Source organism: Roseibium sp. R5, assembly GCF_055755305.1.
Genome location: NZ_CM146910.1, coordinates 3130333 through 3587117, shown reverse-complemented (window position 1 = coordinate 3587117; position 456785 = coordinate 3130333). Strand labels below are relative to the sequence as shown.

The window sequence follows — 456785 nt, the reverse complement described above, 5'->3', positions numbered from 1 at the left end:
TGCCCGCCGGATGGTAGACACCGGTCACTCCGCCTGTGGCCAATGTAAGAAACACTTGGTCCTTTGCAGCGGCCGGTCCGGTCAAAACAATACAGCACAAGCTTGCAACGGCGATGAGATAACGGTTGCTCGGGAATTGCGCGATCACGGCCATGACCTTCTTGCCTAATGCACACGCACGCGCCAGTGTCTGATACCGTAGCACACTTCACCTCTTCAAAATGCTGATGCTGTGACTGCACCCATACCAAAGAGATGAAGCCGCGGCCAGATAAGGCAACAGCCGTTCGACACCGGGGTTATATTTCCCGGCCAAGTTTGTCGTGTGAGCCGCGTCCCGGCTGCAAATGGAACCGTAAAACGCGATGTTATACCTGTTTGCTTGGGAGGAATTGAGCCAGCTAAAACCAGGGCCCCGGCGTGGGCCGCCTCAGTTGATGCGCCCGCCGTCGATCACCGCAAAAATCTGGCCCTTCAGAGAATCTTCTGACTCGCCATTTCGAAGCCCCTCACGCCACTGATCAATAATCAAACGTAAGCTGAGCGTTTCCCGGTCATTTGGTAGATCTTTTACAAAGGCGGCAAAAAAACTGTCCAGACGCTCCCGATCAAGCGCCCCTTGATCAATCAATGCATGGATCAACGTCATTGTCGCCGCAATATGGCCTTTAACGAAATCAAACTCGATCGAGCTCATCTGCGTCTCATTATTATTTGTGTACATGTAGCCTCTCAATGTTGACATCAAGCTACAGCACTAAAGAACACGCCGCTAGATGACAGTTTTCGCAGTAGAAAAGAAAATATTTTCATAAATATGAATCAAATGAAGTCGTGATTATGTAATCATTGGAACACAGAACAGCGTATGTTCACCATCAACACCGATATACTTTACAAGCCTATCTGATACCTTTCCCTAATCAGTTTTGACGTGGAATGATCATTCTACCCACACCCCTCCCCGCATTTTTTACAGTCCTGTAGAAAAAATCAAAATTGCCTCTTGCATTGTGTCCGGTGACGGCATAAACACAGCGCCACCGACGAGATGCGACGCAAACGCGGCACCATAAAACGTCGGTTTTGGTGAGAGCCGATAGCTCAGCTGGTAGAGCAACTGACTTTTAATCAGTAGGTCCAGGGTTCGAACCCCTGTCGGCTCACCAAATCTCTTCAACGATAATTACCAGATCCCGCTAGAAGTGCAATCCGAGGCATCGCAACCTCCTGCGCTAACACATCTAGACGGATCGAATACGGACGCCAGTCTTCTCGGGGTCCCGCAACAAAACTTCCCTCCGCAGCATCCTGATACAGACCGTGTTGCGTTCCAGAATCGCTGTCAGCCGGTGGCAGCAAAGAGATGATTCTGGCCTCTCAAAAGACAACACGCAGGAATCAGTTTTTGATCCCGACCGTTGTTGATCAGATGCAAGCGGCACGCACCAATGTCCTAAACAAAAAGGCTCCGAAACGCTCCGGAGCCTTTTGTTTTTATAACTGTGTGATGTGTGTTTTACGCCGGCTGTGCGCCTGTCTCACCGCCCTCAGAGGGCGCCTGCGGCGGCTTGGACCCAAACCATCCTTTGACCGTCTCGCGCATGCTCTGGAGGCTGGCATAAAGGACTGGAATGAGCATCACACCGATAGTCGTCGCGAAGAACATCCCGCCAAAGACGGCAAAGCCAATGGCCTTCTGACTGGCCGCGCCTGCACTTGATGCGGTCATCAATGGAACGACCCCGAGAAGGAACGACAAAGCCGTCATCATAACGGCGCGGAACCGCAAATGCGCCGCCTCAATGGCCGCGTCCTTGATCGACATGCCGCTCTCGCGTTGTTCGATTGCGAACTCGACGATCAGGATCGCATTCTTCGCCCCAAGACCGATCAACATGATCATACCGATCTGGGTATAGAGGTTCACATCCCCACCGGTCACGGCCACGGCCACCAACGCACCAAGAAGCGCGAAGGTCACCGACATCAGGATCGCCACGGGCATCGTCCAACTCTCATACTGAGCCACTAGGAAGAGATAGGTGAAAATGACCGAGAGTAAGAGAATGAACATTACGATCGAGCCAGAGCCTTGCTGCTGCAGCGCTGTGCCCGTCCATTCATAAGCATACCCCGGAGGCATCGCTTCCACCGCCGCTTGCTCAACGGCATTGATCACGACACCCGTCGAAGCGCCAGGCGCCGGATCGGCCATAAGGGCCGCGGAGCGGAACATATTGTAGCGGGTCAGGATCTGCGGCCCGAGCACATTTTCCGTTGTTACCAGACTGCGCAAAGGCACCATGGTTCCGTCGGCTGAACGGACATAGAGATTGCCAATGTCATCCACACGGTCACGGAATTGTCCTTCGGCCTGGATCATGACCTTGTAGACGCGGCCGAAAATGTTGAAGTCGTTGATATAGAACGAGCCAAGATAGGCCTGAAGCGTTGTAAACACGTCCGACACGTTCACCTGAAGCGTTTTGGCCTTCTCACGATCAAGATCGACAAAGACCTGCGGAACGTTTGCGCGGAAGGTTGAGTAAGCCCGTGCGATCGCCGGGTTCTGGTTGGCCGAATAGACCATCGAGCCGACGGCAGATGCCAGATCCTGCGGACTGCCGCCCGCGGTCTGTTGCAGCATCGCCTGAACACCGCCGGTGGTTCCAAGGCCCGGGATCGGCGGCGGGTTAAACGCGATGATGTTTGCGCCCGGAATTGTTGAGAATTCCGCCCAGAACTTGCCCAAGATCGAATTGATATCGAGCCCTGGTTCCTGGCGCTCATCCCACCCGGTCATCGTCGCAATAACAAGCGCAGAATTCGAGGAAGTGGCCCCGTTTAGGATCGAGTATCCGTTCACGAGGACGATGTTCTCAACGCCGGGCGTCTTGGTCGCCAAATCCACGACCTGTTGCGTGACACCCTCTGTCCGTCCAAGCGCAGCCCCATCCGGGAGCTGAACATCGACCATCAGGTATCCCTGATCTTCGAGCGGCAAGAAGCCCTGCGGCAATGTGCTGCCGAGCGTCATGATCATGGCCACCGCACCGGCGACCACCACCAACGACAGGACAGCAACACGCACCAAGCGGCGCACAATCGCCGTATACCCATCCCGGATCGACATGATGCCACGGTCAAATATACCCATGATACCCTTGGGCGGACCGGACCGTGCCTTCAGGATGAGGCCACAGAGTGCCGGAGACAGCGTCAACGCGTTGATCGAGGAAATGACTACCGAAACGGAAATCGTAACCGCGAACTGAGAATAGAGCTGGCCGGTGATCCCCGGCATAAAGATGGTCGGAACGAATACCGCAAGCAAAACCAGAGTTGTTGCAACAACAGGGCCGGTAATCTGCAACATCGCTTTGGCCGTGGCTTCCTTCGGCCCAAGCCCCTCATCCGCAATGATGCGTTCAACGTTCTCGACGACGACAATCGCGTCATCCACCACGATCCCGATCGCCAGCACGAGCGCGAACAAGGAGATGGTGTTCAGCGACATTCCAAGCGCCAGAAGAACACCAAACGTTCCGATGAGAGAGACCGGGATGGCCACGGTCGGGATGATCGTCGCCCGCCAATTCCCCAAGAAGATGAAGACAACCGACACAACCAGCAGGAAGGTCAGAAACAGGGTTGAAATCACGTCGTTCAAAGACTGCTGCACGAAATCCGTGGTGTCGAACGGCACGCCATATTCAACATCTTCCGGGAAGTTTTCTGAGAGCGACTCAAGACGCGCTTTCACAGCGTCCGCAACGGCGAGCGCATTCGCGCCCGGTGCCTGGTAAATCGCCAGAACCGTAGATGGCTGACCATTGAACTGACCGCTTGCATTGTAGAACTGTGCGCCGCGCTCCACGCGGGCCACATCCCCGATGGTCACGACCGCGCCATCGGAACCGGTCCGCAGCACGATTTGTTCGAATTGCTCGGCTTCCGCCAAACGGCCTTCCGCCTTGATCGTGTATTGGAATTGCTGTCCGGCCGGGACAGGTGGCGCCCCGATCTGACCCGCCGCCACCTGAATGTTCTGATCACGTACCGCGTTGATGAAATCTGTCGGTGTCATGCCAAGGCTGGCAAGGCGGTCAGGATCCAGCCAGATGCGCATAGCATAGGCAAAATCCGTCATCACATCCGCGCGGCCGACACCCTGAACACGCGCAAGTGAATCCTTCATGTAAATCGAAGCGTAGTTAGACAGGAACAGCTCGTCATAGGTGCCATTCGGGGAATAAAGCGTGACAACCAGCAGCATGTTCGTGCTGGCTTTTTGCACGGTCACACCGTTTTGTGTCACTTCCGACGGCAACTGGCTGGTCGCCTGGCTGACACGGTTCTGCACGTTGACCGTTGCGATATCCGGGTCTGTTCCAACGGCAAAGGTGACATTAAGTGAATAATTGCCGCTGTCGTTGCTGGTTGACTGCATGTAGATCATGTCGTCAACGCCGTTCACCTGCGCCTCAATCGGCGCTGCAACCGTTTCTTCCAACACCTCGGCGTTCGCGCCGGTATAGGTGGCAGCAACATTCACCACCGGAGGAGTAATATTTGGAAACTGCTCAACCGGCAGGGACACATATCCCAACAAACCAGCGAGCGTAATCACAATGGAAATGACCAGCGCGAATTTCGGCCGGTAGATAAAAAAGCGTGAAAACATTTAGCTGCTCTCCGCCGGCTGTGAGGCAAGAACCGGATCGACCTCAACGCCCGGGCGGACTTTCTGCAGCCCTTCGACAATCACTTCGGCGCCCTCATCGAGGCCCTTTTTAACAACGAAGTTCGTATCGACCTGCTGACCCAGATCCAGATAGACCTGCTTCACGGTCTTGTCGTCGGCGACCTGAAGCGCAAAATCACCCTGCTGATCCCGTTGGATTGCAGATTGCGGCACAACAAGGGCTGTTTCTGTTTCCGGAGCCTCAAGAATGACGGTGACATAGGTCCCAGCCAGCAGTCGGATGTCCTCATTGGCAAACTGGCCCCGGAAAGCGATCGTCCCGGTGGTTGGGTCGACTGCGTTGTCGATATAAACGATCTTGCCAACTTCCTCATATTGCTGGCCGTTCGGCAGGATCAGCTTGATATCAGGAGACTTGCTCGCATCAATGTCAGATGGGTTGATTCCGTGGTTCTTTACAGCATTGAGATACTCAGACTCGCTTACGGAGAAATTCACGTAGACAGGTGCAAGCCGAATGAGTTTTGCAAGCGGCTGGGTGTTGGGTCCAACCACTTCGCCCACACTGTAGGTCGTCTTGCCCATCTGGCCGGGGAATGGCGCAGAGACATCCGTATAGCTGAGGTTTAGCTCGGCTTGTTTCTGAGCGGATTCAGCGGCCTCAACCAAGGCTTCGGCTTGCTCTTTCTGAGCCAGTGTCGCTTCGTAAGCAGCTTCTGAAACATGGCCTTTTTCAAAAAGATCCTTGTCGCGCTTTTCGTCAGCGGCCTTCAGCGCTGCATCAGCCTTGGCGCTGGCGACATCTGCCTTGGCCTTCAACAACGATGCCTCGTACTGGGCCTTTTCAATCGTGAAAAGCTGATCGCCCTTTTTGACGACAGACCCATCCGGCACAGCCTTGTTTTCCAGGAACCCGCTGACCCGGGCAACCAGGTCAACCTGATCGACAGCGGCGACCTGACCCACAAAGCGCGCACTCTGTCGAATGTCGGTTTTTTTAATTTTCGCAACTGTCACTGCCGGAGGCGGTGGTGCCTCAGCCTGCTGATTTGCGCTGTTATCAGAACATCCTGCGAGGACAGCAGCAGCTAATATCGGTGCAGCGGCGAAACGGGCTTTGAGGCTAAAACGCTCAAAAAACATAAGGGTAGGCTCCCACGTGATGGCCGATCCGGCCAGACCAGTGATTTGCCCATCACTATAAAAGGAGTTCCCGTTTCAACAAGCGATTATTCAACTTTCACAGTGCGCAAGGTCCGGAGGCCGCTGGGGTATTTTCAACGAACCTCCCGAGCGAAGACCTGCGTAACTGCAGAATTGTTTCACTAAAGAGCCCGAATGAATGAACCGGCAAAGGAATTCCGCAACTTATGCAACGCATGCGAAAGCGCCTCTACCCGGACCACCTCACCCATGATGTTCGCCTCAGCGGCCACCACCGCGCCCGACTCGCCGAGGCGGCGGTTCAATATATTTGCCGCCAACGTAGGTGCCGGGTTCGCCAGGCGTTGCGCCAGATCCACCACCTGTTGTTGGGGAACATCCTACCAATACCGCGCCGATCAGCAGCGTTTGGGCAAGAACACGGAGTGACCTCTTGGACTGATTAGCATTCATGAGACAACGTCCATCCAAATCATCCGGCAAGATGCACAAATCGCATCACTCAAATTGAGCTTGAGCCGGTGACTATAATTTGAAGCCAATTGGGCGTGTATTCAAGGGGCACAGCGGATCGCCCTACGGAGATCAGCGCCCGCCGCCCATGCCGCTCCCGACAAACCGAGGCGGTGGGGCATTGTATTTTCCATTCGTGAAAGTCCCAACTTCTCCTGTCGAGCTTTGACCACTGTTTGTGGTTGGAGAACATCCGGCCAAAACAGCACCGGTTAAAAGCATCGGAACGAGAAATCGGGATGCATATTTAAGTTTTTCAGGTCTCATCAGATACTATCCGTTCAATTCATCTGACAGATGCAACAGTCACTCCTGAACAAAGTTGCCCCAGAGTAGATCGCTATCAGTTAACCGTTACAAGTTTCGGCACGGAAAGTGGACAGATAAGTGCGTGTTATCGCCCACCACCGGATTGACCGCGTCCGACTTGCCGTGGCGGCGGCTCAATATACGTTCCATTAGAAAAGCCACTGGGGCTTCCGCCAGTATTGGCGGTCGGCGAGCAGCCAGCCAACACAATCGCCGAAAGTGCGGCAATGGCAATCTTTGGCACCAAAGCCTCAAACCGCATCTTGATCATGACAAACACACGCTCCGAGTTCCAAATCGCGAAACCAAACCAATCGCGCTCTTAGTCGGATATATTGCGACTTAGAGTTTCAACAAGGGCTGTCGCGAAGACGTGACTGGTGCTGGTGAGAGTCACCTCTGCATGGCAGAGGCGGTCTGAGAAGTGAAAATCAGTCAGTCGGGCTTAAGATAAGCGTCAGGCCAAACAAATCATTTGCAGGCACAATTTGGCGCGTTTTCAAACCTTTGCAGCCGACTTCGAGCGCTGCGATTTGCGGAAGGTCGCCTGACACAGCATCGGCGGCCTTAACCCCGATCAAGGACCTGTAGGCGCGCGGATTAAGAACCGCGACCTGACCACGTGCTGTTTCAAGTTCAAGGCCAAGGCTGGTTGCGCGCATCTCCCGCTGGCCAGTGAACCCACCCAGGAACTCGTGATGATCAGACGGATCTTTTGCCAACATGTAAACCGCTTTGACGGTCTGAGCGCCATTGGCATGGTTTTGCAACGCTGGCTGCCAAAAGTTTTCCGGAAAACGGTTGTGGCAGGTGAAGTAACCGATCTTAGGGCTCTCAGGATCTCCAACGATTGTCAGATCAAAACCCACTTGCGCCGTCGTGCCATCAGGCCGATTGGCAACCCGTTCAAACGAGAACGGGTCATAAAGCTGCAATCCGGCCCGTTCGAAATCAGACCGATCGATCTTGGGGTCCGCACTGTCAAGGACCAGCATGCTGGCCCCTTCCCGCTTTTTCAGGAAGTCCCGATTAAAACCACCGAATGAGAACGTTGAGCCCTGAGTTTCCGTAATCAGGCCGTCGTCGGCGATGGAGAGAATTTCCAGGAAAAAGCCGTCCAGCTGAATCAGCCGGTTGGCAGTTCCCCAGGAATGGCGGTTTTCCGGTGATGTCGTAAACCCGAGGCGCTCGAAAGCCGCAGCGGCGGCTGCAAGGTCATGAACAGGCATTACGACATGATCCAGGCCGCGCACCATTACTTCAACTCCATTTCCTGAAATGCGACCTTAAACCAAACGGCTTTGTCGCAGCGCTGCACCGACAAAGGATGCAAAGAGCGGATGTGGTTCAAACGGGCGTGATTTCAGTTCCGGGTGGTACTGAACGCCGATGAACCAAGGATGGTCCTCAATCTCCACTGTTTCCGGCAGAACACCGTCCGGAGACGTCCCGGCAAAGATCAGACCGCAGTTTTCTAGCCGATCCCGGTAATCGATGTTCACTTCATAGCGGTGACGGTGACGCTCGGAAATCGACGTGGAGCCATAGACCTCGGCAATTTTCGAGCCCGGCTTCAAGGCCGCAGGATAGGCGCCAAGACGCATCGTACCGCCGAGATCGCCATCCTCAACGCGCATTTCCTTGGCGTTGCCTTTGGTCCATTCCGTCATCAGACCAACCACAGGTTCGCTGGTCGGGCCGAACTCGGTGGAACTTGCCTCCTTGATACCGGCAAGATTTCGGGCCGCTTCTACGACCGCCATCTGCATGCCGAAGCAAATCCCGAAATACGGAATATCTCGGGTCCGCGCATAATGTGCAGCTGCTATTTTGCCTTCCGCGCCACGCTCGCCAAAACCGCCGGGAACCAGAATGCCGTGGACGCCCTCCAGGTAAGGGCTCGGATCTTCCTTCTCGAAGGTTTCCGATTCGATCCATTCCAGATTGACCTTGACCCGGTTGGCTATGCCGCCATGAACCAGGGCCTCGATCATGGATTTATAGGCGTCCTTCAGAACGGTGTATTTGCCGACGATGGCGATTTTGACCTCGCCCTCAGGATTGGCAACGGCCTCCGAAATACCCTTCCAGCGGTCGAGTACAGGCGCCGGAGCTCCCTTGATACCAAACGCTGCCAGGACTTCGTCGTCGAGGCCTTCCTTGTGATAGGCAATCGGCACATCATAAATGGATTTGACGTCATAAGCCGGAATGACCGCAGTCTCACGGACATTACAGAACAGGGACAGCTTGCGGCGTTCGTTTTCCGGAATCGGACGGTCACAACGGACCATGAGAATGTCCGGCTGAATACCGATTGAGCGCAGTTCTTTTACAGAGTGCTGTGTCGGCTTGGTCTTCATCTCGCCAGCTGCCGGAATGTACGGCATCAGGGTCAGGTGAACATAGACCGCATCGCCCCGCGGCAGATCATTGCCGAGCTGACGGATTGCTTCAAAGAACGGCAAGCCTTCGATGTCGCCGACCGTACCGCCGATTTCCACGAGCACGAAGTCGTAGTCTTCGTTTCCACTGAGGACGAAATTCTTGATCGCATCGGTGACATGCGGAATCACCTGCACCGTCCCGCCGAGATAATCACCACGCCGTTCCTTGGCGATGATGTCCTGATAGATGCGTCCGGTTGTGATGTTATCCTGCTGGTTGGCAGGACGTCCGGTGAACCGCTCATAGTGGCCGAGATCAAGGTCCGTCTCGGCCCCGTCGTCGGTGACATAGCATTCGCCATGCTGATACGGGCTCATCGTGCCCGGATCCACGTTCAAATACGGATCGAGCTTACGAAGCCGAACCTTGTAGCCCCGGGACTGGAGCAGAGAGCCCAGTGCAGCCGAAGCAAGACCTTTTCCTAGCGAGGAGACCACGCCGCCGGTGATGAAAATGTATCGCGCCATGGAGCAATACCATATCCTTTCGAAAGGCCATTTGACCATTCGGGAGTTACGTTCTTAACACATAAAAATGCCCTGCGATTTGGGCCGCAGGGCATATGTCAGGCGAATAGGCCCGGTTCCGGCGCCGCTCTGTTACTGAGCAGCTGGAACCTGTGGCCCGGAGGGTTGGCTCTGTTGTCTGAGCGAATCGAGAATTCCGCCGCCACCAGCACCGGTGTCGGTATCAGCACCCGGCGCAGCAGGCGCACCGCTGGTTGCAGCTGGTGCAGCATCAAGGATTGATGCCGGGCTGTCTTCGTTAGTGGCGATCAGGCTGAGCGTCAGCGACGTTGCGAAGAACGCAACAGCAAGAATGGCCGTCGCCCGTGTTAACACGTTGGCTGTTCCGCGGCTGGACATCAATCCGCCGCCTCCACCGCCGCCGCCGCCCATGCCAAGCGCACCGCCTTCAGAACGCTGCAGGAGGACAACAAGCACCAGGGCCAGAACGACCATAAGGTGAATCACGATGACTACGGTTTCCATCGGCTTCCGTTCAGTTCAAAATACAAGATTGGCGGCCTTCTACACCACAAGCAGGCCGCTTACCACCCATGAATTGATGCTTCTTGTTCAAAGCGTCAAGGTTCGGTGACTTATTGATAGGCAGCAAGGATACCGAGGAAATCATCGGCCTTGAGGCTGGCACCACCTACAAGCGCCCCATCGACGTTGTCCACTGCCATCAGCTCTGCGGCATTTCCCGGTTTCACCGACCCACCATAAAGCAGACGCATGGCGCTTCCCTCGGCGCCAAACCGCTTGGCAAGATCGACCCGCATGGCTTCATGCATTTCTGCAACATCACCCGCTGTCGGGGTCAATCCGGTTCCGATTGCCCACACAGGCTCGTATGCAATGACTGTGTTTTGCGCAGTCGCGCCATCCGGCACAGAGCCCGCCAACTGGCGCTCAACGACTGCAACTGCGTCACCGGCTTTCCGTTCCGCCTCGGTTTCGCCAACACAGATGATGGCAACAAGACCAGCTGACCAGGCCGCTTGAGCCTTTGCATTGACATCTGCATCCGTCTCGCCATGATCAGTGCGGCGCTCAGAGTGTCCGACGATGACCGCTTTTGCACCCGCGTCTGCGATCATTCCGGCAGATAGGTCCCCGGTATGCGCACCGGATGCCGCCGCATGGCAGTCTTGTGCACCAATCGCCATAACGTTGCCGGTCACTTTTTCGGAAAACGATGCGATCAAGGTCGCCGGAGGACAAATCATCACATCCACGCGATCAGCCAAATCTTCCGAAATTCCAGCCAGCATCTTGTGAAGCTCTGCCTGGCCGGCCTTCGGGCCGTTCATTTTCCAGTTTCCGGCCACCATCGGCTTGATCGGCGTGCTCATTCATATCTCCTGCAGATCCGCATTTTGCGCCTATAGACCAGATGCAAAGCCGCCATGCAATGGGTCAGCGAAATGTCATGAAGATGTTTGTTCTTGCCGCCTTGCTCGTTTATGAAGGCCTCATTATGATCCGCCCGCTCCGCTAACGAGCCGGACCACGGCGCCCGACAGGCGCCCGCATGAGACGAAAGAAACGGGAGACGTCATGCTTGACTCATTGCGCAAGGGCGCAGGTACCTGGATTGCAAAACTGTTCATCGCCCTGCTGATCTTCAGCTTCGCGATCTGGGGTGTGACAGATTTCCTCCAGGGCTACGGCCAAAACACGGTCGCCAAGGTCGGCGAAAAGGAAGTCTCCCTTTTGGAATTTGACCGTATGTACCGCCAGGACCTGAACCGGCTTGGGCAACAATTCGGACGTCCATTGACGCCGCAGGAAGGTGCGTCGCTCGGTATTCCACAGCAAGCGCTGGCCCGTCTCATTGGCCAGGCGGCAATGAGCAATGCCGCGCAGGAGCTGAAAGTTGGAATCTCCGACGATCGCCTGGGCGCTATTATCCAGTCGGATCCGGCGTTCCAGGGTGCTTCCGGGCGGTATGACCGCAGCCGCCTTCAGCAGGTACTGAACGCCAATGACTACCGGGAAGATGAATATGTAATCCTGCGCCGTCAGGAAGCAGAGCGCAGTCAGGTGATCGAAGGCCTCATCGGTGGCATGAGCACGCCGCAAGCCTACCTTGCAGCATTCGACGCCTTCCAGAATGAGACACGCTCCGTGGAGTATGTTGCCATAGCGGCGGAGCAAATTGGCGACATCGAAGACCCGGCAGAAGACGCCCTTGTTACCTACTATGATGGCAAGAAGGCTGATTTCCGGGCTCCCGAATACCGCGAAATCAAGTATGTCGAACTTGTCCCGTCGGCCCTTGCGCGTCCTGAAGACATCACGGATGCGGATGCCCGGTCGGAATATGATCGCCGGATTTCCGACTTCGCTGAACCAGAGCGCCGCAGTGTGCGCCAGTTGTCGTTCAACTCCGATGAAGATGCACAAGCTGCATCTGAGGCCTTGGCAGGCGGCAAAACATTCGCGGACCTGATGGCAGACCGCAACCTCACCAACAATGATGTCACGCTCGGCGTCATGTCCCGTGCGGACTTCCTCGACGATGCGATCGGGGACGCAGCCTTCGGGCTTTCCGCGGGCGAAACCAGCGATGTCGTTGATGGGCGTTTCTCCAACGTCATCGTCAATGTCGAAGAAATCATTCCGGCAAACACGACCCCCTTCGCAGATGTGCGGGACGAGATTGTTGAGGAGCTCGCTCTGGAGCAAGCGGAACGTGAAATTCTCGATCTCCTTGATGAAATCGAAGACGCCCGCGCGGGCGGCGCCCTACTTGACGAGATCGGTGAGCGCTTCTCCTTGGCAGTCAAAAGCACCGGCTCTTTCGACCGCGAGGGCAAGACCACAATTGAGACCGACGCCATTCTGCCGGATGCGGAAGGCCTCATTGCGGGCGCGTTCGATAGCGACATCGGCATTGAAAACGACGTCCTTCAGATCGGCAATCGCGGTTATCTCTGGTACGACGTGACCAGCGTCACTCCGGAACGGGATCGTGACCTCGACGAAGTTCGGGATCAGGTTATTGCTGCGTGGAAATCGGATCAGCTAAACGAACGCCTCAGCCAAAAGGCAACAGATCTTTTGGCGAAAGCCGAGAGCGGCACCAGCTTGGGCGACCTTGCCGCTGCTGAAGGCGTAACAGTTCAAACCGCAGAAGGTGTCACGCGCAGTGTTCCGACCGGTGATCTTGGCCGCGATGCTCTTACCGCGATCTTCGAAGGGCCGGCTGGCTCTGTTGCGACAGCCGAAACGGCCGACGGCAACGGCCGGGTTGTTCTGAAAGTCACCGGTTCTGAGATCCCAGAGTTTAACCCTGAGACGTCCGAAGTCACAGCGCTGGAAGGACAGCTCTCCCAACAGGTTCAAAATTCCTTGCTGGATCTATTTGTTGCGGAACAGGAAACCCGGGCAGGTGTTGACATCAACAGCGCTGCTGTAGCCCAGGTCATGGGCTTGAACCCGGATGGAACGGCTCACAGCGGCAGCGGAATGTAAAATGCAGAGCTTCAAGGACTACATTGCCAAGGTCGCGGACGGGCATTCCCTAACCTTTGAAGAGGCCCGGAGCGCGTTCGACATTATTTTGAGCGGTTCAGCGACGCCGTCGCAGCTCGGAGGCTTTCTGATGGCCTTGCGGGTGCGCGGTGAAACCGTTGCTGAAGTGACCGGCGCCGTTGCGACGATGCGCGAGAAGATGCTGCCCGTCGATGCACCGGCAGATGCGATCGATATTGTTGGCACCGGTGGTGACAATTCCGGCAGCTACAACATCTCGACCTGCACGGCGCTGGTTGTTGCCGGTTGCGGTGTACCTGTCGCGAAACATGGCAACCGCTCGCTGTCATCCAAGTCGGGCGCGTCAGAAGCACTGGTCGAGCTCGGTGTGGATATTGATGTCACGCCGAAGGTTATCTCGGACTGTATTTCCAAGGCAGGAATCGGCTTCATGTTTGCCCCGCTTCATCACGCCGCCATGAAAAATGTTGGCCCGACGCGGATGGAACTGGGTACGCGGACGATTTTCAATCTTTTAGGACCCCTGTCCTGCCCGGCCGGCGTGAAACGCCAGATGACCGGCGTCTTCGACCGCAAATGGGTCGAGCCAGTCGCCCAGGCCTTGAAGGAACTTGGAACAGAAAAAGCCTGGATCGTTCATGGATCCGACGGCATGGATGAGATCACCACCACCGGTCCGACATTCGTCAGCGAATTGTCCGGCGGGGAGATCCGCTCGTTCGAAGTCACGCCTGCGGACGCCGGTTTGCCAGAGGCAAAACTTGCGGATCTGAAAGGCGGTCCGCCAGCGCAAAACGCGAAGGCCCTGCGCGAAGTCCTCGCTGGTGCAAAAAACGCATATCGGGATGTCGTGCTCTTCAACGCAGCTGCATCTTTGATCGTTGCGGACAAGGTCACCGACCTTAAGGAAGGCGTTGCAATGGCCGCCCAGTCTATTGATTCAGGGTCTGCTGCCAGCACATTGAACGAACTCGTCGCAGTCTCGAACGGATAAGACATGGCCGACATACTTCAAAAAATCGAAGCCTATAAGCGCGATGAGATCGCAGCTGCGAAGGCAGCGGTCTCTCTCGACGATCTGAAGGCACGTATTCAGGATGTGAGTGCACCGCGTGGTTTTCAAAAATCCATTGAAGCCAAACATGCTGCTGGCGACCACGCTCTGATAGCCGAGATCAAAAAGGCGAGCCCTTCCAAGGGGCTTATTCGCCAGGATTTCGATCCGCCGCTGCTTGCAAAAGCATATGAATCCGGCGGCGCTGCATGCCTGTCTGTTCTGACCGACACGCCTTCATTCCAGGGCAAGCCAGAGTTTTTGACCGCGGCTCGTGATGCCGTCAGTCTGCCTGCCCTGCGCAAGGATTTTCTCTACGATACCTACCAGGTCTACGAAGCCCGGGCTTGGGGTGGTGACTGCATCCTGATCATTCTTGCTGCGATCGATGACGACACGGCAAAGGCTCTCGAAGACACAGCGTTTGAGCTCGGCATGGACGTTCTTCTTGAGGTTCACAACGCGGAAGAACTGGAACGCGCCCTCAAGCTGTCGTCTCCGCTCATGGGCATCAACAATCGAAACCTGAAGACGTTTGAGACCAAACTGGAAACCAGCGAAGAGCTGGCACCCATGATCCCTGACGACCGGATCATCGTGGGCGAATCCGGACTGTTCACACCGGCTGATCTTGCCCGCATGAATAAGGCAGGCATTTCCACCTTCCTGATCGGGGAAAGCCTGATGCGTCAAGAAGACGTCGCAGCGGCCACCAAGTCTCTTCTTGCCAAAGAAACACTGTCAAAGGCAGGCTAACCCGTGGCTGAACCAACCCTCACACATTTGGATGCAGCCGGTGCGGCCAACATGGTCGATGTCTCCGAAAAGGAAACAACCCACCGGATCGCTGTTGCGCGTGGACACATTACCATGCGCGCCGAGACCCTGGAACTCATCCGTTCGGGGAACGCCAAAAAAGGCGACGTCATTGGGACAGCCCGAATTGCAGGTATTCTGGCTGCGAAAAAAACCCACGAACTTATTCCGCTCTGTCATCCACTGATGCTATCCAAGGTGACCGTTGACATTGAGCCCGCGGACAGCCTGCCCGGCCTAGTTGTCACGGCAACCACGAAAGTGAGCGGTCAAACCGGAGTGGAAATGGAAGCGCTGACAGCGTGTTCGCTGACCTGCCTCACCATCTATGACATGGCCAAGGCTGTTGATCGCGGCATGGTCATCGGAGATATCCGGCTTGTCGAAAAAGCTGGTGGAAAATCCGGTCACTGGACATTGGAAAAAGACGGCAGCGAGGGCGGCACCTGATGAGCCTGATGCCGGTTTCAGAGGCTCTAGAAAAGCTGTTGAACGGGGTAACGCCTCTGGAAGCGGAGACTGTATCGCTGGAAGCTGCCAATGGCCGGTATCTCGCAAAGCCTCTCGCCTCAACCCGGACACAGCCGCCATTTGCGGCATCCGCAATGGATGGCTATGCGATCCGCCACTCAGATCTGAAAACTCCGGAAGCAGTTCTGGACGTCATCGGAGAAGCCCCGGCGGGTCATGGTTTTTCCGGACACGTCGGTCCTGGGCAAGCCGTTCGGATCTTTACAGGTGCTCCTGTTCCAGTTGGCACCGATACGATTTTGATCCAGGAAAACACAGAACGTTCCGGTGATCAGGTTAAAGTTCTGGAGATTCCGGCACAAGGCGCCTTTGTCCGTGCGGCCGGCCTGGATTTTTCTGAAGGCGAGATCCTCCTCGCGCCGCCGTTGAAACTCGACTATCGGCATCTGGCTCTTGCAGCTGCAATGAACCACGCGGTGTTGCCCGTCGTCAGGCGGCCCAAGGTCGCCATCCTCGCGACAGGGGACGAACTTGTCCAGCCAGGTGGTCACCCAGGCCCTGACCAGATCATCGCGTCCAATCATGCCGGCATTGCGGCGATGGTAGAAGATTGCGGCGGGGCCCCACTCGATCTTGGCATTTCACCCGATGAACCAAAGGAACTTGCGGCTTGCGTTAAGCGGGCCATTACCGAAGAGGCCGACATTCTTGTAACCCTTGGCGGCGCGTCCGTTGGCGATCACGATCTTGTACAGGATGTTCTTGGCAATGAGGGGATGGACCTGTCGTTCTGGCGGATCGCTATGCGCCCCGGAAAGCCTCTGATGGCGGGCCGCCTCGGGAAAACAAAGGTTCTCGGGCTTCCGGGAAACCCGGTATCCAGTCTCGTGTGCGGTCTTTTGTTCCTAAAGCCGCTCATCGCAAAAATGCTAGGCGCTCCGAGTGGTTCGGCAACTCCAAAAGAAGCAATCTTGGCCGAGGCGATCGGGGAAAACGACCGGCGGCAGGACTATGTGCGTGCAATGCTCAGTGAAGACGCTGATGGCCGGCTGATTGCAGCTCCGTTCCCAAAGCAAGACAGCTCAATGCTGGCCCTCCTGGCAAAATCTGGCGGATTGATCGTACGCCCGCCGTTTGCACCGGCTGAGCCCGCAGGTGCTGCTGTTCCTGTATTGGTTCTCTGACGGATCAGTAAGAATGAGCGGAAGCAGCATCGGTTCCGCTAATAGAATCAACCAAAAGCGACGCCGGGCTCCACGGCTTTGTTGATAAAGTCCGTCAGGTCCGCCGCGCTGAGGGGTTTGGAGTAGAGATAGCCCTGCAGGTAGCTGCAGTTGAGATCCTGCATGATTTTCCGTTGCGCAACGGTCTCAACACCCTCAGCGGTCACGCTAAGATCAAGCGCCTTTGCAACAGCCAGAAGCGATTTCACAACAGCAAGCGCATCGGGATCTTGGTCCATGTGCATGATAAAACTGCGGTCGATCTTAATGCCATCGACAGGAAGCTTACGCAGGTAGCTTAGGGACGAGTACCCTGTTCCAAAGTCATCGATAACAACAGTCGCCCCGCGTTTGCGAAGCCACGTCAAAAGATCAAGGGTGACCTGGTCGTTGCTGAGGAACAAGCCTTCCGTGACCTCAAACACCAGCCGGTTCAAAGACAGCTCGGCGTTGGTCGCAGCGTCCTCGATATCCTTATAGATCCGGCTGGCGTGCACTTGACGGGGTGACAGGTTTACATTCAACCGAACCTGATCAGAAATACCCTGAAAGTTGCTGAACTCCGAGAAAGACGTCCGGAACATCCAGGCACCGATCTCCGTAATCAACCCACTGGTTTCCGCGGCTTCAATCATGCTGGCGGTGTTCAGGAAGGCGCCGCCTGGTGTGCGGAACCGCATCAGGGCCTCAAAGGAGGCTATGCTCTCATCCTTGGCAGACATGATCGGCTGGTAGTGAGCGGAAAACTCCGTCTGCTCCTGACCACCTGTCAGCAAGGACGCAAGACGAAGCCGTTCAAATGCCGCTTCCTGCATCAAAGGATTGAACACAGCGTAGCTGCTGTTGGCATTCTGCCGCACGTCGTTGAGCGCAATAGAAGCCTGACGTGCAATATCCTCAGCTGCATTGGCCGGATCTGACGACATCGCGAAACCAAGACGTGGACGCAGTGTCAGTTGTGTGTCGTCCAAACGGATGGGTTCCTGAAACGCCTCTTCTACGCGGGCAACGACGTCCTGTACATCGTCATCGCTGTTGCCCTTCAAAAGGATCAAAAACTCATCCCGTTCCTTGCGTGCAATCGACAAGGCATCCGGGAAGGTCCGCGACAAACGGTGTCCGGTTTTTCTGAGGACACCAGAGGCCTTTTCGTCACCGATGCCGTCAACAATGACCCGGAACCGCTGGATATCTGCGTGCACGACCAGCAATTTGGAAGCTGTGAGCGTATTCCTGTAAAAAGCTTCCAAAAATCCGGAAAAGGTCGACAGACCCGTCATCCGGTCCACATAGGCGAGATTTCGGATGTGCTCCAACAACCCGGTTTTCTCATAACCAAGGGCAGCATTTGACACAAAGAGCTGTACCACTTCGGAACCGACAAGTTCTTCAAGTTCCTCGTAGGTGGTTCCGAGATAAAGAGCACCGGACATACCGTTGCGGGTGACCAATGGCAGCGCAACGCCGTCTGCATTGGCGCACATTTCTTGTGTCTCGATACACTGAGCAACAGCCTGGCGAATATCGCTGCTGCTAACCACATCGATCGGCAAATCAACCTTGTCTTCATGGATGCCTCGGGCGGACAGTACCCGAACACCAACCTTATCCGAACCTGCGTACTCAGGCAGGGTTTCATAACCGCACAAGAGACAATCGATCGGTTTACCGATCAACGCGGTAAACTGCTCCAGCACGGCAGATGCAAACTCACTGAGCGCGTTCTGCTGGACGATTTCCGCAAAGTGCGCGTTCAATTCCTTCAGCTTCTTGCGGTTGGTTTCAATTGACATCACCAGCTTGTAACCGCGCAATGCTGTTACGATCGCGGTGATCAGCTTGGTGCGCGACAACTCTGCTTTTTCTGCATATCCGTCGATATCGAATTTCATGATGACATCGGTCTGAGGGGCATAGCCGGGCTGACCGGTCCTCAGAATCAGCCTGGTGAAGCGATTCCCAAGATCCTTGCGGATCCAGCTGACCAGACCGAGACCGGCGGTGTCGCTTTCCATCACAACGTCGACGAGCGCCACCGGGATGTCATCGTTTTCTTGAAGGATCTGCTTGGCTTCATGCGCAGACAAAGCGTGCAACAACTGGAACGGACGGTTCTCGAACCGGCATCCCGAGACTGCGATACGTGTGACCTCATGCACGTCCGGATCGTCGTCGACTATCAGAACCTTCCAGGGCTTTTCAAGCTCCTCGCCGGTCTTAGGCTCAGAAGGCGCCAGAAAATCCATCACCATGTCAATGCACCTTCGTCGTTGTTGTTATGTGTGCCTTTTTCTTCTGCGGTTCCGTCACCGGGATCTCAACAGTAAACTCAGTACCATGTCCAACCTTTGATGACACGGAGATTGTGCCATTCAATGCTTCGGTTGCAAGCTGATAACAAATGGCCATACCGAGCCCGGATCCCCCTTTACCGAATTTCGTCGTAAAAAACGGTTCAAAGACTTTCTTCAAATTCTTGTCGGGTATCCCAACCCCATCGTCGCGGCACTTGAACACGATCGTGCGGCCAGCAGCGCCAGCTCCCTTGCTTCGATTTTCAATGCTTGACGACAGCCGGATGGTCCCGTGCTCTCTACCCTCATATGCGTGCTTCACCGCATTCTCGACAAAGTTAGAGACGAGTTGGCTGACAGCCCCTGGATAGCTGTCTATGACCTGATCACCATCAAGATCGAGCTCGAGCTTAAAAGGAGTCTTCTGAAGTGTTGGCTGCAAGGTCGCGATTGTCTCACGGATAATGTGATCAAAATTGAAGGCCCGCTTCTTTTCACTTTGCCGGTCAACGGCAACTTGCCGGAAGTTCCCGACCAGCTCGCGGGCACGCGCCAAGGTCTTCTCGATGATGCTTGCGGTTTCAGATATCCGCGCGACCTCATTTTCCAGCGCTTCTTTGCTCAAAGTTTGGCGCTCGAGTTCGTCATCCAGAAGTGTCGCCGAATCCTTGATGGTTGTGGCTGCCATCAAGGCATTGCCCAACGGAGTGTTGAGTTCATGTGACACACCGGCAACCAAGGACCCGAGCGCTGCCAGATTGTCAGCCTGAATAAGCTCTTCTTGAACCAATTTCAGCTGCTCCGTGCGGTGTGTGACCAGCTCTTCAAGATTGGTTTGGTACTCTTGGATTTTCTGCAGATCCAAGTGGCGCCGCTGCACCATCGACTGAAGGCTGGATGCAAGAATGCCGATCTCATCCGCCCGACCAGGCATCAAGGCCTCGGTGGGCGGGTCTTCGATCAAACGCGGCGTTGAGAGATATGCAACGATCTCGGACAGAGGCAGCCCGATCAGCCTGTGAAAAATACTCCGGATCACAAACGCCAACACGAGCAAATAGGCGATAATCGCCGTCACGATGAGCCCGACAGTCGAAATGATTTCGTAGGATATGGAATTTCGGTCGATCATAATAAAGACCTGACCGATCATATCCTTGTGCAGGATCGTGCTTGGTGAATTCAGCGTATAACTGAGGGCCGACTGACGACGATCATCTGCGGGCGGATCTCCAAAATTGCCTGTGTCCGGGGTCTCGACCCAAACCTTTTCGACGACTTCAAGGCTCTCGAGACCACGGATCAACTGCAGAGTTGCATCCGCATTGACTGTCCAAATTGCGCGCTCAAAAGGTCGCTTTGTCGCCTGGAAGAAAGCTTCCGTTACCCGAATGGCGCGAGCGTGTGATGCGTCCCATGTAATCTTTGTCAGAATACCAATGAAAATAATGCCGAGGACTGCAAACAATCCAAGTGTATAAACAATAAAGGTTCGCGACAGGCTGTTCCGGCCCATCTCTGATGCCGCAAACGGCAAAGACGTACTGGCACTCGAACTCAAATCACTGCCCCCTTGACCGGAGCTTCAAAAGCCGAATTACCAACCAACACCAAGGCACCGATCAGCCCTTGATCACTGCGCGGACTGTCACCTTTAGGAAATCGACACCCACTCGACAAACAATTGCTCCAGATCATTCTAACTCCAACAACGTCAGACCGACCATTGGAAAAAGATTTAACAAGTCTCAAAGCCCAACTCGTTTGAAGAGATTGGTCTAGTTTTCTAAATTTTTCTTAAAAGACAATTGTAACTAACGCCTATATCCGCAAATAAGACGAGTTTTTTCACGCGCTTTTTGCGTGGCGATCAGCATTCCTGTTAAAACAGCTATTCAGGAGCGCCGATAGACGCGTTGTCCGCCTAAGCTAAAAGCCTAACTTTGCTCATTAAAACAAGTTTGCAGAAACGCAAAAGATTAAGCTGTATTCAAAAGAAACAAGGCGTATCGGCAAAAGCCCGAAAATGGTGGGCGACCGCCCAAAAAAGCGGATCCAATACAGTTGTTTTGGCAGGTATTATTGCGAATGCCGGAGTCATGAATGACTCCGGCTGCATACAAAGGTCCTGAAGGCCCGGGGGATAGGCCAGGACATTCTGACTAAGTCCGCACTCTACCCAACATTCTCGACCGCAAGAACCAATTCCCGCCTGTTAACCGTTGCACGAACGGGCTGACGAGCAGATTTCGGCAAAGATGTTTCGCTGACAAGACGTTTCGGAGACGCGGTGTCTTTCAACATGTAACCGATATACCGGGTAGATTCGATGGCATCAAAACCAAGCTGGCGTTTCAGTTTTTTGCGCAGCTTGGAGATATGGCTCTCGACCACACACTCATCCACGCCTTCGTTCATGACACCATAAACCGCATTGAAGATCTGCGTTTTGGTAACCCTGCGGCCTTTGTTTTTGACAAGATACTCAAGGATGCGGCGCTCACGGCGTGGCAATTCCATGACCTGCCCACCGACAGTCGGGTCACGACCATCAAAAAATACCTCAATTGCACCAGCCTCCGAGGACGTGTCACGTGCCATGGCGCGACGGCGGAACACACCGAACCGGGCAATGATTTCGCGAACATGAACCGGTTTTTTCAACACCTCGTCGAATCCGGCTGAGAAAAGATCAAGGGTCCCTTGCAAGCTTGCCGTGTCTTCAAGGGCAACGATTTGCGCTTCCGGGCAACGACTTCTGATCTGCGTTACAAAACCCGCCCTCTCAGGGCATTCGCCGATCAAGATTGCATCAACAGAAGCCAGATCTTGTGAGCACCCTGTTTCCAGCCAATCAGGCAATTCACTTGGCAACAATTCGAGAGAAGCGTACCCCTCTCTCTCAAAGGCAGCGGCATAGCCGCTGGTGACGATCTCTCTGTCGTCAACGATGATAAACATGATTTAGCCCCCAAAATTTTTCGATGTAGTATGGGTAAAATTACCACATCGCGACGTCAACAATTCTTCCATCGCGAGAGTTGTATTTGGAGGTTTTTGGTAACGTCATAACTTATTGGCAGATGCAAAACTAAATAAAACGGCAGAGATATTGAGATAAAAATAATACGAAATTTTACTAAAATACGTTTCTACAAATTATTGCAGATGAATTAATCGAAGATATATATAAAAAGCGCCGCTAAATAAAGCGACGCCTCGTAACTTTTACATGATTTCATCGAAAATGGTTTACGCGTCCGCAGCCAAGGCTTGAGCCAACTCGGCAAAAGGATCTCCAGGCACCGGTTGCTGGGCACCCTGCCGCATCGCTTCGTAGATCTTGGGGACGAGGCGGCACGCTTTCTCCAAATGCTCATCACCAGTGATTTGAAACCCACCCATCATCCGAAGATCTTTCGTATCTTCATAATGAGAAATCAGCCCTTTGATCCGGTGGATCAACTCTTGCTGATCTTCTGTCCACGCGCGGGACGCAAGACGCGATGTTGATTTCAGAATCTCGACCGGCGGATATCTTCCAGCTTCTGCGGTTTTTCGATCCAGAACAATATGGCCGTCAAGCAAACCCCGAATTGCATCGGACACAGGATCATTGTAGTCGTCCCCGTCTACAAGGACTGAAAAAATGCCAGTTATTGACCCCTCACCAGTCGCGCCTGGTCCAGCGCGTTCAATCAGCCGGGCAAGATCTGCAAAAACACTTGGCGGATACCCGCGGGCGACAGGAGGCTCACCGGCGGCAAGAGCGACATCGCGGGCTGCATGAGCAAAACGTGTCGCAGAATCCAAAATCAGCAGCACTTTATGCCCTTGAGCCCTGAAATATTCAGCAACACTCATGGCTGTCTTCGGAGCGAGGCGGCGCTGCATTGCGCTTTCATCACCGGTGGAGGCAACAACGACGGAATTGGCAATCGTTTCACCAAGAATGTCGTCAATAAACTCCCGGACTTCACGGCCGCGCTCACCGACAAGACCGACCACGACGGTGTCGAACTCGCCAAACCCGGCGAGCATCCCGAGCAACGTGGATTTCCCCACTCCGGAGCCAGCGAAAACACCGATCCTCTGCCCGACACATAACGGCGTAAAGAGATCGATGACACGCACACCTGTTCGCACGCCTTCCGTGATCTTTTCGCGGTTCATTGCTGGAGGTGGCGCCCGATCAAGAAGAAAAGCCTCAACCCCGTGCCGCAATTGCCCCTGCCCGTCGATCGGCTCTCCGAGAGCATTGATGATGCGCCCGCGCCAACTGAGGTCCGGATGAATTGCCAAACCTCCCATCAGCGAGGCAACGCTGCCAATTCCAATGTCCGATACCCGCTCAAGAGGTTTGACAACAACATCCTTTTGTTCAAGCCGGATAATCTCGCCCTGACGAACACCGGACCGGCCTTCAAATTGAATCAGATCACCCAAACAAACCACGCGTGACAATCCAGACACCCGGATCGCTTCAGCGGAGACCTGAGTAACCTGCCCGCTCAGTTTGACGCGGCCAATTTCTGTATCAAGAGCAGCCAAGGAGGCCGTAATTTGATCCAGGCTGTTAAGATGCTGAGAGCTTGGCATGACGCTCCTGTAAGGCTTTCAAGACATCCAGGGAAAGGTGGTTGGATTCGTGCTCTGCGAGCCTGCCCAAATCGTCGCTACTTGGTACAACCGTCTTGGTATCGGACTGATCGGCTCCCGTTGCGTCACCTTTTGATATCCTGCCAGGCTCGGGTACGCGTTCAGTGGAGTCGTTATTGCCCGGCTTTGGCGCCGGAACTGCATCCGCTGACAACTTACCGAACTGCAGCAGATTAAACGGCGTTCCAGGTGTTCGCTCACCGGCACTTGCAACTGTTTCTCCGAGGATTGGGGACGACGCGGATATCATCGGTGCGCCTTCGCTATCAAACCCATCCCCATTAGGTATTTCGGGTGCGGTGATTGTCCGCGGTGTCTCAACCGACGCAACTTCAGGATCCAGGGTGTCCTGTGCAGTGCTGCTTGTTCCAGGTGTTGTCATCGCATCATAGGCCATCATGAGACCGATGCCGACCGGACCACCCAATGCGGCTCCATATAGTGTGCGGCCGGCGTGACGCGCGTCCTCGGAAATCTGATCGTTCGTCACAGCGCGGTAAACGTTAGAAACACCTGGGATGTGCTGCAGCGGATTGATCACATCAACAAAATCAGAAAACCCGAATCCCGCCTTTGTCGGTGCTTTCGCGTCCGTTGCTTTTTGTGATGCCTCGACAGTCTTCAGTAGCACATGCCGTGGGGATGGATCTTCAGAAGGAGAGCTTATGCCAACCACCGCACTCATGATGTTTTGCCCAATTCGCGAATGGCCGTTTTTTGGCTTTCACTTCCCATGTCGATCATTTTGGTGGCGCTTTCGAACGCGCGAGAGATCATGATCATCTTGGTCATCTCGCGGACGGGGTTAATATTCGCCCCTTCCACATAGCCCTGACGGATCCCATGCTGGTCGAACACCTGCACCGGAATGACTGCCCGGTCCGGCACAACTGCAGAATTCTCCCTTCGGGTCAGTTTGGCATCATTCGGGATTAGAAAGAGACCAATCTGGCCAACGATATCTTCATCGCCTTGAATAACATCCCCGTTTTGCGTGATGAGCGGCGTTCCTCCATCCGGATTGAGCTGGATCGGTTGCCCGCCGGCACCAACGATCACCTGCCCGGTCACAGTCCTCAAGGTTCCGTCATCAGCGATATTGAGGCGGCCATCTCGTGTATAGGAAAGTCCGCCATTTGCATCCCGAATGGCGAACCAGGCCTCCCCTTCAATTGCGAGATCAAGAGGATTGTCCGTTTTGTTCAGGCTGCCGTTCTGACGCGAGATGTAGTTCTCGCCACCACTTGAAAAGCTAACTTTGTCGGGGCCTGCCTTTGATACCATTTCAGCGAAATTGATCTCATCAGCGCGGTAGCCCGCAGTGTTCATATTCGCAACGTTCCGGGAGACTGTTTCCAGCCGGTTGGAAAGAGCGACTTGGGCGGACAACGCGACATATAGAGCTGACTGCATGGCTCAGCTGCCTCCAAGTTTAAAATTCTGGATGCTGGACAAAAGCCCTTCCCCGAAAGGCACAACTCCAGGACCGGCACCAAAAACCGCCAGTGTCGGCGATGAAACCGCCTGAGGACCATTCTTGACGTCATAGAGTGCCGAAAAACGATCGAGGAATTCGGCCAGATGTTCTGGGTCGCTGCTCAGTTTCTCGTAGTCCAGATGCTTGTCGAAATAGGCTGCCTGCTTGTCGATATCCGTCATTGCAAAAGAATCTGGCAGCCCCAAAGCGGTGTAGACTGTTTCTGCGAGCGCACGGTCGGCAAGAATGTTGTAGGCATTTTGGATCGTGGATGCTTGCCTCTCGAAATAGAGAGCCAGACGGACCCCGTTGTTCTGTTCGCCTTGCCGGATTTCAAGTGTTTGCCGGTGAAACTTGTCGACGATGCCCTCTTGGGTTCGTCTGAAAGCGGTCGTCGCCTCACCATGACTTGCGAAGTTAAATGTTTCAGCAAACTTCTGATATCTCTGGTCCGTCAGCTGATTGGCAAATGAATCGCTTTTCGAAATGCCCTCTTCCAGAACCTTCCGCATGAACGCTTTTGCGTAGATCATGTCTTCCAGGCCCATGGCCGTCATGGCGTACCGGTAGATCCTGTCATTCGATAGGAACTCATCAATCGATTTTATGTCGCTGATGTTCTCGCGATAGTACTCGGTCTGGCGTTCCACCATTGGATCTGATGCGACGGTTTGGATGGAGCGGTCCATATTGTTCCGAACCAACTGTACCTGCGTAATCGTATTGATCATGTCCGCGCCCTTTAAGCGGTAAGTGTCTTGAAAACACTTTCGCGCCCCGAGCTTACGCCAAGCTGACTGGATGGCACCGGTAAAAACAGCCGTTCGGTCAGCTTCGGACAAGTCTCGTCCCCTAGCTTTTCACCAGCACAGTAAAACCTCACCCGATAGGAGCTGTTTGGTGACTATTATTATCGGCCTGATAATCGGCGCGGCATCCCTGATTGGCGGTTTCGCCGCCATGGGCGGAAAGGTCCTCGTTCTTTGGCAACCTTGGGAACTTGTGATCATTCTCGGCGTTGCAATTGGCGCTTTCATCGTTGCAAATCCCATGAAAGTCATACTCGGGACGACCGTTGCCGTTTCCGACGCATTGCGGAATGCGGTCCCTTCCAAACGTGATTACCTGGATGTGCTGGCACTTCTTTATGGCCTGATGCGGGAGTTGCGCGCGAAGGGCCGCAATGCTGTCGAACCGCATATCGAAGACCCAAGCACATCTCCAATTTTCCAGAAGTATCCGTCGGTCCTGCGCGACGCCAACATGACGACGTTCATCTGTGACTATTTCCGCCTGATCATTGTCGGTAATGCCCGAGCTCATGAAATCGAAGCTCTGGTCGATGAGGAAATCCAGACCATCCATCGCGATCAGATGAAGCCGTATCATGCAATGAGCAGCGTGGCCGATGCTCTGCCGGCGATCGGGATCATTGCTGCGGTCCTTGGTGTGATCAAGGCAATGGGCGCAATCGACCAGTCGCCGCAGCTACTCGGCAGCCTGATCGGGGCCGCCCTTGTGGGAACGTTCATCGGGATCCTGTTCTCCTACTCCTTGTTTGGCCCCTTGGCAGCAAAGATAAAATCGGTCCGGGAAACGCGGCTGCGCAACTACATCGTGGTCAAGCAAACCCTGCTGGCATTCATGAACGGTGCTGACCCGCAAATCGCGCTGGAGCATGGCCGCAAGACCATCTCCGGATACGACCGGCCAACCATCGACGAAGTCGAGAATGAAACCATGAGAGCCGGCGGCGCAGAAACCAGCACGGCCGATCTCCAGGGAGCCGCATAAACCATGCTCGATGCAGCAACAGACACGCAATCTGCCTCAAACTCAGAACGGGCGATGATCACGGACCGCCTCCTGGACGCCGCGGGTATCTCCGTAGACCGCCTGCCGATGCTGCCAGTGGTTTTCGACCGCATGGCGCGGGTGATGGCAGATGTGATGCGCCAAAAATCACCCTCGCCATCCTACATCTCGGTCAGCTATGTGGAGAACAACCGGATTGGCGATGTTTTGGATGAATTTGAATCCAATGCACTTGTTGCGGTTCTTTACTCTCCGGAATGGGATGCCCGCGTGCTGGTCGGCTTCGACCGGGATTTCATCTTCACCCTCGTGGATGTGCTGTTCGGCGCAGACGGAACCGAGCCTCCAATTGATGAGGAGCGGCCCTTTTCAAATATCGAAACGCGCATTGCCCGGACGATATTTGAAGTTGCTGCGAAGTCTTTGGCCGAGTCTTTCGCGCCGATTGCAGAAACAACTTTGAAAATCGAGCGGATCGAAAGCCGCATGGATTTTGCGGTCGTCGGCCGGCGTAACAACCCTGCGGTCGTTGGACGCCTGCTCCAGCAGGCCATCGGCCGCGGTGGCGAAGTCTTCGTCGTACTGCCGCACGCGACACTCAATCCGCTGCGCCAGGCCCTGTCCCAAGTGTTGTCCGGCGAAATGTCCGGCCGCGACAAACAATGGACGCAGCACTTCCACAACGAAATCCAGCGGACGGAAGTCAAGCTGGAAGCGATCCTGGAAGAACGCGAGATGCATCTTGGCGAGTTGTCAAACCTGAAGGTCGGCCAAGTGATTGAGCTTCAGGCAACTGCGCGCTCGCCCGTGACGCTGGCCTGCAATGACCAACCGATATTCACCTGCCAGCTTGGACAGCTGGACGGATCCTACACCCTGCAGATTGAAGAACTCATCCACGAGGAAGAAAAGGATCTTTTCGATGATCTCCGCAATCGTTGACGGCGTGCTGCTTCTGGCATTGGTCGTAACCACAATCCGAATGGTGCAAATGCACAAGGATCTGCGCCGCTTGGGGTCCTATCACGAAGATTACCAGCGCATTTTCGACCAGACTGCGCTCGCGCTGGACGGGATTGAGGTCTCCATTCAGGAGATCAACGTCAAAGGCGCTCAGATCCTCAATGCACTGGGCAATCGCATGGACGATGCCCGGGAGCTGATTGCTGAGATCGACGCCCTCACCCGCGAGGCAAAACGTCAGCAGTCGGTTCTGAAAGCAGAACTCAAGGAACTCTCGAGCTCTCATGCTCTCATGCAGAAGGCAAAGCGCTTTACGCCTGTCCGTGAAGACCTTGATCTGTTCAATGATGAAACTGCGGCGCAGCCAACCCCTGTTTCGGCCGTGGCAAGCTCCCCACAAGATGGACCGGTTATTCACCGTGGAACCAGCGGTCCCAAGGCTCCGACCCGTGTGCACAAAATCGATAACACGCTCGGAAGCCCCTTCCGCTCAGTCTCTATGAACCAAAAGGATACGTTCTAATGTCCGACACGATCGTTGAAAACGTTGATGTAGAAACCGGTGCAACCATCAAAACGGCCGATGCGGCGAACTTCGCCAGGGTTGAAGCACCAGACAAGAAAAACGCCGGCGAGACCATGGGTGATGATCGCAACCTCGACACGATCCTCGGCATTCCGGTCAATATTCAGGTCGTTCTGGGCTCTGCAACCATGCTGGTCTCCAATCTTCTCAAGCTGGGCCGCGGCGCTGTCATTCCTCTCAACCATCGTGTTGGCGAGCCGATCGACATTGTCGTGAATGGCCGTGTCATCGCCCGCGGTGAAGTGGTTGTTGTGGAAGACGACAACTCCCGTTTCGGTGTGTCCCTGACAGAGATCATCAGCTCACAAACAAGCCCGCTGGAAATCTAAGCCACCCAGCCGGACGCCAGATTTCCCGAACCCTTTGATTGCCCATGCTCCTTTTGAGGAACACGCGAGAATGACAAGCCAAGCCAAAGCTGCCCCGGCTCCTGCCGCCATCCCCAAGCCACCGGCTCCACCGATCCGGCGTTTGAATGGGGTGCAGCGTGTCGCCGCCCTGCTTCTATCGCTTGGACGGACCAGCTCCCAAAAACTGCTGCGCCATTTTGATCAGGAAGAGATCAGAATGATCACAGTCAGCGCGGCCCAGCTGGGAACGGTCGCTTCTGCGGAACTGGACAAGCTTGCCGAAGAGTTCATCGATCAGTTTTCCAACGGTACCACCTTGTTCGGCTCTGCCAATGAAGTGGAAAAGATGCTGGAAGGCGTTCTGCCGGACGAACAGCTGGCGGACATCATGTCGGATGTCCATGGCAATTCAAACCGCTCAATCTGGGACCGGCTAACGACTGTTTCGGAAACCGTGTTTGCCAATTACCTGCTGAAAGAGCACCCGCAAACGGCGGCCTTGATCCTGACGAAAATCAAGCCAAGCGCAGCCGCAAAGGTTCTCGGCCACATCCGGGCCGACATGCGCAATCAGCTGGTGCGGCGGATGTTGTCGATCAAGGCGGTGGTCCCGGAAATCATGCGCGACGTGGAAAAGACGATGCATGAGGACTTCATGCTCAACCTGTCCGGAACACTCGAGGCGGACTCCCATGCGCGCATGGCTGACATCTTGAACAAGATGGAGCGGGATCACATGGAAGATGCGCTGGAAAACCTCAACGAGATCAGGCCGAAAACGGCAGAACTCCTGAAGGGTCTCCTGTTCACCTTCGACGACATCAGCAACCTCAATGCACGTACTCGGATGGCGATCTTCGATCAGATCCCAGCAGACCGGATTGTCCTGGCATTGAAGGGAACATCAGCCGAATTCCGCGAAGTGGTCCTCTCGTCCATGACATCCCGTGCCCGTAGGATTGCCGAACACGAACTGGCAGCTGGCGAGCCGGCAGCGCAGCGCGACGTTCTGGAGGCCCGCAGCTCGATCACCAACCTTGCACTGGAAATGGCAGGACGCGGCGAAATCGAGCTTAATCCGAAACAGGATGAAGGGGCTTACTTTGCATAAGGACCACTTGTTCCGGCCGTACGGCGGTCTGCGTTTCTAAGGAGACTGCAGGGCGATGTCGGAAGAAGCGGATAAGGACTCAAAAACAGAGGAACCGACCGAGAAAAAGATCCAGGACGCAATTGAGAAGGGCAATACGCCGGTCTCCAAGGAAGCTCCTGTTCTTGCAATGTTGATCGGTGCCTTGTTGATCGGCGGTTTCGCAATAACATCTGGGGTGCGCCAGCTTGTTTCAGACATGGCGCACCTCCTGGACGTATCGGGAGGATTGGACCTTGGTAACAGCGCAGACGCACTCATGCTGTCCCACAGCCTGTCCATCAAGGTTGGGCTGTTCCTTGCGCCGATCATCGCAATTTTGTCGGCGTCCGGCCTTGCATCCGCTTTCCTTCAGAACAAACCCAGCATCGTTCCAAACCGGATCAAACCAGAACTCAGCAAGCTATCACTCAAAAAGGGCTGGTCGCGGATTTTTGGTGCCCAGGGCTTTGTCGAATTCCTCAAGGCGGTATTCAAATTCAGCACGGTCAGCGCGATCGTCTATGCTCAGTTCCGCACTCATGAAGCGGATCTGATCAACGCCATGTTCACCGATCCAAGTGCCCTCCCCGAAATGATACTGCAGATATCTCTGCGGCTGATCTCCGGTGTCTGCATTGTCACAATCCTTCTCGTGACCGTCGATATCCTCTGGTCGCGTTCTCACTGGCGCAAGAACCTGCGGATGACCAAGCAGGAAGTCAAAGACGAGCACAAACAGATGGAGGGCGACCCCATCGTCAAGGCACGGCAGAGATCGCTGGCACGCGACCGCGCCCGCAACCGCATGATGTCGGCGGTTCCCCAGGCAACCCTTGTAGTCGCGAACCCGACTCACTTTGCGGTCGCATTACGGTATGACGGTGAGAAAAACCCAGCGCCGGTCGTTGTGGCGAAGGGACAGGACCTGATTGCGTTGAAAATCAGGGAAATCGCCGAGACCAACGACATCCCGGTGATCGAGGACCGGCAGCTGGCGCGCTCACTTTACGCAGCGACAGAAGTGGAGCGGATGATACCGCCTGAATTCTATCGCGCTGTTGCTGAAATTATCTGTTTCGTTTATTCACGCAAATCCAAGACCGCTGTATAAAACAATGAATAATGGAGGGTTTGGATGAGTAAGCTGCGTGAGGCTGCCGCAATGGAACCTGAAGCGGATGATAAAACCCGCAAGCGCCAGGCGGCAATTGCCGAGGCCTTGACCGGTTTCATTGAAGACTTGAAGCTCGTCGACGTTCTGGATTTTGCCGCTTACATCCGGCTCGAACAGCACGCCAACATCGCCGACCTTGTGAAGACCTCTGCCGAACTGTTCTTCAAAGAAGATACGCTGCGGTATTCCATGGGCGGACAGGCTGAACTCGATTGGGATAACCTGCCACGAATAAAGCTGGATCTGGAATTCCTGAACAAAGGTGTCTGGATCTATTTCACCGTTATCCTGGCCTCGCCCGACAATTCGGTAACAGTGTCTTACGTGGAAATCCCCGACTCTGGCGGCGATCCGGACAAGGAAGCCGAATTGATGCTCGAAGCATTGAAAGATGCACGGCTCAAATAGGTTTGCGTGTCTTGGTGCGTGGTCCTTGTGTATCCTGAAGTAAGGGCGCGTCCCTCAAAAACGGGAAATGGCCGCTTTATTCAAAGCGACCAATTCATTTTCCAGACAGCTTTGGGAAAGACTGCGAAGTTGCCCTAATCTGCGGGCAGTCCCAGCTTAGCGCCGTGGCAGGTATTTCAGCGGATCGACCGGCTTGTTGCCCTGGCGCAATTCAAAATGCACTTGTGGCTGATTGACCGAGCCTGTGGCACCGGCGAGCGCGACTGGATCACCCCGACGCACCGTATCGCCGCGTTTGACATTCAAGACGCTGTTGTGAGCATAGGCGGAAACCCACCCTTCGTCGTGACGGACGAGCACAAGATTGCCATACCCTTTCAGCTCATTCCCGGCATAAATAACCGTCCCATCACCGGCCGCTTTGACCGGTGTTCCCTCAGGAACCGCCAAATTCACGCCTTCATTGCGGCCACCACCCGGTTTTGCGCCGAAATCTGAGATGATACGGCCACGAACTGGCCAACGGAACTTGGCAACAGGTTCATCGGCTTGCGGCTGAATGCTCGCAACCTCGATTGGTTTTTCAGGTGCAGCCTCCGTCTTGGCCGGTGCATCTGCCGAAGAATCTGGAGCTGCAATTGGGGTCGTTTCAACCTGAATTGTATCGTTAGAACGGTTTGTTGAGACAATCCGGTCCGGTTGACGCTTGGGAGATGGAACACTTGAGTCACCACCTGCCACAGTCTGCGGGACAGATGCGGTCACGATTGGTGCGCTCACCCCTTGAGGTTTGCTCTTCGGCAATGCACTGACCGGGACAACCGGAGCTGCGACAATGGCAGGTGTTGATTGGGTCACCTGCGCGAAAGTCGGTTGCGCATACGGCTTTCGGTCCGGGCGCGGGGCCGCTTGCGACACATTTGGTATTGAGCCGGTAACGACATTTTCGTTCCGCGAAACAGTTGGCAGTTGCACGGCTCTCGTCTCACCGTCGGTGGTGCTCGTAGAACCATTGCGGTCTGAATAAACATAAGTCGGGATGATCAGAGACTGCCCCGCCTGCACACTGGACCGGCTCTGAAGACCGTTGACGGATGCGACAGCCTGAATGGGCACGCCATAGCGGCGGGAGATCGACGCAAGCGTATCGCCCTGCCGTGCTTTGATCTGGGTGCCGCCAGCTCCGGTCCAGCCTTTCCAGTCCTTGCCAGCAGCAAGTGTCTCCGGCGCAGGTACCGATGGGACTTGAGCCGAGGAGATGGACGGTGCAATGGGAGCACTGACGACAGCTGGAGACGTTACGGGCGCTGGTTGACGCGGGATGGAACCTGTCGAGACAGGAGAAGACGTGTTTTGCGGCAAGCCAGCCGTCGTTCCACCGGTGCCGTTGATAATGTCCTGATAGGACGGTTGCACGGGCGCAGATCCGGTCAGGATTTCTTTTTGATTGGCGGTGCTGGCGGTGTAAATATCGTTGGGTCCGAACCGCTCGGTGGCCGAGGAACACCCTGCAAGAGCTGCTGCTCCAAGAGTAACCGTTGCGACTTTACCCAGTAAATCCTGGCGGAGGAAACGCATCCGCTTTTTCATCGACTCAACCCAAACTGCTTTACATGGCTGCTGTGGTTAAGATTAGAAAGCAGTAAGGTTTATAAAGACTAAAGAAGAGGCCTCGAATTCCAGTCAATCTGAAAAACCTGCACGCCACTAATGGCCTGCAACACCCGCAATTCTGCCGATTTTCGATTCAACTCAGGGCAATTGCATAAGGTAAACGCACATCGGACCTTCAGGCCAGCATCCTCCGGGCAGCCGCCTGAATCGTCCGACTCAGTTCCCTCGCATTCGCCAATCGTCGAGATCACTCCGCCCTGCAGTGGGATAACGGAATCGGTGTCAGATGAAACGTCCCATCGTCGGGCGCTCTTTGAAGAACGCGATCCCCGGCGTCACACTGATTGAAATCGAGATCGGTCCCGCCTGTCAGTACGAGTTTGCCATCGGACCGGCCCTCCAGGAAGAAACGCCCGCCGTCACACTCAATTTGGCAAAGTAGCCGGTTGCCATCCGGATCGCAGATCGCGTCCGTTTGCCACCCCTCGTTCTGCCCTTTCATCCAGACATCCAGCTTCACGACCAGCCTTGGCGTATCCGGATAGGGTTGGAACGGGCTGTCCATCCCCAAAAGCTCTTGCTTCGACGGAAAGTGGCTGATTGCTATGTCGACTGTGTTTTGTGCAGGATGATCTTTTTGGTGCTGCAGACTGTAAGTTCGCCCATAGCAATTCGGAAAACTCATGAAATAGTCTTCGAGCGGCAATTCATCCGCCAACGGCGACCCCATTCCACAAACCAAGGCAGAAACAAGGACCAAGTGTCTTTTCAACTGCAACAGCATCTTGTGCTCCTCCTATTTCGCCTCAGCAGGAATGGGCTGGCTCCAGTCCCGTATCAAGAAACCGAAAATCCAATCGTTGACCGCTGTTTCCTTCCACCACAACATTGAGCCCGGTGTTGTCATTGACCCACCGTCCGGAAATTGATCCGGCGACCGCGTCGCAACTCGATCCGAGATAAACGATTTCCTTTGCCGCCAGAATATTTCCAGTAAAGCCGTCTCCGCCCGTGAACTTGAAACGGTACTTATCGATCAGGGACGTCAGGACATAACCATTGGGATTGGATTGAATTGAATACAACAGACCGTCACCACCAATGGCGACGAATTCAACACCTGCTGCATATGAGGGCAATTGTTTTTCGACCCAGTCTTCTGCAAGAGAAGGACTTACAAGGCCCAGAAAACACACAACTAAAACAGAAAAACGCTGACACACCATACCATCCCCCAAATACGGTTTCATTCGTATCATGACGCAACGGCAGCAACAACATGCGCCATAACGGGGTTCTACAGATGTTGAGCAACACCCGGCATTAGGGAAACCCATCGGACTTCCGCCACAGTCTTGCTTGCGCCGATGCTCTCGGCTTTGGTGATCCGCACGAGCGATTGCGCTTTTCCCGGCGGTCCCAATGGAGCGATCAAAATGCCATCCGGTCGAAGCTGCGCGATCAATGTATCGGGTATTTCCGAGACTGCCCCGTTCAAAACAATCCGATCAAAGGGGGCTTTCTTCTCAAGACCCGAGAGCCCGTCCCTGTGTTCAAGCGATACGTTTGTCTGTTTCAAGGCCGCCAGGCGTTGATCCGCCAACTTGAGAAGGGTCTGATATCGGTCAAGGCTGTAAACATGCCGGACAAGCTGTGAGAGGATTGCGGTCTGGTATCCGGACCCCGTCCCGACCTCCAAAACCGTTTGATCTGACTGCAAGTCGAGAAGCTGGAGCGCAAACGCGACCTCGCCTGGCGCGGTCATGGTTTGCCCGCACTCCATTGGAAGTGCAGTGTCTTCGTAAGCCAGATTGTGATAGCGGGCCGCAAGAAAAAGCCGTCGTGGCAGACGTTCAATGGCAGACAGAATGTTCACGGAGGCTATGCCGCGCTGACGCAAGCCAAGCACCAGGGCCGCACGCGCCTCCGCTTCATCCGGCAAGTTCGATTGCGTTGCCCGGTCGTCATTACCGGGAACGAATGCGGCCATTCACGCGTTCTCCATTACCCGCCCCCGGGAGACCCGTTTGCCGCCAGACATCCCTGGCAGCCTGCAGATGGGTCAACCATGAGAGATTCTCACCGCCACCCTGTCCTCATACTGACCGACCCGAGCACAAAGACACAATGGCCGTTCGGGTGTGGCGCCCTGTTTTCCCGGTTAAAGAACGTCTCGGGCACTCATTTCAAAAGGAGACGTCGCAGCAAAGAGGTAAATCAGCCAAGACTGTCCGCCAACCGACCGACGAGATCATGCGCAGTCAGATCGATCCGAAGCGGGGTCACGGAAACATACCCATCGGCAACGGCGTGAAGGTCAGAATTATCCAGAACTGATTTTCCGCGGTCCTGGAATTTCAGCCAGTAGTAAGGATTGCCGCGACCATCCGTCCGCTCATCAATGGACAGGCCGCTTTGTTCATGATGCCCCTGCACCGTGACCTTCACGCCCTTCACCGCATCGGCGGGACCAACAGGGAAGTTGACATTCAAGAGGGAGTAAGGCGGCAGGTCGAAGGTCATCAGTTTCGTGAAGAGCTCCGGAGCATGCGCCTCCGCGACACCGTAATCCGGCTCTGATTTCGGGTTCCAGCTGTAGGCCTGGGAAACCGCGATCGAGCGGATGCCGAGGATTGCAGCTTCCATCGCGCCTGCAACTGTCCCTGAATAGGTGACGTCTTCTGCAAGGTTTTGCCCGCGGTTGATACCCGACAGCACCAGGTCCGGCAGACCCGGAAGCACCTTACGGCAGCCCATGATCACACAATCAGTCGGAGTGCCTTTCACAGCGAAATGCCGGTCGTCGATCTGGCGCAGGCGAAGCGGATCTCCAAGGGTCAGTGAATGCGCCACGCCACTTTGATCCGTCTCCGGCGCGATCACCCACACATCGTCGGAGAGCGTCTTTGCGATCCGTTCGAGGGCGTAGAGCCCGGAAGAGTGAATGCCGTCGTCATTGGTGATCAAAATGCGCATGAAAAATCCGTTCTTGGCCAAAAGGTAGGGGTTAAGGGCCTGATGCCCTTAACCGATCTTTTCCAAACCGCCCATATAGGGCCGCAGGACGTCCGGCACAGTGATGGACCCGTCCGCGTTCTGATAATTTTCAAGAACTGCGATCAGCGCACGCCCGACCGCGATCCCGGATCCGTTCAGCGTGTGGACATGCACAGGCTGCTTGGAATCGGCAGGACGGAAGCGCGCATTCATGCGCCGGGCTTGGAAATCACCACAGACAGAACAGGACGAGATTTCACGGAACGTGTCCTGCCCTGGCAACCAGACTTCGATGTCATAAGTCTTGCGGGCTCCAAAGCCCATATCGCCAGTGCACAACGTCATGACCCGGTAATGAAGGCCGAGTTTCTGCAGAATCATTTCGGCGCAACCAAGCATCCGCTCCAATTCATTGAGCGACTCCTCCGGTGTCGTGACCGACACCAGCTCGCATTTCTGGAACTGGTGCTGACGCAACATGCCCCGGGTATCCCGGCCCGCAGAACCAGCTTCAGACCGGAAACAATAGGTCAACGCGGTGACACGCAGCGGCAGTTGATCCTCGGACATGATCTCTCCGGCCACCAGATTGGTCAGCGGGACTTCAGCGGTCGGGATCAGGTAGTGGTCAGTTGTGGTCTTGAAGAGATCTTCTTCAAATTTCGGCAACTGGCCGGTGCCATAGAGCGGATCGCTGTGAACCAGCAACGGTGGCGAGACTTCCGTGTAGCCGTTTTCCTGCGTGTGCATATCGATCATGAACTGACCGAGGGCTCGCTCCAGCCGCGCTATCTGGCCTTTCAGAATGACAAAACGCGAGCCAGACAGCTTGGCAGCGGCGGAGAAGTCCATCCCACCGAGCTCTTCACCCAGTTCGTAATGCTCCTTCGGTGCTTCATTGAAGGTGAACGCCGGTTTGTCGCCATGGGTCCGGTAAAGCACATTGTCCGCTTCATCCGCACCTTCCGGCACATCATCGTGCGGAAGGTTCGGAATGACGGCCATCGCCTCTTCCAAAGCTGCGATCAGCTTGCGTTCTTCTTCCTCACCAGATTGAATGAAGGCCTTGATCTGAGCGACTTCGTCGATCAGCTCTTGAGCCCGCGCATCATCTCCGGAGCCTTTGGCCTTGCCGATTTCTTTGGAGGCCGCGTTGCGCCGTTCCTGAGCTTCCTGCAGCTTGGTGATGTGGGAGCGACGGGAATCGTCCAAGGCAATCAAATTGGCAGCAGAAGGCTCGTAGCCCCGCTTTGCCAAAGCCTTGTCGAAGGCATCTGCGTTTTCCCGGATCCATTTGATATCAAACATCTTCGCTTCCCGAACGGCGGTCTTTGTCTAAGGACTGGCCGCCGCGGGAGGAAGACTAAGCTTTAGGTTTATGCCGCAGCATCCTCAGCTTCACGCTCGGCCTCACGTTCCGCGCGCTTTTTCTCCACCATCCGGACGGACAGAATGGAGACTTCGTAGAGAAGCAACGTTGGCAGTGCAAGACCGATCTGCGAGATCGGGTCCGGTGGTGTCAAAATAGCTGCAGCTGCAAAGGCGCCAACGATCGCGTATTTGCGTTTTTGCTTGAGACCTTCAGCCGTCACCATGCCTGCGCGGCCCAAAAGCGTCAGGATCACCGGCAACTGGAACACGAGACCGAAAGCGAAAATCAGGATCATGATCAGACCGAGATATTCGCTCACCTTTGCAAGGTGTTCGATCGCCACTTGGCCCGACCCGCCGGTTTGCTCCATCGACAGGAAGAAGCCCATCGCCATCGGCATGACGAGGAAATAAACCAGACATGCCCCGATCAGGAACAGGATGGGTGTAGCAACCAGGAACGGCAGAAACGCGCCACGCTCATGTTTGTAAAGGCCCGGTGCCACAAACATGTACACCTGGCTGGCAATCACCGGGAACGCCAGAAACAAGGCGCCGAAAAGCGCAAGTTTCAGCTGCGTGAAGAACCACTCCTGCGGGGCCGTGAAGATCATCTTCACGTGCTCCGGCTCCGGCGCGGCACGCAGGTACGGCACAGTCAGGATGTTGTAGATGTCGGTGGCGAAATAGAAGCAGATCACGAACATCGCCAAGATGGCCGCGATGGACCACATCAACCGCTGGCGCAGTTCGATCAAATGCTCGATCAAGGGCGCCTTTGAGGCGTCGATATCTTCCTGGCTCATGCCTTGGCTTCTTCCGTCACCGGCGCTTCCTCCGGCGCAGCGGGTTTCGCCGCCGAGGCTGCCGGCGTTTCAGCCGGTTTGCTCTCAGGCTTCGGGTCTGTGTCCGCTTTTGCCGCTGGTTTTGCCGGAGGGGTCTTCTTGGCCGCATCCTCTTCGATCGACTTTTTCAAGTCGCCAAGCGGATTGAAGTTTGCGGCTTCCTCGACCTGTTTCTTCATGTCGGCGATATCGGCCTGCTGCTCTGCTTCGCGCAGGGCTTCATTGAACGTCGACTGAAATTCACGCGACATCCGGCGCATCTTGCCCATTGTCTGGCCAAGGGTACGCAACATACGCGGCAAGTCTTTCGGCCCTACGACGATGATCGCGATACAGGCGATCACCAAGAGCTCCGTCCAACCAATATCGAACATAGGTACTTTCGCCCCTTAAGGAGACGCGACGCAGATAAAGATCAGCTCGCTTTGGTCTGATCTTCCGCCTTGGTGGACTTCACGGTCTCACCGCTCTCATGATCGATCGTCTTGGGAGCATCGGCGGTATCGTCTTCAGCCATTCCCTTTTTGAAGCTTTTGATTCCCTTGGCGACATCGCCCATCAACTCGGAAATCTTGCCACGTCCGAACAGCAAAACCACCACGACTGCGATGATCAAAATCTGCCAGATACTAATACCCATACGCCAAACTCCTGATAACCGGCTTCCTCGCCCTTGGAGCCCTTGTACAAAACTGGCTCCTTGCCTGCAACAATACATGCCGGATTGTTTCTGTACTCCTAGACAGAAGGATAAGCCGGAGAATTATTCTTACCTGATTTGGGGTCACGACCGCGGAAAGACAAGGACATCCTTGGGATCAGTGGTCACGCCAACGTCCATGCCCTGCTCCCATTCGCACCCGGCCCGCACGCGCGCCTGCAAAGGTTGATCGAGACCTTCAACGATAATTGTCAGCAAATCGACTTCTCCGACGAATCGTTTGGACTGGATTCGCCCCCTCACGCCGCACAAACCGGCCTTGCCGAGAAGAATACCCTGCGGTCGAATACAGACATCAGCAGATCCCTGGTTCATCCCGGTCGAGGCAACAATACCGAGCGGCGTCTCAACACCGGAAGATGTCACCTTGCCTTCGATTTGATTGAGTTCGGAAAAGAACCGGGCGGCGAACAAGTCGGCAGGGTTATTGTAGAGCTCGGCCGCGGTCCCGTGCTGAACGAGTTCCCCGCGCCGCATCAACGCGATCTGGTCCCCCATGCGCATGGCCTCTTCCGGGTCGTGGGTCACGATGATGCAGGTGGCGCGTGTCTCGCGGATCACCGCAAGCGTTTCATCACGCACGCTGTCGCGCAGGCGTTTGTCGAGACCTGAAAACGGTTCATCCATCAAAAGAATGCCGGGACGCGGCACCAGGGCCCGGGCAAGCGCAACACGCTGCTGCTCACCGCCCGACAAGGCATGCGGGTAGTCTTCGGCGTAATCGGCAAGGCCCACCCGGCGCAAGGCCGTCAAAGCGGCCGCACTTGCGGCTTCTTTGCCCAGCTTCTTGATGCCGAACACCACATTGTCCAGGATCGTCATATGCGGAAACAGGGCATAGTCCTGAAACATCAGACCGATACCGCGCCGTTCGGGCGGGACAAATGTCTGAGGTCCGGCGATTTCCTTGCCGTTGATCAGGACCCGGCCCGTGCTTTGCCGTTCAATCCCGGCCGCAATGCGCATCAACGTCGTCTTGCCACAGCCGGAATGGCCGAGCAGGCACAAGATCTCCCCTGGAGCAATCGAGAGGCTCAGGTTCCGGACAGACGGCACGCCCCCATAGTCATGAGAAATATTCTCGAAGACCAGGCCTGCGGCTATCGTGGCGCTGGCTGACCCGCGCGCACCCCACGTTTTCGGACCGCCATTCCAATTGGATTCGTTGGATTTGAACATCAGCTACCGGCAGTCTCATCCGTTTCTTCATCGAACAATGTGCCGTCCTCTAAAGGATCTTCGTCTTCGGTCAAGGCAGCATCGTCACTTGGCGTTGGCACCAGGAACGACGCAGGGATCGCGCTATCAAGCAACCCTGCCCCTTTCAACTCTTCTAGACCTGGCAGATCCTTGACGTTTTCCAGACCGAAATGGATCAGAAACTGCTCGGTTGTTCCGTAAGTGACCGGACGTCCCGGGGTTCGCCTGCGGCCACGCATCCGGATCCAGGTTGTTTCCAAAAGGACATCCAGCGTTCCTTTTGATGTCGATACGCCCCGGATTTCTTCAATTTCGGCCCGTGTTACCGGTTGGTGATACGCGATGATGGCCAGGGTCTCAAGCGCTGCGCGCGACAGTTTGCGTTGTTCTTCAACGTTCCGGTGCATCAAATAGCTGAGATCTTCGGCTGTCCGGAAACACCACTTGCCCGCAAGCCGCACCACATTGACACCGCGTGGCGCATACATTTCCTGCAGCGCTTCCAGCAGCCCGAGCACATCGGTTCCCTCCGGCAAACGGAGTGTCAGCTCTTCAAGCGACAATGGTTCGGACGAGGCAAAAAGAAGTGCTTCGACCATCCGGAGGCCGCTAAGATCATCAGAGGCTTTTTGGGGTGCCGCGCCCAATTCAGGACCGCCCTCCAAGTGAAGCTGTTCCAGCTCAGACATCTTGGTCCGGTTCCTGTTCTAGGGCGCGAATGTAGACCGGTGAAAACGGCTCTCCCTGGCGGATTTCGACCTGTCCTTCTCTAACCATTTCAAGGCTGGCGGAAAAGCTGCTTGCCACGACCGTCGCCCAATCCTTGTTGTCATAAAGGTAGTCACGAAGATACGCATTCAAAGGAGTCCATTCACTGACCCGGCCGACAAGCTTGGTCAGCAGCTCCCGCGCCTCCTGGAGTGACCAGACTGTTCTGCGTAAAACCCGGACAGATGTAACTGATTGGCGCTGGCGCTGCGTGGCATAGGCCGACAAAAGGTCGTAGACAGAGGCATCCCAGATGCTTTTGTGGACGACGGACATGGTCTCAGGTTCACCCCGGAAAAACACATCGCGCCCTGCCCGGCTGCGGGCCAGCAGTTTTTCAGAAACCTCCCGCATGGCCTCAAGTCGGCGCAAACGAAAGGCAAGCGCTGCGGCCAATTCCTCACCTGTGGGCTCGTCCTCGTCTTTTTGTTCGGGAAGCAAAAGACGGGATTTCAAATAGGCCAGCCAGGCGGCCATCACCAGATAGTCCGCGGCGAGCTCAAGACGCATCCGCCGGGCTTCGGTCACAAACTCCAGATACTGCTCAACCAAGGCCAGGATCGAGATTTTTGCGAGATCCACCTTTTGCGTGCGCGCAAGACCGAGAAGCAGATCTAGCGGCCCCTCAAAACCGTCGACGTCCACAACCAGCTGCGGATCGGACGTCGCCCGTTCCTCGCTTGTGTGCACCGCGCTCAGAAGGTCAAATGACTTGTCTGGCGCGGATGCGGGTTGTGTGTCCTGCTCCGCCATTTTGTGTCCCGTTACACTCCCGCCCAGCCTGTCAGGGATTGAAATTCTGCCCAGGCCTTGTCTGCATCAAAGCCTGGTTCCAACACTTTGTATCCAGCCAAAGCCGTGTTGCAGCGCTCCAGCGAACGTCCTGCTAGGACCGGCGCGGCATCCGCAACGGCCTGCATTTCCGTCATATCGCCATTGCAGTGGAGCACGACATCGCATCCGGCATCCCAGATTTTTTTGGACCTGCTCGACACATCACCGCCAAGCGCCTTCATGGAGATGTCGTCACTCATCAGACAGCCGTCGAATCCGATTTCATCGCGGATAATCCCATTAATGACCAAACTGCTCTGCGTTCCCGGATTTTCTGGGTCTATGCTCTCATAAAGCAAGTGCGCGGTCATACCCAGGGAGATATCTGCAAGCGCCTTGAATGGCAGGAAATCCACAGCTTCCAATGCGTTTTTGTCATCCGTGACCCGTGGCAGTTCAAGATGACTGTCCACCTTGGCGCGGCCATGCCCCGGAATATGCTTGATGACAGGTAGAACACCCCCGGCGATCGCGCCGTTGATCATCTCGCGCCCAAGGATCGCAACAGTCTCCGGATCATCTGAAAGCGCGCGATCTCCGATCGCGTCGACGGTGTCCGGAAACCGGACATCAAGGCACGGCAAACAGTCGACGGTAATTCCGACCTCGGAGAGATCTGCAGCAATCAGTTGCGCACCCAGAAACGCCGCCCGTTTTCCAGCGGCCTCATCCGTCTTGTAGAGATCTCCGAAAAGCTTGGGTGCTGGATATTTGCGCCAATGCGGCGGCCGTAGCCGTTGCACCCGGCCACCTTCCTGATCGACAAGCACCGGCGCATCTGCCCGGCCGACGGCATCCCGAAATGTCAGGGTCAATTCGCGAACCTGATCCGGACTGTCGACATTCCGGGCAAACAGGATCAGTCCCCAGGGATTATGCTCTTTAAAAAACGCTTGTTCAGCAGCGGTGAGACTTGTGCCGGCGCAGCCGGAAATAAAGGCTTTGATCATGATCATCGCTTACCGGCACCACCCCTGCCCGTCAAGAAAGGTCCGGTTCCCCGGCAAGCGCACTTGCGCTCCGGATGCGAACTTGCGATCTAAATCTACGAATCCTTTTTCAAATGGAGTTGCTTTCCATGCGCGCGCGCCATGACATTCCGGCAGGCACTTTGCACCGGATTTCCGTCACATCTGAAATCTTGACCCAAAACCGGCTTGGCGACCCGGCAACGCGCGAAGTGGTCGTTTATGTCCCAAATGGACACGACGGCACTGGGCTGCCGCTTCTGGTGGATATCGTTGGCTATACGTCCGGCGGCCCGGCGCATGCGAACTGGAAGAATTTTGGTGAAAACGTTCCGGAGCGTTTGGACCGGCTGATCCATGATGGCGCACTGCCGCCGGTTGTCGTCGCTTTCCCGGACTGTTTCACCCGCCTTGGCGGCAACCAGTATATCGACAGCACCGCGATGGGGCCTTGGGCAACGTGGCTCACCACGGACATGCTCCAAGCTGTCGAAGGCCAATTCGGCTGTGGCGGAGACGGCAAACGCGGATTGTTCGGCAAGTCATCCGGCGGTTATGGCGCCATTGTTCACGCCATGAAACACGCTGACGTCTGGTCCGCAGCGGCTTGTCACTCCGGAGATATGGCGTTTGAACTCTGTTACTTGCCGGAAATGCCAAGTGCGCTGCGGGCAATCCAGAAACATGGGTCAATTGAGGCCTTTGTGCGCTGGTTTGAAGCCGGACCGAAGTATCCCGGCGGCGCGTTGCACGATCTGATGACCTTCGCAATGGCAGCGACCTACGATCCAGATCCGTCGCCGGACACCTTTTGCGGGATTCGCTTACCGGTTGACCTTGAGACCTGCGAAATCATCGAAGACCGCTGGAATGCCTGGCTGTCCTGGGATCCTGTGCAAATGGTCGAAGCGCATACCGATGCCTTGAAATCCATGAAGGGGCTCTGGATCGATTGCGGGTACATCGACCAATACAATCTGGTCTATGGGGCGCGCCGTTTGAAACGGAAGCTTGAGGCCGCCGGTGTTGGTCACGTCTACGAGGAGTTCAACGACACCCACTCATCGATTGACTACCGGATGGACGAAAGCCTTCCGTTCCTTGCAAATGCGCTTTTGAAGTAGGGACTTACCGGCCCAGGCGCAGGGTTAAGACTGCGCCCCCGGCCAGGATCAGCAGCGCACCAACAAGGGCTTCAGGTCCCGGCACTTCGCCCCAAACGGCATAACCAAACAGCGCCGAGAGAACCACGGTGGCGTAAAAAGCAGGGGCAAGTGTTGCAGCGCCAGCACGTCGGTAGGCCGAAATGTTGAAAGACTGGCCGACAATTGCGAGGGGACCAAGCCAGGCGAACGCAAGCAGATCGCTCATCGCAATTCCGTCTTTGGCAATCAGCCAAATCACTGGCACGGCCAAAAACAACGCTGCAAACACATTCACATAGGCAAGGATCGTAACTGTATCTTCGCGCTGGGCGATGTAGCGCATGATCAAGCTTTCCGCAGCCATGAAGAGCGCACTTGCAATCGCCGCAATGGCCCCAACGAGCGCCATCTCCGAATTCTGGGCCACACTCTCGGCCGATTGAACGACGAGATAGGCGCCGAGCAAACTCATCGCTCCGGCGATCCAATGCTTGCCGGTCACCAGCTCCTTCAGGATCAACCCGGCCAGGGCAATCGCAAAGATGCCTTTCGTCAATCCAATCGCGGTCGCATCGGCAAGCGGCATCACGGACGCTGCATAGACCGCACAGGCCAAGCCTCCCACACCGCACACCGCACGCATCAAGTGAAGTTTCCATAAGGGACTTAACTGCTTGTGGAGCGGTACTTTTTTCACGCTGGCAACACACAAGATGGTTGCGGCCCCACCGGCAAACCGAAGCCAGACGAGTGCAACGATTGGCAACACACCGCCTGCCAGTTTCCCGGCCGCAAAAATCGGCGTGAAAGCTGACATCCCCAGGAGCGCCAGAAACAGTGCCGCGGGGATGTTTTCGCGCTGGCCGATGGCGGCAGATCGTGTCACGGCGAAGGCTCCAGATCTTGAATGTGATGATTGGGAACTAGCACTCAAAGGTTTGTCGAAACAGATGCCAGTTCCTCATGCACCCCATGCGAATACGCATACCATTGCCCTTACTCAAGCGAATACGTATACTACGTTCATGAATTGGGATGATCTAAAACTCGTGGACGCTGCGGCTCGCGCGCGGTCTTTATCCGGCGCAGCCAAGGCATTGGATATCAGTCAACCGCAGCTCAGCAGGCGCTTGAAAGCATTCGAGGACCGCGTCGGAGCGCGGCTGTTTGACAGAACACCCTCTGGTCTCAAACCCACAGAAGCGGGGCAAAGGCTCATTCCACTTGCCGCAGATATGCGTCAACGTGCGGATGCAGCGGCGCGCATCATGCCAGATCTGGCAGGTGCTTCGCTCAGGGTCGTTCGCGTTGCCGTCGATGAGGTGCGCGCCCGTGTCCTGACAGACATGTATCCTCTTCTGGATGAACGGCTCAAAGACATTGAGCTTGAGCTGATCTCCAGCCACAGCCATGTCGATCATCAAAGCCGCTGCATCGAATTGCAGATCAGAAACTGCCTACCCGAGACCGATACGCTGATTGCCCGGAAAATCGGCGATCTCGCTTACAGCGTTTATGCGAGCAAATCCTACGCGGCGGCCCACCCATCTGTTTTTGAAGAAGCGCGGTACTCAGCGTGCAGTTGGCTTGGATTTACGCCGGACGACCTTTGGTATCCGGCGCATAATCGCTGGCTCGCAGAACGCCTGCCCGCGCCTCCCAGGCTGCGGACCAACACCATGACCACTATGATGAACATGATCGCAAGCGGATCCGGCCTTGGATTGCTTCCGGTCTTCATGGGTGACCGGCATCCAGACCTCGTACGGGCCATGGAACCCCTGGCGGAACTCACCAATCCGGAGCATATCATCGTTCACCGCGATGTCCGGCGCGAACCTGCCGTCCGTCTGGCGATTGAGGCTATTTCGGATGTTTACCGGCACATGACCCCGCACCTTCTCGGTTTGCAGAGCCAAGTCAAGATGACAGCAGCCGAATAAAAAATGGCCGGAAAACCCGGCCATCTTACTTGTTGTATTGGTGCGCCCTGGTCTATTGCCTGCGGACGAAGCAGTCGCCGCCAGCGCCTTGCAGTTGTTCACACAACCGGATGGCTTCGTCACGCGAACCCGTCGGGATCCGGGCCCGGTAAAAGACCCCCCGATCGCCGAGGTCCGCCGCCACAATCACGGCGTTCACGTTGCCGATAATCGACGGGTAGCGACGTTGTAGCGACGAATAGGCATCGCTCGCAGCCGAAGCTGAGCGCTGAGACGTCACCTGAACGATATACGTTCCGGCCGGTATAGAACCGGTGCCAGCAGCCGCTGCGGCCGGTGCTGTAGCCGTAGCGGACGCCGGAGCCGACGCCGGTTGAGACAAGTTCAGTGGACCATTGTTTTGCGTTGCCGGCGCAGTGTTTGTTGCAGCTGCGGGTGCCTGCGCAACTTGCACAGGGGCAGCGGGTTTCTTACGCGGCAGGACGGTCAGAACAGGTCCGGCAGGCTCTTCAACCGGCGCAGCAGGTTCTGCTGCAGCAACGATTGCAGGCGTTGTCGGTGCCGGTGTAGCGGGTTGAGGCGTTCCGGCAGCCGGTTCAGCCGGTGTCGGAGCCGCTGCCGGTTCCGGCGAAGGTGTTGCCGTAATCGGCTGAGTTGCAACAACACGGGGCTCAGCCGGCGCAGGGGCTGCCGGTTGCGCGGTGCCAGTCGCTGCTGGGGCCGCATCCTCGCCCGACACTATGGTTCCGTCCGGACGAACTACAACTGTCCGGACCCGCTTGGTTGCCCCTGGAACGAGTTCCGCACCGGATTGAACACCGGCAGGTGCTGGCGGCAAAGAGGCAGGTTCAGGTGTTTCCGGACGCGCGAGCTGTGTCGGCGCATTTTCGTTGCGGCCATCAACGCGATCGTAAATCAGCTTGGCAGACTGATTGTTGCCGGCAGACGGATCCTGCTCTTCCGGGAAAATTTTGAGTGGCTCTTGCAGGCCGCTAATCACAGGCGGCGGGCCATCCGGGACTGCGATTGTGTCGGTATCCAGGAAGAAGAACCCAACAGCGCCAAGTGCAGCAACGCCCAAGACACCAGCAGCAACAAAGATGCCACGACGCGAACGTTCTTCTGCGTGTGGAACCGCAGCTTGCTCTGCGCGCGAGTGCGGCGGCAAAACCCCACTGCCCTTCAAGGTTGGGTCACTCTCCTGCATCGCCCGTGCGACGGCATCGAGATCATAACCTTCTGGCGGCGGCGGTGTGTCATCATCGCCAAGGTCGCGAACAGCGTCTGCCGCTGCCGGCCAGACCATATCGTCGATATCATCAGCTGTTTGCCGACCCGGAGCCTCGGCAGAATAAGCTGCCGCAGTGGCCTTCGTTTCTGCCGAAGCCTGTGCCGCGGCAGGCTCAGATGAATTCTCTGCCGCGCTTTGTTGACGAGCCCGGTCGTCCCGCTCCGGAAAATCAAGATCTGCCAGAAGCGTATCGATCCCGGCGATTGATTTCTGACTGTCCTCGGAGGTCTGAGGCGCACTTTCAGAAGCCTCACCCTGTGGCGTGGTTAGCGCAGCAAACAGATCATCTTCGTTGATTGCCGGTCGTTGCGATGCCAGAGCGGACGGCGAAGACACTTCAGGCTGAATTTCCTGCGCCGGACGATCAAAAACCTGCGTAGATGGTGGAGTTTCCGAACCGAATGCCGAACGCGGGCCGCCGCCACGGCTTACGGTATCCTCCGGAGTTGCTGGGTCCGGATAGTTTTCGGAGCGCGCCGGAGCCGGAGTTTGAATGTAACTTGCCGTGTGCGCTTGATACCCACCAGAATAGTAGCTCGAGTCCGCAGTCGGTTGCTGGGTTTGCGGTGTTGCCTGCGGTTCCGGCGAAACTGGTGCGGGCGCAGTGCGTTGATCGAATGCCTGGTCTTCAGGCGGATCGATGGTCTGACGGAGGGCGCCCTTCAGCTCATCTTCAAGTTCAGCGGTCAGATTCTGTTCAAGATCATTCGCAACCGAGGCTGCCAAGCCTGTTCCAAAATCACGTCCAAAATCGACAGCAGGTCCGCGCGGTTGAGGCGGAGACGATGGTTGGAAGGCTGGTTGCGCTGGCTCTGAGACTGACGGTGTAGGCGCAGATGGTGCCGGTCGGTTCATCGCGCTTGCAGCTGTGGCTTCAATCGTGTCCAGCTGCGGCACCTGTGGCCAGCCAGGCACATCATTTCTTGGCTCGGACTGGGCTTGATAGCCAGCCGCATAACTTTCTGGAGACTGCACCACACCCGGAGTGACAATAGAACCGGGGTCGGGGGCCTGCTGCGGAGCATTGAAGCGCGGCGGCTCGCTGGAAAGTGGGGCGTCGGAGCGCGGAATTTCTGGTGATTGCCCGGCGCCGAATACGGGTTCCTGGCGCGGTGGATTGGGATCCACAGCGGGTTTCGGCTCACTCGCGAAATCATCCAAGTCCGCGAAATAATCAGTGCTTCCAACCCGGCCGCTGCTCACCGGCGCCCCCAATTGCTTGTTATTATGGACAATGCGCGCCAATTCGATCAGCGGATCTTCACCAGACGGCCGGTTTCCCCCGGACGGTGCCGGGGTCTCTGCCGTATCTGGCCGCTTTTTGTCGTATTCGTCTGACATGAGCGCTCTAAAGAACCGGTTTCGTTACGCTACGTTTTATCAATATACCCTGATCACTTCTCACAAGGCATATCAGCGCATTTCCTCAGGAGCTTGTACACCGAGAATCGCCAAGCCTGACGAAAGTACCAAGGATACTGCACGAACCAAAGCAACACGCGCTACGGTTAATTTCGTGTTACTAGAATCAATAAAACGTAAATGAGGCAATTCCTTGCCTCTATTCCAGTGACCGTGCAGTGAACTTGCAAGTTCATGCAGGTAAAACGCGATTCTATGCGGCTCATGAGTGTCGGCAGCTGCCTCGACAACTTTTGGCCACTCAGCCATTTTACCGATTAATTCGAGCTCACCGAGGTCATCAAGCAGGGAATAGTCGGCACTCGCGAGTACAGAATCACTCAAGTCTTGCCCGGACAGTTCTTCTGCGGCCTGCCGCAAGACAGAACAGCAGCGCGCATGGCCATACTGAACGTAAAAGACCGGATTATCCTTGGACTGCTCCGTAACCTTTTTGAAGTCAAAATCGAGTGGCGCATCGTTCTTCCGGAACAACATCATGAACCGGACAGGATCCGATCCAACTTCATCGACCACTTCGCGCAGGGTAATGAAATCACCGGACCGTTTTGACATCTTCACCGGCGCCCCGTCCCGCATCAGCTTCACAAGCTGGCAGAAACGGACGATGACTTCGGTATCGCCGCCGGAAACAGCCTTGCCGACCGCCTGCAAACGTTTGGCGTAGCCGCCGTGGTCCGCACCAAGAACGTAGATCGCTTCCTTGAAACCGCGCTGGAACTTATCCTCGAAATACGCAACGTCAGCCGCAAAATATGTGTAGGACCCATCTGACTTTTTCAGCGCCCGATCGGTATCGTCCCCAAAATCGCTTGCTCGGAAAAGTGTCTGTTCGCGGTCTTCCCAGTCGTCCGGGACCTGGCCCTTGGGCGGCGGGAGCGTGCCTTCATACACAAGTCCTTTGGTCCGCAGTCCATCGAGCATGTGATCAATCTTTGACCCATTGCTGCCACTACGTTCATGCAGAGATCGTTCGGAGAAAAAGACCTCGTGCTCAACACCGAGCGCGGCTAGATCCGAGCGGATCAAATCCAGCATCGCAGCAATCGCACGTTCCTTGACCTTCGGGAGCCAGTCGGCTTCGTCCTGATCGCGCAAATCACTGCCGAATTCGTCCTTCAGCGCCACGCCAACCGGGATGAGGTAATCTCCGGGATAAAGACCTGCCGGGATCTCGCCGATATCTTCGCCGAGTGCCTCGCGGTAGCGAAGAAAAGCACTGCGGGCGAGCGTGTCGATCTGAGATCCGGCATCGTTGATGTAGTATTCTTTGACCACTTCATTGCCGGCAAAGGCCAGCAAATTGGCAAGCGCATCGCCAACCACGGCACCGCGAATATGTCCGACATGCATCGGCCCGGTCGGGTTCGCGGAGACATATTCGACATTCACCTTGGAAGGATCAGCAGACTTCGTGCCGCCATAACCAAGGCCTTCCGCAAGAATGCTCCCAAGTATCTTCTGCCAGACACTCTGGTCGACCCGCAGATTGATAAATCCAGGACCTGCAACCGTGGTTTCGGTAATTTCCGGGTCTTTTGAGAGTTCGGCAACCAAACGCTCCGCCAGATCACGCGGTTTCATGCCAAGCGGCTTAGCAAGAACCATTGCCGCGTTGGTTGCAAAGTCCCCATGAGCAGGATCCCGAGGTGCCTCGACGACAACGCGGGACAGATCTGGCGCATTGCCATCCGGTCCTTTTAACTCAAGCGCTTCGAGGCATTTTTTCACGCGTTGCGTGAACACGGCAAAGATGTTCATTCAGGCACCGGTCAGGGTTGAAACTTCAAACACAACGGCCCCGCACGCGCCAGCGAGAAGCCCTCTGGCGCGGCGGGGATCCGATTTTGACCCTGCGCCTACCCCAAATCCGGTGTGTCGTCAAACAGTCTGCGGTGTTCTTCGATCGCATAACGATCAGTCATGCCAGCGATATAATCACATACGCGCCGGGCTCTGCTGGTCTCGTCAAGGCTCTCCAAGCCCTTGTCCCAAGGAGCCGGCATCAGGTCCGGCTCGGCAAGAAGACGAGCAAATAGATCCCTGACGACTCGGGCAACAAGACGGCGGACCGACAAAACATCCTCATGGCGGTAGACCCGTGCGAACAAGAACCGTTTCACTTCCTTTTCGGCCGCTGTCATGGCTGGCGAAAACCCGACCAGACACTTTCCAGCCGAACGCACATCCTCAACGCTTTGCGGATCTAACTCGCTGATATTGCGCACGCCCTCCTGAATAACGTCTTCCACCATCCGGGTAATGCTGCGGCGGACGATCTCATGGATCCGCCGCGTTTCTTCAAGGCCTGGATACTTGTGGTCCACTTCCGCGAGAATATCTGCCAGAAACGGAACTTCCCGCATGTCGTCGATCGCGAACAGGCCAGCCCGAAGTCCATCGTCAAGATCATGCGCGTCGTAAGCGATATCATCTGCAATCGCAGCAGCTTGTGCCTCAGCACTCGGCCAGGTTCCAAGCATCAGATCCTGCTGTTTCTGATACTCCCGGATCGCAAAGGGCAATTCGCCATCCTTGAACTTACCCAGCGGCGCACCTGTTTCATCCACCAAGGGACCGTTGTGTTTGACGAGGCCTTCCAGAGTTTCCCACGCAAGGTTCAACCCATCGAACTCCGCATAGCGGTGCTCTAGATGCGTTACGACACGCAAGGACTGGGCGTTGTGGTCAAATCCACCAAAAGGCGCCATGCATTCATGCATGACATCCTCGCCCTCATGGCCGAAAGGTGTGTGTCCAAGGTCATGTGCAAGTGCAAGACACTCTGCGAGATCCTCATCCAGCCGCAGCGCTCGGGCGAGCGACCGGGCGATCTGGGAGACCTCAATCGTGTGCGTCAAACGCGTGCGGAAGTGATCTCCCTCGTGATACACAAAGACCTGTGTCTTGTGCTTGAGTCGCCGAAAGGCCGAGGAATGGATGATCCGGTCCCGATCGCGCTGGAAAGGTGTCCGGGTCGGGCTTTCAGGCTCCGGAAAGTGGCGCCCCCTGCTCTTGAACGGGTTTTGAGCATAAACTGCAAGGGATTGCGCCCCGTACCCGATGTCTGCCTGGATTTTCTTCCAATTGTCGTTCACTGCCCGTCCCCTTGAATAACGCACCGGTACTGGCCCAGTTATTGACGCTTGTGCTTCGAGATCTTAACTATCGGGTTAAGTCAATTTTGTCGCGCTAACATTGGCGCAGACACAGCGAGTCAGTAGAAGATGACCGAAACGCTTGAAAATCGAGTAACAGTCAGTGATCGCGCTGCCAAGCGCATTGCGAAGATTTTGTCGGGAGAGGCTGCCGGCAGCATGCTGCGCGTTAGCGTGGAGGGCGGCGGATGCTCGGGCCTGCAATACAAATACGATGTGGTCGGCGCACAAGAAGATGATGATCTGGTAATCGAGAAATTCGGCGCGACGGTGCTGATCGATTCCATCTCCTTACAATACATGGGCGGATCCGAGATCGACTTCGTGGACGATCTGATCGGTCAGGCCTTCCAGATCAACAATCCGCATGCAGTTGCCGGTTGCGGCTGCGGCACGAGCTTCACGATCTAAAAGCCTGCCTGAACAAAGCTGTTTGCTCAGAGACCGAACCGGTCAGATGTTAATGGCTGGGCATATGTTCAGAACGTGGGCGACAAACGATCTCCTTCGCATATGATGCGGCGCAGAGAGCGGCGGAGACTTGTGATGAAAATTGCCACCTGGAACATCAACGGCGTCAAGGCACGGTTAGAAACAGTGCAGGAATGGCTGAAAGAAGCCTCGCCCGATGTTGCTTGTTTGCAGGAGATCAAGTCGGTCGACGAAAACTTTCCGCGCCAGCCGATTGAAGATCTCGGCTATAATGTCGAAACTCATGGGCAAAAAGGCTTCAACGGCGTTGCCATCCTCTCAAAAACGCCTCTGGAAGACGTTGAACGGCGGCTTCCAGGAAACGACGACGACGAACAGGCACGCTATATCGAAGCAACAGTGACCAACGGAGACGGCGTTGTCCGCTTCGGTTGCCTCTACCTGCCCAACGGCAACCCGCTTGGGACCGAAAAATTTCCCTACAAACTCGGCTGGATGGACCGGTTGCTGATCCATGCAGAAAAGCGGCTTGCTGAAGAAGTGCCCTTCATTCTCCTGGGCGACTACAATGTCATCCCGGATCCGATCGATGCGAAAAATCCGGAAAACTGGACGGACGATGCTCTGTTCCAACCCGAAAGCCGGCAGAAATTCCACGCCCTTACGCATCTTGGCATGACCGAAGCCATCCGGGCTTGCACCGAAGCTCCGGAAACGTTCACCTTTTGGGACTATCAGGCCGGAGCCTGGCAGAAAAACAACGGCATCCGCATTGATCACATTTTGATGTCGCCGCAGGCGAACGACAAAATGCTCGGCTGCGGGATCGACAAACATGTTCGCGGCTGGGAAAAGCCGTCCGACCATGTTCCCGTGTGGGTTAAACTCGCCGCCTGAATGCCGATGCCCCGGTGCCTTTATATCCACTGCATTGAAGAAACTGGCTGGTCTATGCCGTTTGCGATCCTTCGCCGGCATGCTATATTTTCATTAATGGGATAAAAGACCAAGGCCACTGGCCCGCACCGGCGAAAAGCGGGTTTTTCTCCTGGCGCAGTTTCAAGCTGCGCTCCCCAAACCTCTTTGCCGCGTTGACTGTGGCGCTCTTGTCGAGCGGTTCTCAATACGTTTCAAATGAAGCTCAAGCGCAAGAGACGGCAAAACCGAATGTGCCTTGCACGTGCCGCTATCAGGGTGAGGACTACAGCATCGGCGACTCCATCTGCTTGTCCAGCGGCTCCAGCCCCAAAATGGCGACATGTTCGATGGTTCTGAACAATACGTCCTGGAAGATGAGCAACGCCCCCTGCCCGCAAGCCCTGGAGATTCCGGAGGTATCGCCCATTCAACAGGCGTCACCGGACGATTTGGCGGATACACCGATCCTTTGATTAACAGCGATTGGGCACCGCCTGCAGAAAGCGTGCGTTATTGTCTTACAACGTCGTTGCTGTGTGTCGGGAGGGCTTCACGCGGTCAAAGCCGCGTTGCGCAAATTACTGCGTTGGAACCTGCTGAGCCGTCAGCATATCCGGACGGTTGTTTTCGATCCATGTATCAGCCAGGGACCGTGCTTCTGCACGAACCGGTTCCGGCGCGACGGCAAAATACTGCTCATGCAGGTTGTTGATCCAGGTTGTGTCCTGGCCGGTTGCTTGTTTACGGGCAACAGTCAACCACATCAAACCACGAGCTTTTTTCTTGTCTGAAGATCCAAGAGAGTAAAGTGTTTCGCCGAGTTTGGCCTGAGCACCGACATGGCCTTTGAGCGCAGCAAGATTATACCAGCGCACCGCCATCCGGCTGTTGGTCTCCCGGTACATTTCCCCAAGATGAAACTGGGCGGCTGCATCCCCGTAATAAGATGCCGCGTGGGTAAAGATCCTGCGGGCTTGTCCTTCATCTTTGATGACGGCGCCATCGATGCCGCTCAGATAATAAGAGCCAAGTGCTACGAAGGCGCTGGAGACAAAAGGTGCATCCGGGGAATCCGGGCTGTCATTGCCGTGATCCCGGACAATCTGGCTATAATATTGAAAGGCCTTGTAGTCATCTTCCTGCACACCGTCGCCCTTGGCGTACATGTCACCAAGCTTCCAGGCAGCCATGGTCTGCCCGTTTTCTGCGGCATATTTCAAAGACGAGATCGCTGCTGTTTTATCACCAGAGTAATACTGGCGGGCACCAGTGCGCAGAGCTTCATTGGGCGACATGGTTGACGGATTGATCGGTCCGGGCGCAGCCGGCTGGCCGTCAAACGCCTCTGACGGCACTGTTGCCATCATCAAGGCGAGCACGCCGACAACGGCCCCGCTGACGCTTAAGTGCTGACGATGTGTCTTCTTGCTGTACATCCCGTTCACACTATTCTCCCGCGAACGATATCCATCGTCACGGGCACATATCCCATTCATCTGTTACACCAAGCTGATGCTTGAATGTTTGACACCTCACCATGCGTCTTGAAACGATTGCGTGATGTCCCAAATGTGAGCGATCAATCTGGCCTTAGTTGGGCTGCGCGCCCTGCCCCAGCAAAACCGCCGTAACGCATTGAACCATCGCGCAACCTGGCATCTGTTTTTGTGCCGAGCGCTACGTGTTGATCCACTCGTGTACCGCAATCATGGCCGAACATGGGCATCAAGCGGCTCCATGAAGGCACCGCAATACTTTGCCGCCAAGTGTTGCTGAATAGGCACAATTTGCCGCCCCTCCTCAGACCCAATCGAAACACACGCAGGTTGACGATCGGTTTCCATATCTTCAAAAGGCCTCGAGTGATGCCAATTAGCGTCAACGCTGGGGAAAACGGGCGCTTTTGGCCAATTTCCTTGGCTGTTCTATGTTTGTACTTCAAACTGAACTATGATTCGGTGTAGGACCGGCGTGATCAGATGCGCGGTCAGCGCAGTTTAATAAAACCAGGTACCCATCAGGCGATACGCAATGAGCGGAAAAGACGATCTTTTTGCAGGCAATGCAGCTGTTTCCAATCCGGTTGGATCGGAACCGGCACCAGCACCCAAGCCTGCGCCAACGCCTGTTGCGGATCTCTCTGAGGCACGAAAGAAGTCACAAGCTGCTGCCGAAAACAGCGATTATTCAGCTGCCGATATTGAAGTCTTGGAAGGACTGGAGCCTGTTCGCAGGCGTCCGGGTATGTACATCGGCGGCACGGACGAAAAGGCCCTCCACCACCTTTTTGCCGAAGTCATCGACAACTCCATGGACGAAGCCGTTGCGGGACACGCAACCTGGATTGATGTCTCCCTTGGTGCGGATGGCTACCTGAACATTACGGACAACGGCCGCGGCATCCCGGTCGATCCGCATCCGAAGTTCAAGGACAAGTCGGCTCTGGAAGTCATCATGACGACCCTGCATGCCGGCGGTAAATTCGACAGCAAAGTCTATGAAACGTCCGGTGGTTTGCACGGCGTTGGCGTGTCCGTCGTTAATGCCCTGTCGGACGAACTGGTTGTCGAAGTGGCCCGAAGCCGTAAGCTCTATCGTCAAATCTTTCGTCGCGGTCACCCGCAAGGACCGCTGGAGCATATTGGCGATACTCAAAACCGCCGCGGAACGATGGTCCGATTCAAGCCGGACGAGACGATTTTCGGAAAGGGTGCGAAATTCCAGCCGGCGCGCTTGCTCAAGATGGCGCGCTCGAAAGCCTATCTCTTTGGCGGCGTCGAAATCCGCTGGCACTGCGCTCCAGAATTGATTTCAGAGAAGGACGAAACCCCGGCAGAGGCCGCCTTCCACTTCCCCGGCGGCCTGCGGGACTTTCTGGAAGAACGGCTCGGCAAGGAACGGCGGGTGGTCGAGGAAGTCTTTTCGGGCCGGACCGACAAGACCGGCAAACATGGATCGGTCGAATGGGCCGTCAGCTGGTTTGCAGGCGACGGGTTCATCAATTCCTACTGTAACACCGTCCCAACCCCGGAGGGCGGCACGCACGAGGCCGGTTTCCGCTATGCGCTCCTGCGGGGCCTGAAAGCCTACGGTGAACTGGTCAACAACAAGAAGGCCTCGATCATTACCGGTGATGACGTCATGACATCTGCCGGCGGGATGCTCTCGGTCTTCATCCGGGAACCCGAATTTGTTGGCCAGACCAAAGACAAACTGGCTACCAACGAAGCAACACGCGTTGCCGAGACGGCGGTTCGCGATGCCTTTGATCACTGGCTGACCGCCTCGCCCAATCAAGCCAACAAGCTCTTGGAATGGGTGATCGACCGTGCCGAAGAACGCCTTCGGCGCCGCCAGGAAAAAGACGTGGCCCGCAAGACGGCCGTGCGCAAGCTTCGTCTCCCTGGAAAGCTCGCGGATTGCTCGACCAGCCAGTCGGAGGGAACGGAACTCTTTATCGTTGAGGGCGACTCGGCGGGCGGATCTGCAAAACAAGCTCGAAACCGCGCCAACCAGGCCGTTTTGCCGCTGCGCGGCAAGATCCTCAACGTCGCCAATGCTGGCCGCGACAAGCTGGTCGCCAATCAGCAGCTTGCGGACCTCATTCAAGCGCTCGGCTGCGGGACCCGCTCCAGCTACGCCGAAAAGGATCTGCGCTACGAGAAAATCGTCATCATGACCGATGCGGACGTGGACGGCGCGCATATCGCTTCTCTGTTGATCACGTTCTTCTATCGTGAAATGCCGGAACTGATCCGCGGTGGTCATCTCTATCTTGCGGTGCCACCACTCTATCGCTTGAGCCAAGGCGGAAAGACCCTCTACGCACGCGACGACATGCACAAGGACGAACTTTTGGCCAGCGCCTTTAAGGGCAAATCGAAGGTTGAAATCGGCCGCTTCAAGGGTCTTGGCGAGATGCTGCCCGCTCAGCTGAAGGAAACCACTATGGATCCATCCAAGCGGTCCCTTCTAAAAGTCAGCGTGGACGAGTTTGCCATTGCGGATACCAATGACACAGTTGAACGGCTCATGGGCAACAAACCCGAAGCCCGTTTCCGGTTCATCCAGGACAATGCTGAATTTGCCGACGACCTTGATATCTAAGGCTCAGGCGGGCAGACCCCAATTGATTCAAAGTGTTATGGGAAGATAGGCATTCAAGTCGCATTTAACTTAAATGCCAACGAAATCATGCGATGTAGAAGTTTTATGCGTATGATCACTCATACACCTAGTTTTATTGCGCATGATTTCGGACCAACCATTAACTGAGTTGGCAAAACGACAAGAGAAATACTGAACATTTCTGATATTTAACCTCACCAATGCATTGACTCACCAGCGAACAAATGTAGGGTGTGGCCAAATCGGCGAAGGGCAGTTCAGGACGAGCTGCTGCCATTAAATCACAACATTCGGGCAAAGCGCTCCATGTCATTTAATACTCTCGGTCTGAGCGAGAAGGTCCTCGCTGCAGTTGATGCGGCAGGTTATAAAGATCCAACAGCCATTCAGGCAGGTGCCATACCTCAAGTCCTGGAACGGCGCGATGTCCTCGGCATTGCACAGACCGGGACCGGCAAGACCGCCAGCTTCACCTTGCCGATGCTGACTCTTCTTGAAAAAGGACGTGCCCGCGCCCGTATGCCGCGCACACTGATCCTGGAGCCGACCCGGGAACTGGCCGCTCAGGTCCAGGAAAACTTCGAGAAATACGGCACGAACCACAAGCTGAACGTTGCCCTTTTGATCGGCGGCGTTTCCTTTGCCGAGCAGGACAAGAAACTCGATCGCGGCACCGACGTGCTGATCGCAACGCCTGGCCGCCTGCTGGATCATTTCGAGCGCGGCAAGCTGTTGCTGCAGGGCGTCGAAATCCTGGTGATCGATGAAGCTGACCGGATGCTCGACATGGGCTTCATTCCGGACATTGAGCGGATCTGCAAGCTGATCCCGTTCACGCGGCAGACCTTGTTCTTCTCAGCAACGATGCCACCGGAAATTCAGCGCCTGACCGAAACATTTTTGCAGAACCCAGCAAGGATCGAAGTGGCTCCGACCTCTTCAACGTCCGAAAATGTAACGCAGCAGCTGAAAGCTGCTGGCGGCAAGGATTACGACAAACGCGCTGCCTTGCGCGAACTTCTGGAAGGTGCTGAAGACCTTCAGAACGCGATTGTCTTCTGCAACCGCAAGCGCGATATCTCAACGCTGTTCCGGTCGCTCGAACGCCACGAGTACAACGTTGGTGCTCTGCATGGCGACATGGACCAGCGCACCCGCATGATGATGCTGGAAAACTTCCGGAAAGGCGCGATCAAACTTCTCGTTGCCAGTGATGTGGCAGCTCGCGGGCTGGACATCCCGGAAGTGAGCCACGTCTTCAACTACGATGTTCCTATCAATGCGGAAGACTACGTTCACCGGATCGGCCGCACGGGACGTGCTGGCCGCAGCGGAACAGCGTATACGCTCGTAACGGAAAGCGATCAGAAGTATTTGCGCGCGATCGAAGAGCTGACAAACCAGTCGATCGAATGGATCGGCGAATCGATCGACTTTGAGGCTGCCGCAGCGGAACGCAAAGCCAAGCGCCGCTCGCCTAAATCGGCCAAGGCAGATTCAAGCAACGACAACGACGCAAGTCAGAGCAAACCAGCGCCGAAAAAGCGTGGCCAGTCACGCCGAAAAAGTGAAGAGCCGGCCGCTGAAACGCAGGTTGAAGAAACACGCTCAAGCAACAGGGTTCAAAAGATTTCTCAGAGATCAGGCAGCAAGCCGCAAAAGCAAGATAACAACGCACCAGCTTTCAGCGAAGGCGTTCATATTCCGGCGTTTCTGCTTCGCGAGCCACGAGCCAAAAAAGCGTCGTAATCCCCAACTAGCGGGAACTCGACCAAAATATTTAACTCGTCCTTAAACGTTACGTCAGATTTTGGATGTTAAGAATTCGGGCCGTTTGGGGTGGCCACCGAAGAAGACTTGACTGAGAGAAAACTGATGTCGGATAAGGACGATCATATCAGGACCATCGGATACGGTGAGTCCGCGATCGGGTACATAAGGAAAAACACCTTACCCGCTTATCCGCGCTCTTATGAACTCTGGTACACCTATTCTGCTGGATACAACCAGGGCCTCAACCGCGCTATCAACGAAGCTGTAAAAGAAAACGGCCGAATCAGCACCGATGAGATGCTGTCCCTCTATGGTCGTTTCTTATCCCCGACACGGCTGGGTGACCGCCTCGATGATGTCGGTTCAAAAGTTTCCCGCGAAGTCGAAGAGATTGTCGAAACACTGAAGCTAAGCGCTGATGCGACATCCGACTACGGTGCCGCTCTCGAGCAGGCCGGCCTCAAGATCTCTGGGATCACCGATCCGGATAAACTGAAGCTTTATGTAACGCATCTGGTCAAATCCACCCAAAATGCGGTTGCATCCAACAGGAAACTTGAAAGCCAGCTGTTGGAATCAAAAAAGCACATTGAGAACTTGCAGTCCTCGCTTGAAGCGATCCGCTATGAGTCTCTGATTGATGAGCTGACAACCCTTAACAATCGCAAGCACTTCGACAATTCGCTCGAGAAGGTAATCCGGAACTCCATAGAGAGTGGCCGTGGGTTTGCGTTGTTGATGACGGACATCGATCATTTCAAGAAGTTCAACGATACGTATGGTCACCAGACGGGCGATCAGGTATTGCGCCTCGTCGCCTTGTCCGTGAAACAAAACATTTCAAGCCAAGACGTTGCGTGCAGATATGGCGGCGAGGAGTTCGCGATCATCCTGCCCCATGCCGGAATGGACGAAGCTGTTGAAGTGGCAGAAAAGATCCGTGCTGCTGTTATGGCCAAGGAACTTGTAAAGCGCTCGACGGGTGAAAATCTTGGACGCATCACGATTTCCGCCGGTATTGCAGCCTACAAGCCGGACGATAACGAGCACACCATTGTCTCGCGCGCCGATGAAGCAATGTATGCGGCCAAGAACGCTGGCCGTAACCTTGTGAAAACCGAAAACGATCTCGAAATAAAAGAAAATCAGGAAAACGTCGCCTAACAACCGACGACGACCTCCTGAAACTATTTCCCGGACCTAGTCCGCAGCGTCCAATCCCATTTGCCAGAAATCCGCTTCCAATCGGCTTGCCTTTTCGAACAATGCCAAAAGCCGCGGATAGCGTGCTTCGGTCAGATAGACGTCCCCTGTCTCGTCGATCCAGTTGGCAAAACCCTTGGCCAGATCCTGATAGGCATCACTGCCATATTCCTGGATCCAGCGGCTGTAAGGATTGCCCTCGGTGGCCGCACCCGCATTCATCAGCGCTGACCCGATTTCGGCGTAGCCGATCACACATGGAGCAAGTGCTGCTTGCAGGTCCAGGAGATCACCGGACATGCCTGCATCCAGAACAAAGCGCGTGTAAGCCATTGTAGGTGTATCTTCCGGGGCACTTTCAATGTTTTCGCGTGTCATGCCCCAGGAGCCGCAAAGCTCCAGATGTAGGTCCAGCTCGACATCCAGAATGGCCTTAACGCCCTCAAGTGACTGACGCATGTCCCCAACAGTCGGGCTTTTATAAATGCTGAGCGCATAGGCCCGCGCAAACTGGATCAGAAACAGATAGTCCTGAACCAGGTAATGCTTGAAAGCGCTGAGCGGGAGATCCCCTTTGCCGAGCTGGCGAACGAACTCGTGGTCAACATAAGACGCCCACTGCGGGGCCGCACCGGCCTTCAGCCGCTCAAACAACTTCACGCTATCACCTGAAATATTGGAGTATGGTCAATCAGTTCCGCGCATGTGCGCTGAGGTCCGCTGCCTGAAGAGACACAGATTCGCCACAGCCACAGGCAGACACTTCGTTCGGGTTCTTGAAAATGAAGCCGGACCGGAACTTGGTCACTTCAAAGTCCATTTCTGTTCCGAGCAGGAAAAGCACGGCGGACGGATCGACAAAGATCTTTGCACCCTTGTCTTCGATCACATCATCGCCGGGACTCGCCTCTTCGACGAGATCCATGGCGTATTCCATACCTGCGCAGCCGCCTTTTTTGATCCCGACGCGCAGACCCAATGCCGGCTTGTCCGCGTTATCTACAAGTTCGCAGACCCGTTCTGCGGCAGCATCGGTCAATGTCATGACCTGAAATTTTGAGGCAGAAGCCATCACGTCCTCTCAAGCAGTCTCAGGAGTTTAACCTGATATAGGAACTCAGCTTAAGGATACAAAGGGAAGAACTCAATACCAGTTGAGCGCGACCTTGGCCTCATCGGACATGCGGTCCGGCGTCCAGGGCGGATCAAAGACCATGTCGACGGTCACGGGGCCAACACCGGCAACAGAGGCAACAGCGTTCTCCACCCAACCCGGCATTTCACCGGCAACGGGACACCCCGGCGCCGTGAGGGTCATATCGATGTTGATCGAGCGGTCATCTTCGATATCGACCTTGTAGATCAGGCCGAGCTCATAAATGTCGCACGGAATTTCCGGATCGTAGACGGTTTTCAGAGCACCGATGATGTCTGTCGTCAGTCGGTCAAGTTCGGCCGGAGAGATCGCGCTTTGAGCGCTGACCTCAGCCTGGAGTTCTTCACCAGCTGCGTTCGTGTCGATCGTGGTCGCGTTATCCATGTCCAACGGTCCTTACCCGAAGAAGCTCTGCGCCTTTACGAGCGCTTCATACAGCGCGTCGACTTCATCGCGCGTATTGTACATTCCAAAACTTGCCCGGCATGTAGAGGTTACACCATATTTTGCCAAGAGGGGCTGAGCGCAATGTGTGCCCGCACGAACCGCTACGCCGGACCGGTCAATAATCGTCGAGACATCATGAGCGTGGGCTCCCTCGATCTCAAATGAGATGATGGCCCCCTTCCCCGGTGCATCGCCGAATATCCGGAGCGAGTTGATCTGGCGCAGTTTTTCATGCGCGTAGATTTTCAGATCTTCCTCATGGCGCGCAATGTTCTCGCGGCCAACCGAATCCATGTAGTCCAGCGCAGCTCCAAGACCAATCGCCTGAACGATCGGCGGCGTGCCGGCTTCAAACCGGTGTGGCGGTGCGTTGTAGGTCACATCATCCTCGGTCACATCGAGGATCATCTCTCCGCCGCCCTGGAACGGACGCAATGCTTCCAAACGTTCCGGCTTGCCGTAGAGCACGCCAATGCCGGATGGACCATACACCTTGTGACCTGTGAAAACGTAATAGTCGCAGCCAATGTCCTGAACATCGACCGGCATATGCACGGCAGCCTGACTTCCGTCCACGAGGACCTGAATGCCGCGCTCATGCGCGATTTCACAGATCTCCTTGACCGGAACAACGGTTCCAAGAACGTTGGACATATGCGTGATCGCGACGAGCTTGGTCCGGTCGGTCAACGCGTCCTTGAACGCGTCCAGATCAAACGAACCATCCTCACGGACATAGACCCATTTGAGCTTTGCTCCGTGCCGCTCCCGGTGGAAATGCCAAGGCACGATATTGGAGTGGTGCTCCATGATCGACAGAACGATCTCATCGCCCTCTGCGAAGAACTTTCCGCCGAGACCATAGGCAACGAGATTGATCGCTTCGGTGGTCGACTTGGTGAAAACAATATTGTCGACGGACCCAGCGTTCAGGAAACGGCGAACCTTTTCCCGCGCCGCTTCGAAGTTGTCAGTGGCCGTATTGGACAGGTAATGCAGGCCCCGGTGGACGTTGGCGTATTCATGGCTATACGCCTTGGTCACCGCATCGATCACCGCCTGAGGTTTTTGCGCCGAGGCGCCATTGTCAAGATAAACCAGCGGCTTTCCATAGACCTCGCGCGCAAGGATCGGGAAATCCTTGCGGATCGCCTCAACATCGTATGCCGTCGATATCGTGGTCTCTTGTGCGGTTGCGACCGTCATGCGGCGCTGCTCCTTATTCCAAAAACCCTTTTCCGCAGAGATGCTTCATCACCCGGCGGAAAACAAGAGTGTGCGCGGATTTGCCCAATCCGCGCAAACACGTCATCAGTGACCGGCCAACCAGTCGCGGACCCTCTGCTCCAGGCCTTCGGTCACGTCATCTTCGCCATACTCTTCAATGGCTTCGGAAAGGAAGGCAAGAACGAGAAGTGTCTTTGCCTCGTCTTCCGGGATGCCGCGGGCACGGAGATAGAACAGAAGATCTTCATCGATCTGACCGCTGGTCGCACCATGGGCACACAGAACGTCGTCCGCGAAGATTTCCAGCTCCGGCTTGTTCGCCATTTCCGCTGTTTCGGACAACAGCAGCGCCTGGGTCATCATTTCACCGTCGGTCTTCTGGGCATGCGGAGCGACGTTGATCCGGCCCTGATAAACACCCCGGGCTTCACCATCGAGTACGGTCTTGAAGAATTCCCGGCTGTTACAATGCGGCACGGCGTGATCGACGATCAGTGTCTGATCGGCAAGATCGGACCCACCAGCCATTGAAACACCGTAGATCTTGGCTTCGGAGTTTTCGCCGGTGAAGTTGATGAACTGCTGGTTCCGGACGAATTGCGGCCCGGCGATGAAGCCGAGCGATTTGAACTCGGCTTCGGCTCCAAGTGTAGCGATCGTCGTCAGAAGACGCGCAGCTTCGGTCTTGCCGGCAATCAGCCGCGTTGCTGCGACCGATGCATTGTCCGCAACGTCGTAGTCAAACACGGTGTTGATCTCACCGGCACCGGTGTCGCCCGAAAAGCTTTCCAGAACACGCAGCTTGGCGCCCTTGCCAACCGTGATCTTGTTGCGGACGACCTGTGCTCCGGTTGCGGTTGCCAGCTGAACGAGCTCAAGCGGCTTGGAGACTTCCGCGCCGTCCTTCACGGCGACAACCACACCGCCTTGAACAAAGGCCGTGTTCAGCGCAACCAAACCGTCATTCGGTCCGGTCTTGGGCGACTTCAGAAGCTGTGCGCCTTCGTCACTGGATAGTGCATCCGTGAGATTGGAGACTGTGACACCTTCTGCGGCGAGCGCATCAATGTCCGACAGTTCTGCAACAAAACTGCCGTTGGCCACGACGATCTTGAAACGATCCAGATCGCCAAATGTCTCGGAGGCTTCAAGAACGCCTTTGACAGCGGAACTGTCGGCAGCGGTTGCCAGTGGTGCAGCGGATTTCATGAAGGCGCGCAGATCGGAGTATTTGTACTCCTCAACGCGGCGGTGCGGCAGGCCCTTGTCCTTTATCTGGCCAAGCGCGCTATCGCGCAAGGCTGAGACTGCAACGGAGCCTGCGAGTGCGCTCTTGGCCGCGTCGTACCGGTCGATCAGGTCGCTTTCGGCCTGGGTGTTCCTGATGGGTGCATTTGCGTTCATGTCGCGGCTCCTATCAAGCGGCTGCGTTGATGATGTCAGCGTAACCGTTTTTCTCCAGTTCAAGCGCCAGGTCCTTGTCGCCTGTCTTCACGATCTTGCCTTTGGACAACACGTGGACAACATCGGGGACAATGTGATCGAGAAGGCGCTGATAGTGTGTGATCACAACCATGGCCCGGTCCGGACCGCGCAACTTGTTGACACCTTCGGAGACGATGCGCAGAGCGTCGATGTCGAGGCCGGAATCGGTCTCGTCCAGCACGCAAAGTTTCGGCTCCAGAAGAGACATCTGAAGAATTTCAGCGCGTTTCTTCTCACCGCCGGAAAAACCAACGTTCAGCGGACGCTTCAGCATGTCCATGGAGACGTTCAGGTGAGCTGCTGCTTCCTTGACGCGCTTCATGAAGTCCGGAATGGACAGGGTGTCTTCACCGCGCGCCTTGCGCTGCGCATTCATCGCTGTCTTCAGGAATTCCATGGTCGCAACACCCGGAATTTCGATCGGGTACTGAAACGCCAGGAACATGCCGGCTGCCGCCCGCTCGTCCGGCTCCATGTCGAGCATGTTTTCACCGTTGAACAGGATCTCGCCCTCGGTGACTTCATAGTCGTCCTTGCCCGCCAGGATGTAGGACAGAGTGGACTTGCCGGAGCCGTTCGGGCCCATGATGGCGTGGACTTCGCCAGCATTGACGGTGAGGTCAATGCCGCGCAGAATTTCTGTTTCGTCTTCCGCGATGCGAGCGTGCAGGTTTTTGATCTCAAGCATTGAGATGTTCCTTGTCATTCAAAGGGCAGTCGTCGCCCAAACCAAATTTTCAGGCGGGCTTAGCCCACAGATCCTTCAAGGCTGATCGAGATCAGCTTTTGAGCTTCAACAGCGAATTCCATCGGCAGCTGCTGAATGACGTCCTTGACGAAGCCGTTGACGATCAGCGCCACCGCTTCTTCTTCGTTCATCCCGCGTTGCAGGCAATAGAACATCTGGTCGTCCGAGATCTTCGAGGTGGTCGCCTCGTGCTCAAACTGTGCCGTTGCGTTCTTGCTTTCAATGTAAGGCACCGTATGCGCGCCGCACTCCTGACCGATAAGGAGACTGTCACATTGGGTGAAGTTCCGGGCGTTGGACGCCTTGCGGTGGGCTGAGATCAGACCGCGGTAGGTGTTTTCCGACTTACCAGCGGAAATGCCCTTGGAAATCACCCGGCTCGACGTGTTTTTGCCGAGGTGGATCATCTTGGTGCCACTGTCGATCTGCTGGTGACCGTTGGACACCGCAATGGAATAGAACTCACCGCGGGAGTTGTCGCCGCGCAGAATGCAGGACGGGTACTTCCAGGTGATTGCAGAGCCAGTTTCGACCTGGGTCCAGGAGATCTTGGAGTTCTTGCCGCGGCAATCGCCCCGCTTGGTGACGAAGTTGTAGATGCCGCCCTTGCCGTCCTTGTCGCCCGGGAACCAGTTCTGAACGGTGGAGTATTTGATCTCCGCGTCGTCCAGCGCAACCAGTTCCACGACCGCCGCGTGCAGCTGGTTCTCATCGCGCTGCGGCGCCGTACAGCCTTCCAAGTAAGAAACGTAGGAGCCCTTGTCGGCGATGATCAGTGTCCGCTCGAACTGACCTGTGTTCTGCTCGTTGATCCGGAAGTAGGTCGACAGCTCCATCGGGCAGCGCACGCCCTCCGGGATGTAGACGAAGGATCCGTCGGAGAAAACGGCCGAGTTCAGTGTCGCGTAATAGTTGTCTGTCACCGGAACTACCGACCCGATGTACTTTTTCACAAGATCCGGATACTCGCGCATCGCCTCGGAAATGGAACAGAAGATGACACCGGCCTTCTTCAGCTCTTCCTTGAACGTCGTGACAACGGAAACAGAATCGAAGACGGCGTCGACAGCGACCCGGTTTTCAGGCGCCACACCTGCCAGGATTTCCTGCTCGCGCAGCGGAATTCCAAGCTTTTCATAGGTTTCCAGGAGTTCCGGATCGACCTCGTCCAGGCTCTTCGGGCCTTCGACGGACTTCGGCGCTGCCCAGTAGTAGAGCTCGTCAAAGTCGATCTTCGGGTAGGAGACGCGCGCCCAATCCGGCTCTTCCATCTGCTGGAAGCGGCGCAAAGCATCAAGGCGCCACTCGGTCATCCACTCGGGTTCGTCTTTTTTCGCCGACAGGAACCGGATGGTTTCCTCGGACAAACCCTTGGCACCCTTTTCCGACTCGATATCGGTTACAAAGCCGTATTTATACTGGTCAACATCGATGGCTTTCACCTGGTCGATGGTTTCCTGTACAGCTGGCATCGCTTGCCTCCATTATGCGGACGGACGTGTCCGCGTCTTTTGCATGTCCATGTGCCGCGAATTGCGGCCCAAGGTGTGATGGCGGTTACCCGCCAGATTTCGTGCCTCACGCAGCCTTATGGCGTGCTTCCGGGTTCAGCCGGTCGACGATCTTCGGCCAAACCTCCAAAAACCGGTCGATTTCCCGTGTGCCCGTGTCCCAGCCCATGCTGATCCTGAGAGCGCCACGCGCCGTGTCTTCATCCACACCCATCGCGGTCAGAACATGCGACACGGATACTTTTCCGGACGAACAAGCAGACCCCGATGAAACGGATACGCGTTCCAGGTCAAAAGCGATCAGTGCGGTTTCAGCTGCTATGCCGGGAACGGCGAAACAAACAGTGTTGACCAAGCGGTCTGTGCCCTCACCGAAGATGACCGTCTCCGGGCACACTGCCCGCAAGCCGTCTTCGAGTTTTTCCCTCAAGGCCACAAAATGGGATGTATCGGCCGCATCCTCAAGAGCCGCCTGCGCCGCAATGCCAAATCCGGCAATCGCGGAGACGTTCTCCGTACCGCCCCGGCGCCAGTTTTCCTGGCCCCCTCCGACCATCAGCGGCGCCGGCACACGTGCTGTTGACCGGACAACGACAGCGCCCATGCCTTGAGGTCCACCAAACTTGTGCGCGGACAGGGTGATGACATCCGCGCCCCAGGCTTCAATGTCAATCGGCATCCGGCCAGCGGCCTGAACCGCGTCAACATGGAAAAAGTGACCGTATTTTACAGCCAGTGCGCCAATGTCTGAGAGCGGCTCAACGACACCAGTCTCATTGTTTGCCGCCATGACCGAAATCAGGCTCGGCGCGGCATCCTTGATCAGGTCTTCCAACGCAACCAGATCAACCACCCCATCCGAATCAACTGGTACAACCACCTGATCCATCACGGGGAACCGCCCGCCGGTCACAACGGACGGGTGTTCGACCGCGCTGCGGAACAACTTGTCGAGATAGACGGGAGCACCCTGATCCTGCCAGGCCGGCGTCAGAGCCGTCATGTTGGCTTCCGTACCTCCGGAAACGAACGTGACCGCACGGGTCTTGGCACCGCACAGGCGGGCCACCGCTTCGCGGGCTTCCTCGATCCTGCCCCGCGCCTTCCGGCCATGCGTATGAACGGAAGAGGCGTTTCCTGCGTCCTGAAGCACGGCGATCATCGCATCACGGACGTCAGGGCGCATGGGCGCACCTGCGTTATGATCGAGATAAACCGGGTCGGAGCGGCGGGACATGACACCTCTTCGGTGAAACTGGATACGTTTGCCTTCCAAAATCCGTACAATTTTCAAGCATCTGATCGAAAAACTTGAAATTTTCCGCCGTGATGACGATAACAGCGACAACCGGTCGAACCGAGTGTTGCCATTTCAGCGGCGGCACGAACTTTCGAATAATTCTAAACAAGGTTCTAGAAACTTGGAGCTTGAGAGTCAAGTTTAGACTTACGGGAAACCACGTATAGAACCGAATTCACCGGCGGCCGTTCGGCCGCCGTCAAAACACAAGGATAAATCGCTTCATGCCTGAGGTGATCTTCAACGGTCCCGCCGGCCGGCTGGAAGGCCGGTTCCATCCCGCAAAAAAGCGCAACGCTCCCATCGCTCTGGTCCTGCACCTGCACCCCCAGTTCGGCGGCACGATGAACAATCAGATTGTTTATCAGATGTATTACATGTTCGCCCGGCGCGGCTTTGCGGTTCTGCGCTTCAATTTTCGCGGCGTTGGCCGTTCGCAAGGCACATTCGATCACGGACAAGGCGAGTTGTCTGATGCAGCTGCCGCGCTCGACTGGGTCCAGACCGTTCATCCAGATGCCCGCGCCTGCTGGATTGCCGGTTTCTCGTTCGGTGCCTGGATCGGCATGCAGCTCCTCATGCGCCGCCCGGAAGTGGAAGGCTTCATTTCCGTGGCCCCGCCGGCGAACCTGCATGACTTCTCGTTCCTGGCCCCCTGCCCGTCCTCCGGCCTGATCATTCACGGCGAGCAGGACAAGGTTGTTCCGCAAAAGGACGTTCAGACGCTGGTCGACAAGCTGAAGACCCAGAAAGGCATCGTCATCGATCACCAGACGATCCCGGGCGCGAACCATTTCTTTGAAAACGACATGGACACGCTGATCGACAATTGCGGCGACTACGTCGATGGCCGCCTTGGCCTGACACCTGCCGATTATGTCGACGTCGACTGATTTCTAATTTACTCAGAAAATGAAAAACCCGCCAAACCGGCGGGTTTTTTGTTGGTCCAATACCAACCAAGTTCGAGATTCACCCCTGAAACGGTTTGGCGCGCGGGATACCGGGCCCGGTATCGACGCCATCGTCAGGGCCTGCAAGTGGGTCTTCCCCTTCAGCGACGACACCTTTGATCGGCGGACCGTCATAGTCCTCCGGCGGTGGCACCTTGGACGCCAGGCGGCAGTCGGTCAGCCAGATGTCGTAGACCGGGTGCTCAACCGCATGAAGACCCGGGCTTGCCGCATACATCCAGCCTGAAAAGATCCGGCGGACCTCATTATTCAAGGTAATTTCGTCGACCTGCACAAAACCGGTGGTCAGCGGCGACTCGGTTTGCGGACGGGTGTGGCAGACCCGCGGGGTCACCTGAAGAGCGCCAAACTGAACCGTTTCGCCGATATATACGTCGAAGTTGATGATCCGGCCCGTGATCTTGTCGAGACCAGAAAAGACGGCCACCGGGTTTTCGATTTTTTCCGATTCCGCCTGCGCGAGCGCAGTCTGCGGCTGAAACGCAAGCAACCCGAGCCCGAATGCCATTGCGGCAGGCTTCAAAACAGTTCGACCATCAAAAAACACGTGGGGCATCAGATCCGACCAGATTCGCAATTTCAATCCTATCCCTGCCTGGGGACCGGGCGCTACCATTGAAATGCGGCCCGGACGCGGCGACAAGCGCATCCGGGCCGTCTATCCAACAGATTGTACGGCCACTATTAGCCGATTTCGGCAAGCCGGCTCAGAGCAACGTTGATCTTGTCCAGCTTTTCCTTGGACTCAGCAACCTTCTCCCGCTCACCGGCAACCACTTCATCCGGGGCCTTCTCAACAAACTTCGGATTGGAAAGCTTCTTCTCGATCTTCGAGATGTCAGCCTCCAGTTTGCCGGCATCCTTTGAAAGACGGGCTTTTTCAGCGGCAAGGTCGATCACGCCGGCCAGAGGCAGGCAGATTGTTGCCTCGCCAACGATGATCTGTGCAGACCCGGCCGGAGCGGCATCAGCCATCGCGATGTCTTCGGCACGCGCCAGGCGCTGGATCGCGGACGTGTGTGTCGCGATCCGGCCCTTGGTGACTTCATTGGCTCCAACGACCACCAGCTGAACCTTCGCTCCCGCCGGGATGTTCATTTCCGCACGGACCGAGCGGATTTCAGAGATCAAATCAACCAGCCAGTTGATTTCCCCGGCAGCCGTCTCATCGCTGACCAGCGGCTTCGGCCACGCGCTCAGCATCAACAGTTTGTCCGCTTTCTGGCCCTCGTCGCCTAGACGCTCCCAAAGCTCTTCGGTCAGGAACGGCATGAACGGATGCAAAACTTTCAGGATCTCGTCGATCGCCCAGGCCGCCGTTGCGCGTGTTTCGGCCTTGGCTGCCTCGTCATCCCCATTGAAGATCGGCTTGGCGAGCTCCAGGTACCAGTCGCAGAATGTGTTCCAGGTGAACCGGTAGATGCCTCCGGAGGCATCGTTGAAGCGGTAATCTTCAAGCGCCTTGGTGACTTCGGCAATGCACTTGCCCATTTCGGTCGCAATCCAGCGATTGAGCGTATGGCTCGCGGTCGACGGGTCGAACCCGTCCACCCGGCAACAGCCGTTCATCTCCGCAAAACGGGCTGCGTTCCAAAGTTTGGTCGCAAAGCGCTGACCGCCTTCCGCCGCCTGATCAGACATGCGCAGTGTCCGGCGCCCCTGTACTTCCTGGCTCGCCAAGGCATAGCGGGTCGCATCCGCACCATAAGACGCGATGAGATCCAATGGGTCTAGAACATTGCCCAAGGACTTGGACATCTTCTTCCCGTTCTTATCGACCACAATCGAGTTGATGTAGACGGTGTGGAACGGCACTTCCTTCATGAAGTGGATGCCCTGCATCATCATCCGGGCGACCCAGAAGAAGATGATATCGAAGCCGGTGATCAGAACGTCGGTCTTGTAATAGCGCTCAAGTTCCGGTGTCTGATGCGGCCAACCGAGCGTGGAGAACGGCCACAACGCGGACGAGAACCACGTGTCGAGCACGTCTTCGTCGCGCTTCAAGGTCTTGCCGCCTGACATTTCGACGGCTTCCTCCTCGCTCATCGCGCAGTATTCGTTGCCCTCTTCGTCGTACCAAACCGGGATCTGGTGGCCCCACCAGAGCTGGCGCGAGATACACCAGGGCTGAATATCGTTCAGCCAGTTGTAGTAGGTCTTGTCCCAGTTGCCCGGAACGAATTTTGTGTCCCCGTCCTGAACAGCCTTCAGCGCTGGTTCCGCCAGCGTCTTGGCATCAACGAACCACTGATCTGTGAGCATCGGCTCGATGACAACCTTTGAGCGGTCACCGAACGGCTGCATGATCTTTTTGGATTCGACCATCGGAAGCTCCGCCGGGCCTTCCTCGTCCTCGCCAAGCTTTTGGATTTTCGCCTTTCCGGTTTCATCCCATAGCGGCGCTTTGCCCTTCATCCAGGCAACGTCCGGATGATCGGCCGCGACCATAACAGCGAGGCCTTCCGCCGTAATCTGGTCAATGACGCGCTTGCGGGCGGCAAACCGGTCAAGACCGCGCAACTCATCGGGAACGATGTTGATTTCGTCGATCTCGTTGATCGTCATCTCGGCGCCGTCGATGATCGCCTGCGCCTTTTTCGCTTCCTCAGAATACGGCGCGCCATCAGCCCGCATGGCCCCTTGGGTGTCCATCAGCCGGTACATCGGAATCTTGCCGCGCAAGGCGACCTGATAATCGTTGAAGTCGTGCGCACCGGTGATCTTCACCGCACCTGACCCAAAATCAGGGTCCGGATACTCATCGGTGATGATCGGGATCAAGCGGCGGTGTTCCTTCGGCCCAACCGGGATTTCGCAGAGCTTGCCAATGATCGGCTTGTAGCGCTCGTCACCCGGGTGAACGGCAACCGCGCCGTCGCCCAGCATGGTCTCCGGACGGGTCGTCGCGATCGAGATGTAGTCGCGCGTCTCGCGCAGCGTGACGTTGCCGTCCTCATCCTTCTCGACATACTCATAGGTTTTCCCACCGGCCAGCGGGTACTTGAAGTGCCACATGTGGCCATCGGTTTCGATGTTCTCGACTTCCAGATCGGAAATCGCCGTCTCGAACTTTGGATCCCAGTTAACCAGCCGCTTGGACTTGTAGATCAAGCCTTCCTTGTAGAGATCAACGAACACCTTCAGGACAGCGTCCGACAGGTTCGGTGACATGGTGAACTCAGTCCGGCTCCAGTCACAAGACGCGCCAAGACGCTTCAGCTGACCTAGGATCGTGCCTTCGGACTTCCGTTTTTGCTCCCAAACACGCTCAACAAAGGCCTCCCGGCCCATGTCCCGGCGGCTTGGCTTGTTGTCCGCAGCAAGCTCACGTTCAACAACCATTTGCGTTGCAATGCCCGCGTGGTCGGTGCCCGGCTGCCACAGAACGTCATAACCCTGCATGCGCTTCCAGCGGACCAGGATATCTTGCAGCGTGTTGTTCAGCGCATGGCCCATGTGCAGGGAGCCTGTCACATTCGGCGGCGGAATTACGATGGTAAAGGCATCGGCGCCGTCCTTGGCACCGGCTCCGGCCTTGAAGGCCTCCGCCTTTTCCCAGGTTTCGTAAATCCGCGGCTCAACGCTGGCCGCATCGTAGGTCTTATCCAGCATCAGGGTCACTCAATGGGGAAGTTGTCCAGAAAATCGTGAGTTCCCGTGTAAATCGGAAGCCGCCCCGCAAGTCAACCGCCTAAGAGGTATGGTCCGGCGCTTCGATCCCGTCCAAGGCCATAAACGATTGTGTTGCTCGAACCAATCGATGCTCAGCACGAGGATCTGATAGCCCTTTACCCAAGGTTGCTTGTTCGGTTTCTTAGCTGGAATTAGGTTTTGAGTAGAAATTTCGTCGTCTAATCCGGTGTACGACACCTGCGCCAGCTGCGCACCGGGAAGGAGCTTCGAATGACGATACCCAGATGCGGTATCATCGGTTTGATGGCCACACTGTTTCTCGCAGGGCCGGCAGCAGCCGACCAGACGATTGAAATACGCCTGCCGCGACTTGCCTCTATCCCGGAATACACGGTCCCGCTTCTGGAGCTTGCCCTCTCCAAACAGGACCGCCCGTTCAAGATCGTATTGCCTGAAAATTCCAAAGACCTCACCGCTGTAGAAGTGATGGAAAAACTCACTGACCCGGCGAGTTCGGAGTTCAATCTCTATGCGGCGGGCACGTCAAAGCACTACGAAGAGATTGCCCTGCCGATCCGCGTCCCACTGGTGCGCGGTCTGATTGGTGCCCGGATCAACGCGATTCCAAAAGGCAGCCAGGACAAGTTTTTATCAGTCAACACGGTGGGCGACCTCCAGAACATGACGTTCCTTCAAGGCATCGACTGGGGAGACATTGCGATCCTTGAAGGCGCCGGGTTGACGGTAAAGACTGCTCGGAAAAGCCATCTTTATCCGATGATCGCTTCGGCGGACGCCGATGCATTTCCACGAGCTTCAGTGGAAATTCTGAGCGAGCGGACGGAATACAGCCAGCTGGACTATGACATCGAGCAGGAAGTCGTCCTGATCTACGACCGGTTTCCGTTCTATTTTTTCACCGGCAAGCACAACGAAGACCTTGCTGAGATCATCGAAACGGGCCTGGTGACCGCATATGAGGACGGCAGTTTCATTCAATACTTCCGGACGCACCCGATGATCCGGGAGATTTTTGCGGAACTCCATCTCGACAGTCGTCGGCCAATCCGCTTCGACAACCCAAATCTGACCCCAGAAACGGCTGCACTTCCCGATTATTACTGGCATAAGTTCTCCGGTGAACCCGAGTAACCTGCCATCCTCGGCAAAAGCAAAAAACAAGCCGGTGAAACGCCTGTTCTTATGACCATCCGCCTCCGCGCACACCATCTTCTATGTATGCTGACCTTCGCCGGAAAGGGCTACACCCCTGCTTTCGTGGACTCCTACAAAGCTATTATCAATCGCCTCAACGATGGTGAGGCCATCAAACTGGTCGATGGTCCGGACGACATTTGCGTGCCGATGCTTAATGACCCCACCTGCCATTGTCACAATGAAAGCGTGCGTGAGCGGGACCGATTGGCCGCACGCGACATCGGGCTGCTGCTCTTCGGCAAGCCGTTATCGGTTGGCCCTCTCCGCTTCAGCGGCAAAGATATTTCCAAGCTACGTTCAGCTTTTCAGAGCGGAAGCATTCGGCAGGCATGTGCTGGGTGCGACTGGCATGAGCTTTGTACAGGCATTGCCAAAACGGACTTCAGGGGCTGCCGTCTCCGGTCGCCCCTGTAATTCCCGATAAATCCGATGTGTTTGCAGGATCAGTCGCGGCGGCGGATCACGCGCTGGACTTCCTTTTTGACCATCTGCTCAACCATGGGCGGCAGGTTCTGATCGAGCCAAGCCTTGATCATCGGACGCAGCATGTCACGAACCATCTCTTCGATAGTCTGCGCTTTTGTGCTGATCAACATGTCTGAAAAATTGTCAAGCGCCGCGTGAACCGCCTGCCCTGTCGCAGCGGATGTCAGATAGTCTTCAGGCGCCACATCCGGCAGGTCATCCGGAATAGGCTTGGACTGGATCACCGGTTCTTCCGGCTCGAACAAGGCTTCCGGCTCGCCCTCCGGCTCCGGCGGTGTCATGAGGTCTTCCGCAGGCTCTGGCTCTGGATCCGGTGCGAAGGAAACGTCACCGTCAACATTGTCGAGATCTTCTGCGAGCCCGTCGACCATATCCAGATCGTCGGTGGATTCGACTGCAAGTTCTTCCGTCAGTTCGAGGACGTCGTCGTCGCCCGCATCGCTCTCATCTTCCGCAGCGTCGGCCATCATGGCCGCAGCCATGTCATCCGCGCCTTCGTCTTCAGCGACATCGTCATCGCCGTCCATATCGAACAGCTTGTCGAGGTCGTCTTGTGACATCTCGGAGGCATCACCCATATCATCCTCCGCCTTTGCTTCTACTGGGGTTTCATCTGCTTGTTCATTGCCGGAGTCCGCACTCTGGGAGTCTTCATCAGATATGATCCGGCGTATCGATGCGAGGATCTCCTCCATCGACGGCTCTTCAGCCTTACTCGCCTGTGACATGACGTCCCCCGTACTTGTTGGCTACTCTACGCTCCAACCAGAAGTCCCCCGGATGATTCGTTAAGGAAATTATGCGGATCAACTGGAAACGCGCAAAGCAACCGCATGGCCTGAGATAGGCTTTTCCCCTTTTAAGTCCACTTTTTGTAAACTTTTGCGTAAATGCAAACCGAATCGCTCCGCGCAAACGCTGAAAACAAAGAAACCGGCAAGAGCCGGTTTCAGAGATGCATGTGCATTTGCGACAGACTTAAAGGCCGGATTTAGCGGCCATCCGGTGTCCGCAGGCCAATCCACTTGCCACGCACGGACTTGTAGTGCTGTTCTGGATTGTAGATAGAGACATTCAGCCCGAGGGACTCTGCATCTAGCAAACCAACGGATGCCACCAGCTGGTAACCGCCAACAATGCGGTTCCGCTGTGCCGTCACAAGATTCGATTGTTGAGTTACGAGGTCTCGTTGCGCATCCAAGACGTCCAGGGTGGTCCGCTGGCCAACGCGCTGCTCTTCAATCACCCCTTCAAGAGCCAGTTGCTGCGCCTCCACAGCCGCACGCGCCGCAACGATTGACGCTTCGGCGGCTTGAAATATGCCCCACGCGGAGATGACATTTGCGCGAACCTGATCGCGAGCCACATCCAACTGAAGGCGGGTTTGACCCAGTTCCTCCTTGGCTTGACGCACACGCGAATATACGCCGCCACCTTGGTAGATCGGAATGCTGACGTTGCCAAAAATCTGCGCATTGTTGTTGAGATCAACCGTGTTCGAAGGGTTCCAGCTCCGGCCAACGCTTGCATCAACGGTGACAGTAGGCAGCAACTCCCCCTCGATGGTCTTCACATTGAAGATCGCCGCATCCACCAAGTGTTGCGCTTGCTGGATCAGAGGTTGTTTCTCTTCACTCGTCTGAAGTGCCACATCCAGGGATTTGGGCACCTGGCGTGTAATGGATGTATCCGCCGAGAGGCTTTTAGGGTCCACACCGATCACCTGACGGTAAATCGCCCGACTGGTATTCAAATTTGCAAGCGCCGTGTTCAGTGCCGCCTGCGCTTCCGCGGCACGCGCTTCTGCTTGGGAGACGTCGGTCCGGGTTCCCTCACCCACATCAAACCGATCGCGCGCGGCGCGCACCTGCTCCTGAAGGAACGCAAGGTCGCTGCGCTGCAGAGAGACGAGCGCAGTATCGCGAATCACATCGACATAGGCGGTCGCGGCGCTGAGGAGAGTGTCCTGCTCGCTCGACATCAGGCTTTCGCGCTGGGCACGGACAACAGCCTCAGCCTGGCGCGTGGAGTTTACCGTTCGGAAGCCGCGGAAGACCGCTTGGCTGAGGGTCAGCGAGATCGCTGCGTTGTTGCGGTAAGCCTGCCGCCCATTCACTGAGGAGCGAACACCGCCGGCCGCCAGCGCCGCAGAAGCCGTTGGCCGCCAACCGGCCAGAGCTTGCGGCACGTTTTCGTTGACACCGCGCAACTGGGCCCGGGCCGCGTTCAGGGTCGGGTTGTTCGCATAAGCGAGAGACAGCGCATCACGGATCGTGTCGGCACCGGCCGAGGACGCAATGAAGCCGGACAAGACGACAGCGGCAACCCCGCTCATCAGTCCTTTCGATAGTGCCATTGCTTTCACCCTTGAACGACCAGACACTCCACACTCCTTCCGGCTCACCCACGTACACTCAAAACCTGAGTAAACTCACCGGTGTCCATCTTCAACCGGCACGAGCCCAGATTTAATGAAAATCTTCCAGTGCGGCTTATAGGCAACAGGCTCCGACGGAGCACGCTGCGTAACACAACACGTGCCACTGACCGATCATGCCCGGTCTTCAATTCAGACCGGAAACAACTCTTTTTACAAACCTTTAAAAGGTAAACTCTGCTGCTTGAGCAAAACCGGGAAGCAGCGCTGCCGATGCATTAAACGCAAATCGCCCGCTCACCACTTCGCCCGATTTCTGATACAGCTTGGCAACGCCTGCTCCGCCCTGGCCTTCGATGACAACAAGGCGGCCGTCGGACTTCAACTGTTTCAGCAAAGCCTCGGGCAGAACCTCAACCGCACCATCAATCAGAATAACGTCGTATGGGCCTTCCGCAGCGTAGCCATCCACCAGCGGACCTTCAACAACGACCGCGTTTTCAGTTCCGAGATCCACAAGGAGATCGCCAGCATCGCGGGCCAGTTCCGCGTTTTCTTCCAGAGCGACGACAGAAGCGGCCAGTTTTGCCGCGACCGCCGTGCTGTAGCCACTGCCGGCCCCAATCACGAGCACAATGTCGTCCGCACTGATTTGCGCCAGCTGGATCAGTTTTCCGAAGATATGCGGCTTCATCAAGTACCGGCCGGACCCGGAGGCACCGATGGGCAGGTCTTCATCGATGTAGGCCACTGTCCGCTTGGATGCAGGAACGAACCGTTCGCGCGGAACCACCTCCATTGCATCCAGGATCTGGTGATCCGTCACATCGTTGGTACGCAACTGGTTGTCCACCATCTTGCGGCGGGACTGGTTAAAGTCCGTCATATCGGCCCTCGCTTGAATTGCCGGCGTCCCGGCACCTCTTCGGCTGGTTCCATACCGAGGCAAACCCGCCCTGACAAGCACCAGATGCGGCTCTATCACCAAACCCTTTGAAATCCGGGAGAATTTTTACCGCTGACAATCAGTCATACAGACCTTTCCATGGGTGTCACAGTGGAAATGTCATCAGCCAATCAATCAGGACTTGACCTGCCGCGCCAAGTGTTTGATAAGGCGCGGCACACCACCGAGGGGCCCTGTGGCGGAGTGGTGACGCAGCGGATTGCAAATCCGTGTACACCGGTTCGATTCCGGTCGGGGCCTCCATTTTTCTTCGACAATTTTAAATTCTCAGGCCGGCCTTAATCACCGAGCGCAGATCCACGCGGCATCTGTCCTTGTGTTTTGAGTGTTCGCCATCCGGTTAACTTGAGTGCGCCGGAGCCACACGGGGGCTCTCACCGCAAATATCAATGCTGCTCTGCGCAATAATTCGTGCTTGACCCTTTGAAGCTTGCTCCCGCAAGCTGTTTAAATGAAAGAACCCAGCTTCAGCATCGGGGTTGAGGAAGAATATCTTCTGGTCGACCGCGCGAGCCGCAAAATCGCGAGCTCCCCGCCATCCGAATTGTTTTCTGCCTGCGAAACCGCACTGGAAGGCCGGGTTAGTCCGGAATTTCTTCAATGCCAGATCGAAGTTGGCACTCCGGTTTGCATGACGCTTGGCGAAGTGAAGGCAGAACTGGCTTATTTCCGCAAAACCATAGCCGATGAGGCCGCCCGGCATGGCCTGGCGCCTATTGCCGCCTCGACCCACCCCTTTGCGGAATGGACCGAGCAGCCACACACCGATAAGGAACGCTACAACGATCTGGCCAGGGTCATGCAGGTTGTCGCCAAGCGCCTCCTGATCTGCGGCATGCATGTTCATATCGGCATTGAAGATGCAGAGCTGCGCGTCGATCTTTTCAATCAACTGACCTACTTCCTGCCTCATCTTCTGGCGCTCAGCACATCTTCGCCTTTCTGGCGGGGCCGAAACACGGGACTTAAATCCTACCGGCTTTCGGTGTTCAACGAGCTGCCCCGCACCGGATTGCCGCCGCGATTTGAGAGCCATGAAGACTACCGCCACACCATCGACATGCTGGTTCAAGCTGGCGTCATCGAGGATGCGACCAAGATCTGGTGGGACCTTCGACCCTCCGACCGGTTTCCGACCCTTGAAATGCGGGTGACGGATGTTTGCCCGTGCGTTGAGGATGCCGTTGCCATTGCAGCGCTCTTCCGGTGCCTCTGCCGGATGCTCTACCGCCTGCGGCGCGCCAATCAGGGATGGCGGCACTATTCCAGGTTCCTGCTCGCGGAAAATCGCTGGCAGGCTCAGCGGCATGGCTCGGCTGCCAATTTGATCGACTTCGGCCAGAAGAAATCCATCGCATTCAAGGATCTGGTCGACGAAATCAGCGAGCTGGTGGCCCCAGATGCTGCGTTTTTTGGCTGTGAAGCGGAGATCGCCCACATCCGGACGATTGCAGAGCGCGGTACATCAGCGGATCGACAGCTGGCACTTGCAGGAGACATGTCGGAAGACAGCCTGATCGACCGATCGAAACTGGAGGCCGTTGTGGATCAGCTGGTCCATGAAACGCAGCATGGCCTTGCCGAAATACCTGTGTCAGCAAAAGCCGTATGATGCTGATCTGATCTTCCGGGACCAGAAGCCTTAGCTTGGGTCGTCCTTGGATGGCGGTGTTCCGTGCGCTTTCAGATGAAAAAAGTCACGCGATCCGGTCAGAACCAAGGCAAATTCATCGATTTCAGACACGACCGCATCTGCAGAACGCGCAAGGCCTGATTTCGGTTTCATGCTTCGATGCGCCTCAATCAGTGCCGAACGGGCACTTCCCAGTGATTGCAGTAACTTATCCCGGTCAAAATCCAATGGAGACCGGGTTCGCCTTGGGTGAGACATGGTCAATTCTATCCTGCGCACAGCCAAATGTTCTTATTTTGTTCTATTTTCAGCCATGCGCCGCCGCGTGTCAATATAAAGCAAAGCTATTTTACGTCATGCCAATACCGGTCCGAGATCGCTCTGTGCCGGTCGGATAAATAAGGATTGGGGATCTCCAGAACGGTCAAATCGTTTTGCCGGATATGGTCCAATACCCGCTGTATGCGTGGATGGCGCTCGAAAAGCTGCATGAACGCACCGGTCTCGTAAGCCCGCTCCAGTCCGCGTTCGATCAGATCTGCAAGAGCACGGTTGTCTTTTTGTACGTAGAAGAAAAACCCGAAGCGGTATTTCACCAGCAGATTGTTATCGACGGTGAGGTTTGGATAGATCGCATCGAAATTCGCTCGTTCCGCATGAGCTTCATGGACACCGAGATTAAAGACGTTCGTACGGCCCACCGACAGCATCCGCCAGATGTTTTTCCACTCTGCCGGCAGAACCTTGAACCCGGCTGCCCTGAAAATATCCGTGTCCGGCCAGCCGAATCCTGAGCCAATTACAGCATAGTCGCGAAACTCGTCGAGGGTCTTAATCAGCGCCAGGCGATCCAGCTGATCTTTGCGGGTCACAAATATGCGGTGCCCGAGCAAGCCACGGCTCAAGGGGATGTCGATCTGCTCAAAACGCTGTTCGCGTTCCGGCGATCCGCCGCTGTAAAATACATCGAAGTTAGAACGACCCTGCTCGAACTCGATCAACACGCGCTCCTGCGTCGTATCACCGAGCGAAACCACCTTAAGGACGGCATCCTCTCCGGAATGCTCCAAGGCCAGTTTTAGCAAGGAAACTTCATACCGGTCATCGCCATCATCATAATGTTCGATCCCCAGCCGCACGATCTGCTGTGCCTGAACACCCGCACTTGCAGTTATCCAGATCATCAGAACCAAGACCAGCACAGCACGTGATCCGAACATTGCGTCTCCCTTGACTGGAACTCAATTGGCAAAACACACAGGAATTCGTATCGCGATCTGCAAACCTTGGCGACTTGGCCAAATCGACAATGTCTTTTTCCCACGCATAAGACCCCTGCTTTGTCTCATGTGCCGTTTCTACCGCAACCTAGGTCGCGATCTGCCTGTACTTTTATCATTGATATCCGCTAGATAGCAGCCTTGGACAACAATGCGGCTTGCGCACTAAACAGGACTGACCGGGTCATGAAGCACGGCGGAGATTTGAGCGAAGCAATCGAGCGCTTTGGCGGGACACCTGACCAGTGGCTCGACTTGTCGACCGGAATCAATCCGCATGCCTATCCAGTCCCGGACCGATTTTCAGAGAAGGCCTGGACGTCCCTGCCGGCACAATCAGCCCAGGATCAGCTTATTGGCGCCGCACGCCAGGCCTATGCAGTCCCGGATCATCTTGGACTTGCCGCAGGTCCCGGTACGCAGTTGCTCTTGTCAGTGTTGCCGCAGCTTCTGCCCCAAGGCCCAGTTGCGCTCGCAGCCCCGACTTACACCAGCCATGCGGACGTCTGGACACGGGACGACCGCAAACCAGTCGAGCTGTCCAGCATTTATGCCCTACCGGCCGATGCGAAAATCGTTCTGCTCGTCAATCCGAACAATCCCGACGGTCAACTTGTTGATGTCAAAAGCCTTCTGGAGATCGCCCGAACTTTGACGGAGCGCGGTGGGTACCTCGTGGTGGACGAAGCCTTTGCCGATGTCATGCCCGGTTCAAGTCTTCTGCCGCATATTGGTGATGAAAACATTCTGATCTTGCGCTCCTTCGGCAAGTTCTTTGGTCTGGCCGGACTGCGCCTCGGTTTCCTGGCGGGACCAACGCCGATGACCGCAAAGGTCTCCGCCCTTCTGGAAAGCTGGTGCCTCAGCGGCCCGGCCCTCGAGCTCGGCGCCACTGCGCTGAAAGACCAAGCCTGGCAGAAATCCATGAGCCGCCAACTGGCCGACGAAATGGCCGATCTCACACTGGCGCTGCAACAGAACATGTTGAGCGTTTTTGGCGGCACCCCGCTTTACGCGCTTGCAGGGACAAGATCTGCTGCCAAGCTGCATGACGCGCTCGCCAAACAGCGGATCTGGACCCGGATCTTCGACTATGCACCAACCTGGATCCGCTTTGGCCTGCCGGGTGGCACTGAAAACCTGACACGCCTGACCGACGCGCTTGCAGCGGCTCAAAAAGACCTCTAACCAACACTCATGCTGCTTTATGAAAATGCGCTTTGGCTGCTTCTCGCCGCCCTGATCCTCGACGGGATAATAGGCGATCCGGACTGGCTCTGGCGCCGTCTGCCCCATCCGGTGGTTTGGATTGGCAAGGTTATTTCAGCGCTTGATAAAACGCTGAACCGCGAAAACTGGCGCGCTCCGACCCGCCGCTTCACCGGGATCGTAACCTTGTTGATCTTGTTGATCGGCGGTCTTGCACTAGGCGTCTTGTTTCAGAAATGGGCAGCCCCGATCCCTTTCGGTGAACTCCTGATCGTGATCATCGCGGCGGTTTTGATCGCTCAAAAAAGCCTTTATGAGCACGTTGCTGCGGTCAGAGACGGCTTGCAAAACAACGGTCTTGCCGGTGGCCGGCAGGCCGTCGCCATGATTGTCGGCCGGGACCCGAACACCTTGGATGAGGCGGGCGTCTCCCGCGCTGCGATCGAATCCTGCGCCGAGAATTTCTCCGACGGTATTGTCGCGCCGGTTTTCTGGTTTGCCGTTCTGGGGTTGCCGGGCCTGATCGCCTACAAAGCGGTGAACACCGCAGACAGCATGATCGGCCACAAGAACGAAATGTATTCTGATTTCGGCTGGGCATCTGCCCGGTTCGATGACTTGATCAATCTTCCTGCCTCCCGTTTGTCGGGTGTGTTCCTGGCGCTTGCCGCGCCACTTGCCGGCGGATCCGTCCGAAAGAGTATTTCGATCATGGTTCAGGATGCGAAACAGCACCGCTCCCCCAATGCCGGCTGGCCGGAAGCGGCAATGGCCGGGGCGCTTGGTTTGGCGTTGGCCGGCCCAAGGACCTATCCTGGATACACGGTCGATGATCCCTACATGAATGCAGACGGGCGCCGCGACGCAACGGCTGATGACATCTCACGCGGCATCAAGGTTCTTGTCGGCGCGTATGGTATCGAAGCCGCGCTTGTTCTGTTTCTGGCTGTCCTTTTCCTGATTTGAGAGACAAAACCATGCTCCCCTTTTCTGCTGCCGCTGATCGCAACAAGGACGTCATTCTGGAGACCTTACGGCCCTTTCTGGCGAACCGGACAAAGGTTCTGGAGATCGGCAGCGGCAACGGCCAGCACGCAGTTCACGTGACGAACGCCTTACCGCACATCACCTGGCAATGCAGTGATTTGCCGGACAACGTCCCGGGCATCACTGAAAGGCTGAAACAGGACGGCAACGACCGGACACCGGCCCCGCTCGCACTCGACGTCGCTGCGCCGCCATGGCCCTTGCCAGCCCCGGACGGATCGGAGGCCTTTGACGCAATCTTCACCGCCAACACATTGCACATAATGTCATTTGAGCATGTGGAGCAGTGTTTCACCCGCGCCGGGGAAGTGCTGAGCACAAAGAACGGCGCTCTGTGCGTCTACGGACCGCTCAAGTACGGCGGCGAATTTACTACCGACAGCAATGCCGCCTTTGATGTCCAACTGAAAAGCTGGAACCCGGTCAGTGGCATCCGCGATTTCGAAGCGCTCGACGCCCTTGCCCAAAAAGCCGGTCTGAAATTCACCGCCGATCATGCCATGCCGGCGAACAATCAGATGGTGGTCTGGGAGCGGGGCTGAGGACGATATTTAGTACCCGACTGCCCGATTTGCTCGCAGCGCTTCATATCGTTCGGCAAGCAGCGCGGACACTCAAAACCGCCTTAATTTCAGGACGAAGTTAGACAATCTACGTGCTCCAACGAACAGGAACACTCCAATCCCCAGCGTGAACAATCCGTTGCCAAGCTCCGGGTTTGCCAGAACAGCCGAAGCCGGTTGAGAGGCCATATAAAACTTTATCAAGACGGCATTGAACAGGGATTGCAGACCACGAACTGTGAAGTAGAGACCAATAACAACAATCCCGATCTGCAGCATGTTTTCAGAAGGGACCTGATCCGGCTCTGCCTTCGGATCAGGTATTTTCAAACCGCGTAGAACAATTTGCGGAAAGAAAAACAGCAGACCAGCTATGAGCAGACCGCCACCGGCGGCACCAAGCGAGACAAACTGAAAGGCCTGATTGGAGTTTGCGGCGAAATAGATCAAACTCAACAAAGTGCTCAGGTTGCTGACCAGCAAAAAAACCGCAAAAAGCCTGACCAACACAGCCCCAAGATACTTCATAAGAACCCCAAAAAATCGATCTTCGGATCTATCGGTTGTTTGCGATAGCCAAAATCGCCTCGGTATCCAGAACACCCTCCAAATGTTTCGCCAGATCATCAAGCACCGCGTCGATCTGGTGCTCGTAGGCAAGGTCGGACACCGCTCCGAAGCCTCTTAGATAGGCTTTTCGAAAATCATCATCGGTGAAAAGGCCATGCAAATAGGTCCCGGCAATACGGCCATCTGATGATTGTGCCCCATCCAGTTTCGGCGCTCCGCCCGCGTCGCGGATGTGGAGGTATGGCCGCGCGCAATCAGGCCCGGATGTGCGGCCGATATGGATCTCGTATCCTTTGACACTGGCGCCGCTGGCAAGATGCTTGCCCTCGGCCTCGACGAGCGATTTATCCGGCGTCAGCACCGTTTCGACATCAAGAAGCCCAAGCCCTTCAACACTTCCGGCCGTTCCCTCGATGCCATCGGGGTCGGAGATGGATTTGCCGAGCATCTGGTAACCGCCGCATATCCCGAGAACATGGCCGCCCCGGCGCACGTGAGCCACCAGATCAATGTCCCAGCCTTGTTTCCGGAAGAAGGCCAGATCGCCGATGGTTGATTTCGATCCGGGCAGAAGAACGAGATCTGCATCTCCCGGCAAGGGCGTTCCAGGTCTGATCAGCTCTAGCGAAACATCCGGCTCCATCCGAAGCGGGTCGAGATCATCGAAATTGGCAATCCGGGAAATCACCGGAACGACGATCTTGATCTTGCCGCTGCCCGCGCCGCTTGCAAGATCGAGCGCATCTTCTGCCGGCAGTTTGCTGGCATCTGCAAACCACGGCACCACGCCGAGGCCCTGCCAGCCGGTGCGCTGGGCGATCTCGCGCATGCCGTCGTCAAAGAGGCTCGGATCGCCGCGAAACCGATTGATGAAGAACGCCTTGATGCGGTCCTGCTCGGACGGCTCCAGCACTGCGTGGGTGCCGACCACCGAGGCAATCACACCGCCCCGGTCAATGTCAGCGCATAGGACAACAGGCAGGTCAGCTGCTTCCGCAAAGCCCATGTTGGCGATGTCGCCTGCCCGAAGGTTGATTTCGGCAGGGCTGCCCGCGCCTTCCACGATGACCAAATCGGCGTCAGATTGAAGTTTTGAGAAGCTTTCCAGAACCTTCGGCAAAAGCTCTGCTTTCTGCTTGCCATATTCGCGGGCGCGCATGGTGCCGAAGCGCTTACCCTGAACGATGATCTGCGCGCCGGTATCCGTTTCCGGCTTCAGGAGAACCGGATTCATATGCACCGTGAGAGGCACGCGACAGCCCATCGCCTGCAGGGCCTGAGCCCGGCCGATCTCACCGCCGTCGAAGGTGACAGCGGCATTGTTGGACATGTTTTGCGGCTTGAACGGGCGGACAGTCATGCCGCGGTTGGCAAAGAGGCGGCACAGCCCGGCAACTATCAAGCTCTTGCCGACATTGGACCCGGTCCCCTGGATCATCAGAGCCGGTGTGCGGCGGCCAGTGCTGTGTGTCATCGGCTTACCGGCTCATCAACCGGCGGCGCGCCATATGGCCGGAATTCTTTTGGCACCGGGAGATTGGCGAGTTTCAGTTCCAGAAGGAGCCGGATGGTTGGCCGGACACCAAAAAGGATCGAGCCGATCAGAAACAACCAGGTTCCGGCATAAAGCAGGCTCTCGTAGAAGAAGAAAATGCTGCCGATCACGAACATGAGCGCTGCCAGAAACTCCACGATCGTCCGGTAAAGTTCGTACTTGCGCACGATCTCTGCATGGTCCGGGGACGCGCTGCGAATGTTATGATCAAACAGCTTGCTCATTTCAAAGGCCCTTTTTGAAACACCGGAAGGTCATGTCCAACTGGGTTTTTGTCTCTCCGGTTTCAGCATATCCAAGGGATTTATAAAAGCGCTCTGCCGTGAGGGTGCTGGAGAGACGAGCCTCATCCAGACCGCGGTCTCGAAACGTGTCTTCAAGCGCCCGCATCAAGGTTTTGCTCACTCCGGTCAAACGCGCATCCGGCAACACATACATCAAGGGGATGTGTCCCGAGGGTGTCCCCATCGCAAAGCCGAGAATGCGTTTGTCCTGATTCTGGACGACAAACGCTGCCCCCGGACCATCGATCCAGCTTTCCACGTTCGCGGCAGTTTTGTTTTTCAGCCAGGCTTTGTAGCGATCCGGATTGTCGCCATGGTCAAGCCCGCAGAGCTCAATAATGGACGCGCGCAGCAGCAGCGCGATCTCGTGAGAATCCGCGCTGCTGGCGCGTGCAACTGTGTAAGGCATCGTTTGGTCTTAGAACTCAATGCCTTCTTGCGGCTTCACGCCGGACCGGAACGGATGCTTGACCTGCGTCATGTCCGTCACAAGGTCGGCCACCTCCAGCAGTTCGTCCTTGGCGTTCCGCCCGGTGATGATCACATGAACGTCTTCCGGCTTTTCATTCTTGAGGAAATCGACGACCTCGTTGATGTCGAGATAGTCGTAGCGCAGCACGATGTTGAGTTCATCACACAGGATCAAACGGAAATCTCCGGAGCGGATCATGTCCTTAGCAGCGTCCCAGGCCTGTTGAGCCGCGTCGATGTCCCTTTGCCTGTCCTGGGTTTCCCAGGTGAACCCTTCCCCCATGCGCTTGATGGTCACCAGATCGTCGAACCGTTCCAAGGCCATACGTTCGCCGGTCTCGATCCGGCCTTTCACGAACTGGACAACGCCCACCTTGTGACCATGACCGAGCGAGCGAAACACCATGCCGAACCCGGCCGTCGACTTGCCCTTGCCCTTGCCGGTGTGAACGATCACAAGGCCTTTTTCGATGGTCTTGGTCGCCATGATCTTATCGCGCGCGGCTTTTTTCTTGCGCATTTTTTCCGCATGGCGCGCGTTGAGTTCGTCTTCCGTAAGCTCGGGTTTATCCGTATCGGCGGTCATGGTGTGTCTCCCGATTATTGTGTTTTGTTCAAATCATTCAGTGCAGCATGGGTCGAATTGCGGCGCGGTGTCCAGAGGCCGCGATCCAGCGCTTCTTGAAACCGTGCCAGCATCTCCTGGTAGCCTGCCGGATTTGCGTCTTGAAGAAAGTCGCGCACGACTTCATCGTCCAGATAAGCCTCGTAAAGCTGATCAAAATGATGATCGCCAACTGCCCTGGTCGTTGCGGCAAACGCAAAGAGATAGTCGAGCGTTGCCACCATCTCGAACGCACCCTTATAGCCGTGACGCATCACGCCCTTGATCCATTTCGGATTGGCGGCCCGGCCGCGCACGACACGGCCGATTTCCTCCGACAAGGAACGCACCACCGGACGCTCGGGGCGCGAGTGGTCGTTGTGATAGATCTTTGGGGCGTCACCTTTTAGGTGCTCGACTGTTGCCGCAAGACCGCCTTCGAACTGATAATAGTCATCGCTGTCGAGAAGGTCGTGCTCGCGGTTATCCTGATTGTGCAGAACCGCATCCACGGAAGCCAACCGGCCTTCCAGCTCGCCGCGGGCCTGATCACCGGACGCACCGCCGCCATAGGCATAGCCGCCCCAGGTCAGGAAAGCTTCGGCAAAATCACCGCGCTCATCCCAGATGCCTTCATCGATCAGCGCTTGTAGGCCGGCCCCATAGGCCCCGGGCTTAGAGCCAAACACCCGGAACCCGGCCCGGCGCTGGGCCTCATCTGGCGACAGGCCAGCAGCAGTCAACTTGGCAGATTCCTGTTTCATGCGAGCGGCAACGGGATTGGCATCCTCAGGTTCTTCCAGTTGACCGACGGCCCGCACGGCGCTGTCAAAAAGGTCCATCTGATGCGGGAAAGCATCCCGGAAAAAGCCCGAAACCCTTAGAGTCACGTCGATCCGCGGGCGTCCGAGTTCCGACAATTTCAAGATTTCAAAGCCTGTGACGCGGCCAGAGGCAGCCTCCCAGACCGGTTTGACGCCAATCAGCGCCAGTGCTTGCGCGATATCATCGCCGCCCGTGCGCATGTTGGCCGTGCCCCAGCAGGTCAAAACCAGCGATGCTGGCCACTCGCCTTCTTCCTGAAAATACCGCTCGGCCACCAGCGAGGCCGATTGCTGGCCAAGACGCCAGGCTGTTTCTGTTGGAACAGCACGCACATCGACGGAATAAAAGTTCTTGCCCGTCGGCAAGACATCCGGCCGGCCACGAGACGGTGCACCGGAAGGCCCCGGTTTCACGAACCCGCCATTCAGCGCGGTCAAGACTGCGTCCAGCTCCGACCGTCCGGAACCGGTCACCGCCGGACGGATCCGTTCTTCGATTTCGGCGAGCACCGCCTGCACCGCAGGCCAGCCTGACGGCGAGACTATATCGCCCGCGATAATTTGTTGTGCGAGCAGTTCAAGCCGCTCAACCGTATCGCCATTTGAGCGCCATGGCGCATCAGAGAGACTTTCCAGAACATCCGGCTTTGGTCCGATCCAAGGTGCTGCAAAATCACAATTGAGCGGGTCAAATGCGGCAAAGCCCAAGTCCTCTGAAAGCGCTCGCTGCAAGCTGTTTTGCCCTGCCTCACCGCCACGCGGGACCCGCACCAGCGCAGACAGCAGATCGGTGAGGAGATCGCCTTCCGGGCTCTCGCCCAAAATATGTAAGCCGTCGCGGATTTGAAGTTCTTTCAGATCACACAAATGTGCATCAAGTCGGGCAAGACGGGTGTCTTCATCCATCTCGTCGGTGATGCCAATGTCCTTGTCGAGACCGTGCCTGCTGGCCGCATCCAGGATGTCCCGGGTCAACGCCTTAAGACGCCGAGGATCGACACCGCTTGCGAGGTAGTATTCATCAAGCAGGGTCTCCAGCTCTTCGGCAACACCATGGCTTTCGGCCCGCGTGAGCGGCGGTGTCAGGTGGTCAACGATTACAGCGGATGTGCGGCGCTTCGCCTGCGCCCCCTCACCCGGATCATTGACGATAAACGGATAAATGTTCGGCATTGGGCCAAGCACGGCCTCCGGGAAGCAGCCTTCAGACAGAGCCAACGCCTTGCCAGGCAGCCATTCGAGATTTCCGTGCTTGCCGAGATGGATCACCGCATCAGCGCCAAACTCCCGGCGTAGCCAGATATAGAACGCAAAATAGTGGTGCGGCGGCACCAGATCCGGATCGTGGTAAGTCTCTTTGGGATCAATGTTGTAGCCACGTGCGGGCTGGATGCCGACGACCTGATTGCCGAACCGATGCAACGCCAGCCGGAACGCACCGTCGATCACATGAGGATCGTCTTGCGGCTTGCCCCATCGATTTTCAACGGCTCTGCGGACAGCCTCCGGCAGTTTGGCAAATTCGGCGGTATAAGCGGTAAGTGACAGCCGCTCATAGCTCGCCTTCTCCTGCCTTTCCGCAAGGGCGTTGGTCACGCCGGACGTCAATACATCCATCAGGTCCGCCGACGTTTCCGGGGCGTCGCCGACATCATATCCGACCTTCTTCATGGCTTTGAGCACGGACACGCAGGAGGCTGGCGTGTCAAGGCCGACCCCATTGGCAAGACGACCATCCTTGTTCGGATAATTTGCCAGGATCAACGCGGTCTTCTTGTCTTTTACTGCAACCCGGCCAAGACCAGCCCAATTGGCCGTCAAGTCGGCCACGAACCGCATGCGATCCGGCACGGGGGTGAATTTCACGGGCGTTGATTGCGTCGCGGCGTCAAAAACCCCTTCTTCCTTGAAAGATACGGCCCGGGTCAACAACCGCCCGTCAATTTCCGGCAACACCACATGCATTGCAAGATCGCGGATCGACAGGCCTTGGTCACTCTCCTCCCAGCCCTCTTTGGATGAAGACGAGAACACCACCTGGAGAACAGGCTTGCCCCATTTGTCGAGCGGCGTCGGCTGGTGGTCGATCCCGGCCTTGGAAACAGCAAAAGCAGTCCCGTTCAAAATCACATCTGGTTTTGCCTCTTCAAACAACGCGTCCAGAACAGCGATGGATTCCGCTTCCTTGAGGCTGGAGACAAAGACCGGCAGCGCATTGACTCCGGTCTCTGCGAGTGCGGATACCAAAGCATCAACAGGCGCGGTCTGGGATCCTTGCACCAGAGCCCGGTAAAAGGTGATCGCAGCGACGGGAGCCTTCGGGTCTGCCCAGGTTGATCTCAACGTTCCCAGACCCGGCGCGGTATGACCGGGCAGATAAATACCGGCTCTTGGCAGAGGAACCGCATGCGCAGGCTCTTCAGTAAGCCCGATCAGATGACCGGCATACCGCAATGCGTTGGCGTAGTTCTCAGGTCCGCCTTCAACGAAGTAGCGCCACATCTGACGCACATCCTCCGTGCCGCGCGTCGAATGGCTTGTGAGAGCGTCATCCCATTTGTCGTCCCCGGGTATGACGACAAGATCGATGCCGCTGGCGCGGGCCTCTTCTACAAACCTCTCCAACCCATAGCGCCAGTATTCGACACCACCGAGGACACGCAAGATCACAATCCGGGATCCGCGAACCGTCTGCTCTGCATAAAGATCAACCGAATAGGGATGCGACAGCGCCATCAGGTTCGCAAGGCGGAGGCTTGGCGTATCCGTTCCCAAGCCAGACTGCGCCGATGCCAGACTTCCAAGCTCGGTATCGGCCGCGGACAAAAACAGGATATCGGCAGGCTGCTGGCCGAGGTCGACAGCATCCCCCCCGTCATCGATCCGGCGCGTCTGGCTTGCGAGAATATGCATCTGGATGTTTTCTCGTTCTTATGTCATCTCATGGATAGACCATGAGACCCGCCTACACTTTTCAGGGCGAAAAGGCTTTCAATGAACTGCCGGACAACGCCCGGCAGTTCCGGCATTTGAGGTCGCCTGAAATCACTCAGCCGCTTCCGCAAGACCCGATAACGCGCCTCGAACGGCGCCCAAATCGAAGCCCTTAAGCCCGATCACCACCAGCTTGCCGGCACTCTCCGCACCTGATGCAAACCAGGTCTCAACCCTCGGGCCCACCGCCTGCACCATGGCCGGCGCGGCCTTGCCATCCACCTGAACGGCCCCCTTGATACGAAGAACACCTTTCAATGCCATGGCCTGAAGCACCTGCGCCTCAGCTTCCTTCAGCGAAGCAAAGATCGGCGCCTCGATCACATGGCTTTCAAAGTCATCGTGGTGATGATGATCATGATGGTGGTCGTGGTCGTGATCGTGATGATGATCATCGTGATCATGATGATGGTCATCATCATGGTGGTGATGGTGATGTTCATGTCGGGAGGCCATGTCATCCTCAGCAGCTGAGCCGCGGCCAAGCAGAACCTCGATCGGCAAAGTGCCTTTCTCAGATGCAACGATATGCACCGCTGGGCGGACCTCTGCTGCGATCTTTTCTTGAACGCCCGCAAGAATATCGCCCGCGACCAAATCGGCCTTGTTCAGCACCACAAGATCCGCGCAGCGCAGCTGATCATGGAAAAGCTCCTCAACAGGGCTCTCATGATCCAGCGCTTCATCCGCTGCGCGCTGGGCTTTCAGCGCGGCTTCATCCAGTGCGATCCGTCCTTCAGCAAGCGCGGCTGCATCCAGAACCGTGACAACACCGTCCACAGTGACTTTTGGCTTCACCGATGGCCACGAAAAAGCCCGGACCAGCGGCTGCGGTAATGCAAGACCGGATGTTTCGATGACGATGTGCTCCGGCGGGTTTTCGCGAGCGAGCAACATTTCCATGGTGGGCAGAAAGTCATCGGCGACCGTGCAGCAAATGCATCCGTTGGTCAGCTCCACCACTTCTTCTGCCGAACAGCTCGGGTCCGCGCATCCATTCACAAGCGAGCCGTCAAATCCCATATCGCCGAATTCATTGACGATAAGCGCAATCCGCTTGCCGCCGGCATTTTGCAATAGGTTGCGGATCAGGGTCGTTTTTCCCGCGCCAAGAAAACCGGTCACGATGGTTGCCGGGATTTTTTGACCCGGCTTAAGCGTTGAAGAAGTCACAATCCGATCTCCGGTTGATGTGAAGGTTTGAGAAGAAGCGGCTGTCCAGCAGCGACAAACACGACCTGATGGCACGCCGATGCGATATCCTGGTTCAAACGGCCTTGCGCGTCCCGGAACGACCGCGACAGGCGGTTCTCCGGCACGATCCCCATGCCGACTTCGTTGGAGACAAACACACACGGCCCGGCAAGACCCTTGGTGGCTTCAATCAAACGCGCCGTTTCCGCAGCTATGTCCTTGTCGGAAAACATCAGGTTGGACAGCCAAAGGGTCAGGCAATCAACGAGGATAACCCTGTGCGCGGCATTTTCGCGGCTCAGCACCCCGGCGAGATCCAGCTGCTCTTCAATTGTAATCCAGGAACACCCGCGTTGATCCTTGTGACTGGCAATACGGTCCGCCATCTCGTCATCGAGAGCGGCACCCGTTGCAACATACACCCTTTCCAGGCTGCTTCGAGCTGCAAGCCTTTCTGCAAAGGTGCTTTTTCCGGACCGGGCCCCGCCGAAAACGAGGGTAGACCGGCCATGGTCAGACTGCGTCACATGTGTCTCCCAGCCGTCCGCCCGACAGCCTTGCGGTTAAACTCTATCGACGGCCGGTCTCCTGGCTCGCGGTTCCTTATGACCAGCACCCCTTCCCGGTCACATTGAGAACGATGCTCAAAGATCTCCAGTGGGTCATGTGCCAGCACTCGCCGCTCACAGTTGCGGGGGCAGCTCCGGATCAATCCTCAATGAGGACTTACCGAATTCCCGTTTCATCCGGGCTGGATCACTCCAGCGCCAGAACCGTCTGTTTCCTTCCTAGCTGGAACCAACAGCCCGCACAAGCCAGAGTGTTTAAGGCGGCAAGTCTTCTTAGTCGTATGTTTGACCGCAAATTGCCACGACCGGTTGGAAAACGCAGCGTTTTGAGTTCCGTCTTGGCGGCAATGCGGAAATACGACCGGCGAAGCGCACCTGTTAAAAACCGATAGACACAACTAGGCATCTGAAAAATTTATAGTTTTCCACATACCTGACGAAAAAATAACGATGGAATGAAAAAAACGCATTTCAGGGCTTGGCAAATGGATAAGGGCTGCGTTATACGCATCTCCATCGACGGGGGCGGTCACGCACTGCCCCGGCACGGTGATCCCTGATAGCTCAGTTGGTAGAGCAAGCGACTGTTAATCGCTGGGTCGTAGGTTCGAGTCCTACTCAGGGAGCCACTCTTTTTCCTAAAAAACATGCAATTGATCAGATCTACGCACAATCGGTCATCTGGCGCGTCCGCGATTGAGTCTTGAGCATTCGAAAACGCAAAAATCAAGGACTGACGGAAACCGCCAGCCCCGCCCTGTCATGGACTGCCGTCGATCAGTCCAGGTTCACTTTGTACTCAGCTTTCAATTCCGCGACCTTGTCAGAGTTTTCGGACATCCAAGAATTAAAGTCCGCAATCAACTCCGGCTTTGTTGTCGTGCTGGCATAATAGTAGTCGCGGGTATGCTTGAGATCCGAATCGAACGAGAGCGCATTCGGCTGCCCCATTTCCCCCAGTTGGTGCTGAATGACCGCTACGTTGGCATAAGCAGCATCGATACGGCTGTTTATGGCTTGTTTGATCAGACCATCCAGGGACTTCACTTCCGACAACTCAGCGGCTCCGGAGGAGGTCAGATCGATCCAGGACCACGGCGTAAAGCCGCGCACAGTACCCAATTTCTTGACCGACCCCATTCCTTTACCGACATTGCCTGGCGTCACAGAGACCCCATCGATGTATTCGACCACCTTGTCGGAGTAGACCACCGGCTTGCCATCCTTCAAATCCGCGGACCAATAGGCATTGTCCGGGTATTTGATATCGACTGTTCCTTCGACCAGGTTTTCCATCAAGCGCTTGATCGGATACGCCTCATATTTCAGCGTGTGTCCGTTATCCGACGCCCATGCATCCAGCAGCGCCCGTCCAAAACCACCATACTCCCCGCCTTCCATGGTGTAATGCGGGTAGTAGGTTAGATCTTCAACGCCAACAATTACAGTATCTGCCAGTGCTGCAGATGAAAGTGAAACACCTCCAACCAAAACAGCATGAATTGATAGTAATTTTACGAATGACTTAAGATCTGCGTATTTCATGTTCCCTTACCTTTCTTGGCAAATTATCTGGAACTTGGTCTCACAACGTAATTGAGAACCCAATGAATTACGCATTTATTAATTCATATTTGGAAACAACTTTAAATTCCTTCTCGTAATTTTTGATAATCGCTCCAGAAAGACAAAAAAATTGGATAGGACGACACACCTTAACCTTCCGCAGAGGCAAGAGTGATCAATGCTCATATTCATCTAACTCAGAAAGAAGCCTGCCGGTTTTTTGCTCAAAAACAGGCCTTTTTTCGTTGCCAATATGCAACAGACTCGATAGCCCGCAGTTTTTATCCGCAATACTTACAATGAAGATAACATCACGTCAGCGTGATTTTTCTTGCACTGAGGCGATTAAGACACACTTATTAACGGAAAGTAGCCAGAAACAAGCAGTTTTGTGATGTTTATTACACCCATTCACCAGATTGTGGTGCGATAATGGCAAAATAGTGGCTGCGCATACAGGGGCGCTTTCACGCTAAAAGACGAAAAACAAAAGGAATTTGGTCAAGAAGTCCAAAACGGACCAGGATCACAAGGCCCCAAAGCGCGGTAAATTGAGTTGTATTAGCCTTGGGAGGCGATCATGCAACGGAATACCAAAGCAGGAGCGTTTGCGCTTGGCCTCATCCTCGCGTTTGCGGGAAGCGCGGCAGCCAGTCCTTTGCCGCAAGAAACGATTACTCTGCCAGAAGACAGCCTTGAGGTAACAGTCGCCTCTGCGAGCCTGGATCAAAAAGATCCGCTTGAGAGCGAACTGACCATATGGGTCGGAGAAGTGAACTTGAACGGCCGCGATGTCGTTTGGGTTGAACTGATCGATTCCTATGGTGAAGTGATTTACGATTCCGAAGTCAGCACAAACGAAACCCATCTGTTGCCGGATGGACGCGCGGTCGTGGTCAATGCGCTGGATCCGCAGACTATGGTTGCGGAGAAGGATGAATCCCGCCTCGTGACCGAAGGGGCACTTGTTGTGACCCGGCGGGTCATCAACGATGGTGGCAACGCTGCGGCGGTTGAATTGATCGAAACATCGGACGAACCCGTTCGGAAGGGCACGATGCTCGAAATCGCCGACTTCGGCCAAACAGTTTGGGAACGCGTTGTTGCATTCTTCAACGCTGCCACAAGTCAGGTAAAGGTCGCATGGACCTGGCTGGTCGACACGCTTCAAGCCTGATCGCCATAGTCCCCGCGAACAGGTTGATGCGGTCCGCTCGTGAGAGCGGGCCGCGCCCCCTTGGCCACGCAACAGTGACCCGACCTACACTCTTTGAAAGTCTGCGCCGCGAACCGCGGCGGGTTGTCTCTTCATTTTCAACACACCTTTGCCTCGAATTGAATTTTCATAGGAAATTCATTGCCCTGCGTGATCCGCACTTTAAACTCCCCCGTAGACGGTCTTGAATAGCAACTGACCAACCGACTGGGCTTCCCAACGCTGGGATTTAGGCGGCCCTGCCAAGCCAAAGGATTTAACATGCGGATTGCCGTCATCGGCTCGGGTATTTCCGGAAACAGTGCTGCATGGGCACTTAACAGCCACCAAGATGTTGTTCTCTACGAGAAAAGAGACCGTCCAGGTGGCCACAGCGCAACGGCCGATATCGACTACGACGGCACCCCGATGAGCGTCGATACAGGCTTCATTGTCTATAACGAGCTCAACTATCCGAACTTCACAGCCCTACTGGATCATCTGGGTGTTGCAACCGAGATCAGCGACATGAGCTTTTCGCTGTCAGCGGATCGCGGCAAACTGGAGTGGTGTGGCGACGGGCTGAACGCCGTTTTCGCGCAACGCAAGAACATCGTCTCGCCGCGGTTCCTGAAGATGCTCCGGGACATCTTCCGCTTTAACAAACAAGCCGTCGCGGACTTGAACTCAGGTCGGCTTGCGGGCCAAACGCTTGGTGGCTATCTGGAGGCGGAGCGCTATTCCAGCGGTTTCATCAACGACTACCTGCTTGCAATGGGGGCTGCCATCTGGTCGACCCCGATTAACGAGATGCGCGCCTACCCGGCCGAGAGCTTCGTGGCGTTCTTCGACAATCACCGTCTCCTGTCCTTCGACCGTCAGCTGTGGCGGACGGTCTCCGGTGGCAGCCGCAACTACGTGAAGAAACTGACTGAGCCGTTTGCGAACAAGATGCGTCTTGGAAGCCCCGTTGCGGAAATCCTCAGAACAGATGGAAAAGTCGTTGTTCGTGATGAGACGGGTCATACCGATACATTCGATCACGTCATCCTGGCCAGCCATACGGATCAAAGCCTTGCCATGCTCGGCGATCCAAGCGCGGAAGAGCGGGAAATACTGAGCGCAATCCGGTACCGCCCGAACGAGGTATATCTGCACCGGGACGAAAGCCTGATGCCCAAGAAGAAAAAGGTTTGGGCATCCTGGAACTACATGTCGGACCGTGAAGCGGGTGAAACACGCGATGTGACAGTGTCCTATTGGATGAACCGGCTGCAGAACCTTGACCGCTCCAAGCCGGTCTTTGTCACGCTCAATCCGTTTCAGGCACCGAGCGAAGACAAGACTTTCGCCAAATACATCTATGACCACCCGCAATTTGACGCCAAAGCCCTGGCGGCCAAGCAGCAGCTCAGCAAGATCCAGGGTGTGAACAATACCTGGTATTGCGGCGCATGGAACGGTCATGGCTTCCACGAGGACGGATTGTCATCCGGTCTCAACGTGGCCAAGGCACTGGGTGCTGTCCTGCCGTGGGAGCGTGAGCGTCAAGAGCCTGTTATGCTGGAAGCCGCTGAATGACACCCGCACCTGCCACAAACAGGATGTCGGACAATGGCCCCGCGCCGGAAGCTGCGGCAGCGCTTTACAATGGCGCTGTCATGCACCAGCGCATGAAACCAAAACAGCACCGGTTCTCTTATGACGTTTTCAATCTTCTGATCGATATCGATCGGTTGAAAGAAGCTTCAAGATTGAGTTGGATGTTGTCGGTCAACCGGTTCAACCTTCTCTCGTTTCATGAAAAAGATCATGGGCCGCGAGACGGAAGCTCGTTGAGAGAACACATCGACAGCTTGCTGGAGAAAGAGGGTTTGGATCGGGCCTACCGGGTTATGCTGCTCGCCTATCCCCGGCTTTTGGGGTATGGGTTCAATCCGCTCAGCGTCTATTATGCATATGACAAGGACGATCGGCTGACCGCACTCGTCTATGAGGTCCGCAACACCTTCGGCGGTCTTCATACCTATGTCGGGCCGGTGCGTGACGGGCAGATCAGTGATGCCGGTGTTCGCCAGGATCAGCGTAAAGAGTTTTACGTGTCGCCGTTTATCAGCATGCAGCAGCACTATCACTTTCGAATGCTGCCGCCGGGCAATACGGTGCGGGTCCGGATCCTGGAGACGGACGACACAGGTCCATTGTTGTCAGCAACCTTTTCCGGCACGCAGGAGCCCTTGACCACATGGTCTTTGATGCGCGCTTTTGCACGGGTTCCGCTTTTGACCTTCAAGGTGATGGCCGCCATTCATTGGCAAGCCTTTAAAATCTGGCGCAAGCGTGTACCATTTCATCCGCGGCCTGCGAATGATGGTAGGGACGACGGCGCGGGCCGGAGCACAGCTTCGGAACTTTGGCAAGAAACAACAAACAACATTTCAAGGGGTTCGGCATGAATGGGCCTATTGTGTTGTCCGAGGACAATCTCCGCACGCAACTCAAAGGAACGCCGCGGCTTGCGCGCATGGCGGCAAACCTGGCAGTCAAGATCCGCTATGGAACGCTCGACATCACTTTCCCGGACGGGCGTATGTTCCGGATCAATGGGACGGAACCTGGGCCAGACGGGGTTCTGAAAATCCATAACTGGAAATTTTTCACCATGGCTGTGAAAGGCGGTGATGTTGGTGTCGGTGAAGCCTTCATGGCCGGCTATTGGTCATCTCCGGATGTCACGACCTTCTTAGAGATTTTCGCGCTCAATCAGGCGTCCACTTTGGAGGCCTTGCGTGGTCGCCCGCTGACCCGTCTGTTGTTGTCGCTCCGTCATTGGCTCAACGCAAACACAAAGAGTGGGTCCAAGCGCAACATCTCGGCACACTACGATCTAGGAAATGCGTTCTATCAGGAGTGGCTCGACCCGTCGATGACCTACTCCTCTGCAATCTTCAGCAATGAAACCAACAGCCTGGAACAAGCGCAAGCTGAGAAATACGCGTCACTGGTCCGGCAGACCGGGATCGAACCTGGACACTCCGTTCTGGAAATCGGCTGCGGTTGGGGCGGCTTTGCAGAGCACGTCGCCAAAACAGTCGGGGCAAACGTCCGAGGCCTGACAATCTCTCGCGAGCAGTATGATTACGCCAGAGAACGGATCTTCAAGGCCGGCCTTAATGAGAAAGTCGAAATCGTCTTCCAAGACTACCGCGACGAAAAAGGTGTTTATGATCGGATTGCCTCGATCGAAATGTTCGAGGCTGTCGGGGAAAAATACTGGCCGACCTACTTTGAGAAAGTGTCGGACTGCCTAAAGCCGGGCGGCAAGGCGGGTCTCCAGATCATCACGATCCAGGATCAGATGTTCGAGGACTACCGATCGGGCACCGACTTTATTCAACGCTACATTTTCCCAGGCGGCATGCTTCCGCCTCCCGGAAAACTGGCAGAGATCGGCAAATCCCTTGGCCTTGATCTGAAAGATCAAAAAATCTTCGGGCAGGATTACGCGCGGACGCTTTTGGAATGGCGGCAACGTTTCCGCACCGCCTGGCCGCAAATCCGTCCGATGGGTTTTGACGAACGTTTCAAACGGCTGTGGGAGTTCTATCTGCACTACTGCGAAGCCGGTTTCCGCGCAGGCAACATCGACGTCAGGCAGCTGGTTTATGAAAAGGCGACCTGACTCGGTCTGTTGAGCCTACTTAAAAACCAAACAAGCGGTGCAGCTCCATGCTGCACCGCTTGTTTGCATTCATAGGCGTTTTCGCTGGTTGCCGCCCTAATCAGAAATCAGGTCATCATTGCCAAAGGTAGCCCTTCAATATAGCCGTGTTGGCAAAGGGGCTTACCGATCGATGTCCGGCGGCTTACGCCTTTCCCTTCTGATCCCATCCGGTCGTTTTGCGGACCAGTTTGTAATAGAGATTAAACGGTAAGAACTCGATCGCTTTCAACTGACGAACAAACGCCTTTGGAAACGAGATCTCAAAGTGCTTCCGGTCCTGAAGTCCATCGATGATCCCCCTGACAGCCTCTTGAGGTGAAATCAGGTGCGGCATCGGGAACGGATTTGATTTGGTGGCGGGTGTGTCGACAAATCCCGGGCTGATGACTTGCAGACGAATTCCGGCCCGCTCGAGATCAAACCGAAGGCTTTCCGCGAAATTGAACAGCGCGGCTTTGCTGGCGCCATAGGCAGCAGAGGTTGGAAGACCGCGATAACCTGCGACAGATGACACGATAGCGATCTGCCCCTGCCCTGCCGCCTTCATCACATTGATAGCCGGCAGAACGACATTCACCGTGCCCATCAGGTTCACGTCGAACGTTTTCCGGTAGGCTTCCGGGTCGCCGTCGAGGCCATCTTGAGGCAGATAGATCCCAGCGTTTGCAACGACCATAGCAAGCCCGTGTTCAGCCGCGATAGACGCGCAGTGCGCCGCCATTAGTGCGGTATCGCTGACATCGCCGGCATAGACCACAATGGAACCAGAAAATTCGGATGCGGCGTCCTTAAGCTCCGCCAAGGCATCTTCAGAGCGCGCTGTGACGGCCACCGTCCAACCGGCTCGCGCCATCTCCAACGCCAGTTCCCGGCCAATGCCAGAACTTGCGCCAGTAATCCAAACAGCCCCGTCGGACGGGGCTGCTACGTAACTAACTATGGACAATGATGTCTCCTCAAGTCTCTGCTATTTATACGCAAAGACAGGAGCAATGGTTTGCTTATCCGCGCATGAAAGGTGCAAACCAGCGGCCGACCGGCCCGGTCAGCTCCAAACGCCCAGCGGTCACTGCAAAGCAAATGCAATCATCGCCGTCATCTGCAATCGGGCGATGATCCACGTCGTCATCGGCGAAAGCAACATCGCCAGTCACATAATGACCATCGGTGTCCTTGAAACCGCCCTGGAGAACCAGGGTGAGTTCAGTCCCGTGGTGGGTATGTGACGGCATTGCACGTCCTGCCCGAACCCAGATAAGGCTGGCATCGCATCCATCAATCTCGCCGAGTTTGCATTCTTTCACGCCAGGAAGAAGTGTTTTCCAGGCAACGCTCTCCATGGATGGGCCGATAATCGAGCGGAGCGATTCAGGAACACGGCTATCACTCTCACAGGAGCGCTTAGATGCTAGATCCCGGATTGGCTCATCACTCTCAAAAATCGCGGCCAAGGCAGAATCGCGATCTGCAAATTCAACGGGATCGCTATCAGCTAACCCCGTGCTGGCAAGCGTCTCAAGAGAATGGACATAGCCCCGGTTCTGGCCGCTCAATTCCAAGTGAGCACCAATCAGAGCTTGAGCCGGATACGTAAGTGTTCCGGCTGCGTATCCAGCCAACAACTCATCCATTCCGGTCACGTGCTTTTCCATCTCGTATCTCATGCTTACCTTTTGCTTCCAGAGTACACTTCGCCTACGGCTTGATTCAGCATCTGGATCATTTGCAAAACTAAATAAGCCGAATTTTCCTTGGGATCTAGGGGATCTGAAGAACAACTCAGCCAGTACTTTTAATGAAAACGCTTACAGCGCCAAAAATATCGATTTTTATGTGTAGCAATCCGCAGTTAAAGACTTACATTGCTTGCTTGATAAGACCTATCGGTGCCATTAGCGTCGGCGCTGAACGCATGATGAAATCTATGGAACAGCGCCCCGCTGTCCACTCTGTCGGGATCAATTGAATGTCTGTGTCCGCATCTGTCGTCGATGCCATCGGCAATACGCCGCTTATCCGCCTTAAGGGCCTGTCCGAAGAAACCGGTTGTGAGTTTTTCGGCAAGGCCGAGTTCATGAACCCGGGACAATCCGTCAAGGACCGCCCGGCTCGTCAGATGATCCTGGAAGCCGAAGCTCGCGGCGATCTGAAGCCCGGCGGTGTCATCGTTGAAGGGACAGCAGGGAACACCGGCATCGGCCTTGCGCTGGTTGCAAGTGCACGCGGATATCGGACCGTTATCGTTATTCCGGAAACCCAGACCCAGGAAAAGAAGGATATGCTGCGCATGTGCGGCGCAGAGCTTCTCGAAGTTCCAGCAAAACCCTTCAAAGATCCGAACAATTACCAGCACGTGGCGCGCCGCCTTGCTGAAGAAATGGCCAAGACCGAACCAAATGGTGTTCTCTTCGCCGACCAATGGAACAATCTGGATAATCGCAAAGCCCACTATCTGACAACGGGCCCGGAAATCCTTGCTCAGACCGACGGCAAGATTGACGGGTTTATCTGTGCTGTCGGCTCCGGCGGAACGCTTGCCGGCGTCTCCACGTATCTGCGCGAGCAAAAGCCGGGCATTACCATTGGATGCGCCGACCCGCTGGGCGCGGGCATGTACCACCTCTTTAAAGATGGCGAAGCAAAGGCCACCGACGGCGGATCGATTGCAGAAGGCATTGGACTTGGCCGCTCAACGGTGATTGTCGGCGATATCAAGGTCGATCATCCATATTCAATCCCGGATGAAGAAGCGCTGCCGCTTGTCTTTGATCTTGCCGAAAACGAAGGACTGCTGCTCGGCGGCTCGTCTGCGATCAACCTTGCTGGCGCACGGCGCTTGGCGAAGGAAATGGGTCCGGGCCACACGATCGTGACCATCCTCTGTGACCATGGCACCCGCAGCCAGTCAAAACTCTATAATCCTGAGTTCCTGCGGGCCAAGAACTTGCCGGTGCCCGGTTGGCTTGAGCGGACAGTCGACCTGAAACCGCCCTTCGCATAACTTCCAATGAGGAGGAGACCGAGCCAGTCCAATCATGTCGACCCATGATCCTGCACTTCAAACCGGCATTGCCGATACAAGGCGCGTGATCCAGGATGCTGCCACGGACATAACCGTCGTTGATATGGTGGCAAACAACCTGGGTCTGGTCGCAGGTGCGCTTGCGGTTGTTTACATCACAGCGATTATTTGTGCGGTTCGCGAGATTATGTACTCGCGCACCTCACAAGGTTCGGTTGCCTGGCTCCTGTCTCTGTTTTTCATCCCATATGTCACTGTCCCGCTGTATTTTGTGTTCGGCTGGCGGTCCTTTTCCGACTACGCGAAAATTCAAATTACACTTGGCCGCAGCGAACGAGCGCGCCGGGCCGATGAACTTGGTCTCACAGACCACGACGAAACGCGGGATTGGCCCGTGCTTTCCCGTGTTGCCGGCGTGCCGTTTCTTGCAGGCAACACTTCCGAACTTCTGATCGACGGCGACGCAACCTTCACAGCGATCAAGGACGGGATCGCCCGGGCCGAAAGCGTCATCTTCTTTCAGTTCTTTGCAATACACGATGATGCCCTTGGCCGGGAAATGGCCGATGCGCTGATCGCGCGGGCCAAGGACGGGGTGGAGATTTACTTCCTCTATGATGATGTCGGGAGCCACTCGCTCTCCAACAAATACATCGAACGCCTGACGGACGCGGGTATCAAGGTTTGCGGCTTCAACGAAAACCACAAATTCCTAAGGGTTTTAGGGCCAATGCGGCTCAACTATCGAAATCACAGAAAACTGGTGGTGATCGATTACCGCGAAGCATTTGTCGGCGGCCATAACGTTGCGGATCAATATGTCGGGCGGAGCAAACGGTTTGGCCGATGGCGCGACACCCATGTGAGGATCGAAGGACCGGCAGCGGTCGCCTGCGCCTTATCATTTGTGGAAGACTGGCTCTGGGCGAGCGGCAATCACATCGATCTGCCGCAGGTGAGCGAAATTCCCATGCCGGGCGATGAGTCTGTGCTGGTGATGCCGACAGGTCCAGCTGACAAGTTGGAAGAATGCGCAATTGCTTTTGTTGAAGCCGCAGCGCAGGCAAAACACAGACTTTGGATCACAACACCTTATCTGGTGCCGTCTTTGGATGTGCAAACGGCACTTGCCGCAGCCGCAATGCGCGGGGTCGATGTCCGCATTCTCCTACCGGAAAAACGCGACCACTGGACAGTCTGGCTCGCCAGCCATGCCTATGAGGATACCCTCGTCCAGCGAGGCGTAAAGATCTACCGGTACACGGACGGCTTCCTCCATCAGAAGGTGACCCTGCTTGACGATGATCTTGTGTCCATCGGCACGGTGAATTTCGACAACAGGTCCTTCCAGATCAACTTTGAACTCACGCTCTGGTTCACCCATGAACGGCTGATTACAAAGGTGGAGAAGATGCTTGAAGAAGATTTCGCGCATTCCCGCCTCACCTGGCCGGATGCGTTCCAATCGCGCAGTTACATTTTCCAGGTTTTCGCCCAAGGCGCCCGGCTGCTGTCCCCGATCCTTTAAAGGCAAGCGCGCAGCACCAAAACCATATGACCCTGTTTATGCCGCATTGCAGCACTAACATCTGATTCCAGGGAGGACACTTTCATCGCCGGAAAACCGGCAGACACAGAGGGTCCTTACATGAACGACAACTTAGCTGTTTCTCATCCCGGCATCAGACGACTTTGGCAGTCTGACCTCGACAGGCTCACCGAACATTTTCAAAGACTTGACAGCGATACCCGGCGGCTGAGGTTTGCCGGAAAGGTCAGTGACGGTTTTGTCGATCAATATGCCGAATCCATTCTTTCAGCCGGCGCAATAGGGTATGGCGCTTTTCCTGATCACGAGTTGCGTGGAATGGCGGAACTGCGCGAACTGCAAAACAGTTGGCCGCGCGCAGCCGAACTTGCGCTTGTCGTTGAACGGGACTGGCAAGAAAAGGGCATCGGTAAGGCCCTGTTCAATCGAATGATCGGCGCTGCCCAAACCAGACAGATCAAGACCATCCATATGCTGTGCCTTCTTGAAAACACACGCATGAGAAACCTTGCGAAACTGCATGATGCGAACCTTGCGATCGACAGCGGGATCATGGAGGCCACTTTGTCCGTCGCCCGCCCCTCACCAATCTCGTTTCTGGAGAGGCTTTATGGCGACCCTTGCAATATTCTGAGAGCGACAATTCGCGTGGGCGTCTAGGCCGCGCCGACCGCTCTCACCAAATATGCTTTGACACCGACAGAGCGATAAGGTGTTGTGCGGTCGTCTAACGCCTACGCTTTGGTGCTCAATGCCCGACTTTCTGCCCTCTTTATCGGTTCTCGCAGCTTTTTCGGCCGCGGCTCTTGTCCTGACAATAACACCAGGGCCGGACATGACCCTGTTCATGCGCAAAACGCTCACCCAGGGACGCAAAGCCGGGATCGCGGCGGTCCTTGGGGCTACGACCGGGTTGATCATCCACACGATCCTCGCAGCTATTGGCATTTCTGCGCTTCTTGCAGCCTCTGCGACAGCATTTACAGTGCTGAAGTTTGTCGGCGCGGCGTATCTGATTTGGCTTGCTATACAGGCTCTCAGAAAAGGCACTTCCCTCACCCTTGAGGCGGCGGAGAGCAAAACCCAGCCGTTCCGCCGGGTCTGGCTGCAGGGGCTTGGGGTGAACATTCTCAATCCGAAAATAGTCCTGTTTTTCGTGACCTTCCTTCCGCAATTCGTGTCGGCAAGCGACCCGCATGCAACTGCAAAACTTCTGTTTTTCGGTGGCTATTTCGTTCTGCTCGGGATGCCGATTTGTGTGTTGATGGTTTTAGGCGCTGGCGCGTTCTCACGCTTCCTCAAGTCGTCGCCAGCGTTCATGCGCGCGTTCGACTGGCTGTTCGCCGGGATCATGGGAACCTTCGCACTGAAGCTGCTGGTCGCAAAGGCAAACGCCTGAGCGGTTTCGCCCGACTTTTCACCTCAAAACCGGATTGACCCATTTCTCCGGCTGTGCACTCTTGGGCAAAATCAGTTTTCTTCCAAGGAGTTGCTTAGATGACCACGCCCCTCTTCCGCGATGATGCCTATTTGCGCAGCTGTGAAGCGGATGTTGTGGCGGTGAACGAGCGTGGCGGCATCGTCCTGGACCGAACTGTGTTCTATGCAACCGGTGGCGGACAACCCGGAGATACCGGGTATTTGGAGCTTGAAGACGGTGCCCGCATCGACATTGCAACGACCGTTTATGACGCGGACAAGAAAACGATCGTCCACGTGCCGGCAGAGCAACAGACACCGCCGGAGCCGGGCACAAAACTGACGGCCCATATTGATTGGGCGCGCCGCTACCGGTTGATGCGAATGCATACAGCGCTTCATCTATTGTCGGTCGCGCTGCCCTTTCCAGTGACTGGTGGTCAAATCGGCGACGGCGAAGGCCGGCTCGATTTCGATATGGGCGACACGGCGCTCGACAAGGAAAAAGTCGCCGAGAAACTGAATGAACTTGCGGGCGGCGATCATGATGTCGCGTTTGAGTGGATCACCGATGAGGAACTGGACGCGAACCCTGGGCTTGTGAAAACGATGTCCGTTCAGCCGCCGCGCGGTGCCGGCCGGGTACGGCTGGTCCGGATCGGCGGGGATATTGATCTTCAACCATGCGGAGGCACCCACGTTTCGAAAACATCTGAAATCGGCCCTCTGGAACTCGGCAAAAGCGAGAAAAAAGGCAAACAGAACAGACGGGTTCGGATTCGCCTCGCCGATTGAGACTGTTTGGGAGGATGTGCCATGAAACTATCCGGCAGTTGCCATTGCGGCGCCATTCACTTCGATGTGGAGAGCAAGACGCCCTACCCTTACATGCGCTGTTATTGCTCGGTCTGCCGGAAGACAACCGGCGCCGGCGGTTATGCGATCAATCTGATGGGCGAAGCTGAGAGCCTTCAGATCCACGACCCGCATAAAGTGAGAAAGATCTATCAGGCGGAATTCGAGACAGGTTTGAGCCCCGCTGAGCGCTCGTTCTGTGGACGGTGCGGCAGCCATCTCTGGCTTTGGGATCCGCGCTGGCCCGAGCTTGTTCATCCGCTGGCAGCTGCCATCGATACGCCGCTGCCGAAACCACCTGAGACGGTTCATATTCTCCTGGAGAGCAAACCAGACTGGGTCGACGTTGCCGAGGGATCCGATCAGGCCCATTTCCAGGAATATCCGAAGCTTTCCATCGAAGACTGGCACAAGCGCCACGGCCTTTACGAAAACAAGGACACCTCATGACCTATCATCCGCTTGTCTCCACAGACTGGCTGGCCGATCATCTGGATGCACCGGATGTGGTCGTCGTCAATGCCTGGATGCCGCCGGTAACGACGCCGGACGCCAAACCGGTCTATCCGGACAGCCATATCCCGGGTGCTGTGTTTTTTGACGTCAATGAGATCTGCGACAAGAACAGCGACCTGCCGCATATGCTGCCGGCCCCGCACGTCTTTTCCTCCGCCATGCGCAAGCTCGGGATCGGGGATGGCCAGACCATCGTCGTTTATGATGACTTTGGCTTCTATTCTGCGGCCCGTGTCTGGTGGACATTTCGGACGTTTGGCGTTGAAAACGTCTATGTTCTGGACGGCGGCATGCCGAAATGGCAGGGCGAAAACCGGCCAGTCAACGATGATCCTGTCCGGCGGCCGGAACGCCACTTCTCGGCACGGCTCGACCACAGCGCGGTCGCCAATCTGTCTGCCATCAAAGCCTTGAGCGCATCCGGAAACGGGCAAATTCTCGATGCCCGCTCTGCCGCCCGATTTGCCGGAGACGCTCCAGAACCACGTCAGGGCTTGCGCAGCGGGCATATGCCGAATGCGCTGAACCTGCCATTCACGGACCTGATTTCCGAAGACGGCACGTTCAAACAACGGGACGGCCTGGAGCAGGCCTTCAAAAACGCAGGCGTTGACCTGTCCCGGCCGGTCACAACGACCTGCGGGTCCGGCGTCACCGCAGCAATCCTGACACTCGCACTCACAGTTCTTGGAACCCGGGACGTAAGCCTTTATGACGGGTCCTGGTCTGAATGGGGCGCACGCGACGACACGGACGTTGTAACTGGTCCAAACTAGGATATAGGCTGAATACGCTGGGGCCAAATCGCGCCCCAGCATGACCGGAACGATCTTAGGTCCGGGGCGCTGCGAGCAGCTTGTCTTTGGGAATTTTTGCGGTGTGGTGCTTTCCGCCAACCCGGATCAGAAAGTCGCCGCGTGTTCCTTGAAGATGGTGTCGCGGCCAGATCTCCAGACCGTTCATGAGATCGCCCTTCGGATGACGTTTCTGGACCTCACGGCGTGTCGATGCGGCGATGCGCGCCCGGCCCATTCCGAAGACGTCACACATAGCACCTCTAGACAGCAGATGCGCCTCTGCACCGTGAAGGCGGCGCGATACATACCCGTTCAGGTGCAGCCCGATCGCTTCTCCTATCTTCCGAGCTTTTGCCGGATCGTGCCCTTGGGAGACCAGGAGATCCTTGCTGCGCTTTGCGCCGTGAACGGTGAAACAGCAGGCGCCCGGATGAACCGGGCGGTCCTTGGCCAATCCAAGGTCGTGGAGCATGGCCGCCGAAAACAGAATCTCCCGGTCAACGTCCAGCTTCTTGTAACCGGCCAGGCACATTGCCCAATAATAGGTGCGCCAGCTGTGTTCCAGAACATCTGTTCCAAGTTTTTCTGAAGCAAACGCCTCACTGTCGGATACCAGCCGGGTTTGGAGCGGCAACAACCCTTCAAGATCGGCCCCATAGGCATGCATCAGACCCAATTTGTCTGACGCCTGATCCAATGCCTGCAGCAGGCTCATCCGAACCATGTTTCCAATGACTGTGACCTTCTCGGCCCGCGTTAACCGTCCCTCGCTGAACGCCCCTTTTCTCTCGCCCCAGGCCAGAGATCCCATAATTGGCGCCTTGCGTTTGGTTTGACAGATGGTGGTCATATCAGCTCCTCTATTTATTTGTACCGTATCGCATAAAAATAGACAGGTCGAGTTTTTTATGCGAAGCGTTACAGAATGACGAAGGAACGAAAACGCGGCCGTCCCCGATCTTTCGATGAGACCGCAATTCTCGACAAGATCATGCAGGTCTTTTGGGAGCACGGTTATTCAGCCACGAGCCTCGACCAGATAGCTGAGGCAACCAACCTCAACCGACCGAGCCTTTATGCTGCCTTTGGCAGCAAAAAAGACATGTATCTGAAAGTGATAAACCGCTTTGCCGACATGATGCAGGCACACCTGTCAGCAGCGGGTGATTTCGACGGTCCCTTGAACGCGCGGTTCAAAGCGATTCTATCAGCTGCAATCGATCTCTACACCGGCAAGACACCAGTGTCCGCCTCGAGGTTTGGCTGCCTTGCAATCTCCACCCTCCCGGCCGAGACGACCCAGGATCCAGAGTTTGTTGAGGCCTTGAACAAGGTGATGGGCCGAATGGACCGCGGTTTCGCGCGCCTTATAGAAACCGGGAGCAAAAACCGCTTTGAGACAGAAGAAGCCGCTCAGATTGGCCAGCAGTTTGCGGTCATGCTCCACGGCATCTCAGTTCGTGCACGTGCGGGCGAAAACACAGAATCCCTAAAAGCCCTGGCTGGAAACATGGTCGACCGGCTCTTGCCTGAGGATTCCGGCTGATGCACTCAACGGTCGCTCTGCGCGCTATCGCCAGCCCTGACCAATCAGAGTTGTTTCCTGAACTCATGTTCCAGTTCGTAAGGTCTCAAAGAAGTTTTTGATCTCATCGGAAATCACATAAACGCTTGTGTTCATCCGGTCAGCCGCGGTTTTGAAATTCACCGCTGCTCGGTCCGTTGCCACCACCGCATGCCCAACACCTTCGATGTTCTCCTCGAGGGTCTGCGCACCGTTCGCAACGGTTTGGACACTGTGTGAAATTTCTTGGGTCGCAGCGCCCTGCTCTTCAACGGCTGCCGCAATGGACGATGTCATTTCGTCAAGCTGTTTAACCACTTCAGCAATGGATTGAATGGATCCAACCGCCCCATCCGTCGACTCCTGAATTTCAGAGACCTGCTGACTGATTTCTTCCGTCGCCTTGGCCGTCTGTTGTGCAAGTTCCTTGACCTCGGCAGCGACAACCGCAAAGCCTTTGCCCGCATCCCCGGCCCGCGCAGCCTCAATGGTCGCATTGAGCGCCAAAAGATTGGTCTGTTCGGCGATCGCCTGGATCAACCCGACCACATCACCGATCTTTTGCGCAGCGCCTGCAAGGCTGGCCACCTGGTCACTTGATCTCTCGGTTCCGGCCGACGCCTCGCTGGCAATTCTGGACGCGCCAACAATCTGCTTCGAGATCTCCTGGATGGAGCTGGACAACTCTTCTGTTGCCGCTGCCACGGTTTGCACACTGTCGCTGGAATTTTTCGACACGGTTTCCGCGCTGGAGATTTGGTCCTGCGCATCCCGGGAGACGCTTTCAAGCTGAGCAGCTTCGCTGATAACAATCCCGGCGCCCTCATCGGCATCCTTCAGAGGCTTTTCTATTTTCTCCCGAAACTGCTCGATCGCTCTGTTCAACTTGTTTGCCTGCTCAGCCCGCTCCAACAACAATTGTTCTTCATAAGTTGAAATGGCCAAATCCATGTCGAACATGACAGCGGCGGTAACGTGTTCCAGAACATCACCAAGGTCGGTAAAGGACGTCCGGTATTTCTTGACCAGATGTTTGTGCAGGCGTGTCAGAACAAACTTGTAACCGGCAATATACCAGCGGGGCTCGAGACCAATCCGGCAATGAATGTGCCCAATCCGGTTGATGCTTTCCTGATAGTCCTTATCAAAGCCACTCAAGAAGAGTTTTTCCCAGTGGCTCTTTTGCGCACCCACCAGGCGCGGCTGCTGATCGCCGACCATGTTGGCCATGTGAGGCTCAGCCTTTATGTGCGCATAAAAACCGGCAAGCAGCTCATCCAGAGCCGGCTGAATAACCGGCCATGTTTTCTTCAGTGCCGAGATGGTTTTGGAATCAATTTCTGCAAATTTCAGACGATGATCAAAATCGGTTTCAGACATGGCAGCCCTCGCAACATACTGCCGTTAGGTCATATTGAAATGCTAAACATATTATAAATTGCAAACTACCTAGAAATAACTACCCATAGTTTCAGCAGTTTTCGTTACTTTTCGCATATGCAGATCTACCAAGACAGGCTGAATAATGCCTATTTTGTAGTCACTTAAATAAGTTTAGATGGACGATTCGCGGTCGTTTTGGGACCTCTTTTTGGGTTCTTCAGAAACGTTGGCTTGGCATTTTACGACAAAAGATAAAAAAATCCCGGACCACAGGTCCGGGATTTCCAAGAGTGTGTTTGGTTCGCCGGGATCCGTCAGTGATGAAGGATCTGGCTGAGGAACAATTTCGTCCGCTCGTGCTGCGGATTGGTGAAGAATTCCTCCGGCTCGTTTTGCTCAACGATCTGGCCGGCATCCATGAAGATCACCCGGTTGGCAACCTTACGGGCAAAGCCCATTTCGTGGGTCACGCAAAGCATGGTCATGCCTTCTTCAGCCAGACCAACCATCACGTCGAGCACTTCCTTGATCATCTCCGGATCAAGCGCCGAGGTCGGCTCATCAAACAGCATGATTTTCGGGTTCATGCAGAGTGAGCGGGCAATTGCCACACGCTGCTGCTGACCACCAGAGAGCTGCCCCGGGTATTTCAGTGCTTGCTCGGGGATCTTGACCCGCTCAAGATAGTGCATCGCAATATCTTCAGCTTCCTTCTTCGGCATCTTGCGAACCCAGATCGGTGCCAAGGTGCAGTTTTCAAGAATGGTCAGATGCGGAAACAGGTTGAAGTGCTGAAAGCACATGCCGACTTCACGGCGGATCTCGTCGATCTTCTTCAGATCATCGGTCAGTTCCGTACCTTCCACGATGATCTGGCCGGCCTGGTGCTCTTCCAGACGGTTGATGCAACGGATCATCGTTGACTTGCCGGACCCGGACGGGCCGCAGATGACGATCCGTTCGCCGGACATCACGCGCAGGTTGATATCGCGCAGCACGTGGAAGTCCCCGTACCACTTGTTCATGTTCTTGATTTCGATGGCGACGTCCGTGTCGGAGACCTTCATCTTGGTCCGATCGGCAGCCAAGTCATCGTCGCGTACAGCGTTTTCGGTCATTGATTTACTCCAAGAGTGTCTTTGGACCGGGGCGCAGCGATTTCATCCCGCGCGCCCCGGAAGAGCGTTATCGTTTGTGTCCGGTGTGCAGCTTCTTCTCCATATAGATGGAATATCGCGACATGCCGAAGCAGAACACGAAGAAGATGATCGCTGCAAAAAGGTAACCGGTATGGCCCTGGCTGGGTGTCGACCACGTCGGATCCGTGAAGGACGACTGAATCTGGCCAAGAAGGTCGAACATGCCGACGATCAGAACCAGTGTGGTGTCCTTGAACAGGCCGATGAAGGTGTTGACGATCCCCGGGATCACAAGCTTCAGAGCCTGCGGCAGGATGATGAGGTACATCATCGGCCAGAACCTAAGACCAAGCGCCATTGCGCCTTCATACTGCCCCTTCGGGATCGCCTGAAGACCGCCGCGGACCACTTCTGCCATGTAGGCTGCCGAGAACAGCGTCACCCCGATCAGAACCCGCAAGAGCTTATCGAAGGTCACCCCTTCCGGCAGGAAGAGTGGCAGCATTACCGAGGACATGAACAACACGGTAATCAGCGGCACACCGCGCCAGAACTCGATGAAGATGATCGAGACCAGCTTGATGATCGGCATCTTGGAACGGCGTCCAAGCGCAAGCGCCACACCCAAGGGCAGAGACGCCACGATACCTGTCACCGCAATGACCAAGGTCACCAGCAGACCACCCCAAACTGCAGTCTCGACGATCGGCAGAACGACGTTGTCGCCGATGACCAGACCGGTCAGCAGGAAGTAGGCAATGATCGGAAACACCACCAGGAAGAGGATCGCATTGATCTTCTTGAACGGTGCGCTCGGGATCGCCAGTGGCACTAGGAGCAGAGCAAACAGCGCATAAACGATGTCCACCCGGTAACGCTCTTCAACCGGATACCGGCCATAGATGAATTGCGGGAAGTATGCTTCGACATACGCCCAGCAAGCACCGCTATGGCCGCCATCTTGAGGCAGACACGCTTCACGATTGTCGCCGGTCCAGACTGCGTCGATAAACGCGAATTGGATAAAGGGCGCGAGCATCGAGTAAGCGAGCAGTATCCCGATCACGGTCAGAATGGTGTTGCCGATGGACGAGAACAGGTTCTGCCGCATCCAGCCGATGACACCGGTGGTGGAGATCGGCGCCGGCAGGAGCGGCGCCTCTTCCGTTCGAACTTGAAACACTTCAGTTTTTGACATGTCGCTCTCCTTACCGTTCCACGAGCGCCATGCGCTGGTTGTACCAGTTCATGAAGGCTGAGGTGATCAGACTGAGCGACAGATAAACCGCCATCCAGATCGCAATGATCTCAATCGCCTGACCGGTCTGATTGAGAACAGTACCGCCCACGGAAACGAGGTCCGGGAAGGCAATTGCCACAGCAAGGGACGAGTTTTTCGTCAGGTTCAGGTATTGGCTGGTCAGCGGCGGAATGATGACCCGCATCGCCTGCGGAATGACCACAAGACGAAGGGTCGGACCGTTGCGCAGACCAAGAGCGTGCGATGCTTCAGTCTGGCCGTGGCTGACAGCCTGAATGCCTGCCCGGACGATTTCCGCGATGAACGCAGCCGTATAGATTGCTAGGGCAGTTGTCAGAGCAAGGAACTCGGGGATCAGGTTGAAACCGACACCCAGCTCAAAGCCGCGGCGCAGGATCGGACCTGTTTCAACGAAGTTCGGATGCTCAAGATACATCGGCATTCCGGTCACGAAGTAAGTGATGACCGGCAAACCGATGATCAAACCGAGCGCTGTCCAGAAGACCGGGAATTGCTGTCCTGTTTCGTCCTGGCGTTTGCGTGCCCATCTTGAGACCACAACCGACGTGACGATACCGATGATCAAGGCAATGCCGATAAACCCGGAGCCGTCTTCCCAAATGGGCTTGGGCATCCGCAACCCGGCAATGTTCAGATGGAAAGTGTCAAACAAGGACCACTTTTCCCGCTTGCCCGGCACCGCGCGCAGAACGGCGAAGTACCAGAAGAAGATCTGGAGAAGAAGTGGAACATTTCGGACCAGCTCGACGTACCAATACGCGATCTGGTTGATGACCCAGTTGTTGGACAGCCGCGCAATGCCAACGACAAATCCGATGATGGTCGCAAAAAAGATCCCGACGACTGCGACCATAAGTGTGTTGAGAAAGCCGACGAAAATCGCCTGACCATAAGTAGACGTTTCGGCATACGGCACCAAGGATTGGATGATGCCAAAACCGGCCGTATTTTCAACGAAACCCCAACCGGAGGCAATGTTCTGCCGCTCCAGGTTGGCTACCGTGTTCGTCACTATGAAGTATCCGAAGAAGACCAAAGCTGCGATCAGGAGTGCCTGATAAAACAGCCCGCGTACCTTCGGATCATTCACCAGCGAAGCACGCGCCGGCGCCCCCGCCGAGTCCTGCTCCATGACTGACATAGAACCTCGCCCAAGTTATCACGCCCGGCATATGTGGCAGATCAAGTGTCCGCAAGCCGTGGACTTGGCGTCGTCTGCTTTCCATCTCAACGCTTGTTCAGCGTCCCCTATCGGCAGAAAGCAGGTTTGTTCCCCGCGCACTGTCCGGATGATTTCCGGTTATTTTGGCGCAGAATTTATTGAGGGTTCCGGCAGTCATGCCGCCGGAACCCCAAAAACCTCTTTAAATCAGAGGATTAGCGTACCGGCGGAGCGTACAGGAAACCACCGTTCGACCACAGAGCGTTCACGCCGCGGGAGATGCCGAGCGGAGTGTCCGGACCGACGTTGGCATTGAAGCTTTCTTCGTAGTTACCAACGTTTTTGATGATGTTGTAAGCCCAGTCGTTGGACAGGCCGATGGCCTCACCGAATGCACCTTCAGCACCAAGCAGACGCTTGACGGACGGGTTGTCAGAACCCTTCATTTCGTCAACGTTTGCAGAGGTCACGCCCATTTCTTCGGCGTTGATCATTGCGTTGAGGGTCCACTTAGCAATGTTGAACCACTCATCGTCGCCCTGACGAACAACCGGACCAAGCGGCTCTTTGGAAATGATTTCCGGCAGAACCATGTGGTCGCCCGGGTTGGTCAGCTTCAGGCGCTGAGCGTACAGGCCGGATGCGTCCGTGGTGTAAACGTCACAACGGCCAGCGTCGTATGCAGCGACAACTTCGTCAGCTTTTTCGAAAGCGACGATTTCGTACGGCATGTTGTTCGCACGGAAGTAGTCAGCAACGTTCAGCTCGGTGGTTGTACCGGTGTTGGTGCAGACAGATGCGCCAGACAGTTCCAGAGCAGAGGTCACGCCCAGATCCTTACGGACCATGAAGCCCTGACCGTCGTAGTAGTTGACGCCAGCGAAGTTCAGACCGAGCTGAGTGTCGCGGGACATGGTCCAGGTGGTGTTCCGGGACAGAACGTCAACTTCGCCGGACTGCAGAGCAGTGAAGCGCTCTTTAGCAGAAAGCGGAGTGAATTTAACGGCAGAAGCGTCGCCGAATACTGCAGCAGCCATTGCGCGGCAGAGATCAACGTCGAGACCGGTCCAGTTCCCCTGTGCATCCGGGTTTGAGAAGCCCGGCAGACCCTGGCTCACACCACACTGGATGAAGCCTTTGCCCTTGACGTCTTCCAGCGTCGTCGCACCAGCAGCTGTCGCAGCGACACCCATAGCGGCGCCGAGTACGAGCGGAAGGATTTTGTTAGACATGGATATGCAGCCTTTATTTGTTACCCATAACTTTTATTTAGCTGGCCGGTATGAGTTGATGTCCTCTTCGCCCGACATTGCGGGCAAATTCCAGCGCAAAGCGCTGGTTCCTCCGGAAATCATCCCCCCGATCCAACAGCCCCCATACGATGGCATTTGCGTGTTCGGGTCAAGTACTTGCTGACGATATCTCGTTAAAATTCTCGGGCCGAAGTAGGATTACGGTTACCATGGCTGCACAAAACGCGAACATGTCTAGTTTCGCCTCATTGGCTGCCCATTACGTAATCATTCGTTTTTGTTCGCTAAGGCTGCGTCCCCTACGGAAAGACCTGAAACGCCGCAAAGTGAGGTCCGATGCACTCGTGTAAAAGCATCGGACCAAGACCTTTTTACCGAACCGGCGGGGCATAAAGAATACCGCCGTCGAGCCAGGACGCGTTCAAACCGCGCTCAATGCCGAGCGGGGTATCAACACCAACGTTGCGCGCGAAGATTTCTCCGTAATTGCCAACCGCGCTTATGATGCGGACGGCCCAGTCCTGATCAAGTCCGAGCGCACCGCCGAAGTTGCCTTCCACCCCGAGCAGCCGTTTTGAAGCTGGATTATCGGACGACGCCATGTCTGCGAAATTTGCCTGGGTCACACCGAGTTCTTCTGCGTTAATCAGAACGTTCAAGGTCCATTTCGCAATATTGAACCACTGGTCGTCGCCCTGCCTGACCACCGGACCCAGCGGCTCTTTTGAAATGACCTCCGGCAAAATCATGTGCTCGGACGGATTGGTCAGCTTCAAGCGGTTGGCGTGCAGACCCGATTTGTCGGTTGTGTAGACGTCACACCGGCCGGCATCATAGGCTTGTGTCACCTCATCGTTCTTTTCAAAGGCAACGACCTCGTACTCCATGTTGTTGACCCGGAAGAAGTCGGCGACGTTCAGTTCCGTCGTGGTTCCAGTCGCCGTACATACCGAGGCGCCGGCATGTTCCATGGCCGATGTAATCCCAAGCTCCTTGCGGACCATCATCGCCTGGCCGTCATAGTACATGACACCGGCGAAGTTGGCGCCAAGGTTCGTGTCACGCGACATAGTCCATGTTGTCGTGCGAGACAGAACATCGATTTCGCCGGATTGTAGAGCCGCGAACCGTTCAGGTGATGACAATGGCCGGAACTTGACTGCAGTCGGATCCCCGAAAACGGCTGCGGCAATCGCTCGGCAGTAGTCGACATCCAGCCCACTCCAGTTGCCATCGCTGTCCGGGTTGGAAAACCCGGGATTGCCCTGGCTCACACCACAGGTGAAGTAACCGTTCTCCTTGGCCTGCTCGAGTGTTGACGCAGAAGCGGGAAAGGCCGCGCCGGAAAAGGCGGCCGCAACCACCAGGCTTTTGAAAGTGTTTTTCATTTTTTCAGTCCTCCTGAGGCGCGACATAGGGCTCGCAAATCCCTGTCTTTCAAAGGACCATTGCAACAAATCACAAATGCCATTGAAAAAATGTCTTGGGAAAAACAGCGATTTGACGCAATTTCGCGATCAGAAAGCCGATCGGCGCATCACATGCTCAGCCCATTGGCATTGAGCCGGTGCTGAGTGCCGATATGGAAAAACAAGACAGCCAAAACGGACTGAAGGATAGATGACGAATACGACGGACACTAAAAGAAGCATTGAAACCGTTCTTGCGCACAGCGGCCGGGATCCATCCGGGTTCCATGGGTTTGTCAATCCGCCAGTCGTCCATGCCTCCACAGTGCTCTATCCCGACACCAAGACCATGGTGACGGGCGCGCAGACGTACTCCTATGCACGCCGCGGCAATCCAACCACTGATTCCCTTGAAGACGCCTTGAAAGAAATCGAAGGCGCGGCCGGCGTGAAACTGGCAAATTCCGGCCTGAATGCGATTGCGCTGGCGATTCTATCCTGCGTGAAGGCAGGCGATCATATGCTGATCGCCGATACGGCTTACGGCCCGACCCGTCACTTTGCAGATACCGTCCTGGCAGGCCTCAACGTCGACGTTGAGTATTACGATCCGGCTGTCGGTGCGGACATCAAATCGCTCTTCAAACCGAACACCACTGCAGTCTTTACTGAGGCCCCTGGCTCCCTCACCTTCGAAATGCAGGACGTTCCAGCAATTGCGGCAGCCGCGCACGAAATCGATGCGACCGTGCTCATGGACAACACTTGGGCCAGTCCGCTCTATTGCCAGCCAATTTCATTCGGCGTTGATCTCTCCATCCAGGCGGGCACGAAATACATTGTCGGTCATTCAGACGTCATGCTCGGCACGATCGCTGCCAGCGAAAAGGCGTGGCACAAACTGGACACGCTCCATGGCGCAATGGGCAGCCATGTCGGTCCGGACGATGTCTATTTGGGTTTGCGCGGGCTTCGGACCCTGTCGGTCCGCCTGGAGCGGCACCAGAAAAACACAGCTGTCGTTCTGGATTGGCTGAAGGCGCAGCCCGCCATCGGCGCAATCAGATACCCCGCGCTTGAGAGCGATCCCGGCCATGAGATCTGGAAGCGAGACTTTTCTGGCGCATCCGGCCTGTGCGGCTTCGACTTTGCAGCTGGGACAACACAAGAGCAGGCCTATGCGTTTCTCGACGCCCTGACCCTGTTTGGTCTCGGATATTCCTGGGGCGGATTTGAAAGTCTCGCAATACCGGTTCGACTGAAAGGCATGCGTTCAGCAACAAATGTCGATCCGGATCTTCACTCGGTTCGCCTTCACATCGGCCTTGAAGACCCGGAAGATCTGATCAGAGATCTTGGCCAGGCCCTCGACAAGGCTTTCGCATAATTGATGGATTCCATGAACAAGTTTCATGGATGGAAACTGTTGCGATCAGTCTTGCTTGTCACAAAATGGTGGGAACCGAAAACACACAAAGGCTTCCACCATGGACATTCAGCGCATTTCCGCATTTTCAGATGGCAACACCGGCGGCAATCCGGCCGGTGTGCTCATCAGTGACTCGCATCCATCGGTCGAAGACATGCGCGCCATCGCAGCGGATGTCGGCTTTTCCGAAACCGCATTTGCTGCGCGTCAAGACGACGGAGCCTGGCGCGTCCGCTATTTCTCGCCGCAATCAGAAGTGCCGTTTTGTGGTCACGCGACCATCGCACTCGGATCCGCCCTTACCCGCGAATTCGGTCCAGGGCGCTACAATCTGAAGCTCAACGAAGCTGAAATCTCCGTGGAAGGCGCTGTCTCAGGCGAACTCGTAGAAGCCGCCCTCCAATCGCCCCCGACAAAAAGCCAACCAGCACCGGATGACGTTGTGAGCGAGGTTATGGATCTCTTCGGCTACACGAAAGATCAGATCGATATCCGCATCCCGCCAGCGCTCGTCCATGGCGGCGCAGATCATTTTGCGCTGACACTTAACTCACGCGAGGCCGTCTCGGACATGACCTATGATCAGGAAGCGGGACGCGAACTGATGGAAAAGCATGGTTGGGTTACGATTCTAATCGCCGTCAGCGAAACGCCACAACTCTTCCATACACGCAATGCCTTTGCCTCGGGCGGGGTCTATGAAGATCCGGCAACTGGGGCTGCCAGCGCTGCCTATGCCGGATATCTGCGGGACATTGGTTGGCCGCATCAGGGCCGCATCGAAATCAGTCAGGGATTTGACATGGGGCATCCCAGCCGGATCGTTGCGGAGATCGGATCTGAAAAGGGAAGTTCGATCCGTGTTTCCGGTTCGGCACGGGTCATGAACGAAAGAGATTTCACAGACTGATCACAGCCGGGTCACTCAGAATATCACACGAGCTATGGCGCGGTCAGATTGCCGGATCGCGCCGTTTTTCCTTGAAAATCAGCCAAAGGTTCCGGAAGTAAATCACCAGTCCGAGCCCTTGTCCTAGAATGATGATCGGCTCCTTCTTGATCACACCGTATGTGAACAGCATGATTCCGCCGGCAATCGAAAAGAACCAAAAAGCGATCGGCACGATGGATCGTCCGACACGTTCGGATGCCATCCATTGAACAACAAAGCGCATCATAAACATCGATTGCGCAGCCAGACCGAAGATCAGCCAAAAATCAAACTGTGCAATGAAGACTGCATGAAACCAGTCTATGAGGGCAGCCATGTCGGATTCCAGTTACCTTGATACGCCAGCGGCGCGTTTCTGCTCGGGAATTGTGGCGTCAAATTAGGTCAACGGCCGGACAACGGGAATTTTTTTGCGGCGGCGGCGCAACCACCACACACCAAACAAATCCAACACTCCGACCAACGCCCGGTCGAAAATACCGTATTTAGAGGTCCCGTGGCGCCGCTGCCGGTCCTGAACGTCAATATGCACCACATTGTAGCCTTCGCGGATCACCAATGCCGGGAGAAACCGGTGCCAGCTGTCAAAATACGGAAGCTGAAGGAAGACCTCACGGCGCAGCGCTTTGAGACCGCAGCCGCTGTCGCGGGTGTTGTCCTTTAAGATGGCGCCCCGCAGTTTATTCGCGAACTTGGAGGCATACCGTTTTGCAAGACTTGCTTTCCGGCCCAGTCTTTGACCCGCAGCAAGCGCAGCAGACGGCCCTGCGGCTTCGAGCGCATCGAGCAACTGCGGGATGTATGCGGGATTGTTTTCCCCGTCTCCATCAATGGTGGCGACGACGTCACCACGCGCATGCTGAAGTCCGGTGCGTACTGCACAGCTCTGACCGCAGGACTTTTCGTGCCGAACCGGACGCAGCCAGTCATGCGTTGCCGCATAGTCCTGCAGGACAATGTCGGTCCCGTCAGATGATCCGTCGTCGATCACAATGACCTCAAACGTCCGTCCGCTGAGTGCCGTTTCAATCTCATCCAGAAGAATGGGAAGGTTCTCTGCCTCATCTTTGGCAGGAACAACCACGGTGACGGCAATCCCGCCCTTTGTCGCGGCCAAGGCCTCCAAGTAACTCTGTGTCATGACATCCACTCAGTCCGCCTCGCTGGCCGCAGCCCGGCCCGGAACGATACGCTGCGCCCCGCGTTGTCCGCGCAAAACCTGCCAAACGGCACGCGCGCTTGCCTTGGCCGAAATGGCCGTCATGTTCGGAACGATATTGCCGTTTTCCGCAATATGAAAACCAATCCGGCGCCGGGCCATGGCACGCACGGTGAAGAAGGTAAAGGTCATCCCGAGCAGTGTGCCGGCAATGACGTCACTTGGGTAATGCGCACCCGCCATCACCCGGGAGAATGCGAGCCAGAACGCACTGACAACGATCAGCCACCGGTAAGCCGGGAAGATGAAATAAAGCGCAGTCGCAAGGGCGGCGACTGTTGTGGAATGGCCGGACGGAAAGCTCGTGAACTTGCCGTGAAAAGCAAGGAAATCAAAATGAACGGGGCCGAACTCTTCATACAATTTCGGACGCGCGCGCCCAAGGCTCCACTTGATGATCAGCACCACAATCCCGGACGCTGCGACCGTATAGAAGACGAAGGCCGCATAGGTGAAAACGGCGCCGATCGCCATCCTGATCCGGAAGGCGTATCGGCCGGCATCGAGCGCGAGCAGAAAGAGACAAGGAACACCGGTTGAAATCAGGATCCAGTCTGCCTTACCCAGATCAGTGAACGAGCGGAAGGCCGTCCGGTATTCGTTCGGCAGTGAGTTCAGCCAAGGATACGTCGGCGCATCAAAGGCAACGACTGCGACACCCACCGTCAAAAGAAGAACAGCAAGGATATCTTGTGGCCGTTGGCCCGGTGGCAATGTCCGCAACTGAGCGGTGCCACGCTCCTTGCGGTTGGAATAAAGGATCATGGCGCGCCGGGCATTGCCGCGCATCCGTTCCAGCACCCATTTTATCCGACTATTGCTGCTCATTGCCGCCTTGTGTGTCTTTTGCGTCTGCGGCCGACTGATAGAGCGCAATATCGACATCATCGCCGCCGTTGATATTCAGGCCGTCTACCCTTTTTCGCACCACGGGGACAAGACCCTTCTCCTTCGCTGCGGCCAAAAACGCCTCTTCATGGCGGCTCTCGATCGCTGCGATCCGGCAAACACCACTCTCCCCAGGTTTAGCTTGGGCGAGGAAGTCGGCGGCTTCAGCCTCCGGAACGATCTTGGTGTTGGTCCCTTCCAGGAAGATAAAGCTCGGCTCGTGGAAGCCGGTCGTGACCACTTGCCGGGTATCCCGATTTGCGCACCCCGGGATCTCGTCCATCGCAGTCACAAGCCTCGGACTAACCCAGATCGTGGTCAGAGCCGGTCCTGAAAAACCCCATACACCGATGGCAACGCAAATTGCGGTCAGCGTTGTGGCTGGCAGAGCATACAGCGCCGGTCCACGGAGCAGACGGGTTGCGGCAAAGACCGCAAATACAGCGCCTATCCCGGTGACGATCGCCCCTGGAGGAGACGGCCAGATACCAAGCGCAAACGGGCCTCCAAAGGCGGCGGCGGCAATTCCTATGGCGGGCACCGCCAACAAGATTGCCGCCACCCAGCGCAGCCACTTCGCGGATTGGGAACCGGCGCCTTCGATCAGGGCCGCCGCCACAGGCAAAATCAGAGCGGGCATCAAGGGCATGGTGTAATGCGGCAGCTTCGTCGCAACGAGTTCAAAAACCACCCAACTTGGGAAAAACCAGCATGCTGCAAAGATCACCAAAGGGCTTTTCCGCTCGCGCCACATCATCGGCAATGCAAGCAGGAAGAACGCCGGGAGCGGCCAAAAGACACCAAACATGGCACCGAGATGGGTCAGCGGCGGGGCCCCATGCCCCTCCTGCCCCTCAGAGACCTTGCCGAGCAGATCCTTGCCGATGGCCTCTGTAAAAAAAGTGCCGTCCGTTGCGATCCAAATGGCGACGAACCAAGGCAGAACAAGCAAGAAAAACCAGATGAACCCGGCCAGCGGGACGGCCCCCTTGAACCAGCTCAAATTGCGGCTGGTGATGATCAGGCCAACAACCGTGAACCCGACGACCATCGGGCCAACTGGTCCCTTGACCAAGACACTTGCCGCAAGCGCGGTCCAGAACACAAAAGCAAGGCCCCAGGCCCTATCGGAGCTGTTCCTCAGCCAGAGCCGCGCGAGAGCGCCCTGAGCGATAACAATCGTTGCAAAAAGGGTGGCATCGGTTTTCGCAAGCCGCGCTTCAACACCAAGGATGATGGCGAGCACAACAAAAGAACCAGCCACGAGCGCTCCCGAGGGGCCCATGAACGCTCTTGCCAACCAGAAGACTGCCAGAACGCTCAAGATCGCGCCAATGATGGACGGCAAACGATAGACCCAAAGCGCCGCCGATGCATCATGGCCTGTCAGTTTGACCGCAGCCGCCTGCAGCCAATAAATGCCAACCGGCTTCTTGTGACGCGCCTGATCCTGGAACCGAATGTCGACATAGTCGCCAGTTTCGAGCATTTGCTTGGTCGCTTGCGTGAAACGCGGCTCATCGCGGTCCAGCGGCGGCACAGTCCACTGACCTGGAACGAACAAAACAAGCGCTAAGGCAAGCAGCAAGAGCGGTGCGGTTACATCATGGCCAAAGATGCGCAGCCATATCGGCTTTTTCATTTGATTTCCGGACTTTTCCGGATCCTGCTCCGGTTGCGCGCTGTTTGCCGCTGCCGATTGCGTTTCTGCCATTACGACCCGATTCCGCGAGGATCAAACGGGCTTGATCCCAGCCTTTCAAAAAGAATGTGTGTGCATCTCCTACATGAGCTTTTTGAAAAGGGAAACACTGCTTGCACCCAAACTCTGTGAAGCTATCGTCATGGGGACGATTCCTCGCAACATTCCTTTGGCAATCATATGGCACTCATTGCACATATTACCGATTTGCATCTTCGTCCGCGCGGACTTGCCTGCTATCGCGTCTCCGATACCAACATGCTGGCGGAACGGGCGATCCCGGCCTTGAACGGCCTGACACCACGCCCGGACGCAGTCGTTCTGACCGGAGACCTCACGGACAAAAGCGATCCGCGGGAATACGCTCTTGCCCGGCAAATCCTGTCGCGGCTCGCCATGCCAGTGTTCATGATCCCCGGCAATCATGACGGCAGCGCCGATATGCGGCGCGAGATGTCGGGGTTTCCGGGTATGGATAGCGACGTAGAGGGCAAGCTCTGCTACACCGCCGAAATTGGCGATCTCCGGCTTATCGCGCTTGATACCAACATTCCCGGCAAACCGAATGGCGAACTCGGCACACCGCAGCTGAATTGGTTGTCAGATCGTCTCTCGGAGGACAATCGGCCGACGCTTATCGCTCTCCACCACCCGCCTGCCCTCAGCGGCATTCAGCACATGGATGCGATTGGCCTGAATGACGCCGGTGCGCTCGCAGAGGTGATCGGTCCGCACAAGCACATTCAGCGGCTGCTTTGCGGTCATCTGCACCGCCCGATCATCGCGGAGTTCGCAGGCAAGATAATGACGCTCGCCCCCAGTACGGGCCACCAGGTCGTCTTGGATTTGACCGAAGATGGGCCGCCGATGTTCAACTTCGAACCGCCCGCATATTTCCTTCATCACCATACGCCGCAAGCAGGCACAGTGACCCATATGGCCTATGTCGAGGCATATCCCGGACCGCATCACTTCTTTGCCGATGAGGGTGTTTCCTGGCCCGGGGACGACGCGTGACAATGATTTTCGGCAGCCAGAGAAACAGAGCTCTTCAGTGCCTGCGCCCCCTGCCCTTGATCTTGCTCCTTGCTTTCTTGGCAGGCTGCGGTGCGCTGCCTGGCGGTCAAGGCGAATTGGAGGACCGGCCGGTCTTTACAGATGTCGATGTCAGCACCTCTTCTCTCATGGCGATGGTGAATGCCTATCGCGCACAGAATGGTCTTCCGGCCTTGCGTCACGATCCGGCGCTCGATGGTGTCTCGCAAGATATGGCGCGGCACATTGCCAAACGCGACAGCATGGACACCTGGCAGCACAGCGCCTTCGGCCTTTCCCAGCGGCTCGACAAGGCGCGTTACCCAAATTACGCAGCTGCAGAGAACCTTGGTGCCGGTTATGCGGATCTGCCTGCAGCTTTCCGCGGCTGGCAAGGTTCCGAAGGCCACAACAAGAACTTGCTCAATCCGTATGTGACGCGTGTTGGCATTGCCCGCACCAATCGCAGCAATGGAAAATGGCGGAATTTCTGGGTCATGACGCTGGCGCGGCCGCAAGCCGACGGCCGGCCGGTCCCCGTCAATTAACAGACTGCAACAGGATCAAAGTGCTCCTGAGCATGGCTAGAATGGGAACGGGCGCTCAGCGAAGACCTCTTCCCGTTCAGGTTCAGTGCGCAGTCCGCGCTCGACCACGCCTCTATAGAGCCTGTCTTTGCCAAACCGCGGCTGCCAGATGCACAATTCGGGTGAGAACAGTTTGATGCAGGGAACACCAAGATCCGGACGTGTCGCATCAAACTCCCAAACTGTTATTCCCTTTTGCCGCAAGGCCTCCAACAATCCGTCATATGTAAAGACTTCGGCTTCAGAAATAGCAGCCGTTTCCGCGGCTTCTCCAACTGGCCAATCATCCAGGATCGATCTCTCGCGGGCATAGCGAAGCTGAGATGGAATTCTGCGTCCTTGCTCATGGGAACGATCTGGGTACGCAGTCTCCATCGCGGACAACGAGATTTCTCCCTGCAGCATTTCGGTGATTGCTCCGAAGATCGCTGATCCGAGATCCCATTCGGCACAAGCACCAAACGCTGCCGCTTGACCATCGCCGCGGTGAGAAATGGCAACGGCCACATGGACCGGTAGATCGGTTTCGACCCTGCAAATCGTTGTCTTTCGGTGCCGCTCAGACAGATATCTCATCAAGTTGTCAGAAATTTTTTCGCGCAAAACCGGCTTGGGTACCACTGTTATCCCCAAGCGGTTGTACCAGGCCTGAGCCACTGCATCGCGCTCTGCAAGCTCTAACAGAGCCCGCTCCCGCGCCCCTACTAAGTCAGACCAGACCGCACACCCAACTGTTGACGAAATGCCTACCTTGAGGCCCTGCTCGAGAACAACTTCTCCGAAAAGAGACGCGAATGCAGGTAGCCGCGCCTCAGTCCCGTTTAACAAATTACTCACGCGAACAAGACGATTACTCAACTTACTCCAATCGATCACAGAACCACGGGACTCCCGCCCCAACTCCGTTCGCTTGCGAAGCAAATCACTCGTCTGGGCCTCACTAAATCCCATTATGGATGCAAGATCGGCTTGATACTCACCCTTCGTAACACCAACTACACGCGGATCATCTTGCCCAAGAGAACAAAGGGTTAATCTTTCAGCAACCTCCCCAATACAACTAATAGATGCACCTATTTTCGTATTTGCTTGCCCACCGGCAGCAAAGGACCCAGTCGCCTTTGCCGTACGCTGCCCATCAGAGTTTTGAGACGTAACAACAGCGGTACAAAAATGGATTGGACAGCTTGGAAGAAAGACAGGCACCAGGCGAACCCGGTCGGCTCGCAAGACCGGCTCAAACAGCCGGAGAGCGTGCTCGGCATCCGGATTGACCGGTCTCACATCTCGCTCCGTGCTCGCGATCAGACCGGCACTCACAAGCCCACTCAGAACCTCTGGCATAAAACGCTGCATCGCGCCCCCACACAAAAACGTTCTGCGACTAAAGCATTCCTGAGAACATGATCAAGTATATTTTTTGATCAACAGACTCATTAGAAATTGCGAAGCGGTAGCATTTACGTTTTTCCATTGTTTTACAAAAATATTGATGCATTGTTTTTGTGCAGGATCAAGTAGTCAGAATATATTGTTACTTACAGTATCGATACAACGTGATTACTTTCCAGTTTCGGGGCTATTATTACTTTTGCCGCCGACAAAATTTAAAAACATACAACCGAATAAACTGGAGGCTTAGCATGCACACTCTTTCAACTACCAATCGCGAACTGGCCATTGGTTCGAAACTTGGTGAAATCATCCAGAACTCAACAGAACGCGCCAAGTTTGCCGAACACCCGGAAGCCGCGCTGTCGGAGCTCGGCCTCGCCACAGATGTAAAAATCTATGCCGACACCGCGGACAAGGTGCATCTGGTCATCCCGGCAAAGATTGATGAAGCACGCGTTGCAGCAGGTGATGAAACTTATTTCGAAGAGCTTGGCCGCTTGGCGTTGGCGAGCTGTCATTATGAAGAAATGCCGGACTGATCGACGACCGATCTTTCTTGCACCTGCGACCGGAGGCCACCAACTCCGGTCGCAATCTTCAACCGCACCCACAAGGTTTTCCCCGATGGCCAGGTTTCCTCATTACCGTAGCAACGTTGTTGCACTCGGTCAGCTGCTCGCTCACGCTCGAACGGATAAGGAAATGCGTCGAAAGCTTATCCAGAATCCAAAGGATGAACTACGGAAAATTGGTTTGCCGGAGCATGCAGTGCAATTGATGGATTTCGAGGTTATTGACGCCACACAGGCCAAGACGACAGTGCTCCCCTATCGCCTGAATCAGAAGAAGATCGATCAGGCAGATCCCGGTTACCTTGTCCCACTTGCCCGTCAGTTTTCCTGATCAACTAGATCGCAGCCCTGTCGCCAAAGAAGTATCTCTTGACCAGCTGAACACCGCGGTCATATGAGGCGCGTGTTTTGGGGTCTTGGAAGAAGTTGATACGTCGCCCCCACTCATCGGGGTCGCCCGTACCTAACCCGGCCTGATCGATTACCTTGGCCAAGCTTTCGCTATGCCGGCTTAAAAGATCCAGGGCTTCGGCGTCTTTCCCTGCACATACAAGTGCAGCGACTCGCGTTGTCAGCCCAACAATGCTCTTGTAGGACGCGCGCTCAATTATTTTAGCAGCCGTTTCGAAATCTTCGGATGCGAAAAAAACCAGAGAATAATACTCGTAGAAGACCCGCGGCACGGTTGTGAACAGGTTCATCGCCTTTTCCGCTTTGCTCCGAGCAAGTTCAACTTCACCGGCAAATGCCAAGCCTTCAGCAGCTGAAATCAGATTGATTGGATCGACGCTGTTCAAACGAATGGCTTGCATAAATGACCGGCGGGCCTCATCGGCCAAGCCGGACTGGATAAGCGCCCACCCATGAGTTCTCAGGTTGATCGGCTGCCACGGGTCCAGTTTCACGGCATGTTCGCACAGCGCCATAATCTCATCCCACGACAGGACACTGTCGCGATCCTCAACCCGGTAGTGCAATAGCTGTTTAATGTTCACCAAGGCTTTTCCGGAGTACGACATTGAGAACGTGCTATGGCGCTTGGAAATCTCCTCCAGAATTTGCAATGCCTTCCGGTCAGATTTCGGATCAAACTCCACCATCAAGGCTTCCGCCTGGCACCACCGCGCAAAAGCAGAACTGTTTTTCGGATTCCGAAGCTTGTTTGTCACGTGACTGTAGATGCGACCTATTGTGTGACTGGCCGCATTCTCAATACCATCCCACTCTTGCAAGTCGACGACTTCGCTGAACACAATCCGCCCTTCGGCACGGTCCTCAAACTGGATCAATACTCTGCCGGAACGATCATTATGTTGAAAACGAAGTAGAAAATTTCCTCCATCGTCGCCCTGAACCAGCACGGGCGGAGGTCCTTCAGCATCGCCGAAGTAATCTGATTGAAAGAGATCAAAAGACCTATATGCGGAAAGACCGCTGACAATCTCCTCACGCAAGTAAATTCCATCGTTGGGCGCAGTGCGGGCCAACTCGGACGAAACAATCGAAACCTTGGGGAAATGAATAACATTGTCCGACCCGTGATCCACGACCGTGACATCGCTTCCATCCGGGTCTTGCCAGAATTCTGGGTTCTGCGGCCTGCTCAGCACCAATTGCGCATCTGACGGGCCTGAGCGCGCAGTTGCTGACAACAAATCCCAGGTTTCCTGTTCCGGCACACCGTCCAACTCCTTCAGCTCGCGCTCACAGGCCCGTAATTGCTGTTCTGCCCGCTCCCTTTGACCGCGGTGCAGATAGATCTGGATCAGCGCGCGGTGAGCCGGCTCAAAAGCGGGATCCATATGCAAAAGGAAGTGGGCGGCAGCTTCCGCCCCTGGCGTGGCAGCAGCGACAACTGCGCCAGAAAGGTGTTTCAGCGTGGCATCCATCACCTCGTCCCGGATGCGCTGACGTTCAATCAACAGCCAATCCGTGAAGACAGGATCGATATCCTCAAAACCAGTTAGATAATCGCCGCGCCATAAAGCAATCGCGGTGTTGAAATCCGGTGAATCGGAGGTGTTGAGCAGGTCCAGGAGGTACGCCAGATCAGTAGGCAAGCTTCCCGCAAAAATTTGTATATGCCCGCCTTGGGTTTTGACCACATCGAGCCCAGCAATTTCTTCTGCCGTTTTCAACTGTTTTAAGGCCTGCCGAAGCGATTGCATGCCCCTGTGCCCGGTCGCACTACTCCAAAGAAGATCGGCGACGGCCTCGCGGGATGCGCTCAAGTCACTGATACGGATGACATAACCGAGGATAGCAAGTGCCTTGCGGGTTTTGGTCGCGACAGGATCGCCGTCTGCCCCCTTCAGCATCGGCCGCCCGAGACCCGCAAAGTGTGGAACTGGGATCGTCACCGTAAGACTTCCTTCACTCACGTCATTTTTGACAGCGGCCACACAACCCAGAATGCAACGCTGCGTGAAATACACGAAGACTTTATCACGCTCGTTTCACGCTTCAAGAACAACATGGCGATCTTGAAAGGCTTCCAGAGTGCAGGAATCCTCCAAAAGACAGCAACACTGGTGGGTGGTATTATGTCTCAGTCCAACGTTAAAACAGATCCAAAACTTGATCAGGAACCTCCCGTAGAGGCCATCAAGCGTATGATCCGTTATACGCAAAAGGAAGCTGACAAAGACGGTCGGACCTTTTGCTCATATTTCCTCGATATGGCGCTTCAATCCCTTGAAGACGGCAGTGAAGATCTGGACACTATTCTGAAGTCCAAGGTAACCCCCTTGATGGTCAATCAAACCAGCACGGGCACCTGAAACACTGACCCCATAGCTATCTTGGCTGCAGCGCTTCTGGTCCTCACTGGATCGCGGCTTGTCCAGCTTCAGCGCAACGCTCCAAAGACTGACCGGGACACGGGATCCCGGTCTTTTTTCGTTTCAAAGCTAATTCCAGTCAAAAGGGGCTCAATGCAGTTGAAGACTGGATAGATCTGCGTTCGAAGGTCATAAGTGTGCGATTTTTCGCAACTGAAGACGACCGCTTCCTGGCACTACTGAAACTGAAATTGTTAACCGTGATAGCCGGTCCAAAAGCTTCATTTCGTTGAAAAAATTCACTAGCAGAAACAGTGGCGACCCCGGCAGGATTCGAACCTGCGACCATTCGCTTAGAAGGCGAGTGCTCTATCCAGCTGAGCTACGGGGCCGTGAGCTCGAGATTGCTGAGCCCTTTGTGCGGCAAAGCCGCCAATCCTGTCGATATCAAAACGATCATTTCAACAATCATTTTTGTTTGGGACAAGGACATCACTGCCGGCTTAGTGCGTCCAGGGCGCGACGCGGTCGAATTTGAAATTATCAGCGTAGGCAGCACCGCGTACCACTCGTGCCTGCGATTTCTCCACACGATATGGGATGCCCTGGCGCTTTGCATAAGCGACGGCGTCTTCCTGGCTTTCGAACACCATGCGCACTTGCTGCTTCATATCCGAAGACGATGTGTAACCCATCAAAGGTTCGACGGACTTGGCCACCTCCGGTTCAAAATCCAGAACCCATTTTTGCGTTTTGGCCTTACCGGACTGCGTCGCCGTTTTTGCCGGCTGGTAAATGCGCGCGACCATAGGTCTTATCCTGTGCTCAGTTTGACGTGTGGCAGATCTCTAATCAGCTTGTTCCCTCCTTTGATCCGGAAGTCAATATCTGCAGTCTATCTGTGCTGATTTCACGCGCTAATTTACAGCGCACCTGTAGCGAACTCATGTTACAGCCACGACCGGATTGCCGGGGAAAAAAGATCCCGAACAGAAACGACGCTTCGCATGCAATGCTGAGTTAACGATGTGAAAGAAATTGGAGAACCAGCTGCGTTGCATTATGGCGCAAAAACACAACCTATGCTATCTCCCTGCCTAGAATGAGAAAGTTACGAGTGCATTCTGCCGTTAAGTTCTGCCACCCGAATTGTTTGGCAATTAAGAACACCGGCAAAAAATGGTGTCCGGGACCCGAAAGGTTGATCCGCTCACCCAATAACAGGAAGGCCAGTCATGCAACATCACTTTCAGAACCTTTTTGGTTTTAAGAGCGATGATCAGATTTCTTTTGATCTGCCTGAAACAACTCGCCTGGACCCTGTTGGATTGCGCGCTGATATTGACGCTGCAAACCTCAGCGAGATGTGGACCATGATTTTAACACTCGACTACGCCGTTGAAGACGTTGCCGACCTCCCGCGCGAGAAACAGGAAGAATTCTTGAACGTCATGTCCTTGTTGCTCACAGCGTTCAATCGGTAAGGTGAAACAAAAAGGTACCGTAATACTGTGCTGACACGTCCGGCATCTCAATTCACAGAGCTTGGGACCAAGGTTATAGAACAAGGCCTTGCAGACCCAAAACTGTCTGAATTCTATGAAGCAATTCAATCCGCGTCGCACCACGCCACACCCAGCTCTCTCAAACCTTACATCAATTATTTGAGCCTGTGTTCCGACAAGGTTTCAGACATGGAACCGCCTCCGATTTTCTATGTTGGACTCGAATCCAGTCAACGGCTGCTGTTCGGCGATCAGTGGGCCACCCCGCAAGCCTCGTGCGGTCCGGCATCTGGATTGCGCACACCTGATCCGGAATTGGAAAAAGCTTCAGCTGACGCCTATAAAGCGGCGCTCAATCTTCAGCCCTATTACGGTTACGCACGCACCCTGATCTCACTTAACGGCGAGACATACGAAATCGCGTTCGAACGGCTGATCGTCGGGATCAGGCCTGCGCCAACGGCAAGTTATCAGATTTGCGCCTACTTCGGCGTTATTCAGGATCTGCAGCGCCGCCTGTAGCCGCTATCGTCCGTGCGAGGCCAATAAGGTCGCTGCGGGTGGAATACACCAGCCAATCATCCGGACGGATGTGGCCGGGCGGCATCTTCCAATGAGTGCCACGGGGCACGAACCGCCGATACCCGACCCGGATGCCAAACCCTTTTTCAGCTGCAGTTGCGGCCATTAATCCATAGAGATAGTCAGGCGACCATTTCAAAAGGGCCACAAGAAAGCCAAGTTGGGTCAAGGGTTCAGCAAGCCCTTTGCCGCGGACATCCCGGCGCAGCCACAAATTGCCGTGATAAACAATCTTCCCCCGAAGAAAATACGCATCGTGGGCATGTTCGTTGCCGAAACGCGCTTGCGGATTCGGATCGACAAATATCCGCCGCTGCTGTTGCTGCCAGTGTTCTGCAAGGCTCCGGTCCTGGAGATCCTCAACCTTCGCGGCCTGAACGGAAACGACATTTCCTCGATTGTCATACGCACCGATCCAAAAGGCCGTTGACCCATGGAGATCGAAAAACCGGGGCGAAAAGTCCTCCATCAGATACTTGTCTTCTGTCTTCCGGATGGTCTTTTCGAAGAGACCAAAATCGCTGCTCTCCCTAACAGTCAGCCCGCCGTCTGAAATTAGCGCCTTTACAACGGCGATCGCCGCGGCCACCTCCAAGGTCGTGTGGTGTTTTGGATCGTTGATCATCTCGCCCTGCCTGCCTCGGGCAAAGCGGTCCCGCCGCTTCTCTCCCGGTCCCCAGACAAAGTTGAGGCACCTCTGAGGGATGCACAAGAAAAACAACACAACTTCCCCGATTTCCTCAGAAACGCAGCTTTGACCAAACCAAAATCCAGACAAACAAAGCGATTTCTGATTAGCCGACACAATAGTTTTTAAGGAGAGAGAAAGTGGTCGGGGCAGCAAGATTCGAACTTGCGACCCTCTGGTCCCAAACCAGATGCGCTACCAGGCTGCGCTATACCCCGACGGCTGGTTCGGGCGGTGTATCCGCGTTTTCTTCGTTCGTCAAGTAGCGAAAGTCTCGCCCTGAGCTCATGCTTGTGGACAGTCAATTTTAGAGCTGTGATGCACTTCCAAAGACACAGGCTTCGTCAGGCGTCGTTCAGTCCCATCGAGCCGGCAACAACTTCGTCTCCCGGTTTGATGCCAAGCTTAGCCGCAGTTCCCGCATTGAGCTCAAGAACGAATTTTGCCGGCGCGCCGGACGGGATGACTTTTTCAGAGTAAGGCGTGGTGTCCGCTGCAATGCTGACGATTTTCCCTTGAGAGGAAATGAAAATGATATCGAGCGGCAGTGGTGTGTTTTTCATCCAGAAATGGCGCTCGAATTCGCCGTCGAATATGAACAGCATGCCATGTTCGGCTGCCATCTCTTCGCGGAACATCAGCCCCTTCGCCCGCTGCGTATCCGTTGAAGCCACTTCCACCGTAAACCGATGTTCGTTCGCGCCGGAAATGACGGTCAGCGGCTCGGTTGGAAGTGTTTGACTGTTCCCGGCAAACGACCCGTTGCTGACGGCGCTCAAAAGGATGGCAAAGCCTACACACAATGCCAGGGCAACGGATCGGGGCAATTGGTACGCGTTCATGAGAACTCCGGTTGCGACAGGTCCTACCCAGATACACCATTAAAAAAGGCCGGAACATGTCCGGCCGTAAACTGTGATGTATCCCGGTTCAATGAGACGCTGGAATGTGGGTTCCGCTTCCGACCGGTCGAATCTCGGCAGCCATACGTCCCTTCGGTCCGGTCCCGAAGCGCACAAGCACCTCTTGGCCTGGTCGAAGTTCGGTAATGCCATACCGGCGAAGCGTCTCCATATGGATGAAGATGTCTTCGGTCCCCTCACCTTGTGTCAGGAAGCCAAAGCCCTTCACACGGTTGAACCACTTGACGGTCGCGGTCTCGAAACCGGTCTCCGGGACCACCTGTACGTGGGTCCGCGAAGGCGGCAATTGAGACGGGTGAACGGCCGTACTCTCATCCATGGAAAGAATACGAAACGCCTGAAGACCGCGCGGCCGGTCCAAAACCTCGCATACGACACGTGCGCCTTCGTAAGCGGTCTGGAAGCCGTCCCGCCTGAGGCATGTCACGTGAAGCAGAATGTCTGTCTCGCCACTGTCCGGCACGATAAAGCCGTAGCCCTTACCGACGTCGAACCATTTAATCGTTCCGGCAACCTCGAATACATCAACGGCAACATCTTCCGTCAGGTCTTCGAGTGCGCGGGGATCCCGTGCGGCTTTAACCCCCATAATCAAATGTCCCGTCTCTGGTGCACATCTACCAGCTATGGGCCCGATAACCACGCACCCGACAGCTGATTCCTAACAAAAGGATAACACCGCACATTTCGCCGGAAAGAAAAATTAACAGACTAACCACAGACGATTTCAGCGATTTACGCCGATTTCATAGGGAAATTTGCGAAAGTCGCCGCGAGTGGCGTCCGCAAGATAGCTTTCGCAATCGAATCGATCGGCGTTTCCTCTCGGTTGAGAATCACCAGATCTGCACCGCTGCGGGCTGCGATAACGGGCAATTGCGCAGCCGGGTGCACCACCAGGGAAGACCCGAGCACGAGAAACACATCACAGGACTGGCATGCGTCCACCGCCCGTTCCATTTCCTTTTCCGGCATGGCCTGACCGAAACTGATGACCGCTGCTTTCAAAAGCCCACCACACGCCGTGCAGCGCGGACTGGTTCCAGCCTCGACTGCGATTTTTTGATCATCCAGGGCGGCCTCACGGCCACATTCCAGACAAGTGGCAAAGGTGGAGTTGCCGTGCAACTCGATCAGTTTGCCCGCTGAAACTCCCGATCGCTGATGCAGTCCGTCGACATTCTGCGTGATCAAGGTGGACAACTGTCCTTTTGAAAAAAGACTGCTCAGTGCACGATGCGCTGCATTCGGCTTTGCGTCCGAGAAAAACGACTGCATTTCGAACCGACGGTCCCAGTCTTCAAGACGGCTCTCTTCAAAACCCAGAAAATCCTGATATTGAACAGGAGCACGTTGAGACCAAATACCACCGGGTGACCGGAAATCCGGGATACCGGAATCAGTTGAGATACCCGCGCCTGTTAAAGCCACAATCGATCCCGTGGGCATTTCGGCGAGAGACGACACAAATTCCTGCGCTTCGGCCAGTTCGGTGATGATCTTCATGAGCCGGTCCGTTGCTCCATCAAATTTAAAACGCTGCTAAAGAGGGTAAGACATGCGTTATTTGCACACCATGGTTCGTGTTTCCAATTTGGAAGAATCGCTCGATTTTTACTGCAACAAAATGGGCATGACCGAAACCCGCCGCTATGAAAGCGAACAGGGCCGGTTCACTCTCGTGTTCTTGGCAAGCTCTGACGACGTTGACAGCGCGAAGGAAAACGCCCGTCCGGTTCTGGAACTTACCTATAACTGGGACCCAGAAGAATACACTGGCGGGCGCAACTTCGGTCACCTCGCGTATGAAGTCGACAACATCTATGAGTTCTGTGAAGCCTTGCAGAGCAAAGGTGTGACCATCAATCGCCCGCCACGCGATGGCCGCATGGCTTTTGTTCGCTCCCCGGACAACATCTCTTTCGAGCTTCTGCAAAAAGGTCAGGCCCTTGAAATCAAGGAACCCTGGGCGTCTATGGGCAACACCGGCGAGTGGTGATCCGGCTAAAGGTATCCCCGCCGAGCTCAGACAAATGATTTCCAGCTGATCGCCGGTTTTCAACAAGCACAGGCCCGAGTTTCCGGGCCTGTGAAATTTTCTCCAAAAGGCACTTGCGGGCCAATCATTTCCCGCCTATAAGCCTCCCCACGACGCAACCGCGTCGACCGCGCGCCCATCGTCTAGCGGTCTAGGACGCCGCCCTTTCACGGCGGAAACACGGGTTCGAGTCCCGTTGGGCGTGCCATTTCTTTCCCAACAATTTCAATACGACCGGATCAGCGTTTTCCAAGCGCAGACTTAATCGTGGCCAATTTGCTTGGCACCGTTTATAATCGTGGCCGATTTGGGGCATACGAAATTGGCGGAATTGCTGGACTCATTTCATTGTCTGACAGCAAAATGTCTTTTCCGGCCTCTTGTGACACACATTACAATCTAAAAGCGCCTCTGCAGGTATTATGAGTTCAGAAACGAACAAATATCTGAACAAGATCGGACCAACCGACCGGCGACACCAGATCGATGAAAGGACATGGAGATGTTCAAACACTTGATCGCCGTGCTTGTAATTGCATTGGCAGGCACTTCACCTGCGTTGGCGAAACGCGTTGCGCTTGTAATCGGCAATGGCGCCTATGAACATACAGTCGCACTGCCAAACCCGGCCAATGATGCCGAAGTAATGGCCGGAAAACTCCGCGGCCTCGGTTTCGACGTTGTTTCCGGCATGGACCAGACCTATTCGGACATGCGCCGGACGGTTATGGAGTTCGCAAAGAAGGCCTACGGGGCAGACATTGCGATCCTCTTTTATGCAGGCCACGGCATGCAGATCGCCGGCCAAAACCTTCTAATCCCGGTTGACGCCAGAATAGAAGACGAGACATCGATCGATTTTGAGACAATCTCGGTTGACTTCATCATGCGCCAGATGTCGAAAGACGTGAAAGTACAGATGGTCTTCCTTGACGCCTGCCGTGACAACCCGCTGGCCCGCACCCTGGCCCGCCGCATGGGGCCGAGCCGGTCTGGCAGTGTCGGCACTGGTCTTGCCGAGATCAAAGTCCAGGAGACCGGTGGTGAAGGCTCTGTAATTGCATTTTCAACCAGCCCGGGCGATGTAGCTCTCGATGGTGAAGGCAGCAACTCGCCGTTTACATCCGCTTTGATCCGCCACATCGACACCCCGAACGCGTCCATCCAAACTGTAATGACGCGGGTCACTGGCGATGTTTATGATGCAACTGAAAAGCGTCAGCGCCCGTGGGTGAACGCCTCCTTGATTGGAGAGGTATTCCTGAACAAACAAGCTGATGTTGGTTCTCAGCAAGTTGCGAGCCTTGGTGACACCGCCAAATCAGTGCCGCAGGCGACTGCTCCGGCAGCCTCTGCCGCAGCAACCCAATCCACGATAGCCTGGGAGCGGGAAAAGCTGGTTTGGAACACCGTGAAAGAGAGCGACACAATCGCCGATTATGAAGCTTATCTTTCTGCCTATCCGGAAGGAACCTTCAAGAACTTCGCACGGAACGCCATCAAGCGCCTTCAGTCTGGAACGCAGGTTGCGTCCCGGAACTCGACAGCAACTGACAACGCAACAGAGACTGGTGTGGCTACAACTGCGACCAATCTCCCAGACCCGCAAAAATCTGTTGCAGGCACTGCAGATACCGAAGCGTCTATCGGCTGGAACCGCACGGCACGCCGTGAAGTCCAGACACGGCTGAACCTCTCCGGCAACAATGTCGGCCGTCCGGATGGCGCGTTTGGGCCAAAAACCCGCGCTGGTATCACTGCCTGGCAGACCCAGAACGGTTTGGTCCCGAGTGGCTACTTCACGGCCGCGCAATACGTGCTGCTGACGTCTCAGACCGAGGCTCAATACGCAGCCTATGTGGCCGAAGTGAACCGCAAGCGGGCAGCAGCTGCTGCCGCCAAGAAAACCCGCAGCAGCACAAACCGGACCAACACAGCAACCAACCGTAATCAGAACACGCGCCAGCAAAACAATAACAACAACGGTGGCAACACCGCAGGCGCAGCGTTCATGGGCGGCGTTGTTGGCGGCATCATAGGTGGAGCGATCGGCAGCAGGTACTGACCTTTCGCGGCGGACCTATGGCTCGCCGCCAAGTGCGATACAAGAAATGAAAGGCCGGTCCCAGACCGGCCTTTTTGCTGGGGCCGGCGGCTCCCGCATCCGGAGGATGCATTGGCACCACTGAAACACAATACACCGAAAAGACTGAGTTCGCCGCTGTCTCAAGCGCTGGGTACGCATTGATTTTGTTGAGAGGCCTTTGCAGCACCGGACCGGCAAAACCTCAATTTCCGGCTGACGGATAGAAACAAAGATGGCCGATCCAAAGGAAAACATCGACTCTTGAAATTCTAGCTGGAAAACTTGACCAAGTTGGCGGGTTGTTTGCTTTCATTACCGGTCAAACTCGCGCTTACATCGCTCTCTATGAACACCGCAGGATCATCGACAGTGAAAACGTGAGTGTCGTGGCTGAGGCCGCGCAATCTGCCGCTCCAGATGTTTTTGACCGGATATACGTCTTGCAGATTGCTGGCGACCGGGTCGCTGAACGCCAGCCGAACGTTTCTGTCCTTCGCAACGCTCTCGATCCGGCTGGCCGTGTTGACGGTGGTGCCCATAACGGTAAAGGAGCGCCGGTGTTCTCCGCCAATGTCTCCGACAAGCACAGGACCGGCATTCAATGCAATGCGGAGATCAAGGCTGCCCTGGCCTGTCTCTTTTCGGATCTCATCCAGCAAGGCAATGATCTCACGAGAGGCGTCGACAGCCGCTTGTTCGGGGTTTTCGACCGTATTCGGTGCATTCCAGACAGCCATGATCGCATCGCCGATATATTTGTCGATGTAACCACCATGCTTGGTAATGACCTGCCCGATCATATCAAAACAGGTGTTGACCACCCGGACCACCTCGTGATCGGGCAGTTTTTCCGACATTTTTGTAAAGCCAACGATGTCGAGAAACGCCACAACCACGTGACGCGTTTCCCCCCCAAGGGCTGGAAGTTCCTCGGAATCAGCCATTTGCCTGATCACGTCCTCGGACAGATAGTGACCGAACAGGTTGACCAAGGATCGTTGACGCCGTTGCAAAACACCGACCTTACCAATCGCGGCCACAATCATGGACGCCATCACAGCCACAGGAGCAACACCCGGTGCAATCAGATAGCCCGATTGCAAACCAATAAGACTGATGCCGAACGCAACCGATATGCTACCAACGGCGACCACAGGCAAAATCGACAGGGGAAGAAGCAGGCCCGCCGCAGTTCCGGCGACCGCAAAGACAAAGGCCAGCAGTGCCAGAGTGCCAACTGGCGGATCTAGGGCAATGCGGCCTGACAAAGCCGCTCCGACCATGTCGGCCAAAACAAAAACACCGGCAGTCGCATGCCGGCCCCCAGGACGGCCACTCTCACCCGTTTCAGCAATCTCGGCGGACATTTGGCGCAAAAACCGGTCAGAATATAGATGTTCGTCCTCATTTGGCATGGTGCTGCCGAACAGGATCACCCGCCCTTCAGAAAACGCCTTGATTTCCTCCCGGCCCGCTTTTGTTTCGGTCAGCGCCAGCAAATCAATCAAGGACAGGTAAGGTATTGATGACGCAAGCCGATGTTCCGGGATCATCGTGTAACTTGTCGAGATGGAGGCGTCCGCGCTCGCCAACAAGGCATCAATCAACAAGGGAGAGTCGATGAGCGGAAGCTCTGGCGTGTGCCGGCGGACGACGCCATCCGTATCGGGGGTAACTTCGGCAAAGCGGACGCCGGACGTGCCGGCGGCGGCGGAAATAGCACGGTGGGGCACACCTGTGCTTGTACGCGACACAAAGACCCTACCGCGGTTCTGATAAAGAAACCTGAGGAACGGCCGGTCAAAGCCGCGCAGGCGCTCCTCGCCGGTATTGGGGTCAGCAAAAGAATCGGCGCTAAAGGCAAATACGAAATCATAGCCGACGCCTGCCGCACCAGCGTCCAGAACTGCCTGCCCTGCCGTTGCCAATACAGGGCTCATGAAAACACGAGGAACAGTCGCCAGCCGGTCGGAATTCAAAGACACTTGATCGAGCCCGACAACGGCCACCGGTGCGCGCTGGCTTTTCTCTTTCTGAGATAACACAGACTTGGCCTGAAAAAGCCGATCGACAAACCAGCCTTCCCAAATGGCGTTTTGGGCGCCAAGACCAAGAACCGTTCCGGCAGCAAGTGCCAGAAACGCGATTACAGCAGTCAGCCGTTTGCGGCCAAGTAAATGGACTGAAAACGGACGCCCCGCTGTCATTTTACAACTACGACAGCCGTCTTCCGTCCAACAGTCGCCGGATCGATCGTGAACTCCCGCATGACAACTTCACCGTCGGCCGTGCTGCTCTGCAAGAAGAGCTGCACGTCGATTTTGTCAGTCTCCTCATCGCGGATCGGCATATCGGTCAAGACATTCTCACCAAGTTCGAACCGCTTCGGTTCACCGCCTTCAAATGACACGAACACACTGTCGTATTCGGTCTTCAGCTGGTCGTCGAAACGGAGCATCAGCGAGGCTGCTGTTTTATTGGCCGCCTTGATGCTGCGAAGTGTGACGGTCAAGCCCTTGTCGGCAGTGTCCGGGTCCGTTCCGCTGTCTGCCTGCAGGCAATTGCCGGCACGCAGTTCTTTCTCTTCTCCCCCATCGACTTCGTATCCGGTGGACGTGAAGACCACACGGCCAGCGGTTATCCGCACCTCACGGCACGCGCTGTAGTCGAGGAGGTCAATGTGTCCGGAATTGCCAAGTTCGACAACATCTCCGGCTGAGAGTTCGCTGAATGCTGGAAAAGCGACAGCCTTTGACTTGTCCAAAACGAGGGCCAAGGGCTCGGCAAAACCAGCGCCGGCACTTGCCACAATACCGGCCGCGGCCAAACCAGCAGCCATGGATTTCGGATAGAGTGAGAAGATACCAAACGCGGTCTTCATGACGGTCTCCTGAAAAATCACGCACAATACGGCGCAGGATCGCAGCCGTTTGTTTGAATGGATTATAGCACCGGACGGCGCCAGACATGTGGTCTTGGTCACAAAAACACCGGACCGGCTGCAACATCAGGAAATTACTTGGTAAAATTGCGACGGGATTTCTGTCTTTTCGCGGCAGCTACCCGCTCAATGTCAATTTTGAACCGTAATCGACTCATTTTATGGTCTTGTCAGTCCAACAAATCGCGCACGCTTCGGAGGCACCATGGCGGTCCAATTGAACATAAGAAACTTGAACGCCGAGGATATCCAGACCGCAATCGACTGGGCCGCGAACGAAGGTTGGAACCCGGGTCATGAAGATGGCTTGGCGTTTTTGGAGGCAGATCGTTCCGGTTTTTTCGCTGGCGAAATCGATGGGGAACTTGTCACAGTCATCTCCGGTGTTCGTTACGGTGATGGTTTCGGCTTCATCGGCCTGTTCATCACGCACCCGGATCACCGCTCCAAGGGACATGGGCAATTGGTCTGGGATCACGCGATGACCTATCTTGATGGTCGAACCATCGGTCTGGATGCGGTGAAAGAACAGACGCCGCGCTACGCAAAGCATGGGTTCAAACCGGTCTACCGCAACGTGCGCTACGCGGGCATTTCCATGTGCGACACCCCCATGGATTCCCGGCTCACACCACTTGGCCAGGGCCTGTTTCCGTCCGTTCGTGACTACGACCGGAAGTTTTTCCCGGATGAGAGAACAGACTTCCTGAAACTTTGGACCGCCCCCACGGCCCAAACCCGACGAGGTTTTGCCTTTGTCGAAAACGGCGAATTTCAAGGCTATGGAGTGCTGCGTCAATGTCTGGAAGGGTTCAAGATCGGGCCTCTGTTCGCAGACACTCCAGAGATTGCAGACACCTTGTTCCGCGCCCTCGCCGGTCAAGTGAAAGGCCAGACCATCATTCTGGACATCCCGGAACCGAATGCGGCTGCCCTCTTGCTCGCCGAGAAATACGAGCTGTCACCGGAATTCGAAACGTTCCGAATGTACAAAGGCCCTGCTCCCGACCTGCCGCTCGATCAGAAGTTTGGCATCACCACTTTTGAACTTGGATAAATCTTATTTGCGCGCCGTATCATAGGCGAGCATGGCGCCCGCAAGGTCTTCCAATGCCGCTCCCACCGATTTGAAGAAAGTCACCGCATCATCAGACTGTCGTCCTGGATGGGTACCTCGGCATAAGTCGTAAAGGTCGGCCTTGATGTCCTCCGGTGTAATCACACCGGCCTGTAGGGGCTGGACTACGTCACCGCCTTCGACAAGGCAGCCATCTCTTGTATCGACAAAAAGGTCCGCGCGTTGGACCAGGTCGTCGTCGCTTTCCCGCATGGACGGCTTGAACGCGCCCACCAAATCGACATGAGCGCCCGGTTTAACGAGGGCGCCCTTGATCAGCGGTTCGTTGGAAAGTGTCGCAGCGCTAATGATATCCGCCTTGCCGAGAACATCCTCCAGATGACCGGCAACGGTCACAGAAACCGGATAGGTCGCGCCAACATGGCGCGCAAGTTCAGCGGCCTTTTCCTTCGAACGGCCCCAGATTGTCACCTGCTTGATCGGCCGAGCAGCCATATGCGCGGCCACGAGATTTGGGGCAAGACGACCTGTGCCGACAATCAGCAAATGACTTGCGTCTTCCCGCGCAAGATATTTGGCTGCGAGCGCAGATGCAGCCGCCGTCCGCCGGGCAGTCAATTCGCCCCCGTCAATGAGAGCCAGCATTTCGCCGGTCTTGGCGGAAGACAGAAGATACTGCGCCGCCACTGCCGGCAATCCCCGCGCAGAGTTCCCCGGCATGACGTTGACCACCTTTACCCCGGCGTATTCACCTGGCACCCACGCCGGCATCAAGAGCATGGTCGCGTCCGGTTCTCCTGACATTTCCATGTCGTGGTGGTGACGGGTCGGCATCACACATCCAGAACGGAAAATCTCTTCCAGAGCGTCGATCAGAGCAGGAAATGGCAGTGCGTGACGGGTTTGGTCTTCAGAAAGGAGCAGCATAGGCAACCGGAATCAGGGGGATTGGAAACAGAAACTGCGCTCAGGAAATCATATTTGCGGCGGCAGTCCAACCACCACTTGACTGAAGTCAGCAGCCAGTTGGTCCGCGTTTCACGAAAGATCGAAGATCAGCATGATATAGGCTGCGAACAAGGCAAGATGGACAGCGCCTTGCAGGTAGTTCGTCGTGCGGCTGCCGAAGGTCAAAAGGCTCACAAACAGGGTCAGCACCAACATGATGATCTCGGTCGTTTCCAGGCCAAGTTCAACCCGCAAGCCGGTCCACCATCCGACAATCAAGACAGCGGGCACAGTCAAACCAATCGTTGCCACCGCAGACCCAAGGCAAATGTTGACTGCACGCTGAAGCATGTTGTCCCGCGCGGCCTGCACCGCACTCATTCCCTCCGGCATCAAAACAAGTGCAGCGACAATGAAACCGCTGAAAGCAATCGGCGCGCCGACAGCGGCAATTCCGAAATCAACGTAAAGTGCCAAACTCTTTGACAGGAGTATGATCGGCAATAGCGCGCCGAAAAGCCCAATCACATGAAACGGAACGGTCCGGACAACCACACCATGATGTTCATCGTCACCGGCACTGTCCGGTTGGCGGAAGATGTCGCTGTGAGTCACGGTCTGTATGGCCAGGAAAACACCATAGAGAATTACTGACATCACGATTTCAAAGCCGACTTGAAGCGGCGACAGTTCACCACCTGGAGCGGAATGCGTGATGCGCGGCAACACCAGTGCAAATATTGCGAGCGGCACAAGGACCGACAAAAACGCGTTCGCACCTTGAAGATTATAGGTCTGGTTGCGGTGCTTTAGGCCGCCCAGCAACAGACAAAGCCCAACCAAACCGTTCAGAACGATCATCACGACTGAGAACATTGTATCCCGCGCCATGGTCGGAACCGCATCGCCGGACAGCATAATCGCAACGATCAGAGCCACTTCAATGCCGATCACAGCCAGTGTCAGGATCAAGGTCCCGTATGGTTCGCCGAACAGTGTCGCCAAGCCTTCGGCATGGCGCACAACGGAGAAGGCGCACCACATGACAACGATAAAGATCAGCGCGAGCAGAATCAGGCTGCCAAACGTGCCAACTGCCGCTGGTTTCAGACCATCGCCAAGCAGCTTGAAGGCGGCAAAGGCAAGGAACCCGACGAGGCTCGGAAGTTCTGATCGTAATATGGACATCCCGCCGCCCTAGCCCGAAGAATCAATCAAATATTGCGCCCACTATAAGCGGCGCTACTGGTCGGACAACCGAACAAAAAAAGGCCGGCGCAAACGCCGACCCTTGATCATCCAGTATTCTGGCAGCTTTAGATCGCGAGATACTCCTGGCGAAGCTCCGCATTGTCGAGCACCTCTTGCGCGGTGCCGTCAAAAACAACCTCACCCATGTCGAGGATCACCGCCCTGTCCGCCAAATGGAGCGCTGCGATGGCGTTCTGCTCAACGATGATGGTTGTCATGCCGAGATCCTTCACGCCTTCCAGGATACGCTCGATTTCCTGGACGATAACCGGCGCCAAGCCTTCGTAGGGCTCATCCAGCAACAGGAGCTTGATGTCCCGTGCCAGGATACGGGCAACCGCAAGCATTTGCTGCTCACCACCGGACATGGTGGTGCCTTCCTGGTTGCGCCGTTCTGCGAGCCGCGGAAAATGCTCATAGATCCGCTCGATCGACCAGCCCTTGGGCTCTGCAATCTGGGACAGCTCCAGGTTCTCCTGAACCGTGAGGCCGGGAATGATACAGCGGTCCTCTGGCACCAGACCGACCCCGTTTTGAGCGGCCTGAAAGCTCTTCATTTCATGCAGAGGCTTGTGGTCCAGCCAAATTTCCCCATGCGTGAGCGCGGGGTCGTCCATGCGGGCGATCGTCCTCAAGGTAGAGGTCTTACCCGCACCGTTCCGGCCAAGAAGTGCAAGGATCTCGCCTTCGCGTACGTCGAAGCTTACGCCCTGCACGATGTAACTCTCGCCGTAGTATCCGTGAAGGTCCCAGGCAGAAAAGAAGGCCGGAGCACCACCGAGGGCTTTCTTTGGCGGAACCGCCGGCGCTGTCTTGCCGGCGAATTGGTCTTCAAGAATGGTCACAGGTGCGCTCCTCCGAGATAGGCTTCCTGAACTTTCGGATCTCCCTTGATGTCTTCTGGCTTGCCTTCGGCGATGATCGCCCCTTGCGCCAGAACGGAAACCTTTTCGGCCAGCGAGAATACAACGTGCATGTCGTGCTCGATGACCACCTTGGTAATGCCGCGGTCACCGATGCGTTTCAAAAGATCGATCGTGTTGTTGGTATCTGCCCGGGACATGCCAGCTGTCGGCTCGTCCAGAAGCAAGAGTTTCGGATCCTGTGACAAGCACATCGCAAGCTCCAGCCGGCGTTTGTCACCACGCGATAAGGAGCTCGCTGTGATGTCGCCCTTTTCGGCGAGACCGACGTCTTCCAGCATATGCATGGCCTTGTCCCGGATCTCTGCATCCTGATCCACCCGCGCAAACGCATGGAGTGCAAACTCCCCGTCCCGCTTGGCAAGTGCCGGGATCATGATGTTTTCCATCAGGGTCAGATCGCCGAAAATTTCCGGCGTCTGGAAAACGCGCGACACACCCACCTGGTTGATCTCGTGCGGTTTCATGCCGGTTAGAGAAATGTCCCCGAACATCACGGTTCCGGTATCTGGAGCCAGACGCCCGATCATGCAGTTGAGGAAGGTCGACTTACCGGCTCCGTTCGGACCGATGATCGCATGGACGGTGCCTTCTTCCACACTGAAGTTAACGTTGTTGAGAGCCCGAAGTCCGCCAAACGACTTGTTTACGCCCTCGACTTTGAGGATTTCCATATCAAATCACCTTATTCAGCTGGCGCGGCGGATGGTTTGGCACCAGGGCCTTTCGCGGGGGACGACTTGCGCTTGAATAGGCGCCCGATCCTCTCAAGACCTTCCATGATGCCACCAGGCAGGAAGATAACGATCAGCATGAACATGATGCCGAGCGTCAGGTGCCAACCCTTGCCGATGAACGGGTGGATGACGAACACCAGGAAGTCAGCGATGCCTTCCGGGAGACCGGAGAACCATTCGTAGAGGATGTTGTCGTTGATTTTGGAAAAGATGTTTTCCAGATACTTGATGAAACCAGCTCCAAGGACCGGACCGATCAAGGTGCCTGCACCGCCGAGAATGGTCATCAGGACGACCTCACCAGACGCTGTCCACTGCATGCGTTCCGCACCTGCAAGCGGATCCATCGCCACCATAAGACCACCAGCCAAACCGGCATACATCCCAGAGATGACGAAGGCAGCGAGTGTATAAGGCTTAGAGTTCAGACCCGTGAAATTCATACGTTGCTGGTTGGACTTCACCGCGCGCAGCATCATACCGAAGGGCGAGCGGAAAATCCGGATCGCGATATAGAAAGCGATCATCATCACGACAGCGCAGAGGTAGTAACCTGCATTGAACGTGAACAACCACCCGCCAACGGCCAGTTCAAAGCTGTCGCGCATGTCGATCCCAAAGAAGTGGGCAAGCGGAATGGTCCCATCTACCTGGCTCACGCCGAGGATACGCGGATCATCAAGCGCAAGCTGCAGCCCGGTTTCACCGGCCGTGATTGGGGTGAGGACCGAATAAGCCAGAGAGAACGACATCTGAGCGAACGCGAGGGTCAGGATCGAGAAGTAGATGCCTGAACGCCGCAGCGAAATGTATCCGACGATGACAGAGAACAGACCGGCAAAGATCACCGAGATAATAATGGCCGGCAGAACGTTCATGGTCAGCAGCTTCATCATCCAGACGCCAGCGTAGGAACCAACACCCAGGAATGCGGCGTGACCGAAGCTGAGGTAGCCCGTCAGGCCGAAGAGGATGTTGAAGCCAATGGCGAAGATCCCGAAAATCAGGAAGCGTTGCATCAGGTCCGGATAGCCTGCGTTGAATTGCGCGAGCTCTGAATTTTCCGGAAAGGGGTTCAGAAGGAACGGCGCAAATACAACCAGCAGCAAGACGAGGATGAAGAGCGACGTGTCTTTTTTGTTAAGTCCAAGCATGATTTAGCTCTCCATTACGCCCTTGCGGCCCAACAGTCCCCGCGGACGGGTGAGAAGGATCACAATCGCAACGAGATAGATGATGATCTGGTTGATGCCCGGCAGCAGGGCGACGACCTGCGCCATAGACGCAAAGCTTTCAAGAATCCCGAGCAGGAACCCAGCAGCGACGGCCCCGGGCAACGAGCCCATACCGCCGACAACCACCACGACGAAGCTGAGGACAAGGAAGTCCATCCCCATGTGGTAGTTGGGCGAATTGATGGGGGCATACATCACGCCTGCAAGGCCTGCCACGATCGCAGCAAGGGCGAACATGATGGTGAAGCGCCGGTCGATATCAATGCCGAGCAATCCGACAGTTTGCCGGTCCGCCATACCCGCTCGAACAACCATGCCGAAAGTTGTGAACTGGAGGAAGGCGAAGACCCCGCCGATAATGACCGTGGCAAACAGGAAGTAAACAATCCGCCAGTACGGATAGATGATGACATTCGGGTCCATTCCGATCATCGCACCGAAATCAAAGCTGCCAGCGAAGACTTCCGGAGCCGGTGTCGGGATCGGATTTGCGCCGTAGAAATACTTGATGATTTCCTGAAGAACGATCGCTAGGCCGAAGGTCACCAGAATCTGGTCCGCATGCGGGCGCTTGTAGAAGTATTTGATAAGGCCGCGTTCCATGAACAGGCCAACCAGCGCCATGATCGGAATTGAGAACAGGATCGCGAGGGGCACCGACCAATCAATGATCGCGCCTCCCATCTCGGGGCCAAACCAGGCTTCCACATAAGGTGTTTCAACCTTCAGCGGGTTCCCGAGGAAGTCGGTCCGGGTATCGTCGATGGTGGTGAACGACACGGACAGCAGCCGGTTCAGTGTGACCGCGCAAAAGGCCCCGATCATGAACAACGCGCCGTGGGCGAAGTTGACGACGCCCAATGTGCCGAAAATGAGGGTCAGCCCAAGGGCGATCAGCGCATATGCGGACCCCTTGTCCAGACCGTTCAAGATTTGAAGAAGTATCGCGTCCATCGCTCTCAGCTCGGATCAACAGCGCGTGGCGGTAGCCCCCAACCGCGCTAGATTACAAGGAAAACACCGACAGGGCAGAGACCCGCCCTGTCGGATTTTTTTTGAGATAGGATTAAGCGCCTGAGTTACAGGTACCCAGTGCACCACCGGCAAACTGCGGGTGGTCCGGTGCATAGGTCACCTGCTCCACAGGTGTCACTTCGACGATTTCCAGAAGGTCGAAGTCGGATGTCGGGTTTTCTTTACCCTTCACGACCAGAACGTCCTTGAAGCACTGGTGATCTTCAGCGCGGTACAAGGTCTTGCCGTTGCCGAGACCATCGAACTCGAAGCCTTCGAGGGCTTCAACAACACCGCATGGGTTGAACGTGCCGGCACGCTCACAAGCATCCGCATAAAGCAGAGCCTGGACGTAGCAGGTGTGCGCAGCCTGGCTTGGCGGGAAGCCGTATTTCTGACCGAAGGACTTCACGAAAGCCTTGGAGCCTTCGTCCTGCAGCGACCAGTGCCAGTTGGTGGAGCCGAAGATGCCTTTAACGTTCGCACCAGCACCCTTCGCCATCAGGCGGGAGTAGAGCGGAACGATGATCTCGAAGTTCTTGCCGTTCACGACTTTGTCGCGCAGGCCGAACTGAACGGCGTTGGTGAGTGAGTTCACCATGTTGCCGCCGTAGTGGTTCAGAACGAGAACGTCAGCATCGGACTGCAGAACCGGTGTGATGTAAGCCGAGAAGTCCGTCGCGGCGAGCGGGGTCTTGACAGTCTCAACGGTTTCCCAACCCAAAGCCTCGGTGGACTCTTTGACAGCCTGCTCTGTGGTGTAACCCCAGTTGTAGTCCGCGGTCAGGTGGTAGGCTTTACGATCAGCGCCGTATGCATTCTTCAACACCGGAGCAAGAGCTGCACCCGACATGTAGGAGTTGAAGAAGTGACGGAAGCCGTTGGCGCGCTTGTCCTTACCGGTGGTGTCGTTGGAGTGGGTCAGACCCGCCATGAAGATAACGCCAGCTTCCTGGCAGAGCGCCTGCACAGCCACGGCCACGCCGGAGGACGAACCGCCGGTGATCATGATTGCACCGTCTTTTTCGATCATCGACTTTGCAGATGCACGGGCCGCATCAGACTTGGTCTGGGTGTCACCGGTTACGTACTCGACCTTCTTGCCGAGAATACCGTTGCCCTTCAGCGCCTTCGACGAGAAGGTGCCCATCATTCCGCCGTCGCCTTCACCGTTCAGGTGTTCAACAGCAAGTTCGTAAGCGCGGAGTTCGTCAGCCCCCTCTTCGGCATAAGGTCCGGTCTGCGGGACGTTGAAGCCGAGGGTAACTGTCGAGCCGGTCGGCTCATTCAAGTAGCCCTGCGACCACGCACGGCTGGTGAACACCGTCGGCATGGCGAGAGCCGTACCGCCGAGCGCGCCGGCGCGCAGAATCGAACGGCGATTAAGGGGTTTGCGAATTAAGCTCATTCTTTCCTCCCAGAAAGGCATGGCGGGCTCACCTTGAGCGCGCCTGCAGTAGCTGTACAGCGGCAAGCAGCTCAGACCTGTTCCCCGTCCGGTTGCCCGGCTCCACCACGTCAAAACTGCAAGCTGGCAAGACTTTAGAAACGATGCGCTTCAGTCAGCAATACGACTAATGGCGCGCCCTACTTTCTGGCGCCTAATACTTTTGAAGTAACGCTGGCTAAATACTTCTCATGACACCTCACTCATGTCGCAGCGCAAACAAACGACACGCTCCGGATCATCGCCATTCCCAAATTTTTCTTGCTGCGCCGCAAAATGACCTATACGTAATGCGGCAAAACACCTATCCATCCAGATCATTAGACAAAAGTCATATATGGTCGGCCCGCCCGCACAGGCCCGTACATGTTGGGCCAAGCCAAAACCTGCACATAAACAATGCACCTGCCGAAATTTTTCTCATGAAACCAACGACGAGAGATTTTTTATGACCGTTCTCAAAACCATCGATGAGCTTGAAAAACACTACGGGCCAGTCGGCGAAGCATCGCTCATAAAAGTGACTGATCACCTGACCAGCGCCTACCGTCAAATCGTCGAGAAATCCTGTTTTTGCACGCTCTCAACGGTGGGACCAGAAGGTCTTGATTGTTCCCCGCGCGGTGACGCGGGCCCAGTCGTTCGAATCAAGGACCCTCGCACTTTGCTCATGCCGGATCGGCGCGGAAACAACCGCATTGATTCTCTGCGTAATATCATTCGTGATCCGCGCGTCTCGCTGATGTTCATGATCCCGGGCTGGAACAATGTTTTGCGCATCAATGGACATGCGGTGATCTCAGTTGATCCGGCTCAGCTCGCGTCTTTTGTCATGGAGGGCAAAGAGCCCCGGTCCGTCATCGAGATCACGATCGAGGAAGCTTACTTCCAGTGCGCCCGCGCCATCATGCGCGCAGACCTCTGGAACCCGGAGAGCTATATCGCCAAAGGCGACATCCCAACCCCCGGACAAATCATGCAGGAAATAAAGGACAGTTTCGACGGATCGACCTATGATGCGGACTGGTTGCAACGGGCAAGAGGGTCCATGTGGTGACAAGAACAGGCCGATCTCGGAGACGTTTTCTGAAAGGTGCCTCTGCGGCGACAGCAGTGTTGGCGGCAAGTAGCTCTGGAGCAAGTTTCATGATGTCAGCGCAAGCATCAACGACCGGCTTGCCCGACGGCTACTTCGTCCCAGCAGAAGACGACCCGCACGAGCGCACGTTCATGCAATGGCCGGTGCACCGCAGCGTTCATCCAGACCGCTGGTTTCTTCAAGACCTGCAGCAAACCATCGCTGAGATTGCAAACACCATTGCCGAGTTTGAACCTGTGGTCATGCTGGCCGGTGCTGATTATCATGCAAACGCTCGCAAGCTTCTCTCGCAGTCTGTCGAGCTATGGGATATCCCGACCGACGATCTCTGGTGCCGGGATGCAGGACCACTGTTTGCAATCAACGATCAGGGCGGCCTTGTTGTCTCGGGAATGAAATTCAACGGTTGGGGCGGGAAACAGGTCCATGAATACGACGGTCAAATTGTCTCGCGTGTTGCAGAGCGTATGGGCCTGACTGTTTATCCGAGCGGCTTGACCGGTGAACCGGGCGGCGTGGAGTGGGACGGCCACGGTACCCTGCTGGCCCATGAAAGCTGCTGGGTCAATCCAAACCGCAATACTCTCTCACGCGCCGAGATCGAAGACCGATTGCTCAGGGCCTATGGCGCAGACAAGATGATCTGGGCACCGGGTGTTGCTGGTCATGACATCACAGATGATCATATCGACGCCCTCGCTCGCTTCGTTCGCCCGGGCGAAGTTCTCATTCAAGTTCCGTATCCGGACGACGATGACATCTTTTCTGTCTCTGCCAGAAAGACGCTCGCTATCCTGAAATCGGCGACGGATGCGGAAGGACGTCACCTGAAAATTACCGAAGTGCCCTCACCCGACCGCATCAGAGTGACGTCTGATGATTTTCTTGCGTCCTACGCCAACTATTACGTTCTGAATGGCGCCGTTGTATGTTCCGAATTTGGCGATAAGGACACCGATGGCGAAATGCAGAGGACTTTGCAGCGGCTTTATCCGGACCGGGAAGTTGTCGCCCTCAATGTCGACGCGCTCGGCGAGACCGGCGGCGGCATCCACTGTGCGACGCAACAGCAGCCAAGGGTTTAACCTCGACATAGTGGAATAACGGAAGCACCTCTTTAAAGGACGATCAGCTTGCGCCATATCTGAGTGCAGCCGATTTCGAACCCTTTTGAGGATTTTCATGACCGCCAATCCGTTGCTAACCAACTGGACCACGCCTTTCGAGCTCCCACCTTTCTCTGAGATCGAGCCGGGCCACTTCGAAGAGGCTTTCGAAGTTTCCATGGCAGAGGCCCGCGCCGAGATCGATGCAATCGCGGATCAGGCAGCACCGGCAACCTTCGAGAACACGGTTGTTGCGCTTGAAACATCGGGAAAGGCGTTGTCCAAAGTTGCACGAACCTTTTTCAATTTGAGCGGCGCCCACACCAACGAAGCCCTCCAGAAGATCGAACGCGATCTTGCTCCAAAACTTGCCAAGCACAGTTCAGACACGCTGCTTAACGCAAAGCTCTACAACCGGATTGCCAGTCTTTGGGACGAAAAAGACTCCCTTGGGCTGAACCCGGAAGATGCCAAGGTTCTGGAACGTTACTACAAGATGTTCCAGCGCGCAGGAGCCGGGCTGGAAGCAGACGACAAGGCCCGTATGGCAGGACTTTCGCAGAAGCTTGCAACTCTTGGCACCTCCTTTTCGCAAAACGTTCTGAAAGACGAGTCCGAGTACCAGCTGGTTCTTGAAACCGAGGAAGACCGCGCCGGACTGCCAGACTTCCTGATTGCAGCCGCTGCAGAAGCGGCCAAGGACCGGGGCCTGGACGGCAAGCATGTCATCACCCTCTCCCGTTCTTCGATAGAACCGTTCCTGCAGTTCTCCACCAACCGTCGGCTGCGCGAAGAAGCCTTCAAGGCGTGGTCTGCCCGCGGTGAGAACGGGGGCGACACGGACAACCGCGCAATCATTAAGGATACCCTGGAGCTGCGCGCTGAAAGAGCCAGGCTTTTGGGTTTTGACAGCTTCGCCGCCTTCAAGCTGGACGACACGATGGCCAAGACACCGGAAAACGTCCGCGATCTCTTGACCAAGGTCTGGACGCCGGCTGTTGCCCGCGCGAACGAGGAAGCAGAAAAACTCAGCGAGATGGCTCAGAGCCTGGGCGAAAACCATGAGATCGAAGCATGGGACTGGCGGTTCTATTCAGAGAAGGTCCGCAAGGCGGAGCACGATCTAGATGAAGCCGAGCTGAAGCCCTATCTGCAGCTCGACAAGACAATCGAGGCGGCATTTGACACGGCAACTCGCCTCTTCGGTGTCACGTTCCGGGAACTCAAGGACATGCCTGTCTACCATCCGGATGTTCGGGCCTTTGAGGTCTTGAATCCTGACGGGAGTCATAAAGGCTTGTTCCTCGGAGACTATTTTGCCCGTCCTTCCAAACGCTCCGGTGCGTGGATGAGTGCGTTCCGCTCTCAGCACAAGCTGAACGGCGGTGAAACACCGATCATCGTCAATGTCATGAACTTCTCCAAGGGCGCATCGGGTGAAGCCACGCTTCTGACCTTTGATGATGCGCGCACCCTCTTCCATGAGTTCGGGCACGGGCTGCACGGGCTTCTGTCGGATGTCACTTACCCGATGATCTCCGGAACATCTGTCGCACGCGATTTTGTAGAGCTTCCGTCCCAGCTCTACGAACACTGGCTGTCCGAACCTGAAGTTCTTTCCAGGTTTGCCATTCACTACAAAACCGGCGAACCGATGCCAAAGGCGTTGCTCGACAAATTGCTTGCAGCCGCGAACTTCAATCAAGGCTTCGCGACCGTGGAGTATACCGCCTGCGCCCTTCTCGATCTGGAACTCCATTTGCTGGACGATCCGTCAAGCTTTGATCCGGTCGCGTTCGAAAAGGCCGAACTTGATAAGATCGGCATGCCCAAAGCAATCACCATGCGCCACCGCATCCCGCACTTTCAGCATGTCTTCTCCGGCGACGGCTATTCATCCGGATATTACAGCTATATGTGGTCAGAGGTGATGGACGCAGATGCCTTTGGAGCTTTCAAGGAAGCCGGTGACATCTTCGACAAGGACACAGCGGACAAGCTCCTGACCAACATCTATTCCGCTGGCGGACGCCCAGATCCGGAGGACGCTTATGTCGCGTTCCGTGGCCGCGCCCCGAAAATCGACGCCCTTCTGGAAGGCCGCGGCCTCGCCGCAGCCTGACTTGATTGAGATGCAGTCCCGGCCCCCGAGCCGGGACCATTGTTTTTAGATCCTGGCGCAAGGCCGGGACGGCAAGCAAGACCTTTCGACCTCATGCAATCGATTGTCCAACCAACGAGTTTCTGATTATGCAGACCTCGCCCACTATGTCCGACGCCACCTTTAAACTTCTCCGTCTCGGTTTGGTCATTGGCGGTTTGAGCGGGGCTTCGGGCGTCGCGCTTTTGGCTCTCTCGGCGCATGCGGATACGACCGGTCTCATGAAGACCGCAGCACACATGCTGCTCTTCCACGCACCCGTCTTTCTAGGGATGGGACTAGTCGCGCAGATCCGGCGTGTTCCGTTTTTGCCGGTTGCCTTTGCGCTTATGGTCGTTGGCATCGCACTGTTCAGCGGCGACTTAATCGCGCGCGCTACAATCGGCAACCGTCTTTTTCCGATGGCGGCCCCGACTGGCGGGATGCTGACAATCGCAAGCTGGATCGCACTGGCTCTCAGTGCGGTCCGGATACACCCGAGATGACTGGACCTATTTCAAACGCGCGGCATGCCAGGCGACATGGTCGCGGGCAAAGGTCGATACGAAATAGTAGGAATGATCGTAGCCCGGTTGCAGACGGAAGCTGTGGGCTGTCTTTGTCTCAGCAAGTGCCGCGGCCAGCGCCTCGGGCTTGAGCAGGTCGTAAAACTGGTCATCTGCGCCCTGGTCAATGAGGATGTCCTCAACCCAGCCCTTTTCCTTCAAGAGACACACAGCGTCATGCGCCGTCCACAGGGTCTCATCGCTACCTAGATACGCACCGAGTTGCTTGCGTCCCCAGTCGGATTGGCTTGGGATTGCGATCGGTGAGAAGGCCGACAAGGAGCGGTACTGGCTCGGGTATTTCATCGCCAGTGTCAGCGCACCGTGCCCTCCCATAGAGTGCCCTGTGATCCCATGGTGGATCGACACCGGGAACTGTGCCTGCACAAGGTCGCGCAGTTCAGTTGCGATGTATGTTTCCATCTGGAAATGCGGTTCCCAAGGATCTTGGGTTGCGTTGACATAGAAGCCGGCGCCCTGGCCAAGATCATAGGCCTCGTCGTTGGCAACACCCTCACCGCGCGGGCTGGTGTCAGGAAAGACGACCGCGAGCCCAAACTCCGCGGCATGCGCCTGAAGACCTGCCTTGGTCATCGCGTTTTCGTGGGTGCAGGTCAGCCCGGACAAATACCACAGGCACGGCACTGGACCGTCTTTGGCCTGCGGCGGGATATACACCGCGAAGGTCATTTCCAGACCGATCACAGCGCTTTCGTGGCTGTAGACGCCCTGAACGCCGCCAAAACACTTGTTTTCAGAAAGGGTTTTCATGGAAACTCCATTAAGACTTTAGCGTCCGCACCGTCAAATCTTCCGGTGCATGACAAGCGCATCGACATACCCGTCGCGCGGATGATGAAATGCCTCTGGCAACCGACCGACGACATCAAATCCATATCGCTGCCATATCTCCACCGCACGCGTGTTTGTCGACACGACAAAGTTGAACTGCATCGCCCGAAACCCGTCCGCCTTCGCCGTGTCGAGCGAATGTTCCAGCATCAGTCTGGCAACGCCTAAGCCTTGCGCGGCAGCAGCGGTGACGAACCCGCAATTGCAAACATGAGAGCCACCGCCCTTCTGGTTTCGAACGATGTAGTAGGTGCCCAGAAGTTGGCCACCCCTTTCAACCACAAAGACTTTTTTGCCGCCCGTCCAATAGGCAAGCGCACCTACACGGTCGATATCGGGATCGACCGTGTAGGTTTCACCGGCTACGAAGACGGGGTTCAGCATATCCCATATGCCATCCCCATCGTCCGCGCGGGCGGATCTGACAATGAGATCCGTCACCGGCTTAGTAGAGCACCACTGAGCGGATCGACTCACCTTTGTGCATTAGATCGAAGCCCTTGTTGATGTCCTCGAGCGGCATGGTGTGCGTGATCATCGGATCGATTTCGATCTTGCCGTCCATGTACCAGTCAACGATCTGCGGGACATCGGTCCGCCCGCGTGCGCCGCCGAAGGCCGTGCCCTTCCAGACGCGTCCGGTAACCAGCTGGAACGGACGCGTGGCAATCTCAGCACCGGCCGGCGCCACACCAATGATGATCGACTCGCCCCAGCCCTTGTGCGCTGATTCCAGTGCGGTCCGCATGACATTGACGTTTCCGGTCGCATCGAAGGTGTAGTCCGCACCGCCCTTTGTGAGGTTCACCAGATACGGAACCAGGTCTTCTTCCACCTCGGACGGATTAACGAAGTCGGTCATGCCGAAGCGCTCGGCCATTTCCTTCTTGGCCGGGTTCAGGTCAACACCGACGATCTGGTCCGCACCAGCAAGCCGCAGGCCCTGAATGACGTTCAGACCAATGCCGCCGAGGCCAAAAACAATCGCGCGCGATCCAATCTCGACCTTGGCCGTGTTGATCACGGCGCCGATGCCAGTCGTGACGCCACAGCCGATGTAACAAACCTTGTCGAACGGGGCGTCCGGGTTGATCTTTGCCAGCGCGATCTCCGGAACGACCGTGTAGTTCGCGAAGGTGGATGTGCCCATGTAGTGCAGGATCGGGTCGCCATCGAGCGTGGAGAACCGGGAAGACCCGTCCGGCATAAGGCCCTGGCCTTGTGTGGACCGGATCGCCTGGCAAAGGTTGGTTTTCGGGTTGAGACAGTATTCGCAGGTCCGGCATTCCGGCGTGTAGAGCGGGATCACATGATCGCCCGGCTTCAGGGTCGTGACGCCCTTCCCGACTTCAACAACAACGCCTGCGCCTTCGTGGCCGAGAATCGCCGGAAAGAGACCTTCCGGATCCGCGCCGGACAAGGTGAACTCATCCGTATGGCAAATGCCAGTTGCCTTGACTTCCACCAGAACCTCAAAAGCCCGCGGGCCTTCCAGGTTGACTGTGGTTACTTCGAGGGGCTTGCCGGCGCCCACTGCCACGGCTGCACGAACTTGCATTTGACGATCTCCCTAAATGCTATTGACCCGCACAGTTACTCCGAGCGAGATCATTTGCAAGAACCGGGACGACATCCAATGTCGGATTTACGCATTCAAGAGCGCCGGTTTGTTCCTTGCTGCATCCAAAAACAGCCCAAGGCCTCGCATTTTTCGCGTGTTTTCAGCCTGTCTAATCCTGCGGAAAACCTGTGCCGGTGAATATGTCGCTTTCAGACCAACAAGCGACCGAAACCTGATATGCAGATGGGCATGCAATCGCGAATATGCGCACCAACGGACACAGCTTGCCGATTGGCAATCGCCGGTGCCCATAAGACATGAACACAAGGACCGGACCGCGACCGTCTTTCCGACTTGAAAGGCTGTGATGGTCCAAAACGTGCGGAGCCGCTCTTTATGAAGCGTTATTCCTTCCTGGAACTGGCAAAAAATGCCTTTTCCGCGCACCAGAACTGGGGCCGCCAATGGCGTGCGCCGGAGCCGAAGGCCGAATATGACGTGGTCATCATCGGCGCCGGTGGCCATGGTCTTGCTACCGCCTATTACCTTGCCAAGGAACACGGCGTACGCAACGTCGCGGTCCTTGAAAAAGGTTGGCTTGGCGGCGGCAACACCGGCCGGAACACCACCATCGTGCGTTCCAACTATCTCTGGGAAGAAAGCGCGGCGCTTTACAATCACGCCATTGATTTATGGGACGGCCTGTCGCAAGAGCTGAACTACAACGTCATGTACTCCGCGCGCGGCGTCATGATGCTGGCCCACACAGTCCACGACGTTCAGGTCGCACAGCGCCACATCCACGCCAACCGGTTGGCGGGCGTCCAAAACGAATGGCTGACGCCGGAACAAGCCAAAGAGTACTGCCCACCGCTCAACATCTCCAAGAACATCCGTTATCCGGTGATGGGCGCTGCCCTTCAGCGCGTCGGCGGCACTGCCCGTCACGATGCGGTGGCCTGGGGCTATGCGCGCGGCGCAGACGACATGGGCGTCGACATCATCCAGAATTGCCTCGTCACCGGCATCAAGCGCGGCGTCGATGGCGCTGTTGAAGGTGTTGAAACCGCCAAGGGTTTCATCAAGGCCAAGAAGGTCGCCGTTGTGGCTGCCGGCAACACCACAACCGTCATGGATATGGCCGGTGTCCGGATGCCGCTGGAGTCCTTCCCGCTACAGGCACTCGTCTCCGAACCAGTCAAGCCCGCCTTCCCATGTGTGGTGATGTCGAACACGATCCATGCCTACATCTCCCAGTCCGACAAGGGCGAGCTGGTGATTGGTGCAGGAACGGATCAGTTCATCTCCTACAGCCAGACAGGCGGCATCCACATTTCCAACCATACCATTGACGCGATCTGCGAACTGTTCCCGCACTTCCGGCGCATGCGCATGTTGCGCAACTGGGGTGGCATCGTTGACGTAACCCCGGATCGCTCACCAATCCTGTCCAAAACGCCGGTTCAGGGTCTTTATGTAAACTGCGGCTGGGGCACAGGTGGTTTCAAGGCAACACCGGGCTCTGGACACGTCTTTGCGCATACGATTGCCAAGGACGAACCGCACCCGATCAATGCACCTTTCACCATCGACCGGTTCAAGACCGGCCGTCTGATCGACGAAGCGGCCGCTGCCGCCGTGGCACACTAAGGGGAGAATACAGACATGTTGTTGGTTTACTGCCCTTACTGCCAGGTCGAGCGTCCGGAAACCGAGTTTTCCTGCCGCGGCCAGGCGCACATCGCCCGCCCGTCCGACCCTGCAGAAGTCACCGACGAAGGTTGGGTTGAGTATCTCTACATGCGCGACAACACCAAGGGTGTTTACGCGGAACGCTGGCGCCACATCCATGGTTGTGGCCGATTCTTCAACGCCGTCCGTCACACCGTGAGCGACGACTTCCTAAAGTCTTACAAGGCTGGCGAACCGATGCCGGATCTTGACGAGTTGGCTAAGGAGGCCGGCAAATGAGCCAGCCATTCCGTACTGAAAAAGGCGGCCGGATCGACCGCGGCGAACAGCTGACCTTCACCTTCGACGGGGAAGAGATGCAGGGCCACAAGGGCGATACCCTTGCCTCGGCACTGCTGGCAAACGGTGTTCACCTGGTCGGGCGGTCCTTCAAGTACCACCGTCCGCGCGGCATCGTGACAGCAGGCTCCGAAGAGCCGAACGCACTGGTCGGCGTCTATCGCAAGGGCGACCAAACACCGAATCTGCGGGCAACCCAGGTTGAAGTCTATCAAGGCCTTGAGGCGATCTCACAGAACCGTTTCCCGTCGCTCGGCTTTGATGTCGGCGCGGTCAACGATCTGCTGTCACCATTGTTCCCGGCAGGCTTCTACTACAAGACTTTCATGTGGCCGAAAGCGTTCTGGGACCGCGTCTATGAACCGGTCATCCGTGCTGCGGCCGGTCTTGGCAAACCGCCAAAAAACCCGGATCACGACACCTACGGCAATATCTACGCGCACTGCGATGTTCTGGTGGCTGGGTCTGGACCAGCCGGGCTTGCTGCCGCCGTTGCCGCAGCTGAAACCGGCGCCAAGGTCATCCTCTGCGACGAACAAGCCGAATTCGGCGGTTCGCTTCTGTCGGACGAAAACGCAACCATCGACGGCAAAACTCCGATCGAGTGGGTGCAGGAAACTGTTGCCAAGTTGGCCTCTATGGACAACGTCACACTTTTGTCACGGACGACGGCATTCGGCTACTTCGCGCACAACTACATGGCTCTTGCCGAGCGTGTAACCGAGCACCTCAGCGACCCGGATCCGAAGCTGCCGCGCGAACGCCTCTGGCAGGTTCGCGCCAAGGAGGTGGTGATCGCCTCCGGCGCCATCGAACGCCCGCTGGTCTTCCCGGAAAACGACCGCCCCGGCATCTTGCTCGCCGATGCGGGCCGGACATATCTCAACCGCTATGGTGTCAAGGTCGGCAACAAGGTGCTTGTCGCAACCGCTTGTGACACTGCCTGGCAGGCGGCTTTCGATCTCGCCGATCACGGCGTGGACGTCGTGGCGATTGCGGATCTGCGTGAAACCCCGCCAGAAAACCTTGTGGCCATTGCACAGGCCCGCGGCATTCGGGTTGAAGCTGGTTGCGTCGTCACCGGAACGCTCGGACGCAAACGGGTCAAGGCCGCCCTGCTCGGCCGCTTGATGACCTCCGGCCAGGTCGCATCTGCCGGCCAGGTCGCGTGCGATGCAATCCTGATGTCGGGCGGCTGGACACCAACCGTGAGCCTCTACTCACAGTCCCGCGGCAAAGTTGTCTGGGACGAAACCGTTGGCGCTTACATACCTGGAAAATCCGTTCAAAACGAGCGCTCGGCTGGAGCCGCTAAAGGTCTCTACGGCCTTCAGGCAACGCTTGAGGACGGCTATGCTGCTGGTGAAGCAGCGGCAAAAGCTGCGATCGGCAAGGAAGCCAAAGTCACTTATGCGGCGGCCTCCGGCGGGGAAGCCGGCCAAGGCGCTGTTCTCGGTGCCCTGCCACATGACCGCAATGCCTCGCGCGTGAAAGCGTTTGTCGACTACCAGAACGACGTGACCGCCAAGGACATCAAACTCGCCGCGCGCGAAGGCATGCAGTCGATTGAGCATATCAAACGCTACACGACGACCGGTATGGCGACCGACCAGGGGCGTCTGTCCAACATGAATGCGCTGTCCATCGCCTCTGGCGCTCTGGAAAAGCCGATCGTGGATGTCGGTCTCACGACCTTCCGCCTGCCCTATACGCCAACAACCTTTGGTCTGTTTGCAGGTGTTGCCCGCGGCGATCATTTTGATCCGGTCCGCAAGACCCCGTCCCACGACTGGGTTATCGCCAATGGCGGCGTTTATGAAGACGTCGGTCAATGGAAACGGACCTGGTACTTCCCGAAATCCGGTGAAGACATGCACGCAGCGGTCGGCCGCGAATGTGCCACAGTCCGCGAGAGTGTCGGCCTGTTCGACGCCTCAACCCTCGGCAAGATCGAAGTGGTCGGGCCGGATGCGGCCGAATTCCTGGAGCGGATGTATACCAACCCTTGGAAGAAGCTGGCGCCAGGCCGCTGCCGCTACGGCCTCTTGCTGAACGATGCCGGCTTCATCGTCGACGATGGCGTCATCGGCCGTCTGGCAGACGACCGCTTCCACGTGACCACGACCACTGGCGGTGCGCCGAGCGTCTTTGCCACGATGGAAGATTATTTGCAGACCGAATGGCCGGATCTCGATGTCTGGATCACCTCCACCACTGAGCAATATGCCGTGGCAGCCGTTCAGGGACCTAAGGCACGGGACGTGATCGCCCCGTTCATCGAAGGCATTGACCTGTCCGCAGAGGCTTTCCCGCACATGAGCGTCAAGGAAGGCACCTTCTGCGGTGTTCCTTGCCGCCTGTTCCGCATTTCCTTCACCGGCGAACTCGGGTTCGAGATCAATGTCCCGCGCCGCCATGGAAAGATGATGTGGGAAACGCTGGCCGGTGAAATCGAAAAGCACAACGGCACCGCCTATGGCACGGAGACAATGCACGTCTTGCGCGCTGAAAAGGGGTACATCATCGTCGGTCAGGACACCGACGGGACTGTCACCCCGCAAGACGCCGGCATGAGCTGGGCCATCGGCAAGAAAAAGCACGACTTCGTCGGCAAACGCGGTCTGGAAAGGCCGGATCTTGTTGCCGAAAACCGCAAGCAATTCGTCGGTCTTCTGACCAAGGATCCGAAAGTGAAACTGGAAGAAGGCGCACAAATCACTGTTGCGCAAAACCCGGCTACCGGAACGCCTGCGGAAGGTCATGTGACTTCTTCTTACTACAGTCCCGCCATGGGCCGGACGATCGCTTTGGCGATTGTGAAAAACGGCCATGCCCTTCATGGCAAGTCGCTTTATGTGCCCATGCCGGATGGCGGCATCGAGGTGGAAGTGACCAGCCCAATATTCTTTGACAAGGAAGGAGCGCGGCTCAATGTCTGATCTTCTTGCTAGTGACGTCATCACGCCAGATGCTGGCGAAACCCCGCTCCTCAGCCTTCCGGATGTCTCAATTCTGAAAGCCGCGCCGATGACACGGCTGTCGCTCCGGTTGCGCGAAGCTGCCATCCCGGCGGCGGGTGAAGCTTTCGGCGGGAAATTGCCGGTGACCCCGCTCGGTGCGGAAACCTCGGCAAAACGGGCAGCGCTCTGGATGGGGCCGGACGAATGGACGCTGTTGGCGCCTGAAGATGAGCTTCAGGCGGTGTTTGACGGGATTGAGTCCAAGCTCGATGGTCAGCCGCACTCCCTCACCGACATTTCGCACCGATCAGAAGCTTTGATCGTGTCAGGTCCAAAGGCCAGCTGGTTGCTAAACACCGGGATATTCATCGATTTCTCGCTGGAAAAGTTCCCGGTTGGCACGGTGACACGGACGATCTTCCACAAGTCTCCAGTCATGATCTGGCGCACGGGTGAAGACACATTCGTGGTCGAGGCATGGGTCTCTTTCATGGACTATGTTGTCGGCATCCTTGTCGAAAGCGCCCAGGAGTTGGCCGCGGCCTGACAACAGCCTGCGCGTACAACAACCGCATCTTAAGGTTCTTCGGCGACCCTTGCGCGAACTCGAGCGTAAGGGTCGTTTCTTTTGTCATCTGAAAACACCAGTAAGATCCGTCTAGCCGAGCTCTTCGGAGCGCTCAGTCACGCCCTCGACATCACAGAGGGCCAACCACGTGGGCATTGTGTCCGCTGCTGCTGGATCGGCATCCACATCGGGCGACAAATCGGTCTGCCGGAAGCAGAACTCAGCGACCTTTATTATACGCTGCTCTTGAAAGATCTCGGGTGTTCCAGCAATGCGGCACGCATTTGCGAGCTCTATTTGACAGATGACCTGACCTTCAAGCACGATTTCAAGACCATTGGGACCAGCCTACCTGCTGCACTTCGGTTTGTGCTGTCTCATACCGGTTTGAAACACGGCTTTGCCGAACGGGTCCGTGCGATCGTCAACATTTTGCAGAACGGCGGCGATATTGCGACGGAGATGATCGAGACCCGTTGCCAGCGCGGCGCGGACATTGCCCGCCAGATGCATTTTTCACAGCCGGTCGTAGACGGGATTTACAGCCTCGATGAGCACTGGAACGGTCAGGGGCGTCCGCATGGGCTTAAACAGGCTGACATACCGCTGTTCTCACAGATCGCGTTGTTGGCGCAGGTCATCGACGTGTTCCAGATCAACGCGGGTAAAGACAGCGCGCTTACAGAAATAAAAGAGCGCAGCGGATCCTGGTTTGATCCGGCCTTGGTCGCAGCCGCTGAAACAGCCGCTTCAGAGACAGGATTTTGGGACACGCTCCAATCGGACGATCTGGAGGCGACGGTGTACGGACTGGAACCGGCCCAGAACGTCCGCTTCACCGATGATGATCAGCTGGACGACATTGCCCTCGGGTTCGCGCAGGTAATTGACTCAAAGAGCCCTTACACGGCGGGCCACAGCGAGCGGGTCACACTTTACACAGACATGATTGCGGAAGAACTGGGGTACAGCGCCCGGGACCGGCAACTCTTGAGACGTGCGGCATTGCTGCACGATATCGGCAAGCTCGGTGTCAGCAACTCCATTCTCGACAAGCCCGGCAGACTTGATGATCTGGAATGGGAAGCGATCCGCCTTCATCCCGTCTTTACCGACGAAATTCTCCTGCGCATGGACGCATTCAGGGACCTTGCGCCAATTGGGCGCGGCCACCATGAAAAACTCGATGGCCGTGGATATCCTGACGGGTTGACCTCAGGTCGGATTTCCATGGAGACACGGATTGTCACGATGGCAGATATCTTCGATGCCCTGACGGCAGAGCGGCCTTACCGCGCTGCCATGCCGCTCGCAAAAGCCCTCGGTATTTTGGAAAGCGATGTCGGATCTGCGTTGGACTCAACATGTTTTGAAGCTCTGAAACGCGCCACACTGCGCATGGATGGATACAAGGCTGCATAATTCCGCTACAAGGGGCGCTTGATGTCCTCAGATATAACGAAATTGCAAGGGTCACCAAACTCCGCCCAATGCTGAAGATCGGCTCCTACAACATACAAAAATCGATTGGTGTCGATGCGCGGCGGCGGCCAGACCGGACCTTAAAAGTCATTGGTGAGCTGCAATGCGATGTGATCGCCCTACAGGAAGCCGACAAACGCTTCGGACCTCGTGAAAGCACTCTCGACCGCGATCATATTCTTGCGCAGACCAACTTCCGCCCGGTGCCCTTTGCGGTTGGCGAACACAGCCTCGGCTGGCATGGGAATGCTATTTTGGTTCGGCAAGGCATTGAGATTCTGGATCACCGGCGGATTGAATTGCCAACCTTGGAACCGCGGGGCGCCGTGGCCGTGGATTTGGCAGTGGAGGATCAGAAGATCCGGGTCGCCGCCATGCACCTCAGCCTGATTGGTCATTTCCGCAAGAAACAGATTTCCTCGCTCATGCACCAGCTTCACGAAGACCTGGATTACCTGCCGACCATTTTGATTGGCGATCTGAACGAATGGCGCGATGATGCGAAAAGCATCCGTCTCCTGGAAAAACGCTACGAAGTCACTACGCCCGGCCGGAGCTTTCCAAGTCCCCTGCCCGTCGGCAGTCTGGACCGGATCATCACCAGTCCGGAATTCACCGTTCAAAAGGCTGGGGTTCACAAATCAAAGACAGCGCGGATCGCGTCAGATCATCTTCCCGTTTGGGCAGAGCTCGCCCTTGAGCCAACAGGTCACCTCGCCTGACTCTCACATGTGGGACGACTGCGGGCTATTGTGTGACCAACAGGTAATCGAACACATGAAAGAGCCCCGCCGATAGGAGCGCACACGCAGGGACCGTGACAATCCAGGCACCAATGATTGTGACCAGGTTAGTCCGGCGTACCAAAAGCCTGCGGCGACGCTCCTCCCGGTTGCGGATAGGCTGATGGCGCTTGCCATTCACCTTCTGCGGGACGAACCGGTTTCTGTACCACTCGCGAAACAGACCAACGCCGAAAATGGCGCCCACAGCGATATGGGTGGACGAGACCGGCAACCCAAGCCCGGATGCTGTTAGCACCGTTCCAGACGTTGCCAGCGTGACGCAGAACGCCCGGATCGGGTTCAGCTTGGTGATCCGTTTGCCGACAACTGTTACAAGACGGCGGCCAAACAGTAAAAGGCCGGCCGAAATGCCGAAGGCTCCGACAGCGCTCACCCAAAGCGGTGCAACCGGGTTGAGCTGGCCGAGAATCCAATAGTGCAAGTCATTGATTTCATCGGACTGGCTGTTGACGATCGCCGCCAGCGGACCGATCGCGTTCGCAACGTCGTTCGCGCCATGCGCAAACGACAGCAGCGCTGCTGAACAAATCAATGGGATCGCAAAAAGAGAGCGCAAAGACTGTGTTCGATTGTCGAGGAACAAAGCTTGGCTTGCGACAACCCGCCGGTAGATGGCCCAGACGATGGCCCCCACAAAAATTGGAGCCAGCGTTGCCGGGACAAACGGCAAGACGATCAGCCGATGAAGACCTTTGTGCGTCATATAGGCGGTGAAGGTCGCGGCCAACCCGCCCAAAAGGATCGGCAGCCAGAAGCGCGCTGCGGAAAGCTTGTCATCTGTAAAGATGACCTTGGCATTGATGAAGGCAAGCAGCAGCGCTGCAACAAGTCCGCCCAAGAAAGGCGATGCGACCCAGGTGGCTGCTATGACCCCAAGCGTTGACCAGTTGATCGCAGCAATGCTGCTGGCTGCAACGCCTGCCCCCACCACGCCACCGATAATCGTATGGGTCGTGGAGACTGGCGCCCCAATAAGCGTTGCAATGTTGATCCAGATCGCCGCCGCTGCCATGGCGGTCAGCATCGCTTTCATGAAGCGGAAGTTTTCAGGGATGTCATCTGGCGCGATGATCTCGGTCGAAATTGTGTTCACCACGTCACCCCCGGCCAACAACGCTCCTGCGCTCTCGCAAATCGCAGCGATGATCAGCGCCGTTGTTATGCTGACCACCCGCGCGCCGACTGCCGGCCCGACATTGTTGGCAACATCGTTGGCGCCGATGGTGATGGCGAGATAGCCGCCGACCGTCGCACCTGTAACCAGGATCAGAACATTGGATACATCCGACGCTGCAAATTGCAGGGACGCGAGGATTGCGCAGACCGCCAAAAAGCAGATGGCAAGCCCGGGCGCTATCAGGCGCCGGCCCATTGCTTCTGCAGCATCGCCAAGAAACCCGACCCGGTCGAGATCCTTATCGAGTGCCTTTGGTGTCAGGTTGTCCCCCAACGCACAGTACCCGTCTTTCAGATCCGCTCACCGGCAGCCTGTCGCACGAAGACCTTCAGGTCCGCACCGCGCCGGAGTAAACTGAATATGCCAGCAGCCTTGCAACAGCCTTGCGACGCAGACGTGTCACAGACCGCTCAAACGTTCTGACAGATCGATTAGAAAAGCTGGTTGCGATGCCGCTTCAAGAAACGCCGCAAGGCCGGTTCATCAGCGTTTTCGATGGCCTCAGAGACAGGCATCCAAATCCGCTTACGTTGCCCCAGCTCAGGAAAATTATCGACTTGGCTTTCAAATTCCACCTTGAACACGAGCACTTTGGTGCGCAGTTTCAAGCCACTTGCGAGCCCCTTGTAGGACCGAAAACTGCCCAGAGGCCGATGATCTGCCTTGCCGATCACCCCCGCCTCTTCATAAGCTTCAAGCAGAGCCGTCTCGAAGGCCGGCATGTCCGCCTCGGGCCATCCCTTCGGCAAAATCAGCCGGCCGGTGTCCCGTGTCGACACGAGAAGGATCTCAGGCTCTTGTTCGCCGTTCCGGCAACACAACGCCGCGATCTGCAGGCGGGCCGGTTTGACAAACAAACCAGCAAAACCGCGCAGCCACGAGGCGTCGAACGCCGATATCGTCGGGGCAAAAGCCATACAAATCCCAGAATGGTGAAGTTGAGACGCTGGCTTATATAGCGCAGTTTGTTTGCCGTCTAGCAAAAAACGCACATTGTGCGCATATGCGCATTAAAACTACGCAATGAGTGTCACATTTTTAAAAGTGTTACGTTTTCGGCCGTCCAAGCGCCCGGCCAAACCTCTGCACCGCCGTCGCGCAAGGCTCGAATCACGCCGACTGGAACTGGCGTGGTTAGAAATAATTCTTCACCGCCGACGCTGCCTGTCGGCTTCAGTTCAGCGCCAACACCTTCGAATCCAAGCTCTTCTTCACACGGCACATAGAGCGCTGCGCCCGAAACATTGGTCTCGTTCTGCGTTGTGCCATCGGCTCGTCCGACAACGCCGCAGGCTGCAACGGCGCACATCAATTCGACCGCCCGCGCTTTTGCACAACCGAACACACGGTGATAGCCGGAGAGTTTTTCCGTCATCGACGGTACGAGAATGAGGTCGACTTTTTCTTTGGCAAGAAGACAGCTCAGCGCCGGCATTTCAATGTCCAGGCAGATCAGGATGGCCATCTTCAGACCATCCAGCTCAAACACCTTCAGCTCCGTTCCAGGCACCAGATGCCAGATGTCTTCTTCCTGCTCAAAGGGTGTGAGGCTTAATTTATCTTGGCGGATTTCGCGGCCATCAGCGGTCAGCAGAACCGCTGTATTTGTGATCCCGCCGGGTGTTTTCACCGGCCATGTCCCGGCCAACAATGAAACGCCTGTCTTTTGCGGCAAGTCGGATAGCAGCGGAAACAGGTCTTCACCAACATCTGCCAGAAAGCCCATTTCCTGGTCCGGCCACAAACCTTCCGGTTTAAAGGCAAGGCATGTCTCGGCGAGGTATTCCGGCAGGACGAGAAGCTTCGCGCCGTCCGACGCTGCCCTCTCGAGCCCCTCCGCAATCATGTCAGCGAGCGCGGCCACAGATTTGGGCGCTCTGCCAAGATTGAAGGACCAAAGTGAAATCGGATATTCGGTCATGCTGCCCGCCCCAATTGAGTACCAAGCAGCCGACATAGCTGGACCTTGCGTATCAGTTCAAGGCCGTTGATGGACGGTTTGGTTCAGCTCGCAAACAAGGCGACAAAAAACGTCAAAAGAACCAGAAAACCGGTATTTATGAACCACGGCTTGGGTTCGGCCGGGAGTGCCCGCAACTTTGCGGATTTTCTAACTTCCCGAACACCTTCAAGAGCCCGGTCTGTGCGCCGGTCGATCTCGCGGAAATACGGTGCCAACTCATTCTGAGTACGCATACTCAACCCTCACGATTCCTTCGTGGAATGAACGCTACGGCAAGGGTGTTAGAGGGAGGTTAATTGCAGCGGATAACAAACTGCTTGTACAGATCTTGAGCCCGTGATGGATTGGATATGGTTCTTGACGGAGTATGCCATGGTCGATCTGCCGACACTCATCACTTACAGTCTAATCGTGCTTGGGTTTGTTTTCATTCCAGGTCCGGCTACCCTTCTGACAATCGCACGGGCCACAACGTCGGGACCTAAAGTCGGCATCGCGACAGGCGCCGGGATCCCAGCTGGCGACATCGTTCACACATTGCTCGCTGTTTTCGGGCTCTCAGCGATCATCGCGGCCTCAGCTCTTTTGTTTTCGGTGATCAAATACGTCGGTGCCGCCTATCTGATTTACCTTGGCATCAAAGCCATCACTTCGAAGGTTGCTCCGTCATTCGGAAACGGCATTGCGGACGTAAGCACTGGGACAGCCTTTCGCCAGGCTTTCATTTCGGAGATTCTTAACCCAAAAACCGCCCTCTTCTTTTTGGCTTTTTTGCCGCAGTTCGTGCAGCCCGAAAACGGTTACGTGCTGCTTCAACTGACAATTCTCGGGTTTGTATTTGTCGCCCTCGGGCTATTTAGCACGATCGTCTTTGCACTGGGTGCCGGTACACTTGGCGGATTAGTCCGGCGCAATCCCGTCATCTTGAAATGGCAAGGAAAAGCCGTCGGGACGATTTTCTGCATTCTCGGTGTTCGACTGGCGTTGCAGGAACGTTAAAGCCTGGTCTTTTGCGGGTCCGCGACGTCCAGGATGCGCAGCTGCACTTTCGGCGTCCCCTGCCAGGTGTCAATGGACAGTGTCCCCGCAACGTGTAGGTTGCGGCCACGGCCTTCCAGAAGCATCTTCCCGTGAGGCTTGTCCTCTGCCTTGAAACAGATCCCTTTGAGCGCAGTGCCGTCGCCGGCCGCAAGTGTCGCCCGAACATGGCCCTTGCCCACGACATCAGCAAAGGAGACCCGGTGCGCGGGAAACGCAAACACCGGCTCGGAATGACCCGCGCCATAGGGACCGGCCTTTTCAAGCATGTTCATCAGATCGAGGTTTGCACCCGTTGCTGTCAGTGCCGCGTCGATCTTCAGTTCACGGTGTGCCGTTGCAGCTTCCACATCATCTTTCAGAATTTCGTTGAAGAAGGCTTCCAGATCAGCTGCTTTTTCCTGGCGCACCGTCAGCCCTGCGGCCATGGCATGTCCGCCGCCTTTTTCAAGAAGTCCGTCGTCGACAGCCTTACGGACCGCCTTGCCAAGATCGACGCCGTTGATCGACCGTCCGGATCCAGTCCCCTTGCCCGTTTCATCATAGGCAATTGCAAAGGCTGGCCGGCGATGCGCTTCCTTGAGCCGCGACGCGATCAGGCCGACGATCCCCGGGTGCCAATCGTTGGATCCTGTCAATAAAACGGCCGGGTCCCGCTGTTCAATGGCCATTGCGGCCTCGGCTCCCGCCTGTTCGAGCATCACAGCTTCCATCGCCTGACGCTCGGTGTTCAACTGATCAAGACGCTCTGCAATTGCGCGAGCTTCATGCGGATCTGCTGTGGTCAAAAGCCGTGTGCCCAGAGCCGCATCACCAATCCGGCCTCCGGCATTGATCCGCGGACCGATCAAGAATCCCAGATGATAAGGGGCCGGTTTCCCGCTCACCCGCGCGGCATCGGACAGCGCTGTCAGACCGTAGTTTTGCCGCTGATGCATGACTGCCAATCCACGCGTTACATAAGCGCGGTTCAAGCCCTGGAGCGGCACCACATCACACACAGTGCCGAGTGCCACCAAGTCCAGCAGCGTCATCAGATCCGGCGCCTGACGGCCGTTGAACACGCCCCGCTGACGCAATTCCCTGTTCAGTCCGACAATAAAGAGAAAGGTGACGCCCACTGCCGCCAAATGCCCCTGCCCCGACAGATCATCCTGCCGGTTTGGGTTGACCAGCGCCCGGACCTTAGGAAGCGTTTCACCAACTTGGTGGTGGTCGATCACCACGACGTCGAGGTTGAGCTTCCCGGCCGTTTCAAAGGCTTCAAAAGAGGTGCTGCCGCAGTCGAGCGTGATCAGCAGTTCCGCACCGCCTGCCTGAAGGTTCTCGATTGCAGGTCCGTTAGGGCCGTACCCCTCAATAATCCTGTCGGGAATATGGATGACCGGATCAAGCCCCATCCATTGGAGATACTTTGCCAGTACCGCAGACGAGGTGGCTCCGTCGACATCGTAGTCGCCGAAGATCGCAATCTTCTTGCCTGTCTGGACCGCATCGGCCACGCGAACGACGGCCGCGTCCATGTCGACGAGACTGCTCGGGTCCGGCATCAAGGTCTTGAGGGATGGTTCGAGAAACGCCGAAGCGTCTTCAGCGGCAACACCGCGCGCTGCCATGACACGGGCCAAAACATCGGGCAGCCCGTGCTGTTGGGAGATCGCCATCGCGGCGCGCGCTTCAGCAGCGCTCAGGCGCTCCCGCCATGCATTGTCATTGGCGGAGCGGGCAACCCCGAGTACGAGGCGCCCTTTATCGTCTTCGCCAAATCCTGTCAGCATGCGTTCAGACTTAGTCCAGGTGGAACTTTTCCAGCTGAGTGTGCTGGGCCTTGATGTAGCGGACAGTCCCCGTTGAGGACCGCATGACCACAGTGTGCGTGGTGATATGATTGCGTCCAAAGCGCACGCCCTGCAGGAAGTTGCCGTCGGTCACACCGGTTGCGGCGAACAAGACATCCGGACCGGCCATTTCTTCCAGCGTGTATTTCTTCTTGATGTCGTCAATGCCCATACGGTGGGCACGCTCGACCTGCTCGTCGCGGGTGATCACCAGACGGGACTGCATTTGACCGCCGATACAGCGCAGGGCCGCAGCCGCCAGAACGCCTTCCGGTGCGCCGCCAATACCTGCATATAGATCAATGCCGGTTTCCTCCGGATCGGTGGTGTGGATCACACCTGCCACGTCACCATCACCAATCAGGCGGATTGCAGCACCGGTCGCTCGGATTTCTTCAATCAAACGTGCATGGCGCGGACGGTCGAGGACACAGGCCGTCACCTCTTCGATCTTGACGCCTTTTTCCTTGGCAACGGCGGCCAGGTTGTCCGCAATTGGCGCATCCAGATCGATCAGCCCATCCGAATAGCCCGGACCGATCGCAATCTTGTCCATGTAGCTGTCCGGCGCATTCAAAAGATCACCTTCCGGAGCCAGCGCGATGACCGCGAGAGAGTTCGGCAGGTTCTTCGCGCAGATGGTCGTGCCTTCCAGCGGGTCCAAAGCGATGTCCACTTTCGGGCCCTGCTTGGTGCCGACATTTTCGCCGATGTAGAGCATCGGAGCTTCGTCACGCTCGCCTTCGCCGATCACCACCGTGCCGTCGATCGGAAGGCGGTTCAATTCACGGCGCATCGCATCAACAGCTGCCTGGTCGGCGGCCATTTCATCGCCATGACCGCGCAACCGGGCGGCTGAAACAGCTGCTCTTTCGGCAACACGCGCCAGTTCCAATGTCAGGATACGGTCAAGCCCGCTGGCTGGCTGGTGTTCTGTGTTGGACATCAACATCTCCGCTTTTCCCCCGTTCCGCACGTCCGCGGGACGTTTGACTTACTTCAGTTTTTCGATCCGGATCATCTGTGGCTGTTCTGCGACCACGCCTTTCGACATGATCACTTCCAGCGCTTCTTTGATGGCGATCTCGGTTGTTTCATAGGTGATCAAGATGACAGGTTGTGGTGCGTCCGCACTGTCGCGGTCTCGGTCTTCTGCCGCTGCCCGTTTTTGAACGATGGACTCAAGCGATATGCCGGCATCGCCCATGCAGCGGGCAATCTCGCCGAACGCCCCCGGGCGGTCGTAGACCGACAAGCGAATATAATAGCCACCCTCGTGAAGGCGCATCCGGGCCCGCTCGTACGGAACCAGGTCTGTTGCCGGCATGCCAAGAACGGGTGTTTCGTCGCCCCGGGCAATGTCTGTGATGTCTGCAACCACCGAAGACGCTGTCGCGTTCCCGCCAGCACCCGGTCCAACCAGCACGATCTCACCGACGTAATCACCGTCTACGGCAACAGCGTTCAGAACGCCATCGATCCGCGCAATCGCGGACGATTTCGGCACCATCGTCGGGTGAACGCGTTGTTCGATGCCCGTGTCGGTACGCTGTGCAACACCAAGCAGCTTGATCCGGAAGCCGAGCTCATCAGCAGCCTGGATATCGGCCGTGGTAATGGAAGTAATGCCTTCCATGAAAATGCTGTCGGCATCAATCTCGGTACCAAAGGCAAGGCTTGTAAGGATCGCCAGCTTGTGTGCCGTATCGTTACCTTCAATGTCGAAGGTCGGATCGGCTTCCGCATAACCAAGCCGCTGCGCGTCAGCAAGGCAGTCTTCAAAGCTAATGCCTTCGGCTTCCATCCGCGTCAGGATGTAATTGCACGTGCCGTTCAAGATGCCGTAGACGCGGCTGACTTCATTGCCAGCAAGAGACTCGCGCATGGTTTTCACGATCGGAATTCCGCCCGCGACTGCCGCCTCATAGTTGAGGCAGGCGTTGTTCGCCTCTGCGACCCGGGCCAGATCCACACCGTGTTTGGCAATCAAAGCCTTGTTGGCTGTCACGACATGCACACCGCGGCTGAGCGCTGCGCGAACACTTTGCTCGGCCGGACCGTCTTCCCCGCCGATCAACTCAACAAAAATATCCAGCTCTGCTTCATTCGCCATGGCCACCGGATCATCGAACCAGGTGAAACCGCTTGTATCAATTCCCCGGTCCCGCGTCCGGTTCCGGGCACTGACAGCTGTAACCGTCAAGGACCGACCGGTCCTGCGTTCGATCTGGCCAGCGTGCTTTTCCAGGAGTTGCACTACGGACGCACCGACCGTTCCAAGGCCGGCCACGCCGATTTTCAATGCGTCTGCCATTCGGGAATTAATCCAATTCTATTCAGCGAGAAGTCTCAAGCGGGATGACGTTGTGCAGCTTTTGCTCCGCAGTTTCAAGGAACCGGCGGACATTTCTTGCCGCCTGGCGCAACCGCTGCTCGTTTTCAACGAGACCAATGCGGACAAACCCGTCACCGTATTCGCCAAAACCGATGCCCGGTGCGACCGCAACGTCGGCGCGTTCCAGCAGCAATTTGGAGAATTCCAAACTGCCGAGAGACCGGAATTTTTCCGGAATCGGAGCCCAGCAGAACATGCTGGCTTCCGGTGCGGGAATATCCCACCCGGCCCGGCCGAAGCTCTCAACGACAACATCCCGGCGCTTCTTGTAGATCTCACGGGTTTCACGGATACAATCATCCGGACCGTTCAGCGCCGCTGTCGCAGCAACCTGGATCGGCGTAAAGGCACCGTAGTCAAGATAGGACTTCACCCGTCCAAGGGCGCCAATCAGGCGCTCATTCCCAACCGCGAAACCCATCCGCCAACCCGGCATGGAGAAGGTCTTGGATAGGGATGTAAATTCAACGGTGACGTCCATTGCCCCCGGCACCTGCAAGACGGACGGCGGCGGGGTATCTCCGAAGTAGATCTCTGAATAGGCAAGATCCGAGAGAATGAAGATGTTGTGCTTGCGCGCAAAGGCCACAACGTCCTTATAGAATTCGAGGTCCGCGCAATACGCTGTCGGGTTGGCCGGATAACACAGAATGATCGCGATCGGTTTCGGCACAGAGTGAATGACTGCGCGTTCCAACGCTTCAAAGAAACCGCTGTTTGGCTCAGCCGGAATGTTGCGGATTGAGGCTCCCGCCATCAGGAACCCGAACGTGTGGATCGGATAACTTGGATTGGGGCTCAGGATCACATCGCCCGGCGCGGAAATGGCCTGCGCCATATTGGCAAAGCCTTCCTTGGAGCCAAGTGTTGCAATCACTTGTGTGTCCGGGTCGAGCTTCACGCCAAACCGGCGGCCATAATAGGATGCCTGAGCCTTGCGCAGACCCTGAATTCCCTTGGAAGCGGAATACCGGTGGCTGCGCGGGTCCTGAACGACCTCGGTCAGCTTGTCGACGATGTGCTTCGGTGTTGCCAGATCCGGGTTACCCATACCGAGATCAATAATATCCGCGCCCGCCGCTCGCGCCTTTGCTTTCAAGCGATTGACCTGTTCAAAAACATACGGCGGGAGCCGTTTGATTTTGTGGAATTCCTCCATGGGCGCGGATCCTTGCGGCTTGAAAATGGGTATGTCTCACCTGCGCGGTAAGCAGGTTGCGCGACCTTTTAACAGGCCTTTTCAAGTTTCGCACCCATCTTTGAGCGCCTAGCCACCTAAATGTGGGAACAGGTAAGTTTGGCCGGGGCCTGCCAAGAACGCCCGCGAGAATGGGTAAAGCGCGCCAATCAGAAGGCTCGATAACGGGCAGCTATGCCGGATGGGGGGCATAAAAAGCGAATTGTGCGTCTTCAGTGCCAGAAAAAACCCTGGCCTTTTCAGCCGAGCCGACAACCGTTTTGCCCCGGCCGCACGCTTTGGCTTCGTACATAGCTCTATCTGCAATTTCCAAGGCCTCATCCAGTCCGAGATCAAGCGGTACAGAACTGACGCCAGCGCTTAGTCCAACCTGAACCGCACCCTCTGTCTCCTCAGAACAGGCAGCTGCGAAATGAGCCCGTATCCTTTCGGCAAGAATCCGAGCTTGGTTTGGCTCCATTCTGGTGGACAGAATGACAAACTCATCACCGCCCAGCCGGCCTGCAACCGTATCCGCCGGTGTTGTTTCCTCGCAAACCCGGCCGAACACTTGAAGGACCAGGTCACCAGTTGCATGGCCGTGCTTGTCGTTGACCCTCTTGAACTCATCTATGTCAAACCGGATCACCGTGAGACAGTTGTTTGCGCCGGAGACTGACGTGAACGTTGCCGCCCTTTCAAACACCGCCCGGCGGTTGGGCAATCCCGTTAGACAATCGCGATAGGCGGCCGATTTGAATTGCAAAAGTGATCGCTCGATCGGCATTGCGAGCGCGGTAAACATGGAAAGCACCATGGCAACAAGGATAAGCAGCAGTGCAATCAAAATGACATGACCGCTGATCGCTTCGAACAGCCCGTTTTCAGCGCCAAATCCAAGTGCGGTCAGCAAACTGAAATGCGCGCTCGTTTCCAGAGCTGCGCTGAAAGCGTACACCTTCGGCGTGACAAGGTTTTCTGTATTCCAGCGCAAACAGATTATGGCCGACCATGCGATATAGAGGATCATAACCGGTTGTACGTAAGCCACCCGGCTGGACAATGTTGTCGCAAAGTCCGGAACTGAGCAGAGTAATAGCCAGACCCCGGCAAGCCCTGCAGCAATCCAAAGGCGCAAAGGCTGGTGAAAGAAGGCCGCGACACCACTGCGTCTCAGGCCAGTTGCAAAAAGGATAAGAAAATTCGCTGCAATGATGGTCAGGTCGTCAGGCAACACACCACGGAAGCTTATGAGCAGTGTGCCGATCGCCCCGAGCAGGAACGCAATAGACCAGAGCCCGAAGGATAAATGCCCTGCCCGGTCACGATGTTTCCAGAAGAAAAAAAGAAAGCACAAGACAGCACTGGCTGTCAGCTCAGCGACAACTAAGGAAAACAGTATAGTCTTCACATCAAGCACGAGCGCCCCCAAAACGCCGGGACCACATTTCTGCCCAGCAAGGTATGTGCTCACCCGCAGGTGGCATACCAAAGTTTCAAAGTTATCCAAAGTTGTTTTACGTAACGGTACCCGCTATTTTTATCGGGAGGTGACGTAAGGTGTATCTGCTGAGGTTATGATAAAACTGACACTCAGCGCCATTGTGATGAATAGACCGGAACGTTAGAGGCAAGTCCGCCGCACTCAGTGCTAAGGCCGTGTCGATCTGTTCACTGCTCGTCTGCGAGAGTTTTCAGATATTCTTCCGTTTCGGCCCGCTCCAACGGATTGATCAGGCCTTTGGACTGCGCGGACGCGTTTGGCGGACCGTAACCCGTTGGCGGCTGCACGGTGCCTGATCGTGTTTTTTGGTCCGGGTTCACCGCTTTGACGAGCGGCGTGCCGGGGCCAACGGCGCAGGATTGGAGAATGGATGCCCCCAAGAACACCAAACAGAGATCGCGCCGCACGCGCATGATTGCCGTCTCCCTCATCTACAACTGTGATCATACTTCCATCGAAGTGTCACACAAGTCCTCTAGCACAGCGGCAATACGCGTTATGGAAACCAATCGACGGCGCCGGAACGTTGTGCCATAAATGAAATTGACGTTCCGAATACAAGCGCAAATAGAAACACATAACGCTGAGGAACCGCCCAACAGACTGCCGCCTCCAGACGGCAGTTAAGAAGACCGGAAGTCGGAGGAATCCCTGCTTATGGCTGATGACCGCCAGCATCCCATGTTGCAATACATCATCAACAATCCAGAAGCTTTCGCGCAAAATCTTGCGAAGACATTGGAAAATGCAGGCAAGGCGCTCGCTGCATATATCGAGCCGCGCGAGCAAGGCAAGATTACGCACGAATCGACGGACGAACTCACCGGCGTGGTCAAGACACTCGCTCAAGTTGGCGAATACTGGGCGTCGGATCCGCAGCGAGCTCTCGAAGCGCAGGGCCGCTTGTGGAGCGGCTACATCGATCTCTGGAATTCGTCACTGAAACGGATGATGGGCGAACAGTCGGAGCCGGCCGTGAAAGCCCCGGTAACGGACAAGCGGTTTGCTGATCCCGACTGGGAAAACAATCAGTATTTCGATTTCGTCAAACAGATTTATCTGATCACCAGTCAGTGGGCCGAAGAGATGGTCCACGAAGCCCAGGGACTGGACGAGCACACCCGCCACAAGGCCGAATTCTACGTCACTCAGATTTCCAACGCACTCTCGCCTTCGAATTTCCTTCTGACCAATCCTGAACTCCTGCGTTTGACAATGGAGAGCAACGGCGAAAATCTCGTCAAGGGAATGGAGCATCTGGCCGAGGACCTGAAGACCGGCAAGGGCGAATTGAAGATCCGTCAGACAGATCCGTCAAAGTTCAAACTCGGCGAAAACCTTGGAACCACCAAGGGCAAGGTCATCGCGCAAAACGACGTGTGCCAGGTCATCCAGTATGACCCGACTACGGACACAGTCTTGAAGCGCCCCTTGATGATCGTGCCGCCGTGGATCAACAAGTTCTACATCCTCGACCTCAACCCGGAGAAGTCCTTCATCAAGTGGGCCGTGGATCAAGGACACACGGTGTTCGTGATCTCCTGGGTCAATCCGGACGAACGGCAAGCTCAAAAGAGTTTTGAGCACTATATGAAAGAAGGCATCCTCAACACGCTGGATGTCATCAAGCGCGCCACACGTCAGGAAGAAGTCAATGCAATCGGCTATTGCGTTGGCGGCACGCTCCTCGCCGTAACGCTGGCCTACATGGCGCAGACCGGCGACGATCGGATCAAGACGGCAACCTTCTTCACGACGCAGGTCGATTTCACCTATGCCGGTGATCTCAAGGTGTTTGTGGACGAAGAACAAATCTCCATTCTGGAGAAGCGCATGGCGGAAAGCGGCTATCTGGACGGGTCCAAGATGTCGTCAGCCTTTAACATGCTCCGGTCAAATGACCTCATATGGTCTTATGTGGTGAACAACTACTTGAAGGGGAAAGAGCCCTTCCCGTTCGACCTCTTGTACTGGAATTCAGATTCTACCCGCATGCCGGCCGCAAACCACTCCTTCTATCTTCGCAACTGTTACCTCGACAACAAGCTCTCAAAGGGCGAGATGGAAATCGGCGGCGAAACACTTGACCTGTCCAGGGTCAAGATCCCGATCTTCAATCTCGCAACCCGCGAAGATCACATCGCGCCGCCAAAGTCGGTTTTCTTGGGGTCTGGCTGTTTTGGTGGTCCGGTGGAATATGTCCTGTCGGGTTCCGGCCATATTGCAGGCGTCGTCAATCCGCCGGTCAAGAACAAGTATCAGTATTGGACCGGCGGCGAAGCCAGAGGTACTCTGGAAAATTGGCTGAAGAATGCGGAAGAACACCCCGGATCCTGGTGGCCCTATTGGGACGAATGGATTCGGAAAAACGATCCGGCTGAAACCAAGCCGCGCAAACCAGGCGCCAACCGGGTCAAGATACTCGAAGACGCCCCAGGAAGTTATGTGATGAACCGGGTCTGAGTTCCAAAAAGAAGGCACGGATCTGAGCGATCTTTTCGTGCCTTCTTGTGTTTCCCCGCAAGCTTTCTCACAATTAGCAAGCTGCAACAGGCAGACAAGGTTTAGAGCACTACGTCCAACGGTGTTCTGGTCATCCCGAGAAGTTTTGAGAACTTGTCGGCCGCCATAGGCCGGCCGAAATGGTAACCTTGCGTGGTCTCACACCGGCAGCTCAGCAGGAACGCTTGCTGTTTTGCCGTTTCGACACCCTCCGCGACAACGTTCAATCCAAGCTCGCGGCCCAAGCTGATAATCGCTCGCACGATCGCCCGGTCGCTTTCCTTGTATTCAAGATCCCGGATGAAGCTTTGGTCGATCTTCAGCCGGTTCAAAGGAAAATTCTTCAAAGCGACAAGGCTGGAGTAACCGGTGCCGAAGTCGTCAATCGCCAAATGAATGCCGATCCGCCGGAAATCTTCCATCAAAGCGACAGCCTGTTCCACATTCTGGATGACAAGGCTTTCAGTAAACTCAAGTTCCAGATACCGCGCATCCAAACCGCTTGTGTCCAGCGCGGAAAACACATCTGACAAAAGAGCCTTGTCACGGAACTGGTTCGCAGAGACATTTACCGCGACCGTTATGTGCGGAAGACCAGCGTCCTGCCAGGCTTTGTTTTGACGGCATGCTTCGTTCAGGACCCAGCGGCCTAGGGAAATAATCGCGCCGGTTTGTTCCGCAATCTCAATGAACTCACCCGGCATTAGTCTCCCGCGTTCCGGGTGTGTCCACCGCACCAACGCCTCAGCACCGACAATCCGGCCGCTCATCAGATCGATCTGTGGCTGATACTCCAGGAACAGTTCATTGTTGTTGATACCCCGACGCAGCTCTTCAACCAGCTTCAGCCGGTTGACACCCGCCGGCGCCGTTTCACGATCGAAAATGAAAAAATTGTCCCGGCCGAGGTTCTTGGCTTCAAACATCGCCTGGTCGGCGTTCTTCAAAACTTCATCGGCCGTGTCGCCATCTAACGGGAAGACCGCTGCCCCAATCGAACAGGTCACGTGAAGCGTCAGGGTGTCCAGCTCGATTGTTTTCAAAATTTCAGCGCGCATGCGCGCAAGATAGTCCTTTAGTTCCGACTTCTGCGCGGTAGGGCCATCTACGAAGAGGACAAATTCGTCCCCTCCGAACCTTATCGTCTCAAAGGTGGTGTTGTGGGATCCGAGGATGCGATCCGCGACGGTGGACAACACATCGTCACCCACAGCATGCCCATAGCTGTCGTTGATGAACTTGAAGTTGTCCATGTCCACGAACACGACAGCAACCGGTTCGCCGGTCTGTCGGCTTGCTTCGATTTTAGCTTCCAGCTTCCGTTTGAACTTCCGGCGGTTCGGCAATCCCGTCAGCGGGTCATGATCTGCAAGATACCGGATCCTTTTTTCCGCCCGGTCGCGTTCAACGGCAATGGAAGCCAAATGCGCAGCTTCACGAACAATTTTCTCTTCCCGCTCTGAAGGGGCCCGAACATCGGTCCAATAGAATGCAAAGGTCCCCAACACCTTGCCATCCCCGGAGAAAAACGGAACGGACCAGCACGATTTCAGGTCATATTCTCGCACAAGATCGACATACTCTGCCCAGAGCTCGCTGTCGAAAATATCCTCGACGAACACTGCATCCTTTCGAAAAACAGCCGTTCCACAAGACCCTACTCTTGGACCAATCTCGATGCCATCAACCAACTCCAGATAGCTCTGGGGCAAATTCGGACCGGACGCAGACAGGATATGATTGCCGCTGCCGTCCACCAGCATGACGGAACCCATGCCGCTTTCCAGTTGTTCTTCGATCATCAGAACGAGAGAATCTAAAACATCCTGCAGCGGCAAACCGCTCACCAGCTTCTTCAGGATCTCGTTCTGACCCCGCTGCAATTTCTCAGCGTTTTGGCGCTCCGTCACATCTCTGGAGATACCGACGATCCCGACAACATCACCGGTCTCGTTGCGGATTGGATATTTGGATGATGAAAACCACTTTTCGGTGCCGTCGGGCAAAAGGATACGGTCCATAACGTCGACCAAATCCCGGCCTTCACGCATCATGGATTGCTCGTCCTCATAGAACACCTGCCCGACCTCGGGTGGATGCAACTCCAAATCGGACTTGCCAATCAACTCAGCACTGGTTGACCGGCCCATATCTTCAGCGACCTTGTCATTTGCCATGACAAATCGCGACCGCCGATCTTTTACATAGATATAATCGGAAACGAGGTTCACCAGCTGCTGAAGCCAGTCCAGATCGCCAAACATGTCCAGAGAGCTGTCAAAGCACGCTGTTGTGTTCAACTCTTCCAGTCTGGTCGCAAGGGATTTCATGGCTTGCCAATCGGCAAAACCTGTTGGGCCTTCGTTTCTTCCCTGAGACACCTGTTGATCCGTCATGGATCCGCCTTCAACCGCATCTGCTTATCACTTTTTCTTGCAGACCATCCTAGTAACACATTCCAGACTGCCAAAGCGTTTACATGCATTAATCCCGCACAAGCTCTGTGTGTTTGGTTTGATTTTCCGTTAATCCAACCCCAGAAACGCCGCATGAGAGCAAAACCGAACCAAAGCCTTGTCTGATTATTGTCAACTTTGCCAAGCCGCTTGCTTTTCCCGGTTTGCAAAACCCGTTTAGCGCGCGGTATAGGTTCTTACGAAGGGAAACAAATCCAGATCATGCACACACCGCCTCTGCTTCATTCTGATGATGGAAGACCTGCACACTGGGCCGGGCCAACCGGGTCCGCGCGCTACACGGCACGGTCTGGTTCACCTGCCCCGGTAAAAGCGTCTGTCATGGCAGCGCGCATGGTTGTCCCTGCATGTGCGGCGGCTGCAAGCTGGACGGCGCTTTGGATCGGCCCGTTCTATGCCGGCATTCTGGCACTCTGGACATGTTGGGTTGTGGTGGCCCTGTCTCGGTACATTCCGATCAATGGCTTGCGCTTGTGCCGGGAGGCGGCCTACGGCGAACGTATCTGGCTCAATCAACTGAGAGAAACCAAAGGTCAGCAAGGACCAATGTTGGGTCTTTATCTGACTGCTTGGACAGCGCTCGCTATCACCATCTTGGGTGGTTTGATGTTATCGCCGCTTGTGACTGCCACAGGTGTGGTTGTCGCCATGATCACCCAGTACGTTTTGTGGAAGCAACTGTCTGCTTATTACGGCAAGAGCAAGACAACCCATCCGCTCTATCGCTTCTGGGACGCACGAAAAGCCAATGACAACAACAAGTCATTCAAAGGCTTATCCGACGGACACATGACGTCCGATCTCGGCCGTCAACGTCAAAGACCGTCTGTCCGCTGACGCTGCCTTTCCGCAAGCAATCCGATATACATCAGCGCAACGCTTGCGCCTGCAATTGATGTGATGTCGGCATGGTCATAGGCTGGCGCGACTTCAACAACATCCCCGCCAACGAAGTTCAAATCACCCAGCCGGCGCAAGATCATCAACGCCTCCCGGCTTGTGAGACCACCCGCAACAGGCGTTCCGGTCCCCGGTGCGAACGCGGGATCAAGGCAATCAATGTCGAAGGTCATATAGGCCTTGGCATCACCGACCCGGTCCTTGACCAGTTCGACCACGCCGTTGACCCCAAGCAGCTCCACTTCTTCGCCGTAGAGAATTTCGAGGCCGCAAGTCTCCGGCGCGTGCGTGCGGATACCAATCTGAATCGATTTTTCAGGGTCAATCAGACCTTCTCGAACTGCTCGGCCGACAAAAGTGCCATGATCGATCCGGTCTCCTTTGTCATCCCAGGTGTCCTGGTGCGCGTCGAACTGAACGAGGGCCAAAGGTCCGTGCTTTTCGACATGCGCCTTCAACAAGGGATAGGTGACGAAATGATCGCCTCCGATGGAAAAGAGATGCGTGCCGCTCTGCAGGATTTCTCGCGCCTGTGCTTCAATGTGGCCTGGGATATCCCGGTTGTGGCCATAGTCAAAAACGCAATCTCCATAATCGACACACGCCAGTGTTTCGAACGGATCAAACTCGAAAGGGTATTGCGGATCCCCATCAAAAATAGCCGATGCTCGGCGCACGCCCTGTGGTCCGAAACGAGCACCAGGCCGATTTGAAACGGAAGCGTCAAACGGAATCCCCCAGACGGCCAGATCGACCCCGGTCAAATCGCGGCTGTACCGCCGGCGCATGAACGACAAGACGCCGCCATAAGTCGGCTCGTGCGACCCTCCTTTCAGAGAATCGCCTAGGAACGCATTGTCGGTCTGACGTGGCAAATCAACAGCCATGGGGCACCTTTATCAAAAGAACTGCAGGCACTTAACCGCAGTCTATCGGCAACCTCAAGCATTCATTCAGACCCGACCACCGAAGAGATTTGCAACTTACCGTCAAAGTGAGAATGCCATTTCGGCGGCCTTCTCATGGAGGTCTTTCTTGAAATTCTGATTGTATCTCGCGTTGCCGCCCTTCCGGATCGCGTCTAAAAGGCCTTGCCTCGCAATGCGGGCTCCGGCAGCATAATTTCAGGGACATAGAGATTTGGCAGATACAACGGCAAAACTTCTGCGCGGCAGACTGCTGACCTTCACCTCCGCGCCCGGCGGCCCTGAGGACACCTCCGCCTATACCTATGAAGACGATGGCGCGCTCCTGATTTCCAATGGAGTGATCAAGGCACGCGGTTCGTATACCGATGTCAAAGCCGCAGCTTTAGAGCAATTTGCGGAAATCGATCACCGGCCGCATTTGCTGATGCCCGGTTTCATCGACACGCATTTGCATTTTCCGCAGGTACAGGTGATCGCCTCCTGGGCCGATCAGCTGCTGGACTGGTTGAACGACTACACCTTCCCGGCCGAGCAGAAATTCGCCGACAAAACCCACGGTGACCGGATCGCACAAGGGTTCTACGACTGTTTGCTTTCAAACGGCACGACGACGGCGGTCGCCTACTGTTCCAGTCATCCCAATTCCGTTGAGGCGTATTTCGAGGAAGCCGCCCGCCGCGGCATGCTGATGCTCGGCGGCAAGACGATGATGGACCGGAATGCGCCGGAAGCCCTCTGCGACACTGCCGAAAGCGCCTACACTGACAGCAAGGCACTTTTGGAGAAATGGCACGGCAAAGGTCGCGCCCTCTACGTCATCACGCCGCGGTTTGCGATCACCTCGACGCCCCAGCAGCTGGAAGCAGCCGGCACGCTCCTGAAGGAGTATCCGGACTGCCATTTGCAGACCCACATCAATGAAAACCACAACGAGATTGCCTTCACGAAGGAACTCTACCCGGACGCACAAGACTACTTGGGTGTTTATGAAGAATTCGGACTTTTAGGGTCAAAAACACTGCTGGGCCATTGCATCCATATGAACGATCGGGAACTGGGCGTGATGCGTGAAACCGGCTCGGTCGCCGTGTTCTGCCCGACCTCCAATCTATTCCTCGGCAGCGGTCTGTTCGACAAGAAGCGAACAGAAGCGGCCGGCATTAAAACCTCAATCGCCACAGATATTGGCGGCGGCACGAGCTATTCCATGCTGCGTACGCTGGATGAAGGCTACAAGGTCCTGCAATTGCAGCGCCAGCGCCTGCATCCGCTTGAAACCTTCTATTGGGCAACGCTCGGCAATGCGAAGGCGTTATCACTGTCTCAAAAGATCGGTTCGCTGGACGTTGGCACCGACGCGGACATTGTCGTCCTGAACGCCAGTGCCACCCGCCCAATGGCCTTACGGATGGAAACGGCTGAAACGCTGTCCGAAGAGCTGTTTGTTTTACAAACCCTGGGTGACGACCGGTCCGTTGTCGAAACCTATGTCGCAGGGGTTCCGCAGAAACCTGCAGACCTCGACGCAGCCGGCCTCTAACGCAAAATTACGTATTGCCCGCAAAGCCCTGACTTTGTCTACTAAGAAGAAAGTCTCGGCTTTGAAGGGGATGTTGTGGACACAATCACGAGCAATCTTAGCCATGATCCGCTGCCGTTTTTTATCACGGCACCGGGCCAGACAGACACGCTTTTCATCGCGGTCAGTGTCTTCATGGTCCTGGTATTGGTCGGGTTCGGCGCGTTGTATTTCACAGTTCAGGCCTGGCCGGACCGGATGGCGTCCGGCATGGGCAAGACCCAGATCCAGATTGTCGGGCTGCTCGGCCTGTTGTCACTGATCACCTTCAACAACGCCTTTTGGGTTGCGGCCCTGTTGCTCGCCGCCATTCCAATTTCGCAGATTGTTTTACCTGTTAAGGTCAAATCGCTCCGCTCTAGCCGGACCGGCAAGCGAAGGATCCGGTAATGCTTGAGCTGCTTTTCAGCGCCCTGATTACGATCCTTCCGGATTACCTTTATCGCCGCTACAAGCAGGGCAAGCGGCTTGGTCATGAGATCAACCTGTTCACAGTGTGGTATGAGCTGCGTTGGGGCATCACATCCTGTGCCGTGCTTGCGATCAGTCTGCTGACGGTGATTTTCTATTTTCACCCCACAACGACGAATGTCACCTCGCTCTTCAGGACAGTTTCTATTCTCAGCGACCGACCCGGCCGGGTCGAAGAGGTCTATGTTGCCGACAACCAGTTTGTCCGCGCCGGAGACCCCATCTTCCGGCTCGATACGCAGCGGCAACAAGCAGCAGCCGAGACAGCGCGGCGCCGGATTGCCGAGGTGGAAGCCGCAATTCTGGTCGGACAAGCGGAATTCGCGGCGGCCGAAGGCAACATCATTGCTTCTGAAAGTCAGCTGCGTCAGGCGCAGGATGATCTCACGCGGCGCCTTGAGCTGTCTCAGCGCAACCAGAATGCGGTCACCGAGCAGGAATTGGAGCGCCTGCGGCTGTCGGTCGAAGGTCTAACCGGGTCGCTGGAAGCAATCAAGGCGCAGCGTGATGCAATCCAGACCCGGCTCCGGGTTCTTCTTCCGGCGCAAAAGTCGAGTGCCGAAGCGGCACTTGCGCAGGCGGAAACAGAGATCGAAAAGTCGACCGTCTTTGCCGGGACAAACGGCACTGTCCGCCAGTTCAAGCTCCAACCGGGTGACCTCGTCAATCCAATCCTGCGTCCGGCCGGAATTCTGGTCCCCGAAGGATCGGGCCGCGGCCGCTTTCAGGCTGGCTTTGGCCAAATTTCAGCTCAGATCCTCCACATCGGCACGATCGTTGAGATTACTTGCGCCTCAAAACCGCTTGCCGTCATCCCGATGGCTGTCACCGAAATCCAGGATGCGATCTCAGGCGGTCAACTCCGGCCCACAGATCAGCTAATCGATATTCAGGATCGCGCGCGTCCCGGCACGATCCTGACTGTTCTGGAACCTGTTTTCGAAGGTCATGCAGACTACATCCCGCCCGGCAGCCGCTGCATAGGCGTTGCGTATTCCAACCATGACAAGGCCATCAAGTCTGGTGAGATTTCCGGATTCTCTGCCTTCCTGTTCCGGATCGTGGACGGGATGGGAATTGCGAATGCGCTCGTCATCCGCATCCAGTCCCTGCTGTTACCGGTCAAAGTACTGGTTTTTCCAAACTAGGCTCTGAGGGCACAGCCATTCTTACGGGTCTGAAAAGTCTGACTGCCAGTGCCAAAGATGCGAAGACAACAAATGCTGCGCCGCAGGCGCCGTATACCGCCACAAATCCATAACTCTGGAGTGCCGGAGTAAACACAAATGGCGACACGATCTGCCCTAAGAACATGGATGTTGTGATCATGCCGGAGACCGTTCCACGCCGAGCGGCCGGTGCAATGTCGAGCGCGGCAAGAAACAAGGCTGGCTGGACGAACGCATAGCCAACGCCAATCAGTGCGCAGCCCGGAATTATGAACTCCCACGCTGGATACATCGCAAGCGTGGCGAACCCACATCCCATGATGAGAAAACCTGCCGAAAACGTGATTGGGAGACCGAGACGGCCGCGGATCGCTGCAAACTTCAACGCAGTGAAAGCGCCCGACAGGGTCAAGGCGCCAAGCCCGAGCGCCGTGCCGGTCGCCCCGTCAAATCCTGATGCTTCAAGGTAAAACGGCAATTGGCTGGGCATCAGAAAAAAGATCATCACGGTCACCATTGAAAGACCGGCAAGCCCGAAAGCGTAAACCAGCCATGATCCGGCTTGCGCAGCTAATACTTCGGTTGCCGCAGTGGTTAAGGATGTGGGCACGTCAGGCGCGGTTTTCCGGTACCGATACTCCTGTTTCATAACCGGCCAGAGCAACGGCAGCAGCAGAAGAGGCAAGGCATAAATCACAAAGGGCAAACGCGGAGACACGCCGGCCAACAGACCGGCTCCGCCAATAAACAAAAAACCACCGAAATTAATCGCAACAACCTGCCCTCCCATAAAGGCACTGCGGCGGTTGCCCTGAAACAAATCCCCGGCAAGTGCGACCTGCGCGGTCATCGTAAAAGCAAGGGCGACCCCAAGCAGAAGACGGCTTGCGAGAATGGCAGTCAGATCGTTCAGATAGGCACCGGCACTGCCCGACAGTGCGAACACCAAAACACCGGCCATCAGCAGCCAGCTTCGCCCGAAGCGGTCAATCGCAAGACCGGCAAGCGGTGCAACAAGAACCACGGTCAAGGACGGCGCCGAGACCAGAAAGCGGACCAGATAAGCTGCTCCCGGCTCGCCTGAAAAACTGGCTTCCAGCGCTGGCAAGGCAGGACTGATCGTGGCATTTGCCATGATTTTTAAAGAGGCTGTCAGAAGCAGCGCCAACGCAGTTACATCGCGCCAAAGCGATGTTTCCGGCCGGACATTTGGATAAGTCATCTATAAATCCTCTTGCATGACGACTGAGTTGGCTGCAGCCTACAAGTTCAAGTCGACTTAAGGTCAAGAAATGAAATTACTGGATATTTCGGAAGTTGCGCGTCAGTCCGGGGTCGCCGCGTCAGCGCTACGCCACTATGAGGAAAAGGGGCTGATCCATTCCGCCGGCAGGCGTGGGTTGAAACGGCTGTTCGGTCCGGAAGTCCTCGATCAGCTGGCCGTCATCCGGCTTGGCAAAGCCGCCGGTTTTTCGCTGGAGGAGATCAAGGGCATGTTCGGACCGGACGGCCGCCCGTCCCTCTCCCGCTCCGTCCTTCGGACAAAGGCGGACGATCTCGACGATCAGATCACCCGGCTGACCTCCTTGCGGGATATGATCCGGCACGTTGCCGACTGCCCTGCACCGCGTCACATTGAATGCCCGAAGTTTCAAAAACTCATCCGGATCAGTGCCCGAAGGAGCGCTGTGAAACCCAGCAAGTTCTGAACTCTTCAGGTAGTGGCTTAGCGGCGGTTGAAAAAGAGAATGACCTGGCGGGCCTGACGCTGGAAGATGCTTGGCCCTGCGGGTCTGCCCTCCCCGGTCTCGACCGACCGGATCACCGAGCGCACCAGGAAGATGGCCGCAACGCCAAAAATCACACCGCCTGCGGCCTGACCTATCAGCACCCCGGGAGCTCCCCAGATCGATCCGCAAATCATGACGAGCGGGATGGTGCCAAGCGTATGACGGCCCCAGTTCATCCAGGTCGAATAGAACGGGCGCCCCAGATTGTTGAAGAATGCGTTGGAGACGAAAAGAGCTCCGTTGAAGAAGAATGCCAGGGCCAAAGGACCGCAGAAAAGATAGATCAGCGTCAGGGCCACACCCTGCACTTGAAACAGGGCGGCGATCGGCTCTCTAAGAAGAAAAAGCACCAAGGCGGCGAACGCAACCACCAGGGCCGTGAACAAAAGCGCATCCCGCAAGACGGTGCGAACCCTTGTGTAGGCCCCTGCTCCATAATTCTGCCCGACGATCGGCCCAACAGCACCGGAAAGCGCAAAAATCGTGGCGAAGGCAAGCGGGCTCATCCGGGCAACGACAGCCATTCCGGCAACTGCATCTTCACCGAACTCCGCCATTGAGCGGGTGACAAACGCCTGACCGACAGGGGTCGCCAATTGGGTGAGAATTGCAGGGACGGCAATGGCCGCGATCGGCGGCAAAGCTTTCATGAAAGCGGATTTGCCCGGAAGGCTCAGACCGCCGTAATACTGAAAGATCGGCCAGATGGCGAAGACAGCCAGAGCGATGCGGGACGCTGCACTTGCAAGGGCGGCACCGGTCAACTCCAGACCAAAGCCAAAGATCAGGATCGGATCCAGAACCGCGTTCACCAACCCGGCGATGATCGTGCAGGACATCGCGCGCCTGGCATCCCCGTGGGCCCTCAAGATGGCGCCCCCTGCCATGCCCAACAGCAAAAACGGCAAGGTCGGAACAATGATCGACAGGTAATCAACGGCAAGTCCGTGGGTCGCGCCGGTCGCGCCGATTAGGCTGACCAGAAAATCCAGCCCGAACCAGACCAGGGTCGCAAACACAATGCAAAACAGGACGCCCCAGCCGAGTGCTGCTGATGCCCTGCTGCGCGCATGTTCCTTGTCTCCCTCGCCGAGCGCCCGGGCCACCAACGCACCGGCTGCTATCGCAACACCGATGTTGAAGGATGTGGTGAAGAACAGGATTGCGCCCGCATAACCAACCGCCGCCGCCAGCTCATCCTTGCCGAGCATCGAGATGAAAATCATATCGACGAAATCAACGGCGAAAATCGCCATGAGACCGACGGACGATGTCAGCGACATCACGGTCACATGACGGAACAAGTTGCCGGTCAGGAATTTGGCTTGGGACATGAGTACAGACGGTTTGCCAGGACTCAGACAGTGGCCCCTGCGCGCGTCATGCCACGGGAAGGTCCTGTGTGCAAATCATGACTTAAGCACGAAATGCACATCGTTGAACTCAGCCCGGTATGCCGAGACCTCGCCCGCAAGAGTGACCGGATCGTTGGTCTTCAGGGCACGTGCGATCAGACCCGCCAATTTTGGTGCGTCTTTGGCGGTCACGCCTCTGCGCACCAGTTCCGGGGTTCCAATTCGCAAACCGTTCATGTCTCCCTCAACCGGTGCAATCGGAAGACCGATCCCACAGGCAAGGAAACCTGCTTGGCGCAGTTTTTTCGAAGCTGCTTGGCCGCCGCCGAAACTTGCTGCCTCTACCGCGAACTGATGCGACTGGGTAAAGCCTTTATGAGCGCCAAAGACTGGCACACCATTTTCCTGCAGCTCCTTTGCCAGGCGGTGTGACAGAGCGATCATCTCGGCTGCATAAGCTTCGCCATAGGCCTTCCAGTCCAACATGGTTATCGCGAGCCCTGCCGACTTGGCTGCATCAAAATTCGCCGTCATGCCGGGAAACGCAATCGCATCCAGCTGTTCTGCCAGATCCGCTTCATTGGTGACCAGCAATCCACCTGCCGGTCCGCCGAGGCTCTTGTAGGTGCTCATGGTCATCATGTGAGCCCCTTCCTTGAGCGGGTTTGGCCAGGCCCTGCCTGCAATGATCCCGCACTGGTGCGCCGCATCGAAGAGAACCATTGCCCCGCACCCGTCTGCAATCTCGCGTATTTCCCGGACCGGATGCGGGAACAGATTGAGGCTGCCGCCGATGGTGATCAGTTTCGGTCTGACGCGGCCTGCCAGTTCCTTCAGCCCATCAAGATCGACCGTGTAACCATCCGCGCTCACCGGCGCTTCGTGAATATCAAGACCATAGAGGCCGGCACATCCAGCCGTGTGGTGGGTCACGTGACCGCCGATGGATGCCGGCGGCGCAATAATCGTATCGCCGGGACGGCAGGTCGCCATGAAGGCATAAAGGTTGGCCAGCGCGCCGGAGCCAACCCGGATTTCGGCGAACTTCGCCTGAAACACTTCCGCGCAGAGTTCGGCGCAAATAACCTCGATTTCCTCGATCGCTTCCAAGCCCATTTCGTATTTGTCGCCCGGATACCCGAGCGACGGCCGCGACCCGAGCCCGGAAGCGAGCGCAGCCTCCGCCTTTGGGTTCATGACGTTGGTCGCCGGATTGAGATTGAAGCAGTCGCGGTCATGGATCTGGAGATTCTGTGCGATCAACGCGTCGATGCGCGCCTGCGTCTCCTCCAGATTGGCTGATGCGGTTCGGGCCGCCAGCTCCTGAACGTAAGTCTCGCAGGCGTCCGGCACCCAGTTTCTTCTTTCCAATGCAGTCATTTCGCTCTCCCGCGCTGTTGATTGGAACGAAAGCAAATGCGGGTGGAACCTGCAAACGAGATTTGCTACATATTTGCCCTAGAATTTCTATGCCTCATTGGATCTGTTATGGCAGTTGCGCCGCCACGACCGAAGATGCCGCCGCTCAACGCTTTGAAAGCCTTCGAAGCAGCGGCGCGCCTCAACAGTTTTTCAGCTGCCGCCGACGAGCTATGCGTTACCCCGGCTGCGGTCGCACAGCAGATCAAAAGCCTTGAAACCTGGACAGGCAAAAAGCTGTTCAAACGCAACGCCAAAGGTGTTCAATTGACACCTTTGGGCGCGACCGTCTTGCCCGGCTTCATAGCGGCCTTCGACACGATGGCGTCTTCGGTGCAAACCCTTAGGGCAACCGCCAACCCGCTGGACATCCGGATTGCGGCCACACCGAGCATCTCGCAACTATGGATCTCGCCGCGCCTGCCGCGTCTGAGGGCTACAATACCAGACCTCTCCCTCTCCCTGACGGCTATGGAAGAGCCGCCAAATCTTGCGCGAGAACCCTTTGATCTTGCGATCTTTTTCAGCAGCACATCAGGTGACTGCAGCAATGAAATCTTGATTGGATCGGACACGATATATCCAGTGTGCTCGCCTGAGACTGCGCAAAAACTCCGCACCCTGGATGATCTGGCGAGTACGACGTTTCTATATGATACCGCCTGGAAATCGGACTGGGAGACTTGGCTCTCGCACATATCGGAGGGCAAACGGTTTCTAATGTCAGGTCCGGAGTTTTCTCTTTATGCGCTGGCACTGCAGGAGTGCAAGAATGGCGCGGGCGTCTTAATCGGGCACGACTTACTGGTGCGGCAGGAACTAAAGACTGGAAACCTGGTTGCTCCGTTTCCAGAAAAAGTCGCCCTGCCGAAGAAACTCACCATCAAAACGCTGCATCAACTGGATCAAAATTCTCCGCTCGGGACGGTGGTGGAGTTTTTGAAGAAGTCAGATCCTTGAACGGTTTTGCTTTGCGCTTTTTGCCGATCGTAGCGACGACTGTTCGTCTCGATCAGATGATCTCGTCTTCATCGAACATCGGATCGTCCTCGAGCTGGTTGCTGAGGTTTTCCAAAGTGCCCTCCGCCCGAGGAACGGACATCACACGCCCAAGATGAAACACGGCATCGCCCTCGTTGACGACCGGCATGACTGCGCGGCCAACAATCACCCCGTCAAACGGCGCAATGATGTCTTGTTCCCGCTCGCCGAATGGATCGGACACCGCGCCCAAAACGGTACCCTCACGCACCAATTCTCCATCGGCTTTAAAGATCCGCAACAGTCCACCCATCGGCGCCCGCAGCCACTTGCTGGACCTGCACACCCAGGGGCCCGATTTCGGTTTGGAGATCCCCTTGGCGGTCAGCATTTTGAAATGCCGCATGATCCGCAACACCCCGGCGACACCGGCGCGAACGGACAACTCATCAAAGCGCAGTCCCTCGCCCGCTTCGAACAGAAGCACATCCTTGCCGGCGTCTGCAGCGGCTTGGCGCAGCGATCCGTCGCGGATGGGCGAACGCATGATAATCGGAGAGCCAAAAATTTTGGCGAGCTCCATGGTCCGCTCATTGTCCGGAGAGACCCGCACCTGAGGATAGTTGATCCGGTGGATCGCCGCAGAATGCAGGTCAATGCCGAGATCCGATCTCAGCACGATCTCGTTCATGAACTGGTGCGCCAGACGCGACGCCAAAGGCCCGCTTGCAGAACCTGGAAACATGCGGTTCAGGTCGCGCCTGTCCGGCAGGTATCTGGAGTGGTTGATAAAACCGAAGGCGTTGACGATCGGGATCGCCAGCAAAGTGCCCCGCATCGCGGCAAGGCCTGGCGCCTTCAACAAACGCCGGATGATCTCAACGCCGATGACCTCATCGCCGTGCACACCACCACTGACAAAGATCGTTGGTCCGCTGCGTTTGCCGTGGACCACGTGCACGGACATGGTGACCGGTGTGTGATCTGAGAGCACGCTAACCGGCACATCAACTGTTTGCCGGGTTCCTGCCGGAACCCTGTATTGGCCGATATCGAAGGCCGCGCGCGGTGCCATCAACCGCTACCCTTCGTTTTGGTCGCGCCAGATTTGGCGTGTTTCTCCATGTACTCGATGATCTTGCCGGCGATATCAAGCCCGGTTGCCTTTTCAACGCCTTCCAGGCCCGGGGACGAATTGACCTCCATGATCACCGGCCCGTGGTTGGACCGCAGCATATCAACGCCGCATACATTCAACCCAAGGCTTTTGGCCGCGCGAACGGCCGTCGCCCGCTCTTCGCTTGACAGTTTAACCACCTGCGCAGATCCGCCACGGTGCAAGTTGGAGCGGAAATCACCTTCCGCCCCGGTCCGCTTCATGGCAGCGACAACCTTACCGCCAATCACAATCGCCCGGATATCGGTGCCACCGGCTTCCTTGATGAATTCCTGCAGCATGATGTTCACGCCGGCACCGCGAAACGCCTCGACAACGGATTTCGCCGACCGGTCGGAATCCGCTAGAACCACACCGATCCCCTGCGTGCCTTCTAAAAGCTTGATAACGATCGGAGCCCCACCTGCAAGCCTCAAGACTTCTTCTGTCTGTTTCGGATCATGGGCAAAGGTCGTCACTGGAAGCCCGATTCCATCACGGGCCATCAACTGCATGGAGCGCAGTTTGTCACGCGAGCGTCCGATCGCGACGCTTTCATTCAGCGGGTAGACGCCCATCATTTCAAACTGCCGCAGGACCGCCATGCCATAAAAGGTCACAGATGCTCCAATCCGCGGAATAACGGCATCAAATCCGGTCAGTTTCTCACCGTTGTAGTAAACTTCCGGCCGCCGCGACGCGATATTCATGTAGCACCGAAGTGTGTCGATGATATCCAATTCATGCCCGCGCGTTTCCGCAGCCTCTTTCAGACGCTGGTGGGAGTAGAGTTTGGCGTTCCGAGCCAGCATTGCAATTTTCATAATACGTCCTTTCAGCTGAATTCGTCATTTCTCGCTGATCAAATAAGCGCGGCGGGTATGGACGGCGATGGCATGATTTTTCAAAGCAGAGCGCCCGACAATCATCGGGAACGTCATGTTCGTGCGATCGGATAAAGAAACATCAATGGTCCAGGTTCGCGTTCCAAACCGCGCCCGGGTCCGGATGATGATCCGCTCTTCAGGGATACCGCTTGTGTTCTTGATCCACCGGTCAGAATGAATTTTTGCGGTGGCGTAGTGGTCGCCTTGTCCATCCGCGTCCAACGTCAGAAAACGGACCCAGGGTTCCCCATTTTGTTCGAATTGTTCGATTTCACTGACATGCAGTGCAGACGTCCGCGCGCCCGTATCAATCTTCGCTTTTACGCCGAAAAGATCCAAATCAGGCAGGCTGACTCGCTCCATCCAGCCAATGATTGTGAGCGGGCGTTCCTTGCGCTTCGGCGTGTCCGGTTCTGGTTTGTCCGTTATTTCATCCATGACCACCCTACTGTTGCAAAGCGCTGCCGGGCGTACAACCCATCTGGGCCGATCAATCCGTGCCGGACGCACACAGAGCCGCTCGCCACCGCAAGTCTGATGCGGCGGTTCACTGCTGTTTGAGTAAAATGATAGTCTTGCCCCAGGGCGCCTACTGCCGAACATCATGTCCATTATTTGCGGTCAACAGCAAGCGAATTCTTTGTTCATTCGCAATAATTTGCAGCGGATAGGCGAAGCTGAGTTTCATGATCAGAAACACAGAACATCCAAATTCGTCACTGCGATATTTAGCTGAACAGATTCCCTCTTTTCGAAGCGCGCGGCCCGCAGCGCTTGCTCCAAATTCCAAGTGCGATTGCCGTCGAAATCACCATTCCGTTTACGTCAAAAAGAACCTTGCCAGACGAGATAATAGTTCGTATACAAACTAAATTAGTCCACATACGTACCAAATAGATGTCCAAGAAACTTCGCGTTTTCTATCTGCTGCAAGTCGCTTACTCGGCCGTTTTCCGCGCGGCAGATCACCGAGCCCGGCAAAACACGGGACTTACGATCACACAGATCGCTGTCCTCTTTCTGCTCAATGAAAAGGACGGGCAAGCGGTTTCCGAAATTGCAAACCGTCTTTCCATGGGGAAGTCCAGTCTCACCGGGCTGATCGACCGGATGTGTGAGAAACGCTTGGTCAGGCGCAGCCCCTGCCCGATCGATGGACGCGTCACACGGGTCTACCTGGAAGAGACCGGCCGGACGGCCGCTCAAGAAGCAAGCCTCCACACGCGGCACTACAACGCCGCCCTACTTGCTCCGTTCACGGAAGACGAGCAGGACGTCATCGGCCGCTTTCTCCACCATCTTGCCACCAACGCAGACGCCATCATCAACGGACCAGGTGACGGTCAATCCGATGAGCCGGACACGGACAAAGGCCAATCCCCGTCCTGAAGGAGCTGAACTATGAGCACCGTCCAACCCCAATCCCTGACCTTTCAGGCAGAAGACAGCTGGCAGCTGACCGGAGACCTTTATGTTGGCCCTTCGCCGACGGTCGCTATTCTGGTCTCGTCAGGAACCGGATTTCCACGGCGGTTCTATAGGCATATGGCAGCTTACATGGCCGAACAGGGCGCTGTCGTCCTGACCTATGATTACCGTGGGATCGGCGGGTCCAGGACAGCCGCGATCGCCCGCTCCGCGATCGATCTGCCAGACTGGGGCCGTCTTGACATGCCGGCCGCAATTGATGTTCTGGAAGCGCAAGCCCCGGGCCTGCAAATCACGCATCTGGCGCACAGTGTGGGTGGGCACTTTCTTGGCCTGATGCCGAACCACGACAAGATCGCGCGCAATGCTTTTCTGGCCGTCAGCACGGGATATATCGGCCACCACGCGGCCCATTACCGCCCGATGGAGGCCTATTTCTGGTGGGGTTTGGGCAGTTATTCCTTGCTGCGCCATGGTCAGTTGAAGCCGATTGGCGGGTGGCGCGGAGAAGCCCTGCCGCCGGAAGTCTTCAAGACCTGGCGCAGGTGGAGCCACAGGCCGACCTACTTTCAAAAGGACTTTGAGACCACGCTGGCGCCGCAGCACTATGATCAGGTCCGCTCACCGATCCGCAGCTGGCTGTTTACCGACGACCCGATTGCAACACCCAAGGCCCATGAAGTCCTTTTGGACGCATACCCAAATGCGCCCAAGTCCCTGACCTTCACCTCCCCGAAAGACCTCAACGTCAAGCGGATTGGTCACGAAGGTGCCTTCAAACCAGAGTGCGCACCACTTTGGGCCGACGTGTTCGAATGGCTGGCAAACGGCTCAGAACATTAGAGCACCAGTCTTTAGGCAGGTCACCGGCAATCGCCCGGCAATCATTGGTGCTTAGTTGTCGGGACCGGTTTTATCGCGTGGCGTATTGCCGGATCATGTGGCCGCCGTCGACATCCAGAACATGACCGGTCGTGAAGGTGTTTGCCATCAAGAACAGAGCAGCTCCCGCAGCTTCGTCGACTGTCCCGACCCGGCGCAGCGGGAGGGACTCGCCCGTCGCTGCATACATTTCCTCTCTTGCAGCCTCCGGCACAGCCGCATAGGCATCAGAGCGGATCATGCACGGAGACACGCAATTGACCCGCAATCGGGGACCGAGTTCTAAAGCCAGTCCATAGGTGAGGCTCTCCACGGCTCCGTTGACCGCACCCAGCCCTGAACAGTTCATTCCGGGTCGTCGGGACAGAACACCGCTGAAGAACGTGATCGAACCGCCGTCGCGAAGATATGGCTGCGCAGCATTCGCCGTCATGTAGGGCCCGAAGAATTTTGCATCGAACATGGACCTGAGTGGGTCCTCTTCCAAATCGGAGAACGCTCCGTGGGCCGCACTCGACGCGGAAATCACCAGATGATCAATCGGCCCGAGCCTATCCGCCCATGCCGCTCTGGATGTCGCATCCGTCATATCCAACGGCAGCACGGTCATACCCGTTCGGCTCTCCGCAACGCTTTCGAGTTTCGCAGCATCCCGGCTGGAAATGATAACGTCAGCGCCCTGCTTCAGCGCGCTTTCGGCAACAGAGCGACCGATCCCCGAGCCGCCACCGACAACCGCTACTCTTTTTCCTTCAAAACTGGACATGTTGAGCTTTCCTTTTGAGGGTTTACCGAATGGCTTTCACTTCGGGCTGAATGAAATTGAAGACCGTGTGCGGATCCCGGCCCGCAAAAAGGAATTTGATAACAATGGCAGCCGCAGCTTCCAGCTGGTAGGCATGCGCGTTGCAGCCGAGCCGCAGCGGTTCGGAGCCAACATCGGCAATCAGCCCGGCAACGGTCTCTTCAATCTCCTCATCGGACGTATAGAGCGTGACCAGCTGGCGCCCGTCATAGATCATGTCCGGATCTTCCCAAACGGCGACCTGCGCCATGTTGAAGGCCTTGGCGACATTAGCACCCGGCAATGCATCCGCGATCACCTGGGTCAGCGACCGACCATCCTCGCGGGTCGTCAGGAAGGTCTCGATGCTGACCGGGTTATTGATATCAATGACCGTCTTGCCCTCGAAGGCGGCCGGTCCACCGGCGTTTTCTATGGCCGAAAACACATCTTCCCAACGTGTTGCCAAAACAATCACGTCTCCAAAATGGGCCGCTTCCTGGGCGGTTCCAGCACGAACACCAAGGGAGCTAGCTGCGGCTTCAGTCTTGTTCAGATCCCGGCCGGACAGCATCACCTCGTGTTTGGCGGCCCACTTTCCAGCTAGGGCTTTCGCCATTCCGCCGGCACCAATAAATCCGATGTTCATAACCATCTCCTGTTGTTTGATGGCTTGAACATGGTGCGAAGACTGTCATAAATAAAATCGTGAATTTGGATATTAGGTATAATCTGAGTGGATATAAAACAGACTGAGCTTGGGCTTCTCCTCGCCCTTCATGCCCTGCTGGACCATGAGAATGTCTCACTGGCCGCGAAACAGATCGGCATCACGCAGCCTGCCATGTCGGCGCAGCTCAAGCGGCTCCGCGATCTTTTCAACGATCCAATTCTCGTGCCGTCTGGCCGGCGCCTGGTTGCGACCACACGCGCCCGCGCATTGCAAAATGACCTGCGCGCCCATCTTCAGGGCCTGAACGCCTTGGTGCGCGATCACACGGTTTTCGACCCGGCATCGAGCGAAACAACGTTTCGACTGATCGGGACCGACTATGTCCATGCCGTTTTGGCCGCGCCCGTTCAAAAGATGCTGGCGGCGGAAGCCCCGGGTGCGCGGGCGGCATTTTTGGCCTTCGATCCGAAAACACTGTGGTCATCGCTGGAAGCCGAAACGGCAGACCTTGCGCTTGCAACGGGCATGTCTTTGCCGGAGGCAAAAAGACAATCAGCGCTCACAGAAGATTTTCAGGTGATCATGTCCAAGACCCATCCTCTTGTGGGACAGCCAATGACACTTGAGGGATTTTGCGCTTTCCCGCATATCCTGGTGTCACCGGAAGGCGGTGGCTTCATTGGAGCCACAGACCGTGTTCTCAAAGAGACCGGTCACAAGCGCCGCGTTGCGATCTCGTTGCCGAGTTTTCTGCTTGCTCCAGCACTTGTGTCCAGTTCCGATGCGCTTTGCATGATGCCGAGCCGGCTCGCCAAACTCCACGAGGCCAATGTGGCTTGCAGTCGATCGCCCTTCCCGTCCCCCGTCTTTGATGTCGATCTGATGTGGCACCCCCGCCGCCAAAACGACCCCGCCCACAAATGGTTCCGCGGACAGATCCGTCGTTTGGCGCAAGGTCTTTGAACAAGCCTTGGTAAGACTGTGATGGACGGAGATAAGTTCTCGCTCGGCAGACCTCTCTAATCTGGAGCGTCCAGACCGTATACAAAGGCTATTTTGTCGGCCCGCTGCCGACCCGAGCTCTGACACGGTGTCCATCGGCCATACCAAGGCATACAACGATTTCATCAGCTCTTGGTGCGTCGGCAAGGCCAACGGTTATTGTGTCGATGTGATCGAACGACCATGCCTCGTCCTTGTGGCCAAGCGGCAGATCGACTGCAACACCCATTGCGCCCACTTTGACATTTGATGGCATCAGGGCCTGACCGCCACCGATTTGGTTCCGCACCGGTTTGCCAAACTTTGGGTGCAACAATGCCGCTCCATGTTCGGCGATGCCGTCAAGTCCGACAATTGCTGCCTTGCCATAGGACACTGCCGGACCGCCAAGGTTTTTCACAACGTCAGCTGCAAGCTTTTCGCCCAACATTGCTCCGCTCTCAAAAAGCGCAGAAAGATCATCCTGCTCCAGACCCGCAAAAGGGTTTTGGATCACGGCCAACGCCGCACATCGGACCAGTGGCGTGGACACAACGCCGGTTTCATCTGTTTCAGTCAACTCACGGATTAAAACGGTTTTCCGGATGTGCATTACGTTTCTCCTTTGACCAGTCGTTCCGCACCCTGTCTCTGAACCAAGCGGAACGCGAGGGCAGCAGGCACAACTGCAGCAAACAAACACATTCCAAAGATCAGCGCCGCACCCGAGGTCCCAACAGTATCGAAAATTGCGCCAGAAACCGGCGGGGCCGCGGTCATGATGGCGTAGTAGATGGTGAAAAAGATCCCCATTCCGAATGCTCTGCGTTCCGGGGCAACAGCTTGGCCGGAAAGTGCCATGATGATACCGGCTGGCGCCATACCGATCAGGCCGAAGAGCAAACTCGCGAGAAGTCCGGCAGAGGGAACGCTCAATAGCACAAGTGCCGCGACGGCGCCCGTCATACAGATGATTAGAACAACGTCCCTGCGGCCGAACCGATCCACGATTTGACCGCATATGGCCCCTGATACGATCATCAACCAGCTCCCAACGCTGATTACGCCCGCGGCTGCGATACTCGACAAGCCATGCACCTCAAGCATCTTTGGCCCAAAGCTGAGATAGACAACATAGCCTGCGTTAAAGACGGCCCATGCGATGCCCGCACAAATGATTAAAGCCCATTCCGTTCGCGACAACTGGAATGCCCCTTTTGATGCAGGGCCGCTGTGTGTTTCAGGTGGGCGGTAAAACATCAGGACAGCGACAGCCGCGAGCGCGCAATAGAGGGCGGCGGACAAAAATGGCACCCGCCATCCATGAATCTCTATGAGCCAGGCATAACCCGCTTGCCCCATCGCGATCCCAAATGGCCAACTCATGACGAGGATACTCATCGCAGTTGCGATTTCGCGTCCATCGAACCAATCGGCAACCATCTTGGTAAAGTACAAATTTGCAAACAGGAATCCTGCCCCTGCCATAAGCCGGCCAAGGGCAACCAGAGTGGGATCATTCGCCAACCCGCACATGACGCCGCCAACCGCGAGTGCGGCAAGACCGCCACCCGCCAGAAGTCTATCCGAAGCGTAACGGCCAGAGAAACCTGCCGGAAGGGCAAGAAACAGGCCAGGCGCCATAAACAGACCGATCAGCAAGCCAATTTCGGCATAGGCCAATCCGAAACTCATTGCGAAAGCGTCGCCACTCGACGCCATGGTCTGAAATTGGAGACCGAGCCCGACCCGGGCAAAGAAGAGGAGTGAAAGCATCCGCCAGCGCATCGCTCACCTCCAATCGGACGTAACAATGAACTGCTGCACTTGTTTGACCGTCATGACGCTTCTCCTTGCCACACCATGACGAAAGGTTATCAAGTGGCGCAATTTCCAAGTATCATGCGAATGCAGTATTTTATGCGAAGAGATGCAGTATTAATCTGAGTTAAATGCCGGAGCACTGGCTGTGTTAATCGGGAAATGGCACGAGAAATATGAAAAACTCTATGAAGCCGGCGTCCGATATTCTCAGCCCGCGTGAGATTGAAATCGCGAGCAGCTATGCGGACGGTGACACTTATCAAAAGATCGCCGACCGGCTTTGTCTCGCACCGTCTACAGTCCGCACGCACCTTGCAACCGTCTACCGCAAGCTTGAAGTTTCCTCAAAACTTGCACTGCTCGCCCGGCTGAATGGGGATCAACCCAGCAACGAAGACCAGACGGACCATGCGGCCGTCATATCGGAATTGGCCCTCAGCCTGGAAGAAGCTTTGCGCCGAGAGCGCACGATGGCTGAGGTTTTAAAAATCATCAGCCGATCACACGGGGATATCGACGCCGTAATGGCCGCGATCCTCGGCTTTGCTCTGGAGTTGTGCGAAGCCGAATTCGGGGTTCTCTTCGAACACCACGGCAACAATCGATTTTCCGCCAGTTTCTATCGTGGCATACCGTCGGCGTTTCGCGATTGGTTTGACGAACAAGGCGCATTTGCTCCCGGCGCACAAACTGGATTGGGGCGGATGGAAAACACCCACGAAGTCATAAACATCTTCGACGTCCGGGCCGAGAAAGTATACCACACCGATGATCCACTCCGGCATGCAACAGCCAAGCTGGGCGGCGCCCGATCCTTTGTCGCTATCCCGATGCTGTCCGGCGACCAGTTGGTCGGAGCCTTCACAATTTACCGGCAACAGGTGCGCCCGTTCAGCCGCGAGGCTACAGAACTTGCACATACTTTTGCCGATCAAAGCGTGATTGCTCTGGAAAATGCCAGAATGTTCAGCGGCTTGCGCTCAGGCAATTGATCTGAGACCTGGGCTTGATACCTACAAAAAACCCGCCGGAGCGATCCGGCGGGTTTTGAAGTCTTCGAACCAGTAGGTCCAGCGATTAACGCTTGGAGAACTGGAAGGACCGGCGGGCTTTCGCGCGGCCAAATTTCTTACGTTCAACAACGCGGCTGTCGCGTGTGATGAAGCCGTTCTTCTTCAAGACCGGACGCAGTTCCGGCTCGTAGTGTGTCAGAGCCTTGGACAGGCCATGGCGCACAGCACCCGCCTGACCGGACAGACCACCACCGGTAACGGTGGCAACGATGTCGAACTGACCATCACGCTCGGTGATCATCAGCGGCTGTTTCAGGATCATCTGAAGAACCGGACGAGCGAAATACTCGGTGAAGTCCTTCTTGTTGACGATGATCTTGCCGGTGCCCGGCTTGACCCAAACGCGGGCAATCGCGTCTTTACGCTTGCCGGTTGCGTATGCACGGCCCTGTGCGTCCAGCTTCTGGACATGGACCGGAGCTTCAGGGACTGCGGTGTCGACCGCGCCGCCCAGTTCTTCCAGGGATTGCAGCTCAGCCATTGTTAAGCCCTCTTGCCGTCATTTTTTGCGTTGAGGCTCTTCACGTCGACCAGTTCCGGCGACTGAGCTTCATGCGGATGGTTCGGACCAGCGTAGACCTTCAGGTTGGACAGCTGCTTGTTGGACAGCGGACCGCCCGGCATCATGCGCTGAACAGCTTTTTCCAGAACCCGCTCCGGAAAACGGCCTTCGAGAATGCCGCGTGCTGTACGCTCTTTGATGCCGCCCGGGTGGCCGGTGTGCCAGTAGTACTTCTTGTTGTCGTACTTGCGGCCAGTCAGAACCACTTTGTCGGCGTTGATGACGATGACATTGTCACCGGTGTCGACGTGCGGCGTGTAGGTCGGCAGGTGCTTGCCGCGCAGATGGTTGGCGATGTAGGCAGCCAAACGGCCGACTACCATGCCTTCTGCGTCGATCAAGATCCACTTTTTCTCGACCTCGGCCGGCTTGGCAGAGAAGGTCTTCATGAGTTCGATCCATGAGTTCAGGTTAAAGAAAAGGCCCGCGCGGCTTTCAAAAAGCACAGCGAACGGACCTTCAATTCGTTCGGATCGAGCTTATACGCCTGTCCAAATTGGGCGTCAAGAACCTTTCTTCGCGCAACGCTTAAAATAACATAATAAAATCAGATATTTGAAAAAACGGTATTATATTACCGCATCTTTTTTTACGTCTTTTGATGGCTTATCGTCATCCTACAGCGTTGGTGAGACTAAAGCGCTGGAATTAGCAGCATTCAATTTTCCGGTATTTTACGCGCCCTTAAGCGGTCGATGGCTACGATCTCCGCTGGATATGACTGGGAAACCCTGATGAACGTTACGCGTTTGTACGAACAACACCGCTATACGCTTCTTGCCGCAGCCACGGGAACGCTGGCCCTGATCGGCATCGTGTGGATTGCACTGGACACCCTTATAGACTGGCAGGTCCAGGAAGCCATCAAGCGCAACGCTGAGGAACGGGCGCTCAATTGGTCCCACAATTTCCTGGAAACCACGCCGTCTGCAATTGAACTGATCCAGACAGGCAAAGGCGATATGGACGATATCAACCGCCTGGAAGACTCCTTTGCACTGGTGAACATCATCCGCTTTCAGCTCTTTGACGAAGAAGGCAGGCAGACCTTCCTGTCAAACGGGAGCCTGGACCGGGACAGCAACTACGGCGACGCACCCAACGAGAACGCTGTTCGCGCCTTCGAAACGGGACAACCTGTCATCGAGGTTCATCACGATGACAATGACGAGCGGACGGATGGCGATCCCCGGGTTCCTGAGACCTATATCGAGGCGTATGTGCCCGCGATATCCTCTTCTGGCGAAAAGGTTGGCACGATCGAGCTTTATGTTGATGCCAGCGCCTTTGAAGAAGCTCTGGAAGAAACCTTTCAGGAAGTCAGCATATACCTCGTCGCCGGAACCGTGCTCGTTCTTCTGTTCCCCATCGGCGCATTCGTGCGCCGGACCCAACAACTTATGCAAAACGACAAGCGCATGCTTGAGTTGACTCGGTATGATCAGCTGACCGGGGTTTTCAACCGCAACTCGACGACGCAGCATTTGAAGGCACTGTTCATCGATCCCGACAGGGCGGCTGGAACCGGCATCCTCTTTGTTGACGTCGACTATTTCAAACAGGTCAACGACAAGTACGGCCACGCCTGTGGCGATATCCTTTTGAAGCATATCGCCGATGTGCTGAAATCCAGTATCCGCCTCAAAGACGATGTCGTTGGCCGCTATGGCGGGGATGAGTTCGTGATCCTGTGCCGGAACATCACGAAAGAGGATTTCCGGGGGCTCTGGCAGCGCGTCATGGAGGGCGCAAAAACGCCCTGCACCCACGAAGGCAACAGCTACACACCCAGCTTGAGCGTTGGTGCTTATCTCTCGCGCGATGGAGACACGGAAGATCTGGCCCTGCACCGCGCGGACTTGGCGGTCTATGCCGCCAAACGCGGCGGGCGCAATCAGGTCGTTGAATACTCAGAAGATCTGGAAGGGCTTTTCAAGGATGAAGCTGCTCAAAAAAGCGCCTGAGACTTTCTGGAGTATTTTTGCCGATTACCGTGGCGGGATCGAATAGGTGGCCGTTGCATGGGCAACCATGTCGTCCTGCCCCTCCCCGGCAATCGCACAGTCGACCACGGCCAACCGTTTGCCGAGCTTCAAAAGACGGCAGGTTGCCAGCAGATCGCCCGGCTCCGGCTTTCTCAGGAAGTTGATGTTGAGATTGGTGGTGACCGCCAACGCCTGGGGTCCGATATGCGCCAGAATGACGACATAGGCCGCAAAGTCAGCCATCGCCATCATCGTCGGGCCGGAGACGGTGCCACCGGGGCGCAAATGCCGCTCGTTGGCTGACAGGCGTAGCACGGCTTCGCCGGGCCCCACACTCTCGATTGCATAGACGCGGCCATCGGCATGGATTTGAGGAAAAACCTCATCCAGCATCCCCATGATTTCATCAGCGTTCATGATCGGCTGCATCGGCTCCCCCAATCCATTCAACTTGCAATCATTCTATCTCTTTGACTTACGTAAACGTCAAAGTAGTTCTGATGCAAGTGTGTTCGCGGGGTAGATCGTCTTATTCAGCAGGTACGGATTTGTTGGAAACCCGTTTTTCCACTTCATATACGCCGCGATCCCAAAGCCACACGGCAAGCGCCTGGAGGCCAATTCCGGTGCGCATCTCAAATTCCTCAAAGTGGAACCTGGACGCCTTGAGCCCCTTGAGAACCAGACCGGATTTGAGCGCCTTTCGCATAGGCACAGGCCCGCAAAAGAAGACGTGCGCATTCGCAACATCGCCGCCAAGGTCGGACACGATGCGGTCCGCAGTCAGCCGGATACCCTCTGCGGAGTTGACGATGATCAGCTCCAGCGTATCAACCTCTTCAGCCAGCCGCTCCAGTTCGACCGCATAAGGAATGTCGTCCCGCTCCCGGACACAATAATAGAGCTTTACCGGACCGGTCTCGCGGCCCTTGAGACTTTCCGCAAAGGCCAGAAACGGGGTGATACCAACCCCTGCCCCAATCCACACCTGAGGATCCCGACCACGGGGGATCGAAAAATGCCCAAATGGACCCGACACGATCGCGTCCATGCCCGGCTGAACCATTCTTTGCAGCCGGTCGGTGTAATCGCCAAGATCCTTGATGGAGAACCGCAGAACCCTGTCGTCTGTCGGCGCCCCGCTGAGCGTAAAGGGGTGCTCCTCCCCCAGTCCGCCACCATCGATCGACAGAAACGCAAATTGCCCCGGCTTATGCCGCATCCCGCGCCCCTTGGGCACCAAGACCAGCTCCGTCAACCCGCCGACCCGACGGACAAGATCCACTTCATATCTGTGACCGCGCGGTGCCATCGGGCGAACGATAGACATCCATATATAGGAAAGTATTCCTAAAATGCAGAATGCCGAAATATAGAGTCCAAGCGGGTCGAGGTTGGAAAAGGGCTTTGCAATGAAGAAGAAATGAAATGCTCCGAGAAAGAAGAACACCCCGATGATGCGGTGGCTCCATTTCCAAAGGTGATAGGGAATGAAGGTGATGACAGAGGCCAAAATCAGGATCATCAAGCCATAAAGGCTGATCTCACCGATATCTTCGGCAATTCCGGCGAGCGGCCCGCCGCGCACCCCGTTCATCTCCGCGTCAATGATGTCATGTAGCCCCATGGCGACAAGCGCTATGACACCCAGCCACTTGTGCAGCACGTAAATCCGGTCAAGAGGACCAAAAACTGCCTCCAAACCCGGGGCCCTCGTGGCGACAAATTGATTGACGCCCATCAGGATGAGAGCGGCGGAGCCGAGATATTGGCTGAACACGGCAACCGGGTCCCGCTCGGAGGCGATCGGTACAAACCAATAAACCGGTAGCAGGACCACAAGTGCGATGAGGACAAGGCCGAGGGGGCGCATTGGGTAATTCCGTCTTCTTGGCTTTTGGCTCAGCAAAACGCGAGGGCAGATGCACTCTGCCTTAGAAGGGCTCCATGACGGTGGCAAGACCGGGGGTGGGCCAACAAAAGACTATCGGACTGATTTTCTGGTATTTATATAGAACGTTTATCGACACCTGGCAGGCACTTGGTGACCCAACGCTTGGTCAAAACTCATCTGGAGGCATGCACATGACACGATACGGCCTTATCGCAGCTTTAGCCGGCGGTATGCTTGCAAGTTCCGCGCATGGCCAAGACTGGACATATCTGGATGACCGGTCGACACCTCAAAAACTGGTCGAAAGCTATTATTATGCGATCAGCAACCAGCTTTATGTTCAAGCTTACAGCTATTTTCAAAAGGACATGGCGCCCAAGGATTTCAAGTCTTGGTCGGAAGGTTATGCGGATACCAAAAGTGTTGAAGTGACGTTCGGCCTGACTGAACCTGATCCGGGTGCCGGTCAGATCTATTGGGGTCTCCCAGTCGCACTCAAAACCACCAAGACCGACGGTTCGACTGTCATTTTCTTAGGCTGTTACACGATCCACATGGCAAATCTTGGAATGCAGACAGAACCACCCTTTCAGCCAATGGGGATCGTCGAAGCATCGCTCAAGGAAACGGACGTCCCTTTTGAAAAGGCCGCACCTCAAAAGTGCTGAGCTTTGACTTCAAAGGGCGTGGGAGACAACGCGAATACCTTCATCCAGTCATTTCCGCTTATCATTTTGAAATAGATGTATTATTCGGAATATTAAGCGACCAGCTCAAGCTTTCGTAAATAGTGATGTAATTCAAAAGCGCGGCAAACCGCGTCGTAAACCAAATTTAATTCAAATTCTATCGAAACTGCTTGTCCAACTCATGACGAGAACTGCGGATCGATAGCATGGTGACAGGATATTTGTTCCGGAAGTTTGTTCTTTCTGCAGCGTTCTTGCTGGCCCTAATCCTGTCCGCCGCCGCGGCGCCTTTGCAACTCGTTACGCTTCAATATCCGCCTTACGAATATCAGGATGGCGACAAGGTAGACGGCATCGTCGTCCGCTTGCTGCACCACGCTTTTGAGAAGCTGGGACGGGACATAGTAATCACGGTCCTTCCGTGGAAACGCGCTCAACTCATGGCCAAAAAAGGCCAGGTCGACGGCATTTTCACCGTATATGAGACCCCTGAGCGGCTAAAGTATCTCGACTATTCCAAAAAGGTGCTGATCCCGCAAAAGGTCTCCCTATGGGCGCTTCGAGAAACTGAAGTTGACTACGATGGAACCATGAAAAGCCTAGCAGATGTTTCCATTGGTCTGGTTCTTGGTGTCAGCTACGGCGAAAAGGCCGACCGGGCGCTCAAGAGTGGCGCTTTGAAACACCTGGAGTATGCGCCGGACAGCGCGCAGAACATCAAGAAACTTCTGGCCGGTCGCACATCCGTGGTCATCATGAACCGCTACGGTGCCCTGCACCATTTGCACCTTCAAGACGGCTTTGAACGGGTCAAAGAACTGACGCCCGAAATCTCTTCGGTACCCTCCTATGTGGCCTTCTCGAAACTTAGAAATCATACCGCTCTTAGAGACCAATTCGACCAGGTTTTGGAGACCATGATCGCCTCTGGCGACTATGCGCGGATCATCGACGACTACTTCGCGGAGAAATCGGCAAAAACGGAGTTCTAAAGGATCCGCCACTATGGCGGATCGCGACACCCGATGCCCGCAGTCTGGGCGTCATAGCCACGGATGGAGGCACGCATGAAGCGACTCGCACACATTACTCTGATTGCAATGGGACTGGCATTCGGCGCAACAGCGGTCAAAGCAGAAACCGTCAGACTTGTGACCCTTGAATACCCGCCCTATCAGTATGAGGCCGGATCGGATGCCGACGGCATCGTCGTGCGCATCCTGCGCGAGGCATTTGCCAAAATGAACGCGGACATCAGCATTGAGGTCTTGCCTTGGAAACGGTCTTTGAAGATGGTCGAGACCGGCGATGCCGATGCCATATTCACCGCCTACAAGACCGCCGAACGGGAAACCTTCCTCGACTATTCCAAAACCGTTCTGATGCCGCAAGTCGTCTCCGTTTGGGTCAACAAGGACAAGAGCGTTGCATTTGATGGCAGCATGGACAGCTTAAGTGATGTCTCGATCGGCCTCGTCGACGGGTTGAGCTACGGCGGCACGGTTGATGACGCTATCAAATCAGGTGTTTTAACGTCTCTCGACTACGCCCCGGAAAGCTCCAACAACATCAAAAAACTCATGGGTGGGCGGATCGATGCTGTCATCATGAACAAATACGGCGCCATGCATCATTTGAAGAACCTTGGTGGTTTGGAGAAAGTCGAAGAGCTCGAGCCTGAACTGTCTTCTGTTCCGTCCTACATTGCTTTTTCAAAAGCCAACAACCTGGCCGGTATGCGGGATGATCTCGACACCGTCCTGCAAGGCATGATCGACAGCGGCGAGTATCAAAGCATCATCGACGCTTATTTCGCCCAATAACCGAATGCTCCAACCTTGCGCGGCCCCGCCCGTTTGGTGGGGCCCTCTCTTTATGCCGGTTCAAAGAGCTCGATAACGTTTCCGGATGGATCCCGGCACAGAATCTGTTTTCCGCCGGGCCCGGTGACGATGTCGTTGAGGAACAGGAATTCTTTCTGCCTGAGCTCGGTCACAAGCCTTTCCAGATCCGCCACAATAAGGACGCAGCGGTTCCACCCTCCAGGTTTCGGGACAGTTCCATCTGTCATCGGCTTTGACGCAGACGCCATTGGCCCCACCAGCCAAAGCTCAAGATCATCGCGCTGGAGAATCGCCATCGCCGGCCCAAATTGCTGTTTCAGGTCAAATCCGAGATGATCCCGATAGAAGGAGACGGCCTCATCGACATTCTCAACAAGATACCGGAAATGCGCCACTGAAGTCCTCCATTCGGAATACAACCAGTAATTATAACCTAGCGCCTCATTATACGGCTGTCATTTATACCGATAATCACCGCAGACACGACTTCGTGCACTTAAAACCGATCTATCGCGTCAAACGCGCATAATTTGACCCCACACGCTTAGCATACATATCCTTACAATCTTTCCGTGAAACTCGGGTGTCAATGCATCCTTTCAAATTGGAATTTCGTGAGGAACAGGAGATGCACAAAAGCAGCAGTGGCCCGCGCGCGGACCAAGTGCGCTGCGACGCACTCTTCACGTACATCTTCATGCTGGTATCGTCTGCGTTGGCCACACTGGGCCCGCCGGATGCCGCGTTTTCCAGAAATCTCATCCCGAAGTTTTCGGCCGCATACTATGCCGAACAAGGCAACAAATACTTCGACACACTGGACAGCTATGCGTCCCGCGCCTCAAAGCCCAACTATTCCACCCATGTGATCCGGTGGGAGTGGCCTCCCTGGCTGTACCTGACCGGTCACAAGGACCACTGGATGACGATGGACCGGTTGCTTGTGCTCTATCCGACGCGCGTCCTAAACCGGGACTGCCGCAGTTTCAAGGTCCAACCTTTCAGCCGGTGCCGGGTCACTTTCCACTATGAGTGGATCGATTCCTATGTCGATATTTATCAGGAGTTCACCTTCAACGATTACGGGCAAATCACCTTCATTGAAGCATGGACCGATGAAGCCGGTTTTCTTCCTATGAACGCAATAAATGACCGCTGGGCCGAGGGGACAGCGGTGAACAGGCTGTCGACCCGCGTACCAGGCCTTGGCCGCGCTGATGGGCGGTATCAAGCCATACCGCCAAAGCACCTTGCCCGTGTCGACCGCGATCTGCGAAACCTGCAGATCCGTCTCCGGGTCCCGGTGATCGCATGGTTGGTCGAAAGCGTGCGGTTCACTTTCAACGCCTAAGTGATTTTGGTCCGCAGATGCGGGTCTTCCAATTAGCCCCGCCGGCGGCCGCGGCGGCGACCGGACCCAGCACCCTCGCCTTCTGCAGCGCGCGCTGCATCGGCTTCCTTGTTGGGCGGAGACACCAGCGGACCGATCTCGGAAATCACCTGATCCAGCGTCGGGCGTACGCCCTTCTTGTAGTCATCCAGCGCCAGGCGCATTGCCTTCAAATGGGAGGGAGACGTGCCACAACATCCACCAATTATTCTTGCCCCTGCGTCCAATGCCATACGGGCATAGTCAGCCATCAGTTCTGGTGTGCCTGTATAGACCACCTCATCCCCTTTGATTTGGGGAATGCCGCAATTGGCCTTGGCAACGACAACCGCGTCCGGATAAGCCTCGGTGATCTCCATGATGGCCGCCAGCAAATCAGAGGCACCGACGCCGCAATTCGACCCGATGGCAACGGGCGTGCAGGCAAACTGATCCTGCAGATCCCCAAGCCCCTTTGGCGACAGCCCCATCATGGTTTTGCCCGCCGTATCGAAACTAGCGGTGATGACCAGCGGCACATCGAAACCTTGAGCCGCCTCGGCGGCAGCCTTCATTTCCTCAATCGCGGACATGGTCTCGACCCAGAGCACATCGACGCCGCCCTCAACAAGCCCTTCGATCTGTTCCCGAAAGGCCTCAACGCCCTCTTCATAGGACAATGCGCCGAGCGGCTGGAACAGTTCGCCCGTTGGACCGATCGAACCGCCGATGAGAACGTCCCGGCCAGACTGTGCAATGACGTCCTTCGCAAGGTCGACCGCGGCGATATTGAGTTCCTTCACGCGGTCCTGCGCGCTGTGAAGCTTCAACCGGTGCCGGTTGCAGCCGAAGGTGTTCGTCAGAATGATGTCGGACCCTGCATCGACGAACGACTTATAGAGCGCCTTGATCTTTTGCGGTTCGTCCGTGTTCCAGAGTTCCGGCGCGTCGCCGGACACCAGCCCCATATCGAACAAGTTGGTGCCCGTTGCCCCGTCCGCCAGCAAAGCACCTTTTTGAGCGAGGAAATCTTCAAACTTCGACATGTCTTTTTGGTCTTTCCGAGTCGTCTCGAGCCCGAAGGCAAATCTGAGACCTGCAATAGCAGACCCCGCGCGGATGTCCACGCGGGGTTTTGTTTTTCCGGTTATTCGGCTGTCCCGGCCCTGCGCCGGGACCTAACCAGTTGTCTGATGGCCCCGGTTCTAAAGGTCGGGACTGCAGTCACCAGACGCCGCGCCTTAGCTGCGCGGCTTGGCGTTCTCTGGATCGTAAAGCGGTGCATAGCCGACACCGGCAACTTCCACCGGATAGCTTTCGGAGAAGTACTCCACCTGAAGCTTGCGGCCGACTTCGCAGTACTCTTGGGGCAGATAGGCAAGTGCAATGTTCTTGCCGATGGTCGGACCGTAAGCCACCGAGGTGGTGTAGGAAATGCGGCCAAGTTCATCGACCAGCGTCTTGCCGGTGTCCGGATCCTGAACCGGCATCGCACCGACCGGGAACCGCTCGACGCCGCTGGCATCGGTGTTTTCCTGCATGACCAGCGTGCAGAGCATCGCAGGTTGCTTGTCGCGCGCACGGTATTCCAGATGCTTTTCCTTGCCGCGGAAATCGGCTTCCTTGACCTTCGGACGAGCCAGATCCGCCTCATAAAGGTTGTACTGGGTCAGAAGGTCGGCGTTCTGGAGGCGGAGCGATTTTTCCAGCCGCCGGGAGTTCGCGTATGTTTCAACACCAACGGCCATGATGCCTTCCGCGCGCAGCGCGTCCCAGACAGCCAGGCCGTCTTCGTACTTCATGTGAAGTTCCCAGCCCTGCTCGCCAACGTAGGACAAGCGAAGCGCGGACACTTTCTTGCCGGCGATTTCCAGATTGCGGATCGCGGCAAACGGGAAGTTTTCCGGATCAAGAGCCGCTGGATCGGTTACGACTTTCTTCAGGTTTTCACGGGCATTCGGACCCCAGATGCCGATGGTCGTGTACTCTTCACTGACATCGGTCACTGTGACGTCAAAACCTTTGTCTTCCGCAATGCGCTTCACATAATGGTAGTCGCGCGGCCCGGCATCGGCGCCATCAACGATCCGGCAGCGGTCTTCCATGCGGAAAATGGTAAGGTCAGCGCGGACATTGCCTTCATCATCGAGGAAGTGCGTGTAAATGCCTTTGCCGATGTTATTGTCGCCGCCGATCTTGGCTGCACACAACCATTCCATCAACGCAACATGGTCCGGGCCTTCCACATCGAACATGTAGAAGTGCGACAGGTTGATGATGCCGCAGTCCTCAGAGAGCGCCAGCTGCTCGGCATTGGAAACGCGCCAGAAGTGACGGTTGTCCCACTCGTTTTCGCGGACCGGAACCTTGTTGCCGTATTTCTCCAAAAGGTGCTCGTTGGCCGCGTAGCCGTGCGCCCGCTCCCAGCCGCCGAGCTCCATGAAGTGACCGCCAAGCTCAACTTCACGTTCATAGAACGGCGAACGCTTGATGTTGCGTGATCCAGCATAAGGCTCGCGCGGGTGGATTGCCGGGAAGTAGATCTTCTGCGCCGCCTCGTAGCACCGGTCCTCGATGAATTTTTCTGTCATCTGGTGCGGATAGAACCGGGAATAATCGATGCCCGCATGATCGATCTCAGTGCGGCCATCGGTCATCCAGTCGGCGATCAGCTTGCCGTAACCCGGACCGTCCTTGACCCAGATGGCAACGCAGTACCACAGACCGCGCACCTTCTGACTTTCGCCGCAGGATGGACCGCCAGCGGCCGACACCTGCAACAGGCCGTTGAAGGACCATGTCTCGTTGTAGCCAAGTTCGCTGAGGATTGGCGTCAGTTCCATCGCCTTTTCAAGCGGCTCGATGACCTGTTCCAGCTCCAAGTCGCGCTGCGATGGTGACAGGCGTGCCTCTTCCTTGGACTGAAGATCACGCGGGTGGCACATGCGCGGATTGGTGGTCTCGTAGTAGCCCCACTCGATCTGGCCGCCTTCGGTGGTTTTCGGATCGCCCGTATCGCGCATATAGGCGGAGTTGCCCTGGTCGCGCAGCAGCGGATAACCAATGTCCTTGCCGGTTCCCTCAAATTCATTGAACGGACCGAAGAATGTCAGCGGGTGGTCCACCGGCATGACCGGCAGATCCTCACCCACCATGTTTGCGATCAGGCGGCCCCAAAGACCGGCACAGACAACAACATGATCGGCCATGATCGTGCCGCGGTGGGTTTTCACACCGGTGATCTTGCCGTTCTCGACGATCAGGGACTGCGCCGGTGTGTTGGCGAAGGATTTCAGCTTTCCGCTTTCAACGCCCATGTCGACCAACCGGCCCGACAGTGCCTGGGACCGCGGCACAACAAGACCGGCGTCCGGGTCGTAGAGGCCGCCCTGAACCTGATCTTCCTCGATCAGCGGGAACATTTCCTTGATTTCGGAGGGTGTGACGAGGCGGACATTGGTGCCGAATGCCTTGCCGGAGGTTACCTTGCGCTTGATTTCCTCCATCCAGGCATCGTCGCCGGTCCGGGCAATTTCCAGCCCGCCGACGCGCTCGTAGGCGCCCATCTTGTCGAAGAAATCGACGGAATAGAGCGAGGTCCATGTGGACAGGAAGTCGTGGCTGGTGGTGTAGCAGAAGTCGGAAGCGTGGGCGGTGGAGCCGACGTCGGTTGGAATGCCGGACTTGTCGATGCCGACAATGTCCGTCCAGCCGCGCTCGATCAGGTGATGCGCAACCGAAGCGCCGACGATGCCGCCGAGACCAACGATGACGACCTGTGCCTTGTCAGGAAAAGCTGACATGTTTCATTCCTCTTCAAAAGGCAGGAAGCGCTGTGCTTAAACGCGCTCCCCTCCGCTTGTCCCATCCACGAAGGATATTCTTCTGCACCCCGGGGCCATTGCCCCGCCGATTTGGCCGCCAGTATTGCGACACTCGGGAGGGCAAAGTAGCTCAATTGCGTCATGGGAGCATGTTGCGACGACACGCAGCAGAATTTCAGCCCGGCAAACCGCGGCCGTCCAACGCAGGGGCCGGAACCGCCGCAATGACGGAATTAGGGCATGATAGGACGCATCCGCACCAAGATCGCTGGCCAAGCCCTCTAAGACTTGACATAACGACACAAATTTTTCTGTTCAGGGAGCCCCTCAATGTCAGACGCCGCCGTCAGCACCGGCCGCCGTGGCCGATCCGCCCGCCGCGAAAGACGCACCGCCACGTCCGGAGGCGTCGGCGCTCCTTATATCAGCCGGGGCATTCCGAATTACGAAGTGCTGAGCGACGAGAGCGCGGCCACCATTGAGGCCAACGCAGATCGCATCCTTGCTGAAATCGGACTGGAGTTCCGCGAAGATCCCGACGTTCTGAACATCTGGAAGATTGCCGGCGCTGAAGTTGACGGCGAGCGGGTTCGCTTTCCGAAAGGCATGCTGCGCGAGATCCTGAAAACGGCTCCGTCACAGTTCACACAGCATGCCCGTAATCCGGCACGCAATGTTGAAATAGGCGGCAACAACCTTGTCTTCGCGCCGGTATATGGCCCCCCCTTCGTCACCGACCTTGACCAAGGCCGCCGCTACGGCACGATCGACGACTTCCGCAACTTCGTGAAGCTCGCCTATATGTCCCCGTGGATGCACCATTCCGGCGGCACCGTGTGTGAGCCGGTCGACCTGCCGGTCAACAAGCGTCATTTTGATATGGTCTATTCCCATATCAAATATTCCGACAAGCCGTTCATGGGATCCGTCACAGCGCCGGAACGTGCCGAAGACTCGGTTCGGATGGCCCAGATCACGTTCGGCGAAGACTTCGTCGACCAGAACTGCGTGATGATCCAGCTGATCAACGCAAACTCGCCTCTGGTGTTCGACGCAACCATGCTGGGCGCCTTGAAGGTTTATGCCCGGAACAATCAGGCCTGTATCGTCTCGCCGTTCATTCTGGCCGGTGCGATGAGCCCAGTGACCGTTGCCGGCACACTTGCTCAGGTTCTGGCCGAAGCACTGGCCGGCTGCGCCCTCACCCAGCTGATCCGCCCGGGTGCTCCAGTCGTCTTCGGTGCGTTCGTGAGTTCCATTTCCATGCAGTCCGGTGCGCCAACATTTGGAAGCCCGGAAGGCTCTCTCCTTTTAAACGGCGCAGCAAAGCTTGCCCGCCGCGCTGGTCTTCCGTTCCGTTCAGGCGGCTCGTTCACCGCATCCAAACTGCCGGATGCCCAATCCGCTCAAGAATCAGCTCAAACAATCACGGCTACGGTCCAGGGCGGCGTGAACTTCTGCCTGCACGCAGCTGGTTGGCTCGAAGGTGGCCTTTGCTCGTCCTATGAAAAGTTCATCATGGATGCCGATCAGCTCGGCATGATGCATGTCCTGGCCAAAGGCATCGACGTAAACGACGAGTCGCTCGCGATGGACGCTTTGGAAGAAGTCGGTCCCGGAGGCCACTTCCTTGGCGCAGCTCACACACAGCGCAATTTCGAGAGCGCGTTCTACCGGTCCAGCGTTGCTGACAACAATTCCTATGAGCAGTGGCTCGCGGATGGTGAACTGGACGCGGCAAAACGGGCAAACAAGATCTGGAAAGAGCAGCTCGCGGCTTATACAGGTCCTGCTCTCGATCCGGCCATCGACGAAGCGCTGCTGGACTTCATGGCAGAGCGCAAAGCGTCCTTCCCGGACAGCAACGTCTAAGTCGCCCGGAGTGACACGATGAAAGGCAGCTGTCTTTGTGGTCGTGTCACCTATGAAGTAACGGGGCCATTGCGCCCCGTTATTGCTTGTCATTGCGTCCAGTGCCGCAAGACATCCGGTCATTTTGTCGCCGCCACACAGGCGGCGAAGAAAGACCTCCACATTCAGGGCGAAGACAATCTGACTTGGTTTCAGTCCTCAGATAGCGCTCGACGTGGTTTTTGTGCAGCCTGCGGAAGCCAGCTCTTCTGGGAGCCGGACGGCCACGGCGCTGTGTCGATTATGGCCGGCACACTGGACGGCCCGACCGGCCTCCAGATCAGCCATCATATTCACACTGATACCAAAGGTGATTACTACCTGTTACCAGATCGTGCTTCTGAGTAAGCGCCTTCAGCGCCGTCTTACCGGCAAGGGAAACGCGAAAAACGCATTGATCAGATTACCGGTTTGCTTGTTTGCCACGTTGGTCTAACCTGCCGCCCACTCCTGCCAGCAGGTCCTGCAAAATGCACCCGGTAACGTGATAGGTGACCATGTCCTCTGAAACCGCGCACGTCCAAAAACTCGCCGATGACCTGACACGTTGGCTGACTGAGGACGCATTGCCGGCCTGGCAAGCGGGCGGCATAAATTCAGACACTGGCGAGTGTTACGAAACCATAGACCTTGCAACCCAGCAAGGCGTGCCCAAAGACCGCCGGGCGCGTGTTATTCCACGGCAAATCTACTCGTTTCTTGAAGGAGCCCGGCTTGGCTGGACGGGCCCGTCGGAGAGCATAGCAACCCGGCTCTGGGCCTGGTTTTCGGACACCTACCGGCTGCCGGATGGCACCTTTGCGGCCACCGCGGCCATGGACAACACCCTCACCGATGCGCGCTTCGATCTCTATAATCAGGCGTTCGTGCTTTTTGCGTTGGCCCACGTGGCCGACAAGATCCCGGCCTGCGCAAGCAGCGCCGAAGCAGATGCAAAGTCACTCGTTGAGGTATTGGTCAAGAGCTACAAGCACCCAGTAATCGGGTTCCGGGAGGACAATCCGGACCGCATCCCTCTGCGCGCAAATCCCCACATGCACCTGTTTGAAGCTGCAATGGCTTGGCAAAGCGTTTCCAACGACCCAATGTGGTCAGGCATGGCGGATGAGTTGGCCGAGCTGGCTCTTACCAAACTGATCGACCCGGTGAACGGCGGATTACGCGAGTTTTTCGATCTTCACTGGGGCCCGTTGCCCGGCAATGAAGGACGGATTTTGGAGCCTGGACATCATTTTGAATGGGCCTGGCTGCTGGTCCGGTGGGGCACAAGCCGGGCCGACGCGGATGCACTTGTCGCAGCCCGGCGGCTCTACGACATCGGCTGGACCTACGGCATTGACGAAAGCCGCGGCGCAACCTTCATGTCGATCAACGACGATTTCAGCGTGCGCGACCCAGTCGCACGGCTCTGGGGTCAAACCGAATGGATCAAGGCAGCCATTGCCTTGGCCGGGATTTCGGTCGGCGCGGAACGTGAGGCCTATACGGCCGACATTTCACTCTCGGTTGCAGCGCTTACGGCTTATTTTGAGGACGTGCCCGCCGGCCTTTACCGGGACAAGTGGCACGTGGACGGCTCGTTTGAAGACGAGGCCGCGCCTGCCAGTTCGCTCTATCACATCGTCTGCGCCATTTCAGAATTGAACGCATTCGCCAAGTCGCTGTAACTGCGACTTGAACATGAATGGCGAATGCAGAGCACGATAAGACGTTTTCCGCATTTTGCAGAAGCGACGGGCGCTCTATAGCTGAGCACCGGATAGGATTCGAAAACCGATCTCAAGTTCAAAGGGAGGCGGAATGCCACAAGCTCAAATCATTGACGGAAAAGCTATTGCAGAATCCGTGCGTGGTGAGATTACCGAACGCGCAGCAAAGCTTCTGAGCGAAACCGGCAAACGCCCCGGCCTTGCGGTAGTTCTTGTCGGAGAAGATCCGGCAAGCCAGGTCTATGTCCGCAACAAGGACCGCGCTGCCGAAGCGTGTGGCTTTCATTCCGTGAAACACACCATGCCTGCCGACTCCAGCGAAGATGCAGTGCTAGGCATGGTCGATCAGCTAAACAACGATACGGACATTCACGGGATCCTCGTGCAGCTTCCCCTGCCCGGGCATATTGATGAAAGCAAGGTTCTGCGCTTGATCAAGCCGGAAAAGGATGTCGACGGCTTTCACCCGATCAATGTTGGTCTTTTGACCGCTGGCGAACGCGACAGCGCGCTTGTCCCTTGTACGCCTGCCGGCAGCCTTGTGCTGTTGAAGCGCACCCTCGGCGACACTTTGTCCGGCAAGAATGCTGTTGTCGTCGGCCGGTCGAACATCGTCGGAAAGCCGATGGCTTCGCTGCTACTGCAGGAAAGTTGCACCGTCACCATTGCCCATAGCCGCACCAAACATCTGCCCGACGTTGTCCGCGCAGCCGACATTGTCGTTGCAGCCGTCGGACGGCCGGAGATGATCAAGGGCGACTGGATCAAACCGGGGGCCACAGTGATTGATGTTGGCATCAACCGGATCCCGGCGCCGGAAAAGGGTGAAGGCAAAAGCCGCCTTGTCGGCGATGTTGCCTTTGACGAAGCCGCAGAACACGCCGGCGCTATCACGCCGGTGCCTGGCGGTGTCGGACCGATGACGATTGCCATGTTGATGGTCAACACGCTGACCGCCGCCCGGCGGCTCATGGGCCTACCGGAAGACGAACCGCTTTTTTAGCTGTTCCGTCAGGTCAAACCGCCGCCTTGCATTCGGCCTGCCGCCATGGTCTATCAATGTTGACAGCCTCTTAACCATGGCCATCTAAGCTGCGCCATGTAGGGACTGCAATTGCAGATAAGTTGATGGCATGACAAAGGACGCTAAGTGCTTGGTCATGCCGACTTTAAACCTGAACAGGCGGCAGTGAGTGAAGGGTCTACCGTCTCAAGCGTCCGGACATGTCCGGCGCCTGCGCTCAAGCGCAAGAGATGCGCGCGTAAACACTAAGAACGCGGCACCCTTTTTGCTGTCCACTTCTTCACTGCTAGCTCTCAGCGTTGTTGCTCCTCTCGTATTGGCGCCACAGCCCGCACACTCATTTGAAATCTTCGGCTGGAAGTTCTTTGAAAACGGCAAGGAAGAAGAGGCCGCCGTCCCGGATCCCATCGCCTATGAGGCAGAGGTTGCTGTATCTGAGCGCAGTGATGCTGATCTGACCAAGGAAATGACCGCCACGTCGCTTCTGGTTCAGCAAGTGAAGAAACCGCCCTCGGGTGAAGCCGGGTTGATCGCCCGGTCCTTGTCGGATCGGGAACGTTTGATCGCCCGCCTTTATGCCGATGGGCGCTATGGCGGCACAGTCAGCATTTCCCTTAATGGACTGCCGCTTGAAAGCGCGCTTGAGCGCGCCGGCTTGCCGGACGGGCGGCCTGTTCAGGTTAAGGTCCTGGTCGACCCGGGCCCGGCTTTCACATTCGGCACTGTCACAGTACAAAGCCCCGGCCGCGAACTCTCGACCGACTCTGCTTTCTGGGGTCTTGCTCCCGGAGAACCCGCAGGCTCCGGCAAAATTCTGAGTGCTGAGCGCCGAATTGTCACGATGTTGCGTGGACGCGGCTATCCTGAGGCGAAAATCGCAGAGCGCCGGATTACGGCGGACCACAGCTCCGATCGATTGGACGTCGCTTTGATCGCAGATGCCGGTCCGCAGGCAAGGTTCGGCAAGGTATCGGTCTCAGGCACCGAAGTTACAAAGCCGGAGTTTGTGGTCCAGCAGGCGATGATCCCGGAAGGAGGCATCTATTCGCCCGAAGACATCTCGCGCGCTCGGAAACGCTTGAACGACCTCGGCATCTTTTCATCCATACGGTTTGTAGAAGGCGACATTGCAAGACCGGATGGCACGTTGCCGATCACCATCCAGGTTACCGAGCGCAAACGCCATGTCATCGGTGCGGGCGCGTCCTGGTCCAGTACCGAAGGCTTCAGCGCGGAAGCCTATTGGCGCCGACGCAATTTGTTTGGCGGTGGGGAAACCCTGTCGGTCGAAGGCTCGATTGGCCGGATCGGGTCCGAGAGCATTGCCAACCAGGAATACTCCGCCCGCATTGCATTTGAAAAACCCGGTGTTTTCGGCCCTCTCACCAGCTTCACGACAAGCCTTGAAGCCAAGCAGGAAAACCCGGATGCCTACATCAGCCGGACGCTGACTTATGACGCATTCCTGAGCCGGGAGTTCAGCGAACAGGTCAAGGGCCGGGCCGGCTTTGAAATCCAGTATGCCGACGAAGAAGACGCATTTGGCGACAACCAATATCTTCTGGTCGGGCTCCCGGCGGATCTGACCTTCGACAACCGGGACGACAAGCTCAATCCGTCAAAGGGTGTCTTTGCGGCGCTCTTTGGCGAGCCGGCCTATGATGCCAAGAACGGCAACGGAATGGGTTTCCTCCAAGGAACCGTTTCAAGCTACTACGCTCTTGATGAAGCAAAACGCTTTATTCTTGCCGGCAAGCTGTCCGCCGGATCAATCATCGCACCGTCTGTGTCGGCCGTCCCAGCGAACCGCCGTCTCATTGCAGGCGGCGGCGGGTCTATCCGCGGCTACGCCTACCGGAACGTTGGCCCGCGGCTAAATGGTGAAGTTGTCGGCGGGCGCTCGCTCATCGAAATGTCCGGCGAAGTCCGCGTCAGGATCACCGAGACAATAGGCGTCGTCGGCTTTGTCGATGCGGGCAATGCTTATGAAGACACCATTCCTGATTTTTCTGACGGCCTGAAGATAGGCGTGGGCGCCGGACTGCGTTACTTTACGCCCATAGGTCCCCTGCGAGTCGATGCGGCCGTCCCGCTCGACCCGGAACAGGACGACCCGAGTTTTGCCCTTTATGTTGGACTAAGCCAGGCCTTCTAACGCCGATGCGTTTTGTAAATCTAGCCCTGAGGATCATTGGACTGCTGGTCGCACTGGCGGTCGCAATTCCGGTTGTCGTGATCGCGATCCTGCAATTCCCGGCAGGACGGACACTTGTGTCCAACATGGTGAGCGATCTTGCGTCCTCCCCCTCCCAAACCATCTCTGTTGAAGACCTTTATCTTGGGTTTGACCTCGATCTTTCGGCCAAACGCATTGCGCTCGGTGATGACTTGGGCACCTGGCTCGAAGCGGACGATCTAAGCGTTTCTTGGTCACCGCTTCAGCTCATTTCAGGCTCGCTGCAAGTCAATGACATCTCGGCCTCCCGGTTCGACCTGAACCGACTTCCCGCGGCTTCGGAAGAGACGCAGCCTGCCGAAAGCGCCAATGAGACGGGATCATCTTTCGCGCTCCCTCTTGATGTTGCACTCGGATCGCTCAGCATTTCGGAGATAAATCTCGGCGAGCCGCTTCTCGGGACACCGATCGCGCTGGCATTGACCGGCTCAGGCAGTGCGGCAATGGATCCGGCAATCTTTTCGGCCAATCTGAACGTCCGGCGGATCGACGGTGTAGACGCGCACCTCACCGCAAAAGCAGAGTTCGCCCCCTCGGAAGAAACCCTGGCCTTTGACATCAAGGTGTCCGAACCGCGCGGTGGTTTGGCAGCCCGGGTGCTTGATGTTCCAGACCTTCCGGCCCTCGGCCTTGAGCTGACCGGCAGCGGCCCACTTAATGAATGGGCCGCGGATCTCAGCATCGCTCTTGATGGACGCCAGACGGTCTCCGGCACGGCCAAGCTTGCCGAAACGGCCGCGGCCCGCCACTTGACCTTTGACCTTGACGGCGACCTCGCCCCATTGGCGCCGCCCGAAGCGCATGCCTTTTTGCTGGGCACAACCAACGCCACCGGCAAGGCAGATTTCACATTGGATTTCGCGCCGCAATCCGGCGCAATCAACCTGAAAACACAGACCGTTTCTCTGTCAGCCCAAGGAGCGCTTGAAAACAATCGTTTGTCGGCCGATGCAGACTTGGCTGTCAGCGCGGGCGGAGATTCTCTGATTGCACTCGATCTTGGTGACCGGCGGATTGCCTTCGGACCACTGACGGTCAAACTCTCCGCAAATGGCGACATGTCGTCAGTCGCCTGGTCAACGGATATTGGATTGGCCTCGTTCGAAACAACCGAAATTCGCAGCGGTCAAATCCAACTGGCGGCAAAGGGAAGCGGTGCAAATCTCACCCCGGACGTGCTGACGACCCCCTTTGATCTCTCCCTGACTGCCGATGGTTTGCAGGGCCTGATGACTGAAATCCAGTTTGTCACGGGTGCTTTGGCACTCAACTCCAATGGATCGATCAATGGCGCATCGCAAACACTCAATTTGAGCGCTCTCGCCCTCACCTCCAGTTTTGTGAACCTCAATCTATCCGATACTAAGCTGGGTGCGGAAAAGGCGTCCGGCAATGGTCGGCTGACCCTGTCCGATCTAAGCCGCTTTTCACAACTCGCTGGACAAGATCTAGGCGGCGCAGTGACGGCAAGCGTGGACTTCGACCTGGACCCGTCAGCGCTGGAAGGAACAGCAAATCTTCAGGCCGTTGCGCAGGATCTGAAGACAGGCACGGCGCAAGCCGATGCGCTGCTCACTGGCCGAACGGACATGAAAGGAAGCATCAAACTTGCTGGAGCTGACGATGTCTCAGTTGAAGGTCTGACGCTGACAAACACCAATTTGACACTGGCCGGATCTGCGGACTATGTGTCCGGTACCCTTGCCTCCGGCATCACCGTGTCCCTCCCCGATCTCGCTTTGGCGGATCCGCAGTTGGGCGGTGCGCTGGACCTGAGCGCTGAAACATCCGGCCCACTGGACCGGCTGGACATCACGGCGGATGTGAAATCCAAACAGATCCTCCTGGCCGGCACTCCTCTCGATAACCTGGAACTGGATATCGAAGCGACCGCCGATCCGTCGGCGCCGTCCGCCAGCGTCAATGGGTCCGCTGACCTGAACGGACAGACCGTCTCGGTTGATTTGGATCTCAAAAGCGCTGATGGCGCGGCGGAACTCAATCCGTTGGCCGTGAGAGTGGCGGAAAACACAATTTCCGGCGATCTTGCAGTGGCCGACTTGGAAAACCCTGTCGAGACACTGAGTGGTTCCTTGAAGATCGATGCGCCGAACCTTGCAGCGATCTCCCCCTTGGCCCTGACGGAGCTTGGCGGCCGCATTGAAGGAACGCTTACCGCCGATCCTGATGCTGGAAAACTTCTGCTGGATCTCTCCGGTTCTGAAATCGACGTTCCTTCAGTCAACATCGGCAGTCTTCAGCTGAAAGCCAACATCGCGCGTCCCTATGACCCCAAAACGGTGTCGGCCGATCTTGTCGTGAACGATCTGATCACGGCTGCAACCCCGGTGCGCAGTGTGGCCCTTACGGCAAAGCCGCAAGGCGATGGCACGGCTCTGACCGCCGATGTAAAGCTTGAATATGGTGCGCAAGATGGCCTCACCCTTGCAGCAGTTCTGTCCCAGCCCACTGCCACGAGTTATGCGCTCGCACTGAATCAGCTCGCGCTAAATTATCAGGGCATCGCCAGCCAGCTAAAGCAGCCTGCCACGATCACCTATGGCGATGGGACAGCCGACATCACTCCGCTGGAACTTGCGCTCGGGCAAGGATCGTTATCAATCTCAGGATCTGCCGGCGAGGCTCTGGGCCTGCAAGCCGATCTGAACGCAGTGCCCCTTTCATTGGCGAACGCTTTTGTGTCGTCGCTCGGCATCGGCGGCACTTTGACGGGAACGGTAAATGCAAAAGGCAGCACATCAGCCCCGGAAGTTGACTGGGCGCTGTCCGGCAGCGGCCTGACAGCATCTCCCTTGCGGGACAATGGGCTTTCAGCCCTGGCGCTAAACTCAAACGGCTCTCTGATTAACAATCAGATATCCCAAACCACGAAGGTGTCCGGCGCAAACGGACTGTCTATCAGCGCCAACGGCACCGTCGGGCTAAGTTCGCCTCAACCACTCTCCATCACCGTGGACGGCACCATTCCGACTGCGGCCTTGAGACGGCCACTGCTAGAGGCGGGTATCCGCGCGGAAGGCGGAATAAACTTGAACGGATCCATCGGCGGCAGTGCGCAATCTCCAGCCTATAATCTCACAGCGGCGCCATCCGGCCTCAAGGTAACCAGTCTTTCAACTGGCCTTACGGTGCAAAACATTCGCGGTTCGGCGAACGTCACCCAAGATCAAGCCTCGCTGAATGGTATTGCCGGTGATCTTGCAACAGGTGGGTCGCTGTCCGCATCTGGTACCGTCGGAATGAAAGACGGGTCGCCGGCCAATCTCAACCTTTCCCTGGATAAGGCGCGCTACATTGACCCAGGGCTGGTCAATGCTGAGGTCGACGCCAGCATTTCTGTCACTGGCCCCCTCGCCTCGACCACCGCATCGCCGCTGATCGGCGGCACAGTGACCATCAACAAGGCAGATGTCTCCATTCCAGAGTCGCTGCCGGGGGCAATACCCCCGGTTGATGTCCGCCACCTCAATGCGTCTGCTGCCGTCCGGCGCCAGGCTGAAGAGCTCGGCGGCGGCGACAGCGGCCGGCAAACCGAACAACGCAGCAACCCTCCACGCCTTGATGTTCTGGTATCGGCACCTGGCCGTATCTTCATTCGCGGACGCGGCCTTGATGCAGAACTACAGGGCAACTTGAAGATTGTCGGAACAACCGCCGATCCCCAAGCCATCGGCGCGTTCACCTTGCGCCGCGGCGTGCTGGACATCCTGACCCGTCGTTTGACGTTCTCCACGGGCCGCGCCACGTTTGAAGGCAGCCTCACACCATTTCTGGAGTTTGTTGCGACCACGACCGTCAGTGACACCACCATTACGATCACGGTCACAGGCGAAGCGGATGATCCGCAGATCGCTTTCACATCCTCCCCGGAACTGCCACAGGATGAAGTCCTGGCACTTCTCTTGTTCGGCAAATCTGTCGGCAACCTGTCTGCCACTCAGATCGCCCAGCTTGGAGCGGCCGTTGCAACCCTGACCGGCGGCAGTGACAGCGGACCGCTTGCCCAGATCCGGAAGTCTCTCGGCCTTGATGCCATCGACATCGACACATCCGGCGAAGATGGACCATCGGTGTCGGTTGGCCGCTATATCAACGACAACATCTACTTGGGTGTCGAGCAAGGTGCGTCCAGCGGCTCCAGCCGTGTGAAAGTCGACATTGACCTCGACCGCGGCCTGAAGGTTCGCGGCGAAGTCGGAGCGGATGGGTCGTCGAAAGCCGGAATATTCTTTGAGCGGGAGTATTGATGGTCGTTTTTATTGCCAATCGAAACTGTCAGACATGGCTAAACGATCACCGGCATTTTTAGCGAACCCGGCGCGGATTTCCGCCACACAAATTTCTTTTTCCGACAAATCGCCGGCTTGCTGTTGCGGTGCACTGCCACAACGTGCGAGGGTCCGGCCCATGACCAATCTAAAGAAAATTGAAGTTCCGCAGGAAGACGATCAGACCGTTTATCCGGCTATCGGCGCACCTGCGGACACCGGAGCCAACTACATGTCGAACAGCAGCAGCGACTACACCCTGGGAGAGCGGATCTGTAAGGCACGGGATATTGCCGGACTGTCCACCGCCCAGCTCGCGCGCCGCCTCGGCATCAAAACCTCTACATTGCAAAGCTGGGAAAGCGACCGTTCCGAGCCGCGGTCCAACAAGCTCATCCTGCTGGCAGGCCTTTTGAACGTCAGCCCGACCTGGCTTCTTGTCGGGCGCGGGTCGCCGCCTGTTGCAGAAGACACCACCGCAGATCTCGACAGCATGCGCGTTGCCCTTGATCGCATCCAGAAGCAGGCCCAGTCCCTTGCCGATGAGATCGCGACCCTGCAAAGCCGGCTTGGCGGCAGCTGATCCGGCGCAATCCCCTATCCGTTCAACGCTTCTTCGTTCACCGCTCAGACACGGCCACGACGCGTTTGGGCGCTGAACTGTTGCAACAGTGTTTTGCCTTGCCAGACCCTTGGTGATCCGCCTATCACTTGAACAATTCAGACCGGCACTCGCCCGGTTCCTGCCCCTTTGTCACGGAGTTCTCTATGTCTCTCAATCCGGCGCTCTTGAAACAGCAAGTCTACATCGACGGGTCCTGGGTGGATGCCGACAGCGGCCAAACGATGGAAGTGACCAACCCGGCGACCGGAGATGTGATCGGCACCATTCCGGTCTGCGGCCGGGAAGAGACAAAACGCGCCATCGATGCGGCCCACAAGGCCATGCCTGCGTGGAAGGCCTTGACCGCAGAAGCCCGCGCCACACTCATGCACAAGCTCTGCGATGAGATCATGGCCGTGATCGACGACTTGGCCGTGTTGCTCACCACTGAAATGGGCAAACCGCTCGCCGAGGCCAAAGGCGAAATCGCACTTGGTGTGAAGTACATCCGGTTCTTTGCCGAAGAAGGCAAACGGGTCTACGGCGACACAATCCCGTCTCCGTGGCCGGACCGTCGCATCCTGGTGACCAAGGAGCCTGTCGGTGTTGTCGGTGCGATCACACCATGGAACTTCCCGAATTCCATGATTGCCCGCAAGCTCGGCGCTGCCCTTGCAGCAGGCTGCACCATGGTGATGAAACCAGCCGAATTTACACCCTACTCCGCTCTGATTTACGGCATTCTTGCAGAAAAAGCCGGTATTCCCGCTGGTGTGGTCAACATCGTCACCGGAGACGCTCCGGCAATTGGCGAAGAAATGTGTGAAAACCCGCTTCTGAAGAAGATCACCTTCACCGGTTCGACCCGCGTCGGCAAACTGCTCGCCGGGAACGCCGGCAAGAACATGAAGAAGATCTCCATGGAGCTCGGCGGCAATGCGCCGTTTATCGTGTTCGACGATGCGGATCTGGACAAGGCTGTCGAGGGTGCAATCGCATCAAAGTTCCGCAACTCCGGCCAAACCTGTGTCTGCGCCAACCGGATCTACGTGCAAGCCGGTGTTTACGATGCCTTCGCAGCCAAACTGAAAGATGCGATTGCCGCGCAACTCAAACCCGGCAATGGTCTGGAAGACGGCAGCACACAAGGACCGCTGATCAACGAAGCAGCTCTTGAGAAAGTGGCCGACCATGTGGCCGATGCCCTTGCTAAAGGCGGTGAGCTGATCTCCGGCGGCAAGCGCAGCGACGGTCCGGGTACTTTCTACGAGCCGACATTGATCGTCGGAGCAACCGCGGACATGAAAGTTGCGAACGAAGAGACATTTGGTCCCTTGGCTGCGCTCTTCAAGTTCGAGACCGAAAAAGACGCAATTGCCCGGGCAAACGACACCGAATACGGCCTGGCCTGCTATTTCTACACCCAGGATCTTGGCCGGACCTTCCGAGTAATGGAAGCCCTTCAATACGGCCTTGTCGGCATAAACGAAGGCGTCATCACGACAGAAGTTGCACCTTTCGGCGGCGTCAAGGACAGCGGCATCGGCAACGAAGGCTCCAAATACGGCCTCGATGACTATCTGAACATCAAATACAGCTGTCTCGGCGGCCTCGGCCTCTAAAGCGGTTACGCGGACCTGCGTAGAAGTTGCGCAAGGTCCGCAGCGCTCATTGGGCGCCCGAAGAGATAGCCTTGTCCAACACGGCACCCGAGACCGAGGAGCGTTTCCGTCTGTTCCTCGGTTTCAATGCCCTCCATGACTGTTTCCATGCCAAAGGCCTTCGCCATATGCAGGACAGCTTCAATAAGGGCGACGTCCTTCTTGTTGGTTGTCACCTTCGATATAAACATCCGGTCCAGCTTGATCTTGGAAAATGGATAGTTCTGGAGATAGGCCAGCGACGAATATCCGGTGCCAAAATCATCCAGAGAGAAGCAACACCCCAGCTCGGCGAGCTCTTGCATGCTGGACCGGACATCAATGGTCTCGTTGATAAACAGCGATTCTGTGATTTCCAGATCGAACCGTTCCGCCGGAAATTTCGTGGCCTTGAGCGCATCCTCAACGGTGGCGACAATATCGCCCCGCGAAAACTGGAGGGCGGACACATTGACCGAAAGATTGATGTTGCTGTCCCATTGACCGACCTCTTCCATTGACCGGTGCAAGGTCCAGGCTCCCAATTCGACGATAAATCCGTTTTCTTCGGATATCGGAATGAATTCCACGGGTGAGATTTCACCCAATTCTCCGTGCCGCCAACGCAGCAGGGCTTCCACGCCAATGATTTCCCGGCTCCGCAGATCAATCAGCGGCTGGTAAACCATCCGGAGTTCGTTCCGTGAAATCGACTTGAAGAGCTCGGTTTCCAGGCTCCGGCGCCGCTGCAACGTGTCATTCATTTCCGGGCGGAAAGCCACGCAGGCCAGCTGAGCACTTCTTCGCGACAAGGCCAGCGCGTTGCCGGACTTTTTCAGTAGCTCGTCTATTTCGGACGCGTAGTGGTCGACGATATACCCGAAATCCAGCCGGACAGAGATCCGGGATCCCTCGATCATATAATCTTTGCCAACGACTTGTTGCACCGTCTCCAGGAACCGTTCAGCGCAGACCTCCCCTTCTTCGGAAATATAGGCTGCAGCAAATACATCGGCCGTGAGCGCAGCCCAAGTCACCTCCGTCCCGAAATGCTGAGTCACGCGGTCCGCAATCGCTTTTCGCAATAAATCCCCGTAGGAAAAACCCAGTGAGGCGATGATCTGGTCAAGGTTGGAAATCGAGAACTGAACAAGACACAGGATTTGCCCATCAAATCCGGTTCTTTCGACGGTTTCCGGCACCTCGTCTTCAAAGCCATTCCGGTTGAACAGTCCCGTGACGGGATCGAACCTCGCAAGATAAGCCAGCCTTTTATTGGCTTCGTATTCCTCGGTGATATCCCGGCAGGTCAGACACGCCAGCGCCTCATTTTCCCGTGCGTGTTTCCCTTTTTTGCTGGTCAGAGTTTTTTCGGAGCGCGTTATCACATACTCAATAACGCGCAGTAATCCATCTTCCCCAGTAATCTTGAGGAGTTTGGGTTCAGGTTTGCCCTTTGTTGTGTCGGATAGCACCGCAACGGCGTCATCGACCAGTTCAGCTGGCAAAACCTCGCGGCCAGATGCATTCGGAATGGCCTTAAAACCAAAGAGCTTACGCGCGACTTCACTTGATGCTGTAATCGTCTCAGACCGGTCAATCACCATAATGGCATCGAAACTATCGTCAAAAACCTGTCCCAGCATGCGGACCGTGTTTCGCTGACTTATCTGGTAGAGCTGAGAGATCAGTTTTCTAAGGCCGAGTTCCTGAAAAATGATGACAATCGCGCAGGCTACCAGCAACACTTGCGCGGAGGCCGTTGATATCAGAACGGGACGTTCTTGAAGGGCAAAATACCCGGCAAGCTCCAGGAGCACCATGAAGCCAACCAGCACGGCCAGTTTTGTGCTGAGGCCTGTTCTTTTCGTTGTTGCGAGCAGCACAAACAGAAGAAGAACCGATAAAACAGCAGGCATTGCGCCACGGATAATCAACGCCCGGTCCTGCATGAGCGTTTCAGCGCCAAGTGCCTGAATCATCGCGCCAGGAAGGATGCCGTAGACGGGTGTTGGGAAGAGATCCCGCAGTTCCTGAGCGCTTGCTCCGATGATGACCTTTTTCCCAAAGAGGGTCGTATTGGCGACGTCTCCTTCAAGCACATCGATCATGGATACCCGGGGCATTTGATCAATGGCTATGCTGTAATCCAGCCAAAAGGCTCCCGAGGTTGCACCGGTATGACCACCGAGATAGGAAGCTGCGGATAACTCCTCGACCCCATTCAGTTCAAATCCGTAGATGTTTCGCCAGATCCGGCTATCAGCCTCCACCGGAACCATCACAACGACAGGCCAAGCGAACTTCAAAAATTCTTCAATAGGCTGGTTGAGAATCTCTTCGGATTCGTCTTCGGCCCCAGTTGCCGCTTGGCGGAACGCTGCCAGGCTGACATTTCCTGCACGTTCCATAGATGCTGCAAAAATTGCATCATCTTCTGGTGTAGAGGCTGAACTGAAATCAATATCAAAAACGATATCGCTGGCACCGGCTTCGGAAAGGTTATCGATCAGATCGGCGTAGGTGCGGCGCGGTATTGGCCATACACCCAGTTGCTCGAGCGACCGCGCGTCAATATCGACAAAGAGCAGATCTCCTGTGACCGGACGCTCGGACGCTGTGAACCGGTGTTCCCATAGCATCCGGTCAAGCCCGTCCGTAACGCGGACAGCTTGCAGCGCCAAAAGACCTGCCCCCATCAGGCCTGCAAACACGATCGCTGCAAGAAATCTCTTTAAGTCAGCCGATATTGCTCCTAATCGCACTTTGCCCGCCCAATCCCACCTCTAAATGTTCGATACACTCCGGCTTGCATCCTATCAGGACGCTTTGGCATCAAGTTTCGGCTCCCCAACCGATAGCTTGAGTACGCAAACACCAATGGCGTTACAAACGACCGCCTGTATCAGCTCCACCGTTGCCATTTCCGTTGTTACCGGAATTGCCGTTGCCATTTCCGTTGTTACCGGAATTGCCGTTGCCATTTCCGTTGTTACCGGAATTGCCGTTGCCATTTCCGTTGTTGCCGGAATTGCCGTTGCCATTCCCGTTGTTACCGGAATTGCCGTTCCCGTTTCCGTTGTTGCCGGAATTGCCGTTGCCATTCCCGTTGTTACCGGAATTGCCGTTGCCATTCCCGTTGTTACCGGAATTGCCGTTGCCATTCCCGTTGTTACCGGAATTGCCGTTGCCATTCCCGTTGTTACCGGAATTGCCGTTGCCATTTCCGTTGTTGCCGGAATTGCCGTTGCCATTTCCGTTGTTGCCGGAATTGCCGTTGCCATTTCCGTTGTTACCGGAATTGCCGTTGCCATTTCCGTTGTTACCGGAATTGCCGTTGCCATTTCCGTTGTTACCGGAATTGCCGTTGCCATTTCCGTTGTTACCGGAATTGCCGTTATCATTCCCGTTGTTACCGGAATTGCCGTTCCCGTTTCCGTTGCCACTTCCATTGTTGCCAGCGGATTCGCCGCTCCCGGAAGAACTGCCCGCGCTCCCATCACCGGCGCCACCCGAGTTGCCACCAGCATTCTGCCCCTGGCTGTTTGTTGAGCCTCCCGAAACACCTTGATTGGAGGTGTTCGTAGACTGGCTCGGAACATTTCCGATTGACGGAGTGGCAAAAGCCGGAGCCCTTGCAGCGCCCGGTGACACAGAGGGCGCATTCACACCGGACACCGACAAGCCCGACCGGCTGCCGGGCGCACTTGACGCACTCTGGCCCGGCCCCAGCGAAGCGGTTTGGCCGGTTGCCAAATCGGAGACCTCGACAAGACCACGTTCAACAGAGACCCGCGCTTCGCGGCTGTTCACGGAAACACCAAACCGCGTTCCTTTGACAACAGCGGCGAGAAAAGGGGTTTCGACTGTAAAGTGCGGACGCCCGCGCTTTTGAACATCGACGGTCAGGCGGCCAGAGCGCTGAAGCAGCGTGGTCTTGCGATTGTTGCTTCGATATTTTGAAAGAGCAAACTTGGCATTCGGGCCAACCGAGATAGTCTCTGCGCCGCGCGCGATCAGCGCCCGCGCACCGGAACGCGTTGCCATGGTATAGCCGGGTTGAAACACCATACCGCGTTGAACGCGGAACGCCTTGACCTCTGGCGCAACAAAATAAACGACCCCAGACACCCGCTTGACGACCCACTCAGCGCGCGCTTCACCGACGCTCGACAGGACCGCGAAACTGCAGAGGAAAAAAGCGAATACGTTGAACCCAATCGGTCTGCCAAATGGTTTTATGGCAAGGAGCTTATAAAACACCGTAGACACGTCTATTGACCGAATGGAAACCACGCCAGACACCGTATTTTAGATGATTATTGAAGCACCTTATAACATTGACAATTTTAACGTTAGGTGAAGGTCAGCAAATAGGTCGCGGAACATAAGTTGAACCCCGATGCCATGCTCATACTACCACAGCGATAGAGACCAAGACTATCGCAACTATTTCCAACTGACGGTCACCTGCGCTGAGGAACTGAAATGCCTGACAAATTCCGGCTTCGGTGTTGTCTAACGACAATCAAACAACAGTTTTATTCAGCCTGTGAACCTTGAACGGCCACGCCAGCACTTAACGCTACGATTACCATAAGCAGAGAAAGCCCGGCGAACGTCACGGGCAAGCCGATCCCGTCCGCAACGAAACCGATCATCGCAGGCCCCAATAATATTCCGCCATACCCGGCTGTTGCGACCGCTGCAATCGCGGCGCCTTGCGGCATGACCTTTTGCCGCCCTGTTAGGCTGAAGAGCACCGGGACAATATTGCAGACCCCGGCCCCGATTGCCGCAAATCCGATCAGCGACACAGCCAGGTTGCTCGCCGTTGCAACGAGCAGAATACCGGCAATGGTGATCACCCCGCCCCAGAGCAGGATGTTTCTCGGACCAAACCTGGCAACCACCCGGTCGCCCAGCAAACGGCCGATCGTCATCGTAATTGAAAAACACATGAAGCCAATGCCGCCCTGGGCAATGTTCACCAGCCCCTGATCTGTGATCAGCGCAGCGCTCCAGTCCAGAACAGCTCCTTCGGTCAAAAACGTGATGGCGATGAGGAGTGCCAGAAGCAGGACAACGCCTTTCGGGAAAGCCCCGCCCGTTGAAGAACCGCCCGTGCGATTAGGGAGCAGCCGGGGGGCCGCTACAATCAGAAGCAGGAGGCTTGAAAGCGCAATCAAGCCAGCAGATGCGAACGGTGACAGGCCGAGCGTCAAGAAAAGCGTGACGCCCCCAGCCCCGGCAAATCCCCCAATGCTGAACTGGGCATGGAACCCCGACATCAGCGGTTTGTCCGATCCACTCTCAACATCCACCGCATGGGAATTCATGCCGACTTCCATGACACCGAGGAAGCTCCCGAACAGGAAAACCGCGATGGCCATGAGCGGGATCGTCTCTGCATACCCAAGAGCCGGAAATCCGGCAATCAAACCGATCCCGGACCCGACAATCACTCGCCGGCTTCCAAATGCGGCGCATAGAGGTCCGGCAAGCGGCATGAACAGAACCGAGCCAATACCGAGGCACAAGAGCAAAAGACCAAGCCCGGCATCATCAACGCCAAGTCTTTGTTGTGCAAAGGGGATCAACGGTGACCATGCTCCCATGGTCAGTCCGCCAATGAAAAACACCAGCCGTGTTGCAAGCCGCGTTTCGAACCGGTTGAGGCTCAAGGCAGCATCATGACCCGTCACCGGTCGCAGTCCTTTTGTGTTTTGCAGGGCCCGGCTTGCGATCCAAAATCCTAGGTCGCCGGGGTCAGAATTTCGTTTTCAACAGAGCGGAAAACGTCGACATGGTCAATGTTCATTTGCTGGATGCCGCACGTGACCGCCAGTTCGAACACGTCGCGATCATCACCGTCATAAAAGAGCTGCGTGATGAGCCCTGCATCCCTTGCCGACGCGGCAAGATCAGGGTCCAGGTTGTGCGCTTGAAACTCCAAAATTGCCGCGCCTTGCGCGACCGCCCGTTCAACCGAGCCGACATGATCAAACAAGACCATGAGCCGGAGATCAGGAACACGGGCCCGTGCCTCTGCGCGAATGGCTTGATCAAAGGAGAACGTCCAGGCTGTTTCCAGGAGACCGTTGGCCTGGAGCATGTCTCTGACCTTCGCCGGGTCTCCTTCTTTGATCTCAGCATAGACCGAAATCCGCTCCCGGCACGCCTTCAGAAATGCATCAAACCGCGGCACACGTTCGCCGGAAAACTCTTCAGAAAACCAGGAACCTGCATCAAGTCGGTCGATCTCAGATGAGAGTTTGTCGGCAAACCGGCCCGAGCCGTTCGTGGTTCTATCCAGCGTGTCATCGTGAAAGACGTAGAGGACACCGTCGTGGGAAGGACGGACATCGAGCTCAACCACTTCCGCGCCTGCTTCAATCGCTTTTTCCAGAGACGCAAGAGTGTTTTCCGGGGCTTTGAGGCTGAGGCCACGATGGCAAACAATAGCTGCACGGTTCATGGATATGCTCCAGAAGGTTCGGGGTCAAAGCACCGGCGATGTTGAAGGGAAACGAATCTCGATTGATCGAGACACGAAAGAGATGCCTGAAGACTTTGATACCTTCATGACACATATCACGTTCACCAAACTATAGATTGTTTCAAGGTCAAAAGCGGCCGCTTTGGTCACTATCAACTGTTGCCGAGCGCAGTTGTAGATCTCGCAGAAACTTCCAATCTTTTCGATAACTCGCCGAGTCGTTTTTCCGAACCATCCGGCGGAATTATGACAAATTGTTCACCCTCAATAAACAGTCAGTCAAATTGCAGCTTTTGAAATACAGCTTATGTGATGGATCAGCGTTCCCCATGGAACGTCTTCAACAGTCTTATTGATGAGGTTCCAAAATGATCCGTCTTGCTACATCTGCCTTTGCCCTGTCCGTTCTCGCTGGCGCTGCTGTCGCTGAACCGGTTGCGTTCGACTTCGACAAGTCCCACTCCAACCTGTCCTTCACATACGATCACCTCGGCTACTCCACCACCGATGGCCGTTTTGGCGACTGGGATGGCACTCTTTTGATCGACAAGGAAACCCCGGCCAATTCCTCGATCGAGTTCACCATTCAGATCGGCAGCCTCGATACGTTCTGGGCAGATCGCGACAAGCACCTCCTGAGCGCCGACTTCTTTGACGCTGAGAAATTCCCTGAAGCTACCTTCAAGAGCACAAGCGTCGAGCAAACCGGCGAGAAGCAGCTTGAAGTGACCGGCGATCTCACAATCAAAGGCATCACGAAGCCGGCGACCCTGACCGTTGATGTCAAGGCAATGGGTGAGCATCCGATGGCGAAGAAGGAATCGGTTGGTTTTGCCGTAAACACCGTGATCAAACGATCTGACTACGGCATGGACATGTTCGTGCCCTATGTAGGTGACGAGGTCAAGATCACGTTCCACACCGAAACGCTGACGACTGCCGCAACAAACTAATCTGCGAAGATGCGGGGAGCCTTGTTGAGGCTTCCCGTTTGCCGAAGGAAACTGCCATGTATCGCAATACGCCAACCGGATATGGCCGGATAGCCATTTTCTTTCACTGGACCATGGCCCTGCTGATAATCGGCATGCTCGCCTTCGGACTTTATCTCAAGCAGCTGCCGCAGACCGATCCAAACCTTTTTCAGCTCTACCAGCTGCACAAGTCCTTCGGCTTTGTTGTATTGGCGCTTGCGGCCTTCAGGCTGATTTGGCGTCTGACAAACCCTTCACCGAAACTGCCGTCCGACATGCCGGCCCTCGAAAAACTCGCAGCTCATCTCGGTCATATCGGGCTCTACTTCCTGATCTTCGCAATGCCGATCACAGGCTGGTTCATGGTGTCCGCATCGCCCTGGGGCATACCCACAGTGGTGTTTAACGTTCTGCCGATCCCGCACCTGCCCTATCCGGAGGCCCTTGGAACAAAAGAACAGGCGGAAGCCTTTTTCATGATCCTCCATGAATACGGTGCGTATCTGTTGATCGCCCTGGTGGTTGTTCACATCGCCGCTGCACTGAAGCACCACTTCATTGCCAAGGACGACACCTTGAAGCGGATGACATCAACAAAGCCGGCCCAAAAAGCGCTTGAATCACATTCCGAGAAAGCCAAAGCATGACACTGAAATCACTTGCACTCCTCAGCTGCACCTTGTCTTTCCTGACCGTGCAGCCCGCACTTGCCGCGACATGGACTGTAGATCCGGCGCAGAGCACACTTGGGTTTGAAGTCCAGCAGGGCAGCAGCGCTTTGACAGGACGGTTTACCTCCTGGGACGCATCCATCGAGTTTGACCCGGACGCGCCGGAAAACGCCGATATTTCGGCCACGATCCGTCCGGCCAGCGCCTCCACCGGCAACGCCCAATTTGACGGGACCCTGCCGAATGGCGATTGGTTTGACACCGCCGCGTTCCCGGACGCGACCTTCACCGCCGACAGCGTCGAACGGGTGGAAGGCGACAGTTACCGGGCAAACGGAACGCTCACGATCAAAGGTGTGTCCATGCCGCTCGTCCTGGACTTTACGCTGGCGATCAATGGTGACACTGCCACAGCCAGTGGCATGGCGACTTTAAACCGTCTTGAATACGGCCTTGGAACAGGTGTCGGAACAGACACCGTCGGCGATGCTGTCACCGTCACGCTCAATCTCACAGCGACCCGCTGACATTTCCTTAGGGGCTCGCGCGGTCTTCAGCCGCGTGAGGCCGCCAGACCGATGCCGCTGGCAACGAACAAACCGCCAATCGCTTTGTGCATCCGACCCATAAACCGTCGCGACAGGTGAAGAACGCTCAAACGGCTTCCAACGAAGCCGTAAATCATGGCGACCGAGAACGATACCAGCGCGATCAGAACAACCATCCCGGTCAGCTGAGTGACAGCTGTTCCCGAAGGATCGAGAAATTGGGGAAACAAAGCAGTGAAAAACACAACTGCCTTGGGGTTTGCAGCGGCGACCAGAAATCCGCTCCGATAAAGGCGCCCGGTCGTATCCGCTTCTGACCGTTTGTCTCCGCCGATATCGAGCCCGTTGGAAGCGCTGCGCCACATCGAAAAGCCAAGATAAACAAGATATGCCGCACCAGCATATTTGATGAACATGAACAAGACAGCCGATTTGGCAAGCACAATGCCGAGACCGGCGCAGGCCAAGATGGCCTGCACCACGGAAGCACTCATATTTCCAAGTGCGGTCGCAAGCACCTGTTTCCATCCATAACGCGCACCGTGGGTAAATGCGATCAATGTGCTGGGGCCTGGCACCATCGAGGCGGTGAAGACTGTCAGCGCGAACAGGGCCCAAAACGACAGGTCCATAAGTCCCCCAAAGAAAATAGCTAAATGAAAACGATCAGATCGGACGAATTTCCTGATCGCACTGTTTCACAAGCGCTCAACAAGCTCAACGGCTATGCGCCGAATTTCGAAAACCGGATCGATTGCGTCTTATGTCGGCTTGGACTCTTGCAACATTTTGCTTAAGAACACGCCACAGACCTTTTGCCAGGGGCTGAACCGTCAGCGCCTAGCCAGATCAGGAAGGCTTTTTGCATGAACGCGCCCGTCACCCCGCCAGACTATCAGCACAGCGCCCTCTTCCCGCAAGGCGAAGACACAACGCCCTATCGCAAGCTGACCTCTGACCACGTCAAAACAGCTGAGTTCAACGGCGAAGAAGTTTTGGTCGTCGAGCCGGAAGGCCTGCGCCTTCTGGCCGAAGAGGCCTTCAAGGACATCAACCACTTTTTGCGCCCCGGACACCTCGAACAGCTGCAAAAGATCCTGGATGATCCGGAAGCCACCGAAAACGACAAGTTCGTCGCCTTTGATCTCCTGAAGAACGCCAACATCGCGTCCCATGGCGTCTTGCCGATGTGCCAGGACACAGGCACAGCGATCATCATGGGCAAGAAGGGCCGGCGCGTGTGGACCTCCGGCGGCGACGAGGCATCGCTCGGTGAAGGTGCGCGCGATGCCTATTTCAAGAAGAACCTGCGCTATTCGCAGCTCGCGCCGATCTCCATGTTCGAGGAGAAAAACACCAAGAACAACATGCCAGCGCAAATCGAACTCTATTCAGAGGGCGAGGACGCTTACAAGTTCCTGTTCATGGCCAAGGGCGGTGGCTCGGCGAACAAGACCTTCCTGTTCCAGGGAACGCCGTCGCTCCTGACCCACGACCGCATGATCGACTTCCTGAAGGAAAAGATCCTGACGCTCGGGACAGCCGCCTGCCCGCCTTATCACCTGGCGATCGTCATCGGCGGCACGTCGGCGGAAATGAACCTGAAGACGGCCAAATACGCTTCCGCCCGTTATCTCGACAATCTGCCGACCGAAGGCTCCGAAGCCGGGCACGCGTTCCGTGATCTGGCGATGGAAGAAGAGATCCACAAGCTGACCCAGGCTACCGGCGTTGGCGCACAGTTCGGCGGCAAATACTTCTGCCACGATGTCCGCGTGATCCGCCTGCCGCGCCATGGTGCCTCCCTGCCGATCGGTCTGGCCGTATCCTGCTCCGCCGACCGGCAAGCCGTCGGCAAGATCACCAAGGACGGGATTTTCCTGGAACAGCTGGAAATGCATCCGGAAAAATATCTGCCGGAAATCACCGATGAACACTTGGGCGGTGACGTCGTTAAGATCGACCTGACGAAGCCGATGTCCGAGATCCTCGGAGAACTCACAAAGCATCCGATCAAGACCCGCCTCTCCCTGACAGGAACGTTGATCGTTGCCCGTGACGCGGCCCACGCCAAACTGCGCGAACGGCTGGAAGCCGGTGAGCCCCTGCCCGACTACATCAAGAACCACCCGGTCTATTATGCAGGTCCTGCCAAGACCCCGGACGGAATGCCCTCCGGTTCCTTCGGGCCGACAACGGCCGGACGCATGGACGCCTATGTCGATCAGTTCCAGGCGGCCGGCGGCTCGATGGTCATGTTGGCGAAGGGCAACCGCTCTGCCCAAGTCCGCCGCGCCTGTCAGGCCCATGGCGGGTTTTATCTCGGCTCCATCGGTGGCCCGGCTGCCCGGCTTGCCCAGGACTGCATCAAGAAAGTCGAGGTCGTCGAATTTGAGGAACTTGGCATGGAAGCGGTCTGGAAGATCGAAGTCGAAGATTTCCCTGCCTTCATTGTCGTCGACGACAAGGGCAATGACTTCTTCAAGGAACTGAATTTGGGGTGACGCAGTTGGCGGGGTGATGAACCTGCCGCCCCCGCCGTCCCGGGTGCGACCCGGGACCCAATTTTGTTGCGAAAGGTCCCGGCTCAAAGGCCGGGACGGCCACGTATTGAATGGCTTTCCGAGAAATACTGCACCAAAAGACCAAGTCTCCGTTACCGGCCCATTTCCCTAAGCATTTACGGCAATTTGAAAGCCTATTTTAAGTTGCATTCTCTATCTTCTCAGCAATTCTGACATGCGGAGGATCGGGAATGCGGCGGCAGAAATCCTTTGGAAAGCGCGATCACAGTTTTGTTCCGCAAGAGCAGGGACAGTCCCTGCCCCGCCGTCCAATCCACGATGCGGCAGATAGCTATGAGGACCCTGTCCTTGTGCGCTTTGCGACGGACACGACCTGGCCGGCCAATGCTGCTGCAGGAATTACACTGGCCGTCATTGCGACCACACTTCTCGCTGTTGGCGAGTTTAGCACCACGACACTGCTGATGCTGGTTCCGATGATGATCCTCGCCGGTTTCCTCATGTACCTCCAGTTCAAGGGCCTGCAACGTGGTATGCAGGGTGAAAAAGTGAAGAGGAAGCGCGCGATCCAGGCGAAGTATCCACTGGTGCCAATTGCCGGAATGATCGGTGGGCTTGTCTATTTTATGATCACACGGGAGCAGAGCCTCTTGGACATTGCGGGCTATGACTGGTCCGGGATGTTCGGATTGCGCACCGACATCGGAAAGGACGAGCCGCTGACGGCGCAGTTGTTGGAGACAATGGCCAAGTTCGGCGGTGCCGGGGTCGCCGTGGCCGTCCTTTGGTACAAGGTCACCAAGAAAGAGCCGGCAGACTGATCGGCCTCTGAGACCGGGAAAACGCGCCTTCTTAGTGTTAGGTACAGGCCACTATCCATGTATTTACCAACGAAGCTTGCACAATGTGACACGCCTACTTCGGCCCGGTTAAGCGTAAATTTTACAGGATTGAGAACCGCCATTCATCGACGCATCCTACGTCAGATTGCGATCGATGAGGTGCGCCGTGCGACGACCGATTTACGCATTGTGGTTCCGCCCCCGCCCAGATGCGGAGCCATCTGAAAAAACGGACGGAAAAGAGCTCGCGGCCCGCATGGAGCGGTTCTCCGTCGCCACTTTCCCTTTCTTTCTGATGCTCTCCTTAAGCGCCGTCCTGGCAACTTTAGGCCTGGTTGCCAACAGCACCGCAACAGTGATTGGAGCAATGATCATTGCGCCCTTGATGGCGCCCATTCTGAGCCTCGCATTTGGCATAGCGACCTACGACTGGGCGCTGATCAGACGCTCGGCTGTCACCGTTCTGGCAGGAACAGTGTGTGTGGTGACGATCGGGTATCTCGGGGTGATGGCTATTGGCGCCCGGATCGTAGGACCGGAGATTCTGGCAAGAACCAGCCCGTCGATGATTGATCTCGCCGTTGCCCTCGCTGCAGGCTGCGCTGGCGCCTATGCGCAAACCCGGCCCAGCATCGCCGACTCCATTGCTGGGGTCGCGATCGCGGTTGCCCTTGTCCCTCCCCTTGCTGTTGCCGGAATTGGCCTGGCCTTGGGCAGCAAGGCAAGCTCTGAGATCGGTCTGCGTCTCGACGAGTTCGGTTTGCAGGATGCGGGCATCGATGTCGCAGCTGGAGGGGCTCTGCTGTTTTTAACAAACCTTGCCGGCATCATTATCGTCGCCGCTCTGGTGTTTCTTTTGCAGAACTATGGCCAGTGGAAGAAGGGTCTCGCCTTACTGATCGTTGCTTCGCTTGGCGGCTACGTCCTTGTGCCTCCGCTCAACACGGCCTTGCACGAAATCTATGTCAAAAACCGTCTCTTGCGGCTGGTGAACAAAAATCTGGAACGGGAACCCACCTTTGGTTCCAAAGGCACCGAGGTGCGGATCCAAACGGTCAATGTTGGCTATCGCAACGACCATTTGTTCATCCGAGTCGACCTTCTAGCCGACCGCCAAAAACTGGCGCAAGCACAAGAGGATTTGGAACGTTTCAGTGCCCAGCTGGCAAAGGACATTGGCGAAGACGTCCTTATAGAGGTGGACATCGGTGCCATAGATGTCATGCGCTTACGTGCGCTCGGCCGCGGGATTTGAGGTTCCGCACCAAAACCACGCGCACGACCCGACTAACCCGCCCGGCACAGCACAACCATCAATCCTGATATTCAGTGTCGGATTTCAATGTCTCACCTGACGTTTCGGCGTCCGTCCGCTTTAACGGTTTCAGCGCCATGCACATCTGACGAATGTGAGATGTTCTTCTTCCGCCGTACTGTGCCATGATGTCCTCCCGAGGATCTTCCGTTCAACTGAAACTAGACTATCCAAGGCGTGCGTCTCATGACGTGATGGTCGTCACATCCGGGCGGAATAGGACCCTCCGGTCCATTCCAGTTTTGATGTGAGACAGGTCATTTTCTCAGATAACCGGTCTTGCATGGCGGACCGGCCCCAGCCACAACTCGTCCATCGCCAAACCTTGCTGGACGCACCGATGACCCAACCCGTTGATGCTGCAGACCGCCGCGCGATCCGCCCGGTGATTTGTTATCCGAACGATACCCTGCCGTCCCCTGACCTGCCGCTCTATGCAAAGGCGCGCGAAGGGGCTGAAAAGATCGGCGAGGTAACGGTGCCGCCCCGGGAAGCGGCGAGCATCGAAGTCCCGACCGGATGTTTTTTAAAGATCACCTCGATTGAGGGCCCACAGGTTGGCGACCTCAATCTCTTCAACAGCGCTGATCTCACCGAGCGCTTTTATTCCGGCAAGACGCGCGCGCTGCACGGTACGCATGTGACCACCGGCGACCGTCTCTGGTCGAACTTCCCGACCCTGCGCCCGCTGGCAACGGTCACCAAAGATACCCTCGACTGGTATGGCATCGATGAATTCGGCGGCTCGGTGCACGACGTCATCGGCACCCGCTGCGACCCGTATACTGGCCGTGCGCTTGGCGGTCCTGATTATCACCATTGCTGCCATTCCAATTTGACCCGTGCGCTTGCACAGACCAAAGGCATGAGCCTGGAAGACGCGGAACAACATGTGCATGATGTCCTGAATGTCTTCATGTGCACCGGTTTTACCCGCGACACCGGTCAGTACTTCATGAAGGCCAGTCCTGTGCGGCCGGGCGACTATCTGGAACTCTTCGCCGAAATCGGATTGCTCGCCGTCATGAGCGCCTGTCCTGGCGGAGATTGCGGATCTGAGCATTCCAGCGATACAGCGCCCTGTCATCCAATGCTCATGGAGGTCTTCAAGCCGCAGGACGACCGTCTTGATGGATGGAAATCGCCAGATATCAATCCGTATGATCGCAGCCACGGGCTCTGACGCATGGGAATTGATTGGAAATTTTAGAAAAGCGGCGGCAAAGTGTGTTCCGGATCACCAAAAAGAGTGACTGCAAAGACTAACTTATGCGTGTGCCGTCGGTTTTGACTGTACTGACGGGCATGAATTGTTGCCAATGAGGCACAAATATCGGCTGATATAGGTCGATCACAGATACGTGAGATGAAAGACGCGCCTCGATTACGCCAATAGTGTTAACGGTACGGCAAGAACGTCTTTTTATCTTGAATATATGGATTCGCCTCTCCGTCAGGAGGCTGGGTGCTTACGGGGAAATGTTATGAGAAAACTTTTTTATTTGGTTTTGGCAGTCGCGATCAGCGCGATCATGTTCGAAACCCCGGCCAGTGCGCAAGGAACGTACTTCGATCCGGTGAGCAAACGCTGGCTCACCATGAAATATCATCCAGGCGGGCCGTCCCCGATCAAGCGCAAACGCGTGCGTTATGACGGTCCTTACAGCCCGGGCACAATTGTCATCGACACGTCCGAGCGCCGCCTCTACCACATCCTGGACAATGGCCGCGCCATGAAATACGGCGTGGGTGTTGGCAAGGAAGGTTTCCAGTGGGCCGGGACACACCGCGTAACCCGCAAGGCTGAATGGCCGAGCTGGACACCGCCGGCGCAAATGCGGGCGCGCGAGCGTGCCAAGGGCCGGATCCTTCCGGCGCACATGAAAGGCGGCCCGAACAACCCGATGGGCGCACGTGCGCTTTACATCGGCAACACCTTGTACCGCATCCACGGCACCACGGAACCGTGGACGATCGGCTCAGCGGTCTCTTCCGGCTGCATCCGGATGGCAAATGAAGACGTCATCCATCTTTACAAGAGTGTGGATGTCGGCGCGAAAATCATCGTGAAGCGCTGATCCGTCAGCCGCATGTCATCAAGGAAAGGCCGGGACATCCCGGCCTTTTTTATTTGCCAACAGCTTGTCCGATCAGCACCGTCGCAGCTGAATGTGCATCGCGGGCCGGTGTCTGGGAGTACCCCATACGCGCTGCGACGATTGCGCCCTCGATCAAAAGCATCAACTGGCGTCCCAACTGTTCCGGCAGATCTGCACCGGCAGTCTTGGCCAGGCCAATCAAGTCGTTCAGCAGGAGCCGTTTATGTTCGCGGGCCTGCGCCGGGATCGCCGCTTCACCGTCAGAAAACTCCGAGGCTGCCTTGATGAACAAGCAGCCATGAAAATCCGGCTGGTCGAACCACTCCTGCAACAGATCGAAAACCGCCAAGAGTTGCTGATCGGGCGCTCCTGAGAACCGGTCAAGTTTCCGGTGCATCCAGTTGCGGAACGTCTCATCCCGCAGCCGCAGGGTCGCCAGGATCAGTTCACCCTTGTTGCGGAAGTGCTTGAACATTGTAGTCTTGCTGATACCGGTCTCAGCCACAAGCGCGTCCATGCCGGTCGCCTGAAATCCATCCCGATCGAAAATCTCTTGGGCTTTATGGACCAGTTCATCGCGTTTACTTGGGCGCATTTTCACTCCTATGTGTACTGATCTGTATATATATTATGATTGATCTCCTGTTCAATCTTCTTTTTAAAAATCCATTTTTATTCATTATTACAGATATTTATTCGAGTTTAGATGAATTTTCAAACGAGCCAACGCAAAAAATATGTCTGAATCCTCTTGATTAAATGTACAGATCTGTACATATACATCCCATCAAAGTGAACAGATCGGTACATTTTCTGATTGGAGACCCGTCATGGCACGCGCATTATCAACCATTGCCTTCACCCCGGCAGTTCGGGCGCGGCAAACGGAAGAAGGTTCACGGGAGGCTTACGCCCCGCTCGATCTTCCCGAGGCAGACAGCGGCGATCGGCTGGGCCCGGCAGAAGCTGCCTTCATCTGCGAACGCGATGGCTTCTATCAGGCGACCGTCTCTGAGACCGGATGGCCCTACGTTCAGTTTCGCGGCGGGCCCCGCGGGTTCTTGAAGGTTCTGGATGAAAAGACGCTGGCCTATGCGGATTTTCGCGGCAACCGGCAGTACATCAGCTCCGGAAACCTCAAAGAAAATGACCGTGTATCCCTGATTCTGATGGATTACCCAAACCGTCGCCGTCTGAAAGTTTGGGCGCGGGCCCGGCAGATTGATGCCAAGCATGATCCGAACCTTATCGCCTCTTTGCGCGAAGACGGATATCGCGGCCTGCCCGAACGCGCCGTCGTCCTGACGATCGAAGCTATCGACTGGAACTGTCCGCAGCACATTCCAAAGCGCTACACGCTGGAGGAACTCGCCCCGGACATTCTGGCTCTTCAAAACCGCATTTCAGAGCTCGAAACGGAAAACGCGGACCTGAAAGACTTCCTGAAACCCGCACCCTAAGCCTGACGCCGGCAGTTTCCGGCGACCCACTACAAAAGGAGACTTCCCATGTCGCTGATTACCAGAACCCTTTCGGCTGCCTTGTTGGCAGCGGCCTTGATCACACCAATAGCGTCATCCAACGCCTCAGAGCACGCCTCCGCGTTTGAGACCACGTTTGGATACGAAACGATTGACGGGTTGCGAATTGCTTATCGGGAAGCCGGAGACCCGGCCAATCCGACTGTGCTGCTGCTGCACGGCTTTCCGACCTCGTCGCACATGTTCCGCAACCTGATTCCGGACCTTGCCGCGGACTATCACGTGATCGCACCTGACTTTCAGGGGTTCGGCGCATCCGACATGCCGTCCGCTGAGACCTACGATTACACGTTCGACAACCTCGCCGGTACGGTCGAAGACCTTTTGGAGCGCAAGAAGGTCGAGAACTATGCACTCTACCTGATGGACTATGGCGCGCCGGTAGGATACCGCCTGTTCGCCGATGCGCCGGACAAGGTCACGGGATTTATCATTCAAAACGGCAACGCCTATGAAGAAGGACTGCCGGAGTTCTGGGATCCAATTCGCGCCTATTGGGCAGATCCGTCAGAGGAAAATGCAGCGCCTCTGCGCGCATTCCTTGGGATCGAAGGCACCAAATGGCAATTCACCCACGGCACCCGTAACCCGGATGCTATCAGCCCGGACAATTACTGGCACGTTCAATACCTTTTGGATCGTCCTGGAAATGCCGAGGTTCAACTGGAGCTGTTCTACGATTACCGGACCAATCTGACGCTCTATCCGGAATGGCAGGCTTTGTTCCGTGAGCATCAGCCGCCTGCCCTCGTGGTCTGGGGCAAGAATGATCAGATCTTCCCGGCGGAAGGCGCTCATCCCTATCGGCAGGACCTGACCAACGTCGAGTTCCATCTTCTCGATACCGGGCACTTTGCTCTTGAAGAAGACGGCGCGTTCATAGCCGAGGAAATTCGGGATTTCCTGGAGCGTGAAGTCACTCCGTGACCAAGCAGCGGCGGCGCGGTGAAAACCGCGCTGCCCTTTGGCCTTTGTTCGAACTGCTATGGGGCAGGTACAATCTGCACTTCACCACCATGCAAGAAACACCCTAAGTCGAACCTGGAGAGATCACAGGGGTTTGGCTGGCGAACATCTTCAAAATCGGGCAACGTTTTGCTGGAGTTTTCAAAGCCACGACCAATCTGCGCCAAGAACACCATTTTGCAGCCGCTGCTTTTTGCGAACTGCGTTAGGACATGCAACTGCTCGTCCAATGACGGTGTTGCCCGGCTTTGGTCCAGGAGTTGAAGGTAATCAATTAGAACAAGCGAGCAGCCCGGCGCTTTATGCAAGCGGGAGACAATGTGATCGGCACAAATCTGGTCAGATACATCAATGATGGGAGACCGTGGCGACTGATTGCAACTCTCCCATGTGCGCGCAAATTCGGCCCGGATCTGATCCTCGGTGTAGTCCAGAGAAAATACGGCGACCGGTCCACCTGCAACTGCCGCCCTGGCAACTAGCTCCAAACCGAGTTTGGTTTTGCCCTGTCGCGGTCTACCCCCGACGAGCAATGTATGCCCGGGGCGCATTTGATTGAGTACTTGGATATGCAGCGGATCAGTTTTGTATCTGTTTGCAAGAAGGCTCCAGTTCCGAAATCCTTCGAGTTGAGCGACCCGGTCCAGTGCCCTGTGAAGAGGAATCCCCTCGTCTCGCACCAGCTGATGCGCACGCTTTTTCAGACGGAAAATCGGAGTCGATAAGGTATTCATGTCATGACCTCCTGAAGCCATGCCAAATGCAATCCCTCCTCATGCAACGCATGTTCAGTCGATCTAGAATGGGTCCGGCTCTGCAGGTTTACTGCTGCTCCATTGGAGGGGGACGGCGCGAGCCTCGCCTAGAGGACTTCATACCCGATTCCCCCTTTGCATGTCACCGAACAACAGTTTGCAGCAACGTGCACGTATTACCGGCTGAGGCCCTTCTCACCGAGTTCCTGCAAATACCCGCCCCAGTGCTTTGACCGGTCCGTTGCCAGTTCCAGGAGATAGGTCCAGCTGAAAATACCGGAATTGTGCAGGTCGTCGAAGTGGATGCGGACGGCGTAGTTGCCCACCGGATCAATCTTCATGATCCCGACGTTTTTCTTGCCAGGGACGGTTTTCTTTTGCGACGGTGCATGACCCTTTACCTCCGCCGACGGTGAACACACCCGCAGATATTCCGCGCTCAACTCGTGTTGCTCCCCGTCGTTGAAAGCAACAGTCAGCGTTTTGCGATCCTTGGAAACCCTGAGTTCGGTTGGCCAGGGAGCAGAAGAGTCGGTCATTTTGTCTGTGTCCGGTTAGGCTGAATTTGGTGGCGCGACGATACCGGGCAAAAACAACGGGTCAAGCTGCATCTTGTCCCGCTGATTTCACATCCTCATAGCCGTCGAGCGCAGCTTGGCGGGCCTTGCTGTGATCAACAATCGGATACGGGTATGTCTCTCCAAGCCGGACGCCTGCCTCCCGCAGGACACTGGCCGGGGCCTCGAAGGGCGAAAACAGGTGTTTTGTCGGCAGCTTTGCCAATTCCGGAACCCAGCGGCGCACGTATTTGCCGTCCGGATCGAATTTCGGTCCCTGAGAAATCGGATTGAAGATCCGGAAATATGGAGCCGCATCCGCACCAGATCCGGCCACCCACTGCCAGCTTGCCGAGTTGTTGGCAAGATCCGCATCGACCAGCGTGTCGCGGAACCAGGCCTCTCCATGTTTCCAGTGAAGGCGGAGATGCTTGACCAGAAAACTGCCAGCCAGCATACGGACCCGATTGTGCATGTAGCCCGTGTGCCAGAGCTCGCGCATCCCGGCATCGACCATCGGATACCCGGTCAATCCCTTTTGCCATTTTGTGAGATCCTCCTCGCTCTCCCGCCAAGGATATGCGTCGAAGGCAGGCCGCCAGTTTTTCTCCGGCAATTGCGGGAAATGATAGAGGAGATGATAGGAAAACTCGCGCCAGGCGATTTCCGAAAGGAACTTGTGCCCGTCGCTGGCAAGGCCGGATTTGCGTGCGGTTGCATGCTGGGTTGCCGACCACACCTGCCTCGGCGAGATGTCGCCAAAGTGAAGGTGCGGCGACAAACGTGAGACGTTGGGCAAGTCCGGCCGGTTGCGCTTGTCGCCATAGCCGGACAATCCGTGATCCAAAAACTCGATCAGACGGTCTTTGGCGCCGGCTTCCCCAGGCTGCCAGATATCTTCCCAGCCTTCGGCCCAGTTCGGCTTGGTCGGCAGCAACTCCAGATCGGACAAGCTATCGCCTTTGTCGTAGGCGGCGAAGTCAATCTCCTCTGGGGCCGGCAAGGGATCCGGCACGCTGATTTGTTGAGCCGCCTTCCAGAACGGCGAGTAGACTTTGTAGGGGCCACCGGTCTTCGTTTCGACATCCCAGGGCTCAAACAGCAGAGAGGCCTTAAAACTCTTGGCATCGATCAGGTCCGTTTTCAGGGCCTCTTTCAGCGCACTGTCGCGTTCGATGGCGTGGGGCTCATAACATCGGTTCCAGTAGACAGCATCTGCACCGGTCTCCTGAACGAGTTCCGGGATCAGATGCCGCGCGCTGCCGCGCAGAAAGACAAGACCCGGGAGGTCTTCCTTCAGCGCCGCCAAGCTGTGATGCAACCACCACCGGCTGGCGCCGCCCAAGGGATGGCCATCGCCAGATTGATCCGGTGTTTCAAGAATATAGACCGGCAACACCGGGCCGCGCCGAGTCGCTTCATGAAGGGCCGGATTGTCCGAAACACGTAAGTCCTGCCGGAACCAAACGATTGTAGTCATAACGCCTCTTAAGTGTGTCTCTTTCCTACGCGGCCGCCCCTCTTCAGATCAATTTTTCTCTGACTTTAAAAGCACATGCTCCCAAAAACCGAACGCCTGGCACCACATCTTGATTTAGTGCGATATCGTATTATATAGTGCGATATCGCATCATATAGGAGCCTTCCATGTCAGTTTCCCGCCGCAAAACGCTCGCCCTCCTTGGAGGTGGTCTGATAGTTGCCGCCACCGCATCGGCCGGCACATTTCTCGCAACCCGGACTCCAGAAAAGGCGCTCAAACCGTGGAGCAGCGCCGGCGGATACGAAGATCCACGGCTGTTTGCGCTGTCTTACGCCTTGCTTGCTCCAAACCCGCATAACCGGCAGCCCTGGCTGATCGAGTTGACTGACAAGAACACATTCCGGCTGCACAGAGATCCGGCGCGAGATCTCCCTCACACTGACCCTTATCACCGGCAGATCTTCATTGGTCTCGGTTGCTTCCTGGAACAAATGGCCATTGCCGCTAGCCTCAAAGGCCTTTCGGCTGAGATTTCGCTCTTTCCAGAAGGAACTGATGGTCCAATCGGGGATGTTTTATTGGTAGAGGGAGAGGACGCAGATCCATTGGGCGCGCATATCATGGACCGACGGTCTTGCAAGGAGCCATTTCAGGACACGCAGATTCCAGAGGCCATGGCGGCGCAACTCCAGACCTATGGCTCTGTCTGGACCGATCCGGCGGATGTTGAAAGTATCAAGGACCTGACCTGGAAGGCATGGTTGACGGAAATGAACACCCACCGGACCTTGAAGGAAAGCGTCGATTTGATGCGCTTCGGCAAAGCGGAAATCAATGCGAATCCGGACGGCATTGATCTCGGCGGTCCGTTCCTGGAAAGCCTGATGGTGGCAGGCCTTCTGACCAAGGACAGCCAGCTGGACCCGGAGTCCACTGGGTTTCAGGAAGGCGTGAAAATGTACCAGGCAATGCTCCATGCAACGCCCGCCTATATCAGCCTGACAACGCCGGCAAACACGCGGCAGGATCAGATAGAGGCTGGCCGCCGCTGGCTGAGGCTCAACTTGGAAACGACACGTCTCGGATTGGCGCTTCACCCGGTGAGCCAGGCGCTGCAGGAATTTGACGAAATGACCCCTCACTATGCCGAAGCGCACCGCCTGCTTGCCAAACCGGGAGAAACTGTTCAGATGCTTGGACGATTGGGATTCGGGCCACAAACCGCCCGCACGCCGCGCTGGCCCCTTGAAACACGGATGATGAATGGATAACGCGTCCCGCCATACGCTGTTCAGTTTTTTTAATGAAATCAGCATTATCGCCCAATTGAGCCGGGCTGCGATGGAAGCCCGGCTGCCGAAGGGCCTGACCCTGCCCCACTTTAGCGTGATCAATCACCTGATACGGGTCAAAGACGGTCAAACGCCGCTTGCGCTTGCCAAAGCTTTTCAGGTTCCCAAGACGACAATGACCCACACGTTGAGCGGTTTACTGGACCACGGCTTGGTTGACATGCGCCCCAACCCAAAAGACGGCCGCAGCAAAACAGTCTGGCTCACCGAAGCCGGACGACAATTCCGTGAGACGGCCATCCGCTCGATTGACCCGGACATGTCGGCGATAAAATCGGCGATACCGGAGGAAAAAATCGCGGAAATCCTACCGCTTCTGGCGGAAGTCCGCAGTTTCATGGACGCGTATCGCGACGAGAATTGAGGCCCCTGGCGACTCGCGGAGCTCGCGCGCGATTGACAGAACTACACTAACCAGTTTACCCATAATTCGGAACTGTACCATTTGGCTCCGGTTTTGTTTGAAAACATGCCGGTTTGTTCCATATGATGCAGGAGCGGGCGAAGACCCGCCGTCAAAGACAATTCTGAGGGAGAGCGGAACGTGACAGACGGCAATATCGTGGTTTCGAAACCGGCGGCACCAGAGACATCCGCAAGGCCCAAACCGATGATCGATCCCTTTGGCCGCGCCGTTTCCTATCTGCGGGTCTCCGTAACAGACCGCTGTGATTTCCGCTGCGTGTACTGCATGGCAGAGGACATGACGTTCCTGCCGAAGCGCGAAGTTCTCAGCCTTGAAGAGCTGGACCGCCTGTGCACCGCTTTCATCGAAAAAGGTGTCCGCAAGCTGCGCCTGACGGGCGGTGAACCGCTGGTGCGCAAAAATATCATGAGCCTGATCCGCAGCCTCGGGCGGCATCTGGACAGCGGCGCTCTGGACGAGCTGACGCTCACCACCAACGGATCCCAGCTGGCCCGCTTTGCCCGCGAGCTTTATGATTGCGGTGTCCGCCGGATCAATGTTTCCATCGACACGCTGGACCCGCAAAAATTCAAGGCAGTCACCCGCTGGGGTGACCTTGCCAAAGTCATGGACGGCATTCGCGTTGCCAAGGAAGCCGGGCTTGCCATCAAGATCAATATGGTCGCGCTCAAACAAGTGAATGAGCATGAAATTGAGAGCATGATGACCTGGTGCCATGAGTATGGGTACGATCTCACAATGATCGAGACCATGCCGCTTGGCGAGATCAACGAAGATCGCACCGATCAGTATCTACCGCTCTCCACCGTGCGCCAACGCCTGAGCGAACGCTTCACCCTGACGGACATCCCTTATAAGACCGGTGGTCCAGCGCGCTATGTCACGGTTGAGGAAACCGGCGGCCGTCTCGGGTTCATCACGCCGATGACCCACAATTTCTGCGAAAGCTGCAACCGGGTCCGCGTGACCTGCACGGGCCAACTTTACATGTGCCTGGGTCAGGATGACATGGCGGATCTGCGTGCGCCTCTGCGCGCCTCAGAGGGCAACGAACTGCTGAGTGACGCAATCGACGAGGCCATTGGGCGCAAGCCAAAGGGGCACGACTTTGTCATTGACCGGGAGCGCAATCAGCCGGCGGTTTCCCGGCATATGAGTGTTACAGGCGGCTAAGCACAGGCCTCAGTCGTTTCGGAAAGCCAGAAACGCGAAGCAGCAAGAAACATGTTGCGCGGCAGTTTTACCGCGCAGCAACAGCAAACGCGCTGCTGAGTGATTGCTCACCGGTCTTCATATGGTGTGTCTTGCCGCTCGCCGAGAAAAACGGCGAGCACACACGCCAGTCCGAAAACGCCTCCGACAACCATGACCAGGATCATCGGCATCTCACCGCCACCAGCAATGTCAGCCGAGAACATATAGGCGACGGCACTAGAAACCAGTGCACCGGCGCCAACCTGGAGAAAACTCAGCATTCCGGAAGCCGTGCCGGCAAGATCAGGGCGGATGCTTACAGCTCCAGAGATGGCGCTTGGAATGCCAAGCCCATTGCCCAGACCGATGAAAAACATCGGCAGGAAAAACAACGCCCCGGTAAGGCTATCCGTCAAAGTCCCAACGACAAGAAGCGACACCCCAAAGACACCCGTGATCACACCAAGTGCGATCATCCGGGCAATCCCTGCACGAGCTGCAATTCGGCCGGTGATGAAGTTCCCGATGATATAGCCGATTGAGACCACCATCAGATAAAGGCCGATTTCCGCAGGAGCCATATTAAACACACCGGCCGCCACAAATGGGGCACCGCCGAGATAGGCAAAGTACAGCCAGGCCATAAAGGTCGATGCTCCGCAATACACCCAGAACATCTTCACCTTGAACAAGTCTGCGTAGCCCTGCCCGATCTGCTTCAGACTGACCGCCTTTTTGTGCTGATTGGTCTCGGGAAGGAACAGCCAGGCACAAATGGTTACGCCGATCCCAAAAATCAGCATCAACACAAAACCACCCCGCCAACCGTAATGCGCGTCGAGAAAACCGCCAATCGCGGGCCCAATGGTCGGCGCGACGGCCATGCCCATAGCAACATAACCGATCATGCTGGCTGCTTTGTCGCGTCCGTAGACGTCCCGAACGATGGCACGGGCCAGAACGAGACCGGCCCCGCCGCCGATCGCTTGAACAATACGGGCAGCTATCAGGGCCTCAACTGTCGGTGCCATCAAACACAACACGCTGCCGATAACGAACAGCACCATTCCTGCAACAACAACAGGGCGCCTGCCGAACTGATCGGAGATCGGCCCCAAAAAAATCTGCGCTCCAGCAATTGCGATGAAATAGAACGCCAATGTGAGCTGGATCTCAGCAGCAGTAGCCGAGAACGCACTCATCATGCCGTCGACCGATGGCAGATAGATGTTCATCGCAAAGGGAGACAATGTCGAAATGCCCATGAGCATGACAACAAACGCGATCCGTTTGGGTTCCCGGGTTGTATGCGCAGTCAGATCTGAGGCCATTTCAAGTGTTCTTTTCGCTGAACGCAGACCTTAGGAAGGCGCTCTCAAAAAATCAATCTTATTAATTGAAGACGACATAAACTATCGCGATAGTTGAATATCATCTTGTATCCGCTGCGCCAGCTTTGCGCTCCCGGAAAAAGCTGTAGGTGCCGGAAGCGATCACGATAGCAATGCCTACCAATGTGATTCCATCCGGGACATCGCCCCACACAATGTAGCCCAGAAAAATCGCCCAGACGACAATGGTGTACCGGAAGGGCGCAACCACGGCGATGTCCCCAAGCCGCATCGCCAGAATAATGAAGACGTATCCAGCCAGGACAAAAACAGCCGCCCCGCCGAGATAGCCGTATTCCACCAAAGACAGATCGGTCCAGCCGGATTGCACGGTTAAGAAGGTACCAAGCAGCGTCACGGCAATAAAACTTACCAAGGCGACACCGAGGGTCGGGACATCCTTGGGCAACTGACGGGTTGCAAGATCCCGCAGCGCCATGCAGCCAACACCTGCCAGTGCCAGAAGGGAGAACGCATTGAAGCCCTCCAACCCCGGCCGGATGATCAATAAAACACCGATCAGACCGACAAGGATCGCGCTCCATCGGCGCCACCCAACCGCGTCTTTTAGAAAAACCGCTGCTGCAGCGGTCACCACGAGCGGCAACACCTGAAGAATCGCAGTCGCATTGGCGATCGGCAACTGGAAGAGAGCCGTCAAATAGAGGATGGTGGCCGCTGTCTCTGCGAGTGCCCGAAGCAGTACCGCTGGATGAGCCAGAACACGCGTATTGTGAAACAGCCCGGTCACAGCACCGGCAACGCCCAGCGCGGCGATGCAGATCAAACCACGTACTAGAATAATCTGTCCGAGCGGCACCGCATCAGAAGCCATCTTGACCAGCGTATCGTTCAAGATGAAGCCAGCCATGGCGATCAGCATCGCTGCAATCGCCCGGCTGTTGCTCGGATGGTCCATAAAAATGCCTTTAAAAGAAATTCGGGCAGGAACACCGCCCCTGCCCGATCCAAACTAAACTATTGCGCGGACTATTCAAAAACAATCGCGGGTGCTGCGCGATCTGCACTGTCCGTCCCGCCTTCGATGCCAGCCATCACTTTGCCCGCGATCTCTTTGTAGATTTGCGCAGACTGGCCTTCCGGATCAGACACAACGATTGGCGTTCCTGCATCGGACGTCTCACGGATCTTCATCGCCAACGGCACCTCTCCTAGGAATGGCACACCAAGCCGCTCAGCGTCGGCGCGTGCGCCCCCGTGGCCGAAGATGTCATGACGGCTGCCGCAATCTGGGCAGAGGAAGTAGCTCATGTTTTCAACGATGCCGAGAACCGGCACGTCGACCTTCTTAAACATGGCAAGCCCTTTGCGGGCATCAATCAAGGCAAGATCCTGCGGGGTAGAGACAATCACAGCCCCTGCCAGCGGCACCTGTTGGGCCATGGTTAGCTGCGCATCGCCGGTTCCCGGAGGCATATCGACCACGAGGACATCGAGCTCACCCCAGGCAACTTCGCGTAGCATCTGAGTAAGCGCGGAGATCACCATCGGACCACGCCAGATCATCGGGGTTTCTTCTTCCACCATGAAGCCCATGGACATCACCTTGACGCCATAGCCTTCCAACGGCTTGAGCATGCGACCGGACAGGGCTTCCGGACGTCCGGAGACGTTGAAAAGCCGCGGCACGGACGGTCCATAAATGTCGGCATCGAGAACACCGACCCTCAAACCATTTGCAGCCATGCCCAGCGCGAGGTTCGCAGTTGTGGTCGATTTGCCAACACCGCCCTTTCCGGACGCAACTGCAACAATGTGCTTAATCCCCGGAACACCCGGTTTGGCGGAGGCCTGTTCTTCTTGCGGGGGTCTTGGCGCTCTCGGCGCAGGGGCAGGGGCAGGTTGCGGCGGACGTGCCGGGGCACTTCCAGGCGCGCGCTCCGCGGTCAGGGCAACCATGGCGTTTTCAACACCGTCGACTTCCTTCACGACTTTTTCGGCCGCCTGACGCAAGGGCTCCAGTTCCTGAGCCCGCGCAGCCGGGACGGTAATGGAAAACGCAACACGGCCATCGGACACGAAAACGTCTGAAACCAGTCCAAGCGAGACGATGTCGCCCTCCAGGTCAGGCCCTTTGATCTGGCGCAGCCGGTCCATTACGGCGTTTTTTATGGTTTCACTCATCTATGCGTCCTGTCGGTCTCAGGTGATCGCAGCGCTCCTCCGCTGATGTGCCATATCGGCCCTAAATCACCTTATTCCATGATTTTCACCTTTTAAGGTGATTTCCTTCTGTTTCTTAGGGTTGATGATTGCGCGTTACAAGGTGTGTTGAGCGCTCAACATTGTCCCCCTTGCGTAGAGAGGACAATGTTGTCCTTGACCCTCCCCCAGGCAATCCGGATAGTTTCAGCCCAATCGCCTGAACAACCACCTTTCGAGAAAACTTATGACCACCTGTCTGATTACCGCCATCAATCGCGGAATTGGCCGCGAACTTGTCGCCGCCGCTCTTGCCAAGAGCTGGACTGTTTATGGGTCTGTCAGGTCAGCGGAGGCTGCCCGCGAGGTCACTGAAGCCTTTGACGGCAAAGTCTCGCCTCTCGTGTTTGACGTTACCGATCACAAGGCCGTGGAAGCAGCTGCAGAAGCACTCGACGTCTCAATCGACGTCCTGATCAACAATGCGGGCATAATCGGACCCGACCGGCAAAGCCCTCTCGATATGGACTATGACGGCTTTCACGAAACGCTGGCAATCAACACCCTTGGTCCCCTCGCCGTCAGCCAATCCTTTCTGCCTCACATCTTGAAAGACAAACCCGGCACAATCATCACGGTCTCCAGCCAGATGTCCTGGATGGGCTATCGCAAGTCCGACCGTATTGCCTACCGTGCATCCAAGGCGGCTGTGAACAAAGTGATGCAAGGTCTGGCAACAGAGCTCGAAGACGAAGGGGTTCCGGTTGCCTTGATCGATCCGGGCTGGGTCCGTACCGACATGGGCGGACCGGAAGCCGATAACTGCCCCGCCGATGTTGCTTCGGGCATTCTGAACCTAAGCGAAGCCCTCACGTTGAAAGACACCGGCAAGTTCTTCAAATGGAGCGGCGAAGAACGGCCCTTCTAAAAGACGAACAACGCACCAACCAAATAGCGGATCATTCAATGTCCTGGCCCTTACCCATTACCTTGACCGGTACACATGTCGCTCTCGTTCCTCTCAGCCTTGAACACGCGGACGATCTCTCGGAAGCTTCGGCCGAAGGGGATTTATGGAAGGCCTGGTATACGAGCATTCCGAAGCCTGAAGACGTTCGGGCAGAAATTGAGCGGCGCCTCGGATTGCAGGAGGCCGGCTCGATGTTGCCCTTTGCGGTTCTCACACCGGATGGCAAGGCAGTCGGCATGACGACATACATGAACATCGACCCGGTTCACAAACGTGTCGAGATCGGCTCCACCTGGTATCGCAAGTCTGTTCAACGAACCGGCCTCAACACAGAGTGCAAGCTGATGCTGCTCACGCACGCATTTGAAGAGCTGGACTGTATAGCGGTGGAGTTCCGGACCCACTTCCTGAACCGGCAAAGCCGGACAGCCATCGAGCGGCTTGGTGCACGCCTTGATGGCGTGTTGCGGTCCCACCAAAGATCCGCAGATGGTGCATTGAGGGATACGGCGGTCTATTCGATTCTTCCACACGAATGGCCAGCGGTTAAGAACGGCCTAAGGTTCAAACTGTCGCGAGACATCTGAGCCGCTTTCACACAAGAAGATCAGCCAATGTATTTGTGCACAGCTTTCTTGATGCTGATCTTTTGAATCAACAGCACCGGAATCGTCAGACCAAAGAGAGGACCTGTCGAAAACCGGTCCTCTTCTTCCAATTTGATTCAAATTTTAAGCAAATGTGAGGAATTGAAGCGCAGGCTGGTCTTATCGGGGATTGGATGGGACACGAGCAATGGAACTCTACCGGGCCTGCTACCGCAGCAAGATCAAATGGGACAACATGCGCTTGCCCCTGCCGGATGAAATCGACAAGACCTTGCTGCGCATTCGGCGCATCAACCGCCGCGCAGGTGTGACCGGGGCTTTGCTTCTTGTCGATCAGCACATCATTCAGGTCCTGGAAGGCTATACCGGACCGGTGCTCGACACCGTGTACTGTGTCATGAATGATCCGCGCCTCCACGACATTGAGGGCATCATTCACGAGCCGGCCGATTACAGGTTGTTTCCGAACTCACTAATGTTCTTCCGAGATCTGACGGACGGCATTGCTGCATCCCGGCATGCAGAACTCCGCCCACTCCTTGATCATCCGGGTGAAGTCACCCGCGATGAGGCTTATCTGGCGCTCAGCCACTTCGCCAAGGAGCTGCGCGAAGGCCGGATGACCAACGACATGTTGATGATCTGAGCCCCGACCCGAACCCCAAAGAGAACGGTTTGCGGCTGAACTGATCTGGCCATCTCCACTTCGTGGGGACTAGGGTGTGGTTCCCTTTCCTTGGAATCACATTTTCATGTCCGCCGCACACCCGTCCTTCCAGTCCTTTTCTGCCGGGCTGCTCGCCGCAATCGTCGGCTTTGCCAGTTCCTTCGCCATCGTCATCCAGGGGTTGAATGCCACCGGAGCTTCGCCCGCAGAGGCAACCAGTGGCTTGATGGCCCTGTCCATCTCCATGGGCCTTTGCGCTGTCGTCGCATCGCTCTGGACAAAGATCCCGGTCAGCATTGCCTGGTCCACGCCGGGTGCCGCCTTGCTTGCATCCGCCGGTGCAGTCGAGGGCGGTTTCGCTGCTGCCGTTGGTGCCTTTCTTGTCTGCGCAGTCCTGATCATTCTGGCAGGCCTGATCCGCCCTTTTGGGCGCGCCGTTGCAGCGATCCCAAGTCCGCTTGCGAATGCCATGCTGGCGGGCGTTCTTTTCGGGCTGTGTCTTGCTCCGGTGCGGGCAGTCAGCGAAATGCCGGTATATGCTCTGGCGGTAATCCTGACCTGGGCAGTCGCTGTCCGTTTTGCCAGGCTCTACGCCGTCCCGCTGGCCATGGTCGTTACCTTCGGCATTGCATTTTTGACCGGCGGTTCGCTCGAACTTGAAGAAACGCCTCTCATCAGCCAACCGCTTGTTATCCTGCCGGTGTTCACTTTCGAGGCTTTGGTCAGCATCGCACTGCCGCTTTTTATCGTGACGATGGCGTCTCAGAACATTCCGGGCATCGCAGTCTTGAGGGCCTTTGGCTACCAGCCGAACAGCAGCTCTTTATTTACGCTCTCCGGTGTCTTCAGCTTGGTATCGGCCCCGTTCGGCGGGCACGCCGTAAACCTTGCCGCAATCACGGCCGCCATGTGCGCCGGTGAAGATGCACACAAGGATCCAGCCGCCCGCTATTGGGCGGCCGTGTTTGCCGGTGTGATTTATATCCTGTTTGGACTCTTCGCCGGTCTGGTCATGGCGTTCGTGGCCGCAACACCTGGTGTCTTGATTGAAGCCGTAGCAGGTCTTGCCTTGCTTGGCGCGCTTGCGTTTTCAATCGGTGAAGCGACCAAAGAGGCCGAAACGCGGGACAGCGCGATCATCACCTTTGCAATAACTGCCTCCGGTGTCAGCTTCTTCGGGGTATCCGGCGCCTTTTGGGGACTTCTTGCAGGGGGAGCGTTCATGGCACTTATGCGCTTTCGAAAACAGACTTAAGTGCTTGCCCTTCCCCCTTTGGCTCCCATAGTCTTCCAGACGAAACAACTTTGGAGTTCTGTGCCTGTGACGGCGCCCTACATACTGCAACCCGACCCTTTCAATCCCGCCCTTTCGACCACCGTAACCGGGGTCGACCACACCGGTGCTGAAGTCGACACAAGAGTGGTCACCGAAAAACCTCTCACCCTGTTTCTGAATTCCCAGGAAGTGGTAACGATGATGACCATCGGTGATCATCCGGACCTGCTTGCCGTCGGCTATCTCAAAAACCAGAACATGCTGGCACCCGACGATGTCATTACCGGGATCGAATACGATGATGATCTCGAAGTGGTTATCGTTCGCACAGAGCGCGAGACCAACTTCGAAGACAAGATGAAGAAGAAGGTCCGGACCTCCGGCTGTGCCCAAGGCACCGTTTTCGGTGATGTCATGGAAGGCTTTGAAACCATCGACCTTCCAAAAGACGCCCGGCTGAAAACATCCTGGCTCTATGCGCTCACCAAGGCGATCAACACAACACCGTCGCTTTATCTGGAAGCTGGTGCGATCCATGGCTGCGTGTTGTGCCGTCATGACCAGCCGCTGGTCTACATGGAGGATGTCGGCCGCCACAACGCTGTCGACAAGATCGCCGGCTGGATGGAGCTGAACAAGATCCCGGCAGACGACAAGATCTTCTACACAACAGGACGTCTGACATCCGAAATGGTCATCAAGACTGTCATGATGGGGATTCCAATTCTCGTGTCGCGCTCCGGCTTTACCGCTTGGGGCGTGGAACTTGCCCAGCAAGCCGGTTTGACCTTGATTGGCCGGGCGCGGGGCAAGAGATTCGTCGTGCTGTCCAGCTCAGAACGGATTGACTTTGATATGGATCCCGCGCTTGCGGATGACGAACCCCGTGGTTCCGGCCGGAAAGGGAGTGAAAAAGCGGAATGACCCCGGCAAATGCTCTGATCTCCAAAGACCGTGTCCTCGGCTGTGTGCTCGCGGGCGGGCAATCGCGCCGGATGGGCGGCGGCGACAAGACGCTGATTGATCTCAATGGCAAATCGATGCTGGAGCTCATTCTGGATCGGCTCAACCCGCAGGTCTCCCAGATCGTACTGAATGCAAATGGCGACCCCGAGCGGTTTGCTCAGTTCCGGCTTCCGGTAGAGCCTGACCCGATCGGCGGCTTTGCAGGCCCTCTTGCTGGTGTCCTCGCAGGACTTGATCACGCACGGCGCAATCTGCCTCACGTCAGCCATGTCGTTTCCGTCGCCGGAGATACGCCGTTTTATCCGGCCAATCTGGTTGATCGTTTCCTGGAAGCGGCTCCCGGCGACAATCCGGTGATCGCGCTCGCCAGTTCGTCTGACAAACTCCACCCGGTCTTTGGTCTTTGGCCGGTCGCGCTCTATAACGATCTGCACGACTGGCTGTCGACGGGACAAAGCGGCAAGGTACTGGCCTTTGTCGACCGTCATGACAGCATCGAAGTCGGTTTCGAATTGGATCAGGCGACCGGCCTGGATCCGTTTTTCAATGCCAACCGGCCGGATGATCTTGAGACGGCCCGCAACGCGGCGAGCCTTTTGTCCTCATGATATCAACGCCTGTCTTCGGAATTACTGGCTGGAAGAACTCCGGCAAGACGCAATTGGTGACCCGGCTGGTGGCGGAGTTCACCTCCCGTGGTCTTAAGGTGTCTACAGTCAAACACGCACACCACAACTTCGATATCGATCGGCCAGGCGCCGACAGTTACCGGCACCGGGAAGCCGGTGCCGTTGAAGTCGCTCTTGTATCCGGCCGCCGTTGGGCCTTGATGCACGAGCTGCGTGAGGAACAAGAACCACCGCTTTCAGCAATTCTCCCGCGATTGGCGCCCTGCGACTTGATCCTGATCGAAGGGTATAAGCGGGAAAACCATCCGAAGATTGAAGCGAGACGCACGGAATCGGCCAGCAAAGGCCCTTTATCACCGGAGGACCCGCACATTTTGGCTGTTGCCGCTGATCATGCAATTCCTGACGAAACGTTGCCTGTTTATGATCTCGATGACATCTCCGGTCTTGCTGACTTCATAACCAGCCACCTCAGCCTGCAGAGTGTCCAGTCATGACGGCAAAGCCTCTTTTGAATGACTGCTTTCTGCACGACAAGGACCGGCTGAAACACGCCGAGGCCCTAGCTATTCTGAAAGACCGGCTTACGCCGGTGGCTGCGTTGGAGACCATTCCCCTGGGCGATGCGTTCGGCCGGATCCTGGCAGAAGACATCACCGCGCCGCGCAACATTCCGCTCGCCGACAATTCCGCTGTCGACGGGTATGCATTCCGCTTTGCAGACCATGATGAAGCCGGTGGTTTTTTCCGGTTGCGCCAGCGTATTGCCGCCGGTCATGCCAGCAACGAAATGCTTGCGCCTTGGGGCGCCGCCCGGATCTTCACCGGAGCCGTCATGCCGCCGGGCGCTGACTCGGTCGCCATGCAGGAAGACTGTGAAACCCACAGTCAGGACGGCGAAGACTTCGTCATCGTGCCCCAAGGCCTAAAGAAAGGTGCCAATTGCCGGAAGGCCGGTGAAGATGTTGCCGAAGGCACGAAGATATTGACCTCCGGGCACCGGCTGAAGCCTCAAGACCTTGCAGCGATTGCGTCGACCGGACTTGCCGAATTCACGGTCTATCGAAAGCTTAAAGTCGCGCTCGTTTCAACCGGCGATGAATTGCGCCGACCCGGCGATCTGATCACCGTCGGGGACGTCTACGATTCCAATCACTACTTGCTGAAAAGCCTCGCGTCCGGGCTGCCGGTCGAAATCGAAGATCTGGGGATCTTGAAGGACGATGCCGGTCTTGTCGAAAACACTCTGGCTGAAGCCTCAAAGACCTTTGACATCATCCTGACGACCGGCGGGGCAAGCCGCGGCGAAGAAGATCACATGCAGACCTCGCTGGAAAAGCTTGGCCAGCGGCACATGTGGCAACTCGCCATCAAGCCGGGACGGCCTATGATGTTCGGCCAGATCGGAAACTGCGTGTTTCTTGGACTGCCCGGCAACCCGGTCGCGGCGATGGTCTGTTTTCTGCTCTATGGCCGCCCGGTCATCAGTGTTTTAGGTGGCGGCGGTTTTGTGGAACCACAACGGTTCCAGGCCCCGGCGGACTTCGAGGTTCCAAAAAAGAAACCGGATCGCCGGGAGTTCTACAGAGGCATCCTTGGGATCGACGAAAACGGCAAGACAATCGCCCGCAAATTCGACCGTGACGGCTCTGGCCTGATCACGGGTCTGCGCGAAGCGGACGGGCTGATCGAGATCCCGGAAGACGCAACCTCTGTAAAACGCGGTGAGCTGGTCACCTTCCTGCCCTTCTCCGGTATGGGCGTTGTGTGATCCGGCTAATCTAGAAACGTCCCTTCTGATCAGCGGATTCTACGAACTTCAAGACCAATCACTTCATCGGGTAATATCGTCACCCCGTTAGCTGATTTGTGCGCGTTCGAAATGAAACACAGTCGAAATAAATGGGCGCGACCGTTTCACCATGGTGCATTCCCGGCCTCGAGCCGGGATCTGTGAAACGATGGTCCCGGCTCAAGGCCGGGACTGCTTTTTTCAAGTACTTTGGTTTTATTAGAACGTGTACGGCCAGTCGGCCGCGACGAAGCGGTAGCCATCGCCTTGTTTGGCGAGATAGCCAAAACCCGGGAACGGGATGTGCATTCCGGCAAACATCACCCTGTCGGCCGAAATCTCATCGAAAAACTTCTTCCGGGTCTCAATTGCCTGCGCCGGATCGATATCAAAGGCAATTGCCCATTCCGGATGCTCGAATTGATATGTTGTTGCGTGAATGACGTCCGCCGCAATGATCAGCTGTTCGCCATTGCTTTCGATGACGAAGCCGACATGTCCGGGCGTGTGGCCCGGCAAAGCCTTCGCAATGATGCCCGGAAAGAGTTCCTTTCCCGGATTGAACAGTGTCTGGGTGGACTTGTAGGCATCTGCGCTTGCGCGAGCTCCAAGGAAAAACGGTTTGAACTGTTCGGGCGCTGCGTTCAGTGCTGCATCATCGTACCAGAAGGTGTTATCCAGCTCAGGCAGCAGCAATTCAGCATTCGGGAACGCTTTTTCACCTGCCGGTGTCAGCACGCCGAAAAGGTGATCCGGGTGCATATGGGTGATCAGAACCGCATCGATCTGTTCCGGCGTGACACCAGCTGCGGACAAAGCACTGCTTAGATGCCCCAGTGTCGGCCCCATCTTGTCGGATGTGCCCGCATCTATCAGCACCAATTTGTCGCCGGTGTTGACGAGATAAGCGTTCACCGGTCCAGTGAGAGCCTGACCTTCAATAAAGGCCGCCTCACGAAGTTTCGCCGCAGTTTCTTCTTCGTAGCCAACGAAGAGTTCTGGACCCAGTTGCAGGTAACCGTCGAGGAGCGCTGTCACTTCGAAATCACCAACCTTGCGCCGCAATGCACCCACCATTGGCGACCCAGCCAACGGCGCTGCCGCCTGTGCTGATGCCGGGATGAGGCTCAAAGCACTTGCCGCGCCAAGTGCAGCACCGCCGGTCATGGCGCCGCCCAAGAAGCCACGACGGTTCATGGAAATTGTTTCAACGGTCATATCTATTCTCCAATGCCGTTCTGCCAATCCGCCCCCTAAAGAGGCCGTGCCCTTTAATTGATTTATTCTTCTGGATTTTAAAGCCGGAGATTATTTATAAGAACCAGAAGCTCAACTTATGAATTATATTTTCTGGCGGCTTCAGGAGACTGAAATGGACAAATTGAGCGCGCTCAGCAGTTTTGTGAACGCGGTGAGACTGGGTAGTTTTTCCGCGGCCGCAACGCACTTGGGCGTGTCACAGCCAGCGGTCAGCCAACAGGTCCGAAGCCTGGAGGACACGCTCGGAACACGGCTGATCAACCGCACGACACGGCGCTTGTCTTTGACCGAGGCGGGGGAACGCTATTTCGCTTATGCCAGTGACATTCTGGAGAAGCTCTCCGAGGCGGACCGGTCGGTACAAAGCAATGAAGCCCAAATGAGTGGCCGCCTCACCGTCAGCCTGCCGTATGCCTTCACAGAGCCGGAGCTGGCAGGCTTCCTGACCAGGTTCAAGACGGCCTATCCGAACATCTTGTTCGACGTGCAACTGTCGGACGCCATGGTGGATCTGCAAAAGGAGCGGATTGATGTCGCCATTCGAATGGGGCATTTGCGTGACGACCGGTTGATCGTCAAAAAGCTCGGCGACATGAAACGATGCCTTGTGGCCTCACCAGACTATCTGAACCGGAGGGGGCGACCCGAGACACCGGACGATCTCAAAACGCACGACTTCCTGCTTTATCCGCATATCGCCGAGGCTGGATCCATCGAGCTCGTCGGCCCCACAGGAAAGGCAACCAAGGTTGCTGTGTCGCCAACAATGGTGATCAACAATTCTGCGGCCCTCCGCCGTGCAGCAATCGCAGGCTTGGGCATCTCCACCGCGGTAACCTGGCTGTCAGCACCGCACTTTGGAACGGGAGAACTGGAACTGATCCTTGCGGATTGGTCCTATGGTGTTCATCCCATCCACGCGGTTTATCCGTCTTACCGCTTCATACCGATGAAAGTCCGCCAGTTTGTCTCGGACCTTCAAGCTCATCTGGATGAGCAGCAGGCCTTTGCAGACCCGACCACCCGTTTGGCTGCAGCGGAATAAGCCCGTCAAACCTCATCCACGGCGACGACCCACGTCTCCTTGAGTGCCTCAGCTTCCCATTCCTGCCAGGCGTCAAGCCCGCGCAAGGTTTGGCTGTATTTGGCGGCAACAGACGCATCGCTGAGGCCGTAGGTGTCAAACCGGCTCACGACGGGCGCATACATGGCATCTGCAATCGTGAAATCGCCGAACAAAAACGGTCCGCCGGAGACCTCGAGACACTCTTCCCAAATCTCAAGGATCCGGCCGACATCCGCCTGGACGGCCTCGCTGACGGACCGCTTTTCAGCCGGGCGGCGCATGTTCATCGGACATTCGGCTCTCAGAGCCGGAAAACCTGAATGCATTTCCGCCGAGGCTGATCTTGCGCGCGCACGCGCTTCAAGTTCCGTCGGCCATAGCCCCTTGTCGGGATAGCAATCGGCAACATACTCAAGGATCGCAAGGCTGTCCCAAACCGTAAGATCACCGTGCTTCAGCACAGGAATTTTCATGCTCGGCGAGAAGTCACGAAACTTCGGATTGCCGTTTTCAAAGTCGAAAGGAACAAGCGTTTCCTTGAACGCAATGCCCTTGTGCCGCATTGCGATCCAGGGTCGGAACGACCAGGTCGAATAGTTCTTGTTCCCGATGAAGAGTTCGAATTCGGCCATCTGCTCCGCCCGCTTTCAAATCCGTTTCCAGATTGTGTCATGAGATGTGACCGGCAAACTGTGCCGGGCGATATTGTCCTACCGGCACCCGGCGGCCGCTTCCAATTGAATAAGTTCATCAATCCCATAAGGAAGTCTCATGGGTGGACAACGGCATGCTGTTTGCATCGGAATATGTGTTTCTGATTTTTAAGGACATACATCCGATGACCGTTTCCGCCGCAGCCAAGACTTTGACCGTTGCCCAAACAAACAAACCTCTTTCTTCGTCCAAATCTCCTTTCAACATGTCTGAGATCAGGGCAGAGCTCGCCCGCCAATACGAAGACTGGAAAGCGCTGCCCGAAGATCAGAAATTGCGCCACCTCAAACTTGAAAAACATGGACTGAGCGAACAGGATCTGGACAATCTTCCAGAAGCAGAGCGGGCCCAGTTTGAGCAAAAAATCGCTGAGGCAAGCCGACAGCCCGTGTTTGCGCCATCTTCTGACGAAAGCACCAGCAGATCAGCCCTTTTCAAGCCCGTCGTTTCTCTGGCCTCGGTTCTCGCCATTTCCGACGCCACCCCTGCGGATGCCGGCGAACCCGCCGGAGCACGGCAAGATACCGCTCTCTTGGCGAACAGCATCGACAACGGCCGCGAAAGATAATTGTCTCGATATTGGGCAAAACCAAACAACAATGTTCGCCAACCGGCCAGCATTTCCCTACGGCATGCCTAATTGGATCAAAAAAAGGCAAATTTCCGCTGTGTTTTTTTCATGGGCATGCTTGAAATTTGGATCGAAGTGTATGGAATAGGGCCTTCGGGCAAAAAGGCGGGACGAACCCGCCTGAAACCCAAACAAAATACTAGGGGAATCAATATGCGTTTTGTGCGTATGGCCGCAGCTGCGGTTGCAGTCCTGGCCACGGTTGGTGGCGCAACTGCAAAAGACTGGTCCAAGGTCCGCATCGGAACCGAGGGCGCCTACCCTCCGTTCAACTCCCTGACCGCTGACGGTCAGCTTGTTGGCTTCGACATCGATATCGCCAACGCTCTTTGCGAAGAAATGAAGGTCGAGTGCGAATTCGTCACTCAGGACTGGGACGGCATGATCCCGGCACTGCAGGCTGGCAAATACGACGCCATCATCGCGTCCATGTCGATCACCGAAGAGCGCAAGCAGAAGGTCGACTTCACCAACAAGTACTACAACACCCCGCCGGCAATCGGTGTTCCGAAAGACACCAAGCTGACCGGTGTTACCAAGGACGACCTGAGCGGCATTCTTCTTGGCGCACAGTCCTCCACGACCCACTCCAACTATGCGGAAGCTCACTTCCCGGATGCCGAGCTGAAGCTGTATCCGACTGCTGACGAATACAAGCTGGATCTCGAAAACGGCCGTATCGACGCTGTGATCGAAGACGTTGTGGTTCTGTCCGACTGGCTCGCAACCGACAACGGTGCATGCTGTAAAGTCCTGAGCACGTTGAAGTCCGACCCGGTCATCAACGGTGAAGGTGCCGGCATCGCGATCCGCAAGGGCGAAGATGAGCTGAAAGACAAATTCAACGCAGCGATCGAAGCCATCATTGCGAACGGAAAGTACAAAGAAATCAACGATAAGTACTTCTCTTTCGACGTATACGGCGGCTAATCTGATCGCGGTGTGAAAACCTTTGAAGCGTGGCGCGGACCTCCGGGCCACGCTTTATCGTGAGGTGGTCCTCACGCTGCCAGCCGGAGGGGCGGCTGGACTAACAACGACAAAACAGAAAGAAGCGCCGGCTCATGAATGAAGCTTTGACGCTGTTATCCTTTGGGGAACAAGGCTGGGGTGATACGATTGCCTCAGGTGTGCTGATCACCGTATCGCTGGCGCTCGCAACCTTACCGATCGGGCTTATCCTTGGTTTTCTGATTGCACTGGCCAAAAACTCGTCCGAACCCAGTCTCAAGCTGGCGGCCAACATCTACACAACAATCTTCCGTGGCCTTCCAGAGCTCCTGACCCTGTTCCTGGTCTATTTCGGCGTTCAAATCGCCATCCAGGAATTCATCAAGCTGCTCGGCTACGACATCTACTTCGAGGTCAACTCATTTGTCGCAGGGATGGTGGCGCTGTCTTTGGTGTTTTCCTCCTATGCCTCCGAAGCCTTCCTGTCCGCATTTAATGGCATTCCGCAAGGCCAGTATGAAGGCGGCTACGCGCTTGGCCTGTCGCGCTACAAGACGATGCGTTTGATCATCCTGCCGCAGTTGATCCGCCTTGCCTTGCCCGCGCTCGGAAACCTCTGGCTGATCCTGTTGAAGGAAACCTCGCTTGTGTCCGTCATCGGCTTGGCAGACCTGGTGCGGGAAGCCGGGATTGCTGCACGTGTGACCAAAGAGCCGTTCCTGTTCTTTGGGCTGGTGCTGGTCATCTACCTCCTTCTGACCATGATTTCCTCTGTGGGGCTGCTCCGCATTGAACGCTGGTCCAAACGGGGAGACTCCGCCAGATGATCGCAGCCAATCCCTCAACCGGCATGACACGCCCGCCACCACCGCAGAAAAAGTGGACCAACCTCCGGATCGCCGGCCATGTGCTGATGGCGCTTTGGATCCTGTCCGGTCTTTATCTGCTGTATTTTCTTGGCTCTAACGTCGCGAGCCCGTTTTTCCAGAAGTACTGGCCTGAATATGTCGATGGCTTCATCGTCACGATCCAGATCGTCAGCGTCTCACTGGTGCTGGGTGCGCTGCTTTCGGTGCCGATTGCAGCCGGGCGCGCGTCAAAACTGAAAATCTTCTCCTGGCCGGCCTATGCCTATGTGAACTTCTTTCGTGGCACGCCTCTGCTCGCCCAGGCGTTCATGGTCTATTACGGCTTTGGATCCTTCAGCGAAGAGCTGAAAGCTGCCGGTCTCTGGTGGTTCTTCCGCGATGCCTGGTACTGTGTGATCTTCACGTTCTCGTTGAACACGGCGGCCTATCAGGCCGAGATCCTGCGCGGCGCGATCCAGAACGTGCCGAAAGGCCAATGGGAGGGCGGAGAAGCTCTCGGGCTCTCCAGAAATGTGATTTTCTTCAAGATCATCCTGCCTCAGGCCTTGATGGTCGCCTTGCGGCCCTACGGCAACGAGATCATCCTGATGATCAAGGGATCGGCGATTGCGTCAATCGTAACAATCTACGATCTCATGGGCGAAACCCGCCGTGCCTATTCGCGGTCCTACGATTTCCAGGCTTACATTTGGGCGGCGGTTGCCTATCTGTTGATCGTGGAAACGTTGCGCCGGATCTGGGACAAGATCGAAGCCCGGCTGACCCGGCACTTGAAGCGGTGAGCCCCCTCACCGCTTCCCCAATTCTTCAATATTGATAAACCCGCCCGTCAGTTCTCGACACCGGGCGTGGTGATGGAGCCTTTCATGTCCTCACACAAACCACCGCTTCACGCTGACACGCTCCTCGCTCATGGCGGCGGTGGGTTCGATGCCGCGACCGGAGCTGTTGTGCCTCCCATTCCGGTGGCGACAACATTTGTGCGGGACGAAAACTACGCCTTGGTGAGCGACGGTCACCTTTATAGCCGGGACGACAATGACCTCTTCCGCAAGACGGAGAATCTGCTCGCAACGCTGGAAAACGGCGCGGAAAGCCGGCTGTTCTCTTCAGGCATGGCCGCAGTTGCAGCTGTTGCACGGGTTGTGAAACCGGGCGGTACTTTGATGGTCCAGTCCGGGATTTATTGGGGAACCACTCTGTTCCTGCGTGAACACTGCGCCCGCAACAACATCGCCCTGGTTGAATGCGATGCGAGCGATCTCGCCACCTTTCGTGATGAACTGGCTATCACCAAGCCCGACCTTGTCTGGCTTGAGGTTCCAAGCAATCCCTACCTCAAGGTCCCAGACATCGAGAAAGCCGCAGAACTCTGTAAAGCTGCGGACGCTCTCCTTGCGGTCGACGCCACAGCCGCAACCCCGCTGATCCTGAAGCCGCTCACACTTGGAGCGGATTTGGTCATGCATTCGGCAACAAAAGCCTTGAACGGACACTCTGATCTCCTTGGCGGTGTCGTCACCACACGCGATGCCAAGTCAGAAGCCTGGGACTTCATCAAGACGGAACGCAAGATGGCCGGCGCCGTGATGGGCTCATTTGAAGCTTGGCTGCTGCTGCGGGGTCTCAGAACCCTGAGCCTTCGCGTTGAGCGCATGAATGCCAACGCACAGGCTTTGGCAGAACACCTTGAGACGCACTCAAAGATCGAGAAGGTCCTTTATCCAGGGCTAGCCGGCCACAAGGACCACACAGTCGCAAAGGCACAGATGTCGGGCGGATATGGATCTTTGATGTCCGTTCAGACCAAGGGCGGCAAAGAGGAAGCGCTCAAAGTCACCGGAGCGCTGACGCTGTTCCAGCGGGCAACATCGCTGGGCGGTACGGAAAGCCTCATCGAGCATCGCCGCTCCATTGAAGGCGAAACTTCCGGTATCCCGGGGAACCTCCTGCGCCTCTCGCTTGGCATCGAACACATCGATGATCTGATCGCCGACTTCGATGCGGCACTGAAAGCAATCTAATCCATGGTCCTTGGAAAACCAGACAGTCAATCGCAATAGGCCGGTGATCCCGCACAAATCGAGAGGAGGACGCGCATGATCACATTCGCTCTTGCTGTTTTCTTCTTGATCATCACTCCTGGGCCCGGCGTCTTGTCGGTAGCAGGCGTAGGATCTGCGTTCGGTTTTGGGCCCGGCGCCCGCTACATTGCCGGGCTGTTTGTCGGCACAAACTTGGTTGCAATTGCCGTTGTGTCCGGCATGGCGACCGTAATCCTGGCAAATGAAAACATTCGCGCAGGTCTGTTGATCGCCTCGGTGCTTTACCTCCTTTACCTCGCCTATCGGATTGCCTTTGCGGGAACGCGTATTGCGTTCAAGGAAGCACCAAGCGCGCCTGGCTTTTGGGCGGGCGTCACACTGCAGTTGGTCAACCCCAAGGCCTATGCCGTGAACACAACTTTGCTGACGGGATTTGCTTTTTTGCCGTCGAGCCTCGTCGCGGAAACGCTATTAAAGTTCCTGATCATGAACCTGATCTGGATCCCGATACATTTTGGTTGGTTATATGTTGGAATGACAATCCACCGGCTCAATCTTGCCCCGCATGTGCAACGGCGGGTGAACATCGCCATGGCAATTTCAATGTTGATTGTGGTCGGTCTCGCGTTGCTTGCGCCCAAATAACCCGCCGCAACAAAAAGACTGCTCTGCTCATTCCTGCATCATCGAGCGAAGCCAGCTGATGAAGCTCTTCAGGGCGGGCCGCTTTACGCCGGGACGTGTGACCAAATAATACCCTGTCCCCGGATAGAGGCCCTCCTCAAACAGTACCCTTAGATTTCCCGCATCAATGTCAGGCTGGATAAAAGCTTTCGCAGTGGCGGAGATGCCTTCCCCCCGGCGAAGACCTTCCAGAACCATGTAGCCAGGCAGGTGCGTAACGCTCAGCTTGTTTTTCGGAACACCCCCCTGCCGCTCCAACCAGACACCTAGCTCATTGGTCCCGTATTCCTGGAGCCAGGGAAACTCCAGGATATCTTCCGGGTTTTCCATTTTCCGTTCGCCAATCAGGCAATCCGCCCCGACCACAACGAAATTGGTCGCCAAGAACAGTTCGGCTTCCAATCCAGGCCAATTGCCCTTTCCGAAACGAATGGCAAGGTCCGTACCACCAGGCGCCAGTTCGGTCACCTCGGCGCTCGGATTGAGCATGAGCTCGACACCTGGATGTTTATGCCGGAAATCGTTGATCCTTGGCATCAACCAACTCACTGCAAATGAGGGGGTCATCGTGATGTTCAGCGGGCGGGCTTCTCCGCTTGCGCCAATGGCCTCAACGGTTTCGCCGATCGTTTCAAACCCTTTTCGAAGGCCCTCATAGAGCTGCCGCCCTTCGTCCGTAAGCTCGATTCCGCGCCCTGCCCGGGCGACCAGCGGAAGACCAAGGTGTTTCTCCAGAGCCCGCACCTGCTGGCTGATCGCTGCATGTGTGACGTTCAACTCACGTCCGGCAGCGGACAGGCTTTTGCTTTCCGCGACAGTCGCAAATGCACGAAGGCTGTTGAGCGGGGGCATATTGCGCCAGTCCATATATTAGTTTTCCTTACATATTGAAAATCTTCCTGACTCGCTAAAGAAGGCCAGAAAACGCACATTATCCTCAGTCAACCGGATAGAAGGATGTTAGATCATGTTTAACGTTTATGCCCGTTCTTTCTTTGAGGCAACACGCTTCACACAAAACACACGCCCTGATCCTGCTACCCAACAGCATCAAGACCAGCAAACGGCCGCAAGAACACGGCACGCACGCTTGTGGCGTCGCGGCCCGTATTGGATCTGAGCGGGGGACTGACAAGTCCATCAAGATGCCCTAGAACTTTGCCGAACATCTGAACACCGAGGCCCGGCGGCAAGCCGGGCCTTCGTCTGCATGGGGAGCAAAATCATGGCAAAGGTGGCATTCATCGGTCTTGGGGTCATGGGATACCCGATGGCCGGTTTTTTGAAGACCAAAGGCGGCCATGACGTCACGGTCTACAACCGCACAACTGCGAAGGCGGAAAAATGGGCGGCCGAGTATGGTGGCTCCTTCGCGAAGACCCCGCAGGAAGCCGCTGAGGGGTGTGACTTTGTCTTCTGCTGCGTCGGCAATGACGATGATTTGCGGTCTGTCACCACCGGCCCGGATGGCGCGTTTCACAGCCTGAAAGACGGCGCGATTTTCATCGACAACACAACGGCTTCCGCAGAGGTCGCACGCGAACTCTATGAAGCGGCCAAAGCAAAGGGCTGCGGTTTTATCGATGCGCCCGTTTCAGGCGGCCAGGCCGGTGCTGAAAATGGCGTTTTGACCGTGATGTGCGGCGGAGATGAAGATGTCTTCGACAAAGCCAAACCGGTTATTGATTGTTTTTCCAAATTTGTCGGCTTGATGGGTCCGAGCGGCGCCGGTCAGCTCACAAAGATGTGCAATCAGATCTGCATCGCCGGGCTGGTTCAAGGACTGTCTGAAGCCATTCATTTCGCCGAAAAATCAAACCTTGATGTGGAGACCGTCATCTCCGCCATTCGCGGTGGTGCAGCTCAGTCCTGGCAGATGGAAAACCGCTGGGAAACCATGCGCGACGGCAAATTCGATTATGGTTTTGCGGTCGACTGGATGCGCAAGGACCTGGGTATCTGCCTGAAAACCGCAAGCGACACCGGCGCCCGCTTGCCGGTGACCGCACTGGTCGACCAGTTCTACGCTGAAGTCCAGGCCATGGGCGGAAACCGTTGGGACACCTCCAGCTTGGTTGCCCGCTTGCGGAACGCCGACAAAAGCTAAGTCCGCATGTCCCAAAGCCCAAAATCATCAGGTGAAGACTGGTCTTTCGACCGTGTTCTGGACACCTTGACGGCCCTGGGCTCAGAAGAAAACCGCGCCGGTATGGCGCGGTTCGGCATTGAAACGTCCAAGGCCTTCGGCGTTCCAATGGCAGAGCTGCGTCCCTTGGCGCGGCGTATAGGCAAACACGAAAACCTGGCTGATGAGCTTTGGGCCAGCGGGTATCATGAAGCGCGTCTGCTCGCTATTTTGACCATTCCGCAAGCAGCCTTGACAGATGAACGCGCCCTGCGGTGGTTGTCCGAAATCAGGTCCTGGGACCACTGCGATCAGTTGACCAACGTCCTGGCGCGGCGCGAAGGATCAGACGGCTTGATCGCACCCCTCGCCGCCAACGAGGAAGAATTTCTCCGGCGCGCAGCCTTCGCGCTGATCGCTTGGCGCGCCGTTCACGCGAAGAAATCGCCGGACACCGAGTTCCTCAGCTACCTGCCACTGATCAGAACAGCTGCCAGCGACCCCCGAAATTTTGTCTGGAAGGCGGTGCATTGGGCCTTGCGCCAGATCGGAAAGCGGTCTGCCAGTCTGCACGGCCCTGCCCTCCAGCTCGCTGAAGAGCTTTCTGAAAACCAGAACAAAACCGTAAGACGGGTCGGACGCGAATCGTTTCGGGAACTGAACTCCGACAAGGTGCGCCAGCGCCTTTCAATCAGCAAAGACTGAGTGCCCCATTTCACACTCTGCTCCGTTACTCAGATACAGCTTCCTGCGCAATGGCGTCCAGCAGCGTATTGATATCACCAATCGCGGCTTTCGACGCGTCTGATCCGGTTTCGGACAAGCGGCGGAACCCGACCGTAACGGTGCCTTCCGCATCCGGCGTGTCGTAGACGAACAAGGTGTATGGGCAATAGGCGATGTTGGCCGGGTCGGCTTCCATCACTTTTCGCGATAGATCCGCGGAGCAGAACAACATCGCCTGGGCGTTGGCATAGATCTGTCTTGTTCCCCCGACATCGGCGGATGTGCGCGCCAGCATATCACCAATATGGGAGGTGTAGTCGATGACAAGACCGCGGTTGATGATCGCGTTCTCAAGACCGAACCGGACATCTTCGAAGTCTGCCTCGACCGAATAGGCCGTCACGCCGTCCGGAGCATCTGCCTTGTCAGCCGCGTTGGCGGTTGCAGTGCCAACAAGCGCAAACGCTCCGATCGCGATGGCGCCAGCTGTGGTTAAACCCGTTTTCATACCGTCCTCCCAAGAAAGCTTTGATTTTTGGGAGGATATGGCACGATCACGGTGACCGCCATTGATACATCTCAATTTTTGAATGTTTTAGTCCGCGCGGCTTAGACCTCGACTTCTACGGTGCCGATTGGGTTGGAACAACAGGCAAGGATGAAGCCGTCCTCGATGTCCTCGTCGCTGATACCGCCGGAATGGACCATATGCACCTCGCCGGACACCTTCTTGACCTTGCAGGTGCCGCACACACCGAACGTACAGCCGGACGGAATGTTCAGTCCGGCATCCTTGGCAACAGCCAGGACAGTATCTGTTTCCGAGCACCAGGCCGACACGTTGGAACCAGTAAAGACGATATGCGCCTTGGTGTCTTCCTGCGGGACCACGTCGTCGAACTCGGTGAGCTCTTCCTTGGTTTCCGCCGGAGCCTGAAAGCTCTCCTGATGATACCGGTCCATATCGTAGCCGAGCGCATTCAGGATCTCGCGCACACCTTCCATGAACCCTTCAGGGCCGCAGCAATAGACGTCACGTTCCAGATAGTCGTTGCACATCAAACCAAGCATCAGCTGGTTGAAGTAACCACGATAGCCGGTCCAAACCTCGTAGGGATCGCTTTGATTGACAACGAAATGCAGCTGCAGACCGTTCGTCCGGCAGGCCATATATTCAAGGCGCTTGCGGAAAATCAGCTCTGCCGGCCGGTTGGCGCACTGAATGAAGCATATATCCGGCTCTTCACCGCGCTCGAACAACGTGCCCGCCATCGACATCATCGGCGTCACGCCAGATCCGGCAGAGATAAATAGGAACTTTCCGTCCGGGTTCGCAGGAAGATGGAAAAGGCCTGCTGGTCCATAGGCCTTGATCTGCATGCCGGGGGCCAGATGATCGAGCATCCAGCGAGTCCCGATGCTACCTTCCTGGGCCTTCACCGTCACCGATAGATAGGCCTGCGTCACTGGTGAAGAAGAAATCGTGTAGGTGCGCTGCACGTTCCCGCCAGGGACCGGCAGGTCAAGCGTGACGAACTGGCCGGCCTTGTAAACAAACCGGTTGCCGGACGGCGGACGGAACGTGAAGGTCTTCACGTTTGGCGCCTCCGGCAAAACGTTCACGCATTCCAGCATCTCGGCATCGGTCCAGACAGGTGTGTCCTTGTCCGGCATCGGGATCATCGCCATGACTTACTCCGCTGCCACACGAAACCGGCGCACAAGGCCCTTCTCAAGGGTGCGAGCATACCAGTCGACAAACTGGATCACGCCGCTTTCCTGAACAGGCGAATATGGTCCGGGTTCATAGGCCGGAGAGTTGATACCGATCTGGTTCTCTTCGACAATTTGCCGGTCTTCATCGTTGGTGTGCACCCAAACCTCGGTCAGCCGCTTCAAATCATAGTCGACGCCTTCCTGGGCATCTTTGTGCACCAACCATGTCGTCGTAACCCGGGTTTCCATCGGCCCGACTGGGAGCACGCTAAATGTCAGAACACTGTCGGAGAGGAAATGGTTCCACGTGTTCGGATAATGGAAAAACAGGCACGTCCCGGCATTGTCGAACGGGATAGAGCCCACGCGTCGGGAGACAGCAGCCTTGCCATCCATAGTGTAGCTCACCGCGTCCCCAAGGAACGGAATGCGGACGAACCGCCACTGCTCGTTGTCGTTAATCACATATTTGGCCGGCAAGCCGGATTTTTCGCAGCGATCGACATGCGCGAGGCCCACATTAGAGCTGCTGGAATCGTCTCCGCCAACAAGATTTGGATCGTCGGAAAAGGTCCGGCAGAGCGACGGATGCGAACCGGAGCAGTGATAGCACTCGCGGTTGTTCTCAAGGACCAGTTTCCAGTTGGCCTTCTCCGTGATCGTCGACTGGTGCGCCACCTTCAGATTGGAGAGGTCATGCGGACCAAGATATCGGGATGCTTGAGCCTTCAGGTCCGCGATGTCGGGAGCGGCGTCGGCCAGGCAGATGAACACCATGCCTGACACATCAGCACAGTGGACCGGCTTCAACCCGTGATTTTCAGGCTTGAAGTCTTCGCCCATCTCCCGCGCCCACAGAAGCTTGCCATCAAGCTCGTAGGTCCACTGGTGATAGGGGCAGACAAGCTTCGGAGAGCTTCCCTTGGACGCAGAGCAAATGCGGCTGCCACGGTGCCGGCAGGAGTTGTGGAAGCTACGGATCTGACCGTCCGCACCGCGCACGATGATGATTGAATAGGCGCCGATTTCGAGCGTCACGTAATTCCCGGTCTTCGGCAATTCCGCAGACGGGATCGCAAACACCCACTCTTTGTGCCAGATGTGTTTCATGTCCGCCTGGAACACATCCTCATCAGCATAGAAGGCCTGCGGCAGGGAATAACCGGGGGTCCGGGACATGAGAAGCGAAAGAATATCAGCGTCGCTGTGCATTCTGCATCATCCTGTAAAAGCCGTTTGTAGTGGCCATTGATCTGGCGGATAATTGACGCGCATTTGTGATTTTACATAGCACAAAAACGGCATGATTTTATCCAAGTAAGACGTGCTGCAAATTCAGTCAGCTGTGCCGCTTTTCTAGATATCTTTCACTATCCTCAAAGCGTCATAGATTGCCGCATGTGTGTTACGGGCAGCAACCGCATCGCCGATCCGGTAGAGCGCAAAGGCCCCATCGGGATTCGCGCCTTGCGGCTGAGACCGGCCGAAGATCAAAGCGTCCTGATCCACCGCACCGAAGTTGGTCGATTTCGGTTTCAGCTCAAAATAGAGCTCATCCATCGGAACGGTGCCGTGATTGACAACAATCTGATCAAACTCACGCTCCTCGGTGTGCGCCGAGTAGTCCGTCCCAATCACAGCTGCCAATAGGTTGCCGGACCGGCGCACGCTTTTCAGGCGGTAGGTCACCGTAAAGCGCACATCCTTGTCCTGAAGCGCACGCATATAAGGCACCAGGTTCATCGCCATAACATCGGGCGCAAAGGACCGGTCCGGGGTCATGATCTCAACATGCGCCCCTGATGCTGCAATCATTTCTGCCGCCTGCAAGGCTGGATGATCTCCGGCATCGTCATAGACCAGAACACGCTTGCCGGGCTTGACGTCGCCCGCGATGATGTCCCAGGCCGACACCACCAGATCATTGCCCTCACCAAGCACGTCCGTGTGCGGCAAGCCTCCGGTTGCGATAATGACAGCATCCGGGTATTCAGATTCGATATCAGAGCTTTCCGCAAATCTGTTGAAGTGAAATGTCACCCCACGATTGGAACACTGCTGAAGACGCCAATCGATGATTGAAATCATCTCCCGGCGGCGCTCGGACTGCGCCGTCAACCGGATTTGACCACCAGCATCAGGCGCTGCTTCAAAAACCGTGACGTCATGACCACGTTCACTGGCAACACGCGCTGCTTCCAATCCCGCAGGCCCGGCTCCGACGACAACGACCTTCTTTTTCTCGCTTGCCGGCGGGATCTCATGCGGCATGGTCAGTTCCCGTCCAGTCGCCGCATTGTGGATGCACAGCGCATCACCGGCCTGGTAGATCCGATCCAGACAATAGGTCGCTCCTACGCAAGGACGAATATCGTCCTCGCGTTTCTCTGCGATCTTCTTCACGACATGAGGATCCGCCATATGGGCGCGGGTCATGCCCACCATATCAAGAAGACCCTCCGCGATCGCATGCCGAGCTGTGGCCACGTCCGGGATTTTCGCTGCGTGAAATGTCGGCAGTCCGATTTCCCTTTTGATGCGCCCGGCAAAATCAAGATGTGGCGCGTTGCGCATTCCTTGAACCGGAATAACGTCTGTCAGGCCCGGGTCGGTATCGATATGCCCGCGGATCACATTCAGGAAGTCGATCTTGGCCGACGCCTTCAAACGCCGGGCAATTTCCAGGCCTTCGGCTTCGGTGATCCCACCCTCAAGATCTTCGTCAGCCGTGAACCGGATCCCGACAATGAACTCATCGCCGACCCGATCACGTACCGCATCGATCACTTCCATCGAAAACCGCATCCGGTTCTCCAGAGACCCGCCATAGGGACCGTCGAGTGTGTTGGTGACCGGAGACCAGAACTGATCCATCAGATGTCCATAGGCCTGCAGCTCAATGCCATCCATGCCGCCGTCTTTCATGCGCTCAGCGGCATCGGCATAATCTTGAACAATCCGGGCAATGTCCCAGTCTTCGACCTGTTTCGGAAAGGCACGGTGGGCCGCTTCCCGCTCATGGCTTGACGAAACGGCCGGCAGCCAGTCCCCCTTATTCCAATGGGTCCGCCGGCCAAGATGGGTCAGCTGGATCATCACCGCGCAGCCATGGTCATGACAGGAATCGGTCAGCCGTTTAACCCAGGGCACCACCTCGTCCTTATAGGCCAGGATATTGTTGAAGACCGGTGGGGAGTTGCGCGAGACGGCAGCAGATCCGGCCGTCATAGTCAGGGCGACGCCGGCCTTGGCCCGGGTCTCGTGATAGGCACGGTAACGGTCCTTCGGCATCCCGTCTTCAGGATAAGCGGGTTCATGAGAGGTGATCATGATCCGGTTTTTCAATGTCAGATGTTTCAGCTGATACGGCTGCAGCAACGGATCTTTCGACATGCCTCTCCCTCTTGTGCGCATGCCCGCGATGGTCGCGGAATACTCTCAGTTAAGGCCGCATAGGCTTCTTTGAAAAGTCGGAAAAACGACATTTATGTCGGATTTGAAAACATAGGTGTCAATTTTGCTTGTTTCTGCAGATTTGCGCTGATAACGGATCTAAATGAACACAGATTTGATCAGCAAAACATCGGGATGGCGCGGGTCCCGCGACATATGGGTCCAGGCGGCTTATGTGGCGCTTTTGGATGGCGGTATTGATGCGGTCAAAGTCATGCCCTTGAGCGACCGGCTCGGCCTGTCGCGCACCAGTTTTTACGGCCACTTTTCCAATCGGCAGGACCTTCTGGACGCGTTGATCACGCTTTGGCAAACCAAAAACACCGGCAATCTTGTCCAACGGACCGAAGCCTACGCTGAGACCATCACGGAAGCGATGCTGAATATTTTCGATCTGTGGCTTTTGCCGGAGCTGTTCGATTCCCGCCTGGAGTTTGCCGTCCGCAACTGGGCGCACACCGACCCGCAGCTGGCAAAACTTCTGAATGAGGCCGATCAGGTGCGCGTCGACGCCTTGGAAGCTCTGTTTTTGCGGTTTGGCGATGCGCCGCAATACGCAAATGTGCGCGCGAACACCGTTTATCAAACCCAGATCGGTTATATCTCGATGAAAGTGGACGGGCCGTCCGAACCGCTGGAACCGCGCCTGGCACGCATGCCCCACTACGCGGAGATTTTCACCGGCCAACCGGTCTCAGACGCCGAGATCGCCCGCTTCCGCGCCCGGCATCCTATTGTTTGAATGCGCCTTTAAGCGTCCTTGTCAGCTTTCGGCTTTTCTGTGGCGACATAGGCCAGGGGCAACGCAGTGGTGTTTTTGATTTGCTCCATCGCGAAGGTGGTAGACACATCAGAGATATCAATCTTGGCGATCAAGCGTTTGTAAAACGAGTCGTAGGCTTCGATGTCCGGAACCGCGACGCGCAGGAGATAATCCACCTGCCCCGCCATGCGGTAAAACTCGACCACCTCGGGAAACTCCTGAATGACGTCGGCAAATTTCTTCAGCCAATCTTCAGAGTGCTGGCTTGTGGTGATGGCAACGAAAGCCGTCACCTTTGCATTGACCTTGGTCGGATCGAGCAACGCCACCCGGCCCGTGATCACACCGTCTTCTTCCATCTTCTGGATGCGCCGCCAGCACGGCGTGGTCGATAGCCCAACCCGTCGGCCGATTTCGGCAACGGGCACGGTACAGTCTTCCTGAAGGATGGAGAGAATACGGCGGTCTATGCGGTCGATCATGGTCTTGCCTGAGAAAACGCAGCGTCACCAAGCTTTGGGACGCCCCAAAATGACAGGATTCTTTTTGCCTGCCGGGTCCAGATCCCGCAATACCGTTCTACATGGGGGGAAGGCAAGAGAAATTGAGATTTATCTTCCAATTTCGGAGCTGAATTTGCTTGAAACAGCACCTCCTCAGTGCAATTTCCACGGTAGAATAGAAATTTATTCGAATTTTGGAAGGAGACCGGCATGACACGTTTGCACCTTGGCACAAAAGCGATTGTGGCCGCCGCATGTGCTATCTTGTTTCAGGTCACAAGCCTGACCAGTGCCGCACAGGCGCTGGACGCATCTCCTTTGGTCAGCGTCGAGTGGCTTGAGACCAATCAAGACGACGAAAACCTTCTAGTCCTCGACATTCGCTCCCCGCTCGCCAAGTCCGGTAAAGACGATTACCTGAAAGGTCATATTCCGGGAGCTATCTGGAGCGAATATCCGGGTTTCTGGCGCACCTCGCGCGGCGATGTGACGGGCGTTCTGCCGTCGATTGAAAAGCTGGAGGCTTCGTTATCTGAACTCGGCGTTCATGAAGACCGGACCGTCGTTCTGGTTCCGGCTGGCACATCTCACCTCGATTTTGGGGCTGCGACCCGGATCTACTGGACCTTCAAGTATCTCGGCCACGACAAAGTCGCCATTTTGGATGGTGGCCACAATGCGTGGGTAAAAGCCGGCAAGCCCCTTGAAACAGGAGAAGTCGTGCCAGAGGGTGACATGTTCATTGCCGAGCCACGTCCTGAGCTGCTGGTTTCGACCGACGATGTAGCGTCCCTCATTGGTGGGGATGCCATTCTGCTCGACGGACGGCCGCTGGCACAGTTTGAAGGCGCCGAGAAGCACAAGGATGCAACCCGCTTCGGTCATCTGCCGGGCGCAACCCACTTCGACCAGGCAAAGTTCTATGACACTGAAAGCAACCAGTTGAAGCCGCAGGCAGCTTTGGCCTCGCTGGCAGAGAATGCGGTTTCCGACTCTGACACACCGGTCGTCTCCTACTGCAACACTGGTCACTGGGCTGCAACGAACTGGTTCGTTTTGAGCGAGCTGCTCGGCCACAAGAATGTCGCCGTTTATGACGACAGCATGGTTGGCTGGAGCCAGCAAAAAGACCTGCCGATCTCAAGCCCGAAAACGGCAACGAACTAAGCTTTTCCCCTGGGGTTGGCATGGCATCCATAAATGTGTCACCCCTCACCTTACGCCCGGCCCAACAGCCGGGCGATTTCTTTTTGAAGGACCGGCAAAAGCTCCGCTTCGAACCACGGGTTCTTTTTAAGCCATGAATTGTTGCGCCAGGACGGATGGGGCAACGGCAGCACAAGCGGACGGTCAGACCGTCCACTTACTTGAAAGTAGGTCTCCCATGCAGCGACGGTCTCCGTCAAAGAGCCCTTGCGCGCCTTACCCAGATGGAAGGCCTGTGCATATTGCCCGATAACCAGGATCAATTCGATTTGCGGCATGGCTGCAAACACACGATCGTGCCAGACTTTTCGGCATTCCGGGCGCGGTGGCAAATCCCCTCCCTTGGCATCCAGGCCCGGAAAACAGAACCCCATCGGCACGATTGCCAGCAGGTCCGGGTCGTAAAAGACATCTTCCCCAATCCCCATCCAGGACCTTAACCGGTCCCCGGACGGGTCTGTAAAGGGGCGCCCGCTCTTGTGCACACGTGTCCCAGGTGCCTGGCCGCTAATGCAAATCCGCGCCGTCGAAGATGTTTGGAGAACCGGCCGGGGCTCATGTGGCAAGGGCGCCTTTTCCGGGTTCTCGATACAAATCCGGCACGCGCGCACTGCGTTAGAGAGAGCTTCAATTTCTTCGATTTTCGTCAATTCAATCAATGCCTTAATTTTAGCGATCCGGTTAACCCTTTGCTTACCACAATTCTAGGGACGATCTTAAGGAATGGTGAGTCAAAACAAGGAAACAAGCATAATCGAAATAACCAATTGAACACCTTGGGCAGGCCGAATGGACACCGCCGCGTCAGTAAAAGACGACGACAGTCAGGCAATTGATCGGGATCGCGCGCGCCGCCGGCGCGAGATGGCCCGTTCGGCCGGAAATGTCCGCAGCCGCCTCGGCACATCTGACCGGCAGCACTCAACCTTTGAGCTGGAACGCCAGCATCTCTTCGCCGACACACGGATCAACGCGGCTTTTGCGGTTCCCCTTCTGGTGCTTATCGTCACCGCGATCTCTGTAATCTGGCTGAACCCGTTTTTTCTCGGCGCCTGGCTCATTGTTACGCTTTGCACGCATCTCTTGATGGTCGTCACGTGCCACTCATATGAGCGCGCACCGTCAGACCAAAAGGCCCGGATCTATTGGCGCCGCCGCTTCACCCTCGGCGACCTGCTCTATGGATGCTCATGGGCGGTGTTCTTTCTCCTGCCGCGTTCCGACAATGCGGGCGACGGGTTTGTGATCTTTCACTTTGCGACGCTCCTGATTGTCGTTGCAATGAACACCATGCAATCGGCAACGCTGCCGAGGTGCCTGTTGGCGAGCACCTTGCCGATGACGCTCATCGTCACGGCGAGCTTCTTGCAGCAGATCGACCCGATCCACTACACGCTGGCTGCCATGGCGATTGGCGCACAGGGCTTCTTCTTCATTCTCGGCAATCAGCTCTTGAAGAACGCCAATACGATGCTGGAGTACCGCGCCGAAAAGGACCATCTGATTGCCGAATTGGAAACGGCCAACGCCATGTCGGACGAAGCACGCCGCCGCGCCGAAGCTGCAAACGTTGCCAAGTCACGCTTCCTGGCGACGATGAGCCACGAACTCCGGACACCGCTCAATGCCATCCTCGGGTTTTCAGAAATCATGAAGGATGAGGTGCTCGGTCCGATGAAGAACGACACCTACAAGAGCTATTCCGCCGATATTCACGGCTCAGGCCAACACTTGTTGAATCTCATCAATGAAATTCTCGATCTGTCGCGGATTGAAGCGGGCCGGCATGAGTTGCAGGAAGAATCGCTTTATCTGGAAGAGGTCGTGGAAGAGTGCGGGTCGATGATGACCGTACGCGCCAACGCCAAGAACATCATGCTGCATCACACCCATGAACCGGATATGCCCCAGGTGTGGGCCGACGAGCGCGCATTGCGTCAGGTCGTCCTCAACCTCATTTCAAATGCGGTGAAGTTTACCCCGGTGGGCGGGGAAGTGCATATCAAGGTCGGCCGAACCAGCGACGATGGGCAATATGTTTCCATCACCGACACCGGCCCCGGCATTCCGGAAGATGAAATTCCGACAGTGCTGGAAGCCTTTGGCCAGGGGTCTCATGCCATCAAGAGCGCGGAACCCGGCACAGGGCTAGGACTGTCAATCGTTCAGGCGCTCGTTGGAATGCATGACGGCAAATTCGTGATCAAATCCCAGCTGGGTGTCGGCACCGAGGCAATCATGTCCCTGCCCCGCGCCCGGGTGATGAACTATTCACCGGACGTCGTTTGGGCAGACACAGAAAGCACCGACTTCGACCTTGAGAACGCACGCAGCGCATAAGGCCGTGAGACCCGTTTCGTCACTCCGACTTTTCTGAGACCCCGGCATCAGCGAAGGTTGCCATTCCAGAATGCACCTCGGCCGCGGTCTTGATGATCCCGGCCGCCAACGCAGCTCCGCTCCCTTCACCTAAACGCATGCCGAAATCGAACAGCGCATCTTTGCCCATATGGGACAGCGCTTTGGCATGGGCTTGTTCGGCAGAGACATGCGCAAACAGGCAATGATCCAGTCCTTCCGGATCCATCGCGAAAACCACTGCAGCAGCCGCCGTTGCAACGAACCCATCCACCACCACGGGAACGCGCTGAAGGCGCGCGGCGATGATCAGTCCGGCCATGGCTGCGATTTCACGTCCGCCAACCTTGCGAAGCACTTCCAGTGGGTCTTTTTCGCCGTTCAGCCGGTTCACGGCCTTTTCAACGGCGTCACGTTTGCGCGCCAAACCTTCGTCGTCTACGCCGGTGCCACGGCCAATCCAGTCAGCAGCCGATCCGCCAAACAGGCCATTCAAGACAGCTGCTGCAACGGTCGTGTTACCAATGCCCATTTCTCCGAGACAGATCAGATCGATACCACCCGCTAGCGCTTCCATTCCGTAAGCCATGGTGGCCGCGCAGTTGGCCTCATCCAGCGCATCCTCCTGGGTGATGCTTGGTGTTGGCATATCAACGGCAAGATCAAACACCTTCAGGCCAATGTCGTTGACCCGGCAGATCTGATTGATAGCCGCCCCGCCAGCTGCGAAGTTTTCGACCATTTGCCGGTTCACCGCACTTGGAAATGCTGAAACGCCTTCGTCCGCTACGCCATGCGCTGTTGCAAAAATCCCGACCATCGGCCGGGTGATTTTCGGCGGGGCCTTGCCGGACCATGCCGCAAGCCATTCCGCGATCTCTTCCAGACGGCCCAAAGACCCGGCAGGCTTGGTGAGTTCTGCATCCCGCGCCTTCACCTTCTGAAGCGCCTCTTCGTCCGGGCCAGGCATGGACTTGACCAGGTTGCGAATATCGTCGAATGGCAGCGCGGTTTCGGACAGGGACATGGTGCTCACAGTTCCAATTGATGGGCGGAAAGTTAGGCCGCCTCTTGGTCTCTTCAAGAGGCCGTTCTATAACCGCCCCTTGATAAAACTCAAGCTCCGGACCGAACAGGATGCCGTCTGAAAACGACCAAAACACTGAAACTGCATCCGAAACAAAGCCTGAGTTTTCTTGGGACCAATCAACCACGACGGTATCATCTCTAGCGGTCCTGTTCGCTGATATGGCAGCCTGCGTCCGATTCTTTTCGCGCATGCCTCTTCAGAAGCTCAACGTGGCCGATGATCCGGCAGCGCTTCCGGATTTTAGCCGTATCTCAAGAGCTGCTCCGCTCGCAGGTGCGTTTGTGGCCCTTCCGGCGGCAGGCCTGCTGCTGGTTTTTGGAGCAACCAGCCTCCCGCCACTCGTTGTCGCCGTGATGGCCGCAGCCGTCCTCACGATCGTGACCGGCGCCTTGCACGAAGACGGCTTGAGCGATGTTGCCGACGGTTTTTTTGGAGGGGCCACGATCTCCAAGAGACTGGAAATCATGAAGGACAGCCGGATCGGGGCCTTTGGCGCAATTGCACTGGTCTTTGCCATTGTTCTGAGGGTTGCTTTGATCGCAGCCTTTCTGGACCGGTTCGGAGCCGCGGACACGGCCTTGCTTATTGTGACCAGTGAAGCCTTCAGCCGGTTCCTGATGGTATGGCAATGGCACCGTCTCCCCCTGGCCCGGCCCGATGGACTTGGGGCCCGGTTCGGCAAACCATCTGATGCTGCCCTGCGCCAATGTGTTCTGGTTATGCTGGTGCTTTTGCTCCCGGCACTTCTAGCTTTGCCGCTGCAAGCTGCCGGAATCGGCATTGGGATCGCCGGCGCTGCGGCTTTGAGTGTGGCACAGGTGGCACTGTCCAAGATCAATGGAACAACCGGAGATGTCCTAGGGGCAATTCAGCAGATCAGCGGACTTGGATTCCTGACCGGAGTGCTTATGGTGGCCGTGTAACCAGGCGGTGATCCGGACCGAGCAAGAGGCGTGGCCGTTGATGTTGAGTATTTCAGTTCCCGCGCCAGCGAGGCTTGCCGTCTCGGCACTGCTTCTCGCCTTGTTGCTCAGCGCCTGCGGCAGCCGGCCAACGACAGGCGCTCTGGCTATCAACACCGATCCTGCTGTTGGTGCGCAAGACCACGACATACTGATCGTTACCACGCGCGAGAAAGACCCGACGCCAGATACTTTTTTCAACGGCGAGCGCTCCCAGACCATCAATTATGCCGAGGCGACGATTTCCGTCCCGCCTGCTCACAAGGCAGGTGCGGTCGAATGGCCGCGCGAACTTCCAGGAAACCCCAAAACCGATTTCGTGGCCCGAAGCGCCGGTTACATCGAAAATGACCAGATCTTTTTGAAACAGCTGAACCAGCAGCTCGCTGAATTTCCCAAGGGCAAACGGGATGTGATGCTGTTCATTCACGGTTACAACACTTTGTTTGTTGAAGGCCTCTATCGGTTCACGCAATTTGTCCATGATTCTCAGGCGCCGGTTGTCCCGGTCCTGTTCACCTGGGCTTCGCGAGGACAACTCCAGGGATACGTCTACGACCTGAACAGCGCTTCGATCGCACGTGACAGTCTGGAGCAGACGTTTCGATTGCTTGCGAAAAGCAATGCGGACAGCATTTCGATCCTGGCGCACTCAATGGGCAATTACTTGCTGCTTGAAACTGCACGCCAAATGCCTGCAGCGGAACGCCGCCAATTCGACCGCAAGGTCGGCAGTGTTGTTCTGGCAGCCCCAGACATTGATATAGATCTGTTCAAATCCAGCCTACGCAAACTTGGAAAGCCGGCGAAACCTTACATCATTGTCGTTTCCAGAGACGACAAGGCCCTGCGCCTGTCCCGGGCAATTGCCGGCGGGGTGGAGCGGGTCGGTGCCTACTCAGATGACGAGGAACTGGCGGAACTCGGCGCGATTGTCTTTGATGTGACCGAACTTGACGCAGGTGAAACATCCAGCCACAGCAAGTTTGCGGCCTTGGCCGAATACTCCCCCGGCCTAAGGGATGCGTTGCTGAAAAGCGGCTTGACCGATCAAAACAGCGTCACCGGCCCGAAAACCCTGGGCGATGATCTCGGCAGTTTTGTCGGCAACACCACACAGGCCGCTGTCACGCTGCCTATCAAAATCATAGCTGCACCATTTACACTGGCGACAGGTGGATTCTAAGAGTTGAGAATTGTGAAATTCTTGAAAGAAGCATTGGCAGCACCAGCTTCAAACGCCATATGGACACCATGAAGTCACCTTGCATCAAAATCTGCCAGATCGACCAGGTCAGCCGCCTTTGCACCGGATGTTTCCGCACGCTTGATGAAATTGCGTCTTGGAGCACCTATGACGACGCCCGGCGGCAAGCGATCATGGACAGCTTGGACACCCGGCGCATGCGTTTTTCTGCCGGAGAAGCGGCGCTCACGTGAACGGGCGCGGACAGTACCGGGGCTTTGCACTTGTCATCCTGATCACGGTGATGGCGGCCGCAGTCTTCTATTTCTTCTTTGGCGATCCGACAGACCCGGAAAATCTCAATTTCGACGACACCGGACCGCGGGTCGTCGCTCTCTCGACTCTCGCCTTTGTCTTCCTGGCCAGCTTCATTTTTGGACAGCCGAAAGTGCGCGACATTATTCAGGGAACGCTCTTCTGGGGCGGTTTGTGTGCCTTGCTGGTGGTCGGCTACACCTACCGGACTGATCTGGTGCAGGCCGGTTACCGGGTCCTTGGCTCTTTGGCGCCAGGTATGGCGGTCACCCAGGCCGACGGCTCGATCCTGATCGTGCGGGACGCCGGTGGGCATTTCGTGGTCGACGGCCGCGCCAATGGCAGGAAAACAAGCTTTCTGCTCGACACAGGCGCGAGCGCCGTTGTCCTCACCTATCAAGATGCAGCCAGGGCCGGAATTCCGGAACGCGATCTGTCGTTCACCGTGCCGGTGGCAACGGCCAACGGGCGGACACTTGTTGCCCCCATCCGGATCGACAATCTGACGATCGGTGATCACACCTTGCGCAATGTCCGGGCGTTTGTCGCGCGGGACGGCTCACTCGGTCAAAGCCTGCTCGGCATGACCGCGCTCGACCGTCTTCGAAGCTGGCGCATCGAGGGCGACCGGCTGATCATGAATCCATAGAAAATAGCCAAAGGCTACTCGGCGGCATCCACTTCAAAATTCGCCGGGCTAACGGCGTCGAGTGCCTTTTCAACCACTTCCAGTCCAGCGCCGGGCTTGATGGCTTCCACAGTCAGAATGCGGCGCCAGGAACGCGCACCCGGCCTGCCATGGAACAGTCCGAGCATATGCCGGGTCATGTGCGCCAGTTTCACGCCTTTTGACAACTGATCTTCCAGATAGGTCATATGACCGCGCACCGCATCCCATGGCGACATGGTCTCGGTTTCTGCGCCATAAAGGCGGGCGTCGACTTCGCCCAAGATTTCCGGTGAATGATACGCGGACCGGCCATACATAAGGCCATCCAGCGTTTTGAGATAAGGCTCGCCCTGGTCGAGGGTATCGAGGCCGCCGTTGAGCCCGATGAACTTGTCCGGAAGGCGCTGTTTCAAGCGTACCACCCGGTCGTAATCGAGCGGCGGAACATCCCGGTTTTCCTTCGGGCTCAAGCCTTGAAGCCAGGCCTTGCGGGCATGCACCCAAAGCGCGTCAGATCCGGCGGCGAAGGTCAGATCGGCAACGGCATCAAGCGCCGGCTCCGGGTCCTGATCATCAACGCCAATCCGGCATTTGACGGTTACCGGAATTGTGACCACAGCTTTCATCGCTGAAACACAGTCCGCAACAAGCTGCGGCTCTTCCATCAAGCACGCGCCAAACCGCCCGGACTGAACCCGGTCGGACGGACACCCGACATTGATGTTGACCTCGTCATAGCCGAAGTCTTCCACGATCTTTGCCGCTTCTGCCATTGCTTGCGGATCAGACCCGCCAAGCTGGCACGCAACCGGATGCTCCAGATCGGAAAACCCCAAAATATGCTCCCGGTCACCATGAATCACCGCGCCGGTCGTGACCATTTCGGTGTACAGCAGCGCATACGCCGACAAATGCCGGTGGAATGCGCGGCAATGGCGGTCAGTCCACTCCATCATTGGTGCGACTGCGAAGCGCGGCTGATGGGCGGTGTAAAGGCGATCACGGGTTGTCATGGCGCCTCCATATCACTTGGCCGCCTTGAACGCAAAATAGCGAATTCTGCGGATGTCTTGCGCGAATTTGGATCAAGCCCGGCGCTCGTTCCGCCGGTTGGCTCACCCTTGGGCTGTGGGATGACCGACCCCTTCAACTGACACAATCCTAGGCTACGACAAATATGTATTTTTTCAATAACTTACAAATTTCTGATCCATCAGAACATATCAGGCCATCTGCTACATTCGGCTTGCCGTTGACAAGCTTCGGTGATCTATTGGAGCTCTTTTTTGGAGTATTTCATGAGTTCGGCAGCCTATAAACCACGGTCCAATGCCCGGTCCGGTATCATCCTGATATGCGCCGGGGTCATTTGTCTTTGCATCAGCGACGCGATCGCCAAGGCCTTGTCCGCCAATTACCCCGTCTTGCAGATCCTCTTCCTGAGGAACCTGATCGCTCTGCCTATTGTTGTGGCCCTGATTTGGAAGCTGGCGGGGCCTTCCGCGTTAAAATCGCACAAACCGATCGCTCATCTGGTCCGCGGCGGTGTCTGGGTGCTGGCGGCCATGACGTTTTTCACCAGCTTCCGCTATCTGGGACTGGCCGAAGCGACGACCCTGGTGTTCATCGCGCCCATTTTCATCACGGCGATCTCGGCCTTGTTTTTGAACGAGCAAGTCGGCTGGCGCCGTTGGTCCGCCGTGATCGTCGGGTTTATCGGTGTCTTGGTCGTCGTCCGGCCAGGTGCAAGCGCTTTTCAGCCAGCCCTGCTTCTGCCGCTTGCAACGGCTTTTCTCTATGCCGTCTTGATGCTGAGCGCACGGCTGGTCGATGAGCGCGAAAGCGTCTGGACCTTGATGCTCTATCTGGTTGGCTCCGGCGGGCTGATCAGTGCGTTGACCATGCCGTTCCTATGGGTGCCGCCGCGGGCAGAAGATGCGCTTCTGTTTCTCGGCATTGCAGCTTTCGGAACGGCGGGTGTAACGATGCTCACCCAGGCCTTTCGCGTTGCCCCCGCGTCCACGATCGCGCCGTTTGAATACACGTCGCTATTGTGGGCGACCTTGCTTGGCTGGATGTTTTGGCGGGAGATCCCGGATACCTGGACCTATATCGGCGCGGCGATCATCATCGCCAGCGGGATCTTCATCGTGCTGCGCGAAACAAAACGAAATCCTGATTGCGAAGCCTAAGACTTCATACCCCGAACGCGCAATAAGATCCCAAACCACTGTTCGCCGCGTCGTGGTTGGCATTGACCTGGGTCAACCCGGCAACCCTGAAGTACGGCTATCTTGTATGCGACTTCTTAGCTGGCTCAGTAAAATTCCAAAGCCAGAAAGCAAGATGTGGGCGGACGTCGGCTGACCAAGTCACCTTGGTGTTCCTTGTCAGCGTTTTCCTCAAGCACCGAATGGCACTCATTCAGGCGGAAGCGAGATGAAACCAAAGGACTTTATGAAAATCGAACGCGCTGCCAGCCTGAGCCGGTCCGAAGTCGGACGGCTGGGAACGGCGGTGCTGTTCATTGTTGCGGTCATGATCTTCACGGGAACCAAGTTTTCCGGCGTTGATCAGCTCTATCTTCTGGTCGCCGCGGCCGTCATTGGGGCCTACATGGCCATCAACATCGGAGCGAACGACGTTGCCAACAATGTCGGGCCAGCTGTCGGATCCTTCGCGATCAGTCTGACCGGAGCGATAATCATTGCTGCCATTTTCGAGGCTGCAGGGGCAATTATCGCTGGCGGCGACGTCGTGGCGACCGTCAAAAAGGGCATTATTGATCCTGCAAACGTCGCGGACCCTGACGTCTTTGTCTGGGTGATGATGGGAGCCCTGATGGGAGCCGCCCTTTGGCTCAATGCAGCAACCTGGTTGGGGGCCCCAGTCTCCACCACGCATTCCATCGTCGGCGGTGTTGCCGGAGCCGGGATCGCGGCTGCCGGTTGGGACATTGTCAACTGGGACTCAATGGCAAAGATCGCCTTCAGTTGGGTGGCCTCCCCAGTGACAGGCGGGTTGATTGCCGCGCTGTTCCTTTATTCCCTGAAACGCCTGGTCTTCTTCAAGGGCGACCCATTATCAGCAGCTCAAAAAGTCGTCCCGGCCATGATCGCGATCATGGCTTGGGCCTTTACCAGCTATATCGCCCTGAAGGGCATCAAAAAAATCGTCAAAATCGACTTCCCGACCGCAATCATGGCGGGGCTTGTCGTCGCTCTCCTTGCATACATCCTGGTGAAACCGATGATTGCCAGAGCTGTCCCGGCGCTGGAGAACACCCGGGAGGGTGTGAGCCGGTTGTTCACAATACCCTTGATCCTGTCCGCTGCTCTTTTGAGTTTCGCCCATGGAGCCAATGACGTTGCGAACGCGGTTGGACCGCTCGCCGGAATTGTGGATGTTCTGACCGCGGGTGATGGCGGTGCCAAAGTTGCCATTCCGCTTTGGGTTATGGTCATCGGCGCCCTGGGTATTTCCATAGGCCTTGCCCTCTTTGGTCCCAAACTGATCCGAACCGTTGGCACAGAGATCACGGAGCTGGACAGGTCCCGCGCCTTCTGTGTGGCTTTGGCCGCAGCAATCACGGTGATTATCGCCAGTCAACTGGGAATGCCGATCAGCTCCACCCACGTTGCGCTCGGAGCCGTGTTTGGGGTCGGGTTTTTAAGGGAGTTCCTGGAACAGCGGCTCGGGCGGGTCATTGAGGATGTCATGCAACATCACAAGGATGACCCGAATTTCGATCAGGTCGAGCAAGTCCTGATGCAATTTCAGAATGCGCCGAGCGACGACAAAAAACGGATCCTTGCACAACTGCGGAAGATGGGGTCTGAGGCTGTTATCGATGCCGCAGAGCGCAAGGTCTTGCAAAAGGCCCTGAAACGCCAGCTGGTGAAGCGGAGCGCCCTCTTGAAGATCGTTTCCGCCTGGATCATCACGGTTCCAGTCTCGGCGTTTCTCGCAGCATTGTTCTATTTTGTGCTGCGTGGGATGATGCTCCCCTAGGACACATTCCGCCATGATGAAGAAACTGACCCTTCCGGCGATATTGCTGGCTCTCAGCCTGGCGTTTTACGCGAGTTCTGACTTTCAGGAAATTGCGGCAGGTGTCGCGATTTTCATGTTCGGCATGCTGATGCTGGAAGACGGGTTCCGGCTGTTCAGCGGCGGGTTCCTTGAGAAGGCCCTTGCGCGAGCCACAGGCTCTGTTCCCAAAGCGCTTGGTTTTGGAATAGTCACAACGACAATCATGCAATCCAGCTCTCTGGTTTCCGTGATCACCATCTCCTTCTTGAGCGCCGGACTGATTACACTGATCGCAGGCATCGGAATCATCTTTGGCGCAAACATTGGTACAACGACCGGAGCGTGGCTGGTTGCAGGTTTCGGCCTCAAGGTCAAAATATCAGCCTTCGCTCTGCCAATGCTGGCCATCGCCATTATCCTGGTCTTCCAAAGCAACAAGTATATTCGTGGCGCGGGATTTGTTCTTGCCGGTCTTGGATTTCTGTTTCTGGGGATCCATCACATGAAGGTTGGATTTGAATCCTTCAAGGAACAATTCGACCTCACCCGTTTTGCACTGACCGGTGTCCTGGGCTTGATAACCTATACGGCGATCGGAGCTGCGGCCACGGTTGTCATGCAATCAAGCCATGCCACCATGGTGCTGATTATTACCGCCCTTGCCGCCGGGCAGATTACCTACGAGAACGCGCTGGCTCTGGCGATTGGAGCCAACGTTGGCACCACGATTACGGCAATCATTGGCTCGTTGACCTCAAACTATCAGGGCAAACGGCTGGCCCTTGCGCATGTCATCTTCAATCTGGTGACTGCCGGAATAGCATTGACCTTTATCGGCACTATTCGGGACAGCGTCGATTACGTAAGCGAGTATGTCGGGATAGCTGATACCGACTACGCCCTGAAACTTGCCGTCTTCCATACGATTTTCAACGTGTTGGGCGTTGTTGTCATGCTGCCCCTGATACGTCCGCTCATCCGATTATTGGAACACGTCTTCGTAGCGCCCAGGGAGGACACCAGCCGCCCCAGATACCTGTCCAAGGCAGTGGATGAATTTCCGGCGACAATAAGAATCGCCATGCAACAAGAAGTGGCTCACCTCTACGACAACGCGGTCGAACTGATCGCGCATGGTCTCAATCTTCACCGGCATGAATTGTTTCAAACATCGGACATTGCAGCACTGGTGGACCAGAGCAAAACCCCCATGGAGTTCGATATCGACGAGCGATACGAACAACGTATCAAGGTGCTGTATTCGGAAATTGTTGAGTTTGCGACGCGCGTGGGCGCTCAGGACCTGCCGGCAGACGTTATGGAAGACGTTTATCAACTGCGCGATGCAGCCGGTAGAATAGTCCGGACCGTAAAGGCGATAAAGCACCTCCGGCGGAACGCAACAAACTACACCGGGCATCATCAAGGTGTCATAACAAACCTTTATAATGATCTCAGGGTTCAGATTGCCCGCATTCTGGTCGAGATCCGTCTATTGGACATGGCTCAACCGGAAGAGCGGAGCAGCTTGTGGTTGGATATGGACCGTATCCTTGTACAAACCGACGAGCGGGATACATACGCGACTGTGGAAGAACTACTCCGGACAAGAAAAATCAGCGCAGCGGCAGCCACGTCATTCTTGAATGACTCAAATTACGCGTACAACGCAATGCGGGATCTATTGGGAGCGGCTCGGACACTTCACATGGAAACCGAAACAGCGATGGCGGAGGTCGAACGTATCCTCTCTCTTGATGAGGACGAAATACTTGACCGTTCCTCGGCCGGGGACCACACTTCTCCCCTACGACAAAATACCAATCCTGTTGCCGAAGGCCACACAACCATTCAAGACACGCGATCCCGGTGATTTCAAGATCTGCAGGGCGATCAGCAAAATGGATTCAGACCAATGGGATTAGGCAAAAGCATCGAAAAGCTCAACGATTACTACGACCGGCTGGAACAGGGTAAAGCTGAGAAAATCAAAGCTGCCCATGTTGAGAAGGTGATTGCCAAGCTGGAAAACAAAAAGAAGGCCCTGAAGACCGACCTTGCCGAAAGCTCCAAGGAAAACAAGAAGAAGCGTCTGACGAGCAAACTGTCTACAGTTTCAGAACAATTGGAACGAGCCCGTTGGCTGCTCAAAAAAGTCCAATGACTGGTTTCCGAACAAGCCAAGAGCGCAGGAACTTGGTGCCGGTGGTTCGTCTACCAAAAGAAAAGGCCGGGATTGCACCCGGCCTCAAACTATTTAGACACGCTGCGTAAAGGTCGCTTCCTTGACCAGGGTCGCATAGTCCTTGGCGAGATCGAGGAACGTGTTGTAGCTCTTTTGAACTTCCGCAAAACGCGGGTTCGCTTCAGCGTTTTCGGCCATGACTTCCGCGACAGCAGTCTTGAGCGCAGCGATCACATCATCCGGGAAGGCACCAAAGGTAACCCCGTCTTCCTGCAGGCTCTTCAAGGACAGCGCGTTGTAATAATCGAATTGCGCGGTCGTCTCGACGGAAGCCGCAGCGGCGGCATTCTCAATCACTGCCTGAAGATGTGCCGGAAGACTGTCATAAGCTTCTTTGTTGACGACAATCTCAAGGGCCGCGGACGGCTCGTGGAACGCCGGGACATAGCAGTATTTGGCAACTTTCTGCAGGCCGAACGCCTGGTCGAGCAGCGGGCCAACCCATTCAGCTGCATCAATCGCACCGGACTGGAAGGACGGGAAAATTTCCGGAGGCGGCAGGAGAACCGCATTGACGCCAATCTTGCGCATGGCTTCTCCTCCAAGACCCGCAATCCGCATGTTCAAACCGGCAAGGTCTTCAAGGCTATTGACCGGGTTCTTGAACCAGCCAGCTGCCTGGACACCGGAACTGCCGGAGTAGAAAGGCTTGAGGCCACGCTCGGCGTAGATCTCGTCCCAAAGCTGCTGGCCGCCGCCGTACTGAAGCCAGGCTGTCGTTTCAACCGCCGTCATGCCAAACGGCACGGCAGAAAAGAAGTGAAGGGCCGAGTTCTTGGAAGCCGCATAATACGGCGTGGAGTGGCCGATCTCGGCCGTACCCTGCTCCACAGCATCTTCAACGCCAAAGGGCGGTACCAGTTCGCCGCCAGAGAAGACTTTCAGCGTCAACTGACCATCCGACATAGCGTTGACGCGGGCGGCGAACGTCGTGGCATTGGTGCCGACACCCGGCGCCTTCGCCGGAAACGACGTTGGCATTTTCCACTCGATCTTGCCCTGCGCGATCGCTGGTGCTGCAAGCATTGTGGCCGGTGCCGCAACGGCCCCAACCTTTAGGAAATCACGTCTTTTCATGGAAAGTCTCCCTCAGATGATTTCTATTTAAACAAGACGTCCGGCAGCCAGGTGGCCAGAGCCGGAACAGCGGCCACCAGGGCCAGAGCAAACAACTGCAAACCGACGAACGGAAGGACTGAAACATAAATGTCCCGTGTCCGGATCGTATCGGGCGCAACCGATCTGAAATAGAACAAGGCAAAGCCGAAGGGCGGCGTCAAGAACGATGTTTGCAAGTTGAGCGCGATCAGAACGGCGAACCAGACCGGACTGATGTCCGTCTGCAGGATGATTGGCCCAACAATCGGCACAACAATGAAAATGATCTCGACGAACTCCAGTATGAAACCGAGCAGGAAGATCACGAGCATCGTGAGGAGCAGCATGCCATAAGCGCCGCCCGGCAGAGATTGCAGCAATTCGGAGACATGTTCGTCGCCGTTAAAGCCGCGGAACACCAGGGAGAGGATACTTGCGGCAATCACGATACCGAAAATCATGCCGGTGATGATGACTGTCTCGCTGAGGGCGGAGCCCAAGACATCGCGGCGGGGCAAAGCCATCACGACCGCGGCAAGCAGCGCGCCGAGCACAACAACCGCCCCGACTGCGGTCAGTGTTGGAAGCGTCCAGGCGATCTTGCCGCCGGCAAACTCAAGACCGAACAGTCCGTTTTGCCGAAGGATCAGGAGTAAAACTGCGAGAGCTGCACAGGCACATGCCGTCCAAAACGCACGCGCGCCCTGCCCGGCCGCTGCAATCACCAGTGCACCGGCAACGCCGACGCCGGCCGCCTCCGTCGGTGTTGCAACCCCGATCAGAATGCTGCCCAGCACAGCAATGATGAGACCGAGTGTCGGCGCGATGTTCTTCAAAAGCTCCGAAAGCGAGGATTTCGGTGAACCTGCAGTCTCTTCGGTCTCCGACTCTTTGCCGCGCAGATTGAAGAACACGTAGCCTGAATACAGTGCCACAAGCAGAAGACCCGGCAACAGGGCACCTGCAAAGAGATCACCAACGGTGACCGGGTCAGGCGCAAAATTGCCAGCTTCCTGTTGTGCTTCGAAATAGGCGTTGGAGATCTGATCTCCGAGCAAAATCAGAACGATTGACGGCGGGATGATCTGCCCAAGCGTACCGCTGGCGCAAATCAGGCCGCTGCTCATATGTTTGTTGATCCCTGCCTTCAACAACGCGGGCAGCGTGATCGTGCCGAGCATGACAATGGTCGCACCAATGATACCCGTCGAGGCCGCGATCAGCGCACTGACCAAAACAACCGCCAGAGCGAGCGCGGACTGATTGCCACCAAGCGCAGCCGTCAGGCTTTTCAGCATTTTTTCCGCTTGCTGGGATTTCTCCAGCAACAGCCCCATCAACACGAACAATGGAACCGCAAGCAGGAGCGGATTGGTCATCACGCCAAACACACGCTGCGGCACGGCCTGGAAATAGCCGAGATCAAATTGTCCGGCAGATGCGGCGATTAAAGCAACGAGCGTCGGTGCACCCGCGATTGCCAATAGGACCGGAACGCCGGAAAGGATCCCGGCAAAGACGGCCAGAGCCAGAACAACAAGCCAGAGAAGATCGGGATTCATGAAACGCTCCGGCGAAAAGCGCCAACAAGTCTTGTGAGTACAATCAAAAGGATCAATGCGGGGAGGATAACGAGGCAGGTCTTAACGACAAAGAGGCCCGGGAGACCGCCGGTTTCCTGGGAGCCTTCCAGAATGAGCCAGGAGCTTTTGACAAGCGGATACGCCGCCCACAGCATCAGCCCAAAGACTGGAAGTGCGAACAGCAGATCTCCCGCCCGGTCAATGCTTTGGTTGACGCGTTCCGACCAGGTTTGGCGAAAAACGTCCACACGCACGTGACGGTCCCGGTCAAAGGTTACAGCGACGGACAGTGCAACAAGCGCCGCAAACGAATAACTCACAGCATCCTGGAGTTCGACAAAGCCGACACCAAGCAAATACCGCATCAGCACCATGGCCAGCTGGCCGGCAAAAACGATGACGGCGAGCCCCATGCACAGCCAGCGCACCGCTTGTAACAATGTCTGCATGAAAATTCCGAACTGCAACATGTGATTCCGACCATGTTGTAGCGGCTCAGCCTGTGATCCCGCAATAGCCCGTCCCTGTTATCGGCGGTACCAGCGCTTTCGCTTCTTGGTGATCGGTGAAACAAACCGAACAAATGCCAGCACTACATGCGCGCACGAAAAACGAAACATACAGATATTGTAAACGAACGTTCGTTCGTTTAAATAAGCGCAGGGCAACTGCCCATCCCAGCTTCATGCGTGCTGCAACAGATATGGAAACTTATCAAACTTTGAGGGCTTACGCCCTTTGCCCTGTCTTAACCGGAGCATCTGCTCCAAAACTCAGGCCTCATTCAACATGCGCTTCTTAAGATCAATTATCGTCACCTCAAGTTTTTTCGCCGGTTTGGTCCTTGGCAGCCTGTCGGGCGCCCATGCGGCTTTCCCCCTTACCTATCAAATTGAACTCGATGGAAAACCGGTCGGCCAAATCGTTCATGAATACGTTCAGCAGCCAAATGGCGGTCACGGATTGAAACTGTCCACTCAGATCGAAACAAAATCATTCTTCAGCAAGGTACGCATCAACAGCGTTCTGGAAGAAACAATTTCCGCTGACGGATATCTTGATGCAGCCTCCAACAGGCTGGTTGAGAACAAGAAAACCTATTGGACAAAGATTCAGCGATCTGGCAGCAGCTATCTGGCATTTACAGCCGAGATGAAGACACCGGAACAGCTTGAAACCGAGGAGCTTGCAGGCCTGGCAAAGGAGGTCATTGCGACGGTTGTTCCGTATGCCGGAGATGCGATGACTGTTGCCGGCATTCTCCTGTCAGACAAGCGGGACGCTCCGCAACATAAACGCCTGACAACTGACCATTTTGATACATCACTGATCGGCCTGCCGCTCTATTGGCAGTCGAACGGTTATGATCTGCCAAGCTCCCTGACGATCATCGACACGGAGGAGATGTCCGTGTTCAAGGCGAAGGTCAAGGATCTCGGCGATACGCAAACCACGGTCGCAGGGAAAAACCTGACTGTCCGGCATATCCAACTTGATGTTGCCAATGCAAAACCGATGGAGGTCTGGATCGTGCGGCCCAAAACAGGTCCAGCCCATTTCTTCCAGATCTCAGGAGTGAGCGATGGTGCCAAATTCAAGGTGTCCCTGACCGACACGTACTAGCAAATCAGACCTCCAGTTGAGACCACGTCGAACGCGTGGTCTCAGTCTCAGCAATCAGTGAATTTGCCGCATCTCATTGAACCGTCGCGCCTTGCCGCAGCGCAGCAAGTGCGCTAGGTCGGGGCCGTCCTTTCGCTTTCAGACTGGATATCGGGCCGGCCCACCTCCTCCCGGGCGCTGCACCTCCTACCGGTTTGAAGGCAAATTCAAAATCCATTTCCTGGAGTCTATAAATGCTCGGCAAAAAAGTTCCTTTTGTCACCTTCCGCACCCGTGTCCGCGACGAGTCCATCGAAGGCCCGAACCCGTTTCGGTGGGACGACAAGACAAGCGATGACTACTTCAAAGGCAAGAAGGTCGTGCTGTTCTCCCTTCCGGGTGCTTTCACCCCCACCTGCTCCACCTATCAGCTGCCGGACTTTGAAAAACTGTTCGATGACTTCAAGGCCGAAGGTGTCGACGAAATCTACTGCATCTCCGTGAACGATGCCTTTGTCATGAACGCGTGGGCAAAGGCTCAGGGCATCGACAAGGTCAAAGTCATTCCGGACGGCTCTGGTGAATTCACACGCAAGATGGGCATGCTGGTTGCCAAGGACAATCTTGGATTTGGCATGCGGTCCTGGCGCTATGGCGCGGTCGTCACCGACGGCATTGTTGAGCAGTGGTTCGAAGAAGAAGGCTTCTCTGACAACTGCGAAACCGACCCATATGGTGTTTCATCTCCGCAAAACATTCTGGAGAGCCTCAAGGCATCCAAAGCAAAAGCTGCTTAAACTGCAGCCTTTTGGATCAAGCCCCGGCGCGGACTGCTCCGGGGCTTTTTTGTTTCCGGCAAAGCTTCAAAGAACATCGGCGCAGCCGGCAACAGTGTCCCCAGGCACAATCGCAACGCTGCCGGCGGCCAATCCATCTACGATAGCATTCACCTGGTCTTCGACATCGGAAACCAGAGCCCTGTTGTGCTCGTCAACTGCCCAGCCGACGCCTTTGTCACGGGTTGTCATTACTGCCAGACCCGGCTTCCAGGTGCCGTCGACCACAGCTTTCCAAGTTGCGTAGGCCGCTTCATCAACCCGTTTCAGGGCACTGGTCAAAACCGTGCCTGGCAAAAAGCCATTCTGGTTGGCATCCACCATGATCACATGTCCGGAGTGTTCCTTAGCGGCGCGCGCAACGCCCTCCGCCGCCATCCCGGCTGGCGCGAAGATCACGTCGGCCCCATCTGCAAACATCTTGTTTGCGGTCGCCTCACCTCCCTGAATGTCACGGAAGGCATACATGTCCTGGCCCACGAACGAGGACAATACACTGACATCGGAATTGGCATGTTTTGCCCCAGCCTCAAACCCGCACATGAATCGGCGCACCGGTGGGATATCCATGCCCCCAATGGTGCCAACCGTTCCTGTTTGTGTCTTCAATCCAGCAACATAGCCCGCAAGAAACCCACTCTCATCATCCGCGAAAAGAATTGACCGTACATTGGGAAGGTCACTGATGACCCCGTCAATGCTTGTAAACTCGGTGTCCGGAAATTCCGCAGCAAGCGCTCGCACCATTTCCGAGGCTTCAAAGCCAAGCGTAAGAATATGAGTGACGCCAGATTTTGCGAACCGGCGCATGACATTCAATGTCTCGTCCGGATCCGTGCTGATCCATTCCCTTATTTCAAGTCCAAACTCAGCCGCGGCCCGCTCAGACCCGATTGCTGCGAGTTCGTTGAAGGAACCATCCATCTTAGCATTCGTAAAAATAACAGCACCAACAGTCTCGGCGCGCGCGGGTACAATCCCGTAAAAAACGAGAAAAATAGAAACGGCAATCAGTTTCAATAACGTAATCTTCTGCATTCTCGCCTTTCTTCCGGCGATGATTGCTTGTGTTTCTCCTAAATGAAAAGGCAATCAACGCGACCAAACCGAAGCCTGCCAATACCGGACTTGTCGGGCAACTGAAAAATACAATTGAAATTTGAATTATTACCTAAGGTCAGAAAATAGACCACTCAGGAGACGAGTAAGGCACGCTCGATCGCGCCTTGCAAAGACAAAACGGCCGCCGGATCGCAGCCGTTTTGACCCGGTGTTTTGTTTTCGGCGCGCAGCGGCCGTCAGAGACACGGCTTTTTGCTTTTAGTCCGGATTGAGACCCCGGCGCCGTTCGTCTTCAGAGCGCAACTCAAGCCACATTGCATTCAATATCGCCAGACAGCAGGCGAGCGGCATTCCCAGGATCCAGGCAAAGTACCACATGAGATTTCGTCTCCGTCTCTGCGTGCCTCAGTAGGCCGTGTGGTTGTCGCGTTCGATGGTTTCTTCATCAATCTTGCCCCACAGCACCTTGTAGACCCAGGCCGTGTAAACCAGGATGATCGGCAGGAAGATGACGACCGCCACGAGCATGTTGAAGAGCGTACGATGTGTCGAAGAGGCGTCCCAAACAGTCAAGCTCGCCTCCGGCTGCACCGAGGACGGCAAAATGAAGGGGAACATCGAAACACCGACGGTAGCAATAATCCCGAATACAGCCATCTTCGAGAACGCGAAAATCGGCATCTCGAAGCGCGTCTGCAGCAAAACAAGCGTGCCGAGCATCCCCAGGAATCCCATAATCGGAGCGAGCCAAAGCACCGGATAAACCGTATAGTTCTGCATCCAGGCTCCGCCTTCAACAACCGCCTGTTTGGCGAGCGGGTTGGCTTGCATGTTCGGATCAACCTCTGATGTGATCCGAAAACCCTCTACATAACCAGTTGCAACCAGATATCCGCCAACGCCGAACAGAAGGATCCCGCCGAGAGCTGCAAAGGTGCCGGCCTTTCTGGCCCGTGCAGCAATCTCCCCGGTCGCCCGCATCACAAGCCAAACCGCCCCATGCATCACGAGCATGGTGACCGACAAAAGTCCGCACAGAAGCGTAAATGGCGAGAACAGACCGAAGAACGAGCCGTCATAAGTCATGCGAAGTTCATTATCGAGCCGGAATGGCACCCCAAGAAGGACGTTGCCGACCGCAACACCAAACACCAGCGCAGGCACAAAAGAGCCGGTGAAGAGTGCCCAGTCCCAAGCGCTGCGCCAATTAGGGTCAGGCCGTTTGGAGCGATACTTAAAGGCCACTGGCCTCAGGATCATGGCCGCCAGGACCACGAACATGGCCAGGTAAAAACCGGAAAAGCTGATCGCGTAAAGCGGCGGCCAGGCGGCAAAAATCGCACCGCCCCCCAAGATGAACCAGACCTGATTGCCCTCCCAGGTGGCACCAATCGTGTTGATCACAACGCGCCGCTCGATATCGGTTTCGGCGATGAACGGCAGCAGCGTTCCCACGCCCATATCGAAACCGTCGGTCACGGCAAAACCGATCAGTAGAATGCCGAGCAGCAGCCACCAGATCACTTTCAGGGTCGAGTAATCGATGAGTTCGTAAAGGACCATGACCGTTTACTCCGCCGGAACTGCTGAAGCTGATGAGGGTGCTAAGATGGACGGCGGTGGTGTGGGAGCGATCTGTTCGCCATCCTCCGGTCCAATCTTGATGTATTTGATCATCAGCGCGATCTCGATGACCAGCAGCGTGCTGTAAAGTGCCACAAAACCGGCAAGCGTCAGTAGAACCGCAGGAACGGAAAGACTGGAAACCGCGGCAGACGTTGGCAGCATACTCTCGATGATCCAGGGTTGACGGCCATACTCGGCAACAAACCAGCCCATCTCGCATGCAATCCAGGGCAGCGGTATGGACCAGACCGCGACATGAAGGATCCAGCGCCGTTTTTCCATGAGCGTTTCCAGCCGGCCGGCAGAGGAATAGTAGAAGAACACGGCTGTCAGCAGGATGAAGAAGAAACCGCACGCCACCATGATCCGGAAGGCATAGAACATCGGCCAAACATTCGGCACCGTCGACCAGGCTGCCGCATCAACCTGCTCGGTCGTAGCTGCCATCGGGTTGTCGGTGTAGGGCAACAGGAGATAGGCATAGCCGAGAGACTGTGCGTTCTGGCGGAATGTTTCCCGCAACTCTTCGCTGGCCTCAGCCGGGTTCTCTCGAATTTTCTGCAACGCATCCCAAGCGACCGCGCCTTGCCGGATGCGATCTTTCGATCGCTCCACGAGCTCGTTGATGCCCGGGATCTCGGTATCGAGAGACCGTGTTGCGATGAGACCCATCACATACGGGACTTCAATCGCAAAGATGTTCTCCCGCGTTTCCATGTCGGGCCAGGCGACAACGTTGAACGCCGCCGGGGCCGGTTCCGTGTGCCACATGGCCTCGATCGTTGCGAGCTTCATCTTCTGGTTCAAGTTGGCTTCGTAGCCGCTCTCATCGCCCAGAACGACGACGGACAGTGCCGAGGCGAAGCCGAATGCCGAGGCGATTGCCATGGACCGTTTCGCGATCTGCAGATGCCGACCCTGCAGCATGTACCACGCGGAAATCCCGATCATGAACATTGCTGCGGTGACGTAACCGGCCGATACGGTGTGAACGAACTTGGCCTGGGCAACCGGGTTGAACAGGACTTCATAGAAGCTTGTGACTTCCATTCGCATCGTGTCGGGATTGAACTCGGCACCAACTGGATGCTGCATCCAGCCGTTCGCGATCAGGATCCAAAGCGCTGAAAAATTAGTTCCGAAAGCAACGGCCCAGGTCGCAGCGAGGTGCTGGCGCTTCGACAGTCTGTCCCAGCCGAAGAAGAACAAGCCGACAAAGGTCGCTTCAAGAAAGAATGCCATCAAGCCTTCGATGGCCAACGGCGCGCCGAACACATCCCCGACATACTGGCTGAAATAGGCCCAGTTCATGCCGAACTGGAACTCCATGGTCAGCCCCGTGGCGACCCCAAGCACGAAATTGATGCCGAACAGCGTTCCCCAGAACTTGACCATCCGTTTCCAGATTTCGCGGCCGGTCATGACATAGACCGTTTCCATGGTGGCAAGCAGGATCGAAAGCCCGATGGTCAGTGGCACGAACAAGAAGTGGTACATCGCAGTCATGGCAAACTGCAACCGCGACAGATCGACGACGTTGAGTTCCATCGGGTTCCCCTTTTAAGCCCGTGCGGCCTTAGCCTTTGACGAGATGGTGACCCAGGTGCATCTCAAGGTCAATGCACCCAAACTATATTGTAGGTCACCTAACTACATCAAAATGAATACGAAATTACAAACTCGAGATAATCTGAAGTCACTTTATTCCGCTGCAAGATCGGCTTTTCTCTGATTGAGAAACAAAACGCTGCCGGCCGATTCCAATTCGATCCGCTTGTGCGCGATCATGAGAACAGCAGCGCGCCCCCGGAACGAGAAGAACCGCTCAAGGACGTCTGTTGTCGTCGCCGTGTCCAATCCTTCCGTCATTTCATCCAGGATAAACAGGTCCGGATTTGTCAAAAACGCGCGTGCGAGAGCAATCCGCCGCTGTTCCCCACCCGACAGACCAAGCCCCCCCTCCCCGATGACCGTATCAAGTCCATCCGGGCTTTCAGAGATCCGCTGCGCGATGGCCGCTTGCGCCAGCGCGATCCAGAGTTCGGTATCGCTCGCAGACGGGTTCGCAATCCTGAGGTTCGCAGCGACCGTATCATTGAAGAGATGCGGCCGCTGGCTCAGAACCGTGACGCGTGAACGAAGCTCTGCTTCGGGCACATTAGCCAGATCCTGACCATTCAGAAGGATCCGACCCTTGCCTGGAACCAGCATTCTGGAGGCAAGTGCGGCAACGGTGCTCTTGCCGCATCCACTGCGCCCCGCAATTGCCAGCGTTTGTTTCTCTGAAAGTTCAAAGGACAGATTTTCCAGAACAGTGCGCTCTGCACCGGGATAGCCGAATGACACCGAGTCGAACTTTAGAATTGAACCAGTGACTGGCTCTTCCTGGTTGTTGTCGTTTCTTTGGTGGACAACAGCTCTTTCGTCCGATTGAGACGGCGCCAGCAAAGTGTTTGTCCGGTCTGCCGCCAAAGCGATACGGGGCAGTTTTGCAAGCCCCGGCAGGATAGACCCGATGATCTCGGGAACGGCTATGGCTGCAAGGACAAGAGCAATGCCCAGGCCTGGAGAGATATCGTTCGCCATGACTGAAAGCGAAACCGCCACCAGCATCAGGGCCACAAACATCTGTCCGAGCGCGGCCGAAAACCCGGTCAAGCGTACCGCCCGGCGATCTTCCAGATCTTCCGCTGCTCCTTGGCTGTCATCCGCCTGCCGAATGGTTTCAACAACCGGCTCCAGCCCACCAAACACCGCAAGATCCCGGCGCCCGGCAACCATGTCGGTAGCTCTCAAACGCATGGCTTCATTAGCCGCGTCCGCCCGGCGGGCAAGTTTCTTGTCGGCACTGCGAACTGCATAGACTGCGAGCCCGAACCAGCCGCTGAGACAAACCGCGCCAGCGGCAAATACGATTGCCGGCATGGACAACCAGATCGTAAGTGCCGCGAGCGAGACCGTCGAAATTACCGCAGAAGGAACAACCAAACGGAGATAAACACCGTCCAGTGCGGAAATGTCGATGGTCAGGCGGTTCAACAACAGGCCAGATCGCTGTCCGGACAGCGACTTCGACGCCATTGCTGCAAAGAGCTTTGTGCGCAGATCCGCGAGATACCGGAATGTTGCGTCATGGGTCAGCATCCGTTCGCCATACCGGCCGACCGTTCGCAAGATCGCCAAAGCCCGGATCATGGCGCTCGGGGCAAAGATGTTCAAAAACACACCGGTCGCCCCGGCAATACCGGCAGCCGTGATGAACCAGCCCGCCACACCCAACAGCAACAGGCCGGAGATTGCCGGAACCAGCGCAGCTGCAATCCCGAGACAAAAGGATAGTCGATTGTGCCGAAAGTGGCGGGAGACAAAGCTCAGAACAGCGTTCATCCGGCTGTCTCCAAAATCTTCGCTCCTGCCAAACGAGCAAGATCAATCTTTTGTCCAGGAAGAGCCAGAATGGCCGGATTGTGGGTTGCAATGACCGCCGTCCGGCCGGCGCACAGCTTTTGCAGCCCGGAGATCACATCGGCGGCGGTTTCATCATCAAGCCCTGCCGTCGGTTCATCTGCCAGAAGGAGCTTGGCCGATCTGCGCACGGCAGCCCTTGCGAGCGCAATCCGCCGGATCTCGCCAACAGAGAGGCCAAAACCATCCTCGCCCAGCTGTGTGCCAAGTCCGCGCGGCAACCCGCGGACCAGTCCCTCCGCACCGGCAAGCCGTAGCGCGGCCCAGAGATCATCGTCACTTCCGGTTTCGCCAGGCCCCGCGCCCCGCATCAAGTTGGCTTTGATCGAGCCATGAAACAAGCGCGGAGACTGACCGAGCCACATGGCGCTCTGCCGCAATTCCTTGGCCATTGCTGATGTCAGCGCCTGCCCGTCAACCGTTACGGCACCGTCTGCTGGTGTGTGGAAACCCAGGATACAGTCGATCAGCGTTGTCTTGCCGCTGCCGCTCGGACCAAACAACAGAAGCGCCTGGCCAGACGGGATATCCAGTGTGAGACCATCATAGACGGACCGCTCGCCGAACCGGATCGAAACGTCTTCAAACCGGATAGTTGGTACGCCGCCTCCGACAGGAAACGTGACCGCTTCGCTCTTTTCGGCACTGCTTGGCTTGGGTGCCGGAAAGCTGTCTTCAAGACTGGCAAGGCTCTCCAGAGCTGCCAAACCTGCTGCCCGGTCATGGTAGGCGGCCGCAAATCCGCGCAAGGGCGCAAAAAACTCCGGTGCCAGTAACAGGACAAACAGCCCTCCGCCGTAGGTCAAAGGCGATCCCCAAGTTCCGATGGAGATGTCTCCAAGGAGGGAAAAACCGATATAAACGGCAGCAAAAGCAATCCCGAGCGCCGAGAACAGCTCCAACACGGTCGAAGACAGAAATGCAATCTTCAGGACTTTCATTGTGCCAGACCGGAACCGCTCGCCAGCGTCATTGACACTTTGCAACGTGCGATCCAGTGCACCGAAGAGAGTGAGCGTTTCCAGCCCTCTGATCCGGTCCAGCAATGTCCCACTTAGTCGTGTCAGTTCGTTCTGCTGGTGTGCACTGGCTTTTTTGGCCCGCATGCCAATCAGGGCCATGAAGACCGGGATCAACGGGCCGCAGATCAGCAGAATGAGAGAGGCAATCCAGCTGACGGGCAGTACCGCTACTACAATGACCAGCGGAACGACCTTCACCCGCATCATTTGCGGCACATAGTTTTGGTAGTAAGGACCAAGAAGATCAACTTGTTCGGTCAGATGGGCAGCAAAGGCGCCTGAAGATGGGAATGCCGCTGCTGGCGAAACTTCAACGGCTGCTTTAAGCAACCGGGTTCGCGCCGCACTTTGCACACTGCGAGCAGAACGGCGTGCCGCATTCATACCCCTCGTTTGCAAAACCATTCGAACAAGCGCCAGCGCTATGACGCCGAAACCGGCGGCAAGAACCGGAACAGAGCTCTCAAGGGAGACATCTACGCTTGCTGGATCCAAAAAGGGCTGAAGCAAGAGAGCAGCTGCAAACGCGATCAGTCCGGCCTGGGCAATCCAAATGAGATCGGCAAATGCCAACAGCAATCCGGCACGCCGCAGAGCCTTCGCGCAGGCGTCATCCGGCACGCCGATCGGCCCATCAGCCGCATCGGCAGTCGTCACGCTCGCGCCCGGTTTTCTTGCCCGTTTGGTATTCCCTTTTGTCATGGACTGCTTATCGCCGCGCTCCCCCCGCGATGTCACTGAGGCTTTTTGCCCCTTTGTCTTGTTTCAACGACTCTTACACGCGGTTTTTCAAAATTTCCATCTAGCCCAAGGTTTGAGCGCGGATTTTGCCCCAATCACCAGCGGTTTCTCCTGACAGGAAGCTGGCAGGAGGCCTGTGCAACAAAGTCTGCGGACATTGTTTCCTCAACAGCAAAACCGAAAAGGATGTTCCGTCATGACAACTCCGTGCCTCGAACTGGTGGTTTTCAAAGTCAAGGACCGCGCCAAGGCGCGCATTGCCCGGCGGGCAGCGCAGGACATAGTTCGCAATTATGAAGGCTTTTTGTCCTGGTCCGCCTATGAGGCGTGCGACGACGAAGGCCTCTTCGCTGATGTTGTCATGTGGCGCGACCTCGCGACGGCCAAAGCTGCCGGACAGAAGGTCATGTCTGATCCGGGCTTCAAAGCCATCATGGCAGAAATCGATGGTCTCGTTTCAATGGCACATTACGCCGCCGACCGGGTGGTCGAGGCCGACATGACGGCCGCCGCCTGAAGCCACAAAAGAGAACGGGCGGACCAGATGGTCCGCCCGCGCCTCAAACTGTCGGTTTAAACAAGACTTACTTCATGGTCGGAATGGAGAATTCCGCACCCTGCCGGATGCCAGACGGCCAACGGGAGGTGACTGTTTTTGTCCGCGTGTAGAACTTGAACGCATCCGGACCGTGCTGGTTCAGATCGCCGAAGCCGGATTTCTTCCAGCCGCCGAACGTGTGGTAGGCGAGCGGCACAGGGATCGGCACGTTGATGCCCACCATGCCGATGTTGATCCGGTTGGCAAAGTCGCGGGCCGTGTCTCCGTCGCGGGTGAAGATCGCGGTGCCGTTGCCGTACTCGTGATCCATGGCAAGGCCAATGGCTTCCTCGTAGGTCTTGGCACGCACAGTGGACAGCACCGGACCGAAGATCTCGGTCTTGTAGATGTCCATGTCCTTGGTGACGTGATCGAACAGGTGCGGCCCGACGAAGAAACCGTCCTCATAGCCCTGCATGGAGAAGTCACGGTTGTCCACGACCAACTTCGCGCCCTGGTCCACGCCGGAGTTGATGAGGCGCAGGATGTTTTCCTGTGCGGCCTTGGTCACGACCGGACCAAAATCGATGTCATCACCGGCTGTCCATGGGCCGACTTTCAGCGCCTCGACGCGCGGGACGAGTTTTTCGATCAGGCGGTCAGCGGTTTCATCACCTACCGGGACAGCCACGGAGATCGCCATGCAGCGCTCACCGGCGGCGCCATAACCAGCACCAACAAGCGCGTCCGCGGCCTGATCCATGTCCGCATCCGGCATAATGATCATGTGGTTTTTGGCACCACCGAAGCACTGCGCCCGTTTTCCGTTCTCAGCAGCGCGGTGGTAAATGTAATGGGCGATCGGCGTGGAGCCGACAAAGCCGACAGCTTGAATGGTCGGGTTGTCGAGGATCGCATCGACCGATTCCTTGTCGCCGTTGACGACGTTCAACACGCCATCCGGCAAACCGGCTTCTTTCAACAGCTCCGCCAGCATCATCGGAACGGACGGATCGCGCTCGGATGGCTTCATGATCATCGCGTTACCGGCAACGAGTGCCGGACCCATCTTCCAGAGCGGGATCATGGCCGGGAAGTTGAACGGGGTAATCCCGGCAACAACGCCCAGCGGCTGGCGCATGGAGTACATGTCGATGCCCGGGCCGGCACTATCCGTGAATTCGCCCTTGAGGAGATGCGGTGCGCCGATGCAGAACTCGATCACTTCCAGACCGCGCTGCACGTCGCCTTTCGCGTCAACAAAGGTCTTGCCGTGTTCAGAGGACAACTTTTCAGCCAGCTTGTCCATGTCGCGGTTCAGAAGATCGACAAACTTCATCATCACGCGGGCGCGCTTTTGCGGGTTCTGCGCAGCCCAGGCCGGCTGGGCTGCGGCAGCGTTTGCAACGGCAGCTTCCATTTCGGCGGTGGTTGCGAGCGCGACCTGTGCCTGAACTTCACCAGTCGCCGGATTGTAGACGTCTGCATAGCGTCCCGAGGTGCCATCAACCTGTTTGCCGCCGATAAAATGACCGATCTTTTCCATGTTCGTTTCTCCCAAAACGTCAGAAGCAACGGCAGCTGATAACTGCCACCCAAATTATGCTGCAGCTGTTTTCGCTTTTATTTTTGCATTCTACAAGAACCGAAAATCCGCATCCGTTGTGCGTTTTTTATAGTTAGAACGCATAAGCTCCACTATAACTTGATAACAAACAGGCATCACAAACCCGGCACAAAAGCCACCCCACGCAACCCGGGCCAAGCAGAGCGCGGAGCTGGGACTACCCGGGCCGAAAACTAAACCAGCCATCCGCAAGCGAAAGGACCCCGGATCGTAGCTGCGCCGCGTCCGGGACGACAATAAAGACATACTCTATGAACTGGGACGATATTCGCATCTTTTTGGGCGTGGCCCGCACGGGGCAGATCCTGGCGGCGGCCAAACGGCTCGGGCTGAACCATGCCACCGTTGCCCGGCGGTTGACCGCCCTTGAAGACAGTCTTGGCACCCGGCTCTTTGATCGCTCGACCTCAGGCTGCGTCTTGACCGATGCCGGCAGCCGGTTTTTCGACCGCGCCGAGAGTATGGAAGCCGCAGCTCTTCAAGCCGAAGCTGATCTTGGCGATGACACGCCGGAGATATCCGGCACCGTGCGCATTGGTGCACCGGACGGGTTCGGGGTGGCGTACCTTGCCCCGCGCCTCGGCCTGCTCACGCGCCAGCATCCGGGCCTCACGGTTCAGCTTGTTCCGGTCTCCCGCTCCTTCTCCCTGTCCCGCCGGGAGGCGGACATTGCCGTCACCATCGAGCGGCCGGAAACGGGCCGCCTAATCGCCGGAAAACTGGTCGATTACGCCCTCGGGCTCTACGCCTCCAGGTCCTATCTGTCGGAACGGGGTATCCCGGCAAGTCCTGGAGATTTGAGCGCGCACAATCTGATCGGGTACGTGGAGGACCTGCTCTATTCCGCTTCGCTCAATTATGGGACAGAGTTCTTTAAGGGCTGGACCGCGCGCTTCGAAATTGCCTCCGCACTCGGCCAGACTGAAGCCGTCAAGGCGGGCGCGGGCATTGGCATCCTGCACGACTTTATCGCCCGCGCAGATCCATCGCTTGTGCCTGTTCTACCGGATATGAAATTGAAACGCGCTTACTGGATGGTTACCCACGAAAGTTCCCGCCCCTTGCGCCACGTCGCGGCCGTGCAGGACTTCCTGCGCGAGCAAGTCGCGCGCGATAAGGCGATGTTTGAGTAACGGGAGACTCTAGCGCCACTTTTTCGTTGCAGAGATCCATTCGCGTGTCCGCGCTTCCGGGTCGCTATTGCGGGTAATGTCAGTGATCACCGCAGCGCTGTCCGCGCCATGCTCAAAGACACCTGAAAGCCGTTCTGCGGTCAATCCACCGATGGTGACCAAGGGCAGATCGCCGATGTTCGCTTTCCAGCGGGTGATCTTTTCCAGCCCCTGCGGCGCCCATTTCAGCTCCTTGGTAAGTGTTGGATAGACCGGACCGAGCGCCACATACTCCGGCTGCACTGCCAATGCCGTCGAGAGCTCCGCGCCGTCATGGGTGGAGACGCCCAGTTTCAAGCCAGCTTTGCGGATCGCGTCCGCGTCAGCATCCGCCAGATCTTCCTGCCCCAGGTGGACGAAATCACAGCCTTCGGAAATGGCGAGCCGCCAATAGTCGTTCACGACCAATTGGCAGCCGTGATCGGCACAGACGGATTTGGCTTCCCGGATCTGGCGGGCGATGTCCGCGTCCGGCTGGTCCTTAATGCGAAGCTGCACAAGTTTCACGCCCAGCGGCACCAGCCGGGCAATCCAATCAGAGCTGTCAACGATGAGATAAAAAGGATCGAGTTTCATTCTGGCTCACGGAGATAGCGGCGTAAGGCCGATTACCGGTCCGTTATACTGCGTGCAAATCACTGCTCAAGACCGAAACGGACTGTTCAATGGACACTTTCGGCATGCATCCCCTATCTATGATGGGAAGAAACTCATTTGTGACATTGGGAGAGGCCCATGAGCTGGTTGAATTGCCCGGATCCAACTCCGGGAGACGCTGCAAGCTGCGATCCGATCGAGACGATTATCGTACCACGCACATCAGATCTCGGCGGTTTCTCGGTCCGCCGGGCGCTGCCATCCGCTAAGCGCCGGATGATCGGCCCGTTCATCTTTTTCGACCAGATGGGCCCGGCAGAGCTTCTGGTTGGCGGCGGCATTGACGTGCGCCCGCACCCGCACATTGGCCTTGCGACCGTCACCTATCTGTTTGAAGGTGAAATGTACCACCGGGACAGTCTCGGCACGGAAATCGCCATTGCCCCCGGCGCACTCAACTGGATGAGCGCCGGAAAAGGCATTGTCCATTCAGAGCGCGAACGGCCCGAACGGCTCAATGAAAAACGCCCACTGTTCGGTCTGCAAAGCTGGGTGGCACTGCCGAAACATCTGGAAGAAACCGACCCGACCTTCCAGCACCACGGAACCGATGAACAGCCGGAATTTGCCGATCAGGGCGCGTCAGTCAAATTGATCGCCGGATCGCTCTACGGCCATACGGCGCCGGTCAAAACAGCTTCGGACATGTTCTATGCCGACATTCATCTGGAGCCGGGCGCAAAGGTTCCATTGGACGCAGGTTGGGAAGAGCGCGGCATCTACACGATATCCGGACAGATCACGATTGCCGGACAGACATTTGATCCGGCGCAACTGATGGTCGTCAAAGCGGGCGATCATCTCGTTATCGAAAACACGTCCCCGGCGCCGGCGCGGTTTGTCGTGATGGGCGGCGAGCCGATGGACGGCGAACGCTACATCTGGTGGAATTTTGTTTCCTCGTCCAAGGAACGGATCGAGCAGGCCAAGGAAGACTGGCGTCAGGGCCGGTTCGACATCGTGCCGGGCGACGAAGAGGAGTTCATTCCCCTGCCAGACCGGCCCGGGCCGTAGCATAAACAAAAGAGGCGTAACACGGCCGTTATCCCTTTCTGCCCCGGACTTGATCCGGGGCCAACTGTTTATGGGCACCGGTCCCGGCTCAAGGCCGGGACAGCTTATTAGTCAAAGCACCATTGGTGACCGAAAACGGCACCCCGATCATTTGGCTAAGCCGCGTTCAGACCCGGTATTCAATTCCGAAACCGGTGCGGAAACCATAAGCCACCGCCAAGTCTCTTGAAGCCCACGCTCTGGCCTTTATACAGAACGGACTGGTTTCAAGGAGTTGTCATGACCGCCAAAACTCAGCCTGTCTTTCCCAAAGACACCGAGGCGCTCCGCGCGGAGATCATCGAGACGGCACAGGCCTTGCCGAAACTGGGGCTCACCAAAGGCACGTCTGGGAACGTCAGTGCGCGCACTGAGGACGGTTTTTTGATCACTCCGTCCGGGACACCTTATGAAGATTTGACTGACGAGAAGATCGTCGCCGTGAATATGCAGGGGTGTTACCGCGGCGACATTCTGCCCTCTTCGGAATGGCGCATGCATCTGGACTTCTACATGGCTAAGCCAAGCTGCGGCGCCGTTGTCCATTGCCACAGCCCGCGTGCGACAGCCCTGGCCTGCCATCGGAAAGGCATTCCGGCCTTTCACTACATGGTGGCTATTGCCGGGGGCGACCGGATCGAGTGTTCCCGATACGAGAGTTTTGGGACCCGCGCCCTCTCCGAAGCCATGATCGACGCCCTTGGGGATCGAAACGCATGTCTTCTCGCCAATCACGGACAGATTGCCGGCGGGGCGACGCTCAAAAAGGCCTTGTCGGTTGCCGAAGGTGTTGAAGATCTTGCGGACCAATATCTTTCCGCACTGGCAATTGGACAACCGGTGATCCTGGATGCGGCGGAGATGGCCGACATTCTCACGAAATTCAGAACTTACGGCAAACAGGCGGGCGACCTCAAAGACGGTCAAACAGCTGCATTTGAATTGCCGAAACGGGTGGGCTGAACATGCGTCTTGGAATTGATTGGGGTGGAACAAAGATCGAGATCATCGCGCTGGACGATGCGGGCACCGAACTGTTCCGCCAGCGCAGCGCAACGCCGAAAGATGATTACGAAGGCTGCATCCGCGTGGTGAAGGATCTGGTCGACGTGGCTGAAAGTGAAACCGGCCAGACCGGCTCGCTTGGGTTGGGCATTCCCGGATCGCTTTCTCCAAAAACCGGTGTTGTAAAGAACGCCAATTCCACCTGGATGAACGGCAAGCCGCTCGACAAGGATCTGGAAGCTGCCTTGAACCGTCCTGTGCGCATCCAGAACGATGCCAATTGCCTGGCCGTTTCCGAGGCGACGGACGGCGCTGGCGCAGGCGCTCATATTGCGCACGCCATTATCATCGGCACGGGATCAGGATCCGGTATCGCAATTGACGCCAAGGCCCACCTTGGCGCCAACGGCATTGGCGGGGAATGGGGCGGCATCGCCCTGCCCTGGATGACGGCGGAAGAGTTCCCGGGCCCCGACAGCTGGATCGGCCACAAGGGCGTCATTGACCTGTGGTGCTCTGGAACCGGGTTCCAGTGGGACTACAAAGAACGCACCGGGAGAGCGCTGAAAGGTCATGAGATTATCGACTTGAAACGATCCGGGGATGCGGTCGCCACCAAGGTCTACCAGGATTATGTGAGCCGCTTGGCCAGGGCATTGGCCATGTCGGCTAACCTGCTGGATCCGGATGTCTTTGTGCTCGGCGGCGGCATGTCGAACATTACGGAACTCTATGACGACCTGCCGGACGCCATGCTGCCTTACGTCTTTTCAGACACCTATGACACGCCCATCCGCAAAGCCAAGCACGGCGACAGTTCCGGCGTCCGCGGCGCTGCCTGGCTATGGAATGATTGATTTTCTGAAGCGGAGTCCTTTCCCGCCGTCCATCGTCCCGGTCAAGCAAAGCGCGAACCGGGACCTGAGCCTCTTTGTCTGAAACGGACCGGTCCCGGCGCGAGGCCGGGACTACCTTTTCAGATTTCAGCGGAAGGTCGATCAACTCCGCCCCTTTCCGAGCGTGACGAACACGATGCCGAGCGCGACCGCAGCGATGGCGCCGAGTTTGGCAAGGTTGGGAACTTCGCTGAAGACGAGATACCCGAGACCAAGGCCCGCGATGGCCGCCACAGAACCGATCTGGCTGAGATAAACCGGACCGGCCACCTGCTGCAGGCGGAAATAGAGCCCGTATTGTACCGAGAACGCCAGGATCTGTGCCAGCAAAAGCCCTAGCGCCGCAGTTGTCCACTCGGCCGGGCCGACCGGTATTCCCATGACCGCGTTAAAAATTGCCAGTGCAATGAACGCCACGACCATCATGCCAAGGGCCAGTTCGATGGGGGTTGCACCGTCCGGCCATTTCAAAGACCGGTAGATGTTTCCAACGGCGAGAAACACCGGGATTGCCAGGGTGACAATGGCCCAAAAGGAGCCTTCAGGAGAGACCCCGGCCCCACCGCCAGCCAAGAGAACACCTCCGGCAAGACCCGCCAGAACACCGATGCTGCGCAGCATCTGGAACCGCTCCAGACCGATCAGCACAGCGAAGGCATAAGTCAGAACCAGCGGAAACGCATAACTCAGCGAAACAAAACTTGCGCCGACTTCAGGGGCCGCAACCACCGCAATCATGTTGGGCGCAATGAACAATATGCCGGTGATGAAAAGGTATTTCAGGAGACGAAGTTTCGCCGCACGTGAGGCCCGATGCCGCGCACCGCTTTCGACACCGGCGAGCAACGTCCCGCTCCAGAGCAGCGCGGCACCGCCAATAATGGCCCATTGCAACAGTCCGAGAGGATGCCATCCCACCATGGGGCCGGTTTTGGCAAACACAACGGAGACGGCCAGAAAGCTGCCAACGGTCAGAAGAAGTATATGCGGGTTGTCGTATAACCGGGTCATGAGGCTCGGTTGTTGCCGGGGCACTTCCCCGGCCTCTGATGGCAAGGTTTTGAACGTATCCGACATTTGAAAATCCTTCTCAGAAACAGTCTTTCAGCCGCTGCAATACGGCCGGTAACGGTCAACATAAGAACTTTTATCTTTATATCAAGATACTTTTTATCAAGCTTCTTGATATTGATTGACAACCAGCGAGTCCTGGCGCATTTTCGGAATAGAAATCAATCATCTAGAAAAGCCACTGCGCTGCGCAAAAGTGTTGGTGAAACAGGCTTGCGCGATAAAACCAGGAAGCAAGATGTCCAAATCGCCGTCTTCACGCGCAAAAAACCCGGACCACATGTTCGGGGATCCTGAAGAGCTTCTGATGGACCGGGCTGAACGCGCCCGCCAGCAATGGCAAAAGGAAGTGCCGGAGATCGCAGACAAGCTGACACCCATGGTGGTGCTCGGCCGGATCAATGAAGCCTCACAGATGATGACCGCCGATTATCTGACACCAGCCTATGCCAAGATCGGCCTGAAACTCGGGGAGTTCGACGTTCTGGCAACGCTCGTCCGCTCCGGGCCGCCTTACAAGCTCACCCCGACCGAACTCTACCGGACCACCATGATGAGCTCAGGCGGCATGACGGCCCGGCTCGACAAGCTGGAAAAAGCAGGTCTCGTTGAACGCTGTCCCCACCCGGAAGACCGAAGGGCTTTGACCGTCTGTGTGACGGACAAGGGACTGAGTCTCGTCAAAGGCATGATGCCGGACTATGTGGAAGCACAGGCCGCCGCTGTCGATGGCTTGAGCAAAGACGAACAACAGCAACTCGGCGACCTTCTGCAAAAACTCATCCGCACGGCCAATGAGAAGAAGGCCGGCTGATAGACCCGCCAGATACCAGCGACCTGCCAGAAGAATACATATTGGTGCGGCAATAGGCGCGGTCCCAATCAACGCACCTTGATTTGCATTTCAGCGACAGATGATCGACGGTCTCCCGAGAATTTTTTCGGACAAATGGACCCCGACATGATCAAGTGGATCGCCCCCATCCTTGCCGCAACACTGTTTATCCTCCCGGCAGTCGCGCAAGAAGAACTGCAAATCAAGGACATCCAGAAAGGCACCGGAGAAGAAGCCAATGTCGGCGAGACCGTCGTCGTGCATTACACCGGCTGGCTGATGGACGGCACAAAGTTTGATTCAAGCCTAGACCGGGGCACCCCGTTTTCCTTCACGCTCGGCGAACGCCGGGTAATCCCGGGCTGGGAACAAGGCGTTGAAGGCATGCAGGTCGGTGGCAAGCGCGAGCTGATCATCCCGCCGCATCTCGCCTATGGTGCATCCGGCGCTGGTGGGGTCATTCCGCCGAATGCCACGCTCAAATTCGAAATCGAGTTACTGGATGTCAAAGGCAAGAAATTCTCCGAGCTCAGCAATGATCAGCTCAAAGAGCGCCTGGCCGCAGGAGCGACTGTAATCGACATTCGCCGCCCGGATGAATGGAAACAGACTGGTGTCATCCCCGGCACCCATCTGGTGACCTTCTTCGATGCCTCCGGAAACCCGAACCCCAATTTCGGCAAGGAACTGCAGTCACTGATCTCCGGCCCCGGCGATGAGGTCATCTTCCTGTGCCGGACGGGCGCGCGCAGCAAAGCCTTGTCCGAGTATCTTGCGGGTCAGGCCGGTTTCACCCAGGTCGCCAACGTGACCAATGGCATCACGAGCTGGATCTCAGGCGGCGGAGACGTCACAGAAGCTGTGCAGCCCGAGAATTGCTGGCTCTGCTGAAGTCTCACCGGCCAGCCTTCAGAGCCCCTCGGCCAGTTTCAGGCTCAACCGGTTATGAGTCTCAATAACCGGAACCATGTCCATGGTCGTGATCCAGCCTTCTTCAACAATGACCTTGCCGTTGATCACCGTTGTTTTTGCGGTTTGAGGCGCACAAAAGACCACGGCTGCGACCGGGTCGTGAAGCGCTCCGGCAAACCCAATCGTATTCAAGTCAAGTGTGAAGAAATCAGCACACTTGCCTGTTTCCAATGATCCAATGTCATTTCGGCCCAATACGGAAGCGCCGCCCAGTGTGGCAAGCTCCAGGGCTTCCCGGGCCGTCATCCACTCCCCGGCCCGAAGCGGGTGCGCCGGTGGCAGCAGGGCGTATTTGCTTGGGCCTTCCGGCGGCTGAAGTCCGAGCTGCAACCGCGCGAGCAGCATCGCCTGGCGGGCTTCCATCAGCATATTGGAACTGTCGTTGCTTGCGGCCCCATCAACACCAAGACCAACTTTCACACCCGCAGCCATATATTTTTTCACCGGTGCAATTCCCGACGCGAGCCGCATGTTGGAACAGGGGCAATGCGCGGCGCCGCAGCCGGTCTTGGCAAAGAGACGGATTTCATCGTCATCGACATGGATCGCATGGGCAAACCAGACATCCGGACCGGTCCAGTCAAGACCTTCCATCCATTCGACCGGGCGCTTGCCAAACCGCTCCAGAGTGTAGCGTTCTTCATCCATCGTTTCGCAGAGATGCGTGTGCAGCATGACCATTTTATCGCGGGCAAGCGCGGCACTCTCCCGCAAGAGATCCTCCGATACAGAAAACGGGGAGCAAGGTGCGACCACCACCCGCGTCATCGCCCCGTCCGCCGCATCATGGTAGCGGTCGATGACCCGAACCGTGTCGTTTAGGATGAATTCTTCATCTTCGACACACTCGTCGGGCGGTAAACCGCCTTTGCTCTCTCCGAGCGACATGGATCCACGGCTTGCGTGGAACCGGACCCCAAGCTCCCGGGCCGCTTCGATCTGGTAATCGACCTTGTTACCGCTCTGGAAGAGATAGGTGTGATCAAAAACAGTGGTACAGCCGGACAGCGCCAGTTCGGCCAGACCGATCAGCGTGCTGGCGCGCGAAGCCTCCGGATCGGTGCGCGCCCAAACCCGGTAGTGCGCCTGCAGCCAGGGAAACAGGTTGTTGTTCTGCGCTGCCGGTAGATTGCGCGTCAGCGTCTGGTTGAGATGGTGATGAGTGTTGACGAATCCGGGAAGGACAATCTGGTCAGAGGCGTCAATGACCTTGTCCGCATGCTTGGGCAGGTCATCGGACGGCCCGACTTGCTGGATGACGCCGTCCACCGCATAGAGCCCGCCACCGGCGATTTCCCGCCGCTCGCCATCCATAGTGACCAGCATATCGGCGTTCTTGAGGAGCAGCGTCTCGGGCATGAGCAGTCTTTCAGGCAGAATCGAATGTGCGTCACCCTAGCCGTTGGATCAGCCCAAGACCACGGCCAGTGCTCTGGAACTCTTTCAAGCCAAACCTTGGAATATCAGTTTTTCAAGGGACCCATTCTGTTCCAGGCGTCCAGGGCGGCAATCTTGTAGGCTTCCGCCAAAGTCGGGTAGTTGAACGTGTTTTCGACAAAGTATTCCAGGGTGCCCTTCAGGTTCAAAACAGCCTGGCCGATGTGGACCAGCTCCGTTGCCCCCTCACCCACGATGTGACACCCCAGCAAGCGTCTGGTTTTCAATGAGAAAATCATTTTCAGCATGCCGGTATCGAGGCCCATGATCTGCCCCCTTGAGGTTTCCCGGAACCGGGCGATCCCGCATTCATAGGGAATGCCGCGTTCCTTTATCTCTTCCTCGGTCATGCCGACGGTCGATATCTCCGGAACAGCATAAATCCCGTATGGAAAATACTCCGGAGGATCGTAGGCCTTCTCACCCAGCGCCTGACAGGCCGCAATCCGCCCCTGCTCCATGGAGGTGGACGCAAGACTTGGGAACCCGATGACATCGCCAGCCGCATAAATGTGCGGCACGCTTGTCTGAAAGGTGACTGGATCCACCTTCAAGCGGCCGCGATGATCGACCTCAAGTCCGCACGCCTCGAGATTGAGCGATGGTGTCGCGCCCATCCGGCCAGCTGCAAAGAGGATCACGTTGGACCGCACACTCCGGCCGCCTTCAAGAAAGATCTCGCAGTCTCCCGCACCATGTTTTTCGATGCTTTTCACTTTCGAGCCAAAGCGCATCGCGATACCGCGATCCCGAAGCTGGTGCGTGAAATCGCTGACAAGCTCGTGATCGAGAAAATCAAGCATGGTGTCTCGAGGCTCGACCAGCGTCACGGCCACATCAAGCGCGGAAAAAATCGAAGCGTACTCCACTCCGATGACACCGGCCCCGATCACAGCGATCGAGCGGGGCAATTGGTTCAACTCCAGTATTTCGTCACTGTCGAGGACGAATTCTCCGTCAAATGGCACATAGTCAGGCCGGAACGGCTTGGTTCCGACCGCAAGAATGAACTTGTCAGCGGAGAAGAGCTTCACGTCGCCTTCTTCGCTCTTGACCTCAATTCTCTCGGGCGATACTAACCGCGCTTCGCCGTACACCGTTGACACTTTGTTTCGGGCAAATTGCAGCTCGAGAACTTCGACTTCGTGATCAAGCGTCATATGAAGGCGTGCTCTGAGATCACCCGCCGAGATGTCTTGTTTAACGCGGTAAGACCGGCCATAGAAGCCGCGCTCTCGCCAACCGGTGAGATTCAGCACGGTTTCCCGCAAGGTCTTGGACGGGATTGTTCCGGTGTGGACCGAGACACCACCAACCCGGCGGCCCCTTTCGACAACAAGAACCTCGTATCCGAATTTCGCAGCCTGAATAGCCGCCCGGCGCCCCGCGGGTCCGCTCCCGATAACGATCAGATCAAAATGATCCATGTGCCCCTCACATACCTCTTGCGAATGCGAATCCGTCCAAATACCGCACTACATTTTATGTCGCACCGCACAAACATGATCCTTCGCCCAAGGTCAACCCGTTGCTCGGCGGTAACTCCGCTCAAGTCCGGTTGCTGGATTTATCACGCGAGCTCAAATAAACTGTTGCCACGCGTTAGAAACTGACTCGAGGACGCACGTGCTACGCCTGCGGCGGGCTAAATTGGCCTGCCATTTCATCTTTATGTTGTTGATGTTGAATGCTTCTGCATTCGCACAGACACTCACATTCGCCGCAGACGAATGGTGCCCGGTCAACTGTGAACCCGGCAGTGAGCGCCCAGGCTATATGGTAGAAATTGCCAGTCGAATTCTGGAACCGCTTGGCTACGAGGTGCGCTATCAACAGATAACCTGGGCAAGAGCCCTTCTGTTTGCCCGGCAAGGCCGGTTTGACGGCGTCTTTGCCGGCACTCCCGAAGAGGCCACTGGTTTTGTGTTCCCCAGCGAAGCGCAAGGCCGATACACGATTGGCATGTTCGTCGCTAAAGATGATCCATGGCGCTATGACGGGCCGAGTTCTTTGAAAGACAAGCGAGCCGGGTTGATCATCGACTATGGATACGGCGAGGAAATCGAGGCATCAGTCAATCGCTATTCTGAAGTTGTCCGGACCGGCGGCAACAACGCGCTGGAACAAAACATAAGAACCCTAGCTGCTGGACGTCTCGATTATATGCTGGAGGACATCAACACGTTTTCATACAAGGCGGAGGAGATGGGACTGGCTGACCGTTTCAGGCTTGAGAAAACCTTCACGCAAGACGATTTGTTCATTGCCCTTTCGCCCGCTCATGCCAATTCGCACGAGATTGCAAAAGCTCTGTCGGACGGCATGCACCGGCTTCGCAATTCCGGCGAACTTTCGCAGATCATGCAGCGGTACGGCCTGCGGGACTGGATCGTCCCGACCTCGCAAGGCCAACCCACAAAAGTGCCGAACTGAACGCGGCCACTCCTGCCAAACATCTCGTCTTGCGCTAGCCCAGCACAGCTGATCGGGGAGCGCGGTCTGCTGGCGTTTCCTCCAGCAATCCTTGGAATGGCACTTTTTCATTGCCATTGCCGGCGCCATCCTCTAACGGTGTTGGCATGATGAAAACCTTGAAAGCAGCTTGGTGGTGGCGCGGCGCAATATAGGCGGCCAGCGATCTCTCATGCTCTGACAAGATCGACAAGTTTCAACCAAGGCCGCCGCGGGAACCCGCTGGCGGCCTTGGTGCTTTGTTGGGCCGTACGGGTTCCGCTCAAAGGCCAAAAAAGACGGGGACATACCATGCCGCAACTGGCAGACCAGAGTTTCGTAACAGAGAGCGGGATCACCATCCTGCGCAGCTCCCGCCCCTCCGATTACGAAACTGGGACATCGGAATGGATCGACCGGCTGGACTCAGAGCGCGGGGCCGTTCTTGCCTCGTCCTATGAATATCCCGGCCGGTACACCCGTTGGGACATGGCGCTGGTCAATCCGCCTCTCGTCATGGAGGCAGCAGACCGGACCGTCGAAATCCGTGCATTGAACGACCGCGGCAAGATTTTGATGCCAGCGATCTCCAAGGCTCTGAAAACCCATGAAGATGTCGAGCACTTTGCAGAGACCGACGAGCGCATCGACCTGACGGTCAAGAAACCAGATCGCGATTTCCAGGAAGAAGAGCGCTCCCGTCAGCCGTCAACTTTCTCGATCGTGCGGGCTCTGAAAGACCTGTTTGCCTGCAATGACGATCAGCTCGGCCTCTATGGCGCTTTTGGCTATGATGTCGCGTTTCAGTTCGAACCGATCGATTTGAAACGCGACCGGCCAGACGACCAGCGGGATGTTGTTCTGTTCCTGCCCGACGAAATTCTCATTGTCGACCACCACGGCAAACGTGCCTATGTTCTGGAATACGATTTTGTCGTCAACGGCCGCAGCACGAAAGGCCTTGAGCGCAGCGGCGAAAAACGTCAGTACACCCCTGCGAACCAGGATCCAGGCCGCGGCGACCATGAACCGGGCGAATATGCACGCCTTGTCGAAGAGGCGAAGGACTATTTCCGCCGGGGAGATCTCTTCGAAACCGTGCCGGGACAGGTGTTTTATGAGTCCTGCCCGAACCCGCCCTCAGCGGTGTCCCGACGTCTCGCACAGATCAACCCCTCGCCCTACTCCTTCTTTTTCAACCTTGGCAATGACGAGTATCTCGTCGGCGCATCGCCGGAGATGTATGTCCGGGTCACCGGTGGCCGCCGGGTTGAGACGTGTCCGATTTCAGGCACCATCCGGCGCGGCAAGAACGCGATTGAGGATGAGGCACAGATCCGCAAGCTTTTGAATTCGGCCAAGGATGAAGCGGAGTTGACGATGTGCTCCGACGTCGACCGCAACGATAAGAGCCGTGTCTGTGTCCCCGGATCCGTCAAGGTGATCGGGCGCCGTCAGATCGAGATGTATTCGCGCCTCATCCACACGGTGGACCATATCGAAGGCACGTTGCGCGAGGACATGGATGCCCTGGACGCATTCCTCTCGCATACCTGGGCTGTGACCGTCACCGGTGCACCCAAACGCTGGGCCATGCAGTTCATTGAAGATCACGAGAAGTCTCCACGCGCCTGGTATGGCGGGGCGATTGGTGCGGTTCTGTTCAATGGCGACATGAATACGGGGCTGACGTTGCGCACCGTTCGTATCAAGGACGGCGTTGCCCAGATCCGGGCCGGCGCAACGCTGCTCTACGACAGCATTCCCGAAGATGAGGAAGCGGAGACCGAACTGAAGGCCGAAGCGATGCGGGCCGCCGTCCGCGAAGCTGGTCTTGCGACCAAGACAACGGCCGCTGGCGACGTTAAAAAACCCGGCAGGGGCTTGAAAATCCTCCTGGTCGACCACGAAGACAGTTTCGTGCACACGCTGGCAAATTACTTCCGCCAGACAGGTGCCGAGGTTGTTACCTATCGGACCCCGGTGGCAGATCATGTGTTTCACGATGTGAACCCGGATCTCGTGGTCCTGTCCCCCGGTCCCGGCAATCCGAAGGATTTTGATTGTGCAGCCACGATTGGACGCGCGCGGGCGCGAAACCTGCCGATCTTTGGCGTTTGTCTCGGCCTTCAGGCACTATCGGAGTATTTCGGCGCGGAACTCGGCCAATTAGATGTGCCGATGCACGGCAAGCCATCACCGATCTCGTTGCTGGGCAACTCACTCGTCTTCGATGGCCTGAACGCTCCCGTGATCGTCGGCCGCTATCATTCGCTTTTCGCCAAACGGGACACATTGCCCAGCGACATCCGGGTAACGGCGGAAACAGAAGATGGTGTCGTGATGGCAATCGAGCATCAGAAAGAAGCGATCGCCGCCGTTCAGTTCCATCCAGAATCCATCATGTCGCTGGATCAGGACGCCGGGCACAAGATCATAGAAAACGTCGTGTCCCGGCTGGTGCAGAGCAGACAGTTCGCCGAGAGCGCCTGAGTTTTTTGCTCAGCTGTCCTAGCGTCACGGATTTACCACTCAAAAGCTGCAGGATACCATTCTGCAGCTTTTTGTTTTTGCGGGAGGATCCATGACCCAGTATTCCGATCACCTCTCCCTCTGGCTCAGCGGCCTTGAGGGGGCAGACAAATGCAAGGTCCTCAACCAAATTCTTGCGGAGGATTGTGTCTTCTACAGCCCCGTCATGCACACTCCGCAAAAGGGAAAACAGCTGACCTTCCTCTATCTTGCGAGCGCGTTCACGGTGCTTTTGAAGGAGGGAAAGTTCAAATACTGCCGGATTCTCGAGCATGGACATGATGCCGTGCTGGAGTTTGAGACAGAGATCGACGGAATTCACATCAACGGCGTCGATATGATGACGTTCAACGAAGCTGGCCAAATCACTGAGTTCAAGGTCATGCTCCGGCCTCTCAAGGCCCTGGAGAAAGTTCGGGCTTCGATGATGGCAGAACTCGAAGCTGCGAAATCAGCCTAAAACCTGACGGGAGCCTCAGCTGCGCGTCACGTCCGCAACCGATTTCTACGCAGAGCTTACCTAGGTTAGCCCACCTTTGTCGCGGTTGCCAGGAAGTGACGCATATCCTCGCGAAGCGAACGCAGCTGGACTTCCTGAGCGTTTAGGGTTTCGGCTTCCACAAGCACGCGGTCGCTGATCTGCTTGCTTTCCGCCGTAGCCGCCCGAACGTTTGCAATGCTGCTGCTGACTTCAGCAACACCAGAGGCGACTTCGTCAATGTTCTGAGCGATCTCGCCCGTGGCTGCGGCCTGCTCCTCGACCGACGACGCAATGGCCGTTGAAACCTTGTTGACCTGATCAATGGCAAGACTGATCTCTTCACTGGCCGCGACGGCGTTCTTTGTTGCCCCTTGCAAACCGGAAATCTGGACGTTGATCGTCTGCGTTGCCTCCGCCGTTTGGCCGGAAAGCGCCTTGACCTCTTGAGCAACGATCGCAAACCCGCGCCCATGCTCGCCGGCCCGTGCCGCCTCAATCGTCGCGTTCAACGCCAGAAGATTTGTCTGCGCAGCAATATCTGTAATCAACTGAACAACTTCACCAATATCCGAGGACATCTTCGCAAGGCTGCCAATTTCACGATTCATGGTCTCGGATTTGGAAACAGCCCCTGCTGCCGTTTCCGACGCGGAGTACACTTGGCGATTGATTTCCCTTACAGAGCTGGCGAGTTCTTCCGTTGCCGACGACACGCTTTGCATGTTCGCCGAAGTCTGCTCTGCCGCTGAAGCGACAACGGTGGACTGTTCGTTGACAGTCGCGCTGGCCGCAGCAACCCCCGTTGAAACAGTGTTCAGCTCCTGAACGGAATGCGTAACAGTCTCGACCACGTCCTTGAGCCGGGTTTCGAACTGTTCGGCAAGATCGCAGAAGGCGTCGTGCTTTTCCTTAATCGCAACGGTCGCCTTGTTGATGCTGTTGGCGGCACTTGCGAACCCGCCAACCATTCCGGTTTCAGAGATCATGCGGAAATGCTGATTGCGCCCGACATAATCGAGGCAGGCTTTCGATTCACGCAAGTAGGCGTCGGTGCGGTCGATCAGAAGATTGATGGCATGCATGAGTTCTGCTGCCTCTCCAGTTTCGGTAATTCCAGTGATACGGGCTTCGAAATCGCCCGCGGCTACTGCCTTGCACACCTTGGTCGCCTTGCGCAGTGACGCCTTGCTCAATCCACCGATCATCTGCCTATTCCCAAACCTATTCCTATCCGGTCGCCTGCCTGAAGGCTGCTCCGGTGATTAAGCCGCCTTACCCAGTGTCGCGACAAATTCGTCGTAAGCGATCCCATGCTGCTCAAGCAGCCCCAACACCATCTGCTCGCTGGCCAGCATGCCATCTTTACGGCTTGCATGACGCTTTTCTTCTTCAAGAAGCATCTTGTAGAGCGGAATGATGTGCTCGTTTACGATTGCCATGTCGGGAACGCGCCGGTTGGAATGATAGCTGATGATTTTACCAGACGCGTCAAAACTCGGGGTCACATGGGCGTAAACCCAGTAGTGATCGCCATTCTTGCAACGGTTTACAACGTAGGCAAAGATCTCCTGCCCGGCTTCGAGTGTGGACCACAACAGCTTGAATACACATCGAGGCATCTCAGGATGGCGGATCAGGCTATGTGGCTGCCCCAGAACTTCTTTTTCCGTGTAACCGGCAACGTCCAGAAAAACCCGATTGGCATAGGTTATGCGGCCCTTGAGGTCCGTTTTGCTGACGATGACATCGTCTCTGTGAAACGTTCGCTCGCGTCCCGTTAGGAAGGCATTTTTTGGCACCGGAAAACCCCAGCTGCTACGTGCTGACCTTGTCAGCAGTCCGAAAAAAACTGGTGCTGAGTATCTCCCGACTAAAATTAATTTTGAATAAATGAGGCGGTCACAATTGCCACTATTCAGCAACAAGCAGTGTAAAACTTGTCTATACTCTGGATCATTCAGATGACCAGACTAAATTCAAAAAACCCTAACGCCAATTCCCTTGAAATCCAGCATACGGAACCTTCCCTTGCGAGATAACTCGCGTAAAACGTTCAGTATTTTCCAGGTAAATAAAATGCATAATTTTTCCAATGCAGGTTTTGCGCAAACGGGTTTCGCGATAATGTGCACACAGACTCTGGTCGCTGCGTACATATTGCGCACAGCTGACGCGTGAACACAGTGGCTGATACGCCGGGGAACAGCGGTGACAGTATTCAAGAGGACTGGCGCTCAATTAGGCCTGCTGCTGACACTGATCTGCGGAGTTGGTCTTGCTGTATTGGAGCGACCACTTTCAATGCCTGCATTTGCACAAGCACCCCAAGCCGCCGACATGGTTCTGGGTATCGGGATTTGCCCGCCATGGCGGACACAATCGGTAGAGGTTTGCCGGAACAGTGTTCAAACCGTTCTGAAGGCTTTTTCAGAACGGTTTGGTCTCTCCGAAGCGCGGCTTCACTTGATGTTAAATGAGGGCGCCTCCGCAGACAGCCTCAAGAAAACCGTCACGGCGCTCGCCAACACACTAGGGCCAGACGACCGGCTCATCATCTACGCCAACATACCGTCAATCTCCAACGCAGCCGCTGAGGTTGGCTTGCCGAACCGTCAAATACTGCAACTTTGGGCGGACGAAAAACCGGAAAGCACGGAGCTTGCGATTGAAACGGGGACATGGATCTCGGCCCCCGCCTTTGCAGCCATGCTCCATACGGTCCCGGCTGGCCAGGTGATCTTGATCCTGGACACCAGCAACTCCGACACGATCGATCCGGACCTTTTGGAAACACATGCGACAAATCTGGATGCCCGTCCCGAGGCGCTGGTGACTTCTGCTGGAGCCGGACAAATGGCAAACTATTCCGCTGACCGGACGATCGCCCTTTTCGCCAAACATCTGGCAGCGTCCCTATCAGCCACTGAGGGAACACTAGCCGACGTGATCAGGGCAGCTTCCGCCGGCACCCGGCAAGCCGCGATCCCGATATGCGTCGCCTTGAGAGAAAAGCAGTCGGACAGTCAAACTAACGAAAAAGACTGCACGCAAGTTCCTGAGATCCATGATCCGGCTGGCATATTGAGCACAATCGTAGTGCCTCCTTTGCCAGAAAACGAAGCGAACTGACGTTTCAAGCCATCAATCCAGACAGGCACCCCTTCAGAACAATCAGTGCTTTGACGGTTTGGATTGAATCAACTGGCCAATTCTGCAGGCGGGATATCGTCACTGCCGAGTTCAGCGGCAAACCTGATCCGATCTAACGCCGCCAATACAGCCTTGGGTGCAACCCGGACCAGTTTGTCGACTGGAACAGGTTTGCCAATCAGATACCCTTGCACTTCATGGCACCCCTGAGCTGCCAACAGGCAGAGGTTTTCAGTGTCCTCTAAGCCTTCGGCAACGATCCGCATGTTAAGCGCCTTGCCCAGCCTTACGACAGCTTCGATAATCGCCAATGCGTTGTAGTTCTGCTGCGCTTCCAACACAAAGGACCGGTCGATCTTGATACAGTCGAAGGGGAAGCGGCTGAGATAACTGAGTGAGGAATACCCGACCCCAAAATCATCCAGGGCGATCTTTACGCCGATATCCTTCAGTTTCGTCAGAATGGAAAGTGCCCGTGCATCATCCTCGATCAAGGTGTTTTCCGTGATTTCAAGTTCAATCCGGTTCGCGGGAATTCCGGACACCCGAATGGCCCTTGCAACATCCTCAATGAAATCCTTGTCTCGAAACTGAACCGGGCTGACATTCAAACTGATGTTGCCGGTGGGGATCTCCTGTGCCGCAACTGCAAGCGCCCGCTCAAGCACGAACTTACCGATCCCGATGATCTGGCCTGAGTTTTCGGCAACCGGAATAAACTCCACTGGGCTGACAAGTCCATGGTCTGGATGGTTCCAGCGGATCAACGCTTCATAGGAAACGATATTCCCCGTGGCGAGGTTCAGGCGCGGCTGAAAATAGAGCTCGAATTGGTCATCAGCGAGAGCCGCGTTCAGACCTTTTTCCATTTCGCGGCGCTGCCGCACCTCAGCCCCCATGCCCTTTCGGAACAGGCAATATGTCTGCCGTCCAGCGCTTTTGGCATTGTAGAGGGCAATATCGGCGTTCGAAACGACCTGCTCCTCGCTTTGACCTGCAGCGATCATCGCAACCCCAATGCTGGCCCCTGGCTTCACAATTAGCCCGTGTCCGCAATTGACCGGCTCAGATAGAATGGCAACCAGACGGTGCGCCATATCTTCCGCCTGATTGGCGAATGAAATCGACGTCTGGATAATGGCGAATTCATCCCCACCCAGACGCGCCACGGTGTCACTGCCCCGGCAAGCGCTCAAAAGACGCTCTGCGGTGACACGAATAACTGCATCCCCGGCAGGGTGACCATGCAGATCATTGATGTCTTTAAACTTGTCCAGATCAACAAGCAGCAGCGCTGCGCCCTGCCCGTTCTTTTCACATCGGCGCAGTGTCTGCTGCAGTTCGGCATTGAAGACAGCCCGATTTGGAAGATCAGTCAGGGGATCATGCTGCGCGAGATGAAGGATCTGCGCTTCCGCCTTTTTCCGCTCACGCAAATCAACGAGGGCTGACACACGGGTTGGAACACCGCGGTAGGCGATCACGCGGGTCCGAATCTCAACCGGCACCCGTTCGCCAGCGCGGTTGACGAATACGACCTCACGCGGCTCCTTCTCCGCCTTGATCAGATGATCTTCCAGGGTTCCGGCAACATCGGTCTCCACGAATTCATAGAGACCGCGCATTTCTAGTTCGGAAATCGAATAACCGACGAGCTCTTCGAAGGTTTTGTTGCCGTCCAGGATGCGCCCATCGACAGAAATCACGATCGCATCGAAGGTGGCATTTGCGAGCGCAGACAGACGCTCTGCTTCTTCCTGGGTCCGTTTTGCATCAGCGACCCGGGACTGGGCCTGCTCCTGACTTTGGACCGTATCCATAAGCGCGTTGAACAACCGGGTTAGGCGCTCAGAATCTTCGCCTTTGGACACCTGAAGGCGCATGGAAAGATCGGCCTTTCCGGCAATCAGGCTGTCGAGCGCATCCTCAACATGTCCGATCCCGAGGCGTGTCCCATGCTCAGCCTCATTTAGACCGATGTCTTCATCCTGCTGTGACAAACGCAGCGGGCTATATTTGTTCAACACCGCAAGGAACAGGATGCTCACACCAAAACACCAGAAGAAGTTGGTCAATATCCCTTGAAGCTGAACCAAGAGCTGAGGCACACGCGCACCGAGTGGCAATGTCTCTGCAGGTGCCAAAACGGCTAGGCCAAGCGTTCCAATGACACCGGCAAATCCGTGAACGCTGATCGCGCCGACAGGATCATCCAGCCTGAAATAGCGTTCGAGAACAAGCGCTCCAAACAGCGCTGTGGCACCTCCGGCAGCTCCAACCAAGAGCGCACCGCCGGGCGACAGAATATGACACCCGGCAGTCACTGCCACGAGACCGCCAAGAAGCCCCGAAATAGAGTTTTCCGGTAAAACCAAGCCATCCCGATACTTGCCGGCCAGATACCCAGCGGCAGTCCCGGCTGCGGCCGCCAAGACGGTGTTGGCGAAGATCTTGGGCACATCCCAACTGGCGGCCAATGTTGAACCGCCATTGAATCCGAGCCAGCCGACGAAGAGAGCGACAGCGCCAGTTGTCGCCAGAACAGAGCTGTGACCCTGAATACGATAAGCTCGGCCCTCGGCGTCAAACCGCCCGATCCGGGGACCGAGGATGATACATGCGGCCAACGCAATCCAGGCGCCTGTCCCGTGAACGACTGTTGACCCTGCAAAATCTACAAACCCGCGATCGGCAAGGAAGGCTTCGGCGTCCGGGAACAAAACGCCGCCCCACGCCCAACGGGCAAAGACCGGGTAGATGACGGCTGCGGTTAAGACCGTGCACCAGACATAAGCCTGAAGCCGCATGCGTTCGGCAACTGCGCCGGAAATGATTGTCGCCGCCGTCCCGCAGAACATGACCTGGAAGGCGAACACGGTCAGAGCCCAGGGCGTAACATCCGACAGTAAAAACAACCGATCATCGTAGCCGGCAAACCATGTGCCGCCTGCCCCAAACGCCACTGCAAATCCGAACACGGCAAAAATGATCACGCAAACAGCAAGATCCAGAAGATTTTTCTGCGCAACGTTGATGGAGTTCTTTGACCGGACCATGCCCGCTTCAAGCAGCATGAATCCGAGCTGCATCAGAAGAACCAGCCCTGCAGCAACCAGCACCCAGACCATATCAAGGCGCTGCTGCAAACTCTCCGAAGCTGCCTGCGCAGGCAGCAACATACCCGAAAAGAAAAAAACTCCACACCAAACAAGAGTTTCGAACTGAACCCGAAGCTTACGCATTGCAACCGCCCAAGAAACCAGAATGAGCGGCATGATCCCGCGCAATTTATTAATTATGCCTTGCCAATATTGCCAATGCCGACAAGTTCAGCACTCTGCTCAACTTTCATGCAATTACTTGGCTGTTGAATTTCTTGTTCCAAGCAATTCATCACCTTCGCGGTCGTAGAGGAGTGTCGAACCAGCACAAGTCAGTGGTTGATTTTAATTGAACATATGTTCAATATAATAATTGTGCATGAGCATACGGGAGGAGCGCATGGCGACACAGGCAGCGAACAATCGCCGGATTGACAGTTTGTTGGCGGAGTATAGCGAAAGCCACCAGAACGCGACCAACAAGTTCATTCACTGGATTTGTGTTCCCGTGATCGTCTGGACCGCCACCGCATTGCTTTGGAGCTTGCCGGTTCCGTCGTGGTTCTTTGCGGTGCCGTTTCTCAACTGGTCGACGTTGGTGATCGCGCTAGCGACGCTCTACTACCTGACCCTCTCCGTTCCACTTGCCTTAGGCATGGCTGTCATAGGGGCAATTTGCTCCGCCATCAACGCCAGCTACGGTCTGCCGCTGCCGCTCTGGCAAACAGCGCTGGCGGTGTTCGTAGCCGCATGGTTCGGGCAATTCATCGGACACAAGATCGAAGGCAAGAAACCGTCCTTTTTCAAGGACATTCAGTTCCTGCTGATCGGACCGGCGTGGCTCCTGCATTTTGTGTATCGCAAGGCCGGAATCAAATACTGACGTGAATGCGCTTCAGGCTAGCACGAGCGCTCGGAAGACTGTGTAACAGCCGGCATCTCTGACGCTTCGGCCGCCCGTATGGCAGGCCGCCCTCTCAAACGCTCGCCAAGCCAGGCGAAGTCTTCGCTGTCGGCACGGCGCAGAGACAAGTCCCGTTCAGGAACCATCGGAACGATGCCGCGATCCGTTTGTTCACCAACGGCAAACCGGAACGCATAACCCGGGGTCAACCCCATCCGGAGGTCTGAAACCACCACCTTACCATCAACCATCTCGGCCCGGTTGAAACCCCGGCTGAACCAATCGAGCTTCCGGTAAGCATCCGAGTTCTGAACACAAGCAACCAGTTCTGGATGGCGCGAATGAGTGTAAATCTCCGGCTCCTGATCTCCATCAAAGAGCGACAGGTAAAGGTTCTGATAGCGGTCTTCATCGAGACCGATCACTTTCCAAAGTGCAATATTAAACGGCGCTGCAATTGCGAAGATCTTTTCGGGAACTTCTCCCTGGCTGGCGAAGATCTGCTCCGCTCGTTGCTCGACATAGGCTTGAATTCCGACCGACAACAGCATGTACGCGCTGGTCGCAACCAAAACGCCGCCGACCCACCGCCCAAATCTCTGTGTCCAGTCGCTTTTGAAAAACGCCCAAACTACGACAAAGATGAGCGGCAGCGAGTAGACCGGATCGATGATGAACACCGATCCAACACCCACCGGATCTGGATATATCGGCCAGAAAATGCGTGTTCCGTAGACCGTCATTGCATCAATCATCGCATGAGTCGCGAAACACAGATAAACCGTCAGGTAGGTCAGCCAGCGATGGTCTCTCAAGCCCCTAAAGAGGCGAACGAGCAGCTCCCCGAAAACCGGTGCCGCAAGCGCATGAACAAACACGGAGTGCGTCCATCCACGGTGATAGACAAAGCTGTCGACCGGGTCGGCGAACGGGATCAGGACATCCAGGTCCGGCACGGTCCCCAATAGGCCGCCAACAAGCGCTGCTTTCCTTGGACCGATTTTCTTGCCAAGACACGCCGTTGAAACAGCTGCGCCCAGTACGAATTGGGTGATTGAATCCATGGAGGGGTCCGGATGGCCTGAGCGGTCGTTGGTGGTTTTACGATAAGTGGGTCAATAGTTTGCCGATGCAAGGAGTACGTAGCGCATTGCACAAAAGATCACGTTAGGCGCACACTGTGGTCTGGCAAATGATTGTGTCGTTGCTAAGGACGGGCACTCGGCGCGCCGCCCTTCTCGCTCTCGTTAAGACAGGGCAACCGAGAACATCAATGAGACCGTAGTTCATTTGATCAATGGATCGGCTGCTCGTTTTAGCGGAACAGAAACCTGCAATTCGGCGGAAAACAGCTGTGTACCGTTAGGTATTTGCCAACCCTTTACATGTAAAAAATGACATAAGCGTTTTAGTTGCGTTATTATATTACTTCTATTTAAAATTTAGAACGCGATCCAATAGCCGGAAAGCAGCATGACACTGGATACGCCGACACTACTGATCGCATTGGCAGCAGCAGAATTTGCGAGTGCGCTGATTTTGCTGGCGTTTCTTGTGAGTTTGAAGAAAGCCAACCGGGCAACACGCTTGGCATTTGCCATCTATGCACCTGCCATGTTCTTGGTTGCGTGTGGAACTGTTCTCGTTGCCTTTCGGTCCGAGGTCTCAGCATTCTGGAGCATCACGTTTGCTAACGCTCTGGTCTTGCTCGGCTTTGCTTTGCGCCCGGAAGCCATTGCGGTTTTTTACGGACGTCCGGTACGCGGCTGGATGCTACTTGCGGCCCTGAGTGGCTGGTTGGTCATTTGCCTAGTTCCAGACTTTTTTGGCTCGTTTTCAATCCGGCTGATTTTCGTCCAATCGATGCTTCTAGCAGCCGCAATGTACTCCGTATGGCGTGTTTTCAGGTTAAACGCGGAGCATCTTTCATCGGTAAGGTTGTTCACGATCGGCAGTTTTCTCGAAGCATCCGCCTACCTGATGACGATTGGAAGCCAGCTCATCTACCAGCACGAATCCCTTAAAGTCTTTGCAAATCCCATACAGCCACTGGCCTATTTGGTGCTGTTGATGGTGGCGATTGTCATTGTGTCGGCCTCCTTTGTCGCGATGGCCATTGAACGCATCCAGGTCCGGTTTGAAAAGCAGGCCTTGACCGACAGTCTGACAGGTCTTGCAAACAGGCGTGCGTTCATAAAGGCGGCTGAACGCTGGTTTTCATCAACGAACCAGACTCAGGCCTTTACTCTCATCCTGATCGATATTGATCATTTCAAGTCGATCAACGACCAGTTTGGACATACTGCCGGTGATCGCGTGCTTGCCTCCTTTGGGACTGCCATGAAATCGATCTTTCCCCGCGCAATCCCCCCAGGGCGGATCGGCGGCGAGGAGTTCGCTGTGCTTTTACCGCAAACTGAAAAAGCAGATGCCGTCCATCTTCTTGGCAGACTGCGCGAAGTCATTTCGCAATGCGCGATTTGTCCAAAGTCGGACGTTTCGGGAATTACAGTCAGTGCCGGTCTCATCACTGCGACGACAAGCCAAGATTTCGAAGAGGCCTTTGATCACGCCGATCAGCTGCTCTACAAAGCCAAAAAAACCGGCCGCAATCGGCATGTCGCTCTCGACAAGACTGCTCCTTCTGACGAGCTGACGATTGTGAACCCGCCGAACCAGCCGCGCGGCCTGGTCGCGACCTCATAACGCAAAACCTGTAATCCCTCAGAAATAACAGACACGCCGTTTAAGGCCACGGAAACTCCCAAAACAACAGTCCTTCGTTAATATTAGCGAGGACATGTGGTGGTCCGTAGTGTATAGATTCAACACCTTCCGTTTTCGTCACATTCATTGATTCAGACTTTCCCGCCATGAACCTGGACGTCAAAACTCTCTTTACGGTTGTTACTCTGGCCTATCTGATCGGCGCGGTCGTCATGACTGTTTTATCGATCGCAATGCGGTCCGCTCCGAAATCCGTTCGCTCCGGTTGGGGGCTTTGGGGAATTTGCCTCTTTTTGTCCGCGGCGGCGGCAATAATGATCAGTCAACGCGGTGCCATTCCAGATGCGCTCAGCATCATTGTGGCAAACGCCCTCCTGACCATCGGGTTCGGTCTGAGGCCAAGTGCCATTGCACTCTTGAACGGCAGAAAGATGCAATACCTGTGGCTGCCGGTCGCAGGTACACTTGGATGGCTGGGCCTTTATGCTTTTGAGTTCTTCCGCGAGGACATTCTTTTGCGGGTCATTTACATCAACGGCTTTTGCCTGCTCGGGGTCTTGCTATGTGTCCGGGAAAGCATCCGGTTGAACCATCACAGGGTCAGCAGTTGGTTTTTAACGATTGCGTTTTCGATGGATGCCGCCGTCAGGATCAGCCTGATCGGCGCGCATTTGCAAAAACACTACCCGACCCTGCTTGAGTCCTACGAAACTCTGCCTCTGCAGCTCTGTTTCCTTGCTCTGATCACGGCAATCGTCTTGAAGTTGGTCGGGATCACAATGTCAATCTTCGAGATGCAGCGGCATCAGTATCGGGAAGAAGCCGAAAAAGATCCGCAAACGGGTTTGCTCAATCAGCGTGGTTTCATGCGCGCCACATCGCAACATTACGAACAATTGGCCCCGACATCCGCCCCATATGCGCTGGTCCTGATGGACATTGACGAGCTCAGGCAGATCGAAGAGCGTTATGGTGCAACCATGCGCGACGCCTTGCAAAAACTCTTCGCGAAAATCTCCGGTTCCACATTGCCCTCAACTGCGGTTGCGGGTCACTTGCCAACCGGCCAGATCGTTGTGTTCATGCCCTTATCCGATGGTGTTGAGGCGAACTCCTACGCGCGCCGGATTTCAAAAATGCTCGTTACGGAGAGCCAGTCGGCATCAGGTAACAAGTTCTCCGCACGCTTGAGCGCCGGGATATTTGCGGGCACCGCCGACACCGATATTCAGCGTGCAATTGAAATCGCCGGCATTTGCCTGCGCCAAGCGCGGCAAGACGATCACAGCAACATTATGACGCATCACGCGGCAACCGGAGCCCCCGTAGCGGCGACAAGCGACGAGCCCCCCTTCGCCCGCCGCCAGAAGCAAGAAGTCTTGGATCCGGCGCAGTAAACCTCCAACCGTTAGTCACTGCGGCAGTGGGTTAGTCGTCCTCGATCTTGATCACCGTGCCGCTGGTTCGATCGACATCAATCTCATAGTCCGCGCCATCAAAGGTCACTTCGACTTCGATCTTGCTGCGTGAAACATCAATCTCGCGAATAGTGTAACCCTTGTCCTCAAGCTGGGCGGCGATCTCGGACACTTTGGTCCCAAGCGTATCGCCCACGGCAACAGCTGCGAGTGCAGATCCTGCAGCCAACATTACTGCGGTTCCGAGAGCGGCCCCTGCCACCCAACTCTTCATGTTTGTCATATCCAATACCCGTAATTCTTGTTTCATCGAAACCTAGAGATGGGGGCTCAATTGCGGCTCCGGGGTGGCGTTTGCATTAAGCTTTGGTCATCTGCCGCACGGTTTGGATCTCGCGCAGAACAAGAGAAGCCGGTGCAGCTGTCTGCACCGGCTTCTTTCGGGCCGCCCTGGATTTTGTGGATGCCGGGCAGCCGGACCTTACTGCCTACTCAGCAGCAACTGCGCTCTCTGCAAGGCTTGGGTAATCCACGTAGCCCTTTTCGCCGCCGCCGTAGAGTGTATCCGGATCCAGCGGGTTGAGCGGGGCGTTCTTTTCAAGACGCTCCACAAGGTCCGGGTTGGAGATGAACGGACGGCCAATCGCAACAAGGTCCAGGTCACCGCTGTCCACAGCCGCAATTGCCATGTCACGGTCATAACCATTGTTGCCCATCGTGGCGCCGTCAAACAACGCATAAAGTGCTGCTAAGTCACCGCCCTCCGGGACGTCCCGCGGTCCACCGGTCTGGCCTTCCACCAAGTGCAGATAGGCAAGGCCGTAGTTATTCAACAGTTTGATCACATGGCTGAAGACCGCCTGCGGGTCACTTTCTGTAATGTTATTGGCGTTAGAGAACGGGCTCAAACGGATCCCCACACGGTCCGAACTCCAGGCCCCGGTCACCGCATCGACAACTTCCTTGAGGAATCGTGTGCGGTTTTCGATGGAGCCTCCGTAATCGTCTGTGCGCTGATTTGCGCCATCTTTCAGGAACTGGTCAATCAAGTATCCGTTTGCCGCATGGATTTCCACGCCATCGAACCCGGCCGCCTTCGCATTTAAGGTTGCCTTCCGGTAGTCTTCAACGATACCGGCGATTTCATCTGTTTCCAGCGCCCGCGGTGTTGTCGTTTCGATAAAGCTGGTGCCGTCAAACGACTTCGACGCCGCAGAAATTGCGGACGGCGCCACCGGATCAGCGCCACCCGGCTGCAGAACCGGATGGGAAATTCGGCCCACATGCCAAAGCTGGATGACGATCTTTCCGCCTTTGGCATGAACCGCGTCTGTGACTTTCCTCCAGCCTTCGATTTGGGCATCCGAATAGATGCCGGGGGTCCAGGCATAGCCCTTCCCCTGAGGTGAAATTTGAGAAGCTTCGGAAATGATCAAACCGGCTCCTGCGCGCTGCGCATAATACTTGGCATGAAGCTCATATGGCGCATCATCCTCCGCACGTGCCCGGTTGCGGGTCAGCGGCGCCATCACGATCCGGTTTTTCAGTTCAATGGCTCCCGCCTTGGCCGGGGAAAACAGTTTGGTGTCGGACATCACGTTTCCTTTTCAACGATATCGACGGTTGGAACTGACATTTACGGAATGATCAGTCCATATTTAATCCCAAGACCCTTCCGATGGGATTTGAGACAAAGGGGTTAATCTGGTCTCAGGACAGATTTGGCCTGAGCAAGTGTCTTAGCGATCCGTTCAGCCGGGACCCCGGCTTTCCTTAATGCCAGTGTCCCAATGGCCAGCGAAGCATAGGCACTGGCCTGGTCACGCGCTGTGTCCGGATTGTCCGGATCAATGGCTTTTGCAATGATTTCCTCGATGGCTTCCAAGTGGCGGCGGCCGATGGTTGCCACATCCTGATCATGAGGCGCGAGTTCCGTAACGCAATTGATCAGCATGCATCCGCGTGACCCGCCCTGCGGATCTGCCAGCGCTTCAACCATTGCCCCCACGGGATCATTCTCCGCCGTGTCGGCAACATCCTGAAGATTATCCAGTGCCTTTTGAGAATATTGGACTAGGGCGCGCTGAAACAGCGCCTGCTTGCTGCCGAACGTCCCATAGAAACTTGACCTGCTGAGGCCCATGGCCTTTGTCAGATCATCAAGTGACGCAGCCTCAAATCCTTTTTGCCAAAAGACATTGAGCGCAGTCTGAAGGGCTTTCGTTTCGTCGAACTCCCGCGGCCGCCCCGGCCCCAGCGCACGCCCGCCGGACTTTGCTCCAATTGATTTTTGAATGTCTGCCGTGTCACTCATGATCCGGATATGGACTGCTCGTTCCGGAATTGCAAGGCGCATGGAGAATATTTCGGACTGCACAGTCCGGAAAGAAGGTCCGAACCTCGTACAATGCCCTTCCCTAACCCCATTTACATGCGGCAGGAGCCAGAATAAGCATCACCGACATCATCGAAAATCCGGGCGGTGGCCTCCATCTCGTAGAGCGTGCTTGTCCGGCGCACCCCTTCGACCAAATAGAAGTCCTGGATCGGGAACTGGTTGTCATTGAAACGGAAGTCCCCGCGAACGCTCTCAAAAGGCGCTGCATTCATGGCAGAAATCAAAGTTTCCGTATCTTTGATACCGCCGGTGAGCTCCAGCGAGAAATGAAGAAACTTGGCCGCATCATAGCCTTGGGCTGCATAAACGGATGGCTGGTAGCCATAGGTCCGCTGAAACTCGCGCATGAAACGCTTGTTAGCCGGATTGTCGAGGTTGGGCGCCCAGGTCGACGCAGACATCAAGCCTTCGGCAGTCTCGGCCAAGTACGGCAATGAAACGCCATTGATGGTCTTGGCGGACAGGAAAGGAATGGCCCCCTTCAGCCCGGAGGTGTGAAACTGGCGCACCAGCTCAACGCCCATTCCAGACGGCATGAAGGCGTAAATGGCATCTGGGCTGATTTCATCGATCTGAGCAAATTCGCCGGAAAAATCAGTTTGTCCAAGGCGTGGAAAGAGTTCGCGCGCTATCTGGCCCTTGAAATGCCGCTGGAAGGCGGCAAGCGCATCCCGGGCGGCTTCATAGTCCGGCGCGATCGTGACCACGCTCTGATAGCCCTTCAAGCTTGCAAACCGTCCCATTGTTTCATGGACCTGATCGTCTTGCGACGCAGTTGAATAGAAATACCTACTGCAGGTCCGCCCGGCGATTGGCGCCGGTCCGGAACTGGTCCCGATGAACAGCGTTCGGCTGCGCACTACAGGATCATGTACCGCCAACATCACTCTGGAAAAATTGACGCCAACCAGCACATCAATGCCGTTGACTTCGATGAGCTCTGTAACCTTTTCAACGGCGTAGTCCGGGTCCAACTTGTCGTCAGCGATAAGGACGTTTGTTTCCAGGCCGCCGAGCGCGCCGTTCGATTGATTGACAGCGAGCATGAAGCCATCGCGCATATGCTCCCCGTAAATCGCCGCCGGCCCCGACAAGGTCGCCATGAAGCCAACCGTCAATTTGGGTGTTTCCTGCGCATATCCGGGAACAGCGGCCATGAAGGCGCTGCAGAGAACCGCTCCGGCCAGGCGTTTGAACCGTGCGCGCACATTTTTCATCGTGTTTTGCCCATTTCTGACATGACCTCAGCACCTGAAAAGATGGACAGATCGCCCGATCAAGCACCACTCACCCGGCGACCAGTGTGCCAGCCACAGGTTATGTATTTGCAAACGCCTCGAACGTTTTGGGGTTGCAACCCATCGCGAGAATTGCCGGAAATTTCCGCAGAGCCGCCGCAATCCAGCCCGCATGACGGCGCATTGGCCGGGCTTATTGGGCAGGTCTCCAACATGGCGATCGCTCCGCGCGTGCCAAACCGCAAACTCATGGAGGGCTCAATGGTAAAAGTAACTGCCCAAACCAACTCTTGCGAACCTCAGTCTGAGGGCACACCGGACAATGCAACACAAGAAACGCAAGACACTATAACCACGACAACAACTGCAAACGCTGCCACCGATAACAATCAAAACGACCCTAGCGCCCTGGCGGCTCGCATTCTGCAATTGAGTGCAGATTTTGAAACAAAGATGCCCCAGCGCCCCAAAATGCCGGCGCTAAAGGGATCGGATGAGCCCCCCTTGATTATGCCGGAGGTTCTGACCGCAGATCCAATGGATGACTGGACACCGCGTCCAAGACGGCGACGCGTGAGCCGCGCCCTGCCCGTCCCGTATGGACCGTCATTCAAAGCGCTGGCAGTGAGTACGGTTCTGCTCGCTCTTGCTGGGACGGGTGCCATTGCGCTTGGCTTGCCGGATTTGATGGTGGGTAGTGATCCGGATGTCGTCCAGGTCGAAACCCAAACAATAACAGCGGTTCCCAAAGGCGATCTCACCAGCCAGGTTTCGAACACTCCGTCTATCGGTGCGCCACCAGAAACCCCGACGACCTTCACAAAGGCGCAGGACCGTATCCATCAGGCCTTTGCGGAAACCAAGACAATCGGCCACACACCGACAAATGAGTTGGCGAGCCGGGCGATGGCGTCTTTGGATCGGGCCGCGATTGCGCGAAGCGGAGCAAGTTCTGAAACAACAGCTGCGCAGAAAGTGTCAGCCGGTCGGAGTACAGAAACAGCTCCACAGGCCCAATCAACGTCCGAACTGCGGCAAGCAGCTGGAACGCCGCTCGCGCCGTCTGTTTCGAGCGACGAGACAAAAGGAACAATCACGGCTTCTGTCAATCTGCGCGCCGCTGGAACCAAAAACGGCACAATCATAGGGATTGTGCCTGAAGGTTCAGAAGTCAGCTTCAACGACTGCGGAAAGTGGTGGTGTGAAGTCGTTCACGACGGCAAGACGGGCTTTGTCGGCCAAAAATTTGTCGACAGGTAACGCATCCAATGGGCAACGCTGCAGGTAGAAGCTTGTTAAGGCGTTGCCCTTAAACTCAATTCCCGGATCCAAAAGCGGGAGGTCCTGGCATGCGAACCACTTTCAGTCGCACTCTTTCCCACAGCGCACTTGTGGTGCCACTTCTGCTGTTTACTGTCTCTCCTTCCAAGGCAGATGGCACAGACTGCGTGGTCTACGCAACGGATTATGCCAACGCACACGTTGGAAGCGGTGACATGGTCGGTGATGCTGTTTCGGGTGGCATGACAGGTGCCGTTGTCGGTGGGCAATGGAACCCATTGACCGGGGGCGCTGCCCGCGGTGCACGCACAGGCGCAGCCCTTGGCGTGTTGAACAATCTCGGCTCTGTTCCTCAAGGCTGGCAAGCGCTTTACGATATGGCTTACCAAATCTGTACACAGCAGAAATCTGGTTCTAGCGCAGCTCCTTATGGTGCAGGTGTCATGCCCAACTGCCGATCAAGCGCCAGCGTCGACGGTCCATCAGAACGGTCTCCCGACGGTGGTTTGATGGTCGGCTCGGGCGGTCGGAACTGCCGCTAACCAGTGCAGACCGTTGCGTCTTTCGTGGATGAAACAGGGCCTCCTTCTGGAAACGGTTGACCTTGCAGGCAAAGCACACTCAACTGATCGCAATTTTGTGCAAAAAAAGCGCCCTCAATTGATCGTTGACGACAGGACTGGTTCATGACCCGCCCCCCTTTTCCATTGAAGCCATTTGCAGTTGCCGCGCTGACAGGCCTCGCGCTGATGACTGCCCCGGCTGCGGCCCAACAATGTGGCGGTGACTTTCAAGCATTCCTTGCCGGCGTGAAACAGGAAGCCGTTGCCAAAGGCCTGTCCGCAAGCGCCGCAGATCAGACCCTCTCCGGTGCGCAGATTGACCGGAAGGTCTTGTCGCGCGACCGGGCGCAGGGCGTCTTCAAGATGACGTTCCTGGAATTTTCCAAGCGCGTGATCTCCAGCTACCGGATGAAAAACGGCGCTGCCAACATGCAAAAATACTCCAGTGTATTTGACCGTGTTGAGCGCGAATATGGTGTTCCAGCGCCCGTCATCACCGCTTTTTGGGCACTTGAAACCGACTTTGGCGCTGTTCAAGGCGACTTCAATACGGTCAACGCGCTCGCAACGCTCGCACACGATTGCCGCCGGCCTGAACTCTTCCGGCCTCAGTTGATTGCTGCGATCGAGATGGTTCAGCACGGAGATCTGGACCCACGGAACACCACGGGAGCCTGGGCGGGCGAAATCGGCATGGTTCAAATGCTGCCCGAAGACATCATAAAGTTCGGCAAGGACGCTGATGGAGACGGCCATGTGCGGTTGAAAGCCAGCGCCCCGGACGCGATCCTGACGGCAGGCGCCTTTATCAACCATCTGGGATGGCGTGACGGCGAACCTTGGTTGCAGGAAGTCAGCGTTCCTCAAAACCTGAACTGGGCCGATACGGGCCTTGGCAAAACGAAGTCTGGCAACGATTGGGCCGCGCTGGGGGTTCAGCCGCGCTGGGGCCAGATTTCGGGGAACTTGCCTGCATCTCTTCTGCTGCCACAAGGCCGCAAGGGGCCAGCCTTTCTGGCGTATCCGAACTACAACATTTACTTGGAGTGGAACCAGTCGTTCATCTACACGACGTCCGCCGCCTATTTCGCGACGCGCCTTGCCGGTGCCCCTCGTTACAACGCGGGCAATCCGGACCAGGGCCTGAATGACGCTCAAATGAAGCAGCTGCAGACCAAGCTGAGCGCATTGGGATATGATGTCGGCAAGATCGACGGAATTTTGGGTGCCGGAACGCGCGGTGCAGTCCAACAAGTCCAGCAACAACTCGGCATGCCTGCAGACGCCTGGCCAACTCCCGCGTTGCTGAACAAACTTTGATGCCCGCTCCAACCGCTGCCACTTATCTGTTCCTCGCTGCGGCCATCACCGCCGAGGTCATCGCAACATCGGCCTTGGCCAGAACCGAGAATTTCACGCGGTTCTGGCCAAGCATCATCACGGTTGTCGGCTACGGCATTTCGTTCTGGTGTCTGTCCTACCCGATCCGCGTCCTGCCCACCGGTATTGTCTATGCAGTCTGGTCAGGCGCCGGGATCGTACTGATCACCATGGTCGCCTGGCTGGTCTTCGGCCAGAAATTGGACCTGCCTGCGGTTCTCGGCCTCAGCCTGATCATTGCCGGCGTGATCGTGATCAACGTTTTCTCAAAATCGGTCGGTCACTGAGCCACCAACCAGAGATTGACATGAGCCGATGCCCAACCCACTCTGGTCTTGTTCTATGCCGGAGGGGGAAACCGTCATGGACCAGGATGGTGCAAATAAGGATCTGATCGTCCGCGGGCTGGTGACGGTCGCCGCGTTGGCGATGGTCGCCGTGAGCATCGTTTATCCAGACAAGATCACCACCGAAGCACTCGTGTTTTGCGGTATCGCCGTTTTGCCTTGGGCAGGATCCTTCGTGAAGTCTTTCAAAGTCGGCAAGGATGGTCTGGAGGCCGAACTGCAGGAACTCCAGCGGGAGCTGCACCAGACCAGCGATACCGTCTCCGCCATCATCGAAACGACCGCGGAAACCGAGGAACCTCCAGCCGTTGCACCAGAGCATTCGACGCTGTTGAAAACCAGCGCGCCAGACCTCATCGATGAGAATTGGCGGAATATCCTCAAGGCATTGGTGTCCGACAAGTACAATTTCCGAACAGCGACCGGAATTGCGAAATCGAGTGGCCTGAGTTTGAGCCAGGTTCGCCAAATTCTGCCGGAGTTGCGGGATGAAAACCTTGTCCGGGAATTGAGCCGGACATCCCAAAGCCGTCAGCTTGGAAAAACACAGCCGCTGTGGGGTATCACAGCGGCTGGTCGTCATTTTATCTGATTGTTTGATTCAAGGCTCGCATCAGCCGGCAGTTTCAGTTTCCAGTCACTTACTGGATCTTCGGCGCATCACTGCCACCCGGAACTTCTTCGAGCACTGTTGCCTTGCCATCATCGCCTAGTAGAAACACAGCAAGAATTCTCGCAGGACCATCCCCTGTGTTAACGCCGCGATGCGTGACATTCATTGCTTCAAGAAGCCCCTCACCTTCGCGGTAGATTTTCTTGCCGATCCCCTCGTAGGTCACGGTGATTTCGCCTTCGAGGATATAAGCATAAAGAGGCGCATGATGCTGGTGCCAGTCTGTTTCCTCGCCAGGTGCCATGGTGACAACCAATGAATGGATCGCCGGATTGTTTTGCGGAAACTTGATTTCCTCTCCCGCTACGGTCAGGTTCCCGGAAAACACCTCACGCACGGCATTGTAAGGCGTCTTGGCAGCCTCTTCTTTTTCAATGGCTGCTAGAGACCCGGGTTTTGCAGCTGGTTGTGACGGGGCTGGTTTGCCGTCCGGTGTAACTGACTTGTCAGCCGCAAAACTGACGGGCATTCCAACGGTCACTGCCAGTCCAAGGCTTGCTATCCATAACGCCAGCCGCATGTTTCCTCCAATCAAATAAACTTCTGTCTTTGTCCGATAGCGTTTCGGAAATCAGCCCATAGGCGGAGCTCCGAAACATCTGGAAGAACCTAGAAAACGCAAGACCTATCAAATCTCTATGAAGTCTCCGGGTGCCATAGCGGCCACCTTGCCGCTGTGTTCTCCCATCGCTGTCAGGAATGCGTCCGTGTTCTGATCCAGAATCGGGAACGTGCCATAATGGCAGGGCACAATTGTGTCGAATTCAAAGAAGCGCTGACAGGCCATTGCGGCCGTCTTTCCGCCCATCGTAAACCGGTCTCCAACGGGAACGAGACCGATCTTTGGCTGGTAGATTTCATTGATCAATGCCATGTCGGAAAAGATGTCGGTGTCCCCCATGTGATAGAGGACTTTCTGGCCGGGCACTTCAACGATGATGCCGTGCGGGTTGCCGAGATAAATGGCTTCGCCGTCCGTCTGCTTGGAGGAGGAATGATCCGCGCGGACCATGCCAACCCGGAAAGGCCCTGCATCAACCATGCCGCCCGAGTTCATCGGATTGATGTTTTCGATCCCCTGGCGTGTTGCCCACATGCAGATTTCGAAATTGGCGGTCAGCTGCGCACCAGTTTCCTTCAGTATATCGATTGAATCCCCAATGTGGTCGTCATGGCCATGTGTCAAGATGATGTGTGTTGCACCTTCCGCCGCTTCCTTGGGGGTTATGGCGTCAGGAAACATCGGGTTTCCGGTCAAAAATGGATCAAACAAGATGGTGGCAGCGCCGGTTTCAAGTTTGAATGCGGAGTGTCCATACCAAGTGAGTTTCATGTCCCTGTAACATCCTGCTCGATAACATTAATAACGTTTGCAGACAGTGCCCTGCAAAATTACAGTGTTGAGTTTCCGTATGTTAACATAAAGCCGCTTTTGCTACGGTGTTGCAAGACAGACAGCTCACGACCTGGAATTTTGAACGGGAAGATCGCGGAAGACGATAACCAAATTAGACAAGGCAAGAAGCCGGGCGCTGAACAGGGCGCTTTGTGCAGTCCAAAGGACATCAGATGAAGATCAGAAGTTATGTGATTTTCTGTTTTTTGCTTGCTGCTCTCTTGCCGACGATCATCTTCAGTGTCTGGTCCTATCGGGAAACCGTTGCCCGTGAGCTTGCGGATGTTCAGGACCGGCACCTGCTCCTTGCCAGGAAAGCAGCCGCGACGCTGGATCATTATCAGCAAAACCTGGTCGCAGCCGTGGAGGCAATCGGAATATCGGCCAGTTCGAGTGAAACATCCGGTGCCTACAGCCGCCTCTTCGAACAATTGTTCATTGCGTGTGTTGGAATTACCGACAAGCGGAACGGGCACACCGAGTACTTCTTCAAAACGGGAGTTTCAGGAGTAGATCATATTGAAGAAGCAACCCTAGCAACCCTTCTTGCCAATTCAAATCCGGATCAGGCGGTATTCTCAAATATCTTGCCAGACAAAGAGGGACGCAACCGGATCTATCTGGTGATTGAACAGCCTAATCAAACTCTCATTGGGGTGATCAAGCCAGACTATATTGTTGCACTCGGCGAAAGCATTGTCTTCGGTGAAAAAGGGCACGCGGCCATCGTCGACAGCTCGGGAACTGTGATCGCCCATCCAAGAGACGAATGGATTGCGTCCAGGAAAAACATCACGGCAGTGCCGGTCGTCGCGCAAATGATGGACGGCAACAGCGGAGTTGGCGAGTTCTATTCGCCGGCAGTTGAGAAGCAGATGATTGCGGGCTTTGCAACGGTGCCCGGTCCGGGCTGGGGGATCATGGTTCCCCAACCCGTCTCAGAAATTCATGCCAAGGCAAGCCAGGTTCTGTATTCACTCCTTCCGGTGCTCGGGATGGCGCTCATATTTCTCATATTTATCGGACTATTCCTGGCAAGGTCCCTGTCCCGTCCCATCGAAGAACTTGCCCATGCAATGCATCTTGGTGCGTTGAACCAGAAACTGTCTTCACTGAAAATGCCGAAAAGCCTCATGCGCTTCCGCGAGACCGAGGAAGTCTGCGACAGCTACAACACGATGGTGTCCCGGATATCGATGGCGAGCGCACAAATCGAAAAACTGGCCTTCAGTGATCATGTAACCGGACTGCCGAACCGGGATCATCTGCATCTTCAGGCAACATCCATCCTTGAGGAAGCAATCAGTCCAAAGCGTGGTGGGATCATTCTGCTGATCGATCTGGACGACTTCAAAGAGATCAACGACCTTTATGGCCATCTTGCTGGCGATCAACACCTGAAGGCGTGCGCCGAGACCCTCTCAAAGGTGGCTGGGAATACAAAGGTGAGCGCCCCCGAGGGCAAACCCTTCGCCCCGCCGATTGTGGCGCGCATTGGCGGCGACGAGTTCATCGTCATGATCCAGGGGTTGATCGATGACGAGGAGATCGAAGCGTTTCTGGCCCAAGTCCGAAACGCGTTGGCAGAGCCGATTGCCGAGCTCAATATTACACCAGGTGCAAGCATCGGCTGCGCGAAATTCCCGAACGATGGCGTTGAGTTGATTGAGCTGATCAAGCGGGCCGACATTGCCATGTACCACGCAAAAAGGTCGGGCAAGAACAAAACCCAGGTCTATGCACCGCATATTGGGACGAAGTCCGTCTCCGAGATCCGGCGTGACCTTAACGCAGCGATCGAGGAAGAAAAACTCTATTTGGAGTACCAGCCAAAGGTCTGTACGCGGCGGCGCAAAGTGATCAGTGTCGAGGCCCTCGCCCGGTGGGAACACCCGGAGTTCGGACTCTTTATGCCGAAGTTCTGGGTCCCTAGCCTGATGGGCTCCAATGCCATGCCGCGTCTTGGCGAATGGGTAATGAAGACCGCCATGAAGGACCTCAACAGGATCCAGTCGGAAGGGCATGATCTTTGGATGTCCGTGAACATCGGCACCGACCACTTTGTCTCAAAAGGTTTCATAAGCAACGTCGAAGCGATCCGGAATGAACTGAACTTTGATCCCGGCCTGCTTGAGATCGAAGTCACGGAAGACACGCTTTTCAGTTCGGAAGAAAAAGCCGTCGATGCGTTCAACCAGCTGCACGATCTTGGCTACAGGGTCTCTATCGACGATTTTGGCCGCGGCTATTCGAACATTGCCCGGCTCGCGAACCTGCCGGTTGATTTCTTGAAGATCGATCAATCCATCATTGCTGGTGCAAGTGATGATCCACGCATTGGCACGATCATGGCCTACACGCTTAAGATGGCAAAAGAGCTCGACTGCAAAACAGTGGCAGAGGGCATTGAGACCGAACAACAGGCAGAATTCGCGAGCAGATTGGGCGCGGACTGCCTGCAAGGCTATTTCTTCACGCCGAGCCTTCAAGTCGGCGAACTGTTGAATTGGCTGGATGCTCAGCCCGGACAAAACGGTCATCCCTACTTGCGCGAAACAGACGATGCAGTCGCTCAGGCTTGACCGGTTGTCTGATTCTTTTTCCGAAAACTCTCTTCAAGCAGGAAACTGAATTTCAACTGCGCCGTGCCAGTGTGTGATTGGACCTATCGATCGCAACTTGGCCAATCAATGCGGCCTCGCTGCATAAGAAACTGAATTCTTAAACTATTTGACATGACAAAGCTTTCTTCAGAAGAGATTTTCCAGATCCTGCTGGGCACCGAACACGCGGGTATCTCCGCAACGGTTTACCGGGTTTCCTATGCTGTCCCGAATTCGCTTTTGGGTCAAAGTCAGGGTGGCAACAACAGCGGCTTTTCGTTTGGGATTGTGCAGCTGGATGCCGGATCCAACAGTTTTGCGCAGTCAGCTTTGACATCGATCCTGCAGACAGCACGCGACACCGGCAACCTGACAAGCTCTCAATTCGCGCATTTGAGCCAATATGTCGGTGCCGGCCGGCCGGACCTAAACCCGAACCTTGCGTCCACATATGCTGCAGACCGGGCCTTCTTGAACGACACCATTTTTGGCCAGCAATACGCTCGGGACATCGTCGATCAATACAGCCAGCTTTATATCGAGAGTTCGCTGCTCCCGACACTGACAACCTTTCTCGACACAATGGAAGACCGCTGGGGCACAGGAACAGTTTTCAACAGCAGCCATCCGGATTATGCATCGGCTCTTGCGATGATCACCTCGATCGCAAACCGGTTTGGCTCCATCCGCGAAACAACAGCGCATTTTCTGGAAACCGAGCCGAGCAGTCTGGCAGTCGTCAAAGCAAGGTTTGATCAGCTCGCAGCGACAACCGTCGTCGAACCAGAGGATTGGGACCTTGTACTGATTGGTGCCGATCTATGGCAAAGCACCTTTGGAACAACGAACGGAGATGACATCCTTCAAGGAACGGCTGGAAATGACAGCTTGTTCGGCGGGAATGGCAATGATCAACTCACCGGCGGCCTTGGAGATGATGTCCTTGATGGCGGTAACGGTACCGATACCGTCGTGTTTTCGGGAACCCGGGAACAATATGCCATATTCACCGGAAGCGACGGGCGGATCATGGTGGCCGATACCGTTGCCAACCGGGATGGCCGGGACATCGCGGCAAACTTTGAAACGATCCAGTTCTCCGGCGCCACACTCGACATTTCAACCGCCTTGATCGAGCCGTCTGACACCGACAACAGCGCATTTCAGATCTACCGTTTCTACAACTCCGACACGGGCGCTCATTTTTTCACATCGAGCATTGAGGAGCGCAATGCAGTGATCGAGACGCTGCCGAGCTTCGTCTACGAGGGCAACAGTTATGACAGCAACGTCGCTGCAAGTGATGGAACGGCCGTGTATCGATTTTACAACTCGGATACCGGAGTTCATTTTTACACCGCGTCCGAGGCAGAACGCGATACGGTGCTGGACCAATTGCCGAGCTATTCGTTGGAAGTGATCAGCTACTTCGCATCACCAGATGACAGCAACGGCGGACAGGCGCTCTACAGGTTCTACAACACATCCAACGGGACTCATTTCTACACAGTCTCTGAAGCCGAACGGGATTCGATCATGCAAACGCTGGGTCACTACTCCTATGAAGGTGTTGCGTATTACGTTGAATTTGCCTGAGAACCTTTGCTGAGGTGAAGGTCTTGTCCGCGCTTATGATCGACGGTTTGAGACGTCGGTGCCACTGACCAAGTCAATAAACGTCTCCCATCATCAACAACAGACTGGATTGGAGGCGACCTTGCTGATAAAGGCCAGCCATGGCTAACGACCCCACCCTTTCGCTGGAAGACTTCATTGCCGCGGTCCCGGACCGGACACGACTGATCGGCCTCGACCTCGGCACGAAAACCATCGGTCTTGCGCTCTCTGATCTCGGCCGCGGTATTGCGAGCCCGATGGAGACAATCCGGCGGAAGAAATTCACACTGGATGCGGAGCAGCTCTTGAAGATCTGCAGCAAACAGGGTGTCGGGGGTCTCGTGCTCGGCCTTCCTCTCAACATGGACGGCACGGAAGGCCCGCGCGCGCAAGCCACTCGGGCCTTCACGCGAAACCTCGCGCCCAAGACCGATCTGCCGATGACTTTCTGGGACGAACGCCTCTCGACGGCCGCCGTGACCCGAACACTTCTCGAAGCGGACTCAAGCCGGGCAAAGCGCGCTGAAGTCGTCGACAAGATGGCCGCCGCCTACATCCTTCAAGGCTTCCTCGACCGGCTCGGTTTCATGGGCCTCGGCACCTGATCTTTTCCCCTCCTCAGCGCTAGGCGCCAGATCTGCTGGTGACCGGCGCGATCTGATGAAAACCCTTTTCCTATGCAAATGATATTCTTCGCCCTCGCCCCGGTCATCCTCGTGATCGCCTCCGGATACCTGCTCGCGCGCGCCAATCTGATCAGCGGCGAACAATGGGTCGGCGTCGAACGTCTGGCCTATTTCGTTTTGTTCCCGGCCGTTCTATTTCGCACGATCGCTCTCGCCGACTTTTCAAGCGTCCCAACCTTCGACATGGGCGCTGCACTCCTGTCCGCGATTGTCACATTCGCCGTTGCCCTGCTCGCGGCCCGGCCCTTGATCGAGAAGATCTGGGGCATCCCGGCTGTCCGCTTCACCTCCATCTTTCAAGGCTCTTTGCGCTGGAACGCCATGATCGCTCTTGCGCTAGCCGCCAATATCGGCGGTCAAACGGCACTCGCCATGTTGGCGGTGGCGATGGTGTTCATGATCCCGATCCTGAACGGCGCCAGCATCGTTGTCCTGTCGTGGTATGCCAGCGGAACCACACCAAATTTTTCAAAGATCCTCAGAGACCTTTTCACCAATCCCTTCATCCTGTCGATCTTGGCCGGCGTCTTGATGAACCTCAGCGGCCTGACCATGCCGACGATCGTTGATGATACGCTGGAAATCTTCGCGCAGGCCGCCCTGCCGATCGGCATCATTTGTGTGGGTGCTGGACTGGATCTGAGCTCCCTGCGCCGTCCAGGCCCTGCACTTACCATGGGCACCTTCCTGCGGCCGGTCTTCATGCCGCTGCTCGCCTTCCTGTTTGCAAACCTTTACGGCTTAACTGGTCAGGCGCTCACCGTCATCATCATCGCCTCAGCTGTACCCTGCGCCAGCAACTCTTACCTGCTCGCTCGCCAGCTTGGCGGGGATGCCAAACTGATGGCCGAGATCATCACGCTGCAGACACTCGCCGCGACCGTGACCATCCCGCTCGCGCTGCTGCTTTTCACTTAATCCGCTAACGGACACAGGCTTTCAACGATCCCTGCGGCATCAACATCAGCCGGCAGGATGCCGTAGGTCGAGCGCCAACCGCCAGAAAGCCGCGTTTTTGCAAAGGCATCCGCAACATCATCCAACTGCAACTCCTTCAAAGCTGCAGCGGCTGCTGTCAGGGCAAAGCGTTCCGTTAGAACGCGGGCATGTGCCGGATCTGCCAAGGCCTGCGCGGCTTGGCTCGGCAAGCCGCTGCACGCCGCGGAGAGAGACGCATCCCCGCTTCTCGAAAGCTCACGGAGCACAAGGTCCGGTGCTTCAGGGTGGCGGCCAATAGCTCGAAGGACATCCAGCGCCATAACATTACCGGATCCCTCCCAGATCGGATTGACCGGCGCATCCCGGTAAATCCGGGCCATATCAAAATCCTCGACATAGCCATTGCCGCCAAGACACTCCATGGCCTCGTAGGTCAAGGCGGGCCCCGTCTTGCAGATCCAGTACTTGATTGCAGGGGTCAGCAACCGGGCAAAAGCAGCTTCAACCGGGTCAGTTGCCGCCTTCGCTGCCGCACGCGCAAGGCGCAAGGCCAAAGCTGTGGCTGCGGCCACATCCAGTGCCATGTCGGCGAGGACTGCGGTCATCAACGGCTGGTCGATCAAATAAGCACCGAAGGTTTTGCGGTGCCGGCAATGGTGGACGGCGCGGCTGAGCGTTGCCCGCATCTGCCCGGCTGAACCCAGCGCACAATCGATCCGGGTCGGTGTCACCATATCGATGATGGTTGCAATGCCCCGCCCCTCGTCGCCGAGCAGATATCCCTCCGCCCGGTGAAATTCGACTTCGGAGGAGGCGTTCGATTTGTTGCCGAGCTTGTCCTTCAAACGCTGAAAACGCAGGCCGTTGACCCGGCCATCCGCCAAAATGCGCGGGATCAGAAAACAACTCGGCCCGTTTGCCGTCTTTGCCAGCACGAGGAATGCATCGCACATCGGGGCTGAGAAGAACCACTTGTGCCCGGTGATTGCGTAGCGTCCCTGATTGCCAACTTCGGCCGTCGACGATAAGGCCCGGAGATCGGTGCCGCCCTGCTTTTCCGTCATGCCCATGCCGATGGTGATGCCGGTTTTTTCATGCATCGGGAGGAAACGGGGATCATAGGTCCGCGTTTGCATCTTCGGCAGGAAATCCGCGCAAACATCGGGATACCGCGTCATTACAGCCGCTGCTGCATTGGTCATGGTAATCGGGCATGTGTGGCCCGTTTCAGCTTGTGACGTCAGAAAGAACTTGGCAGCGCGCGCAACTTGGGTCGATACGCCGCCGTCCAGCAGCGCGCTGTGCATCCCGGCCGAAAAGCTGTGCGCCATCAGATCATGATAGGCCGGATGGAATTCGACCTGATCCGACCGGCGGCCATGGCGGTCATGGGTTTTAAGGGCGGGAAGATGGATATTCGCCTGCCGCCCGAGCTCCAGAAACGCGTCAGCTCCCACCTCAGTGCCGTGAGCAATGACATCCTTTAGCTCCCCGGCTGAAACATGCGCGGAGACTGCAGCCAAAAGAAGCGGATCACCCGCCGCCAGATTAGACCCGCCATAAGGTGGGGTCTGGTTGAAAACATCATGCGTTGCAAAGGCTTCCACCCCGGCATCGCTTGAGGCCTGGACGGCTTCGCTCAGATGGTTTGCCATAACGTTTCCTCCTCCCGATAAGCACTTTACTGCCCTTGTCAGTTTACGTAAACGTAACAAGATAGTGGAAATCAATGCAACCACCGACCGTTGTGCAGTGCGCACGCGCGCCGATAGACGCTTGGTCAGATTGAAGAATGCACCGCTTTCGACTTTGACCAATTGATCAAAGTCTTAGTCTGCATGTGGACAGTGGGTAGAGACCTGATTCCGGCCTTGTGCGGGGACCCGTTCCACCTTAAGAAGATGATCTCGATGAGCGAGCAAGAATCCTATCGAGACAACCCTTTCCCCCATCGTCATTTGCTGGGCATTGAGGGTCTTCACCCCCACGAAATACTGGGTCTTCTGGACCGTGCCGAAGAGGCCGTGGAAATCTCGCGGCAGGTGCACAAGCGCAAGCATGTGCTGCAGGGCCGGACACAGATCAACCTCTTCTTCGAAGCCTCAACGCGGACGCAGAGTTCTTTCGAGCTGGCCGGAAAACGTCTTGGCGCAGACGTCATGAACATGGCGGTCTCCCAGTCATCGGTCAAAAAGGGCGAGACCCTGATCGACACGGCCGCGACCCTCAACGCCATGCACCCGGACTTGCTGGTGGTCCGCCATCATGCAGCCGGCGCGGTTCACCTTCTTGCCCGAAAGGTTGGCTGCGCCGTGGTCAATGCCGGCGACGGCCCGCATGAGCACCCGACACAAGCGCTTCTCGACGCGCTGACCATCCGCCGCCACAAGGGCAAGATCGCCCGGTTGACGGTAGCAATTTGCGGCGACATCGCCCATTCGCGCGTTGCCCGTTCCAACATCATCCTGTTGAACGCGCTCGGTGCCCGGGTCCGGGTGATCGCCCCATCCACGCTCCTGCCCTCCGGGATCGCCGAAATGGGCGCAGAGGTCTATCAGGATATGCGCGAAGGGCTGAAAGGCGCGGACATCGTCATGATGCTGCGCCTGCAGCGCGAGCGCATGAACGGAGCCTTCATCCCGTCCGTCCGGGAGTACTACCGCTACTATGGTCTTGATGCGGAGAAGCTGTCTCATGCGAAGGACGATGCGCTCGTCATGCACCCCGGCCCCATGAACCGCGGTGTCGAGATCGACCCGGCAATCGCCGATGGGCCGCAAAGCCTTATCCGCGAACAGGTCGAAATGGGCGTTGCCGTACGTATGGCCGTGCTTGAAGCGCTCGCCGACAACCTTCCAACAGCTTGAACCCCAGAGGACAAACACCGTGGCACTCGACACACCCAAACCTCTGGTTCTCTCAAATGCCAGAGTGATTGATCCGGCGCGGGATCTGGACACCCCTGGATCGATCATCATCGCCGACGGCACCATTCTTGCCGCCGGGCCGGAAGCGGCCAATCAAGGCGCGCCTTACGGCGCCGAACTCATAGACTGCAAGGGCGCCATCGCCTGCCCGGGCCTCATCGACATGTGTGTGTCGGTCGGAGAACCGGGAGCAGAACACCGAGAAACCCTCGCAAGCGCCTCGGAAGCCGCGGCAGCAGGCGGGATCACCACCATCTGCACCATGCCGGACACCGATCCGGTGATTGACGATCCAGCGCTGGTCGACTTCATCCACCGCCGCGCCCGCGACACGGCGAGTGTGAACGTTCTGCCACTTGCTGCCCTCACCAAGGGACTTGCGGGCGTTGAAATGACCGAGATCGGCTTGTTGAAGGAAGCTGGTGCGGTCGCCTTCAGCAATGGCCACAAGTCCGTGCAGAACCCGCAAATTCTGCGCCGGATCATGACCTATGCCCGCGATTTCGATGCGCTCGTGATCCACCACACCGAAGACCCTGCCCTTGCCGGCGGCGTCATGAATGCCGGTCTCAACGCCAGCTGGAAGGGCCTCTCCGGCGTGCCGCGGGAAGCGGAAATCATCATGCTGGAGCGCGATCTGCGTCTCGTTGGCATGTCCAAGGGCAAATACCATGCGAACCTGATCTCAACCTCCGACAGCGCCGATATAATCCGAACTGGCAAAGGCCGGGGGCTGAACATCACGGCAGGGATTTCGATCAATCACTTGACGCACAATGAAAACGACATCGGTGCCTACCGCACCTTCTTCAAGATGTCGCCGCCCTTGCGCGATGAAGACGATCGGCAGGCGATGATCGCGGCAATTGCAGATGGGACCATTGACATCATCTGCTCCAATCACGACCCGCAGGACGTCGAAACCAAACGCCACCCCTGGGCGGAAGCTGAAGACGGCGCGATCGGCCTTGAAACCCTGCTTGCGGCGAGCCTGCGCCTGTACCACACAGAGCAAGTGGACCTGAAGACACTGCTTGCAGCAATGACTTGCAACCCGGCAGACCGGCTTGGACTGGAAACCGGACGTCTTTCAAAAGGCGCGCCGGCCGATGTTATTGTCTTTGACCTCGACCGCCCCTGGGTTCTGGAAAAGAGCGCCATCCGCTCGCGCTCCAAGAACTCCCCGTTCGAAGACGCCCGTTTCTCAGGCCGTGTAATGCGCACCGTGGTCGGCGGCAAAACCGTCTTTGCGCATGGGTAAGTAACCGTCTGGCCGATGTCAGGCCGGGTTCTCTTCCAGCCACGCCATGACATCGGCAGCGTTCCGGTCGGGCGGAAATACCGGATAGAACGCCTTGATCACAACGCCGTCCCGGACGATCAACGTCAGGCGCTTTAAAAGCGTCTGGCCATCGGCTTCGAAGGACGGCAGATCAATAGCATTCGTGAAGGTCAGATCCGCGTCCGACAACAGCGGAAACGGCAAATGAAGCCGCTCAACGGCCTCCACCTGATAGGCGGTCGATTGGGTGGACAGACCGAAGATATGAGTGGCCCCAAGGGCCGAAAGCTCTTTGAAATGATCCCGGAAAGCACAGGATTGCGGCGTGCAGCCTCGCGCACCGGGGATCATGTCCCAACCGTCCGGCAACGGCACGCCCGGCTGCCCGGTTTTGGGGTAGATGTAAATCACGCTGGTTCCGGTTAGATCCGCCAGCTGCACCTTGCTGCCATCCGTTGCCGCCAGTTCCAGCGGAGGCAGCGTCATACCCTCAAAACGCGCAGCCGTACCGTCATCCTCTGGCGCTGGTAATTTCGACCAATCCACATCTGTCAGGCTCACAGGATTTCTCCGGATTTCGTTCGTGCTTTACATGAATTCCAAATCTGGAATTGCCCTGCAAGATGGCAAGGTTATAAGTTGTGCGCAAATGCCGCGACGACTGTTATCGATAGCGGCAATGTTTTCTGGATGGGAAGAAACACCGAAAAATGCCTGATCCGATCAGCTGGGAATTTGCCTGGCCCTATTATCTGGCCGCCCTCGCCTTTGGCTATTTGCTTGGCACCATTCCGTTTGGCCTGATCCTGACGAAACTTGGCGGACATGGGGATATCCGCAAGATCGGTTCGGGCAATATCGGCACCACGAATGTGCTGCGCACAGGCAGCAAGAAACTGGCGGCCGCAACCCTTCTGGGCGATGGTCTGAAAGGTACCGTTGCGGTTCTGATTGCAGCCCGGTTTGGGCCGGATACAGCCTTGATTGCCGGTTTCGGCGCGTTTTTGGGGCATCTTTTCCCGGTCTGGCTGAAATTCAAGGGCGGCAAGGGCGTTGCCACCTATCTCGGCATCCTCCTAGGCCTTTATTGGCCGATGTTCCTGATCGCCGCCCTCACCTGGATCGGCATGGCGTTTGTTTTCCGCTATTCCTCTTTGTCGGCCCTGACCGCCTCGGCCGTCACGCCCATTATACTCTATTTCGGCTTCAGCCAGTTTCAGCTGGGCGAGATGTTTCTGGTGCTCACCCTCTTGCTCTGGGCCAAACATCACGAGAATATCGGCCGGCTTCTCAAGGGACAGGAGAGCAAGATCGGCAAGAAATCCAAACCGGCTGACGCGCCTGCGTCCAGCTCGCCCCCGGGAGACGGGTGAGCCGGCCGGCGCACGATAAAACCCTTCGCCTCTCAGAGGCCCAGCGTCTTGCCTGGCTCCGGTTAATACGCTCAGAAAATGTTGGTCCCACCACGTTCCGTGACCTTCTGAACCACACCGGGTCTGCCGAAAAAGCTCTGGAACGTCTTCCCGAGCTCTCCAGGCGGGGCGGCAAGAAAAGCTACAGGCTTTGCACGCAAGACGATGCGGAAGCCGAACTTGAGGCTCACGTCCGGTCCGGTGCCCGCCTTGTGGCCCTTGGCGAGCCGGAGTATCCGCCGCACCTGCGCCACATCGACGGTCCGCCACCGCTGTTGTCCGTGAAAGGGGGATCCGTTACTGCCCGGCCCAAGACGCTGGCGATCGTCGGAGCGCGCAATGCTTCGCTATCTGGCCGGAAACTGGCTGGTATGTTTGCCCGTGATCTTGGCAGCGCGGATTTCGTCATCGCCTCCGGTCTTGCCCGCGGTATTGATGCTGCTGCGCACGAAGCAGCGCTTTCAACGGGGACCGTAGCCGTCTTTGCCGGCGGGATCGATGTGCTCTACCCGAGTGATCATGACCGGCTTTTGGCGGCAATTCTTCAAAATGGCGGCGCTGTAATCAGCGAAATGCCGTTTGGCTGGAAGCCACGCGGGCGCGATTTCCCGCGGCGCAACCGGCTGATTTCCGGCGTTTCGCTCGGTGTCATCGTGATCGAAGCGGCCAGGAAATCCGGGTCACTTCACACGGCGCGGTTTGCGCTGGAGCAGAACCGGGACATTTTCGCAGTTCCCGGCTCCCCGCTTGATCCGCGCTCGGACGGCGCCAACAGCCTTATACGCCAGGGCGCGGCACTGGTGACAAACGCCAAAGACGTTCTGGAGGATCTCGGCGGCCGGATCGAACCCGTCCTGCCGTTTGATCAGGACTTGAATGAACCGGACAAGGACCTCTTTTCTGCAGTCCAGGAACCGGATGAGAGCCTGCGCGCCCGTATCATTTCTGCCCTCGGCCCGACCCCGGTCGATTTGGATGAACTGATCCGTTTCGCGGACGTGCCGCCGCGCATGGTGCACATCATTTTACTGGAACTCGAACTTGCCGGACGGCTCGAACGGCACCGCGGCAATAAAATATCGCTGCTTTTATAAGGATATTTTCCCCATATATGTCAGTGGATAACCTCTCTGCAAAACGGACAGCTTGACCCCGGTCGCGCAAAGGTCCATTTGACACGCGGCGCATGATCCGTGATCGTCTGCGCCACAAAACCAGCTTCTCTCCCGGGAAAACTCCTCCGTCCCGGCACAAAAAATTTGGGTAAGAATGAACGTCGTCATTGTGGAATCGCCGGCGAAAGCCAAGACGATCAACAAGTATTTGGGCTCGGATTATACCGTTCTGGCCTCTTATGGTCATGTGCGGGATCTGCCCCCCAAAGACGGTTCGGTCAAACCCGACGAAGACTTCGCCATGAGCTGGCAGGTCGATAGCAAGTCCCAAAAGCGGTTGAGCGAAATCGCCAGCGCGGTCAAGGATGCCGACCGCCTCATTCTCGCAACCGACCCCGACCGCGAAGGGGAAGCGATTTCGTGGCACGTTCTGGAAGTTCTCCAGAAAAAGCGTGTTCTAAAGGACAAACAAATCGAGCGGGTGGTGTTCAACGCGATCACCAAGAAGGCAATCCTTGAGGCGATGGACAATCCGCGCCAGCTGGACACGCCACTTGTCGACGCTTACCTCGCCCGTCGTGCGCTCGACTATCTGGTCGGCTTTACCTTGTCTCCTGTTCTGTGGCGCAAGCTGCCGGGCGCCCGTTCTGCCGGCCGTGTGCAGTCTGTGGCGCTCCGCCTCATCTGCGACCGGGAAATGGAGATCGAGACCTTTAATCCCCAGGAATACTGGTCGATCTTCGCTGGGATGAAGACACCGGCCGGCGATGTGTTCCAGGCAGGTCTGACCGGCTTTGACGGGAAGAAAATTGGCCGCCTCGACATCAAGACGGGCGACGAAGCCGGCGCCATCAAAACGATGCTGGAAAGCGCAAGCTTCAAGGTTGACAGTGTTGCCTCCAAGCCGGCCAAGCGCAATCCGGCCGCGCCCTTCACCACCTCCACCCTGCAGCAGGAAGCGTCCCGCAAGCTTGGCTTCTCCGCTTCGCGCACCATGCAGGTGGCCCAGAAGCTTTACGAAGGCATTTCCATTGGCGGCGAGACGTCGGGCCTCATCACCTACATGCGTACTGACGGTGTCTCCATTGCGGGCGAAGCGATTGCCGCGGCCCGCTCGGTCATCGGACAGGATTTTGGGGACAAATACGTTCCGGAAAAGCCACGCGCCTACTCCTCCAAAGCCAAGAACGCGCAGGAAGCCCACGAGGCGATCCGCCCGACGGATCTGGCCCGCCGCCCGAAAGATGTCGCGGCGTTCCTCGACCAGGATCAGGCCAAGCTCTATGAGCTGATCTGGAAGCGGACCATGGCCTCACAAATGGAATCGGCCGTTCTTGAGCGCACCACGATTGAAATTCTCGCAGACGGCTCCGGCAAACGGGCAAATCTGCGCGCAACCGGCTCGGTTGTCCGCTTCGACGGTTTCCTGGCGCTTTATCAGGAAAGCCGAGACGATGATGATGATGAAGGCTCCAAGCGCTTGCCGGCTGTCGATCAGGGCGCGGCGCTGACTGCAACGTCCATCGACGGCACTGCAGAGCCTATTGAATCCTCTCAGCACTTCACCACCCCGCCGCCGCGCTACACCGAGGCGAGCCTGGTGAAAAAGATGGAAGAGCTCGGCATTGGCCGCCCGTCCACCTATGCCTCAACGCTGCAAACCCTGCGCGACCGGGAGTATGTTGAACTAGAGAAAAAGCAGCTGGTGCCGCAGGACAAGGGCCGGATTGTCACCGCCTTCCTGGAAAGCTTCTTCCAGCGCTACATCGAGTTTGATTTCACCGCGAGCCTGGAAGAACAGCTCGACAAGATTTCCGCAGGCGAATTGTCTTGGCTGGATGTCTTGAAAGACTTCTGGACGGCCTTCTCCGGCTCCGTTGACGAGATCAAGGATCTACGCGTTGCGGAAGTCATCGATGCACTGAATGAACTGCTCGGGCCCCACATCTTCCCGGAAAAGGAAGACGGCTCCGATGCCCGCAAGTGCCCTGCCTGTGACACTGGACGACTGTCGCTCAAAGTCAGCCGTTGGGGCGCTTTCATAGGCTGTGAAAACTATCCGGAATGCGGCTACACCCGCCAGCTCGGCAAGCCGAATGGCGAAGACGGTGAAGCCGATGACGGTCCGAAGGTGTTCGGCGAAGATCCGGAAACCGGCATGGAAGTCTCGCTGCGCACTGGCCGTTTCGGCCCTTATGTCCAGCTCGGCAATGAAGCCAAGCCGAAACGCTCGTCATTGCCCAAAGGCTGGTCGGCCGCAGACATGGATCTTGAAAAGGCCTTGCAGCTGCTGTCGCTGCCACGCGAAGTCGGCGAGCATCCGGAAGACGGCAAGATGATCACGGCCGGCCTAGGTCGCTATGGCCCGTTCGTGTTGCATGACGGCACCTATGCGAACCTCTCCTCGCCGGACGAGGTGTTTTCCGTCGGCATCAACCGCGCGGTCGATGCCCTGGCAGAAAAGCGCGCCAAAGGTGGCGGACGCCGGGGCGCTGCAGCAACGCCGCTGAAAGAGCTTGGCGAGCATCCGACCGAAGGTGGGCCGGTCAACGTTTATGATGGCCGCTATGGGCCATACGTGAAGCACGGCAAGGTCAATGCGACACTGCCGAAGGACACCGCTCCGGAAGCGGTGACCATGGAACAGGCTGTGGAACTGATCGCGGCCAAGGCGGCCAAGGGCGGTACCAAGAAAAAGGCGGCCGCCAAGAAGACAACCGCGAAAAAAACAACAACCAAAAAGGCAGCGGCCAAGGACGGTGAGGAAAAGACCTCCGCCAAGAAGCCTGCAGCCAAAAAAACGGCAGCCAAGAAGACAACGGCAAAATCCGCGGCCAAGGCCAAGGTGGACGCATCGTCTGAAGAGGTGCCCTGGGACGATCCCTCTTGAGCGCAAAACGCATTAACACGCGCAAACACACAAAACGCAAACACGCCAAAGTGCCAGGGGACATGCCCTCCCGCGAGGACATCCTGGCCTTTGTCGCTGACAATCCGGGCCGGGCGAGCAAGCGGGAAATCGCCCGCCATTTTGGCATAATTGGTGGTGCGCGGATCCACTTGAAAAAGATCCTCAAGGATCTGGCCGAAGACGGGCTCATCGAAAAGCGCAACAAGCGCATGATCCGGCCGGGCGACCTGCCACCTGTGTTCGTGGCAAACACGATTGCCCGCACATCCGATGGCGACTTGCTTGGCACACCGGTGGACTGGGACGATGAGGCCGGCAATCCACCGCACATTCTGATCCTGGCGGGTAAAACAAAGAACACCCAACCGGGCCTCGGCGATCGGGCGTTGATCCGCCTCACGGAAGGCGACAGCGGTTCGGAAGCAGAATTCACCGCGCGGGTCATCCGCGTTCTGGAAAAACGCCAAGGCGCGATCCTGGGCATCCTCAGAAAGCGGGACGGCAACCGCCCGCCCTACCTGGAGCCCATCGACCGCAAGCAACGCGAGCTGGATGTCGATCCGGCGGAGATGAAGGAAGCCGAAGACGGCGATCTCGTCAGCGTGCAGATCTCACGCTCCGGAAAATATGGTCATCCGCGCGCTGCGATCGTGGAACGCTTCGGCTCGATGAACTCCGAAAAAGCGGTCTCCGAAATCGCGCTGCACTCCCATGGCATTCCGCATGTTTTCCCAAATGCGGTCGAAGCCCAGGCAGAAAGCGCCAAGCCGGTTGAAAAGCTTGGACAACGCGAGGATTGGCGGCAGATCCCGCTGATCACCATAGACCCGCCCGATGCCAAGGACCACGACGACGCAGTTTACGCCGAGCCGGACGAGGATCCGGACAATGACGGCGGCTATGTTGCCTATGTGGCGATTGCCGACGTCGCCCATTACGTTACACCCGGCTCTCCCATGGACCGGGAAGCGAACTTGCGCGGCAATTCGGTGTATTTCCCGGACAGGGTCATCCCGATGCTGCCGGAGCGCATTTCCAATCAGCTGTGTTCCTTGCGGGAAAAGGAAGACAAGCCGGCGATGGGCGTCCGCATGGTCTTCGACAAGACCGGCCGCAAGATCAGCCACACCTTCCACCGCGTTCTGATGCGCTCGGCGGCAAAGCTCTCCTACATCCAGGCCCAAAAGGCGATTGACGGTGTTACCGACGAGAAGACGGAAACGCTGCTGGACGGCGTTCTAAAGCCGCTCTGGGCCGCCTATGCCGTTCTTCAAAAAGGCCGGGAAGCGCGCGAGCCGCTGGAACTGGATTTGCCGGAACGCAAGATCAAGCTGAAGGAAGACGGCACCGTTGACCATGTCTACGTGCCAGAGCGTCTCGATGCGCACAAGCTGATCGAAGAATTCATGATCCAGGCAAACGTTGCGGCTGCCGAAACGCTGGAAAAGAAAAAGACGCCTCTGCTCTACCGGGTGCACGATGCCTCAACGCCTGAAAAGCTGGAAAACCTGAAAGAATTCCTGTCGACCATCGACATGAAGCTGCCCTCCTCCGGCGGTCTGCGGCCATCCGTGTTCAATGGCATTTTGAAAAAGGTCAAGGACACACCGCAGGCACATCTGGTCAATGAAATCGTCCTGCGGAGCCAGGCGCAGGCGGAATACACCCCGCAAAACATCGGCCACTTCGGTCTCAACTTGCGCCGCTATGCTCATTTTACGTCACCGATCCGCCGCTATGCCGACCTCATCGTCCACCGGGGCCTGATCTCGGCGCTTGGGCTCGGCAAGGATGGTTTGCCGGAAGGCATTGAGAGCAAGCTGGAGGCAATCGGCGGCGAGATTTCCGGAGCCGAGCGCCGTGCCATGCTCGCCGAACGCGATACAATCGACCGATTGATTGCCCTTTGGATGAGCGATCAAGTTGGCGCAACATTCCTGGGCCGGATCGCCGGTGTGGTCAAATCCGGAATGTTTATCCGCTTGGAGGACACGGGCGCAGACGGGTTCGTGCCCGCCTCCACCATCGGCCTCGATTATTACCGCTACGACGAAGCGTCGCACGCCCTGATAGGTGACAAAACCGGCGAAACCTACCAACTTGGGGACCAGGTCGAAGTTCGGCTTGTGGATGCAGCTCCATTCGCCGGCTCTTTGACGTTTGAAGTTGTGAGCCACGGACGGATTGCCGGAAAGGCGATCCGCAAGCCGGTGCCCAAGGCACGGCGCGGTCCTCCGAAGGGAGGCGCACGTGGCAACGCGAAGGGCGGCCCAAAAGGCCCGAAGGGTAAGGCCGCTCCGCGGAAAAAGACCCGAAGGTAGGTTAAAGTGACGGTCCGGTATGAATTGAACGGCGTTGAGGAGACCATCGACGAAGCGCCGGAAAAACCCAAACGTCCTCTCATGCAGGCAATGATTCGCGGCGCCATGGGCCGCTGCATGTCCTGTGGCAAAGGCCGGCTTTTTGATGGATTTCTGGCAACTCAGAATGCTTGCAGCAACTGCGGCGAAGAGTTCCACCATCAGCGCGCGGACGATGCCCCGCCCTATTTCACGATCACCATCGTTGGCCACATCATCATCCCGGGCCTCTTGATCGTAGAAATGATGTGGCGGCCAGAGCTCTGGATCCACATGGCCATCTGGATCCCGCTGACCATCATTTTATCTTTAGCCCTAATGCGACCTATCAAGGGTGCTTTGGTGGGGCTACAGTGGGCGTTCTACATGCATGGATTTGATCCGGATGCAGAAGATGACCTGCCCGCTGCATCCCCCCACCTTGAAAGCCCGAGATGAGCGATTCTTTTAAAGAGAAATTGGACAAAGACGAGCAAGCCGGAAACCATCCCTACATTCGCCCAAAAGATGCCGCGACGCTTCTGATCCTTGATCGCTCAGGTTCTGGCGACGTTAAATTGCTGATGGGCCGCCGGCATATGCGGCACACCTTCATGCCAGGAAAGTTCGTGTTTCCAGGTGGCCGGGTCGATCCGAGTGATTCCCGCATCTCGAACGTTCTGCCTTACCATCCCCAAGTAGAGGCCCGTCTATCCGAGGGTCTGAAGAATTCGAAAACGGCTGCGCGCGTGCGCGCCTTTGCGCTTGCTGCCATTCGGGAGACCTACGAGGAAGCCGGCATTTTCATCGGCCGCAAGGCTGAGGCGGGACAACTGCGTTTGGGGACCGGATTTGAAGCCTTCGCAGAACGCCATGTCCAGCCGGACCTTGGCGGCATGCGCATGATCGCTCGCGCGATCACACCCCCGCAGCGCCCACGCCGCTTTGACACGCGGTTCCTGGCCATCTGGGCCGATGCGATTGCCGACAAATTACCGGGCGGCCACGGCCCGTCTGGCGAATTGGAAGACTGTGCCTGGTTGACTTTTGACGAGGCGCGCCAGAAGGAGCTGCCGCTCATCACCACAAAGATCCTTGAGGATCTCGAAACCCGGCTGCGGCAGGATCCGGACCTCTCCCCGGAGACCCCGGTTCCTTATTACTTCTTCAAAAAAGGCCGCTTTGAAAAAGAGATGCTTTAGCGCGCGGCCCACGAAACATTCCCATACGGCGCGGGCACCGAAAGAAACTAAACTTTTCTCCGGCAAAACTCTCCGGGACCTCAGGCAACACTTGACTTTCCCGCCGTGATGAGTAGTTTGCGCGCTGATTTCAGACATTGGGGCAGATTCACCGCCAGCCCATCTGGCCATAAGAACCCTTTGCCCGATAACCGAGAACAGGATCCAAGGCCATGGCCAAGGCGACAACAATCAAAATCAAGCTTCTGTCCACGGCGGACACCGGCTTCTTCTATGTCACCAAGAAGAACTCCCGCACCATGACCGAGAAAATGGTCAAGCGGAAGTATGACCCGGTTGCCAAGAAGCACGTTGAGTTCAAGGAAGCCAAGATCAAGTAATCATTGATCATTCCGAAAGCTGAAAAACCCGCCGTTTCCGGCGGGTTTTTTGTTTTCATATGTGAGGAGTGTTTAGGCGGCTTCGACGTTGGTCAGGAACTGCTCGATTTCGGCCTTCAGCTGATCCGTGCGTTTGGCCAGATCCCCTGCGGATTGCAGAACGTCATTTGCAGAGCCGAGTGTGTGCTGCACCGCGCCGGACAAGTTCGTCATGTTGGAAGAGACGAACTCGGTTCCATGTGCTGCCTTCTGAGCGTTCTGGGTGATCTCGCTCGTCGCCGCACCTTGCTCATGAACCGAACCTGCGATGTTCCCGGTGTAGGAATTTACCTCTTCCATGATCGACGTGATTTCCGCAATCGACTTGGCTGAATCCTGGGTCGCATCCTGGATGGCGGTGATCTGAGCGCTGATTTCCTCCGTGGCCTTGGAAGTCTGCGTGGCGAGCTCTTTAACTTCTGCCGCAACAACCGCGAACCCCTTGCCAGCTTCGCCCGCACGGGCCGCCTCAATGGTCGCATTCAATGCAAGAAGGTTTGTCTGTTCAGCAATCGCCTGGATGAGGGTGACCACCTCGCCGATCTTCGTTGCAGATTCGGCGAGCCCCTCAACCTTCACGTTGGTTGACCGTGTGCCCTCAGTTGCCCGTTCCACAATTTGGGTGGTTTCAGACACCTGCCGAGAAATCTCTGTGATCGACGCGGAGAGCTCTTCTGCAGCGCTGGCAACCGTTTGGACGCTCAAGGTCGTGTCCTGACAGGACGTCTGGGTTTCGTCAGCCCGTGTCGCACTCGTCTGAGAAACTTCAGACAATGTGGTGGCCGTTTCATCCAACTGACCGACCGTATCGCCAACTTGATCAAGAACCCCGGACACACTGCTTCTGAACTGGGCAATCATGGCCTTCATGCGATCCTGGCGGCCAGCAGCCTCAGCTTCCGACTGTTCGCGCTGACTGCTCAACACGGCGCGTTCTTCCGCTTTATTGCGCAGTGTGGACAGAGCATTTGCAAGGATCCCAATCTGATCGGTCCGATCCGCGAACGGAATATCGATCGTAAGGTTGTCTTCCGCGATTTGCTCGGTCACAGAGGCAAGTTCCGTGACAGGCCGCAATTGGCGCTGAATCAGGAACACCAAGAGACCAAGCGCTATCAGGACCACCGGCAGTGCGAGCATGGTAAAGCGCGACATGATTTCGCTGACATTGGCCTGAACAGCCGCTTTCTCGACACCCGCGTAAAGAATACCGATGATGTCGCCGCCCGGCGTGAAGATCGGCTCATAAACAGTGTAGTAGTCTTTGCCAAGGATGGTCGCCTGACCATGGAATGTTTCACCTTTGGTAACGACTGGGTAAACTGCACCTTTCTTGCCAAGAGGCGTCCCGACTGCACGATTGCCATCGCCCTTGATGATGTTCGTTGACTTGCGCCAGAAATCCTGGCTATCGGCTTCCCAAGCGAACACAGTTGCCGTTTCGCCGGTCATGCGCCCGATCGTGTCGATCATGTCGTGATTGGCGAACTCGGGGATTTCCGCCAGCTCAATACGCTGGACGTCGCCGTCCCCTCTCCAGGCCACCTTCGTGCCTTCGATATCCCGCGCCATGATGGTTGCAGCGACACGAAGGTTAGCGGCCTGTTTGGTAACAGCGGTTTGCTCCGCCTGATTTGCCGCCACCTGATAGACAATACCGCCGACAACAAGCATGGAAAGTGTGAGCAATGCGGCGCTCGCCAATGCAAGGGACGCGGTGACGCTCAGTGAAGAAAGACGTTTGATCATATTCCACCCCTAGAAAAACTGGGTGGGATCATAGCTTCCGCAAGGTTAAAGATAGTATAATCACATACATCGTAAAAGTTGCGGAGTAGCGTTCGCACATTAGTAAAATATTCTGAGAAGCCGACTCAGCTGACGCGTACATTTCCTTAAGCCCTCGCTCATGATCAGGCTAATATTTGAAAGAAGTTTCAGAGAGTTAGTGGTCGGCGGGAACACGGTATTCGAGGAGGCCACTCTTCGACCGGTTCCCTGCCGACCTACCCCACGGACCCAGGAGATGCGGCGGACCTGAGCAATCCCGAGGGGAAACTGAACACGTTTGCTGCGAAAAATTCTGCATGACAAACGGTTGTCAGGCCGAAACCTAACGAAACCTACACTAACTCAACATTGTTCAAATGCAATATTTTCCGTGGAAAGCACACAGAAAGATGAGGATTTTAATTAATGCGTAACCTTAACGTGATCGCCGGCAAACTATTACAGACGAAAGACCTAGTCGTTTTTTCGAATGAGAATGTCACAAAGCGCCACCAGACAGAGAGGCAATCCACTGGATGGAGCGATTCTTTGCCGGCTTAAGGCTCACCAAGGAACGACTTGACCGTTTCCAGGAATTTGGAAACCGATATTGGCTTGGATATGTAGGCTTCACAGCCACCTTGGCGGATACGCTCTTCATCCCCCTTCATGGCAAAGGCAGTGACAGCAACAACTGGAATCGAAGAAATACTCTCGTCTTCCTTGATCCACTTGGTAACTTCAAGGCCGGAGACTTCGGGCAGCTGAATATCCATGAGGATAAGATCAGGCCGGTTTTCGCGCGCCAGTTTTAATGCTTCAATGCCGGTTCTTGTTTGAAGCGTATCAAAACCGTGTGCCTCGAGCAGGTCATGAAACAACTTCATGTTCAACTCGTTATCTTCCACGATCAACACGGTTTTCGCCATATATTTCAGGCCCTTCGCCGGCTGGAGCCGGTCCTACTCTTTTTTGACGCGAAGTCGTCTTATCCCTTGTGGAACCCATCCCCGGGTCGCATTACAACTCTTCTAACCCGGAATCGTTTCAGAAAGGCAAAAAAACACAATGAAAAATGTGCAAGGAAAATCATTGAGTGTTGAAGAAGCTCAGGGAATTGCGACGCAAGCCCTTGTGCAGCTCAGCCAAGACCCTGAACAGGTCGGCCGCTTTTTAGCCTTTTCCGGCATTGGTCCGGACCAAATCCGGGACGCTGCAAGCGAGCCTGGGTTCCTGGCTGGCGTCCTTGAATTTTACATGATGGACGAAGCACTTCTTCTGGCCTTTTGCGAAAATGCCGGCCTCCGCCCGACGATGATGGCTGCCGCCCGCTACGCCTTGGCCGGAGGTCCCGAGTACGATGCCTGAACCAACCCCCGTGCTTCCGGACGTCCTTGCACAAATCCAAAGCCTGCCAGCTTCAGACCGCCCTTTGATCATCTGCGATGTCGATGAAGTCATCCTTCACATGATCCTGCATCTGGAGGAGTACCTGAATAACAAGGGCATGCATTTCCTCAACCACTCCTATCGGCTGACTGGTAACATCGCGCATACTGAGGATGGGACACCGGTTCCGCCGGAACAGGTCAAGAGGCATCTGATCGCCTTCTTCGATGAGGTCAGCCATCAGCAGGCCATGGTTCCGGACGCAAACACCGCGCTCGCCGAGCTCACAGACCAGTGGGACATCGTCCTGTTGACCAATCTACCCGGCTCCCACAACAAGCCGGTGCGGGAAACACTGCTGAGAGGTATGGGGATCCCCTATCCCGTGCTGACAAATTCCGGGCCAAAAGGCGGTGCTGTCGCAGCCCTTGCCGGCGGACGCGCCCATCCCGTTGTATTCATTGATGACAGTCCGACCAATCACCGGTCTGTTCAGGCATCCCTGCCCGCCTCTGTCCAGATCCAGTTCATTGCCGATCAACGCTTCCTGAGCTCGGTTGAACCGGAGCCTCATATCGACCTACTCTCCGGTGACTGGCGCGAGACAAGCCGGTTCATCAGGTCTATTCTTTAGGGCTGGTTTTGAAGTCCGGTACGAGCCCATGACAGAAGAGCCCAAAGCCCTATGCCGGGATTGCGGCACGCGCGCGCCGCAGCATGTCAGCCGTTGCCCGTCTTGCGGCAGCCCACGGCTTTTAGCGCACCCGGAGCTCGACACGCTGTCGATTGCCCACATCGACTGCGACGCGTTTTACGCCTCGGTTGAAAAACGCGACAATCCGGAACTCCAAGATAAACCCGTGATCATCGGCGGGGGTCAGCGAGGTGTGGTATCGACCTGTTGTTACATCGCCCGCATTTCCGGAGTTCGCTCGGCTATGCCGATGTTCAAGGCCATGGAAGCGTGTCCTGAGGCCGTGGTGATCAAACCCAACATGGAAAAATACTCCAAGGTCGGCAAGGAAATCCGCGGCCGCATGCAGGCCCTGACGCCGCTGGTGGAACCCTTGTCGATTGATGAGGCCTTTCTTGACCTCACCGGTACAGAGCGCCTCCACCATGCAAGCGCCGCCGAAACCCTTGCCAAGTTCATCCGGGACATTGAAGCTGATATCGGCATTTCAGCAAGTGTCGGCCTTGCGCCGAACAAGTTCCTCGCAAAACTCGCCTCGGATTTGGAGAAGCCACGGGGGTTTTCCGTGATTGGTGCAGCAGAAGCGGAACGGCGCCTTGCCCCCATGCCTGTCGGCAAGATTTGGGGCGTTGGGAGAGTCTTCCAAAAGAAACTCGACCGCGACGGCATCCGAACGATCGGCCAGCTACAAACGATGGATGCCAACACATTGGCGCGCAGGTATGGCTCTATCGGGTTGCGCTTAGCGCGCCTCTCCCACGGCGACGACAGCCGTGATGTGACCCCTTCGCGCGGTGCGAAAAGCGTTTCCACCGAAACCACGTTCCGCACAGACATATCGGACTTCGATGTCCTGAAACCGATCTTAAGAGACTTGTCTGAAAAGGTGTCGTTCCGCCTGAAAAAGTCCGAGATTGCCGGACGTGGCATCACCCTCAAGCTGAAGACCTCTGAGTTCAAAACAATCACCCGTGCACGTCATTTGACCGACCCGACACAGCTTGCGGACAAGATATTTGATGCAGGTGTTGCCCTCTTGGAGGCGGAAACCGATGGCCGCCGCTTCCGTCTAATCGGCATTGGGGTCAACGACCTCTCAGATGCCTCTCAAGCAGATCCGGAGGACCTGCTCGACGCAACATCAGGACGAAAGAAAAAGGCCGAACTCGCCATCGACAAACTGCGCGGCAAATTCGGAAATTCTGCTGTCGAGCTTGGTTTGACACATGCCGCCAAACAGGCGCGCAAAGCCGCCGAAGACAAGTAAGCGGTTACTCGCAGTCAGACTTGTCTGTCAGATCCCGAAGTTCCAGCGCCGTCATCGTTCCCGCAATTTTGAAATCACCGTAATCCAGAACAAGTTTGTCACTCACACCGTTTTCAAATAGCCTGAAAGACAACTGATAGACGGGTGTCTGTTCGCCGGAATTTTCCTGCGTGGAGGGATCGAAATAAGCTACGGTCACCGGCCAGGACGCAACAGTATCCAAGGCGTCCTGCCGTTCGCCATCAATTTCCGGCACAATACCGACGGCCTTGGCACCGATTACGGCAGTGGTTCCAAAGACCTTGTCGCCAGTTTCAGCTCCATCGTAGATATCACTGGCGGTGAAGTGCCCGCCGTCTTGCGCGGTCTTCACGATGTTCATCAGGTGCTCTGTTGGAAACTGAACATCTTGGCCGATCTGCAACGACTTTTCGTCCGGTTCTTTCAGTTCGACCGCCTTCAAACCTGTTTCAGCCCGCGCCAGTCCCCGGCTCGATTCGACCAGTTTCTGATCGACATAGGTCTTGGACAGAAACTGATAGCTCTCAGCATCCGGGCCCTCGAACGATGTGGTCTGAAGATCTGTTACCTGGGAGCCACCGCTCAGATCGCGGAACTCGGTGACAAAACGGAAATTGACGCTGTACCCTTCGCAAGCATCGCCTGAAAACTCATAGACCATGCGTCCGGAGAGACCTGCAATCCCGGACTGCTGCTCGGTATCGGCAAGCTTCATGTCATAGACAGCTCTATGCGGAGCAAGCTGTATGCCTGCCACTTTGGCAGCTGCTTCACTGGCACCAGACGTGACAACCACAATGGCAGCCACAGCGCACTTCAATAGAAAAGCAGTCTCAAAAGCCTGGCCTGAAACGGTTCGCCGCATCACATTTCCTCGTCACCGCTGCTCAAGCGGAAATTTCTTGTTTCTAGTCTTTTATTCGGGTTCATGCCGGACTGCTAGCAAGGATTGCCCGGCCCCACCGATAATGTAGGTCACAAATACGGGCACAAAAGCGCCAATTGGACTTTGTTGAGTAACGAGGTGCCGAGCAAATACCGCCCCCGTCTGCCGGAAATGAGCTTGTCAGTTTCTGCAATTTGAGCCAAGACACGGGCAACTCACGTTTTTAATCGGGGACACACATGACCAGCAAAACCGAAGCCCGCCTGGCTGAACTCGGCATAACCCTTCCAAATGCCGCCGCACCAGCTGCCAACTACGTGCCGTTTGTGAAGACAGGCAATCAGCTGTTCATTTCCGGCCAGCTGCCGATGGAAAGCGGTGCGATCGCCGTGACCGGCAAGCTTGGCGAAGGCCTTCAAGTTGAAGACGGCCAGAAAGCTGCAAAACTCTGCGCCATCAATCTGCTCGCACAGGCAAAGGCGGCGACTGGGGATCTGGACAAGCTGGTCCGCCTGGTCAAGATCGTTGGCTTTGTGAACTCAACGGGTGATTTCACCGACCAGCCGAAGGTGATCAACGGCGCGTCCGATTTCCTGGTAGAGGCCATGGGCGACAGTGGCCGCCATGCGCGTTCCGCCGTCAGCGCTGCCTCCCTTCCGTTTGGCGCCGCGGTTGAAATCGAAGCCATTTTCGAGATCGCGGACTAATTCCGCTCTGGCGGGGCTCTAAAAACGCTCCGCCAATTCCGGACCAGATTAACATGTCACTAGAACTTGCCGCCATTTTCGCCCGACCGATAGCGCACCGGGGGTATCACGATGCCAGCAACGGCATCATTGAAAACACCCCAACAGCAATCCAGCAGGCCGTGGACAAAGACTTCGGGATTGAGGTTGACGTTCAGCAGACCAGTGATGGTGAAGCGCTCGTCTTTCACGATGATGACCTGGACCGTCTCGCAGATGGCAGCGGGCCGGTTTCCGGGCGGTCTTCAGCCGATCTCGTCAAACTGCAAATGCGTACCGGCACAGATCACCTATGGCTGCTTCAGGACCTTTTTGATCTGGTGGATGGCCGTGTGCCGCTGGTTGTCGAAATCAAATCCTTGCTCCGGCGCGATGCGCAAGGCGACTTTGTCCGCCGCGTTGTTGATCAAGTGAATGCGTATAAGGGCCCAGCCTGTATCAAAACCTTTGATCCGGACATGCTGGCTGTTGCAAAGGCGCACAACAACTCCGTTCTCCGCGGGATCGTGGCAGATGCGGCCCGCCCCGGCCCGGACTACACACGCCACAGCCGGATGGACCGTTTCATATTGCGCCATCTGCTCCATTTTCCGCGCACAAGCCCGCACTTCATCTCCTATGGCGTCAACGATCTACCGAGCCCCGGCCCCAGCATGATGAAAAAGGTTTTCAGAACCCCAATCATGACGTGGACAGTTCGGACACCAGGACAGTTGGAAGTCGCAAAACGGTTTGCCGATCAAATCGTCTTTGAGGGCTTCGATCCGGATCAATAACGGACAAGCATTCCAGGAACGGAATTCCCTCTTGCGGCGCAGCAAAGCGGCTCTACATTCTTGTAAACAATCCTTTTATGGCGGGCCGACACACTGACATGACGTCTTTTATTTCACCGGACAACGAACAGCCGCAAAAACCAGGCGCCGGTGACACGGAGACGACGCTCTCCATTAGACTTCTGTCATCCTTGGCAGATGTGCCGGCTGACAAATGGGATGCGGTTGCCAATCCCGGCTGGATCCTTAGCGAAGGCGGAAACCTGGCGCGCGCACAGGACGCTGTTGCGTCTCAAGATCTCACTTCCGCGCTAGCCCCTGAAGCTGATTCAGATTCTGAAGAAACAGACTTCAACCCTTTCTTATCCCACGCTTTTCTGGAAGCCTTGGAGGCATCTGGCTGCGCGACACGCCAGACTGGATGGATGCCCCGGCACATGGTGCTGGAGGATGGTAAAGGCGCGGTTCTTGGAGCCGTTCCCGCTTATCTGAAAAGCCACTCCCAGGGTGAATATGTCTTCGATCATGGTTGGGCCGACGCATTCTACCGGGCGGGCGGCGACTATTATCCAAAACTCCAGATATCGGTCCCTTTTACTCCGGCGACAGGCCGCCGTTTTCTGACCAGCTCCGACATCAACAGGGAAGCTGGGCTCCAGGCACTCGCAGCTGGCCTTGTACAGGTTTGCCAACGCACCGGCGCCTCCTCGGTTCACGCGACTTTTTTGACTAAACCGGAATGGGACTCGCTTGGCGATCTCGGTTATCTGAGGCGCACAGATCAGCAGTTCCACTGGGACGACAACGGCTACGAAACCTTCGACCAGTTTCTCGGCGACCTCGCCTCGCGCAAACGCAAGGCGATCAAAAAGGAACGCCGCGAAGCCATCAGCGCTGACGGGCTCGAAATCGAATGGGTCACCGGCAGCGATCTGACAGAAGCGCATTGGGATGCCTTTTACGGATTTTACATGGATACGGGCGCCCGTAAGTGGGGCCGCCCTTATCTCAATCGTGCCTTCTTCTCGCTAATCAGTGAACGGATGGCGGACCGCATTCTTCTGGTCTTGGCAAAACGCAATGGCCGGTATGTCGCCGGGGCCCTCAACTTTATCGGATCGGAAACCCTTTTCGGCCGCCACTGGGGTTGCACCGAACACCATCCGTTCCTGCATTTTGAGCTATGTTACTATCAGGCAATCGACTTTGCCATTTCCAAAGGCCTGAAACGCGTCGAGGCCGGCGCTCAGGGAGCGCACAAATTGGCGCGCGGGTACCTGCCGCAAACGACCTATTCTGCCCACTGGATTGCCCATGAGGGCCTTCACGACGCAGTCGCAGACTTTCTGGAGCAGGAGCGGCGCGCCGTTCAACGCGAAAACGAAGCGTTGGCTGAACATGCCCCTTTCCGGAAAGGCAGCTAAAACTTCCATTTGCCACGCGCCTGAGATCCAACAACAATTTGCCTCTTTCACAAGATCGGCATTCGTCTGCACAGGGCTTGCCGGATCGCGTCCAATCCATTACCTAGGGACCATCATCAAGAGTTGGGACAGATGCCCCACGCCAACCTGCCGATCCGGGCAAGGTGGTTCTTCGAACAGAAGATGCGGCCGTGAACTTCAAGTTCAAAGGCAACGAATCGGATCGAAGAAAGGCATCTGTCTCTGGTTACAGGACGCGCAAATGCCGATAAAAATTCCAAACGATCTGCCCGGCCGCCCCATTCTGGAATCCGAAGGCGTGATGATCATCCAGGAAGCGGATGCCATGCGTCAGGACATCCGCCCCCTGCGCATCGGTCTTCTCAACCTGATGCCGAACAAGATAAAGACAGAGACCCAATTCGCACGCCTTCTCGGCTCCACCCCGCTTCAGATCGATCTGACGCTGGTGCGCATGACCAACCACGTGCCACGGAACACGCCAACGGAGCATCTGGAAGCGTTCTATCGTCCCTGGGAAGAAGTCCGGAACGAGAAGTTCGACGGGTTCATCATCACCGGAGCCCCGGTGGAGAAGCTGCCCTTTGAAGATGTCGGATACTGGCAGGAAATGCGCGATGTGCTGGATTGGACCCAGACACATGTTCATCGCACGCTGACCATCTGCTGGGCGGCTCAGGCGGCCACTTATCACTTTCATGGCATGCCGAAATATGCGCGGGCCGACAAGGCAACGGGCGTCTACCGGCAACGGACGCGCGCGCCGGCCTCGCCGTATCTCCGAGGGTTTTCCGATGATTTCTGTCTGCCCGTCTCACGCTGGACGGAAACCCGGAAGGCCGACATTCCGGACGGCAGCAATCTGATGGTGCTGGCGGAAGATGACGAGACCGGTATGTGCCTCCTGGACGATCCGGAGCATCGCTGCCTGCATATGTTCAATCACATCGAGTATGACACGACGTCTCTGGCGGATGAATTCGAACGGGACAGCCAGGTGTCTGACACGCCGATCCGGCCGCAGAACTACTTTCCGGATGACGATGCCACCCGGCAGCCGGTGAATCGCTGGCGGGCCCACGCGCATCTCCTGTTCGGCAACTGGATCAATGAGATGTATCAGTCCACACCGTTTGATTTGAACAATATCGGCGAATAATCGGACACTGCCGGGCGGTCACAACCCTTGTTGTCGAACCGCCTGGCGGAGTAATGTGTCCGTCGACATTCGAAGACTTTTTCCCTTTTTAGAGGTACGCATGCCGATCGAAACGCCCGCCTACGACGACCAGAACATCTTTGCCAAAATCATGCGCAGAGAGCTGCCGAGTCACAAGGTCTATGAAGACGACAAGACGGTCGTGATCATGGACATCATGCCGCGCGGTGACGGACATGTGCTGGTCATTCCGAAGGCTCCATCCCGCAACATTCTGGACATCGCGCAAGAGGACCTGAACGCGGTGATGGCCACGGTCCAAAAGATGGCGCATGCAGTGATCAAAGCTTTTGGGGCAGATGGCACCACCATTCAGCAGTTCTCTGAACCAGCCGGCGGCCAGGTGGTGTTTCACACCCATGTCCACATCATCCCGCGCTTTGACGGCGTCAAGATGAAGCCGCACACCGGTGAAATGGCTGACAACGATCTACTTGCCGAACAAGCCGACAAGATCCGCGCTGCGTTGAGCTAAGCCTCAAACCCCGCGACACTTCTCCGGAGGCAAGTGCTGTGCCTCCGGATTTCACGACGACGCCTTGGATCAACTCGCGGCGGCGATCCCTGCCGGGTTCGCAGCGGCCTCATGCGCTGCATCGAGCACAGCCTCGTCTTCCAAAACTCTCTCGAAACTCGGCCGTGCGGTAATTCTCTCGGCATACTCGGTAAAGACCGGCCAGTCCGGCACCAGACCGAACATCAAGGTCCAGCGCAGAGCAGATCCCCAGAAGATGTCTGCTGCGGAAATCTGATCTCCGAGGAGATAGGGTGCTCTTACAAGCTGCGCCGCCAGAGCCTTCATCACGGCGTCATAGCTGCAATACGGCGCGATCTGCTGCGGTATATCCGTGTTGAACGCCTTGTTGACCACGGCGGGCTCAAAGGATGCAGCATAAAACGCCATCCACCGCAGATAAGCGCCACGCCGCGGATCGCTCAAACCTGGTGTCAGTCCTGCCTCGGGATAAAGATCAGCGGCATACAAGGCGATGGCGACAGATTCGGTAATAACCGTCTCACCGTCTTGAAGCGCCGGCACCTTACCTAGAGGATTGATCTTCAGATACTCTGGCGACTGCAGGTCACCAGCTTTCGCATTGTGTACTTTCAGCTCGTAATTGGCACCGAGTTCATCCAGCAGTACGCGGAGCGTGCTGGCGCGGCTGCGCGGTGCATAATGAAGCACGAGTTTGTGATCGGTCATGGCGGGGCTCCTTTGATCCGGTGTGGCCATTTGGCCAATGCGCGCCATGTATCAGCCCCCTGCTGACAGCCTTCTGTCAGGAGTGTCAGGAGCCCAAGATCCACCATCCTGTCAGTAGAAAAACAACCGCAGACAGCACTCCGACGATCACGCGCTGCCCGAGAGCCAAGAAGCAGACAAACCCGAAGGCCGCGGCCGCCAGCCGCAACCAGATCGGCGTGTCGCCCAGCACACCTTGGGGAAACAGAACAAGCTTGGAGATCACACCTGCAACCAGTGCCGTTGCAACGCACCGGACCCAGATGAAAAGTTCGCTGTCTTCGCGCAGTTTGCCGCCGGCAAAAACACCCAACCACCGCCACACATCGGTTGCAAGCCATCCTGCGACGAGGATCATCACATAGGGCCACCACCAGGTTTCCGTCATCAGGTCACTCATGACAGTCCCCGGCGCCAAAATCGTGTGACGAGATAGGCAAGCGTTCCGCCAAGCAGGCCAGTCCAAAGGAGATCAAGACCCGGAAAATAAAGGAAGAACAAAGGGCCAAGCACAAGGCCGGAAATCATCGCCGCCTTGTCGGCATTCATCCGCGCAGCGCCCCACAAGGAACACAGGAAGTAGACCGGTGTCACAAGGACAAGAGCCCCGGTGGCCATGGGCGGCATCCGCTCCACAAGCATGTAGGCAATCCCGGTGGACACAAAGACAAAGCTGGTCACCCCGCCGCCAAACCCGATGAAGAACGGCAACCGCCCTTCCCTCGGCAGGTCGGGCAAGTTATTCATCGCGTAGACCCAAGCCGTCACCGCCACAAAATGCGATGCGATCAGCAAGTGCCAGGTTTTGGTCTTACCCGGCACCTTCAGGAACGGCATCAACGCCATCGTCATGGGCATCAGACGCACGGATGCCAACGCAACCGCGACAGCGGCGGGGATCAATCCCATGCCCGACGCCATGGCTCCGGTCAAAACCACCACGGATGGCAAGGCCCACACCGCCCCTGTCATGAGAAGTGTTTCGGCCAGGCTCAATCCTGTTTCGCGGGCCATCCCGGCAAACCCGACAAAAGCAGACGTCAGGATGAAGGCGGGAATGGAAATCGCTGCGCGCGCGCCGCGCAGCATCCAGCCCCGGCCGGAAACGGGTGGCTTCGAGGATAGTTGCGGTTGCCCCGTGTCCTTTGAGGCAGTCATGAAGGCGTTTCCAAATTGCTGAAGTTAGTAAGGATTCCTTACCTTTATCCAGCAAACCTGTCCAGCCCACTGTCCGGTGGCTTCGGCCACCCGATCAAAATCCGCTTTAGACCGACCGTGTCAGCCCGCCATCAATTCGTATGTTCTGACCCGTGACATAGGCCGCTAAATCACTGGCGAGATAGGAAATTAACCCGGAAACCTCCTCCGATCGGCCATATCGGCCCATCGGGATGCGCGACCGGCGGTCTTCCTTTTCCGGCAAGCTGTCGATGAAGCCGGGCAACACGTTGTTCATGCGCACATTCTCAGAGGCGTACTTGTCCGAAAACAGCTTGGTGAAGGCAGCAAGACCGGCCCGGAACACGCCGGAGGTCGGAAACATCGGATCCGGCTCGAATACGGCAAAGGTGGATATATTGATGACAGTGCCGCCGCCCTGGCGTGCCATGATCGGTGCCACCAGACGGCTCGGACGGATCACATTCATCAAGTAATAATCCATTCCGAGATGCCAGTCTTCATCCGAGATCTCCATGATATCGCCCTTTGGACCGTGCCCGGCAGAGTTCACGAGAACATCAATGCGCCCGAAGGCAGTCATTGCCTTGTCGACAAATGCTTTCAGGTCATCGTTGCTCAGGTTTGAACCGGTGTGACCAATGCCGCCCAGTTCCTTTGCCAGTGCCTCCCCCTTCCCGGAGAACGACAGGATCGCGACTTTGAACCCGTCTGCCGCCAGCCGTCTGGCTGCATCCGCGCCCATGCCGGATCCACCAGCTGTAATCAGGGCCACTTTTTGTTCGCTCATGATATGTCTCCTTTGGGCATAGTCTTAACGATGAAGCATCTTCTTGACCAATCATGCTTTCTGCACCTAAACAGTAGAAAAGCTACTGCTTTAGTGAAACGGCGATGCGTCCTCCCAGCCTCAACAAACTCAGAGCATTTGATGCTGCGGCCCGGCACCTCAATTTCCGGCTGGCTGCAGAGGAGCTCAACCTTACACAAGGGGCAGTTGCCCAACAGGTTCGCGCTCTGGAGGATGAACTTGGTGTTCAGCTGTTCGACCGGCTTCCCCGCGGTCTCGCGCTGACCGCACCGGCGGAAAGGTTTCACGCTCAAGTTCGGCGTGGGCTCGATGAAATCGATCGGGCGATAAACGATGTATCCCAACAGGTTCCACGCATCACACTCAGCCTGCCCCCGTCCTTTGCCGCGCTGTGGCTTGTTCCCCGTCTGCCTGGTTTTCTGGACAAAAATCCGGGATTGGATCTGGCAACACTGGCCACCGAGCGGCTGGCAACCTTCAAAGGCGACGGCGTCGACCTGGCCATTCGGATCGGCGCCCCACCTTTTACAGGTCTCAAGAACCATTTTCTTGCACCAATTCGACTGGCAGCCGTTGCGTCGCCGACGCTGACCAAGGATCGAAAGACAATAGAAAATATTCAGGATATGCCGCACCTGCGCATTCTTCTGGACAGCCACACCTCCTGGAACGAGGTGCTAGGGACAGAGCTGCTGCCGGAAGACGTCACTTACCTGAGCTTCAGCCATTCCAGCCTTGCCATCAACGCGGCGTTGGAGGGGCAAGGTATCGCCCTTGTCCCGGAGCTTCTGGTGCAACGGCAACTCTCAAACGGTGCATTGACGTGTTTGTGGCGCCAGCCCGATCAGGGCATCGGCACACGCGGCTACCATCTTGTTTACCCGGAAAACCCGGTCCGATTTGGCGAAGCACGGCAAAAGGTGATTGATTGGATCTGCCGGGAGTTTGGCAAAGACCAGCTGGCATAAGACCTGCTCAGTTTTGCTGCGTTCTAACGTCCGTTCGGGCCATCCAAAGCAGTGCGCCTTGCGTAAGCAAAGCAAAAAACAGCGCTGGACATTGCCATATGACGATCTTTTCGCCGACCCGCGAAGCAGCTCTCCAACACCTTGACGATTTTACGCCGCAGATGGGCCAGGCCTATGCAGCTCAGCGGAACTATGATCGCGGCCCAGGCAAGCACACATCCGTTTCCGGCTTGTCGCCGTTCATCCGCCGGAGGTTGATCAGCGAGCAGGAAGTTGTGACCGCAGCCCTGCAAAACCACGGTCTTGATGGCGCTGAAAAGTTTATTCAGGAGGTGTTCTGGCGCGGCTATTTCAAAGGCTGGCTCGAACGCCGCCCTGCGATCTGGGAATCTTATCAGCAAGGTCTGGCCACCGACCTGGAGGATCTGGAGAAAAACAGCGGCCTGCGTCAGGCAGTGACCCGTGCGGAGGCCGGGCAAACCGGGATCGACTGCTTTGATGCCTGGGTGGATGAGCTCGTCCACACTGGATACCTCCACAACCACGCACGTATGTGGTTTGCGTCCATCTGGATCTTCACTTTGAAGCTTCCCTGGCGGATCGGCGCAGATTTTTTCTATCGCCACTTGCTGGACGGAGACCCTGCCTCGAACACGTTGAGCTGGCGCTGGGTTGCCGGACTGCACACGCGCGGCAAGACCTACGAAGCCCAAGCATGGAACATCGCGAAGTTCACAGGTGGTCGGTTTGCGCCGGAAAGTTCAGACTTCGAAACCGGGGTGACGTCACTTGATTGGAGCGAGCCGAACGGGCTCCCGTCCGCCCAACCGACACGAGATTTTGCTGCGCCGGAACCGGGCAAGGCAACGGCTCTCCTCCTCACCGAGGACGATTGTCTGCCGGAGACACTGATCCCAGACGGCATCGAATTCGTTGCAACCGCGACGCTGACATCAAGTGACCTGAGATCACCACGACCTGTTCCAGACCACATTCGCTCGTTCGAAGCAGGAGCTTTAGAAGATGCTGCACAACGGATTGGACAGGCGGCGACAAGGTTAAACACCGCTTCGCCGGCCCCAATCATTGAGTGGGCGGCAGAAGCCGGAGCCAAGCAGATCGTCATGCCCTATGTCCCGGCCGGACCGCTCAAGGACTGGCTGGACGCATCCCGGCCGAAGCTCGAAAACCATGGCCTCACCCTGACCGAAATCCGGCGTCCTTGGGATGATGCGATCTGGCGCTATGCAACGGCCGGTTTCTACAAGGTGAAGAAGGAGATTCCAAACATCCTCAACCGACTGGAGATCGCATGACCGAACCGGTTGGCATCGGCATCATTGGGGCTGGCATGACAGGGCTCTCTTGCGCCCGTACACTCAAAGATGCCGGACACACGCCTGTGATTCTGGACAAAGGCCGCGGAATTGGCGGGCGCCTCGCGACCCGGCGGGCCGACAATGGCCTTCAGTTTGACCATGGCGCGCAATACATCACAGCAAAGACTAAGGAATTTCAGAAACTGATCGAAAGCCTCAAGTCCGTTGATGCCGCCGGTGAATGGGACATGGGCGAGCGGACTGGCTTTGTCGGCGTACCCTCAATGAACGCGCTTGCAAAAGTCTTGGCCAGTGACCTCGACATCCGCCGGCAAGCACAAGTGCGTTCGATCACCGAGACCGAGGGCCACTGGTCTTTGGAAATCGATAAAGACACCCTTGTCTTCGACCGATTGATCATCACCGCCCCGGCCCCGCAAACCATGGCTCTACTCGGCACCGACCACCCGATCTCAAAACAGATCGCCCATGTCAGTCTTTTGCCCTGCTGGACCTTGATGGCTGCCTTTGACGATGAGGATGACGCTCTACCCGCTTCCCACCGCGACCCGGATGCCCCGCTGGCCTGGATCGCGAATGAGAAAACCAAGCCAGGGCGCCCCGGCCGGACTGCATTTGTCGCCCAGGCAAGTCCTAACTGGAGCGAAGACCATCTGGAGCTCGACAAAGCCGTCGTGGCTGACCTGATGCTGAGCGAGCTTTGCAAGACCCTGGACCTTGACCGGGGCAAAGTGGTTCATATCGACGCGCACCGGTGGCGCTATGCCAAGGTCGGTACTCCGCTCGGCCAGCCGTTTCTTTCAAACGCGTCGAAAACGCTTTTCCTGGGCGGTGATTGGTGCCTCGACGCCCGTGTGGAAGCCGCATTTCAAAGCGGCACTGCAATCGCGGAAACCCTTCTCAACGATCTGTGACGCAGCATATTCAACGAACACACCGGACAACCGAACCCATTCCCAAAACGAGAGAGGCAGCAAGCATGGATTTGCCGATCGAGAACGTCCAATCATATCCACGGCCACCAATTGTCGAACCGGTTCCGCAGCGGATTCTGATAGTTCTGGGGTCCGTGGAGATCGTTAATACCACGCGGGCTTTACGGGTGCTCGAAACCCATCACCCGCCGACCTATTACATTCCCCCGGAGGATGTGAAAGCTCATTTGCGCCGCCTCCTCCAATCCACCCTATGTGAGTGGAAAGGCGCCGCCACCTATTTCGATGTGTCGGCCGGCACCCGAACGGCAAGGGCCGCCGCGTGGCACTATTCCCGGCCAACGCCCGAATTTCAGTCGCTCAAAGACCACCTCGCGTTCTACCCCGGGAAAATGGATCTTTGTCAGGTGGGTTCAGAGCGCGTCGATCCGCAAGCGGGAAAATTCTACGGTGGCTGGCTGACCCGGAACCTTCACGGAATACCTAAAGGTGCCCCGGGGACTGAACACTGGTAACCGGATAAGACCTACTTCCTACTAACGAAAACGGGCGCCCATTGGGCGCCCGTTTATAATTGATTTCAATACTTTCAGTCCGCAAGCGGAACTTTCGGAACAAGGCTTTTCTTCGACGAACCGCCTTTGTCCGTTGGCTTTGAAGCCTTGGTAGCTGCTGCCTTGGTAGCCGGTTTGCGCTTGCGCTTTGGCTTTGCCTTGGTCGCGGCTTTCGGCTTGGCCTTTGGCGGTGTGGCGCGCTCTTCGACGCTCTCCAAGAGCAGACCATTGCCGTCCTCGGAGACCGAGACCTTGACCATGCCGCCCTTTTTGAGTTTACCGAACAGCACTTCGTCAGCCAGCGGCCGCTTGATGTGCTCCTGGATGATCCGGCCAAGCGGCCGGGCTCCCATCTGGCTGTCGTATCCCTTGTCGGCGAGCCACTTGACGGCGTCGTCGCCAAGTTCGAAGGTGACGTTCCGGTCTGCAAGCTGGACTTCCAGCTGCATGACGAACTTCTCGACGACCTTGTAAACAACTTCGACCGGCAGATTGCCGAACGGGATGATCGCATCCAGACGGTTGCGGAACTCCGGTGTGAACAGCTTGTTGATCGCTTCCTGATCGTCCCCTTCCCGCTTGATGCGGTTGAAGCCCACCGGCATCTTGGCCATATCGGCCGCGCCTGCATTGGTGGTCATGATGAGGATGACATTGCGGAAGTCGACCTGCTTGCCGTTGTGATCGGTCAGCTTGCCGTGATCCATCACCTGCAGAAGGATGTTGAAGAGGTCCGGATGGGCCTTTTCGATTTCATCCAAGAGCAGGACGCAGTGCGGATGCTGGTCGACACCGTCGGTGAGCAAACCACCCTGGTCAAAGCCGACATAACCTGGAGGAGCACCGATCAGACGGGACACCGTATGCCGCTCCATGTACTCCGACATATCGAAGCGGATCAGCTCCACGCCCAACGACGATGCGAGCTGGCGCGCGACCTCGGTCTTACCGACGCCGGTCGGACCTGAGAACAGGTAAGACCCGATCGGCTTGTCCGGCTCGCGCAATCCGGCACGGGCCAGCTTGATCGCGGATGCCAGTGTTTCGATGGCATTGTCCTGACCGTAAACAACGCGCTTCAGATCCTTGCCAAGGTTTTCCAGAACTTCTGCATCGTCCTTGGAGACCGACTTCGGCGGGATCCGCGCCATCGTTGCAATGGTGTTCTCAATTTCCTTAACGCCGATGGTCTTACGGCGGCGGTTTTCCGGAACCAGCATCTGGCTCGCACCGGTCTCATCCAGTACGTCGATGGCCTTGTCCGGCAGTTTCCGGTCGGCAATGTACTTCGCCGACAGCTCGACCGCTGTCTTTATGGCGTCGTTCGTGTACCGCACCTTGTGGAAGTCTTCGAAATACGGTTTCAGCCCCTTCAGAATGTCGATGGCGTCAGGAATGGTCGGCTCGTTGACATCGATCTTCTGGAACCGGCGCACCAGTGCCCGGTCCTTTTCAAAGAACTGACGGTATTCCTTGTAAGTCGTTGACCCGATGCAGCGGATCGCACCGGATGCCAGCGCCGGCTTCAACAGGTTGGAGGCGTCCATTGCCCCGCCTGATGTAGCCCCAGCACCGATGACCGTGTGGATCTCATCGATGAACATAACCGCACCCGGATAGTCTTCGATTTCCTTGACCACCTGCTTCAGGCGTTCTTCGAAATCACCGCGGTAGCGCGTACCCGCAAGCAGCGCGCCCATGTCGAGTGAGAAGATCGTGGCATCCTGAAGCACTTCGGGAACATCTGCATTGACGATGCGGTGGGCCAAACCTTCCGCAATTGCTGTCTTGCCCACACCCGGGTCGCCCACGAACAACGGATTGTTTTTCGACCGGCGGCAAAGAATCTGAATTGTCCGCTGGATTTCGTCGTCCCGCCCGATCAACGGATCGATCTTGCCCTTCTCCGCCTTCTCATTGAGGTTGACGCAGTATGCTTCCAGAGCGTCGGTTTTCTGTGTTGGCTTTTTCTCAGCATCATTGCCGGAAAGCACGTCCTCTTCTTCCGCGCCCTCAACCGGCCGGGTCTCCGACATGCCAGGACGCTTCGCGATCCCGTGGGAAATGTAGTTGACCGCGTCGTAACGGGTCATGTCTTGGTCTTGCAGGAAGTAGGCTGCGTGGCTTTCACGCTCGGCGAAAATCGCCACAAGCACGTTTGCCCCGGTCACCTCTTCGCGCCCGGACGACTGCACATGAATTACAGCGCGCTGAATCACACGCTGGAAGCCTGCAGTCGGCTTGGCGTCCTCGTCACTGTCGGTGACAAGATTGTCGAGCTCGGTTTCGATATATTCGATCAGGTTCTGGCGGATCGTATCGAGATCCACGTTGCACGCCCGCATGACTGCGGCCGCGTCCTGATCGTCCAGCAAAGCCAAAAGAAGATGCTCTAGCGTGGCATACTCCTGCTGGCGCTCATTGGCGAGCGCCAAGGCCTGGTGGAGGGCTTTTTCAAGACTGCGCGAGAAAGAAGGCACGTGTGTAAGTCCTCACTTTTTTTCCATGACGCATTGCAGGGGATGCTGGTGCCGGCGCGCGAAATCCATCACCTGGGTTACCTTGGTCTCGGCAACTTCATAGGTGTAGATCCCGCATTCCCCAACGCCGTGATGATGCACGTGCAGCATGATGCGCGTGGCTTCCTCACGGTTCTTTTGAAAGAAGCTCTCCACCACATGGATCACGAATTCCATCGGCGTATAGTCATCATTCAAAAGCAGCACGCGATACAGGTTTGGCCGCTTGGTGACTGTTTTCGTCCGGGTGACAACAACCGTTCCGGCGTCGCCACCGTCCTTGTCATAATCAGGTCCCGCAGTCATTTCCGTTACACTCGTCTGTGTCACTCCAGCCCTAACCGTCTCATTTCCAATAGGCCCGCTTAGCATTCAGAGCTGGTCCGGGCCTTATCTTACGCAGGTTACATTCCGCCGGATATCCGGCCTTTGGATATGTAATCCTGCCGCGCCCGAGGCACTTTCGCAATGGTCGTTTTCATCAACATCTGGGCATTTGCCATCCCGGATGCATCAGCATGTTGTCAATTACGGATGTAGGTCTCTAAAATCCGATTAAAAGACCGTGCTTTGAGCGAAAATCGACCGGCGCTCTCACCGCGACCGGGAAAAAAGAATAATTGGGTAAATCGTAAAAACACAAAAACCCGGCCGTCACCGACCGGGTTTTCAAAAAACTCAATCCGGGCAAGGGCCCGGCGTTGGCAACTTACTTGCCGAATTTGCCGATGATGCCTTCGTACGGCTTGTAGGCGTCCTTGGACAGATCCGTGACCATTTCACCGATCTTTGTCATTTCGCCAACAAAGCTTTCGTAGGAAGTCTTCACATAGTCAGCCTGGGCTTCAAATGCAGTGTCCAGGGACTTGGAGGCGACCAGTTTCTCAACAGCAGCAGTGCCTTCTTCGAAGGATTTCTTCTGATAATCAGCAACCTCAGCAGCAATTGCCTGAAATCCTTTGCTCATGGAGCCGAATGATTCCATGGCCAGGTCCATGCTGTCTTTGCTCATTTTCTGGATTTCATCGAAGTTGTTCATCATGTCGTTTGCCCTTCTCCGGCGAGCCGGTTGCCAGTGCCATCTACTGTGACCCGTCTGGACTGTCCGGCGCGCTTATCGCTTTACCTAACGCAAGCTTCATAATGCGCTGCACAATTTCTGTCAAGGTGATTTTGCAATGCAAAAACAACTTTAACGCGAGTATCTTAAGTAAATCCCGAGAAGCAAATCCCCTACTCGCTAAAGGTTGCGAGGTTGAGCGCTCCCTTTTGACGGCCAATGCCCGCCCCGTCTCCACACATGCGCAACCGGCGCTCTGTAGCAAATACACCGCATTGCAGCAAAACGGCTCAACTGAGGTTGCAACCCGAGTTTAAGAAACCTAAAAAATTGAAAAATTCTTCAAATCCAAAGTATAAAATAAGAAAACCGCCTACACACTCCCTAAATATTCCAATCAAGAACATACTAATTGATATTTGACAGATATAATCAAAAATAACTGACCAAATAGAGCAATGTATACAATAAATGAAAATCCACACCCACCAAAAATGACATTTACACTTGATTAACCATAACAAAAAACAAATTTTTTAAGTGTTTTTCTGGTATCTCCTTTACACATTCGTAACCGTGATTCCATCAAATAGCACCTGAACTTCGCGGACGGCTCGAATGAACGGCCTGGGGCTGGCCGATCATCCCCGTCCACAAACAGAAACGCGTGACCCGAATTGGGAAAAGTAACAGTGTTAGGTATGCGTTCTTCACGCTCTGCGCGAATGATTGGCCGTCTCGGCAAGATGCTTGTCGTCGGCACGCTTGTGCTCTGCGCCCCAACCGTGGCTTCGGCCAATCCGAAATATGCTGGCATCGTCGTGGATGCCAAGACCGGCAAGACCCTTTATGCGGCCAATGCGGACGCCTACCGGTTCCCGGCCTCGCTGACGAAGATTATGACCACCTACATCATCTTCGAAGAGCTTGAGGCGGGTCGGCTTTCCATGTCCAGCCGTTTGAAAGTCTCAAAAAACGCTGCTGCTGAAGTGCCGTCGAAACTCGGCTTGAAACCGGGCAGCACCATTTCGGTGAAAGATGCGATTGGTTCGCTGGTCACCAAATCAGCCAATGATGTGGCAACCACCGTTGCGGAAAACATCGCCGGTTCCGAATCCGCATTTGCCAGACGGATGACGCGGACAGCCCGCCAGCTTGGCATGTCCAAGACAACCTTCCGCAACGCACATGGTTTGCCGAACTCGAAACAGCGGACCACTGCGCGCGACATGGCGACCTTGGGTCGTGCGATCCAGGAGCGGTTTCCGGAGTACTACAAACTCTTCAACACGCGGGTCTACAAGTACAAAGGCCGCCCTTTGCGCAATCACAACCGGCTTCTTGGAACCGTCCGCGGTGTCGACGGGATCAAGACCGGTTACATCCGGGCGTCCGGGTTTAACTTGGTGACATCTGTCAAACGCGATAACCGGCACATTGTTGCAGTTGTCATGGGCGGCCGCACCGGCGCACGCCGGAATGCTCATATGACTGACCTGATCGGACGGTATCTGCACAAGGCGAGCAGAGGTCCGCGGACGGCGCCGCTGATCGCGTCGGCTGGTCCCGTTTTCGCTTTTGACGCGGCATCCTTAAAGGAACCGCCGCTACCGGCAAATAAGCCGGGCGGTGGAATTGCACCGCCTGCGACTGGCGCGCCGGTCGTGCTTGCAAGTGCCTACGCACCGGTAAAACTTCCGGAAGACGCGCTGGCGGCCAATCAGATCCCTGCCCCGGCTCCAGCACCGGTTCCAGGCTTTGGCAATGAAGTTCCGATCCCGCCGAAGGCCGTGAAGTCCCGCTTCAACGACACATTCGCGGTTGCGACATCTCTGCCCCCGATCCCGAGAACCAGCCCGGACGCGTCGATCACGACACAGTCGATTTCAAAGACGGCTCTACTTCAGGCGGCGCGCCAGCAAGCGGGTATCGATCTGCCGGTCCGTAATGACGAGCAGGCTCCAAGCGCTCCGATCCCGGTACGCACTGTCGCAACTGAAGCCATTGAAGTCATCCCGGCGGCCGAAGTCGGTGCAACGCAGACAGCGTCATTATCGCAAAAGATCGACGCATCTTCAGAAGAACTGGCGCAGGGCGATGCTGACGAAAATGAACGCGTTGACGTTGACACTGCCGAACCTGCTATCGCGGTCTCTGGCTGGCAGGTGCAAATTGCTGCCGCCGAAACTGAAGCCCAGGCTATGGCCCTTCTTCAGAGAGCTGAAGCACGGACCGGCAATGCCTTGAACAACCGCACACCTTTCACAGAGCCAGTCGAGGCCAATGGCACGACCCTCTACCGCGCCCGTTTTGCCGGGTTCGACAACAAATCTGCAGCCCGTCGGGCTTGCCGTACCTTGAAAAAGGCGAAATTCGCCTGCTTCGCCATCTATGAGTAATTGAGTAACGGATGTCGTTAATGTCTTCTGAGAAGCGTGTCTTTCGCCTCGTTGATTTTCGCCGCGAGGAAACCGGAGCCTCCTTGGTCGGGATGGACCCGCATCATAAGCCTGCGGTGCGCGGCTCGGATTTCCGCGTCCCCGGCATCGGGCGAAAGCCCCAGGATCTGGTAGGCCTCCTCATCTGTCATGGGGCCCGAGCTCGACGCGCTTCTCTCCCGATCTGTGGCATCCGCCTCGAAGTCTTCACGCCAACCGGCAAGCCTGCGGTCGAGATAAGCTTCGACTAGCTTTAGGCTTTGATCGTCCTGATGAGCTTCCTGCCAAAAGGTCTGCAGCTCATCATCTGCCAGGTCATCCAGCCGACGGCCCTGAAAACTGCCGGCGAGGACCGTTCCCGATAAAGCACCCGTGTCATGGTCCAATTCCATTTCGACCATGGCAGACCGGACCTGGGACTGCTGCCCGGCAGTCTTTTGAGGATTGTAGCCCGACAAGTTTCGCAGTCCGGCCAATCCAAGCAGCGACACCCCAAACCCAAACGCCGGGATTGCCAGTGCGAACCGTCCGGTAACGGCAAAAACGCCCGCAAGTATCATCAACAGGATACCGCCATAGGTGCGGATAGACTGCGCGAGCCTGGCCGGGTTGGCCTGAACGAATTGCCGCATCATGGCAATGAAAACGACAAGCAGCACAAGGCCGAGAAGCAAATAGATCATGATGACGGCTTGAGTTGCTCCAACAACAATCGGGCGCCCTGCCCGCCCTTCTTTTCAAATGCAATCAGTGCCTTGTGCCCACCGCTGGCGAACACAGCAACTGCCTTCAAGAGCTCGGAAAGTTGACGCGCAGCACCGGCATCAAACGGACAATAAGCTCCATTGGTCAAGCGGGCGATTTCGCGGAACGCGCTCTCAGCAACCGGATCCCGGCCTTCTTGGAAAAGGAACATCGGCACACCGAGAAGGCCGAGCTGCCCCGCCTTGTCGCATAAGGTATCGACGTTTTCTTCCATGCAGTCGCCGACATAAACGACCGCCGCAATTTTCTCTTTTTCCGCCGCGCTGATCGCAGCTGAAAGCACTTTACGGATTTGTGTATGACCGCCCTGGCAGGTAATGCGGCTCATCACTCCGGCCAGTTCGTGACCAGTTTCAAACCAACGCGAGGCTCTGCACTCGCCAAAGCCGCGGAAGTAAACCAGTTTGATCTTCAGGCTGCCAATCGAAGCCGCTTCCTGAAACATCTCACCTTGCAACTGACAAGCTGTGTCCCATGTAGGTTGTCGGCTCATTGTTGCATCGAGTGCAAAGATCAGCCGGCCCGATGTACCCGGGGCTGGGCGCGGCGCTGACTTCACCTTGTCCAGAAATGCGGACACATCAGCCTCGGTCGAACGGACAGTCTGATCCTGCCGTTTCGCCGGTGTGTTCATGCTGTCCCGTGTCTTTGCCAAGACTGAGTGTCCCTTATCCTGCCGCTCACAACCCGAACTTGGTTCTTGAGACCGACTACGTCAACGCTTTTGCCGCAATTGCCGCAGGCGGTTTGCAATCAAATGAGACAGAGTTCGGTGAGATCCCGTCGCATGCCGTCCGGCATGTTCTGAACATCTCCACCGCCACGAATATCCTTTGGTGCATCTTCGGCCTTTAGATAGCGCCACCCCTGGAACGGCCGTTTTGGCTGATATTGTGTGAGGATCAACCGCGGCTCCAGCACCAGGTCGCAGCGTTTCACTCCTGCATCGTCGGTAAATGGCCGAATATCCAGGAGATGTTGACGTGCCTGGATTTTTCCCTTGATGACCCAATAGAGCGACCCGCCATCCAGCAGCTCGTCACGCCGGGTCGGCACCATACGCGTGGTATGGGTGGTGTGCGCGCCAAGCCCGGCCGCCCGCGCCTGCTCGACGCGAAAGTCGATCCAGGCCTGAAGGCTCTCGACGCTATCGGCACCCACACAGAGTTTCACAAGATGCAAGGTCATGAAACTGACCTATCAGTTAACAAAGCAAGGTCAAGAGAGCGACCGTCTGGAGCGGTGGATAGTGATTATAACAAGGGCTCTCGCTCTTGCGCTCGCAGCGCGAAACCGGTCATCTCGTACAATGGATGTATTCGTTACAGGCGGCACGGGCGGGATCGGCTCGGCAGTGGTCAAACAGCTCGTCGAGGACGGCTGCCAGGTCATCGGTCTCTCCAGGTCCGATCAATCTTCGGAAAAACTGCGCCGCCTCGGCGCCTCCGCGTATCCCGGCGATCTGCGGGATCCGGCCACCTGGGTCGAGCGGGCAACCGCATGCGATGCTGTCGTTCACCTTGGAGCGACCTTTTCGTCCGACATGGGCAAAGTCGACCGGATCGCCATGCTGGAGATGAAAAAAGCGGCTCGGCATCGCAAACAACCGCTGAAGGTTGTTTATACCGGTGGGATTTGGCTGTATCCGCCCTGCAAGGCGGGAGACATGCTCAGTGAGAAGACCCCGTTTTCACCGCTGCCAGCCTTTCGGTTCATGACCGAGACCATCAAGACGCTCTGTACAGGGACAGACCTTGCGCTTTCCGTGGTCCACCCTGCCCTCGTGTGCGGACCAGAATTTGGTCCGGTTGCAGAGATGACAGCTGCCTTGAAAGAGAGTGGGAGGTTTAAAACCCGGGCCTCGGAACACACGTTTTGGCCACTGGTCGAAGTTTCGGATCTTGCCAAGCTTTATGCGCTTGTGTTGCGTCAGACCCGGTTCCGCATGTCCGTAATAGGCACTGGTATCTCCGGTGTCTCCGTCGACCATCTTGCAAGCCATATCTCAGCCCGTCACGGCAAGCCTCTGGAGATCATCACACAGCCCTCCCCGGAGGGTATTGATCCCGATCAGGACTGGGCGGCTGGGTACGCGCTTACCCAATCGGCAGACAACACCCACGCAAAACGGCTTCTTTCCTGGTCTCCGGAACACTCCACGATTGAAGATCTTGTGGTCACGCTCTCCAGGTAACTGTGGCCTCACAATGTGCGCGAAGACTTTTTCAACATCCGTACGATAGCTTTTGAAGATCAAAACCGAACGGATGATCGACAGTGCGACTTTTCCTCTCGCTGGTTCTATTATGGATACTTTCTTGTCCTGCACAGGCAGAGACCATGCAGCCGCTTGGAAAATTTCATGTCATCAACACGGCAGGCTTTATCGAGCGGGACGGGAAACGGGCACCGCTTGCGTCTGATCTTGAGACAGGCGAACTGACGCTTCAAAGAAATCTGTCGGGTAATCTGGTTTTGACCATCAGGGAAACAGACATCGAGCTCTTCGAAATCGAGGACGGGCTCGCTGGCCTGACCTGGAACTCAAGAAACTCATCTGTGTTAGAAGCCGCGGACATCCTGGATCTGAGCTCTCATACCTTGCCAGAGCACATACAAGCCTGGGGCGCGGATGTCATCTGGCCGGGACAAGGCGAAGTGCAGCTGGTGCTTCTGCCGCTGGGCGAAAATGCGTACAGCAGTTTCCTGATCAGCCATCCGGGAAACAGTACGGTGGTGCGTCAGATGGAGCTGCGCAAAGTCTCAGGACCGCCAAACCGCCCAGACCCAAAAGCGACTGTTCCAGCCCCCGTATTGAATTGAACACCATCAGAACTTGACTGTTTCACCGCCCAGTCGGACGTCCAAAAAGCAAAAAAGCCGCAGCGATCGCTACGGCTTTTGTGTTTCGTGCGCCCTCAGGCTTATTTGGCGATGGCGACGGCTTGTTGGGCGTTGTCAACGTCGTTGAACAAGAGAACCATGGCGAGTGCGATGCCAACGGCACCAACTGTCCAAAGTGTCACGCTCCAGCAAGATTTCTGCACGTTTTCGTCCATAAAATCCCTATGTCGTTTCTAAGCATTGCAAGCCGCTTCCGGCTGCAAATGTGGCGCTAGTGAGGCGAGGTGGTAAACGATCCCTTACCTGTTCGCAAGTGCAAAAATCCGGCATCAGATTTGCAATTTTCACATTGCCGTTTTTTTGTTTTAGTTTGAGCAACTTACGGCCTTGAGAGCACTTGCACATAGTTTGATCAACTTGCCGTAAACGTAAGACCTCAGCCTCATTTACGTCCGATTCCAGGGCAAACACGGCAGCTGATTTGGGGCCCTTTTCCCGCCTATCCGCACGTCCGTTGCAGTTGCCTCTGGATTTTGCCCTTCACCGCTTATGCTGGGCTGACGTTCCCGATAAGATGCGCAAGTTCCAAGTCAATCGCTCTCAAGACCAAACGGACTTCTATGCACGCCCTATCCCAACTCGATTATGCCGCCGCCGGTCTGTTCCTGGTGGCTTGGCTCGGTTTCAACCTGCTGATTGATCTGGGTCCGCTGCGCAAGAAAACCCTGTCATATGCGATGGAAACCCAGCGCCGGAACTGGATGCTGACCATGGCAACCCGCGAAGTCCGGATTATGGACACCGCGATCCTGTCCGGCTTGCAGCAAGGCACAGCCTTCTTTGCATCAACCGCCTTGCTGGCGATCGGGGGCAGCTTTGCCCTTCTGGATGCGACCGATCGTATTCTTCAGGTCGCTGGCGACCTCTCCATCCCGGTTTCGGACAGCCGGGCTCTCTGGGAGATCAAGGTGCTGGGGTTGATGCTGATATTCGCTTACAGCTTCTTCAAGTTTGGTTGGGCGTATCGGCTCTTCAACTACGCCAGCATCGTCATGGGCGCTGTTCCGGAACGCAGCCAGGGCGATCCGGAGGCCATTCGCGAAATTGCCGGAAAAGCAGGCGAACTAAACGTCCTTGCCGGCCGCCACTTCAATAGAGGCCAGCGCGCGCTCTTCTTCGCCATTGGCTTTCTGGGATGGTTTGCCGGCCCGATCGCCTTCGCGATCCTGACCGTTGCCGTGTTTCTGGTGCTGTTGCGCCGTCAGTTTTCTTCCAAAGCCCGCGCGACTGTAATGTCCGGGCAGTTGTCGAACTTTTCTCCAGACGTCAAATTAGGAGAATACACCGACACCGGATCATCAAATCCCTTCACGTGATAACTGCCAAACAGTCCTGAGCGGCAGCCCATCAGGCCCGCAACATTGTCAGACACGAGTACTTCGCGGCCGAGGTCCTTGGCCAGTTCTGCAATGCGCGCGGCGAGATTGACGGCTGGTCCGACAACCGTGAAATCGAGACGCGTTTCGCTGCCGACATTACCGTAGAAAACATCGCCGGCATGCAAGGCGATCCCAACGCTCATGTCCGGTGTCACCATGCAGGTTTTCTGCTGATTGATTTCTCCGATCTTCTTCAGCGTGTCCCGTGCAGCCAACAAGGCATTATATGCAGCTGACTTGGCCTCCTCTTCCGTTTCATACGGGAAAATGGCCATCACCTCGTCGCCGATGAACTTCAACACCTCACCGCCGTGAGCCTCAACGGCTTCGGTCATAGCACCGAAGTATTTGTTGAGGAACAGAACGAGTTTGTCGGCAGGCAGACTGTTGGACAGACGGGTAAAGCCGCGGATGTCGGCAAAGCTGATCACGGCTTTGATCCACTCGCCCTCACCGCGCCGCGTGGTTCCATCCAGAACCTTCAGGCCGGCGCGCGGACCGACATACGTATCTAGCACGGTTTCAGCAGTGCGACGCAGCGTTTTGAGTTCGCACACCAAGGCCAACGGCCGCATGATCGAATCGAAAACACTCAGGTTCGCGCCAGAAAAGCCTTTGGGGGCCTTCGTCGCAAAGGTCGCAACCTTCACAGAGCCATCGGAGAATGGCATCGGCAGAGCGATGTAATCGGTGTAGCCTTCTTCACGGAGTTCCTGGCAAACCGGAAAATCATCGTCGGTGCCGGCACAGTTGGCGATATCGACCCGGACCGGCTGTTTTGTTTCATGAACACGCTTGATCGGGCTGCTCTCATAATTGGCATCAGCGTCTTCGCCCGGCACATAGCGCCGCAGCTCGCGCGTGCCTTCGCTGTCCCAGATCGAACCTTCCGCGCGGACGTTTGGATGAACGATCCAGATACCAGTTGTCGCACGGTCGACCGGCACGCCACCCGCCCGCAGCCGCTGCGCAAGTTCACTAACGATTTCAAGAGTGCCGTCTAGCTGGGGTGCATCGCTGTAGAGCCATTGCACCACATCTGCCGCGACAAGCGGCGCTTCGAGGACCATCTGCCCGCCCCTACTTTTCAAATGAGATGAGTGGCATATGGGTCTCTTAACCGGAGAATAAAAGTGGTGTTTTGCGGAAACTTTTTACTGGTTAAGAATTCACCGGGCCCGGAAACAAGGCACTGCTGCGGCCGGTGAGCCAATAAACCGCCAAACCGATCCACTCCCGAACGCCAATGTCGACGCGCCGCAATCCCTTGGACGCACCATCAAAGCCGAGTCCCCAATCCGCACCGCCACGGGTTCGGTAGTCAACAGGATAGGCCGTCACGCCGGTCCATCCGGCAGCTTCAAAAACCCCCATGGATCGGGGCATATGATACGCTGAGGTCACCAAAAGCCAAGTCTGTCCCGGCTTTGGATCGACCAGTTCTTTCGTCAAAACAGCGTTCTCCCAGGTGTTCCGGGATTCGTCTTCCAAAACGATGCGTTCTGAAGCGATACCAAAATCGTCAAACAGGCGCGATGCTCCTTCGGATTCCGTCGCCTGCCCCGTGATGATTGTTCCCTGGCCGCCAGTATGAATGATCAAGGCTTCAGGGAGCAACTTGGCAAGCCGGGCAGCAATGGTCAGCCGTTCCCCGGAAACGGTCAAAGCCGTCTCACCGCGTGCACCCGTAACCACCGTATCGACCGCACCGCCCAGAATGATGACGCCGTCATAAGACACGAGCTCAGCCGGTCTTGAAAACCTGTCTTCCAAAGGCTGGATCAACAAGTTTGCTGCCGGAGAAAACCCGCAAATGACGAGGCCAACTGCACCAACCCAAATGAACCGCCGTCCCCACTTTTGAAGCCGCTTCCCCATCGACATCACCAAGCCGAACACGACCAGCGCGATCAGGAAATTGGACGGCTGAATAAAAAACGCGGCAATCTTGGAAAGATAGAAGAACATCTACTTAAGTCACTCCGGATCCCAGACCGGCCCCCAGACGGCATTGATCAGACGGCCATCAGGACTGCCCAAGGCGAAGATTTGCGCCATCTCGTCGCTGTCGAGCTCGAAATCAAAAACACCAATGTTGGCTTTCAGCCGATCCGGATTGCTGCTCTTTGGGATGGCAATGACGTTCGGCTGCTGCACATGCCATCGCAATGCGATCTGAACCGGCGACTTGCCGTACTTCTCAGCCAAGTCGCGGAACACGCCTTCCTGATCAACCCGCCCTTTGACGATCGGACAATACGCGGTCAGCGCCATTCCAAGATCCTGTGTCGCCTGCAAGAGCGTTCGTTGGCTCAAGAACGGATGATACTCAACCTGATTGGTCACCAGCTGGCCACCGGCAAGATCTTGCGCCTGCCGCAACAGCGCGGACGGGAAATTGGACACACCAATCGACCTTGCAAGTCCCCGGTCTTTCGCCTCGACAAGTGCGCCGATGGTTTCCGCAAGCGGTATATCCGGGTTTGGCCAGTGGACGAGCAGAAGGTCGACATAATCTGTTTGAAGCTTGCGGAGACTTGTCTCCGCCGATGTTCTGAATGCATCAGCGGCGAGTTGATCCCACCAGACCTTGGTGGTCAGAAAAAGGTCCGAGCGGTTCATACCGGAGGCGCGAATTCCATCGCCGACCTCAGATTCGTTTTCATAATAGGCCGCCGTATCCACATGGCTGTAACCGTTCTGTAAAGCAAATGACACAGTCTCGGAGCATTGTGGCCCACGCAAATCCCAAGTGCCCAATCCAATTGCCGGGATCGATACGTCACGAATAGATCTGGAAATCATTGTAAATTCTTCCATGGATGAAACAGCTGTGATGACAGTCACAGCCACCGCCAACGAACAGGGGCAAACTTCCCAGAACGTTCGCAAAGATGGCCGGAGACAATGATATGACATTGTATATGAAAATTGGTGGCAGAAAGGCAGTCTTGGCTGCCATTCCCCCGCTCAAAGACAGACTGGAGTCCGATCCCTGTTTCGATCTTGCACCGCTGCGCGGTGAGTTTGATGCGTCGGGAGACTTTTGCGAGTTCCTGGTTTTCCTCTTCGGTGGTTCCCCGTTCTATGACGGCAAGCCTGTGACCGACCTTCTCTCACCGCTTTGCGATTGCGACGATGTTTATGGCCGTTTCGTAGACCACCTCGTGGCGGTATTGCTTCACGATGACCTAACCGAAGAAAGCGAAGCGGAACTGCGTTCGCTCATGGAGCGTCTGCGGCCACATGTTCTTGCGCCAAGGCCCACGGCTCCTGTTCTGGTCTATTCCGTGGACAACGATCAACTGCGTGCCTGACGCCACAAACAAAAACGCCGGCGACTTCCATCACCGGCGCTCTTTGTTGAAAGACTAAAGGGATCAGCCTAGTTCGTTAACGCTGGTCACGACTTTCCCGACGAGACCATAGTCAATGCCCTCTTCCGGGCTCATCCAGTAGTCACGGTCAGTGTCTTTTTCGATACGCTCGATCGGCTGCCCGGTTGCATCCGCGAAGATCTTATTCAGACGGTCGCGCATCTTGATGATTTCCTTGGCCTGGATCTCAATGTCCGTTGCCATGCCACCGGCGCCACCGGACGGTTGGTGCAAAAGGAAGCGCGTGTTCGGCGTGCAGAAGCGCAGCTCCTTCGGCACGGACACGTAGATCAAGGCACCGGCACTTGCGACCCAGCCCATGCCGAGAATACGAACTTCCGGAGAAATGAACTTGATGGTGTCGTGGATCATGTCACCTGATTCAACATGGCCGCCCGGAGACGACACAATGACAGTGATCGGGTCATTGGAAACCTGTGCCAGCGCCAGAAGGCGGGCGCACACATCACGGGCCATGTCCTGGGTCACCGGACCTGTAATCAGGACGGTGCGCGCTTCGAACAGATGCTTGTCGACCTGGATCGACGGTTGGGCTTTGGACTTGTCCTCGTCGTCATCGTCGAGGCGTGCAGGCACCGTGGTCGAATAGTTTTTCATGCGCAGGATTTAGCTCCCTTGGCTGTTGTGCCGGTCATGCCCGGCGGTTCTTTCCGGTCTGGTCAGCGCGCCGAGCCGAACCGGTTTGTCCCATGTGTAAGCGAAGAGCTGCGCTCTCGCAAATCTTGTCAGCGTTCTTAAGCCGAAAAGAGTTATCAGACCGGCAACATATGCCCACAAAGACGCTTTTCAATCCGGCCGGTGTGGATGAATGGGGAGTTTGTCGCCCCGACGCCCCGCGATCAGATGCCAGGCCAACATCATCCCAAATGGCAAAGACGGCCAGACAAACCACAGAGTCGACAGCCCCGACGTGAGCAAATTGAGGATGAAGAAGAACCCAATCATGAAAACACAGGACTGGACCCGCCTCGGTTGAGACCGGATCCACCGGCGCGCCTGTTCAAATCCGTTCGCGACCGCCTGCGTATCTTTTTCCCAATTCCCGCCGTTGCCGAGTTCGGCAGGGTCTTGCAGATCGTCGTCCGCAGTTTCAGCAGCCTCAGGCGAGTTCCGCCCCCCCAAGCGAACCGAAAACGTCTCCACAGGTTCAGATACATTCTTGACCTGCTTTGGACCGAGCGGCTCGAAGCCGAGCGCCAGTTTTGTGCGGACCTGGTCGTAAACCGATTGTGACAGCATAATGCCGCCCTTTGGGGCCAGTTCCTGCAGCCGTGCGGCGACGTTGACGCCATCACCGTAGATATCATCGCCCTCGATCATGATATCGCCGAGGTTCAACCCGATCCGGAACTCCATGCGGGTCGTGTCCGGCAACTCGGCATTTTTTTGAGACAGCTCGTTCTGGATTTCGACGGCGCATTGGACCGCCTCAATTACGGAAGAAAACTCCACGATGACCGCATCGCCCCATGTATTGACGATGCGCCCGTTATGGCGGGCTGTGAGGGAGGACATGATGCTGCGGTAGGTTTTAAGGCGATTGAGCGTGCCGTCTTCATCCTGCTCCATGAGCCTGGAATAGTGTGCAACATCTGCACACATGATCGCGGCCAAACGGCGCTTCGCCCGTTCCATCCATCTACCCCTGATTGCCCGGCACCCGATAACAAACTTGTGACCGGCGCCTTAGTTAGGAATGGGAATCTTCGGCTGAAATTGCAAGGAAAAACCTCTGTCAATTGTCGCAATGCCAACCGTCAGATGAGTCCCGGTCGCAGTATCTTATTTCGTTTCAGCCAGCGTTCTCAAAGCGTTCAGCGCATCTTCGGCCCGTTCTTCAGGAACAAAAACATGGTCGTGAAAAAACGCCGCAACCACGTTTGCCGGGATGCCCTGCTCCGCCAAGGCTTTGGCAACAGCTGCCGTCAATCCAACTGCTTCAAGCGACGAATGCACAGTCAGTGTGATCCTGCGGAACCATTCTGCTTCTGCCAGTCCGAGCTCACGTGCCCGTTCCAGCGGGAGTATGGCCGTCATGCCTTCCGTTTCGGAAAAAAGACCGATCGGTTCGTACTCGGCGAGTTCAACAAGGCTCTTGGTCGCGAACGTGCAAAACACATAGGGCTCGGGATCAAGCATCGGCCGCATGTGGGAGATCAGGTTTTGAAGGTCGGTCTCACCGGTCATGATTGTTCAATTCCATCAGTTATCTGAAGTACTAGAATCGCGGCCATCGACCCCGCCCCGCATCCCGGCCTGCAACATGCCAGTAAACCAAACCGGCGAGCACACCGGAGCTTATAAACGACACAAGATCAAACAGGGTATACACCTGATCATCTATCACTCCAGTGATCCCAAAACCTATTACAGCACCGGACAACGTGTAAAAGATCCAATGTTGAATGTGAAACATTTCCGTTGTTATGAGAATGAAAGTGACGGGCAAAATACTCAGAGCGTAAGCAAAGAAAACCAAAACAAGCGTCACAATGAAGACTGCGGATATCGAACCAGTTGGCCGGTCAATTGCCTCTGAGAAATAGCCCGATAGCAATAATAGGAAAATCAACAAGACTATTGCTGCTGTGACGCATCCATAAAAATACCCTTTCATTATCCGCCAGAGGGCAAAATCTTCATGTGCGGTCAACTGTTTCCCCTGACATAGACTTCCAAGGCCCGAGACTAAACACCCGCCAGAAACACAACAAGAAGACCACTGCCGATGGCAAAAAGTTTGTGCAGCGGCTTTGTAAACCCGATCACGCCAAAGGAAATCAGGGCGAGGCCGAGACCGATCTTGGCTGCAGCCAACAGCGCGAAAGTTGGCGCTTCCGACAAGGCAATCACCGACGGGTTGGCGATCATCGCCAAGGGAATGACGTAGAGCCCGATGCCCAGCGCCATCGCCGTAAAGGCCACTTTCAGCCAGTTTTCGCCGATCATCCCGGCTGCAATGAAAACCGCCCCACAGACTGGGGGCGTGATGGTAGAAATCAGCGCGAACCAGAACACAAACAAATGCGCCTGAAGCGGCTCAAGGCCCTGCTCGATGAGGGCTGGTCCAGCAACAGACACACAGATGACGTACGCTGCCGTCGTTGGAACTTCCATGCCCAGAACCAGACAGGCAATGGCTGTCAGCAATAGCGCCGGCCACAAGTACCCCCCAGACCCGGAAAGGATCAGCGAGGTGATTTTTACACCGAGCCCGGTAATCGCGAGAACACCGATGATGATCGAGGCGCAGATGATGATCGAGGCGATGACGGAGACTTGGCGCGCTGCATTTAAAAAGGCGCTTTCCAACCGTCCAAGGATCTCCTTGCCCGAAGCCACACCCTTTGCAGTAAAAAACAGAAGGACAAAGCCTGCCAGAATGGCGAGGCAGGCCGCATATTGCGGTGTGTATTTCGCGCCGAACATTCCGTAAAGCAGCACCGCAAACGGCACCATGAAGAAAGCCGAGGTGATGAGCACCTGGCGGACCGGTGGCTGATCCTCCTTCGCAACGGCTTTCAGATCATGATGGCGGGCATAGGCGTTGATCCCGATCCAGACCGCGAAAAAGTAGAGGATCGCCGGCAACAGCGCGGCCATCATGATCTGCGTGTACGGCACCCGGGTCAGTTCGACCATGACAAAAGCGCCTGCCCCCATCAGCGGCGGCATGATCTGGCCACCAGAAGACGCAACAGCCTCAACAGCGCCAGCCAAACGTTTGGGATATCCCAGCCGGGTCATCGCCGGCAGTGTGATTGCGCCGGTTGAAGCGACATTCGCCGACGCAGAACCGGAAATGGACCCAAAGAGGGCCGAAGACAGCACGGACACCTTCGCCGCACCGCCGTTGAGACGGCCCGCGGCGGCCGCTGCCAGATTCATGAAGCCTTGGCCCGCTTCCCCGGCATTCAAGACCGCCCCGAAGATCACAAAGATCGCAACCACATTGACCGACACCCCGGTCAGGCTGCCCCAGATCCCGCCTTCTGCGATTGTGAGGGTTCCAAGAAAGCTGGCCAGCGGTGTTCCGGAATGCCCGAATTCACCGGGAATATGCTGGCCGAACAACCCGTAAGCCAACGCGAGCGCTGCCACAATCGGCAGTGGCCAGCCGATGGCACGGCGAGCACCTTCCAAAACCACGACCAAAAGCACCGCAGCCACCCAATACTGAAAGGAGCCTTCCAGAAAGCCATACTGATCCGATAACACATTCTGATTGACCGCCACCCAAAGGCACGCAGCCACACCAAGGGCACACAATAAAGCGCCGCTTGCGCGCTTAAGCAATCCACCGTCAACGAACAGGAAGATCCACGGCAAGGCCAAGGCCAGGTGCAGCGGTCGGCTGACCAGGTTTGGAACCAGACCGGAAAAGATCAGCCCGAGGTGAAACACCACGAGGATCACGGCAAGGCAAAGCATCAGGGTTCGCCAGACAGGCGACGTCGGGGTGTCAGTGCTGATCATGGAAACTGTTCAAAAAAGAGAGATCCGGCGCCAAATGAGCGCCGGACCGGGAGACAATTGCGTTACTTTTGAGCATCCGTGAGATCGATGCCTGCTTCCTGGTAATAGCGCACGGCACCTGGATGGATTTTGCCGGTGATGTTTTCCATCAGACCCTGATCCACGCCGTTCCACCAAGCTGCGCCCTCACCCATCTTCGCCTTCTGCTCCCAGAAAGTCTTGGTCAGGGCGTAGGCTGTGTCGTCGTCCATCGCAGTCGTGGTGAAGGCGACCACCGGCAAGGATGTCGTGGTGATGTCCTCGCTCTGTCCGGCATAGGTGCCGGCTGGAATGACCAGCTTGGCCCGCTTGGATTGTGCGATCTGATCATCAGACAATGAAATGACATTCACTCCAGTCGATGCAGCTGCTTCAATAACGTTCGGTGCCGGCCAGGACCCGGCGGTTACAAATCCATCGATTTGGCCATTCTTCAGCGCTGCAACCGCGTTGGACAGCTCAACCTCGGCAAGATCTACCTTGCCTTCCAGGCCGAACAGTTTGAGATACTTCTCTCCTTCACGCGCCCCAAAAGAGCCTTTGCCGAGCAAAATGGTTTTGCCTTCCATTCCGGCGAAATCGGTCACACCACTCTTTTCAGACATGACGAAGTGCATGGTCAGCGACGGGATCGGAAAGAGGGCGCGGATCTCGTCAAATTTCGGATCGCCCTTGCCCTCGAACATGGCTTTGCCGCCCTGGGCAAGCCTCACGAGCACCGGCGGCGTCGTGAAGACATAGTCTCCGCCGCGCGCACGGGCTTCCATCACGTTTTGAACAGAACCCTGGCTTTCTTCAAGGGTGACGATGATGTCGCCATTGCTGCCTTCCTTGACCGCTTCTGCGATCTGAACGCCCATTTGGTAGTAGGACGAGGTGGACTTCGCCGACTTGTAAGTGATGCGCGTTTCCGCTTGTGCTTGAACGGCACCAAACGACAAGGACAGGCCAATGGCCAGTTTCAAAAGACCGGATTTCATGCGTTCGCTCCCTATGGTTTTGATCAACGTTATTGGGAGCGCATCCAAGGCGCAATGCTATTACAAGCAGAAATGGTACGTCGGTTGTTCAAACCGGATCAGCTTGACCATAAAACGTCCAATAAACGTCAGAAGCATAAGCCGGAAATTATTCGGCAATCCAAGGCCGTTCAGGCGATGGTTGGCTCCCAAATTCCCTTAACAGGCTCGGCTTCTGAATCTCCCGGCCATGGCGGCATAGAGATACAAATGAATTTCAGCGGCTGATCGCCGTCGCAGCGGTATTGAAACGCTGTCCCAACCGGAATGTCGATCGACACTCCAGCTTCCAAAACCACCGTCTCTTCACGCTCTTCCCTTGCACGCCAGATTTGACCGCGTCCCTCCAGTACATGCCAGAACTCACTCACCGTTTTGTGGCGCGTTGCCTTGTTGATCTGCCCGGATGGAACAGTGCTGTGGATCATGTTGCCGGTCTCGCCATCCATGATGAAGCGGATCTCGGCACCTGCAGGCGACATGGCATCGGGCTTATCAGCCAGTGTTGTAGTTTTCATTGGCCCTCCTGGCCTTTCAGGTTCAAGACCATATTGCACAAGAGTTCGAACATGATCGAAACACCCAGGAAGGCCGTTCCGCCGCTTTGATCGAATGGTGGCGACACCTCAACAAGATCCGCTCCGACAATATTGACCCCGTCGAGCATGCGCGCGACTTGCAGCGCTTCAAATGAGTTCGGCCCGCCCACTTCCGGTGTTCCGGTTCCTGGCGCAAACGCCGGATCGACAAAATCGATGTCATAGGAGACATAGGTCGCGCCTTGACCAGCAATCTCCTTTGCCTCCGCCAGGACATCCTGCACCCCGCGGGCGAAATACTCCTCGATGGCAATCACCCGAATGCCGACACTTTCGGCAAAGTCGCGGTCTTCAAAATCATAGGCCGTGCCCCGGATTCCGATTTGCACGACCCGTTTGGGATCCAGCAGCCCCTCCTCGACCGCGCGCCGGAAGGGCGTTCCGTGGGTGTATTGCATGCCGCCGAAATAGCTCTTGAACAGATCCGTATGGCTGTCGAAATGGATCATCCCAACCGGGCCGTGCTTGTTTGCAATTGCTCGGAGTATCGGCAGGGAACACAGGTGATCACCACCCGCTGTCAGCGGTACAACACCCGCCTCCAGAACGTCATCATAGAACGCAGTCATGCGGTGAAGGCTGTCGTCAACGCTTGCCGGGTTGGGGCCGACATCACCAAGATCCGCGCAATTGACCAGTTCAAACGGCCGGACGCCGGTGTCCCCGTTCTGGGCCCGGATCATTGTCGAGGCATCCCGGAGCTGCCGCGGACCGTGGCGCGGTCCCGGCCTGTTGGTCGTCCCGCCGTCCCACGGCGCTCCGATCAGCCCTATATCCACGTCTGCCAGCCGGGGGCTGTCGAGTTCGACATGCGGCAGCCGCATGAAGGTCGGCACACCGGCAAAGCGCGGCAGGTCAAACCCGGAAACGGGCTGAAAGAACGGATCTGACATGAACAACTCCCAAGGCGAGACGGCTGGAGCAAAAGGTGTCTGATTGAACATAACCAGACTTGAACCCGTCAAGGGACTTCTTATCTCTCGGTCACGCGGACGTCCGCGTATTCCGAAAAAAAATTTATCCGGGACGACCCGAGCATGGAGACAAACATGGCTTGGGTCTTGTTGTTATTGGCCGGCCTTCTGGAAATCATATGGGCGTATGCGATGAAACAGTCGCACGGCTTCAGCCGCATGCTTCCAACCCTCGTCATGGCGGTGACCATGGCCGGGTCTTTCGGCCTGCTGGCCGTTTCGATGCACAGCTTGCCACTCGGAACGGCTTACATGATCTGGACCGGGATTGGTGCGATTGGCGCTTTTGCTGTCGGTGTCTGGATCCTCGGCGAAGCAATCACCCCGCAACGCCTGATCGCGGCACTGCTGATCGTCGCTGGCATGGTGACGATGAAACTGTCTTGATCACACCGCCAGCAACAGAAAGACCGGATCGGCGTGGGCTACCACTCGATCCGTTCGCCCATGTGATCGAAATAGCCGCCGGTCTCAGCCGGTGTCAGGCCGTTGATCACCGATAGCAGGCGTTCGGCGGCCCTTTCGGGCGCCTGCACCTCTAAACCCGATTTGGCAAACCCTTCGGTCAAAGGTGTCCGCACGGTTCCAGGATGCAGCGCCACACAGACCGCATGCGGTTTGCGCCGCGCGAGCTCAATGGACGCGGTCCGCACAAGCTGATTGAGGGCCGCTTTCGATGCCCGGTAGCCGAACCATCCCCCCAGATTGTTGTCTGAAATGGATCCAACCCGCGCCGACAGTGTTGCAAAGACGCTTGTGCCTTCCTTGGGCAGGAGCGGAAGGAAATGCTTCATCACAAGCACCGGACCGATGGCGTTGATGGCATAAGATTCTGCAAGCGCTTGGGGGTCCAGCTCCCGAAGGCTCTTTTCCGGCTTGCGATCGCCGAGCGTCAAAGCACCGGTAGCATCAAAAACGAGCCGCAGATCATCCCCCTGCCCGGCAACCCACTTGGCAGCGGCTTGAATGCTGGTCTCGTCGAGCAAATCCAAACCTGGATGTGTTCTGCGGGAAAGGCCAACCACGCGGTCATAAGGACCGGTTTCATCCAGCACCCGCACCAAAGCGGACCCTATACCGCCCGTTGCCCCAATCACAATTGCCAAAGTGCCCATAGATAGTCCTGTTGCGTTTATGTCGTTACGCAGCAACGGCCAATCGGGATTTGTGGTGACGACGACAATCTTGGAGGGCAAGGCAGACCGGTTTGATTGGAGCCCGATCTGCCTTGAGGTATCAGGTGCAGGTTATGTTCACATTAAGTTGGGCATCACCGTTGTCCTGCATGGAAAAGGTGATCTTGCCATTGGCATCTTCGAACACGCCCGATCCGCCGAGCACATCGCGTGTCTGGTCATTGGCGATCGTGCGGGTTTCTGGTGAATGAACCGGTTTATCGACCGTGTAAGCTCCCGACCGGGCATAGAGATTGCCGTTTTCAAAGCTCAGGACAACATCGGACGCCAGCCGGACCTGACCCGCATCATCTTCACCGAGGACCCGGGTTTCCCATTCAACTGAACCGACTGCATTGCCATTGTTGTCGACGAGATCACTGTGACCAATCCGCAGATCACCGGGCATCGGTGCATCGGATCCCTGCTTGACCACTTTGACGACGCGGTGTTCATTCATCGGCGCTGTAACCGAAAATGGTTGGCATTGTTCAAGTGCGTGCGCACTGCCAATTCCCAAAGCTGCGGTGGCGAGTGTTGCTGTGATGAGTGTTTTTTTCAGGGGCATGTCATTCCTCCATGAGTTTGTGCCGTCCAATGCACTGGAGATGCGACCACCCGCTCATATATTCAATAATTATTTCAGATGTTTAATCATTACATTTACTACAGGAAACCATGATCTTGTTGTAAGATAATCAAACAAAATAAAATCTATATTTTATGTAATTTTCCGCGCCAAGTAATCCGAGAACCAACCAACATACCGAACCTGCAGTTCTGCACGGCGCCAGTCTTGTCCGGTAATCAGTCCGCGGCAGCGATCCGTGCCGCAAGCGCATTCCATTTCCCAGTCATCGTCATCGCCCGTTGCATAGTTAAAACTGAGTTCTTCCCCCACGTTGATATCCCGCATCGCATGAAACGCAATCTGGCCCCGAATTCCGAGATTCGGTGCGCACGAATGATTGAGATGCATCATCGAGCTTTCCCGCTCGTCAGCAGAAACCGGCCCAATAAACAGGTCGTCACCGATCTGGATCTCTGCCGGTCCCAAACTCTTTGCAAGTTCGTCGCGCCTCGCACGATCAAAAACATGACCGCCTTTGACGACAACCAGCTCACCGTTGGTGATTGGCGCTATGGCAAAAAGACCGCGCCCTTCAATTCCGCTGCGTCGCTTTTCCACCTTTGGCGAAAACCAGGTCATCGTCAGTGTGACATAATTCCTTCAAATACCGTTTGGCGAAATCGACCGATATCATCTGGTCATGAGCTCTCACTAACACACCGCTTTGCCCGGTGTTCCAGAAATAACCGGTCTGCTTTCGCCTGTGCCAATGCGATTGCCTTTGCATAGGCGGAGTGCGCCTTGCCAAGGTGTCCCGCGCGATAAAGCAGTTCCGCCTTGGCGGCATAAAGAGGCTGATAGTCCGAGAGATCCGGCTCCAACGCCGCAATCAGCTCCAGTGCCTCGTCGAGGGCGCCGATCTCTGCCAATGCCACCGCACGGTTCAAGCGGACCACATCCGTCGGCTCGAACACCAGCAACTCGTCATAGAGCAACAGGATTTGCGCCCAGTCTGGTGATGCGCCTTCACAATGGCAGGCGGCAATCGCCGCTTTGATTTGGTAAGGCCCAAGTTTTCGGCGCGCCAGGGCAGTTTCGACCAGCGAGATGCCGTCTTGCAGTTCTGCCGACTTCCAGAGCCCCCGGTCCTGATCGAGAAAGGCGACGCGCGCGCCTCTGTGGTCAAACCGTGCGCCACGTCGCGCATAATTGAGGGTCAAAAGCGCAAGGCACCCTTCGATCTCCGGGTCACCAGGCCGAAGTTTGTTCAATATGTTGCAGAGGAAGATAGCTTCATGTGCGAGACCGCGTTGATCGTCTTCAGGTGCAGATAATCCTGTTGTGAAGATTAGATAGACCACACCCAAAACGGCATCGAGCCGTTCCGCCCATTGCTCGGGACCCGGTACTTCATACGAGATATCAGCGCCACCAAGTTTCGCTTTCGCACGGGACAACCGCTGCCCCATGGTGGTCTCCCGGTCCAGGAAAGCGCGCGCGATTTCTCCAGTCGTCAGCCCGCCCAAAGTGCGAAGCGTTAACGCCATCTGGGATTTGGTTTCAAGTACCGGATGACAGCAGGTGAAGATCAGACGCAAACGCTCATCCGGGATATCATCGTTTTCCTCAAGCCCGGACACCTCATCCATTATCATGGAAAGGTTCGTCTCGGCGCGATCGACTGTTTGTTTGCGCCTGATGCGATCAATTGCCTTTCGATAGGCAACTTTCAGGAGCCAGGCCTCAGGAGATTTGGGCAGACCATTCCGCCCCCAGTGAGAGACTGCGGACACCATGGCATCCTGGAGGACGTCTTCGGCGAGTTGAAAATCCCGGAATTTGCCAATCAGGATAGATAATAGCCGCCCCCGCTCGTCCCGGGCGAGGCCGCCCAGGACTTTGGTAACTGCGATGGCATTTGAAGCGGAGGCGGTCATGGAACCTTCCAGACGGTTTAAGACCCCGCCGTCAGTCAGCGTCAGGATAGTCCATCACGGGCCGTACTTCGACCGTCCCGTATTCCGCGCTCGGGATCTGAGCGGCATAACCAAGGGCCGTATCAAGATCCGGAACATCGATAAGATAGAACCCCCCAAGGTGCTCCTTGGTCTCCGCAAACGGTCCATCCATGGTTTCCACTTTTCCGCCGCGCACACGCAGCGCTTTGGCCGTCTCGGCTTCTTTCAGCCCCTCACCGGCCAGCATGACACCGTCCGCCGTCAGTTTTTCACTCAAGGCAAAATAGCCGGCCATCATCTTCTCAAATTCCGGAGTGCCATAAACCGGCTCGCGGGCGGGGTCTGCATAGATCAACATCATGTATTTCATACTGAAATCCTCGTTTCTTCAGTGTCAAAAACTGTCAAAATCCAAAATCGGGCCGCGAGCAGACTTGTTCTTTTCCGACCAAATCGCAAGACGCTTGCTCCCAAGGCATCCTTCAACCAATTGGAGGAAGTGAGCAGGCTTACCCCCTATTCCGATCCACGAGAGGGCCCACTCAAACCCAATTCAGGTTTGAACACCCTTCAGACGTTCGGCGTCCGTCTTTTTCGACATCCACATAAAAAAATCGTCGGTAGAATCAGAGAGGAAGAGTAAGGGCAGTCCGACCAAGGTCGATGCTCGTCCTGCTGCCACATTGAACGAACGAAAAAGGCCGTCACCAATTTGCGATGCATCTGGTTGGCAATTGGTCGCTATTGCGAACGGCCCCTTTTGACCCTGCGATAAAAGAAATACGGCCAAAGCAAAATCCGAATGGTAAGGACTGTTATTGGCCGCGACCGTTTTAGAAGTCTGGCGGCATAACGATCCGCTTCTTTTTCCTGCTCTGGGACTTGGCCACGATCGAGATGCCCCAGCACATGATGACCCACTTCATGATAAAAAGTTTGTTCAAGTTTCAGTTTCCGCAACCAGCGGATGAGACCCCGCTCGTTGTCCAGATCCCATGTTAAGACAATCCTAGAATAATATGGGCTATAGAGGCCGAGATAGTCCAAGTGACGGTTCTGAGCGATAACATCTATCCTGGTTACACCATCGAGACATATCCCCGGTGTTGCGCTCCACTTTGAAAGTAGACCTACGGCCGCAGTTTTATCGTCAATTTCATTGGAAACATAAAGCGGCGTTTGATCGGAAACATAAGCCGCTGGTAGATCATTGCATCGTTGCGCAAGCCAATTGAGCGTCAATCGGTGAAGTGGGTTGAGGCTTGGGTTGGAGAGGCGCTTCACCTCATTGCGAAACTCTTGTGGGTCCAACTCATGGAGAATAGCGAGAAGAACACCAAAATATCTTGTCGATGGTCCCTGCGGGACGGTCTCCCATGCGTTGGTTCGTAGTCTGCGCCTGATCTCTAATGCCGATATTTCTTTTGTCTCATGCAGGGTCTGCCAAGCCTCACGCACCAAGGTGACTTGATCAGAAGCAATGCCCTGCAACAGCCGATCAACCGCTTGAGCGCAATTTTTCGCCATGGTGTTTACAGTACCAATAATTCAAAAAAATGGCGGTGAGCACGACAAGAATGCTCACCGCTTTTAAAACGAGTGTTCAAAGAGATCTGAAAAATCACGCTGTCTTGGAGAAGATCTCACGGCCGATCAGCATGCGCCGGATTTCAGAGGTGCCCGCGCCAATCTCGTAGAGCTTGGCATCGCGCAGAAGCCGTCCGGTCGGGTACTCGTTGATGTAACCGTTGCCGCCGAGAAGCTGGATGGCATCCAGCGCCATCTTAGTTGCGTTTTCAGCGGCATAAAGGATTGCGCCGGCAGCATCTTCGCGGGTGGTTTCTCCCCGGTCACAGGCCTTTGCGACTGCGTAGACGTAGGCCTTGGAGGCGTTCATGGAGACATACATGTCAGCGACCTTGCCCTGGACCAGCTGGAACGTGCCGATCGGCTTGCCGAACTGCTCACGCTCGTGAACGTAAGGAATCACTACGTCCATGGCGGCCTGCATGATGCCAACTGCACCTGCGGCCAGAACAGCGCGCTCATAATCGAGGCCGGACATCAGGACATTGACGCCCTTGCCGACTTCACCGAGCACGTTTTCTTCCGGCACTTCACAATCCTGGAAGACCAGTTCCCCGGTTTCAGATCCGCGCATACCCAGCTTGTCGAGCTTCTGGGCAACGGAGAAACCTTTGAAATCCTTCTCGACCAGGAAGGCTGTCATGCCTTTGGGGCCCGCATCCATATCGGTCTTGGCATAGATGATCATCGTGTCCGCGGATGGACCGTTGGTGATCCACATCTTGGAGCCGTTGAGGATGTATTTATCGCCCTTTTTATCAGCGCGCAGCTTCATCGACACTACATCTGATCCCGCCCCCGGTTCAGACATCGCCAGCGCGCCGAGATGTTCACCGGACACCAATTTGCCGAGATAGCGTTTTTTCTGATCGTCATTGCCCCAACGGCGCAGCTGGTTCACGCACAGGTTCGAATGCGCCCCGTAGCTCAGGCCGATCGAGGCCGAGGCCCGGCTGACCTCTTCCATGGCAATGCAGTGTTCAAGATAGCCGAGGCCGGAACCGCCCCACTCTTCTTCAACCGTGATGCCGTGCAAGCCCAGTTCACCCATTTCCGGCCACAGCTCGCGCGGGAACCAGTCGTCCCGGTCAATCTTTTCGGCCAAAGGCGCGATGCGGTCCTGAGAATAGGACCGCACGGTGTCACGCAGCATGTCAGCGGTCTCGCCGAGATCGAAGTTGAAGCTTGGAAAATCGTTGCGGATCATACGCTGTCCTCCCATTTGCGCTTTTCGTAGCGCACGAAATTGCTCAGGATACCGACCCGGTCATAGAGCTGCCGGGCTACGGTGTTGTGATCGTGTGTGTGCCAGTAGACATTGCTGCAGCCGCTTTGCTCAGCCGCTGCGTAGACGGCCTCAATCAGCTTGCGGCCAACACCGCCGCCGCGCTGAGAGCTGTCGACATAAAGGTCTTCGAGATAGCAGGTCGGGGTGAGCGACCAGGTCGAGGCGTGGTTTAGATAATGCACGAAACCAACCAGTTCGCGGTCCTGCTCCGCCACCAGCCCGTCATGATAGCCATCTGACAGCAACCTCTCGAACAACCCATTGGTGACCTCGTCAGGCAGGGTTTGCTGGTAGAACGCCAGATACGCCTGCCACAGCGGCAGCCATGCGGGTTTGTCCGCCCGTTCGATCGGTCTGATTTGAATGGGTGCCATATTCAGTCCTTCATGCCCGCAAGGCTCATCAGGGTGAAAAGCCCGGTCGCCACATGGATTTGTGTGTCGCCCGACAAGCCATAGACATCAGCGCGGGCGATCGTCAGTGTCCGCCCGGGCTTGAGAACACGGCCCCGGGCGACAAGCGTTGGCTGTGCCGCAGGATTGAGCAGATTGATCTTGTATTCGGTGGTCAGAACGCCAGTGCCATCGGCAAAAAGGGTCAGAGCCGCATAACCGGCCGCACTGTCAGCAATCGAGGATGTGGCACCGGCATGAAAGTACCCATGCTGTTGCGTCAACTCAGGACGCATCGACAGTTCGAGATCAACCGCCCCAGGTGCCAAATGGACCATACGGGCACCGAGGTGATCCATGAAGGCTTGCGCCTCAAAACTCTTGCGCACCCGCTGTTCCCAGTCGGCTGATCGCGGTTTCAGCTCCATGTTCAACGCTCCTCACTGGTCACTGGTCACTGGGGTAAGCTCTTCCATACGCGCGAGCGCACCGGCTTCCACCTCTTCCAGCTCAAGCAACGTCAATTCAATATCGCGTTGCTTTTCCAAAAGCTCTTCGCGCCGTGCGGCAATTTTCTCCATCAGGAGCCGCAGCTGCCCGGCCTCTCCCGGTGCACTGCCGTACATGCCGATCAGTTCTTTGACTTCAGCCAGCGAAAAGCCCAGCCGTTTGCCACGCAAAATCAACTTGATACGGGTTCGGTCTCCGGGCGTGTACAGCCTTTGACGGCCACGGCGCTGGGGTGTCACCAACCCTTGAGCCTCATAAAACCGAAGCGTTCTGGTGGTGATGTCGAACTCTTGCGTGAGCTGTGTAATGGTAAAATAGCGCTGCATACCCGATCCTTCGCGGGCACATTTCCGTCTTTTTACGTTAAAGTCAATAGATCTTATTTTCGATATTTATTTCAATATTTTAACTTTGAATATCATCAACAGACAATTCCTTCTGGAGAACATTCAGATCAACGCTGCCGGAAATCCCGTCCACAGTCCCGCGCTGGTGAAACTGCCAGAGCACCCAATCTGAGGAATAAGACGGCGCATGCCAGATGGAGCGCACCCAAAGCCTGCGGTTCAGCCCATTGCCGCTCAAATAAATCCGGTAAAACTCTTCCGGCGCATAGAAAATGACCCGCTTGCCTGCGATCGGTTCCACCGCTGCAACAAAGGCGCTGATCTCCCGCAGCAGCTCCTCGGTCGCGGGTCTGCGGGCACAATTTCCCTCAAACTCCAGATCAACAACGGGTGCCAGCATATCCGGCTCGTCCGGCAAAACAGCCAGAAAGTTGCGCGCCTGCGAGGCACCGTCCTTGCACAAACTGAAGAAGTGATAAGCACCCGTTGGCAGGCCAGCGGCCCTCGCCGCTTGCCAGTTTGCAGCAAATGCCCGGTCGCGGAAATCGCCACCTTCGCTCGCCTTGATGTACGCAAAGGCAACATCATCGCCCGCAACCTTTGCCCAGTCGATGTCTCCTTGATGATGCGAAACATCTATGCCGCGCACAGGAAAATCGTCCCGGTCCGGTTCCCAACTCATGAAAAAGAAGGCCGCCCCCGCAATCGAAATCACACCACCGACGGCAATGTAGAACAATATCCGCAAAACCGCTTGCAAGAATTTCATACCATCCCTCGCCGTCCCCATGCAGCGGCCACCATGGCGGATAAATCCTAAGAATTCACAATGGAAACAGGCAGGTTCCGAAACGGAAGACAACTATATCAGAAAAGGCGATCCTTATGCGGTCCGATGACTGCCAGCATTCCGGGCTGATTTTTTGAAGCCCGGCCCCGCCCGTCAGAGGGCGGCACAGGCTGCTCCGGTCATGCCTTGAAATTCGGCCAGAGTGGTGCGGATGCCAACTCCAGAATATTCCCGTCCGGATCCTTGAAATACAGGCTGGCCCCCCCGGCAGGCCAAACCACCTCACTGATGATTTTCACCCCCTGCTCTTCAAGGTAGGACCGCCATGCATCCAGTGTATCGGCACCGATCCGGAAGGCGAAATGGCCAGGACCGCTGGAATGGTGACCTGGAACAATCCCGCCAGGTGTTTCGACATCCTCCGCTGTGTGCCCACGGTAAAAAACCAGCAAGGTCTGGGCAGGTCCGGCGTCATAGGCATATAGCCTTTCTCCCTCAACCATGCGGACCAGCCCCAGAACGTTGCTGTAAAACGTATGGGCAGCACTCATGTCATCGACATAGACCGCCGTTTCAAGAATTCCGCCGATTTCTGGCCGCTCGCTCATCTCACCTCACATTATCAAATCTGTATGTGAGCCGCAATTTGGGGGCACTGAACCGAGAATACCAGACCAAATAAAGAAATATTTTTATTTTTTTATTATTGCCGCATAAAGGTCCCTCGGCCGCTGCGGCAGGCGCAAGGCGTTGCTTCCGAGGCCGCACCGCCTCCTGGACGCCATCCTTTGCCGGAGAGCCCTGCCATCGAGACAGTGCCTACGGCCCCTTTCACACCTAGAAGAATGCCGCCAAGCCAAAACCCCTGCGCTTGTTAAAAAGAGACGCGGTCCGCAATCATGACCGGATCGAATTCAGTCACGACATAGTCGGCAAGGCCCTCCCTCTTGAATGGATCGGCCTCAAGAGCGGATTCAACGGTTTCACGGCTGGCGGCCCGGGCCAGTATTATGCCGCCAGTGCGAGGCACCTTCGGACCGGATGCTAGAAAAAGGCCAGCATCGTAATTGGCCTTCAAAAACGCCCGGTGCGGTTCAAGAAATACGGTCACTTTGTCAAGCGGAGCCACGTAGGTCAGATCAACCACAAAAAGGTTCTCGTCCATAGTCTCAATCCCTCTGAAGTCTGAAAGGCCGGCCCGGTCTGCCTGACCCGGCCGGCGCTCTCAGTTAGGCAATCGACAGTTTCACGTCGATGTTTCCGCGGGTCGCATTGGAGTACGGGCATACCTCATGCGCCTTGGCGACCAGCGCTTCGGCCTCAGCCTTGTCCATGCCCGGAACCGAGACTTCCAGAGCGACCTCCAAACCAAATCCACCCTCGGATCTCGGGCCAATGCCGACTGTCGCGGTGATGGATGTGTCTGCTGGGACCGCGATTTGTTCCTGGCTGCCAACAAATTTCATGGCCCCAATGAAACAGGCTGCGTAACCGGACGCAAACAGCTCTTCCGGGTTGTTGCCTTCACCTCCGGCACCACCGAGTTCTTTCGGCGTTGTCAGCTTGGTCTTGAACGATCCGGTAAGGGTTTCAACCGCTCCATCGCGCCCGCCGGTTGCCTTTGCTTTCGTTTCATAAAGCACTTCAACGCTCATCTCATCATTCCCTTACAACGTTAAAACTGGATTTGCCCGAAGGCACTATTTTATATCGTGCACGATATAATTTACCCACATAAGCTGCGCTGGCAAAAACGTCAACAGGTTGCGATCAAGTCGCGCGCGATTTATAAGGCGGATTATGAGCACGACGACCAATCAAATGTCTCTTCTGGACGCAATCGGCTTCAATGCGCCCGAAGACGAAAAACCCAAAAAAGACAAGAAGTCAGCTGCGCCGGAAAAGTCTTCCAAGCCAAAAAAACGGAAGGCCAAAAAGACCGCTGAAACGGCAGCCTCGGCTTCGGATGTGGCAGCAGTTGAAGTCACTGATCCAGAAGATGCAACCGGTGACGTTCCGGCGAACACATCGGACGCAGCCGTAGGAAATTCAATTGAAACCGGCGAAAAATCCGACGGCATCGGCACGCTGGAGATTCGTCCTGATGGCCCGCTGCCGCTCGACAAGTATCTGTGCTTTTCGCTCTATTCGGCAAACCATGCGATGCACGGTGTCTATAAAACGCTGCTCAAGGACGTCGGCCTGACGTATCCGCAGTTTCTTGCCATGACTGTCTTGTGGGACAAGAACAACGTCCCGGTCGGGGCGATCACGCAAAAACTTCAGTTGGACACCAACACGCTCACACCACTGCTGAAACGCCTGGAAGCCATGGGTCTCCTCACCCGCACCCGCTCCACCAAGGACGAACGGCAGGTGATCCTGAAGCTCACCCGCAAAGGCCGCAATCTCCAAAAGAAGACTGAACACTTTGCAGAGTGCATCTTCTCTTCAACGGGCCTGAGCCTTGAGGAAATCGTTGATCTCCAAACCAAGATCATGAAGCTGCGGGATAACCTCAGAAACACTGACCTCAACTGATGCAAGGTCTTCGGATCCTTAAAATGGCAAGCCAAACCAGAGTGCGGCAATGCCGAGGAAGGCGAAGAAGCCCACGACGTCCGTCACGGTTGTCACGAACACACTCGATGCGATTGCCGGATCAATATTGAGCCGGTCGAGTGCGATCGGAATCAATAGGCCGGACAAACCGGCAAACAGCATATTGATCACGATGGCGCTGCCGATCACAACGCCAAGCCCAACGCTTGAAAACCACAACCAGGCGGTCACACCGATCAGGACGGCCAATGCCAGTCCGTTCAAAAAGCTGACGAGGACCTCGCGATTGAGAACCCGCATGAGGTTCCGGGCGCTGAGTTCCTGGGTCGCGATACCCCGGACGGCAACGGTCATCGTCTGTGTTCCTGCATTGCCCCCCATCGACGCTACGATCGGCATCAGGACGGCAAGCGCAACCATCGCTTCGATTGTGTCCTCAAACAGCGCGATCACCACAGACGCCAGAACCGCGGTGCCAAGATTGACAACCAGCCAGGTCAACCGGGACCTCGCAATTGTCATGACATTGTCCGAAATTTCCTCATCGCCCACCCCGGCGAGGGCACGCAGATCTTCTTCGGCTTCTTCCTGGATGACGTCAACGATGTCATCGACTGTCAAAACGCCGACGAGTCGGTCGTTTTCGTCAACCACCGCAGAAGATACAAGATTGTAGCGTTCGAACCGCCGTGCGACCTCTTCCTGATCTTCCGTCGCCTGGACGGCGTCCAGCCGCTCGGCCATGATCGAAGTGACTTTTTCGCGCCGCTTGGTTCTCAAGATCTTGTCGAGATGGACAGACCCCAACAGTTTGAACGAGGGGTCGACAACATAGATCTCATAAAAGTCATCCGGGAGATCCCGGGCTTCGCGCATGTAATCGATGGTCTGGCCAACGGTCCAGAACGGAGCGACCGCGATGAACTCACTCTGCATGCGGCGGCCGGCGCTGTCTTCAGGATAATCCAGCGCCTTTTTGAGCTGGGCCCTGTCCGCATAGGGCAGTTCCTCAAGGATTGCGGCCTGGTCGTCTTCGTCCAGGTCCTCAAGGATGTAGACCGCGTCATCAGAATCAAGTTCGCCAAGCCCTTCCGCGATGACTTCGTTCGGCAGGTCTTCCAGAAGCTGCAGACGGACCGCCTCGTCCGTCTCCGTCAAGGCGGTGTAGTCAAAATCCTCGCCGAGAAGCCGGATAAAGGCGGCCCGGTCATCCGGATTTAAGGCCTCAAGTAGGTCGCCCGTGTCTGCTTCGTGCAAATCAGCTGCAATTGCTGACAGACCGGATTTGTCTTCCGCCGCGATTGCGGTTTCTACGGCCGCTATGAAGTCCGGATTAAGCCGTTCGTCCTCGTCGCGAACCGGGATTTGCAGCTCAGGTGAAGGGGGCATATCAAGCTCGGCAGCGTTGCTCATTTCGCCCTCCCTTTGTTCCGTGCGTTCTTGCCGGAAGCAGCCGCATCCTATTTGCTGGTGCCTCCAGAATTAACGGCAGATGCACAAAAGCGCCACCGGAAAAGCGATGAAGGTCCACAGGCTTAACGAAAGCCCGTCCAGTTAAGAGCACTTCTTCAAAGTTGCCGTTTCCCGCACCGCTGAGAGATAGTCTCTCGCCTTCGCCGGCAAAATTCTTTCCTCATCGGAAATACAAGGCTTGGCTCGCTTGAAGGCGTTTTGTGCCCGCCGGCTCTTCAAGCACACACGACCTTCTGCCAACACTTCCTGCTCCACATACCAAAGCTGCTGGCAGGTCAAGGAACCAAGCGAAGACTCGTTTGGCGTAAACTCTTGCGAATGGAGACCCGGCGGCCACAAAAGAAGCGCGACCAGCACACTACGGGCCCACGTCCGGGGTATGGGTACTGAAAACAATCGTTCGCAGGTGTGCTTTGCCATTTCCTAGGTATCGGCTCCCCCCGCTCGATTCGCAAAACCATTTCAGCCGATGAGTAGCCGAAAGTTACCTAAATGCTCCAGGAGCTTTCCGGGTGGTCATCCTGCTCAGCATCCAACGCGGCCTGGTACGCATTCACCAATTCATCAGGCTTGCTGATCAGAAAACCCTGGATATCCGAACACCCGGCCTGAATTAGAAAATTTCGCTGCGCCCGGGTTTCGACGCCCTCAGCCACAACGCCCATACCAAGGCTCTTTGCCAGAATGATGGTTGTTTTGACGATTGTGGCCGCGCTTTCGCTCGTATCAAGGTTCTCGATGAAGGACTTGTCGATTTTCACCTTGTTGATCGGCAGCCGCAAAAGGTGTTTGAGGGATCCATAGCCGGTGCCGAAATCATCAAGCGAGATCAGCACACCAAACTCATGCAACCGAACCAAATTCCGATGGATTTCTTCGAAACGCTGGTCCAGGAGCACCGTTTCCGTGATTTCAAACTCAAGCCGCCCCCGCAGGACCTTTAGATTGTCCAACTGGCGCGCAACGCGATCTGGAAATTCCGGGTCGCACAGCTGAGACGTTGATAGATTGATCGCCAACCGGCCAGGATCAAATCCCTCATCGATCAGCTTTGCAAAGTCGCGGCACGCCGCCTTGATCACGGCGCAGCCCAAGGGAACACCGAGCCCCGCATCCTCAGCAATCGCCACGAATTCAGCGGGCGATACAGGCGTTCCGTTTTGCGCCCAGCGCGCCAAAGCTTCAAAACCAACCAAACGGCCCGTTGCCGCCTCAACCTGAGGCTGGTAGGCAACAGTAATCTGGTCGTTCGCGATCGCTGCCTTCAACCCTTGCGCAAGGTCTTGGCGCCGCTCAAGGCTACGCCGGTAAAGCTCGTCGTAACATCTCCATCCGTTCCGACCGGATGCTTTGGCCTGGTAGAGCGCAAGGTCTGCACTCTTGAAGATTTCCGTCGAAGTGTCTCCATCGGCTGGCACCCGTGCCAAACCCATTGAAACCGTTGAAGGGATTGTTCGCGACCCTAGCTGGACCGGCTGGCAGAGCGCGGCATGGAGGCCGGGCATATCGGAGAGCCCACCATCGAGGCCACCGAGGCCCGGAACGATAAATGCAAATTCATCGCCACCAAGACGGGCGACCGTGCCGCCACCGGCCTGGTCGACAAACTGTTCCAGACGGGCAACGGTCTCCTGCAGAAGAAGATCACCAGCATCATGCCCCAGTGTATCGTTGACGGATTTGAACTGATCCAGGTCCACGATCCCGAACAGCGCGCTCTCTGATGCCGCCTTCGCTCTTTCCGCTATTTTGGAAAGCTCCCGGATCATGACATTCCGGTTGGCAGCGCCCGTCAGCGAATCCGTGTCGGCAATCCGGCGGATCTCTTCTTCCGCCCTTTTCAGAGATGTTACATCCGTGCGTACTCCAACGCTGACACCCCTGTCTGAAACCCGTTCACGAATTTGGACCCATCGACCATCGGTGAGTTTTTCAACCAAGATCGACTTGGGATTTCGATACGACTCCAAGCGCCGTTTTAACCAGCGTTCCTGTTTTTCCGCAGTATCTCCAGCATCCGCATATAGACCTATGTCAAGCCCATGCATCAACATCTCGCGGAACGTAACCCCGTCCTCAATGGCAGGCGCCGTATCGGCATAGTTGGAACGGTAAGCTTGATTGCACATGATCAAACGGTCGTTGCTATCAAATGCAACAACAGCGTCTGGAATTGTTTCAATCACATCCCTCAGGAGGGTCCTCGCCTCTTCAAGCTCGCGCTTATGGTTTTCCTCAGCTGTGATGTCCACAAAACTGGCCACCACTTCTTGGTCTCCCGTCGGCGTAGATCTCGTCGGCCTCGCATTCACCCTCAGCCATTGTACCCCACCATCGGGACGTTTGATCCCAACAATCTGGTTTATGACCGGTTCGCCGGTGCGCAGCGCAACGGTCGACGGCATTTCTTCTCCGCCCATTGGACGGCCATCAGGAAATATTGTGCCCCAAGTCGGGTCCATGATTTCCTGACCGCGCATTTGCGCTTCGCTCATATGAAGGAGACGGCAAGCCTCCGGATTGGCGGCAATAATCTCGCCGTTTTGACCATGAAGGACCACACCCGCCGTGACGTTGTCGACAATCGCCTGCAATCGCTGCCGGCTCTCAACGAGAGCGGTCACATCGGCCTCTATCGCCATATACCCGGTCAAAACACCAGCATCATTTCGAAGCGGGCGGATTTCCATGTCCAGCCAATACTTTTGACCAGATTTTGATTGATTGAGTATGGTTTCACGAACCGGTTCACCGGCACGGATCGCGGCTGTCAGGCGGGCGGACGTTTCAGGATCTGTTTCGTCACAGCGCAGGAAGTGGCCAGGCTTACGGCCTGCGACTTCTTCCAAGGAGTATCCAGTCAGTTCTTCGAAAGCCGGGTTTACCCATTCGATGGCACCATCTGCATCTCCAACGATGACTGGTGTTCTCGTCGCATTGATAATCTGATCGGCAAATTTCAGACGCCGGGTCAGAGCTTCCCGGCGCGTGACATCGCGCGCAACGCCCCAATGGCCGAGAAAATTGCCCTTGGAATCGTAACGCGGTTCACCGTGGACCTCAAAATGAGACGCAGATCCATCGCGCCCTCGGAGCTCGCATATAAAGCCCTCAATGGCTTGCCGGTTGGTTAAGACATCATGGAATTTGGCCGGGTTGCCGTCGAGGTCCGCTTTGTCTTCTATGATTTCCCAAAGCTTGCTGCCGGTCCAGTCCGGGAATTGTTTGACCATCAAGCCATCATCGCCCTGGATGCGCGTCAGTCGATGTTCTGCATCCGCTTCCCACAACCAATCGGACGATAGGGCCAAAAGAGTTTCCAGACGCGCTTGCGCCGCAGCTTTTTGCCGTTCTGCCGCCACAAGCGCAGTCTTGTCTGTCGCAACACCAATCCCGCCGACGATACGGCCGCCTATTATGAGCGGCACCAAGGTCGTTTCAGACATGATACGGCCATGGCGGGTCTCTGTTTCGGTCATGCAATGGACCGTTTCCCCCGCCAATACGTTTTTGTGCATCGTGGCCCAAAGCTCGACCTGCTCCTTGGGCATGCGTGTTTCGTCGGCCCGTTTGCCGATCAGGTTTCCAAAGGCTTCTCGATCAAGTTTGTTTTGGAAGACATACCGGCCAGCTCTGTCGAAAACCCAAGCAGGTTGCGGCAGATTTTCATATGCGGCACGCAGGAGATCGTATTCCGGAGCTTCAAAGCGGGCTTTCTCGTCAAACTGAGCAGGTTGCTTCATTGGCACTCACATCAGATCACACGCGCAAATTCCTCTAAGGCAAAACAACGCCCCAACAGTCATATTCATGAGCAAAGACTAAAGAAAACACGAACACAAGCTTGTAATTTCAGCACAATATACAAAGAAATTTTCTTGAGCTCTAACGGGTGACTTGTTCAACTGCAAATAATGACAATGGTCTTCAAACCCTACCAGATCAAATCGTCGGCTTTGGTCGGTGCTTTTCAGCGCTAAAACCAAAAGCGGGTTTGCCGAAGCGACGTCTACAGCAATTCAGAATTTGGCCGTGTCCGGCACTTAAGGCTGAATGCCAAGAGCTGCGAACCAACCAACCATCCGATCCTGGTTCACACCAAGATCAGAGCCACCATAAACAAGGTGCGAGTAGATGTGGACGAAATCGCCCTCCACCCAGACCTGGGTGACATCCGGAAACCCCCAGACCTTCGAGCGATGGACGAATACGAGCGGTAAATTATCCAGTGAACCTGACACGCGTTGTGTGCGGGCGGTCTGAGCAATCTGCTGTTCCAGTGCCAACAGGTTGACTGCCGCAAGCGGGCGGACAGCATAAAAACCGCCAGCAAGCTCCGTATCACCAGCGGCGGACCGCGTTGTCACCGCAGGAACATCTGCCTTGGTCACGGGCACAAAGCGGAAAAACAGGGCCGCCCCCAATCCGCATAACACCACAACAAGCGCGACCAAGCCCCAGAGCCATGAACTGCCGAAACTGAGTAGAAAACCGTTCATGATGTCCTCCGAGGCAAAGAGCAGCCACGTGAATTTTGCCTGAAGCAGGTGCCGGACAGCCGGTGATGTTTTTCGCCAAAGCGGTTCAAAGCAGAGCTTGCACCTGCTTCATCGCAGCGCACATCAATCAATGCGATAGGCAAGCAACACATCCTTCGGTACGAAATTAAGAGCACTTTCATGAGTTGCACGAGCTTTGATTTTTGGCGCCGCCCCCGCTTCATGCGCCTCCTTCCAGCGAAGGGCGCATAGGCACCAGCCATCTCCCGGCTTAAGCCCGGGAAAACCGAAGGCTGGAATGGGCGTTTGTAGATCGTTCCCGCGTGCCTTGGTGAAGGATAAAAATGCCTCCGTCACCACAGCGCAGATAACATGGCTCCCGCGGTCTTGATCATGCGTGGCACAAAACCCATCCCTGAGATATCCGGTCATCGGGTCGGTACAACAACTCTCGAGAAGATCGCCAAGAATGTTCTTTGCCATACATCACTTCCGTCAAAAATGGAGGTAAAGTTGCCATTGCGGTCAGTCGCCAGCCAGATAGAGCAAGACATCCATGCGACAAGGTAGATGGCATCAGCGAGGCCCTGAGAATTCAGCTTGCGCTTTTGTTGAATATGGCGCGCCGATGAGATCTTCTATGGTCATGCCGCAAGATAAAATCCGGAGGAAAGCGCGATGGTCACCTCTCTAACTGACGATCAACTGAGATCTCTTTTGGAAACAGAAGAACAGGACATGAGCGTCGTATTTTCCGATCCGAATGTCCCGGACAATCCGATGATCTTTGTTAGTGAAGAATTCGAACGCCAGACCGGGTACACATCGGCGGAAGCCGTTGGACGCAATTGCCGTTTCCTTCAAGGTCCGGAAACCAACCCTTTCGCGATCGAAGCGATTCGCCAAGGTTTGAAGGCCCAAACGCGCTTTACAATCGACATTCTGAACTATCGAAAAGACGGCACGCCCTTCATGAACCGGTTGCGCATCAGGCCAATCTTCGATGGCGATGGTCGACTGACTTTTTTCGCTGGTGCGCAAAACCCAGTTTAAACAGCGCACGTCCGATATCGAACGCGGTGCTCGAGCTTGTTGATTGGCAAAGGCCGCCTCAACAGAACAGTCAGGCGGCCTATTTTATTGGCGGAGAAATGCGAGTTAAACTCGTTTCCCGCCTTCAAACTATATTGCGACTACAGCTCCACAACGACCTTGCCGATCGCCTGCCCGCTTGTCAGCCGGCCATAGGCCGCCCCAACTTCCGGAAGGTGAAAACTTGTTGCATCCAAAAGCGGCTTCAGCTCCCCAGCATCAACGATTTCAGCAAGTTTGGTGAGGATGACGCCGTGCTCTGAGCGCTTGAAATCATGCAGCATGGGGATCAGCATAAAGACCACATGAAGGGACAGGCCCTTGAAATGGGCAACGCTTAAGTCCAGCTCGACCAGCGCCACTGTAGACGCGACATTTGCGTTCAGTGCTGCTGCCTCGAATGAGTTTGCCATATTGGCGCCGCCGACGGAGTCAAAGACAACATCAAAACCCTGGCCATCCGTGTATTTCGCCACATAGTCGGCGACCGCCTCGGACGTATAGTTGATGGCTGTCGCACCGTATCCTTTGATCGCAGACAATTGCGCGTCTTTGGAGCCGGTCGCATAGACCTCCGCACCAAAATGCTTCGCAAGTTGGACTGCAACATGTCCAACTCCACCAGCGCCACCATGAACCAGAACCTTTTGGCCTGCTTTGACGCCTGCGCGGGTGAGACCCTCAAACGCGGTGATACCAACAAGCGGAAGTGCTGCTGCCTCGCGCATGGTCAAAGACTGGGGCTTCTTGGCAATAAGCCGCGCATCAACTGCCATCAGTTCCGCCAATGCGCCCGGCAGATCGGCCAGCCCACCAGCGCAGCCATAAACCTCATCGCCCGGAGCAAAGCCGTCAACGCCCTCGCCCACGGCCTCAACCGTGCCGGCAAAGTCCATTCCCAAGAGGGCTGGCAACTCTGGAGACAGCGGAAGGTCGGTCCCCATCTGTTTGATCATCGTATCAACAGTGTTGACGCTGGTCGCACCAATACGCACGAGCACTTGTCCGGGTTTCACCTCAGGATCCGGCAATTGGACAGCTTCAAATTCTGCAGCCTCACCATATGCCTTTAAGACCATCGCTTTCATACATCATCTCCTTGAACAGCGTGTTGCCGCGAAGATGAGATTTTTTATTTTCCGTATAAACTGGCCAATTCAGCATTCTGTTTTCGGATTTCGCTAATAAAAGCTGGACTGATCGATCCCAATACAAATTGCTGGCCCGTTTGCCGACCCCCAGTTCTAGAGGGGGTTTGTCAGAGATGCCGCATCCTGGCGAACAGACGGGACTGGCATTCGTTCGCCGATGCACCATTTGGCTCTACAGCACCTTTCATGGAGACCTTGATGGTACGGGCAAATCACGATCGGGCAACACTTCAGCAGCCCTCTTTTGAGCTATTGCAGGAACACAGGCAGTTCGAGATCCGGCACTACCCACCAGCAGCTGCGGTCCGGATTGTCGAAAGCAACGGCCGGAGCGCGGCAACCCGAAGCGGCTTCAACGCCCTTTACAGCTACATCACCGGAAACAACGAAGATCGACATCACTACGACATGACCGCGCCGGTTTTGCAGCGGGCGTGTGATTCAAACAAAGTATCTCCGCGATCAGGCGCGACAAGCGATCTGGTGGATGGCGACTGGGAGATGTTTTTCTTTCTGCCTGACGGTGTCGACGCAGCTTCCGCAGCAGAGCCGATCAATACACGCATTGAAGCAACGACGCTTGGCGAACGAAAGGTAGCGGTTCGCAGTTTCTCCGGCCGCTGGTCGGATGAGAATTTCGCGGATGAGGCGATGCATTTGCTTGCCAGTCTGACAGAGCACGGTTTTACAACAACCGGCCCGGTCTCCTTCGCATTTTATGATGCACCGTCTGTGCTCCCGTCCAAGAGATATAACGAGGTTCAAATTGAGGTCGAGTAACGCTGAACAAGACATGCTGCCACTGAAAACCAAGTCTTCGACCCGACGCAAAAAGCTGACGGATCCCTCTCAGCTGTCTGAGGAGCATGCAAGTGAGGTGATCGAGATGGCCCTTTCCGATCACATCAGTTTTGCCGAGATTGAATTGGAATACGGGCTTCTTGAATCGCAGGTCAAAGCGCTGATGCGGGATCGCTTGAAACCCTCAAGCTACCGGGCCTGGCGCAAGCGGGTCCGCAAGTTCTCCGACCGGCGCGCGCATTACAAATGACGGTGCGTACGAACAGCTGCTGGCAACTCACAAACCATGCGCACCGTACTTCAGCAGGACCGGTACAACGAGCTCTTCTTCATCTATCAGATGGCGATCAAGTTTTCCGGAAAGACGCTCAACTGTTTCATGGAAAGCAGAGACAGCGTTTGTTTTTTCATTCGTCTGAGACAAGACGGCGTTGGCCTGATCAACAAACCCTTGCAGATAGGCGTCCAGCAGATGGTGATCGGAGTCCAGCAACTCAAACCCTTGAGCAAGCCGATTGTCTTTAGACACAAGCACGGGAAAATAGTGGTGATCTTCGATCGTGTGGTGCCCATGCAATTCAGAAACCAGCAGGGATCCGTATTGGGCAAGGTTTGATGCAAAGACCTCTGGCGCTATCGCTTTATCAAGCCGATGCTCGCACTGGGAATTCAGGCGCGCGAGAAGATCGCGAAACATCATGTGCCGTTCGAGCCAGAACTGAATCAGACCGTTGTAGCCAGAATCTTGCGTCCATCCGGTGCGTGGATAGTCTTCCAAAAGCACGCGCAAGGCGTCCGGAAGCGCGGTTCGATAGTTCAATGAGAGCTTTTCGTCCATAAGACTTCGTAGGAAAAGGCACCCAACACTGCCGTTTGAGCTTTCTGTCTGGGGCTGTGGTTCAAGAATGAATTGACGCAGTTGGGATATAGCGCTGTGGCGCCGTATTCAAAGGGCTCCACGTGTTTCGGCATACCTCACGCGAAGTCACACGAGCGCAAACCCACACGAGATTGTCATGGAGCCCACCTGTTCTATCTGACGTTTGGTCAGCGGCGGAGGCCGCGGAGCAAGTTAACGACTCGAAATAAGGTGGGATTTGATATGCGTTTCACGATACCGCTTCTGGCTACAATGATGCTGACCGGTCCAGCCCTAGCCGAAGACGTTGCCTATGACGTCTCCGGAGAAGCCTTCACCGGATACTTTGCCAAGGCTGAGGACCCGAAAGGCCTTGTTCTGATCGTTCATGACTGGGACGGCATGACCGATTACGAACGCAAACGGGCGGATATGCTTGCGGACATGGGGTACAATGCCTTCGCCCTTGATATGTTCGGCAATGACACACCAACCGAAACAGTTGACCATCGCCGGGCTGCAACTGGTGCCCTCTATCAGGATCGCGATCGCATGAGGTCCCTGATCCAAGCAGGTGTTGATCAGGCGAAACAACTGGCAGGTGACACGCAAATGGTGGTTATGGGGTACTGCTTTGGCGGTGCGGTCGCCCTTGAAATGGCCCGCAGCGACATGTCCGGCATGGCGACCGGCTATGCCAGCTTCCATGGCGGACTGTCCACACCCGAAGGTCAATCCTGGACCGGCGATGAACCACCGCTGTTGGTTTTGCACGGTGGCGCCGACACATCAATCACGCTGGATGATGTTGCAACGCTCGCCAAAGAGCTGGAAACCTCCGGCACGCCATACGCCATAGAAGTATACTCTGGCGCGCCCCATGCCTTCACAGTCTTCGGCTCGAACCGTTACCAGGAACGGGCTGATACCGCGAGCTGGGATGCCTTCTCAAACTTCTTGAACGAACAGCTCTGAGGGCGTCATTTTACTCCTGCGCGGCCAACAAACCGCGCAGTCCCGGACGACGGCTCGATCCGAGTAAACATTCCAAAAGCGGTGCTGCACGTGGCTTCGGCGGGAAGCCCGTCGAAATTAATTGCCCGGCCACCTCTAAGGGCAAACCAGAGACGACAAAGAAAGTGCTCATGCGAAGTTTGACGTGTCTGTTTCTTATGCTCGCTTTCGCTGGTAACGCGAAGGCTGAAGAGATGGTCAGTATCGGCAGCTTTGAAATAGATAGGACCGAGGTCACAATCGGCGCCTTCCGCGAGTTCATTGATGCCACAAACACAACGACGTCGGCGGAAATCGCGGGCGGCGGGGAAGTGTATGAATCCGGCTGGGTTCAAAAACCTGGCTGGACATGGCGAACGCCCTTCGGCCTTCCTGCATTGGATACGGAGCCCGCCGTGCACGTGACCTTCGAGGAGGCATCAGCTTATTGCGCCTGGCGCGGAAAACGTCTTCCGACTGATGCGGAGTGGGTCGAAGCAGCCTACACGGAGCGCCGGATCTCACCGCCCGCGCCCTTCGAACCGGGTGTGACATACCCCTACCCGACCGGAAAGAGCCCGGAAGGCGCCAACTGTCTTGAGGGTTGCGGCGCCTCACCAGCTATTGACGTCAGTGCTGTATTGCGCCGTGGCACCGGCCATGCTCCAGCCGGAACGACACAGCCCGGTGTTAACGGTCTCTACGATATGGGCGCAAACGTCTGGGAGTGGACCGAAAATGGCGCGGGCGGTCAAAAAACCACGCGCGGCGGCTCTTGGTGGTATGGGCCGCGCCAAATGCATCGTAATCACGTCGCAACAAAACCGGCAGGCACAGCGGTGGTCTATATCGGCTTTCGCTGTGCCCGGTCTTTGTAGGCGGAGTGCGCTGCCGGTGTCTTTGTCAAAAGAAAACCAAAATTGCCTCCAATCAAGAACGTCCATGACGAAAGGAACACCATGCGTCGGCTCTTGATCTGGAGTGCCTGTTTTATCCTGTTCAATTTGGCGCTGGGACTGACCGCCTATCTGTCGGGCGTCCGGTCACCGGACACCCACTGGAGCACCGCCAACCGGGAGCCCATTGGCATTGCGCCAGATCCGCGGACGGAACAGCAGGCGATCGTTCAGGTTTATGCGGCGCGGGCGTTCAGCTGGCGCGGCTATTTTGGTGTCCACAGCTGGATATCCGTGAAACCGGCTAATGCCGATCATTTTACCACTTATGAAGTCACGGGGTGGCGGGTCCGCTACGGCGGCAACGCCGTCCGGGCCTCCCGGCGTGCACCGGACAGCCGCTGGTTCGGCTCCGAACCAGAGCTTCTGGCAGAACTGCGCGGCGAACCGGCAAACGAGGCGATCGTGCGCCTGCAAACTGCTATTGACGCTTACGAATTCAACAGCATCTACACAGTCTGGCCCGGCCCCAACTCGAATACATTTGTCGCCCATCTTGGCAGAGTGCTCCCTGAATTGCGGCTGGACCTGCCCCCAACCGCTGTTGGCAAGGACTACCTGGCCTCAGGTTTATGGGCCCCAGCGCCGAGCGGCACTGGCTACCAACTGTCCTTGATGGGGCTCTTTGGGGTTCTGGTTGCCTGGGAGGAAGGATTGGAGTTCAATATTCTGGGCCTCACCTACGGCATTGATCTCAATGATTTTTCTCTGAAACTGCCAATGATCGGACGCATCGGTTTTTCATCCGGAAATGCGCCTTCGGCCTGAAGATCGCTGGGCGAAGGGCAGAGCAACTGCCCTGATCAGCGATGCTCCAACCAATCTTTGATCGGCACGCCTCTCGTTACAAAAACCGTTCCTGCGGTGTTTGGCCACGCTTGCCGGTAGGCCTTCCTGGCCGATCTTCATCCGCAGGCATGAGCGTTCCAAAAACGCTCAACGAACAGGTTTTGGAGGTCTGATGGCGAACATATTGGTGATCGGCGCCAGCCGGGGCATTGGCAAAGCAGTCTGTCTAGCAGCTGCGGAGAAAGGTCACGCCGTGCGCGCAATGTCTCGCAGTGGAACAACTCCGATGGGCAAAACCAGCGCAATTGAAGCATTCCAAGGCAATGCGCTGGATCGCGGCGACATCGATCGAGCACTCGGCGGTATCGACACAGTGGTCCTGGCTTTAGGCGTTCCGGCTTCCCTGGACATGATCACAGGCCCCGTAACCTTGTTTTCGAAGGCCACCCAGGTGCTGCTTCCGGCGATGGAGAATGCCAACATCAACCGTCTCATCGCCGTGACGGGATTTGGGGCCGGTGATAGCCGCTCAGCCATCAATCCGCTGCAACGCCTCCCGTTCAAGGCGCTTCTCGGACGCGCATATGCGGATAAAACCACCCAGGAAGCGATGATCTCGGAAAGCGGACTTGATTATCTGATTGTCCGGCCGGGCGTTTTGACAAATCAACCCAAATCCGGGCGGTACAAGGTTCTGGAAGACCCGAAGAAATGGCGCAATGGCATCATTGCGCGCGCGGACGTGGCCGATTTCATCGCGAGCCGGCTGTCAGGCGAACCGCTTGGCTGCAAAAAAACTGTTCTGATCCGCTGGCCCTTGTGATCTCTTGACCCAGCTCTCAGCTTGTCAGGCGATGGGTAACCGGTTGGATCTGAGGACATAAGAAAACCTGTCCAGCTCTGAAAAAACCGAAAATCGCAGCAAAAATTCCAGTATCTAAAAATCCATATCGAAAATGAGTGCGTAACAAACCCAGGTCCAGACCTTGGATCTTGTCTCAACGCAAGGCGTGCTGCGCTCCCCCTGCAGCAAATTGCGTTCTCCTCCTGCTGACCCGCCAACGCCAGTTGGTGGGTCATTTTTTGAACTGAAGGTCCGACCACATCAGAAACGCGGTCCCGAAGGGTGCGCGAACTTCAGACTTCCGAGGCCTGCAGTCGACGCGAAAAACGGGGTGAATACCAAAAACAAAAAAGCCGACCCATGGGCCGGCTTCTTTATGAACTCAATCACTTGGTAGTGTGATTGATGGTGCGGTCGAGAAGACTCGAACTTCCACGGGGGTTAGCCCACAGCGACCTCAACGCTGCGCGTCTACCAATTCCGCCACGACCGCTTAGTCTGTTTTCTCGGCGCTGATCGCGTCGAGGCGCTCCATGTAGCAAAAGGTTCTGAGAGGCGCAAGAGCCGAACTTGCAATAATTCACAGGCGCCTAACTTTTTTAAATTCGCCGGATTAAAGCGGTCCTTCTGTGCGCATCGGGCGGGTTTCCGGCGGCCGCATCAGGACTTCCGTGATCGAAATGCCGATGCGTTCACCGAGCAGCACCACCTGCCCTTTTGCCACGAGCGTGTTGTTGGCGTAGATCTTGACGTCGTCATCTTCATCCACATCAAGATCGATTACCGCTCCGCGGCCCATGCGCAGCAGCTGGTGCACGGGCATATGGTTTTCGCCGAGCACGACCGAGATATCGACATTGATTTCATCAAAGGTGGCCATAACACGCCTTAGTCCTTAAATAGGGCGAACATCCGCCAGCGCTGATCCTACCACGGGATCGGCAGCCTGCTCAAAAAACAAAGAAGTGTCATCCACATGTCACCTGACCTCCGCGACGCCCTGAAGTTCAGTTTTCTGCCGGAAACCGGCTCGGCACCCGTCGAATGGCGCATCTCTGATGACCTGGTCGACTATGAAGCGGCTTCGAGGGAAATGGACGAACGGGTTCAGCGAATCATCGCAGGCGAGGCAAATGAGCAGGTCTGGCTCTTGGAGCATCCTCCAATCTATACAGCTGGTCCCAGAGCCGACGACCAGGACCTGATCGCACCGGACCGCTTTCCGGTCTACCGCACGGGCCGCGGTGGCCAGCACACCTATCACGGCCCGGGCCAGCGTGTCGCCTACGTCATGCTGGACCTCAAACGCCGCAAACAGGATGTGCGCGGGTTTGTGTCGGCGCTAGAAGCCTGGCTCATCAACACGCTCTGGCACTATCACATTCGCGGCGAACGCCGGGAAGACCGGGTCGGCGTCTGGGTGCGCCGGCCGGATCGCGGCACAAACGTTGAAGACAAGATTGCTGCGATCGGAATTCGCATGCGCAAATGGGTGACATTTCACGGCATCAGCTTCAACGTGGAACCAGAGCTGGACCATTTCTCCGGGATTGTGCCCTGCGGCGTCAGCGAACATGGGGTCACGAGCCTGGTGGATCTGGGCATCCCGGTGACAATGGCGGAGAACGACAGCGTGCTCAGGGCCGAGTTTGAGAAAATTTTTGGGCCAACGACCTCTGCTTAAGTGCCCAGTGAGTTTGCTGGAGGCTGCTCAAACACCAAATGAAGTGAAACTGAAAACAAAATCACCACAAATACATTGTCATTAATAACAATAATACTTTGAATTACCTCAGATGAATGACGCTATTACGCGTCACACACATCGAAATTTAGTCTTTATTTATCGAAAACAGGCAGTGTCCGACCAATTCAACACATCTGGGACATCGGTTGTGACACAAGCGTCCACAAAACATGCTGCCAAGAGCATCATCACCAAGATCCTGCTGGCGGCTGCCGCAGTGATCATCGCCATCTTTGCAGGCTTCGGCCTTTTCAACGACACCTTGCAACGCTCTGCGAAGTCGGAGGAGATCCGGGACTACATGACCGGGGTCGGCTTTGCGGAAGCCAACTCGGTTCGAAACTGGTTCCAGGCCCGTTTGATGCTGATTACCTCCACAGCGGAAGGCGTTGCCCGGCAAGAAAGCCTCGGCGCTGATTTCTTTGATTTGCCGACCCTGACGTCCAACTTCGATGGCACCTATTTTGGCGCACAGGAAGATGGCACATTCACGATTTGGCCGGAAACCAACTTGCCGGAGGGCTATGACCCGCGCGTTCGCCCTTGGTACAAGGACGCTGTTGCGGAAAACGGCCCGACGATCACCGCGCCCTATCAGGACGCATCCAGCGATCGCCTAATCGTGACAGCGGCAACGCCTGTGAAATCGGGAGGCACCTTGTCTGGAGTGGTCGGCGGTGACTTCGATATTACCGAGATCGCAAAAATGCTCTCAGAGTCCGATCTTGGCGGAAACGGCTACGTGTTTGTGACCGACTCGCAAGGGACAATCCTTATACATCCTGAGAATGAGCTGGTATCCAAACCACTCTCAGACTTGTTTCCGAACGACCCTGTCTCTGTCTCCAGCGATACACAGTATGCGTCGACGCAGTTCGGCGATCGCATCATCCAGTTTGTTCCAATCGAAGGCCTGCCGGTTGATTGGCAGATTGGTTTGTCCCTTGACCGGGATGCGGCCTATGCCAGCTTGGCGAGCCTTCGCAATTCGGCATTCATCGCCACAGCAATCGCAACGGTCCTGATGCTGGTGATCCTTGGCTCACTCTTTCAGACGTTGCTCGCGCGGCCTTTGGCATCGGTCACACGGGCCATGAGCGAGATTGCCGGCGGCGATCTTGATTGCCCGGTTCCAGGCGTAGAACGCAAGGACGAAATCGGGTCGATCGCCAATGCGGTGGAGGTCTTCAAGACAAATGGCAAGGCCCAGCGGCAACTGGAAGCGGAACAGGCATCCGAGCAGCTGGCCAAGCAAAACCGCGCAGAAACGGTCGATCGCCTCCTGAACGACTTCAACCACGAAATCCGCGGTGTATTGGAAACCGTTGCCCATGCAACGGGCGAGCTGGAAGGCACGGCCCGTGAACTGGCGGAAACCTCAGAGAAGAGCTCCAACGATGCAGCCTCAGCCGCCAAGACTACGGGCGACACCGCCGCGAACGTCCGCTCGGTTGCAGCTGCTTCCGAAGAGTTAACCTCGTCGATTGCAGAAATTGCCCGCCGGGTTGAAGACCAGGCAAGCATTGCCGGCAAGGCCTCGACAGCTGCGGCCAATACGGATGAGACGGTTCAGAGCCTTGTCGCGACAACCGATCGGATCAGCCAGATTGTCAGCCTGATCAACGACATTGCGGCACAGACCAACCTCCTGGCCTTGAACGCGACGATTGAAGCTGCCCGCGCCGGAGAAGCCGGCAAGGGCTTCGCTGTCGTTGCGTCCGAAGTGAAATCGCTTGCGAACCAGACCGCCCAGGCGACCGAGGAAATCGCCACACAGATCCAGGCCATGCAGTCTGTGTCCGATCAGACAGCAACGGCGATCAAGGACATTGCCAGCGTCATCGGTGAAATGACCGAGATCTCCCAAGACATCTCTGTCTCCGTCGAGCAGCAAAGCATGGCAACAACGGAGATCTCGCGGAACGTCAACGAAGTGTCATCCGGCACGGATGCAATTTCAGAGACCATGTCGCAGGTCTCCAGCGGCGCGCAATCGACCGGACGCAATGCGACCGATGTCTTGTCCACTGCCGAAGCCTTGATGGCGCAATCGAAGACCCTGAGCTCGAAAGTCGACCAGTTCTTCGACGGCATCCGCGCGGCCTAATCGGCTCGTGCACAAACAACTTCCGCACGGCTCACCACAGCCGTGCGGAGATTGGCGAGATCCGCTGCGTCATCTCTTATCCCGTCTTGCTTGACCGCCCCGGCTGACTTGATCTGATTGCCACCGGCAATATATCTATAAGCTGCAAGGACCAATGCTGACCCGGTGTCACGCTGGACCATTCCGACGAAGGCATTGGATAATGGGATTTTTCAAGCAACTGTTGGTGCTGTGTGTGCTGGCTGGGCTCGCCGGCGGCGGTTACTGGTACTACGAAACCCACATGACGATCGCGGCCGAGGGCTCTGGTGAACGCAGCCAACGGGGTGCCCGGCTGGTTAAGGTTGAGGCGGTTCCTGCCAAGGAAACAGAACTCCCTGTCTTTGCCGAAGCGGTCGGTACGACACGCGCCTTGCGGGCTGTCGATATCGTGCCTCTGGCAGAGGGACGCATTGTAGAGATCGACATCAAGTCCGGCCAAGAAGTAACTGCGGGCACCGTTCTTGCGCGGCTGGATGATGAGATTGAACGGGCAACGCTCGCAGAAGCCAAGGCACGCGTGAACGAACGCCGCCTCGCCATGGAACGCGCAGAAGCGCTGCGCCAGACCAACACCATCAGCCAAGCAAACCTGGAACAATTGCGCTCCGAACTTGCCATCGCCAATGCCGAACTCGACCGGGCACAACGCCGCTTGGCGGACCGGACAATCCGCGCCCCGTTCACTGGTGTTTTGGGCATAAGTTCGATTGATCTTGGAGCCCGGGTGGAAACCTCCACGGTTCTCACCCATCTGGATGATCTGGCCGAGGTGGAAATCGAATTCCGCTTGCCGGAAACGGTCTACGGGCAGATTGTGCAAGGCCAGCCGGTCACCGCCACCAGCGCAGCATTTCCTGGCCGCTCGTTTACCGGAAATGTTGCTGCAATCGACAGCCGTGTCGATCAAGCCTCCCGGTCCTTCCGTGTCCGGGCCCGCCTGCCCAACCCGGATCGGGTCTTGCCGGTCGGGATGTTCATGCGGCTCGAGATTGAATTGAGTATCCGACAGGCGATTGTTGTTCCGGAAGAGGCGCTCCAGGTCGAAGGCGGGACCATCTTCCTGTTTGTCGCAGATGGAGACACGGCTGAGCGGCGTAATGTGACCACTGGTCTGCGCCGCAGCGGCTTGGTTCAAATCTCAGAGGGTGTGGAAACCGGCGAAAGCGTTATTTACCGCGGGATCCAATCGCTGCGCGATGGTAGCAAGATCGAGGTGATCGAAGGCCAGCCCGAAGCCCAGGATGATGCCTCCGGAACACCGGAAACGGCTGCGAAGGCGCAACCGCGTCAACGGAGCTGACGGCCTATGTTGTCCGATCTTGCCATCCGCCGCCCGGTTTTGGCCGCCGTTGCCAGTCTTCTGATCATCGTGTTCGGGATTGGTGTCCTGACCTCCATCCCGGTCCGCGAACTTCCGGACATCGATACGGCGGTCGTCACCGTCACGACAACTTATCGCGGTGCGGCTCCGGAAGTCATCGACACGGACCTTACGGAGATCATCGAAGGATCTGTTGCTGGTGTGGCCGGGGTCAAGACAATCAGCTCAAGCAGCCGACGGGGCCGCAGCCGTGTTGTCGTGGAGTTTGAAGTCGGCAACGACATTGATGCGGCGGCAAACGATGTGCGCGATGCTGTGTCCCGTGTCCGGGCAGATCTTCCGGCCGATGCGGACGAACCACAAGTGGTCAAGAACGACGCGGATTCTGACCCTGTCATGCGCCTCGCGGTCACCTCTGACCGATTGAGTGCGGCTGAGATCACCGATTATGTCGACCGTTATGTGATCGACAGGCTGGCGACAGTTCCGGGTGTCGCATCGATTGACACCTATGGCGGCAGGCCAAAAGCTGTGCGGGTCTGGCTGGATCGCCGCGCCATGGCCGCCCGAAATCTCACGGTTGTCGACATTGAACGCGCTCTTCAGCGCGCCAACCTAGAATTGCCGGCCGGCGAACTGGAGTCGGATGCACGCCAATTGTCGGTGCGCCTCAACAGCCGGCTGCCGACCGTTGATGCATTTTCAAATGTCGTGATTGAGCGGGTCGGAGGTTATCCGATCCGCTTGCGCGATATTGCAACAGTTGTGGCCGGCGTCGCGCAGGATGACACGATTGTCCGGAACAACGGCAAGACTGCCGTTGGATTGGCGGTCATCCGGCAAAGCCAATCAAACACGCTTGCCATTTCAGAAGCCGTCCGTGAAGAAATCGATGCACTTCAGCCAAACCTGCCAGCCGACATGCAGATCGAAGTCGGCTCGGACGATGCCATTTTCGTGGGAGCTTCAATCCGGGAAGTGGTGATTGCTCTGGGCGTGTCACTCGGGCTTGTTGTCCTGGTCATCCTGTTGTTCCTGCGATCCCTGCGCGCAACCTTGATACCGGCAATCACGATCCCGATCGCTTTGATCGGAACCTTTGCGGCGATCTCCGCACTCGGGTTCTCGGTCAACGTTCTGACCCTTCTCGCCCTCCTCCTAGCCATCGGCCTGGTGGTTGATGACGCGATTGTCGTTCTGGAGAATATCCAGCGGCGCATCGATCTCGGAGAGAGCCCGTTGATGGCGAGCTTCCTGGGTACCCGCCAGGTCACTTTTGCCGTCCTTGCAACATCAATGACATTGATTGCCGTGTTCGTGCCCCTCTCCTTCCTGCAAGGCCAGGTCGGGCGGCTCTTTGTCGAGTTCGGGTTCGTGATGGCGAGCGCGGTGGTTATCTCGACCTTTGTTGCGCTGACCGCTTGCCCCGCACTGGCATCCCGTATTCTGACCAGATCCAAAACACCTCAAGCCGGATCCAATGAAGGTACGCCTGCCGAGCCTTTGGTGCTTCGGTGGTTTCGGAAAGTGGTCACGCTTGCGGTCCGCATGCCGCTTGTCATCCTGGCGCTTGCAGGCAGCATCGCCGCACTCGGCTTTGTCGTCTATGAACAGCTGCCGCGCGAACTGACCCCGAGCGAGGATCGTGGAATTGTTTTTGTGCCCCTGTCTGCCCCGCAAGGCAGCACGGTGGGGTTCACCGATCAGGCCTCCCGCCAAGTCGAAGGCATTGCAGAACCACTCGTTGCTTCCGGCAATATCGAAACGGTCTTCACCTATACGGGCACCTGGGGCCGCCAGAACCGGGCCTTTGTCGTCCTGCGCCTCGCAGACTGGGAAGACCGGGAAAAATCCCACCGCGACGTCGTTCGGGCCATGATCCCGAGCATGGGCCAGATTACTGCAGCTCGGGGCTTCCCCATCACACCGGCTGGCCTTGGCTTGCGTGGCAGCCGCACGCCGCTGCGCATCGTTGTCAGCGGTCCTGACTTTGAAAGCGTGAAGGTGTGGGCTGCGCAGCTGTTGGAACGCGGTCAGGAAAACCCGAACCTGCGCAATCTGGAAATGGACTACGAGGAAAACCAGCCACAGCTCGACATTTCTGTTGATCGTGAACGCGCTGATGACCTTGGTATTTCCGTAGAGACGATTGCAACGACACTGCAAACGCTACTGGCCTCCCGCGAAGTGACCACCTATCTGGAACGCGGCCGAGAGTATCCGGTCCTCGTCCAGGCTGCGGCCAATGACCGGGCCTCTCCAACGGATATCGAGTTCATCTTCCTGCGCGCTGATGACGGCGACACACTCGTTCCGCTCAGCGCCCTTGTGTCGCTTGATGTCAACGCTGCGGCTGCGGAACTGCGCCGCTACGACCGTTTGCCGTCCATCACGATCGAAGGCTCCATTGCGGAAGGGTATTCGCTTGGCGATGCCATCGAATACATGGAGGGTGCAGCATCCGAGATCCTTCCCGCGGAGGCCCGGATCAGCCTTGCCGGTCAGTCGCAACAGTTCCGCGAAACATCAAGCGGTGCTGGGTTCACCTTTGCGCTGGCGCTCCTGATCGTGTTTCTGGTCCTCGCCGCCCAGTTCGAGAGCTTTGTCCACCCGTTCGTGATCATGCTGACCGTGCCGCTCGGCGTTGCGGGTGCCGTCTTTTCGTTGGCAGCGGCCGGCCTGTCGCTCAACATCTACAGTCAGATCGGCATCATATTGCTTGTCGGATTGATGGCGAAAAACGGCATTCTCATCGTCGAATTCGCAAATCAGCTCAGGGATGAAGGCAAGGACGTTACGCAAGCGGTCATCGATTCAACGGTCCTGCGCCTCCGGCCAATCGTCATGACGGTCGTCTCCACCGTATTGGGGGCAATGCCGTTGGTGCTGGCGAGCGGTGCAGGTGCCGAGAGCCGCATTGCAATTGGAACCGTGATTGTCGGCGGGTTGCTCCTGTCCGGTATCCTGACGCTGTTCCTGACGCCTGTGCTCTACAGCTTGCTCGCGCGCTTCACCGAACCACGTTCCGCGATCGAGCGGCGGCTGAACACGGAACTCGGCAAACGCGGCACCGCGGCAGGAGCCGAAACCCCGCCTGCGGAGTAGGCCAAAAGGATTTCTGTTTTAACCCGCTGGTGTTTCGGTTTGGGCAGGCGCAGGCAATGACCGGATGAACCTTTCCAGTTTAGCCTTGCCGCCGGGAGACCAGCCGAGCCTGACCAGTTTTGCGACATCCATCACGCCCACTGGTCCCGGAGCGCGGATCGGCAAGTGCCACTCAAGGCTGAATGTTTCCTTGTAGATCTTCAAAAGGTCCTGAAGATCGAGCAGCATGTCGGACGCATTGAACACATCAAAGACGGGCTCGCTGTCGCCGCGCTTTTCCAGTAGAAGTGCAACCGCATCTGCCAGATCTTCGCCATGAACTTCCGTGCCAACCCGGGGAATCACGGCATCGCCTTTGGCGAAATCGTCCAGCACTTTTGACCATTTGTGGGTTTCCAGGCCCGGAGGGCACCCATAAACGCCGGTGGCCCTGATGACAGTGCCTTTGAAGCTGGCATCGCTCAGCACCTCAAGAGCCAGTTCACCGGCATATTTGACCTTGCCGTAAAAGCTGTCCGGGTCGACAGGCGCCTCTTCCGTCAGAACGCCCCATTCGCCGGCACCGGCATAAACCGCGCGGCTGGACAGGAACACACACTGAGCGACACCAGCAGACTTTGCCGCCTGGAACAACGCCTGCGTTCCTTCGACGTTCCGGTCAATGAACCCATGGGGGTCATCCCCCTCCCCATCGCGGTACTTTCCCGGCACATGGGACAGGGCACAGTGGATCAGCGCATCGGCTGCGGGGAGTTCAAACGCCCGATCATCGAGATCCCATTTGACATATCTGTCTGCCGGATTGTCGGACGGCGTGCGTCCGAGGCACGTGAGCTGGTGGCCATCCTGGCGCAAACGGTTGGCAATAAACCGGCCGAGTTGCCCCGTCGCTCCGGTGATAAGAATATGCATTGATCGACTTTTCTAGTTCTGTGCGGGCGGTGACGGCAGATTGGCGAGTGTTTCACCAACATTTCGCCCCTCATAAAAGGCCTGCCACAGATCAATCAGAGGGCGCAAGAGATCTGACCGCGCGTGGTCCGTTTGCCACGGCTTTTCATACTGGTAGTGCAGAATGTGGATCTGGTTCCAATCCCAGAGGTCAGGCAGATTGAACCAGACGTACTGCAGCATGTTGCAGAACACCGGAAGGCCATGCCAGTCGGGAAAATAGCTTTCCAGAAAGGTCTGGTCCGTGCGGCGCCAAAACGCCTCCGGGGCATCCAGCTTCTGGAGCATATCCGCATAGGTTGACGCATTCGGACGGGCGGTGAAAACGCCGCTGTTCATCCGGTGAAAGTCGCCCAGCGCCTCATAGACATTCGGGGCGGCACAAAACTCCGGATACCCAAACAACTTGTCGCAATTCTGCAGGACGAGGGCATCGGCATCAATGAAAACCACGCTGTCATAGTCTTCCAGTTGCCACAGGCGCATTTTGACGAAGTTGTCGAGCGGGGTATGAAACACCGGCTTGCCGCCCTTAGTGAACGGCGCCGCCCTGTGCAGTCGTCCCCGCTCGTGCCGCTCATTAAACGCGTCTGAAGTTGGCAGGCGGTCACAGCGGCCAAGCCTCGGGGAGAACTCGCGGAGCGCTTCCAAATCGCCCGGGTCGACACCCGGCGTATAGAGCACCACGAGGTCTGCCTGCGTTCCACTGAGCCGCAAGGAGCGCAGGAGCGCGGTTGCACCGAGCACATAATCAGCATTGGTCACCAGCGTCACATAGGCGTGTCGACTATATGCCGCGTTCTCAAAGACCGGATGATCGCTTGCCATTGGGCCTTCAAGAAACAGATTTTAGACGCGGATGCTCCGGATCGCGTTCGATGTCCACCGCAATCTCCTTCGTCCAGGCAGAGACGGCCGGAACCCGGCTGCGGTCGATCCGGTAGGCGTAGGCCTTCGCCACATCGACGACTTCGCTCAGCAACCCATCCTCCAGCTTGATCGGGTTGAGGCCCAGTTCCAGAAATTGGTCGTTTTTAACCACCAGATCGTTTTCCGGCGCTTCCTTGCGCGGGTTTGGAAGATAGGCGATCTTTGCGCCGGTCAACTTGGAAATGAGCTCGGCCAGATCGCGCACGCGGTGGGTTTCGGTCATCTGGTTGAACACCATCACCCGGTCGCCGCGGTCCGGCGGGTTGTCCAGGGCAAGCTCGATGCAGCGCACCGAATCCTGGATGTGAATGAAGGCCCGGGTCTGACCACCGGTGCCATGAACCGTTAGCGGATAGTCGATCGCCGCCTGGATCAGGAACCGGTTGAGCACGGTGCCATAGTCGCCGTCATAGTCGAAGCGGTTGATCAGCTGCTTGTGCTTGCGGGTCTGCTCTGTGTGCGTTCCCCAGACAATGCCCTGATGCAGGTCCGTGATCCTCAAGCCATCGTTCTTGGCGTAGAACTGGAACAGGAGCTGATCGAGACACTTGGTCATGTGATAGATCGAACCGGGATTGGCCGGATACAGAATTTCCTGGCTGGCGGTTGCGCCAGACAAGGTCTCTACGTCAACGCTCAGGTATCCCTCCGGAATCGCCGCGCCAACATTGGAATACCCGTAAACGCCCATGGTGCCGAGGTGAATGAGGTGGGCGTCCAGATCGAGTTCCACCATGGCATTCAGCAAGTGGTGCGTCGCATTGACGTTGTTGTTGACCGTGTAATTCTTGTGTTGGTCGGATTTCATTGAATAGGGCGCGGCGCGCTGTTCGGCAAAATGAATAATCGCATCAGGGCGCTCTTCGGCGAGCCATGCCTTGAACACCTCATAGTTCTCGGCAATGTCAATCAGATGGAACCGGATCGTGTTGCCGGTTTCCTGTTTCCAGATCCGGGTCCGCTCCTGAATGGAATCCATCGGCGTCAGTGATTGAACACCGAGTTCAGCATCGATCCAACGGCGGCTCAGGTTGTCGATGATGTGGACTTCGTGGCCCTTGTCGGACAAATGCAGGGACGTCGGCCAGCCAACAAACCCATCGCCACCAAGAATTGCAATCTTCACCTGACCACTCCTGCATTCGTTCCGATGGACCTGTTCCACCGTCATGATTGTTTCATATGTGAGATCAGATGATTGCGATAATTCAATGACAGTTCAATGCATTAATTTGAAATTGATACATACGGAAAGAGATTGGACACTTCTTCCACATGCTAAACTGTTTCGCGGACAGTGAAACGTCCGGTAGCAGGCTCAACCGGTTCGAGATCGGATACAGACGTGACCCGGGCAAGCGCAGGACCGCGCCAAAGGGCGTCCATCATGTCAACCACCGTATCGGAGGGACCGGATATAACCGCCTCAACGGCGCCGGTCTTGAGGTTCCGCGCCCAACCGGAAAGGTTCCGCGCTACCGCCTCCTCGGCGCACCAGGCCCGGTATCCGACACCTTGCACCCTGCCCTCGATCAGGAGATGGACGGTCAAAGGATCCTGGGTCATCGGCACTTCCTTATTCCAAAAGCGTTACCTTGGCTCAGAGCCTAGAGTATTGCGGATCGTTTCATACCTGCAATGGGGCTTTATGCAGCAAAAACAGCGCAGAATTTCCGAGCCACTCTGCCTTCAGAAGAACATTTGCCTTTATGCTGGACAGCCAACGACCTACATCCAGCCAAGCCCGTAATAAATGAAAGAGGATCTCATAGGCGTGACCACACAGAAAACACTCAACATCCGCGTGCCCAAAGATCCTTCAGAAGCGATCACAGCCATTGTTGCTTATGCTGGAATTGCAAAGAGGCTGCATGTGGAACTCAGTACGCATGCAGAAGCGATTGGACTGGATCTGGATCAGGTCAAAACCGACCTCATCAATGAAGCGAAGAAGGCGGTTCCGCATGGCGATTTCTCGGGCAACGAGATCAGAAACTACAACATCATGTTCGAAGCCATCGATACGATCTTCAAGCCGATCGACTGATATGGACTGTCTCTGAGAGGCTCACGTGGTCTTTGGCGCGGCATTTCCCCGCCTCTGCTCATCGAGCATCACCAGGAGCGATGCCCCCACAATGACGAGAGCACCCGGCCAAAACGCACCGGTTGGCGCAAAGCCGAAAGCAATGAAGCCAACGGCAATGTTGAGCGGCAGCTTCAGATGGTCGAACGGCTGAACAAAGGTCGCGTCCGCCTTTTGATAGGCCAGCGTCAAAAGATAGTTCGCAAGAACGGTCAAGAGGCCGGCCCCAACGAGCAGGACGAGCGCCGCGCCACTGACGACAAGGCCTCCATCGGCGAAGGCAAGCACCGCATTCACGGGCGTCAAAAGGAGCAACAGATAAAGCGTAATGGAATCCGCGGCCTCTCGCTGTGTCAGCTTTTTTGTCACAAGCGACGTTCCTGCCCAAAACGCAGCAGCAGCGACAGGGAGCAAAGCGCCCCAGTTGAACGCCTGTGACCAGGGCTCGAGGATCACCATCCCACCTGAAAAGCCGGCAATGGTCGCGAGCCATCGCATCCAGCCAACCTGTTCCCCGAGAAAGATCCGGGCGCCAAGAATGACGAAAAACGGCGACGTCATCACAAGGGCGATCGCCTGCCAGATTTCCACGCGCGCCAGGCCGGCAACCCACAGCTGAATGCCAATGACGGCCAGGAAAGCTCGCAGGAGGTGCAATCCGAGCTGTTGTGTTTTCAAGGCGGTTCGTCCGCGCCGGAGCACCCAGGGAAGCGCAAAGCCGAGTCCAAGCGCATATTGCCAGAAAGCTGCCGACGTTGACGGCACACCGAGCCGCATCGTCGATGCCTGCAGGGCGCCATTTACGAGCGCAAATGAGGCGCCTGCGCCGACCATGGCAAGCGCTGCCAGCACTGGCTGCGCCTGAAGTGAGGAGGATTTGGTGTCCATCGTCTTCAAGTCCGTTCCAGTTTTCATCCAGAACAGTCTCAAAAAAAACCAAAAAGCTGCACCGCTTGAGAGAAGCGGCCCAGCTAAGCTCTCTATCATCCGGACTATAACCGTCGGCTCCGGCGTCTCACCGGATCTGCTGACCCTTGGCAAACATGGACTACCAAGGCGCTCGCGGGCTCCAGGTTTCCCTGATACCGCCGGAGGGGACTTTCACCCCGCCCCGAGAACTGTTCCTGAAATCCGTATTTACCCGCCTCAACCGATCGGCGCAACGGCTGCGGGCCGGAAAATTCAGTATTACTGAAAACAAAATCTGAGGCGTTTCCATCAACCACCACCTCAAGCCCTATCTCAAGTTGTTCTTACAGCTGAAGTAGGCTTTGTGAAACGAATTCTAGAAATCATGGCAATGAAAGTGGCGACGCGTGAAACCAGAAAATATTTAGAACATCACTCGCCAATAAATTAATTCATCGTAAATAGAAATTCAGAAATAAATAGAAAACAATGCATTTATTAATAGAAATAACCCTTATTAGCCCCTCAAAACAAAAAAATTATGGAATTTATACATGAATTTTGCGAGAATAAACAATTTTGAAACCTTTAGAATTCTCACTGTCAATATTCACAATAAGGGGCGAGTGGCAGAACATCGTCATGAGCGAAAAACCGTCGATGAGAACAAGATTTATATGGGAAACAAGCGCGTCACTTCTGGCGTTTGTCGCCCTTGCAACTCTGTTTTCATCGATCGATTTGTTTGAATGGCTTTATGAATTCTCACGCGCTCATGAAGACTACGAGTTGGATGACGTGTTTGCAGCGTTTATGGCGTTGCCTGCAATATTGCTGATCATCGTGGTCCGCCGGCTCGTTGACTTAAAGCGCGAAATGGCTTTGCGTGTGAATGCCCAAGAAACAACGCGCCATCTTGCGTCGGTCGATCCATTGACCGGTCTGGCAAACAGGTTTCAATTTTTCATAGACATCAAACAGACACTCAGCTTTGGCCTTAGAAAAAAGGCCTGCTACGCACTGTTCCATATCGATCTGGACCGCTTTAAGCAGATCAACGATCGTTATGGTCCAGTGGTCGGTGATGGCGTTCTCAAGCAGGTTGCAAACCTCATTGAAGATCGGCTTGACGACCAAGACCTGCTTGCAAGAGTAAGCAGCGATGAGTTTTTACTTCTTAAGCCATACAAGAGACGATCGGATGTCACGGATCTGGGACAATACCTTGTCTCATTGCTTGATCGGTCGTTCCAGTATCAAGGAGTTGAGCATTCCGTAACGGCTTCGATTGGCATCGCAATAAACGACGATTTTACGCCTCAGAACTATTTGAATTCCGAACGTCTGATGACCAGCGCAGACATTGCGATGTTCACGGCAAAATCCAATGGCCGGAACAGATGCGAGGTCTATCATCCGACCATGCGGCAAAAATTCGAAGAGCAGACGATCCTGGGCGATGACCTGATCAGAGCATGTGAGCAAAAAGAGTTCGAAGCTTTTTTTCAACCACTTGTTGATGCGCAAACATTTGACGTCGTTGGCGCCGAGGCGCTCGTCAGATGGCGCCATCCAACAAGAGGTCTTCTTGCACCGGCAGAATTTCTGGACACAGCTGAGACCCTTGGCCTCATCAGCCAGATCGACCAAGCCATGCTGGAAGAAGCCATAAAGATCCGTCACAAGATTGAAGCCAGCGGTCTGGTCGCACCGCGAATATCCGTCAACATATCTGCAGACCGGCTGAAATCACCGCTGTTCTTGCACATGGTTCGCAACATAAATGTGGATCCGGCGTCACTAATCTTCGAAATCAGTGAAGCTGTCACCTTTGACACACTTGATGACATGTCCCGATACAACCTTGAAGCACTCGCTGAACAAGGTTTCGAAGTAGAGATTGATGACTTCGGGTCCGGACGTGCCTCCATCCTAAGTCTTCTTGAGATGGAACCGAAACGCCTGAAAATCGACAGGAACCTCATCGCTCCCATTATTGTGTCTGAAGGCTCCCGCAAACTTGTAAAAAGCGTTGTCGATATGGCCACAGCTCTCGGTGTCGAAGTGGTTGCCGAGGGTGTCGAAACCCTCGAACACGCCAACATCCTTGCAGCACAAGGCTGCCGCCTTTTGCAGGGGTATTATTTTGCCACCCCCATGCCCTCTGATCATTTCATCCAATTTCTGCATGAGAAATCAGGATCGAAACAGGCTACTTCGGAACTGAGCGCGTAAGCCCGGATAACGGACAAAAAACCCGCCGTGTTCGCGGCGGGTTCTGTGTGTTCAGCAACATTCACGTCGTGTATCAGGAGAACTCCATTATTACGGCATCGACCGCCAGGCTGTCGCCCGGCTCTGCTTTGATGGCAGTCACGACACAGTCCCGCTCGGCACGAAGGACGTTCTCCATCTTCATGGCTTCAACGATGGCCAGCTGTTCGCCCGCTTTGACTTCCTGACCTTCACTGACGGCGATAGACACGACCAGACCCGGCATCGGGCACAGCAGCATCTTGGATGTGTCCGGCGGAAGTTTTTCCGGCATCAACTCATCGAGTTCGGCAACACGCGGCGTCATGATCTTTGCTGTTACGGAATAGCCCTGCCAATCGAGGCGGTAGCCACCACGAACCGGACGGACCTGAACAGTGATGTCCTTGTCCCCGACGCGGCCGCTCCAAAGTGCAGCGCCCGGCGCCCAATCCGATTCCACATTGACGACAGGCCCGTCACCAATCGCGACATCAAGCTCAATCGGCGTTCCCGGATAACCGGCGGCAAGACGAATGGGAACGTAGGTCTTGTCCAGCTTGACCACCCAGTCTTCGCGGATCGCACCGGAGTGCGGCCGCAAACGGCCAGGAAGATGGTCGAGACGTTCGCGCTCAATCGCCGCCATGGACAGCGACACGGCCGCCAAAACGCCCCGCGCTTCGTCATCCGGCTCAGCCGGGAAAAAGCCGTCCGGGTATTCATCTGCAATGAAACTGGTCGCCAGTTCACCGGACCGCCAACGCGGATGGTTCATCAACGCTGTTAGGAACGGCACGTTGTGCTGAATGCCGTCAACGTAGTACCCGTCCAGCGCCTTGCTCATGGCGTCAATCGCTTCTTCGCGGGTCGGGGCATGGGTGATCAGCTTGGAAATCATCGGGTCGTAGAACATGGAGATCTCCGACCCCTCGACCACACCGGTGTCATTCCGGATGGTCAGCCCATCGCTTTCCAGTTCCTCCGGCGGGACGTAGCGCACGAGCCGGCCAATTGAGGGCAGGAAGTTCCGGTAAGGATCCTCGGCATAGATCCGGCTTTCCACGGACCAGCCGTTCAGCTTCACGTCGTCCTGTGCGATTTCAAGTTTCTCGCCATAGGCTACGCGGATCATCTGCTCGACCAGATCGACCCCGGTGATCAACTCGGTAACCGGGTGTTCCACCTGAAGTCGGGTGTTCATTTCAAGGAAGAAGAAGCTCTTGTCCTGGCCAGCCACAAACTCAACGGTGCCCGCGCTGTCGTAGTCAACGGCTTTCGCCAAGGCGACCGCTTGTTCGCCCATGAGCCGGCGTGTGTCTTCATCCAGCAGCGGCGACGGCGCTTCTTCAATCACCTTCTGGTTCCGGCGCTGGATCGAACACTCTCGCTCGCCCAGATAAATCGCGTTGCCGTGTTTGTCGCCAAGCACCTGAATTTCAATATGGCGCGGGTTCTCGATGAACTTTTCAACGAAGACGCGGTCATCGCCAAAGGAAGATGCAGCTTCTGATTTGGACCGGGTGTAGCCGTCACGTACTTCTTCGGCGTTCCAGGCGATCCGCATCCCCTTCCCGCCACCGCCGGCCGAAGCCTTGATCATCACCGGGTAGCCGATGTCCTCTGCGATCTCGACGGCTTGATCAGGTGATTCAATGACACCGAGATATCCTGGAACCGTGCTGACTTTCGCCTCGTTGGCAAACTTCTTGGATTCGATCTTGTCGCCCATCGCTTCAATCGCGCGCGGGTTCGGACCGATCCAAACGATACCTTCCTTTGCGAGCGCCTCCGGAAAGCTTGCCCGCTCAGACAAGAAGCCATAGCCGGGATGCACAGCTTCAGCACCAGTCTCCTTACAGGCTGCGATGATCTTGTCAGCAATCAGGTAGGATTCAGCAGCTGCCGCCGGACCGATGTGAACGGCCTCGTCGGCCATCTCAACGTGCAGAGCATTCCGATCGGCATCTGAATAGACCGCAACGGTTTTGATTCCCATCTTCCGCGCCGTCTTGATAACGCGGCACGCAATCTCACCCCGGTTGGCGATCAGTATTTTCGAGAACATGCAATTCCACCCAGCTGGATCTGTTTTCTGAGTTGTAGGCCGGTCCCCCCCTCCAGTGCAACTTATCCAAAGGGTGGTCAGACGATGTGAGAACCATCTTTTTATGGCCGTTCAGGCAAAACAATCGATAGGTTTGGATCACGGTCTATTGCGGCAAGGCACTGATTTTCCTTTTTCTTAACAAATATATTGCAAATTCTACCATGTATTTGGAGGAAGACGACGTGGTGAAAAAACTAATAACATCACTGCTCATCGGATTTGCCCTGACGAGTTCTGTTCAGGCGAAAACGATCGAAAAGTGGCATGCTGGAGAAGTCGATGGCTTCACCCGCTATTGGACCACAAACAACATCGGCGCGAGTTTTGTCGTTTGGTGCCATCCCCAGCGTCCAGTCAACGGCACTTTGTTGCATGTCGTCATTGACGGCAAAACACCCACTCCAAACACACGCATGAAGCTGATCATCGACAACGAGATCATGGAAATTCCGGTCAACGAACAAGGATATATCGACACAGGATGCGCAACCTGTGCCGACACGTTCGAATATGTCTGGCACCGGCTTCGCGCCGCAACGGCCATTGCGGTGAAGTTCAAGGACGACAGCTACGCCGGCTTTTCGCTCAAAGGTGCGAAAGAAATTTTACCGGCAAATGTCTGCCCGACTGACTGGCAAAAAAAGCAAGCGTCATGAGCAGCATCTCAGACAAGAGCGGTAAGTGTCATTTCAAGGCGTTTCTACTCAGCGGAATTAGCTAAAATTTAAGACAACCCTCGGTATTTTCAGCAGTGCATACATTGGGGCTCCGGATGTTCACTCGCCTGTTTCTAATTGCAATGTTTATCGGTCTTTCCGTCACGCCGGGCGTTTCGGAAACCGTGGGCAGTTGGCACAGTGAAAAGGTGAATGGCTATCAGCATTATTGGACCAAGAACAAGCTCGGTTCGCGGTTTTCAATTTGGTGCCCTGATAGCAAGAAGGCCGTGCTTCCACTAATCAGTATTGATATTAAGGGGCGTCTTCCGGTCCCGAGAACCTTGATCCGGGTCGAGCTTGACCACCGCTTGATCAAATTTACTGCCGACAGAGACGGGTACATCCGCCCGGACTGCCCTGCCTGCGCCGACAACATGCGGTATTTCTGGCAGCTTCTTCGTAACTCAGCACGTTTTGCCGTCCTGTTCGACGAGGATCGGCGGTATGCGGGCTTTTCAACCCGCGGCGTTGGCGAAGTGATCCCGCCAACGGTCTGTGAACCGGACCCGGGCCTTCAGGCCAACCACCAATAGGTCTTCATCCCGTAAAGCAAGACAATCCGTGTTGCCGGTCACATGTCCGGCGGCTTGATCGCGCTATACTACTTCCTACCAGGCCTGCAAAGTGCGGTGCCTGAAACACGCTGGAGGTTCGTATGAAGCCGCATGCCCTACTAATCCCCGCCGCTGTTCTTTCGCTTCTGTCAGCCGCGAACGTTGCAGAAGCTCGGCCGGATCTACGCCAGATGACCTGTGCCCAGGCACAAAATATGGTGCTTAGAAACGGAGCGGTGGTCTTTACGACAGGCCAGTACACTTATTCCAGGTTCGTCGCGAACCTCAGATATTGTGAACGTGATAAAGCCCTAGCACCGCAGTATGGCGCAACGCGTGACAATCCGCAGTGTTATGTTGCTTTTGAATGTAAAGACCCGGATCTGCTTTTCATCGATTGAGACACCGCGGCCACGGCCAACTTTTGAAGAGACGACGGCAATAAAGCCAGCCTAAAAAACAAAAACCCGCCAAGTTTTTTCTCGGCGGGTTTGAGGCTAAACATCTTTCGCAATCAGAGCGGAATGTTGTCGTGTTTTTTCCAGGGCGTTTCGACTTTTTTGGCGCGCAGCAAAGCCAAGGCTTTCGCGACACGTCGGCGGGTCGAATGCGGACGGATCACATCATCGATGTATCCACGCTCGGCTGCGACGAACGGGTTTGCAAACCGGTTCTCGTAGTCTTGCGTGCGCTTCTGGATCTTTTCCGGATCCCCCAGTTCAGAGCGGTAGAGGATCTCAACAGCGCCTTTCGCGCCCATCACGGCGATTTCCGCCGTCGGCCAGGCATAGTTGATGTCGCCGCGAATGTGCTTGGAGCTCATGACGTCATACGCTCCACCGTACGCCTTGCGGGTGATAACCGTGACCTTCGGCACTGTCGCCTCGGTGTAGGCGAACAAAAGCTTCGCGCCGTGCTTGATCAGACCGCCGTACTCTTGAGACGTACCGGGCAAGAACCCCGGCACATCGACGAAGGTGACAATCGGAATATTGAAGCAATCACAAAACCGGACGAAGCGGGCTGCCTTGCGGCTTGCATCTGAGTCCAGAACACCGGCCAGAACCATCGGCTGGTTCGCAATCACACCGACGGTGCGCCCTTCGATGCGGCCGAAACCGGTGATGATGTTGCCCGCAAAGTTCTCCTGGATCTCGTAGAAGTCCCCCTCATCGAGGGTCTTCAACACAAGCTCTTTCATGTCGTAAGGCTTGTTTGGATTGTCCGGGATAAAGGAGTCGAGGCTCATGTCGATCCGGTCCGGATCGTCGTAGTTTGTGACCTCGGGCAGCTCTGCCTGATTGTTCATCGGCAGGAAGTCGATAAGACGCCGCATCTCCAAAAGCGCCTCAACATCATTGTCGAATGCACCGTCGGCGATTGAGGATTTGGTTGTGTGCACCGACGCACCGCCGAGTTCTTCAGCTGTGACCGTTTCATTGGTCACGGTTTTCACAACATCCGGTCCGGTGACGAACATGTAGGACGTGTCGCGGACCATAAAGATGAAGTCGGTCATTGCCGGCGAATAAACGTCACCGCCCGCACAGGGGCCCATGATCAGGGAAATCTGCGGAATGACGCCGGATGCCTGAACATTGCGGGTGAACACCTCGCCATAACCGCCCAGCGCCGCAACCCCTTCCTGGATCCGCGCACCGCCCGCATCGAAAAGACCAATGATCGGTGCCCGGTTCTGCAGAGCCATGTCCTGCAGTTTGACCATCTTTTCAGCATGGGCCTCGGACAGGGACCCGCCGAAAACAGTGAAGTCCTTGGAGAACACGTAGATGGTTCGGCCGTTGACCGTGCCCCAGCCGGTGACAACGCCGTCGCCAGGAATGTGCTGCTCGTCCATGCCGAAATCGGTGCAGCGGTGCTGCTTGAACATGTCGAACTCTTCAAACGAGCCTTCGTCCAAAAGGATTTCGATCCGCTCCCGAGCGGTCAGCTTGCCTTTGGAGTGCTGGGAATCGATGCGCCGCTGGCCGCCACCCATCTTGGCCGTTTCCCGCCGCTGCTCCAACTCCACCAGAACGTCTCTCATCTGGGTCTCCCAATGTCTTTGTCTTGTTTGGTCCTAGCATGCCCTCCGAACCCGGCAAAGTCAGCACAAGGGAGAATGGCAGGTGTGATCCCGCAATCTGAATTCGGCGCGATTTGGTGAGCTATCCGCCTTCCTCCGCCCGCAGCCTCATCAATTTTGCCTAGAAATTAGGCAGAATACGCCGGTAAATTGACCTTGGGTTGTCAGATCCGGCCTGCCATCCTAGTCTTAATTAACAAAGCAAGCGGGGAGGCAATGTCAGACAGCTCTGGTTTTTTCAATGAGATGCTCGAACAGGACGGCAGTCCACGGGCCCCATATTCAAGAATCGCCAATTGGCTTCAAGACAAGCCGAACAGTTTTCTAACCAAGAAGAGCCGCGACGCGGAAACCATCTTCCGCCGCCTTGGGATTACCTTCGCGGTTTATGGTGCCGAAGACGCCACTGAGCGGCTTATTCCCTTTGATCCCATCCCCAGGATCATCTCAGCTTCAGAGTGGCGCCGCCTGTCGGCCGGTATCGACCAGCGTGTTCGCGCCCTCAACGCCTTCCTGCACGACATTTATCACCGCCAGGAAATTATCCGTGCCGGGCGCATTCCGGCGAACCTTATCCTGCAGAACGAGGCATTCTTGCCGGAAATGGCCGGGTTCACCCCGGCGCGAAAGGTCTATTCCCACATCATCGGGACAGATCTGGTCCGGGTTTCTGAGAACGAGTTTTATGTGTTGGAAGACAACACGCGGACCCCGTCCGGTGTTTCCTACATGATGGAGAACCGGGAAACGATGATGCGTCTTTTCCCGGAATTGTTCCAAACCCACAATGTGGCTCCCGTGGAGCGTTATCCGGAAAACTTGCGCCAGACGCTCGAAAGCGTTGCCCCGGATCCGGCGAAATCAGAACAGACCATCGTCGTCCTAACACCTGGTATCTACAACTCCGCCTATTTTGAGCATGCGTTCCTGGCCGACAGCATGGGCGTGGAATTGGTTGAAGGCCGTGATCTGTTTGTCGATGCCGGCAAGGTCTTCATGCGCACGACCCGGGCGCCAAAACAGGTCGACGTGATTTACCGCCGGATTGACGATGCGTTCCTCGACCCCCTCACCTTCAATCCGGACAGTATGCTGGGCGTGCCCGGACTGTTTGATGCCTATCGTGCAGGCAATGTGACGATCTGTAATGCGCCCGGCACAGGAATTGCCGATGACAAGGCGATCTACGCGTATGTGCCGGACATCATTGAGTTCTACACCGGTCAAAAACCGATCCTCAACAATGTGCCCACGTGGAACTGTTCGCGGGAAGATGATCTTGCCTATGTGCTCGACAATCTCGCCGACATCGTTGTGAAGGAGGTTCACGGATCTGGTGGTTACGGCATGTTGATCGGTCCAACAGCCTCAAAACGGGAGATCGCAGAGTTCAGGAAAATCCTGCAGAACAACCCCTCCAACTACATCGCTCAGCCGACGCTCGCCTTGTCGGCCTGTCCAACCCATGTTGCCTCCGGCATCGCGCCCCGCCACGTGGATTTGCGCCCCTTCGTTCTTATCGGCGATCAGGTGCGCATCACACCTGGGGGCTTGACCCGCGTTGCGCTGAAGAAAGGCTCCCTGGTGGTCAATTCCAGCCAGGGCGGCGGCACAAAAGACACTTGGGTACTGGAGGACTGAGACGACATGCTAGGAAGAACCGCCGCCTCCTTGTTCTGGATGTCGCGCTATCAGGAGCGCGCCCAAAACATTACCCGACTGATGGAAGTCGCTTATCGTGGGGCTATCATGGCTTACGATGGGCAAGCCGAAGGCCACCATTGGCAATTCGCTCTGGCCTGTTCAGGCGCTGAGACTGGCTACCACGAAAAACATGACGAGCTGCACTCGCGGCACGTCACGAACTACATGGTCTTTTCAAAAGACAACCCGATCAGCATCCGCAATTGCCTGGAGTTATCGCGCAACAACGCCCGTGCGGTGCGCACAGGCATCACCGCCGAGCTTTGGGAAGCCATCAATACGACCTGGATTGAGTTTTGCGACACCAGCCCGCAATCAGTCACCCAGGAAAAACTTCCGGACTTTCTGGCTTGGCTTGCCCAGCGGTCACATCTTTTCCGGGGCGCACTTCTGAACACTGTCTTACGCGATGATGGCTATTACTTCAGCCAGATGGGAACCTTTGTCGAACGGGCGGATAACACGGCACGGATCCTCGACAACCAATACTGGGTGCTCCTGCCGGACAACGACATCATCGAAGACGGCAGTTCTGAACGATACCAATGGTCGGCGATCCTGCGCGCCTTGTCCGGCCGCCGGAGCTACCGGTTTGCCTATCCAAACGCACAGCTAAAGGCCTTTAACATCGCCGAGTTTTTGATCCTGCGGCGCGAAATGCCCCGGTCGCTCGCCTATTGTTATGACTGGCTTGCCGACACAGCCGAAGACCTGGGGCATTTCTATGGGTCGCGGGAACCAAGCCTGGATTTGGCGGCTGATGTCTTCAAGGATCTGAAGGAGAAGCAGATGCGGGACATCTACCAGGAAGGCCTGCATGATTTCCTGATCGACTTTATCGGCAAGAACAACCAGTTTGCCCACCAACTATGTGAAGACTACAACTTCGCCTGACCTGTTAACCGAACAATTTCGGAACCGAGATGCGATTATTCGTCCGACATACAACCCGCTACAAATACGATCAACCGCTCGCCAACGCCATGCAGCAGCTTCGGCTCACGCCGGTCGCCAATCCTGCGCAACGGATCATTGACTGGAGTATCGAAGCGCCCGGCATTGAGCGCGCAACAACCTATTCCGATGCTTTTGACAACATCGTGCATATGGTCTCGCGCGCGGGGCCTGTTGAAGACGTCGAAATCACTGCCACCGGCACTGTGGAAACGACAGAAACCAATGGCGTGATCGGCAAAGAAAAGGGCGCCAGCGCGCCCGCACGGATCTACACCCGCGTCACACCCCTCACCCATTCGAACCAGGCGATCCGGAAACTGGCAGCCCTTGCAGAAGTCCCGGATCCGATCGGCGGGTTTCACGAGCTCATGCACGCCATCCGCGACAAGGTCGACTACAAGGTGGGCGTGACAGAGACCCACGCCAGTGCGACGACTGCACTTGCGGCCGGTGAAGGTGTTTGCCAAGACCATGCCCATATTTTCATCGCTGCAGCTCGCTCAATCGGAACACCGGCACGCTATGTGTCGGGCTATTTGCTGCTGGAAGACGAACAAGCCTCTGAAGCGCACCATGCGTGGGCGGAAGTCCGGATCGAGGGGCTTGGATGGGTTGGTTTCGATGTATCCAACGCTATTTGCCCAACCGAGCGGTATATCCGCTTGACCACGGGCCTCGACTCGCGTTCCGCTGCTCCTATCCGGGGAATCCGTTTTGGCGGGCAGGAAGAAAACCTGCATGTCGAGGTGGATGTGGCGCAAGCTGCGCTTCAGCAGCAACAATAATCGGGTCCTTTTGAATCCGCTTGCCAACGCCGGGAACTGGGACTAAACGGCGTCGGCCAAAATTCGCGGGATCGGGAAGAGCCGTATGACCTATTGCGTTGGAATTAAACTGGACCGTGGCCTTGTGTTGGCCGCCGATACGCGCACCAACGCCGGCATCGACAACATTGCGTCTTTCAAAAAGCTGCATGTCTGGGAAAAGACCGGCGAGCGGGTCATCACCTTGCTGTCGTCCGGCAACCTGGCCGTGACGCAAGCGGTCGTGTCCCTGTTAATTGAGCACGCCGACAACTCTAGCGATGAACGCACCACCGTGATGACCGCAAAGACCATGTTCCAGGTCGCGCGTCTTGTCGGCAGCGCCATTCGTGAGGTAAAGGCGATCGATGGTGAGGCCTTGGCCGCGAACGCCGACAACTTCTATGTCAGCTTCATTCTCGGCGGCCAAATCAAGGGTGAAGAACCGCGCCTGTTCCAGGTCTATGCAGCAGGCAACTTCATCGAAGTCGCGGATGACACACCGTTTCTGCAGATCGGCGAGCACAAATACGGCAAACCGATCCTCGATCGTGTCACACGAAAAAACATGCGTCTTGGCGAGGCTGCCAAGATGATCCTCCTGTCCTTTGATTCCACTTTGCGCTCGAACTTGTCCGTCGGCATGCCGATCGACATGCTGCTCTACAACACAGACAGCTTCAACACCGACCGGCAAATCCGCATCGAGCAGGACAACCCGTATTTCCAGAAGCTGTCCCACGGTTGGTCAGAGAAACTTCGCGAAGGTTTTGCCGATCTGGAAGAGTTCGACGTCTAACTGATTTCCGGCACTGCCCGCCTTTGTTAGGGTTCCGTCACATTGAGCTTCTAAAAGCGTGCGGAGACAACCGGAGTCCTGCCTGAATGAGCAAAGCCGATACCATGGCATCCGCACTTCCAGACATTGTCTGGACCCGCGAGCCGGCCCAAGAACACCTTGACGAGAACGACGCAACGCTGAACGCCGTGCGCGACATGATCAAGGCCGGCAAACGGCAGGATCTCCTTGACCTATTAAAGCTTTGGGATCCGACCGACGTCATGCAGATGCTGACACGGCTCCGTCTGAAACACGCCCGAAAGCTGTTCAAATGGCTCCCGGCCAATCCGTCGGTCAAGGTTGTTGCGGAGCTCAGTCCGGAGTTCCGGTCTATTTTGATGGAGGAGTCCACCCTCGATCAGTTCCGGGACATCCTGGCTGGCCTCGACCCGGAAGACGCAATCGAGATCCTCAACGAGTTTCCCGAAGATGCCGCCGATGAGCTGATCACGCGCCTGCCCGATGTGGAGGACATCGCCACCCGAGCGTCTTATGCCGACGACACGGCAGGGCGGGTTATGGCCCGCAAGTTTGTCGCGCTGCCGGAGGCCTGCACGGCCGGGGAAGCCGTCGAACAGATGCGCGCGGAGGCCAACCGTATCCGCAAAGTTTTCACCGTTTATGTCACCGATAAAGACGGCCGGCTAACCGGGACGGTCGAAGTCGGCAAACTCTTGCTGGCCCCTGCAGACGCGCCGTTGTCTAGCATCATGAACCGCGATGTCATTTCAGTTTCGGCCGATATGGACCAGGAAGAGGTCCTGCGGCTCGCCCGAAAGCGGGACATGCGAACCGTCCCGGTTGTCGGTGCAGACGGCCATTTGGTGGGGCGGATCACGCCAAAGCAGCTGACCCGGATCGCATCCGATGAAGCAAATGAAGACATGCTCTTGATGAGCGGTGTGTCAGCCGAATCCCGTTCCGATGACACAGTGTTCCGGATCGTCCGGGGCCGCCTGCCCTGGCTGCTCGCAGGACTGATCGGCGCAAGTGTTGCGGCAACGGTTGTTGGTTCCTACGAAGACCAGCTGGCCGAAGCCGCGATCCTGGCAGCTTTCATCCCCGTGACCATGTCCATGGCGGGCAATGCTGGCCTTCAGGCCTCTGCTGTTGCCGTTCAGGGGATCGCCACCGGCGCCCTTTGGTCCGGTGATATTGTGTTCCGGCTGCTCAAGGAGTTCCTGGCAGCCCTTTTGAACGGCACTGTGGCGGGCCTTATCCTGGGAACGCTGGTCATGCTCGCCTCTTTCGTCGTGCCGCTTGAAGCGCCGTTTGATCTGGCTTTGGCGACATCACTCTCCTTGTTGTGCGTCACCACGATCGCCGCCATGGTCGGCGCCACCATTCCGATCATTCTCGACAAGATCGGCATCGATCCGGCCATGGCCATCGGTGTCTTCATCACCTCGTCCAATGACGTCTTGGGCGTCCTGATCTTCTTCCTGATGGCAACAACGTTCTATCTGGGCTGATGTCCCGGTCGGCCAAGTTTCTGATCCACGCGCCGCCCCTGCGAAGGCAGGGGCCTAGTAAACACTCAGACCTATACTATCAAGGCTATCGAGCCTTATGCGTTTGCCAGAACAAGGGCGGCCGCATCGAACTCTGAGCGCTTGTATGCGCGGATCTGTTTGGCTTCCGCATCCTCGCCCCAACGCTCGATGTTGAAGTCTTCTTCAACATGGGCGGCGGTCCAGACATTGTCCGCATCTAGGAACCCCTCGCGCAGCGCGAGCGCAAGAAGCGCCGACCCGGTCAACGTGGTGACGGTATGAAACCCGGCAAGCCGCAGCGGGCTGTCGTCGCCGATCCTGGAGCGGAACGCCGTCAGCAACGCAGGATCCTGCGGCGTGTGCATGATGCCTTCGATGAGCACGAATCGTCCGCCAAGTTGATCGCCGGCCCATTCAACCACCGGGTCCCACACACGGCGCTGGGTGTCGCAGAGACTCTCCGGATCGTCGGCCCGGTAGCAAAGCGCATCATTTCCGGCAAACCCGGTGATGTCATCCGCGACTTCGCCAAATCGCTTGGCGACTGCATCTTGGGCCGAGTTGGCAATCCGGGTCAGCGGCATTCGGGCCGGATTGATTTCCTTCTCCTGAGCCTCCCACTCCGCGGCAACAGCAGCGCCCAAGACTTCGGTCGGCAGCAAAAGTGTCGACTTGGCCGGTGTCTTCACCGGGCGCCCATCCAGATGAATGGCAAAACCATCTTCTGTTTCAACGTGTTCGGCGCTCTTGTAGAATCTCTTTGGCAGCTCGCGGCGAGACAGTTCCCGGGCCCGTTGCTCCGGATCCTTCGCCGCATCTTCATGCAATGCTTCAAGGTAATCACGCATCACACTGCTTCCTCTGTGATTTTTAAGATTTCATTTATTGCTACAGCGAGCTCATCGAAAGTGTCGACCACCCGCTCCGCGCCCTCACTTACCAACTGGCTGTGATCATGGTAGCCCCAGGTCACACCGATCGCATGGACCCCGGCAGACCGCGCCATGGCCATATCAAACCCGGTATCGCCGATCATGACCGTCTTTATGGCTTCTGCACCTGTTTCCCGCAAAGCCCGTTCGATCATGTCCGGATGCGGCTTTGAAGGGGATGTGTCCGCGGTCTGGATGGTGATGAAGCGTCCATGCAGATCATGAACATCCAGCATGTACCGAACCCCGCGCATCGCCTTGCCCGTTGCGATACCAAGCAAAACATCAAGCCGTGCATGCAGCCGATCGATCGCTTCACGGGCGCCCGGATACAACGGATCAAGGTCCAGCCCGGACGTCCGCCGCGCAATCTTTTCCGTCCGGTAAGCGTCCGCCATTTGCGCGACCAGATGCGTGTGGTTTGGACCGACAAGATCCTGAAACGCCTCTTCCAGTGACCGCCCCACTATTGACAGGATTGTCTTTCGATCGGGAGCTGGGAGCCCGACAGCGGAAAACGCTGTTTCGAAGCCATGCACGATGGTGTTCTGGCTATCGAGAAGCGTGCCATCGACGTCAAATATGATCAGGTACATAAGGATCCGTGTCCGTTGGGCTCACCAATTGGCCGCATGTGCCGGGTTTTCCAGCCAGGGTCAAGCGGTCTGGGACATATTTTGGCCCGCATTTGCAGTCAAACGGCGCGCTGCCGGATAGAGCATTTTTTCCCGCCCCTGCAGAAGTTGCCGGGTTCCTCCACAGAACCGCCTCTCCCGGGCGAGCAATTTTGGATATCGCGGAAAACAAACGGGCACTTCGCGGACACCTCAGTCAAGGTGGTCTGAGTTTCGAGTGCGCCGCGCCCCGGCCGAAACGGCAAAAAATCGCCGTATGGTTAAAAGTTTATATAAACGCCTCAGGCAAGCTTGACGGGCGAGTATCAGTAAACATCGCCGTGTGATTCGATCCGCGGCCTCAGGGAAATACGTGCTTTATGCCAAAGACACACCAGTCCACGCCCAAGGCGCACACTCCGGTATCCAAGCAAAGCAGCTTCGGCGGCCATCTTTTGACAATCGGTGCGGTTACAGTCCTCGCCGGTGCTCTCGCCATCAAGGCGGCACTGCCTGCCCTGCAAGGTACAGCTGAGCATAAGGCAGTCGCGCTCACTCCAATCAAGGCCACGGTGCAGGTTGCCAAGGCCGAAGATGCAAACCATACGGTTCGTATCGCAACGTCGATAAAGGTGCCGGACTTCCCTGCAAACGATCGCGCTTCTTTAGACGCTATGGACAAGGCAAGGATTACCCCGGCTACGGCACAGCTTCTGCCAACACAGGACCAAAAGAACGTCGCCAAGGTTGCCCTCGCACAACGTTTGGCCTTCCTGAACCTGCGCTACGCCCTCATAGCCAGCCGGCCCGCCGAAGACGATACCGTTTATGGTCCTCCTGCCCCAGTTACCGGAAACACGTTGGTAGCTGAAGCGGCTCCGGAAGTGCCACAAGCAGCGGAGACATCAGGCCCGCAAACAGTCGTTGCGGGCCTTGCAGAACCGGCCGAAATCACGGCAGATCCGTCAACGGTCGATGCCTTGCCGATGATCGACGCGGAAACTGAGACTGTTCAGGTGGCAAGCCTGTCGCCATCAAATGTGCTGCCTGTCCCTGCCATGCGCCCGAAACCGTTGGTTCGAACGAAACCCGGTGCAATTTCAAAGCCCTCCTCTGCACCAAACATGCGTAAGACCACGCAGGCGCCTGTCTTGGCATACGCCAAGCCCCAAGAACCGGGCGCGGAAGACTCACCGTTCAGCGGCCTTGGAAAACTGTTTAACGGTAAAGGCGGCGGCTTGCCGGGCCGCAGCAGTAAAATCGCGGTTTATGACATCAGCGCAGCTGTCGTTCACATGCCGGATGGCAGCAAGCTGAAGGCAAATTCCGGCATCGGACACCGGATGAACAAACCCAAATATGCCTATGTGAAGAATCTCGGCCCCACGCCGCCGAACGTTTACAAGCTGCGGATGCGGGAGCGGCGGTTCCATGGGGTCGAAGCGATCCGGATGCTGCCCTACGACGTTGCTGCCATGCGCGGCCGCGACGGTATGTTGGCGCACTCTCCGCTTCTTCGGCGCAGCAAGGGCTCACATGGCTGTGTTGCGTTCACCCACTACGACAAGTTTCTGAGAGCCTTCAAACAGGGCAAGGTCAAAACGATGATCGTCGTGCCGGACATGAGCAAGCTGCCCAAATACATGGCGCTCTACAACGAACGGAAATACGCATCCAGATAGTGCGCTTGTGGTCTGTCAGATGATTGGGTATGGGTTTTAGGCATCTCCCAACGAAGCCTGCCCGGAGCCATCCTTGACCAAAATCATCGCGCTATTCTTGATCCTGGTGGCTGCAATCCAGGTGATCAAGCCTCTCGGCTGGCCAGGCCTTAAGAAGCGGTCCGATGCCTGGAAACTGGCCGCCGGCGTGGTCGCCGTCACCATCGGATCCGTTATTCTGACCGCACTGTTTCAGGGACTTTAAGTCCGCCCTGGAAGGAGATCCAATACCGTTTCATGAAGCCGCTTTGAGCCTGAGGCAACAATTGCACCTCGTGACGACAGCGATAACGGAGCGCCACTCCAATCCGTGATGCATCCCCCCGCTTCTTCAACAATTGGGACCAGCGCACAAATATCGAACGGATCAAGGTCCGGACCGTTCAGACATACGTCCACCATACCCCGCGCCAAGGCACCGTAGGCGAGGCATCCACCATCAAACCCCGTCATGGCGCCTGTGCTGTTCAAAGCTTCAAAGCCACTCCGGCTCTCACCGCAAAACGAATTCGGATTGGCCAGCGACAGGACCGCGCGATCCAAGTCCGCGTCTTTGCGGCTGGTGATGCAGCGGCCGTTCAAGGTCGCTCCACCGCCCTTGATCCCACAATACCGGATATGTCCCATCGGTTGATCGATGACGCCTATGACAGGTTTCCCGTGGTGGCAGAGCGCAATCAGGACACCGAAGTTGAGCAGCCGGGCACCGAACTGCCGTGTCCCGTCAATCGGGTCCAGGACCCAGACAAACTCCTTGTCGAGATCTTCTGCACCAAACTCTTCGCCGAGGATGCCATGGTCCGGATGACGGTGTGCGATCAGATCACGAAGCCGGTGTTCAACGGCTGTATCCGCTTCAGTCAAAGCAGAACGGTCGGCCTTGTACGAAACCGCGCCCTCACTGAACCAGGCTGTCCGCACGATTTCACCTGCGGCGTCAGCTAGGTCATGAGCGGTCCTGCCAAACTCGGCCAGGTGATCAACCATGTCCAAACTCTGGCATGAAAGAAACGTCCCTAGCGCTTGATGACGTTCTCATCCGGATCATCTATTTCCGGATCATAGTCGGTCGCATCAAAGCCCAAGAGGTTCCAGGTCTGCTGCATGTGCGGCGGGAGCGGTGCAGACACATCGATTTTTCCGTGGCCGGAGGGGTGCGGAATGACGATCCGCCGCGCCAAGAGATGCAAACGGTTCTGGATACCGCCCGGCAGTTCCCAGTTTTCGATGTTGAAGTATTTGTCATCCCCGATGATCGGGTGACCGATATGAGCAGCATGCGCGCGCAGCTGGTGTGTCCGGCCTGTGATCGGTTTCATCGTGACCCATGAGAGCTTCTGGCCGGATTTTTCGAAGACAGAGTAGAGCGAGACTGCGTGTTGCGCATCATCCGCGCCGCCCTGGCGGACCACCTGCATACGCTCTTCTTCTTCATCGCGAGCGAGAAAGGTTGAAATCCGTCCCTGATGAGGCTTCGGAACACCGGCGAGGATTGTCCAATACACCTTGCGCGTATTGCGATGCCGGAACGCCTTGGTCAGTTCCTGCGCCGCCTGACGGGTCCGCGCAACAAGAATGATCCCGGAGGTTTCCCGGTCAAGCCGGTGGACCAAGCGCGGCTTGTTGCCCTTTTGATCGGTAAAGGCATCCAGCATGCCATCCAGGTGGCGCTTCAAACCCGAACCACCCTGAACCGCAAGACCAGCCGGCTTGTTGAGGACCATGACCTGGTTGTCCTCATAGAGCAGCATGTCCTCGATTGCCTTTTTGTCGTCGGCAATCAGCTTGGTCGATTTCGGCCGGGCGTTTTTCTTGTCATCCGCTGGCAATTCAACACCGAGCGGTGGAATGCGGATAATCTGCCCTTTGGCAATCCGCGTGTTGCTTTCCGCGCGCTTGCCATCCACCCGCACCTGTCCGGTCCGCAGCAGTTTTTGCAAGCGGCCAAAACCCAATCCGGGATAATGGGCCTTGAACCAACGGTCGAGGCGCATGCCCGCCTCATCAGCGGTCACTTTTTTCTGTTCAATCGCGGACATTTTTGGACTCGTTCAGCTGCAGCTTGAATGTGCTGCGCTCGATCTAGGCCTTCGCGGCGTCGCAAAGGCAAAACAAACATTCCGCCGCGTATAGGCGGATTTGGGCCGAAAGGAAAGGAAAACGTGCAGGCAGGCAACCCGATGGCCTCAAGTTCCGCCAATGCGCATGACCGCAAGACCGGCGAACACCGCCAGAATGGAGAGCACGACCGAGCCA

The 456785-nt window shown here is 56.2% G+C and carries 427 protein-coding genes, 7 tRNA genes, 2 pseudogenes and 3 riboswitches (2 of these 439 only partly in view); of the genes and pseudogenes, 207 read left to right on the top strand and 229 right to left on the bottom strand.

The window, feature by feature from the left end; all coding sequences use genetic code 11:
* Together AC0J4F_RS16865 and AC0J4F_RS16860 are read right to left on the bottom strand one after the other, a co-directional pair.
* Positions 1-205 carry the start of a TAXI family TRAP transporter solute-binding subunit gene (locus AC0J4F_RS16865; RefSeq protein WP_473024094.1) on the bottom strand. It extends 836 nt beyond the left edge of the window, so 205 of the gene's 1041 nt are visible here — the first part of the coding sequence; the start codon lies at positions 203-205; the stop codon falls past the left edge of the window.
* Between the two features lie 225 nt (positions 206-430).
* Complete coding sequence (locus AC0J4F_RS16860) at positions 431-697, bottom strand: hypothetical protein (protein WP_133947289.1); 267 nt, start codon at positions 695-697, stop codon at positions 431-433.
* Between the two features lie 396 nt (positions 698-1093).
* Here AC0J4F_RS16860 and AC0J4F_RS16855 point away from each other — a divergent pair.
* Positions 1094-1169 (top strand) — tRNA-Lys (locus AC0J4F_RS16855).
* A 350-nt stretch (positions 1170-1519) separates the two neighbouring features.
* On the opposite strand, the gene AC0J4F_RS16850 is transcribed toward AC0J4F_RS16855, so the two are convergent.
* The 6 genes from AC0J4F_RS16850 to tpiA form a co-directional block, all read right to left on the bottom strand.
* Positions 1520-4687 (bottom strand): efflux RND transporter permease subunit, encoded by a 3168-nt coding sequence (locus AC0J4F_RS16850; protein ID WP_473024093.1) that lies wholly within the window; start codon positions 4685-4687, stop codon positions 1520-1522.
* Positions 4688-5674 (bottom strand): efflux RND transporter periplasmic adaptor subunit, encoded by a 987-nt coding sequence (locus tag AC0J4F_RS16845; RefSeq protein ID WP_473024092.1) that lies wholly within the window; start codon positions 5672-5674, stop codon positions 4688-4690.
* Between the two features lie 1451 nt (positions 5675-7125).
* Positions 7126-7950: a VOC family protein gene (locus AC0J4F_RS16840; RefSeq protein WP_133947284.1), complete on the bottom strand. Its 825-nt coding sequence runs from the start codon at positions 7948-7950 to the stop codon at positions 7126-7128.
* A 30-nt stretch (positions 7951-7980) separates the two neighbouring features.
* Positions 7981-9609: a CTP synthase gene (locus AC0J4F_RS16835; RefSeq protein WP_133947282.1), complete on the bottom strand. Its 1629-nt coding sequence runs from the start codon at positions 9607-9609 to the stop codon at positions 7981-7983.
* Between the two features lie 132 nt (positions 9610-9741).
* Positions 9742-10134, bottom strand: coding sequence for a preprotein translocase subunit SecG (gene secG, locus AC0J4F_RS16830; protein ID WP_133947280.1), 393 nt, complete (start codon positions 10132-10134; stop codon positions 9742-9744).
* 110 nt (positions 10135-10244) lie between these two features.
* Entirely contained in the window at positions 10245-11003 is a 759-nt protein-coding gene (gene tpiA, locus AC0J4F_RS16825) for a triose-phosphate isomerase (RefSeq protein ID WP_473024091.1), read from the bottom strand.
* Positions 11004-11208: 205 nt separating this feature from the next.
* Here tpiA and AC0J4F_RS16820 point away from each other — a divergent pair, with 205 nt between their 5' ends.
* Genes AC0J4F_RS16820 through AC0J4F_RS16800 form a run of 5 tightly spaced genes read left to right on the top strand, consistent with a single transcriptional unit; the run spans position 11209 to position 16674 of the window.
* Entirely contained in the window at positions 11209-13128 is a 1920-nt protein-coding gene (locus tag AC0J4F_RS16820; RefSeq protein ID WP_473024090.1) for a SurA N-terminal domain-containing protein, read from the top strand.
* A 1-nt stretch (position 13129) separates the two neighbouring features.
* A complete protein-coding gene (gene trpD / locus AC0J4F_RS16815) occupies positions 13130-14143 on the top strand; it encodes an anthranilate phosphoribosyltransferase (protein ID WP_473024089.1) in 1014 nt (337 codons plus the stop codon).
* Positions 14144-14146: 3 nt separating this feature from the next.
* Positions 14147-14959: an indole-3-glycerol phosphate synthase TrpC gene (trpC, locus tag AC0J4F_RS16810; protein WP_473024088.1), complete on the top strand. Its 813-nt coding sequence runs from the start codon at positions 14147-14149 to the stop codon at positions 14957-14959.
* Positions 14960-15010: 51 nt separating this feature from the next.
* Complete coding sequence (gene moaC / locus AC0J4F_RS16805; protein WP_473026443.1) at positions 15011-15469, top strand: cyclic pyranopterin monophosphate synthase MoaC; 459 nt, start codon at positions 15011-15013, stop codon at positions 15467-15469.
* Entirely contained in the window at positions 15469-16674 is a 1206-nt protein-coding gene (locus AC0J4F_RS16800) for a molybdopterin molybdotransferase MoeA (RefSeq protein ID WP_473024087.1), read from the top strand. Before moaC ends, AC0J4F_RS16800 begins: the two co-directional genes overlap by 1 nt.
* A 47-nt stretch (positions 16675-16721) precedes the next feature.
* Here AC0J4F_RS16800 and AC0J4F_RS16795 read toward each other — a convergent pair whose 3' ends face one another.
* From AC0J4F_RS16795 to AC0J4F_RS16765, 7 genes are all read right to left on the bottom strand, one after another.
* A complete protein-coding gene (locus AC0J4F_RS16795; protein WP_133947268.1) occupies positions 16722-18965 on the bottom strand; it encodes an EAL domain-containing protein in 2244 nt (747 codons plus the stop codon).
* A gap of 1 nt (position 18966) precedes the next feature.
* Positions 18967-20568: a sensor histidine kinase gene (locus tag AC0J4F_RS16790; RefSeq protein WP_209175460.1), complete on the bottom strand. Its 1602-nt coding sequence runs from the start codon at positions 20566-20568 to the stop codon at positions 18967-18969.
* A 614-nt stretch (positions 20569-21182) separates the two neighbouring features.
* Entirely contained in the window at positions 21183-21968 is a 786-nt protein-coding gene (locus tag AC0J4F_RS16785) for a response regulator transcription factor (protein WP_473024086.1), read from the bottom strand.
* A 291-nt stretch (positions 21969-22259) separates the two neighbouring features.
* Positions 22260-23606, bottom strand: a complete 1347-nt coding sequence (locus tag AC0J4F_RS16780) for a FliI/YscN family ATPase (RefSeq protein WP_473024085.1) — start codon at positions 23604-23606, stop codon at positions 22260-22262.
* Entirely contained in the window at positions 23584-24351 is a 768-nt protein-coding gene (locus AC0J4F_RS16775) for a hypothetical protein (RefSeq protein WP_473024084.1), read from the bottom strand. The genes AC0J4F_RS16780 and AC0J4F_RS16775 overlap by 23 nt, the downstream gene beginning before the upstream one ends.
* A complete protein-coding gene (gene flgF, locus AC0J4F_RS16770) occupies positions 24348-25079 on the bottom strand; it encodes a flagellar basal-body rod protein FlgF (RefSeq protein ID WP_306148704.1) in 732 nt (243 codons plus the stop codon). The genes AC0J4F_RS16775 and flgF overlap by 4 nt, the downstream gene beginning before the upstream one ends.
* A gap of 3 nt (positions 25080-25082) precedes the next feature.
* The gene (locus AC0J4F_RS16765; protein ID WP_306148703.1) at positions 25083-25874 is read right to left on the bottom strand and encodes a DUF1217 domain-containing protein; all 792 of its coding nucleotides are present in this window, start codon (positions 25872-25874) and stop codon (positions 25083-25085) included.
* 169 nt (positions 25875-26043) lie between these two features.
* Here AC0J4F_RS16765 and motA point away from each other — a divergent pair, with 169 nt between their 5' ends.
* From motA to AC0J4F_RS16730, 7 genes are all read left to right on the top strand, one after another.
* The gene (gene motA, locus AC0J4F_RS16760; protein ID WP_133947256.1) at positions 26044-26937 is read left to right on the top strand and encodes a flagellar motor stator protein MotA; all 894 of its coding nucleotides are present in this window, start codon (positions 26044-26046) and stop codon (positions 26935-26937) included.
* Between the two features lie 3 nt (positions 26938-26940).
* Positions 26941-27900 carry a flagellar motor switch protein FliM gene (locus tag AC0J4F_RS16755; protein WP_286189875.1) on the top strand — a complete coding sequence of 320 codons (960 nt, stop codon included), beginning with the start codon at positions 26941-26943 and terminating at the stop codon, positions 27898-27900.
* Positions 27881-28444: a hypothetical protein gene (locus tag AC0J4F_RS16750; RefSeq protein ID WP_473024083.1), complete on the top strand. Its 564-nt coding sequence runs from the start codon at positions 27881-27883 to the stop codon at positions 28442-28444. Before AC0J4F_RS16755 ends, AC0J4F_RS16750 begins: the two co-directional genes overlap by 20 nt.
* 116 nt (positions 28445-28560) lie before the next feature.
* The gene (fliN, locus tag AC0J4F_RS16745) at positions 28561-28836 is read left to right on the top strand and encodes a flagellar motor switch protein FliN (RefSeq protein WP_208981091.1); all 276 of its coding nucleotides are present in this window, start codon (positions 28561-28563) and stop codon (positions 28834-28836) included.
* 70 nt (positions 28837-28906) lie between these two features.
* On the top strand, positions 28907-29968 hold the full coding sequence (locus AC0J4F_RS16740; protein ID WP_473024082.1) for a flagellar motor switch protein FliG: 1062 nt from the start codon (positions 28907-28909) through the stop codon (positions 29966-29968).
* A 55-nt stretch (positions 29969-30023) separates the two neighbouring features.
* Positions 30024-31100, top strand: coding sequence for a flagellar biosynthesis protein FlhB (gene flhB / locus AC0J4F_RS16735; protein ID WP_133947250.1), 1077 nt, complete (start codon positions 30024-30026; stop codon positions 31098-31100).
* A 24-nt stretch (positions 31101-31124) separates the two neighbouring features.
* Complete coding sequence (locus AC0J4F_RS16730; RefSeq protein WP_473024081.1) at positions 31125-31571, top strand: hypothetical protein; 447 nt, start codon at positions 31125-31127, stop codon at positions 31569-31571.
* A gap of 156 nt (positions 31572-31727) precedes the next feature.
* Here AC0J4F_RS16730 and AC0J4F_RS16725 read toward each other — a convergent pair whose 3' ends face one another.
* The 13 genes from AC0J4F_RS16725 to nagZ form a co-directional block, all read right to left on the bottom strand.
* Positions 31728-33149: a peptidoglycan DD-metalloendopeptidase family protein gene (locus AC0J4F_RS16725; protein ID WP_473024080.1), complete on the bottom strand. Its 1422-nt coding sequence runs from the start codon at positions 33147-33149 to the stop codon at positions 31728-31730.
* Positions 33150-33432: 283 nt separating this feature from the next.
* Positions 33433-33915: a hypothetical protein gene (locus AC0J4F_RS16720; protein ID WP_473024079.1), complete on the bottom strand. Its 483-nt coding sequence runs from the start codon at positions 33913-33915 to the stop codon at positions 33433-33435.
* A gap of 76 nt (positions 33916-33991) precedes the next feature.
* Positions 33992-34435 (bottom strand): hypothetical protein, encoded by a 444-nt coding sequence (locus tag AC0J4F_RS16715; RefSeq protein WP_473024078.1) that lies wholly within the window; start codon positions 34433-34435, stop codon positions 33992-33994.
* Positions 34436-34482: 47 nt separating this feature from the next.
* Positions 34483-35175, bottom strand: a complete 693-nt coding sequence (locus tag AC0J4F_RS16710) for a protein-L-isoaspartate(D-aspartate) O-methyltransferase (protein ID WP_473024077.1) — start codon at positions 35173-35175, stop codon at positions 34483-34485.
* Positions 35176-35402: 227 nt separating this feature from the next.
* The gene (gene surE, locus AC0J4F_RS16705) at positions 35403-36161 is read right to left on the bottom strand and encodes a 5'/3'-nucleotidase SurE (RefSeq protein ID WP_473024076.1); all 759 of its coding nucleotides are present in this window, start codon (positions 36159-36161) and stop codon (positions 35403-35405) included.
* Between the two features lie 48 nt (positions 36162-36209).
* Positions 36210-37490, bottom strand: a complete 1281-nt coding sequence (gene serS, locus AC0J4F_RS16700) for a serine--tRNA ligase (RefSeq protein ID WP_209175425.1) — start codon at positions 37488-37490, stop codon at positions 36210-36212.
* Positions 37491-37558: 68 nt separating this feature from the next.
* A complete protein-coding gene (tatC, locus tag AC0J4F_RS16695) occupies positions 37559-38359 on the bottom strand; it encodes a twin-arginine translocase subunit TatC (RefSeq protein ID WP_473024075.1) in 801 nt (266 codons plus the stop codon).
* Complete coding sequence (tatB, locus tag AC0J4F_RS16690; protein ID WP_133947231.1) at positions 38356-38772, bottom strand: Sec-independent protein translocase protein TatB; 417 nt, start codon at positions 38770-38772, stop codon at positions 38356-38358. The genes tatC and tatB overlap by 4 nt, the downstream gene beginning before the upstream one ends.
* A gap of 41 nt (positions 38773-38813) precedes the next feature.
* Positions 38814-39038 (bottom strand): twin-arginine translocase TatA/TatE family subunit, encoded by a 225-nt coding sequence (locus AC0J4F_RS16685; RefSeq protein ID WP_133947229.1) that lies wholly within the window; start codon positions 39036-39038, stop codon positions 38814-38816.
* Between the two features lie 144 nt (positions 39039-39182).
* On the bottom strand, positions 39183-40298 hold the full coding sequence (locus AC0J4F_RS16680) for an ABC transporter ATP-binding protein (RefSeq protein WP_473024074.1): 1116 nt from the start codon (positions 40296-40298) through the stop codon (positions 39183-39185).
* Complete coding sequence (gene scpB, locus AC0J4F_RS16675) at positions 40298-41008, bottom strand: SMC-Scp complex subunit ScpB (RefSeq protein WP_473024073.1); 711 nt, start codon at positions 41006-41008, stop codon at positions 40298-40300. The genes AC0J4F_RS16680 and scpB overlap by 1 nt, the downstream gene beginning before the upstream one ends.
* Positions 41001-41840, bottom strand: coding sequence for a segregation and condensation protein A (locus tag AC0J4F_RS16670; protein WP_209002205.1), 840 nt, complete (start codon positions 41838-41840; stop codon positions 41001-41003). Before AC0J4F_RS16670 ends, scpB begins: the two co-directional genes overlap by 8 nt.
* 11 nt (positions 41841-41851) lie before the next feature.
* The gene (nagZ, locus tag AC0J4F_RS16665; RefSeq protein ID WP_473024072.1) at positions 41852-42871 is read right to left on the bottom strand and encodes a beta-N-acetylhexosaminidase; all 1020 of its coding nucleotides are present in this window, start codon (positions 42869-42871) and stop codon (positions 41852-41854) included.
* Positions 42872-42999: 128 nt separating this feature from the next.
* Between nagZ and AC0J4F_RS16660 the strand changes: the two genes are divergently transcribed.
* Positions 43000-44013 (top strand): alpha/beta hydrolase, encoded by a 1014-nt coding sequence (locus AC0J4F_RS16660; protein ID WP_473024071.1) that lies wholly within the window; start codon positions 43000-43002, stop codon positions 44011-44013.
* Between the two features lie 4 nt (positions 44014-44017).
* Here AC0J4F_RS16660 and AC0J4F_RS16655 read toward each other — a convergent pair whose 3' ends face one another.
* The gene (locus AC0J4F_RS16655) at positions 44018-44920 is read right to left on the bottom strand and encodes a DMT family transporter (RefSeq protein WP_133947221.1); all 903 of its coding nucleotides are present in this window, start codon (positions 44918-44920) and stop codon (positions 44018-44020) included.
* 163 nt (positions 44921-45083) lie between these two features.
* Here AC0J4F_RS16655 and AC0J4F_RS16650 point away from each other — a divergent pair, with 163 nt between their 5' ends.
* Positions 45084-45977: a LysR family transcriptional regulator gene (locus tag AC0J4F_RS16650; RefSeq protein ID WP_473024070.1), complete on the top strand. Its 894-nt coding sequence runs from the start codon at positions 45084-45086 to the stop codon at positions 45975-45977.
* A 52-nt stretch (positions 45978-46029) separates the two neighbouring features.
* Here AC0J4F_RS16650 and AC0J4F_RS16645 read toward each other — a convergent pair whose 3' ends face one another.
* The 3 genes from AC0J4F_RS16645 to AC0J4F_RS16635 form a co-directional block, all read right to left on the bottom strand.
* A complete protein-coding gene (locus tag AC0J4F_RS16645; protein ID WP_473024069.1) occupies positions 46030-48609 on the bottom strand; it encodes an SPOR domain-containing protein in 2580 nt (859 codons plus the stop codon).
* Between the two features lie 72 nt (positions 48610-48681).
* A complete protein-coding gene (argS, locus tag AC0J4F_RS16640; protein ID WP_473024068.1) occupies positions 48682-50451 on the bottom strand; it encodes an arginine--tRNA ligase in 1770 nt (589 codons plus the stop codon).
* Positions 50452-50549: 98 nt separating this feature from the next.
* The gene (locus AC0J4F_RS16635; RefSeq protein WP_473024067.1) at positions 50550-51788 is read right to left on the bottom strand and encodes a deoxyguanosinetriphosphate triphosphohydrolase; all 1239 of its coding nucleotides are present in this window, start codon (positions 51786-51788) and stop codon (positions 50550-50552) included.
* Positions 51789-51917: 129 nt separating this feature from the next.
* Between AC0J4F_RS16635 and AC0J4F_RS16630 the strand changes: the two genes are divergently transcribed.
* Positions 51918-52259: a HesB/IscA family protein gene (locus tag AC0J4F_RS16630; RefSeq protein ID WP_428525357.1), complete on the top strand. Its 342-nt coding sequence runs from the start codon at positions 51918-51920 to the stop codon at positions 52257-52259.
* 135 nt (positions 52260-52394) lie between these two features.
* Positions 52395-53177, top strand: a complete 783-nt coding sequence (gene xth, locus AC0J4F_RS16625; protein WP_473024066.1) for an exodeoxyribonuclease III — start codon at positions 52395-52397, stop codon at positions 53175-53177.
* A gap of 304 nt (positions 53178-53481) precedes the next feature.
* On the opposite strand, the gene AC0J4F_RS16620 is transcribed toward xth, so the two are convergent.
* Positions 53482-53625, bottom strand: coding sequence for a hypothetical protein (locus tag AC0J4F_RS16620; RefSeq protein ID WP_166672641.1), 144 nt, complete (start codon positions 53623-53625; stop codon positions 53482-53484).
* A 151-nt stretch (positions 53626-53776) separates the two neighbouring features.
* Positions 53777-54634 (bottom strand): tetratricopeptide repeat protein, encoded by an 858-nt coding sequence (locus AC0J4F_RS16615; protein ID WP_473026442.1) that lies wholly within the window; start codon positions 54632-54634, stop codon positions 53777-53779.
* Positions 54635-55229: 595 nt separating this feature from the next.
* Between AC0J4F_RS16615 and parE the strand changes: the two genes are divergently transcribed.
* From parE to AC0J4F_RS16600, 3 genes and pseudogenes are all read left to right on the top strand, one after another.
* On the top strand, positions 55230-57305 hold the full coding sequence (parE, locus tag AC0J4F_RS16610; protein WP_473024065.1) for a DNA topoisomerase IV subunit B: 2076 nt from the start codon (positions 55230-55232) through the stop codon (positions 57303-57305).
* A gap of 327 nt (positions 57306-57632) precedes the next feature.
* Positions 57633-58719 (top strand): annotated as a pseudogene (locus AC0J4F_RS16605) (DEAD/DEAH box helicase); the annotation flags it as partial.
* A gap of 482 nt (positions 58720-59201) precedes the next feature.
* The gene (locus AC0J4F_RS16600; RefSeq protein ID WP_133947205.1) at positions 59202-60263 is read left to right on the top strand and encodes a GGDEF domain-containing protein; all 1062 of its coding nucleotides are present in this window, start codon (positions 59202-59204) and stop codon (positions 60261-60263) included.
* A gap of 36 nt (positions 60264-60299) precedes the next feature.
* Here the strand turns inward: AC0J4F_RS16600 and tenA are convergent, their stop codons facing one another.
* From tenA to AC0J4F_RS16560, 8 genes are all read right to left on the bottom strand, one after another.
* Positions 60300-60962 (bottom strand): thiaminase II, encoded by a 663-nt coding sequence (tenA, locus tag AC0J4F_RS16595; RefSeq protein WP_133947203.1) that lies wholly within the window; start codon positions 60960-60962, stop codon positions 60300-60302.
* 31 nt (positions 60963-60993) lie between these two features.
* Complete coding sequence (gene sufA, locus AC0J4F_RS16590) at positions 60994-61374, bottom strand: Fe-S cluster assembly scaffold SufA (RefSeq protein WP_133947201.1); 381 nt, start codon at positions 61372-61374, stop codon at positions 60994-60996.
* Between the two features lie 72 nt (positions 61375-61446).
* Positions 61447-61842, bottom strand: coding sequence for an SUF system Fe-S cluster assembly protein (locus AC0J4F_RS16585; protein WP_055670174.1), 396 nt, complete (start codon positions 61840-61842; stop codon positions 61447-61449).
* Between the two features lie 12 nt (positions 61843-61854).
* Complete coding sequence (locus tag AC0J4F_RS16580) at positions 61855-63111, bottom strand: cysteine desulfurase (RefSeq protein WP_133947197.1); 1257 nt, start codon at positions 63109-63111, stop codon at positions 61855-61857.
* 105 nt (positions 63112-63216) lie between these two features.
* Positions 63217-64536, bottom strand: coding sequence for a Fe-S cluster assembly protein SufD (sufD, locus tag AC0J4F_RS16575; RefSeq protein ID WP_133947195.1), 1320 nt, complete (start codon positions 64534-64536; stop codon positions 63217-63219).
* Between the two features lie 13 nt (positions 64537-64549).
* Positions 64550-65305 (bottom strand): Fe-S cluster assembly ATPase SufC, encoded by a 756-nt coding sequence (gene sufC, locus AC0J4F_RS16570; protein ID WP_133947193.1) that lies wholly within the window; start codon positions 65303-65305, stop codon positions 64550-64552.
* A 59-nt stretch (positions 65306-65364) separates the two neighbouring features.
* Positions 65365-66837: a Fe-S cluster assembly protein SufB gene (sufB, locus tag AC0J4F_RS16565; RefSeq protein WP_133947191.1), complete on the bottom strand. Its 1473-nt coding sequence runs from the start codon at positions 66835-66837 to the stop codon at positions 65365-65367.
* Between the two features lie 106 nt (positions 66838-66943).
* On the bottom strand, positions 66944-68113 hold the full coding sequence (locus AC0J4F_RS16560) for a cysteine desulfurase family protein (protein WP_133947189.1): 1170 nt from the start codon (positions 68111-68113) through the stop codon (positions 66944-66946).
* 287 nt (positions 68114-68400) lie between these two features.
* Here AC0J4F_RS16560 and AC0J4F_RS16555 point away from each other — a divergent pair, with 287 nt between their 5' ends.
* On the top strand, positions 68401-69069 hold the full coding sequence (locus AC0J4F_RS16555; protein WP_133947187.1) for an alpha/beta hydrolase: 669 nt from the start codon (positions 68401-68403) through the stop codon (positions 69067-69069).
* A gap of 79 nt (positions 69070-69148) precedes the next feature.
* Here the strand turns inward: AC0J4F_RS16555 and AC0J4F_RS16550 are convergent, their stop codons facing one another.
* On the bottom strand, positions 69149-69658 hold the full coding sequence (locus tag AC0J4F_RS16550; RefSeq protein ID WP_473026441.1) for a DUF2155 domain-containing protein: 510 nt from the start codon (positions 69656-69658) through the stop codon (positions 69149-69151).
* Positions 69659-69834: 176 nt separating this feature from the next.
* Complete coding sequence (locus tag AC0J4F_RS16545; protein ID WP_473024064.1) at positions 69835-72765, bottom strand: valine--tRNA ligase; 2931 nt, start codon at positions 72763-72765, stop codon at positions 69835-69837.
* A 291-nt stretch (positions 72766-73056) separates the two neighbouring features.
* Between AC0J4F_RS16545 and AC0J4F_RS16540 the strand changes: the two genes are divergently transcribed.
* Both AC0J4F_RS16540 and AC0J4F_RS16535 read left to right on the top strand, forming a co-directional pair.
* Complete coding sequence (locus AC0J4F_RS16540; protein WP_473024063.1) at positions 73057-73938, top strand: hypothetical protein; 882 nt, start codon at positions 73057-73059, stop codon at positions 73936-73938.
* A 51-nt stretch (positions 73939-73989) separates the two neighbouring features.
* Entirely contained in the window at positions 73990-74418 is a 429-nt protein-coding gene (locus tag AC0J4F_RS16535; protein ID WP_473024062.1) for a DUF1284 domain-containing protein, read from the top strand.
* 29 nt (positions 74419-74447) lie between these two features.
* Here AC0J4F_RS16535 and AC0J4F_RS16530 read toward each other — a convergent pair whose 3' ends face one another.
* The 3 genes from AC0J4F_RS16530 to AC0J4F_RS16520 all read right to left on the bottom strand — a co-directional run bounded on the left by AC0J4F_RS16530 (position 74448) and on the right by AC0J4F_RS16520 (position 77753).
* Positions 74448-75218 (bottom strand): PopZ family protein, encoded by a 771-nt coding sequence (locus AC0J4F_RS16530; RefSeq protein WP_473024061.1) that lies wholly within the window; start codon positions 75216-75218, stop codon positions 74448-74450.
* 263 nt (positions 75219-75481) lie between these two features.
* Positions 75482-76846, bottom strand: coding sequence for a TolC family outer membrane protein (locus AC0J4F_RS16525; protein ID WP_473024060.1), 1365 nt, complete (start codon positions 76844-76846; stop codon positions 75482-75484).
* A gap of 244 nt (positions 76847-77090) precedes the next feature.
* The gene (locus AC0J4F_RS16520; protein ID WP_133947179.1) at positions 77091-77753 is read right to left on the bottom strand and encodes a protein-L-isoaspartate O-methyltransferase family protein; all 663 of its coding nucleotides are present in this window, start codon (positions 77751-77753) and stop codon (positions 77091-77093) included.
* 250 nt (positions 77754-78003) lie between these two features.
* Between AC0J4F_RS16520 and AC0J4F_RS16515 the strand changes: the two genes are divergently transcribed.
* Both AC0J4F_RS16515 and AC0J4F_RS16510 read left to right on the top strand, forming a co-directional pair.
* Positions 78004-78077 (top strand) — tRNA-Cys (locus AC0J4F_RS16515).
* Positions 78078-78285: 208 nt separating this feature from the next.
* Positions 78286-79446 (top strand): carboxylate-amine ligase, encoded by a 1161-nt coding sequence (locus tag AC0J4F_RS16510; RefSeq protein WP_420337526.1) that lies wholly within the window; start codon positions 78286-78288, stop codon positions 79444-79446.
* A 30-nt stretch (positions 79447-79476) separates the two neighbouring features.
* Here AC0J4F_RS16510 and AC0J4F_RS16505 read toward each other — a convergent pair whose 3' ends face one another.
* The gene (locus AC0J4F_RS16505) at positions 79477-79620 is read right to left on the bottom strand and encodes a hypothetical protein (protein WP_209002201.1); all 144 of its coding nucleotides are present in this window, start codon (positions 79618-79620) and stop codon (positions 79477-79479) included.
* A 191-nt stretch (positions 79621-79811) separates the two neighbouring features.
* Complete coding sequence (locus AC0J4F_RS16500) at positions 79812-80687, bottom strand: hypothetical protein (RefSeq protein WP_473024059.1); 876 nt, start codon at positions 80685-80687, stop codon at positions 79812-79814.
* Positions 80688-80933: 246 nt separating this feature from the next.
* Between AC0J4F_RS16500 and cobD the strand changes: the two genes are divergently transcribed.
* The 3 genes from cobD to AC0J4F_RS16485 are packed head-to-tail and all read left to right on the top strand — an operon-like array spanning position 80934 to position 83545.
* Entirely contained in the window at positions 80934-81935 is a 1002-nt protein-coding gene (gene cobD, locus AC0J4F_RS16495; RefSeq protein WP_473024058.1) for a threonine-phosphate decarboxylase CobD, read from the top strand.
* A gap of 9 nt (positions 81936-81944) precedes the next feature.
* Positions 81945-82922 carry an adenosylcobinamide-phosphate synthase CbiB gene (gene cbiB, locus AC0J4F_RS16490; RefSeq protein WP_473024057.1) on the top strand — a complete coding sequence of 326 codons (978 nt, stop codon included), beginning with the start codon at positions 81945-81947 and terminating at the stop codon, positions 82920-82922.
* A gap of 11 nt (positions 82923-82933) precedes the next feature.
* The gene (locus tag AC0J4F_RS16485) at positions 82934-83545 is read left to right on the top strand and encodes a DUF938 domain-containing protein (protein ID WP_133947173.1); all 612 of its coding nucleotides are present in this window, start codon (positions 82934-82936) and stop codon (positions 83543-83545) included.
* A 72-nt stretch (positions 83546-83617) separates the two neighbouring features.
* Here AC0J4F_RS16485 and AC0J4F_RS16480 read toward each other — a convergent pair whose 3' ends face one another.
* The 8 genes from AC0J4F_RS16480 to cobU all read right to left on the bottom strand — a co-directional run bounded on the left by AC0J4F_RS16480 (position 83618) and on the right by cobU (position 92589).
* On the bottom strand, positions 83618-84022 hold the full coding sequence (locus AC0J4F_RS16480) for a hypothetical protein (protein WP_473024056.1): 405 nt from the start codon (positions 84020-84022) through the stop codon (positions 83618-83620).
* A gap of 100 nt (positions 84023-84122) precedes the next feature.
* Positions 84123-85610, bottom strand: a complete 1488-nt coding sequence (locus tag AC0J4F_RS16475; RefSeq protein ID WP_473024055.1) for a cobyric acid synthase — start codon at positions 85608-85610, stop codon at positions 84123-84125.
* Positions 85607-85915: a YrhK family protein gene (locus tag AC0J4F_RS16470; protein WP_420337519.1), complete on the bottom strand. Its 309-nt coding sequence runs from the start codon at positions 85913-85915 to the stop codon at positions 85607-85609. The genes AC0J4F_RS16475 and AC0J4F_RS16470 overlap by 4 nt, the downstream gene beginning before the upstream one ends.
* Position 85916: 1 nt before the next feature.
* Complete coding sequence (locus tag AC0J4F_RS16465) at positions 85917-86384, bottom strand: GNAT family N-acetyltransferase (RefSeq protein WP_420337518.1); 468 nt, start codon at positions 86382-86384, stop codon at positions 85917-85919.
* Positions 86385-86393: 9 nt separating this feature from the next.
* Positions 86394-87032: a cob(I)yrinic acid a,c-diamide adenosyltransferase gene (gene cobO, locus AC0J4F_RS16460; RefSeq protein WP_209175329.1), complete on the bottom strand. Its 639-nt coding sequence runs from the start codon at positions 87030-87032 to the stop codon at positions 86394-86396.
* A 14-nt stretch (positions 87033-87046) separates the two neighbouring features.
* Complete coding sequence (gene cobN / locus AC0J4F_RS16455) at positions 87047-90787, bottom strand: cobaltochelatase subunit CobN (protein WP_473024054.1); 3741 nt, start codon at positions 90785-90787, stop codon at positions 87047-87049.
* A 132-nt stretch (positions 90788-90919) separates the two neighbouring features.
* Positions 90920-92041, bottom strand: a complete 1122-nt coding sequence (cobW, locus tag AC0J4F_RS16450; protein WP_473024053.1) for a cobalamin biosynthesis protein CobW — start codon at positions 92039-92041, stop codon at positions 90920-90922.
* A complete protein-coding gene (gene cobU, locus AC0J4F_RS16445; protein ID WP_473024052.1) occupies positions 92038-92589 on the bottom strand; it encodes a bifunctional adenosylcobinamide kinase/adenosylcobinamide-phosphate guanylyltransferase in 552 nt (183 codons plus the stop codon). Before cobU ends, cobW begins: the two co-directional genes overlap by 4 nt.
* 34 nt (positions 92590-92623) lie before the next feature.
* Positions 92624-92855, bottom strand: a riboswitch (cobalamin riboswitch).
* Between the two features lie 329 nt (positions 92856-93184).
* On the opposite strand from cobU, the gene AC0J4F_RS16440 reads away from it, so the two are divergent.
* Positions 93185-93260, top strand: a tRNA-Asn gene (locus tag AC0J4F_RS16440).
* Between the two features lie 148 nt (positions 93261-93408).
* Here the strand turns inward: AC0J4F_RS16440 and AC0J4F_RS16435 are convergent.
* Entirely contained in the window at positions 93409-94176 is a 768-nt protein-coding gene (locus tag AC0J4F_RS16435) for a hypothetical protein (protein WP_473024051.1), read from the bottom strand.
* Between the two features lie 601 nt (positions 94177-94777).
* On the opposite strand from AC0J4F_RS16435, the gene AC0J4F_RS16430 reads away from it, so the two are divergent.
* From AC0J4F_RS16430 to AC0J4F_RS16415, 4 genes are all read left to right on the top strand, one after another.
* Positions 94778-95374, top strand: coding sequence for a hypothetical protein (locus AC0J4F_RS16430; protein WP_133947163.1), 597 nt, complete (start codon positions 94778-94780; stop codon positions 95372-95374).
* 300 nt (positions 95375-95674) lie between these two features.
* A complete protein-coding gene (locus AC0J4F_RS16425; protein WP_473024050.1) occupies positions 95675-96973 on the top strand; it encodes an NAD(P)/FAD-dependent oxidoreductase in 1299 nt (432 codons plus the stop codon).
* A complete protein-coding gene (locus AC0J4F_RS16420; RefSeq protein ID WP_473024049.1) occupies positions 96970-97848 on the top strand; it encodes a DUF1365 domain-containing protein in 879 nt (292 codons plus the stop codon). Before AC0J4F_RS16425 ends, AC0J4F_RS16420 begins: the two co-directional genes overlap by 4 nt.
* Positions 97845-99074 carry a class I SAM-dependent methyltransferase gene (locus AC0J4F_RS16415; RefSeq protein WP_473024048.1) on the top strand — a complete coding sequence of 410 codons (1230 nt, stop codon included), beginning with the start codon at positions 97845-97847 and terminating at the stop codon, positions 99072-99074. Before AC0J4F_RS16420 ends, AC0J4F_RS16415 begins: the two co-directional genes overlap by 4 nt.
* A 184-nt stretch (positions 99075-99258) precedes the next feature.
* On the opposite strand, the gene AC0J4F_RS16410 is transcribed toward AC0J4F_RS16415, so the two are convergent.
* The gene (locus AC0J4F_RS16410; RefSeq protein ID WP_473026440.1) at positions 99259-100056 is read right to left on the bottom strand and encodes an SDR family NAD(P)-dependent oxidoreductase; all 798 of its coding nucleotides are present in this window, start codon (positions 100054-100056) and stop codon (positions 99259-99261) included.
* A 61-nt stretch (positions 100057-100117) separates the two neighbouring features.
* A complete protein-coding gene (locus AC0J4F_RS16405) occupies positions 100118-100780 on the bottom strand; it encodes a ChrR family anti-sigma-E factor (protein ID WP_473024047.1) in 663 nt (220 codons plus the stop codon).
* A 302-nt stretch (positions 100781-101082) separates the two neighbouring features.
* On the opposite strand from AC0J4F_RS16405, the gene AC0J4F_RS16400 reads away from it, so the two are divergent.
* The 7 genes from AC0J4F_RS16400 to sseA all read left to right on the top strand — a co-directional run bounded on the left by AC0J4F_RS16400 (position 101083) and on the right by sseA (position 107253).
* Positions 101083-102117, top strand: a complete 1035-nt coding sequence (locus tag AC0J4F_RS16400) for a cysteine synthase A (RefSeq protein WP_473024046.1) — start codon at positions 101083-101085, stop codon at positions 102115-102117.
* 34 nt (positions 102118-102151) lie between these two features.
* Positions 102152-103666, top strand: a complete 1515-nt coding sequence (gene cls / locus AC0J4F_RS16395; protein ID WP_473024045.1) for a cardiolipin synthase — start codon at positions 102152-102154, stop codon at positions 103664-103666.
* A gap of 120 nt (positions 103667-103786) precedes the next feature.
* Complete coding sequence (locus tag AC0J4F_RS16390) at positions 103787-104347, top strand: GNAT family N-acetyltransferase (protein ID WP_473024044.1); 561 nt, start codon at positions 103787-103789, stop codon at positions 104345-104347.
* 91 nt (positions 104348-104438) lie between these two features.
* The gene (locus AC0J4F_RS16385; protein WP_473024043.1) at positions 104439-105086 is read left to right on the top strand and encodes a LysE family translocator; all 648 of its coding nucleotides are present in this window, start codon (positions 104439-104441) and stop codon (positions 105084-105086) included.
* 98 nt (positions 105087-105184) lie between these two features.
* Positions 105185-105901, top strand: coding sequence for an alanyl-tRNA editing protein (locus tag AC0J4F_RS16380; RefSeq protein WP_133947156.1), 717 nt, complete (start codon positions 105185-105187; stop codon positions 105899-105901).
* A 21-nt stretch (positions 105902-105922) separates the two neighbouring features.
* Entirely contained in the window at positions 105923-106411 is a 489-nt protein-coding gene (locus AC0J4F_RS16375) for a GFA family protein (RefSeq protein WP_133947155.1), read from the top strand.
* Positions 106408-107253: a 3-mercaptopyruvate sulfurtransferase gene (gene sseA / locus AC0J4F_RS16370; protein ID WP_133947154.1), complete on the top strand. Its 846-nt coding sequence runs from the start codon at positions 106408-106410 to the stop codon at positions 107251-107253. Before AC0J4F_RS16375 ends, sseA begins: the two co-directional genes overlap by 4 nt.
* Before the next feature lie 55 nt (positions 107254-107308).
* Here sseA and AC0J4F_RS16365 read toward each other — a convergent pair whose 3' ends face one another.
* The gene (locus AC0J4F_RS16365) at positions 107309-108124 is read right to left on the bottom strand and encodes an HD domain-containing protein (RefSeq protein ID WP_209002199.1); all 816 of its coding nucleotides are present in this window, start codon (positions 108122-108124) and stop codon (positions 107309-107311) included.
* 75 nt (positions 108125-108199) lie between these two features.
* On the opposite strand from AC0J4F_RS16365, the gene AC0J4F_RS16360 reads away from it, so the two are divergent.
* Complete coding sequence (locus tag AC0J4F_RS16360) at positions 108200-108820, top strand: TetR/AcrR family transcriptional regulator (protein ID WP_133947153.1); 621 nt, start codon at positions 108200-108202, stop codon at positions 108818-108820.
* A 63-nt stretch (positions 108821-108883) separates the two neighbouring features.
* Here the strand turns inward: AC0J4F_RS16360 and AC0J4F_RS16355 are convergent, their stop codons facing one another.
* From AC0J4F_RS16355 to AC0J4F_RS16330, 6 genes are all read right to left on the bottom strand, one after another.
* Positions 108884-110218 carry a globin-coupled sensor protein gene (locus AC0J4F_RS16355; RefSeq protein ID WP_133947152.1) on the bottom strand — a complete coding sequence of 445 codons (1335 nt, stop codon included), beginning with the start codon at positions 110216-110218 and terminating at the stop codon, positions 108884-108886.
* A gap of 317 nt (positions 110219-110535) precedes the next feature.
* Positions 110536-111339 (bottom strand): amino acid ABC transporter ATP-binding protein, encoded by an 804-nt coding sequence (locus AC0J4F_RS16350; protein WP_133947151.1) that lies wholly within the window; start codon positions 111337-111339, stop codon positions 110536-110538.
* 67 nt (positions 111340-111406) lie between these two features.
* Positions 111407-112558: an amino acid ABC transporter permease gene (locus AC0J4F_RS16345; RefSeq protein WP_133947150.1), complete on the bottom strand. Its 1152-nt coding sequence runs from the start codon at positions 112556-112558 to the stop codon at positions 111407-111409.
* A 10-nt stretch (positions 112559-112568) separates the two neighbouring features.
* Entirely contained in the window at positions 112569-113774 is a 1206-nt protein-coding gene (locus AC0J4F_RS16340; protein WP_208326686.1) for an ABC transporter permease subunit, read from the bottom strand.
* A gap of 245 nt (positions 113775-114019) precedes the next feature.
* On the bottom strand, positions 114020-115036 hold the full coding sequence (locus AC0J4F_RS16335) for an amino acid ABC transporter substrate-binding protein (RefSeq protein WP_209002198.1): 1017 nt from the start codon (positions 115034-115036) through the stop codon (positions 114020-114022).
* Between the two features lie 392 nt (positions 115037-115428).
* Entirely contained in the window at positions 115429-116445 is a 1017-nt protein-coding gene (locus AC0J4F_RS16330; RefSeq protein ID WP_133947148.1) for an amino acid ABC transporter substrate-binding protein, read from the bottom strand.
* 232 nt (positions 116446-116677) lie between these two features.
* On the opposite strand from AC0J4F_RS16330, the gene metC reads away from it, so the two are divergent.
* Both metC and AC0J4F_RS16320 read left to right on the top strand, forming a co-directional pair.
* Positions 116678-117853 carry a cystathionine beta-lyase gene (gene metC / locus AC0J4F_RS16325; RefSeq protein ID WP_473024042.1) on the top strand — a complete coding sequence of 392 codons (1176 nt, stop codon included), beginning with the start codon at positions 116678-116680 and terminating at the stop codon, positions 117851-117853.
* Positions 117854-117953: 100 nt separating this feature from the next.
* Entirely contained in the window at positions 117954-118805 is an 852-nt protein-coding gene (locus AC0J4F_RS16320; RefSeq protein WP_473024041.1) for a PhzF family phenazine biosynthesis protein, read from the top strand.
* A 43-nt stretch (positions 118806-118848) separates the two neighbouring features.
* Here the strand turns inward: AC0J4F_RS16320 and AC0J4F_RS16315 are convergent, their stop codons facing one another.
* The 4 genes from AC0J4F_RS16315 to AC0J4F_RS16300 all read right to left on the bottom strand — a co-directional run bounded on the left by AC0J4F_RS16315 (position 118849) and on the right by AC0J4F_RS16300 (position 122596).
* Positions 118849-119163: a lipid-A-disaccharide synthase N-terminal domain-containing protein gene (locus AC0J4F_RS16315; RefSeq protein ID WP_008191718.1), complete on the bottom strand. Its 315-nt coding sequence runs from the start codon at positions 119161-119163 to the stop codon at positions 118849-118851.
* Between the two features lie 63 nt (positions 119164-119226).
* Positions 119227-119988: a glycosyltransferase family 2 protein gene (locus AC0J4F_RS16310; protein WP_133947145.1), complete on the bottom strand. Its 762-nt coding sequence runs from the start codon at positions 119986-119988 to the stop codon at positions 119227-119229.
* A gap of 9 nt (positions 119989-119997) precedes the next feature.
* Complete coding sequence (locus AC0J4F_RS16305; protein WP_040450619.1) at positions 119998-120894, bottom strand: phosphatase PAP2 family protein; 897 nt, start codon at positions 120892-120894, stop codon at positions 119998-120000.
* Positions 120881-122596, bottom strand: a complete 1716-nt coding sequence (locus AC0J4F_RS16300) for an ArnT family glycosyltransferase (RefSeq protein WP_473024040.1) — start codon at positions 122594-122596, stop codon at positions 120881-120883. Before AC0J4F_RS16300 ends, AC0J4F_RS16305 begins: the two co-directional genes overlap by 14 nt.
* A 240-nt stretch (positions 122597-122836) precedes the next feature.
* On the opposite strand from AC0J4F_RS16300, the gene AC0J4F_RS16295 reads away from it, so the two are divergent.
* Complete coding sequence (locus AC0J4F_RS16295; RefSeq protein ID WP_133947143.1) at positions 122837-123673, top strand: phosphodiesterase; 837 nt, start codon at positions 122837-122839, stop codon at positions 123671-123673.
* A gap of 2 nt (positions 123674-123675) precedes the next feature.
* Positions 123676-124239 (top strand): CAP domain-containing protein, encoded by a 564-nt coding sequence (locus tag AC0J4F_RS16290; protein ID WP_473026439.1) that lies wholly within the window; start codon positions 123676-123678, stop codon positions 124237-124239.
* A 36-nt stretch (positions 124240-124275) separates the two neighbouring features.
* Here the strand turns inward: AC0J4F_RS16290 and AC0J4F_RS16285 are convergent, their stop codons facing one another.
* Positions 124276-125622: a YcaO-like family protein gene (locus AC0J4F_RS16285; protein WP_473026438.1), complete on the bottom strand. Its 1347-nt coding sequence runs from the start codon at positions 125620-125622 to the stop codon at positions 124276-124278.
* A 299-nt stretch (positions 125623-125921) separates the two neighbouring features.
* Here AC0J4F_RS16285 and AC0J4F_RS16280 point away from each other — a divergent pair, with 299 nt between their 5' ends.
* Together AC0J4F_RS16280 and AC0J4F_RS16275 are read left to right on the top strand one after the other, a co-directional pair.
* Positions 125922-126212 (top strand): hypothetical protein, encoded by a 291-nt coding sequence (locus AC0J4F_RS16280; protein ID WP_133947141.1) that lies wholly within the window; start codon positions 125922-125924, stop codon positions 126210-126212.
* Between the two features lie 163 nt (positions 126213-126375).
* Positions 126376-126576 carry a hypothetical protein gene (locus tag AC0J4F_RS16275; RefSeq protein WP_133947140.1) on the top strand — a complete coding sequence of 67 codons (201 nt, stop codon included), beginning with the start codon at positions 126376-126378 and terminating at the stop codon, positions 126574-126576.
* Between the two features lie 4 nt (positions 126577-126580).
* Here AC0J4F_RS16275 and AC0J4F_RS16270 read toward each other — a convergent pair whose 3' ends face one another.
* Positions 126581-128605: a BTAD domain-containing putative transcriptional regulator gene (locus AC0J4F_RS16270; RefSeq protein WP_473024039.1), complete on the bottom strand. Its 2025-nt coding sequence runs from the start codon at positions 128603-128605 to the stop codon at positions 126581-126583.
* A 114-nt stretch (positions 128606-128719) separates the two neighbouring features.
* Between AC0J4F_RS16270 and AC0J4F_RS16265 the strand changes: the two genes are divergently transcribed.
* Positions 128720-129025 carry a hypothetical protein gene (locus AC0J4F_RS16265; protein ID WP_209002195.1) on the top strand — a complete coding sequence of 102 codons (306 nt, stop codon included), beginning with the start codon at positions 128720-128722 and terminating at the stop codon, positions 129023-129025.
* A 315-nt stretch (positions 129026-129340) separates the two neighbouring features.
* On the opposite strand, the gene AC0J4F_RS16260 is transcribed toward AC0J4F_RS16265, so the two are convergent.
* Positions 129341-129417 (bottom strand) — tRNA-Arg (locus AC0J4F_RS16260).
* A gap of 111 nt (positions 129418-129528) precedes the next feature.
* Entirely contained in the window at positions 129529-129834 is a 306-nt protein-coding gene (locus AC0J4F_RS16255; protein WP_133947138.1) for an ETC complex I subunit, read from the bottom strand.
* Between the two features lie 426 nt (positions 129835-130260).
* On the opposite strand from AC0J4F_RS16255, the gene AC0J4F_RS16250 reads away from it, so the two are divergent.
* Together AC0J4F_RS16250 and AC0J4F_RS16245 are read left to right on the top strand one after the other, a co-directional pair.
* The gene (locus AC0J4F_RS16250) at positions 130261-130509 is read left to right on the top strand and encodes a hypothetical protein (protein ID WP_133947137.1); all 249 of its coding nucleotides are present in this window, start codon (positions 130261-130263) and stop codon (positions 130507-130509) included.
* A gap of 27 nt (positions 130510-130536) precedes the next feature.
* Positions 130537-131052, top strand: a complete 516-nt coding sequence (locus AC0J4F_RS16245; RefSeq protein ID WP_133947136.1) for a hypothetical protein — start codon at positions 130537-130539, stop codon at positions 131050-131052.
* Here the strand turns inward: AC0J4F_RS16245 and AC0J4F_RS16240 are convergent.
* The 5 genes from AC0J4F_RS16240 to AC0J4F_RS16220 all read right to left on the bottom strand — a co-directional run bounded on the left by AC0J4F_RS16240 (position 131024) and on the right by AC0J4F_RS16220 (position 134229).
* The gene (locus tag AC0J4F_RS16240) at positions 131024-131737 is read right to left on the bottom strand and encodes a hypothetical protein (RefSeq protein WP_133947135.1); all 714 of its coding nucleotides are present in this window, start codon (positions 131735-131737) and stop codon (positions 131024-131026) included. The two genes, AC0J4F_RS16245 and AC0J4F_RS16240, sit on opposite strands and share 29 nt — an antisense overlap.
* 204 nt (positions 131738-131941) lie before the next feature.
* A tRNA-Pro gene (locus tag AC0J4F_RS16235) sits at positions 131942-132018 on the bottom strand.
* Positions 132019-132144: 126 nt separating this feature from the next.
* A complete protein-coding gene (locus AC0J4F_RS16230; RefSeq protein ID WP_209002194.1) occupies positions 132145-132642 on the bottom strand; it encodes a DUF192 domain-containing protein in 498 nt (165 codons plus the stop codon).
* Positions 132643-132730: 88 nt separating this feature from the next.
* On the bottom strand, positions 132731-133312 hold the full coding sequence (locus tag AC0J4F_RS16225) for a cold-shock protein (RefSeq protein ID WP_008195514.1): 582 nt from the start codon (positions 133310-133312) through the stop codon (positions 132731-132733).
* A 146-nt stretch (positions 133313-133458) separates the two neighbouring features.
* Complete coding sequence (locus AC0J4F_RS16220) at positions 133459-134229, bottom strand: SIR2 family NAD-dependent protein deacylase (RefSeq protein WP_473024038.1); 771 nt, start codon at positions 134227-134229, stop codon at positions 133459-133461.
* Positions 134230-134281: 52 nt separating this feature from the next.
* Between AC0J4F_RS16220 and AC0J4F_RS16215 the strand changes: the two genes are divergently transcribed.
* From AC0J4F_RS16215 to AC0J4F_RS16205, 3 genes are all read left to right on the top strand, one after another.
* Positions 134282-134722: a VOC family protein gene (locus tag AC0J4F_RS16215; protein WP_209175233.1), complete on the top strand. Its 441-nt coding sequence runs from the start codon at positions 134282-134284 to the stop codon at positions 134720-134722.
* 171 nt (positions 134723-134893) lie between these two features.
* A tRNA-Glu gene (locus AC0J4F_RS16210) sits at positions 134894-134969 on the top strand.
* Between the two features lie 294 nt (positions 134970-135263).
* On the top strand, positions 135264-136826 hold the full coding sequence (locus tag AC0J4F_RS16205) for a caspase family protein (protein ID WP_473024037.1): 1563 nt from the start codon (positions 135264-135266) through the stop codon (positions 136824-136826).
* A gap of 290 nt (positions 136827-137116) precedes the next feature.
* Here the strand turns inward: AC0J4F_RS16205 and AC0J4F_RS16200 are convergent, their stop codons facing one another.
* Both AC0J4F_RS16200 and AC0J4F_RS16195 read right to left on the bottom strand, forming a co-directional pair.
* Complete coding sequence (locus AC0J4F_RS16200) at positions 137117-139054, bottom strand: adenylate/guanylate cyclase domain-containing protein (protein WP_473024036.1); 1938 nt, start codon at positions 139052-139054, stop codon at positions 137117-137119.
* Positions 139051-139728 (bottom strand): hypothetical protein, encoded by a 678-nt coding sequence (locus tag AC0J4F_RS16195; RefSeq protein WP_473024035.1) that lies wholly within the window; start codon positions 139726-139728, stop codon positions 139051-139053. The genes AC0J4F_RS16200 and AC0J4F_RS16195 overlap by 4 nt, the downstream gene beginning before the upstream one ends.
* A gap of 265 nt (positions 139729-139993) precedes the next feature.
* Between AC0J4F_RS16195 and AC0J4F_RS16190 the strand changes: the two genes are divergently transcribed.
* Positions 139994-140845 (top strand): GNAT family N-acetyltransferase, encoded by an 852-nt coding sequence (locus AC0J4F_RS16190; RefSeq protein WP_473024034.1) that lies wholly within the window; start codon positions 139994-139996, stop codon positions 140843-140845.
* Between the two features lie 3 nt (positions 140846-140848).
* Here the strand turns inward: AC0J4F_RS16190 and lhpI are convergent, their stop codons facing one another.
* The 7 genes from lhpI to AC0J4F_RS16155 all read right to left on the bottom strand — a co-directional run bounded on the left by lhpI (position 140849) and on the right by AC0J4F_RS16155 (position 148382).
* The gene (lhpI, locus tag AC0J4F_RS16185) at positions 140849-141793 is read right to left on the bottom strand and encodes a bifunctional Delta(1)-pyrroline-2-carboxylate/Delta(1)-piperideine-2-carboxylate reductase (RefSeq protein WP_133947129.1); all 945 of its coding nucleotides are present in this window, start codon (positions 141791-141793) and stop codon (positions 140849-140851) included.
* Between the two features lie 111 nt (positions 141794-141904).
* Complete coding sequence (locus AC0J4F_RS16180) at positions 141905-143002, bottom strand: calcium:cation antiporter (protein WP_473024033.1); 1098 nt, start codon at positions 143000-143002, stop codon at positions 141905-141907.
* A gap of 128 nt (positions 143003-143130) precedes the next feature.
* Positions 143131-143910, bottom strand: a complete 780-nt coding sequence (locus AC0J4F_RS16175) for an ABC transporter ATP-binding protein (protein WP_473024032.1) — start codon at positions 143908-143910, stop codon at positions 143131-143133.
* Positions 143907-144662 carry an ABC transporter ATP-binding protein gene (locus AC0J4F_RS16170; RefSeq protein ID WP_133947126.1) on the bottom strand — a complete coding sequence of 252 codons (756 nt, stop codon included), beginning with the start codon at positions 144660-144662 and terminating at the stop codon, positions 143907-143909. The genes AC0J4F_RS16175 and AC0J4F_RS16170 overlap by 4 nt, the downstream gene beginning before the upstream one ends.
* A gap of 11 nt (positions 144663-144673) precedes the next feature.
* Positions 144674-145879: a branched-chain amino acid ABC transporter permease gene (locus AC0J4F_RS16165; protein ID WP_133947125.1), complete on the bottom strand. Its 1206-nt coding sequence runs from the start codon at positions 145877-145879 to the stop codon at positions 144674-144676.
* Between the two features lie 3 nt (positions 145880-145882).
* The gene (locus tag AC0J4F_RS16160; RefSeq protein ID WP_133947124.1) at positions 145883-146914 is read right to left on the bottom strand and encodes a branched-chain amino acid ABC transporter permease; all 1032 of its coding nucleotides are present in this window, start codon (positions 146912-146914) and stop codon (positions 145883-145885) included.
* Positions 146915-147026: 112 nt separating this feature from the next.
* Positions 147027-148382: a substrate-binding protein gene (locus AC0J4F_RS16155; protein ID WP_133947123.1), complete on the bottom strand. Its 1356-nt coding sequence runs from the start codon at positions 148380-148382 to the stop codon at positions 147027-147029.
* 487 nt (positions 148383-148869) lie between these two features.
* On the opposite strand from AC0J4F_RS16155, the gene AC0J4F_RS16150 reads away from it, so the two are divergent.
* The 4 genes from AC0J4F_RS16150 (at position 148870) to AC0J4F_RS16135 (ending at position 153272) form a co-directional block, all read left to right on the top strand.
* A complete protein-coding gene (locus AC0J4F_RS16150; protein WP_133947122.1) occupies positions 148870-149478 on the top strand; it encodes a pyridoxamine 5'-phosphate oxidase family protein in 609 nt (202 codons plus the stop codon).
* On the top strand, positions 149472-150605 hold the full coding sequence (locus tag AC0J4F_RS16145; RefSeq protein WP_473024031.1) for an agmatine deiminase family protein: 1134 nt from the start codon (positions 149472-149474) through the stop codon (positions 150603-150605). Before AC0J4F_RS16150 ends, AC0J4F_RS16145 begins: the two co-directional genes overlap by 7 nt.
* 97 nt (positions 150606-150702) lie before the next feature.
* Positions 150703-152748, top strand: coding sequence for a M3 family metallopeptidase (locus tag AC0J4F_RS16140; protein ID WP_473024030.1), 2046 nt, complete (start codon positions 150703-150705; stop codon positions 152746-152748).
* A gap of 146 nt (positions 152749-152894) precedes the next feature.
* Positions 152895-153272 carry a DUF423 domain-containing protein gene (locus AC0J4F_RS16135; protein WP_473024029.1) on the top strand — a complete coding sequence of 126 codons (378 nt, stop codon included), beginning with the start codon at positions 152895-152897 and terminating at the stop codon, positions 153270-153272.
* Positions 153273-153278: 6 nt separating this feature from the next.
* Here AC0J4F_RS16135 and fghA read toward each other — a convergent pair whose 3' ends face one another.
* From fghA to AC0J4F_RS16120, 3 genes are all read right to left on the bottom strand, one after another.
* On the bottom strand, positions 153279-154103 hold the full coding sequence (gene fghA, locus AC0J4F_RS16130; protein ID WP_473024028.1) for an S-formylglutathione hydrolase: 825 nt from the start codon (positions 154101-154103) through the stop codon (positions 153279-153281).
* Between the two features lie 33 nt (positions 154104-154136).
* Entirely contained in the window at positions 154137-154568 is a 432-nt protein-coding gene (locus AC0J4F_RS16125) for a GNAT family N-acetyltransferase (RefSeq protein ID WP_473024027.1), read from the bottom strand.
* Between the two features lie 61 nt (positions 154569-154629).
* Positions 154630-155742, bottom strand: a complete 1113-nt coding sequence (locus AC0J4F_RS16120) for an S-(hydroxymethyl)glutathione dehydrogenase/class III alcohol dehydrogenase (protein ID WP_008194504.1) — start codon at positions 155740-155742, stop codon at positions 154630-154632.
* Positions 155743-156141: 399 nt separating this feature from the next.
* Here AC0J4F_RS16120 and AC0J4F_RS16115 point away from each other — a divergent pair, with 399 nt between their 5' ends.
* From AC0J4F_RS16115 to AC0J4F_RS16090, 6 genes are all read left to right on the top strand, one after another.
* On the top strand, positions 156142-157395 hold the full coding sequence (locus AC0J4F_RS16115; RefSeq protein WP_473024026.1) for a sarcosine oxidase subunit beta family protein: 1254 nt from the start codon (positions 156142-156144) through the stop codon (positions 157393-157395).
* A 15-nt stretch (positions 157396-157410) separates the two neighbouring features.
* A complete protein-coding gene (locus AC0J4F_RS16110; protein ID WP_473024025.1) occupies positions 157411-157716 on the top strand; it encodes a sarcosine oxidase subunit delta in 306 nt (101 codons plus the stop codon).
* On the top strand, positions 157713-160715 hold the full coding sequence (locus tag AC0J4F_RS16105) for a sarcosine oxidase subunit alpha family protein (RefSeq protein WP_473024024.1): 3003 nt from the start codon (positions 157713-157715) through the stop codon (positions 160713-160715). Before AC0J4F_RS16110 ends, AC0J4F_RS16105 begins: the two co-directional genes overlap by 4 nt.
* Complete coding sequence (locus tag AC0J4F_RS16100) at positions 160708-161283, top strand: sarcosine oxidase subunit gamma (protein WP_473024023.1); 576 nt, start codon at positions 160708-160710, stop codon at positions 161281-161283. The genes AC0J4F_RS16105 and AC0J4F_RS16100 overlap by 8 nt, the downstream gene beginning before the upstream one ends.
* A gap of 81 nt (positions 161284-161364) precedes the next feature.
* Complete coding sequence (locus AC0J4F_RS16095) at positions 161365-162726, top strand: HD-GYP domain-containing protein (RefSeq protein WP_473024022.1); 1362 nt, start codon at positions 161365-161367, stop codon at positions 162724-162726.
* A 68-nt stretch (positions 162727-162794) separates the two neighbouring features.
* Entirely contained in the window at positions 162795-163508 is a 714-nt protein-coding gene (locus AC0J4F_RS16090) for an endonuclease/exonuclease/phosphatase family protein (protein ID WP_133947112.1), read from the top strand.
* Between the two features lie 25 nt (positions 163509-163533).
* On the opposite strand, the gene AC0J4F_RS16085 is transcribed toward AC0J4F_RS16090, so the two are convergent.
* The 4 genes from AC0J4F_RS16085 to AC0J4F_RS16070 all read right to left on the bottom strand — a co-directional run bounded on the left by AC0J4F_RS16085 (position 163534) and on the right by AC0J4F_RS16070 (position 166965).
* Entirely contained in the window at positions 163534-165042 is a 1509-nt protein-coding gene (locus tag AC0J4F_RS16085; protein WP_473024021.1) for an inorganic phosphate transporter, read from the bottom strand.
* A gap of 158 nt (positions 165043-165200) precedes the next feature.
* Positions 165201-165686 carry an NUDIX hydrolase gene (locus AC0J4F_RS16080; protein ID WP_133947110.1) on the bottom strand — a complete coding sequence of 162 codons (486 nt, stop codon included), beginning with the start codon at positions 165684-165686 and terminating at the stop codon, positions 165201-165203.
* Between the two features lie 113 nt (positions 165687-165799).
* Positions 165800-166690 (bottom strand): nitrilase-related carbon-nitrogen hydrolase, encoded by an 891-nt coding sequence (locus AC0J4F_RS16075; protein WP_473024020.1) that lies wholly within the window; start codon positions 166688-166690, stop codon positions 165800-165802.
* 83 nt (positions 166691-166773) lie between these two features.
* The gene (locus tag AC0J4F_RS16070) at positions 166774-166965 is read right to left on the bottom strand and encodes a hypothetical protein (protein WP_055670110.1); all 192 of its coding nucleotides are present in this window, start codon (positions 166963-166965) and stop codon (positions 166774-166776) included.
* A 139-nt stretch (positions 166966-167104) separates the two neighbouring features.
* Here AC0J4F_RS16070 and AC0J4F_RS16065 point away from each other — a divergent pair, with 139 nt between their 5' ends.
* Entirely contained in the window at positions 167105-167731 is a 627-nt protein-coding gene (locus tag AC0J4F_RS16065; RefSeq protein ID WP_473026437.1) for a LysE family translocator, read from the top strand.
* On the opposite strand, the gene recJ is transcribed toward AC0J4F_RS16065, so the two are convergent.
* From recJ to AC0J4F_RS16035, 6 genes are all read right to left on the bottom strand, one after another.
* Positions 167728-169548, bottom strand: a complete 1821-nt coding sequence (gene recJ, locus AC0J4F_RS16060) for a single-stranded-DNA-specific exonuclease RecJ (RefSeq protein ID WP_473024019.1) — start codon at positions 169546-169548, stop codon at positions 167728-167730. The two genes, AC0J4F_RS16065 and recJ, sit on opposite strands and share 4 nt — an antisense overlap.
* 10 nt (positions 169549-169558) lie before the next feature.
* On the bottom strand, positions 169559-170554 hold the full coding sequence (gene glpX, locus AC0J4F_RS16055) for a class II fructose-bisphosphatase (RefSeq protein WP_306148578.1): 996 nt from the start codon (positions 170552-170554) through the stop codon (positions 169559-169561).
* Positions 170555-170602: 48 nt separating this feature from the next.
* Positions 170603-171922 carry a homoserine dehydrogenase gene (locus AC0J4F_RS16050; RefSeq protein ID WP_473024018.1) on the bottom strand — a complete coding sequence of 440 codons (1320 nt, stop codon included), beginning with the start codon at positions 171920-171922 and terminating at the stop codon, positions 170603-170605.
* Between the two features lie 22 nt (positions 171923-171944).
* Complete coding sequence (locus AC0J4F_RS16045; RefSeq protein ID WP_473024017.1) at positions 171945-173162, bottom strand: LL-diaminopimelate aminotransferase; 1218 nt, start codon at positions 173160-173162, stop codon at positions 171945-171947.
* A 211-nt stretch (positions 173163-173373) separates the two neighbouring features.
* On the bottom strand, positions 173374-174600 hold the full coding sequence (locus AC0J4F_RS16040; protein WP_473024016.1) for a GGDEF domain-containing protein: 1227 nt from the start codon (positions 174598-174600) through the stop codon (positions 173374-173376).
* A 251-nt stretch (positions 174601-174851) separates the two neighbouring features.
* The gene (locus tag AC0J4F_RS16035; RefSeq protein WP_209175143.1) at positions 174852-175097 is read right to left on the bottom strand and encodes a hypothetical protein; all 246 of its coding nucleotides are present in this window, start codon (positions 175095-175097) and stop codon (positions 174852-174854) included.
* 244 nt (positions 175098-175341) lie between these two features.
* Between AC0J4F_RS16035 and AC0J4F_RS16030 the strand changes: the two genes are divergently transcribed.
* Positions 175342-177147, top strand: a complete 1806-nt coding sequence (locus AC0J4F_RS16030) for a PHA/PHB synthase family protein (protein ID WP_473024015.1) — start codon at positions 175342-175344, stop codon at positions 177145-177147.
* 101 nt (positions 177148-177248) lie between these two features.
* On the opposite strand, the gene AC0J4F_RS16025 is transcribed toward AC0J4F_RS16030, so the two are convergent.
* Positions 177249-179582: a sensor domain-containing protein gene (locus AC0J4F_RS16025; protein WP_473024014.1), complete on the bottom strand. Its 2334-nt coding sequence runs from the start codon at positions 179580-179582 to the stop codon at positions 177249-177251.
* 282 nt (positions 179583-179864) lie between these two features.
* Here AC0J4F_RS16025 and AC0J4F_RS16020 point away from each other — a divergent pair, with 282 nt between their 5' ends.
* Entirely contained in the window at positions 179865-180500 is a 636-nt protein-coding gene (locus AC0J4F_RS16020) for a hypothetical protein (protein WP_473024013.1), read from the top strand.
* On the opposite strand, the gene speB (AC0J4F_RS16015) is transcribed toward AC0J4F_RS16020, so the two are convergent.
* Complete coding sequence (speB, locus tag AC0J4F_RS16015; protein WP_133947099.1) at positions 180479-181450, bottom strand: agmatinase; 972 nt, start codon at positions 181448-181450, stop codon at positions 180479-180481. The two genes, AC0J4F_RS16020 and speB (AC0J4F_RS16015), sit on opposite strands and share 22 nt — an antisense overlap.
* 253 nt (positions 181451-181703) lie before the next feature.
* Here speB (AC0J4F_RS16015) and guaD point away from each other — a divergent pair, with 253 nt between their 5' ends.
* The 3 genes from guaD to AC0J4F_RS16000 all read left to right on the top strand — a co-directional run bounded on the left by guaD (position 181704) and on the right by AC0J4F_RS16000 (position 184690).
* A complete protein-coding gene (gene guaD, locus AC0J4F_RS16010) occupies positions 181704-183032 on the top strand; it encodes a guanine deaminase (protein ID WP_473024012.1) in 1329 nt (442 codons plus the stop codon).
* A 75-nt stretch (positions 183033-183107) separates the two neighbouring features.
* Positions 183108-183461, top strand: coding sequence for a hypothetical protein (locus AC0J4F_RS16005; protein WP_473024011.1), 354 nt, complete (start codon positions 183108-183110; stop codon positions 183459-183461).
* Positions 183461-184690, top strand: coding sequence for an HlyD family secretion protein (locus AC0J4F_RS16000; protein WP_473024010.1), 1230 nt, complete (start codon positions 183461-183463; stop codon positions 184688-184690). The genes AC0J4F_RS16005 and AC0J4F_RS16000 overlap by 1 nt, the downstream gene beginning before the upstream one ends.
* Here AC0J4F_RS16000 and AC0J4F_RS15995 read toward each other — a convergent pair.
* Complete coding sequence (locus AC0J4F_RS15995) at positions 184665-185933, bottom strand: MFS transporter (protein ID WP_473024009.1); 1269 nt, start codon at positions 185931-185933, stop codon at positions 184665-184667. The genes AC0J4F_RS16000 and AC0J4F_RS15995 overlap by 26 nt on opposite strands.
* A 70-nt stretch (positions 185934-186003) precedes the next feature.
* Here AC0J4F_RS15995 and AC0J4F_RS15990 point away from each other — a divergent pair, with 70 nt between their 5' ends.
* Positions 186004-186420: a helix-turn-helix domain-containing protein gene (locus tag AC0J4F_RS15990; RefSeq protein ID WP_209175135.1), complete on the top strand. Its 417-nt coding sequence runs from the start codon at positions 186004-186006 to the stop codon at positions 186418-186420.
* A gap of 17 nt (positions 186421-186437) precedes the next feature.
* Here AC0J4F_RS15990 and AC0J4F_RS15985 read toward each other — a convergent pair whose 3' ends face one another.
* Positions 186438-187835 (bottom strand): MATE family efflux transporter, encoded by a 1398-nt coding sequence (locus AC0J4F_RS15985; RefSeq protein ID WP_473024008.1) that lies wholly within the window; start codon positions 187833-187835, stop codon positions 186438-186440.
* A gap of 75 nt (positions 187836-187910) precedes the next feature.
* Positions 187911-189236: an aminotransferase class I/II-fold pyridoxal phosphate-dependent enzyme gene (locus AC0J4F_RS15980; protein ID WP_473024007.1), complete on the bottom strand. Its 1326-nt coding sequence runs from the start codon at positions 189234-189236 to the stop codon at positions 187911-187913.
* A 108-nt stretch (positions 189237-189344) separates the two neighbouring features.
* Here AC0J4F_RS15980 and AC0J4F_RS15975 point away from each other — a divergent pair, with 108 nt between their 5' ends.
* Positions 189345-190235, top strand: a complete 891-nt coding sequence (locus AC0J4F_RS15975; RefSeq protein WP_473024006.1) for a LysR substrate-binding domain-containing protein — start codon at positions 189345-189347, stop codon at positions 190233-190235.
* 52 nt (positions 190236-190287) lie between these two features.
* On the opposite strand, the gene AC0J4F_RS15970 is transcribed toward AC0J4F_RS15975, so the two are convergent.
* From AC0J4F_RS15970 to AC0J4F_RS15960, 3 genes are read right to left on the bottom strand one after another with little or no spacing between them, the layout of a single operon-like run.
* A complete protein-coding gene (locus tag AC0J4F_RS15970; RefSeq protein ID WP_133947091.1) occupies positions 190288-191331 on the bottom strand; it encodes a succinylglutamate desuccinylase/aspartoacylase family protein in 1044 nt (347 codons plus the stop codon).
* Positions 191331-192236, bottom strand: coding sequence for a 30S ribosomal protein S6--L-glutamate ligase (gene rimK, locus AC0J4F_RS15965; protein ID WP_133947090.1), 906 nt, complete (start codon positions 192234-192236; stop codon positions 191331-191333). Before rimK ends, AC0J4F_RS15970 begins: the two co-directional genes overlap by 1 nt.
* Before the next feature lie 24 nt (positions 192237-192260).
* The gene (locus AC0J4F_RS15960) at positions 192261-192737 is read right to left on the bottom strand and encodes a putative ATP-dependent zinc protease (protein WP_209002188.1); all 477 of its coding nucleotides are present in this window, start codon (positions 192735-192737) and stop codon (positions 192261-192263) included.
* 459 nt (positions 192738-193196) lie between these two features.
* Here AC0J4F_RS15960 and AC0J4F_RS15955 point away from each other — a divergent pair, with 459 nt between their 5' ends.
* Positions 193197-193688: a MarR family transcriptional regulator gene (locus tag AC0J4F_RS15955; RefSeq protein ID WP_133947088.1), complete on the top strand. Its 492-nt coding sequence runs from the start codon at positions 193197-193199 to the stop codon at positions 193686-193688.
* 12 nt (positions 193689-193700) lie between these two features.
* A complete protein-coding gene (locus AC0J4F_RS15950) occupies positions 193701-194570 on the top strand; it encodes an alpha/beta hydrolase family protein (RefSeq protein ID WP_473024005.1) in 870 nt (289 codons plus the stop codon).
* A gap of 70 nt (positions 194571-194640) precedes the next feature.
* On the opposite strand, the gene AC0J4F_RS15945 is transcribed toward AC0J4F_RS15950, so the two are convergent.
* Both AC0J4F_RS15945 and AC0J4F_RS15940 read right to left on the bottom strand, forming a co-directional pair.
* Positions 194641-195375: an SDR family oxidoreductase gene (locus tag AC0J4F_RS15945; protein WP_473024004.1), complete on the bottom strand. Its 735-nt coding sequence runs from the start codon at positions 195373-195375 to the stop codon at positions 194641-194643.
* 22 nt (positions 195376-195397) lie between these two features.
* Positions 195398-196042 carry an NADPH-dependent F420 reductase gene (locus AC0J4F_RS15940; RefSeq protein ID WP_473024003.1) on the bottom strand — a complete coding sequence of 215 codons (645 nt, stop codon included), beginning with the start codon at positions 196040-196042 and terminating at the stop codon, positions 195398-195400.
* 87 nt (positions 196043-196129) lie between these two features.
* Between AC0J4F_RS15940 and AC0J4F_RS15935 the strand changes: the two genes are divergently transcribed.
* A complete protein-coding gene (locus tag AC0J4F_RS15935) occupies positions 196130-197029 on the top strand; it encodes a LysR family transcriptional regulator (protein WP_473024002.1) in 900 nt (299 codons plus the stop codon).
* Positions 197030-197117: 88 nt separating this feature from the next.
* On the opposite strand, the gene AC0J4F_RS15930 is transcribed toward AC0J4F_RS15935, so the two are convergent.
* Together AC0J4F_RS15930 and AC0J4F_RS15925 are read right to left on the bottom strand one after the other, a co-directional pair.
* Positions 197118-197660: an amino acid synthesis family protein gene (locus AC0J4F_RS15930; RefSeq protein WP_473024001.1), complete on the bottom strand. Its 543-nt coding sequence runs from the start codon at positions 197658-197660 to the stop codon at positions 197118-197120.
* Positions 197660-198835, bottom strand: coding sequence for an MFS transporter (locus tag AC0J4F_RS15925; RefSeq protein ID WP_473024000.1), 1176 nt, complete (start codon positions 198833-198835; stop codon positions 197660-197662). Before AC0J4F_RS15925 ends, AC0J4F_RS15930 begins: the two co-directional genes overlap by 1 nt.
* 221 nt (positions 198836-199056) lie before the next feature.
* Here AC0J4F_RS15925 and AC0J4F_RS15920 point away from each other — a divergent pair, with 221 nt between their 5' ends.
* The gene (locus tag AC0J4F_RS15920; RefSeq protein WP_473023999.1) at positions 199057-199863 is read left to right on the top strand and encodes a LuxR C-terminal-related transcriptional regulator; all 807 of its coding nucleotides are present in this window, start codon (positions 199057-199059) and stop codon (positions 199861-199863) included.
* A gap of 85 nt (positions 199864-199948) precedes the next feature.
* On the opposite strand, the gene rpsI is transcribed toward AC0J4F_RS15920, so the two are convergent.
* The gene (gene rpsI, locus AC0J4F_RS15915) at positions 199949-200425 is read right to left on the bottom strand and encodes a 30S ribosomal protein S9 (RefSeq protein WP_473023998.1); all 477 of its coding nucleotides are present in this window, start codon (positions 200423-200425) and stop codon (positions 199949-199951) included.
* 2 nt (positions 200426-200427) lie between these two features.
* Positions 200428-200895: a 50S ribosomal protein L13 gene (gene rplM, locus AC0J4F_RS15910; RefSeq protein ID WP_133947080.1), complete on the bottom strand. Its 468-nt coding sequence runs from the start codon at positions 200893-200895 to the stop codon at positions 200428-200430.
* A gap of 306 nt (positions 200896-201201) precedes the next feature.
* Here rplM and AC0J4F_RS15905 point away from each other — a divergent pair, with 306 nt between their 5' ends.
* Complete coding sequence (locus AC0J4F_RS15905; RefSeq protein ID WP_473023997.1) at positions 201202-202470, top strand: GGDEF domain-containing protein; 1269 nt, start codon at positions 201202-201204, stop codon at positions 202468-202470.
* Positions 202471-202494: 24 nt separating this feature from the next.
* Here AC0J4F_RS15905 and AC0J4F_RS15900 read toward each other — a convergent pair whose 3' ends face one another.
* Positions 202495-202920 (bottom strand): PaaI family thioesterase, encoded by a 426-nt coding sequence (locus AC0J4F_RS15900; protein ID WP_133947078.1) that lies wholly within the window; start codon positions 202918-202920, stop codon positions 202495-202497.
* A gap of 100 nt (positions 202921-203020) precedes the next feature.
* On the bottom strand, positions 203021-204364 hold the full coding sequence (locus AC0J4F_RS15895) for a ferredoxin reductase family protein (RefSeq protein ID WP_473023996.1): 1344 nt from the start codon (positions 204362-204364) through the stop codon (positions 203021-203023).
* Between the two features lie 212 nt (positions 204365-204576).
* Here AC0J4F_RS15895 and AC0J4F_RS15890 point away from each other — a divergent pair, with 212 nt between their 5' ends.
* From AC0J4F_RS15890 to AC0J4F_RS15880, 3 genes are all read left to right on the top strand, one after another.
* Entirely contained in the window at positions 204577-205053 is a 477-nt protein-coding gene (locus AC0J4F_RS15890; RefSeq protein ID WP_473023995.1) for a hypothetical protein, read from the top strand.
* Between the two features lie 227 nt (positions 205054-205280).
* Entirely contained in the window at positions 205281-206066 is a 786-nt protein-coding gene (locus AC0J4F_RS15885) for a substrate-binding periplasmic protein (RefSeq protein ID WP_473023994.1), read from the top strand.
* Positions 206067-206141: 75 nt separating this feature from the next.
* Complete coding sequence (locus AC0J4F_RS15880) at positions 206142-206897, top strand: substrate-binding periplasmic protein (protein WP_473023993.1); 756 nt, start codon at positions 206142-206144, stop codon at positions 206895-206897.
* Positions 206898-206947: 50 nt separating this feature from the next.
* Here AC0J4F_RS15880 and AC0J4F_RS15875 read toward each other — a convergent pair whose 3' ends face one another.
* Positions 206948-207313, bottom strand: coding sequence for a VOC family protein (locus AC0J4F_RS15875; RefSeq protein WP_473023992.1), 366 nt, complete (start codon positions 207311-207313; stop codon positions 206948-206950).
* Between the two features lie 233 nt (positions 207314-207546).
* Between AC0J4F_RS15875 and AC0J4F_RS15870 the strand changes: the two genes are divergently transcribed.
* A complete protein-coding gene (locus AC0J4F_RS15870; protein WP_473023991.1) occupies positions 207547-208269 on the top strand; it encodes a hypothetical protein in 723 nt (240 codons plus the stop codon).
* Positions 208270-208301: 32 nt separating this feature from the next.
* Here the strand turns inward: AC0J4F_RS15870 and bmt are convergent, their stop codons facing one another.
* The gene (bmt, locus tag AC0J4F_RS15865) at positions 208302-209333 is read right to left on the bottom strand and encodes a betaine--homocysteine S-methyltransferase (RefSeq protein ID WP_473023990.1); all 1032 of its coding nucleotides are present in this window, start codon (positions 209331-209333) and stop codon (positions 208302-208304) included.
* A 195-nt stretch (positions 209334-209528) separates the two neighbouring features.
* Complete coding sequence (locus tag AC0J4F_RS15860; protein ID WP_473023989.1) at positions 209529-212090, bottom strand: GcvT family protein; 2562 nt, start codon at positions 212088-212090, stop codon at positions 209529-209531.
* A gap of 351 nt (positions 212091-212441) precedes the next feature.
* Here AC0J4F_RS15860 and AC0J4F_RS15855 point away from each other — a divergent pair, with 351 nt between their 5' ends.
* The 8 genes from AC0J4F_RS15855 to AC0J4F_RS15820 all read left to right on the top strand — a co-directional run bounded on the left by AC0J4F_RS15855 (position 212442) and on the right by AC0J4F_RS15820 (position 225506).
* Positions 212442-213983 (top strand): trimethylamine methyltransferase family protein, encoded by a 1542-nt coding sequence (locus tag AC0J4F_RS15855; RefSeq protein ID WP_133947072.1) that lies wholly within the window; start codon positions 212442-212444, stop codon positions 213981-213983.
* 18 nt (positions 213984-214001) lie between these two features.
* Positions 214002-214370 carry a GFA family protein gene (locus AC0J4F_RS15850; protein ID WP_473023988.1) on the top strand — a complete coding sequence of 123 codons (369 nt, stop codon included), beginning with the start codon at positions 214002-214004 and terminating at the stop codon, positions 214368-214370.
* 149 nt (positions 214371-214519) lie between these two features.
* Positions 214520-215689 carry an AGE family epimerase/isomerase gene (locus AC0J4F_RS15845; RefSeq protein ID WP_473023987.1) on the top strand — a complete coding sequence of 390 codons (1170 nt, stop codon included), beginning with the start codon at positions 214520-214522 and terminating at the stop codon, positions 215687-215689.
* A gap of 133 nt (positions 215690-215822) precedes the next feature.
* Positions 215823-216734, top strand: coding sequence for a bifunctional methylenetetrahydrofolate dehydrogenase/methenyltetrahydrofolate cyclohydrolase FolD (gene folD / locus AC0J4F_RS15840; protein WP_473023986.1), 912 nt, complete (start codon positions 215823-215825; stop codon positions 216732-216734).
* Positions 216735-217020: 286 nt separating this feature from the next.
* Positions 217021-218910 (top strand): autotransporter assembly complex protein TamA, encoded by a 1890-nt coding sequence (locus AC0J4F_RS15835; protein ID WP_473023985.1) that lies wholly within the window; start codon positions 217021-217023, stop codon positions 218908-218910.
* 5 nt (positions 218911-218915) lie between these two features.
* Positions 218916-223259 carry a translocation/assembly module TamB domain-containing protein gene (locus tag AC0J4F_RS15830; RefSeq protein ID WP_473023984.1) on the top strand — a complete coding sequence of 1448 codons (4344 nt, stop codon included), beginning with the start codon at positions 218916-218918 and terminating at the stop codon, positions 223257-223259.
* 160 nt (positions 223260-223419) lie between these two features.
* Positions 223420-223863, top strand: coding sequence for a helix-turn-helix domain-containing protein (locus AC0J4F_RS15825; protein WP_133947066.1), 444 nt, complete (start codon positions 223420-223422; stop codon positions 223861-223863).
* A 185-nt stretch (positions 223864-224048) separates the two neighbouring features.
* Positions 224049-225506: an NAD-dependent succinate-semialdehyde dehydrogenase gene (locus AC0J4F_RS15820; RefSeq protein ID WP_473023983.1), complete on the top strand. Its 1458-nt coding sequence runs from the start codon at positions 224049-224051 to the stop codon at positions 225504-225506.
* Between the two features lie 5 nt (positions 225507-225511).
* On the opposite strand, the gene AC0J4F_RS15815 is transcribed toward AC0J4F_RS15820, so the two are convergent.
* Positions 225512-228289 carry an EAL domain-containing protein gene (locus tag AC0J4F_RS15815; protein ID WP_473023982.1) on the bottom strand — a complete coding sequence of 926 codons (2778 nt, stop codon included), beginning with the start codon at positions 228287-228289 and terminating at the stop codon, positions 225512-225514.
* Between the two features lie 115 nt (positions 228290-228404).
* Between AC0J4F_RS15815 and AC0J4F_RS15810 the strand changes: the two genes are divergently transcribed.
* A complete protein-coding gene (locus AC0J4F_RS15810) occupies positions 228405-229076 on the top strand; it encodes a hypothetical protein (protein WP_473026471.1) in 672 nt (223 codons plus the stop codon).
* 225 nt (positions 229077-229301) lie between these two features.
* Here the strand turns inward: AC0J4F_RS15810 and AC0J4F_RS15805 are convergent.
* The 3 genes and pseudogenes from AC0J4F_RS15805 to AC0J4F_RS15795 form a co-directional block, all read right to left on the bottom strand.
* A pseudogene (locus tag AC0J4F_RS15805) lies at positions 229302-229571 on the bottom strand (FecR family protein); the annotation flags it as partial.
* A 494-nt stretch (positions 229572-230065) separates the two neighbouring features.
* A complete protein-coding gene (locus AC0J4F_RS15800; protein WP_473023981.1) occupies positions 230066-231229 on the bottom strand; it encodes an MFS transporter in 1164 nt (387 codons plus the stop codon).
* A gap of 50 nt (positions 231230-231279) precedes the next feature.
* Positions 231280-232002: a glycerophosphodiester phosphodiesterase gene (locus AC0J4F_RS15795; RefSeq protein WP_473023980.1), complete on the bottom strand. Its 723-nt coding sequence runs from the start codon at positions 232000-232002 to the stop codon at positions 231280-231282.
* A gap of 389 nt (positions 232003-232391) precedes the next feature.
* Here AC0J4F_RS15795 and AC0J4F_RS15790 point away from each other — a divergent pair, with 389 nt between their 5' ends.
* The 3 genes from AC0J4F_RS15790 to AC0J4F_RS15780 are packed head-to-tail and all read left to right on the top strand — an operon-like array spanning position 232392 to position 234195.
* Positions 232392-232976 carry a YceI family protein gene (locus AC0J4F_RS15790; RefSeq protein WP_133947061.1) on the top strand — a complete coding sequence of 195 codons (585 nt, stop codon included), beginning with the start codon at positions 232392-232394 and terminating at the stop codon, positions 232974-232976.
* A gap of 56 nt (positions 232977-233032) precedes the next feature.
* The gene (locus tag AC0J4F_RS15785; RefSeq protein ID WP_133947060.1) at positions 233033-233644 is read left to right on the top strand and encodes a cytochrome b; all 612 of its coding nucleotides are present in this window, start codon (positions 233033-233035) and stop codon (positions 233642-233644) included.
* Positions 233641-234195, top strand: a complete 555-nt coding sequence (locus AC0J4F_RS15780; protein ID WP_133947059.1) for a YceI family protein — start codon at positions 233641-233643, stop codon at positions 234193-234195. The genes AC0J4F_RS15785 and AC0J4F_RS15780 overlap by 4 nt, the downstream gene beginning before the upstream one ends.
* A 26-nt stretch (positions 234196-234221) precedes the next feature.
* Here AC0J4F_RS15780 and AC0J4F_RS15775 read toward each other — a convergent pair whose 3' ends face one another.
* Positions 234222-234848 carry a LysE family translocator gene (locus AC0J4F_RS15775; protein WP_133947058.1) on the bottom strand — a complete coding sequence of 209 codons (627 nt, stop codon included), beginning with the start codon at positions 234846-234848 and terminating at the stop codon, positions 234222-234224.
* 234 nt (positions 234849-235082) lie between these two features.
* On the opposite strand from AC0J4F_RS15775, the gene AC0J4F_RS15770 reads away from it, so the two are divergent.
* The 5 genes from AC0J4F_RS15770 to AC0J4F_RS15750 all read left to right on the top strand — a co-directional run bounded on the left by AC0J4F_RS15770 (position 235083) and on the right by AC0J4F_RS15750 (position 240976).
* Positions 235083-236720 carry a fumarate hydratase gene (locus AC0J4F_RS15770; protein ID WP_133947057.1) on the top strand — a complete coding sequence of 546 codons (1638 nt, stop codon included), beginning with the start codon at positions 235083-235085 and terminating at the stop codon, positions 236718-236720.
* Positions 236721-236971: 251 nt separating this feature from the next.
* On the top strand, positions 236972-237562 hold the full coding sequence (locus tag AC0J4F_RS15765) for a hypothetical protein (RefSeq protein ID WP_473023979.1): 591 nt from the start codon (positions 236972-236974) through the stop codon (positions 237560-237562).
* 187 nt (positions 237563-237749) lie between these two features.
* Positions 237750-238838 (top strand): DUF389 domain-containing protein, encoded by a 1089-nt coding sequence (locus AC0J4F_RS15760; protein WP_166672634.1) that lies wholly within the window; start codon positions 237750-237752, stop codon positions 238836-238838.
* A gap of 400 nt (positions 238839-239238) precedes the next feature.
* Positions 239239-240081 (top strand): urea carboxylase-associated family protein, encoded by an 843-nt coding sequence (locus AC0J4F_RS15755; RefSeq protein ID WP_473023978.1) that lies wholly within the window; start codon positions 239239-239241, stop codon positions 240079-240081.
* Between the two features lie 301 nt (positions 240082-240382).
* The gene (locus AC0J4F_RS15750) at positions 240383-240976 is read left to right on the top strand and encodes a L,D-transpeptidase (protein ID WP_473023977.1); all 594 of its coding nucleotides are present in this window, start codon (positions 240383-240385) and stop codon (positions 240974-240976) included.
* A 49-nt stretch (positions 240977-241025) separates the two neighbouring features.
* Here AC0J4F_RS15750 and AC0J4F_RS15745 read toward each other — a convergent pair whose 3' ends face one another.
* Entirely contained in the window at positions 241026-241592 is a 567-nt protein-coding gene (locus AC0J4F_RS15745; protein ID WP_473023976.1) for a TetR/AcrR family transcriptional regulator, read from the bottom strand.
* 235 nt (positions 241593-241827) lie between these two features.
* Between AC0J4F_RS15745 and AC0J4F_RS15740 the strand changes: the two genes are divergently transcribed.
* Positions 241828-242457 carry a pyridoxamine 5'-phosphate oxidase family protein gene (locus AC0J4F_RS15740; RefSeq protein WP_473023975.1) on the top strand — a complete coding sequence of 210 codons (630 nt, stop codon included), beginning with the start codon at positions 241828-241830 and terminating at the stop codon, positions 242455-242457.
* Positions 242458-242505: 48 nt separating this feature from the next.
* Positions 242506-243465 carry an alpha/beta fold hydrolase gene (locus tag AC0J4F_RS15735; protein WP_473023974.1) on the top strand — a complete coding sequence of 320 codons (960 nt, stop codon included), beginning with the start codon at positions 242506-242508 and terminating at the stop codon, positions 243463-243465.
* A 56-nt stretch (positions 243466-243521) separates the two neighbouring features.
* Here the strand turns inward: AC0J4F_RS15735 and AC0J4F_RS15730 are convergent, their stop codons facing one another.
* From AC0J4F_RS15730 to AC0J4F_RS15720, 3 genes are all read right to left on the bottom strand, one after another.
* On the bottom strand, positions 243522-244259 hold the full coding sequence (locus AC0J4F_RS15730) for a DNA helicase (protein WP_473023973.1): 738 nt from the start codon (positions 244257-244259) through the stop codon (positions 243522-243524).
* 176 nt (positions 244260-244435) lie between these two features.
* Positions 244436-244798: a gamma-butyrobetaine hydroxylase family protein gene (locus AC0J4F_RS15725; protein ID WP_055671644.1), complete on the bottom strand. Its 363-nt coding sequence runs from the start codon at positions 244796-244798 to the stop codon at positions 244436-244438.
* Positions 244799-244859: 61 nt separating this feature from the next.
* The gene (locus tag AC0J4F_RS15720; RefSeq protein ID WP_473023972.1) at positions 244860-246296 is read right to left on the bottom strand and encodes a cryptochrome/photolyase family protein; all 1437 of its coding nucleotides are present in this window, start codon (positions 246294-246296) and stop codon (positions 244860-244862) included.
* A 167-nt stretch (positions 246297-246463) separates the two neighbouring features.
* Between AC0J4F_RS15720 and AC0J4F_RS15715 the strand changes: the two genes are divergently transcribed.
* The 3 genes from AC0J4F_RS15715 to moaA all read left to right on the top strand — a co-directional run bounded on the left by AC0J4F_RS15715 (position 246464) and on the right by moaA (position 249251).
* Positions 246464-247570 (top strand): Acg family FMN-binding oxidoreductase, encoded by a 1107-nt coding sequence (locus AC0J4F_RS15715; RefSeq protein ID WP_473023971.1) that lies wholly within the window; start codon positions 246464-246466, stop codon positions 247568-247570.
* On the top strand, positions 247563-248015 hold the full coding sequence (locus AC0J4F_RS15710) for a MarR family winged helix-turn-helix transcriptional regulator (RefSeq protein ID WP_473023970.1): 453 nt from the start codon (positions 247563-247565) through the stop codon (positions 248013-248015). Before AC0J4F_RS15715 ends, AC0J4F_RS15710 begins: the two co-directional genes overlap by 8 nt.
* A gap of 246 nt (positions 248016-248261) precedes the next feature.
* Positions 248262-249251, top strand: a complete 990-nt coding sequence (moaA, locus tag AC0J4F_RS15705) for a GTP 3',8-cyclase MoaA (RefSeq protein ID WP_473026436.1) — start codon at positions 248262-248264, stop codon at positions 249249-249251.
* A gap of 107 nt (positions 249252-249358) precedes the next feature.
* On the opposite strand, the gene AC0J4F_RS15700 is transcribed toward moaA, so the two are convergent.
* From AC0J4F_RS15700 to AC0J4F_RS15690, 3 genes are all read right to left on the bottom strand, one after another.
* Complete coding sequence (locus AC0J4F_RS15700) at positions 249359-250603, bottom strand: multidrug effflux MFS transporter (protein ID WP_133947044.1); 1245 nt, start codon at positions 250601-250603, stop codon at positions 249359-249361.
* A 100-nt stretch (positions 250604-250703) separates the two neighbouring features.
* Positions 250704-251582 (bottom strand): DMT family transporter, encoded by an 879-nt coding sequence (locus AC0J4F_RS15695; protein ID WP_133947043.1) that lies wholly within the window; start codon positions 251580-251582, stop codon positions 250704-250706.
* 71 nt (positions 251583-251653) lie between these two features.
* Positions 251654-252808, bottom strand: a complete 1155-nt coding sequence (locus tag AC0J4F_RS15690) for an Mrp/NBP35 family ATP-binding protein (RefSeq protein ID WP_473023969.1) — start codon at positions 252806-252808, stop codon at positions 251654-251656.
* A 265-nt stretch (positions 252809-253073) separates the two neighbouring features.
* On the opposite strand from AC0J4F_RS15690, the gene AC0J4F_RS15685 reads away from it, so the two are divergent.
* The 8 genes from AC0J4F_RS15685 (at position 253074) to AC0J4F_RS15650 (ending at position 259713) form a co-directional block, all read left to right on the top strand.
* The gene (locus tag AC0J4F_RS15685) at positions 253074-253754 is read left to right on the top strand and encodes an SDR family oxidoreductase (protein WP_133947041.1); all 681 of its coding nucleotides are present in this window, start codon (positions 253074-253076) and stop codon (positions 253752-253754) included.
* A 38-nt stretch (positions 253755-253792) separates the two neighbouring features.
* Complete coding sequence (locus tag AC0J4F_RS15680) at positions 253793-254383, top strand: GNAT family N-acetyltransferase (protein ID WP_473023968.1); 591 nt, start codon at positions 253793-253795, stop codon at positions 254381-254383.
* A 208-nt stretch (positions 254384-254591) separates the two neighbouring features.
* On the top strand, positions 254592-255050 hold the full coding sequence (locus AC0J4F_RS15675) for a BLUF domain-containing protein (RefSeq protein WP_133947703.1): 459 nt from the start codon (positions 254592-254594) through the stop codon (positions 255048-255050).
* 106 nt (positions 255051-255156) lie between these two features.
* Complete coding sequence (locus AC0J4F_RS15670; RefSeq protein WP_473023967.1) at positions 255157-256326, top strand: benzoate/H(+) symporter BenE family transporter; 1170 nt, start codon at positions 255157-255159, stop codon at positions 256324-256326.
* Between the two features lie 66 nt (positions 256327-256392).
* Positions 256393-257271, top strand: a complete 879-nt coding sequence (fdhD, locus tag AC0J4F_RS15665) for a formate dehydrogenase accessory sulfurtransferase FdhD (RefSeq protein ID WP_473023966.1) — start codon at positions 256393-256395, stop codon at positions 257269-257271.
* Positions 257268-257921 carry a molybdenum cofactor guanylyltransferase MobA gene (mobA, locus tag AC0J4F_RS15660; RefSeq protein WP_473023965.1) on the top strand — a complete coding sequence of 218 codons (654 nt, stop codon included), beginning with the start codon at positions 257268-257270 and terminating at the stop codon, positions 257919-257921. Before fdhD ends, mobA begins: the two co-directional genes overlap by 4 nt.
* Complete coding sequence (gene mobB / locus AC0J4F_RS15655) at positions 257918-258439, top strand: molybdopterin-guanine dinucleotide biosynthesis protein B (RefSeq protein ID WP_473023964.1); 522 nt, start codon at positions 257918-257920, stop codon at positions 258437-258439. The genes mobA and mobB overlap by 4 nt, the downstream gene beginning before the upstream one ends.
* Positions 258436-259713 (top strand): molybdopterin molybdotransferase MoeA, encoded by a 1278-nt coding sequence (locus tag AC0J4F_RS15650; RefSeq protein WP_473023963.1) that lies wholly within the window; start codon positions 258436-258438, stop codon positions 259711-259713. Before mobB ends, AC0J4F_RS15650 begins: the two co-directional genes overlap by 4 nt.
* A gap of 240 nt (positions 259714-259953) precedes the next feature.
* On the opposite strand, the gene AC0J4F_RS15645 is transcribed toward AC0J4F_RS15650, so the two are convergent.
* Positions 259954-260952 (bottom strand): MBL fold metallo-hydrolase, encoded by a 999-nt coding sequence (locus AC0J4F_RS15645; protein ID WP_473023962.1) that lies wholly within the window; start codon positions 260950-260952, stop codon positions 259954-259956.
* A gap of 154 nt (positions 260953-261106) precedes the next feature.
* Between AC0J4F_RS15645 and AC0J4F_RS15640 the strand changes: the two genes are divergently transcribed.
* Positions 261107-262039 carry a LysR family transcriptional regulator gene (locus AC0J4F_RS15640; RefSeq protein ID WP_473023961.1) on the top strand — a complete coding sequence of 311 codons (933 nt, stop codon included), beginning with the start codon at positions 261107-261109 and terminating at the stop codon, positions 262037-262039.
* A gap of 5 nt (positions 262040-262044) precedes the next feature.
* Here the strand turns inward: AC0J4F_RS15640 and AC0J4F_RS15635 are convergent, their stop codons facing one another.
* Positions 262045-262692, bottom strand: a complete 648-nt coding sequence (locus AC0J4F_RS15635) for a glutathione S-transferase family protein (protein ID WP_473023960.1) — start codon at positions 262690-262692, stop codon at positions 262045-262047.
* 155 nt (positions 262693-262847) lie between these two features.
* Between AC0J4F_RS15635 and AC0J4F_RS15630 the strand changes: the two genes are divergently transcribed.
* The 6 genes from AC0J4F_RS15630 (at position 262848) to AC0J4F_RS15605 (ending at position 267915) form a co-directional block, all read left to right on the top strand.
* Positions 262848-263342 (top strand): hypothetical protein, encoded by a 495-nt coding sequence (locus tag AC0J4F_RS15630; RefSeq protein WP_473023959.1) that lies wholly within the window; start codon positions 262848-262850, stop codon positions 263340-263342.
* Positions 263343-263558: 216 nt separating this feature from the next.
* A complete protein-coding gene (locus tag AC0J4F_RS15625) occupies positions 263559-264335 on the top strand; it encodes an ABC transporter substrate-binding protein (RefSeq protein ID WP_208326666.1) in 777 nt (258 codons plus the stop codon).
* 134 nt (positions 264336-264469) lie between these two features.
* Positions 264470-265183 (top strand): ABC transporter permease, encoded by a 714-nt coding sequence (locus AC0J4F_RS15620; protein WP_473023958.1) that lies wholly within the window; start codon positions 264470-264472, stop codon positions 265181-265183.
* A complete protein-coding gene (locus tag AC0J4F_RS15615) occupies positions 265180-266007 on the top strand; it encodes an ABC transporter permease (protein ID WP_008190950.1) in 828 nt (275 codons plus the stop codon). The genes AC0J4F_RS15620 and AC0J4F_RS15615 overlap by 4 nt, the downstream gene beginning before the upstream one ends.
* An 84-nt stretch (positions 266008-266091) precedes the next feature.
* Positions 266092-267249: a trans-sulfuration enzyme family protein gene (locus AC0J4F_RS15610; RefSeq protein ID WP_473023957.1), complete on the top strand. Its 1158-nt coding sequence runs from the start codon at positions 266092-266094 to the stop codon at positions 267247-267249.
* Between the two features lie 75 nt (positions 267250-267324).
* Positions 267325-267915: a LysE family transporter gene (locus AC0J4F_RS15605; RefSeq protein WP_133947028.1), complete on the top strand. Its 591-nt coding sequence runs from the start codon at positions 267325-267327 to the stop codon at positions 267913-267915.
* Between the two features lie 27 nt (positions 267916-267942).
* On the opposite strand, the gene AC0J4F_RS15600 is transcribed toward AC0J4F_RS15605, so the two are convergent.
* The gene (locus tag AC0J4F_RS15600; protein WP_209002179.1) at positions 267943-268821 is read right to left on the bottom strand and encodes a LysR substrate-binding domain-containing protein; all 879 of its coding nucleotides are present in this window, start codon (positions 268819-268821) and stop codon (positions 267943-267945) included.
* Between the two features lie 358 nt (positions 268822-269179).
* Here AC0J4F_RS15600 and AC0J4F_RS15595 point away from each other — a divergent pair, with 358 nt between their 5' ends.
* Together AC0J4F_RS15595 and AC0J4F_RS15590 are read left to right on the top strand one after the other, a co-directional pair.
* Positions 269180-270061 (top strand): NAD(P)-dependent oxidoreductase, encoded by an 882-nt coding sequence (locus AC0J4F_RS15595; RefSeq protein WP_306148498.1) that lies wholly within the window; start codon positions 269180-269182, stop codon positions 270059-270061.
* 6 nt (positions 270062-270067) lie between these two features.
* Positions 270068-270784 carry a DNA alkylation repair protein gene (locus tag AC0J4F_RS15590; protein ID WP_473023956.1) on the top strand — a complete coding sequence of 239 codons (717 nt, stop codon included), beginning with the start codon at positions 270068-270070 and terminating at the stop codon, positions 270782-270784.
* A gap of 25 nt (positions 270785-270809) precedes the next feature.
* Here the strand turns inward: AC0J4F_RS15590 and AC0J4F_RS15585 are convergent, their stop codons facing one another.
* The 4 genes from AC0J4F_RS15585 to AC0J4F_RS15570 form a co-directional block, all read right to left on the bottom strand.
* Positions 270810-271313 carry a DUF302 domain-containing protein gene (locus AC0J4F_RS15585; protein WP_473023955.1) on the bottom strand — a complete coding sequence of 168 codons (504 nt, stop codon included), beginning with the start codon at positions 271311-271313 and terminating at the stop codon, positions 270810-270812.
* Between the two features lie 101 nt (positions 271314-271414).
* Positions 271415-272494 (bottom strand): FAD-binding oxidoreductase, encoded by a 1080-nt coding sequence (locus AC0J4F_RS15580; protein ID WP_473023954.1) that lies wholly within the window; start codon positions 272492-272494, stop codon positions 271415-271417.
* 3 nt (positions 272495-272497) lie between these two features.
* Positions 272498-273733 carry an aromatic ring-hydroxylating oxygenase subunit alpha gene (locus tag AC0J4F_RS15575; RefSeq protein ID WP_422023214.1) on the bottom strand — a complete coding sequence of 412 codons (1236 nt, stop codon included), beginning with the start codon at positions 273731-273733 and terminating at the stop codon, positions 272498-272500.
* A 144-nt stretch (positions 273734-273877) separates the two neighbouring features.
* Complete coding sequence (locus tag AC0J4F_RS15570; RefSeq protein WP_473023953.1) at positions 273878-275914, bottom strand: oxidoreductase; 2037 nt, start codon at positions 275912-275914, stop codon at positions 273878-273880.
* 163 nt (positions 275915-276077) lie between these two features.
* On the opposite strand from AC0J4F_RS15570, the gene AC0J4F_RS15565 reads away from it, so the two are divergent.
* The gene (locus AC0J4F_RS15565; RefSeq protein WP_473023952.1) at positions 276078-276716 is read left to right on the top strand and encodes a TetR/AcrR family transcriptional regulator; all 639 of its coding nucleotides are present in this window, start codon (positions 276078-276080) and stop codon (positions 276714-276716) included.
* 8 nt (positions 276717-276724) lie between these two features.
* Here the strand turns inward: AC0J4F_RS15565 and AC0J4F_RS15560 are convergent, their stop codons facing one another.
* Positions 276725-277216, bottom strand: coding sequence for an Lrp/AsnC family transcriptional regulator (locus tag AC0J4F_RS15560; protein WP_209002254.1), 492 nt, complete (start codon positions 277214-277216; stop codon positions 276725-276727).
* A gap of 234 nt (positions 277217-277450) precedes the next feature.
* Between AC0J4F_RS15560 and AC0J4F_RS15555 the strand changes: the two genes are divergently transcribed.
* The gene (locus AC0J4F_RS15555; protein ID WP_133947019.1) at positions 277451-278407 is read left to right on the top strand and encodes a sulfurtransferase; all 957 of its coding nucleotides are present in this window, start codon (positions 277451-277453) and stop codon (positions 278405-278407) included.
* Positions 278408-278457: 50 nt separating this feature from the next.
* Here the strand turns inward: AC0J4F_RS15555 and AC0J4F_RS15550 are convergent, their stop codons facing one another.
* The gene (locus tag AC0J4F_RS15550; RefSeq protein WP_133947018.1) at positions 278458-279105 is read right to left on the bottom strand and encodes a uracil-DNA glycosylase family protein; all 648 of its coding nucleotides are present in this window, start codon (positions 279103-279105) and stop codon (positions 278458-278460) included.
* A 130-nt stretch (positions 279106-279235) separates the two neighbouring features.
* Here AC0J4F_RS15550 and AC0J4F_RS15545 point away from each other — a divergent pair, with 130 nt between their 5' ends.
* The gene (locus AC0J4F_RS15545; protein WP_473023951.1) at positions 279236-280786 is read left to right on the top strand and encodes a sensor histidine kinase; all 1551 of its coding nucleotides are present in this window, start codon (positions 279236-279238) and stop codon (positions 280784-280786) included.
* Positions 280787-280805: 19 nt separating this feature from the next.
* Here the strand turns inward: AC0J4F_RS15545 and cobT are convergent, their stop codons facing one another.
* Positions 280806-281831 (bottom strand): nicotinate-nucleotide--dimethylbenzimidazole phosphoribosyltransferase, encoded by a 1026-nt coding sequence (cobT, locus tag AC0J4F_RS15540; RefSeq protein WP_133947016.1) that lies wholly within the window; start codon positions 281829-281831, stop codon positions 280806-280808.
* A gap of 272 nt (positions 281832-282103) precedes the next feature.
* Between cobT and AC0J4F_RS15535 the strand changes: the two genes are divergently transcribed.
* The 4 genes from AC0J4F_RS15535 (at position 282104) to AC0J4F_RS15520 (ending at position 285006) form a co-directional block, all read left to right on the top strand.
* Positions 282104-282817 (top strand): adenosylcobinamide-GDP ribazoletransferase, encoded by a 714-nt coding sequence (locus tag AC0J4F_RS15535; protein ID WP_473023950.1) that lies wholly within the window; start codon positions 282104-282106, stop codon positions 282815-282817.
* A 40-nt stretch (positions 282818-282857) separates the two neighbouring features.
* The gene (locus tag AC0J4F_RS15530; protein WP_473023949.1) at positions 282858-284042 is read left to right on the top strand and encodes an alpha/beta hydrolase; all 1185 of its coding nucleotides are present in this window, start codon (positions 282858-282860) and stop codon (positions 284040-284042) included.
* Between the two features lie 68 nt (positions 284043-284110).
* The gene (locus tag AC0J4F_RS15525; protein ID WP_209002176.1) at positions 284111-284296 is read left to right on the top strand and encodes a DUF1289 domain-containing protein; all 186 of its coding nucleotides are present in this window, start codon (positions 284111-284113) and stop codon (positions 284294-284296) included.
* The gene (locus AC0J4F_RS15520) at positions 284293-285006 is read left to right on the top strand and encodes a retropepsin-like aspartic protease family protein (protein ID WP_133947014.1); all 714 of its coding nucleotides are present in this window, start codon (positions 284293-284295) and stop codon (positions 285004-285006) included. Before AC0J4F_RS15525 ends, AC0J4F_RS15520 begins: the two co-directional genes overlap by 4 nt.
* A gap of 14 nt (positions 285007-285020) precedes the next feature.
* On the opposite strand, the gene dusA is transcribed toward AC0J4F_RS15520, so the two are convergent.
* Positions 285021-286040, bottom strand: coding sequence for a tRNA dihydrouridine(20/20a) synthase DusA (gene dusA / locus AC0J4F_RS15515; RefSeq protein ID WP_473023948.1), 1020 nt, complete (start codon positions 286038-286040; stop codon positions 285021-285023).
* Between the two features lie 285 nt (positions 286041-286325).
* Between dusA and AC0J4F_RS15510 the strand changes: the two genes are divergently transcribed.
* From AC0J4F_RS15510 to AC0J4F_RS15495, 4 genes are all read left to right on the top strand, one after another.
* Positions 286326-287219 (top strand): DMT family transporter, encoded by an 894-nt coding sequence (locus AC0J4F_RS15510; protein WP_473023947.1) that lies wholly within the window; start codon positions 286326-286328, stop codon positions 287217-287219.
* Between the two features lie 247 nt (positions 287220-287466).
* Positions 287467-289038, top strand: coding sequence for an inorganic phosphate transporter (locus AC0J4F_RS15505; RefSeq protein WP_473023946.1), 1572 nt, complete (start codon positions 287467-287469; stop codon positions 289036-289038).
* 13 nt (positions 289039-289051) lie between these two features.
* Positions 289052-290932: a Na/Pi cotransporter family protein gene (locus tag AC0J4F_RS15500; protein WP_473023945.1), complete on the top strand. Its 1881-nt coding sequence runs from the start codon at positions 289052-289054 to the stop codon at positions 290930-290932.
* A gap of 42 nt (positions 290933-290974) precedes the next feature.
* Positions 290975-291223, top strand: a complete 249-nt coding sequence (locus AC0J4F_RS15495; RefSeq protein ID WP_133947010.1) for a hypothetical protein — start codon at positions 290975-290977, stop codon at positions 291221-291223.
* 93 nt (positions 291224-291316) lie between these two features.
* Here the strand turns inward: AC0J4F_RS15495 and AC0J4F_RS15490 are convergent, their stop codons facing one another.
* Genes AC0J4F_RS15490 through AC0J4F_RS15480 form a run of 3 tightly spaced genes read right to left on the bottom strand, consistent with a single transcriptional unit; the run spans position 291317 to position 294434 of the window.
* Positions 291317-292381 carry a TRAP transporter substrate-binding protein gene (locus AC0J4F_RS15490; RefSeq protein WP_473023944.1) on the bottom strand — a complete coding sequence of 355 codons (1065 nt, stop codon included), beginning with the start codon at positions 292379-292381 and terminating at the stop codon, positions 291317-291319.
* Positions 292382-292404: 23 nt separating this feature from the next.
* A complete protein-coding gene (locus AC0J4F_RS15485) occupies positions 292405-293964 on the bottom strand; it encodes a TRAP transporter large permease (RefSeq protein ID WP_473023943.1) in 1560 nt (519 codons plus the stop codon).
* Positions 293961-294434 (bottom strand): TRAP transporter small permease subunit, encoded by a 474-nt coding sequence (locus AC0J4F_RS15480; protein WP_473023942.1) that lies wholly within the window; start codon positions 294432-294434, stop codon positions 293961-293963. Before AC0J4F_RS15480 ends, AC0J4F_RS15485 begins: the two co-directional genes overlap by 4 nt.
* A 340-nt stretch (positions 294435-294774) precedes the next feature.
* Here AC0J4F_RS15480 and AC0J4F_RS15475 point away from each other — a divergent pair, with 340 nt between their 5' ends.
* Positions 294775-295608: a hypothetical protein gene (locus tag AC0J4F_RS15475; protein WP_473023941.1), complete on the top strand. Its 834-nt coding sequence runs from the start codon at positions 294775-294777 to the stop codon at positions 295606-295608.
* A gap of 233 nt (positions 295609-295841) precedes the next feature.
* Entirely contained in the window at positions 295842-296384 is a 543-nt protein-coding gene (locus AC0J4F_RS15470) for a redoxin family protein (RefSeq protein ID WP_473023940.1), read from the top strand.
* Positions 296385-296450: 66 nt separating this feature from the next.
* Here the strand turns inward: AC0J4F_RS15470 and AC0J4F_RS15465 are convergent, their stop codons facing one another.
* The 6 genes from AC0J4F_RS15465 to cydD form a co-directional block, all read right to left on the bottom strand.
* Entirely contained in the window at positions 296451-297461 is a 1011-nt protein-coding gene (locus AC0J4F_RS15465) for a BMP family lipoprotein (protein ID WP_473023939.1), read from the bottom strand.
* Between the two features lie 282 nt (positions 297462-297743).
* Complete coding sequence (gene cydX / locus AC0J4F_RS15460) at positions 297744-297863, bottom strand: cytochrome bd-I oxidase subunit CydX (RefSeq protein ID WP_008196892.1); 120 nt, start codon at positions 297861-297863, stop codon at positions 297744-297746.
* A 27-nt stretch (positions 297864-297890) separates the two neighbouring features.
* A complete protein-coding gene (gene cydB, locus AC0J4F_RS15455; protein WP_473023938.1) occupies positions 297891-299048 on the bottom strand; it encodes a cytochrome d ubiquinol oxidase subunit II in 1158 nt (385 codons plus the stop codon).
* A gap of 6 nt (positions 299049-299054) precedes the next feature.
* Positions 299055-300659, bottom strand: coding sequence for a cytochrome ubiquinol oxidase subunit I (locus tag AC0J4F_RS15450; protein ID WP_473023937.1), 1605 nt, complete (start codon positions 300657-300659; stop codon positions 299055-299057).
* Positions 300660-300812: 153 nt separating this feature from the next.
* Positions 300813-302498, bottom strand: a complete 1686-nt coding sequence (gene cydC, locus AC0J4F_RS15445; RefSeq protein ID WP_473023936.1) for a thiol reductant ABC exporter subunit CydC — start codon at positions 302496-302498, stop codon at positions 300813-300815.
* Positions 302495-304300, bottom strand: coding sequence for a thiol reductant ABC exporter subunit CydD (gene cydD / locus AC0J4F_RS15440; protein WP_473023935.1), 1806 nt, complete (start codon positions 304298-304300; stop codon positions 302495-302497). Before cydD ends, cydC begins: the two co-directional genes overlap by 4 nt.
* A 235-nt stretch (positions 304301-304535) precedes the next feature.
* Between cydD and AC0J4F_RS15435 the strand changes: the two genes are divergently transcribed.
* Positions 304536-304856, top strand: a complete 321-nt coding sequence (locus AC0J4F_RS15435) for a hypothetical protein (protein WP_209175042.1) — start codon at positions 304536-304538, stop codon at positions 304854-304856.
* 67 nt (positions 304857-304923) lie between these two features.
* On the opposite strand, the gene AC0J4F_RS15430 is transcribed toward AC0J4F_RS15435, so the two are convergent.
* A complete protein-coding gene (locus AC0J4F_RS15430) occupies positions 304924-306423 on the bottom strand; it encodes a CoA-acylating methylmalonate-semialdehyde dehydrogenase (protein WP_133946998.1) in 1500 nt (499 codons plus the stop codon).
* Between the two features lie 332 nt (positions 306424-306755).
* Here AC0J4F_RS15430 and AC0J4F_RS15425 point away from each other — a divergent pair, with 332 nt between their 5' ends.
* A complete protein-coding gene (locus AC0J4F_RS15425) occupies positions 306756-307637 on the top strand; it encodes a LysR family transcriptional regulator (RefSeq protein ID WP_133946997.1) in 882 nt (293 codons plus the stop codon).
* A gap of 9 nt (positions 307638-307646) precedes the next feature.
* Here the strand turns inward: AC0J4F_RS15425 and AC0J4F_RS15420 are convergent, their stop codons facing one another.
* A complete protein-coding gene (locus AC0J4F_RS15420) occupies positions 307647-308252 on the bottom strand; it encodes a thiamine phosphate synthase (RefSeq protein ID WP_473023934.1) in 606 nt (201 codons plus the stop codon).
* A 159-nt stretch (positions 308253-308411) separates the two neighbouring features.
* Between AC0J4F_RS15420 and AC0J4F_RS15415 the strand changes: the two genes are divergently transcribed.
* The 3 genes from AC0J4F_RS15415 to AC0J4F_RS15405 all read left to right on the top strand — a co-directional run bounded on the left by AC0J4F_RS15415 (position 308412) and on the right by AC0J4F_RS15405 (position 311248).
* Positions 308412-309347, top strand: coding sequence for a pirin family protein (locus AC0J4F_RS15415; protein ID WP_133946995.1), 936 nt, complete (start codon positions 308412-308414; stop codon positions 309345-309347).
* A 279-nt stretch (positions 309348-309626) separates the two neighbouring features.
* A complete protein-coding gene (locus tag AC0J4F_RS15410) occupies positions 309627-310349 on the top strand; it encodes a class II aldolase/adducin family protein (RefSeq protein WP_473023933.1) in 723 nt (240 codons plus the stop codon).
* Between the two features lie 2 nt (positions 310350-310351).
* Positions 310352-311248, top strand: coding sequence for an ROK family protein (locus AC0J4F_RS15405; protein WP_473023932.1), 897 nt, complete (start codon positions 310352-310354; stop codon positions 311246-311248).
* Between the two features lie 141 nt (positions 311249-311389).
* Here AC0J4F_RS15405 and AC0J4F_RS15400 read toward each other — a convergent pair whose 3' ends face one another.
* Complete coding sequence (locus tag AC0J4F_RS15400) at positions 311390-312364, bottom strand: DMT family transporter (protein WP_473023931.1); 975 nt, start codon at positions 312362-312364, stop codon at positions 311390-311392.
* 232 nt (positions 312365-312596) lie between these two features.
* Here AC0J4F_RS15400 and AC0J4F_RS15395 point away from each other — a divergent pair, with 232 nt between their 5' ends.
* Complete coding sequence (locus AC0J4F_RS15395; protein WP_133946991.1) at positions 312597-313172, top strand: MarR family winged helix-turn-helix transcriptional regulator; 576 nt, start codon at positions 312597-312599, stop codon at positions 313170-313172.
* Between the two features lie 147 nt (positions 313173-313319).
* Positions 313320-314084 carry an FKBP-type peptidyl-prolyl cis-trans isomerase gene (locus tag AC0J4F_RS15390; RefSeq protein WP_133946990.1) on the top strand — a complete coding sequence of 255 codons (765 nt, stop codon included), beginning with the start codon at positions 313320-313322 and terminating at the stop codon, positions 314082-314084.
* 18 nt (positions 314085-314102) lie between these two features.
* Here AC0J4F_RS15390 and AC0J4F_RS15385 read toward each other — a convergent pair whose 3' ends face one another.
* Together AC0J4F_RS15385 and sthA are read right to left on the bottom strand one after the other, a co-directional pair.
* Entirely contained in the window at positions 314103-315524 is a 1422-nt protein-coding gene (locus AC0J4F_RS15385; protein WP_473023930.1) for an 8-oxoguanine deaminase, read from the bottom strand.
* Between the two features lie 104 nt (positions 315525-315628).
* Positions 315629-317029, bottom strand: a complete 1401-nt coding sequence (sthA, locus tag AC0J4F_RS15380) for a Si-specific NAD(P)(+) transhydrogenase (RefSeq protein ID WP_133946988.1) — start codon at positions 317027-317029, stop codon at positions 315629-315631.
* Between the two features lie 253 nt (positions 317030-317282).
* Here sthA and AC0J4F_RS15375 point away from each other — a divergent pair, with 253 nt between their 5' ends.
* The 3 genes from AC0J4F_RS15375 (at position 317283) to AC0J4F_RS15365 (ending at position 321045) form a co-directional block, all read left to right on the top strand.
* Positions 317283-318035: a transporter substrate-binding domain-containing protein gene (locus AC0J4F_RS15375; protein ID WP_166672632.1), complete on the top strand. Its 753-nt coding sequence runs from the start codon at positions 317283-317285 to the stop codon at positions 318033-318035.
* Positions 318036-318365: 330 nt separating this feature from the next.
* Positions 318366-320546, top strand: coding sequence for an anthranilate synthase component I (locus AC0J4F_RS15370; RefSeq protein WP_473023929.1), 2181 nt, complete (start codon positions 318366-318368; stop codon positions 320544-320546).
* 91 nt (positions 320547-320637) lie between these two features.
* Entirely contained in the window at positions 320638-321045 is a 408-nt protein-coding gene (locus AC0J4F_RS15365) for a nuclear transport factor 2-like protein (RefSeq protein WP_473023928.1), read from the top strand.
* Positions 321046-321110: 65 nt separating this feature from the next.
* On the opposite strand, the gene AC0J4F_RS15360 is transcribed toward AC0J4F_RS15365, so the two are convergent.
* Positions 321111-322271 carry a methyl-accepting chemotaxis protein gene (locus tag AC0J4F_RS15360; protein ID WP_473023927.1) on the bottom strand — a complete coding sequence of 387 codons (1161 nt, stop codon included), beginning with the start codon at positions 322269-322271 and terminating at the stop codon, positions 321111-321113.
* Between the two features lie 57 nt (positions 322272-322328).
* Positions 322329-322865, bottom strand: a complete 537-nt coding sequence (locus AC0J4F_RS15355; protein WP_428524954.1) for a PAS domain-containing protein — start codon at positions 322863-322865, stop codon at positions 322329-322331.
* A gap of 502 nt (positions 322866-323367) precedes the next feature.
* Here AC0J4F_RS15355 and AC0J4F_RS15350 point away from each other — a divergent pair.
* Entirely contained in the window at positions 323368-324195 is an 828-nt protein-coding gene (locus tag AC0J4F_RS15350) for a hypothetical protein (protein WP_473023926.1), read from the top strand.
* Between the two features lie 68 nt (positions 324196-324263).
* Here the strand turns inward: AC0J4F_RS15350 and amt are convergent, their stop codons facing one another.
* The gene (gene amt / locus AC0J4F_RS15345) at positions 324264-327458 is read right to left on the bottom strand and encodes an ammonium transporter (protein WP_473023925.1); all 3195 of its coding nucleotides are present in this window, start codon (positions 327456-327458) and stop codon (positions 324264-324266) included.
* 259 nt (positions 327459-327717) lie between these two features.
* Here amt and AC0J4F_RS15340 point away from each other — a divergent pair, with 259 nt between their 5' ends.
* Positions 327718-328200, top strand: coding sequence for an Mpo1 family 2-hydroxy fatty acid dioxygenase (locus tag AC0J4F_RS15340; protein ID WP_473023924.1), 483 nt, complete (start codon positions 327718-327720; stop codon positions 328198-328200).
* A 17-nt stretch (positions 328201-328217) separates the two neighbouring features.
* Here the strand turns inward: AC0J4F_RS15340 and AC0J4F_RS15335 are convergent, their stop codons facing one another.
* Positions 328218-329285 (bottom strand): metal-dependent hydrolase, encoded by a 1068-nt coding sequence (locus AC0J4F_RS15335; protein WP_473023923.1) that lies wholly within the window; start codon positions 329283-329285, stop codon positions 328218-328220.
* Positions 329286-329694: 409 nt separating this feature from the next.
* On the opposite strand from AC0J4F_RS15335, the gene AC0J4F_RS15330 reads away from it, so the two are divergent.
* Together AC0J4F_RS15330 and AC0J4F_RS15325 are read left to right on the top strand one after the other, a co-directional pair.
* Positions 329695-330927: a GGDEF domain-containing protein gene (locus tag AC0J4F_RS15330; protein WP_473023922.1), complete on the top strand. Its 1233-nt coding sequence runs from the start codon at positions 329695-329697 to the stop codon at positions 330925-330927.
* Between the two features lie 167 nt (positions 330928-331094).
* The gene (locus AC0J4F_RS15325) at positions 331095-332345 is read left to right on the top strand and encodes a GGDEF domain-containing protein (protein ID WP_473023921.1); all 1251 of its coding nucleotides are present in this window, start codon (positions 331095-331097) and stop codon (positions 332343-332345) included.
* A gap of 31 nt (positions 332346-332376) precedes the next feature.
* On the opposite strand, the gene AC0J4F_RS15320 is transcribed toward AC0J4F_RS15325, so the two are convergent.
* The 4 genes from AC0J4F_RS15320 to AC0J4F_RS15305 form a co-directional block, all read right to left on the bottom strand.
* Complete coding sequence (locus AC0J4F_RS15320) at positions 332377-332640, bottom strand: PepSY domain-containing protein (protein ID WP_473023920.1); 264 nt, start codon at positions 332638-332640, stop codon at positions 332377-332379.
* Between the two features lie 214 nt (positions 332641-332854).
* Positions 332855-333961, bottom strand: coding sequence for an alkene reductase (locus tag AC0J4F_RS15315; RefSeq protein ID WP_473023919.1), 1107 nt, complete (start codon positions 333959-333961; stop codon positions 332855-332857).
* Between the two features lie 104 nt (positions 333962-334065).
* Positions 334066-334722, bottom strand: coding sequence for a TetR/AcrR family transcriptional regulator (locus tag AC0J4F_RS15310; protein WP_473023918.1), 657 nt, complete (start codon positions 334720-334722; stop codon positions 334066-334068).
* A 71-nt stretch (positions 334723-334793) separates the two neighbouring features.
* Positions 334794-335981 carry an ABC transporter substrate-binding protein gene (locus AC0J4F_RS15305; RefSeq protein WP_133946976.1) on the bottom strand — a complete coding sequence of 396 codons (1188 nt, stop codon included), beginning with the start codon at positions 335979-335981 and terminating at the stop codon, positions 334794-334796.
* Between the two features lie 282 nt (positions 335982-336263).
* Between AC0J4F_RS15305 and AC0J4F_RS15300 the strand changes: the two genes are divergently transcribed.
* The 5 genes from AC0J4F_RS15300 (at position 336264) to AC0J4F_RS15280 (ending at position 340165) form a co-directional block, all read left to right on the top strand.
* Positions 336264-337262, top strand: coding sequence for an SH3 domain-containing protein (locus AC0J4F_RS15300; protein WP_473023917.1), 999 nt, complete (start codon positions 336264-336266; stop codon positions 337260-337262).
* An 89-nt stretch (positions 337263-337351) separates the two neighbouring features.
* A complete protein-coding gene (locus AC0J4F_RS15295; RefSeq protein ID WP_473023916.1) occupies positions 337352-337825 on the top strand; it encodes a hypothetical protein in 474 nt (157 codons plus the stop codon).
* Between the two features lie 144 nt (positions 337826-337969).
* Positions 337970-339166: a lytic murein transglycosylase gene (locus tag AC0J4F_RS15290; protein ID WP_473023915.1), complete on the top strand. Its 1197-nt coding sequence runs from the start codon at positions 337970-337972 to the stop codon at positions 339164-339166.
* Positions 339166-339513: an SMR family transporter gene (locus AC0J4F_RS15285; protein WP_422023117.1), complete on the top strand. Its 348-nt coding sequence runs from the start codon at positions 339166-339168 to the stop codon at positions 339511-339513. Before AC0J4F_RS15290 ends, AC0J4F_RS15285 begins: the two co-directional genes overlap by 1 nt.
* Positions 339514-339589: 76 nt before the next feature.
* Positions 339590-340165 (top strand): hypothetical protein, encoded by a 576-nt coding sequence (locus AC0J4F_RS15280; RefSeq protein ID WP_473023914.1) that lies wholly within the window; start codon positions 339590-339592, stop codon positions 340163-340165.
* Positions 340166-340214: 49 nt separating this feature from the next.
* On the opposite strand, the gene AC0J4F_RS15275 is transcribed toward AC0J4F_RS15280, so the two are convergent.
* Positions 340215-340766, bottom strand: a complete 552-nt coding sequence (locus AC0J4F_RS15275; RefSeq protein WP_473023913.1) for a cupin domain-containing protein — start codon at positions 340764-340766, stop codon at positions 340215-340217.
* Between the two features lie 108 nt (positions 340767-340874).
* On the bottom strand, positions 340875-341579 hold the full coding sequence (locus tag AC0J4F_RS15270; protein ID WP_306148441.1) for a metal-dependent hydrolase: 705 nt from the start codon (positions 341577-341579) through the stop codon (positions 340875-340877).
* Between the two features lie 236 nt (positions 341580-341815).
* On the opposite strand from AC0J4F_RS15270, the gene AC0J4F_RS15265 reads away from it, so the two are divergent.
* The 4 genes from AC0J4F_RS15265 (at position 341816) to AC0J4F_RS15250 (ending at position 347466) form a co-directional block, all read left to right on the top strand.
* On the top strand, positions 341816-344224 hold the full coding sequence (locus AC0J4F_RS15265) for a bifunctional diguanylate cyclase/phosphodiesterase (protein WP_473023912.1): 2409 nt from the start codon (positions 341816-341818) through the stop codon (positions 344222-344224).
* 153 nt (positions 344225-344377) lie between these two features.
* Positions 344378-345841 carry a hypothetical protein gene (locus tag AC0J4F_RS15260; protein ID WP_473023911.1) on the top strand — a complete coding sequence of 488 codons (1464 nt, stop codon included), beginning with the start codon at positions 344378-344380 and terminating at the stop codon, positions 345839-345841.
* A gap of 140 nt (positions 345842-345981) precedes the next feature.
* On the top strand, positions 345982-346467 hold the full coding sequence (gene ruvX, locus AC0J4F_RS15255; RefSeq protein ID WP_473023910.1) for a Holliday junction resolvase RuvX: 486 nt from the start codon (positions 345982-345984) through the stop codon (positions 346465-346467).
* 72 nt (positions 346468-346539) lie between these two features.
* A complete protein-coding gene (locus tag AC0J4F_RS15250; RefSeq protein WP_473023909.1) occupies positions 346540-347466 on the top strand; it encodes an AEC family transporter in 927 nt (308 codons plus the stop codon).
* Here the strand turns inward: AC0J4F_RS15250 and AC0J4F_RS15245 are convergent.
* Positions 347463-349142: an acyl-CoA dehydrogenase family protein gene (locus AC0J4F_RS15245; protein ID WP_473023908.1), complete on the bottom strand. Its 1680-nt coding sequence runs from the start codon at positions 349140-349142 to the stop codon at positions 347463-347465. The genes AC0J4F_RS15250 and AC0J4F_RS15245 overlap by 4 nt on opposite strands.
* Before the next feature lie 255 nt (positions 349143-349397).
* Between AC0J4F_RS15245 and AC0J4F_RS15240 the strand changes: the two genes are divergently transcribed.
* Positions 349398-350354 (top strand): aspartate carbamoyltransferase catalytic subunit, encoded by a 957-nt coding sequence (locus AC0J4F_RS15240; protein ID WP_473023907.1) that lies wholly within the window; start codon positions 349398-349400, stop codon positions 350352-350354.
* Positions 350355-350373: 19 nt separating this feature from the next.
* Entirely contained in the window at positions 350374-351675 is a 1302-nt protein-coding gene (locus tag AC0J4F_RS15235) for a dihydroorotase (protein WP_473023906.1), read from the top strand.
* Positions 351676-351693: 18 nt separating this feature from the next.
* Here AC0J4F_RS15235 and AC0J4F_RS15230 read toward each other — a convergent pair whose 3' ends face one another.
* Positions 351694-352257: a peroxiredoxin gene (locus AC0J4F_RS15230; RefSeq protein ID WP_473023905.1), complete on the bottom strand. Its 564-nt coding sequence runs from the start codon at positions 352255-352257 to the stop codon at positions 351694-351696.
* A 149-nt stretch (positions 352258-352406) separates the two neighbouring features.
* Here AC0J4F_RS15230 and plsY point away from each other — a divergent pair, with 149 nt between their 5' ends.
* The 7 genes from plsY to rpmG all read left to right on the top strand — a co-directional run bounded on the left by plsY (position 352407) and on the right by rpmG (position 361055).
* Entirely contained in the window at positions 352407-353069 is a 663-nt protein-coding gene (gene plsY / locus AC0J4F_RS15225; RefSeq protein WP_473023904.1) for a glycerol-3-phosphate 1-O-acyltransferase PlsY, read from the top strand.
* A complete protein-coding gene (gene dprA / locus AC0J4F_RS15220) occupies positions 353066-354202 on the top strand; it encodes a DNA-processing protein DprA (protein ID WP_133946961.1) in 1137 nt (378 codons plus the stop codon). Before plsY ends, dprA begins: the two co-directional genes overlap by 4 nt.
* A gap of 175 nt (positions 354203-354377) precedes the next feature.
* Positions 354378-357113, top strand: a complete 2736-nt coding sequence (gene topA, locus AC0J4F_RS15215) for a type I DNA topoisomerase (RefSeq protein WP_133946960.1) — start codon at positions 354378-354380, stop codon at positions 357111-357113.
* A 62-nt stretch (positions 357114-357175) separates the two neighbouring features.
* Positions 357176-359455, top strand: a complete 2280-nt coding sequence (gene rnr, locus AC0J4F_RS15210; protein ID WP_473026435.1) for a ribonuclease R — start codon at positions 357176-357178, stop codon at positions 359453-359455.
* Between the two features lie 6 nt (positions 359456-359461).
* Positions 359462-359932 carry a DUF983 domain-containing protein gene (locus AC0J4F_RS15205; protein ID WP_473023903.1) on the top strand — a complete coding sequence of 157 codons (471 nt, stop codon included), beginning with the start codon at positions 359462-359464 and terminating at the stop codon, positions 359930-359932.
* Positions 359929-360675, top strand: coding sequence for an NUDIX hydrolase (locus AC0J4F_RS15200; protein WP_133946958.1), 747 nt, complete (start codon positions 359929-359931; stop codon positions 360673-360675). The genes AC0J4F_RS15205 and AC0J4F_RS15200 overlap by 4 nt, the downstream gene beginning before the upstream one ends.
* A 212-nt stretch (positions 360676-360887) precedes the next feature.
* Positions 360888-361055 carry a 50S ribosomal protein L33 gene (rpmG, locus tag AC0J4F_RS15195; protein ID WP_008192710.1) on the top strand — a complete coding sequence of 56 codons (168 nt, stop codon included), beginning with the start codon at positions 360888-360890 and terminating at the stop codon, positions 361053-361055.
* A 72-nt stretch (positions 361056-361127) separates the two neighbouring features.
* Here the strand turns inward: rpmG and AC0J4F_RS15190 are convergent, their stop codons facing one another.
* Together AC0J4F_RS15190 and AC0J4F_RS15185 are read right to left on the bottom strand one after the other, a co-directional pair.
* Positions 361128-362843 carry a methyl-accepting chemotaxis protein gene (locus tag AC0J4F_RS15190; RefSeq protein ID WP_473023902.1) on the bottom strand — a complete coding sequence of 572 codons (1716 nt, stop codon included), beginning with the start codon at positions 362841-362843 and terminating at the stop codon, positions 361128-361130.
* Positions 362844-363421: 578 nt separating this feature from the next.
* Positions 363422-363793, bottom strand: a complete 372-nt coding sequence (locus tag AC0J4F_RS15185; RefSeq protein ID WP_133946956.1) for a response regulator — start codon at positions 363791-363793, stop codon at positions 363422-363424.
* Positions 363794-363956: 163 nt separating this feature from the next.
* On the opposite strand from AC0J4F_RS15185, the gene AC0J4F_RS15180 reads away from it, so the two are divergent.
* The 3 genes from AC0J4F_RS15180 to AC0J4F_RS15170 are packed head-to-tail and all read left to right on the top strand — an operon-like array spanning position 363957 to position 366214.
* Positions 363957-364232 carry a DUF3572 domain-containing protein gene (locus AC0J4F_RS15180; protein WP_228198244.1) on the top strand — a complete coding sequence of 92 codons (276 nt, stop codon included), beginning with the start codon at positions 363957-363959 and terminating at the stop codon, positions 364230-364232.
* Positions 364225-364887, top strand: a complete 663-nt coding sequence (locus AC0J4F_RS15175; RefSeq protein ID WP_209002169.1) for a hypothetical protein — start codon at positions 364225-364227, stop codon at positions 364885-364887. Before AC0J4F_RS15180 ends, AC0J4F_RS15175 begins: the two co-directional genes overlap by 8 nt.
* Before the next feature lie 28 nt (positions 364888-364915).
* Positions 364916-366214: a DNA polymerase IV gene (locus tag AC0J4F_RS15170; protein WP_473023901.1), complete on the top strand. Its 1299-nt coding sequence runs from the start codon at positions 364916-364918 to the stop codon at positions 366212-366214.
* A 4-nt stretch (positions 366215-366218) separates the two neighbouring features.
* Here AC0J4F_RS15170 and AC0J4F_RS15165 read toward each other — a convergent pair whose 3' ends face one another.
* Complete coding sequence (locus AC0J4F_RS15165) at positions 366219-367100, bottom strand: cell envelope integrity EipB family protein (RefSeq protein ID WP_473023900.1); 882 nt, start codon at positions 367098-367100, stop codon at positions 366219-366221.
* Positions 367101-367360: 260 nt separating this feature from the next.
* On the opposite strand from AC0J4F_RS15165, the gene AC0J4F_RS15160 reads away from it, so the two are divergent.
* The 5 genes from AC0J4F_RS15160 (at position 367361) to AC0J4F_RS15140 (ending at position 371782) form a co-directional block, all read left to right on the top strand.
* Positions 367361-367828 carry a RidA family protein gene (locus AC0J4F_RS15160; RefSeq protein ID WP_473023899.1) on the top strand — a complete coding sequence of 156 codons (468 nt, stop codon included), beginning with the start codon at positions 367361-367363 and terminating at the stop codon, positions 367826-367828.
* 53 nt (positions 367829-367881) lie between these two features.
* Complete coding sequence (locus tag AC0J4F_RS15155; RefSeq protein ID WP_473023898.1) at positions 367882-368643, top strand: glycerophosphodiester phosphodiesterase family protein; 762 nt, start codon at positions 367882-367884, stop codon at positions 368641-368643.
* A 98-nt stretch (positions 368644-368741) separates the two neighbouring features.
* A complete protein-coding gene (locus AC0J4F_RS15150) occupies positions 368742-370067 on the top strand; it encodes a GNAT family N-acetyltransferase (RefSeq protein ID WP_473023897.1) in 1326 nt (441 codons plus the stop codon).
* Positions 370068-370175: 108 nt separating this feature from the next.
* Positions 370176-370295: riboswitch (SAM-I-IV-variant riboswitch) on the top strand.
* A 34-nt stretch (positions 370296-370329) separates the two neighbouring features.
* Positions 370330-371247, top strand: coding sequence for a homoserine O-succinyltransferase (locus tag AC0J4F_RS15145; protein WP_473023896.1), 918 nt, complete (start codon positions 370330-370332; stop codon positions 371245-371247).
* Positions 371248-371353: 106 nt separating this feature from the next.
* Positions 371354-371782: an HIT family protein gene (locus tag AC0J4F_RS15140; protein ID WP_473026434.1), complete on the top strand. Its 429-nt coding sequence runs from the start codon at positions 371354-371356 to the stop codon at positions 371780-371782.
* A gap of 69 nt (positions 371783-371851) precedes the next feature.
* Here AC0J4F_RS15140 and AC0J4F_RS15135 read toward each other — a convergent pair whose 3' ends face one another.
* From AC0J4F_RS15135 to AC0J4F_RS15120, 4 genes are all read right to left on the bottom strand, one after another.
* Positions 371852-372511 (bottom strand): glutathione S-transferase family protein, encoded by a 660-nt coding sequence (locus tag AC0J4F_RS15135; protein WP_473023895.1) that lies wholly within the window; start codon positions 372509-372511, stop codon positions 371852-371854.
* Between the two features lie 85 nt (positions 372512-372596).
* Positions 372597-372950 carry an AzlD domain-containing protein gene (locus AC0J4F_RS15130; RefSeq protein WP_420337302.1) on the bottom strand — a complete coding sequence of 118 codons (354 nt, stop codon included), beginning with the start codon at positions 372948-372950 and terminating at the stop codon, positions 372597-372599.
* Complete coding sequence (locus tag AC0J4F_RS15125; RefSeq protein ID WP_473023894.1) at positions 372947-373708, bottom strand: AzlC family ABC transporter permease; 762 nt, start codon at positions 373706-373708, stop codon at positions 372947-372949. Before AC0J4F_RS15125 ends, AC0J4F_RS15130 begins: the two co-directional genes overlap by 4 nt.
* Before the next feature lie 106 nt (positions 373709-373814).
* A complete protein-coding gene (locus tag AC0J4F_RS15120) occupies positions 373815-374519 on the bottom strand; it encodes an SDR family oxidoreductase (protein WP_473023893.1) in 705 nt (234 codons plus the stop codon).
* Positions 374520-374623: 104 nt separating this feature from the next.
* Here AC0J4F_RS15120 and AC0J4F_RS15115 point away from each other — a divergent pair, with 104 nt between their 5' ends.
* The 4 genes from AC0J4F_RS15115 (at position 374624) to AC0J4F_RS15100 (ending at position 378298) form a co-directional block, all read left to right on the top strand.
* Positions 374624-375508 (top strand): LysR substrate-binding domain-containing protein, encoded by an 885-nt coding sequence (locus tag AC0J4F_RS15115; RefSeq protein ID WP_473023892.1) that lies wholly within the window; start codon positions 374624-374626, stop codon positions 375506-375508.
* Positions 375509-375606: 98 nt separating this feature from the next.
* On the top strand, positions 375607-376824 hold the full coding sequence (locus AC0J4F_RS15110) for an FAD-binding domain-containing protein (protein WP_473023891.1): 1218 nt from the start codon (positions 375607-375609) through the stop codon (positions 376822-376824).
* Positions 376821-377762 carry an NAD(P)/FAD-dependent oxidoreductase gene (locus tag AC0J4F_RS15105; RefSeq protein ID WP_473023890.1) on the top strand — a complete coding sequence of 314 codons (942 nt, stop codon included), beginning with the start codon at positions 376821-376823 and terminating at the stop codon, positions 377760-377762. Before AC0J4F_RS15110 ends, AC0J4F_RS15105 begins: the two co-directional genes overlap by 4 nt.
* A gap of 65 nt (positions 377763-377827) precedes the next feature.
* Positions 377828-378298, top strand: coding sequence for a DUF427 domain-containing protein (locus AC0J4F_RS15100; RefSeq protein WP_473023889.1), 471 nt, complete (start codon positions 377828-377830; stop codon positions 378296-378298).
* A gap of 74 nt (positions 378299-378372) precedes the next feature.
* Here the strand turns inward: AC0J4F_RS15100 and clpA are convergent, their stop codons facing one another.
* The 3 genes from clpA to AC0J4F_RS15085 form a co-directional block, all read right to left on the bottom strand.
* Positions 378373-380817: an ATP-dependent Clp protease ATP-binding subunit ClpA gene (clpA, locus tag AC0J4F_RS15095; RefSeq protein ID WP_473023888.1), complete on the bottom strand. Its 2445-nt coding sequence runs from the start codon at positions 380815-380817 to the stop codon at positions 378373-378375.
* Positions 380818-380829: 12 nt separating this feature from the next.
* The gene (clpS, locus tag AC0J4F_RS15090) at positions 380830-381162 is read right to left on the bottom strand and encodes an ATP-dependent Clp protease adapter ClpS (protein ID WP_008195276.1); all 333 of its coding nucleotides are present in this window, start codon (positions 381160-381162) and stop codon (positions 380830-380832) included.
* Between the two features lie 403 nt (positions 381163-381565).
* Positions 381566-381895 (bottom strand): phasin family protein, encoded by a 330-nt coding sequence (locus AC0J4F_RS15085; protein ID WP_209002245.1) that lies wholly within the window; start codon positions 381893-381895, stop codon positions 381566-381568.
* Positions 381896-382641: 746 nt separating this feature from the next.
* Between AC0J4F_RS15085 and AC0J4F_RS15080 the strand changes: the two genes are divergently transcribed.
* Positions 382642-384315 (top strand): SPOR domain-containing protein, encoded by a 1674-nt coding sequence (locus AC0J4F_RS15080; RefSeq protein ID WP_473026433.1) that lies wholly within the window; start codon positions 382642-382644, stop codon positions 384313-384315.
* Positions 384316-384332: 17 nt separating this feature from the next.
* Here the strand turns inward: AC0J4F_RS15080 and AC0J4F_RS15075 are convergent, their stop codons facing one another.
* The 3 genes from AC0J4F_RS15075 to AC0J4F_RS15065 all read right to left on the bottom strand — a co-directional run bounded on the left by AC0J4F_RS15075 (position 384333) and on the right by AC0J4F_RS15065 (position 386307).
* Complete coding sequence (locus AC0J4F_RS15075) at positions 384333-385037, bottom strand: DnaJ domain-containing protein (RefSeq protein WP_133946940.1); 705 nt, start codon at positions 385035-385037, stop codon at positions 384333-384335.
* Positions 385034-385753, bottom strand: coding sequence for a VWA domain-containing protein (locus AC0J4F_RS15070; RefSeq protein WP_208326683.1), 720 nt, complete (start codon positions 385751-385753; stop codon positions 385034-385036). The genes AC0J4F_RS15075 and AC0J4F_RS15070 overlap by 4 nt, the downstream gene beginning before the upstream one ends.
* Positions 385754-385872: 119 nt before the next feature.
* Entirely contained in the window at positions 385873-386307 is a 435-nt protein-coding gene (locus AC0J4F_RS15065; RefSeq protein WP_133946938.1) for a DUF1489 family protein, read from the bottom strand.
* Positions 386308-386428: 121 nt separating this feature from the next.
* Between AC0J4F_RS15065 and AC0J4F_RS15060 the strand changes: the two genes are divergently transcribed.
* Both AC0J4F_RS15060 and AC0J4F_RS15055 read left to right on the top strand, forming a co-directional pair.
* Entirely contained in the window at positions 386429-387313 is an 885-nt protein-coding gene (locus AC0J4F_RS15060) for an SDR family NAD(P)-dependent oxidoreductase (protein ID WP_473023887.1), read from the top strand.
* A gap of 146 nt (positions 387314-387459) precedes the next feature.
* Complete coding sequence (locus AC0J4F_RS15055; RefSeq protein WP_133946936.1) at positions 387460-387942, top strand: hypothetical protein; 483 nt, start codon at positions 387460-387462, stop codon at positions 387940-387942.
* A 101-nt stretch (positions 387943-388043) separates the two neighbouring features.
* Here AC0J4F_RS15055 and AC0J4F_RS15050 read toward each other — a convergent pair whose 3' ends face one another.
* The gene (locus tag AC0J4F_RS15050; RefSeq protein ID WP_286189900.1) at positions 388044-388166 is read right to left on the bottom strand and encodes a hypothetical protein; all 123 of its coding nucleotides are present in this window, start codon (positions 388164-388166) and stop codon (positions 388044-388046) included.
* A 417-nt stretch (positions 388167-388583) separates the two neighbouring features.
* Here AC0J4F_RS15050 and AC0J4F_RS15045 point away from each other — a divergent pair, with 417 nt between their 5' ends.
* Positions 388584-389339: a DUF599 family protein gene (locus tag AC0J4F_RS15045; protein WP_133946935.1), complete on the top strand. Its 756-nt coding sequence runs from the start codon at positions 388584-388586 to the stop codon at positions 389337-389339.
* Here AC0J4F_RS15045 and AC0J4F_RS15040 read toward each other — a convergent pair.
* The 3 genes from AC0J4F_RS15040 to AC0J4F_RS15030 form a co-directional block, all read right to left on the bottom strand.
* The gene (locus AC0J4F_RS15040) at positions 389225-390472 is read right to left on the bottom strand and encodes an adenylate/guanylate cyclase domain-containing protein (RefSeq protein WP_422023047.1); all 1248 of its coding nucleotides are present in this window, start codon (positions 390470-390472) and stop codon (positions 389225-389227) included. The two genes, AC0J4F_RS15045 and AC0J4F_RS15040, sit on opposite strands and share 115 nt — an antisense overlap.
* 91 nt (positions 390473-390563) lie before the next feature.
* Positions 390564-391370, bottom strand: a complete 807-nt coding sequence (locus tag AC0J4F_RS15035; protein WP_473023886.1) for a YdcF family protein — start codon at positions 391368-391370, stop codon at positions 390564-390566.
* Between the two features lie 9 nt (positions 391371-391379).
* Entirely contained in the window at positions 391380-392207 is an 828-nt protein-coding gene (locus tag AC0J4F_RS15030; protein WP_166672658.1) for an aldo/keto reductase, read from the bottom strand.
* 107 nt (positions 392208-392314) lie between these two features.
* On the opposite strand from AC0J4F_RS15030, the gene AC0J4F_RS15025 reads away from it, so the two are divergent.
* Positions 392315-392719, top strand: a complete 405-nt coding sequence (locus AC0J4F_RS15025) for a globin family protein (RefSeq protein WP_209002166.1) — start codon at positions 392315-392317, stop codon at positions 392717-392719.
* A gap of 63 nt (positions 392720-392782) precedes the next feature.
* On the opposite strand, the gene AC0J4F_RS15020 is transcribed toward AC0J4F_RS15025, so the two are convergent.
* The 8 genes from AC0J4F_RS15020 to speB (AC0J4F_RS14985) form a co-directional block, all read right to left on the bottom strand.
* Positions 392783-393397 carry an ATP-dependent Clp protease proteolytic subunit gene (locus tag AC0J4F_RS15020; protein WP_133946931.1) on the bottom strand — a complete coding sequence of 205 codons (615 nt, stop codon included), beginning with the start codon at positions 393395-393397 and terminating at the stop codon, positions 392783-392785.
* Between the two features lie 189 nt (positions 393398-393586).
* Positions 393587-394435: an adenylate/guanylate cyclase domain-containing protein gene (locus tag AC0J4F_RS15015; RefSeq protein WP_473023885.1), complete on the bottom strand. Its 849-nt coding sequence runs from the start codon at positions 394433-394435 to the stop codon at positions 393587-393589.
* Positions 394436-394582: 147 nt separating this feature from the next.
* The gene (locus AC0J4F_RS15010; protein ID WP_473023884.1) at positions 394583-394987 is read right to left on the bottom strand and encodes an ACT domain-containing protein; all 405 of its coding nucleotides are present in this window, start codon (positions 394985-394987) and stop codon (positions 394583-394585) included.
* A gap of 31 nt (positions 394988-395018) precedes the next feature.
* The gene (locus AC0J4F_RS15005) at positions 395019-395453 is read right to left on the bottom strand and encodes a hypothetical protein (RefSeq protein WP_473023883.1); all 435 of its coding nucleotides are present in this window, start codon (positions 395451-395453) and stop codon (positions 395019-395021) included.
* 35 nt (positions 395454-395488) lie between these two features.
* Positions 395489-397276, bottom strand: coding sequence for a TRAP transporter permease (locus tag AC0J4F_RS15000; protein ID WP_473023882.1), 1788 nt, complete (start codon positions 397274-397276; stop codon positions 395489-395491).
* Positions 397277-397338: 62 nt separating this feature from the next.
* Positions 397339-398295: a TAXI family TRAP transporter solute-binding subunit gene (locus AC0J4F_RS14995; protein ID WP_133946928.1), complete on the bottom strand. Its 957-nt coding sequence runs from the start codon at positions 398293-398295 to the stop codon at positions 397339-397341.
* Between the two features lie 170 nt (positions 398296-398465).
* Entirely contained in the window at positions 398466-398852 is a 387-nt protein-coding gene (locus tag AC0J4F_RS14990; RefSeq protein WP_133946927.1) for a cupin domain-containing protein, read from the bottom strand.
* Positions 398849-399826, bottom strand: coding sequence for an agmatinase (speB, locus tag AC0J4F_RS14985; protein ID WP_133946926.1), 978 nt, complete (start codon positions 399824-399826; stop codon positions 398849-398851). The genes AC0J4F_RS14990 and speB (AC0J4F_RS14985) overlap by 4 nt, the downstream gene beginning before the upstream one ends.
* A 156-nt stretch (positions 399827-399982) precedes the next feature.
* Between speB (AC0J4F_RS14985) and AC0J4F_RS14980 the strand changes: the two genes are divergently transcribed.
* On the top strand, positions 399983-400294 hold the full coding sequence (locus tag AC0J4F_RS14980) for a DMT family transporter (protein WP_133946925.1): 312 nt from the start codon (positions 399983-399985) through the stop codon (positions 400292-400294).
* A 38-nt stretch (positions 400295-400332) separates the two neighbouring features.
* On the opposite strand, the gene AC0J4F_RS14975 is transcribed toward AC0J4F_RS14980, so the two are convergent.
* The 14 genes from AC0J4F_RS14975 to AC0J4F_RS14910 form a co-directional block, all read right to left on the bottom strand.
* Positions 400333-401022, bottom strand: a complete 690-nt coding sequence (locus AC0J4F_RS14975) for an SDR family NAD(P)-dependent oxidoreductase (protein ID WP_208326664.1) — start codon at positions 401020-401022, stop codon at positions 400333-400335.
* A 121-nt stretch (positions 401023-401143) separates the two neighbouring features.
* The gene (locus AC0J4F_RS14970) at positions 401144-401650 is read right to left on the bottom strand and encodes a hypothetical protein (protein WP_133946924.1); all 507 of its coding nucleotides are present in this window, start codon (positions 401648-401650) and stop codon (positions 401144-401146) included.
* Between the two features lie 153 nt (positions 401651-401803).
* Positions 401804-402292, bottom strand: coding sequence for an SET domain-containing protein-lysine N-methyltransferase (locus AC0J4F_RS14965; RefSeq protein ID WP_133946923.1), 489 nt, complete (start codon positions 402290-402292; stop codon positions 401804-401806).
* Positions 402293-402351: 59 nt separating this feature from the next.
* Entirely contained in the window at positions 402352-403590 is a 1239-nt protein-coding gene (locus AC0J4F_RS14960; RefSeq protein WP_133946922.1) for a sigma-70 family RNA polymerase sigma factor, read from the bottom strand.
* 31 nt (positions 403591-403621) lie between these two features.
* Positions 403622-403981 carry a YciI family protein gene (locus tag AC0J4F_RS14955; RefSeq protein ID WP_133946921.1) on the bottom strand — a complete coding sequence of 120 codons (360 nt, stop codon included), beginning with the start codon at positions 403979-403981 and terminating at the stop codon, positions 403622-403624.
* A 371-nt stretch (positions 403982-404352) separates the two neighbouring features.
* On the bottom strand, positions 404353-405138 hold the full coding sequence (locus tag AC0J4F_RS14950) for a hypothetical protein (protein ID WP_473023881.1): 786 nt from the start codon (positions 405136-405138) through the stop codon (positions 404353-404355).
* Between the two features lie 94 nt (positions 405139-405232).
* On the bottom strand, positions 405233-406405 hold the full coding sequence (locus AC0J4F_RS14945) for an isovaleryl-CoA dehydrogenase (protein WP_008189642.1): 1173 nt from the start codon (positions 406403-406405) through the stop codon (positions 405233-405235).
* The gene (locus AC0J4F_RS14940; RefSeq protein WP_473023880.1) at positions 406402-406860 is read right to left on the bottom strand and encodes a GNAT family N-acetyltransferase; all 459 of its coding nucleotides are present in this window, start codon (positions 406858-406860) and stop codon (positions 406402-406404) included. Before AC0J4F_RS14940 ends, AC0J4F_RS14945 begins: the two co-directional genes overlap by 4 nt.
* Positions 406861-406862: 2 nt before the next feature.
* The gene (locus AC0J4F_RS14935; protein WP_473023879.1) at positions 406863-407306 is read right to left on the bottom strand and encodes a PaaI family thioesterase; all 444 of its coding nucleotides are present in this window, start codon (positions 407304-407306) and stop codon (positions 406863-406865) included.
* Between the two features lie 12 nt (positions 407307-407318).
* A complete protein-coding gene (locus tag AC0J4F_RS14930) occupies positions 407319-407714 on the bottom strand; it encodes a MerR family transcriptional regulator (RefSeq protein WP_473023878.1) in 396 nt (131 codons plus the stop codon).
* A gap of 79 nt (positions 407715-407793) precedes the next feature.
* Positions 407794-408504, bottom strand: coding sequence for a glycoside hydrolase family 25 protein (locus AC0J4F_RS14925; protein ID WP_473023877.1), 711 nt, complete (start codon positions 408502-408504; stop codon positions 407794-407796).
* 200 nt (positions 408505-408704) lie between these two features.
* Positions 408705-409133 (bottom strand): VOC family protein, encoded by a 429-nt coding sequence (locus AC0J4F_RS14920; protein WP_473023876.1) that lies wholly within the window; start codon positions 409131-409133, stop codon positions 408705-408707.
* A gap of 266 nt (positions 409134-409399) precedes the next feature.
* Complete coding sequence (locus AC0J4F_RS14915) at positions 409400-409690, bottom strand: YciI family protein (protein WP_473023875.1); 291 nt, start codon at positions 409688-409690, stop codon at positions 409400-409402.
* Between the two features lie 64 nt (positions 409691-409754).
* Positions 409755-410180 (bottom strand): organic hydroperoxide resistance protein, encoded by a 426-nt coding sequence (locus tag AC0J4F_RS14910; protein WP_473023874.1) that lies wholly within the window; start codon positions 410178-410180, stop codon positions 409755-409757.
* 145 nt (positions 410181-410325) lie between these two features.
* Between AC0J4F_RS14910 and AC0J4F_RS14905 the strand changes: the two genes are divergently transcribed.
* Positions 410326-411066 carry a MarR family transcriptional regulator gene (locus AC0J4F_RS14905; protein WP_133946911.1) on the top strand — a complete coding sequence of 247 codons (741 nt, stop codon included), beginning with the start codon at positions 410326-410328 and terminating at the stop codon, positions 411064-411066.
* Positions 411067-411084: 18 nt separating this feature from the next.
* On the opposite strand, the gene mgtE (AC0J4F_RS14900) is transcribed toward AC0J4F_RS14905, so the two are convergent.
* The 4 genes from mgtE (AC0J4F_RS14900) to AC0J4F_RS14885 all read right to left on the bottom strand — a co-directional run bounded on the left by mgtE (AC0J4F_RS14900) (position 411085) and on the right by AC0J4F_RS14885 (position 417542).
* Positions 411085-412500: a magnesium transporter gene (gene mgtE / locus AC0J4F_RS14900; RefSeq protein WP_409688655.1), complete on the bottom strand. Its 1416-nt coding sequence runs from the start codon at positions 412498-412500 to the stop codon at positions 411085-411087.
* 548 nt (positions 412501-413048) lie between these two features.
* Complete coding sequence (locus AC0J4F_RS14895; RefSeq protein WP_473023873.1) at positions 413049-416303, bottom strand: EAL domain-containing protein; 3255 nt, start codon at positions 416301-416303, stop codon at positions 413049-413051.
* Between the two features lie 300 nt (positions 416304-416603).
* Positions 416604-417059 carry a DUF1499 domain-containing protein gene (locus AC0J4F_RS14890; protein WP_473023872.1) on the bottom strand — a complete coding sequence of 152 codons (456 nt, stop codon included), beginning with the start codon at positions 417057-417059 and terminating at the stop codon, positions 416604-416606.
* Positions 417060-417182: 123 nt separating this feature from the next.
* Positions 417183-417542, bottom strand: coding sequence for a DUF2237 family protein (locus AC0J4F_RS14885; protein WP_473023871.1), 360 nt, complete (start codon positions 417540-417542; stop codon positions 417183-417185).
* 195 nt (positions 417543-417737) lie between these two features.
* On the opposite strand from AC0J4F_RS14885, the gene AC0J4F_RS14880 reads away from it, so the two are divergent.
* Positions 417738-418112, top strand: coding sequence for a PAS domain-containing protein (locus AC0J4F_RS14880; RefSeq protein WP_133946906.1), 375 nt, complete (start codon positions 417738-417740; stop codon positions 418110-418112).
* Between the two features lie 140 nt (positions 418113-418252).
* Here AC0J4F_RS14880 and AC0J4F_RS14875 read toward each other — a convergent pair whose 3' ends face one another.
* Positions 418253-419239: a zinc-dependent alcohol dehydrogenase family protein gene (locus AC0J4F_RS14875; protein ID WP_473023870.1), complete on the bottom strand. Its 987-nt coding sequence runs from the start codon at positions 419237-419239 to the stop codon at positions 418253-418255.
* A gap of 261 nt (positions 419240-419500) precedes the next feature.
* On the opposite strand from AC0J4F_RS14875, the gene AC0J4F_RS14870 reads away from it, so the two are divergent.
* A complete protein-coding gene (locus AC0J4F_RS14870; protein ID WP_473023869.1) occupies positions 419501-420082 on the top strand; it encodes an SOUL family heme-binding protein in 582 nt (193 codons plus the stop codon).
* Positions 420083-420095: 13 nt separating this feature from the next.
* Entirely contained in the window at positions 420096-420353 is a 258-nt protein-coding gene (locus tag AC0J4F_RS14865; protein ID WP_473023868.1) for a TIGR03643 family protein, read from the top strand.
* 27 nt (positions 420354-420380) lie between these two features.
* On the opposite strand, the gene AC0J4F_RS14860 is transcribed toward AC0J4F_RS14865, so the two are convergent.
* Positions 420381-420941 (bottom strand): hemerythrin domain-containing protein, encoded by a 561-nt coding sequence (locus AC0J4F_RS14860; protein WP_473023867.1) that lies wholly within the window; start codon positions 420939-420941, stop codon positions 420381-420383.
* Positions 420942-421205: 264 nt separating this feature from the next.
* Between AC0J4F_RS14860 and AC0J4F_RS14855 the strand changes: the two genes are divergently transcribed.
* From AC0J4F_RS14855 to AC0J4F_RS14840, 4 genes are all read left to right on the top strand, one after another.
* Positions 421206-421937, top strand: coding sequence for a dienelactone hydrolase family protein (locus AC0J4F_RS14855; RefSeq protein ID WP_473023866.1), 732 nt, complete (start codon positions 421206-421208; stop codon positions 421935-421937).
* A gap of 170 nt (positions 421938-422107) precedes the next feature.
* Positions 422108-422833: a formylglycine-generating enzyme family protein gene (locus tag AC0J4F_RS14850; RefSeq protein ID WP_473023865.1), complete on the top strand. Its 726-nt coding sequence runs from the start codon at positions 422108-422110 to the stop codon at positions 422831-422833.
* Between the two features lie 81 nt (positions 422834-422914).
* Complete coding sequence (locus AC0J4F_RS14845) at positions 422915-423679, top strand: DUF3750 domain-containing protein (protein WP_209002164.1); 765 nt, start codon at positions 422915-422917, stop codon at positions 423677-423679.
* 193 nt (positions 423680-423872) lie between these two features.
* Positions 423873-424523 (top strand): NAD(P)-dependent oxidoreductase, encoded by a 651-nt coding sequence (locus tag AC0J4F_RS14840; protein ID WP_473023864.1) that lies wholly within the window; start codon positions 423873-423875, stop codon positions 424521-424523.
* A gap of 427 nt (positions 424524-424950) precedes the next feature.
* On the opposite strand, the gene AC0J4F_RS14835 is transcribed toward AC0J4F_RS14840, so the two are convergent.
* Positions 424951-425037 (bottom strand) — tRNA-Leu (locus tag AC0J4F_RS14835).
* 120 nt (positions 425038-425157) lie between these two features.
* Positions 425158-425424, bottom strand: coding sequence for a FliM/FliN family flagellar motor switch protein (locus AC0J4F_RS14830; RefSeq protein WP_008192565.1), 267 nt, complete (start codon positions 425422-425424; stop codon positions 425158-425160).
* Between the two features lie 96 nt (positions 425425-425520).
* Between AC0J4F_RS14830 and lipB the strand changes: the two genes are divergently transcribed.
* From lipB to AC0J4F_RS14810, 4 genes are all read left to right on the top strand, one after another.
* The gene (lipB, locus tag AC0J4F_RS14825; RefSeq protein WP_473023863.1) at positions 425521-426228 is read left to right on the top strand and encodes a lipoyl(octanoyl) transferase LipB; all 708 of its coding nucleotides are present in this window, start codon (positions 425521-425523) and stop codon (positions 426226-426228) included.
* Between the two features lie 211 nt (positions 426229-426439).
* The gene (locus AC0J4F_RS14820; protein WP_473023862.1) at positions 426440-428398 is read left to right on the top strand and encodes a methyl-accepting chemotaxis protein; all 1959 of its coding nucleotides are present in this window, start codon (positions 426440-426442) and stop codon (positions 428396-428398) included.
* 202 nt (positions 428399-428600) lie between these two features.
* Entirely contained in the window at positions 428601-429740 is a 1140-nt protein-coding gene (locus tag AC0J4F_RS14815; protein ID WP_473023861.1) for an efflux RND transporter periplasmic adaptor subunit, read from the top strand.
* Between the two features lie 6 nt (positions 429741-429746).
* The gene (locus AC0J4F_RS14810) at positions 429747-432866 is read left to right on the top strand and encodes an efflux RND transporter permease subunit (RefSeq protein ID WP_473023860.1); all 3120 of its coding nucleotides are present in this window, start codon (positions 429747-429749) and stop codon (positions 432864-432866) included.
* A gap of 18 nt (positions 432867-432884) precedes the next feature.
* Here the strand turns inward: AC0J4F_RS14810 and AC0J4F_RS14805 are convergent, their stop codons facing one another.
* From AC0J4F_RS14805 to AC0J4F_RS14790, 4 genes are all read right to left on the bottom strand, one after another.
* Entirely contained in the window at positions 432885-433778 is an 894-nt protein-coding gene (locus AC0J4F_RS14805; RefSeq protein WP_473023859.1) for an NAD-dependent epimerase/dehydratase family protein, read from the bottom strand.
* A 12-nt stretch (positions 433779-433790) separates the two neighbouring features.
* Positions 433791-434645: a glycosyltransferase gene (locus tag AC0J4F_RS14800; RefSeq protein ID WP_473023858.1), complete on the bottom strand. Its 855-nt coding sequence runs from the start codon at positions 434643-434645 to the stop codon at positions 433791-433793.
* A gap of 7 nt (positions 434646-434652) precedes the next feature.
* Positions 434653-435873, bottom strand: a complete 1221-nt coding sequence (locus AC0J4F_RS14795) for an NAD-dependent epimerase/dehydratase family protein (RefSeq protein ID WP_473023857.1) — start codon at positions 435871-435873, stop codon at positions 434653-434655.
* A gap of 152 nt (positions 435874-436025) precedes the next feature.
* Positions 436026-436313, bottom strand: a complete 288-nt coding sequence (locus AC0J4F_RS14790; protein WP_473023856.1) for an acylphosphatase — start codon at positions 436311-436313, stop codon at positions 436026-436028.
* A 208-nt stretch (positions 436314-436521) separates the two neighbouring features.
* On the opposite strand from AC0J4F_RS14790, the gene AC0J4F_RS14785 reads away from it, so the two are divergent.
* Positions 436522-436794, top strand: coding sequence for a hypothetical protein (locus AC0J4F_RS14785; RefSeq protein ID WP_473023855.1), 273 nt, complete (start codon positions 436522-436524; stop codon positions 436792-436794).
* A 21-nt stretch (positions 436795-436815) separates the two neighbouring features.
* Here the strand turns inward: AC0J4F_RS14785 and AC0J4F_RS14780 are convergent, their stop codons facing one another.
* Entirely contained in the window at positions 436816-437748 is a 933-nt protein-coding gene (locus AC0J4F_RS14780; protein ID WP_473023854.1) for a DMT family transporter, read from the bottom strand.
* 56 nt (positions 437749-437804) lie between these two features.
* A riboswitch (FMN riboswitch) is annotated at positions 437805-437956 on the bottom strand.
* Positions 437957-438384: 428 nt separating this feature from the next.
* On the opposite strand from AC0J4F_RS14780, the gene AC0J4F_RS14775 reads away from it, so the two are divergent.
* Complete coding sequence (locus tag AC0J4F_RS14775; protein WP_473023853.1) at positions 438385-439977, top strand: putative bifunctional diguanylate cyclase/phosphodiesterase; 1593 nt, start codon at positions 438385-438387, stop codon at positions 439975-439977.
* A gap of 73 nt (positions 439978-440050) precedes the next feature.
* On the opposite strand, the gene AC0J4F_RS14770 is transcribed toward AC0J4F_RS14775, so the two are convergent.
* Positions 440051-442063: an acetyl-CoA carboxylase biotin carboxylase subunit gene (locus tag AC0J4F_RS14770; RefSeq protein WP_473023852.1), complete on the bottom strand. Its 2013-nt coding sequence runs from the start codon at positions 442061-442063 to the stop codon at positions 440051-440053.
* 224 nt (positions 442064-442287) lie between these two features.
* On the opposite strand from AC0J4F_RS14770, the gene AC0J4F_RS14765 reads away from it, so the two are divergent.
* From AC0J4F_RS14765 to AC0J4F_RS14755, 3 genes are all read left to right on the top strand, one after another.
* Entirely contained in the window at positions 442288-442761 is a 474-nt protein-coding gene (locus AC0J4F_RS14765; protein ID WP_420337251.1) for a hypothetical protein, read from the top strand.
* A 116-nt stretch (positions 442762-442877) separates the two neighbouring features.
* Entirely contained in the window at positions 442878-443357 is a 480-nt protein-coding gene (locus AC0J4F_RS14760; protein ID WP_209173824.1) for a hypothetical protein, read from the top strand.
* Positions 443358-443479: 122 nt separating this feature from the next.
* A complete protein-coding gene (locus AC0J4F_RS14755; protein ID WP_209178370.1) occupies positions 443480-443779 on the top strand; it encodes a hypothetical protein in 300 nt (99 codons plus the stop codon).
* Between the two features lie 113 nt (positions 443780-443892).
* Here the strand turns inward: AC0J4F_RS14755 and AC0J4F_RS14750 are convergent, their stop codons facing one another.
* Positions 443893-445425, bottom strand: coding sequence for an acyl-CoA carboxylase subunit beta (locus tag AC0J4F_RS14750; protein WP_133946886.1), 1533 nt, complete (start codon positions 445423-445425; stop codon positions 443893-443895).
* 255 nt (positions 445426-445680) lie between these two features.
* Here AC0J4F_RS14750 and AC0J4F_RS14745 point away from each other — a divergent pair, with 255 nt between their 5' ends.
* The 5 genes from AC0J4F_RS14745 (at position 445681) to mgtE (AC0J4F_RS14725) (ending at position 451241) form a co-directional block, all read left to right on the top strand.
* Complete coding sequence (locus AC0J4F_RS14745; RefSeq protein ID WP_133946885.1) at positions 445681-447105, top strand: circularly permuted type 2 ATP-grasp protein; 1425 nt, start codon at positions 445681-445683, stop codon at positions 447103-447105.
* A 6-nt stretch (positions 447106-447111) separates the two neighbouring features.
* Positions 447112-448062: an alpha-E domain-containing protein gene (locus tag AC0J4F_RS14740; protein ID WP_473023851.1), complete on the top strand. Its 951-nt coding sequence runs from the start codon at positions 447112-447114 to the stop codon at positions 448060-448062.
* Between the two features lie 29 nt (positions 448063-448091).
* A complete protein-coding gene (locus tag AC0J4F_RS14735) occupies positions 448092-448910 on the top strand; it encodes a transglutaminase family protein (RefSeq protein ID WP_473023850.1) in 819 nt (272 codons plus the stop codon).
* Positions 448911-448995: 85 nt separating this feature from the next.
* Complete coding sequence (locus AC0J4F_RS14730; protein WP_473023849.1) at positions 448996-449727, top strand: proteasome-type protease; 732 nt, start codon at positions 448996-448998, stop codon at positions 449725-449727.
* A gap of 86 nt (positions 449728-449813) precedes the next feature.
* The gene (gene mgtE / locus AC0J4F_RS14725) at positions 449814-451241 is read left to right on the top strand and encodes a magnesium transporter (protein ID WP_473023848.1); all 1428 of its coding nucleotides are present in this window, start codon (positions 449814-449816) and stop codon (positions 451239-451241) included.
* Positions 451242-451336: 95 nt separating this feature from the next.
* Here mgtE (AC0J4F_RS14725) and AC0J4F_RS14720 read toward each other — a convergent pair whose 3' ends face one another.
* Positions 451337-452110, bottom strand: coding sequence for an ATP12 family chaperone protein (locus AC0J4F_RS14720; RefSeq protein WP_473023847.1), 774 nt, complete (start codon positions 452108-452110; stop codon positions 451337-451339).
* Positions 452110-452790 (bottom strand): HAD-IA family hydrolase, encoded by a 681-nt coding sequence (locus tag AC0J4F_RS14715; protein ID WP_473023846.1) that lies wholly within the window; start codon positions 452788-452790, stop codon positions 452110-452112. The genes AC0J4F_RS14720 and AC0J4F_RS14715 overlap by 1 nt, the downstream gene beginning before the upstream one ends.
* A gap of 398 nt (positions 452791-453188) precedes the next feature.
* On the opposite strand from AC0J4F_RS14715, the gene AC0J4F_RS14710 reads away from it, so the two are divergent.
* Together AC0J4F_RS14710 and AC0J4F_RS14705 are read left to right on the top strand one after the other, a co-directional pair.
* The gene (locus AC0J4F_RS14710; protein ID WP_473023845.1) at positions 453189-454490 is read left to right on the top strand and encodes a DUF2778 domain-containing protein; all 1302 of its coding nucleotides are present in this window, start codon (positions 453189-453191) and stop codon (positions 454488-454490) included.
* A gap of 73 nt (positions 454491-454563) precedes the next feature.
* Positions 454564-454734, top strand: coding sequence for a hypothetical protein (locus tag AC0J4F_RS14705; RefSeq protein ID WP_008192193.1), 171 nt, complete (start codon positions 454564-454566; stop codon positions 454732-454734).
* Here the strand turns inward: AC0J4F_RS14705 and AC0J4F_RS14700 are convergent.
* From AC0J4F_RS14700 to crcB, 3 genes are all read right to left on the bottom strand, one after another.
* The gene (locus AC0J4F_RS14700) at positions 454731-455516 is read right to left on the bottom strand and encodes an inositol monophosphatase family protein (RefSeq protein ID WP_133946877.1); all 786 of its coding nucleotides are present in this window, start codon (positions 455514-455516) and stop codon (positions 454731-454733) included. The genes AC0J4F_RS14705 and AC0J4F_RS14700 overlap by 4 nt on opposite strands.
* A 29-nt stretch (positions 455517-455545) precedes the next feature.
* Positions 455546-456568, bottom strand: coding sequence for an RluA family pseudouridine synthase (locus AC0J4F_RS14695; protein ID WP_133946876.1), 1023 nt, complete (start codon positions 456566-456568; stop codon positions 455546-455548).
* Positions 456569-456715: 147 nt separating this feature from the next.
* Positions 456716-456785, bottom strand: partial view of a fluoride efflux transporter CrcB gene (gene crcB / locus AC0J4F_RS14690; protein ID WP_133946875.1) — the 3' portion only. 314 nt of this gene lie beyond the right edge of the window; 70 of the gene's 384 nt are visible here — the last part of the coding sequence; its start codon lies beyond the right edge, outside the window; the stop codon is at positions 456716-456718.

Bases quoted from the DNA above. Each gene is read 5' to 3' on its own strand.
- AC0J4F_RS16860 (WP_133947289.1), bottom strand. From the start codon at position 697: ATGAGCTCGATCGAGTTTGATTTCGTTAAAGGCCATATTGCGGCGACA.
- AC0J4F_RS16850 (WP_473024093.1), bottom strand. From the start codon at position 4,687: ATGTTTTCACGCTTTTTTATCTACCGGCCGAAATTCGCGCTGGTCATT.
- AC0J4F_RS16840 (WP_133947284.1), bottom strand. From the start codon at position 7,950: ATGGTGCGCGGCCTGGATCATGTCGTAATGCCTGTTCATGACCTTGCA.
- AC0J4F_RS16835 (WP_133947282.1), bottom strand. From the start codon at position 9,609: ATGGCGCGATACATTTTCATCACCGGCGGCGTGGTCTCCTCGCTAGGA.
- secG (WP_133947280.1), bottom strand. From the start codon at position 10,134: ATGGAAACCGTAGTCATCGTGATTCACCTTATGGTCGTTCTGGCCCTG.
- tpiA (WP_473024091.1), bottom strand. From the start codon at position 11,003: ATGAGCACGCCGATCAAGCCGATGGTGGCCGGAAACTGGAAAATGAAC.
- AC0J4F_RS16820 (WP_473024090.1), top strand. From the start codon at position 11,209: ATGCTTGACTCATTGCGCAAGGGCGCAGGTACCTGGATTGCAAAACTG.
- trpD (WP_473024089.1), top strand. From the start codon at position 13,130: ATGCAGAGCTTCAAGGACTACATTGCCAAGGTCGCGGACGGGCATTCC.
- trpC (WP_473024088.1), top strand. From the start codon at position 14,147: ATGGCCGACATACTTCAAAAAATCGAAGCCTATAAGCGCGATGAGATC.
- moaC (WP_473026443.1), top strand. From the start codon at position 15,011: ATGGTCGATGTCTCCGAAAAGGAAACAACCCACCGGATCGCTGTTGCG.
- AC0J4F_RS16800 (WP_473024087.1), top strand. From the start codon at position 15,469: ATGAGCCTGATGCCGGTTTCAGAGGCTCTAGAAAAGCTGTTGAACGGG.
- AC0J4F_RS16795 (WP_133947268.1), bottom strand. From the start codon at position 18,965: ATGGTGATGGATTTTCTGGCGCCTTCTGAGCCTAAGACCGGCGAGGAG.
- AC0J4F_RS16785 (WP_473024086.1), bottom strand. From the start codon at position 21,968: ATGTTTATCATCGTTGACGACAGAGAGATCGTCACCAGCGGCTATGCC.
- AC0J4F_RS16780 (WP_473024085.1), bottom strand. From the start codon at position 23,606: ATGCCAAGCTCTCAGCATCTTAACAGCCTGGATCAAATTACGGCCTCC.
- AC0J4F_RS16775 (WP_473024084.1), bottom strand. From the start codon at position 24,351: ATGAGTGCGGTGGTTGGCATAAGCTCTCCTTCTGAAGATCCATCCCCA.
- flgF (WP_306148704.1), bottom strand. From the start codon at position 25,079: ATGCAGTCAGCTCTATATGTCGCGTTGTCCGCCCAAGTCGCTCTTTCC.
- AC0J4F_RS16765 (WP_306148703.1), bottom strand. From the start codon at position 25,874: ATGATCAATACGATTACGCAGGTACAGTTGGTTCGGAACAATATGGAC.
- AC0J4F_RS16755 (WP_286189875.1), top strand. From the start codon at position 26,941: ATGCTCGATGCAGCAACAGACACGCAATCTGCCTCAAACTCAGAACGG.
- AC0J4F_RS16750 (WP_473024083.1), top strand. From the start codon at position 27,881: ATGATCTCCGCAATCGTTGACGGCGTGCTGCTTCTGGCATTGGTCGTA.
- fliN (WP_208981091.1), top strand. From the start codon at position 28,561: ATGGGTGATGATCGCAACCTCGACACGATCCTCGGCATTCCGGTCAAT.
- AC0J4F_RS16740 (WP_473024082.1), top strand. From the start codon at position 28,907: ATGACAAGCCAAGCCAAAGCTGCCCCGGCTCCTGCCGCCATCCCCAAG.
- flhB (WP_133947250.1), top strand. From the start codon at position 30,024: ATGTCGGAAGAAGCGGATAAGGACTCAAAAACAGAGGAACCGACCGAG.
- AC0J4F_RS16730 (WP_473024081.1), top strand. From the start codon at position 31,125: ATGAGTAAGCTGCGTGAGGCTGCCGCAATGGAACCTGAAGCGGATGAT.
- AC0J4F_RS16725 (WP_473024080.1), bottom strand. From the start codon at position 33,149: ATGCGTTTCCTCCGCCAGGATTTACTGGGTAAAGTCGCAACGGTTACT.
- AC0J4F_RS16720 (WP_473024079.1), bottom strand. From the start codon at position 33,915: ATGGGGTCGCCGTTGGCGGATGAATTGCCGCTCGAAGACTATTTCATG.
- AC0J4F_RS16715 (WP_473024078.1), bottom strand. From the start codon at position 34,435: ATGAAACCGTATTTGGGGGATGGTATGGTGTGTCAGCGTTTTTCTGTT.
- AC0J4F_RS16710 (WP_473024077.1), bottom strand. From the start codon at position 35,175: ATGGCCGCATTCGTTCCCGGTAATGACGACCGGGCAACGCAATCGAAC.
- surE (WP_473024076.1), bottom strand. From the start codon at position 36,161: ATGCGCATTTTGATCACCAATGACGACGGCATTCACTCTTCCGGGCTC.
- serS (WP_209175425.1), bottom strand. From the start codon at position 37,490: ATGTTTGATATCAAATGGATCCGGGAAAACGCAGATGCCTTCGACAAG.
- tatC (WP_473024075.1), bottom strand. From the start codon at position 38,359: ATGAGCCAGGAAGATATCGACGCCTCAAAGGCGCCCTTGATCGAGCAT.
- tatB (WP_133947231.1), bottom strand. From the start codon at position 38,772: ATGTTCGATATTGGTTGGACGGAGCTCTTGGTGATCGCCTGTATCGCG.
- AC0J4F_RS16685 (WP_133947229.1), bottom strand. From the start codon at position 39,038: ATGGGTATTAGTATCTGGCAGATTTTGATCATCGCAGTCGTGGTGGTT.
- AC0J4F_RS16680 (WP_473024074.1), bottom strand. From the start codon at position 40,298: ATGTTCAAATCCAACGAATCCAATTGGAATGGCGGTCCGAAAACGTGG.
- scpB (WP_473024073.1), bottom strand. From the start codon at position 41,008: ATGTCTGAGCTGGAACAGCTTCACTTGGAGGGCGGTCCTGAATTGGGC.
- AC0J4F_RS16670 (WP_209002205.1), bottom strand. From the start codon at position 41,840: ATGGCGGAGCAGGACACACAACCCGCATCCGCGCCAGACAAGTCATTT.
- nagZ (WP_473024072.1), bottom strand. From the start codon at position 42,871: ATGATCAAAGCCTTTATTTCCGGCTGCGCCGGCACAAGTCTCACCGCT.
- AC0J4F_RS16660 (WP_473024071.1), top strand. From the start codon at position 43,000: ATGCGCGCGCGCCATGACATTCCGGCAGGCACTTTGCACCGGATTTCC.
- AC0J4F_RS16645 (WP_473024069.1), bottom strand. From the start codon at position 48,609: ATGTCAGACGAATACGACAAAAAGCGGCCAGATACGGCAGAGACCCCG.
- argS (WP_473024068.1), bottom strand. From the start codon at position 50,451: ATGAACATCTTTGCCGTGTTCACGCAACGCGTGAAAAAATGCCTCGAA.
- AC0J4F_RS16630 (WP_428525357.1), top strand. From the start codon at position 51,918: ATGACCGAAACGCTTGAAAATCGAGTAACAGTCAGTGATCGCGCTGCC.
- xth (WP_473024066.1), top strand. From the start codon at position 52,395: ATGAAAATTGCCACCTGGAACATCAACGGCGTCAAGGCACGGTTAGAA.
- AC0J4F_RS16620 (WP_166672641.1), bottom strand. From the start codon at position 53,625: ATGGGCGATACCTCCGGAATCTCCAGGGCTTGCGGGCAGGGGGCGTTG.
- AC0J4F_RS16615 (WP_473026442.1), bottom strand. From the start codon at position 54,634: ATGTACAGCAAGAAGACACATCGTCAGCACTTAAGCGTCAGCGGGGCC.
- parE (WP_473024065.1), top strand. From the start codon at position 55,230: ATGAGCGGAAAAGACGATCTTTTTGCAGGCAATGCAGCTGTTTCCAAT.
- AC0J4F_RS16600 (WP_133947205.1), top strand. From the start codon at position 59,202: ATGTCGGATAAGGACGATCATATCAGGACCATCGGATACGGTGAGTCC.
- sufA (WP_133947201.1), bottom strand. From the start codon at position 61,374: ATGGCTTCTGCCTCAAAATTTCAGGTCATGACATTGACCGATGCTGCC.
- AC0J4F_RS16585 (WP_055670174.1), bottom strand. From the start codon at position 61,842: ATGGATAACGCGACCACGATCGACACGAACGCAGCTGGTGAAGAACTC.
- AC0J4F_RS16580 (WP_133947197.1), bottom strand. From the start codon at position 63,111: ATGACGGTCGCAACCGCACAAGAGACCACGATATCGACGGCATACGAT.
- sufD (WP_133947195.1), bottom strand. From the start codon at position 64,536: ATGAACGCAAATGCACCCATCAGGAACACCCAGGCCGAAAGCGACCTG.
- sufC (WP_133947193.1), bottom strand. From the start codon at position 65,305: ATGCTTGAGATCAAAAACCTGCACGCTCGCATCGCGGAAGACGAAACA.
- sufB (WP_133947191.1), bottom strand. From the start codon at position 66,837: ATGCCAGCTGTACAGGAAACCATCGACCAGGTGAAAGCCATCGATGTT.
- AC0J4F_RS16560 (WP_133947189.1), bottom strand. From the start codon at position 68,113: ATGTCCCGCCGCTCCGACCCGGTTTATCTCGATCATAACGCAGGTGCG.
- AC0J4F_RS16555 (WP_133947187.1), top strand. From the start codon at position 68,401: ATGCCTGAGGTGATCTTCAACGGTCCCGCCGGCCGGCTGGAAGGCCGG.
- AC0J4F_RS16550 (WP_473026441.1), bottom strand. From the start codon at position 69,658: ATGGCATTCGGGCTCGGGTTGCTTGCGTTTCAGCCGCAGACTGCGCTC.
- AC0J4F_RS16545 (WP_473024064.1), bottom strand. From the start codon at position 72,765: ATGCTGGATAAGACCTACGATGCGGCCAGCGTTGAGCCGCGGATTTAC.
- AC0J4F_RS16540 (WP_473024063.1), top strand. From the start codon at position 73,057: ATGACGATACCCAGATGCGGTATCATCGGTTTGATGGCCACACTGTTT.
- AC0J4F_RS16535 (WP_473024062.1), top strand. From the start codon at position 73,990: ATGACCATCCGCCTCCGCGCACACCATCTTCTATGTATGCTGACCTTC.
- AC0J4F_RS16530 (WP_473024061.1), bottom strand. From the start codon at position 75,218: ATGTCACAGGCGAGTAAGGCTGAAGAGCCGTCGATGGAGGAGATCCTC.
- AC0J4F_RS16525 (WP_473024060.1), bottom strand. From the start codon at position 76,846: ATGGCACTATCGAAAGGACTGATGAGCGGGGTTGCCGCTGTCGTCTTG.
- AC0J4F_RS16520 (WP_133947179.1), bottom strand. From the start codon at position 77,753: ATGACGGACTTTAACCAGTCCCGCCGCAAGATGGTGGACAACCAGTTG.
- AC0J4F_RS16510 (WP_420337526.1), top strand. From the start codon at position 78,286: ATGAAAGAACCCAGCTTCAGCATCGGGGTTGAGGAAGAATATCTTCTG.
- AC0J4F_RS16505 (WP_209002201.1), bottom strand. From the start codon at position 79,620: ATGAAACCGAAATCAGGCCTTGCGCGTTCTGCAGATGCGGTCGTGTCT.
- AC0J4F_RS16500 (WP_473024059.1), bottom strand. From the start codon at position 80,687: ATGTTCGGATCACGTGCTGTGCTGGTCTTGGTTCTGATGATCTGGATA.
- cobD (WP_473024058.1), top strand. From the start codon at position 80,934: ATGAAGCACGGCGGAGATTTGAGCGAAGCAATCGAGCGCTTTGGCGGG.
- cbiB (WP_473024057.1), top strand. From the start codon at position 81,945: ATGCTGCTTTATGAAAATGCGCTTTGGCTGCTTCTCGCCGCCCTGATC.
- AC0J4F_RS16485 (WP_133947173.1), top strand. From the start codon at position 82,934: ATGCTCCCCTTTTCTGCTGCCGCTGATCGCAACAAGGACGTCATTCTG.
- AC0J4F_RS16475 (WP_473024055.1), bottom strand. From the start codon at position 85,610: ATGACACACAGCACTGGCCGCCGCACACCGGCTCTGATGATCCAGGGG.
- AC0J4F_RS16470 (WP_420337519.1), bottom strand. From the start codon at position 85,915: ATGAGCAAGCTGTTTGATCATAACATTCGCAGCGCGTCCCCGGACCAT.
- AC0J4F_RS16465 (WP_420337518.1), bottom strand. From the start codon at position 86,384: ATGCCTTACACAGTTGCACGCGCCAGCAGCGCGGATTCTCACGAGATC.
- cobO (WP_209175329.1), bottom strand. From the start codon at position 87,032: ATGACCGCCGATACGGATAAACCCGAGCTTACGGAAGACGAACTCAAC.
- cobN (WP_473024054.1), bottom strand. From the start codon at position 90,787: ATGCATATTCTCGCAAGCCAGACGCGCCGGATCGATGACGGGGGGGAT.
- AC0J4F_RS16435 (WP_473024051.1), bottom strand. From the start codon at position 94,176: ATGAAATACGCAGATCTTAAGTCATTCGTAAAATTACTATCAATTCAT.
- AC0J4F_RS16430 (WP_133947163.1), top strand. From the start codon at position 94,778: ATGCAACGGAATACCAAAGCAGGAGCGTTTGCGCTTGGCCTCATCCTC.
- AC0J4F_RS16425 (WP_473024050.1), top strand. From the start codon at position 95,675: ATGCGGATTGCCGTCATCGGCTCGGGTATTTCCGGAAACAGTGCTGCA.
- AC0J4F_RS16420 (WP_473024049.1), top strand. From the start codon at position 96,970: ATGACACCCGCACCTGCCACAAACAGGATGTCGGACAATGGCCCCGCG.
- AC0J4F_RS16415 (WP_473024048.1), top strand. From the start codon at position 97,845: ATGAATGGGCCTATTGTGTTGTCCGAGGACAATCTCCGCACGCAACTC.
- AC0J4F_RS16405 (WP_473024047.1), bottom strand. From the start codon at position 100,780: ATGAGATACGAGATGGAAAAGCACGTGACCGGAATGGATGAGTTGTTG.
- AC0J4F_RS16400 (WP_473024046.1), top strand. From the start codon at position 101,083: ATGTCTGTGTCCGCATCTGTCGTCGATGCCATCGGCAATACGCCGCTT.
- cls (WP_473024045.1), top strand. From the start codon at position 102,152: ATGTCGACCCATGATCCTGCACTTCAAACCGGCATTGCCGATACAAGG.
- AC0J4F_RS16390 (WP_473024044.1), top strand. From the start codon at position 103,787: ATGAACGACAACTTAGCTGTTTCTCATCCCGGCATCAGACGACTTTGG.
- AC0J4F_RS16385 (WP_473024043.1), top strand. From the start codon at position 104,439: ATGCCCGACTTTCTGCCCTCTTTATCGGTTCTCGCAGCTTTTTCGGCC.
- AC0J4F_RS16380 (WP_133947156.1), top strand. From the start codon at position 105,185: ATGACCACGCCCCTCTTCCGCGATGATGCCTATTTGCGCAGCTGTGAA.
- AC0J4F_RS16375 (WP_133947155.1), top strand. From the start codon at position 105,923: ATGAAACTATCCGGCAGTTGCCATTGCGGCGCCATTCACTTCGATGTG.
- sseA (WP_133947154.1), top strand. From the start codon at position 106,408: ATGACCTATCATCCGCTTGTCTCCACAGACTGGCTGGCCGATCATCTG.
- AC0J4F_RS16365 (WP_209002199.1), bottom strand. From the start codon at position 108,124: ATGACCACCATCTGTCAAACCAAACGCAAGGCGCCAATTATGGGATCT.
- AC0J4F_RS16360 (WP_133947153.1), top strand. From the start codon at position 108,200: ATGACGAAGGAACGAAAACGCGGCCGTCCCCGATCTTTCGATGAGACC.
- AC0J4F_RS16355 (WP_133947152.1), bottom strand. From the start codon at position 110,218: ATGTCTGAAACCGATTTTGATCATCGTCTGAAATTTGCAGAAATTGAT.
- AC0J4F_RS16350 (WP_133947151.1), bottom strand. From the start codon at position 111,339: ATGACCGAAAACGCTGTACGCGACGATGACTTGGCTGCCGATCGGACC.
- AC0J4F_RS16345 (WP_133947150.1), bottom strand. From the start codon at position 112,558: ATGTCAAAAACTGAAGTGTTTCAAGTTCGAACGGAAGAGGCGCCGCTC.
- AC0J4F_RS16340 (WP_208326686.1), bottom strand. From the start codon at position 113,774: ATGGAGCAGGACTCGGCGGGGGCGCCGGCGCGTGCTTCGCTGGTGAAT.
- AC0J4F_RS16335 (WP_209002198.1), bottom strand. From the start codon at position 115,036: ATGTCTAACAAAATCCTTCCGCTCGTACTCGGCGCCGCTATGGGTGTC.
- AC0J4F_RS16330 (WP_133947148.1), bottom strand. From the start codon at position 116,445: ATGAAAAACACTTTCAAAAGCCTGGTGGTTGCGGCCGCCTTTTCCGGC.
- metC (WP_473024042.1), top strand. From the start codon at position 116,678: ATGACGAATACGACGGACACTAAAAGAAGCATTGAAACCGTTCTTGCG.
- AC0J4F_RS16320 (WP_473024041.1), top strand. From the start codon at position 117,954: ATGGACATTCAGCGCATTTCCGCATTTTCAGATGGCAACACCGGCGGC.
- AC0J4F_RS16315 (WP_008191718.1), bottom strand. From the start codon at position 119,163: ATGGCTGCCCTCATAGACTGGTTTCATGCAGTCTTCATTGCACAGTTT.
- AC0J4F_RS16310 (WP_133947145.1), bottom strand. From the start codon at position 119,988: ATGACACAGAGTTACTTGGAGGCCTTGGCCGCGACAAAGGGCGGGATT.
- AC0J4F_RS16305 (WP_040450619.1), bottom strand. From the start codon at position 120,894: ATGAGCAGCAATAGTCGGATAAAATGGGTGCTGGAACGGATGCGCGGC.
- AC0J4F_RS16300 (WP_473024040.1), bottom strand. From the start codon at position 122,596: ATGAAAAAGCCGATATGGCTGCGCATCTTTGGCCATGATGTAACCGCA.
- AC0J4F_RS16295 (WP_133947143.1), top strand. From the start codon at position 122,837: ATGGCACTCATTGCACATATTACCGATTTGCATCTTCGTCCGCGCGGA.
- AC0J4F_RS16290 (WP_473026439.1), top strand. From the start codon at position 123,676: ATGATTTTCGGCAGCCAGAGAAACAGAGCTCTTCAGTGCCTGCGCCCC.
- AC0J4F_RS16285 (WP_473026438.1), bottom strand. From the start codon at position 125,622: ATGCCAGAGGTTCTGAGTGGGCTTGTGAGTGCCGGTCTGATCGCGAGC.
- AC0J4F_RS16280 (WP_133947141.1), top strand. From the start codon at position 125,922: ATGCACACTCTTTCAACTACCAATCGCGAACTGGCCATTGGTTCGAAA.
- AC0J4F_RS16275 (WP_133947140.1), top strand. From the start codon at position 126,376: ATGCGTCGAAAGCTTATCCAGAATCCAAAGGATGAACTACGGAAAATT.
- AC0J4F_RS16265 (WP_209002195.1), top strand. From the start codon at position 128,720: ATGGCGATCTTGAAAGGCTTCCAGAGTGCAGGAATCCTCCAAAAGACA.
- AC0J4F_RS16255 (WP_133947138.1), bottom strand. From the start codon at position 129,834: ATGGTCGCGCGCATTTACCAGCCGGCAAAAACGGCGACGCAGTCCGGT.
- AC0J4F_RS16250 (WP_133947137.1), top strand. From the start codon at position 130,261: ATGCAACATCACTTTCAGAACCTTTTTGGTTTTAAGAGCGATGATCAG.
- AC0J4F_RS16240 (WP_133947135.1), bottom strand. From the start codon at position 131,737: ATGATCAACGATCCAAAACACCACACGACCTTGGAGGTGGCCGCGGCG.
- AC0J4F_RS16230 (WP_209002194.1), bottom strand. From the start codon at position 132,642: ATGAACGCGTACCAATTGCCCCGATCCGTTGCCCTGGCATTGTGTGTA.
- AC0J4F_RS16225 (WP_008195514.1), bottom strand. From the start codon at position 133,312: ATGGGGGTTAAAGCCGCACGGGATCCCCGCGCACTCGAAGACCTGACG.
- AC0J4F_RS16220 (WP_473024038.1), bottom strand. From the start codon at position 134,229: ATGAAGATCATCACCGAACTGGCCGAAGCGCAGGAATTTGTGTCGTCT.
- AC0J4F_RS16215 (WP_209175233.1), top strand. From the start codon at position 134,282: ATGCGTTATTTGCACACCATGGTTCGTGTTTCCAATTTGGAAGAATCG.
- AC0J4F_RS16205 (WP_473024037.1), top strand. From the start codon at position 135,264: ATGTTCAAACACTTGATCGCCGTGCTTGTAATTGCATTGGCAGGCACT.
- AC0J4F_RS16200 (WP_473024036.1), bottom strand. From the start codon at position 139,054: ATGACAGCGGGGCGTCCGTTTTCAGTCCATTTACTTGGCCGCAAACGG.
- AC0J4F_RS16195 (WP_473024035.1), bottom strand. From the start codon at position 139,728: ATGAAGACCGCGTTTGGTATCTTCTCACTCTATCCGAAATCCATGGCT.
- AC0J4F_RS16190 (WP_473024034.1), top strand. From the start codon at position 139,994: ATGGCGGTCCAATTGAACATAAGAAACTTGAACGCCGAGGATATCCAG.
- lhpI (WP_133947129.1), bottom strand. From the start codon at position 141,793: ATGCTGCTCCTTTCTGAAGACCAAACCCGTCACGCACTGCCATTTCCT.
- AC0J4F_RS16180 (WP_473024033.1), bottom strand. From the start codon at position 143,002: ATGTCCATATTACGATCAGAACTTCCGAGCCTCGTCGGGTTCCTTGCC.
- AC0J4F_RS16170 (WP_133947126.1), bottom strand. From the start codon at position 144,662: ATGGAAATCCTCAAAGTCGAGGGCGTAAACAAGTCGTTTGGCGGACTT.
- AC0J4F_RS16165 (WP_133947125.1), bottom strand. From the start codon at position 145,879: ATGCTTGGACTTAACAAAAAAGACACGTCGCTCTTCATCCTCGTCTTG.
- AC0J4F_RS16160 (WP_133947124.1), bottom strand. From the start codon at position 146,914: ATGGACGCGATACTTCTTCAAATCTTGAACGGTCTGGACAAGGGGTCC.
- AC0J4F_RS16155 (WP_133947123.1), bottom strand. From the start codon at position 148,382: ATGAGCTTAATTCGCAAACCCCTTAATCGCCGTTCGATTCTGCGCGCC.
- AC0J4F_RS16150 (WP_133947122.1), top strand. From the start codon at position 148,870: ATGACCGTTCTCAAAACCATCGATGAGCTTGAAAAACACTACGGGCCA.
- AC0J4F_RS16140 (WP_473024030.1), top strand. From the start codon at position 150,703: ATGACCGCCAATCCGTTGCTAACCAACTGGACCACGCCTTTCGAGCTC.
- AC0J4F_RS16135 (WP_473024029.1), top strand. From the start codon at position 152,895: ATGTCCGACGCCACCTTTAAACTTCTCCGTCTCGGTTTGGTCATTGGC.
- fghA (WP_473024028.1), bottom strand. From the start codon at position 154,103: ATGAAAACCCTTTCTGAAAACAAGTGTTTTGGCGGCGTTCAGGGCGTC.
- AC0J4F_RS16125 (WP_473024027.1), bottom strand. From the start codon at position 154,568: ATGCTGAACCCCGTCTTCGTAGCCGGTGAAACCTACACGGTCGATCCC.
- AC0J4F_RS16120 (WP_008194504.1), bottom strand. From the start codon at position 155,742: ATGCAAGTTCGTGCAGCCGTGGCAGTGGGCGCCGGCAAGCCCCTCGAA.
- AC0J4F_RS16115 (WP_473024026.1), top strand. From the start codon at position 156,142: ATGAAGCGTTATTCCTTCCTGGAACTGGCAAAAAATGCCTTTTCCGCG.
- AC0J4F_RS16110 (WP_473024025.1), top strand. From the start codon at position 157,411: ATGTTGTTGGTTTACTGCCCTTACTGCCAGGTCGAGCGTCCGGAAACC.
- AC0J4F_RS16105 (WP_473024024.1), top strand. From the start codon at position 157,713: ATGAGCCAGCCATTCCGTACTGAAAAAGGCGGCCGGATCGACCGCGGC.
- AC0J4F_RS16100 (WP_473024023.1), top strand. From the start codon at position 160,708: ATGTCTGATCTTCTTGCTAGTGACGTCATCACGCCAGATGCTGGCGAA.
- AC0J4F_RS16090 (WP_133947112.1), top strand. From the start codon at position 162,795: ATGCTGAAGATCGGCTCCTACAACATACAAAAATCGATTGGTGTCGAT.
- AC0J4F_RS16080 (WP_133947110.1), bottom strand. From the start codon at position 165,686: ATGGCTTTTGCCCCGACGATATCGGCGTTCGACGCCTCGTGGCTGCGC.
- AC0J4F_RS16075 (WP_473024020.1), bottom strand. From the start codon at position 166,690: ATGACCGAATATCCGATTTCACTTTGGTCCTTCAATCTTGGCAGAGCG.
- AC0J4F_RS16070 (WP_055670110.1), bottom strand. From the start codon at position 166,965: ATGCGTACTCAGAATGAGTTGGCACCGTATTTCCGCGAGATCGACCGG.
- AC0J4F_RS16065 (WP_473026437.1), top strand. From the start codon at position 167,105: ATGGTCGATCTGCCGACACTCATCACTTACAGTCTAATCGTGCTTGGG.
- recJ (WP_473024019.1), bottom strand. From the start codon at position 169,548: ATGCTGACAGGATTTGGCGAAGACGATAAAGGGCGCCTCGTACTCGGG.
- glpX (WP_306148578.1), bottom strand. From the start codon at position 170,554: ATGTCCAACACAGAACACCAGCCAGCCAGCGGGCTTGACCGTATCCTG.
- AC0J4F_RS16050 (WP_473024018.1), bottom strand. From the start codon at position 171,922: ATGGCAGACGCATTGAAAATCGGCGTGGCCGGCCTTGGAACGGTCGGT.
- AC0J4F_RS16045 (WP_473024017.1), bottom strand. From the start codon at position 173,162: ATGGAGGAATTCCACAAAATCAAACGGCTCCCGCCGTATGTTTTTGAA.
- AC0J4F_RS16035 (WP_209175143.1), bottom strand. From the start codon at position 175,097: ATGCGCGTGCGGCGCGATCTCTGTTTGGTGTTCTTGGGGGCATCCATT.
- AC0J4F_RS16030 (WP_473024015.1), top strand. From the start codon at position 175,342: ATGGCTGATGACCGCCAGCATCCCATGTTGCAATACATCATCAACAAT.
- AC0J4F_RS16025 (WP_473024014.1), bottom strand. From the start codon at position 179,582: ATGACGGATCAACAGGTGTCTCAGGGAAGAAACGAAGGCCCAACAGGT.
- AC0J4F_RS16020 (WP_473024013.1), top strand. From the start codon at position 179,865: ATGCACACACCGCCTCTGCTTCATTCTGATGATGGAAGACCTGCACAC.
- speB (WP_133947099.1), bottom strand. From the start codon at position 181,450: ATGGCTGTTGATTTGCCACGTCAGACCGACAATGCGTTCCTAGGCGAT.
- AC0J4F_RS16000 (WP_473024010.1), top strand. From the start codon at position 183,461: ATGCTTGAGCTGCTTTTCAGCGCCCTGATTACGATCCTTCCGGATTAC.
- AC0J4F_RS15995 (WP_473024009.1), bottom strand. From the start codon at position 185,933: ATGACTTATCCAAATGTCCGGCCGGAAACATCGCTTTGGCGCGATGTA.
- AC0J4F_RS15990 (WP_209175135.1), top strand. From the start codon at position 186,004: ATGAAATTACTGGATATTTCGGAAGTTGCGCGTCAGTCCGGGGTCGCC.
- AC0J4F_RS15985 (WP_473024008.1), bottom strand. From the start codon at position 187,835: ATGTCCCAAGCCAAATTCCTGACCGGCAACTTGTTCCGTCATGTGACC.
- AC0J4F_RS15980 (WP_473024007.1), bottom strand. From the start codon at position 189,236: ATGACTGCATTGGAAAGAAGAAACTGGGTGCCGGACGCCTGCGAGACT.
- AC0J4F_RS15975 (WP_473024006.1), top strand. From the start codon at position 189,345: ATGGCAGTTGCGCCGCCACGACCGAAGATGCCGCCGCTCAACGCTTTG.
- AC0J4F_RS15970 (WP_133947091.1), bottom strand. From the start codon at position 191,331: ATGGCACCGCGCGCGGCCTTCGATATCGGCCAATACAGGGTTCCGGCA.
- rimK (WP_133947090.1), bottom strand. From the start codon at position 192,236: ATGAAAATTGCAATGCTGGCTCGGAACGCCAAACTCTACTCCCACCAG.
- AC0J4F_RS15960 (WP_209002188.1), bottom strand. From the start codon at position 192,737: ATGGATGAAATAACGGACAAACCAGAACCGGACACGCCGAAGCGCAAG.
- AC0J4F_RS15955 (WP_133947088.1), top strand. From the start codon at position 193,197: ATGTCCAAGAAACTTCGCGTTTTCTATCTGCTGCAAGTCGCTTACTCG.
- AC0J4F_RS15950 (WP_473024005.1), top strand. From the start codon at position 193,701: ATGAGCACCGTCCAACCCCAATCCCTGACCTTTCAGGCAGAAGACAGC.
- AC0J4F_RS15945 (WP_473024004.1), bottom strand. From the start codon at position 195,375: ATGTCCAGTTTTGAAGGAAAAAGAGTAGCGGTTGTCGGTGGCGGCTCG.
- AC0J4F_RS15940 (WP_473024003.1), bottom strand. From the start codon at position 196,042: ATGAACATCGGATTTATTGGTGCCGGCGGAATGGCGAAAGCCCTAGCT.
- AC0J4F_RS15930 (WP_473024001.1), bottom strand. From the start codon at position 197,660: ATGCACATCCGGAAAACCGTTTTAATCCGTGAGTTGACTGAAACAGAT.
- AC0J4F_RS15925 (WP_473024000.1), bottom strand. From the start codon at position 198,835: ATGCGCTGGCGGATGCTTTCACTCCTCTTCTTTGCCCGGGTCGGGCTC.
- AC0J4F_RS15920 (WP_473023999.1), top strand. From the start codon at position 199,057: ATGAAGCCGGCGTCCGATATTCTCAGCCCGCGTGAGATTGAAATCGCG.
- rpsI (WP_473023998.1), bottom strand. From the start codon at position 200,425: ATGGCTGAGCTGCAATCCCTGGAAGAACTGGGCGGCGCGGTCGACACC.
- rplM (WP_133947080.1), bottom strand. From the start codon at position 200,895: ATGAAGACCTTCTCTGCCAAGCCGGCCGAGGTCGAGAAAAAGTGGATC.
- AC0J4F_RS15905 (WP_473023997.1), top strand. From the start codon at position 201,202: ATGGCTACGATCTCCGCTGGATATGACTGGGAAACCCTGATGAACGTT.
- AC0J4F_RS15900 (WP_133947078.1), bottom strand. From the start codon at position 202,920: ATGCAGCCGATCATGAACGCTGATGAAATCATGGGGATGCTGGATGAG.
- AC0J4F_RS15895 (WP_473023996.1), bottom strand. From the start codon at position 204,364: ATGCGCCCCCTCGGCCTTGTCCTCATCGCACTTGTGGTCCTGCTACCG.
- AC0J4F_RS15890 (WP_473023995.1), top strand. From the start codon at position 204,577: ATGACACGATACGGCCTTATCGCAGCTTTAGCCGGCGGTATGCTTGCA.
- AC0J4F_RS15885 (WP_473023994.1), top strand. From the start codon at position 205,281: ATGGTGACAGGATATTTGTTCCGGAAGTTTGTTCTTTCTGCAGCGTTC.
- AC0J4F_RS15880 (WP_473023993.1), top strand. From the start codon at position 206,142: ATGAAGCGACTCGCACACATTACTCTGATTGCAATGGGACTGGCATTC.
- AC0J4F_RS15870 (WP_473023991.1), top strand. From the start codon at position 207,547: ATGCACAAAAGCAGCAGTGGCCCGCGCGCGGACCAAGTGCGCTGCGAC.
- bmt (WP_473023990.1), bottom strand. From the start codon at position 209,333: ATGTCGAAGTTTGAAGATTTCCTCGCTCAAAAAGGTGCTTTGCTGGCG.
- AC0J4F_RS15860 (WP_473023989.1), bottom strand. From the start codon at position 212,090: ATGTCAGCTTTTCCTGACAAGGCACAGGTCGTCATCGTTGGTCTCGGC.
- AC0J4F_RS15855 (WP_133947072.1), top strand. From the start codon at position 212,442: ATGTCAGACGCCGCCGTCAGCACCGGCCGCCGTGGCCGATCCGCCCGC.
- AC0J4F_RS15850 (WP_473023988.1), top strand. From the start codon at position 214,002: ATGAAAGGCAGCTGTCTTTGTGGTCGTGTCACCTATGAAGTAACGGGG.
- AC0J4F_RS15845 (WP_473023987.1), top strand. From the start codon at position 214,520: ATGTCCTCTGAAACCGCGCACGTCCAAAAACTCGCCGATGACCTGACA.
- folD (WP_473023986.1), top strand. From the start codon at position 215,823: ATGCCACAAGCTCAAATCATTGACGGAAAAGCTATTGCAGAATCCGTG.
- AC0J4F_RS15830 (WP_473023984.1), top strand. From the start codon at position 218,916: ATGCGTTTTGTAAATCTAGCCCTGAGGATCATTGGACTGCTGGTCGCA.
- AC0J4F_RS15825 (WP_133947066.1), top strand. From the start codon at position 223,420: ATGACCAATCTAAAGAAAATTGAAGTTCCGCAGGAAGACGATCAGACC.
- AC0J4F_RS15820 (WP_473023983.1), top strand. From the start codon at position 224,049: ATGTCTCTCAATCCGGCGCTCTTGAAACAGCAAGTCTACATCGACGGG.
- AC0J4F_RS15810 (WP_473026471.1), top strand. From the start codon at position 228,405: ATGGCGTTACAAACGACCGCCTGTATCAGCTCCACCGTTGCCATTTCC.
- AC0J4F_RS15795 (WP_473023980.1), bottom strand. From the start codon at position 232,002: ATGAACCGTGCAGCTATTGTTTGCCATCGTGGCCTCAGCCTCAAAGCC.
- AC0J4F_RS15790 (WP_133947061.1), top strand. From the start codon at position 232,392: ATGATCCGTCTTGCTACATCTGCCTTTGCCCTGTCCGTTCTCGCTGGC.
- AC0J4F_RS15785 (WP_133947060.1), top strand. From the start codon at position 233,033: ATGTATCGCAATACGCCAACCGGATATGGCCGGATAGCCATTTTCTTT.
- AC0J4F_RS15780 (WP_133947059.1), top strand. From the start codon at position 233,641: ATGACACTGAAATCACTTGCACTCCTCAGCTGCACCTTGTCTTTCCTG.
- AC0J4F_RS15775 (WP_133947058.1), bottom strand. From the start codon at position 234,848: ATGGACCTGTCGTTTTGGGCCCTGTTCGCGCTGACAGTCTTCACCGCC.
- AC0J4F_RS15770 (WP_133947057.1), top strand. From the start codon at position 235,083: ATGAACGCGCCCGTCACCCCGCCAGACTATCAGCACAGCGCCCTCTTC.
- AC0J4F_RS15765 (WP_473023979.1), top strand. From the start codon at position 236,972: ATGCGGCGGCAGAAATCCTTTGGAAAGCGCGATCACAGTTTTGTTCCG.
- AC0J4F_RS15755 (WP_473023978.1), top strand. From the start codon at position 239,239: ATGACCCAACCCGTTGATGCTGCAGACCGCCGCGCGATCCGCCCGGTG.
- AC0J4F_RS15750 (WP_473023977.1), top strand. From the start codon at position 240,383: ATGAGAAAACTTTTTTATTTGGTTTTGGCAGTCGCGATCAGCGCGATC.
- AC0J4F_RS15745 (WP_473023976.1), bottom strand. From the start codon at position 241,592: ATGCGCCCAAGTAAACGCGATGAACTGGTCCATAAAGCCCAAGAGATT.
- AC0J4F_RS15740 (WP_473023975.1), top strand. From the start codon at position 241,828: ATGGCACGCGCATTATCAACCATTGCCTTCACCCCGGCAGTTCGGGCG.
- AC0J4F_RS15735 (WP_473023974.1), top strand. From the start codon at position 242,506: ATGTCGCTGATTACCAGAACCCTTTCGGCTGCCTTGTTGGCAGCGGCC.
- AC0J4F_RS15730 (WP_473023973.1), bottom strand. From the start codon at position 244,259: ATGGCTTCAGGAGGTCATGACATGAATACCTTATCGACTCCGATTTTC.
- AC0J4F_RS15725 (WP_055671644.1), bottom strand. From the start codon at position 244,798: ATGACCGACTCTTCTGCTCCCTGGCCAACCGAACTCAGGGTTTCCAAG.
- AC0J4F_RS15720 (WP_473023972.1), bottom strand. From the start codon at position 246,296: ATGACTACAATCGTTTGGTTCCGGCAGGACTTACGTGTTTCGGACAAT.
- AC0J4F_RS15715 (WP_473023971.1), top strand. From the start codon at position 246,464: ATGTCAGTTTCCCGCCGCAAAACGCTCGCCCTCCTTGGAGGTGGTCTG.
- AC0J4F_RS15710 (WP_473023970.1), top strand. From the start codon at position 247,563: ATGGATAACGCGTCCCGCCATACGCTGTTCAGTTTTTTTAATGAAATC.
- moaA (WP_473026436.1), top strand. From the start codon at position 248,262: ATGATCGATCCCTTTGGCCGCGCCGTTTCCTATCTGCGGGTCTCCGTA.
- AC0J4F_RS15700 (WP_133947044.1), bottom strand. From the start codon at position 250,603: ATGGCCTCAGATCTGACTGCGCATACAACCCGGGAACCCAAACGGATC.
- AC0J4F_RS15695 (WP_133947043.1), bottom strand. From the start codon at position 251,582: ATGGACCATCCGAGCAACAGCCGGGCGATTGCAGCGATGCTGATCGCC.
- AC0J4F_RS15690 (WP_473023969.1), bottom strand. From the start codon at position 252,808: ATGAGTGAAACCATAAAAAACGCCGTAATGGACCGGCTGCGCCAGATC.
- AC0J4F_RS15685 (WP_133947041.1), top strand. From the start codon at position 253,074: ATGACCACCTGTCTGATTACCGCCATCAATCGCGGAATTGGCCGCGAA.
- AC0J4F_RS15680 (WP_473023968.1), top strand. From the start codon at position 253,793: ATGTCCTGGCCCTTACCCATTACCTTGACCGGTACACATGTCGCTCTC.
- AC0J4F_RS15675 (WP_133947703.1), top strand. From the start codon at position 254,592: ATGGAACTCTACCGGGCCTGCTACCGCAGCAAGATCAAATGGGACAAC.
- AC0J4F_RS15670 (WP_473023967.1), top strand. From the start codon at position 255,157: ATGTCCGCCGCACACCCGTCCTTCCAGTCCTTTTCTGCCGGGCTGCTC.
- mobA (WP_473023965.1), top strand. From the start codon at position 257,268: ATGACCCCGGCAAATGCTCTGATCTCCAAAGACCGTGTCCTCGGCTGT.
- mobB (WP_473023964.1), top strand. From the start codon at position 257,918: ATGATATCAACGCCTGTCTTCGGAATTACTGGCTGGAAGAACTCCGGC.
- AC0J4F_RS15650 (WP_473023963.1), top strand. From the start codon at position 258,436: ATGACGGCAAAGCCTCTTTTGAATGACTGCTTTCTGCACGACAAGGAC.
- AC0J4F_RS15645 (WP_473023962.1), bottom strand. From the start codon at position 260,952: ATGACCGTTGAAACAATTTCCATGAACCGTCGTGGCTTCTTGGGCGGC.
- AC0J4F_RS15640 (WP_473023961.1), top strand. From the start codon at position 261,107: ATGGACAAATTGAGCGCGCTCAGCAGTTTTGTGAACGCGGTGAGACTG.
- AC0J4F_RS15635 (WP_473023960.1), bottom strand. From the start codon at position 262,692: ATGGCCGAATTCGAACTCTTCATCGGGAACAAGAACTATTCGACCTGG.
- AC0J4F_RS15630 (WP_473023959.1), top strand. From the start codon at position 262,848: ATGCTGTTTGCATCGGAATATGTGTTTCTGATTTTTAAGGACATACAT.
- AC0J4F_RS15625 (WP_208326666.1), top strand. From the start codon at position 263,559: ATGCGTTTTGTGCGTATGGCCGCAGCTGCGGTTGCAGTCCTGGCCACG.
- AC0J4F_RS15620 (WP_473023958.1), top strand. From the start codon at position 264,470: ATGAATGAAGCTTTGACGCTGTTATCCTTTGGGGAACAAGGCTGGGGT.
- AC0J4F_RS15615 (WP_008190950.1), top strand. From the start codon at position 265,180: ATGATCGCAGCCAATCCCTCAACCGGCATGACACGCCCGCCACCACCG.
- AC0J4F_RS15610 (WP_473023957.1), top strand. From the start codon at position 266,092: ATGTCCTCACACAAACCACCGCTTCACGCTGACACGCTCCTCGCTCAT.
- AC0J4F_RS15605 (WP_133947028.1), top strand. From the start codon at position 267,325: ATGATCACATTCGCTCTTGCTGTTTTCTTCTTGATCATCACTCCTGGG.
- AC0J4F_RS15600 (WP_209002179.1), bottom strand. From the start codon at position 268,821: ATGGACTGGCGCAATATGCCCCCGCTCAACAGCCTTCGTGCATTTGCG.
- AC0J4F_RS15595 (WP_306148498.1), top strand. From the start codon at position 269,180: ATGGCAAAGGTGGCATTCATCGGTCTTGGGGTCATGGGATACCCGATG.
- AC0J4F_RS15590 (WP_473023956.1), top strand. From the start codon at position 270,068: ATGTCCCAAAGCCCAAAATCATCAGGTGAAGACTGGTCTTTCGACCGT.
- AC0J4F_RS15585 (WP_473023955.1), bottom strand. From the start codon at position 271,313: ATGAAAACGGGTTTAACCACAGCTGGCGCCATCGCGATCGGAGCGTTT.
- AC0J4F_RS15580 (WP_473023954.1), bottom strand. From the start codon at position 272,494: ATGGCGATGATCCCGATGCCGGACAAGGACACACCTGTCTGGACCGAT.
- AC0J4F_RS15575 (WP_422023214.1), bottom strand. From the start codon at position 273,733: ATGCACAGCGACGCTGATATTCTTTCGCTTCTCATGTCCCGGACCCCC.
- AC0J4F_RS15570 (WP_473023953.1), bottom strand. From the start codon at position 275,914: ATGTCGAAAGATCCGTTGCTGCAGCCGTATCAGCTGAAACATCTGACA.
- AC0J4F_RS15565 (WP_473023952.1), top strand. From the start codon at position 276,078: ATGAACACAGATTTGATCAGCAAAACATCGGGATGGCGCGGGTCCCGC.
- AC0J4F_RS15555 (WP_133947019.1), top strand. From the start codon at position 277,451: ATGACACGTTTGCACCTTGGCACAAAAGCGATTGTGGCCGCCGCATGT.
- AC0J4F_RS15545 (WP_473023951.1), top strand. From the start codon at position 279,236: ATGGACACCGCCGCGTCAGTAAAAGACGACGACAGTCAGGCAATTGAT.
- cobT (WP_133947016.1), bottom strand. From the start codon at position 281,831: ATGTCCCTGTCCGAAACCGCGCTGCCATTCGACGATATTCGCAACCTG.
- AC0J4F_RS15530 (WP_473023949.1), top strand. From the start codon at position 282,858: ATGTTGAGTATTTCAGTTCCCGCGCCAGCGAGGCTTGCCGTCTCGGCA.
- AC0J4F_RS15525 (WP_209002176.1), top strand. From the start codon at position 284,111: ATGAAGTCACCTTGCATCAAAATCTGCCAGATCGACCAGGTCAGCCGC.
- dusA (WP_473023948.1), bottom strand. From the start codon at position 286,040: ATGACAACCCGTGATCGCCTTTACACCGCCCATCAGCCGCGCTTCGCA.
- AC0J4F_RS15510 (WP_473023947.1), top strand. From the start codon at position 286,326: ATGAGTTCGGCAGCCTATAAACCACGGTCCAATGCCCGGTCCGGTATC.
- AC0J4F_RS15505 (WP_473023946.1), top strand. From the start codon at position 287,467: ATGAAACCAAAGGACTTTATGAAAATCGAACGCGCTGCCAGCCTGAGC.
- AC0J4F_RS15500 (WP_473023945.1), top strand. From the start codon at position 289,052: ATGATGAAGAAACTGACCCTTCCGGCGATATTGCTGGCTCTCAGCCTG.
- AC0J4F_RS15495 (WP_133947010.1), top strand. From the start codon at position 290,975: ATGGGATTAGGCAAAAGCATCGAAAAGCTCAACGATTACTACGACCGG.
- AC0J4F_RS15490 (WP_473023944.1), bottom strand. From the start codon at position 292,381: ATGAAAAGACGTGATTTCCTAAAGGTTGGGGCCGTTGCGGCACCGGCC.
- AC0J4F_RS15485 (WP_473023943.1), bottom strand. From the start codon at position 293,964: ATGAATCCCGATCTTCTCTGGCTTGTTGTTCTGGCTCTGGCCGTCTTT.
- AC0J4F_RS15480 (WP_473023942.1), bottom strand. From the start codon at position 294,434: ATGCAGACATTGTTACAAGCGGTGCGCTGGCTGTGCATGGGGCTCGCC.
- AC0J4F_RS15475 (WP_473023941.1), top strand. From the start codon at position 294,775: ATGCGCTTCTTAAGATCAATTATCGTCACCTCAAGTTTTTTCGCCGGT.
- AC0J4F_RS15470 (WP_473023940.1), top strand. From the start codon at position 295,842: ATGCTCGGCAAAAAAGTTCCTTTTGTCACCTTCCGCACCCGTGTCCGC.
- AC0J4F_RS15465 (WP_473023939.1), bottom strand. From the start codon at position 297,461: ATGCAGAAGATTACGTTATTGAAACTGATTGCCGTTTCTATTTTTCTC.
- cydX (WP_008196892.1), bottom strand. From the start codon at position 297,863: ATGTGGTACTTTGCCTGGATCCTGGGAATGCCGCTCGCCTGCTGTCTG.
- cydB (WP_473023938.1), bottom strand. From the start codon at position 299,048: ATGGTCCTTTACGAACTCATCGATTACTCGACCCTGAAAGTGATCTGG.
- AC0J4F_RS15450 (WP_473023937.1), bottom strand. From the start codon at position 300,659: ATGGAACTCAACGTCGTCGATCTGTCGCGGTTGCAGTTTGCCATGACT.
- cydC (WP_473023936.1), bottom strand. From the start codon at position 302,498: ATGAACGCTGTTCTGAGCTTTGTCTCCCGCCACTTTCGGCACAATCGA.
- cydD (WP_473023935.1), bottom strand. From the start codon at position 304,300: ATGACAAAAGGGAATACCAAACGGGCAAGAAAACCGGGCGCGAGCGTG.
- AC0J4F_RS15435 (WP_209175042.1), top strand. From the start codon at position 304,536: ATGACAACTCCGTGCCTCGAACTGGTGGTTTTCAAAGTCAAGGACCGC.
- AC0J4F_RS15430 (WP_133946998.1), bottom strand. From the start codon at position 306,423: ATGGAAAAGATCGGTCATTTTATCGGCGGCAAACAGGTTGATGGCACC.
- AC0J4F_RS15425 (WP_133946997.1), top strand. From the start codon at position 306,756: ATGAACTGGGACGATATTCGCATCTTTTTGGGCGTGGCCCGCACGGGG.
- AC0J4F_RS15420 (WP_473023934.1), bottom strand. From the start codon at position 308,252: ATGAAACTCGATCCTTTTTATCTCATCGTTGACAGCTCTGATTGGATT.
- AC0J4F_RS15415 (WP_133946995.1), top strand. From the start codon at position 308,412: ATGAGCTGGTTGAATTGCCCGGATCCAACTCCGGGAGACGCTGCAAGC.
- AC0J4F_RS15410 (WP_473023933.1), top strand. From the start codon at position 309,627: ATGACCGCCAAAACTCAGCCTGTCTTTCCCAAAGACACCGAGGCGCTC.
- AC0J4F_RS15405 (WP_473023932.1), top strand. From the start codon at position 310,352: ATGCGTCTTGGAATTGATTGGGGTGGAACAAAGATCGAGATCATCGCG.
- AC0J4F_RS15400 (WP_473023931.1), bottom strand. From the start codon at position 312,364: ATGTCGGATACGTTCAAAACCTTGCCATCAGAGGCCGGGGAAGTGCCC.
- AC0J4F_RS15395 (WP_133946991.1), top strand. From the start codon at position 312,597: ATGTCCAAATCGCCGTCTTCACGCGCAAAAAACCCGGACCACATGTTC.
- AC0J4F_RS15390 (WP_133946990.1), top strand. From the start codon at position 313,320: ATGATCAAGTGGATCGCCCCCATCCTTGCCGCAACACTGTTTATCCTC.
- AC0J4F_RS15385 (WP_473023930.1), bottom strand. From the start codon at position 315,524: ATGCCCGAGACGCTGCTCCTCAAGAACGCCGATATGCTGGTCACTATG.
- sthA (WP_133946988.1), bottom strand. From the start codon at position 317,029: ATGGATCATTTTGATCTGATCGTTATCGGGAGCGGACCCGCGGGGCGC.
- AC0J4F_RS15375 (WP_166672632.1), top strand. From the start codon at position 317,283: ATGTTGAATGCTTCTGCATTCGCACAGACACTCACATTCGCCGCAGAC.
- AC0J4F_RS15370 (WP_473023929.1), top strand. From the start codon at position 318,366: ATGCCGCAACTGGCAGACCAGAGTTTCGTAACAGAGAGCGGGATCACC.
- AC0J4F_RS15365 (WP_473023928.1), top strand. From the start codon at position 320,638: ATGACCCAGTATTCCGATCACCTCTCCCTCTGGCTCAGCGGCCTTGAG.
- AC0J4F_RS15360 (WP_473023927.1), bottom strand. From the start codon at position 322,271: ATGATCGGTGGATTGAGCAAGGCGTCACTGCGCAAGGCGACCAAGGTG.
- AC0J4F_RS15350 (WP_473023926.1), top strand. From the start codon at position 323,368: ATGCCTGCATTTGCACAAGCACCCCAAGCCGCCGACATGGTTCTGGGT.
- amt (WP_473023925.1), bottom strand. From the start codon at position 327,458: ATGCGTAAGCTTCGGGTTCAGTTCGAAACTCTTGTTTGGTGTGGAGTT.
- AC0J4F_RS15340 (WP_473023924.1), top strand. From the start codon at position 327,718: ATGGCGACACAGGCAGCGAACAATCGCCGGATTGACAGTTTGTTGGCG.
- AC0J4F_RS15335 (WP_473023923.1), bottom strand. From the start codon at position 329,285: ATGGATTCAATCACCCAATTCGTACTGGGCGCAGCTGTTTCAACGGCG.
- AC0J4F_RS15330 (WP_473023922.1), top strand. From the start codon at position 329,695: ATGACACTGGATACGCCGACACTACTGATCGCATTGGCAGCAGCAGAA.
- AC0J4F_RS15325 (WP_473023921.1), top strand. From the start codon at position 331,095: ATGAACCTGGACGTCAAAACTCTCTTTACGGTTGTTACTCTGGCCTAT.
- AC0J4F_RS15320 (WP_473023920.1), bottom strand. From the start codon at position 332,640: ATGAAGAGTTGGGTGGCAGGGGCCGCTCTCGGAACCGCAGTAATGTTG.
- AC0J4F_RS15315 (WP_473023919.1), bottom strand. From the start codon at position 333,961: ATGTCCGACACCAAACTGTTTTCCCCGGCCAAGGCGGGAGCCATTGAA.
- AC0J4F_RS15310 (WP_473023918.1), bottom strand. From the start codon at position 334,722: ATGCGCCTTGCAATTCCGGAACGAGCAGTCCATATCCGGATCATGAGT.
- AC0J4F_RS15305 (WP_133946976.1), bottom strand. From the start codon at position 335,981: ATGAAAAATGTGCGCGCACGGTTCAAACGCCTGGCCGGAGCGGTTCTC.
- AC0J4F_RS15300 (WP_473023917.1), top strand. From the start codon at position 336,264: ATGGTAAAAGTAACTGCCCAAACCAACTCTTGCGAACCTCAGTCTGAG.
- AC0J4F_RS15295 (WP_473023916.1), top strand. From the start codon at position 337,352: ATGCGAACCACTTTCAGTCGCACTCTTTCCCACAGCGCACTTGTGGTG.
- AC0J4F_RS15290 (WP_473023915.1), top strand. From the start codon at position 337,970: ATGACCCGCCCCCCTTTTCCATTGAAGCCATTTGCAGTTGCCGCGCTG.
- AC0J4F_RS15285 (WP_422023117.1), top strand. From the start codon at position 339,166: ATGCCCGCTCCAACCGCTGCCACTTATCTGTTCCTCGCTGCGGCCATC.
- AC0J4F_RS15280 (WP_473023914.1), top strand. From the start codon at position 339,590: ATGGACCAGGATGGTGCAAATAAGGATCTGATCGTCCGCGGGCTGGTG.
- AC0J4F_RS15275 (WP_473023913.1), bottom strand. From the start codon at position 340,766: ATGCGGCTGGCGTTATGGATAGCAAGCCTTGGACTGGCAGTGACCGTT.
- AC0J4F_RS15270 (WP_306148441.1), bottom strand. From the start codon at position 341,579: ATGAAACTCACTTGGTATGGACACTCCGCATTCAAACTTGAAACCGGC.
- AC0J4F_RS15265 (WP_473023912.1), top strand. From the start codon at position 341,816: ATGAAGATCAGAAGTTATGTGATTTTCTGTTTTTTGCTTGCTGCTCTC.
- AC0J4F_RS15260 (WP_473023911.1), top strand. From the start codon at position 344,378: ATGACAAAGCTTTCTTCAGAAGAGATTTTCCAGATCCTGCTGGGCACC.
- ruvX (WP_473023910.1), top strand. From the start codon at position 345,982: ATGGCTAACGACCCCACCCTTTCGCTGGAAGACTTCATTGCCGCGGTC.
- AC0J4F_RS15250 (WP_473023909.1), top strand. From the start codon at position 346,540: ATGCAAATGATATTCTTCGCCCTCGCCCCGGTCATCCTCGTGATCGCC.
- AC0J4F_RS15245 (WP_473023908.1), bottom strand. From the start codon at position 349,142: ATGGCAAACCATCTGAGCGAAGCCGTCCAGGCCTCAAGCGATGCCGGG.
- AC0J4F_RS15240 (WP_473023907.1), top strand. From the start codon at position 349,398: ATGAGCGAGCAAGAATCCTATCGAGACAACCCTTTCCCCCATCGTCAT.
- plsY (WP_473023904.1), top strand. From the start codon at position 352,407: ATGCCTGATCCGATCAGCTGGGAATTTGCCTGGCCCTATTATCTGGCC.
- topA (WP_133946960.1), top strand. From the start codon at position 354,378: ATGAACGTCGTCATTGTGGAATCGCCGGCGAAAGCCAAGACGATCAAC.
- rnr (WP_473026435.1), top strand. From the start codon at position 357,176: ATGCCCTCCCGCGAGGACATCCTGGCCTTTGTCGCTGACAATCCGGGC.
- AC0J4F_RS15200 (WP_133946958.1), top strand. From the start codon at position 359,929: ATGAGCGATTCTTTTAAAGAGAAATTGGACAAAGACGAGCAAGCCGGA.
- rpmG (WP_008192710.1), top strand. From the start codon at position 360,888: ATGGCCAAGGCGACAACAATCAAAATCAAGCTTCTGTCCACGGCGGAC.
- AC0J4F_RS15190 (WP_473023902.1), bottom strand. From the start codon at position 362,843: ATGATCAAACGTCTTTCTTCACTGAGCGTCACCGCGTCCCTTGCATTG.
- AC0J4F_RS15185 (WP_133946956.1), bottom strand. From the start codon at position 363,793: ATGGCGAAAACCGTGTTGATCGTGGAAGATAACGAGTTGAACATGAAG.
- AC0J4F_RS15175 (WP_209002169.1), top strand. From the start codon at position 364,225: ATGCCTGAACCAACCCCCGTGCTTCCGGACGTCCTTGCACAAATCCAA.
- AC0J4F_RS15170 (WP_473023901.1), top strand. From the start codon at position 364,916: ATGACAGAAGAGCCCAAAGCCCTATGCCGGGATTGCGGCACGCGCGCG.
- AC0J4F_RS15165 (WP_473023900.1), bottom strand. From the start codon at position 367,100: ATGCGGCGAACCGTTTCAGGCCAGGCTTTTGAGACTGCTTTTCTATTG.
- AC0J4F_RS15160 (WP_473023899.1), top strand. From the start codon at position 367,361: ATGACCAGCAAAACCGAAGCCCGCCTGGCTGAACTCGGCATAACCCTT.
- AC0J4F_RS15155 (WP_473023898.1), top strand. From the start codon at position 367,882: ATGTCACTAGAACTTGCCGCCATTTTCGCCCGACCGATAGCGCACCGG.
- AC0J4F_RS15150 (WP_473023897.1), top strand. From the start codon at position 368,742: ATGACGTCTTTTATTTCACCGGACAACGAACAGCCGCAAAAACCAGGC.
- AC0J4F_RS15145 (WP_473023896.1), top strand. From the start codon at position 370,330: ATGCCGATAAAAATTCCAAACGATCTGCCCGGCCGCCCCATTCTGGAA.
- AC0J4F_RS15135 (WP_473023895.1), bottom strand. From the start codon at position 372,511: ATGACCGATCACAAACTCGTGCTTCATTATGCACCGCGCAGCCGCGCC.
- AC0J4F_RS15130 (WP_420337302.1), bottom strand. From the start codon at position 372,950: ATGAGTGACCTGATGACGGAAACCTGGTGGTGGCCCTATGTGATGATC.
- AC0J4F_RS15125 (WP_473023894.1), bottom strand. From the start codon at position 373,708: ATGACTGCCTCAAAGGACACGGGGCAACCGCAACTATCCTCGAAGCCA.
- AC0J4F_RS15120 (WP_473023893.1), bottom strand. From the start codon at position 374,519: ATGAGCGAACAAAAAGTGGCCCTGATTACAGCTGGTGGATCCGGCATG.
- AC0J4F_RS15115 (WP_473023892.1), top strand. From the start codon at position 374,624: ATGCGTCCTCCCAGCCTCAACAAACTCAGAGCATTTGATGCTGCGGCC.
- AC0J4F_RS15110 (WP_473023891.1), top strand. From the start codon at position 375,607: ATGACGATCTTTTCGCCGACCCGCGAAGCAGCTCTCCAACACCTTGAC.
- AC0J4F_RS15105 (WP_473023890.1), top strand. From the start codon at position 376,821: ATGACCGAACCGGTTGGCATCGGCATCATTGGGGCTGGCATGACAGGG.
- AC0J4F_RS15100 (WP_473023889.1), top strand. From the start codon at position 377,828: ATGGATTTGCCGATCGAGAACGTCCAATCATATCCACGGCCACCAATT.
- clpS (WP_008195276.1), bottom strand. From the start codon at position 381,162: ATGACTGCGGGACCTGATTATGACAAGGACGGTGGCGACGCCGGAACG.
- AC0J4F_RS15085 (WP_209002245.1), bottom strand. From the start codon at position 381,895: ATGAACAACTTCGATGAAATCCAGAAAATGAGCAAAGACAGCATGGAC.
- AC0J4F_RS15080 (WP_473026433.1), top strand. From the start codon at position 382,642: ATGATTGGCCGTCTCGGCAAGATGCTTGTCGTCGGCACGCTTGTGCTC.
- AC0J4F_RS15075 (WP_133946940.1), bottom strand. From the start codon at position 385,037: ATGATCTATTTGCTTCTCGGCCTTGTGCTGCTTGTCGTTTTCATTGCC.
- AC0J4F_RS15070 (WP_208326683.1), bottom strand. From the start codon at position 385,753: ATGAACACACCGGCGAAACGGCAGGATCAGACTGTCCGTTCGACCGAG.
- AC0J4F_RS15065 (WP_133946938.1), bottom strand. From the start codon at position 386,307: ATGACCTTGCATCTTGTGAAACTCTGTGTGGGTGCCGATAGCGTCGAG.
- AC0J4F_RS15060 (WP_473023887.1), top strand. From the start codon at position 386,429: ATGGATGTATTCGTTACAGGCGGCACGGGCGGGATCGGCTCGGCAGTG.
- AC0J4F_RS15055 (WP_133946936.1), top strand. From the start codon at position 387,460: ATGCAGCCGCTTGGAAAATTTCATGTCATCAACACGGCAGGCTTTATC.
- AC0J4F_RS15045 (WP_133946935.1), top strand. From the start codon at position 388,584: ATGCACGCCCTATCCCAACTCGATTATGCCGCCGCCGGTCTGTTCCTG.
- AC0J4F_RS15040 (WP_422023047.1), bottom strand. From the start codon at position 390,472: ATGGTCCTCGAAGCGCCGCTTGTCGCGGCAGATGTGGTGCAATGGCTC.
- AC0J4F_RS15035 (WP_473023886.1), bottom strand. From the start codon at position 391,370: ATGTTCTTCTATCTTTCCAAGATTGCCGCGTTTTTTATTCAGCCGTCC.
- AC0J4F_RS15030 (WP_166672658.1), bottom strand. From the start codon at position 392,207: ATGATTTCCAGATCTATTCGTGACGTATCGATCCCGGCAATTGGATTG.
- AC0J4F_RS15025 (WP_209002166.1), top strand. From the start codon at position 392,315: ATGACATTGTATATGAAAATTGGTGGCAGAAAGGCAGTCTTGGCTGCC.
- AC0J4F_RS15020 (WP_133946931.1), bottom strand. From the start codon at position 393,397: ATGAAAAACTATTCGACCACGGTGCCTGCACGCCTCGACGATGACGAC.
- AC0J4F_RS15015 (WP_473023885.1), bottom strand. From the start codon at position 394,435: ATGGAACGGGCGAAGCGCCGTTTGGCCGCGATCATGTGTGCAGATGTT.
- AC0J4F_RS15010 (WP_473023884.1), bottom strand. From the start codon at position 394,987: ATGACCGGTGAGACCGACCTTCAAAACCTGATCTCCCACATGCGGCCG.
- AC0J4F_RS15000 (WP_473023882.1), bottom strand. From the start codon at position 397,276: ATGATCAGCACTGACACCCCGACGTCGCCTGTCTGGCGAACCCTGATG.
- AC0J4F_RS14995 (WP_133946928.1), bottom strand. From the start codon at position 398,295: ATGAAATCCGGTCTTTTGAAACTGGCCATTGGCCTGTCCTTGTCGTTT.
- AC0J4F_RS14990 (WP_133946927.1), bottom strand. From the start codon at position 398,852: ATGAAAACTACAACACTGGCTGATAAGCCCGATGCCATGTCGCCTGCA.
- speB (WP_133946926.1), bottom strand. From the start codon at position 399,826: ATGTCAGATCCGTTCTTTCAGCCCGTTTCCGGGTTTGACCTGCCGCGC.
- AC0J4F_RS14980 (WP_133946925.1), top strand. From the start codon at position 399,983: ATGGCTTGGGTCTTGTTGTTATTGGCCGGCCTTCTGGAAATCATATGG.
- AC0J4F_RS14975 (WP_208326664.1), bottom strand. From the start codon at position 401,022: ATGGGCACTTTGGCAATTGTGATTGGGGCAACGGGCGGTATAGGGTCC.
- AC0J4F_RS14970 (WP_133946924.1), bottom strand. From the start codon at position 401,650: ATGCCCCTGAAAAAAACACTCATCACAGCAACACTCGCCACCGCAGCT.
- AC0J4F_RS14965 (WP_133946923.1), bottom strand. From the start codon at position 402,292: ATGACCTGGTTTTCGCCAAAGGTGGAAAAGCGACGCAGCGGAATTGAA.
- AC0J4F_RS14960 (WP_133946922.1), bottom strand. From the start codon at position 403,590: ATGACCGCCTCCGCTTCAAATGCCATCGCAGTTACCAAAGTCCTGGGC.
- AC0J4F_RS14955 (WP_133946921.1), bottom strand. From the start codon at position 403,981: ATGAAATACATGATGTTGATCTATGCAGACCCCGCCCGCGAGCCGGTT.
- AC0J4F_RS14950 (WP_473023881.1), bottom strand. From the start codon at position 405,138: ATGGCGAAAAATTGCGCTCAAGCGGTTGATCGGCTGTTGCAGGGCATT.
- AC0J4F_RS14945 (WP_008189642.1), bottom strand. From the start codon at position 406,405: ATGATCCGCAACGATTTTCCAAGCTTCAACTTCGATCTCGGCGAGACC.
- AC0J4F_RS14940 (WP_473023880.1), bottom strand. From the start codon at position 406,860: ATGGCACCCATTCAAATCAGACCGATCGAACGGGCGGACAAACCCGCA.
- AC0J4F_RS14935 (WP_473023879.1), bottom strand. From the start codon at position 407,306: ATGGAGCTGAAACCGCGATCAGCCGACTGGGAACAGCGGGTGCGCAAG.
- AC0J4F_RS14930 (WP_473023878.1), bottom strand. From the start codon at position 407,714: ATGCAGCGCTATTTTACCATTACACAGCTCACGCAAGAGTTCGACATC.
- AC0J4F_RS14925 (WP_473023877.1), bottom strand. From the start codon at position 408,504: ATGAAATTCTTGCAAGCGGTTTTGCGGATATTGTTCTACATTGCCGTC.
- AC0J4F_RS14920 (WP_473023876.1), bottom strand. From the start codon at position 409,133: ATGAGCGAGCGGCCAGAAATCGGCGGAATTCTTGAAACGGCGGTCTAT.
- AC0J4F_RS14915 (WP_473023875.1), bottom strand. From the start codon at position 409,690: ATGGACGAGAACCTTTTTGTGGTTGATCTGACCTACGTGGCTCCGCTT.
- AC0J4F_RS14910 (WP_473023874.1), bottom strand. From the start codon at position 410,180: ATGAGCGTTGAAGTGCTTTATGAAACGAAAGCAAAGGCAACCGGCGGG.
- AC0J4F_RS14905 (WP_133946911.1), top strand. From the start codon at position 410,326: ATGAGCACGACGACCAATCAAATGTCTCTTCTGGACGCAATCGGCTTC.
- mgtE (WP_409688655.1), bottom strand. From the start codon at position 412,500: ATGAGCAACGCTGCCGAGCTTGATATGCCCCCTTCACCTGAGCTGCAA.
- AC0J4F_RS14895 (WP_473023873.1), bottom strand. From the start codon at position 416,303: ATGAAGCAACCTGCTCAGTTTGACGAGAAAGCCCGCTTTGAAGCTCCG.
- AC0J4F_RS14890 (WP_473023872.1), bottom strand. From the start codon at position 417,059: ATGAACGGTTTTCTACTCAGTTTCGGCAGTTCATGGCTCTGGGGCTTG.
- AC0J4F_RS14885 (WP_473023871.1), bottom strand. From the start codon at position 417,542: ATGGCAAAGAACATTCTTGGCGATCTTCTCGAGAGTTGTTGTACCGAC.
- AC0J4F_RS14880 (WP_133946906.1), top strand. From the start codon at position 417,738: ATGGTCACCTCTCTAACTGACGATCAACTGAGATCTCTTTTGGAAACA.
- AC0J4F_RS14875 (WP_473023870.1), bottom strand. From the start codon at position 419,239: ATGAAAGCGATGGTCTTAAAGGCATATGGTGAGGCTGCAGAATTTGAA.
- AC0J4F_RS14870 (WP_473023869.1), top strand. From the start codon at position 419,501: ATGGTACGGGCAAATCACGATCGGGCAACACTTCAGCAGCCCTCTTTT.
- AC0J4F_RS14865 (WP_473023868.1), top strand. From the start codon at position 420,096: ATGCTGCCACTGAAAACCAAGTCTTCGACCCGACGCAAAAAGCTGACG.
- AC0J4F_RS14860 (WP_473023867.1), bottom strand. From the start codon at position 420,941: ATGGACGAAAAGCTCTCATTGAACTATCGAACCGCGCTTCCGGACGCC.
- AC0J4F_RS14855 (WP_473023866.1), top strand. From the start codon at position 421,206: ATGCGTTTCACGATACCGCTTCTGGCTACAATGATGCTGACCGGTCCA.
- AC0J4F_RS14850 (WP_473023865.1), top strand. From the start codon at position 422,108: ATGCGAAGTTTGACGTGTCTGTTTCTTATGCTCGCTTTCGCTGGTAAC.
- AC0J4F_RS14845 (WP_209002164.1), top strand. From the start codon at position 422,915: ATGCGTCGGCTCTTGATCTGGAGTGCCTGTTTTATCCTGTTCAATTTG.
- AC0J4F_RS14840 (WP_473023864.1), top strand. From the start codon at position 423,873: ATGGCGAACATATTGGTGATCGGCGCCAGCCGGGGCATTGGCAAAGCA.
- AC0J4F_RS14830 (WP_008192565.1), bottom strand. From the start codon at position 425,424: ATGGCCACCTTTGATGAAATCAATGTCGATATCTCGGTCGTGCTCGGC.
- lipB (WP_473023863.1), top strand. From the start codon at position 425,521: ATGTCACCTGACCTCCGCGACGCCCTGAAGTTCAGTTTTCTGCCGGAA.
- AC0J4F_RS14815 (WP_473023861.1), top strand. From the start codon at position 428,601: ATGGGATTTTTCAAGCAACTGTTGGTGCTGTGTGTGCTGGCTGGGCTC.
- AC0J4F_RS14810 (WP_473023860.1), top strand. From the start codon at position 429,747: ATGTTGTCCGATCTTGCCATCCGCCGCCCGGTTTTGGCCGCCGTTGCC.
- AC0J4F_RS14805 (WP_473023859.1), bottom strand. From the start codon at position 433,778: ATGCATATTCTTATCACCGGAGCGACGGGGCAACTCGGCCGGTTTATT.
- AC0J4F_RS14800 (WP_473023858.1), bottom strand. From the start codon at position 434,645: ATGGCAAGCGATCATCCGGTCTTTGAGAACGCGGCATATAGTCGACAC.
- AC0J4F_RS14790 (WP_473023856.1), bottom strand. From the start codon at position 436,313: ATGACCCAGGATCCTTTGACCGTCCATCTCCTGATCGAGGGCAGGGTG.
- AC0J4F_RS14780 (WP_473023854.1), bottom strand. From the start codon at position 437,748: ATGAAAACTGGAACGGACTTGAAGACGATGGACACCAAATCCTCCTCA.
- AC0J4F_RS14775 (WP_473023853.1), top strand. From the start codon at position 438,385: ATGAGCGAAAAACCGTCGATGAGAACAAGATTTATATGGGAAACAAGC.
- AC0J4F_RS14770 (WP_473023852.1), bottom strand. From the start codon at position 442,063: ATGTTCTCGAAAATACTGATCGCCAACCGGGGTGAGATTGCGTGCCGC.
- AC0J4F_RS14760 (WP_209173824.1), top strand. From the start codon at position 442,878: ATGTTCACTCGCCTGTTTCTAATTGCAATGTTTATCGGTCTTTCCGTC.
- AC0J4F_RS14755 (WP_209178370.1), top strand. From the start codon at position 443,480: ATGAAGCCGCATGCCCTACTAATCCCCGCCGCTGTTCTTTCGCTTCTG.
- AC0J4F_RS14750 (WP_133946886.1), bottom strand. From the start codon at position 445,425: ATGAGAGACGTTCTGGTGGAGTTGGAGCAGCGGCGGGAAACGGCCAAG.
- AC0J4F_RS14745 (WP_133946885.1), top strand. From the start codon at position 445,681: ATGTCAGACAGCTCTGGTTTTTTCAATGAGATGCTCGAACAGGACGGC.
- AC0J4F_RS14740 (WP_473023851.1), top strand. From the start codon at position 447,112: ATGCTAGGAAGAACCGCCGCCTCCTTGTTCTGGATGTCGCGCTATCAG.
- AC0J4F_RS14735 (WP_473023850.1), top strand. From the start codon at position 448,092: ATGCGATTATTCGTCCGACATACAACCCGCTACAAATACGATCAACCG.
- AC0J4F_RS14730 (WP_473023849.1), top strand. From the start codon at position 448,996: ATGACCTATTGCGTTGGAATTAAACTGGACCGTGGCCTTGTGTTGGCC.
- mgtE (WP_473023848.1), top strand. From the start codon at position 449,814: ATGAGCAAAGCCGATACCATGGCATCCGCACTTCCAGACATTGTCTGG.
- AC0J4F_RS14720 (WP_473023847.1), bottom strand. From the start codon at position 452,110: ATGCGTGATTACCTTGAAGCATTGCATGAAGATGCGGCGAAGGATCCG.
- AC0J4F_RS14715 (WP_473023846.1), bottom strand. From the start codon at position 452,790: ATGTACCTGATCATATTTGACGTCGATGGCACGCTTCTCGATAGCCAG.
- AC0J4F_RS14710 (WP_473023845.1), top strand. From the start codon at position 453,189: ATGCCAAAGACACACCAGTCCACGCCCAAGGCGCACACTCCGGTATCC.
- AC0J4F_RS14700 (WP_133946877.1), bottom strand. From the start codon at position 455,516: ATGGTTGATCACCTGGCCGAGTTTGGCAGGACCGCTCATGACCTAGCT.
- AC0J4F_RS14695 (WP_133946876.1), bottom strand. From the start codon at position 456,568: ATGTCCGCGATTGAACAGAAAAAAGTGACCGCTGATGAGGCGGGCATG.